The organism is Serratia sp. D1N4, from assembly GCF_054552755.1.
This window is the reverse complement of sequence record NZ_CM137274.1, coordinates 807,402-1,268,774: the sequence shown is the minus strand read 5'-3', so window position 1 is coordinate 1,268,774 and position 461,373 is coordinate 807,402. Positions and strand designations below refer to the sequence as shown.

General features: G+C 52.8%; 367 protein-coding genes, 11 tRNA genes, 3 rRNA genes, 10 pseudogenes, 1 riboswitch and 1 other annotated feature (2 of these 393 running past the window's edge). Of the genes and pseudogenes, 121 read left to right on the top strand and 270 right to left on the bottom strand.

The genetic code is table 11. From position 1 onward, the window contains the following. Positions 1-164 carry the final stretch of a lysozyme inhibitor LprI family protein gene (locus ACX1CU_RS05375; protein ID WP_459401576.1) on the top strand. It extends 259 nt beyond the left edge of the window, so 164 of the gene's 423 nt are visible here — the last part of the coding sequence; its start codon lies beyond the left edge, outside the window; it ends in the stop codon at positions 162-164. Between the two features lie 186 nt (positions 165-350). Here the strand turns inward: ACX1CU_RS05375 and ACX1CU_RS05370 are convergent, their stop codons facing one another. Beyond that, positions 351-974 (bottom strand): recombinase family protein, encoded by a 624-nt coding sequence (locus ACX1CU_RS05370; RefSeq protein WP_459401575.1) that lies wholly within the window; start codon positions 972-974, stop codon positions 351-353. A gap of 229 nt (positions 975-1,203) precedes the next feature. Here ACX1CU_RS05370 and ACX1CU_RS05365 point away from each other — a divergent pair, with 229 nt between their 5' ends. Beyond that, positions 1,204-3,900, top strand: a complete 2,697-nt coding sequence (locus ACX1CU_RS05365; protein WP_459401574.1) for an SIR2 family protein — start codon at positions 1,204-1,206, stop codon at positions 3,898-3,900. A 391-nt stretch (positions 3,901-4,291) separates the two neighbouring features. Here ACX1CU_RS05365 and ACX1CU_RS05360 read toward each other — a convergent pair whose 3' ends face one another. From ACX1CU_RS05360 to ACX1CU_RS05350, 3 genes are read right to left on the bottom strand one after another with little or no spacing between them, the layout of a single operon-like run. Beyond that, positions 4,292-4,777, bottom strand: coding sequence for an Hcp family type VI secretion system effector (locus tag ACX1CU_RS05360; protein ID WP_459401573.1), 486 nt, complete (start codon positions 4,775-4,777; stop codon positions 4,292-4,294). A 19-nt stretch (positions 4,778-4,796) separates the two neighbouring features. Beyond that, positions 4,797-5,123: a DUF1493 family protein gene (locus ACX1CU_RS05355; RefSeq protein WP_459401572.1), complete on the bottom strand. Its 327-nt coding sequence runs from the start codon at positions 5,121-5,123 to the stop codon at positions 4,797-4,799. Beyond that, on the bottom strand, positions 5,117-5,566 hold the full coding sequence (locus ACX1CU_RS05350) for an STM2901 family protein (protein ID WP_459401571.1): 450 nt from the start codon (positions 5,564-5,566) through the stop codon (positions 5,117-5,119). Before ACX1CU_RS05350 ends, ACX1CU_RS05355 begins: the two co-directional genes overlap by 7 nt. Positions 5,567-7,478: 1,912 nt before the next feature. On the opposite strand from ACX1CU_RS05350, the gene ACX1CU_RS05345 reads away from it, so the two are divergent. From ACX1CU_RS05345 to ACX1CU_RS05335, 3 genes are read left to right on the top strand one after another with little or no spacing between them, the layout of a single operon-like run. Then, positions 7,479-8,093 carry a hypothetical protein gene (locus ACX1CU_RS05345; RefSeq protein WP_459401570.1) on the top strand — a complete coding sequence of 205 codons (615 nt, stop codon included), beginning with the start codon at positions 7,479-7,481 and terminating at the stop codon, positions 8,091-8,093. Continuing rightward, a complete protein-coding gene (locus ACX1CU_RS05340; RefSeq protein ID WP_459401569.1) occupies positions 8,090-8,587 on the top strand; it encodes an ImmA/IrrE family metallo-endopeptidase in 498 nt (165 codons plus the stop codon). The genes ACX1CU_RS05345 and ACX1CU_RS05340 overlap by 4 nt, the downstream gene beginning before the upstream one ends. A gap of 12 nt (positions 8,588-8,599) precedes the next feature. Beyond that, entirely contained in the window at positions 8,600-9,712 is a 1,113-nt protein-coding gene (locus tag ACX1CU_RS05335) for a beta family protein (RefSeq protein WP_459401568.1), read from the top strand. 92 nt (positions 9,713-9,804) lie between these two features. Here the strand turns inward: ACX1CU_RS05335 and ACX1CU_RS05330 are convergent, their stop codons facing one another. Further along, the gene (locus ACX1CU_RS05330) at positions 9,805-10,521 is read right to left on the bottom strand and encodes a sce7726 family protein (protein WP_459401567.1); all 717 of its coding nucleotides are present in this window, start codon (positions 10,519-10,521) and stop codon (positions 9,805-9,807) included. Between the two features lie 603 nt (positions 10,522-11,124). Between ACX1CU_RS05330 and rof (ACX1CU_RS05325) the strand changes: the two genes are divergently transcribed. Both rof (ACX1CU_RS05325) and rof (ACX1CU_RS05320) read left to right on the top strand, forming a co-directional pair. Continuing rightward, the gene (rof, locus tag ACX1CU_RS05325; RefSeq protein ID WP_459402728.1) at positions 11,125-11,382 is read left to right on the top strand and encodes a Rho-binding antiterminator; all 258 of its coding nucleotides are present in this window, start codon (positions 11,125-11,127) and stop codon (positions 11,380-11,382) included. Positions 11,383-11,571: 189 nt separating this feature from the next. Beyond that, complete coding sequence (gene rof / locus ACX1CU_RS05320; RefSeq protein ID WP_459401566.1) at positions 11,572-11,835, top strand: Rho-binding antiterminator; 264 nt, start codon at positions 11,572-11,574, stop codon at positions 11,833-11,835. A gap of 52 nt (positions 11,836-11,887) precedes the next feature. On the opposite strand, the gene ACX1CU_RS05315 is transcribed toward rof (ACX1CU_RS05320), so the two are convergent. The 21 genes and pseudogenes from ACX1CU_RS05315 to rpsB all read right to left on the bottom strand — a co-directional run bounded on the left by ACX1CU_RS05315 (position 11,888) and on the right by rpsB (position 36,089). After that, the gene (locus ACX1CU_RS05315; RefSeq protein WP_459402727.1) at positions 11,888-12,199 is read right to left on the bottom strand and encodes a c-type cytochrome; all 312 of its coding nucleotides are present in this window, start codon (positions 12,197-12,199) and stop codon (positions 11,888-11,890) included. A 9-nt stretch (positions 12,200-12,208) separates the two neighbouring features. Further along, positions 12,209-13,534 (bottom strand): tRNA lysidine(34) synthetase TilS, encoded by a 1,326-nt coding sequence (gene tilS / locus ACX1CU_RS05310; protein ID WP_459401565.1) that lies wholly within the window; start codon positions 13,532-13,534, stop codon positions 12,209-12,211. A gap of 63 nt (positions 13,535-13,597) precedes the next feature. After that, positions 13,598-13,996 carry a VOC family protein gene (locus ACX1CU_RS05305; protein ID WP_459401564.1) on the bottom strand — a complete coding sequence of 133 codons (399 nt, stop codon included), beginning with the start codon at positions 13,994-13,996 and terminating at the stop codon, positions 13,598-13,600. Positions 13,997-14,034: 38 nt separating this feature from the next. After that, positions 14,035-16,178 (bottom strand): annotated as a pseudogene (locus ACX1CU_RS05300) (lysine decarboxylase LdcC). A gap of 139 nt (positions 16,179-16,317) precedes the next feature. After that, the gene (gene accA / locus ACX1CU_RS05295) at positions 16,318-17,277 is read right to left on the bottom strand and encodes an acetyl-CoA carboxylase carboxyl transferase subunit alpha (protein ID WP_459401563.1); all 960 of its coding nucleotides are present in this window, start codon (positions 17,275-17,277) and stop codon (positions 16,318-16,320) included. A 12-nt stretch (positions 17,278-17,289) separates the two neighbouring features. After that, on the bottom strand, positions 17,290-20,778 hold the full coding sequence (gene dnaE / locus ACX1CU_RS05290; protein WP_459401562.1) for a DNA polymerase III subunit alpha: 3,489 nt from the start codon (positions 20,776-20,778) through the stop codon (positions 17,290-17,292). Between the two features lie 65 nt (positions 20,779-20,843). Then, positions 20,844-21,437 carry a ribonuclease HII gene (gene rnhB / locus ACX1CU_RS05285; protein WP_459401561.1) on the bottom strand — a complete coding sequence of 198 codons (594 nt, stop codon included), beginning with the start codon at positions 21,435-21,437 and terminating at the stop codon, positions 20,844-20,846. After that, positions 21,434-22,582: a lipid-A-disaccharide synthase gene (lpxB, locus tag ACX1CU_RS05280; RefSeq protein ID WP_459401560.1), complete on the bottom strand. Its 1,149-nt coding sequence runs from the start codon at positions 22,580-22,582 to the stop codon at positions 21,434-21,436. Before lpxB ends, rnhB begins: the two co-directional genes overlap by 4 nt. 3 nt (positions 22,583-22,585) lie before the next feature. Beyond that, positions 22,586-23,374: an acyl-ACP--UDP-N-acetylglucosamine O-acyltransferase gene (gene lpxA / locus ACX1CU_RS05275; RefSeq protein ID WP_459401559.1), complete on the bottom strand. Its 789-nt coding sequence runs from the start codon at positions 23,372-23,374 to the stop codon at positions 22,586-22,588. A 3-nt stretch (positions 23,375-23,377) separates the two neighbouring features. After that, positions 23,378-23,833, bottom strand: coding sequence for a 3-hydroxyacyl-ACP dehydratase FabZ (gene fabZ / locus ACX1CU_RS05270; protein ID WP_015673553.1), 456 nt, complete (start codon positions 23,831-23,833; stop codon positions 23,378-23,380). Between the two features lie 161 nt (positions 23,834-23,994). Next, the gene (lpxD, locus tag ACX1CU_RS05265) at positions 23,995-25,017 is read right to left on the bottom strand and encodes a UDP-3-O-(3-hydroxymyristoyl)glucosamine N-acyltransferase (protein ID WP_459401558.1); all 1,023 of its coding nucleotides are present in this window, start codon (positions 25,015-25,017) and stop codon (positions 23,995-23,997) included. 4 nt (positions 25,018-25,021) lie between these two features. Continuing rightward, positions 25,022-25,519: a molecular chaperone Skp gene (gene skp, locus ACX1CU_RS05260; RefSeq protein WP_459401557.1), complete on the bottom strand. Its 498-nt coding sequence runs from the start codon at positions 25,517-25,519 to the stop codon at positions 25,022-25,024. 160 nt (positions 25,520-25,679) lie between these two features. Continuing rightward, the gene (gene bamA, locus ACX1CU_RS05255) at positions 25,680-28,103 is read right to left on the bottom strand and encodes an outer membrane protein assembly factor BamA (protein WP_459401556.1); all 2,424 of its coding nucleotides are present in this window, start codon (positions 28,101-28,103) and stop codon (positions 25,680-25,682) included. A gap of 35 nt (positions 28,104-28,138) precedes the next feature. Continuing rightward, positions 28,139-29,494 carry a sigma E protease regulator RseP gene (gene rseP, locus ACX1CU_RS05250; RefSeq protein ID WP_459401555.1) on the bottom strand — a complete coding sequence of 452 codons (1,356 nt, stop codon included), beginning with the start codon at positions 29,492-29,494 and terminating at the stop codon, positions 28,139-28,141. Between the two features lie 31 nt (positions 29,495-29,525). Then, positions 29,526-30,374 carry a phosphatidate cytidylyltransferase gene (cdsA, locus tag ACX1CU_RS05245; RefSeq protein ID WP_459401554.1) on the bottom strand — a complete coding sequence of 283 codons (849 nt, stop codon included), beginning with the start codon at positions 30,372-30,374 and terminating at the stop codon, positions 29,526-29,528. Between the two features lie 9 nt (positions 30,375-30,383). Continuing rightward, positions 30,384-31,142 (bottom strand): (2E,6E)-farnesyl-diphosphate-specific ditrans,polycis-undecaprenyl-diphosphate synthase, encoded by a 759-nt coding sequence (ispU, locus tag ACX1CU_RS05240; RefSeq protein ID WP_459401553.1) that lies wholly within the window; start codon positions 31,140-31,142, stop codon positions 30,384-30,386. A 282-nt stretch (positions 31,143-31,424) separates the two neighbouring features. Further along, the gene (gene ispC, locus ACX1CU_RS05235; protein WP_459401552.1) at positions 31,425-32,621 is read right to left on the bottom strand and encodes a 1-deoxy-D-xylulose-5-phosphate reductoisomerase; all 1,197 of its coding nucleotides are present in this window, start codon (positions 32,619-32,621) and stop codon (positions 31,425-31,427) included. A gap of 157 nt (positions 32,622-32,778) precedes the next feature. Continuing rightward, positions 32,779-33,336 (bottom strand): ribosome recycling factor, encoded by a 558-nt coding sequence (frr, locus tag ACX1CU_RS05230; protein WP_459401551.1) that lies wholly within the window; start codon positions 33,334-33,336, stop codon positions 32,779-32,781. Between the two features lie 184 nt (positions 33,337-33,520). Further along, positions 33,521-34,246 carry a UMP kinase gene (gene pyrH, locus ACX1CU_RS05225; protein ID WP_337261329.1) on the bottom strand — a complete coding sequence of 242 codons (726 nt, stop codon included), beginning with the start codon at positions 34,244-34,246 and terminating at the stop codon, positions 33,521-33,523. A gap of 148 nt (positions 34,247-34,394) precedes the next feature. After that, positions 34,395-35,246 carry a translation elongation factor Ts gene (gene tsf, locus ACX1CU_RS05220; protein ID WP_459401550.1) on the bottom strand — a complete coding sequence of 284 codons (852 nt, stop codon included), beginning with the start codon at positions 35,244-35,246 and terminating at the stop codon, positions 34,395-34,397. A 117-nt stretch (positions 35,247-35,363) separates the two neighbouring features. Continuing rightward, positions 35,364-36,089 (bottom strand): 30S ribosomal protein S2, encoded by a 726-nt coding sequence (gene rpsB, locus ACX1CU_RS05215; RefSeq protein ID WP_459401549.1) that lies wholly within the window; start codon positions 36,087-36,089, stop codon positions 35,364-35,366. A 351-nt stretch (positions 36,090-36,440) separates the two neighbouring features. On the opposite strand from rpsB, the gene map reads away from it, so the two are divergent. The 5 genes from map (at position 36,441) to ACX1CU_RS05190 (ending at position 42,372) form a co-directional block, all read left to right on the top strand. After that, positions 36,441-37,238, top strand: coding sequence for a type I methionyl aminopeptidase (map, locus tag ACX1CU_RS05210; RefSeq protein WP_459401548.1), 798 nt, complete (start codon positions 36,441-36,443; stop codon positions 37,236-37,238). 58 nt (positions 37,239-37,296) lie between these two features. Next, positions 37,297-39,975, top strand: a complete 2,679-nt coding sequence (gene glnD / locus ACX1CU_RS05205; RefSeq protein WP_459401547.1) for a bifunctional uridylyltransferase/uridylyl-removing protein GlnD — start codon at positions 37,297-37,299, stop codon at positions 39,973-39,975. A 42-nt stretch (positions 39,976-40,017) separates the two neighbouring features. Then, a complete protein-coding gene (gene dapD / locus ACX1CU_RS05200) occupies positions 40,018-40,842 on the top strand; it encodes a 2,3,4,5-tetrahydropyridine-2,6-dicarboxylate N-succinyltransferase (RefSeq protein WP_459401546.1) in 825 nt (274 codons plus the stop codon). Positions 40,843-41,027: 185 nt separating this feature from the next. Then, positions 41,028-41,417, top strand: coding sequence for a DUF3461 family protein (locus ACX1CU_RS05195; protein WP_459401545.1), 390 nt, complete (start codon positions 41,028-41,030; stop codon positions 41,415-41,417). A gap of 220 nt (positions 41,418-41,637) precedes the next feature. Beyond that, positions 41,638-42,372 carry a glucosamine-6-phosphate deaminase gene (locus ACX1CU_RS05190; protein ID WP_459401544.1) on the top strand — a complete coding sequence of 245 codons (735 nt, stop codon included), beginning with the start codon at positions 41,638-41,640 and terminating at the stop codon, positions 42,370-42,372. A 32-nt stretch (positions 42,373-42,404) separates the two neighbouring features. Here the strand turns inward: ACX1CU_RS05190 and ACX1CU_RS05185 are convergent, their stop codons facing one another. Genes ACX1CU_RS05185 through ACX1CU_RS05175 form a run of 3 tightly spaced genes read right to left on the bottom strand, consistent with a single transcriptional unit; the run spans position 42,405 to position 44,100 of the window. After that, complete coding sequence (locus ACX1CU_RS05185; protein ID WP_459401543.1) at positions 42,405-42,854, bottom strand: flavodoxin; 450 nt, start codon at positions 42,852-42,854, stop codon at positions 42,405-42,407. Between the two features lie 47 nt (positions 42,855-42,901). Further along, entirely contained in the window at positions 42,902-43,669 is a 768-nt protein-coding gene (gene truC, locus ACX1CU_RS05180; RefSeq protein WP_459401542.1) for a tRNA pseudouridine(65) synthase TruC, read from the bottom strand. A 17-nt stretch (positions 43,670-43,686) separates the two neighbouring features. Then, positions 43,687-44,100, bottom strand: coding sequence for an Exc2 family lipoprotein (locus ACX1CU_RS05175; RefSeq protein WP_459401541.1), 414 nt, complete (start codon positions 44,098-44,100; stop codon positions 43,687-43,689). Positions 44,101-44,477: 377 nt separating this feature from the next. Between ACX1CU_RS05175 and ACX1CU_RS05170 the strand changes: the two genes are divergently transcribed. Both ACX1CU_RS05170 and ACX1CU_RS05165 read left to right on the top strand, forming a co-directional pair. Beyond that, the gene (locus ACX1CU_RS05170) at positions 44,478-45,224 is read left to right on the top strand and encodes a hypothetical protein (protein WP_459401540.1); all 747 of its coding nucleotides are present in this window, start codon (positions 44,478-44,480) and stop codon (positions 45,222-45,224) included. Positions 45,225-45,396: 172 nt separating this feature from the next. Further along, positions 45,397-45,612, top strand: a pseudogene (locus tag ACX1CU_RS05165) (diaminopimelate epimerase); the annotation flags it as partial. A gap of 122 nt (positions 45,613-45,734) precedes the next feature. Here ACX1CU_RS05165 and ACX1CU_RS05160 read toward each other — a convergent pair. Both ACX1CU_RS05160 and ACX1CU_RS05155 read right to left on the bottom strand, forming a co-directional pair. After that, entirely contained in the window at positions 45,735-47,351 is a 1,617-nt protein-coding gene (locus tag ACX1CU_RS05160; RefSeq protein WP_459401539.1) for a SulP family inorganic anion transporter, read from the bottom strand. Positions 47,352-47,539: 188 nt separating this feature from the next. Then, positions 47,540-48,025, bottom strand: coding sequence for a hypothetical protein (locus ACX1CU_RS05155; protein ID WP_459401538.1), 486 nt, complete (start codon positions 48,023-48,025; stop codon positions 47,540-47,542). 636 nt (positions 48,026-48,661) lie between these two features. Between ACX1CU_RS05155 and ACX1CU_RS05150 the strand changes: the two genes are divergently transcribed. Further along, the gene (locus tag ACX1CU_RS05150; protein WP_459401537.1) at positions 48,662-49,948 is read left to right on the top strand and encodes an alpha/beta fold hydrolase; all 1,287 of its coding nucleotides are present in this window, start codon (positions 48,662-48,664) and stop codon (positions 49,946-49,948) included. Positions 49,949-49,999: 51 nt separating this feature from the next. Here ACX1CU_RS05150 and pbpC read toward each other — a convergent pair whose 3' ends face one another. From pbpC to ACX1CU_RS05135, 3 genes are all read right to left on the bottom strand, one after another. Beyond that, complete coding sequence (pbpC, locus tag ACX1CU_RS05145; RefSeq protein ID WP_459402726.1) at positions 50,000-52,366, bottom strand: penicillin-binding protein 1C; 2,367 nt, start codon at positions 52,364-52,366, stop codon at positions 50,000-50,002. A 57-nt stretch (positions 52,367-52,423) separates the two neighbouring features. Beyond that, a complete protein-coding gene (locus ACX1CU_RS05140; protein WP_459401536.1) occupies positions 52,424-58,417 on the bottom strand; it encodes an alpha-2-macroglobulin family protein in 5,994 nt (1,997 codons plus the stop codon). A gap of 248 nt (positions 58,418-58,665) precedes the next feature. Beyond that, entirely contained in the window at positions 58,666-58,995 is a 330-nt protein-coding gene (locus ACX1CU_RS05135; protein WP_459401535.1) for a YqcC family protein, read from the bottom strand. Positions 58,996-59,158: 163 nt separating this feature from the next. Here ACX1CU_RS05135 and ACX1CU_RS05130 point away from each other — a divergent pair, with 163 nt between their 5' ends. Beyond that, positions 59,159-60,397, top strand: a complete 1,239-nt coding sequence (locus ACX1CU_RS05130) for an MFS transporter (RefSeq protein ID WP_459401534.1) — start codon at positions 59,159-59,161, stop codon at positions 60,395-60,397. A gap of 623 nt (positions 60,398-61,020) precedes the next feature. Here the strand turns inward: ACX1CU_RS05130 and syd are convergent. After that, positions 61,021-61,569 carry a SecY-interacting protein gene (gene syd, locus ACX1CU_RS05125; RefSeq protein ID WP_459401533.1) on the bottom strand — a complete coding sequence of 183 codons (549 nt, stop codon included), beginning with the start codon at positions 61,567-61,569 and terminating at the stop codon, positions 61,021-61,023. 62 nt (positions 61,570-61,631) lie between these two features. Between syd and queF the strand changes: the two genes are divergently transcribed. From queF to xni, 3 genes are all read left to right on the top strand, one after another. Next, positions 61,632-62,477, top strand: coding sequence for an NADPH-dependent 7-cyano-7-deazaguanine reductase QueF (gene queF, locus ACX1CU_RS05120; protein ID WP_459401532.1), 846 nt, complete (start codon positions 61,632-61,634; stop codon positions 62,475-62,477). Positions 62,478-62,695: 218 nt separating this feature from the next. Further along, positions 62,696-64,048 carry a nucleotide 5'-monophosphate nucleosidase PpnN gene (ppnN, locus tag ACX1CU_RS05115; protein WP_459401531.1) on the top strand — a complete coding sequence of 451 codons (1,353 nt, stop codon included), beginning with the start codon at positions 62,696-62,698 and terminating at the stop codon, positions 64,046-64,048. A gap of 54 nt (positions 64,049-64,102) precedes the next feature. Continuing rightward, positions 64,103-64,861, top strand: coding sequence for a flap endonuclease Xni (gene xni, locus ACX1CU_RS05110; RefSeq protein WP_459401530.1), 759 nt, complete (start codon positions 64,103-64,105; stop codon positions 64,859-64,861). A gap of 41 nt (positions 64,862-64,902) precedes the next feature. Here the strand turns inward: xni and rlmM are convergent, their stop codons facing one another. Genes rlmM through ACX1CU_RS05095 form a run of 3 tightly spaced genes read right to left on the bottom strand, consistent with a single transcriptional unit; the run spans position 64,903 to position 67,339 of the window. Then, complete coding sequence (gene rlmM, locus ACX1CU_RS05105) at positions 64,903-66,003, bottom strand: 23S rRNA (cytidine(2498)-2'-O)-methyltransferase RlmM (RefSeq protein WP_459401529.1); 1,101 nt, start codon at positions 66,001-66,003, stop codon at positions 64,903-64,905. Next, positions 65,996-66,391 carry a DUF423 domain-containing protein gene (locus ACX1CU_RS05100; protein ID WP_459401528.1) on the bottom strand — a complete coding sequence of 132 codons (396 nt, stop codon included), beginning with the start codon at positions 66,389-66,391 and terminating at the stop codon, positions 65,996-65,998. Before ACX1CU_RS05100 ends, rlmM begins: the two co-directional genes overlap by 8 nt. Before the next feature lie 30 nt (positions 66,392-66,421). After that, the gene (locus tag ACX1CU_RS05095; protein WP_459401527.1) at positions 66,422-67,339 is read right to left on the bottom strand and encodes a transcriptional regulator GcvA; all 918 of its coding nucleotides are present in this window, start codon (positions 67,337-67,339) and stop codon (positions 66,422-66,424) included. Positions 67,340-67,820: 481 nt separating this feature from the next. On the opposite strand from ACX1CU_RS05095, the gene csdA reads away from it, so the two are divergent. Next, on the top strand, positions 67,821-69,026 hold the full coding sequence (gene csdA / locus ACX1CU_RS05090) for a cysteine desulfurase CsdA (RefSeq protein ID WP_459401526.1): 1,206 nt from the start codon (positions 67,821-67,823) through the stop codon (positions 69,024-69,026). Positions 69,027-69,033: 7 nt separating this feature from the next. Continuing rightward, a complete protein-coding gene (gene csdE / locus ACX1CU_RS05085; protein ID WP_459402725.1) occupies positions 69,034-69,468 on the top strand; it encodes a cysteine desulfurase sulfur acceptor subunit CsdE in 435 nt (144 codons plus the stop codon). Here the strand turns inward: csdE and tcdA are convergent. After that, positions 69,459-70,265 (bottom strand): tRNA cyclic N6-threonylcarbamoyladenosine(37) synthase TcdA, encoded by an 807-nt coding sequence (gene tcdA / locus ACX1CU_RS05080; RefSeq protein ID WP_459401525.1) that lies wholly within the window; start codon positions 70,263-70,265, stop codon positions 69,459-69,461. The genes csdE and tcdA overlap by 10 nt on opposite strands. Before the next feature lie 82 nt (positions 70,266-70,347). Continuing rightward, a complete protein-coding gene (mltA, locus tag ACX1CU_RS05075; RefSeq protein WP_459401524.1) occupies positions 70,348-71,493 on the bottom strand; it encodes a murein transglycosylase A in 1,146 nt (381 codons plus the stop codon). Between the two features lie 214 nt (positions 71,494-71,707). Between mltA and ACX1CU_RS05070 the strand changes: the two genes are divergently transcribed. The 3 genes from ACX1CU_RS05070 to ACX1CU_RS05060 all read left to right on the top strand — a co-directional run bounded on the left by ACX1CU_RS05070 (position 71,708) and on the right by ACX1CU_RS05060 (position 72,066). Then, positions 71,708-71,784, top strand: a tRNA-Met gene (locus tag ACX1CU_RS05070). Positions 71,785-71,850: 66 nt separating this feature from the next. Then, positions 71,851-71,927 (top strand) — tRNA-Met (locus ACX1CU_RS05065). Between the two features lie 62 nt (positions 71,928-71,989). Next, positions 71,990-72,066 (top strand) — tRNA-Met (locus tag ACX1CU_RS05060). A gap of 94 nt (positions 72,067-72,160) precedes the next feature. On the opposite strand, the gene amiC is transcribed toward ACX1CU_RS05060, so the two are convergent. After that, positions 72,161-73,411 carry an N-acetylmuramoyl-L-alanine amidase AmiC gene (amiC, locus tag ACX1CU_RS05055; RefSeq protein ID WP_459401523.1) on the bottom strand — a complete coding sequence of 417 codons (1,251 nt, stop codon included), beginning with the start codon at positions 73,409-73,411 and terminating at the stop codon, positions 72,161-72,163. Between the two features lie 229 nt (positions 73,412-73,640). Here amiC and argA point away from each other — a divergent pair, with 229 nt between their 5' ends. Next, a complete protein-coding gene (gene argA, locus ACX1CU_RS05050) occupies positions 73,641-74,966 on the top strand; it encodes an amino-acid N-acetyltransferase (RefSeq protein ID WP_459401522.1) in 1,326 nt (441 codons plus the stop codon). Positions 74,967-74,993: 27 nt separating this feature from the next. Here argA and recD read toward each other — a convergent pair whose 3' ends face one another. The 13 genes from recD to ACX1CU_RS04985 form a co-directional block, all read right to left on the bottom strand. Further along, positions 74,994-76,838 (bottom strand): exodeoxyribonuclease V subunit alpha, encoded by a 1,845-nt coding sequence (gene recD, locus ACX1CU_RS05045; protein ID WP_459401521.1) that lies wholly within the window; start codon positions 76,836-76,838, stop codon positions 74,994-74,996. Further along, complete coding sequence (recB, locus tag ACX1CU_RS05040) at positions 76,835-80,386, bottom strand: exodeoxyribonuclease V subunit beta (protein ID WP_459401520.1); 3,552 nt, start codon at positions 80,384-80,386, stop codon at positions 76,835-76,837. The genes recD and recB overlap by 4 nt, the downstream gene beginning before the upstream one ends. Beyond that, complete coding sequence (gene ptrA / locus ACX1CU_RS05035; RefSeq protein WP_459402724.1) at positions 80,383-83,274, bottom strand: pitrilysin; 2,892 nt, start codon at positions 83,272-83,274, stop codon at positions 80,383-80,385. Before ptrA ends, recB begins: the two co-directional genes overlap by 4 nt. Positions 83,275-83,493: 219 nt before the next feature. Beyond that, positions 83,494-86,865, bottom strand: coding sequence for an exodeoxyribonuclease V subunit gamma (recC, locus tag ACX1CU_RS05030; RefSeq protein WP_459401519.1), 3,372 nt, complete (start codon positions 86,863-86,865; stop codon positions 83,494-83,496). 196 nt (positions 86,866-87,061) lie between these two features. Continuing rightward, the gene (locus ACX1CU_RS05025) at positions 87,062-87,421 is read right to left on the bottom strand and encodes a prepilin-type N-terminal cleavage/methylation domain-containing protein (RefSeq protein ID WP_459401518.1); all 360 of its coding nucleotides are present in this window, start codon (positions 87,419-87,421) and stop codon (positions 87,062-87,064) included. Continuing rightward, positions 87,411-87,863: a YgdB family protein gene (locus tag ACX1CU_RS05020; RefSeq protein WP_459402723.1), complete on the bottom strand. Its 453-nt coding sequence runs from the start codon at positions 87,861-87,863 to the stop codon at positions 87,411-87,413. The genes ACX1CU_RS05025 and ACX1CU_RS05020 overlap by 11 nt, the downstream gene beginning before the upstream one ends. After that, positions 87,860-88,432, bottom strand: a complete 573-nt coding sequence (locus tag ACX1CU_RS05015; RefSeq protein ID WP_459401517.1) for a prepilin peptidase-dependent protein — start codon at positions 88,430-88,432, stop codon at positions 87,860-87,862. Before ACX1CU_RS05015 ends, ACX1CU_RS05020 begins: the two co-directional genes overlap by 4 nt. Beyond that, positions 88,420-88,926 carry a prepilin peptidase-dependent protein gene (locus ACX1CU_RS05010; protein WP_459401516.1) on the bottom strand — a complete coding sequence of 169 codons (507 nt, stop codon included), beginning with the start codon at positions 88,924-88,926 and terminating at the stop codon, positions 88,420-88,422. Before ACX1CU_RS05010 ends, ACX1CU_RS05015 begins: the two co-directional genes overlap by 13 nt. 203 nt (positions 88,927-89,129) lie before the next feature. Beyond that, positions 89,130-89,924 carry a thymidylate synthase gene (thyA, locus tag ACX1CU_RS05005; RefSeq protein WP_459401515.1) on the bottom strand — a complete coding sequence of 265 codons (795 nt, stop codon included), beginning with the start codon at positions 89,922-89,924 and terminating at the stop codon, positions 89,130-89,132. Positions 89,925-89,930: 6 nt separating this feature from the next. Beyond that, complete coding sequence (gene lgt, locus ACX1CU_RS05000) at positions 89,931-90,803, bottom strand: prolipoprotein diacylglyceryl transferase (RefSeq protein WP_459401514.1); 873 nt, start codon at positions 90,801-90,803, stop codon at positions 89,931-89,933. 172 nt (positions 90,804-90,975) lie between these two features. Then, positions 90,976-93,222, bottom strand: coding sequence for a phosphoenolpyruvate--protein phosphotransferase (gene ptsP / locus ACX1CU_RS04995; RefSeq protein ID WP_459401513.1), 2,247 nt, complete (start codon positions 93,220-93,222; stop codon positions 90,976-90,978). Between the two features lie 11 nt (positions 93,223-93,233). Then, the gene (gene rppH / locus ACX1CU_RS04990; protein WP_459401512.1) at positions 93,234-93,761 is read right to left on the bottom strand and encodes an RNA pyrophosphohydrolase; all 528 of its coding nucleotides are present in this window, start codon (positions 93,759-93,761) and stop codon (positions 93,234-93,236) included. Between the two features lie 437 nt (positions 93,762-94,198). Further along, the gene (locus tag ACX1CU_RS04985) at positions 94,199-94,354 is read right to left on the bottom strand and encodes a hypothetical protein (RefSeq protein WP_459401511.1); all 156 of its coding nucleotides are present in this window, start codon (positions 94,352-94,354) and stop codon (positions 94,199-94,201) included. Between the two features lie 103 nt (positions 94,355-94,457). Here ACX1CU_RS04985 and mutH point away from each other — a divergent pair, with 103 nt between their 5' ends. The 3 genes from mutH (at position 94,458) to ACX1CU_RS04970 (ending at position 97,259) form a co-directional block, all read left to right on the top strand. Next, on the top strand, positions 94,458-95,144 hold the full coding sequence (mutH, locus tag ACX1CU_RS04980) for a DNA mismatch repair endonuclease MutH (protein WP_459401510.1): 687 nt from the start codon (positions 94,458-94,460) through the stop codon (positions 95,142-95,144). Positions 95,145-95,322: 178 nt separating this feature from the next. Further along, positions 95,323-96,039 carry a TerC family protein gene (locus ACX1CU_RS04975; RefSeq protein WP_459401509.1) on the top strand — a complete coding sequence of 239 codons (717 nt, stop codon included), beginning with the start codon at positions 95,323-95,325 and terminating at the stop codon, positions 96,037-96,039. A 179-nt stretch (positions 96,040-96,218) separates the two neighbouring features. Then, on the top strand, positions 96,219-97,259 hold the full coding sequence (locus ACX1CU_RS04970; RefSeq protein WP_459401508.1) for an NADP(H)-dependent aldo-keto reductase: 1,041 nt from the start codon (positions 96,219-96,221) through the stop codon (positions 97,257-97,259). Between the two features lie 184 nt (positions 97,260-97,443). Here the strand turns inward: ACX1CU_RS04970 and lplT are convergent, their stop codons facing one another. Continuing rightward, positions 97,444-98,631, bottom strand: coding sequence for a lysophospholipid transporter LplT (lplT, locus tag ACX1CU_RS04965; protein ID WP_459401507.1), 1,188 nt, complete (start codon positions 98,629-98,631; stop codon positions 97,444-97,446). Continuing rightward, positions 98,631-100,784 (bottom strand): bifunctional acyl-ACP--phospholipid O-acyltransferase/long-chain-fatty-acid--ACP ligase, encoded by a 2,154-nt coding sequence (aas, locus tag ACX1CU_RS04960; protein WP_459401506.1) that lies wholly within the window; start codon positions 100,782-100,784, stop codon positions 98,631-98,633. Before aas ends, lplT begins: the two co-directional genes overlap by 1 nt. Positions 100,785-101,199: 415 nt before the next feature. Between aas and galR the strand changes: the two genes are divergently transcribed. After that, on the top strand, positions 101,200-102,219 hold the full coding sequence (gene galR, locus ACX1CU_RS04955) for an HTH-type transcriptional regulator GalR (RefSeq protein ID WP_459401505.1): 1,020 nt from the start codon (positions 101,200-101,202) through the stop codon (positions 102,217-102,219). Positions 102,220-102,391: 172 nt separating this feature from the next. Here the strand turns inward: galR and ACX1CU_RS04950 are convergent, their stop codons facing one another. Then, on the bottom strand, positions 102,392-102,847 hold the full coding sequence (locus tag ACX1CU_RS04950; RefSeq protein ID WP_459401504.1) for a GNAT family N-acetyltransferase: 456 nt from the start codon (positions 102,845-102,847) through the stop codon (positions 102,392-102,394). Between the two features lie 134 nt (positions 102,848-102,981). Here ACX1CU_RS04950 and ACX1CU_RS04945 point away from each other — a divergent pair, with 134 nt between their 5' ends. Further along, positions 102,982-103,992 carry a LacI family DNA-binding transcriptional regulator gene (locus ACX1CU_RS04945; RefSeq protein WP_459401503.1) on the top strand — a complete coding sequence of 337 codons (1,011 nt, stop codon included), beginning with the start codon at positions 102,982-102,984 and terminating at the stop codon, positions 103,990-103,992. Positions 103,993-103,998: 6 nt separating this feature from the next. Here ACX1CU_RS04945 and lysA read toward each other — a convergent pair whose 3' ends face one another. Then, complete coding sequence (lysA, locus tag ACX1CU_RS04940) at positions 103,999-105,255, bottom strand: diaminopimelate decarboxylase (RefSeq protein ID WP_459401502.1); 1,257 nt, start codon at positions 105,253-105,255, stop codon at positions 103,999-104,001. Positions 105,256-105,377: 122 nt separating this feature from the next. Between lysA and ACX1CU_RS04935 the strand changes: the two genes are divergently transcribed. After that, positions 105,378-106,301 (top strand): LysR family transcriptional regulator, encoded by a 924-nt coding sequence (locus tag ACX1CU_RS04935; protein WP_459401501.1) that lies wholly within the window; start codon positions 105,378-105,380, stop codon positions 106,299-106,301. A 3-nt stretch (positions 106,302-106,304) separates the two neighbouring features. Here ACX1CU_RS04935 and ACX1CU_RS04930 read toward each other — a convergent pair whose 3' ends face one another. Next, positions 106,305-107,213 (bottom strand): LysR family transcriptional regulator, encoded by a 909-nt coding sequence (locus ACX1CU_RS04930; RefSeq protein ID WP_459401500.1) that lies wholly within the window; start codon positions 107,211-107,213, stop codon positions 106,305-106,307. Positions 107,214-107,323: 110 nt separating this feature from the next. On the opposite strand from ACX1CU_RS04930, the gene ACX1CU_RS04925 reads away from it, so the two are divergent. Next, positions 107,324-108,208 (top strand): MBL fold metallo-hydrolase, encoded by an 885-nt coding sequence (locus ACX1CU_RS04925; RefSeq protein ID WP_459401499.1) that lies wholly within the window; start codon positions 107,324-107,326, stop codon positions 108,206-108,208. A 22-nt stretch (positions 108,209-108,230) separates the two neighbouring features. Continuing rightward, a complete protein-coding gene (locus ACX1CU_RS04920) occupies positions 108,231-108,875 on the top strand; it encodes a DsbA family protein (RefSeq protein ID WP_459401498.1) in 645 nt (214 codons plus the stop codon). A 45-nt stretch (positions 108,876-108,920) separates the two neighbouring features. On the opposite strand, the gene ACX1CU_RS04915 is transcribed toward ACX1CU_RS04920, so the two are convergent. Next, a complete protein-coding gene (locus tag ACX1CU_RS04915) occupies positions 108,921-109,622 on the bottom strand; it encodes a tetratricopeptide repeat protein (protein ID WP_459401497.1) in 702 nt (233 codons plus the stop codon). Positions 109,623-109,804: 182 nt separating this feature from the next. On the opposite strand from ACX1CU_RS04915, the gene ACX1CU_RS04910 reads away from it, so the two are divergent. Beyond that, on the top strand, positions 109,805-111,538 hold the full coding sequence (locus ACX1CU_RS04910) for an ABC transporter ATP-binding protein/permease (protein ID WP_459401496.1): 1,734 nt from the start codon (positions 109,805-109,807) through the stop codon (positions 111,536-111,538). 458 nt (positions 111,539-111,996) lie between these two features. Here ACX1CU_RS04910 and ACX1CU_RS04905 read toward each other — a convergent pair whose 3' ends face one another. Continuing rightward, positions 111,997-112,161, bottom strand: coding sequence for a hypothetical protein (locus ACX1CU_RS04905; RefSeq protein WP_459401495.1), 165 nt, complete (start codon positions 112,159-112,161; stop codon positions 111,997-111,999). 422 nt (positions 112,162-112,583) lie between these two features. Beyond that, positions 112,584-112,960: pseudogene (locus tag ACX1CU_RS04900) on the bottom strand (multidrug ABC transporter permease/ATP-binding protein); the annotation flags it as partial. 702 nt (positions 112,961-113,662) lie between these two features. Between ACX1CU_RS04900 and ACX1CU_RS04895 the strand changes: the two are divergent. Next, entirely contained in the window at positions 113,663-114,214 is a 552-nt protein-coding gene (locus tag ACX1CU_RS04895) for a tyrosine-type DNA invertase (RefSeq protein ID WP_459401494.1), read from the top strand. A gap of 58 nt (positions 114,215-114,272) precedes the next feature. Here ACX1CU_RS04895 and ACX1CU_RS04890 read toward each other — a convergent pair whose 3' ends face one another. From ACX1CU_RS04890 to ACX1CU_RS04775, 24 genes are all read right to left on the bottom strand, one after another. Continuing rightward, the gene (locus tag ACX1CU_RS04890; protein ID WP_459401493.1) at positions 114,273-115,940 is read right to left on the bottom strand and encodes an FKBP-type peptidyl-prolyl cis-trans isomerase N-terminal domain-containing protein; all 1,668 of its coding nucleotides are present in this window, start codon (positions 115,938-115,940) and stop codon (positions 114,273-114,275) included. 86 nt (positions 115,941-116,026) lie between these two features. Beyond that, the gene (locus ACX1CU_RS04885) at positions 116,027-116,476 is read right to left on the bottom strand and encodes a hypothetical protein (RefSeq protein ID WP_459401492.1); all 450 of its coding nucleotides are present in this window, start codon (positions 116,474-116,476) and stop codon (positions 116,027-116,029) included. Positions 116,477-116,479: 3 nt separating this feature from the next. Then, the gene (locus tag ACX1CU_RS04880) at positions 116,480-117,298 is read right to left on the bottom strand and encodes a LuxR C-terminal-related transcriptional regulator (RefSeq protein ID WP_459401491.1); all 819 of its coding nucleotides are present in this window, start codon (positions 117,296-117,298) and stop codon (positions 116,480-116,482) included. Positions 117,299-117,404: 106 nt separating this feature from the next. Then, positions 117,405-118,073, bottom strand: coding sequence for a response regulator transcription factor (locus tag ACX1CU_RS04875; RefSeq protein WP_459401490.1), 669 nt, complete (start codon positions 118,071-118,073; stop codon positions 117,405-117,407). Positions 118,074-118,136: 63 nt separating this feature from the next. Next, a complete protein-coding gene (locus ACX1CU_RS04870; protein WP_459401489.1) occupies positions 118,137-118,730 on the bottom strand; it encodes a LuxR C-terminal-related transcriptional regulator in 594 nt (197 codons plus the stop codon). A gap of 361 nt (positions 118,731-119,091) precedes the next feature. After that, complete coding sequence (locus tag ACX1CU_RS04865; RefSeq protein ID WP_459401488.1) at positions 119,092-119,706, bottom strand: fimbrial protein; 615 nt, start codon at positions 119,704-119,706, stop codon at positions 119,092-119,094. Continuing rightward, positions 119,672-120,802, bottom strand: coding sequence for a fimbrial protein (locus tag ACX1CU_RS04860; protein ID WP_459401487.1), 1,131 nt, complete (start codon positions 120,800-120,802; stop codon positions 119,672-119,674). The genes ACX1CU_RS04865 and ACX1CU_RS04860 overlap by 35 nt, the downstream gene beginning before the upstream one ends. Further along, positions 120,793-123,381: a fimbria/pilus outer membrane usher protein gene (locus ACX1CU_RS04855; RefSeq protein WP_459401486.1), complete on the bottom strand. Its 2,589-nt coding sequence runs from the start codon at positions 123,379-123,381 to the stop codon at positions 120,793-120,795. The genes ACX1CU_RS04860 and ACX1CU_RS04855 overlap by 10 nt, the downstream gene beginning before the upstream one ends. A gap of 106 nt (positions 123,382-123,487) precedes the next feature. After that, positions 123,488-124,162, bottom strand: a complete 675-nt coding sequence (locus tag ACX1CU_RS04850; protein WP_459401485.1) for a fimbrial biogenesis chaperone — start codon at positions 124,160-124,162, stop codon at positions 123,488-123,490. A 96-nt stretch (positions 124,163-124,258) separates the two neighbouring features. Next, a complete protein-coding gene (locus ACX1CU_RS04845; protein WP_459401484.1) occupies positions 124,259-124,789 on the bottom strand; it encodes a fimbrial protein in 531 nt (176 codons plus the stop codon). Between the two features lie 496 nt (positions 124,790-125,285). Then, positions 125,286-125,834, bottom strand: a complete 549-nt coding sequence (locus tag ACX1CU_RS04840; RefSeq protein WP_459401483.1) for a tyrosine-type DNA invertase — start codon at positions 125,832-125,834, stop codon at positions 125,286-125,288. 992 nt (positions 125,835-126,826) lie between these two features. Then, positions 126,827-128,512 (bottom strand): ShlB/FhaC/HecB family hemolysin secretion/activation protein, encoded by a 1,686-nt coding sequence (locus tag ACX1CU_RS04835; RefSeq protein WP_459401482.1) that lies wholly within the window; start codon positions 128,510-128,512, stop codon positions 126,827-126,829. 104 nt (positions 128,513-128,616) lie between these two features. Then, the gene (locus ACX1CU_RS04830; protein WP_459401481.1) at positions 128,617-131,262 is read right to left on the bottom strand and encodes a two-partner secretion domain-containing protein; all 2,646 of its coding nucleotides are present in this window, start codon (positions 131,260-131,262) and stop codon (positions 128,617-128,619) included. A gap of 686 nt (positions 131,263-131,948) precedes the next feature. Beyond that, positions 131,949-132,683, bottom strand: a complete 735-nt coding sequence (locus ACX1CU_RS04825) for an SDR family oxidoreductase (protein WP_459401480.1) — start codon at positions 132,681-132,683, stop codon at positions 131,949-131,951. A gap of 5 nt (positions 132,684-132,688) precedes the next feature. After that, positions 132,689-132,937: an acyl carrier protein gene (locus ACX1CU_RS04820; protein ID WP_459401479.1), complete on the bottom strand. Its 249-nt coding sequence runs from the start codon at positions 132,935-132,937 to the stop codon at positions 132,689-132,691. Between the two features lie 14 nt (positions 132,938-132,951). Then, on the bottom strand, positions 132,952-133,755 hold the full coding sequence (locus ACX1CU_RS04815; RefSeq protein ID WP_459401478.1) for a hotdog family protein: 804 nt from the start codon (positions 133,753-133,755) through the stop codon (positions 132,952-132,954). A gap of 2 nt (positions 133,756-133,757) precedes the next feature. Beyond that, positions 133,758-135,008 carry a beta-ketoacyl-[acyl-carrier-protein] synthase family protein gene (locus tag ACX1CU_RS04810; protein WP_459401477.1) on the bottom strand — a complete coding sequence of 417 codons (1,251 nt, stop codon included), beginning with the start codon at positions 135,006-135,008 and terminating at the stop codon, positions 133,758-133,760. Beyond that, entirely contained in the window at positions 135,001-136,404 is a 1,404-nt protein-coding gene (locus ACX1CU_RS04805) for an efflux transporter outer membrane subunit (RefSeq protein ID WP_459401476.1), read from the bottom strand. Before ACX1CU_RS04805 ends, ACX1CU_RS04810 begins: the two co-directional genes overlap by 8 nt. Continuing rightward, positions 136,404-138,359, bottom strand: a complete 1,956-nt coding sequence (locus ACX1CU_RS04800) for an ABC transporter permease (RefSeq protein WP_459401475.1) — start codon at positions 138,357-138,359, stop codon at positions 136,404-136,406. The genes ACX1CU_RS04805 and ACX1CU_RS04800 overlap by 1 nt, the downstream gene beginning before the upstream one ends. Further along, on the bottom strand, positions 138,352-139,536 hold the full coding sequence (locus tag ACX1CU_RS04795) for an efflux RND transporter periplasmic adaptor subunit (protein WP_459401474.1): 1,185 nt from the start codon (positions 139,534-139,536) through the stop codon (positions 138,352-138,354). The genes ACX1CU_RS04800 and ACX1CU_RS04795 overlap by 8 nt, the downstream gene beginning before the upstream one ends. Beyond that, the gene (locus ACX1CU_RS04790; protein ID WP_459401473.1) at positions 139,536-141,683 is read right to left on the bottom strand and encodes a peptidase domain-containing ABC transporter; all 2,148 of its coding nucleotides are present in this window, start codon (positions 141,681-141,683) and stop codon (positions 139,536-139,538) included. Before ACX1CU_RS04790 ends, ACX1CU_RS04795 begins: the two co-directional genes overlap by 1 nt. Before the next feature lie 24 nt (positions 141,684-141,707). Further along, complete coding sequence (locus tag ACX1CU_RS04785; RefSeq protein ID WP_459401472.1) at positions 141,708-142,655, bottom strand: lysophospholipid acyltransferase family protein; 948 nt, start codon at positions 142,653-142,655, stop codon at positions 141,708-141,710. Continuing rightward, complete coding sequence (locus ACX1CU_RS04780) at positions 142,655-143,335, bottom strand: DsbA family protein (protein WP_459401471.1); 681 nt, start codon at positions 143,333-143,335, stop codon at positions 142,655-142,657. The genes ACX1CU_RS04785 and ACX1CU_RS04780 overlap by 1 nt, the downstream gene beginning before the upstream one ends. A gap of 206 nt (positions 143,336-143,541) precedes the next feature. Further along, a complete protein-coding gene (locus ACX1CU_RS04775) occupies positions 143,542-143,736 on the bottom strand; it encodes a DUF4762 family protein (protein ID WP_459401470.1) in 195 nt (64 codons plus the stop codon). Positions 143,737-144,882: 1,146 nt separating this feature from the next. Here ACX1CU_RS04775 and ACX1CU_RS04770 point away from each other — a divergent pair. From ACX1CU_RS04770 to ACX1CU_RS04760, 3 genes are all read left to right on the top strand, one after another. Further along, entirely contained in the window at positions 144,883-145,968 is a 1,086-nt protein-coding gene (locus ACX1CU_RS04770) for an efflux RND transporter periplasmic adaptor subunit (protein WP_459401469.1), read from the top strand. Next, on the top strand, positions 145,968-149,048 hold the full coding sequence (locus ACX1CU_RS04765; RefSeq protein WP_459401468.1) for an efflux RND transporter permease subunit: 3,081 nt from the start codon (positions 145,968-145,970) through the stop codon (positions 149,046-149,048). Before ACX1CU_RS04770 ends, ACX1CU_RS04765 begins: the two co-directional genes overlap by 1 nt. Positions 149,049-149,197: 149 nt before the next feature. After that, a complete protein-coding gene (locus ACX1CU_RS04760; RefSeq protein ID WP_459401467.1) occupies positions 149,198-149,572 on the top strand; it encodes a lysozyme inhibitor LprI family protein in 375 nt (124 codons plus the stop codon). Positions 149,573-149,720: 148 nt separating this feature from the next. On the opposite strand, the gene ACX1CU_RS04755 is transcribed toward ACX1CU_RS04760, so the two are convergent. The 4 genes and pseudogenes from ACX1CU_RS04755 to ACX1CU_RS04740 all read right to left on the bottom strand — a co-directional run. Then, positions 149,721-161,963: an autotransporter outer membrane beta-barrel domain-containing protein gene (locus ACX1CU_RS04755; protein ID WP_459402722.1), complete on the bottom strand. Its 12,243-nt coding sequence runs from the start codon at positions 161,961-161,963 to the stop codon at positions 149,721-149,723. A 1,017-nt stretch (positions 161,964-162,980) separates the two neighbouring features. Further along, positions 162,981-163,082: pseudogene (locus tag ACX1CU_RS04750) on the bottom strand (ESPR domain-containing protein); the annotation flags it as partial. A 528-nt stretch (positions 163,083-163,610) separates the two neighbouring features. Beyond that, the gene (locus ACX1CU_RS04745; RefSeq protein ID WP_459401466.1) at positions 163,611-163,868 is read right to left on the bottom strand and encodes a YjhX family toxin; all 258 of its coding nucleotides are present in this window, start codon (positions 163,866-163,868) and stop codon (positions 163,611-163,613) included. Positions 163,869-164,206: 338 nt separating this feature from the next. Then, positions 164,207-164,326, bottom strand: a pseudogene (locus ACX1CU_RS04740) (tellurium resistance protein TerC); the annotation flags it as partial. 6 nt (positions 164,327-164,332) lie between these two features. Here ACX1CU_RS04740 and ACX1CU_RS04735 point away from each other — a divergent pair. Continuing rightward, entirely contained in the window at positions 164,333-164,572 is a 240-nt protein-coding gene (locus ACX1CU_RS04735) for a C40 family peptidase (RefSeq protein WP_459402721.1), read from the top strand. Between the two features lie 289 nt (positions 164,573-164,861). On the opposite strand, the gene ACX1CU_RS04730 is transcribed toward ACX1CU_RS04735, so the two are convergent. The 8 genes from ACX1CU_RS04730 to gpt form a co-directional block, all read right to left on the bottom strand. After that, positions 164,862-166,178, bottom strand: a complete 1,317-nt coding sequence (locus tag ACX1CU_RS04730; RefSeq protein ID WP_459401465.1) for a purine-cytosine permease family protein — start codon at positions 166,176-166,178, stop codon at positions 164,862-164,864. Positions 166,179-166,191: 13 nt separating this feature from the next. After that, a complete protein-coding gene (locus ACX1CU_RS04725) occupies positions 166,192-166,869 on the bottom strand; it encodes a helix-turn-helix transcriptional regulator (protein ID WP_459401464.1) in 678 nt (225 codons plus the stop codon). Between the two features lie 526 nt (positions 166,870-167,395). Further along, positions 167,396-167,470: transfer RNA gene (locus ACX1CU_RS04720), tRNA-Thr, on the bottom strand. Between the two features lie 171 nt (positions 167,471-167,641). Further along, positions 167,642-168,895: a glutamate-5-semialdehyde dehydrogenase gene (proA, locus tag ACX1CU_RS04715; protein WP_459401463.1), complete on the bottom strand. Its 1,254-nt coding sequence runs from the start codon at positions 168,893-168,895 to the stop codon at positions 167,642-167,644. Between the two features lie 9 nt (positions 168,896-168,904). Continuing rightward, entirely contained in the window at positions 168,905-170,008 is a 1,104-nt protein-coding gene (gene proB / locus ACX1CU_RS04710) for a glutamate 5-kinase (RefSeq protein WP_459401462.1), read from the bottom strand. 112 nt (positions 170,009-170,120) lie between these two features. Further along, positions 170,121-170,522, bottom strand: coding sequence for a sigma factor-binding protein Crl (gene crl, locus ACX1CU_RS04705; protein WP_459401461.1), 402 nt, complete (start codon positions 170,520-170,522; stop codon positions 170,121-170,123). 59 nt (positions 170,523-170,581) lie between these two features. Further along, complete coding sequence (gene frsA, locus ACX1CU_RS04700) at positions 170,582-171,829, bottom strand: esterase FrsA (RefSeq protein ID WP_459401460.1); 1,248 nt, start codon at positions 171,827-171,829, stop codon at positions 170,582-170,584. A 317-nt stretch (positions 171,830-172,146) separates the two neighbouring features. Beyond that, a complete protein-coding gene (gpt, locus tag ACX1CU_RS04695) occupies positions 172,147-172,605 on the bottom strand; it encodes a xanthine phosphoribosyltransferase (protein ID WP_459401459.1) in 459 nt (152 codons plus the stop codon). 327 nt (positions 172,606-172,932) lie between these two features. Between gpt and pepD the strand changes: the two genes are divergently transcribed. Continuing rightward, entirely contained in the window at positions 172,933-174,393 is a 1,461-nt protein-coding gene (pepD, locus tag ACX1CU_RS04690) for a beta-Ala-His dipeptidase (protein WP_459401458.1), read from the top strand. 62 nt (positions 174,394-174,455) lie between these two features. On the opposite strand, the gene dinB is transcribed toward pepD, so the two are convergent. The 9 genes from dinB to ACX1CU_RS04645 all read right to left on the bottom strand — a co-directional run bounded on the left by dinB (position 174,456) and on the right by ACX1CU_RS04645 (position 182,889). Continuing rightward, entirely contained in the window at positions 174,456-175,514 is a 1,059-nt protein-coding gene (dinB, locus tag ACX1CU_RS04685; RefSeq protein ID WP_459401457.1) for a DNA polymerase IV, read from the bottom strand. A gap of 268 nt (positions 175,515-175,782) precedes the next feature. Then, complete coding sequence (nqrM, locus tag ACX1CU_RS04680; protein ID WP_459401456.1) at positions 175,783-176,010, bottom strand: (Na+)-NQR maturation NqrM; 228 nt, start codon at positions 176,008-176,010, stop codon at positions 175,783-175,785. A 7-nt stretch (positions 176,011-176,017) separates the two neighbouring features. Further along, positions 176,018-177,034 (bottom strand): FAD:protein FMN transferase, encoded by a 1,017-nt coding sequence (locus tag ACX1CU_RS04675; protein WP_459401455.1) that lies wholly within the window; start codon positions 177,032-177,034, stop codon positions 176,018-176,020. Positions 177,035-177,046: 12 nt separating this feature from the next. After that, the gene (gene nqrF, locus ACX1CU_RS04670) at positions 177,047-178,270 is read right to left on the bottom strand and encodes an NADH:ubiquinone reductase (Na(+)-transporting) subunit F (protein WP_459401454.1); all 1,224 of its coding nucleotides are present in this window, start codon (positions 178,268-178,270) and stop codon (positions 177,047-177,049) included. 15 nt (positions 178,271-178,285) lie between these two features. Further along, entirely contained in the window at positions 178,286-178,882 is a 597-nt protein-coding gene (gene nqrE, locus ACX1CU_RS04665; protein WP_037403832.1) for an NADH:ubiquinone reductase (Na(+)-transporting) subunit E, read from the bottom strand. Positions 178,883-178,888: 6 nt separating this feature from the next. Beyond that, the gene (locus ACX1CU_RS04660) at positions 178,889-179,518 is read right to left on the bottom strand and encodes an NADH:ubiquinone reductase (Na(+)-transporting) subunit D (RefSeq protein ID WP_037403833.1); all 630 of its coding nucleotides are present in this window, start codon (positions 179,516-179,518) and stop codon (positions 178,889-178,891) included. Continuing rightward, positions 179,511-180,305 (bottom strand): Na(+)-translocating NADH-quinone reductase subunit C, encoded by a 795-nt coding sequence (locus ACX1CU_RS04655; RefSeq protein WP_459401453.1) that lies wholly within the window; start codon positions 180,303-180,305, stop codon positions 179,511-179,513. Before ACX1CU_RS04655 ends, ACX1CU_RS04660 begins: the two co-directional genes overlap by 8 nt. Then, a complete protein-coding gene (locus ACX1CU_RS04650; RefSeq protein ID WP_459401452.1) occupies positions 180,295-181,536 on the bottom strand; it encodes an NADH:ubiquinone reductase (Na(+)-transporting) subunit B in 1,242 nt (413 codons plus the stop codon). Before ACX1CU_RS04650 ends, ACX1CU_RS04655 begins: the two co-directional genes overlap by 11 nt. Before the next feature lie 3 nt (positions 181,537-181,539). Next, entirely contained in the window at positions 181,540-182,889 is a 1,350-nt protein-coding gene (locus ACX1CU_RS04645; protein ID WP_459401451.1) for a Na(+)-translocating NADH-quinone reductase subunit A, read from the bottom strand. Between the two features lie 542 nt (positions 182,890-183,431). Here ACX1CU_RS04645 and dpaA point away from each other — a divergent pair. Further along, positions 183,432-184,178 (top strand): peptidoglycan meso-diaminopimelic acid protein amidase, encoded by a 747-nt coding sequence (gene dpaA, locus ACX1CU_RS04640; RefSeq protein ID WP_459401450.1) that lies wholly within the window; start codon positions 183,432-183,434, stop codon positions 184,176-184,178. Here dpaA and ACX1CU_RS04635 read toward each other — a convergent pair. Further along, a complete protein-coding gene (locus tag ACX1CU_RS04635) occupies positions 184,134-184,916 on the bottom strand; it encodes a class II glutamine amidotransferase (RefSeq protein ID WP_459401449.1) in 783 nt (260 codons plus the stop codon). The two genes, dpaA and ACX1CU_RS04635, sit on opposite strands and share 45 nt — an antisense overlap. A 108-nt stretch (positions 184,917-185,024) precedes the next feature. Beyond that, positions 185,025-185,606, bottom strand: coding sequence for a D-sedoheptulose 7-phosphate isomerase (gene lpcA / locus ACX1CU_RS04630; protein ID WP_459401448.1), 582 nt, complete (start codon positions 185,604-185,606; stop codon positions 185,025-185,027). Positions 185,607-185,858: 252 nt separating this feature from the next. On the opposite strand from lpcA, the gene fadE reads away from it, so the two are divergent. Beyond that, a complete protein-coding gene (fadE, locus tag ACX1CU_RS04625) occupies positions 185,859-188,315 on the top strand; it encodes an acyl-CoA dehydrogenase FadE (protein WP_459401447.1) in 2,457 nt (818 codons plus the stop codon). Positions 188,316-188,373: 58 nt separating this feature from the next. On the opposite strand, the gene mtnK is transcribed toward fadE, so the two are convergent. Then, positions 188,374-189,573 carry an S-methyl-5-thioribose kinase gene (mtnK, locus tag ACX1CU_RS04620; protein ID WP_459401446.1) on the bottom strand — a complete coding sequence of 400 codons (1,200 nt, stop codon included), beginning with the start codon at positions 189,571-189,573 and terminating at the stop codon, positions 188,374-188,376. Positions 189,574-189,702: 129 nt separating this feature from the next. Here mtnK and mtnA point away from each other — a divergent pair, with 129 nt between their 5' ends. Continuing rightward, complete coding sequence (gene mtnA, locus ACX1CU_RS04615) at positions 189,703-190,731, top strand: S-methyl-5-thioribose-1-phosphate isomerase (protein WP_459401445.1); 1,029 nt, start codon at positions 189,703-189,705, stop codon at positions 190,729-190,731. Here mtnA and melR read toward each other — a convergent pair. After that, positions 190,723-191,649 (bottom strand): transcriptional regulator MelR, encoded by a 927-nt coding sequence (melR, locus tag ACX1CU_RS04610; protein ID WP_459401444.1) that lies wholly within the window; start codon positions 191,647-191,649, stop codon positions 190,723-190,725. The two genes, mtnA and melR, sit on opposite strands and share 9 nt — an antisense overlap. A gap of 256 nt (positions 191,650-191,905) precedes the next feature. Here melR and melA point away from each other — a divergent pair, with 256 nt between their 5' ends. From melA to ACX1CU_RS04595, 3 genes are all read left to right on the top strand, one after another. Next, positions 191,906-193,255, top strand: a complete 1,350-nt coding sequence (melA, locus tag ACX1CU_RS04605; RefSeq protein ID WP_459401443.1) for an alpha-galactosidase — start codon at positions 191,906-191,908, stop codon at positions 193,253-193,255. 89 nt (positions 193,256-193,344) lie between these two features. After that, positions 193,345-194,766: a melibiose:sodium transporter MelB gene (gene melB, locus ACX1CU_RS04600; RefSeq protein ID WP_459401442.1), complete on the top strand. Its 1,422-nt coding sequence runs from the start codon at positions 193,345-193,347 to the stop codon at positions 194,764-194,766. A gap of 2 nt (positions 194,767-194,768) precedes the next feature. Next, positions 194,769-195,023: a SemiSWEET transporter gene (locus tag ACX1CU_RS04595; protein ID WP_459401441.1), complete on the top strand. Its 255-nt coding sequence runs from the start codon at positions 194,769-194,771 to the stop codon at positions 195,021-195,023. Positions 195,024-195,083: 60 nt separating this feature from the next. On the opposite strand, the gene ACX1CU_RS04590 is transcribed toward ACX1CU_RS04595, so the two are convergent. Genes ACX1CU_RS04590 through ACX1CU_RS04580 form a run of 3 tightly spaced genes read right to left on the bottom strand, consistent with a single transcriptional unit; the run spans position 195,084 to position 196,923 of the window. Next, positions 195,084-195,626, bottom strand: coding sequence for a 1,2-dihydroxy-3-keto-5-methylthiopentene dioxygenase (locus ACX1CU_RS04590; protein ID WP_459401440.1), 543 nt, complete (start codon positions 195,624-195,626; stop codon positions 195,084-195,086). Then, the gene (gene mtnC, locus ACX1CU_RS04585; protein WP_459401439.1) at positions 195,623-196,312 is read right to left on the bottom strand and encodes an acireductone synthase; all 690 of its coding nucleotides are present in this window, start codon (positions 196,310-196,312) and stop codon (positions 195,623-195,625) included. The genes ACX1CU_RS04590 and mtnC overlap by 4 nt, the downstream gene beginning before the upstream one ends. After that, entirely contained in the window at positions 196,309-196,923 is a 615-nt protein-coding gene (locus ACX1CU_RS04580; RefSeq protein WP_459401438.1) for a methylthioribulose 1-phosphate dehydratase, read from the bottom strand. Before ACX1CU_RS04580 ends, mtnC begins: the two co-directional genes overlap by 4 nt. A 117-nt stretch (positions 196,924-197,040) precedes the next feature. Between ACX1CU_RS04580 and ACX1CU_RS04575 the strand changes: the two genes are divergently transcribed. Together ACX1CU_RS04575 and ACX1CU_RS04570 are read left to right on the top strand one after the other, a co-directional pair. Beyond that, the gene (locus ACX1CU_RS04575) at positions 197,041-198,201 is read left to right on the top strand and encodes a pyridoxal phosphate-dependent aminotransferase (protein ID WP_459401437.1); all 1,161 of its coding nucleotides are present in this window, start codon (positions 197,041-197,043) and stop codon (positions 198,199-198,201) included. Continuing rightward, positions 198,189-198,962 (top strand): amidohydrolase, encoded by a 774-nt coding sequence (locus tag ACX1CU_RS04570; protein WP_459401436.1) that lies wholly within the window; start codon positions 198,189-198,191, stop codon positions 198,960-198,962. The genes ACX1CU_RS04575 and ACX1CU_RS04570 overlap by 13 nt, the downstream gene beginning before the upstream one ends. Before the next feature lie 288 nt (positions 198,963-199,250). On the opposite strand, the gene ACX1CU_RS04565 is transcribed toward ACX1CU_RS04570, so the two are convergent. From ACX1CU_RS04565 to dnaQ, 7 genes are all read right to left on the bottom strand, one after another. After that, a complete protein-coding gene (locus ACX1CU_RS04565; RefSeq protein ID WP_459401435.1) occupies positions 199,251-200,171 on the bottom strand; it encodes a LysR substrate-binding domain-containing protein in 921 nt (306 codons plus the stop codon). 201 nt (positions 200,172-200,372) lie between these two features. After that, the gene (locus ACX1CU_RS04560) at positions 200,373-201,680 is read right to left on the bottom strand and encodes an HlyD family type I secretion periplasmic adaptor subunit (RefSeq protein WP_459401434.1); all 1,308 of its coding nucleotides are present in this window, start codon (positions 201,678-201,680) and stop codon (positions 200,373-200,375) included. Positions 201,681-201,682: 2 nt separating this feature from the next. Next, the gene (locus ACX1CU_RS04555) at positions 201,683-203,968 is read right to left on the bottom strand and encodes a type I secretion system permease/ATPase (protein ID WP_459401433.1); all 2,286 of its coding nucleotides are present in this window, start codon (positions 203,966-203,968) and stop codon (positions 201,683-201,685) included. 319 nt (positions 203,969-204,287) lie between these two features. Beyond that, the gene (locus tag ACX1CU_RS04550; RefSeq protein WP_459401432.1) at positions 204,288-205,223 is read right to left on the bottom strand and encodes an OmpA family protein; all 936 of its coding nucleotides are present in this window, start codon (positions 205,221-205,223) and stop codon (positions 204,288-204,290) included. Between the two features lie 242 nt (positions 205,224-205,465). Beyond that, entirely contained in the window at positions 205,466-215,497 is a 10,032-nt protein-coding gene (locus ACX1CU_RS04545) for an Ig-like domain-containing protein (protein ID WP_459401431.1), read from the bottom strand. Between the two features lie 1,802 nt (positions 215,498-217,299). Beyond that, positions 217,300-217,376: transfer RNA gene (locus ACX1CU_RS04540), tRNA-Asp, on the bottom strand. A 156-nt stretch (positions 217,377-217,532) separates the two neighbouring features. After that, entirely contained in the window at positions 217,533-218,267 is a 735-nt protein-coding gene (gene dnaQ / locus ACX1CU_RS04535) for a DNA polymerase III subunit epsilon (RefSeq protein WP_459401430.1), read from the bottom strand. Positions 218,268-218,339: 72 nt separating this feature from the next. On the opposite strand from dnaQ, the gene rnhA reads away from it, so the two are divergent. Then, the gene (rnhA, locus tag ACX1CU_RS04530; protein ID WP_459401429.1) at positions 218,340-218,807 is read left to right on the top strand and encodes a ribonuclease HI; all 468 of its coding nucleotides are present in this window, start codon (positions 218,340-218,342) and stop codon (positions 218,805-218,807) included. On the opposite strand, the gene ACX1CU_RS04525 is transcribed toward rnhA, so the two are convergent. Then, positions 218,804-219,523, bottom strand: coding sequence for a class I SAM-dependent methyltransferase (locus ACX1CU_RS04525; RefSeq protein WP_459401428.1), 720 nt, complete (start codon positions 219,521-219,523; stop codon positions 218,804-218,806). The genes rnhA and ACX1CU_RS04525 overlap by 4 nt on opposite strands. Positions 219,524-219,567: 44 nt before the next feature. Between ACX1CU_RS04525 and gloB the strand changes: the two genes are divergently transcribed. Next, positions 219,568-220,323: a hydroxyacylglutathione hydrolase gene (gene gloB, locus ACX1CU_RS04520; RefSeq protein ID WP_459401427.1), complete on the top strand. Its 756-nt coding sequence runs from the start codon at positions 219,568-219,570 to the stop codon at positions 220,321-220,323. Positions 220,324-220,395: 72 nt separating this feature from the next. After that, on the top strand, positions 220,396-221,772 hold the full coding sequence (gene mltD / locus ACX1CU_RS04515; RefSeq protein WP_459401426.1) for a murein transglycosylase D: 1,377 nt from the start codon (positions 220,396-220,398) through the stop codon (positions 221,770-221,772). A 64-nt stretch (positions 221,773-221,836) separates the two neighbouring features. Here the strand turns inward: mltD and ACX1CU_RS04510 are convergent, their stop codons facing one another. The 10 genes and pseudogenes from ACX1CU_RS04510 to rluD form a co-directional block, all read right to left on the bottom strand. Next, positions 221,837-222,631: an endonuclease/exonuclease/phosphatase family protein gene (locus ACX1CU_RS04510; protein ID WP_459401425.1), complete on the bottom strand. Its 795-nt coding sequence runs from the start codon at positions 222,629-222,631 to the stop codon at positions 221,837-221,839. A 253-nt stretch (positions 222,632-222,884) separates the two neighbouring features. Continuing rightward, positions 222,885-223,083 (bottom strand): annotated as a pseudogene (gene dkgB / locus ACX1CU_RS04505) (2,5-didehydrogluconate reductase DkgB); the annotation flags it as partial. A 192-nt stretch (positions 223,084-223,275) separates the two neighbouring features. Beyond that, a tRNA-Asp gene (locus ACX1CU_RS04500) sits at positions 223,276-223,352 on the bottom strand. Positions 223,353-223,445: 93 nt separating this feature from the next. Then, positions 223,446-223,561: ribosomal RNA gene (rrf, locus tag ACX1CU_RS04495) — 5S ribosomal RNA — on the bottom strand. Between the two features lie 118 nt (positions 223,562-223,679). Further along, positions 223,680-226,588, bottom strand: a 23S ribosomal RNA gene (locus tag ACX1CU_RS04490). Between the two features lie 250 nt (positions 226,589-226,838). After that, positions 226,839-226,914: transfer RNA gene (locus ACX1CU_RS04485), tRNA-Glu, on the bottom strand. 146 nt (positions 226,915-227,060) lie between these two features. Further along, positions 227,061-228,603 (bottom strand): 16S ribosomal RNA (locus ACX1CU_RS04480). Together the 16S, 23S and 5S rRNA genes with 2 tRNA genes alongside form the textbook arrangement of a ribosomal RNA operon. 570 nt (positions 228,604-229,173) lie before the next feature. After that, positions 229,174-231,747, bottom strand: coding sequence for an ATP-dependent chaperone ClpB (clpB, locus tag ACX1CU_RS04475; RefSeq protein ID WP_459401424.1), 2,574 nt, complete (start codon positions 231,745-231,747; stop codon positions 229,174-229,176). 130 nt (positions 231,748-231,877) lie between these two features. Continuing rightward, positions 231,878-232,609, bottom strand: coding sequence for a purine nucleoside phosphorylase YfiH (yfiH, locus tag ACX1CU_RS04470; RefSeq protein ID WP_459401423.1), 732 nt, complete (start codon positions 232,607-232,609; stop codon positions 231,878-231,880). Further along, positions 232,609-233,586, bottom strand: a complete 978-nt coding sequence (gene rluD / locus ACX1CU_RS04465; protein ID WP_459401422.1) for a 23S rRNA pseudouridine(1911/1915/1917) synthase RluD — start codon at positions 233,584-233,586, stop codon at positions 232,609-232,611. Before rluD ends, yfiH begins: the two co-directional genes overlap by 1 nt. 133 nt (positions 233,587-233,719) lie before the next feature. On the opposite strand from rluD, the gene bamD reads away from it, so the two are divergent. From bamD to pheA, 4 genes are all read left to right on the top strand, one after another. Beyond that, a complete protein-coding gene (bamD, locus tag ACX1CU_RS04460) occupies positions 233,720-234,451 on the top strand; it encodes an outer membrane protein assembly factor BamD (protein WP_459401421.1) in 732 nt (243 codons plus the stop codon). Between the two features lie 312 nt (positions 234,452-234,763). Next, positions 234,764-235,102: a ribosome-associated translation inhibitor RaiA gene (gene raiA / locus ACX1CU_RS04455; protein ID WP_459401420.1), complete on the top strand. Its 339-nt coding sequence runs from the start codon at positions 234,764-234,766 to the stop codon at positions 235,100-235,102. A gap of 126 nt (positions 235,103-235,228) precedes the next feature. Then, positions 235,229-235,355 (top strand) — a sequence feature (Phe leader region). After that, a complete protein-coding gene (locus tag ACX1CU_RS04450; RefSeq protein ID WP_197062210.1) occupies positions 235,230-235,277 on the top strand; it encodes a hypothetical protein in 48 nt (15 codons plus the stop codon). (Overlaps the previous feature by 48 nt.) A gap of 40 nt (positions 235,356-235,395) precedes the next feature. Continuing rightward, the gene (pheA, locus tag ACX1CU_RS04445) at positions 235,396-236,553 is read left to right on the top strand and encodes a bifunctional chorismate mutase/prephenate dehydratase (RefSeq protein ID WP_459401419.1); all 1,158 of its coding nucleotides are present in this window, start codon (positions 235,396-235,398) and stop codon (positions 236,551-236,553) included. A gap of 57 nt (positions 236,554-236,610) precedes the next feature. Here the strand turns inward: pheA and tyrA are convergent, their stop codons facing one another. Continuing rightward, positions 236,611-237,732, bottom strand: coding sequence for a bifunctional chorismate mutase/prephenate dehydrogenase (gene tyrA, locus ACX1CU_RS04440; RefSeq protein ID WP_459401418.1), 1,122 nt, complete (start codon positions 237,730-237,732; stop codon positions 236,611-236,613). Positions 237,733-237,738: 6 nt separating this feature from the next. Beyond that, positions 237,739-238,812: a 3-deoxy-7-phosphoheptulonate synthase gene (locus ACX1CU_RS04435; RefSeq protein ID WP_459401417.1), complete on the bottom strand. Its 1,074-nt coding sequence runs from the start codon at positions 238,810-238,812 to the stop codon at positions 237,739-237,741. Positions 238,813-239,464: 652 nt separating this feature from the next. Between ACX1CU_RS04435 and ACX1CU_RS04430 the strand changes: the two genes are divergently transcribed. The 3 genes from ACX1CU_RS04430 (at position 239,465) to ACX1CU_RS04420 (ending at position 242,285) form a co-directional block, all read left to right on the top strand. Continuing rightward, on the top strand, positions 239,465-240,811 hold the full coding sequence (locus tag ACX1CU_RS04430; RefSeq protein WP_459401416.1) for an anaerobic C4-dicarboxylate transporter: 1,347 nt from the start codon (positions 239,465-239,467) through the stop codon (positions 240,809-240,811). A 245-nt stretch (positions 240,812-241,056) separates the two neighbouring features. Then, entirely contained in the window at positions 241,057-241,821 is a 765-nt protein-coding gene (locus tag ACX1CU_RS04425; protein ID WP_459401415.1) for a DUF481 domain-containing protein, read from the top strand. Positions 241,822-242,063: 242 nt separating this feature from the next. Next, on the top strand, positions 242,064-242,285 hold the full coding sequence (locus tag ACX1CU_RS04420; RefSeq protein WP_459401414.1) for a DNA-binding transcriptional regulator: 222 nt from the start codon (positions 242,064-242,066) through the stop codon (positions 242,283-242,285). A 183-nt stretch (positions 242,286-242,468) separates the two neighbouring features. Here ACX1CU_RS04420 and tnpA read toward each other — a convergent pair whose 3' ends face one another. The 6 genes from tnpA to ffh all read right to left on the bottom strand — a co-directional run bounded on the left by tnpA (position 242,469) and on the right by ffh (position 246,749). After that, positions 242,469-242,927, bottom strand: coding sequence for an IS200/IS605-like element IS1541B family transposase (tnpA, locus tag ACX1CU_RS04415; RefSeq protein ID WP_042659502.1), 459 nt, complete (start codon positions 242,925-242,927; stop codon positions 242,469-242,471). A 203-nt stretch (positions 242,928-243,130) separates the two neighbouring features. Next, positions 243,131-243,487 carry a 50S ribosomal protein L19 gene (rplS, locus tag ACX1CU_RS04410; RefSeq protein WP_004712521.1) on the bottom strand — a complete coding sequence of 119 codons (357 nt, stop codon included), beginning with the start codon at positions 243,485-243,487 and terminating at the stop codon, positions 243,131-243,133. 71 nt (positions 243,488-243,558) lie between these two features. Continuing rightward, positions 243,559-244,302 carry a tRNA (guanosine(37)-N1)-methyltransferase TrmD gene (trmD, locus tag ACX1CU_RS04405; protein WP_459401413.1) on the bottom strand — a complete coding sequence of 248 codons (744 nt, stop codon included), beginning with the start codon at positions 244,300-244,302 and terminating at the stop codon, positions 243,559-243,561. Positions 244,303-244,354: 52 nt separating this feature from the next. Beyond that, entirely contained in the window at positions 244,355-244,903 is a 549-nt protein-coding gene (rimM, locus tag ACX1CU_RS04400) for a ribosome maturation factor RimM (protein WP_459401412.1), read from the bottom strand. 18 nt (positions 244,904-244,921) lie between these two features. Then, complete coding sequence (rpsP, locus tag ACX1CU_RS04395) at positions 244,922-245,170, bottom strand: 30S ribosomal protein S16 (RefSeq protein WP_037404063.1); 249 nt, start codon at positions 245,168-245,170, stop codon at positions 244,922-244,924. 217 nt (positions 245,171-245,387) lie between these two features. Beyond that, entirely contained in the window at positions 245,388-246,749 is a 1,362-nt protein-coding gene (ffh, locus tag ACX1CU_RS04390; protein WP_459401411.1) for a signal recognition particle protein, read from the bottom strand. Between the two features lie 166 nt (positions 246,750-246,915). Here ffh and ACX1CU_RS04385 point away from each other — a divergent pair, with 166 nt between their 5' ends. Beyond that, positions 246,916-247,707: a cytochrome C assembly family protein gene (locus tag ACX1CU_RS04385; protein WP_459402720.1), complete on the top strand. Its 792-nt coding sequence runs from the start codon at positions 246,916-246,918 to the stop codon at positions 247,705-247,707. A gap of 64 nt (positions 247,708-247,771) precedes the next feature. Beyond that, the gene (locus tag ACX1CU_RS04380) at positions 247,772-249,061 is read left to right on the top strand and encodes an HlyC/CorC family transporter (RefSeq protein WP_459401410.1); all 1,290 of its coding nucleotides are present in this window, start codon (positions 247,772-247,774) and stop codon (positions 249,059-249,061) included. Between the two features lie 72 nt (positions 249,062-249,133). On the opposite strand, the gene luxS is transcribed toward ACX1CU_RS04380, so the two are convergent. The 13 genes from luxS to pncC all read right to left on the bottom strand — a co-directional run bounded on the left by luxS (position 249,134) and on the right by pncC (position 258,812). After that, on the bottom strand, positions 249,134-249,649 hold the full coding sequence (luxS, locus tag ACX1CU_RS04375) for an S-ribosylhomocysteine lyase (protein ID WP_459401409.1): 516 nt from the start codon (positions 249,647-249,649) through the stop codon (positions 249,134-249,136). A 163-nt stretch (positions 249,650-249,812) separates the two neighbouring features. After that, positions 249,813-251,375, bottom strand: coding sequence for a glutamate--cysteine ligase (gene gshA / locus ACX1CU_RS04370; protein ID WP_459401408.1), 1,563 nt, complete (start codon positions 251,373-251,375; stop codon positions 249,813-249,815). An 82-nt stretch (positions 251,376-251,457) separates the two neighbouring features. After that, entirely contained in the window at positions 251,458-251,886 is a 429-nt protein-coding gene (locus tag ACX1CU_RS04365) for a YqaA family protein (RefSeq protein WP_459401407.1), read from the bottom strand. Further along, positions 251,883-252,449, bottom strand: a complete 567-nt coding sequence (gene yqaB / locus ACX1CU_RS04360) for a fructose-1-phosphate/6-phosphogluconate phosphatase (protein WP_459401406.1) — start codon at positions 252,447-252,449, stop codon at positions 251,883-251,885. Before yqaB ends, ACX1CU_RS04365 begins: the two co-directional genes overlap by 4 nt. 147 nt (positions 252,450-252,596) lie before the next feature. After that, a tRNA-Arg gene (locus ACX1CU_RS04355) sits at positions 252,597-252,673 on the bottom strand. Positions 252,674-252,727: 54 nt separating this feature from the next. Continuing rightward, positions 252,728-252,804: transfer RNA gene (locus tag ACX1CU_RS04350), tRNA-Arg, on the bottom strand. A gap of 61 nt (positions 252,805-252,865) precedes the next feature. Then, a tRNA-Arg gene (locus tag ACX1CU_RS04345) sits at positions 252,866-252,942 on the bottom strand. Positions 252,943-252,945: 3 nt separating this feature from the next. Then, a tRNA-Ser gene (locus tag ACX1CU_RS04340) sits at positions 252,946-253,038 on the bottom strand. A 313-nt stretch (positions 253,039-253,351) separates the two neighbouring features. Further along, positions 253,352-253,537, bottom strand: coding sequence for a carbon storage regulator CsrA (gene csrA / locus ACX1CU_RS04335; protein ID WP_004091602.1), 186 nt, complete (start codon positions 253,535-253,537; stop codon positions 253,352-253,354). A 253-nt stretch (positions 253,538-253,790) separates the two neighbouring features. Beyond that, positions 253,791-256,418, bottom strand: a complete 2,628-nt coding sequence (alaS, locus tag ACX1CU_RS04330; RefSeq protein WP_459401405.1) for an alanine--tRNA ligase — start codon at positions 256,416-256,418, stop codon at positions 253,791-253,793. Between the two features lie 133 nt (positions 256,419-256,551). After that, the gene (recX, locus tag ACX1CU_RS04325; RefSeq protein WP_459401404.1) at positions 256,552-257,085 is read right to left on the bottom strand and encodes a recombination regulator RecX; all 534 of its coding nucleotides are present in this window, start codon (positions 257,083-257,085) and stop codon (positions 256,552-256,554) included. Between the two features lie 62 nt (positions 257,086-257,147). Continuing rightward, the gene (gene recA / locus ACX1CU_RS04320; RefSeq protein ID WP_459401403.1) at positions 257,148-258,212 is read right to left on the bottom strand and encodes a recombinase RecA; all 1,065 of its coding nucleotides are present in this window, start codon (positions 258,210-258,212) and stop codon (positions 257,148-257,150) included. A 111-nt stretch (positions 258,213-258,323) separates the two neighbouring features. Beyond that, on the bottom strand, positions 258,324-258,812 hold the full coding sequence (gene pncC / locus ACX1CU_RS04315; protein WP_459401402.1) for a nicotinamide-nucleotide amidase: 489 nt from the start codon (positions 258,810-258,812) through the stop codon (positions 258,324-258,326). A gap of 220 nt (positions 258,813-259,032) precedes the next feature. Here pncC and ACX1CU_RS04310 point away from each other — a divergent pair, with 220 nt between their 5' ends. Continuing rightward, positions 259,033-260,409: an MFS transporter gene (locus ACX1CU_RS04310; protein ID WP_459401401.1), complete on the top strand. Its 1,377-nt coding sequence runs from the start codon at positions 259,033-259,035 to the stop codon at positions 260,407-260,409. 52 nt (positions 260,410-260,461) lie between these two features. On the opposite strand, the gene mltB is transcribed toward ACX1CU_RS04310, so the two are convergent. Further along, positions 260,462-261,538 (bottom strand): lytic murein transglycosylase B, encoded by a 1,077-nt coding sequence (gene mltB / locus ACX1CU_RS04305; protein ID WP_459401400.1) that lies wholly within the window; start codon positions 261,536-261,538, stop codon positions 260,462-260,464. Between the two features lie 271 nt (positions 261,539-261,809). Between mltB and ACX1CU_RS04300 the strand changes: the two genes are divergently transcribed. Further along, positions 261,810-262,547 (top strand): carbonic anhydrase, encoded by a 738-nt coding sequence (locus ACX1CU_RS04300; protein WP_459401399.1) that lies wholly within the window; start codon positions 261,810-261,812, stop codon positions 262,545-262,547. Positions 262,548-262,625: 78 nt separating this feature from the next. On the opposite strand, the gene ACX1CU_RS04295 is transcribed toward ACX1CU_RS04300, so the two are convergent. Genes ACX1CU_RS04295 through ACX1CU_RS04285 form a run of 3 tightly spaced genes read right to left on the bottom strand, consistent with a single transcriptional unit; the run spans position 262,626 to position 265,561 of the window. Continuing rightward, positions 262,626-263,969 carry a sigma 54-interacting transcriptional regulator gene (locus ACX1CU_RS04295; protein WP_459401398.1) on the bottom strand — a complete coding sequence of 448 codons (1,344 nt, stop codon included), beginning with the start codon at positions 263,967-263,969 and terminating at the stop codon, positions 262,626-262,628. Next, positions 263,956-265,395 (bottom strand): two-component system sensor histidine kinase ZraS, encoded by a 1,440-nt coding sequence (zraS, locus tag ACX1CU_RS04290; protein WP_459401397.1) that lies wholly within the window; start codon positions 265,393-265,395, stop codon positions 263,956-263,958. The genes ACX1CU_RS04295 and zraS overlap by 14 nt, the downstream gene beginning before the upstream one ends. Next, positions 265,379-265,561, bottom strand: a complete 183-nt coding sequence (locus ACX1CU_RS04285) for a hypothetical protein (protein WP_459401396.1) — start codon at positions 265,559-265,561, stop codon at positions 265,379-265,381. The genes zraS and ACX1CU_RS04285 overlap by 17 nt, the downstream gene beginning before the upstream one ends. Before the next feature lie 169 nt (positions 265,562-265,730). Here ACX1CU_RS04285 and ACX1CU_RS04280 point away from each other — a divergent pair, with 169 nt between their 5' ends. The 3 genes from ACX1CU_RS04280 (at position 265,731) to ACX1CU_RS04270 (ending at position 268,622) form a co-directional block, all read left to right on the top strand. Beyond that, a complete protein-coding gene (locus ACX1CU_RS04280; RefSeq protein ID WP_459401395.1) occupies positions 265,731-266,174 on the top strand; it encodes a periplasmic heavy metal sensor in 444 nt (147 codons plus the stop codon). A 377-nt stretch (positions 266,175-266,551) separates the two neighbouring features. Next, positions 266,552-267,019, top strand: coding sequence for an outer membrane lipoprotein (locus ACX1CU_RS04275; protein ID WP_459401394.1), 468 nt, complete (start codon positions 266,552-266,554; stop codon positions 267,017-267,019). Between the two features lie 151 nt (positions 267,020-267,170). Continuing rightward, positions 267,171-268,622, top strand: coding sequence for an alpha/beta hydrolase (locus ACX1CU_RS04270; RefSeq protein ID WP_459401393.1), 1,452 nt, complete (start codon positions 267,171-267,173; stop codon positions 268,620-268,622). A 78-nt stretch (positions 268,623-268,700) separates the two neighbouring features. Here the strand turns inward: ACX1CU_RS04270 and ACX1CU_RS04265 are convergent, their stop codons facing one another. From ACX1CU_RS04265 to ACX1CU_RS04235, 7 genes and pseudogenes are all read right to left on the bottom strand, one after another. Next, positions 268,701-270,002: a DNA-processing protein DprA gene (locus tag ACX1CU_RS04265; RefSeq protein WP_459401392.1), complete on the bottom strand. Its 1,302-nt coding sequence runs from the start codon at positions 270,000-270,002 to the stop codon at positions 268,701-268,703. Then, positions 269,999-272,098, bottom strand: coding sequence for a RecQ family ATP-dependent DNA helicase (locus tag ACX1CU_RS04260; protein ID WP_459401391.1), 2,100 nt, complete (start codon positions 272,096-272,098; stop codon positions 269,999-270,001). Before ACX1CU_RS04260 ends, ACX1CU_RS04265 begins: the two co-directional genes overlap by 4 nt. Before the next feature lie 14 nt (positions 272,099-272,112). Continuing rightward, positions 272,113-273,288: a Wadjet anti-phage system protein JetD domain-containing protein gene (locus tag ACX1CU_RS04255; RefSeq protein WP_459401390.1), complete on the bottom strand. Its 1,176-nt coding sequence runs from the start codon at positions 273,286-273,288 to the stop codon at positions 272,113-272,115. Further along, a complete protein-coding gene (locus ACX1CU_RS04250; protein ID WP_459402719.1) occupies positions 273,272-274,630 on the bottom strand; it encodes an SbcC/MukB-like Walker B domain-containing protein in 1,359 nt (452 codons plus the stop codon). The genes ACX1CU_RS04255 and ACX1CU_RS04250 overlap by 17 nt, the downstream gene beginning before the upstream one ends. Positions 274,631-276,373: 1,743 nt before the next feature. Next, a pseudogene (locus tag ACX1CU_RS04245) lies at positions 276,374-276,577 on the bottom strand (ATP-binding protein); the annotation flags it as partial. Next, positions 276,574-277,311 (bottom strand): DUF4194 domain-containing protein, encoded by a 738-nt coding sequence (locus tag ACX1CU_RS04240; protein ID WP_459401389.1) that lies wholly within the window; start codon positions 277,309-277,311, stop codon positions 276,574-276,576. The gene ACX1CU_RS04240 and the pseudogene ACX1CU_RS04245, both read right to left, overlap by 4 nt. A gap of 4 nt (positions 277,312-277,315) precedes the next feature. Next, a complete protein-coding gene (locus ACX1CU_RS04235; protein WP_459401388.1) occupies positions 277,316-278,812 on the bottom strand; it encodes a DUF3375 domain-containing protein in 1,497 nt (498 codons plus the stop codon). Positions 278,813-279,362: 550 nt separating this feature from the next. Here ACX1CU_RS04235 and mutS point away from each other — a divergent pair. Next, the gene (gene mutS / locus ACX1CU_RS04230) at positions 279,363-281,918 is read left to right on the top strand and encodes a DNA mismatch repair protein MutS (RefSeq protein ID WP_459401387.1); all 2,556 of its coding nucleotides are present in this window, start codon (positions 279,363-279,365) and stop codon (positions 281,916-281,918) included. A gap of 77 nt (positions 281,919-281,995) precedes the next feature. Here mutS and rpoS read toward each other — a convergent pair whose 3' ends face one another. The 8 genes from rpoS to ftsB all read right to left on the bottom strand — a co-directional run bounded on the left by rpoS (position 281,996) and on the right by ftsB (position 288,266). Then, positions 281,996-282,994 (bottom strand): RNA polymerase sigma factor RpoS, encoded by a 999-nt coding sequence (gene rpoS / locus ACX1CU_RS04225; protein ID WP_459401386.1) that lies wholly within the window; start codon positions 282,992-282,994, stop codon positions 281,996-281,998. 53 nt (positions 282,995-283,047) lie between these two features. Beyond that, positions 283,048-284,013 (bottom strand): murein hydrolase activator NlpD, encoded by a 966-nt coding sequence (gene nlpD, locus ACX1CU_RS04220; RefSeq protein WP_459401385.1) that lies wholly within the window; start codon positions 284,011-284,013, stop codon positions 283,048-283,050. A gap of 324 nt (positions 284,014-284,337) precedes the next feature. Then, a complete protein-coding gene (locus ACX1CU_RS04215) occupies positions 284,338-284,964 on the bottom strand; it encodes a protein-L-isoaspartate(D-aspartate) O-methyltransferase (protein WP_459401384.1) in 627 nt (208 codons plus the stop codon). After that, on the bottom strand, positions 284,958-285,719 hold the full coding sequence (gene surE / locus ACX1CU_RS04210) for a 5'/3'-nucleotidase SurE (RefSeq protein WP_459401383.1): 762 nt from the start codon (positions 285,717-285,719) through the stop codon (positions 284,958-284,960). Before surE ends, ACX1CU_RS04215 begins: the two co-directional genes overlap by 7 nt. Next, positions 285,700-286,746: a tRNA pseudouridine(13) synthase TruD gene (gene truD, locus ACX1CU_RS04205; RefSeq protein WP_459401382.1), complete on the bottom strand. Its 1,047-nt coding sequence runs from the start codon at positions 286,744-286,746 to the stop codon at positions 285,700-285,702. The genes surE and truD overlap by 20 nt, the downstream gene beginning before the upstream one ends. 4 nt (positions 286,747-286,750) lie before the next feature. After that, entirely contained in the window at positions 286,751-287,224 is a 474-nt protein-coding gene (gene ispF / locus ACX1CU_RS04200; RefSeq protein ID WP_459401381.1) for a 2-C-methyl-D-erythritol 2,4-cyclodiphosphate synthase, read from the bottom strand. A 10-nt stretch (positions 287,225-287,234) separates the two neighbouring features. Beyond that, positions 287,235-287,942 carry a 2-C-methyl-D-erythritol 4-phosphate cytidylyltransferase gene (ispD, locus tag ACX1CU_RS04195; RefSeq protein ID WP_459401380.1) on the bottom strand — a complete coding sequence of 236 codons (708 nt, stop codon included), beginning with the start codon at positions 287,940-287,942 and terminating at the stop codon, positions 287,235-287,237. A 3-nt stretch (positions 287,943-287,945) separates the two neighbouring features. After that, on the bottom strand, positions 287,946-288,266 hold the full coding sequence (ftsB, locus tag ACX1CU_RS04190) for a cell division protein FtsB (protein ID WP_459401379.1): 321 nt from the start codon (positions 288,264-288,266) through the stop codon (positions 287,946-287,948). Between the two features lie 406 nt (positions 288,267-288,672). Between ftsB and ACX1CU_RS04185 the strand changes: the two genes are divergently transcribed. The 3 genes from ACX1CU_RS04185 (at position 288,673) to ACX1CU_RS04175 (ending at position 290,940) form a co-directional block, all read left to right on the top strand. After that, positions 288,673-289,443 carry a basic amino acid ABC transporter substrate-binding protein gene (locus tag ACX1CU_RS04185; protein ID WP_459401378.1) on the top strand — a complete coding sequence of 257 codons (771 nt, stop codon included), beginning with the start codon at positions 288,673-288,675 and terminating at the stop codon, positions 289,441-289,443. Positions 289,444-289,514: 71 nt separating this feature from the next. Beyond that, positions 289,515-290,234 (top strand): amino acid ABC transporter permease, encoded by a 720-nt coding sequence (locus tag ACX1CU_RS04180; RefSeq protein WP_459402718.1) that lies wholly within the window; start codon positions 289,515-289,517, stop codon positions 290,232-290,234. Then, positions 290,218-290,940, top strand: a complete 723-nt coding sequence (locus ACX1CU_RS04175; protein ID WP_459401377.1) for an amino acid ABC transporter ATP-binding protein — start codon at positions 290,218-290,220, stop codon at positions 290,938-290,940. Before ACX1CU_RS04180 ends, ACX1CU_RS04175 begins: the two co-directional genes overlap by 17 nt. Before the next feature lie 50 nt (positions 290,941-290,990). Here ACX1CU_RS04175 and ACX1CU_RS04170 read toward each other — a convergent pair whose 3' ends face one another. From ACX1CU_RS04170 to cysG, 5 genes are all read right to left on the bottom strand, one after another. After that, positions 290,991-291,308 carry a DUF3561 family protein gene (locus ACX1CU_RS04170; protein WP_459401376.1) on the bottom strand — a complete coding sequence of 106 codons (318 nt, stop codon included), beginning with the start codon at positions 291,306-291,308 and terminating at the stop codon, positions 290,991-290,993. A gap of 94 nt (positions 291,309-291,402) precedes the next feature. Beyond that, complete coding sequence (gene cysC / locus ACX1CU_RS04165) at positions 291,403-292,089, bottom strand: adenylyl-sulfate kinase (protein WP_459401375.1); 687 nt, start codon at positions 292,087-292,089, stop codon at positions 291,403-291,405. After that, positions 292,019-293,458: a sulfate adenylyltransferase subunit CysN gene (cysN, locus tag ACX1CU_RS04160; protein WP_459401374.1), complete on the bottom strand. Its 1,440-nt coding sequence runs from the start codon at positions 293,456-293,458 to the stop codon at positions 292,019-292,021. The genes cysC and cysN overlap by 71 nt, the downstream gene beginning before the upstream one ends. A gap of 11 nt (positions 293,459-293,469) precedes the next feature. Beyond that, positions 293,470-294,378, bottom strand: coding sequence for a sulfate adenylyltransferase subunit CysD (gene cysD / locus ACX1CU_RS04155; protein ID WP_459401373.1), 909 nt, complete (start codon positions 294,376-294,378; stop codon positions 293,470-293,472). Positions 294,379-294,413: 35 nt separating this feature from the next. Further along, on the bottom strand, positions 294,414-295,844 hold the full coding sequence (gene cysG / locus ACX1CU_RS04150) for a siroheme synthase CysG (protein ID WP_459401372.1): 1,431 nt from the start codon (positions 295,842-295,844) through the stop codon (positions 294,414-294,416). Between the two features lie 261 nt (positions 295,845-296,105). Here cysG and ACX1CU_RS04145 point away from each other — a divergent pair, with 261 nt between their 5' ends. After that, positions 296,106-297,392, top strand: coding sequence for an aminopeptidase (locus ACX1CU_RS04145; RefSeq protein ID WP_459401371.1), 1,287 nt, complete (start codon positions 296,106-296,108; stop codon positions 297,390-297,392). Positions 297,393-297,458: 66 nt separating this feature from the next. On the opposite strand, the gene ACX1CU_RS04140 is transcribed toward ACX1CU_RS04145, so the two are convergent. From ACX1CU_RS04140 to ACX1CU_RS04015, 26 genes are all read right to left on the bottom strand, one after another. Further along, entirely contained in the window at positions 297,459-298,034 is a 576-nt protein-coding gene (locus tag ACX1CU_RS04140) for an N-acetylmuramidase family protein (protein WP_459401370.1), read from the bottom strand. Next, on the bottom strand, positions 298,027-298,332 hold the full coding sequence (locus tag ACX1CU_RS04135; protein ID WP_459401369.1) for a phage holin family protein: 306 nt from the start codon (positions 298,330-298,332) through the stop codon (positions 298,027-298,029). The genes ACX1CU_RS04140 and ACX1CU_RS04135 overlap by 8 nt, the downstream gene beginning before the upstream one ends. Next, positions 298,322-298,702, bottom strand: coding sequence for a phage holin family protein (locus tag ACX1CU_RS04130; protein WP_459401368.1), 381 nt, complete (start codon positions 298,700-298,702; stop codon positions 298,322-298,324). The genes ACX1CU_RS04135 and ACX1CU_RS04130 overlap by 11 nt, the downstream gene beginning before the upstream one ends. A gap of 60 nt (positions 298,703-298,762) precedes the next feature. After that, the gene (locus ACX1CU_RS04125; RefSeq protein WP_459401367.1) at positions 298,763-300,547 is read right to left on the bottom strand and encodes a pyocin knob domain-containing protein; all 1,785 of its coding nucleotides are present in this window, start codon (positions 300,545-300,547) and stop codon (positions 298,763-298,765) included. 135 nt (positions 300,548-300,682) lie between these two features. After that, positions 300,683-302,464 carry a pyocin knob domain-containing protein gene (locus ACX1CU_RS04120; RefSeq protein WP_459401366.1) on the bottom strand — a complete coding sequence of 594 codons (1,782 nt, stop codon included), beginning with the start codon at positions 302,462-302,464 and terminating at the stop codon, positions 300,683-300,685. Between the two features lie 13 nt (positions 302,465-302,477). Next, positions 302,478-303,833, bottom strand: a complete 1,356-nt coding sequence (locus ACX1CU_RS04115) for a prophage tail fiber N-terminal domain-containing protein (RefSeq protein ID WP_459401365.1) — start codon at positions 303,831-303,833, stop codon at positions 302,478-302,480. A gap of 69 nt (positions 303,834-303,902) precedes the next feature. Beyond that, complete coding sequence (locus ACX1CU_RS04110) at positions 303,903-304,781, bottom strand: glycine-rich domain-containing protein (protein ID WP_459401364.1); 879 nt, start codon at positions 304,779-304,781, stop codon at positions 303,903-303,905. 17 nt (positions 304,782-304,798) lie between these two features. Next, positions 304,799-305,389 carry a tail fiber assembly protein gene (locus ACX1CU_RS04105; RefSeq protein WP_459401363.1) on the bottom strand — a complete coding sequence of 197 codons (591 nt, stop codon included), beginning with the start codon at positions 305,387-305,389 and terminating at the stop codon, positions 304,799-304,801. Further along, complete coding sequence (locus ACX1CU_RS04100) at positions 305,389-306,078, bottom strand: tail fiber protein (RefSeq protein WP_459401362.1); 690 nt, start codon at positions 306,076-306,078, stop codon at positions 305,389-305,391. The genes ACX1CU_RS04105 and ACX1CU_RS04100 overlap by 1 nt, the downstream gene beginning before the upstream one ends. Next, positions 306,071-306,739, bottom strand: a complete 669-nt coding sequence (locus ACX1CU_RS04095; protein WP_459401361.1) for a DUF2612 domain-containing protein — start codon at positions 306,737-306,739, stop codon at positions 306,071-306,073. The genes ACX1CU_RS04100 and ACX1CU_RS04095 overlap by 8 nt, the downstream gene beginning before the upstream one ends. Beyond that, positions 306,736-307,920: a baseplate J/gp47 family protein gene (locus tag ACX1CU_RS04090; protein ID WP_459402717.1), complete on the bottom strand. Its 1,185-nt coding sequence runs from the start codon at positions 307,918-307,920 to the stop codon at positions 306,736-306,738. Before ACX1CU_RS04090 ends, ACX1CU_RS04095 begins: the two co-directional genes overlap by 4 nt. Beyond that, positions 307,917-308,270 (bottom strand): hypothetical protein, encoded by a 354-nt coding sequence (locus ACX1CU_RS04085; protein WP_459401360.1) that lies wholly within the window; start codon positions 308,268-308,270, stop codon positions 307,917-307,919. Before ACX1CU_RS04085 ends, ACX1CU_RS04090 begins: the two co-directional genes overlap by 4 nt. After that, the gene (locus ACX1CU_RS04080) at positions 308,270-309,025 is read right to left on the bottom strand and encodes a Gp138 family membrane-puncturing spike protein (protein WP_459401359.1); all 756 of its coding nucleotides are present in this window, start codon (positions 309,023-309,025) and stop codon (positions 308,270-308,272) included. The genes ACX1CU_RS04085 and ACX1CU_RS04080 overlap by 1 nt, the downstream gene beginning before the upstream one ends. Then, positions 309,015-309,971, bottom strand: coding sequence for a phage protein (locus tag ACX1CU_RS04075; RefSeq protein WP_459401358.1), 957 nt, complete (start codon positions 309,969-309,971; stop codon positions 309,015-309,017). The genes ACX1CU_RS04080 and ACX1CU_RS04075 overlap by 11 nt, the downstream gene beginning before the upstream one ends. A gap of 33 nt (positions 309,972-310,004) precedes the next feature. Continuing rightward, entirely contained in the window at positions 310,005-310,304 is a 300-nt protein-coding gene (locus ACX1CU_RS04070; protein ID WP_459401357.1) for a phage baseplate plug family protein, read from the bottom strand. Next, on the bottom strand, positions 310,301-310,936 hold the full coding sequence (locus ACX1CU_RS04065) for a phage baseplate protein (RefSeq protein ID WP_459401356.1): 636 nt from the start codon (positions 310,934-310,936) through the stop codon (positions 310,301-310,303). Before ACX1CU_RS04065 ends, ACX1CU_RS04070 begins: the two co-directional genes overlap by 4 nt. After that, a complete protein-coding gene (locus ACX1CU_RS04060; protein WP_459401355.1) occupies positions 310,936-312,558 on the bottom strand; it encodes a hypothetical protein in 1,623 nt (540 codons plus the stop codon). Before ACX1CU_RS04060 ends, ACX1CU_RS04065 begins: the two co-directional genes overlap by 1 nt. A gap of 79 nt (positions 312,559-312,637) precedes the next feature. Beyond that, complete coding sequence (locus ACX1CU_RS04055; RefSeq protein ID WP_459402716.1) at positions 312,638-312,784, bottom strand: DUF6889 family protein; 147 nt, start codon at positions 312,782-312,784, stop codon at positions 312,638-312,640. 35 nt (positions 312,785-312,819) lie between these two features. Next, a complete protein-coding gene (locus ACX1CU_RS04050; protein ID WP_459401354.1) occupies positions 312,820-313,218 on the bottom strand; it encodes a phage tail assembly chaperone in 399 nt (132 codons plus the stop codon). A 2-nt stretch (positions 313,219-313,220) separates the two neighbouring features. Then, positions 313,221-313,661, bottom strand: a complete 441-nt coding sequence (locus ACX1CU_RS04045; RefSeq protein WP_459401353.1) for a DUF3277 family protein — start codon at positions 313,659-313,661, stop codon at positions 313,221-313,223. Positions 313,662-313,677: 16 nt separating this feature from the next. After that, a complete protein-coding gene (locus ACX1CU_RS04040) occupies positions 313,678-315,150 on the bottom strand; it encodes a DUF3383 domain-containing protein (protein WP_459401352.1) in 1,473 nt (490 codons plus the stop codon). Between the two features lie 3 nt (positions 315,151-315,153). After that, a complete protein-coding gene (locus tag ACX1CU_RS04035) occupies positions 315,154-315,735 on the bottom strand; it encodes a phage neck terminator protein (protein WP_459401351.1) in 582 nt (193 codons plus the stop codon). Further along, complete coding sequence (locus ACX1CU_RS04030; RefSeq protein WP_459401350.1) at positions 315,719-316,114, bottom strand: head-tail adaptor; 396 nt, start codon at positions 316,112-316,114, stop codon at positions 315,719-315,721. Before ACX1CU_RS04030 ends, ACX1CU_RS04035 begins: the two co-directional genes overlap by 17 nt. Positions 316,115-316,169: 55 nt before the next feature. Beyond that, positions 316,170-316,583, bottom strand: a complete 414-nt coding sequence (locus ACX1CU_RS04025) for a DUF4054 domain-containing protein (protein ID WP_459401349.1) — start codon at positions 316,581-316,583, stop codon at positions 316,170-316,172. Between the two features lie 201 nt (positions 316,584-316,784). Beyond that, positions 316,785-318,125, bottom strand: a complete 1,341-nt coding sequence (locus tag ACX1CU_RS04020; RefSeq protein ID WP_459401348.1) for a DUF1073 domain-containing protein — start codon at positions 318,123-318,125, stop codon at positions 316,785-316,787. A gap of 314 nt (positions 318,126-318,439) precedes the next feature. Then, a complete protein-coding gene (locus ACX1CU_RS04015) occupies positions 318,440-318,799 on the bottom strand; it encodes an antiterminator Q family protein (protein WP_459401347.1) in 360 nt (119 codons plus the stop codon). Positions 318,800-318,940: 141 nt separating this feature from the next. Between ACX1CU_RS04015 and ACX1CU_RS04010 the strand changes: the two genes are divergently transcribed. Beyond that, a complete protein-coding gene (locus ACX1CU_RS04010) occupies positions 318,941-319,651 on the top strand; it encodes an XRE family transcriptional regulator (RefSeq protein WP_459401346.1) in 711 nt (236 codons plus the stop codon). A 38-nt stretch (positions 319,652-319,689) separates the two neighbouring features. On the opposite strand, the gene cysH is transcribed toward ACX1CU_RS04010, so the two are convergent. The 3 genes from cysH to cysJ form a co-directional block, all read right to left on the bottom strand. Further along, complete coding sequence (cysH, locus tag ACX1CU_RS04005; protein WP_459401345.1) at positions 319,690-320,424, bottom strand: phosphoadenosine phosphosulfate reductase; 735 nt, start codon at positions 320,422-320,424, stop codon at positions 319,690-319,692. A gap of 178 nt (positions 320,425-320,602) precedes the next feature. Next, entirely contained in the window at positions 320,603-322,318 is a 1,716-nt protein-coding gene (gene cysI, locus ACX1CU_RS04000; protein WP_459401344.1) for an assimilatory sulfite reductase (NADPH) hemoprotein subunit, read from the bottom strand. Further along, positions 322,318-324,123 (bottom strand): NADPH-dependent assimilatory sulfite reductase flavoprotein subunit, encoded by a 1,806-nt coding sequence (cysJ, locus tag ACX1CU_RS03995; protein ID WP_459401343.1) that lies wholly within the window; start codon positions 324,121-324,123, stop codon positions 322,318-322,320. Before cysJ ends, cysI begins: the two co-directional genes overlap by 1 nt. A gap of 417 nt (positions 324,124-324,540) precedes the next feature. Here cysJ and queD point away from each other — a divergent pair, with 417 nt between their 5' ends. Further along, the gene (gene queD / locus ACX1CU_RS03990; RefSeq protein WP_459401342.1) at positions 324,541-324,900 is read left to right on the top strand and encodes a 6-carboxytetrahydropterin synthase QueD; all 360 of its coding nucleotides are present in this window, start codon (positions 324,541-324,543) and stop codon (positions 324,898-324,900) included. 83 nt (positions 324,901-324,983) lie between these two features. Here queD and queE read toward each other — a convergent pair whose 3' ends face one another. After that, positions 324,984-325,655, bottom strand: coding sequence for a 7-carboxy-7-deazaguanine synthase QueE (gene queE, locus ACX1CU_RS03985; protein WP_459401341.1), 672 nt, complete (start codon positions 325,653-325,655; stop codon positions 324,984-324,986). Between the two features lie 419 nt (positions 325,656-326,074). Between queE and hutU the strand changes: the two genes are divergently transcribed. The 4 genes from hutU to ACX1CU_RS03965 all read left to right on the top strand — a co-directional run bounded on the left by hutU (position 326,075) and on the right by ACX1CU_RS03965 (position 332,055). After that, positions 326,075-327,766, top strand: a complete 1,692-nt coding sequence (gene hutU / locus ACX1CU_RS03980) for a urocanate hydratase (RefSeq protein WP_459401340.1) — start codon at positions 326,075-326,077, stop codon at positions 327,764-327,766. Next, positions 327,763-329,298: a histidine ammonia-lyase gene (hutH, locus tag ACX1CU_RS03975; protein WP_459401339.1), complete on the top strand. Its 1,536-nt coding sequence runs from the start codon at positions 327,763-327,765 to the stop codon at positions 329,296-329,298. Before hutU ends, hutH begins: the two co-directional genes overlap by 4 nt. A gap of 167 nt (positions 329,299-329,465) precedes the next feature. Continuing rightward, positions 329,466-330,854 (top strand): amino acid permease, encoded by a 1,389-nt coding sequence (locus ACX1CU_RS03970; protein WP_459401338.1) that lies wholly within the window; start codon positions 329,466-329,468, stop codon positions 330,852-330,854. Positions 330,855-331,473: 619 nt separating this feature from the next. Continuing rightward, the gene (locus tag ACX1CU_RS03965) at positions 331,474-332,055 is read left to right on the top strand and encodes a response regulator transcription factor (RefSeq protein ID WP_459401337.1); all 582 of its coding nucleotides are present in this window, start codon (positions 331,474-331,476) and stop codon (positions 332,053-332,055) included. A 94-nt stretch (positions 332,056-332,149) separates the two neighbouring features. Here the strand turns inward: ACX1CU_RS03965 and eno are convergent, their stop codons facing one another. The 5 genes and pseudogenes from eno to rumA all read right to left on the bottom strand — a co-directional run. Beyond that, positions 332,150-333,445, bottom strand: coding sequence for a phosphopyruvate hydratase (gene eno, locus ACX1CU_RS03960; RefSeq protein ID WP_459401336.1), 1,296 nt, complete (start codon positions 333,443-333,445; stop codon positions 332,150-332,152). A gap of 84 nt (positions 333,446-333,529) precedes the next feature. Continuing rightward, entirely contained in the window at positions 333,530-335,167 is a 1,638-nt protein-coding gene (gene pyrG / locus ACX1CU_RS03955; RefSeq protein WP_459401335.1) for a glutamine hydrolyzing CTP synthase, read from the bottom strand. 364 nt (positions 335,168-335,531) lie between these two features. Then, a complete protein-coding gene (gene mazG / locus ACX1CU_RS03950; RefSeq protein WP_459401334.1) occupies positions 335,532-336,326 on the bottom strand; it encodes a nucleoside triphosphate pyrophosphohydrolase in 795 nt (264 codons plus the stop codon). A gap of 210 nt (positions 336,327-336,536) precedes the next feature. Then, the gene (relA, locus tag ACX1CU_RS03945; RefSeq protein WP_459401333.1) at positions 336,537-338,777 is read right to left on the bottom strand and encodes a GTP diphosphokinase; all 2,241 of its coding nucleotides are present in this window, start codon (positions 338,775-338,777) and stop codon (positions 336,537-336,539) included. A gap of 9 nt (positions 338,778-338,786) precedes the next feature. Continuing rightward, a pseudogene (gene rumA, locus ACX1CU_RS03940) lies at positions 338,787-339,394 on the bottom strand (23S rRNA (uracil(1939)-C(5))-methyltransferase RlmD); the annotation flags it as partial. Between the two features lie 112 nt (positions 339,395-339,506). On the opposite strand from rumA, the gene barA reads away from it, so the two are divergent. Then, positions 339,507-342,239: a two-component sensor histidine kinase BarA gene (gene barA, locus ACX1CU_RS03935; protein ID WP_459401332.1), complete on the top strand. Its 2,733-nt coding sequence runs from the start codon at positions 339,507-339,509 to the stop codon at positions 342,237-342,239. Positions 342,240-342,277: 38 nt separating this feature from the next. Here the strand turns inward: barA and ACX1CU_RS03930 are convergent, their stop codons facing one another. The 5 genes from ACX1CU_RS03930 to ACX1CU_RS03910 all read right to left on the bottom strand — a co-directional run bounded on the left by ACX1CU_RS03930 (position 342,278) and on the right by ACX1CU_RS03910 (position 347,879). After that, positions 342,278-343,414, bottom strand: a complete 1,137-nt coding sequence (locus ACX1CU_RS03930; RefSeq protein WP_459401331.1) for a glycerate kinase — start codon at positions 343,412-343,414, stop codon at positions 342,278-342,280. Positions 343,415-343,497: 83 nt separating this feature from the next. Further along, positions 343,498-344,382 carry a 2-hydroxy-3-oxopropionate reductase gene (gene garR / locus ACX1CU_RS03925; protein ID WP_459401330.1) on the bottom strand — a complete coding sequence of 295 codons (885 nt, stop codon included), beginning with the start codon at positions 344,380-344,382 and terminating at the stop codon, positions 343,498-343,500. A gap of 11 nt (positions 344,383-344,393) precedes the next feature. After that, positions 344,394-345,167: a 2-dehydro-3-deoxyglucarate aldolase gene (garL, locus tag ACX1CU_RS03920; RefSeq protein WP_459401329.1), complete on the bottom strand. Its 774-nt coding sequence runs from the start codon at positions 345,165-345,167 to the stop codon at positions 344,394-344,396. Positions 345,168-345,192: 25 nt separating this feature from the next. After that, positions 345,193-346,524, bottom strand: coding sequence for a glucarate dehydratase (gene gudD, locus ACX1CU_RS03915; protein ID WP_459401328.1), 1,332 nt, complete (start codon positions 346,522-346,524; stop codon positions 345,193-345,195). Then, positions 346,521-347,879 (bottom strand): MFS transporter, encoded by a 1,359-nt coding sequence (locus ACX1CU_RS03910; protein ID WP_459401327.1) that lies wholly within the window; start codon positions 347,877-347,879, stop codon positions 346,521-346,523. Before ACX1CU_RS03910 ends, gudD begins: the two co-directional genes overlap by 4 nt. 562 nt (positions 347,880-348,441) lie before the next feature. Here ACX1CU_RS03910 and garD point away from each other — a divergent pair. Continuing rightward, positions 348,442-350,007 (top strand): galactarate dehydratase, encoded by a 1,566-nt coding sequence (gene garD, locus ACX1CU_RS03905; RefSeq protein WP_459401326.1) that lies wholly within the window; start codon positions 348,442-348,444, stop codon positions 350,005-350,007. A 53-nt stretch (positions 350,008-350,060) separates the two neighbouring features. Here the strand turns inward: garD and ACX1CU_RS03900 are convergent, their stop codons facing one another. The 3 genes from ACX1CU_RS03900 to dgt all read right to left on the bottom strand — a co-directional run bounded on the left by ACX1CU_RS03900 (position 350,061) and on the right by dgt (position 354,960). Further along, the gene (locus ACX1CU_RS03900) at positions 350,061-351,215 is read right to left on the bottom strand and encodes a CdaR family transcriptional regulator (protein ID WP_459401325.1); all 1,155 of its coding nucleotides are present in this window, start codon (positions 351,213-351,215) and stop codon (positions 350,061-350,063) included. 593 nt (positions 351,216-351,808) lie between these two features. Further along, positions 351,809-353,251, bottom strand: coding sequence for a serine endoprotease DegP (degP, locus tag ACX1CU_RS03895; protein WP_459401324.1), 1,443 nt, complete (start codon positions 353,249-353,251; stop codon positions 351,809-351,811). A 191-nt stretch (positions 353,252-353,442) separates the two neighbouring features. After that, a complete protein-coding gene (gene dgt, locus ACX1CU_RS03890) occupies positions 353,443-354,960 on the bottom strand; it encodes a dGTPase (protein ID WP_459401323.1) in 1,518 nt (505 codons plus the stop codon). A gap of 125 nt (positions 354,961-355,085) precedes the next feature. Between dgt and mtnN the strand changes: the two genes are divergently transcribed. Genes mtnN through ACX1CU_RS03875 form a run of 3 tightly spaced genes read left to right on the top strand, consistent with a single transcriptional unit; the run spans position 355,086 to position 357,197 of the window. After that, complete coding sequence (gene mtnN, locus ACX1CU_RS03885) at positions 355,086-355,787, top strand: 5'-methylthioadenosine/S-adenosylhomocysteine nucleosidase (RefSeq protein ID WP_459401322.1); 702 nt, start codon at positions 355,086-355,088, stop codon at positions 355,785-355,787. Between the two features lies 1 nt (position 355,788). Further along, positions 355,789-356,583, top strand: coding sequence for a vitamin B12 ABC transporter substrate-binding protein BtuF (btuF, locus tag ACX1CU_RS03880; protein WP_459401321.1), 795 nt, complete (start codon positions 355,789-355,791; stop codon positions 356,581-356,583). Continuing rightward, entirely contained in the window at positions 356,583-357,197 is a 615-nt protein-coding gene (locus tag ACX1CU_RS03875; RefSeq protein WP_459401320.1) for a TRIC cation channel family protein, read from the top strand. Before btuF ends, ACX1CU_RS03875 begins: the two co-directional genes overlap by 1 nt. Before the next feature lie 52 nt (positions 357,198-357,249). Here the strand turns inward: ACX1CU_RS03875 and erpA are convergent, their stop codons facing one another. Further along, positions 357,250-357,594 (bottom strand): iron-sulfur cluster insertion protein ErpA, encoded by a 345-nt coding sequence (erpA, locus tag ACX1CU_RS03870; protein ID WP_234588914.1) that lies wholly within the window; start codon positions 357,592-357,594, stop codon positions 357,250-357,252. Between the two features lie 324 nt (positions 357,595-357,918). On the opposite strand from erpA, the gene hemL reads away from it, so the two are divergent. After that, positions 357,919-359,208: a glutamate-1-semialdehyde 2,1-aminomutase gene (hemL, locus tag ACX1CU_RS03865; RefSeq protein WP_459401319.1), complete on the top strand. Its 1,290-nt coding sequence runs from the start codon at positions 357,919-357,921 to the stop codon at positions 359,206-359,208. A 48-nt stretch (positions 359,209-359,256) separates the two neighbouring features. Here the strand turns inward: hemL and ampE are convergent, their stop codons facing one another. Then, complete coding sequence (gene ampE, locus ACX1CU_RS03860) at positions 359,257-360,111, bottom strand: beta-lactamase regulator AmpE (protein WP_459401318.1); 855 nt, start codon at positions 360,109-360,111, stop codon at positions 359,257-359,259. A 181-nt stretch (positions 360,112-360,292) separates the two neighbouring features. Here ampE and nadC point away from each other — a divergent pair, with 181 nt between their 5' ends. The 4 genes from nadC (at position 360,293) to hofC (ending at position 364,468) form a co-directional block, all read left to right on the top strand. Continuing rightward, positions 360,293-361,183: a carboxylating nicotinate-nucleotide diphosphorylase gene (nadC, locus tag ACX1CU_RS03855; protein ID WP_459401317.1), complete on the top strand. Its 891-nt coding sequence runs from the start codon at positions 360,293-360,295 to the stop codon at positions 361,181-361,183. 203 nt (positions 361,184-361,386) lie between these two features. Further along, positions 361,387-361,824, top strand: a complete 438-nt coding sequence (ppdD, locus tag ACX1CU_RS03850; RefSeq protein ID WP_459401316.1) for a prepilin peptidase-dependent pilin — start codon at positions 361,387-361,389, stop codon at positions 361,822-361,824. 11 nt (positions 361,825-361,835) lie between these two features. Then, the gene (gene gspE / locus ACX1CU_RS03845; protein WP_459401315.1) at positions 361,836-363,272 is read left to right on the top strand and encodes a type II secretion system protein GspE; all 1,437 of its coding nucleotides are present in this window, start codon (positions 361,836-361,838) and stop codon (positions 363,270-363,272) included. Further along, a complete protein-coding gene (gene hofC, locus ACX1CU_RS03840; RefSeq protein ID WP_459401314.1) occupies positions 363,269-364,468 on the top strand; it encodes a protein transport protein HofC in 1,200 nt (399 codons plus the stop codon). Before gspE ends, hofC begins: the two co-directional genes overlap by 4 nt. 52 nt (positions 364,469-364,520) lie before the next feature. Here hofC and ACX1CU_RS03835 read toward each other — a convergent pair whose 3' ends face one another. Next, complete coding sequence (locus ACX1CU_RS03835) at positions 364,521-365,564, bottom strand: GMP reductase (protein ID WP_459401313.1); 1,044 nt, start codon at positions 365,562-365,564, stop codon at positions 364,521-364,523. Between the two features lie 444 nt (positions 365,565-366,008). Between ACX1CU_RS03835 and coaE the strand changes: the two genes are divergently transcribed. The 3 genes from coaE to yacG are packed head-to-tail and all read left to right on the top strand — an operon-like array spanning position 366,009 to position 367,619. Beyond that, a complete protein-coding gene (gene coaE, locus ACX1CU_RS03830; RefSeq protein WP_459401312.1) occupies positions 366,009-366,632 on the top strand; it encodes a dephospho-CoA kinase in 624 nt (207 codons plus the stop codon). Further along, entirely contained in the window at positions 366,629-367,381 is a 753-nt protein-coding gene (zapD, locus tag ACX1CU_RS03825) for a cell division protein ZapD (protein WP_459401311.1), read from the top strand. The genes coaE and zapD overlap by 4 nt, the downstream gene beginning before the upstream one ends. Positions 367,382-367,427: 46 nt before the next feature. After that, positions 367,428-367,619, top strand: a complete 192-nt coding sequence (yacG, locus tag ACX1CU_RS03820) for a DNA gyrase inhibitor YacG (RefSeq protein WP_459401310.1) — start codon at positions 367,428-367,430, stop codon at positions 367,617-367,619. A 42-nt stretch (positions 367,620-367,661) separates the two neighbouring features. Here yacG and mutT read toward each other — a convergent pair whose 3' ends face one another. From mutT to secM, 3 genes are all read right to left on the bottom strand, one after another. Further along, positions 367,662-368,066: an 8-oxo-dGTP diphosphatase MutT gene (mutT, locus tag ACX1CU_RS03815; RefSeq protein ID WP_459401309.1), complete on the bottom strand. Its 405-nt coding sequence runs from the start codon at positions 368,064-368,066 to the stop codon at positions 367,662-367,664. 79 nt (positions 368,067-368,145) lie between these two features. After that, on the bottom strand, positions 368,146-370,857 hold the full coding sequence (gene secA, locus ACX1CU_RS03810; RefSeq protein WP_459401308.1) for a preprotein translocase subunit SecA: 2,712 nt from the start codon (positions 370,855-370,857) through the stop codon (positions 368,146-368,148). Positions 370,858-370,944: 87 nt separating this feature from the next. Next, positions 370,945-371,478: a secA translation cis-regulator SecM gene (gene secM, locus ACX1CU_RS03805; RefSeq protein ID WP_459401307.1), complete on the bottom strand. Its 534-nt coding sequence runs from the start codon at positions 371,476-371,478 to the stop codon at positions 370,945-370,947. 26 nt (positions 371,479-371,504) lie between these two features. Here secM and ACX1CU_RS03800 point away from each other — a divergent pair, with 26 nt between their 5' ends. After that, positions 371,505-372,029, top strand: a complete 525-nt coding sequence (locus ACX1CU_RS03800; protein WP_459401306.1) for a DUF721 domain-containing protein — start codon at positions 371,505-371,507, stop codon at positions 372,027-372,029. Positions 372,030-372,044: 15 nt separating this feature from the next. Here ACX1CU_RS03800 and lpxC read toward each other — a convergent pair whose 3' ends face one another. From lpxC to mraZ, 16 genes are all read right to left on the bottom strand, one after another. Beyond that, entirely contained in the window at positions 372,045-372,962 is a 918-nt protein-coding gene (lpxC, locus tag ACX1CU_RS03795) for a UDP-3-O-acyl-N-acetylglucosamine deacetylase (protein WP_459401305.1), read from the bottom strand. Between the two features lie 104 nt (positions 372,963-373,066). Then, complete coding sequence (gene ftsZ / locus ACX1CU_RS03790) at positions 373,067-374,221, bottom strand: cell division protein FtsZ (protein WP_459401304.1); 1,155 nt, start codon at positions 374,219-374,221, stop codon at positions 373,067-373,069. 75 nt (positions 374,222-374,296) lie between these two features. Then, positions 374,297-375,553, bottom strand: a complete 1,257-nt coding sequence (ftsA, locus tag ACX1CU_RS03785; RefSeq protein ID WP_459401303.1) for a cell division protein FtsA — start codon at positions 375,551-375,553, stop codon at positions 374,297-374,299. Further along, the gene (gene ftsQ, locus ACX1CU_RS03780) at positions 375,550-376,413 is read right to left on the bottom strand and encodes a cell division protein FtsQ (protein ID WP_459401302.1); all 864 of its coding nucleotides are present in this window, start codon (positions 376,411-376,413) and stop codon (positions 375,550-375,552) included. The genes ftsA and ftsQ overlap by 4 nt, the downstream gene beginning before the upstream one ends. Before the next feature lies 1 nt (position 376,414). Beyond that, positions 376,415-377,335: a D-alanine--D-alanine ligase gene (locus ACX1CU_RS03775; protein WP_459401301.1), complete on the bottom strand. Its 921-nt coding sequence runs from the start codon at positions 377,333-377,335 to the stop codon at positions 376,415-376,417. Next, the gene (gene murC, locus ACX1CU_RS03770) at positions 377,325-378,803 is read right to left on the bottom strand and encodes a UDP-N-acetylmuramate--L-alanine ligase (protein WP_459401300.1); all 1,479 of its coding nucleotides are present in this window, start codon (positions 378,801-378,803) and stop codon (positions 377,325-377,327) included. The genes ACX1CU_RS03775 and murC overlap by 11 nt, the downstream gene beginning before the upstream one ends. A gap of 84 nt (positions 378,804-378,887) precedes the next feature. Continuing rightward, complete coding sequence (gene murG / locus ACX1CU_RS03765) at positions 378,888-379,952, bottom strand: undecaprenyldiphospho-muramoylpentapeptide beta-N-acetylglucosaminyltransferase (RefSeq protein ID WP_459401299.1); 1,065 nt, start codon at positions 379,950-379,952, stop codon at positions 378,888-378,890. A 3-nt stretch (positions 379,953-379,955) separates the two neighbouring features. Further along, on the bottom strand, positions 379,956-381,158 hold the full coding sequence (gene ftsW / locus ACX1CU_RS03760; RefSeq protein WP_459401298.1) for a cell division protein FtsW: 1,203 nt from the start codon (positions 381,156-381,158) through the stop codon (positions 379,956-379,958). Then, positions 381,155-382,474, bottom strand: a complete 1,320-nt coding sequence (murD, locus tag ACX1CU_RS03755) for a UDP-N-acetylmuramoyl-L-alanine--D-glutamate ligase (protein ID WP_459401297.1) — start codon at positions 382,472-382,474, stop codon at positions 381,155-381,157. The genes ftsW and murD overlap by 4 nt, the downstream gene beginning before the upstream one ends. A gap of 2 nt (positions 382,475-382,476) precedes the next feature. Then, positions 382,477-383,559, bottom strand: coding sequence for a phospho-N-acetylmuramoyl-pentapeptide-transferase (gene mraY, locus ACX1CU_RS03750; protein WP_459401296.1), 1,083 nt, complete (start codon positions 383,557-383,559; stop codon positions 382,477-382,479). After that, positions 383,553-384,914 carry a UDP-N-acetylmuramoyl-tripeptide--D-alanyl-D-alanine ligase gene (murF, locus tag ACX1CU_RS03745; protein WP_459401295.1) on the bottom strand — a complete coding sequence of 454 codons (1,362 nt, stop codon included), beginning with the start codon at positions 384,912-384,914 and terminating at the stop codon, positions 383,553-383,555. Before murF ends, mraY begins: the two co-directional genes overlap by 7 nt. After that, entirely contained in the window at positions 384,911-386,398 is a 1,488-nt protein-coding gene (gene murE, locus ACX1CU_RS03740; protein WP_459401294.1) for a UDP-N-acetylmuramoyl-L-alanyl-D-glutamate--2,6-diaminopimelate ligase, read from the bottom strand. Before murE ends, murF begins: the two co-directional genes overlap by 4 nt. Continuing rightward, complete coding sequence (locus tag ACX1CU_RS03735; protein ID WP_459401293.1) at positions 386,385-388,148, bottom strand: peptidoglycan glycosyltransferase FtsI; 1,764 nt, start codon at positions 388,146-388,148, stop codon at positions 386,385-386,387. The genes murE and ACX1CU_RS03735 overlap by 14 nt, the downstream gene beginning before the upstream one ends. Before the next feature lie 42 nt (positions 388,149-388,190). Further along, positions 388,191-388,511 carry a cell division protein FtsL gene (ftsL, locus tag ACX1CU_RS03730; protein ID WP_459401292.1) on the bottom strand — a complete coding sequence of 107 codons (321 nt, stop codon included), beginning with the start codon at positions 388,509-388,511 and terminating at the stop codon, positions 388,191-388,193. After that, positions 388,508-389,449 carry a 16S rRNA (cytosine(1402)-N(4))-methyltransferase RsmH gene (gene rsmH / locus ACX1CU_RS03725; RefSeq protein ID WP_459401291.1) on the bottom strand — a complete coding sequence of 314 codons (942 nt, stop codon included), beginning with the start codon at positions 389,447-389,449 and terminating at the stop codon, positions 388,508-388,510. The genes ftsL and rsmH overlap by 4 nt, the downstream gene beginning before the upstream one ends. A 2-nt stretch (positions 389,450-389,451) precedes the next feature. After that, positions 389,452-389,910: a division/cell wall cluster transcriptional repressor MraZ gene (gene mraZ, locus ACX1CU_RS03720; RefSeq protein WP_459401290.1), complete on the bottom strand. Its 459-nt coding sequence runs from the start codon at positions 389,908-389,910 to the stop codon at positions 389,452-389,454. Between the two features lie 870 nt (positions 389,911-390,780). On the opposite strand from mraZ, the gene ACX1CU_RS03715 reads away from it, so the two are divergent. Next, the gene (locus tag ACX1CU_RS03715; protein ID WP_459401289.1) at positions 390,781-391,221 is read left to right on the top strand and encodes an L-alanine exporter AlaE; all 441 of its coding nucleotides are present in this window, start codon (positions 390,781-390,783) and stop codon (positions 391,219-391,221) included. Between the two features lie 34 nt (positions 391,222-391,255). On the opposite strand, the gene cra is transcribed toward ACX1CU_RS03715, so the two are convergent. The 5 genes from cra to leuO all read right to left on the bottom strand — a co-directional run bounded on the left by cra (position 391,256) and on the right by leuO (position 398,332). Further along, on the bottom strand, positions 391,256-392,260 hold the full coding sequence (cra, locus tag ACX1CU_RS03710) for a catabolite repressor/activator (RefSeq protein ID WP_459401288.1): 1,005 nt from the start codon (positions 392,258-392,260) through the stop codon (positions 391,256-391,258). 286 nt (positions 392,261-392,546) lie between these two features. Beyond that, positions 392,547-393,041, bottom strand: a complete 495-nt coding sequence (gene ilvN, locus ACX1CU_RS03705) for an acetolactate synthase small subunit (RefSeq protein ID WP_095996131.1) — start codon at positions 393,039-393,041, stop codon at positions 392,547-392,549. Further along, positions 393,041-394,759, bottom strand: a complete 1,719-nt coding sequence (gene ilvI, locus ACX1CU_RS03700; protein WP_459401287.1) for an acetolactate synthase 3 large subunit — start codon at positions 394,757-394,759, stop codon at positions 393,041-393,043. Before ilvI ends, ilvN (ACX1CU_RS03705) begins: the two co-directional genes overlap by 1 nt. Before the next feature lie 364 nt (positions 394,760-395,123). Then, the gene (locus tag ACX1CU_RS03695) at positions 395,124-396,929 is read right to left on the bottom strand and encodes an AMP-dependent synthetase/ligase (RefSeq protein ID WP_459401286.1); all 1,806 of its coding nucleotides are present in this window, start codon (positions 396,927-396,929) and stop codon (positions 395,124-395,126) included. A 455-nt stretch (positions 396,930-397,384) separates the two neighbouring features. Beyond that, complete coding sequence (leuO, locus tag ACX1CU_RS03690) at positions 397,385-398,332, bottom strand: transcriptional regulator LeuO (RefSeq protein WP_459401285.1); 948 nt, start codon at positions 398,330-398,332, stop codon at positions 397,385-397,387. 913 nt (positions 398,333-399,245) lie between these two features. On the opposite strand from leuO, the gene leuA reads away from it, so the two are divergent. From leuA to leuD, 4 genes are read left to right on the top strand one after another with little or no spacing between them, the layout of a single operon-like run. Beyond that, entirely contained in the window at positions 399,246-400,820 is a 1,575-nt protein-coding gene (gene leuA, locus ACX1CU_RS03685; RefSeq protein ID WP_459401284.1) for a 2-isopropylmalate synthase, read from the top strand. Between the two features lie 2 nt (positions 400,821-400,822). Beyond that, positions 400,823-401,914 (top strand): 3-isopropylmalate dehydrogenase, encoded by a 1,092-nt coding sequence (gene leuB, locus ACX1CU_RS03680; RefSeq protein WP_459401283.1) that lies wholly within the window; start codon positions 400,823-400,825, stop codon positions 401,912-401,914. A gap of 3 nt (positions 401,915-401,917) precedes the next feature. Then, entirely contained in the window at positions 401,918-403,336 is a 1,419-nt protein-coding gene (leuC, locus tag ACX1CU_RS03675) for a 3-isopropylmalate dehydratase large subunit (RefSeq protein WP_459401282.1), read from the top strand. Positions 403,337-403,347: 11 nt separating this feature from the next. Continuing rightward, complete coding sequence (gene leuD, locus ACX1CU_RS03670; RefSeq protein WP_459401281.1) at positions 403,348-403,950, top strand: 3-isopropylmalate dehydratase small subunit; 603 nt, start codon at positions 403,348-403,350, stop codon at positions 403,948-403,950. Between the two features lie 199 nt (positions 403,951-404,149). Here leuD and ACX1CU_RS03665 read toward each other — a convergent pair whose 3' ends face one another. The 3 genes from ACX1CU_RS03665 to sgrT form a co-directional block, all read right to left on the bottom strand. Then, complete coding sequence (locus tag ACX1CU_RS03665; protein WP_459401280.1) at positions 404,150-405,622, bottom strand: DASS family sodium-coupled anion symporter; 1,473 nt, start codon at positions 405,620-405,622, stop codon at positions 404,150-404,152. Between the two features lie 143 nt (positions 405,623-405,765). Continuing rightward, positions 405,766-406,953 (bottom strand): sugar efflux transporter, encoded by a 1,188-nt coding sequence (locus ACX1CU_RS03660; RefSeq protein ID WP_459401279.1) that lies wholly within the window; start codon positions 406,951-406,953, stop codon positions 405,766-405,768. Between the two features lie 273 nt (positions 406,954-407,226). Then, entirely contained in the window at positions 407,227-407,400 is a 174-nt protein-coding gene (gene sgrT, locus ACX1CU_RS03655) for a glucose uptake inhibitor SgrT (protein WP_459401278.1), read from the bottom strand. Positions 407,401-407,492: 92 nt separating this feature from the next. Here sgrT and sgrR point away from each other — a divergent pair, with 92 nt between their 5' ends. From sgrR to ilvN (ACX1CU_RS03620), 7 genes are all read left to right on the top strand, one after another. Beyond that, entirely contained in the window at positions 407,493-409,154 is a 1,662-nt protein-coding gene (gene sgrR, locus ACX1CU_RS03650; RefSeq protein ID WP_459401277.1) for an HTH-type transcriptional regulator SgrR, read from the top strand. A gap of 37 nt (positions 409,155-409,191) precedes the next feature. Beyond that, positions 409,192-409,304: riboswitch (TPP riboswitch) on the top strand. 106 nt (positions 409,305-409,410) lie between these two features. Next, the gene (gene thiB / locus ACX1CU_RS03645) at positions 409,411-410,397 is read left to right on the top strand and encodes a thiamine ABC transporter substrate binding subunit (protein WP_459401276.1); all 987 of its coding nucleotides are present in this window, start codon (positions 409,411-409,413) and stop codon (positions 410,395-410,397) included. Beyond that, on the top strand, positions 410,373-411,980 hold the full coding sequence (thiP, locus tag ACX1CU_RS03640) for a thiamine/thiamine pyrophosphate ABC transporter permease ThiP (protein WP_459401275.1): 1,608 nt from the start codon (positions 410,373-410,375) through the stop codon (positions 411,978-411,980). Before thiB ends, thiP begins: the two co-directional genes overlap by 25 nt. Then, positions 411,967-412,671 (top strand): thiamine ABC transporter ATP-binding protein ThiQ, encoded by a 705-nt coding sequence (gene thiQ, locus ACX1CU_RS03635; RefSeq protein WP_459401274.1) that lies wholly within the window; start codon positions 411,967-411,969, stop codon positions 412,669-412,671. The genes thiP and thiQ overlap by 14 nt, the downstream gene beginning before the upstream one ends. Before the next feature lie 88 nt (positions 412,672-412,759). Continuing rightward, on the top strand, positions 412,760-412,873 hold the full coding sequence (gene ivbL / locus ACX1CU_RS03630; protein WP_459401273.1) for an ilvB operon leader peptide IvbL: 114 nt from the start codon (positions 412,760-412,762) through the stop codon (positions 412,871-412,873). Positions 412,874-412,984: 111 nt separating this feature from the next. After that, on the top strand, positions 412,985-414,679 hold the full coding sequence (ilvB, locus tag ACX1CU_RS03625; RefSeq protein ID WP_459401272.1) for an acetolactate synthase large subunit: 1,695 nt from the start codon (positions 412,985-412,987) through the stop codon (positions 414,677-414,679). Positions 414,680-414,682: 3 nt separating this feature from the next. Then, complete coding sequence (gene ilvN / locus ACX1CU_RS03620) at positions 414,683-414,976, top strand: acetolactate synthase small subunit (RefSeq protein WP_024527189.1); 294 nt, start codon at positions 414,683-414,685, stop codon at positions 414,974-414,976. Positions 414,977-415,012: 36 nt separating this feature from the next. On the opposite strand, the gene ACX1CU_RS03615 is transcribed toward ilvN (ACX1CU_RS03620), so the two are convergent. Beyond that, a complete protein-coding gene (locus tag ACX1CU_RS03615; RefSeq protein WP_459401271.1) occupies positions 415,013-415,780 on the bottom strand; it encodes a DedA family protein in 768 nt (255 codons plus the stop codon). 179 nt (positions 415,781-415,959) lie between these two features. Between ACX1CU_RS03615 and ACX1CU_RS03610 the strand changes: the two genes are divergently transcribed. Both ACX1CU_RS03610 and rapA read left to right on the top strand, forming a co-directional pair. Beyond that, positions 415,960-418,326, top strand: a complete 2,367-nt coding sequence (locus ACX1CU_RS03610) for a DNA polymerase II (protein ID WP_459401270.1) — start codon at positions 415,960-415,962, stop codon at positions 418,324-418,326. A gap of 386 nt (positions 418,327-418,712) precedes the next feature. Continuing rightward, positions 418,713-421,619 carry an RNA polymerase-associated protein RapA gene (rapA, locus tag ACX1CU_RS03605; RefSeq protein ID WP_459401269.1) on the top strand — a complete coding sequence of 969 codons (2,907 nt, stop codon included), beginning with the start codon at positions 418,713-418,715 and terminating at the stop codon, positions 421,617-421,619. Positions 421,620-421,790: 171 nt separating this feature from the next. On the opposite strand, the pseudogene ACX1CU_RS03600 reads toward rapA, so the two are convergent. Both ACX1CU_RS03600 and ACX1CU_RS03595 read right to left on the bottom strand, forming a co-directional pair. Beyond that, positions 421,791-421,949 (bottom strand): annotated as a pseudogene (locus ACX1CU_RS03600) (3-oxoadipyl-CoA thiolase); the annotation flags it as partial. Next, positions 421,943-422,064 (bottom strand): annotated as a pseudogene (locus tag ACX1CU_RS03595) (DNA-binding transcriptional regulator CsiR); the annotation flags it as partial. The pseudogenes ACX1CU_RS03595 and ACX1CU_RS03600, both read right to left, overlap by 7 nt. Positions 422,065-423,293: 1,229 nt before the next feature. Between ACX1CU_RS03595 and ACX1CU_RS03590 the strand changes: the two are divergent. The 9 genes from ACX1CU_RS03590 (at position 423,294) to rluA (ending at position 432,186) form a co-directional block, all read left to right on the top strand. Then, entirely contained in the window at positions 423,294-424,001 is a 708-nt protein-coding gene (locus ACX1CU_RS03590) for a DUF1120 domain-containing protein (RefSeq protein WP_459401268.1), read from the top strand. Between the two features lie 76 nt (positions 424,002-424,077). After that, positions 424,078-424,785: a DUF1120 domain-containing protein gene (locus tag ACX1CU_RS03585; protein ID WP_459401267.1), complete on the top strand. Its 708-nt coding sequence runs from the start codon at positions 424,078-424,080 to the stop codon at positions 424,783-424,785. A 73-nt stretch (positions 424,786-424,858) separates the two neighbouring features. After that, the gene (locus ACX1CU_RS03580; protein WP_459401266.1) at positions 424,859-425,560 is read left to right on the top strand and encodes a DUF1120 domain-containing protein; all 702 of its coding nucleotides are present in this window, start codon (positions 424,859-424,861) and stop codon (positions 425,558-425,560) included. A 77-nt stretch (positions 425,561-425,637) separates the two neighbouring features. Then, positions 425,638-426,336 (top strand): DUF1120 domain-containing protein, encoded by a 699-nt coding sequence (locus ACX1CU_RS03575; RefSeq protein ID WP_459401265.1) that lies wholly within the window; start codon positions 425,638-425,640, stop codon positions 426,334-426,336. Between the two features lie 126 nt (positions 426,337-426,462). Further along, the gene (locus ACX1CU_RS03570; protein ID WP_459401264.1) at positions 426,463-427,161 is read left to right on the top strand and encodes a fimbria/pilus chaperone family protein; all 699 of its coding nucleotides are present in this window, start codon (positions 426,463-426,465) and stop codon (positions 427,159-427,161) included. 13 nt (positions 427,162-427,174) lie between these two features. Then, positions 427,175-429,610 carry a fimbria/pilus outer membrane usher protein gene (locus ACX1CU_RS03565; RefSeq protein ID WP_459401263.1) on the top strand — a complete coding sequence of 812 codons (2,436 nt, stop codon included), beginning with the start codon at positions 427,175-427,177 and terminating at the stop codon, positions 429,608-429,610. A gap of 16 nt (positions 429,611-429,626) precedes the next feature. Continuing rightward, positions 429,627-430,208 carry a DUF1120 domain-containing protein gene (locus ACX1CU_RS03560; protein WP_459401262.1) on the top strand — a complete coding sequence of 194 codons (582 nt, stop codon included), beginning with the start codon at positions 429,627-429,629 and terminating at the stop codon, positions 430,206-430,208. Positions 430,209-430,374: 166 nt separating this feature from the next. Next, on the top strand, positions 430,375-431,202 hold the full coding sequence (locus tag ACX1CU_RS03555; RefSeq protein ID WP_459401261.1) for an alpha/beta hydrolase: 828 nt from the start codon (positions 430,375-430,377) through the stop codon (positions 431,200-431,202). A 363-nt stretch (positions 431,203-431,565) separates the two neighbouring features. Beyond that, positions 431,566-432,186, top strand: coding sequence for a bifunctional tRNA pseudouridine(32) synthase/23S rRNA pseudouridine(746) synthase RluA (rluA, locus tag ACX1CU_RS03550; protein WP_459401260.1), 621 nt, complete (start codon positions 431,566-431,568; stop codon positions 432,184-432,186). A gap of 60 nt (positions 432,187-432,246) precedes the next feature. Here rluA and djlA read toward each other — a convergent pair whose 3' ends face one another. Then, on the bottom strand, positions 432,247-433,080 hold the full coding sequence (gene djlA, locus ACX1CU_RS03545) for a co-chaperone DjlA (protein WP_459401259.1): 834 nt from the start codon (positions 433,078-433,080) through the stop codon (positions 432,247-432,249). Between the two features lie 226 nt (positions 433,081-433,306). Between djlA and lptD the strand changes: the two genes are divergently transcribed. The 6 genes from lptD to apaH all read left to right on the top strand — a co-directional run bounded on the left by lptD (position 433,307) and on the right by apaH (position 440,083). Beyond that, complete coding sequence (gene lptD / locus ACX1CU_RS03540) at positions 433,307-435,670, top strand: LPS assembly protein LptD (RefSeq protein WP_459401258.1); 2,364 nt, start codon at positions 433,307-433,309, stop codon at positions 435,668-435,670. Between the two features lie 87 nt (positions 435,671-435,757). Beyond that, positions 435,758-437,059: a peptidylprolyl isomerase SurA gene (gene surA / locus ACX1CU_RS03535; protein ID WP_459401257.1), complete on the top strand. Its 1,302-nt coding sequence runs from the start codon at positions 435,758-435,760 to the stop codon at positions 437,057-437,059. Next, the gene (gene pdxA / locus ACX1CU_RS03530) at positions 437,046-438,038 is read left to right on the top strand and encodes a 4-hydroxythreonine-4-phosphate dehydrogenase PdxA (RefSeq protein WP_459401256.1); all 993 of its coding nucleotides are present in this window, start codon (positions 437,046-437,048) and stop codon (positions 438,036-438,038) included. The genes surA and pdxA overlap by 14 nt, the downstream gene beginning before the upstream one ends. Then, positions 438,031-438,840 carry a 16S rRNA (adenine(1518)-N(6)/adenine(1519)-N(6))-dimethyltransferase RsmA gene (rsmA, locus tag ACX1CU_RS03525; RefSeq protein ID WP_459401255.1) on the top strand — a complete coding sequence of 270 codons (810 nt, stop codon included), beginning with the start codon at positions 438,031-438,033 and terminating at the stop codon, positions 438,838-438,840. The genes pdxA and rsmA overlap by 8 nt, the downstream gene beginning before the upstream one ends. Before the next feature lie 12 nt (positions 438,841-438,852). Then, positions 438,853-439,230: a Co2+/Mg2+ efflux protein ApaG gene (gene apaG, locus ACX1CU_RS03520; RefSeq protein ID WP_459401254.1), complete on the top strand. Its 378-nt coding sequence runs from the start codon at positions 438,853-438,855 to the stop codon at positions 439,228-439,230. Position 439,231: 1 nt separating this feature from the next. Continuing rightward, on the top strand, positions 439,232-440,083 hold the full coding sequence (gene apaH / locus ACX1CU_RS03515) for a bis(5'-nucleosyl)-tetraphosphatase (symmetrical) ApaH (protein ID WP_459401253.1): 852 nt from the start codon (positions 439,232-439,234) through the stop codon (positions 440,081-440,083). Positions 440,084-440,129: 46 nt separating this feature from the next. On the opposite strand, the gene folA is transcribed toward apaH, so the two are convergent. From folA to ACX1CU_RS03500, 3 genes are all read right to left on the bottom strand, one after another. Continuing rightward, complete coding sequence (gene folA / locus ACX1CU_RS03510; RefSeq protein ID WP_459401252.1) at positions 440,130-440,612, bottom strand: type 3 dihydrofolate reductase; 483 nt, start codon at positions 440,610-440,612, stop codon at positions 440,130-440,132. A 183-nt stretch (positions 440,613-440,795) separates the two neighbouring features. After that, a complete protein-coding gene (locus ACX1CU_RS03505) occupies positions 440,796-441,260 on the bottom strand; it encodes a threonine/serine exporter (RefSeq protein ID WP_459401251.1) in 465 nt (154 codons plus the stop codon). Further along, positions 441,257-442,057 carry a threonine/serine exporter family protein gene (locus ACX1CU_RS03500; RefSeq protein ID WP_459401250.1) on the bottom strand — a complete coding sequence of 267 codons (801 nt, stop codon included), beginning with the start codon at positions 442,055-442,057 and terminating at the stop codon, positions 441,257-441,259. Before ACX1CU_RS03500 ends, ACX1CU_RS03505 begins: the two co-directional genes overlap by 4 nt. A gap of 127 nt (positions 442,058-442,184) precedes the next feature. On the opposite strand from ACX1CU_RS03500, the gene ACX1CU_RS03495 reads away from it, so the two are divergent. After that, positions 442,185-442,799, top strand: a complete 615-nt coding sequence (locus tag ACX1CU_RS03495) for a LysE family translocator (RefSeq protein WP_459401249.1) — start codon at positions 442,185-442,187, stop codon at positions 442,797-442,799. A gap of 591 nt (positions 442,800-443,390) precedes the next feature. On the opposite strand, the gene kefC is transcribed toward ACX1CU_RS03495, so the two are convergent. The 11 genes from kefC to ribF form a co-directional block, all read right to left on the bottom strand. Next, positions 443,391-445,247 carry a glutathione-regulated potassium-efflux system protein KefC gene (gene kefC / locus ACX1CU_RS03490; RefSeq protein WP_459401248.1) on the bottom strand — a complete coding sequence of 619 codons (1,857 nt, stop codon included), beginning with the start codon at positions 445,245-445,247 and terminating at the stop codon, positions 443,391-443,393. Then, positions 445,240-445,800 carry a glutathione-regulated potassium-efflux system oxidoreductase KefF gene (gene kefF / locus ACX1CU_RS03485; RefSeq protein WP_459401247.1) on the bottom strand — a complete coding sequence of 187 codons (561 nt, stop codon included), beginning with the start codon at positions 445,798-445,800 and terminating at the stop codon, positions 445,240-445,242. The genes kefC and kefF overlap by 8 nt, the downstream gene beginning before the upstream one ends. Positions 445,801-445,964: 164 nt before the next feature. Beyond that, on the bottom strand, positions 445,965-449,186 hold the full coding sequence (gene carB / locus ACX1CU_RS03480; protein ID WP_459401246.1) for a carbamoyl-phosphate synthase large subunit: 3,222 nt from the start codon (positions 449,184-449,186) through the stop codon (positions 445,965-445,967). Between the two features lie 18 nt (positions 449,187-449,204). Continuing rightward, complete coding sequence (gene carA / locus ACX1CU_RS03475; RefSeq protein ID WP_459401245.1) at positions 449,205-450,353, bottom strand: glutamine-hydrolyzing carbamoyl-phosphate synthase small subunit; 1,149 nt, start codon at positions 450,351-450,353, stop codon at positions 449,205-449,207. A gap of 469 nt (positions 450,354-450,822) precedes the next feature. Further along, a complete protein-coding gene (gene dapB / locus ACX1CU_RS03470) occupies positions 450,823-451,644 on the bottom strand; it encodes a 4-hydroxy-tetrahydrodipicolinate reductase (RefSeq protein WP_459401244.1) in 822 nt (273 codons plus the stop codon). A 324-nt stretch (positions 451,645-451,968) separates the two neighbouring features. Then, positions 451,969-453,258 carry an SGNH/GDSL hydrolase family protein gene (locus ACX1CU_RS03465; RefSeq protein ID WP_459401243.1) on the bottom strand — a complete coding sequence of 430 codons (1,290 nt, stop codon included), beginning with the start codon at positions 453,256-453,258 and terminating at the stop codon, positions 451,969-451,971. A gap of 422 nt (positions 453,259-453,680) precedes the next feature. Then, entirely contained in the window at positions 453,681-454,634 is a 954-nt protein-coding gene (gene ispH / locus ACX1CU_RS03460; protein ID WP_459401242.1) for a 4-hydroxy-3-methylbut-2-enyl diphosphate reductase, read from the bottom strand. Then, the gene (gene fkpB / locus ACX1CU_RS03455) at positions 454,615-455,091 is read right to left on the bottom strand and encodes an FKBP-type peptidyl-prolyl cis-trans isomerase (protein ID WP_459401241.1); all 477 of its coding nucleotides are present in this window, start codon (positions 455,089-455,091) and stop codon (positions 454,615-454,617) included. Before fkpB ends, ispH begins: the two co-directional genes overlap by 20 nt. Position 455,092: 1 nt before the next feature. Beyond that, positions 455,093-455,599: a signal peptidase II gene (lspA, locus tag ACX1CU_RS03450; RefSeq protein WP_459401240.1), complete on the bottom strand. Its 507-nt coding sequence runs from the start codon at positions 455,597-455,599 to the stop codon at positions 455,093-455,095. A 29-nt stretch (positions 455,600-455,628) separates the two neighbouring features. Continuing rightward, positions 455,629-458,445: an isoleucine--tRNA ligase gene (ileS, locus tag ACX1CU_RS03445; protein ID WP_459401239.1), complete on the bottom strand. Its 2,817-nt coding sequence runs from the start codon at positions 458,443-458,445 to the stop codon at positions 455,629-455,631. Between the two features lie 32 nt (positions 458,446-458,477). Beyond that, positions 458,478-459,416 (bottom strand): bifunctional riboflavin kinase/FAD synthetase, encoded by a 939-nt coding sequence (gene ribF, locus ACX1CU_RS03440; RefSeq protein ID WP_459401238.1) that lies wholly within the window; start codon positions 459,414-459,416, stop codon positions 458,478-458,480. A gap of 437 nt (positions 459,417-459,853) precedes the next feature. Between ribF and rpsT the strand changes: the two genes are divergently transcribed. After that, on the top strand, positions 459,854-460,117 hold the full coding sequence (gene rpsT / locus ACX1CU_RS03435; RefSeq protein WP_459401237.1) for a 30S ribosomal protein S20: 264 nt from the start codon (positions 459,854-459,856) through the stop codon (positions 460,115-460,117). Positions 460,118-460,183: 66 nt separating this feature from the next. Here rpsT and nhaR read toward each other — a convergent pair whose 3' ends face one another. Then, the gene (gene nhaR, locus ACX1CU_RS03430; protein WP_459401236.1) at positions 460,184-461,080 is read right to left on the bottom strand and encodes a transcriptional activator NhaR; all 897 of its coding nucleotides are present in this window, start codon (positions 461,078-461,080) and stop codon (positions 460,184-460,186) included. 182 nt (positions 461,081-461,262) lie between these two features. Next, on the bottom strand, positions 461,263-461,373 hold the 3' end of the coding sequence (gene nhaA, locus ACX1CU_RS03425) for a Na+/H+ antiporter NhaA (RefSeq protein WP_459401235.1). The gene runs 1,056 nt beyond the window's last position; the window shows 111 of its 1,167 coding nt (coding positions 1,057-1,167); its start codon lies off the right edge, out of view; it ends in the stop codon at positions 461,263-461,265.

The window sequence follows — 461,373 nt, the reverse complement described above, 5'->3', positions numbered from 1 at the left end:
ATAAAGAATCCTATATCAGTGCTATGGAAAGCTTCTATAGCCAAGAACGCGGTTCAATTTGGGGCATAGTTATGTCAGAATCTACAATGAATGTGACTCGTGACAAAGCTATTGACCTTTACAGATTAAGAAACAGCACGAATATGTCAGGTGAAGAAAGCTGATAGTTATTACGCCAGCACCAGGGGAAATATAGTTATAAAAAACAACAATGTATTACTTTAATGCAGAGGTTAAATAATCTCTGCATTTTTCATACCGTTAATCATCAGGGTTATCTAACGGATTTAATAAAATAAATTATATTAAAATTAATTGGTTACTATATTTTCAAACTATATGACCTACAATTACGAGTTAGATTCAGTACTTAATTTCTTGGATACCTTAGCAATTGTTGCCCTTGAACAGCCAATGAGATCCTGAATCTTATTCCAACTTTTCCCATCAGTGAGCAATTCTTCTACCTTCCGATGTAGCTCATGATCGATAGGACGGCCCTTATAGCGATTGTTAGCCTTAGCTTTCTCAACACCCTGTTGTTGCCGCCTACGCCGATCTTCGTAATCCTTGCGAGAAATTGCAGCTAACATATCAAGCATCATACTGTTCAAAGCTTCGAACATACGTTGGGTAAACTCGTCAGTACTATGCAAAAGCTGGTGGCTCGTTGGTAAATCAAGTGAAACGAGCCTAACACCTTTACTTTCGATTATCCGCCGTAAACTCTTCCAATCTTCATTAGCCAATCTTGATACACGGTCGATCTGCTCACACAGTAGAACATCGCCTTGTTCTGCTATATCAAGCAAACGGAAAAGCTCAGGACGTTGCAGACTGGCACCAGATTCATTCTCGATGAAGAATTTTGAGATTCGAAAACTGTTCAACAGTGCAAACTCTTCAAGCTCAGATTTCGCTCTCGTTGCATCTTGCTCTTGAGTAGAAGCACGAAGGTAAGCATACACACGCATATTTAATCACCATAAAGTCCGTTTTATATGGTTCATTATATAAAGTCTGTTTTAAGTTGTAAAGTGCAATTAATGAACCAAAATGATTGGTGATTCTACTGGTCCCTTTTAGGTATACTTAAAATATATTAGTGATATTATCCAAACAGTAACATTAGTTAATTATTTTAATTACATCTATATTAATAAAATTATGCAGGGTAATTTTAATTAAGGATATCAAATGGACATGAAAATAATTGAAGATCTACACCGTGCAAAACAAGAACAGAGACTTTGCGTATTTGTTGGTGCTGGTATATCTAAATCATCAGAAAATGATGGTGCAAAATTTCCAAGCTGGAGTGATTTGATAGAAGCCCTTCAAAAAGAATTAAACTTAGAGCATGAACATGACTATTTAAAACTAGCTCAATCATACTATCTTGAACACGGTGATTACTTATACTATCGTAAATTAAAATCATTTTTTAACATAGATGCATCACCATCTTTAGTTCATAAATCAATACTAGAGTTAGAACCAAAAAATATAATAACAACCAATTGGGATTGTTTACTTGAAAAATCTATATCTGAGAACTTGGAGCTATATGATATTATTGTTTCTGATGAGGATTTATCGAAATCATCATTACCAAACAAGTTAGTAAAAATGCATGGTGACTTTAATCATCATAATATTATTTTCAAAGAAGATGACTATTTAAACTATGAACATAACTCACCATTAATATCAAACTATATAAAAGGAGTTTTAAGCACTAACGCGGTCTTGTTCATAGGATATTCATACAATGATATTGACTTGAAATTAATAATGATGTGGCTGCGAAATCATGCTAAATCCAGACAACCAATTTACCTATTAACTTTTAGCGAGAATAAATCAAAGATAAAATATCTTGAAAACCATGGTATAAAAACGATTGTACTAACTGATCTTGAAAGAAAAATCCCAAGATTAGATAATTACTCCTCAATAATATATGATTTCATATCAAAAATAGTCAGTTACAAAAACTTTAATGCTGCTGGTAGTATTGATCCTATAGCATTTGTCTACGGGAAAATTCGACATTTAAGTAATCTTAAAAAAGTATTATATGAACAAGTTTCATCTGCATTAGGAAATTGTGGGTATGAGTACTATCCAAATCTTACACTATTTATTTTCTATAATAACATACTAACTACAGATTATAATAAAGAAACAAGAACTATTTTTAATAAATTCGTTTCAGGCCTGGAAGAAAACGAAGAAAAATTTATCATGGAAAATCATTCAAAAATATTTTCCATATTAAGCAAAGCAAGTATATCTGGAATATCTTTATCCAAGGACGAGAACAATAGTAAATTTTTCAAAATACCAAACCACAGTATAAACAACGAACTTGAATCAAATCTATCATTTCATTACCCCAACACTCCCTCCAACATTGATGATCTAGATAATTTGCTTTACTGCTCTCAATTATATTATTATTCTGAGAACTATCAAAGCTGCTTAAATCTATTAGAAACCGCATTAAGATTGGCTATTTCTAAAAAACACTATGCGGCAATTTTAATTTCCTCATCAAACTACAATGAACTAAGAAGAATAATTAGTATAAAAGATAATAACGTTTCTCTGGATGACAAAAAATACAAAGATGTTGATGGATTTTATAATTCATTCCCTTATGAAATAAAACTAGATAATTTTGCATTATATAACACCTTACGCCACACTTATATAAAAGAAAGAGCTTTTAAAGTTTTCTCTCTTTTAAAGAAAAATGAGAAGCAAAGAAGTATAATTACAAGGGGCGGATTCTATTTTAGTAAAGAAAATGAGACGTTAAAAAGTGAGCATAAAAACATGCTACATTACTTCTTGGGTAATAACATTCTCATAGAACATCTTACCGAGTTCAAAGACATTAATAAGTATTATGTCGAAGGTAGTTTTAACTCTCAATGTCAAAAATCTAAGATTGAATTAGATAAAGAAGAAATTTATTCTTTAATAAAATTTTTTAAGAATACTGAAATAAAAGATTTATTTTATTCTTTTGGTGTCCGTGAAGGAGAGGCATATGATTTCCTATCTATATCTGAAGAAAATTTGCGTTGGCTAATAAATGATGTACTGGTGAATTTAGTAAATCACATAAAATCAATCACTCATGTAAATACGCTCTTTTGGGGTTATATTGAAAATTTCATATACATATTATCATTTATAAAAGTCAATGGTAGTAATTTTGATAAATTTCTAAACTGTATTAATATGGTTATAAATGGGTCTGGTGTTCCGTATATGTTCTATAGTGCAGTCAATCAATTCCTTGCTATGCAGTTCAATCTTTTCGGCTCCGATTTTGATAAAAACATGCTCAAAGAAACAATTGAAGCAATCATAGATAAATTTTCCATAGGTAAAGCAAATGGATATGAATATATGGCTATCCGAAATTATTGCATTGACAACTTTTTTGGTTTAGCAAAAGAGAAAAGTATTGAAATAACAAATGAAAAATCAATTAGAAGACTAATTTTTGAGATGAACTATGCCTCTATAGATTATCAATGTAAATTAGCATCTTCTCTGTTGCTTAGCTTATTGGAAATTTCAAACAGCACAATCAAAGAAATACTTGAAGAAGCTTTCTATAATTTAACTATTAAAATAAAAAATCAACCAAGTCTAGAAGGAGTAACTTTTTATCTTACCCTCATTGCAAGTGGGTTCGAAAAATATGAAACGGAGGCTAAAGAAGCTTTAGAAACTTTATTAAAAACCATTGACAAAAGAGAACTTCATTCTGCTTCACTCTATGAAATCGAACGTTTGCTTAATTTTTTATCCATAGAAAAGAATTTAACAGATTATCAAAATATTTATAAAAATAATTTTACTCAAGAGGAAAACTTATAGGTGATGATGTATATAGTAGCAAGGCTCTCATTTTCACATTAGAGTCTTGCTATTTCCTATTATAGATTTCACCTACATGATTAAATTATAAACCTGTAAAAATGGTGTATTGAATTAATATGTAATACATTGTATTCATGACTAAATTAATTACCACTCATACTTCCAGTTAAATTAGTAGGTTAATAATGAAAAGATTTAACAATTGAGTACTTTATTAATTGTTTTAGAAATAATTCAATATACTTCATAATCCATTATCGAGATTCTCTGAAGACCATTTTCATCCCCCACTGAATAGGAAGAAATAAATTTGATAGTGTTTTCATTAAAAGGTAATTGAGTAGTAGTAGTTTCAAAACAGGGGCAATGCATGCCCCTATTTCATCCATCAAGCCGTAACTCGTTCGTTCCATGCATCAGTATACTGAATATTACCGTCTACATATTTCCATGTGATTTTTTCATATCGTAACTGCACACTTTCCATGTGACCAGTCCCTGGACAATCACGAGTATCATGCATCGTTGGTGTAATAGAAACAATTTTCACATTTTCAAGTAACGTATTGAAGTATTCTATTTCTTGCCCTGCATCATTGATGCAATACCATTTTATCTCCGCACTCTTTAACGTTTGACCAGTAGCTACCGCTTTATAAAGATACGGTGATGATGCATCGACTTCTTTTTCAATCAAGAAAGGAGCGTGTAGCCTCGTTCCCGTTAGTTTTCCTGTATTTGAATCCGTAGGGATATTTAAATTGTGAGTAAGTCCACGCAATTCAATACTTCCCTCACGATCTCTAACATCAGATGAACCTTTGATAGAGGCACCGCCATCGTCTTTTAGCCACATGTGAACAGGGACAGCCATTTATCAAACTCCTTTTCAGTTAATCATACAACCAACGACCAGCCTTAGCCGATTCAGCGAACATTCTTACAGTAAGCGGTTTTACTGTTTGTTGGAGTGGTTCTTTGGTAAGCCATTTACGGAAAAATGATTCTGTTTGCCACGGATAGTAAGCATTATAATCAATTACAGATGTATCGATACCAAACTTCTTACTGTAATCATCAATAGCGTATGGCAACTCATCCCATTCAGCATAGCTTTGCAATGGTGTATCAAGCTCGATAGGTATTGGCTTGAATTTCCATGTAACCATAAGTGATAACTCACCTCGGAAAAACTCTAAGATTTCTTCATCAGTTACCATACTCGATCTTCTTTTCTTGCTATCGTGTTGTAGGTAGATAATGTTTTATAAACGATTTGAGCGAGATCGTTTGCGAGGAGTACCCAACCGATTACAGGGATTGTACGACCAACGAAAGCTCCAAGATTGTTAACCATCATTGGCTTTAAAAGCTTAATACTCTTGTTTGTAAGTGTCGGAAGCCGTACAGGTAGTTTCACATCAAGATATTGACGTGAATATTTAGAGGCTATAGATGTTCCAGGTGTAGCGGTTCCTGGTTTTGTTCTGGTACTTAAAATTGGCAGTCCTAAAATGATACAACTCATTGCTACTATATCTGTTATACCGCCAAGTTGTTCATCAGTTTTATCAAGGAGGACCCAGAAAAATAACTCACCTGCTGAAATGTTACCTACGCCCTTATAGAAATACGTTCCGTTTAGTTCCTCTACCGTATCCATACATACCCTTAGCCGTATCGTAGATTTACTTTGTTATACTACAACTATCTTCCTGACAGCAAGATTAAAACCATTATATAATGCTAAGGCATCAGATAACGTACCAAAACATAAGTATCACGCAGTATACCTACTGGCAGTAGGTGAGATGAAATGGGATAAGACAAGCTATCACACCCCATTCAAATTAGTTTTATCGTATACATTTTGTTAATAGAGGCTTCATATATATGACTCATATGAAGCCTTTGAGTCATTTTAATAAAAATCCAGTACTCGCATTACTACGAGCATTGAAGTACTTTATAAAATAACACCCTTAAAGTTTTCAACAGATATAATTAAAATCTGATTCAGATAAAAAGCACTTTAATTTTTAAATGCATAGGTAATCCCTTGTCTTTTCCCATTCTAAAAAATCAGGGCTGACTTATGAATTTTAACAAACTAAAGGCAGGTTACTTTAGCACCACTTTTATCTACTGATAGTATTTTCATTACAAGCAAAAAGAGTGTTCATAACTTCAAATAGGTATTTGAACATGCTTCTATTAAATCAAAAAAAATAATTATTGATTCATTACATATATAACAACACTAAATTATATAAAGGACATATCACACCTATTAACAATAAAATTAATGAAGCCATAGTTGCAGATTCAATCAGTATATTCATAATGAAAAGACTTAATATTTGAGTAATCAACATTTGTGATTGAGAATACTCAACACTTCGTGTTTCGTATTTCAATCAAACTGTTAAGTTATAATTTGTATTTCTTCGACAGTTTTACTTCGTAAAACCTCTCACAAATACAAATTAATTTACTTTATTAATTATTTAAGAAAGGATTTAATATACTTCATAATCCATTGTCGAGGTTTTCTGAGAACATTTCTATCCCCCCCGCAGGGGGGATAGAAAATTAATTTTGTCGATGGTATCTATCGAACATTTTATGTAGTGAATTTTGGATGGATCTATATTATATAAATCGTTCAAGCGGAAGCGGGTTGCCCTGTTTCTCCCATATCACTGTCCTATTGCAACGGTCGCGGTTTTAATCGCACTTCATGTTTCAGCTACATAAACAACTTAAACATGTGTCTTCAAAATTTGGACGGATCTATATTGTACAAATTTATTCAACTCCCTTTCGCATGGTCAGGTGTGAACCTCATATGTCTATCAAGGAATTCATCTGCTAAGAATTCTTTATTGTGCCGCATTGCCGTGGTTCGTGTGACTGCATATAGCTTTTATAACCGCATTGGATTTGGTTTCACCTACGTTGTATCACGGGTCTCATTTGCACATCGTACTGATTGAACTACTCATCTGCCATCTACTTTTCGATAGGATCAGGATTCAACTATTATACCAAAGATAAATTATCACTTTAATTTATCTTTGGTATATCAATCAGAGTTTTAAAATGTATTAGCTACACCTATAGTATAGCACACAAATTGAATTTGTTTCAAAAATAGCAAGGTTTATTTAAATCCTCAGTACTATTCCAAGCATATATATTTATTATAATAACAAACCAGAAGATATAATATGCACGATGTAAACATGAAAATATGTTACCGCTAATACTACTATATTTCCCCCAGCGTATTTTTTGTCACGTCAACATACTTGTTCTATTATTTCTCATCACATATAAGAATATAGTTTTTTTAATGATGATATAACCTATAAGTAATAAATACAAATTTTACCAACAAGCGAGTCCGAAATGATTCTACCCCACACCCGGTATCATACACCACGAAAATACGATTGATAATAAAATTCACCAAATGAATAAAATGTTACCTACATCACTATCTAAGGTTAAAACATTAGATTTACTTGATATAGGATGTTATATATTAATAAAAGTGTGTAAAAGGAAGTCATATGAGCAAAGTTATACTTTTATTAGTAATTTCGTGCTTAACGTTTCTAGCGTATGGAAGCCTTCTTTCTCCTGAGCAATCTACGAAGACTTCAACTACTGAGAAAATTAATACCTCGCATTCTAAGCAATTAGTCAATCCCATTGAAAATAAACAATCGTCATACATTAAGAATGTTGAATTTGATAACCAAAAAATCATGACTCTCTTAGAACAACAACAAAAATTAACTGAGGAAATTGAGAATTTAAAAAATAAAAGCAACGTCGATTATTCCATGTGGGCAAGTATTTTACTTGCTTGTGTAACTGTTATCATAACTATTTTAAGTGTTATTTTAGCAATCGTTTCAATCATTGGATATACAAACTTCAAAAAAAGCATTGAATTGAAGGTAGCCGACATATCATCTTCTGTCGCTATAAATGAAGTTACAACACAGATAGATGCTGTCGCAAAGAAAGAAATTGCCAGGCTAATTGATGAGGGTGCTTTTACTAAACATTTGGCTAGTGCAGTTGATATGGCTATCATCAGGGGCAATAAGAATCCAGATGAATATGAAGTTAGCTTTGAAAATTATCCCGAATTGGATGAAGAGGATGGCGAACAATGAATAACTCACAAGAGTGGCTAAAATTAGCAACGTCTCAAAAGGAACTAATAATAAAAAACCAGCAGGAGTGCCCAATAAAATTAGGCCAACTTGCTATTGATCTAGGTCTTGTGGTGAAGTTAGCTACATTACCATCAAATATATCAGGTGAAATCAAAGAAACACATGGTGTAGTTACAATTCGTATAAATAGACATGATGTCAAGGCCAGACGACGATATACCCTTGCACACGAAATAGCTCATTTCCTCTTGCATAAACATCTCTTGTGCGAAGGAATAAGTGACGATGTGTTGTATCGTTCAGCACAATCAAATGAAGTAGAAGCTCAGGCCAATAGGCTCGCAGCAGACATTATTATGCCAATATTTCATGTCGAACATTTTTACAAACTGCACTATAAAGGTAGAAAAGATGCTATTCTATATGAATCGATTGCTGATAGCCTTGGAGTTTCAGCTACAGCCTTAAAATATAGATTAGGTGTCAGTTAATAAGGATTGATAATGTTGATAGATAACTATTCATACATACCTATTCTGTCCTTGAAGCCAGCAGAGATGGCTGCATTAGAAGAATTACCGCTTAAAGATAAAACTTTGTTACTACCATTGATCTCACTGAAAAAATGGGCAAACTCAAAGAGTTTTGTTAAATCAATCGAACGTATTAATAAAGCGTTTGGTGACAATTATTGGATATCTGATCTCGATAAAGAATTCTTGAAATCCGCAAGATCTAAGTTTGCCATTGAGCATGATCAAATTTCCGCTGATTTTATAAATCTTGCAACACCTTCTGATGGTTACCAAAATTGGGTTGATTTTGTATCTCAACACGAGAATATTATCCCTGCAATTCAATTCGAGGATATTTCTCAGTTAGATAGACAGTTAGATAGACTACTGGATCTTCAAAAACCTCTCGTTGCAAGATTCGAGCTTACGGGAGATTATTCTATAATTCCTCATGATTTTACAAAAGCCATAAGAACGTTATCTTCACGACTATTTAATTCTGGTTTGCTGATAGTTTTAGATTATGGTGATTTTAATAGGCTGAATCTAATAGAGTATTACAAATACTCTAATCTAATTAAACAAATTCACTCCTTACTTCCAAATGCTATTTTTAGTGTTTCAGGAACATCATTTCCATATTCTTTCGCAGGTTCATACCGAGGAGAAATACCTATTTTCGAAAGACAAATTTTTAACAAAGTCTCATCTGAATGTACTAATATCAATTTAATCTACTCAGATAGAGGAAGTACTCGGGCATTAGGAAATAATGGTGGCAGTGGTGTTCCCCCTCCTAGGATTGATTACCCCTTAAAAAATGATTGGAGATTTATTAGAAAAGAACTTGATCCAGATCTTTATGAAAAAGAAGAGCTATATCAAGAGGCTGCTATAGAAATGATGAAAGCAGAATATTGGAATCAAGACTTAAGATTGTGGGGAACTCAAATGATTGAAAAAACAAGCATAGGAGATCCATTTGGTATTACATCTGCTAATAGGGCAACAGCTGTACGCATAAACCTACATCTTTATCAGCAACTACATTATTATGATATTATTGACACTTTGGATACTGAAGAGGACTGGGTTGATTAAACTATATAACGATATTATTTAAAAGTAATATCGTTATGCTTAGTTGCATGTCTGAAAAATGATTATTACCTTGAGGTTCTTTTAACATAAATTTATCTACACTGGAGATCCTCAAGTGCATTAATGAAACAGTCTATATCACTCATACCTTTATCTGTTCTATCTATTTTTTTTGATGAAATTAACCGGTCATATTCTAAATTAGAATTTTTAATCTGTAATCTCTCAAAATAATTGCTCCCTCTCTTTTTATAGCGATTTTTAATTTTATCTATAGCTTCTTTTCTTAGTTTCACCGTTGGAACAGAGAAAAGAGATAGCTCAACAAATTTCCTTTTTTTATTCTTTATTTCTATATTCATTTTTTTTGCAACATTTAATAATTCATTAAGTGTCATCATTTTTATAAATTTAAATTTGTCCGTAATTTTTATTATTCTCCCTTTTCTTACAACCTTCAATTTTTGTTCAGATACTTCCCAGATAGCAACATTATCAGGGGTTAACTGCAAAGCCTTCTTTATGTGTTTTGTAGCTACAACAACAGTCACCTTATCAAAATGTTCAAGATATTCAATAACTTGACCACTTAAGCGTTTTAGGGAATCGAACTCACTTTTTATTTCAAAAGCGAAAATTTTATCTTTACTTGCTAAAACAAGGTCGACTCTTCTTGAAAAGTTGGCAATGCTAAATTCATTTATGATGAATTCATTTTTAGCGGTATGCTTATCATTACGCTCATGCAAAAGATGTCTTATGACTAATGATTTTATTGAAGACTCTAGAACTTTATCACTGACATTCATGTTAATAGATCCAAATAAGTAATATGCTCATTATACACCAATCATGATTTTTTTAAAAGAAGCCATATTAATTTTGGCAATATATACAATGACGCATTAATATAAAAACGTATTATAAGGTAATTGAATAATTTAAAATAATCATATATTTTATATATGCCAGACATATAGTAATTACTATTTAATACATATAAAACAAGATGATACTTATATTTAATTAGCTATTTTATTTATCTCCATGGTTAATATTCATAGTATAGCTTACCTCATATTTTTATTCCAAAACACTAATTAACTTTCTCTTTATGACTACTTTAATCCTTCAGAAAATATTTTTTAACAGTGTAACTCATCAAGCATCTCAATAAGATTCAGAACCGCCTTTTGGTTTAAATTTAACCAGTCAAAAATGCCCCCCTTCCGCTTTTCAAACGATTTCTGGCAGAACTATCGCAGCAACCCTATCCCACCTGTCGCTACTACCGGATTTAGTGTAGAGTTAAAAATCAGGAGTAACGGCTACACTGTTTATGTAGGCCGTTAATGGGTTAAAACATAAGCCATTGATTTAACAATCAATTTATCATTGGAGACATTATGTTGATGAATGATGAGTACCAATCCATCAATTGCGATGACTATGAAAGCCTGGAACTCGCCTGTCAGCATAACTACATTCTGAAGCTGGAGTTACGCGACGGAGAGAAGTTTGAAGGCATTGCCACCGAGCTGAAATTTACCAAGGGTGTTGAGTACCTGATTGTCGATCAGTCTGGTAATACCCTCAGCTTGCGTCTGGATCACATCCTCAGTTTCAGTCATCCGGAAATCGGTACCGTAATCGTCAGCCTGTCAGACTGATTTTGCGGTAACACCATCTCAATACCCAAAAATTTACAACGGGTATACAGGGCAGCCTAATGGCTGCCCTGGTCATTTATGGTTTCAGGCTAGCGTTTTAGAAGTAACGACTACACTGTTTTCGTCGGTCGTCAATGACGATTAAAATGTAACTTATTGATTTTAAAATTACTTATTTTTGTATTTATTATGTTGATGAATGATGAGTATCAACCCATCAATTGCGATGACTACGACAATCTGGAACTCGCCTGCCAGCAAAAACTGACTCTGAAGCTGGAGTTACGCGACGGAGAAACCATCGAAGCCAAGGCAGTCGATCTGTTGCAAAAGAAAAGTGTTGAATACCTGACGATCGAACAAAATGGTACTCAGCGCGATGTGCGTCTGGACCATATCCACAGCTTTAGTCATCCAGAAATTGGTACCGTTGTCGTGAGTCTTTCTGACTAAACGCCTCGGTAACCCCCTCTCTACAGGGCAGCCTAACGGCTGCCCTCGTCATTTATGGCTTCAGGCTGGCGTAGTATGCCGCCAGATCGGCGATATCCGCGTCTGACAACGCCGCAACATAAATTTTCATCACTTCAGCCTGGCCGCCGGTCCGTTCACCTTTCTTGTAGGACTGCAACACCTGCTCCAGATACATGGCGTTCTGCCCGGCCAGATTCGGGTACAGCGGTACCGAGACTTTGCCTTCTGCACCATGGCATGCCACACAGGTGGCTGATTTACTCTTGCCCACCGCTGCGTCACCTGCCGCCCAAGCGGAAAAGCTCAACAACCCTGCCACCACCATTACGCTCATATTTTTCATCATGGTTCCTCACAAGATATTGTTATTATTTTTCTTCCAGCTCAGCTGCCACGGCTGTTCACCAGCAGGCACCTGCCCAGCTTCGGTAACAAAGATATCCACGGCGGCGATCAGTTGCTCATCATAGTAAATCAAGGGAATACGTTCACGCTGCCAAGGGGGAATAGCCAACTCCTGCCACAGTTTTTTGATGTGTCTTGAACCGGCACGGTTGATAATACGCACCCGGCCTGTAGCACTAAAGCGCACGCTCACCTGCTCGCCAGCCTGCGGTGCACGCACCAGGTTATTCCCTTCCCCACAGACCAAAGCACCAAGCCCATCGGGCAATTCCAGTCTGGTCGATTGCGACCAGAGCAATTGCCGATCGCGCAAATCAGCCATCAGCGGCAACAGGTATAAACGCTGGCGGAAACGGCGAATCTGATAGTTGCCCAACTGTAGCTGCGGCTCTGCGTCTTCCCGGCTGAGCGCCACTTCATTCCAGATCCTTGGTAACTGATCGCGTGCAGGCATAGTGACGCCAAACAGAGCAATCCAGCGGCGCAACAGCGCATAACGCCGCGCCGGAGAGCACTCATGCAACCCGGCTATCGCCAGCGAGTTTTCTTCATCCAGCAACAGCGTTAACTGTTCTGCCAGCAGTTCATCCAGCAGTTGTTCCTGTTCAGCGCACAGGCTGGCGCTGCGTGCCGCTGCCGAGGCAAAATGCGGCCAGCGCTCATTTAATACAGGCAATACCTGCAAACGCAGGAAGTTGCGATCAAATCGACAGTCCTGATTGCTGTCGTCCTCAATCCAACGTAATTGGTGCAGCTTGGCATACGCCTCCAACTGCTGGCGCGAAACGCTTAATAACGGCCTCAGCAGCGAATGACTTCCCAGCCTGGCTTCAGTTGCCATCGCCGAAAGCCCCGCCGGGCCACTGCCGCGTTTTAAGGCCAGCAAGAAGGTTTCACATTGGTCATCAAGATGTTGTGCCGTCAGCAGAGTGTCATCCGCCATCAGCGTATCCCTGAAAGCCGCATAGCGGGCTGCTCGCGCCGCCGCCTCAATACCACCGCTAAGCCCATCCAACTGAACATGATGAACCACCAGCGGCACCTGCCAACCTTCACACTGTTGCTGGCAATACGCCACCCACTCATCGGCAAAACGGCTCAGGCCATGGTGAACATGCACCGCACGCAAAACCATTCCTGGCCTTTGTTGGCGTAATTGCACCAGTAAATGCAGCAGCACGCTGGAATCCAGCCCACCGCTAAACGCCAGCAATAGTTGGCCTTTAGTGCCCAGTTGTTCAGCAAGCTGTGTAAGCAGTTGATTGCTCTTCATTGGTTGTGCTTGATCGCGTCCACATAGCCGCACGTTAACCAGCTCACCGCCAGCAAGCAAGCATTAACCACGTTGAAGTTCATATAATTCGAGCGGTAATCCATCGGGATCGTTGAAAAAGGTAAAGCGGGATTGGGTATAAGGATCGATACGCACCGGTTCACACACGACTCCCGCCGCTTGCAGCTCGGCGATCGCGCTATCAATGTCATCCACGCTGAATGCCAGATGACGCAGGCCGCAGGCTTCCGGTCTACTTGGGCGAGCCGCCGGTGCCGGAAAGGAAAATAGCTCAATCGTGTATTGGCCGTTCAGCGCCAGATCGGCTTTCCAGGAGTCCCGCTCTGCGCGATACACCTCGGCTAGTAGGGTGAACCCGAGGATCTCGCAGTAAAAATGTTTACTGGTGGCGTAATCAGAACCGATCACCGCGATATGGTGAACCTGCCGTAATGCCAACATGGATATGTTCCTTCTATAAGGTTGCGACTTCGCCCGCGTCAAACTGCGGGCGTTTTCAATACTTTCACCAGATAACGGCCATCATCGGTCGGTTTCGCCCCATGAATATCGGTTTCAAAACCAGGATAACGCTCGCCGATCGAACAGAGCATCAGCAGGAAATCGAGCACCGCACGGCTCTGTTCGGTGATCATCTCCCCCGGCATCACCAGCGGAACGCCCGGCGGATAAGGCAGGATCATGTTAGCGGCCACTTTGCCGATCAACTGGTCGATCTCGCAGGTTTCCACGTTGCCCCGCACCTGCTGCTGGAACATCTGATAAGGCGTCAGCTTCATTTCCGGCAAAACGTCAAACGCCCGCTGCATCAGGCGCGGTAAATCATGCTGGCAGATCAGTTGATGGATCCCGGCGGCGAGATCCTGAATGCGCATATGGCGATAGAAATCCGGATCCTCAGCATACAGATCCGGCAGCATGTTCTTCACACGCAAATTGAGGTCGTATGCGCGTTTGAAATCGGTCAGGCCACGCAGCAGGCTCATCGCCTTGGTTTTATCGATACCTATGCTGAATAGGAACAGCAGATTATACGGCCCGGTTTTCTCCACCACGATACCGCGTTCATCCAGGTATTTCGCCACCAGCGCCGCTGGAATGCCGCTGCTCTCCAACTCGCCCAGTTCGTTCATGCCCGGCGTCAGAATGGTGACCTTGATCGGATCCAGATACATATGATCGCGATCGGTATTACCGAAACCGTGCCAGTTATCATCCGGGTTCAGCGGCCAGCACTGCGCTTCGTCGATTTCTTCCGGCTGCCAGATATCGAAAAACCAGCTATCGCTCTCTGCACGCAGGCGCTGGACTTCACGGCGGAAATGCAGCGCCCGTTCCACCGAGCGATTAATCATGCGCCGCCCAGGATTACCCCGCAGCATAGCCGCCGCGGTTTCCATCGAAGCAACAATGCCGTAATGCGGCGAGGTGGTGGTGTGCATCATATAGGCTTCATTAAAGGTGTTTTCATCGTAATCACCTTTGATATGAATCATCGACGCCTGCGAAAACGCCGCGAGTAATTTATGCGTCGATTGGGTTTCATAAATCACTTTGCCCGGAATGCGCTCGCCGCTCATGCCGCTTTTGCCTTCGTAGATCGGGTGAAAATTGGTATAGGGCACCCAGGCGGAATCGAAGTGAATCGATGCCACATCCAGCGTCTGCTTGATGTAATCGGTGTTGTACAGCAAACCGTCATAGGTGGAATTGGTGATCACCGCATGCACCGGCCAACTGGCGTTGGCGGTTTCGGCCACCCGTTTGGCAATGCTGTCATGAGAGAGTTCACGCTGGGGGATCCCGCCCAAAATACCGTAGGCATTGCGCAACGGGCGCAGGTAAATCGGTACGATGTCGCACATCATCAGCAAATGGCATAGCGATTTGTGGCAGTTGCGGTCAATCAGCACCGTGCTGCCCGCCGGGGCTGAATACATACCAACGATCTTATTAGCGGTAGACGTGCCGTTAGTCACCAGATAACTCTGCTCGGCATTGAAGGTGCGGGCGATATACTCTTCCGCCTCCAAGTGTGGCCGGTGTGATCGAGCAATGAACCCAGCTCGGTTACCGAAATGGAAATATCGGCCTTCAACGTGTTGGCGCCAAAAAAGTCATAGAACAGGCAGCCCACCGGGCTTTTTTGAAACGCGGTGCCCGCCATATGGCCCGGCGTGCAGAACGTATACTTCCCTTCTTTCACATAGGTGAACAGCGCTTTGGTCAGCGGCGGGGTAATGGTATCCATATATTCATCGGTGTATTGCCGGATGCGCTGGGCAATGTCATCTGCAGCATTCAAGCCATATTCGAAGAAATACAGCACCATACGCATTTCATGCAGGCTGACATCGAAAGTGGAATGGGTGTTGATAAACGCATACAGCGGCAGATATTCATTGAGATCGTTGATTTCACTGCACAGCTCAAGGCTGTAATCGTCCCAGTCGAACACCACTCCGCAGATACGCGCGTTGTGTTCAATCAGCTTCAGCAGATCGCCGCTGTCTTTCGGATACACCAGTTGGAAACCCATGGAGGCCAATGCGGTGTGGAGCTCGCGGATAGGTTCATCTTTGTAATAAACACCCATCGGGCTCATGATCGCGATGATATTCATCGGGCTGCTCCTGTCAGTTAACTACCAAGACTTATAACAACATGAAAAACTGACTGAGTGTACCCTGCTCATCCTAAACCACGAATGACAGGCGTAAAAAAACCGCCTGAGCAGGCGGTTTCTTGTAGCGCAGGCAAACTCAGCAGTAGCCGTAGTTCATCAAACGCTGATAACGGCGGTTGAGCAATTCTTCGTTATTGAAACCATCCAGATCCGCCAGATCCGCCAGCAGCTGCGCTTTCAATGAAGCGGCCATTGCCGGTACGTCACGATGCGCAGAACCCAGAGGTTCTGGGATCACCGAATCGATCAGTTTCAGCTCTTTCAGGCGCGGTGCGGTAATGCCCATCGCTTCTGCGGCAATCGGCGCTTTGTCGGCGCTTTTCCACAGAATTGAGGCACAACCTTCTGGCGAAATCACCGAATAGGTGCTGTATTGCAGCATATTCACTTTATCGCCAACGCCGATAGCCAGCGCACCGCCAGAACCGCCTTCGCCGATCACGGTGCAGATCACCGGGATATTCAGGCGGGACATTTCGCGCAGGTTGCGGGCGATCGCTTCAGATTGACCACGTTCTTCTGCACCTACACCCGGATAAGCCCCTGGGGTGTCGATGAAGGTAATCAGCGGCAGTTTAAAGCGAGAAGCCATTTCCATCAGGCGCAACGCTTTGCGATAGCCTTCTGGCGCTGGCATGCCGAAGTTGCGACGGATTTTCTCTTTGGTTTCGCGCCCTTTCTGATGACCAATGATCATCACCGGGCGGCCATCCAGCCGTGCGATACCACCGACGATGGCTTTGTCATCGGCATAGGCGCGATCGCCAGCCAGTTCTTCAAAGTCGGTAAAGATGTGTGCGATATAATCCAGCGTATAAGGGCGGCGCGGGTGGCGTGCCAATTGGGCAATCTGCCAGGCCCCAAGATCGGAAAAAATCTTGCGCGTCAGCTCAACGCTCTTTTCACGCAGGCGCTGAACCTCTTCGTCCAGATTAATATCTAATTTTTCGTCTTGACGGTTGACTGCAGTCAGCGAGTCAATTTTCGCTTCCAGCTCTGCAATCGGCTGTTCAAAATCAAGAAAATTCAGACTCATAGCATTCCTATTTTAGTCAAATTCCAGTTCCACCTGCTCATTACCTACCAGGGTCCGCAAATCTATCAACAAGCGGTCGGTCGGCGTCACGCGCCAGGTTGCGCCAAAGCGCAGCCTTGCTCGTGCATCTTCCCGTTGATAGTAGAGATGCACTGGAATCGTCCCCGATCGATGGGGTTCCAACGACTGGCGGAGACGGTTCAAAAGCTGGTCATCAATTTGCCTGTCCGTCAGCGAGATAGCAAGCCCACGGGCGTATTTTTCACGGGCTTCACTGATATCCATTAACTCGCGGACCATCATTTTAAGCCCACCGCTGAAGTCATCAAAGCTGACCTGTCCAGTGGCGATCAGGATACGGTCTTTTTCCAACAAATGCTGGTATTTTTCCAACGCTTCGGTGAATAACATCACTTCCAGGCGGCCAGAACGGTCATCCAGCGTACAAATGCCAATACGATTGCCCCGTTTGGTCACCATAACCCGGGCGGCAATCACCAGCCCGACGGCGGTCGTCATCTTACCCCGTTCCGTCGGGTGCATATCTTTCAAACGCTGACCACCGGCATAGCGTTCGATTTCTTTCAAATACTGGGTGATCGGATGGCCGGTAAGATAGAGCCCCAGCGTTTCACGCTCACCATCCAGCACCACCTGTTCCTGCCAGAGCGGTACGTTGGCGTAAGACTGCTCCACCTGCTCTGGTGCGTCTGCCAGCACGCCAAACATATCTGCCTGGCCAATCGCTTCGGCTTTGGCATGCTGATCGGCCGCTTTCAGCGCATCGCCCAGCGAATGCATCAGCGCAGCACGGTGCGGCCCCAGGCGATCGAACGCCCCGGACATGATCAGTTTTTCCAGAATACGGCGATTCAGTTTTTTGACATCGGAGCGCGCGCACAGATCGAACAGATCTTTGAAGTACCCTTGTTCGCCACTGTTACGCGCCTCGATAATCGCCTCAATCGGCCCTTCCCCCACGCCCTTGATCGCGCCGATACCGTAAACGATCTCGCCTTCGTCATTGACGTGGAAATGGTATTGCCCGCTGTTGATATCCGGCGGCAGGATTTTCAGCCCCATGCGCCAGCACTCATCCACCAGCCCAACCACCTTATCGGTGTTATCCATATCGGCGGTCATTACCGCTGCCATAAACTCGGCGGGATAGTGGGCTTTCAGCCACAGCGTTTGGTACGACACCAGCGCATAAGCGGCTGAGTGGGATTTGTTGAAGCCGTAACCGGCGAATTTCTCTACCAGATCGAAGATTTTTACCGACAGTTCGCCGTCAATGCCGCGCGATTTCGCACCATCTTCAAAACCGCCGCGCTGCTTGGCCATCTCGACCGGGTTCTTTTTACCCATGGCGCGACGCAGCATGTCCGCACCGCCCAGCGTGTAACCCGCCAGCACCTGGGCAATCTGCATCACCTGCTCTTGATACAGGATGATGCCGTAGGTCGGCTCCAGCACCGGTTTCAGCGACTCATGCTGCCACTGGATATCAGGATAGGAAATCTCTTCGCGCCCATGCTTACGGTCGATAAAGTTATCTACCATGCCCGACTGCAAAGGGCCAGGGCGGAACAGCGCCACCAGTGCGATCATATCTTCGAAACAGTCAGGCTTCAGGCGCTTGATCAGGTCTTTCATGCCGCGCGATTCAAGCTGGAATACCGCCGTGGTTTCCGAACGCTGTAGCATGTCGAAGCTTGGTTTGTCATCCAACGGAATAGCGGCAATATCGATCGGTTCCAGCCCGGTCTTGGCTCGGCGAGCGTTGATCATCGCCAACGCCCAATCGATGATGGTCAAGGTGCGCAGGCCAAGGAAGTCAAACTTCACCAACCCAGCATATTCCACGTCGTTTTTATCGAACTGGGTAACCGGGTGGTTACCTTCAGCATCGCAATACAGCGGCGCGAAATCAGTAATTTTGGTCGGTGCGATCACTACCCCACCCGCATGCTTGCCGGCGTTACGCGTCACCCCTTCCAGCTTACGCGCCATGTCGATCAGCGCCCTGACTTCTTCGTCTGCCTCATAAATTTCTGGCAGTTGCGGTTCAGCGGCAAAGGCCTTTTCCAGCGTCATCCCCGGATCGGGGGGCACCAGTTTGGAGATACGGTCAACAAAGCCATACGGATGGCCCAATACGCGGCCCACATCGCGGATAACCGCTTTCGCCGCCATGGTACCAAAGGTGATGATCTGCGATACCGCTTCACGGCCATACATGTCTGCCACATGCTCGATCACCAGATCGCGTTTCTCCATGCAGAAATCGACGTCGAAATCGGGCATCGATACACGTTCCGGGTTCAGGAACCGTTCGAACAGCAGGTCAAACTCCAGCGGATCCAGATCGGTAATTTTCAGCGCATAGGCCACCAGCGAACCCGCACCGGAACCACGCCCTGGCCCTACCGGCACATCGTTATCTTTCGACCACTGGATGAACTCCATAACGATCAGGAAGTAGCCAGGGAAGCCCATCTGGTTGATCACTTTCAGCTCAATGTCCAGACGTTCATCGTATTCTGGGCGGCGTTGAGCGCGCACTTCTGGATCAGGGAACAGGAATTCGAGACGTTGTTCCAGCCCTTCTTTGGATTTGGCGACCAGGAAATCTTCGGTGGTCATTTCACCGGTAGGAAACTGCGGCAGGAAGTATTCGCCAAGGCGAATGGTAACGTTACAGCGTTTGGCGATTTCGACGCTGTTGAGCAGTGCCTCGGGGATATCAGCAAACAGCTCACACATCTCGTCTTCACTGCGCATAAACTGCTGCGGGCTGTAGTTACGCGGGCGTTTGGGATCGTCGAGCGTAAAACCATCGTGGATCGCCACGCGGATTTCATGCGCATCGAAGTCGTCTTCCACCAGAAAACGGACATCGTTGGTGGCCACTACCGGTAAACCACGTTCGGTAGCCAGCGCTACGGCGGCATGCAGATAGTTCTCTTCGTCTGGGCGACCGGTGCGGATCAGTTCCAGATAGTAGCTATCGGGGAAATATTCCTGATAAAACGCCAAGCATTGATCAACCTGCGCCTGATTACCGCGCAGCAAAAATTTGCCTACGTCACCCATGCGCCCACCGGAAAGCAGAATCAACCCTTCACGGTGTTCGATCAGCCAATCGCGGTCAATAATCGGACCAGCAGCACCGTAACCGCGCTGATAGGCATTAGAGATCAACAGAGTCAGGTTTTGATAACCTTGGTTATTGGTCGCCAGCACGGTAAGTTGCGCCAATTCATCACCCAGCACCTCGCTCTGCACATGGAAATCTGCACCGATGATCGGTTTGATCCCGGCACCGTGCGCACTACCATAAAACTTCACCAAACCACATAGGTTGGTGAAATCGGTGACCGCCAAGGCGGGCATGGCAAGTTCGGCAGCTTTTTTCACCAACGGGCCGATCTTGGCTAGCCCATCAATCATGGAGTAGTCACTATGAACGCGCAGGTGAATAAAACGAGGTTCGGCCATATCCAGATACCAAGGTGTAGGGCCCAGCTTAGTGGGCCGAGGTTAACTCTTTGCTTGCAAGACTACTACAGTTCCAGTGCGCGTCTTACCGGCGCGAAACTGCGGCGATGGTGCTGAGTGGCTCCCAATACTGCCAGCTTTTCGAGATGGAAAGCGGTAGGGTAGCCTTTATGCTGGGCAAAACCGTACTCTGGGAATACCCGATCCAGTTCGGCCATTTCGCGATCGCGTGTCACTTTCGCCAGGATGGATGCCGCGCTGATCTCTGCCACTCGGCTATCCCCTTTAACCACCGCCTGCGAACGCATCGGCAAGCTGGGGCAGCGATTACCGTCAATCAATACCATGTCGGGCGCGAGGGGTAAACCAGCCACCGCACGCTGCATCGCCAGCATGGTGGCATGCAGAATATTCAACCGATCAATCTCTTCCGGCTCAGCGCGCCCCAGGCTCCAGGATAACGCCTTTTCAACGATCTCTTCGTACAACGCTTCGCGGCGCTTCTCGCTGAGTTTTTTGGAATCGGCCAGGCCAGCGATCGGCCTTGCCGGATCGAGGATCACTGCCGCAGTCACTACCGCACCAACCAGCGGGCCACGGCCCACTTCATCCACACCGGCAATCAACCGGGCGACAGGATAAACAAAGGGTTCAATCATGCTTTTGCCAGCTCCAACACCGCCTGAGCGGCCTGCTCATCAGCGCCACAGCGAATACTCAGATGCAGTTCAAGGAAAGTCTGTTTCAGTTGCTCAGCTTGCGGGCTCTCTTCCAGCAACGGCAACAGTGCCGCAGCCAGCTTATCCGGCACGCAGTCGTGTTGCAGCAGTTCGGGCACGATTTCACGCCCCGCCAGCAGGTTTGGCAACGAAACATACGGGGTTTTCACCAACCGCTTCGCCACCCAGTAGGTAAAGGGTTTCATGCGGTAACCCACGACCATCGGGCACTTCGCCAGCATGCATTCCAGCGCTGCGGTACCAGAGGCTAACAGGGCGGCATCGCTGGCGATCATGGCTTCGCGCCCTTTGCCGTCCAGCAAATGCACTGTCAGTTCCGGTGCCACTTCGGCCTTGATGCGTTCGAACTGCTCACGGCGCTTGGCATTCACCAAAGGCACTACCACTTCCAGGTCTGGATAGTGAATACGCAACAGCTGCGCAGTCTTGAGGAAATCACCACTCAACATTTCTACTTCGGCACCACGGCTGCCGGGCAGCAGCGCCAGGCAACGGGCCTCCGGGGCAATCCCTAACGTAGCGCGTGCGGCCAGTTTATCCGGCTGCAGCGGCATCGCATCAGCCATGGTGTGGCCGATAAAGCGGCAGGGAACATTGAAACGATCGTAAAACGCTTTTTCGAAAGGGAGAAACGCCAACACCAGGTCGGTCGCTTTACCAATTTTGAAAACGCGCTTTTGACGCCAGGCCCAGACAGACGGGCTGACATAGTGAATGGTGCGGATACCGCGCTTTTTCAGGCGGCCTTCCAACGTGATATTGAAGTCTGGTGCATCGATACCCACAAATACGTCAGGTACCAGCTCACTGAACCGGCGGGTAAGATCCCTGCGGATCTTCAACAGGCGTGGCAAACGCTCAAGAACCTCTACCACTCCCATTACCGCCAGCTCTTCCATTTCGTACCAGGCTTCACACCCTTCGGCCTGCATCAACGGGCCTGCCACGCCAACAAAACGGGCTTCTGGATGCTGCACCTTAAGCGCGCGGATCAACCCGGCGCCAAGAATATCACCAGAGGTTTCCCCGGCGACCAATCCGATAGTCAATGGACGATTTGGCATAAATCAGCGAATAATCCCGCGGGTGGAACGGCTAAAGAAATCGAGGAACTGCTGCACCACTGGCTGCTCTTGCGCCAGGGTTTCGATTTCTGATTTGGCTTCATCCAACGTTTTTTCACTGCGATAAAGGATTTTGTAGGCGTTACGAATTGCCTGCATTTCATCTTTATCGAAACCACGGCGTTTCAGCCCTACGGCGTTAACCCCGAACGGCGTCGCATGGTTGCCTTGTGCGATGACAAAAGGAGGTACGTCCTGAGCCACACCGGAGCAGCCCCCCACCATCACATGAGCGCCAATAACGCAGAACTGATGGATAGCGGTCATGCCACCGATAATGGCGTAGTCGTCAATCTTTACGTGGCCCGCCAGCGTCGCATTGTTGGCAAGCACACAGGAATTACCGACCACACAATCATGGGCAATGTGTACGTTAACCATCAGCAGGTTATCATTACCCACTTTGGTCAGGCCCGAGTCCTGCGCAGTACCACGATGGATAGTCACGCTTTCGCGAATGCGGTTACGATCGCCAACCTCAACACGCGTTGGTTCACCGGCATATTTCAGATCCTGATTTACTTCGCCAATGGAGGCGAACTGATAAATCTGATTATCACGGCCGATCTTAGTGATACCGTTCACCACCACGTGAGATTTCAGTACCGTACCCGCGCCGATTTCCACCTGGGAGCCGACGTAGCAGAAAGGACCGATCTGCGCACCAGCGCCGATAACGGCACCCTCTTCAACGATCGCGCTAGGATGAATAAAGGCGGTTTTATCAATCACGGATTATGCCTCCCGGCTGCGGGCACACATCATGGTTGCTTCGCAGACAATTTTTCCGTCAACGGTCGCCACGCCTTTAAAGCGCGTCAGGCCACGGCGGGTTTTTTCGAAAGTGACTTCCATGATCATCTGATCACCTGGCACCACAGGACGCTTGAAGCGAGCTTCATCAATACCTGCAAAATAATACAATTCGCCCGGTTCCAGTTTACCTACGCTCTTGAATGCCAGAATGCCGGTGGCTTGCGCCATCGCTTCCAGAATCAACACGCCAGGGAAAATCGGTTTACCAGGGAAATGCCCCTGGAAAAACGGCTCATTAACAGAGACGTTTTTCACTGCACGCAGATATTTGTGCTCTTCAAACTCCAGTACACGGTCAACCAGCAAGAATGGGTAACGGTGAGGAAGCAGTTCCAAAATTTCTGCAATATCCAGAGTATGAGTGTCAGTAGTCAAAATACTCTTCCTGTCTCTAAAAACTGATGGCATCAACAACACGGCCTGCGTTGACCCCAAAAAGGAGATCATCATGCAGGCCGCAAATTAACAACTCTTTGCGCTTTTGGCTTTAAGGCCAACGCGTTTCGATGTGTACCCAGTAAGGCGGGCGGTGGTGATTAGTCTTTTCCGACTTTTCGTTCGACAGCTTTTAAACGCTTGCTGATCTCATCGATATTCATCACCAACGCAGCGGTTTTACGCCAAACTTTATTGGGTTGTAACGGAATGCCCGAGGAGTATACCCCAGGTTCGGTAATTGGTCGCATAACCATTCCCATACCGGTGACAACAACCTTGTCAGCGATCTCCATATGGCCATTGATCACACTGGCCCCACCAATCTGGCAATAGCGGCCGATTTTCAGGCTGCCAGCCATAATCACACCACCGGCAACCGCGGTATTGTCGCCAATTACTACGTTATGCGCAATCTGGCACTGGTTATCAATGATAACACCATTCCCAATCACAGTGTTATCCAACGCGCCGCGATCGATGGTAGTACAAGCGCCGATCTCGACACGATCGCCGATGATCACCGTGCCCAACTGTGGGATCTTGATCCAGTTGCCATGCTCGTTAGCATAGCCAAAACCATCAGCACCAATTACCGTTCCAGATTGGATCAGGCAGCGCTGGCCGATTTCAACTTCATGATAAATCGTAACATTTGCCCACAAACGCGTACCCGCACCAATGCGTGCGTGTTTGCCGATAAAACAGCCAGGGCCGATAACCACGTTATCGCCAAGTTCTGCACCGGACTCAATAACCGCATTTGCCCCAATGGCAACATTTTGCCCAAGCCGAGCTTCTGGGGAAATCACCGCACTAGGCGCGATATCCGCTGCAGGTGCCGGCGTGGTATCCATCAATTGCGCCATACGCGCATAAGTCAGATAAGGGTTCTTAACCACCAATGCCGCAGAACGACAGTGTGGTAAATCTGCAGCAGTCAAAACAACGGCACTCGCCTGGCAAGAAGCCAGCTGTTCTTGATAGCGGCTGTTTGACAAAAATGTGATTTGGCCAGCCTGTGCAGAATGCATAGAAGCAATGCCGGTGATGGCAATATCGCCATCACCGTGCAATTGTGCATCCAACTGCTGTGCTAAATCAGCCAGTCGAATCGAAGACATGTTGTTATTTAACCTGTTTCAGCACATCAGCAGTGATGTCTTTAGAAGTACCTGCGTAAGCAACCGCATTAGCGTCGATCACTACGTCATAACCTTCTTTGCTGGCAACGGCTTTCACGGCATCCTGAATACGACCCAGGATTTTGTTACGCTCTTCCATCTGGCGGCGACGGTTGTCCTGCTCAAAAGCCTGAGCTTTCTGAGAGAACTGCTCGCGCTGTGCCATCACATCTTTTTCCATTTTGGCACGATCGCTCGCTTTCATGGTAGAACCGTCACGCTGCAGTTTCTGCATTTTGGTCTGCAGATCGCGTTCCATGTTCTGGAGTTCGCTCGCGCGGCCTTTAAACTCGCCTTCCAGTTGTTTAGCCACGGCTTCACGTGCTGGCAACTGTTGGAAAATACTGGAAACGTTAACGACAGCAATCTTGTCAGCTGCCTGAACGCCTGCTGAAGCAGCCATTGCTAAACCGAGGCCTGCGGCACACAACCACTTTTTCACTATAAACTCCTTACCATCACCCGTTTGTGTCACACGACACTTTGAAGTACACAATCTGCCAGACCTGCACGCAACACAATGAGAATCCTCTCCCTTTGCTTTGACGTCAGTCTGACATTTGCGATTCTTTTTAACTGCTTATACCCAGAAGTGAAACCCGTTACCAGGTTTTACCAATGTTAAACTGGAATTGCTCAGACTTGTCACCATCGTATTTCTTGATCGGGTCAGCATAAGAGAACACCAACGGCCCCAACGGTGACATCCATTGCACGGCAAGGCCTACAGATACGCGAATATTGCTCGCTTTGCTGTAATCCGGAATATCGAACATACGTGTCTGGCTAGTATTCTGCCACTTGGTATCCCATACCGTACCCGCATCCATAAACACTGAAGTACGCACCGAGTTGGCATATTTCTCGCTGATAAACGGCGTCGGTGTAATCAGCTCCAGGCTAGCAACAGCCATGGCGTTACCACCAACCGCATCGCTGGAATTACAGATAACCTGCGGCACGCTGCTACCCGGCGCATCATTACAGGTATACGAGTTGGAGTTGTAGTAAACCGCTTTCGGACCAATGGTATTGGACTGGAAGCCACGCACGGTGCTTGAACCACCCGCATAAAAGTTCTCATAGAACGGCATCTCTTTGCCGCCAAGACCATCGGCATAGCCCACGCGACCACGGCCCAGCAATACCCAGGAAGCATCATCGTCGATTGGCAAGTATTGCGTGCTATCCAACGTGAATTTGTAGTACGAGTTGTCAGAACCCGGTGCAACAACCTTGCCATTCAGCGTGGTACGGTTACCCGACGTTGGGAAATAACCGCGGTCCAGATTGTTGTAAGTCCACCCCAGCGTCAGCGGGAAGTCGTTCGCCGCATAACTAGCGCGATTTATCAGATCCGGACTCTCACCGACTGAGTCCAGATAACGCCACATGGCAATCTGTGGCTTCATTTGCGACAGGGAGTTATGGACGTAACCTAAACCAGCGCGCAACGAGTTGTTCTCGTTGATTGGGAAGCCCAGCGTGCCGTCTACACCATAGCTGCTGTTGGTATAATCTGACAGATCGGCGTTATTGGCCTTAAAGTCATTATAGAAGACGCGGCCACCCAAGCTGACACCATCAACGGTGAAGTACGGGTTGGTGACCGACAGCTCGGCATAGGTCTGGTAATCGTTCTTGGTACCGTTGATACCAACGGAGTAACCCGTACCCAGCCAGTTGTCCTGCTGCACGCCCGCCTGGAAGCTGACGCCACTCTCTGTACCGTAACCGACACCAAAGTTCAGCGTACCCGTGTTACGTTCTTTCACCTTGTAGACGACATCAACCTGATCAGGGGTTCCCGGTACACGCTGGGTTTCTACATCTACAGTTTCGAAGTAACCCAGGCGGTTCAGGCGATCTTTACCCTGCTCAACCTGATCGTTACCCAGCCATGCGCCTTCCATCTGGCGCATTTCGCGACGCAGTACGGCATCCTTGCTGGTATCGTTGCCTTCAAACTTGATGCGACGAACATAGAAACGGTTACCCGCGTCGATGTTAACCAGCAACTTCACGGTTTTATCCGTATCGTTGATTTCTGGCTGAGTCTGTACACGCGGGTAGGCATAACCATAACGGCCCAACATCTTCTTGATGTTGTCTTCCATTTTGGTCACTTTGCTGCCGCTATACAGTTCACCTGGCTCTATTTTGGTCAACTGGGCAACCTCCGCCGAATGACCTGCCAGGTTGCCATTCACCACCACGCCTGAAAGCTTATACTGATCGCCTTCCGTAATGTTGATGGTGATATAAATCCCTTTTTTGTCCGGCGTCAGGCTGACCTGCGTCGAATCAATATTAAAACGGGCATAACCGCGGTCCAGATAGAAGCTGCGCAGGATTTCAAGGTCACCCGCCAGTTTCTGCTTTTGGTATTTACGATCGCCAACCACGTTCCACCATGGCACTTCATCACGCAATTGGAAGCGTGAGATCAGCTCATCGTTGGTGAAAGCATGGTTGCCAACAATATTGATTTGCTGGATCGTGGCGGAAACCCCTTCAGCGAACACCAGCTTCAGGTCAACACGGTTACGTGGCAACGGCGTCACAACCGCTTTTACCGAGGCACTGTATTTCCCGACGCTGTAGTAGAAGTCTTCTAACCCTTTTTCAATGCTGGATAAGGTGGTGCGGTCGAGTGCTTCACCAACCCGGACGCCAGAAGCCTCCAGGTTTTGCTTGAGCATGTCCTCTTTCACCGACTTGTTGCCGGAGAAAGTGATGCTGGCAATGGTAGGGCGTTCCTTAACCTGAACGATCAGCGTATCACCATCGCGCAATACGCGAACATCCTCGAAGTTGCCGGTGGCAAACAAGGCATGGATGGTGTTACTGATATCATCATCAGAGACGGTATCGCCTACGCGAACCGGCATGTTGAGTAACGCCGCACCGACGGCGACTCGTTGCAGGCCTTCGAAATGAATATCTTTCACTACGAACCCGTCTGCACCGTATACGGTGGCGCTGCCAAACAGCAGCGACGCTATGAGCAACTTTTTCATCGCCATCGTTGTTATGCGTTCTTCCTAACCTGTCCCCGCCCCTAAAGGCGAGAAAAATCATTGAAAAGTGCAAGACCCATTAGCAGTATCAACACGATCGAACCAATGCGATAACTGTAGTCCTGTACTCGCTCAGAAACCGGCCCACCCTTCAGCTTTTCTATCGCCAGGAAGAGGAGATGCCCACCATCTAATACCGGTAATGGGAATAGGTTGATGATCCCTAGGTTGACACTAATCAACGCCAGAAACATCATATAATACACAAACCCAACCCCTGCTGACGCCCCAGCTCCCTGTGCTATGGAAATCGGGCCACTCAGATTGTTCAGCTTTACATCACCGGTGATTAATTTACCCAGCATATTGACCGTCAGCCGCATTAGCTGCCAGGTTTTGTCCCCAGCCTGATATAACGCAGGGAACGGCCCATACTGGCGAATCGTCTTATATTCGTCAGGCAGCGGTAGCACTTTCGGTATTATGCCTGCAAAACCTACCGTTTTATCTTTTCCCACCGGCTTTGTATCCGGTATCAGCGTTAAAGACAAGGGGGCGCCGTTTCTTTCGATCCCTAAAACCAACGGTTTACCCGGGCCATCATGGATCCGTTTAACCAAGGTTGACCAACGCCCAAGCAACTGACCATCGACTTTAACGATCCTGTCCCCTGTTTGTAAACCTGCCTTTTGCGCTGCGGAACCCTGTTGCACTTCTGCAAGCACAGATTCTATCTGCGGACCACGCGGGATCATGCCTAGGGAACGGACAGGATCTTCTTTGTCCGGCTCAAAACTCCAATGACGCAGATCCAGAGTTTTGCTCACCACGTGTGAGGAACCGAACGGGGCAACCCCTACCTCGGTTTGCGCATCACCAATTTTACTCACCAGTGCCAGCCGAACGGATTCCCAATCAGGCGTTTCGATACCGTCAACGGACTTAAGTTCCATACCTGGGGAAATTTCTGCAATGGCAGCAATGGATTGTGGAGCAATTTCGCCAATAACCGGGCGGAAACTCGGCACGCCGATGATAAAGACGATCCAGTAAGCAAGGATAGCAAACAGGAAGTTGGCGATGGGGCCAGCGCTGACAATCGCCGCGCGCTGCCAGACTGTTTTATTATTGAATGCCTGATGGCGCTGCTCCGGTGCAACCGTTTCTACGCGCTCATCAAGCATTTTGACATAGCCGCCAAGGGGAATCATGGCGATGACATATTCGGTGCCCTGGCGGTCGGTACGGCGCCACAGCGCCCGACCAAAACCAATGGAGAAGCGTTCTACACGGACACCACAGCGACGGGCCACCCAAAAGTGCCCGAACTCATGTACGGTGATCAATACACCCAGAGCAATAACAAACGCTACCAAGTTCCAGAGCACGCTGACCATATAAACCTTTCACTCCCCGCCCGATGACGGATTAAAACACTAACAGCATCAAGCAGGCAAATACAGGCACTGCTGCGGTCAAACTATCAATACGATCCAGTATCCCGCCGTGCCCCGGTATCAAATGACCACTGTCTTTGATACCCGCTTCACGTTTGAACATACTCTCAGTGAGATCGCCTAACACCGAAGCCAGCGCAGCAATCACTGAACACACCAGTAAAGTGACCGGAACAATATTCAACGGCGCATAGCGGCCAAACAGCCACGAAATCACCGCAGAAGTCACCAACCCACCGATCAGCCCTTCCCAGGTTTTACCCGGAGAAACCTTCGGTGCCAGCTTATGCTTACCGAATAATTTGCCGAACATATAGGCGCCGGAATCGGCTCCCCACACCAGCAACATAACGTACAGCAGCCACCAGGCACCGGTAAAATGATTCTGCTCATAGCCGAACTGGCGCAAGGCCACCATACCCCAGAAGAACGGGACAATGGTCAACAAGCCGAACACCAGACGCAACGGGCGCGAATTACGCCACAGTGCAGCGGAACCAGGATAGAAAAGCACCAGTAGCAACGCGACCAACCACCAGACCAGCGACAGCCACAGCGGCACCCCGACCTGTAACTGATCGGCGGTGTGATGATAGGCGGGCACACTGAGCATCATCAGTGCCAGCAGGAAGCCGCATAATATCGCCAACCAAAGGCGTTGAGCACGCGTGGCGAAACCGGCAAGCTGTCCCCATTCCCAGGCTGCTAACATGCACACAGCGAGTGTTACCAAGGCAAAGCCCAGCGGCGGCAACAGAAACAGCGCTGCGATAACCAGCGGAATTAAAATTAGAGCAGTGATGAGGCGATACTTCAGCAAAAGTTCCCCCTAAGGCGCATTGGTGCCGATAGGTGTTGTTCCCCCGAAGCGACGCTCACGTTGTGCAAATGCATTCAGCGCACCTTCAAAGACAAGTTCATCAAAATCAGGCCAGAGTACATCAGTAAAGTAAAGCTCGGCGTAAGCAATTTGCCACAACAAGAAGTTACTTATGCGATGTTCGCCACCGGTACGGATCACTAAATCCACTGGTGACAGATCGCTCATGCAGACACGTTCACTCAGCAGTTCCTCGCTGATCTGTTCCGGGTGCAATACACCTTGCTGCACTTGCTCGGCCAGATCCCTCACTCCCTGAATGATATCCCAACGGCCACCATAGTTGGCGGCGATGTTCAACGTCAGGCCATCGTTGTTTTCTGTCAGTTGCTCAGAGCGACGAATACGCTCCTGCAAACGAGCGCTGAAACGGCTGATATCACCGATCACACGCAGCCTGACGTTATGTTTATGCAAACTTTTTACTTCACTGTCCAGTGCACGCACGAACAGTTCCATCAGGGCAGAAACTTCCTGTGCCGGGCGATTCCAGTTCTCACTGCTGAAGGCGTAAAGCGTGAGCGCATCCAAATGATTACTGGCAGCAAAACTGACCGCGCGGCGTACTGACTTCACCCCTGCTTTATGACCGAAGACACGTAACTTACCCTGACGTTTAGCCCATCGTCCGTTACCATCCATAATAATAGCGACATGACGTGGCCCTTGAGCAGACAGATTAGCTTCTTGTTGGTTTGCGGACGACATAACTCGTACTTATTCCCTCGGTAGAAACACAACAGCCTTACCGGAACGTTCAACCCTAGCGCGCAAAAAAAGCCGTGTGCCTGACACAGCTTTTCAGTCTGCCCACCTTGCGCCCCCAGAAAACGCCTGGGAAATATCGGTTCATGACGCACCAATCCGGCCATTATTCAACGGTATATCCGATGATTATGGCGCAGACTATACCACCTCCGCGAAGCGCGAACAAACGGCCCCACGGCTGCAAACGCAATTTGCAAACAAAATCAGACAATACGCTACAGATTAAACACGCAATGCACGGGCCACGCTGCGAGCTATTTCACGCGCCTGACGATCGATGTCCAAAACCCCCTCAACACAGGAAGGTTCCTGCAACGCCAAACGTTCGACCACTTTTTGATTCACCGCAGCAATGTCGGTAAATCGAATCTCTTCCTGCAAGAATGCCGCCACGGCGACTTCGTTGGCCGCATTGAGCGCCGTCGTTGCCGCTTGGCCAGCATCGAAGGCTGCAATCGCCAGATACAGGCATGGATAACGCTCACGCTCCGGCTCAGAGAAGGTCAGCGCGCCAATACGGCAAAAATCGAGCGCAGCCACCCCAGAATGAATCCGCTGCGGGTAGGCCATCGCATGAGCGATCGGGGTGCGCATATCTGGCGTACCCAATTGAGCGAGCACGCTACCATCAGCATAACGCACCATGGAATGGATCACCGACTGCGGATGCAAGATGACTTCCATTTGCTCGGCTGAGGCATTAAACAACCAGCGGGCTTCAATGTATTCCAGGCCTTTGTTCATCATGGTGGCGGAATCCACCGAGATCTTGCGCCCCATCGACCAGTTAGGGTGCGCACAGGCTTGATCAGGCGTCATGGCGGCAAACTGCGCCAGTGGCGTGGTGCGGAATGGCCCGCCAGAACCGGTCAGAACAATACGCGAAACGCCATGTTCCTGCAGAGAAGAGTATCCCAACTGGCGCTGGATGCTCTCAGGCAAACTCTGGAAAATAGCGTTGTGCTCGCTGTCCAGCGGCAGCAACTGTGCCTGGCTCTTTTGCACCGCCTCCATAAACAGCCTGCCACAGGTCACTAACGACTCTTTGTTCGCCAACAGCACCTGCTTACCGGCGCGAACAGCGGCTAGGGTTGGCAACAATCCTGCGGCCCCGACAATGGCAGCGGTCACCTGATCAACGTCGTCCAGTGCGGCCAGTTCGCAAGCAGACTGCTCACCCGCCAGCACCTCGGTTTTTATCGCATTTTCCGCCAGGATGATGCGTAATTCGCGCGCGGCGTTTTCATCGGCCATAGACACATAAGCAGGGCGAAACTCCATGCACTGCTGCGCCATCACCGCCACATTACGGCCAGCTACCAGTGCTTTGATCGCGAAAAGGTCGGGATTCTCCCTGACCACGGCCAGGGTGCTGGTGCCCACAGAGCCGGTGGAGCCCAGAATAGTCAGTTGCTTCATGAGTTTGCTCTGAATCACTGTCTGATGAGATCGGAAGTGTTCCAGTGTGTAACCTGAACCACCGCTTGTCCATGATCTTTCAGTACGATAAAACGGGATCTTCGCCACAAAAAATAAAGCGCCGACCAAGCGACGCTTTATTTCTGCGCGATGCTGATTAGAACTCCATCAGCTCTTTTTCTTTGTCTGCCAGCGCCGCATCAAGCAGCTTGATGTAGGCATCGGTCATCTTTTGAATATCGTCCTGTGAACGACGATCTTCGTCTTCGCTGATTTCTTTGTCTTTCAGCAGTGCTTTCACTTTATCGTTGGCATCACGGCGCACGTTACGCACGGCCACGCGCCCCTGCTCAGCTTCACCACGCACCACTTTGATCAGATCTTTACGGCGTTCTTCAGTCAGCGGCGGAAGCGGAACCCGGATCACGCTACCGGCTGAGCTTGGGTTCAGGCCGAGATCGGATGACATAATGGCTTTTTCTACTGCCGAACCCAAAGAGCGATCAAACAGGTTGATTGCCAGAGTACGGGAGTCTTCTACGGTCACGTTGGCCAACTGGCGCAGCGGCGTTGCCGAACCGTAGTATTCCACCATGATGCCGTCCAGAATGCTTGGAGAAGCACGGCCGGTACGGATCTTGCTGATTTGATTTTTGAATGCTTCGACGCTTTTTTCCATGCGTGAATCAGCATCTTTTCTGATTTCATTAATCACGTTGCGAACCCTTGGAAGCTGGTTACTTGGCAGGCAATACAACAAGTAGAGCCCGTGAATGTTAATCAAGGGGGAGCGCACAACGCCCGGCGTTAACCGCTCCCGCAATCCCCTTCATACTTGAAGCCGCGGCGTGGTTGGCGGCAACCCCTTGTACTTCGGGTATAAACTTGGCTGGGCACCTTTATTTGGTGATCAGCGTGCCTTCGTTCTCACCCATCACCACACGGCGCAGTGCGCCCGGCTTATTCATGTTGAACACGCGGATAGGCAAACCATGGTCGCGCGCCAGCGTAAACGCCGCCAGATCCATCACTTTTAACTCGCGCTCCAGCACATCCTGATAGGTTAACTGTTCGTACAGCGTTGCATCTGGGTTTTTCACCGGGTCAGCAGAGTATACACCATCCACTTTAGTCGCTTTCAATACCACATCGGCTTCAATTTCGATCCCGCGCAGACAGGCGGCAGAATCGGTGGTGAAAAACGGGTTACCGGTACCGGCAGAGAAAATCACCACACGGTTATTGCGCAGCAGGCTGATCGCCTCTGCCCAACTGTAGTTATCACACACGCCGTTCAGCGGAATTGCCGACATCAGGCGAGCGTTCACATAGGCGCGGTGCAGTGCATCACGCATAGCCAGGCCGTTCATCACGGTCGCCAGCATTCCCATGTGGTCGCCCACGACGCGGTTCATGCCGGCTTGTGCCAGGCCCGCACCGCGGAAAAGGTTACCACCGCCAATAACTACACCGACCTGAATCCCTAGTTCGACCAGCTCTTTAACTTCCTGAGCCATGCGATCCAGAACGCTCGCGTCGATACCAAAACCTTCTGCACCTTGCAGGGCTTCACCACTCAGTTTGAGCAGGATACGCTGATAAACGGGTTTTGCATTGGTTGCCATGGTGTTCTGTCCTAAGAAGCAGTAATAGTATTGGGGGTTTGGGCCGATACGCTGCGCCTGTGCTGAGTATAGCTGCACAGCGCCCGCCATCGGATTATCTCTGGCTGGATAAAATGGAACCGCCTGACGGCGGCTCCATTAACAGGCATTAAGACTGTTTGCTCATGGCTGCAACTTCAGCAGCAAAGTCAGTTTCAACTTTCTCGATGCCTTCACCCACTTCGAAGCGGATGAAATTGGTTACGTCAGCGTTGTGCTCTTTCAGCAGTTGACCAACGGTTTTGGCAGGATCCATCACGAAAGGTTGACCGGTCAGAGAGACTTCGCCGGTGAATTTCTTCATGCGGCCTTCAACCATTTTCTCTGCGATTTCTTTCGGCTTGCCAGACTGCATGGCGATGTCCAACTGAACCTGGTACTCTTTTTCTACCACTTCAGCAGACACATCTTCAGGCTTCACGAACTCAGGCTTGCTTGCCGCAACGTGCATCGCCAGCTGTTTAACCAGCTCTTCGTCAGCACCTTTAGCCGCCACCAGTACGCCGATGCGCGCGCCGTGCAGGTAGCTACCCAGCACTTCGCCTTCCAGAGCAGCTACGCGGCGAATATTGATGTTCTCACCAATTTTTGCCACCAGCGCTACGCGCTCTTCTTCAAACTGCGCTTTCAGCACGTCAACGTCGGTGATTTTGCCTGCAACAGCCGCATCCAGCACTTTATTAGCAAACGCCTGGAAACCAGCATCTTTAGCTACGAAGTCAGTCTGGCAGTTAACTTCCAGAATCATGCCGTAGTTGCCTTCGATCTTGGTTTTGATCACGCCGTCAGCAGCTACGTTGCCTGCTTTTTTCGCCGCTTTTATCGCACCAGACTTACGCATATTTTCGATAGCCAGCTCGATGTCGCCGTTAGATTCAACCAGCGCTTTCTTACATTCCATCATGCCTGCAGCAGTACGCTCACGCAGTTCTTTTACCAAAGCAGCGGTAATATCAGCCATTTCTTTTTCCTCGGTTATCTCACGTGGAGACAGTTCTCATTCAGATAAGCAAAGGGGGCCTTTAAAGGCCCCCCTAACCAACATATTCAATACCTGGTTAATAAGGGCTTGACCTTATTATTCAGCTTCTACGAAGCTTTCTTCCGCCTGAACGGCCAGATCTTGAGAACGACCTTCACGGACGGCGGCAGCAACGGCAGTCAGGTACAATTTGATTGCACGGATTGCATCGTCGTTACCAGGGATAATGAAGTCAACGCCGTCTGGATCGGAGTTGGTATCAACGATAGAGAATACCGGGATACCCAGGTTGTTGGCTTCTTTGATCGCGATGTGTTCGTGATCGGCATCGATAACAAACAGAGCGTCTGGCAGACCACCCATGTCCTTGATACCACCCAGAGAGTTTTCCAGCTTATCCAATTCACGAGTACGCATCAGCGCCTCTTTCTTGGTCAGCTTGTCAAAGGTGCCATCTTGAGACTGGATTTCCAGATCTTTCAAACGTTTGATTGACTGACGAACGGTTTTCCAGTTAGTCAGCATGCCGCCCAACCAGCGATGGTTCACGAAGAACTGGTCGCAGGTGTTGGCATATTCTTTTACCGCTTCGCTTGCTGCGCGCTTGGTACCAACGAACAGGATCTTACCTTTACGGGAAGAGATCTTGGTCAGCTCAGCCAAGGCTGCGTTGGCCATTGGTACGGTTTTTTCCAGGTTGATGATGTGAACCTTGTTACGTGCGCCGAAGATGAAAGGCTTCATTTTCGGATTCCAGTAACGGGTCTGGTGACCAAAGTGTACACCAGCCTGGAGCATGTCGCGCATGGAAACAGTTGCCATGATTAAACCTCTATAGAGTGATTGGGGTTATGCCTCCACGTATCCCATAACGCCGACCCGGACAATGACCTCAGTCATCTCAAGGCACCCCGGCGAATGTGTCGATACGTGTGTGTTATTTACACAATGTGAGTGCAGTTAAAGTATCTCGGTCATTCCCGCACAACTCACAAAGATGAAGTGCGGATCTGCCGGCGCGCTTTATACCATAAACCCGCCCCTGACACCAACACTTGTTGTATTCGCACCGCCGTTTCGAAATCAAATTTGGCAGCCTCTGGCCGGGCTGATACCATAAGTCCAAGCCTTTCCTTAATACTGTCGACGATAAGACACCTGCGGACTAATTTCATGGCAATCTCAATTAAAACACCTGATGACATCCAAAAAATGCGCGTTGCAGGCCGCCTGGCCGCTGAAGTGCTGGAGATCATCGAGCCGCACGTCAAACCTGGCGTGACCACCGGCGAACTGGATCGAATCTGTCATAGCTATATCACCAACGAACAGCAGGCCATTTCCGCCTGCCTGGGTTATCACGGCTTTCCGAAATCCGTCTGTATCTCGGTAAATGAAGTGGTGTGCCACGGTATCCCGAGTGATGAAAAAGTGCTGAAAGACGGCGATATCGTCAACATCGACGTCACCGTGATCAAAGACGGTTTCCACGGTGATACCTCCAAGATGTTTATCGTCGGCACCCCCACTATTCTGGGCGAGCGCCTGTGCCGTATCACGCAGGAAAGCCTGTATCTGGCGCTGAAAATGGTTAAGCCGGGCATCCGCCTGCGTACCTTGGGTAAAGCGATCCAGCAGTATGTAGAAGCCGAAAAATTCTCCGTGGTGCGCGAATATTGCGGCCATGGCATTGGTGAGGTGTTCCACGAAGAACCTCAGGTACTGCATTACGATGCTGATGATGGCGGCGTGGTGCTGCAAGCCGGTATGGCCTTCACCATCGAACCTATGGTGAATGCGGGTGATTTCCGCATCCGCACCATGAAGGACGGTTGGACGGTAAAAACTAAAGATCGCAGCTTGTCGGCACAGTATGAGCATACTATTGTGGTCACTGATAACGGCTGCGAAATAATGACGTTGCGCAAGGATGACACCATCCCCAACATCATTACGCACGAACAACAGTAAGCACTGCTGTTTCTGGTCACAAGCCGGCTGATGCCGGCTTTTTTATGGGCTGCGAATCATGTCTGAAAATTATCGTGAGCAAGACACACCGGTCAATCTGCAACAGGCCGTGCCAAAGCAGCCTGAGTCCCCAAACGCCTATGGCGATGAAGAGCTCAACTGCGTGGCACTCAAACAGCGCCTTGAGCTTTTCCAACAGTGGCTGGCCGCAGCCTTCAATACCGGTTCCAGCGCTGAAAGCCTGGTGGCTGCCCGTAGTAAATTCATCGACCGGCTGCTGCGCCGCTTGTGGGTGTTCTACGGTTTTGAAGCTATCCCGGAAACCGCGCTGGTTGCCGTAGGCGGTTATGGCCGTGGCGAGTTGCACCCGCTTTCCGACATCGACGTGCTGGTGCTCAGCCAACACCGCCTGAACGATGAACAGGCAGCCCGCGTGGGTGAGTTGATTACCCTGCTGTGGGATCTGAAGCTGGAAGTCGGCCACAGCGTGCGTACGTTAGAAGAATGCCTGCTGGAAGGGCTGGCCGATCTGACCGTTGCCACTAACCTGATCGAATCGCGCATGATCTGCGGCGATGTCGCCCTGTTCCTGCAAATGCAGAAACACATTTTCAGCGATGGATTCTGGCCATCGCCCGAATTCTTCCACGCCAAAGAGCTCGAACAACAGGAGCGCCACCAGCGTTACCACGGCACCAGTTACAACCTGGAGCCGGATATCAAAAGCAGCCCCGGCGGCCTGCGCGATATCCATACCTTGCTGTGGGTGGCACGACGCCACTTTGGCGCTACCTCGCTGGACGAAATGGTTGGTTTTGGCTTCCTGACCCAGGCCGAGCGCAACGAACTGAAAGAGTGCCAGAGCTTTCTGTGGCGCATCCGTTTTGCCCTGCATCTGGTGCTGCCGCGCTACGACAACCGCCTGCTGTTTGATCGCCAGCTCAGCGTGGCTCAGTTGCTGCGTTACGAAGGCGAAGGTAATGAGCCGGTAGAGCGCATGATGAAAGATTTCTACCGTATGACACGTCGCGCCAGCGAACTGAATCACATGCTGCTGCAATTGTTTGACGAGGCGATTCTGGCGCTGGATGCCACGGAAAAACCGCGCCCGCTGAATGACGATTTCCAACTGCGTGGCGATCTGATCGATCTGCGCGACGAAACGCTGTTTATTCGCCAGCCAGAAGCCATCATGCGCATGTTCTACCTGATGGTGCGTAACCGCGAAATCAAAGGTATTTACTCCACCACGGTGCGCCAGTTGCGCCACGCGCGCCGTCACCTGAAGCAACCGCTGTGCAATATTCCCGAAGCCCGCGATCTGTTTATGGCCATTCTGCGCCATCCCGGTGCGGTTTCGCGTGCACTGGTGCCCATGCATCGTCACAGCGTGCTCTGGGCCTACATGCCGCAGTGGGGCAACATCGTCGGCCAGATGCAGTTTGATCTGTTCCATGCTTATACCGTTGACGAGCACACCGTCCGTGTCCTGCAAAAACTGGAAAGCTTCGCCGATGAGGAAACGCGCCCACGCCATCCGCTGTGCGTGGAGCTGTATCCCCGCTTGCCACACCCTGAATTGCTGTTGCTGGCGGCGTTATTCCACGATATTGCCAAAGGGCGCGGTGGCGATCACTCCATTCTTGGCGCGCAGGACGCTCTTGAGTTTGCGGAGCTGCACGGCCTGAACTCCCGTGAAACACAGTTGGTTGCCTGGCTGGTGCGCTGCCACCTGCTGATGTCCGTCACCGCTCAACGGCGCGATATCCAGGATCCTAACGTGATCCAACAATTCAGCAGTGAAGTGCAGAGCGAAACCCGCCTGCGTTATCTGGTGTGCCTGACGGTGGCGGATATCTGCGCCACTAACGAAAACTTGTGGAACAGTTGGAAACAGAGCCTGCTGCGCGAACTGTATTTTGCTACTGAAAAGCAGCTGCGTCGCGGTATGCAGAACAGCCCGGACCTACGCGAACGTGTGCGCCATCACCGCCTGCAAGCGCTGGCGTTGCTGCGCATGGATAATATCGACGAAGAGGCACTGCACCACATCTGGAGCCGTTGCCGCGCCGATTACTTCCTGCGTCATTCACCGAATCAGCTGGCGTGGCATGCCCGCCATCTGCTGGAGCATGACTCGACCAAACCGCTGGTGCTGGTCAGCCGTCAGCCAACGCGTGGGGGAACCGAGATCTTTATCTGGAGCCCGGATCGCCCTTACCTGTTTGCCGCCGTGGTCGGCGAACTGGATCGGCGCAACCTCAGCGTGCACGACGCCCAGATTTTCACCAACCGTGACGGGATCGCCATGGACACCTTTATCGTGTTGGAGCCGGACGGCAGCCCGCTGGCCCAGGATCGCCACGCTGCGATCCGCCATGCGCTTGAGCAAGCGATCACCCAGCGGGAATATCAGCCACCGCGCGCGCGCCGCCCGTCCTCTAAGCTGCGCCATTTCAGCGTACCGACCGAGGTTAATTTCCTGCCGACCCATAACGATCGTCGCAGCTATCTGGAACTGATTGCTCTCGATCAGCCCGGCCTGCTGGCGCGGGTCGGTGAAGTATTTGCCGCGCTTGGGCTGTCGCTGCATGGTGCACGTATTTCCACCATCGGCGAGCGGGTCGAGGACTTATTTATTTTGGCCGACAGCGATCGGCGTGCTCTGAATCCAGAAACGCGCAGAAAGTTGGAACAACGGTTGACAGAGGCCCTCAATCCAAACGATAAAATGTGATACAAGTAACCTTTCGTAAATAAAATCAGGACAGAGAACAGCATGCAGCAATTACAGAACGTTATTGAAAGCGCCTTCGAACGCCGTGCGGATATCACCCCGGCTAACGCAGACACCGTAACGCGTGAAGCGGTAAACCAAGCGATCGCCTTGCTGGACAGCGGCGCTCTGCGCGTTGCCGAGAAGATTGACGGTCAGTGGGTAACGCATCAGTGGCTGAAAAAAGCCGTGCTGCTTTCTTTCCGCATCAACGACAACAAAGTGATGGACGGTGCCGAAACCCGTTACTACGACAAAGTGCCGATGAAGTTCGCCGATTACGACGAAGCGCGTTTCCAGAAAGAAGGCTTCCGTGTGGTGCCACCGGCAACCGTTCGTCAGGGCGCATTTATCGCTCGCAACACCGTGCTGATGCCGTCTTATGTCAACATCGGTGCCTACGTTGATGAAGGCACCATGGTTGATACCTGGGCCACCGTGGGCTCCTGCGCGCAAATTGGTAAAAACGTTCACCTGTCTGGCGGCGTCGGCATTGGTGGGGTACTGGAACCACTGCAAGCCAACCCAACCATCATCGAAGACAACTGCTTCATCGGCGCGCGTTCCGAAGTGGTGGAAGGGGTGATCGTGGAAGAAGGTTCGGTGATCTCAATGGGCGTTTACCTGGGCCAAAGCACCCGCATCTATGATCGTGAAACCGGTGAAGTGCACTATGGTCGCGTACCTGCTGGCTCGGTGGTGGTTTCCGGCAATCTGCCTTCCAAAGACGGTTTATACAGCCTGTACTGCGCGGTGATCGTGAAGAAAGTCGATGCCAAAACGCGCGGTAAAGTTGGGATTAATGAGTTGTTACGTACCATCGACTAATATTGAATAGCGGGTGAATCACCCGCTATTTTTTTGCCTTCAATACGCGAACCGTCACAGTCTCTGGCGGCAGTTTTCACCATAATTATCACAGTGAAACATCCCTGATGAGTTTCAATTTTCAGCTAATATCACTGAGAGTTGAAATAAAACCGGTGTAAAATCCATTAAAAGGTGGCGCGATTATGTATGACAACCTGAAAAGCTTAGGAATCAATCAACCGGAAGATGTCGATCGCTATAGCCTGCGTCAGGAGGCCAATAACGACATTCTCAAGATTTATTTCCGCAAGGACAAAGGCGAGTTCTTTGCCAAAAGCGTTAAGTTCAAATATCCGCGTCAACGCAAGACCGTCGTAGCAGACAATGCGGGTCAGGGTTACAAAGAAATCCACGAAATTAACCCCAATCTGCGCTACGTGATCGACGAGTTGGATCAGCTTTGCCAACGCGATCAGATCGAAGTGGATCTGAAACGTAAAATTCTTGACGACCTGCGCCATCTGGAAAACGTGGTTTCCCACAAGATTGCCGAGATTGAATCCGATCTGGACAAACTGACTCGCGGTAAATAAACCCAGGAGTAGAGCATTAAACCTGCCTGTTACTGAGTTCACATTTTGACCGTTCCCAGTATGGTAGGGTTAACCTGTCATCAAGATAGGATTGTTACTGCTTAGCAGGCAAAACCTAACTCTTTAACGTTTCCCACGCATTGGCCTGGGGAGCAGTTAAGGGGTTAGGTTTTTTTTTGCCCTGTACAACCCGATAATAGAAGTCAGACTAGGAAAACAGATGAGAATTGAATTATTCCCCAACCAAGAGTTACTCACCGCGCAGGCGGTCAATGACATTTTACAGGCCATGCGAGAACGCTCACGCTTTAACTTTGCCCCAACCGGTGGATCAACACCCTTGGCGTTGTATCAAGCATTAACCCCACATTTGCGTGATAGCCCGCAATATCGCCATGTGCATTACTACACGCAGGATGAAGTGCCGTTTCATCCATTTGAGAACGATAAGGGTGCCATTTATCGCCACTTACAACACCATCTGTTCGAACCTGCCGGGGTACCTGATGAACGGATCCACGCACTAAACGGCAGCAATTATTCTCAAGCGGACCGGCAGATAGAAGCGAATGGGGGCATTGACTTACTGATTCTGGGGCTAGGCAGCGATGGGCATATCGCCGCTAACCTGCCGGGTTCGTCGTTTGACAGCGAAGCACGCCGGATTGCTGTTGATCGCGATAACCTCGAACTGACAGCCTTATTGGCAAACGAAGTGGGAGGTAAAGAGTTCGTTCCTGACGCTTATTTCTCTTTAGGAATCAAAACTATCATGCAAGCCAAAAATATCCTGCTATTGGTAACCGGTGAGAAAAAAGCGCCAATACTGAAACAGACGCTGGAAGGCCCGCTGACGGAAGCCATCCCTGCCTCCATACTGCGCTTGCACCCGGCGTGCACGTTGTTTGCCGATCTCGACGCAGCACAGTTGCTTACCAACAGCCACGAGCGTTGAGCATCGCAAGAAACACCGCAGCCAGGGGTTTATTATTTCAGCAATAAACCCCACTGCTCGACCCAAGGGCAGGACACCACTTCTGGCTCAGGTTGTTCCTGCGCATCAATTTCCAATACGGTTCCCACCCGTGTTGCCCCTTGCTCCTGCAACAGCGCATCAAAAGCACGCCCGGCACCGCAGAAGTTGTCGTAGCTGCTGTCACCGAGCGCAATCAGCCCATAATGCAGTTCCGGCTGATAACCGACCTGATCGCGAAGAGCATGGAACAGCGGCGCAATGCTGTCCGGTAGATCGCCTTGCCCGGTGGTCGACGTCACCACTAACACATAGTGCTGGCGATAAAACTGCCAGGCCTCGAATTCCCCTTCTTCAAACAGCTTGACCTCATGGCCCTGCTCTTTAAGGATATTTTCCGCTTCTTCCGCCACCAGCAATGAATTACCGTAGATCGTCCCTACGAAAATGCCAACCTGAGCCATCGCTCCTGCTCCTTTGATGATTTCTTTGGATATGCCTTAAAAAATGCTCAGTTATCCTGACCGTTAGCCGTGGGAAACTCAACCCCAGCAAGCTCAGGGATAACGTTGAGCCAACCAAATTGAGACATCACCCCCTGCCAAGTCGCATCCCAAGGGGCAGAAATATGCAGCTTTTCACCGGTAATGGGGTGATTAAGTTGCAGATGGCTGGCGTGGAGCATCAGGCGCGGACAGGCAAAATGCTCTGCCATACCGCGATTCTGACGCAGATCGCCATGTGCGGTATCTCCAATGATCGGATGGCGGATATGCACCATATGACGGCGCAACTGATGCTTACGGCCGGTTTCCGGCTTCAGTTCAACCAGGCTGTAGCGCGAAGTGGCATAGCGGCCAATCGCCACCGGCATTTCCACCGTCGCCAAAGGCCGGTAATGGCTCACCGCCGATTTTGGGCCTTTATCTGGATCGGCATGCTTATCTGCCAGCTTGTCCAGCTCTTCCGTCAGCGCATAATCGATAGTGCCTTCTTCAAGCACATAACCCCGCACCACCGCATGATAAGTTTTCTGCACTTCATGCCGTTCAAACTGCTGCGACAGCATGCGCGCAACGTCGCTGGACAGCGCCATCAGTAATACGCCGGAAGTGGGACGATCCAGGCGATGCACGGTAAATACGTGCTGGCCAATCTGATCGCGCACGGTTTGCATCACAAACTTCGTTTCATGACGATCCAACCAACTACGATGTACCAACCAGCCCGCAGGTTTGTTGACTGCAATCAGGTGTTCGTCCTGATACAAAACTTTCATATAAAGATATTCCTAATTCAAGACCGGCCTTCGTACCCATCCCAGTAGGTAGCAACAGCGGCATCCACCAGTATCTGACGCTGTTTCTGCGGGTTATCTGCTGAATATTTCTGGTTGATAAATATAGTTTTTTGTTCTGACTCCTGAAGAAACTCGGGGCCGCGAAAATACGCCTCACGCTGCTGAGCCTGCTGGCGTGTAAGCCCTTTTGCCCGATCGGCTTCCCCTATCTCATAGAACTGCTTAAAAAACGGTGTGGCGTGCTTTATCGAGCCTGAAATATCCATTCGGCTGTTGGGATCAAAATGCACCTGATCCAATTGATAAACAGCACGCTTGGCGTGGCGCTCTGGGCTACTTTGCTGGCTCGAGCAGGCAGTCAGAAATAGGATTGTCAACAAAACCATAGTAGAAGGCATAGTAAGGGTCATTATACTTCCTTGAAATAGTAAGTTTTCACTTAACTCATTGAAAAATAGCAATTCGAAATGAGTAGTTTATCTTATAAAGAGAGTAACCACTAAACAATAACGGTGTCGTCGGCCTAACCTTTTTAAAGGTTACCCTGTATGGGGCCGGGCCAATATGCTCCGGCACATTGGTCCCCCTCAAAGTTAGGCCACGATGACTGCATATGACTGCTTCGTGTAAAACCAACCGAACGAGCTCTACCTTTCTACCCACTGCGAGTAAATAGACTGTTAACTATCGGGATTTTATTAGATTATTAAATGTGCAATGGGGGTAAATTCTGCTTTCTGGTAATCTTTAATATCAGCTAGCTATCCATAATTTAGGGAATGAATATATGAAAAATAGCTCTATGGGTAAATGGTGCGGGTTATTGTTTGTCGTCTTAGGCATCCTGATGGTATCAGGCTGTGAAACACGTTCCATTTCCAATGCCGGTAATGGGCAAAATCAGTTTTATAACGGTGAATTAAGGGATCAGGACGTACTGGGCGCAATGCCTGAGCAGGGTATTACTGATAACGATATCAAAACGGCCCTCAACAATGCCCGCTCCATTTTCAGATTACCTAAGAATTCGTCTATTTTGCTGATCCAGTCAGGTGCCATGACGCCCGATCCTGCCATGCAGAATGCCCTCAAGCAGTTTTATTCCGTAGCCGTGTTCTCCGGGATCCCCCCCAACTCATGCCGTTATGGCGAAAGCCAGAGTAAAGACTCTACCGTTGATTATCCTAAACTTCTGCGTCTGACAGCCGCTAACGGCGGTAAGGATAAGATCCTGGTCTACTGGGGGCAGTTAGAAAGCGGCAGCGAAAATGAAGCCACTAAAGTCATTTCGTGGGTGCCTTTTGTTGGCAGTGTATTACCTGACGAAACTCAGCATATGCGGATCGTGTTGCGTGTTGCTCTAATTGACGTTCTGACTGGTCGCTGGACGAGCTTTACGCCGCAAACTTTCGAGAATTCCGCCGTCAGTAGCCGCCATAACCGGGATTCTAAAGATATGAAGCAAATCATGGAGCTGAAAGCGTTAGCTTATGAAGCCGCCGCTAAAGAGATCTTTGAGCGGTTTAGTTATTGATGAATCAGCATCCGGCGATCTCACTTCGCGATGCAAGGTGAGATCGATATGGAGAGTCGGTTAACAAACGTTGTTACGAACATGATGCTTTACCAGTGTGAATAAAACCGCCACCACTTTATGAGATGCCAATGAACGAACTTGTTTTTCACCGCTATCACGGGTTAGGTAACGATTATCTGGTTATACATTGGCGTCTGGCAGCAGCAGTTGTGCTGCCGCCAGTGCGATGCGCAAACTTGGGCTGGTTGATGACAAGGTTACCGTGCATATGCCCGGTGGGCAGTTAATTATTAGCTTCAGCGGTGATTTCCAAGTCAGAATGTGCGGCCCAGTGCAGAAAATAGCCACATCAGTACTCGATGAAGATTGTTTTTTTGATATGTAACCTGCCATCTGGTAACAATGAAAAACGAGCGTGGCTTAGAGTTTATCGCTAATGCCCATCAACATTGATGGGCATTAGCCTGAGGAGAAATAGAACTCTCAAATTAACCGCTGACTCACTGGCTATAGTGGCACCAAATCCTCAAAACGTTCGACGATCTTGTCTGGTGATACCAGATTTGGGATCAGTCCAATCTTTTCTAACATACTTCGCGGCTGTGCCTGCAATGCGCAGAACATTATCTCAATGCCATTTTGTCGCAGGTTAGTCATAGCGTCCTCGAACGCATATAATCCGCTCTGGTCAATATAGGGCACATTCTCCATACGGAAAATCACGGTTTTCACCTCAGGCAATTCCCGAATGATACGGTTAAAGCCAAAGATAAAACCAAAGAAAATCGGCCCGTCAAAATGTTGTATATAGACTTGTTCTTCGTGCCCATGAAGCCATTTTTGCTCATCGGGCAGAATCACCCGTTGATCTTTTGACAGCAAATGCCCTTGGGATTTTTGTTCTGTCAGATCGCCCATCTGTTTCATAAACCACAGTGCGGCCATAACCATCCCGATCCCCACCGCCTGCAAGAGATCGACAAATACGGTGAGTAACGTCACGCTCAGCATAATCACCACATCAGCACGGGGAATTGACCGCAAGTCCCTCAGGCTACGGTAGTCAATAATACCGATCCCTACCGTGATCAGAATACCGGCCAGCACTGGCACCGGGATCAAGCCAGCATATTTACCGGCACCCAACAAAATAAATAACAGAATCAAGCCATGCGTTATTCCCGAAAGGCGTGAGTGACCGCCGGAACGAATATTAACTACCGTTCTTATGGTGGCCCCTGCACCAGGAAGCCCGCCGAATAACCCCGCCACCGCATTACCAATCCCCTGCCCAATCAATTCGCGATTAGAGCTGTGCTGGGTTCGCGTCATATTATCAGCGACGACAGAGGTCAGCAGGGAGTCGATCGCGCCTAAACTGGCCAGGGTCAATGCGGTAAAAATGATAATAGCGGGATCATGCCACTCGATCTGAGTAAAGGCATTCAAATGCAGTTCAGGTAACCCCTGTGGTATATCGCCGATGGTGGGGACCTGCAATTTTAACACTATCGACAATAAGGTAAAAAACACCAGGGCAACCAACGTGGCTGGGATGACTTTGGTGATTTTTGGGAACAGATAAATGGTCGCGATAGTGCCCAAGGCCAAAAATAGCGCCTGCAGATTGATACTACCGATGGCCGAACCAACGGCGAGTAGGGTGCTCAACGGCGAACCGGGCGAAGCCAGGCCCATGAGTGGAAAGAGTTGCGTGATGATAATAATCAGACCGATACCGCTCATAAATCCAGAGATAACGGGGTAAGGCATGTAACGAATGTACTGCCCTACTTTGAGCATCCCCATGAGGATCTGTAGCAGTCCCGCAAGAACAAATGTCACCACTATGGAGGGTAGCGCGGCTTCCAAGGAGCCAAAGTAGGCAATCTCTGCCGCAATAATCGCGCTGGATACTACGGTCATCGGCCCGGTTGGGCCGCTGATCTGCGTACGAGTGCCACCGAACAGTGCCGCCAGAATACCAAGAACAATAGCCCCATAGAGCCCGGCTACGGCCCCCATACCTGATTGTACCCCAAAGGCCAGAGCCAATGGCAAAGCAACAATCGCCGCTGTCAGCCCACCGAAAAGATCGCCGGAAAAACCTTTGCTGATATTCATGACGCCCTCTTTCTGCTGATTCCGTGAAATTAGCTTGCGGGCTAATGGAAGTTGTAATGATGCTTTTTATACTTGTAATACTTTAGCTTACAGGTGCTTTGGCCCCTTGGTTATTAACCTCATCCATGGGTTTTCCTCCTCCGGAGCCGCGGCTACTCATACATGTGCCAAAGCGGCATGGAAAAGTATTATTTGGCCGAAGGAGTAAAAGGCAACGCTGATTTATGTGCACATAGGCGCAACTGGCCATCAGCACAGCGACGGAAAACAAAGGTCTTATCTACCATCACTTCCTCGTTATTCTCGCTAACCAGATAGACATTGCCCATAGTGATCGCAATATCACCATGAATCTGAATACCGTTCTCAGCGGCATTGTTGTCGTACCAGACTTTTTGCCAAACTTTTAAGGCAAAGCCCGCATCATCAGGAAAATCAGGGTTCCCACCGACGAAGTAAGAAATAGCCCCCTCACGACTACTGCGGAATGTCTTGGCCCCATGTGCCAAAGTGGGCTTGAAGAACACCACGCCATCTTTGTAATCGTAAAGGGTATCTACAACAGCCGCAGCAACAGCTTGGTAATCCCCACCCTGGCGATACGTCGCCCCGATTCTCACCAAACCATCGCACCAGTCCTGCTGGGCCTGATTGACTTGTGCTTCTGTAATCATGGCTTACTCCATATAGTTATTACGGGGGATGCGTTCGCCTTTCACGATCATGATTCACGACGAAAACAATAAGGTCAGGTATAAAACCTGACCCTGATTAAGATATAGTTCCCTATTAAAGGGGTGTCCAATTTTACTTTGCCTTACATGCACGTAGGCCATTTTCGGTGAGATTAAACTGCCTGCATTGGCGAGGTGAAACAGTATTGACGATTTACCATTAGTGACCACGCCCGAACAATCACCGTTGTGCTAACGACCCGGTATCGAACGCAGCAAAACCGACTTGATCGCTCAGCATGCACGCGGGCATTAAAAGCTATCATCAATATTGTGATGGCGATCATTTTACATTGCGTTAACGTACTAGCACAGATCCGTCTTCGCGAGTTATGTTCATCATGTTCGGGGTCGTTTGAAAAAGCCTCACCTCTGCTTGTAGGTCAAACCAAGCGCGATGCAAACCAAACGAAACTGATCTTTCAGTCAGGAAAATCAGTGGTTTCTGAAAAAGAGCACCTTATTGACCCAATGAGATAGTCTTGGCCAATTCCTTGGTACGAGAACAGCTTCGTAAAACGCCATTGGCTGTATAAAGCCACTGAAGAATGAGGGAAGAACAAAAGGGAAGATAACATGACTGTTGCACGAGAGTACTTGCTACCCGCAATTTGGGTGCGTGAACATATTATCCAGGTACCATTGAAATGGTTCGACGATCAGGATACAAGCACCATTGAGGTTTTTGCCCGCGAATTGGTGGATCCTACCCGTCGCGAAGAACAGCTACCTTGCCTGCTATTTCTCCAAGGTGGACCAGGCGGAAAAAGTCCACGCCCTACCGCGCGCAGCAGTTGGATCGCCGAAGCCCTGAAAACCTACAGGGTGATCTTGCTCGATCAGCGCGGCACCGGGCGCAGCAGCCGGGTTGAAGGCAAAAGTCTAGCCGGGCTCAGCGACGTTCAGGCAGCCGATTATCTGTCCTGCTTCCGGGCAGACTCGATTGTGGCGGATGCCGAATATCTGCGTAAAACCTGCTTTGGCGATCGCCCCTGGAGTACGCTCGGGCAAAGTTACGGCGGCTTCATTACTTTGACTTACCTTTCCCAGGCACCGGAAGGATTACACACCTGTTTTATGACCGGTGGCCTTGCGAGCCTGCAGCCAGACGCCGATCAGGTTTATGCACACACCTACCCGCAAGTGGTAGCGAAAAACCGGATTTTCTATCAGCGCTATCCGCACCTTGAAGAACAGATAGGCCTGATCGCCGATCGGCTTGAGCAGCAGGAAGTCTTGCTGCCCGATGGCGATCGCCTGACCGTCAAACGCCTGCAAAGCCTGGGAATCGATCTGGGCATGAGCGAAGGTTATGAACGGCTGCTGTGGCTGTTCGACGAGGCCTTTAATCCTGATGGGCAGTTCAGCGATACTTTCCTGTCACAGGTTATGACCCTCACCAGCTATGCGGAAAACCCGCTGTTTGCCGTGCTGCATGAAAGTATCTACGCGCAGGATAAAGCCACCAATTGGGCCGCGCAGCGCCTGCGCCATAATTTTGATGCCTTTGCGGAAGATCGTCGGCCGCTCTACCTGACCGGTGAGATGATCTATCCTTGGATGTTTACCGACATTGCGGCACTGCGCCCGTTCAACGACGCCGTCAAGATATTGGCCGAACGCCGGGTCTGGTCACCGTTGTATAACAGCGAGCGCTTGCTCAAAAACCAGGTACCGGTATTCGCCGCGGTTTACTTCAGCGATATGTACGTCGATGTCCGGCTGTCGCTGGAGACCGCGCAGCAAGTGGGGAATCTGACCCCCTGGATCACCAATGAGTATGAGCACAACGGTCTGCGCGTCGGTAATGTGTTTGGCCACCTGCAATCTATGGCGCAGAAAGCCGGAGTGCTCTGCGTATAGCGACAGTGACCGGCAGTGCTCAAGGAAGATATTCCTTTTGCGCAACGCCGGTCAATTCACCAGTTCAATCATCATCATCCGGCTGTCCGCCCGGCCACGATCGTCCACCGCCCTGATGCGATACTGGCCGTTATTGACCGGACGCCAGTCGATTGCTGTTTTGCTGGCGCTGCTGCCAAGATAGATATCATCCACAAACCAGTACACCGTTTTACTGTCGGCATCGGTGACGGCATTGAAGGCTATTTTGTCCCGCCCTTGCTGCGACTGCCTTAAGGTATAGGTGGTATTTTTCAGCGGTGAAGTAATGCGCGGCGGATTGCCGCTGATGGCAATACCGTTATCTTTACAACGATTCACCGGAGGAGCGCGTTTCGGCAAGCCAGCCTGCGCAAACACGTTCGCCAGATCGGAAGGCCAAAACTCAAACACTTCGGTGCGGGTTTGCGTTTCATCATAGGGCGGGCAAGCCACCTCCCCACTCTGGATATCCAGCACCACCGGGCGATATACGGTATCCACCTTAATCGGCGATTTGCCAGGGATAAACCAGGTTTTGCCTTTTTGCTGGCACCATGGCGTCGGCAAATTACCGCTGGCTAGGCAGATATCCACCCGCTTAAGCTGTTTTGGCAGCGGACGCTTCGGCTCCTGCAACGCCGGGTAGCTGGCATTCACACTGTCGATGATATTGAAAAACAGCGGTGCGGCAGCATCAGCGCCGACAAACACGTTGTTGCCTTTACTGTCAAAATTCCCTTCCCAAACCACCAGCACATAGGGGCCGAAAATACCCACGCTCCAGGCGTCACGGAATCCCCAGGAAGTGCCAGTTTTCCAATAGACCGGCAGCGAAGATGAACGCTGTGCCAGAGTATCGCCGGGCCGACGGTGCTGGCGCAGCATATCCAAAGTGATAAAGCTGGCCTCTTCACTGAGCAAACGTATCGGCTGAGGGGAAACATCACTTTTTTGCATACGTAACGGGCGCAGTGCGCCGCGATTTGCCAGCAACGCATACAGTTTTGCCAGTTCCTGCACCGTGACTTCGCCACCGCCGAGCACCAACGAAAGCCCGTAGTGGTTCTCACTGGCCATATTAGCCACGCCAGACAGGCGTAAAAACTGATAGAACGTCGGCTGCCGTAGCTGTGAAGCGACATATACCGCCGGAATATTACGGCTGAAATTGAGTGCATCCGTGGCAGTTACCGGCCCCAGAAAGCGCCGGTCAAAATTCTCTGGTGCATAAGCACCGAAAGATGAAGGCACATCTTTCAAAATAGTCATCGGGTGCAATACACCCTGCTCCATACCCAGCGCATAAATAAAGGGTTTGAGCGTCGAGCCCGGCGAGCGTTTGGCATTGGTGCCGTTCACCTGCCCCTGGATCTCGCGGTTGTAATAATCGGCAGAGCCCACCAGCGCCCGCACTCCCATATCCCGGCTATCCACCAGTAATACCGAGGCATTATGGATCCCCCGGCTCTGATTGCGAGCAATGAACGCGTTCACCTGCTTTTCAATCAGCCGCTGCAAGCCTGCATCCAGCGTGGTGTCGATGCGGGTATCACGCTGAACCAGTTGTTGCTTCTGTTGGCGCAGTTGCTCGATAAAATGCGGGGCAATATACGGCATCTGCTCCGGTTGGCGCAGCGCAAGCGGTAACTGAAACAAGGCTTGCTGGCTGCTGTCGGTAACATAAACCTGTTGCCAGCGTTGGAACAGGCGATTGCGGGCCTGCGTCAGGGCATTACCCAGCACACCGGTTTTTGGATCGATACGATAACTGGGGGATTGTGGCAAAACGGAGAGCGTCAGCGCTTCCGGCAATGTCAGATCTTGCGGTGCCTTGGCGAAGTAAATCAGGCTAGCGGCACCGATGCTTTCAATATTGCGGCCGTAAGGGGCGTAATTCAGATAGGCTTCCAGAATATCGTGTTTGGAATAGCTGAGTTCCAACTGTACGGCTCGCACTATCTGCATCAGTTTACCGCTTGGCGTGCGGGTATTCAGATGCCAGTGCATCCTTGCCAGTTGCATGGTGATGGTCGAGCCGCCCTGCATTTTGCCCCCGGCAACATAACTGCGCCAAAAACCACGCACCAGGCTGATCGGGTTAAAACCGGGGTTGTAATAGAACCAGCGATCTTCATGCAGCAAAATGCCGCGCACCACCAGCGGAGAAACCTGTTCCAATGGTGTCCACAAGCGATAACGATCGTCATTCGCCAGCGTAATGCGCATCAGCACACCCTGGCGATCGTAATAAACCGAAGAGAGAGGCACGCCCTGAGATAGCGGCGGATGCGGCCAGAGGCGCACACCGAGGAGTACCAGCGCCAGCAGCACGACCGCCATAATAATATTCTGCAACCAGCGTTTAACCGCCGCAGAGAAAGCAGGGGTGGTTTTCATCATTGACTCAGCACATCCCCCCGCCGTTGACCAACGACAGGGGGTAATGGCGGTTTATTAGTTTTTCGCTGGTCCAACAACCAATTTACCGCTGCTGACCGATACCGCCTGCACTTCACGATCGTACATGGCTTCACCGTAAGCCGGTGGGATCACAAAGCTACCGGTGTTGGTCGCTTTGATCTGGTAAACGAACTCCTGCACATCGGTCGTGGCACTACCATAAATGATCACCCGATCTTCGCGGATATCACTGTAGTCCGGCGCCCAGGTGGAGCCCGATACCGCCAGCGGCGACTGCCAGCCAGCGTCTGTATCATCACTACCTTCCCCTTCGCTCTCCGTTTCCGGTGGCGGAGGCGTTTGCTGCACTACCTCAAACCCGCCAGGCAGCAGATCGACAATCGCCAGATTATCCTGCCCCTCTTTCGAGTTGGCTCGGATTTTCAGATGCACATTGATTTTCTGCCCCAGCGTCACCTGCGCTAGTGGTTTACCTTGCTCATCGGTGTAATCACGGGTGATTTCCAGGCCGCGCGAAATCGCTTTCTGCGGCGCAGCAAGATCGTAACCGGCTTGCGTCACCACGTACCAAGCTGGCGCATCACGGCTATTTTCAAACTGGATAGCTTGCGCATCAGCAGTAAACTGCCCTTTGATAAACCGCCCTTCCAACGCCGAAATGATCTGTGGATCAACATCGCTACGCTTGCTGGTTTGCGCGATCTTCAGCGTCTCCGCCGAGGAGGACTGCGCCGTTACCTGTGCCGAATAACTCTCCAGCGCCAGAATGCTCATAGCCGAAGAATAGGTGGTATAGCGCTCTTCTCTCAGCGCCTTGACCATATTCTCCAGCACCTGCGGAGGTATCGCAGACACTTTTTCCGGGAAATGGCGGGTAATCAGATACAACCGCGTGGCGTCCTGCACTAACGGATCGAAATAATTCTGCGTCCACCAGCCCTTGTCATAGGCTTTGCTGAGTTCATTCCAGCTTGGCTGCAACAGCGCATTGGCTTCATCATCCATTTTTAACAGGCGGTAAGACGAAGCCAGATACAGAGCACTCAGATCGGTTTTCCAGCTCTCTGGATACAGTTTCTGCAACGTATCCTGCACCGAAGCCAGCAAGTTAGTGGTGATTTCACCCTGCAACGTCAACAGATAAACCGCCCAGGTAAGCAGGCGCAAATGATACAGATCGTCATAACGGCTGGCAGCCAGTTCACGCAGCGCACCGTTGGCATCCTCCAGCATGCCGGTTGGCAGCGCATAACCTGCCGCTTTAACTTCCAGCAGATATTGCACCACATACGGCGTCACAAACGGATCGGCATCCGGCGATGAACGCCATGCGCCAATCGCACCGCTGTCATTCTGGCGTGAACGCAGTACGCCGAGCAGGTTTTTCAACTGTTTGCTGACTTCTGCCTGGCTCAGGCTGCTGTTCATTTCCGGGTGCTGTCCTTGCAGCATCAGCGGGATTGAGCGGCTGACAATCTGCTCAGAACAGTGATACGGATAATCCGCCAGATATTGAGCCAAGCCGCTGGTCAGCACCAATGGCGAATAAGAGACTGCCGCTCGACGCTGCGCATAGGCATCAAACATCTGGCGCAGATTATCGATTTTCTGGCTACTGCCGTTCATCCGGCCCATCACCGACTGCGTGCGGTAAGGCATCGCCGGGCGCACCGAGGTGCTGATGGTACGGCGGCTGGTTTTGTCGCCATAGCGGGCATCGAACACCAGCGGTGCATCGCCGAGGGATGATTTGGCACGCAGGCGGAAGCTCACCACACCTTCACGTTTTTCTGCCAACGACAGGTTTTGTTCGGCATTACCCACCACTTCCAGCTGTGGTGGCGGCGTCAGTTGGATGCTCACCGCAACGGCTTGACCATTCAGCCCTTCGAGGTTGTTGCTGACCCCAACGCTGACATCAAACTCATCACCCGGTGCCACCATCGCAGGCACATTCGGCGTCATAATAAAATTGTCACGCACAGTTGCGGAAGTCTGCGCTTTGCCGATTCTGTCCGGCGTAACCGAAATCGCCATCACCCGAATTTTGCCGTTGAAATAATCCGGCACCGGATAGTCGAACTGTTTCTCACCATTCACTTCGGTAATACCCGACCAGTAGGCCACCGGCTTGTCACGCTTGCGCTTGAACGGATTCAGATTGAGATCCAACCCTTCACCGCCATCACCACCCGGTGCCGCCGTCAGCGCCATCAGTTTGCTGAATTCCGGCAGGATCAAATCGAGGATTTGCGAGCTTTCAACCCTCAGTTCCCGCTTGCGGAAGAAGTACTCCAGCGGATCTTTCAGGCGATAGCGTGCCACCTGCAGGATCCCTTCATCTACGGCAAATAGCGCTACCTGCTGCGGGCCATCGGTTTTCACCGTCATCGCCAGATTTTCACCCGGCTTGATCACCGCAGGTGCCAGCACTTCAAGGCTGTTCTGGCGGGCGCGAGTGCTGATTTTAAATGGCATTACGCCATAGCTCAGCGGGCTCATAAAGATTTCGCTGGAATTCACATCCCGCACGAACTGCACGTTAACGTAGCCGTTGCCTTCCATCCCGGCAGGGACACGGATCTTTTGTACCGAACTGGTGGTATCGGAATGGAACCATTGCCAGCCGTATACCCGATCCTTTTCGATGGTAATCAAGCCGCTACCGGTATAAGGGGCATTGATCGAAACCTCGATCTCTTCACCCGGCTGATATTCCGATTGGTTCAGTTTCAGCTTCAGTTCGGCATTGCGATCCAGTGAGCGGCTGAGGTTGGCATTGCCCGCCACGCTGTAGGCAATGCGGTTGAGCACTTTACCCTGTGCATCTTCAATCACCAGCACAAAGTCGCCCGGTTTATTGGTCGCCAGCGTCAGGTCGTTACCCTGTTCAGTCAGTGCCAATGGCTGTTCGGAAAGCTGCACTTCCTTCATCTTCGACTGATATTTGTAAACCCCGGAGTCCTGCTTGGTGAGCACAGAAATGTAGCGTTGCTCGATCAACACCAGCTTCAAATCAGGTAACGCAATCTGCTTGAGCGCAGGATCGACGGCAATCACGTTCAGGTGACGTGCCGCATCACGGTTGATGTAGCCTAAATCGCCGTCCGGTTTCACGCCGATCAGATAATCATAAGGTGACACCAGCACCCGCGCAGTCGCCGCCACTGAGCGACCACCACCGGCGACAAAAGCCTCCGACAGCAACTGCAGTTGGTAAGTGGCATCCGCATAGGATTTCAGATCCAGCGGGATATTTGCCACGCCCTGCTCATTGGTGGTTCTATCTTCCAGTTCGGTTTCAAAACCATCGCTGTTCTGGCGGTTCTCGTAGAAAGTGTAATCAGGGAATTGGTCAAAATTAGGATACATCGGCCGCAGCGTCAGCTTCGAGGTTACCCGGCGATCTTGCGCTGGCGTGCCGAACAGGTTCTGCACATCAATGTTTGCCTGCAATTCAGAGGGCTTCACCCACCCCTGCTGGCGATTCGGCGTGAGTTCCAGCTTCACTTTCAACTGATCGGGCTCAAATTCCTTCACATTCACGGCGGTATGGCCGAGCAACGCCGTGGTGTCATTATTCTTGCCAATCAAGTACAGGTAGACGTTCCATTCACCCGTCGGCGCATTTTCGTCAGTGGTATAACTCAGTTCGTTGAAACCACTGCTGCCGAGGGTCAGCGGCACCGTGGTCATCAGTTTGTCGCGCGGGTCACGGATCTCGGCACGCACCGGCACACCGGCAAGAGCGACGCTCCAATCGGCAGCGCGGGTAATCAAGCCAATATTGACGGTATCCCCAGGCCTATAAACGCCCCGGTCAGAGAACAGGTAGCTGCTCAGAGTGCGCGGATCGACCGGCGTTTCTTCGCCTGAGATATCAAAACGCGAGAAATCCAGCCCACGATCGTTATAGTCACCGGTTGGCAGGAAGGAGACATCACCTTCCTTTTCCACGAGGAACATCACCGGCTTACGCTCGTTGGTATACACGTCCAGCGCCGGGAAACGCACATGGCCGTTGGCATCGGTGGTTTGGCTGAGCAGCGCTACGCCGTTTTTAGCGATCACCGATACTTTGGCATTGCTGACCGGCGCTCCGTTATTGATCGACTGCACAAAGACATCGCGCGTTTTATCCTGAGAGCGTTTGGCAATAATCCCCAGATCGGTCACGACGACAAAGCGCGAGTCCCCTACGCTGGGCGCATCATCGCTTTCTTCTTCGGTCTGTTCACTCTCCTCTTCTTCCGCAGCTTGCGGCTGCTTTTTCTTCTCCGGTTGCCATTCCGACAGCGTTAACAAAAATACGCCACGATGAGAATCTGGGCTGGTAGAGAGATAACGTGAGAGATCAATGCCCTGATAGTTCACTTCGCCCGGTTTATCATTGTTGATCACCGTCTGGTATTTGAAGTGCTCCGTAAAATATTCGTCATTAAGCTGGTTGAACTGTGCCGAAGAGTATTCGCTGCTTTTGAAAGAGACAATGTGTTGTAACTGGCTCGGAATCACCCGCTTGATGTCCAAACGCAGGCCCGGTACGTTGCGAGCCGCTACGCTGACTTGCTTGTCACCATTGACCGACAGCAGCGAACCCTGCGACATAAACTGCAAGGATTTCGGATAATCTGGCACTTCTACGATGCGATAAACCTTTTCTGGCATTTTATAGCCGCCGGAGGAGGTCATCAGATCATCAATTTCTATCAGCATAAAGCGGTGAGCAGGTGCATCAAACTTGAAGCTGAACTGCGGCTGATAGCTTTCTTCCGCCTCGTTGAGCGTGATATTCAGCGGCGTCGACTGCGCCAGCACGCTATTATCAACGCTCTGGACACTCCAGCGATAAAACTGGTTCGGATCCCAATCGGCCTCTGCCTCATTAAGGTCGTGCTGCGGCAGCAACCAGGCTTTGACCGCGCGGCCAACATCGGTATCTTTCACCGCATCGCTAAAGGCGACGATCAATGCACGCTGGCCTTTAGCCCCATCGGCATCCACCACTTGGGCATTGGTATCCTTCACCATCAGGCTGTACAGCGTCGGCACAGATACCCAGTTATCTTTGGTTTCCGTAGTCGCATTGGCAGATACCACAGATTTAACACCCTGACCGATAGCAAGATGCACGGAACCACCGTGATCCAACGCTTTCAGTGGTTCCGAATGCACCCAGGCATTCAGTTTTTTCTCGTCATAGACCAAAGAGAAATTGAGTTTCTTTTCCGATTTGGCCTTGGCTTCCGTCAGCCCAAGCGCGATCTGCTTTTCAAAACTCGCCACATCGACTGGCGCATTGAATTTTACGTTGAAGATAGCGCTACGCTTTTGCGGATCTTGTGGGTCCTGATAATACTCGGCTTTCCCCAACTGATAGCCGAACGCAGGCACGCTGAAGCTGTAGCTTGTGTTGCTAAGCTTAATTTGTGGAGCCAGCAACACGGCAGGATCGAGGTTAACCTCGAATTTAGCCCCCATCGGCAACGGATTTTTTGGCGTAAATACCAGAGTCCAAGCATTACGCCATTGCCACTGCCCCTCTGTGGCTGGGTTAAGCGTAACGCCTTTTTCCACCACTTTACCCACATCGGTCAGCGGAGCGACCGAGTTGCGGAAAGCAAGAACCACTTCCTGCGGTGCAGATTTTGCTAGCGCATAATTGACGGGTTCGGGATCAGACACCTTAACGCTGGTCTCCTGATATACCATTGGTGCCGGTTCAATCGGCTGCGGCCGGTTTAGCCACCAGTTCCAACCATAGAACGCACCACCAGCAGCGCACAATAACACCAGCAACGACAGGCTGATGGCTTTCGGATATTTGTTCACCCCGCTTTCCAACCGCAGGAAACCACGCTTCAACCCACCTGACAGCGCTACCGCCCAGGCAGGAGCATTCCAGTTAACGTTGCCGACCACCGGCTTGAACAGCCGCCCCAGCAAACCCAGAATAAAAGCCAACAGGCGAAACACGCCTTTTATCAACGTAAAAGGCAGACGAAGGATGAACTTTAATAAATCCATTATTGCAGCACCTTATGATCCCTTATAAATACCCAGAAGAATCTTCTAATTCTTAAATACACATATTGAATGCAGCGTTATGCATACAAGTGAATACAACGAAATAAATCGGCTTCTTAGTCTATATATCATCAAAAAATTTAGCTGCATTTTTCAGCAGAATTGCTTCACAGGCCGCACAACGGCCTGCAAATCTGCAAAAATAGCCTAAAAGGCGATGTATCCCTGAGCCGAAACACGGCAATACATTACTGTGGTTCTTTATTCAGTAACGAATCCAAACGCTGCAACAACACCAACAGTGGCATACAGTTTGGCTGTTTATCCTTCAGCGCCTCTTCAAAATAAGGTGCGATCATAAAGCGCGTTGGTAATGGTGCTTTGGCATCCAGCAACGCGGTCATACGCGGCAGCAGTACCCACTGCAGCCACTCCTCTGCCCGCATACTGTCTACGCAGAAAGGCTCAGGGCTGGAGAAAGCCTCAGGCTCAGGCGGTGCAGCCTGCCACAGTGCCAAATCCCGCATGGCTTGTTCAATCGCCTGTAAACTGCGGCGAACCTGGTTTTCTATACTCATTTGCATTCCCAAACTGTGTGGCCCTGATATCAGCGCGAAAGCATAGCATTTAAGCCATGCGCCCCCCAACTCCGCTGAGTTGGTGATATATGCATATTTTATCTGGTGACGCCGCGCGCGGCACGGCACAATACGCCCACTCAAAACCACACAGATGAAAGACATGTCCGCAATCTCATCAACAAAAAATCACGCGACACCCGGTAAAGCCATGTTGGCTTCGGTTACCGGTTATGCAATGGATGGCTTCGATTTGCTGATACTCGGCTTTATGCTGCCGGTGATCACCTCTGAATTGGGTCTGACCTCATCGGAAGCGGGTTCTCTGGTTACCTGGACGCTGATCGGCGCAGTGATCGGTGGCGTGATCTTCGGCCACCTCAGCGACCGTTTCGGGCGCATCCGCATTCTGACCCTCACCATTTTGATGTTCTCCCTGTTTACCGGCCTGTGTGCTGTCGCCGTCGGCTACTGGGATCTGCTCGCTTACCGCACATTAGCCGGTATCGGGCTGGGTGGTGAGTTTGGTATCGGCATGGCGCTGATCGCCGAAGCCTGGCCAGCAGAGAAACGCAACCGCGCCTCAGCCTACGTTGGCATGGGTTGGCAGCTTGGCGTGCTTGCCGCCGCCTTCCTGACCCCGTTGTTACTACCTTATATCGGCTGGCGTGGCATGTTCCTGGTTGGCCTGCTGCCAGCGCTGGTTTCTTTCTTTATCCGCCGTACCATGGGTGAACCCAAAGAATTCGTGCAGCAGCAAGCCGGTGAACAACACCTGTCCTTCACTCAACGGGTAAAACTGCTGTTCAAGGATCGTGCTACAAGCAGAGCCAGCGTAGGGATCCTCATCCTTTGTTCGGTACAAAACTTCGGTTATTACGGGCTGATGATTTGGATGCCAACCTATCTGGCAAAAAACTTTGGTTTTTCACTGACCAAATCCGGTGTCTGGACTGCGGTCACGGTGCTCGGCATGACCTTCGGTATTTGGCTGTTCGGGATATTGGCTGACCGCTTCCCACGCTGGAAAATCTTCGTGATCTACCAGATCGGTGCAGTAGTGATGGTGATTTGCTACGCCCAGCTCAGCGACCCAACCTTGATGCTGTTTGCGGGTGCGCTCATGGGAGTATTTGTTAACGGTATGATTGGTGGCTATGGCGCTTTGATTTCGGATACTTACCCGGTGCAGGCGCGTGCTACTGCGCAAAATATCCTGTTCAACCTGGGGCGTGGCGTTGGCGGACTTGGGCCGTTAGTGATTGGTGCGCTAGTGACGCAGGTTTCCTTTACGGCAGCTATCAGCCTGCTGGCGGGCATTTACCTGTTGGATATTTACGCCACTCTGTTCCTGTTGCCAAAGAAGCAGAGCACGGGAGATGTATTGGGGGCCATTGGTTAATAACGGAAGTTAATTATTAACAACGTTAATCATTTTTAGTTATCGGGTACTAAAAACCAAAAAGTTGGGGGCACTGCGTTAACAGTGCCCCCGGTTCGTTTTATAGCTATCCCGCTAAACAGTGTGCTCCCTGCTCAATCCCTGAAAACTTTTCCTTCGGCCATCCTGACCAAACAATCCTTGCTATGTCCTGTAGCATCGTCCTGACGCGGTTCCTTAGTCTTCCTGACCCACCAGCAGTCCTGCGCTAGCTCTCAATCTCCGTCCTGGAGGTGTCCCTGGTTTCAGTCCTGAAACATCCTGGGCATCATCATGATACCAATCCTTTCCACTCTCCCTGAGTGCATCCATTTCTTCTTCCTGAAGCTACATCATCCTGATGTTTTCCTGCTCCAACCAGTTCCTATCCGGTATACATAAGATCGCTTAATTCCTTCCGTCTCACAAGACTATGTAAGACAGATTACATCAAACTTTATTAAGGGATTATCCTAAGTCCATTTTAACTGATTGATCTGGATAGCAATAAGTCCAATCCAAGCCACCCATCAGAAAAAATTAAAAGCGATCTCTTACAGCCTTTGTAAGAGATCTCTCACACGCGCTCGATACAAAAAGGACAACTAATCCAACACAGGACGTAACATACGGAGAAAATCAGCTAGTGAGTTGGACAAAAACGTACGTTTATCGCTGCCAAATTGCTCAAGCACCACATTACCGCTGACGTTACACAGTGACACCATCGTCATCTCTGACTCCGTCGTTGCCAGGAATAACGTCGGGGAAAGTTTGAGGCGTTTTTGTGTGACCAGATGCCCGATCAGGTTCTCCTGCAAGCGGATAAAATCATCCTCGCTCCATACCTGTAACAGCGTCATTCGATGCGCTTCAAACTGCGCGCTCATATCCCCAGCATATTGCTGAGTATAAAAGATATGGATATCCGGCTGTAATTGCAGTTCCAGTGCATTTTCCACCTTCACCAACGTAGCCTCAGGGATAAACGACTGCGGCAACCACAACACTTGATCATCACGGTTTTCTACAATGCACGGTGAAGCAACACCGTACAGCTCCTGGCTTGCGGGCGCATGACCACGCTGCTGCTGCCAGAGATCGACATAACGCCGGGTAAATTCACGCAGTGCGTGCGATACATCCTGGTCCATATTTTTTCTCACATACGCTAAACTGGCGGCTATTGTACCTTTCCAAGACCAAGGTGACAGCTATGTCCTCTTATCAAGACCATCAGGCTCTGTCGACGCTGACGCTGGGCAAACCGACCGCTTACCATGACCACTACGACGCTGCGTTGCTACAGGCGGTCCCACGCAGTATGAATCGTGAACCTTTGGGGCTTTATCCCGATAACCTGCCGTTCCATGGGGCCGATATCTGGACGCTGTATGAGCTTTCCTGGTTGAATGCCAAAGGCCTGCCGCAGGTTGCGGTTGGCGAAATCAGCCTGAATGCCAACAGCCTCAACCTGATCGAATCCAAAAGCTTTAAGCTCTACCTCAACAGTTTTAACCAGACCCATTTCCCTGATTGGGAAACAGTGCGCAATACGCTGCAACGCGATTTGTCAGCCTGCGCACAGGGGGAAGTCGGCGTGACCTTGTACAGCGTCGAGCAGATCGCAGGTTCGCCGATCGCCCATTTTGCCGGTGAGTGTATTGATGCGCAGGATATCAGCATTGATGACTATAAATTCAACGCAGGTTATCTGAAAGGTGCCACCAGCGAACAACAAGTGGAAGAAACGCTGGTCAGCCATCTGCTGAAATCCAATTGCTTGATCACCCATCAGCCGGATTGGGGCTCCGTGCAAATCCGCTATCGCGGCCCGCAAATCAACCGTGAAGCGCTGCTGCGCTATCTGGTTTCGTTCCGCCATCACAACGAATTTCATGAGCAATGCGTTGAGCGTATTTTTAACGATCTGTTGCGTTTCTGCCAACCGGAGCAACTGAGCGTTTATGCACGTTATACCCGGCGTGGCGGGTTGGATATCAACCCATGGCGCAGCAATGTGCTTTTCGAGCCTACTCGCGGCCGTCTAGCCCGCCAATAATGCGAGACACTGCTCAACAACTGAGCTAACGAGCGGTTTTTATTGGTAAAAATCCGGGGACGGCGGTAAGGTTAAATCAAGAGTGTCTGCCATTTAGCACGATATTCTGGCAGGAAATTCAAAAATCCTTACCGCAGTGTGCAAAAGATGAATGCACAAAAGCTGTTCTGCTGCGGTATGGATTATTACCGCCCCAGCGTGGGCGTAAAGGAGTGACCTTGATTACACATATCAGCCCGCTTGGCTCTATGGATCTGTTGTCGCAGCTAGAAGTCGATATGCTAAAGCGTACTGCCAGCAGCGATCTATACCGTTTATTCCGCAATTGTTCTTTGGCCGTGTTGAACTCCGGCAGCCAGACTGACAGCAGTAAACAGTTGCTGTCCCGCTATGAAACTTTTGATATCAACGTGCTGCGCCGTGAACGTGGGGTGAAGCTGGAGCTGGTCAACCCGCCAGAAGACGCTTTCGTTGATGGCCGCATCATCCGTTCACTACAGGCTAACCTGTTTGCCGTTTTGCGCGATATTCTTTTCGTGCATGGTCAACTCGTCAGCGCCCGGCATCTCCAGGAAGATTCCATCCATATCACCAACCTGGTGTTCTCTATTCTGCGTAATGCCCGCACGCTGCACCTTGATGAAGATCCAAACCTGGTGGTGTGCTGGGGCGGCCATTCGATTAACGAAAATGAATACCTGTATGCGCGCAAAGTAGGTAGCCAACTGGGCCTGCGTGAGCTGAACATCTGCACCGGCTGTGGGCCGGGAGCCATGGAAGCCCCGATGAAAGGGGCCGCCGTCGGCCATGCACAGCAGCGCTACCGTAACAGCCGTTTTATCGGCATGACCGAGCCTTCTATCATCGCCGCAGAGCCGCCGAATCCACTGGTGAATGAACTGGTGATCATGCCAGACATCGAGAAACGCCTGGAAGCCTTTGTGCGTATCGCCCACGGTATCATCATCTTCCCTGGCGGGGTTGGCACCGCAGAAGAACTGCTGTATCTGCTGGGTATTCTGATGAACCCGGAAAACAGCGAGCAAGTGCTGCCGCTGATCCTCACCGGGCCGAAAGAGAGCGCCGACTACTTCCAAGTGCTTGATGCATTCATTATGAATACGCTGGGTGATGCGGCACGCCGTCATTACACCATCATCATCGACGATCCGGCAGAAGTTGCCCGTCAGATGAAGAAAGCCATGCCATTGGTGAAAGAGAACCGCCGTAATAGCGGGGATGCTTACAGCTTCAACTGGTCGATTCGTATTGCGCCGGATCTGCAACTGCCATTTGAGCCAACCCATGAAAACATGGCCAACCTCAACCTGTATCCGAATCAACCCGCAGAACAACTGGCTGCAGCGCTGCGTCGGGCATTCTCCGGCATCGTGGCAGGTAACGTGAAAGAGAACGGCATTCATGCCATTGAGCAGTTTGGCCCCTACAAACTGCACGGTGATACGCAGATGATGAAACAGATGGATAGTCTGTTACAGGGTTTTGTCGCCCAGCACCGCATGAAACTGCCGGGGACCGCTTACGTGCCCTGTTATGAGATTGTGGCCTGATCATCAATTCCGGGCGGCGTGAAGCCGCCCCTCTTTTTTCTGATGTTGCCGCCCATGCCAATACACTTACTGATCGTTGACGCACTTAACTTAATCCGCCGCATTCACGCTGTTCAGGGATCTCCATGCCTGAATGCCTGCCAGAACGCTTTACAACAGTTGATCCAGCACAGCCAACCAACCCATGCGGTCGCCGTGTTCGACGAAGACGATCGCAGTGAAAGCTGGCGCCACCAAGCACTGCCTGATTACAAGGCCGGGCGCTCACCAATGCCGGAAAACCTGCAACAGGAAATGCCGCAACTGCGCCAGGCTTTTGCCGCCTTAGGTGTGGCCAGTTGGCATTCGGCAGGTAATGAAGCGGACGATCTGGCCGCCACGCTGGCCACCAAGGTGGCTAACGGCGGCTATCAGGTCACGATCGTTTCTACCGACAAAGGTTATTGCCAGTTACTGGCACCGAACATACAAATCCGTGATTACTTTCAGAAGCGCTGGCTGGACTTGCCGTTTGTGCAAAACGAGTTCGGCGTACTGCCGCAGCAGTTGCCGGACTATTGGGGGTTGGCGGGGATCAGCAGCAGCAAGATCCCCGGTGTCGCAGGTATCGGGCCTAAAACGGCGGTCTTACTATTACAGCAGGCTGGTAGCCTGGACACCCTGTTCGCCGACCTGCAACAGGTGCCAGAGAAATGGCGTGGCAAGCTACAGCAACACCGTGAGATGGCCTATATCAGTAAACAGGTGGCCACATTGCGTACCGATTTGACCTTGACCGGTAACCTACAGCAACTGCGGTTACCAGCACGGTAATCTCCCTTGGCGCAACGGAACGCCAAAGGAGAGAGTGGCGATCAACGCTCGTCGCGACGGCCAGGAATGGCCGACCACATGCGGCGCACATGCACGGTGACTTCTTCACGATCGTGGTACAGCTGCTTGGCATGAATTTCTGCGCTGATATCCGCCGCGGCCAAAGCTTCCCGAATACTTTGCAGATTCTGGGAAACCTCTTCATAGCGCTTCTTCATCGGCAATTTCAGGTTGAAGATTGCCTCGCGGCACCAGCCGTTGATCAGCCAGTGAATCATCAGGCCCGTCACGCGCGCCGGTTGTTCCACCATATCGCACACCAGCCAATAGATTTTGCTGCTGGTCGGTTCGAATTTAAAACCGTCAGCGCGGTGGTGGGTCACCTGCCCGGTATCCATCAGGCTCTGGGCCATCGTGCCGTTATCCACCGCATGTACCATCATGCTGCGTTTTACCAGTTGATAGGTCCAACCTCCGGGGCAAGCCCCCAGATCGACCGCATGCATACCGCTGCCCAGGCGCTCCTCCCACTCGTCGGCAGGAATAAACACATGGAACGCCTCTTCCAGCTTCAGCGTGGAACGGCTTGGCGCGTCCGATGGGAACTTCAAGCGCGGGATCCCCATGTAGAATGGCGAGTTGTTGTTACTGTAGGAATAGCCCACATAGCAGCAACCGGGGGCGATAAAGAACACATGTACTACCGGGCGCGTTGGGTTTTCACGCGCCATCAGCACCTTTTGTTCGCGCATGGCAATACGCAGCGGCACCGTCAGTTTGCGGCAGAACTTCATCAGTTCTTTGCTTTCGTTAGTGTCCGGCACTTCCACCCGCAGTTCACCACCGCGATCGACTACGCCCATCAGCATCCCGACAATCGGCGACACCCGATCTTCCGGCGGTAAATCACGCAGCAACTCACCCACCACGATCATCTGACGAACAAAAATCAGCTCACGGAACGGAATTTCTTTGGCCAGACGATCGGCATCGTCCGGCTGATAGCATTCAAACAGCACATAGCCGCTGTTCTCTTTGACCCGCGCAAAGCCGAATATTTCCAATTGGGCGGCTTTGTCGGTAATTTCCGCCGCACACTCTTTTTCAAAACCAGGGCGGCAGTACAACGCGATTTTATTCATGGCGCTCGGCCTTTTTCCTCAGACGCAAAGCGCCAATCAACATCAATGCCCACCCGATCAGGAAGCACATGCCCCCCACCGGTGTGAGATAAACCCAGAACTTCAGGTGAGATAGCGCCAGACAATACAGACTGCCGCTGAACAACAAAATGCCTAACGCCAGCAGCGCTCCACTCCAGTAAAACCACAGGCTGACCCGGCGCTGCATCGCGATGGCCAACGCCAGAATAGCCAAGGTGTGGAACCCTTGATACTCAAGCCCGGTGCGTATCCAGGCCATTTCGTTGGCCCCCAGCATATTACTCAATACGTGCGCACCAAATGCCCCCAAAGCGACATATAAAAAACCACTGATAGCGGCAAAAATCAGCATAGAACGACTACTCATCGTTATTCACCTTATAGAGATTAACCGGCCTTACTGTTCATAGCGAAAGCGGAACTTTTCCTGCTCGCTGGCTGCACGCGCCAGGATCCATTGACGAAAGGCGGCTATTTTACCCAGTTCTGCCTGGCTGTCATGACATACCAGATAAAAAGCATTCTTACTTACCAGCACATCGTTGAACGGGCACACCAAGCGCCCGGCTTCAATTTCGGTTTGCGCCATCACGTTATTGACCAGCGCAATGCCTTGGCCATGCACCGCCGCCTGCACCACCATGGCACTGTGGCTGAAGATGGGCCCCTGCTGCACGTTAATGTGCTGTAATCCCAACTGCCGGGTATAGGCCAGCCAGTCGCGGCGTGAAGTATCATGCAGAAGCGTGTGATAAGCCAGATCGGCTGGCGCTTTTAGCGCATGTTCGCCCGTCAGCAGCGTTGGCGAGCAGACGGGCAGCAGATATTCCGCATACAGACGCTCGGCACGCACCCCCTGCCAGTTGCCACGGCCATAGAAGATTGCCACGTCAACATCGTCTGCCAGTTTATCTTCTTCACGGTCAATGGCTTGTATACGGACATCGATCCCCGGATAAGCTGAATTAAAGCCAGAAAGGCGCGGCACCAGCCACTGAATGGCAAAGCTGGGTGGCAGACTTACCGTCAAAGCCCCCTTGGCGCTACGTGCCTGAAGCTTGCGCGTGGCCTCATTAATCGAAGTGAAAATCTCTTTGATATCCAGGTAATAGCTTTGCCCTTCCTCGGTTAGCAGCAGCGAACGGTTACGCCGCCGGAACAGCTTCAATCCAAGAAAATCTTCCAGCGATTTGATCTGGTGACTCACCGCCGCTTGAGTCACAAACAGTTCCTCTGCCGCTTTGGTAAAGCTCAGATGACGGGCTGCCGCGTCAAAAACCCGCAGCGCATTAAGAGGTGGTAAGCGTTTAGACATGAATTAGCTACTTTTGTGTAACAACTTTCCGAATTATTCGGCATAAAAAAATCAGGCAGCGTTATCTATAACGCAGTGGCCCTGCCAGAGTGAGTTATTTCCATTAGTTTTTTTAATCCGAGCCATTATAAATTGTCCGTTGAGCCTGCGCCAGTAAATACCTATAGTGGCGACACTTCCTGAGCCGGAACGAAAAGGAATTGGGTGTCGAAGACGCCGATGAACTTTTGGCTCTGTGGTTGTGATGTTGTGTTTGCAAATTGTCCGCCAGTCCGGACGTGGTAGCTAAGCTACTGTTTTTTCAATTTCTGTATATTTACCCTGTCTGTCCATAGTGATTTTATGCAGCACCGCAAGATTTGCGGTGCTTTTTTTTGCCGGTAATTCAGCATTCTTTTCAGCTCGAATTATTCAGGAAACTTGTCTCAGCCGAAAAAATAGGACAGGATCGTGGCCTGACAAAGCCAGTGATAACCCGCTTATGACACCTTTCAATCCCACCAATTTCCGCCGCCAGTTTCCGGCCCTCAAACAGCCAGGGATCTATCTCGACAGCGCCGCAACTGCGCTGAAACCGCAAGCGGTGATCGACGCCACGCAGCAGTTCTACAGCGCAGATGCTGCCACCGTCCACCGCAGCCAGCACCGGGCAGCGCAGGATCTGACTGCCCGTTTCGAGCGGGCGCGTCAGCAGGTGGCAACGCTGATTAATGCTCCGCAGGCAGATGACATCGTCTGGACGCGCGGCACCACCGAAGCGATCAACCTGGTCGCACAAAGTTATGCCCGCCCGCGCCTGCAACCAGGCGATCAGATCCTGGTGAGCGAAGCCGAACACCATGCCAACCTGATCCCCTGGCTGATGGTAGCGGAGCAAACCGATACTCAGGTGGTGAAACTGCCGCTGGGCAGCGATCGGCTGCCGGATCTGGCGTTGCTCCCCACCCTGCTCAATGAGAAAACCCGGATTTTGGCACTGGGGCAGATGTCTAACGTCACCGGGGGTTGCCCAGACCTGGCGTTCGCGATCGAACTGGCGCACGCCGCGGGTGCCGTGGTGATGATCGACGGTGCGCAAGGCGTGGTGCATTGCCCAGCGGATGTTCAGCAACTGGATATCGATTTTTATGCGTTCTCGGGGCATAAACTCTATGGCCCGACCGGCATTGGTGCGCTCTATGGCAAAACTGCGTTGCTGGCAGAAATGGGCCCCTGGCAAGGCGGTGGCAAAATGCTGACCGAAGCTTCCTTCAACGGTTTTACCGCACAAAAACCACCACACTGTTTTGAAGCAGGCACCCCCAATATCGCCGGTGTGCTTGGGTTGGCCGCGGCCCTCGATTGGATAAGCACCCAGGATATGGCGGCAGCCGAACAATACAGCCGCGATTTGGCACACAGTGCCGAGCAGCGGTTGGCTCAGTTGCCGGGGTTCCGTAGTTTCCGCTGTTCCGGCTCCAGCCTGTTGGCGTTTGATATTGCCGGTATCCATCATAGCGACATCATTACCTTGCTGGCTGAGCAGGGCATCGCGCTGCGTGCTGGCCAGCATTGCGCTCAACCGCTAATCGCCGCCCTTGGGGTCAGCGGTACGCTGCGCGCCTCGTTCGCCCCTTACAACCGGCCAGAAGATGTAGATGCCCTAGTCAACGCGCTGGAAAGCGCCATCGAATTGCTGGCGGAATAAGATGAACCTGCTTGCCCCCCATCCTTTTGGCCGTGAAATTACCGCCGAGATGCTGACAGCTAAATTTAACGCGCTGAAACAGTGGGAAGACCGCTATCGTCAGTTGATCATGCTGGCAAAACAGTTACCACCGTTGCCAGAAGAACTCCGGCAAGCGGAAATGGAACTGAGCGGTTGTGAAAACCGTGTTTGGCTCGGGCATCAGCGGCTGGAAGATGGCTCATTGCACTTCTATGGCGACAGCGAAGGCCGCATCGTGCGCGGTTTGTTGGCGATCCTGCTGACCGCCGTAGAGGGCAAAACACCACAACAGATCCTGGCCGCAGATCCCCTGGCTTTGTTCGATCGTCTGGCGCTGCGTAGCCAACTCAGCGCCACGCGCGCCAGCGGCCTGCAAGCGTTGGCTGCGGCTGTTAAAGGTGTTGCAGCGCGCTACGCCTGACGCGCTGCTTTAGCCACCATCTTTTTCAGCGCATGAGAAACGGCAACAAAGCCAAAGGTGGCGGTAACCATGGTTGCCGCGCCAAAACCTGCGCTGCAATCCATTTTCTTCGGCCCTTCCGCCGTGCTGCGGGAAGCGCAGACGGTGCCATCCGGCTGCGGATAAACCAGCGGCTCGGTGGAGAACACACAATCAATCCCCAGCTTGCCTTTGCTGTTTTTCACCACGTTGAAGTCATTCTTCAGCCTTTCACGCAGTTTCGCCGCCAGCGGATCCTGAATGGTCTTTGCCAGATCGGCTACTTCAATCCGCGTTGGATCGATCTGCCCACCGGCCCCGCCGGTAGTCACCACCGGGATTTTAAAGCGGCGGCAGTAGGCCAATAACGCCGCTTTCGGCCGCACGCTGTCAATCGCATCAATCACATAGCTGAAATTGTGGTTCAGCAGCTCAGCGACATTGTCCGGCGTAATGAAATCATCTACGCAGGTCACTTGGCATTCTGGGTTAATCGCCAGAATACGCTCCGCCATTACCTCGGTTTTGGACTGGCCAACATGCTGGCGTAACGCATGGATCTGACGATTGGTATTCGTGACGCACACATCATCCATGTCGATCAACGTAATAGCACCGATACCGGTTCTTGCCAGCGCCTCCGCCGCCCACGACCCTACTCCGCCGATGCCGATCACACACACGTGCGCCTGGGCAAACAGCGCCAGCGCAGGCTGGCCGTACAAACGCGCGGTGCCGCCAAAACGCTGTAAATAGGCCTCTGAATAGGGTGTACTCATCTCGCTTTTATTACCTTAATCTTGCAAATGATAAGGGCCGGAAGATCCGGCCCCTGCGGGTCAAATTCTGCGTCCCTTGCCCTTAGCGGGTGACCAGTTGGGAACCGCCCGAGGTAGACTGCTGCTGGTAAGCACTGAACTGCGACAGACCACCATCGGCCCCTTTCAGCACCCACACGCGGCCATAGTGGTTATAGTAACCCGCCGAATGACCGGCTTCTGGACCAATACCCTGGTACATGTCGAAGTGCTGGCCTTTAATCGCACCGCCCACATCTAAGGCGACCATCAGACGCATTTCGTATTTTCCCGTGAACTTGCCCCGGTTGTCCAGCAGCGGCACTTCTGCCAGCAGCGTGGTTCCCGCCGGAATCAACGAACGATCGGATGCCACTGAGGCTTTGGCCACCAGCGGTACGGCACTGGCGCCCTTCACCGGAGCAAAATGTTGCGGATGGAAGAACACAAAGGAAGGGTTCTGCTCCAGCAGTTCGCGCACTTCTGCTTCGCTGTGATTCTCCGCCCATTGGCGGATCGCCTGCATCGACATATCAGCCTTGGTGACTTCACCACGATCGATCAACACCTTGCCGATACTGCGATAGGCATGACCATTCTTGCCGCTGTAGCCAAAGAACACCAACGGCTGGCCGTTACCGAAATCAACATAACCGCTGCCCTGGACTTCCATCATAAAGTTATCCATCAGCGAATTGGTATAAGCGATGATGTAACGACTATCGAGCGCGCCAGAGTAAATGGCTGCGCGATCCGGCAAACGGCGTTTACCTTTGGCCGGCATACGATATAACGGATAGCGGAACTCACCCTGCGGGGTATAACGTGCCTGCAAAACCGGAGTGTAATAACCGGTAAACTGGACGTTACCGTAGTTATCCACGCCTTCCATCTGATAGGCGCTCAGGCCGAACTGACTCAGTTGGCGAGTATCCGCACCGGAAGCCATCCAGCTTTGCACCGCTTGGTAAGTCGTGTTGTTGCGGCTAAAGAGAGCTGGCGAAGCATTCTTAATCTGCATCAATTGATCGGAGTAGTCTTGGGCGTTAACGGGAACGCCTCTGGTGTTGGGCTGATTCACCAACTCCAGCGCCTGATCCAGACGGCCGTCTTTATACTGCTGCCCGTGGTCGGTCGGTTTTGATGAACACCCTGCCAGTACGGCAATCACTAATCCACCCAGCAGGTATTTGCCCCAACGTCCTTTCATTACATGCTCTCTCAGGCTGATATGTTCTATCGGCGAACGATAACAAACGGCTATAAATAAAGGAATCTTTGCCGCCAAAAATTCCCGGTGAAGTGATTATGATGAAAAAAAAGCCAATCTGAGGACTAATTCAGCATACAGATGGCTTTGAGGGGAATATTTGCAAAAAGGGTTGCAACAAAACGCATGGAGAGTATAGTGCGCTTCCATCGGACGCGGGGTGGAGCAGCCTGGTAGCTCGTCGGGCTCATAACCCGAAGGTCGTCGGTTCAAATCCGGCCTCCGCAACCAACCGATACTGCAACAGCAGTATCAGATAAAAGGTTGAATCCGATGGAAAAACAGGTATTATACGGACGCGGGGTGGAGCAGCCTGGTAGCTCGTCGGGCTCATAACCCGAAGGTCGTCGGTTCAAATCCGGCCCCCGCAACCAACCGATACTGTACCAGCGGTATCACATGAAAGTTGGTTCGATAATATCAGTATCAAGACGGACGCGGGGTGGAGCAGCCTGGTAGCTCGTCGGGCTCATAACCCGAAGGTCGTCGGTTCAAATCCGGCCTCCGCAACCAATCTTGATAACCACGAACAAGCACCTTAACAGGTGTTTTTTTGTATCTGGAGTTTGTGAAACTTGCCATTAACCGGGCATCCTGCCCCTACTGGTTAGTGACGAGCCTGCGCCCCGCCGTTGGCGAAGTAAGCCTTAATCCCCGCCAGAATAGACTCCGCGATCTGCTGCTGAAAATGGCTGGTACGCAGTTTGCGTTCTTCCTCAATGTTACTGATAAACGCCGTTTCAACCAGGATTGACGGGATGTCCGGCGCCTTTAGCACGGCAAAACCGGCCTGATCGACACTTTTTTTGTGCAAAGGATTAATTTTCCCCATTCGGCTGAGCACTTCCTTGCCGAATTTAAGGCTGTCATTGATGGTGGCGGTTTGCAGCAAATCAAACAGCGTATGATCCAGATAGCGGTCACCGCTCTTGCTTACGCCACCAATCTCATCGGAAGCGTTCTGGGTCTGCGCCAGAAATTTGGCGGTATTGCTGGTCGCGCCCTTGGTCGACAGGGCAAAAACCGAAGAGCCGCGCGCCGTGCGGTTGCTAAACGCATCGGCATGGATGGAGACAAACAGATCGGCGCGCTGCTTGCGGGCTTTCGCCACGCGCACCTTCAGCGGGATAAACACGTCATCGTTGCGCGTCATAAACACTTTCATGTTCGGCTCACGCTTGATAAGCGCACTAAGACGGCGCGCAATCTGCAACACCACATCTTTTTCACGCGTCTTATTTTTGCCGATTGCACCAGGGTCTTCACCGCCGTGCCCTGGATCCAGCACGATCACCATCGGCCGATCGCGCCCTGCCTTACCAGCCTGCGGCGCTTCCGCCGGTAACGATCGCTCCAGATCCCCTTTGTTGTAATCTTCCAGCAATGCCAGTAGCGGATCATACTCTTCGCCGGTGCCGCCCTTGGTGGGATAGAGATCCACCACCAGTCGATTGCGGTATTCAGCCACCGGCGACAAATTAAACATATTCGGGCTAACGCTCTGCTTAAGCTCCAACACCAACCTGACGGTGTTTTTATCGAACTGGCCGACGCGCGCCTGCTTTAGGTAAGGGTCTTCCTTGCGCACCTGCCCAGCCAGCCCTTTGAGCACGCTATTGAGGTGAACACCTTCGATGTCGATCTCGATGCGGTCAGGATTGGCAAGCGCGAACTGTTGGTATTTCAGCGGCACGCTGGATTCCAACGTCACGCGGGTGTAGGTCGAGGAAGGCCAGACGCGAACGGCAATCACATTCGCAGCGGCGGCAAAACCTACGCGGCTCACACTCAGCAACCAGGTTGCGGCAACCCCCTGTAACAAACGACGGCGGCCTGGATTGTGGTTAGAGTTAGGCATGCGGCTCCAGCAGCGATAAAGATTTAAGAAAACACCCAAAAGTGAGAATGGCAAAAACTTTAACCAATCCATTCGTGGCTGTCATTAGGAAATCTTTTTATGTTTTTTCAATTTGTTAATGAAATAACTGAGTTAACCAAGATCTCCACGCAAATTCCTGCTTGCCATCGGGGCAATAAAAGAATAAAAATACAAAAATACCGTATAAATATGCAAAAGAGGTTTTGCCGTGAAGGAACGTAGCACAGAGCTGGTCCAAGGATTCCGTCACTCAGTTCCCTATATTAATGCTCACCGTGGCAAGACGTTTGTCATCATGCTGGGTGGGGAAGCCATCGAGCATGAAAATTTCTCCAGTATCGTCAATGATATCGGGCTATTGCACAGCCTGGGGATCCGTCTGGTGGTGGTGTATGGTGCACGGCCGCAGATTGACAGTAATCTGGCGCAGCACAATTACGAACCGATTTATCACAAGCATACCCGCGTTACCGATGCCCATGCGCTGGAACTGGTCAAACAGGCTGCTGGCCTGCTGCAACTGGATATCACCGCACGGCTCTCCATGAGCCTGAACAACACGCCGCTGCAAGGGGCGCACATCAACGTGGTGAGCGGCAACTTTATCATTGCCCAACCGCTCGGTGTGGATGACGGCGTTGACTATTGCCACAGCGGCCGTATCCGCCGTATCGATGAAGAAGCCATCCATCGCCAGCTCGACAGCAATGCAATTGTGCTGATTGGCCCGGTGGCAGTTTCCGTTACCGGCGAGAGCTTCAATCTGACTTCGGAAGAGGTGGCCACGCAGTTGGCCATCAAACTGAAGGCAGAAAAAATGATTGGTTTCTGCTCATCGCAAGGGGTGGCTAACGCAGAGGGGCAGATCGCGCCCGAGTTGTTCCCCAACGATGCGCAAAAGCGCATTGAGCAGTTGGAAGCAACCGGCGATTACTACTCCGGCACCGTGCGTTTCCTGCGCGGTGCGGTCAAAGCCTGCCGCAGCGGTGTGCGCCGCAGCCACCTGATCAGCTATCAGGAGGACGGAGCGCTGGTGCAGGAACTGTTCTCACGCGACGGTATCGGTACTCAGATCGTTATGGAGAGCGCAGAACAGGTACGCCGTGCGACGATCAACGACATCGGTGGCATACTCGAGCTGATTCGCCCGCTGGAGCAGCAAGGTATTCTGGTGCGCCGTTCGCGGGAACAGCTGGAAATGGAGATCGACAAGTTCACGATTATCGAGCGCGATAACCTGACGATCGCCTGTGCGGCACTCTATCCATTCCTGGAAGAGAAAATTGGTGAGATGGCCTGTGTGGCAGTCCACCCGGATTACCGCAGTTCGTCGCGTGGCGAAATGCTGTTGCAAAGGGTAGAGAGCCAGGCGCGGCAGATGGGCTTGCAGAAGCTGTTTGTATTGACCACCCGCAGCATTCACTGGTTCCAGGAGCGTGGCTTTACGCCTGCGGAAGTGGACGTTCTGCCAATGCAGAAGCAGGCGTTGTACAACTATCAGCGCCGTTCAAAAATCCTGCTGGCCGATCTGTAAGGGTTTACGGGCGCTGTATCACAGCGCCTATTCCCCTGCCTGCAACCGTTCTGCCAACCCGCTGCGGCGTTGAGTTGGCGTGCGGATGGCGCTCAGCAAAACCTTATCCGTGGCGTAAAGCGAAAGCTGCTTACGTGCACGGGTAATGGCGGTATACACCAGCTCACGGGTCAACACCGGCAGAAAATGATTCGGCAACACCAATACCGTATGCTCAAACTCCGACCCCTGCGATTTATGCACCGTCATCGCATAAGCGGTTTCATGCGCCGGTAAACGGCTCGGCTGCACCGACTTAATGCTGCCATCCGGTAACTGGAAATGCACCCGCAGATCGCCCTCAGCGCCAGGCAAAGCAATGCCAATATCGCCGTTGAATAACCCCAGTGCGCTGTCGTTACGGCCAATCATCACCGGTCGCCCCAAATACCAACGCCCCGCCGGGCCAGGATTGCGGCGGATCAGACCCGCACGCTGTAACCCGCTTTCAATGCGTTCATTCAACCCGGCAACGCCAAACGGCCCTTCGCGCAAAGCACACAGCACCTGAAAACGAGCAAAGACTTCCAGTATCGTGGTGGCATCAGCACCTTCGGCCACCTGCCTGAGATAATCACGATACCCCTCAACGCACGCATCCAGCAGTTGCTGATAATCCTCGGTTTCTGCCAGCGGATAACTAGCTACGTCACCATAGCGGCCATTCAGCGCCGCCATCGCCTGTTTGCCATCCCCTGCATTCACCGCCAAGGCCAACTGACCAATGCCGGATTTGGCATCGAACCGATAGCTCTTACGCAGCAGACACAGGCTGTCACGCACTGCCGCCCCCGCGGGTTGCCCCTGTAACGGATATCCCGTCAAGCGTTCCAGTTGGGCTGCACGGTCCTCGCTGTAGCCTTGCTCGGCAAAACGGCAGATATCCCCCAACACCGCCCCCGCTTCCACAGAAGCCAACTGATCGCGATCGCCGAGAAATATCACCCGCGCCTTAGGCGGCAAAGCGGCAATCAACCGCGCCATCATCGGTAAATCCACCATTGACGCCTCATCCACCACCAACACATCGAGATGCAGCGGATTGCCTCGGTGGTAACGCATCCGCTGGCTGTTGGGCTGCGCGCCCAGCAGACGATGCATGGTGGCAGCTTCCACCGGGAACAACGCGCGCTGCTCCGGTGTGAGAGGGATCTGACGGCTGGCAGTGCCCAGCGATTCCGTCAGCCGCGCTGCCGCTTTGCCGGTGGGAGCCGCAAGCTGGATACGTAAGCGCTCATCACCACCAAGCTGCACCAGTGCGGCCAGCAATTTGGCCACGGTGGTGGTTTTACCGGTGCCTGGGCCGCCGGAGATCACGGCGATGCGCCGAGTGGCAGCCACGGCGGCAGCGATCTTCTGCCAGTCTGGCTCATCTGCCGCCTCACCAAACAGTTGATCGAGGATCGCGCGAAGCTGTGCCTCTTCAACCGGTTGCGAAACCCTGTCGCTGCTAATAAAGGCCGCGACTTCGCCTTCACTCTGCCACATACGCTGCAAATACAATCGATGCTGCTGTAACACCAGCGGCGTGGCTGAATTACCATCGCTTACCGCGGCAGAAGCCACCAGGCATTGTTGCCAACGGGCTAAATCCGGTTGCCCCGCCGCCTGCCATGCGGCCAATGCCAGCTCTGGCTGGCGGCCATTGAACAGGTTTTCTGGTAACAACTGATCCAACAGCAGGCAGACGTGCCCAGCCCCCGCTTCTGCGCTCAAGCAGGCGGCGGCCAACAGGAGTTCTGGCTCGTCATCACCGGCGACAATCTGGGCGAAATGCACATCCAGCGGCCGCAATGCACCCAACACCAACGCCTGATTCAGGATCTCAATCATTGCCCATCCTCCGCGCTGATGGCTGCACCGCTAAACAGACGATCCATCCCTTGCACCAACGCTTCCTCCGGCCGACAGGCAAAAATCCCGTTGCCCGGATGTTCAGCATCCACGCCGCGTAAAAACAGATAAATCACTCCGCCAAAATGATGGTTGTAATCATAATCCGCCAAGCGATGCCCCAGATAACGGTGCAACGCTAGGGTATAAAGCTGATATTGCAGATCGTAGCGATGCTCCGCCATTGCCCGTTCCATAGCCTGCTGGGTGTAAGCACTGCTGTCTTCACCCAGCCAGTTGGATTTGTAATCCAGCAGGTAGTATTTACCTTGCCAACAAAACACCAGGTCGATAAAGCCTTTCAACATGCCTTGCACCTGCTGGAAATTCAGCTCAGGGCAATGCACAGAAAGCGGATCGTAGCGCTTCACCAATTGGTCAAGTTCGCGAGCCTGCAACAACCCGTTGATCGGCAAATAGAACTGCATTTCCGCCTGCTTGAATTGCGGCTTCAGAGCAGAGAGAGCCACGCCGCTGTCATTGAGCGGCGTATTCAGCAACACCTGCATCCACTCTTTCAGTACTGGCAGCCAATGTTCTTCAAAACCCTGCTTCTGCAACTGTTCTAACAATGTTTTTTCATCAAGCGGCTGCGTGAAATCCAGGGTTTCAAACAGGCTATGCAGGAAGGTCCCCGGCGCTGCGCCACGCGGGAAGGTATGCGGAGTCAGTTCTGGTGCTTTATCTGCCACGTACTCCCCGGCGGCATCGACGTCCAATCGCGGCAACAACTCTTGCATTCCTGCCGTACCGTGTTGCTGAAGGCCGGTATAACTGGTCACGCGCCAGAAATCCTGCATCCGCCGCGAAAAGTGTTTTGCCGCCAATTCGGCCGCGGCGGTTGTTTGAGGCTGCCAAGGGTGTTCATCGGGCGCATCCACCAGCGCGAGTTTAATACCGCCAGTGGCCAGCTTTTGCAGGCTCTCTTTCAGATAGGCGGCATCACCGGCCTGCCCCGCCTGCACCAGATACCCCAGCGCACTGCGGTGCAAATCAGTCTCCCCCTGTTTTTTACGCGTGCCCAGAAACAGCGGCGCGATGCCGATACTACAGTGGTATACCGAGCGGGTTAGCGCCACATACAGCAGGCGTAAATCTTCTGCCAGCCGTTCTTCTTCGGCCCAGGCGATGCTTTCTTCATTGGCATTGAGATCCAGCAGCGCTTGGAAAGTCTTGCGATCGTGATACAGCACCTGCTGCTGTTGGCGGAAGTTACCGACAAAGGGCAACCACACCAGATCGAACTCCAACCCTTTGGATTTGTGGATGGTAATCACCTGTACCAGATGGCGATCGCTTTCCAAGCGCAGCTGCTGATTATCCGACTGGCGATTCGGTTGAGCGATCTGCTGTGCCAGCCAACGCACCAACGCATGTTCGCTGTCCAACTGTGCCGTAGCCTCCTGCAACAGTTCCCCTAGATGCATCACATCCGTCAAACGGCGCTCACCGCCGGGGCTGGCCAGCAAGTTTTCAGCCAGATGCCGCTGGGCCATCACCTCACGCAGCATTGGTAAGACGCCACGCCGCTGCCAGTGGGTGCGATAGGCATCAAACTCGTTAACCAACGCATCCCAGGCCTGTTCATTCTGATTCAGGCAATCCAGCGCAGTTACATCCAGCCCGAGCAACCCGGTCGCCATTGCGCTACGTAAAGTACGCTCCTGTTCCGGTGCCAGCACCGCCTGCAATAACCACAGCAGGTCTTTAGCTTCCGGCGTATCAAATACGCTGTCGCGATTGGAAAGGTAGACCGAGGGGATCGCCAGCGCACTGAGTGCATCACGCACCAGCGCCGCCTCGGCACGGCTGCGCACCAGAATGGTAATATCCGACGCCTGCACGCTACGGCGTTTATCACCATTCACCAGCCAGGCTTCACCTGCCTGCCCGGCGCTGAGCCAATCCCGGATTTGCGCAGCGCACCAGCGGGCCATCAATTGTTGGTAATCACTTACTCCAACGCCGTCCCCTTGCTGCAACCAAAACTGCATCGCCGGTTGCGGCTTGTTTTGCCACTCAAACACCAGCCCCTGATTCTTCTGCGCCGCAGCAACGTCAATGAATGGGATCTGGCTGAACAGAAACGGGTTTTCCACCTGGGCAAACAGCCGATTCACGCTGCCCACCATCGCTGGCGATGAACGCCAGTTGGTCTCGAGCGTATAGTGGGCGCTCACATCTGAACGAGCGCGCATATAGGTGAAAATATCCGCACCGCGGAAAGCGTAAATGGCCTGTTTGGGATCGCCAATCAGCAACAAACCGCAGTCTGGCTGGCCAATATAAAGTTTTTGGAAGATACGGTATTGCTGAGGGTCGGTATCCTGAAACTCATCGATCATCGCCACCGGATAACGCTGGCGAATCGCCTGAGCCAGCTGTTCGCTACCGGCACTTTGCAAAGCCGCATCCAGCTTGCTGAGCAGGTCATCAAACCCCAGTTCAGCACGCTGGCGCTTCTCTTGCGCGATGGAAGTGCGGATCTCGCTCAATGCGCGGGCCATGATCAGATCGCGCAGCGTTAAGGGTTCAGCGAACAGCTCATCAATCGCCACAAATAGCCCATGGCGCGGTGCTTCTCCTTTTTTGGTTTTCTCCAGCAATATCGACTGGCGGAATTTATCCAACTCTTTCGGCAGTTGATAATCCTGCGTTTGCTGCCCAGCCCATTCGCCGACCTTATTCAACCAATTAGGCAAATGTTTGCTGCTGTAGCTGCGCTTATCAACGCCTGACTGGCTGATTAATGCCTCCAGTTCCCCGGCATTGGCCCGCCACTGCGTTTTAATGGCATCAATACGCGCAACGATCTGCTCATGGCGCATCAGTACCGTTTCGTCATCTTTCGGTGGCTGGCGCAATGCTGGCGCTTCACCCTGCAAATAACCGGCAAGATCGCTCAACAGCGCCTCCGGACCGCTCCACTCCTGGCTTACCGCCCTTGCCACGTTCAACGGCAAGGGGTAGCAATGACGCCGCCAGAAGTCTGCACAGGCCTGACGCCGCAGCGGCAACTCATCCTGTATCAGCGTTTGTTCAAACAGGATGCCGGATTCGAACGCATTATGAGTGAGCATTCGCTGACAGAAACCGTGGATGGTGTAGATCGCCGCTTCGTCCATCTGCCGTTCTGCCGCCAGCAGTTGCGCCGCCGCATCAGGCAGATCGCCAATTTCTGCCATCAGTAAAGAAAACAGTGGATCTTCACTTCGCCCGCGCACGCAGGCAATCCGCAATGCGTGAATATTGCTACGAATACGGCCGCGTAATTCCTCGGTAGCCGCCTCGGTAAAGGTGACTACCAGAATTTCCTCTACCGTCAGAGGACGATGAAAGGCCGCTGCCTGGCCCAAGCCAAGCAGCAAACGCAGATAGAGCGCGCCAATGGTAAAGGTTTTGCCGGTTCCCGCCGAAGCTTCAATCAACCGCTCGCCAAACAGCGGTAACGTCAGTGCATCAAGCCTCTGAGGAACAACGGGGGTCATGGCGTCGCCACCTGGCGTGGCAACGTTTGCTGCAACGCAGAAGTATTGGGATAAGTCACCCAGCCTTCACCCGGTGCGGCAAAATCGGCTTTACCCTGGTTGCTGCCACTCACCTGTGACAACACGGCCAGCCCCTGTGGCTGAATGACTGCCTGCTGGAAATAATCCGCCAGTTTGGCTGGTGTTATCGCCGTAAGCTGGGTAATCAGTTTCTGGCGGGTATCGAAAGCGAAGTTACCGCGATCAAAATCATTGCTGAAGCGGCCAGCCTCCTCACCCAAGGTTTGTGGGCGCTGCTTCAGTTCATTGATCATCGCCTGCTTATACTGGGCGAAGTCGGCCTCACTCATCTCACGCAAACGTTTCTCAGTCTTAGGATAGAAATCCTGATAGCGCTGATAAAGATAAGCCGGTTGCTTACTGTTGCTTTGCAACAGGAAACCGACGCCCCACTGGCGGCCGACCGACGTGGCAAAGGCGAATACGGCATAACCGAGCTGCTCTTGGGTACGCAACTGGCTGTAGAACCAGGGCTGGATAATCTGCCCCAGCAAAGAGCTGTAGGCCATGCCGGTCACCTCATCGTAACCCGTCGGTACATACACCGCCGCCAATGCCGAGTCGGTACTGCTGCCTGGGCGCTGTAGGTTTGCGAACTGACTCTTGGCCACCACCACTTTCTCACCATGCCACCAGGTCACTCCTGTGCAACCCAAGTGCTGTTTCAGCGTGGAAGCCAGCGTATCTACCTGCTGCTTACTCATGTTGCCTACCACCAGCAGTTCTGGCGTGGCTTCGGTCATTAAGCTGTCACGGTAAGCCAGAACATCTTTCAGCGTCAGCGTTTTCAGCACTTCGCGGCGCTCACTGCGCTCGGTATAAGGTACCCGAGAAAGCATCTGCACCGGTTGGATTGCTAATTCAAACGCTTTGCCCTTCTCTGCCGAATCTAACTGTTCCAGATACCAGGATTTAGCCTGCGCTAGTTGCTCGTCGGTTGGCGTGAAGCTGGAATACCCTTCAATAAGCGAAGTCAGCAACTGTGGTAAACGCTGGGTAAAACCGCTGGCATTAAACATCAGGCCATTGTTTGGTGAGGTGGAGAAGCTCAAGCCGCCGACGGAAGCCTGATAACTCAACTGATCGAGCGAAAGACCGGCCAGATAATCCATCAGGGAAAACAGCACCTGATTGCGTGCAGAATCCATGGTCTTGGGATTGCGTAAAGCCACGGTGACATCGGCTTTAGGCTCATCGGCAAAATAACGGCTCGGCATATACAACACCCGCAGACCCGGCTGGTTCACCACCATTTCTGGTTTGGTAAACTCGTGCGGCGGCGTGTTCAGGGTAAAATCATCAGGGATATAAGGGTTCAGCCCCGGCAGAGAAAGCACAATCCCTTTGCCCAACTGCTGCCACTTCTCGAATCGCTCGGGCGTAATTTTGTCGACCTGATAAGGGGCTTCAACGAAGTAAGCCGTTTTGTTATGCGGTTCATCCGGGCTGATAAACCAGATGCGCGCATTCTGTGGTGTCATCTGGTTCAAACGTTCTGTAATGGCTTGCGGATCGAAGCGGTCTGCCAGATAGGGGGCATCCAGCGTGTGCTCGATCGGTACACGCAGCATGGTGTCTACCAGCCATTCGATATAATCCATATTGCGGGTAATCGACGGATAGCGGAAGTCCAGATTCAGGACGTCGGCAATCTCATCAAAATAACTTTGTTTGATCCCTTCACTGCGCAACATGTTCAAATAACTGAAGATGGCCGCAACCACCTTGTCACGCTCCATCAGGCCTTTGTCGGTCAGTGAAACGTTGATCGAGAAAATACCTCCGTTGCGATCCACCATAGGATCGGCACCGGCATTGATGGCATCAGCCAACCCTTGCTTTTGCAGCCAGTCGGAGAGCGTATTCTTGCTGCGGTTACCGATCAGGTAGCTGATATAGGTATCGGTTTTGCTGCGAAACTCCGCGCTGTTATTGTCGATGCGGAACTCAACTTTCAGTTGTTTGCTCGGTTGCGCTGGCACGTAATGAATGATGATGCCCTGCTGCTCAGCGGTCACACTAGGAACAGTGATTGGCGGCACTTTCGCCTCACGGTTTGGTATACGTCCAAAGGTTTTGGCCGCCAGTTCCGCCATGTTCGTCAGTGACTGGTTGCTGTATAAAACCCCCATCATCAGATTGGCAGAATAGTAACGCTGGTAAAACCCGGTCAGTTCATCGTGCAATTTGCTACCCGGTTTATCCTTCAGTGTTTCAAGGTTACCACCGGCAAAACGGGCACTGGGGTGTTCAGGGTTAAGCGTTTCGGCCCTGACCTGAGCCATGCGCATACCGTCACGAGAACGGGCCATAGTCAGTTCGGCATTTACCGCATTGCGTTCACGATCGGCATTGCCTGGATCCAACAGCGGTTCTGCAATGGCATCGGCCATACGATCCACCGCCGCTTCCAGCGCGTTATTTTCCACTTCCAGATAAAAAGCGGTACGGTAAGAGGCGGTACTCGCGTTATGGCTGCCGCCATGTTTTTTCAGGAATTCAGCGAGGTTTTCTGCTTCTGGATAGCGCTTGGATCCCATCAAGACCATGTGTTCCAGGTAATGGGCTAATCCGAGCTGACTGGCTGGGTTTTCCAGCGACCCGACCGGCAACGCCAGCGCAGCCAGTGATTTCGGTGCCTGTGCGTCGGAAACCAGCAGCACCGTCATCCCGTTCGCCAATTTGATTGCCTGATAATGGCGCGGATCGTGATCGCTTTTGTGGATCTTCTCCGCCAGTGGTTGCCATCCTTGTGCAGACCAGCTTAACGGCACCCAAAACATAACTAACAACACCAGCCCAGTAATGCGGAGCAACTGTCTGCGCATATCCAAAATAAACCCCTATTATCTTGCCGCTACGCCGATTCCCTGACGTTAACGGCACTCTACAAAACGAAAAAAATAAAAAGACTTCAAGTTACACCGCTTGAAAGGCAACGCATCTCATGTCTGTACGCCATGTAAGACCGGAGACAACCTCAATGGTTGAATATAAATCTAGCTATTTTTTATCATCTCCCACCAGTCAGTACCACCTAAGGATTATTATCCAAGGTTATTACGTGCCACTGGCAGCAGGTAACGTTCGGTTTCACCAAGAATTTGCTCAAGATAGGCGTTGTCCATTTGCCGGAAAACGCGCTGGATATAGGGATCTTCCCCTTCCCCCGGTATCCGTTGATCCCCCTGCCAGGTTTGCAGCAGCTTGGCGCGCGCCTTGACTTGTACCTCTTCAGCCCAGTCAATCTGCTGCGTTTCCGCCTGATAGCACTGGCTCAACCACGCCCAACCGCTTTTGTTTAACAACATCAAGGGCTGTGACAACCCACGCTGATAACCAGCAACCAGTTCGGCCAACTGGTCGTGGGCTTCCACGACGGAGAGTGCCGCAAAACGCCAGATGGAATTCTTGCGCCCGAACATGCGGCTGGTTCCCGTGCCACCGGCACAGCAATACACCAGGTGTTCCAGCCAAAGCAGAATGCCATCTACCGCCGAAAGCGTGGCTGGCCGCCAACGCAGCAGGCCATCCTGTTGGACTTGATGCAGCCAACCGCTGATACGTATGCCCGCAACGTCAATATCCAACTCCAGGCTGCTGTTTTCCTGCCGCTCATTGCGTACCCGTTCAGCCAGCTCGCTCATCTCTTCCTGCTGAGTTTGCCAGTAGATCTCACCAAATGCCCCATAGGGTAAACCACCGGACGCACGCACCCGCTGGAATAACCGCTCTGTATCTTCTTGCTCTATCAAGGTATTCAGCAATTGGCTGTTGAATTGATAGCGGCTGAGGTTATCCAGAATAAAAGGTTCTTCTTCCGGTAGTTCGGTCTCTTCCAGAATGAAATTGACGCCGAGACGCAATTGAAAAAACGCCCGTATTGGATGGCGATAGAAGCGCAGCAACTCATCCAGCGAAATTTGTGTTTTTTCTTCAACCAGCAATGGTTGATTAAACGCCGGATAGGCAGCCCCACGGCCATCTGCCGCTGGCAGCCACTCTGCGGCATAGCTTTGTGCTTCACTCCCCGGCAGGAAGTTTTCGGCAGCAAACGGCATGCGGGGATGCCACTTAAGTAAATGTTTGCCTACCCGATGCGCACTGACGTCTGCATTACAGGCCTCATCACCCGGTAAACAATAGCTCTGCTCCAGGTACTCCAGCAGTTCAGTAACCAGCACCGACGGATAGCGCTCGCTATTATCCTGAATCGAGCGGCCAATAAAGCTGATATAGAGCCGCTGTTGGGCCGAGAGGAGCGCCTCCAGGAACAGATATCGGTCATCATCACGGCGGCTGCGATCGCCACGTTTGACCTGTTGAGCCATCAGGTCAAAACCTAACGGCGGTAAAGTACGTGGATAAACTCCATCGTTCATCCCCAGCAGGCAGACCACCTTAAACGGAATGGAACGCATCGGCATCAAGGTACAGAAGTTGATCTGGCCAGCCAGAAAACGCTGGCTGATACGTTGCTGATCGAGCCGAGCCGCCAATTCATTGCGCAGCAGCGTCAGCGGCACGGTATCGGGGTAGCGAGCCGATAACCCATACTCGATGATCTTCAACCAGTCCCGTTCAATCAGCGCTAATGCTTCTTCCGTTTCACTGTCCGTCTTAAAGAAGCTATCAAGCAAGCGACGGCACAATGGTAGCCATTCGGCGAGCGATCGCTCCTCACTCAGGATCTTCCGCCAGTCGCTGAGCTGAGACAGTAGATCGGCCAGTTGCCCGGCCAGCTCTGCCACCAATCCGCTTGATTCGTCATACGGCAATACCCCCTGCCAATCACCCGCATTACTGTCCATCGCATATCCCAGCAACATACGGGTAATGCCAAACCGCCAAGTGTGCTGACCGGTTGCCGGCAATGCCAATTCACGCACGTTGTCATCGTCCAGCCCCCATCGCACGCCCGCTTCACCCGTCCAATGGCGCAGCAAGCGTAAGCCCTCTTCCTGTATGGAAAAACGGGCGGCCAACGCTGGCACCTCCAACAGTGCTAATACCTGCTCTGAGGTAAAACGACTCTGTGGTAAATCAAGCAGTGAGATAAACGCCTGTAAAGCAGGATGTGCCTGGCTAGCCTTGCGGTCAGAGATGGCAAACGGCAGGTAGCGCTCAGCAGACGCATTGCCGAAAACCGCCTGGATATAGGGGGTATAGCTGTCAATATCTGCCACCATCACGATGATATCGCGCGCTGTCAGCAGAGGATCTTCGGCCAGCATCGCCAGCAGTTGATCGTGCAGCACTTCAACTTCACGCTGCGGGCTGTGGCAGGCATGCAGGCTGAGAGAGCGATCCTGCGGATCCAGTAGCCGTTTATTGCCACTGTGCTCAAACGTTTCCAGCGTGGTACCGATCACCGAGTGATCTTCCAGCTCCAGCATGTCGTGCTGAATGGCATGCAGCAAACCGTCCGGAGGAATATCGACAAAGGCATCGATTTCCTGAACTGCATCCATCTGTGAAAGCAAATACAGATGGTCACGCCCCAGTTTTCCCCATGAAGCAAGCAGCGGGTTACTCAGTTGCTGTTCACCCTCGGCATCAAACAACTGCGCGGCCTGCTCAGGTAGGCGAAATAACCCTTGTTCCCGCGCCTGATGGTAGTGACGACGTTTGCGGCTTTGCAGGCGGGCAAGAAACGCATAGTCCTGAATATCCCCCCAGTAATAACGGCAGGGGTTGGTAAACATCAGGTGGATATCAATATGCTTGCCGAGTGCCTGTAGCGCTTCCAGATAGACCGGTGGCAGAGCTGAAATACCACAGATAAACACGCGGGGTGGTAAACCGGCCGGGCATTGATCGGTGCTTTCCAAGTCGCTGATAAAGCGGCGATATAAATTGGCACGGTGCCATTTCTCTTGCCCCAGCTCATCCGTATACTCAACCAGCCTGCGCCACAGGGCAGCCTGCCATGGTTGAGCCTCCACCAACCCGTCAATCAGCTCCTGGCGCTGCCAGCTTTCCAGCCACTGCGGGCGATAAACCAGATATTGGTCAAACAGATCCGCCACTCTACCGGCAAGCTGGTGGATCTTGCGCTTGTCGCCGTCGTCGGTAAGGTAATGTTGCAGCGGTGCAAACTCAGGTTGCATCAACATCTCAGGCAACAGCCACATCAGCTTCCAGGTCATGGCATCTTTGCTGAAGGCGCTCTCTTTTGGGATCCCTGGCAAGACCTTAGTGAACATATCCCAGATAAAGGTGGCAGGCAGCGGAAAAGCGATATTTGCGGCGATCCCCAATTGCTCTGCCAATTGCATTTGCAGCCACTGCGCCATACCGGGGCTTTGTACCAATACCACTTCCTGCTGAAAAGGATCGGCCAAGGGTTCTCTGGTTATCAACGTACTGGTCAGCGTTTTCAGTAAATCCAACTGATTGGAGTGATAGACCCTAAACATGCTGCTCCTTTAAACCGAATAAATACCCAGCCGGTATTTGAGGTTGATGACAAAGTGGTTTTTTAGCCCGAGATACTCGGGCCTAGCGCACCGAGGGGCGCTCCGGCGGCTTACGCCGCTACGACCCCTTCGGCACGCTCTCCCTAATATCTGGCTTTGTCAGCAGTCTGAAATACCAGCCGGTATTTCAGACTGATTACTGCCCGACGCAATACCACCGGCTGAGTTCAACCTGCTGCCGCAGTGGTGTTTGTATTTTTACCGTTCGCCGCAGGCAAGGCGCTTCCGCCGTTCGGGTTTCCACTTCGCGCTGCCAGTTGAGAGGTAACGGTAAAGTGTTATCCTGCGTGATCGTCCCGGCGTTAAACATTTCCAATTGGTGATGCGCCAACGACCAGGCCTGCTGGTATTGCCATTGCCGCTGAAAAGCCTGCAACAAAACCTGATGATATTGTAACAGCCCCAGCAGCGAGACCGCGAATAACAATGCCGCGATCAAGACTTCAGGCAGGCTGAATCCCTGCTGATAATGCACGTTGGTGCGTTTAGTCGGCACAATCACTCTCTTTCTTCTCGGGGCAAAAATCCAGCCAGCCGCCTTTCTCCGCTTGTAGCGCAACATCACCCACCGTATTGGTTTCACTGGCCAGTTGGTATAACCACAGCGGTTCAGCATTGGCAATCACCCCCGCTCCGCGCACCACCACGATACCGATACGAGAAGAACGGCGGACACAGGCTTGCAGAGCATCGGTAGGTAACGGCCGGCAATGCCATCGGGTTGCGGTCAGTTGCTCGCGCGGCCACTGCTGCACCAGCCCCCAGTTCAAGGCGGAAACTGCCTGGTTGTAGGCGCGCAGATAACGCTGCTGATCGACCGCCAACAACAGGGCACTGTCCAGTTGCCGCTGCTGGGCATTGAGCAGCATCAATCCCATCACCAGCAACAGCATTACCGCCGCCAGCGTGCTGCCACCCTGTTGTGCCTGCATGTTCAGAGAGCCTCCATACTGACAATCCATTCCAGGCGCTGCTGAATATTTTCCCGCACCGTTGAACGCCCTCCAAGGCTGAACAGCACCAGAGACTTGCCGCCATTCCCTACCATTTCGCTGACAGAGAAGGCGTTAATGTGTATCTCTTCCGGATCGTGCAGACGTTCCCAACCGTTGCCACGGCATTGAGTCACGCCACGCTGCCCTTCCAGGGTTCCTGCTCGCAGGCGATAACCGAAATACTCCACATCACCCGCATTTTCCCACTGACCATTACGATTAAGGTCATAGGCGACAATCACACAGCTGCCTGGAACTTCACCTTCGGCATTGCCGATCAATAACGCCTGCCCTTGGCACTCCCCGGCGCAAAATCCGGCACGGCGCAGGTCTTTCTCAATACCGAAAGCCAACTGACGTAGTACCTGTTCCAAACGGTAATAGCGGCCCACATCGGTAGTTTGCTGGCGCAGGACCGGCAAAGTCTTGGCCGCGCCCAACGCAATCAGGCTGCCAAACGTCATCGCCAATATCACTTCGGGCAAGGTAAATCCTTGTTCTAAGGCTGGCATAGAGCAACGCCTCGAATCACCGTGTCTTCACTGCACAAACGCAAACGCCCTTTGGCAGACAGCACCAGGCGTATGCGGCCTGCACCGTTAGCCAGCAGGATATGCCCAGCCTGAGCATTGTTACGCAACCCATAAAAACCCATCTCTTTTTGGGTGAAATCCTGTAATTGCACATCAAGATGGATCGGAGTAAACACCCAGCCAACCGCAGGGTTGCAACGAGTCGCTACGGTTTCGCTGCCGATACACCAAGGCTCACCCTGCTTGAACCACAGCAAAGCATTGCGATTACGCCAGTTGGCATCAGCCTGCAGGCGCGTCAGGAAAGCCAGCAGTTGCTGGGCCGTCTGTTCCAGCCGCAGTGCCTGTTGATAAAGATGCCACTGGCTGACGCCCCAAGAGGTCAACATGCCAGCCAGCAGCATCACCACCAGCAGTTCAATCAGCGACAGGCCCTGCTGGCGGTGGCCATAGCGGTATGGATATCTGTTCATCAGGCGAGTGTAATGCGCCGGATTGTCGGCTGCACAAGCGTTTACTCAGGCTGGAAAATGCCACGCAAAGTTTTTATGCGCTCAACAAGAAAACCGCGAAAAACGCGCGCGGCTTCGCATTGCTGGCGAAGTAAGGAGGGAGTGATACAAAGAATAAGGGCACAGTTATCAATCAACTGAGCCCTTTTAGCTATCAAAGGATATTAGATGGCAACTGGTGCCTTAATTGCCGGATGCGGGTCATAACCTTCAATCTCGAAGTCTTCGAAACGATAGTCAAACAGTGACTCTGGCTTACGTTTAATCACCAGCTTCGGCAATGCGCGCGGCTCACGCGTCAATTGCAGTTGGGTCTGATCCATGTGATTGCTGTAAAGATGAGTGTCACCACCGGTCCAGACAAAGTCACCCACTTCGAGATCGCACTGCTGTGCCATCATATGCACCAACAGCGCATAGCTGGCAATGTTGAACGGCAGGCCCAGGAACACATCACAAGAACGCTGATACAGCTGGCAAGAGAGCTTGCCGTCTGCCACGTAGAATTGAAAGAAAGCATGGCAAGGAGCCAACGCCATCTGGTCCAGTTCACCGACGTTCCATGCAGAAACGATGATGCGCCGTGAGTTCGGATCCTGTTTCAACTGCTGCAACACATTGCTGAGCTGATCGATCTGGCGGCCATCCGCCGCGCCCCAGGCACGCCATTGCTTGCCGTAAACCGGGCCGAGATCGCCATTCTCATCGGCCCACTCGTCCCAGATCGTGACCTTATTTTCGCGCAGATAAGCCACGTTGGTCTCGCCGTTCAGGAACCACAGCAGTTCATGAATAATCGACCGCAGGTGACATTTTTTGGTGGTCACCAGCGGGAAGCCTTCTTGCAGGTTGAAACGCATCTGGTGGCCGAAAATCGACAACGTGCCAGTGCCGGTACGATCGGCTTTAGGTGTGCCCTCGGTGAGCACTTTGTTCATCAAATCCAGATACTGTTTCATTTTTCCTCACGGCAGTTGTTGCTGCGGGCGACGACGATACGCCCAGATCATCACAATGATACCGGCCACGACCATCGGCACGGACAGGATTTGCCCCATGCTGACAACGCCGTCAAACAGGCCAAGCTGGGCATCCGGCTGGCGGAACGCCTCGACGATAATACGGAATACGCCATAGCCAATCAGGAACAGGCCAGAAACGGCCCCCATCGGGCGCGGCTTGCGGATAAACAGGTTCAGAATGATAAACAGCACCACACCTTCCAACACCATTTCATACAGTTGCGACGGATGGCGCGGCAGCACACCGTACTGGTTCAGTATCGGTAACAAACTCGGATCGGCGGCGGCGATGGCGATGTCTTCGGAGCGGGAACCAGGGAACAGCATGGCCCAAGGCGTATTGGTGGTAACTCGCCCCCAAAGCTCGCCGTTGATGAAGTTGCCTAAACGGCCAGCGCCCAGGCCAAACGGGATCAGCGGTGCAATAAAATCAGAGACCTGGAAGAAGGTGCGTTTCGTGCGGTGAGCGAACCACAGCATCACCAGGATCACCCCCAGCAGGCCACCGTGGAATGACATCCCACCATCCCAGACCTTGAATAAATAGAGTGGGTTATCCAGGAACAGCGGCAGGTTATAGAACAGCACGTAACCTACGCGGCCACCAATAAATACGCCCAGAAAACCGGCGTACAGCATATTTTCCGCTTCGTCTTTGGTCCAGCCGCTGCCTGGCTTGTTGGCACGGCGTGACGCCAGCCACATGGCAAAAATAAAACCGACCAGATACATCAGGCCGTACCAGTGCAAGGAGACCGGGCCGAGAGAGAAAATCACCGGATCAAATTCAGGAAACGCCAGATAGCTAGTGCTCATCTATCACCACAACATGTCTATTATTTTTCCCCATTTGGGGGCGGCAGGTGCCAAACGCGGTATCGGGGCTTTCCCGATAGACTTCGAATTGCAGCCAAGCTGCGCATCATAACATAGGCTTAACGGCGTTCGGGCTTGGCTACAGGGAAAAGTTCTGTAAAAAAGTCACCACTCAACGGCCACCGCGAATCAGCCCGCCCATGCCGCGCCGCTCCATAAACGCCGCCACCTGATGGCGCACTTCGGTGGTCATTTGGGCGCTCAGCACGCGCTGAGCCAACCCTTCTGCATCGGATAGCTCAATATTGCGCAGCAGGTATTTGATACGCGCCACGCTGCGCCCGTTCATACTCAGATTGCGGTATCCCATCCCCACCAACAGCAGAGCCCCCATTGGGTCGCCCGCCAGTTCACCACACAGGCTGACTTGCAGCCCGGCGGCGGTGCCTTGAGTAATGATCAGCTTCAACACCTTCAACATGGCAGGATGCAGGCTATCGTAGAGTAACGCCACGCGGGTGTTATTACGGTCTACCGCCAGCAGATACTGAGTCAGATCGTTGGTGCCTACCGAGATAAAATCAACGCGCCCGGCCAGATAAGGGATCAGGAAAATCATTGACGGCACTTCCAGCATCACGCCGATCCTGGGTTTGGGAAGGTCATACCCCAATACTTCTTCTACTTCACGCCCGGCGCGATCGATCAGGCGTTTTGCCTCGTCGATCTCTTCCAGGCTGGTGATCATCGGCAGCAAAATCCCCAGATTGCCAGTGCTGGCATTGGCACGCAGCATGGCACGTACCTGAACCAGGAAAATTTCCGGCTGATCCAGGGTAACGCGGATACCGCGCCAACCCAGGCACGGGTTCTCTTCGCTGATGGGCATGTAAGGCAACTGTTTATCTGAACCGATATCCAGCGTGCGCAGCGTGACCGGTTTGTTCGGGTAGAGCTGCAACATGCCTTGATACTGCGACACCTGCTCTTCTTCCGATGGGAAACCGCTTTGTAGCATGAACGGGATCTCAGTACGGTACAGACCAACGCCATCCACGCGCCCACCGAGCAGTTGCTCATGTTCCGGGCTGAGGCCAGCGTTCAGCATCACCTGGATCCGCTCACCGGTTTTCAGTTGTGCGGGTTGTTCAACGTCGTCTTCCGCCAGCTTGCTGAGTTCCTGTTCCTCACTGATCAGGCGCTGATATTCCTGCACCAACACCGGTTCAGGATCCACCAGCAACTCGCCACGATAGCCATCAACAATCAGCATCCGCTGGGCCAGCAGCGCCGGTTGGATATCCGCGCCCATCACCGTCGGCACGCCCATGGCCCGCACCAGGATCGCCGCATGGGAGTTGGCAGCACCATCGCGCACCACCACGCCCGCCAGACGATCCGGTGGCACTTCTGCCAACAGCGTCGCGGTCAGTTCATCGGTCACCAGCACAAAGCGTGCTGGCCACTGGGTTGTGCCCTGGGTGGTATCGTCGAGGTGGAATAACAGGCGTTGACCGAGCGCACGCAGATCGCTGGCGCGCTCACGCATATAGGTATCCTGCAAGGTGGCGAACTGCGCGGCAAAGGCTTCGATCACCTGTTTTACCGCCCATTCGGCCACCGAACCGGCGTCAATTTCGGCAAACAGCTCGCGTTTGAGACGGGCATCGTTCAGCAGGTGGGAATAGAGATCGAAAATCGCCGCGCTCTCTTTCTGCGAACTGGCAGAGAAGCGCTTGCTGAAACGGCGGAACTCCGCACCGGCTTCTTCCAAAGCCTGCATCAAGCGCTCACGCTCACTGACCATATCCAGCGTTGAGGCTTTGTAGACCTGATCGAGCGAAGGTTGGCTGCTGTCCAGCCAACCTTCGGCAACGGCCACCCCTGGGGAAGCCGCCAGCGCGCGGATACGCGTCTGGCGATACTGGCCAAAAATAGCGTTAAGCTGTGATTGGGAGAGGATCCCGGCCATCTGCGTGGCCAGTGTCACCAGAAACGACTCTTCACTCTCGTCGAACTGGCGCAGTTCCCGCTGCTGCACCACCAGCACGCCGAGCAGTTGCCGGCGGTGGATAATCGGTACACCGAGGAAGGATCGAAACTTGTCCTCTTTCACCTGTGGGACGTATTTGAAGCTGGGGTGGCTTTGTGCATCCGCCAGGTTGATCGGCTCCGCCTTGCGCCCAACCAACCCGACCACGCCTTCATCGAAAGCCAGTGCGATGGTGCGCCCACGCGGCTTTTTCAGCCCACGCGTTGCCATCAGGTAGTAGCAACGGCGATCGTTGTCTGCCAGATAAATGGAGCAGACTTCGGTATCCATCGCCAGACAGGTTTCATTGACCAAAAGATCCAGCGCGTCTGTCAGATTGGCCGCCGCGGCCACTTTCTCAACAATTTCTCGCAAGCGCGTGAGCATAGTCTGCTGACTTAACCTCTCTTTCGGCGATAAACGGGAGCCTGCCGCTGCGCCGCCTGTTCCTGCATTGGCATCACGGTCACGGCAAATTCTTTCATAACCCGGCGATACACGTCGCGTTTAAACGACACCACCTGGCGCACCGGATACCAGAAGCTCACCCAGCGCCAACCGTCAAACTCTGGCGTGCTGCTGCGCTGCATATTGATATCCGCGTCGTTGCACATCAGTTGCAACAGAAACCATTTCTGCTTTTGGCCGATACAAACCGGCTTTGTGTCCCAACGCACCAAACGTTTTGGCAATTTATAGCGCAACCAGTTGCGGGTTGAGGCCAGAATACGCACATCCTTTTTGCTCAACCCCACCTCTTCGAACAGCTCACGGTACATGGCTTGCTCAGGCGTTTCGCCAGGGTTTATTCCCCCTTGGGGAAACTGCCAGGAGTGCTGACCGTAACGGCGGGCCCATAAGACCTGCCCCTGACGATTACAGATTACGATACCAACATTCGGGCGGTAGCCATCATCATCGATCACCGGACTACCTCGATAAGCATAAATTCGTATAGATAACCTGATTGTTTCACACAAGCTACAGGCGGTAAACCACTGCTTTGCCACGCAACCAGCCGGATAACATTGGGATAACTCACAGATAATGGCAAAGTTATAAACATGTGATGCGATTCCACGGCGGTTTTATTCACTTTTTCTGTGGATAGGTATGTGAAGAACCCAAGGGATAAGCCGGTAAAACTTCGTGGAGCTAAAAATCCCCGATTATTTTTATATGAAAAATATCAATTAAAAACAGCACATTAAATACTTATAACCACTTATGTACAGGATAAAAATGTGATCTATGCACGATAAGGATCCTTCTCTGGCGAAAGATCCACCACCGTTGATTTTATCCACAGATTATCCGCCTGAGTTACGTACAAAACGGACAAATTCGCAAAAAAGTGCCTGCGTCAAGGCTGTAAATCAAACCAGTGATCGGTAAAAATTTGGGTTATCCCATAAATCTGTGGATAAATAGGTGTAAGATCCTGTTCATTGTCGGTGGCTTCAGGTGCACAAGCGCAAAGCGGAATTTTTTTCCCGCCGCCGTTTTGGAAAAAAGTCATGATAAATCATGCTACTATTATTCTTTTCCGCCGTTTCGTTCCGCCACCTTCGGCTGTGAACAAATGCAGTGTGTTTTTTAACCAGATTTCACAGGCTTGATTTATGGCGTTTTTATCCTCACTCCCCCCTCCACCAGAAAATGAACAGCAGCTGTTTGAACGTGCGCAAGCGCTGGCCGGTTGCAACCTGGGTGAGTTGGCCTCCCGCGCGCAAATCGCTATTCCCAATAACCTCAAACGCGATAAAGGCTGGGTGGGCATGCTGTTGGAGCTGTATCTGGGGGCGATGTCCGGCAGCAAACCGGAACAGGATTTCCCTGAGTTGGGCATTGAGTTGAAAACCATTCCGATCGATGCCGCCGGCAAACCGCTGGAAACCACCTTTGTCTGCGTAGCTCCACTCACCGGTAACAGCGGAGTGACCTGGGCGAGTAGCCACGTGCGCCACAAGCTGGCACGGGTGCTGTGGATACCGGTGGAAGGCGAGCGGCAGATCCCGCTGGCGCAGCGGCGCATCGGTTCACCGCTGCTATGGCAACCGAATCAGGAAGAAGAGGACATGCTGCGCCGCGATTGGGAAGAACTGATGGATCTGATCGTGCTCGGCCAGGTTGAGCGTATTACCGCCCGCCATGGCGAAGTGCTACAACTGCGGCCGAAAGCCGCCAACAGTAAAGCATTAACCGAAGCCATTGGCGAACAGGGCCAGCCGATTCTCACGCTGCCACGCGGTTTCTACCTGAAAAAAAGTTTCACCGGTGCGCTGCTGGCAAGGCACTTCTCGATTTAGTTTATTTTATTGCTCATTTTTCACTCTTGCGACTGGGCGTTCTCTAAAGATTGCAAGTAAAATAACCAAGGTGACTAGGCTATTCCTTATTATGTTGATGTAAGGTTTAAGTTAACGTATCGCTATCTCAATAAACGCGTATAATTCCCGCTTCATTTTTCTTAAGGTGTTCAGGCCAATGTTCGAATGGATTATGGATCCCAATGCTTGGTTAGCGTTAGGTACGCTGACCATTCTTGAGATCGTGTTGGGTATTGATAACATTATTTTTCTCTCCTTGGTGGTCGCCAAGCTGCCGAAGGCACAGCAGAATAAGGCACGCCGTATCGGCTTGGCTGCCGCGATGCTGATGCGTCTGGCGCTGCTGGCTTCGATCGCTTGGGTAATCAGTCTGACCCAGCCGCTGTTTGCCGTGATGGATCACAACGTTTCTGCCCGTGATTTGATTCTGCTGCTCGGTGGCCTGTTCCTGATCTGGAAGGCCAGCAAAGAGATCCATGAAACGATCGAAGGTTCGGAAGAAGAGCACCACACCAATGTGCACAGCTTCTTTAGCGCCATCGTGCAAATCATGCTGCTGGACATTATCTTCAGCCTGGATTCGGTGATTACCGCGGTAGGCTTGTCTGACCATCTGTTCATTATGATGGCCGCCGTGGTGATTTCCGTCGGTGTGATGATGTTTGCCGCCCGGCCGATTGGCGAATTCGTCAACCGTCACCCTTCGGTAAAAATGCTGGCGCTGGCGTTTCTGATCCTGGTGGGCTTCACCTTGATGCTGGAAAGTTTCCAGGTGCATATACCGAAAGGCTATATCTACTTTGCGATGTTCTTCTCGATGTCAGTCGAGGCGCTCAACCTGATGCGCAGCAAGAAAAACCGCAAGCCTGATTGATGATTAACGGGGCACGCCAGCCGTGCCCCGGTTCCTTCGCTATTTCCCCTGCTGTTTCAAGTACCCAGGCATAATCCACTTCCCCCATCTGCACGGCTTGGTTATAGTCGAGAGAGGCGTTTTCACTGCCGTTTCTTGTTCCACCGTCTGCAAGCGCTAACATTTAAGGAAGGCCGTTAATGCAATACCACCGTATTCCCCACAGTTCTTTGGAAGTGAGCGTGCTGGGATTGGGCACCATGACCTTTGGCGAGCAAAACAGCGAAGCCGATGCCCACGCACAACTGGATTATGCATTAGCCGCTGGCGTCAACCTGATCGATACCGCAGAGATGTACCCCGTGCCGCCTCGCCCAGAAACCCAAGGGCTGACCGAGCAGTACATCGGCAATTGGATCAAGGCGCGCGGCAACCGCGATAAAATCGTGCTGGCGAGCAAAATCGCCGGGCCGGTACGGGGCAATGACAGCAGCATCCGCCCGCAGCAGGCGCTGGATCGCAAAAACATTCGTGCCGCGCTGGATGCCAGCCTGAAACGGCTGAACACTGATTATCTTGATCTTTACCAGGTGCATTGGCCACAACGCCCGACCAATTGCTTCGGCAAGCTGAACTACCAATATACCGATGAGAAAGCCACCGTTACGCTGCTGGAGACCCTGGAAGCGCTCACCGAGCAGGTGCGCGCAGGCAAAATCCGCTATATCGGCATTTCGAACGAAACCCCATGGGGTGTGATGCGTTACCTGCAACTGGCGGAAAAACACGAACTGCCACGCATTGTGACCATCCAGAACCCCTACAGCCTGCTGAACCGCAGCTTTGAGATTGGTCTGGCGGAGATCAGCCAGCACGAAGGGATTGAGCTGTTGGCTTACTCCAGCCTGGCATTCGGTACGCTGTCCGGCAAATATCTGAACGGGGCTAAACCCGCCGGAGCACGTAATACCCTATTCAGCCGCTTCACCCGCTACACTTCCGCGCAAAGCCAGTTGGCGGTTGCCGAGTACGTCGCGCTGGCGAAGAAACATGCTCTTGACCCTGCGCAGATGGCGCTGGCATTTGTGCGGCAGCAGCCGTTCGTCGCCAGTACCCTGCTGGGTGCCACCACCATGGAACAGTTGAAGAGCAATATCGACAGTTTTGAGGTGGTTCTGGAAGAGGACGTGTTACGGGCGCTAGAAGAGATCCACACCCGCTTTACCATTCCAGCACCCTAATGCCAGTAAGTTCTGCATAATGATGCAGCAGGTGCTAAAGGTAGTGGCCTCCCTCTCCCTGTGGGAGAGGGCCGGGGTGAGGAGCTTTAGTACGGTGATATGCCCCTCACCCTAGCCCTCTCCCCGAAGGAGAGGGAACTGGTTAGTCTTAACTGGCAAGCATTAGCGCATACGCGCTCCCACTTTATTTGGCGCGAAACTGAGAAACCCACAGCACGGTAATTGCCAGAGCAAACACCACGCCAAAACCAATCCCTACCCCAATCACCGGCACACCCAACTTAACCACCAGCGAATACAGGCCAAGCATCAGCAACATCGCGGTATTCTCACCCAGATTCTGTACCGCAATGGCATTGCCTGCGCCGACCGAGCGCTTGCCACGCTCCTGCAACAACGCGTTCAGCGGCACCACAAAGAACCCACCTAGCACGCCGATCGCCAGTAACAACACATAGGCGTTCAACATGGTGGTCTGTACGGCAAAGAACGCCACCGCAACACCGATCAATATCCCGGCAGGCATACAGCGTTTAACGGTTTCCAGCGTAACGAAACGCGCTGCGGCGCCAGCACCGCCCACAATCCCGATGGCTACCATGGCGTTGAGCAGCGTTGGCGTCGCGTTGTCGGTGATACCCAAGGCTACCGGTACCCACAGCACCAGCAGGAAACGCAGCGTCACCCCGGCGCCCCAGAACAGGCTGGTACCGATCAGCGAGAAACGCGTCTGACCGTCACGCCACAGCACCACGCAGGCGTTGAAGAAATTGCGCCCCATGGCGCGCGGGTGCCAGGAGGTAACCTTATGCGCCGCAGGCAGGCGTGGGATATACAGGTTAGCCACTACTGCTGCGCCATAGACCACGGCACAAACCACCAGTGCAGCCACAATATGCCAGTCTGCCAGCAGCCCACCGGCGACTGAACCCACCAGGATCGCAGCAATGGTGGAGGCTTCCATTAATCCGTTGGCCTTCACCAGTTTTTCACCGCTGGTGATCTCCCCCAGAATGCCGTACTTGGCCGGTGAATACGCCGCCGCCCCTACACCGACCAGGCTGTAGCCCAGGAACGGATTCAAGCCAAAGCAGATCACCAGCGCACCGGCCAGCTTCAGGCCATTGGCCACCATCATCACCCGCCCTTTGGCAAAGCTGTCGGCCACCTGACCAACGAAGGGTGCAAGGATGATATAGGTCGCCACAAACGCCATTTGCAGTATCGGTTGGCTCCAGTCGGGATACATCTGCTGTTTGATCAGCGCCAAAGTGGCAAACAGCAACGCGTTGTCACCGAACGCCGACAGGAACTGGGCGCAGATCACCGCGATCATGCCGCGCGACAGTAAGGGTGAATCGGTAGCATTCATCAGACATTCTCCGGCTGTTCAGCCATTTTACGCAGGGTAACGAAGTCCGGTTTGCCACTGCCGAGCAACGGCAGCGCTTTCACCAGACGAATATCACGCGGCACTGCCAGCTCAGGGCTGCCCTGTTCACGCGCCACCCGCAGCAAGGCTTCACGGGTAATGCTGCTGTCGTTGGTGAACAGCACCAGAGCTTCACCTTTGCTGCTGTCACTCTTCACCGTTGCCGCATGCTGCCCTTCCGGAGCGATACGCCATGCCAGCTGCTCCACGCTTTCCAGCGAGATCATCTCCCCCGCCAGCTTGGCAAAGCGCTTCACGCGGCCACGAATGGTGCAGTAACCCTGTTCATCCAGCGTGACGATATCGCCGGTATCGTACCAGCCCGGCTGCAATACGCCGTTCTCATCCTCAGCGGCCGGAGCTTCCAGTTCGCCTGGGCGTTCAACGCGCAGATAGCCCTTCATGATGTTCGGGCCTTTCAGCTGCAAGCGGCCACCCTGATCGATGCCCGGCACCGTCATCAGGCGGGCTTCCATCTTCGGCATAATACGGCCCACGGTGCCAACTTTCGTCGCCATCGGCACGTTGATCGACACCACTGGCGCACACTCGGTCACCCCGTAGCCTTCCAGAATGCGGATGCCGTATTTGTCCTGATAAATCTGCTTGGTGCTGTCCGCCAGTTTCTCAGCACCGGCTACCACGTAGCGCAAGCGGGCGAAATCATACGGATGCGCAAAACGCGCGTAGTTATTGAGGAAGGTTGCCGTGCCAAACAGCACGGTGCAGTTACGGTCATACACCAGTTCCGGCACCACGCGGTAATGCAGCGGGCTAGGGTAGAGGAAAATCCGGCTGCCGGTCATCAGTGGCGTAATCAACCCCACCGTCAGGCCGAAAGAGTGGAACAGCGGCAGCGAGGACATAAAGCGATCGCGCGGGGTGAAATCGGCAATGGTGCGGATCTGTTCCACGTTGGCCAACAGGCTGGCATGGGAATGCACCACGCCTTTCGGATTGCCTTCAGAACCTGAGGTGAACAGGATCAGCGCCGCATCATCCGGCTGCTGTGGCACCATCGCCCGCTGCGGCTGGAACAGATGACGCAGGATCCACCATTTATCGGCCAGGGTAACGGTATCTTTCAAATCTTCCAGATACACCCAGTTTGCTTCCGGCACCTGCTCAGGCAGATGGGTCAGCTTGCCTTTTTCCAGGAACTGGCGTGAGGTGACGATGGTTTTGATCGTCGCCGCAGTCAGCGCGCTTTTCAGCCCGTTGGCCCCAGCGGTGTAGTTGAGCATCGCCGGTACCCGGCCTTGCAGTGACGCACCAAAAATTGCCGCAGCGGTAATGGTGGCGTTCGGCAGCAGCATACCGACGTGTTCACCCTGCTCGGTAAAACGCTGCAAAATACGGCTGACGCCGAGCGCCTTTTTGATAAGCCCCTGATAGCTGTCTTCTTTGAAGGCAACATCTTCGATACAGGGTTTGGTGCGGCCATAGCGCTGCTGCGCCGCCAGCAACGCGCTAAACAACGTTTGTGGCTCACGGGTGTCCATCCGCGCCTGCATCATAATCTGCTGTAGATGGTCACCGGCCATGACTCGACGTTCACGGGCGCGAGGCGCGTTAGGCATCGGAATGTGGGTGGGCGGCAAAATATGGATGTTGACCTGCGGGAACCAACGGAGTTTGAAAATCCCCTTCATGCGGCCAAACAGGCTGAACTCTGGGCCATCAATGCGCACCGGCACCACCGTGGCCCCCGATTTAGCGGCAATAAACGCCGCGCCGTCATAAACCTTCATCAGTGAACCGGTCACGGTGATGCGCCCTTCCGGGAATACCACGATCGGTCTACCCTGCTCAACCATGCGCACCAGGTGCTTAATCGCCATCGGTTTGGTGGGATCCAACGGCACAAAATCGATATACGGCTTCAGCCAGCGCATAAACCAACGTTCAGAGATGCTGGAATAGACGGCAAACACCGGTTTGATCGGCAGGAATAACGCCAGCAACGCGCCATCCATAAAGGAAACGTGGTTGGGGGTAATCAGCAGTTTCTGCTGTGCTAAATACCGGGCGTCGCCTTCAACACGTACCCGGAACAACCAACGAAATACCGCGCGTAACATAGAAAAAATCATCCCACTCTCCCTGGGGGTTGATGGCCTTAACTCATTGTGGGGAAAGGATACTATATAGCGGGCAAAAAAAAACCTACGCATCCGCGTAGGTTGGTGCAATTGAAAATGGCTTCAACATACAGAGTATGTTGATTTCTCACCAATCAATACCTCTGGGACTACTACTCTAGAGGGGAGTCGATTAAGAAACTATCCTTGAATCGCAAGAGTTCTGCTCTAAATGCAACCAGCTGTAAATTTCCTACACGGCTCAGTAATAACTCGCTGAAATAGTTACCATCCTGTCGGCACAGCAAGAATAAAATCAGCATATCTGCAATGGCCGCCACAAGTTACGCATGCCAACGCTTGCAGCCCCCGAGTTTTTCCGCAAGACTGAGGAATGTAAGCGATTACCCAGGAAGTATTAACAGATATGGCCACGATTAAGGATGTTGCCAGGCTGGCGGGTGTTTCCGTCGCCACGGTATCTCGCGTAATAAATCACTCCCCGAAAGCCGGCGAAGGTTCACGCATTGCGGTGCTGGCCGCAATGGAAGAGCTGCAATATCACCCCAACGCTAATGCTCGTGCGCTGGCCCAGCAATCGACAGAAACCCTTGGCCTGATTGTTTCCGACGTTTCCGATCCGTTTTTTGGTGCCATGGTCAAAGCGGTAGAGCAGGTGGCCTATGCCACGCATAATTTCCTGCTGATTGGCAACGGTTACCACGACGCGGAAAAAGAGCGCCAGGCGATTGAGCAACTGGTACGCCATCGCTGTGACGCGCTGGTGGTACATGCCAAGAAGTTGACCGACGATGAGCTAGCCGCCTGGATGCGGCAAATTCCGGGCATGGTGCTGATCAATCGTACCTTGCCGGAGTTTGAAACGCGCTGCGTGGCGCTCGACGATCGCTACGGTGCCTGGCTGGCCACGCGCCACCTGATCCAGCAGGGTCATCAGCGTATCGCCATTATCTGTTCCACCCACCAGATTTCCGATGCCGCTGACCGCTTGCAGGGCTATCTGGATGCGCTGGAAGAACACGGCATCCCGGTGGATGAGAAACTGATTACCTACGGTGAACCGGATGAAATCGGCGGGGAGCTGGCGATGACCGAGCTGCTGGGGCGCGGCAAGAACTTCACCGCCATCACCTGCTATAACGATCCGATGGCCGCCGGAGCGCTTTCAGTGCTGAGTGATAACAGCGTTGAGGTTCCGGGCCAGATGTCGCTGATTGGTTTTGATGACGTGCTGATTTCACGCTACCTGCGGCCACGCCTGACGACCATCCGTTATCCGGTGGTGGCGATGGCTACCCAGGCCGCCGAACTGGCGTTAGCCTTGGCTAACCACCAGCCGCTGCCAGAAATCACCAATATGTTCAGCCCAACGCTGGTACGCCGCCATTCGGTGGCCAGTATCAATAACGTGTTCGACGTGAGTTAGAGCCTATCCTAATAGGCTCTGAGGTTGATGACAAAGTCGCCTTCTAGTCCGAGATACCCGGGTCTAGCGCACCGAGGGGCACTCCGACGGCTTACACCGTTACGACCCCTTCGGCACGCTCCCCCTAATAACCGACTTTGCCAGCAGTCTGATAGACTATCCGAATAGGCTCTTAGCCCAGCAGGCGATGGTATAAATGTACCGGGCGATCCGGGTAATCCAACGCATCGCCAATGTACTGCCAACCGTGGCGCTCGTAATAACCGCTAAACTCGGCATACAGATACAGTTCGCTGAACCCGGCCTGCTGGCTGTAATCCTGCACAAACTGCTGCAATTGCAGCCCCAAACCGTTGCCGCGCTGGCTTTCATCAACGTAAAGCGCCGCCAGCCACGGCGTGAGATCCTGGCGGCTGATCAGATCACAGCGCCATAACCCCACGGTTCCCACAGGTTTATCATCCAGTAGCGCGATGAAGGTGATCGGCAGCCCATCATGGCGCAGGCTGCTTTCCACCACGCTGGCGAAAAATGCCCGGCTGTTATCGCTGCCAAATGCCTGCCACTGCCAGTCGATAACCTGTTGCTGATGTTGCGGATAATCCGCCAGATGAACAATACGAATCACTCTGGTTTCCCCTGAAAGCCTTTTTACTCATGCTAGGGCGCAAACCACCGGTAATGCAAGACGCAACCGAAGATAACCCTATGCTAGACTGAGCATTATTTACCGCAGCGGACGTTGAAAGAGGTTAGCCACTGATGATCACCATGTTGGATGTCTCCATTCGCGCGGGGGTTTCTAAAGCCACGGTTTCACGCGTGTTAAACGGCACCGGGCAGGTGAAAAAAAGCACGCGCGATGCGGTGTTCAAGGCCATGGATGAACTGGGTTATCGGCCGAATTTTCTTGCGCAATCGCTGGCGAATAAAAGCTCCAACAGCATCGGCCTGGTGGTGTCCAATTTTGATGGGCCCTATTTTGGCCGCCTGCTGCGCCAAGCCGCCAAACTGATCGAAGCCAGCGGCAAACACCTGATCGTTACCGACGGCCACGATACGCCGGAAGATGAACTGCAAGCGGTGCAGTTGCTGGCGGATCGCCGTTGCGATGCCATTATCCTGTATACCCGTTTTATGAGCGAAGATGCGCTGATGGCGCTGCTGGAAAGCCTGCCGGTTCCGGTGATGATCATTAACCGCGATCTGCCACAAGCCCGTGAGCGCTGCGTGTTCTTCGAACAGCAACTGGCGGCCTTCAAGGTGGTGGATTATCTGATCTGCCAAGGGCACCGCGAAATCGCCTGCATCACCGGCCCGATCGATACGCCAACCGCACAAGCGCGGCTGGCCGGTTATCGCCAGGCATTGGAACATCATCAGATTGGTTTTGTTGATGCGCTCGTCACCTACGGCGACAGCAGCGTGCCGGGGGGATACCACAGTTGCAACAGGTTGCTGCAAACCGGTGCGCCGTTCAGCGCCCTGTTTGCCAGCAACGATGATATGGCGATTGGCGCAATGAAAGCGCTTAACCTGGCGGGTAAACGCCTGCCGCAGGACGTTTCGTTGTTTGGTTTTGACGACGAACCGAGCGCTGCTTACCTACAACCGGCATTATCCACGGTGTATCTGCCGATCGATGCGATGATCGAAGCCGCCATCACGCAGGCTTTCCGCCTGATCAACGGTGAAAGCGTGCAGCCGTTAACCCCGTTTACCGGCGAACTGAAACTACGGGAATCCGTAGTTCCAGGGCCGTATGCAGGCTGATTAGCGTTAAATCAGTTCCAGACCGATCAGCTCTTCAATCGTCTGGCGGCGGCGGATCAGGCGCGGTTCGCCGTTTTCGAACAACACTTCCGGCAATAACGGGCGGCTATTGTAGTTAGACGACATCGATGAACCGTAAGCCCCGGTGTCATGGAATACCAGATAATCACCTACGTTGACCGGCGGCAATGCGCGGGTTTCAATACCGCCGCCCGCCTGTTGGGTAAACACATCACCGGATTCACACAGCGGCCCGGCAATCACGGTATCGCGCAGTGGTTGGTTCGCCATATCTCGGCCATCCGCCGGTAACAGAGAGATATGGTGATAGCTGCCATACATCGCCGGGCGCATCAGATCGTTAAAACCAGCATCCACCAGCACAAAATGGCGGCTGCCCATGTCTTTCACCGCGCGAACTTCTGCCACCAGTACGCCCGCTTCGGCCATCAGGAAACGCCCTGGTTCAATTTCCAGTTTTACCGGATGGCCCAAATGCGCGGCCACACGTTCGCGGGCGCGGTTCCACAAGCCGTAATAGTGTTCGGTATCAATCGCCTCTTCCCCATATTGATAAGGGATAGAAAGCCCACCACCGGCAGAGATCGCACTGATATCCTGGCCCAGATCAATCACCTGCTGCACCATGGCGTCACATACGCTCTCTAAATGCTGATAATCAACACCGGAACCAATATGCATATGCACACCAACCAGTTTCAGGCCGTATTGCTGAATTTTCGCTACTGCCTGCGGCAGATCGGCATACCAGATACCGTGCTTGCTGTTTTCACCACCGGTATTGGTTTTCTGGCTGTGACCATGACCAAAACCGGGGTTGACGCGCAACCACACCGGATGACCGGCCGAAACCTGACCAAGCTGCTCCAGCATATCGATAGAACCGGCGTTCACCGGGATTTTCAGCTCACTGACGCGGGCCAGCGTGGCGTGATCGAAAACGTCGGCGGTAAAGACAATCTCTTCCCCGCCCGGCACAAAACCGGCCTGCAAAGCACGTTCGATCTCCCCCAAGGATACCGAATCCACTCTCACGCCCTGCTCGCGCATCAGGCGCAGAATATGAATATTCGAACAGGCTTTCTGCGCAAAGCGGATCACATCGAAGTGGCGTAGCTGGTTGATCCGTTGGCAAATGATATCAGCATCATAGGCCCAAACCGGGCAGCCGAAGCGTTGCGGCAATGCCAGCAGGTTGGTGGCGTTCAGTGCAGTAGAGGAGTCGTTCAAAGCGCGTGGCATCTGTGTGTTCTCAAGATGAAATTTTCCATCATCATGCCGAACCGATGTCGATTTGAAAAATATCTATTTCGCCATAGTCTATTCACTTATGATATGGCTTTCTTTGCCTGTGGAGCACCGAGATGCCTGCCATTACCCTGCGCCAGATTGAGATCTTTCATGCTGTGATGACCACCGGTAACCTGACCGAGGCCGCAGCTTTGCTGCAAACCTCGCAGCCCACCGTCAGCCGCGAGCTGGCGCGCTTCGAGAAGCTGATCCAACTGCAATTGTTCGATCGCGTGCGCGGCCGCTTGTACCCGACGGTGCAGGGCCTGCGGTTGTTCGAAGAAGTACAGCGCTCTTACTATGGCCTGGATCGCATCAAGAATGCCGCTACCGGTATCCGCCAGTTTCAGCAGGCACAGCTTTCCATCGCCTGCCTACCGGTGTTTTCCCAATCGCTGCTGCCCGCCGTCTGCAAACCGTTTATCGATCGTTACCCAGAAGTGAGCTTTAGCGTGATCCCACAGGAATCACCGCTGCTGGAAGAGTGGCTGTCAGCACAGCGTCACGATCTGGGGCTGACGGAAAACACCCTCACTCCCGCCGGTACCGAACGTGTGACTCTGATGACCATGAATGAAGTCTGCGTATTGCCCGCCGGGCACCGGTTGCTGGCGAAAGCAGTGCTGACGCCGCAGGACTTTAGCGGAGAGAACTTTATCAGCCTGTCTAGCACCGACAGCTATCGGCAGTTGCTGGACTCTCTGTTTCATGAGCAGGGGATCGATCGCCGCATGGTGCTGGAAACCCATAGCGCCGCTTCGGTATGTGCGATGGTAAAAGCAGGGGTTGGTGTGTCGGTCGTCAACCCGCTGACCGCCCTGGATTACGCCAATCACGGCGTGCATGTGCGGCCATTCAGCGTGGAAGTGCCGTTCACCGTCAGCCTGATCCGGCCGCTGCATCGCCCCTCTTCCGCTCTGGTGACGGCGTTTATGCAGCATTTGCAGCAGCAGGCGGAAAAGCTCCCTGCTCGTTTAGCTTCGGTGATTAAGCGCTAATCGTCAGCGCAACGTGGCACGCCAGCCCGAATCGGTGGCAAACCACTCCACTAAAAAATCCAGCATGGTGCGCAGCGTTGCTGGCATTTGGCGGCGCGAGGTGTAAATCCCGTAGATCCCCATCGCTTGCGGCATGTAGTCAGGCAGTAATTCGATCAGATCACCCTTTGCCAGCAACGGAGCTGCCGAATAGTAAGGCTGCAACGAAATGCCCGCCCCTTGCACCGTGCCCGCCAGCAGTACCACCGATTCGTTGGCACTCAGATTGCCACTGACCGCCACCGCCGATTTCACGCCCTGGCAGTCAAAATGCCACAGGCTTTTACCGAAATAGGAATACGTCAGGCAGTTATGCGTCGCCAGATCCTGCGGATGGCGCGGCGTGCCGTAAGCGGCAAGATAGGCCGGTGAAGCACAGACCACCGAAGCACAGGTGGAAAGCGGCCGGGCGATCAGATTCGGGTCCAGCTCATTGGTGATACGCAGCGCCAGATCGATGCGCTCCTCCACCAGATTGACCGCCCGATTGTTCATTTGCAGATCCACCGCCACCTGCGGATGGCGTTTCAGATACTGTGCCACCGCCCCCACCAGCGCCGTTTGCCCAAGCGATTGCGAACAGGTAATGCGCAGCAGACCGCGCAAATCGTCACTCTGCTGGTTATCCGCCAGATCGATCTCCACAGCCAACGCCAGCATCTGGCGGCAGCGCTCAAGCGTGCGTTCGCCGGCATCGGTCAGGCTCAGTTTACGCGTGGTGCGGTGCAGCAAACGCGCCCCGGCCCATTGCTCCATCTGCGCCAGATAGCGTGTCACCATGGCGCGCGACATCTCAAGCCGGTCTGCCGCCGCGATCATACTGCCACGCTCGACAATGGTGACAAAAACCTCAGCGGCGGTAATGCGATCCATAATTCGCTCGATCTACGCAATGAATAATTGCTTATTATCCGGTTTTTCTCTCGCTTTATGCAACATACCATCTTGGCAACCCTAACAAATACCTAAAGGACACCTGCCAAATGTTTAAGAAATCATTACTGACCCTGACGTTAACCAGCATCGCCGCCTTCAGCACTTATGCCACCGCCGCCAACACGCTGACCCTGGAAGTGTATAACCCAGGCGAAAACAGCGTATTCCCGGTGTCTTCTGAAATCATCAGCGGTAAACACGAAGTGGCACTGATTGACGCCCAATTCCAGCGTAATGATGCTGAAGCGTTGGTGAAAAAAATCAAAGCCACCGGCAAGAAACTGACCACCGTGTATATCAGTCATTCGGATCCCGATTTCTACTTTGGGTTGGATGTGATCAAGGCAGCATTCCCACAGGCAAAAATCATCGCTTCACCGGGGACCATCGCCGCGATCAACGCCAGCAAAGACGGTAAAATGGCTTACTGGGGCCCAATCCTGAAGGAGAATGCGCCGAAAACGATCATTGTTCCGCAACCGTTACAGGGCGATAGCTTTACCATCGACGGCCAGAAAGTGGAGGTGAAAGGCCTCACTGGCCCGACGCCGGATCGTACCTACGTGTGGATCCCAGCGTTGCAGGCGGTGGTCGGCGGTGTGGCGGTTGCCGGTAACAACATTCACCCGTGGCTGGCGGACAACCAGAGCGTAGAATCCCGTGCTCATTGGCAGCAAACGCTGGAAAGCATCAAAGCACTGAAACCACGGGTGGTCGTACCGGGGCATTTCCTGCCGGGTGCCGCGCAATCGCTGGAGTCGGTGACCTTTACCCAAAACTACCTGACGACGCTGGAAGCCGAATTGCCGAAGACCAAAAACTCTAGCGAACTGATCGCCGCCATGAAAAAGCATTATCCAGATCTGAAAGATGGCTCCAGCCTGGATCTAAGTGCCAAAGTGCTGAAAGGTGACATGAAGTGGCCACAGTAAGCCCGACAACCGAGGTATAACCATGAGTACAGCAACGCTGCATTATATTTTCGATCCGCTATGTGGCTGGTGCTATGGCGCAGCACCGCTGGTGAAAGCCGCCCAGAGCATCCCAGGGCTTAGCATCGTCCTGCACGCCGGTGGCATGATGACCGGCAGCAACCGCCGCCGGATCAGCGACGAATGGCGCAACTACGTGATGCCGCACGACAAACGGATTGCCGAGTTGACCGGGCAGACATTCGGTGAAAAATACTTCAACGGGCTACTGCGTGATACCACGGCGGTGATGGACTCCACACCACCGATTACCGCCATTCTGGCTGCCGAACAGATCGCCGGGCGGGGTATTGATATGCTGCACCGCATTCAGGCAGCCCATTACCAAGAAGGGCAACGCATTGCCGATACGCCGGTTTTAACCGCGTTAGCCAAAGAGCTGGGCCTGCCATCTGCCGCCTTTATTGCCGAGATGCGCTTCAAAAGCGGGGCACCGACCGCACAACACATTGCGCAAAGCCGTGCGCTGCTGGCTCAGGTACAAGGTCAAGGCTTCCCGACGTTTGCCTCACAGCGTAGCGATGGGCATCTGCGCCAGATCCCGGTTGGCCATTATCTGGCGGATGTAGCTGGCTGGAAAGAATTGCTGACTAACACCGCCCACTGAGTGCCTGCTTGCCCTTTCTGCTAAGAGAGGGCAATCCTCTGTGGGTTATTCCACTCGCACAAACCGCCCTTCGGCACGCACGTTAAAACCAAACCCGCAGTCACCCTCCGTGTGCAGATCCACCGCATCAGCGGTGAAATCCAGCGTGACATCGCAGTTCAGCGATGCCTCACGCTGACGGAAAACCCCTTTCCCCTGCGTAATGGTTAATTCACCGGCCAAGTCCCCCCTATTCGGGCCATAATAGATCCCCATCAGCGGCATGTAATAACCGGAAAAATCGATCTGCCAACGCTGGCCCTGGGGTTTCACCTTCAGTTCACTCCATACCCCGCGCCCGGCATATTGCCAGTAAACCCCCGCAGGCCCGGCAACAACGGGCTTCTGAGCTAAACGTTGCTGTAACAATTTCATATTGTGCTGCGATTTGCTGTCATAAGGGACTAGCGCCAGATAAGCGCGCGCTTTCAGCAATTCACCCGCATGAATCAACGACAGTGCCACATTGTTATAGGCCGTGGCGATCGCCTGATCGCTAAGCCCGCAAAACTCACTCCAGGCCGCCTGATCGCGAAAGATATCCCCCGCTTTCGTATAGTTACCCTGCTGATAGGCCGTATTTCCCAACGCGGCATAGCTCGCGATCTTCTGGCAGTCAGCGTCCATATCGGGCTCATCGATATGTGCCAACGCCTGAAAACTGGCGGCAGTGCCATAGGCCAGCAACAGGGAGATCAACGCCTTCATGACTAGTCCTTCATTACCATAAACGGCCGCCAGTATAACCGCCGAGGGCATGCTCTTCACCCCTCAGGCCGCATTCGCCCTATTTCAAATAGTTAGCCGTGTCAAAACTGCTTACATGTCACAGTTTGTTTGTTACCCTTCCTGCGCCCATGCTGATAAGAAACAATACATTCTGGAACATCATGAACAATACGACTTCGCAGAAACATGCCGTCTGGCAATTGATTAAGCCCTTTTGGGTTTCGGAAGAGAAATGGCGTGCCTGGGCGATGTTGATCGCCATCGTGGCTCTGTCCCTGGGATTGGTCTATATCAGCGTGCTGATTAACCAGTGGAATCAGGTGTTCTACGACGCACTGCAAAATAAAAACTATCCGGTGTTCAAGGAACAACTGTGGCGCTTTACCTATCTGGCGTTGACCTTCATCGTGTTGGCGGTCTACAAGATCTACCTGACGCAGGGTTTACAGATGCGCTGGCGGCGCTGGATGACGGAAAAATTCATGGGGAAATGGCTGGCACATCGAGCCTATTACCATACCGAACAGCAGCAGATTATCGATAACCCAGACCAACGTATTTCTGACGATCTCAACGTTCTGACCCAATATACGCTGTCACTGTCACTCGGCCTGCTTTCCAGCCTGGTAACACTCGGTTCGTTCGTGAGCATTCTTTGGCACATCAGCGGGCCAATGACCTTTATGATCGCCCAGCACTCTATCACTCTGCCTGGCTATATGGTGTGGTTTGCCCTGCTGTATGCGGTATTGGGTTCACTGGTGATCTGGTGGGTCGGTAAACCGCTGGTCATGCTGGGCTTTAATCAGGAACGCTATGAAGCCAACTTCCGTTTCGGGCTGATCCGCATCCGTGAAAATAACGATGCCATTGCGCTGTATCACGGTGAACCGCGTGAAAAGCAGCAGTTGAGCAATCGCTTTGAGGCGATTCGCAGTAACTGGTGGTCAATCATGCGCATTACACGCCGCCTGAATATCGCCACTAACTTCTACAGCCAGTTTGCCATTATCTTCCCCCTGCTGGTGGCTGCCCCACGCTATTTCTCCGGCGCGATCCAGATGGGTGGGTTGATGCAGATCGCCTCCGCGTTCGGCCAGGTGCAAGGGGCGCTATCGTGGTTTATTGATGCGTTCTCCAATCTGGCCACCTGGAAAGCCTGTGTTAACCGTTTGGCAGGTTTTAACGCGGCGATAGACGAGGTGCATAACCAACCCCGCGGTATTCAACTGCAACCAGAAAGTGCACAGCCGCTGGTACTGCGCGCTCTTAGCATGGACCTGCCCGATGGGCAGCCGCTGCTGAGTGCCGCCACTATCGCGCTGAAGCGTGGTGAACGCGTGCTGATCGTTGGCCCTTCAGGCTGTGGTAAATCGACCTTGCTGCGCGCCATTGCCGGGATCTGGCCTTACGGTGCCGGTGAGATCGGTCTGGATAAATCGTTGAGCACCTTGTTCCTGCCACAGCGCAGTTATATTCCGATCGGTACGCTGCGCGAAGCCCTGAGCTACCCACATCAGGATAAAGACTATAGCGATGAACAACTGCTAAAAGTGCTGGAGAATTGCCGCCTGAAACACCTGCAACGCTGGCTGGATACTAGCGCCAACTGGAGCCATCGGTTATCGCCGGGCGAGCAGCAGCGTTTGGCATTTGCCCGTGCGATCCTCACGCGCCCAGATATTTTGTTCCTGGATGAAGCCACCAGTGCGCTGGATGATGAAACCGAGCAGTTGATGTATTGCCTGTTGGTGGACGAACTGCCGAACGTCACGCTAGTGAGCGTGGCGCACCGCAACAGCGTGGCGAAGTATCACCAGACCTGCTGGCGCTTCAGCCGTAACGAGAAAGGGCTGGCACATATGGTGCTGAGTCCGTTACCCACGGTGGGCTAAGACATCGTTTCCCCTATCTCAATGAGCGATCCGTCGTTCGTAAGTTGAGATAGGGGCATACAGGGCAGAGCAAATCAATCAGTTAAGCAAACCAACGCCGACGTAAGTCACCAAGCCAACAACCACTAAAATGAGAATAACGGCAACGGTATAAAGGGCAATACGGCGGGGACTATAATTGGGCATGGTAATTCCTCTTAATTTTATATAAATCAACAATGAGTTTATACCCAAAGTCCTTGGAGTGGCAGCCAGGTAGACAAGGCATTTCCTCACCGTCTTGCCACAACCAGGGTTTATGCCGTTCAGTTCACTTCGTTGTCGGGCTGGAGGGGGCGTTCGCGGGGCAGACAGTTATTTGGAACTTACGCTGCCCCAATCCCCGGACTTGCGGAGATGACACAGCATAGCGATTATTGGGCTTGTTTAATGATGAGTTGGCTCAAGCCAGCGGGCGTCTACAGATTATCGGCTAAAACAGGCGGTTCCCCCTCATAAAACTCTGGTTGCCAAAGGTCTTCAATAAAAGTGCGCTGCAAATCGTTCAATTGCCAAGCGGGTGGAAATACTGCTTTGAGTTGTACCTGAGCATCCCCGCGAAGAGTAAGTGATTTATTATCCATAGGTTCGCTCCTGACTACCCTGTATCCAATACGTTATTGCCATCATTTCAGCCCAAATGTGCCTTGTTTCGCACAGACCAAGCCGTTCTCTGCTCATTCATAGTGATAACAGCAATAACCAACATATAAGTTAAGTCAATCGTAAAATTCTTTGTTATCGATTCAAAAAATCAGTTATCTAGTTTATTCCTATGAAAAAATCCTAACAAATTAATTATTCGAACCATTCTTAAAACATTATGCGCAGAGCACCTGGCGATAACGTGATGAAATAAGTGCATTAACTGAGATCATTAATATATGAAACCTTATGCCAGAGATAGGATAGTCTGGGAGTCACTCACGAAGAGATAATGAATACCCATCGCAAGTGATTAAAATATCACCATACAAGCTTCAGCGATCGCGTGCCTGGTGAATCATCAACCAATCTGAGCCACGGAATTCATACTGACTTGCTGGCGCCCTTCCCTCGTCAGTTCGATCAGATGCCCATTGCGCATTTGCAGCAGGCGGTCGGTCTGTTCAAAATAATGGTCGTCATGACCGATCGCAAAAACGGTTTTACCCATATCGCGCAAATGAGGAAGTCACTCACGGTAGAATGTACGCCGGAATTGGGGATCCGGATCCGCAGCCCATTCATCCAGCAGCAGCGCCAGACGCTTACGCTGCCTTGTGAAAGCTATGGGTTCATCACCCGATCACCATCAAATTCCAGTTTACTTTTCATCTTCAGTCGGTAGAGCCAGGTTTCCACCCGTTCGGCATAAGGTGCGCCTCCCTGCGGCCCCATCAATTGCACATTAATAAAGGCGATAATGCGTCATTACTGCCAGAAATGGCCAACGATACGGCTGAAAGACCCCCGTAACAACTCCATGAGAAACGCTATATTGACACCGTGCAATGGCTGGCATTGTAATCAGCGACAGCATGATATCAATAATAATTATCATTTTGCTTACACGCCATCAAAGCATAAGAAGCGAGTGGTTCAAATCTGACAGCGCAAAGAACAGGCTTTTAGAGCGAAACATCGTCGAAAATAAGCAGCGGTTGCGGCTACGTTTACACAAAGTCACCACGGCTGAAACTGAATCAGAAGCAGGTAAAAAATGGATTATAGAAAATTACATTGCCTGTCATAAGTAATCGTCATCTTGAAATAAATACTTCGATTAAAATTAAATATTTCAATCATCGTGATAAATGTACACATTACGTAGCACTAAGAAAAAGCTCACCCCCCTTAAAAAAGAATGCATTCATCCCCTATGATGTGATATCACCCATAAATAAATGATTGTTTTATGAACAGATACGCTATTTTTTTTCACATTAACAATGCGTAATGCCTCTTCAACCCTACTCCTCAGCAAATTTTAACGGAAAGTTCTTAGATGCAGCTATTGTTATTTTAATTGCTGAAAACGGGTATTCGATGTTTAAATAACCACGCCACAGTAATATTTGCTTTTTGTAACGCAGGAAAAAGAAAATGAAAAAACGCAAATATCTCAGTCACATTGAAATTGAGAGAATGATCTCTGCCATACCGGATGGATCCAATGGTTGGCGAGATCGCTGCATGCTGTTGATGTGCTTTATTCATGGGTTACGCGTCAGCGAACTCAGAGGGTTACGCTTGGAGGATATTGACCTAACCACTAACCGTTTACACGTTTCTCGTTTAAAAAATGGTTTTTCTGTTCAACATCCGATTCAAATTCGCGAGCGTTTGGCGCTGAACAAATGGCTGGCACAACGCCCACGCTATCTGGAGTCCGACAGCCAGTGGTTATTCCTGTCACGCCATGGCGGGCAAATTTCACGGCAGCAACTTTATCGTTTAATAAAAGCGTATGGCGAATTAGCCGGTATCAGCGTACAGGTGCATCCCCACATGTTACGTCATTCCTGTGGTTATGCACTCGCTGATAAAGGTGTTGATACACGGCTAATTCAAGATTATTTAGGGCATAAAAATATTCAAAACACTGTTATTTATACTGCAAGTAACGTTGAGCGCTTCAGGACAATAAATATTTAACCCAAACATTCGAGCTATTCTTAATTACCCCAGCGCTCAACGTCTTAAAAACCACCTACTATCTTACAGGAGTAACAGTATCGGCAGGAGCCACTACGTCTAATATCTTTACATTATATACCATTGTAGAACCCGGCGGGATGTCAGGTGGTAGGCCTTTATCGCCGTAAGCCAAGGCTGGCGGTACTACCATCGTCATGCTGCCGTGATTCTGCAACTGCGACAGCGCGGTTCTGAACATAGGCGGATAGCTGCTCAATGGCTGCCGGATCGACGTACCCGCCGCCTCCATGTCCTTAATCACTTTGCCATTCGTCAGGCTTTCTTTCACCACCACAGACACAATGCTGGTATCGTCAATCTTGCCTTTACCCGCATTGTCAATACGGAAGAAATAGCCAGAGGCGTCTTTCTTCACCTGCTTTTGCTTTTTGAACTGCGCGATATAGCGCGAGCCCGCCGCTTCGGTTTCCCGCGTACGCTGTTTTTCATTGGCACTCAGCGCAGCCTCAGTGGCCTGTAGCGCTTTATCTATCTGCTCCTGCGGCAGTTTTACCTTGCCAGCAAACGCGTCCTGCACGCCTGCCAACGCCAGGCGATTATCGATCTTGATCCCCTGTGCCGTTCTCTCTTTCAGCAATGCCAGCATGTCATCGGCCAACGAGCTGCCGATCGCATAATCGCGAATTTCGCTCTCGGTTTTCGGCTCCACAACGGCGTCGCTCTGAGCTTTCTGCAGTTCAGTCAGTTGCTGTTCCAATGCGCTGCTTTCCCGCATTTTCTCGCTCGCGCTGTCCCGCAATGCAATAAGCTGGCTCTGCAAATCTTCACTCTGCTTGCGGCTCTCATCTAAAGCTGCCTGCAATGTCTGATTGCTTTTGGTTTTTTCACCTTCTGACGCCGCCAATGTCTCTAGCTGTTTTTTCAGAGCCGCCATTTGCTGCGCGCCGTCAGCGGCTTTACTCGTCAACATCGCTAACTGCTGCTGTGCCGCCTCACTCTGTTTCTTACTCTGCGTCAATTGCGCTTTCAGAGCATCCTGCTCGCTGCTCTTACCCGTTTGTGCCACGGTCATCGCATCCAGTTGCTTTTGCAGTGCTGACGCCTTCTGTTCTTTTTCACTGGCTTTTGCCGTTAATACGGCCAACGTTTTTTGTACCTCTTCATTTTGCTTACGACTTTCGTTCAGCTGTGTCTGAAGCGCCTGGTTCTCTTTGTTTTTATCATTCTGCGATAGTGCCAATGCATCCAACTGTTTCTGCAATAACGAACTTTGCTGCTGACTTTTATCCAAAGCTTGCTGCAGACGGCTGGTATCCTGCTTATTCTCAGACTTCGCCGTCGTGGCTGCCGCTAAATCCTGCTGCATTTGCTCTGTTGTCCGCAGGTTCTCTTGGAGATTTTGTTTCAACTGGGCAATTTCAGCACGCGCATCCGCATCCTGTTGAGCGGATTGACGCAACTGCTTCAACTCTTGATCCTGCTGGCTCACAGTCGCATTTAACTGATTGATTTTGGCTTGCAGCGTTTTTAATTCTGCTACTGGGGCTGACTGGGATTCACTTGGCCGTTTGCTCTGTGCACTCTTGGCAGGTTTAGTGCTGCTTCTCTTTTCACGAGGGGGAGGAGTAATTGCTTCTAGTTGAGATGGGGTCAGCAACAGCAGCGCCGGAGCGTCGTCCACTTTACTGGTGATCGCATTCAATGACTCGAGCGTTGTGCTCATATCATCTTGCAGCCTATCTGTTGCCCCAAAAGCACAGCTCAAAGGCAGTGTCAGCGTAAAAAAAAAGCCATACTTTAGACTCTGTTTCACTTCAGGCTCTCCCCTTTACGAATCAGTGCATTCAACACATCGCGCTCAATTTCAGCACACACCTGATTGGTTTTATATTTATACAAGGCGTCCAACGTATCTTTGGTCAACGTGTTGATATCACCACGCACGGCACTATAAACCGAAGCATTTCTTACCAGATTATCGAAATAGGCTTTTCTGGCGGCATAGGCTCTTGGGTTTACCACTTTCAGGGAAGCAAGCTCACTCTGGCATAACCCCAGACGATTTTGTTTCACCTCTGACTTTTCAATCACCGGTTGAGGCGGCGGTTCGACTGCGGCGGGAGAAGAGACGATCGGTTGCACCTTGGATGGAGGGGGACTGCTTTTGCTTGCGCAACCGCCCAATAACAAACCGCTACTGACGATAAATCCAACCAACAGCCGCCTGCTGCATCCGTTGGTTTTCTGAAGTTGTTCCAAATTCTATTCCTTCCTTGCTGGATAATGACCTGCCATCACCACCCTGGAATGGAGCACCTCCACCGGTGGTAACCATGTCGGTAATGTTTTTATTTCTCTGCTATTGCCGCGAATACGGCTCGAGAGACTGTCAACCGAGTGTTCTGAGTCGTCATCCAGGGTCAACTCCAGATACAAATATTCCAGCATCTCTTTCATTGCTACCAGATCGGCGCAGTGAGTGATACCCAGCTTGTGCATGGCTTTACCCTTGATCGCCATTACCGTTTTTTCGCTGCGAAGCAACAATTTTGCGGTGCGCTTTACCGAGTCACCCTCCAGCAAGTGCTGTAATACTCTCAGTTCCATCAGACGCAATGTTACCTCATCTGAAACTTTGCTCAAGTTATCCGACAATACATTTTTTATTCTGACACTGCAGTAAAAGGTTTCACGCCCTATTTGCGCAAAAGCCTGCTCAATTTCCATCAAAGAATCATGCTGACTTAAGATCCCGCTCACATTCAGTTCAGATAAGCACCGCAGGAAGTAGGGAATATAAACATCCACTATCACGACAACTTGCATGTTTGGTCTGGTCTGACGTAATGCCCGGATAAACTGCAACTGCTCTAGCCAATCTGCCTGCTGTCGGCTAAAGGCCATAACCAGCAGCTCAATATTGGAGGTGACCAACCGTAATCGGGCTTCAGTCAAGGAGTGCATCCGCCAACACTGCCAGATGTCATGTTGTTCTTTCAAGTGGTGTTCAATACCGCTCGCCGTCACGTGGCAAGGGATTAGCAGTGCGACACGTGAGATCGGTGGACTGCGTAGAGTCATGAGAATTCCCTTCCATGAGAAAGAAGGCTAATCGCCCGCCAGCATTTATAGTGACGACGCCTATCTGATGAGCGAATAGGGGTACATTCCCCTATTCGCAAGACCATCAATCACACGCAAACTGCTGGGTGATATTTTTCCTGAGCGAAAACAGCTCACTGTCATTCTTGACCTGCAACTTCCGCATGGCATTACATTTATGTGCGCTGATAGTTTTAATACTGCGGTGCTGCAACTCAGCAATTTCGCGTAGGCTCATCCCATTGAACAAGAAGGTCAACACATCATTTTCACAACGCGTCAGACTATGTAGGCTGGAAACATCATCGGAATCGGCACGGGCCAGATAGGAACCAATCAATGGGCTTAATACGCGCTCACCATTGAATACACGGTTAAAGAATTCACCCACCAGTTGCAGATTGTCGCCACGAGAAACAACGCTGATATTGGCAACATCCAACAACCTGCCCAGATCTTCCCCTTTCTGGCAACGGGTGTAGACAATAACACGCAACGTGGGCAGCAGTGCGCACAAATTCAGCAGTGCCTCACGCCCCTGAGCCGTTGTTTCATTCAGACCATTTAATTCGGTGATAAGAATATCGACAGGCTGATACAACAACCCTTCGGAAACCGCTGCCATACTGGTTTCCTGCACAATAATCTCATTCGGTACGCTCAGCGTTCCAATAAAACACGACAGTCCGGCCAATGTAAGCGGGCTGCGATCCATTAGGGCTATGCCGATCGGTTTTTGCGACGAAAGGGTCATATTCTACTCCTGTATGAATAACATGCTCATTCCATCCGGGAATGAGTACCATCTGTATAAACGCTAGCGGGCAAATACCGGACCGGTTTTTGCCATCCATTTCCCCTGCAGATAAAGCTCACCGTCACTCTGGAAGCCTAATTTGTGCATGGCATTGCGTTTATGGGTGCTAACGGTGCGGACATCGCGATGCATCATCAGTGCTGCGGTAGTCACGCTTTTACCGGAAAACAGATAAGCCAGCACGTCTAACTCACGGGCAGTCAGCGCTTTGCCACCGGCAGAGTGGTTGGCCAGTAGTTGTCTGACTTTATGGCTATAACTGCGGCGACCTGAAATCACTTGCTGCACACATTGTGTCAGGGCGATTGCGGGCTCTTGTTTCAATACCAACCCTTTGATCCCTGATGCGGTCAGTAATTGCAGCACCCGTGGGTCATCAAGCGCGGTACAAACGATCATTGAAGTGGTTGGCCAATGTTCCAAGCAAAGCGCAATCAGCCGCAGGCCATCCAACACTGATTCTTCTTCCCCACATAATTCCATAATCAGTAATTTGGCGGGGCGGTGGTGCATCAATGTAGGGATTTCCGAAAGATTGCTGACAAGTTGTACCCCGTCCGCAAATCCACAAGACTGGGCCAAAATGTTACGCATACCGAGTGCTGTGATTGGGCAGGACTCCATTACAATCACACTTTCCCCTTTTGGCCCGTAAGGATGTGGGGCAGGCGCACTCACTCTTTGATAAGTATGAGCTATGGTCATAGTTACTCTCCCTTTTCTGCAGGTTACTGATCCTTTACTGCGTCCTTTATCAATGGGTATACAGAATTGCCCTTTAATGACCGAGGGTTATTATTTTTTCTTGACTCTTCCCAAGTGACTGCTCAAAAAACGTAACGAAACGGCAATAAAATAAAAAAGCCCCAACTGACAATTTACATAGACACAGGCAACGAGCAATCCGTCATGAGCTGGGGCTATATTTCTCATGACGGAAGGGTACTAAAGGTAATTACTGATAGGTAAATGCCACTTGGACGGTACCAATCACACTACCAGGGGCTGCGCCACCAGTAGACGAATAGGCACGAGCCTGTAAGTTGAAGGTGGCGTCATTAGTTGCCAGCACCACTGGTGCTACCAATGTACTGCCATTACCTTTTCTTACCCCCGTAGCCACATCCTGCAATTCAATCTGCACCTTGTCCGCATCGCCAGCATTCTTGTAAAGGCCGGTTTCTTCATCGGCTTGGGTACCACTAAACGCAGCGGTTATTGAAGTTGTAGTTGTTGGGCAGTCCTTCAAACGTACTACTACCGGCTTCCAAGGAGAACCTTTTTGGGCTGTGAGGGTCGTAGCTTGAATATCGGTACCTAAATCAACATTAATATTGTTACCAGAGTCTGCTACAACCGTGCATGGAGACGCTTTAACTGTGCCAGTGATCTTTAAGTCTACTGCCAGTGCAGAATAACTCACTCCAATGCTTGCTACTGCCATACAGAGTAATGTTTTCTTCAATGCCTGCTTATAATTTCTCATAATATCCTTATCCTTTTTAATATTCTGCGACACAAACCAATTACAAACACTACTGAATTTCAACTTTGACGGTACCTGACGCATTTTTAAACACGCCTACAGCAGGTAATTTACCGGTAGTGTTCACTGGGTAGACATTAATTTCCGCTTGACCAGTACTATTTAAAGTGCCAAGACCTGTCATATTCACAGGTAAACTTCCATTATTTGGTGAAATCACGTTACCGCTTCCATCTTTAATCATAATAGCAATGTCACTATTATCTGTTTTTAAAGCATTATTCATATTAGGATCGGGTGTTGCAGTGAAAGACAGATTAACTTTAACCCCATCAGAAATATTTCGGCATGCCAAGGTCAGTTGTTTGTTAACAGGCGTAAAACCATCTGGCATGGCCCCCGCCGTTTGAAATTGACTTGACATAATATCGCCAAAATCAATCGTGATTGGTGAAGGATTGATATCACAACTCTGCGGTACAGTTACGGAACCATTCATTGTAACCGTGGCTGCAATCTGCGGGCTACGCACCCCACTAACCGCTGCAATACGAATATTAGTCAGTGGTACGGTAGGTATGTCATGAGTACCAACAAAAGGTCTAATAAAATAAAGATGAATCTTACCCTCAGCACCACTACCATAGTTCTGGGTACAACTTGGTTGAGAGTCATACGGCCCTGAAAGCCCATTCGTTTGATTTGTAAATGGGATAGGATAATATGTAGGTGTTTTACCAGCAATACGAACTTCTGCCGCTACCGCAAGATAATCATCTACCTTATAGTAACTCATGGCCTTGCCTTCAGCATTTGTGGACGAATATACCGCTTGTCCAAGCCCTGAACCTAACTCAGCACTAATAAATGACTCAAAAATGTGCGTTACTAGCGGGCATTCGCAGATCATGGGATAGGTATCCCCTGAAGTTGCCCATACCGCAGGAGTACTTTGCAGGTTGGCATTAAGTATGGTTTTTCCAATCACGTTCTGTGTTGGATCATCATACTTCGCATTAAATGTAAAAGAGTATGCTTTAGCACCACTCTGTGGCCTGCACTCTCCCATTGCCGCCTGCGACTGTGGTGCCAGAAAGAGTAACGTACTCAGGGCACAACAAGATAAGGAGAGCCTTATTATTGGGCTAAATCTTTTCATCATCAGAACCTTTATAAACATTGGCCATTTATCTGCAGAATACCGGTACTCTCTTTCTGTTCAGGAACAGAATAAGACACCTGGCACTGTTGCGAAGCTTCATTACCCCATTTCACATTCAGCTTGCCGCTGCCGGACATCCCAGTGAGGTAAACCTGCCCGCTATCACCTACAATGCTGGCATTTTGACCATCAGCATCGGTCACAGTGGCACCAAACGGCACCGGTGCTCCACCTTGCATCAGCAGGGTCATCAACACACGTTGGCCAATATTGGGTTTAAATTCAGCGCGTACCACTGCCCCACGGGTTGGAATCACCGTCTGGCTGGTCAACGTCATATCCACATCATCCGGTAACGTAGTGGTATCAAAACCAGTGGTATTTCTGCGATAGGCCGAGGCGTAAGGTACAACCGCATAACCGCGCCAATCAGTAGTTACCCCGGTCTGGTTGGCGATGTTGACACCTTTGGCACCTGGTGCCTTGACCAATACTACGGTTTCGCCCAGGGGTTGCGACAAGGTCAGGCCATTTTCGTGCACCATTAACCCACCTTCTGCACCATAGTTGAGGCGCTGTTGTGATTTGTCGTAGCCATAACCGACGTTGATCTGACCCAAACCACCGCGATAACCAAGGCTGGCGTTGCCATTTGCACCTTGCCCTTGGCTGGTATAGCCCTGGCTGACGTTGTAGCTCAGGTTGCCGCTTGGCAATGCCGTTCCACCCACGCCCACAGTATTGCTGGTCGCACCATGGCGACTAGTATTCATGCTGTAACTCGCGTAACTACTATTCGTCAGCCATTTGCTTAACGGCACGCTGATATTTAAGGCAAAAATCTGGTCGGTAAAGTTGGTACGATCGCCATTACTGTCATAACCATTTTTACTGTAGGTATAGTTCAAGCCGTAACTGATGCTGTTCCAGCTGTTGTTATACCCTATGCTCGCCGACTGGTTGCGACGGTTCTCGTTCCAGTAATCTTCACTAACCAAGCTAAGCGATACCGCTCCGGCACCTTCCCATAGGCTCTGACTTAGCGTTAGCTCTGCACGACTCTTTTTATGTGCAAGATATGGAGCAGATCTGCCATCGGTGTAAGTATCCAGGGTTTCCTGCAGCGTATAGAACCCTTGCGTTGAATAACGGTAGCTCGCCAAACTGAAGTTGGTGCCAGTCTCAACAAAGCTCTTACCATAGCGGAGACGGTACGATTGACCGTTATCCTTCGCCATATTTTCTGGTTTAGCCCAGGCTTGGGTAATATCGGCAGAAAGCGCACCGATCACGCCCATATTCTGCCCCCAACCCAGAGCGATTGACTGATACTTACTGGCCGCCTGCACGCCACCATAAATAGTCGCGCCCCACGGCAAGCCGTAAATTCCGGTGCCTTGCGTAAATGGCGTTTTTTCCACATCGCTGTTCGATGAACGATACTGACCACTAGTCAGGCTATACTTGAAGCGCCCTTCACGTTGCAGTACCGGTACTGAAGCGAATGGCACTACCAAATTCTGCTCGCTGCCATCGGCTTCTTTGATCGAGACGTTCAAGTCACCACTGCCTGCCGTTGGATACAGATCCTTGATCTCAAAGGCACCTGGCGCCACATAGCTTTGATAAATAATAAAACCGTTCTGGCGGATTGTTACCTGGGCGTTACTACGGGCAATACCACGCACCACCGGTGAGTAACCTTTCATGCTATCTGGCAGCATATCGTCATCAGAAGCTAACTGACCACCGCGGAACGGCACGCTATCAAATACGTCACTCGGTGAACTGCTGTCACCCAATACCATTTGGCTTTTCAGCGCTATAATATCGCGCTGCAGGTAGGTATTGATGGAGTTCCAGTGGTTGTCACCATTATTATCACGGTTCCAAGTAGAATAGTTACGCAAACGCCACGCCCCCAGGTTTGCCCCTGAGCGTAAATTAAGGAAGTAGGCACTGGTGTTACGATTGTTACCATTTACGCCGCTATTACTGTTGTTATTGTTATCATTTCGGCTCCAGCTATTAGCTCCGTTGAAGCTATAGTTCACCAGTAGTGCAGGTACGCCCTGATCCCATTTATCTGGGGAGACATAGTCACGAGCAGACAGATTCAAGGCAGCCTGTGGAATACTCACATCCAAGCGCTGCTGATTAAAACGAAACGTAGCTGAGGCCTGCGGTATGGCATTTGCCAGATTGACACATTGACCAGAAGCCTTGATTACGGGGAAAGAATCGACTTTAACCCCCATCGACTCGAGCATGCCACTGCTCAAACAAGGCTGCAGGCTCTCTTTACCTAGTGCATCTTTTTGCAGGGAAAAATCAAGATCATGGGTGTCGACCATTTGACCATTCAAATAGACGTCAACCCGATACTTACCTGGAGCCTGAGTATTGCCATCTTCAAAAACCGTCAGGTCAGCGCCTCGCTGAGACGGATTATCGAGTTCCAACAATGCAGGGTTAAAAAAATCGCGAGCCTGTACGCCACCGGAAAGCCCCATTAACATTGCAACCTGACATGAAATCAACCAAGCCAGAGGGGTACGGTTAAATCCGCGAGAGCCTAAACGCTTCGGGTTATTCATCCATTTAACTCCATTTATCAGCAGTGCCAGTAGATTCCGGCAAGCCGCGTCCTTTCCCTGTCACTACCTGTACAAGGATTGATTTTTAGTTATCTTGACGTGTGCTTTATATATTCCCGGTGAACGGTTTACTGGTACCGCCGTAATCATTAATAATTTCCCAGCTCAAAGCACCACTGTTGACGCCCGCAGGCAGTTCAAAACGAGCGCTGGATTGCGGAGCAACCATGGTTGCACTCTTGATTGGACTACCGTTAACCTTGACATTAAAGAAGGTGACGTAATAAGGCGAAGAATTAGTGACCTGTAGTGCATTACCGTTACGCTGCCACGTTAATGCCTGAGCCGCTTCATCCAATGAGCCACGCAATCCTTGAGGGCGATAGATCAGTTTGATGCGGGTTTTAACCGCGATTTGCAGCGTGTTATCTTTTTTCTCGGCTGAAGGGATAGATTTAATATTCAGCCAATATAAAGACTCTTTGTCGGTCGGCAGGTTGCCGCCCGCTCGCACCACGCGCAGAATGTTGTTTTCCCCACCGTCTAAACGGAATAATGGTGGAGTAATGATAAAGGGGGCTTTAGAAGTATCACCTTCATTAGTATCTACCCATGACTGAATCAGATAAGGGACTTTGTCCGGATTGCTGATATTTAAAGAAGATTCCTTCTTCGCGCCATCATAAATCAACCGAGTTCCGCCAATGACAATCCCTGCCTGAACCTGCAACGTAGACATTAACAATAGCACTGCGACCGTTGCGCTCTGCCAAACTTTCATCTCTTATTTACCCACTTAGACCATGTAGAGAAAAGCCAGGGGGAATTCCCCCTGACCAGGCTTTATGCTGCCCTGGTGAAATCAGGCAGACAAAACTTAAGGATAAACAATGGTAAAGTTGGTAACAGCGTTAGCAGAACCAGACTCCACGTTCGCTGAAGTTGAAATATAACGAGCAACAAAATCTAAGTTGTTAACAGCAGAACCACTTAACAACGCGTACTCAGAAGATCTGTCAAACAACTTAACTACTGCGCCAGTTTTATCAGTGATCTGAACGCCGATGTTTTTAGCAACATCAGGAGCGCTAGTCAAAGCCAACACGCTGTTGTCATTTGAAGCTGAGGTACCATCAAAGCTTACGCGAGCAGAAGTGATAGTTGCTGGGCAATCTTTCAGCTGCAGAGTAAAGGATTTAGCACCAGCAAGAGCACCGGCAATAGGGAATGCGGTAACACCAATAGTACCGAGGTTAACGGTTTGATTCGCACCACCAGTAGGACTGGTCACAGTACAAGGGTTAGGAATGATGCTCCCAGTGAAATTAATCTGACCATCTGCAGCGAACACATTGGCGGTAAACGCGGAGGCAGCTAACATGGCAACGGCGACAAGATTCTTGTTCATACTACTTTTCCTTTAAAATAATGCACTTCAAGCGCGCACTTGTTTATTTTGACATGACCCTATGTCATTCCTTTTTATTTAGTCCAGTGCCTGGAAACTCCCTCCGTCAATAGATATTGAGCGTCGTTAACCTTTCCAGCCAAACGATTCATTTTGAACTAAAGTGACTCCTTTAGCTTAAAGCCCTGCAAAACCCAATGAAAATAATAAATAACAGGATATTAAATAAAATAAAAGGCTATGCACAGGATAAAAAACCTGTTAAAAAATGAGCCATTCGAATGTGGGGTTTTAATCTTGGATAAATCGAGAAAAAACTGAGATTTTCTTGTGGCTTTTTTGGGATTTTTAGTCAATTAACCCATTGTTTTATATTGGGTTTTATTGCGAGTGTAAAATATTAAATCGTTAGTGTTGACATTATTTTTGAGCATCCTTAGAGTATGTTGCAATTTAGTTCAAAGTGACTCATTAGACATATTTAATTACGCGTCAATCACCATACTTCCTTAAACCTCCTAGCGTTGCTTGCGGTATATAACACCGTATTCTGAATGTTCCTATGGCCAAGAAAATCCTGAATCAAACGCGTATCAATTCCTCTATCTGCCAGCGCAAAACCACAACCATGACGAAGCATATGTGGATGAGCGTTCACCTCTAAATTTGCTGCTTCACTGTAATTACGAATTAACCAATAAATTCGCTGACGTGATAAACGAGAGCCCCGGTTAGAAAGAAACAGCCATTCACTGTCCGCACCTCGGTAATGCTTTCTTTTTGCCATCCAACGTTGTAAACATTTCCTTTCACGGACATATAAAGGGTGAATTGTCGAGAAGCCATTCTTCAGCCGATGAATATAAATATTCCCCCCTTCGAGATCGATATCAGACAAGCGCCAGCTGTTAATTTCGCTCACTCGACATCCGTGGATAAAACACATCCAAATCAAGCAGTAATCGCGTTCAGGATTCTTTCCCCTAAGGGTTGCCTCAAGCAACTTCTCCACCTCTGAAGGTGTTAAATGCTTACGACTGGTCATAGTGCCTCGTTAATCTTCACAAAGAAAAATGTGGATTTCTTTTTCCTTTGTCATTTCCACAATAGCTTTCAGGAGCCTTGACTCCTGCCTCCGGATAACATCCTGAATCCTGAGTAGAGTATAGCCGATAAGCTTAAATGTAACAGCCATGATATTAGTGCAGCTAAAATATTAACCTGAAAGCTTAAGCTCTCCTCATGTAAACACCAAATTAAACAATCAAGAGAAGCATTAGCAAGTTAACTAATATTTATACATAGCGGATAAAAAATTAAAAAAGATAACTATTTATAAATAGCCATACCACCTGGATTAACGAAAATATTTTACTATGTGAATAAGTAATCGATGTAAATTACTGCTACTACTGTCTATTAAACCACCAAAGACTAAGTTCAATCGTTATAAAAAAGCCAAGGATACCAACGCAAAAAAACAGGATAATGCCAATAAAAACAAAAGAATTATCCTTTATCTGTGTAGTGGGAACCGCTACTGTTTCTCAAATTAGTTGATCACCTGAAGGGAACCGAGCAAAGTTAAGCGATCTTATCAGTCATTAAAAAGAAACAACCAATCCAATCCGTGCTGAAACATGCAAATCGCTACCTATTGCCTGACCGATTGAAAATCAATCCACGCCATCGTGGGCAAAAGCTAAGCAGCCATTCTATTGAACTGATATTGAATGAAAAACATCAAAGCCTACTTGTTTCTGGCTGCTTAAAGCACAGAAACTCGAGTCTGTTGCGCAAATGAAGCTGATACCCCCAAAAATCAGTACGGAGGAGTTGTTATATTAGAAAAAATGCAAAAGAAATGAGTCAAAGTGCTAACGCAAACACTCTATCTGTCAGGGTTCGCATCAGTATTGTTGATGTTTATTTCAGATTAATACCGTTATGAAGGATAAATTCTATTTATTGAACAATACCGTAGATACTTCAACGCCCGTTTGGTCGCTATGCGAGCGTTGAAGCGAGCCTTTAGCGCTAAAACCCCTGTGAAGCCTGTAGCCACACCTGTGGTTGACCATCCTGCTTGCTGTCACTGTCATCAGGATGATTCACTCGCCACGCCAGTTGCAATGAAACCTGACGTTTGTCACCAAACCAAGTGGCACCGGTTCCTAACGCACCACGTTGTTGGTGATTTTTATCCGCTGTCCACGGCGACTTACTGGTTTTCACTCCACCATAGTCAAAGAAGGTTTTCCACTGCCAGGCTGGGGTTATCGCGTAACGCAATTCCAGATTGGTCATCCAACCCTGATCGCCACTGGCACTACCTGATGAATAAGCCCGTACGCCATTGACGCCCCCCAGCGAAAACTGTTCTGAGGAATCCAGGTTTTTCGACGCTAGTTGACCGCTGAATTGAGTGTAGAAACTCCAACGTTCACTGAGCGCTTGCAGCCGTAAGGCTGTCAGATTGAATTTGCTGAAACTACCCGCGGTATGCGCGGTTTTGCTGTCATTTTGTGCGGTAATTGGATCGGTAATTTCCAGATTACCGCTGCTGACGCTGGCAGAAACAAAGTTCAGCCCACCCCCCCCGAAAGCATCCTGACCGTTGGCGCTGAGGCCGGCGGTCCACAACTGGCTGTTTTTGTGGCTTCTGCTATCGAATAAGTCGATGTCATCCCGCAACCGTTTATCGTCAAACTGCAACTGGCTACTGACGGTCAGAGTTCGGCTTCTGTACAAGGGTTGAGAAATATAAGCACTGGTGGTGCGGGCATTACCGTGTGCGTCCAGATCGGCAAAATCTTTGCCCAAAGAGTAATCCATATTGGAGTAGGAAGCGCCCACGCGGGTAAACCAGCGGTTCACCGGAACATCGTACGACAGAAAGTAATAATACTGCCGTGCATCACTGGCCAAACCGCGCAGGCGCAGGCGATCTCCTAATCCTAACGGGCTGTTGACTGAAACATCGGCATTCAAACGGTTTTTGCCGGTATATTTGCCGCCATAGTTATCCAGATCGAGACTGCCGCTAAACAAAGGGGCAGGCTTGGCTTCCACCAGCAGATCGGCGGCTCCGGCTTTTTTGCTGGTCAGCAGGGTCGAGCGGGCCTGCACGCCGGGGGTATCATTCAGCAATAGCAGAGTCTGTTGCAGTTTACTGGCGTTAATCGCTGCATCGGGAACAATCCTGCCGATCAGGCGATTCAAAGTAGCATCGGAAAGGCGCGAGCTGTTCTCGGTTTTGATCTCGCCGTAATGCGCTTCCAGTATGGCGATCTTGACTATGCCATTTTCAATCTCCTGCTCCGGCAGATAGGCGCGATTGAGCACATAGCCGCGCTGCTGGTAATAGGTGGTGATACGCTGCGCCGCTTCATAAAGTTGTGGCAACGTGAGTTCGCGCCCGATGTATGCCTGCAATTGCACAAGTAGAACCGCGTTGGAAAACAGGGTATTGCCGCTCAAAGTAAAGGTGTTCACCTTGACCGTCGGCTGTTCAGCGTTGGCGGGCTGAGCCGCTGCCGGTGTGGGCGGAGTGGGTAAACCCAGGTCTGGAGCAGTTGAAGGTGCCAGAGTTGGCCGACGGGTATCGATCTCACGCAGGCTTTGCCCAGCATCTGGAATAGTTGGCGTTGCTGCCTGTACACTGCCGAATCCCACTACTAGGGGGAGCAAAAGCCAGGTATTGCGTGGCAGGGAATTGAGCACGGAATTCTTTTTATTGTTTATCATTGTGTTGTCAAATCAGGTGGTGGTGAATGACCAGTTATAGGCAATAAAAAGCCTGGCTTGCGCCAGGCTGAATTTGGGTGTTATAGGCCGCAGTACAACTGACCAGTACAGGCTTTACCATTTACGGTGCCGTAGCCGTAGGAGTTGGTGATAACGCTTTTTTCACCGGGACTAGGAAGTCCGATGGAACTGCTATACCTGAGGAAATCGACGGCCCCAACCAACGCCCCTATATCTCTATTTCCTGTTACAGCCCCATAAGCTTTAGAGTTGGTAATGGTGCTAACAAAACTTGTTCCAGTCAAACCACCAACGCTGCTCCCCCCCGTAACATTACCGGTGGCATAAGCATCTTTGAGAGTTGAATACTGAAGAATGCCAGTTAGCCCACCAATACTAATACTATCAACCCCCCCCGTTACATGACCTGTGGCATACACATCAATGAGTTCAGAATAATTGGCATAGCCAACTAACCCACCCACGTTTTTACTACCCTGCACATTACCTGATGCATGAGCATTAGTAAGCGCTATCCACGCAGAGTAGCCGATCAACCCACCGACACCGTCATTGCCCGCCACATCACCTGTAGCATAAACATTACTGATTATGGGGCTCCAAAAACTATAAAGTTCACCGATCAAACCGCCCGTCCCACTTCCAGTACCGACAACGTTTCCTGTAGCGTAAGAGTTACGTATATTTACATGTCTATCACCGGTAGCACCGATTAACCCCCCTACATAGTCGCCGTTACCATACACATTGACCGCAGTATAAGTATTGTTGATGTAATCAGCCATATAGGGAGTGCTGAGGTAATCAGCGCCTTGTGGCATTGCTCCAGAAGCCAGACCGACCAGACCGCCAACTCTGCCAATACTGCTCGTTACTACTCCAGTAACATATACATTGTTGATGTCCACAGTATAAGTTTCACCAAATAAGCCACCAGTCCAACCATTGTTACTAAGAGGGAGCGAAACATTTACATTGATATTTTCCGCATAAACATCGTGAATACGGGCTAGTGTAGTCAAACCACCAGCAAAGCCGGCCAAAGCACCCGTCAAAATCATTGCTGACTCAGAAGTATTTTCTATATTCACCTTGGTATCAATCAAACCCAAATTACGCACTTCTCCCATCAATGCACCAAATAAGCCCACATACAGACGGTCAGAATCGCCGAGCGTCCGACCCGCTTTTATATTGAGTTGGTTAATGCTGTTCCCCATGCCGGAAAATATGCCACTAAAATCATTATCCCCTAAATAAACATCATTACCAATCGGCCTAAACCCTGCCCCCTGCGCCGTTGAACTGGCATCGATGGTATTGCCCAGCACATAGTAGCCCGCCAGATCGTTTTCCATCGCCTGTAGCTGGGCCACATTCTGGATCACGGTATAGCTTTGACCGTTATTGCTAAAGCTGGCACCCTGGCCGGAAAGGGTGACACTTTTCCCTTTAGCCAGCACATAGTCGCCGCCTTCAATAAAGGCTACGCCCGCATTTTTGCCGGTGGCTTTCAGGTTGGCATTAAGCACGATGTTATCCTGCGCCGCCAACAACAGCTGGTTGGCCGTGCTCCAGCTGATATCGTTGGCCAGCGTGAGATCGCTGCTGTTACTGATCAGTTCCACATTGCTGGTGCGCAGGCTGTTGGTGACAGCACGTGCCGAAACTTTATTGCTGCTGGTGCTGTCATTCACGTTCAGCTTGTCGGCGGCCACGGTCCAAGTGCCGGTCTGGCCGCCAAAACCACGGGTATCAACGCTGGCACTGGCGCTGACGTTGACTGACTGGCCGCTGGTTTCGATATTACCGCCATTACCTTGGTCAGTGCTGGCATCCAGAATGCCATCCACGTTGACCAAGCCCTGTTGCCCGCCGCTCAGGACGATCTTGCCCGATTTATTGCTCAGGGTTTGCGCCTGAATGGTGCCGGTGTTATTCACCACGGTCTGCAACACGTTGCTGTTGGCATAGGCGGCACTCATCACTACCTGGCCGCCATCGGCCTGAATAAAGCCGCTGTTTTCCGCCAACGCATTGGCTGCCGCGCCCGTCACCTGAATGTTCACCAACCCATCACCGCCAAAATCCAGAGTAGTGGCTTTACCGGCCGCCAGCTTCACGCTGCCGAGATTAGCCTGAATATTCCCCTGGTTGCTGACCTGGCCGCCCAATAACACCACCGCACCGCCGTCTTTAGCAGTAATGGTGCCTTGATTGACCACGCTGGCCGGGCTGTTGCCGCCGCTGAAGTTGTATTTACCGAGAGAGAAGTTGGTGGTGGTTAAGTCTTGGGTAGAGGCCACTAACCCGCCAACGTTAACCTGGGCGTTGCTGCCAAACAGCACGCCGTTTGGGTTAACCAGGAATACGCGGCCATTGGCATTTAACTGCCCCATCACCTTGGAGCCTTCCGTTCCCACCACCCGGTTTAATGCAATCGAGTTGCTGGTCGGTTGCTGGAAATTAACCTTGTTGCCTTCGGCAATATTAAAGCTCTGCCACTCAATCGCCAGCTTATCGCTGCTCTGATTGATCTGCATTTGTTGGTTGGCAGGCTGGCTGATGGTGCCGCTACCATATTTCACCGCGCCACCGGCGGGTAGATCGGCCGCATAGCTGGAACTGAACGCCAGACTGCCCAGAATGGCAAGCGTGAGGCGGTTTAATGAGGTATTACCTATCGAGCTAATTATTTTACTCATGAATAACATCTCCATCCGAGGAAATAGAAATAATATAGATAAAGCTAATTTAAACTCTGGATAAGAACAATCATATTGAATACCTGCCACAGGAACCGATCTTTCGCAGGAAAATAAACAGCAGGCGAAGACAATCTAGTAGAACCCTTTTGTTATGTCCATGTTTTTTGCCGTATATTTATTTCCATCAAGGAATAATAATATTTGTATATCGAGGCATCACTGGCACCAATGAAATAATTACATTAGAAATTACACTTTATCGACCAGATCAGAGGGAATTAAAGCATATCATGCTGATATTGATTTAAACCTACATCCACCACCCTGTGCTCTAAAGTAAAAAACACACCAGGTAGAGTTAAAAAATGCAGAGGAATACAAGCAAGAACTATCCCAGCAAATCTCCGCACTAACGATAGAAAAGCAAATCCACTAATAACTATAATAATTAATCCTTTGCGATTATTTATTATAAAAAACACACCACACACAGGATTATTCTTGTTTTATACAAGCAATAAACTCAATGAAAAGCTATTATATTTATCAATTTTCATTGTTCGGCATAGTCGTATCTGCAGGCCGTTTGAAATACGCGAAGTGTAACAGAAGGGAAGATCGGGCTTTAAAAGAAAGGTGGGGTACGTGAGATACCCCAACACAGTAATAGGCAAGACACGGGTTCAGACGGTCAAACCGCCATCAAGTATCAGGGTTTGCCCGGTCATATAGCGGCTGTCATCGCCAATCATAAATGCCGCGGCACGAGCCACTTCATTGGCTTTCCCCAAGCGGCGCAGTGGGATTTGCTTGCGCAGCGCTTTCAGTGCCTCGGCGGGGATAGCGTCCGTCATATCACTTTCAATAATCCCCGGCAGCAGGCAGTTCACCCGGATGCCAAAGCGTGCGACTTCCAGCGCAAGTGAACGCCCCATGCCGATCATCGCCGCTTTAGTGGCAGCATAGGCCGTTTGCCCAATGTTGCCCTTGATCCCGGAAACAGAAGACATCAATACCAATGCCCCCTCCCCCTGCGCCAACATGGCCGGCAGCAAGTGCCGGTTCCAATAGAAGATGGCGTTCAGATTGGTATCCATCACCTGCCGCCAGTTGTCGCCGTTTTGCTGAATATGCAAGCTGTCAAGCGTGATACCGGCATTATGGATCACCGCAAAAGGTGCACCGAGACGCGCCAGCAACTCTGGGGCAACCCGGTTCACCGCCTCTTCGTCGCTACCATCGCAGACGCAACTTTCTACCCAGCCGGGTAAACCGGCGCAGGCGGCAATCACCTCAGCACTCTGCGCTTGGCTGTTGCGGCAGGTAAATACCACATTCCACTGTTTAGCCAGCTCTTCCACCAGCGCACGGCCAATGCCCCGGCTACCGCCGGTCACTAATACCCATTGTTTAGTCATAGCAATTATTTCGGCTGTTCTGCCAACATGTGGCACAGCTCACCCAGCGTCATTTCCGGTTTATCGATAAACATTTCGGCGCTCAAGGTCGCGCCAAACTCGCGCTTAGCCAAAACCATCAATTCGACATAGTCCAGACTGTCCAATTTCAAGTGGTGCAGCGGCATCTCGGGTGACAGATCGGACATCTCCAGATCTTTCGCATCACAAATCATTTCGCAAACGGTGCTGTAAACCTGTTCGTACTTTTCCATTTTTATATCCTTATTTAATTACCGGCCAACGGCCATGTTTTCAATGTTACTGCGGTCGTTATCAGCGGCTGCTGCTGCACTCTGGCCTGGATCTCCGTACGTAATACAAAACCGCTGTCTCTGTTGCCCATGATGAGCATCGGTTGGATGGCATAATCCAGACGATCCACCAGGTGAAAATGCGCATCAGGGCGCAATAATTTTGCGCTGAAGTGAGTTTCATGATGCGTCTGCACCACCGGGATCTGGGCAAACACCTCAATCAGCGTCGCCGCCGTCAGCTCCGGCAAGGTGTCAGTCACCATCGCCAGGGTTTCCGGTGACTTCACCACTAATTGGAACAGTAATGCGTCAAAGAACCCCCAGATCTGAGTGACATCTGATGCATCCCCGGGAAACTGCTGGCTCAGCGCCATCACGTCAGCAAGAGGGAGCCGATGCTGTTGCCCGCAGTTCGCCTGCACCAACGGCTGAGCCGCCGCTAATTTGCTGCTAAAGCAGCACTCTTGCGTGACGCTGTCGAGCAGCTTGCCGGTGATTTGCTTACCGCTTTCAGTAATCTGTAGCTGATACGGGGTATGGCAAAGCACCGGGTGGCGCAGGCGCGTGCTGAAGGTATAAAACGCGTCCTCTGGTGTCGCAGCCAGCAGCGCTGCGCTCAGATGGCGTTTCATATCCAACATGGCGCGCATACCGTGGACGCTTAACTGCTCAGCCCCCATGTTGCGCACGTACTGCAGGTCAAAATGGATCGGGTTGTAATCCCCGGAAAAGGCCGCCCACTCTTCTGCATCACGCACCGTATAGTTGAGGTTCATGCTCATGCCTGCCCGATCACCAATGCCGCATTGGCGCCGCCAAAACCAAAGCTCAGATTCAGCGTGTTCTGTAATTTGGCCGGGCGGTGCCCTTCGCTGATGTAATCCAGGTCACATTCCGGATCGGGATTATTCAGGTGGCAGGTAGCTGGCATCAGTTGATGCTTCAATGCCTGCAAGCAAATGATCGATTCAAAACTACCGGCCGCCGCAATCAGGTGACCAGAGTAAGACTTGGTGCTGGAAACTGGCGTGGTATAGGCTGCACCACCCAGCGCCAGTTTGATCGCCTCGGTTTCATTCAGATCGTTGAGCGGCGTTGAAGTGCCGTGCGCATTAATGTAATCAATCTCGGAAGCGGCCAAGCCAGCCTGCTTCAGCGCAGACTGAATAGTTTTCACTCTGGCAATCTTGTCTTCAGCAGGCGCGGTGAAATCGAAAGCATCGGAGTAGTTGCCGTAGCCTTTGATCTCACCCAGAATGGTCGCGCCCCGCGCCAATGCGGCTTCACGCTCTTCCAGACACAATACGGCAGCGCCTTCGGACAGCACGAAACCGTTGCGATCGAGGCTGAATGGGCAGCAGGCTTTTTTGATGTCTTCCTGTTCACGCGCCAGCGCGCGCAGAATATCGATGTTCCAAACGGCGGCATCGGTGCGCAACGACTCACCCGCACCGGCCAGCATCATGGAAGCCCGCCCGCTGCGGATCACTTCAAACGCATCACCAATGGCGATCGTACCGGTGGCACAGGCGGCGATCGGGGTGTTCTGGTAACCACGCAGGCCCCAATAGAGGCTACAGGCCGCCGTGGCAGCATTAGGCATGGTCAGGAAACAGCCAAACGGCGAGCCCAATCCGGTGTGCAGATAATCTTCATAGTTGCTGTGCGTTTCATCCTGGCCAGCCCAACCGCTGCCGATAATGGTGCCGCAATCCAGCAAGTCGTAATAATCTGCCGGAGTCGCGCTATCAAACGCCATCTCCATCGCTTCACGCGCTGCACCCAGCACCAGGCGGGCAAAGCGTGGCAAGCGGCGGCGGATCGCCGCAGGGATCCCTTTCAGGTTGGGCTCATCGTCAATCAGCCCCATAAAGCATGACTGGATGCCCGCATGGGATTTATCGTAACGACGGTAACCTAGCTGGTAATCCATCATTGACGCCCAGCTTTGCTCCGCACTCATTCCCATTGGGGTGACCGCGCCATACCCGGTAACTACCACACGACGTGGCAAAGCATCTTTATTCATGATTTATTCCTTTCCTATCATTGTCTTTTTCCACACCGCCGCCCAATGCCAGCCACAGCGTCATGGTGGAATTGAGATAGTTGTATTGCAGTTGTGACAGATTGATTTTGCTGGTCAACAGGGAGTCTTCGGCATCCAGTAACGTCTGGAAGGAGACGGCCCCCGCCTCATATTGGCTCTTTGCCAACGCCCAGCGCTGTTCGGCAAGCTGCATATTCTGTTGCTGATTAGTGCGCTGCTGCTGATAACTCAGGCGCTGCGTCATGGCGTTATCCACATCGGACAGCGCACTGTAAACCTTGCTACGAAACGTAATCGCCGCCTGCTGAACGTCCAACTCCGACTTTTCGATGGTCAATTGCACTTTATTCCACTGGATAAAGGGCAGCGCGGCGTTAGCTCCCAGCGTGCGGTACGGATTACTGAACCACTGCTGGAAGATGGCGCTGCCCGCTCCCAGCGTGGCACTCAACGACAGCGTAGGGTAGAAACTCAGGCGTTCAACATCGGAACCGGCCAGCGTAGCGCGCAAGCGAGCCTCTGCTCCCTGCACATCCGGGCGGCGAGCGATCACTTCCAGCGGTAAAGTCTGAGCAATAGCGACATTTTGCGTCATATCCGACGAAGCCCGTTCAGGCTGGCGATCGGTCGGTGAACGGTTGAACAGGATCGCCATGGCGTTACGTGCCGCCTCACGCTGCTGTTGCAGGTTCTGATATTGGTTTTCACGCTCAAGCAGCGATTGCTGCGCCTGAAACAGGTCGATCTGCCCGGCCCCACCAGCCCTATAGCGCGACTGGACGATCTCCAGCGTTTGCCTGCCGATCTCCAGACCCGCTTGCTGATGCACAATCTGCTGATTCAGGTTGGCAATCTGCCAGTAGAGCTGGGCGGTGGTGCCAATCAGCGTTAACGCCGTATTTTGCCGATCCTGCTCCGATGCTTTAACTTGCCATTCAGCCTGTTCACGCGCCCGCGCCAGTTTCCCCCACAGATCCAGCTCATAGCTCAGACCAACCGAAGCCCCGTAAGACTCCACCGGCTCGCGGTTTTCCCGCAGATTCTTGGTGTTGCTGGCACTGCCATTCACCGTAACATCCGGCGTCAGATTGGTATTGGTCAACCCGGCGGCCAACCGCGCCTGCCGCAGTTGCAAGCCAGCAATCGCCAGATCGTTGTTGCTGGTCAGCACCCGGCCAATCAGCGTCGAGAGTTGCGGATCGTTGAAATTATCCCACCAGTGATCGGTCTGTTGCAGAAAACCAGAGCCAGTGTCTTGCACCCGCCACTGTTTCGGCACCGACAGCATCGGTTGTTGATAATCACTTTTCACCAGGGAGCCGCAGCCGGTCAGTAACAGTGAGATCGTTATGGCTAGAGAAATTTTATTCATCATTACTCGCGCGCCAGCGCCTCCGTAGGGTGAAGACGCGCCGCGTTGCGCGCAGGGAAAAAGCCGAACCCTAAGCCAATCAGCGCCGAAAAACCGCAGGCGAGCACGATCGGTGGCCAGGTGAAGATCATGGTGAATTGCTGCGTGACCTGGGCAAAAATCACCCCGGCGATCCCGGAACCAATGATGCCAATCATGCCGCCGAGCGAGCAGATCACCACCGCTTCAATCAGGAACTGACGCATAATGTCAGCCGGGCGTGCGCCCACGGAAAGGCGGATACCGATCTCATGAGTCCGCTCGGTGACCGACACCAGCATGATATTCATCACGCCAACGCCACCCACCAGCAGCGAAATGCCCGCAATGGCGGTAATCAGCAGCGACATCGAATCCGACGCTTTGCGCATGGTTTCCGTCATCTGATCGTTGGTTTGGGTAAAGAAATCGCGCTGACCATGGGCCTGCTCCAGCAGCCGCTCCACGTCTTTTTGCGCTTCACTCAGTGAGAAACCGTCACGCAAACGCAAGGTGATCGATTCAAGCGGCATACTGCCAGACATACGTTCCAATAACGAGGTATAGGGCATCCAGGCCCCCAACATCATACCGCTGAATTTTCCCCCTTTGGGTTCAGCGACGCCGCCAACCCGATAGGGTGCACCCGCAAGCTGGATAATTTGCCCTTCTGGCTCTTCACCGCTTTCAAACAGCGTTGAGCGCAGATCGGGATCGATGATCACCACCGGCTCTCGCCCCTCCAGATCGCTCTGGGTAAAGCTGTTACCGGACAGGAAACGCAGACCACGCACGCGGAAATAGGCGTCACTGACGCCAGAGAGCGATACAAAGGTCTCTTTCCCGCCGCGGATGGCCGTAACGGAGTTGCGGATCACCGGGGAAACGCTATCGACGTACGGTTGGCGCGCCAACAGCTCAACGTCCGAAAGCTTCAGAGAACGGGCAAAATCAGGACGAGGTTTATCCCAGCCCAAGCCTGGGCGGATCTCCAACGTGCTGGTGCCAAGCTGGCTGATTTGATCGAGAATACTTTGCCGGGCACCTTCGCCGACGGCCATGGACGATACCACGGAAGAGATGCCGATAATGATGCCCAGCATCGACAGGAAAGCCCGCACCCGATGCCCAAGCAGCGCACGCCAGGCCATCTTGACCGCCTCTTTGACGCTCTGCCATAACTGCGCGCGACCGGTAGCTACCGCCACCGGTATCGCCGGTTTGTTTTCCAGCGGCGGCAGGGTTTCATTACGCCGGTCGGCGATAATCTCACCGTCGCTGATTTCAATTATGCGCTGTGCCTGGCTGGCAACGTCGCGATCGTGGGTGACAATAATAATGGTATGACCGGACTGGTGCAGCGAATGCAGGATCCCCATCAGCTCCTGCCCACTGGCCTTGTCGAGCGCGCCGGTAGGTTCATCGGCTAGAATGATTTCAGCACCGTTCATCAGCGCACGAGCAATACTGACTCTCTGTTGTTGCCCACCCGAAAGCTGCGCTGGTTTGTACTCCATACGCTGCTGCAACCCGAGCCGGGTAAGCAGGTATTCGGCGCGCGTTTGCCGTTCCGCTGATGGCATTGCCGTGTACAGTGCCGGAATAGCGACGTTCTCTGCGGCACTCAGATAAGGCATCAGGTGATAGCGCTGAAAAATAAATCCGATGTACTGGCTTCTTAATTGCGCCAGCTGTTCACTGCTGGCCAATTGCGTTGAGATGCCCTTGATGCGCATCTCGCCTTCTGTCGGTTTGTCCAGGCAGCCAATGATGTTCATCAGCGTGGATTTCCCCGAACCGGAAGCACCAATAATCGCCACCATTTCGCCACGCTGAATGGTCAGCGAAATATTCTTCAGCACCGCCACCGTCTGTAGCCCGGAGATAAAATGGCGTGAGATACCACGCAACTCAATGAGTGGCGAACGCTGATCATCCATGGCCCACGCCCCCGCCAGACTGCTGTGGTAACACTACGCGTTCACCCTCTTTCAGACCTTCTTTCACTTCAGCGAACTGGCCGTCGTTAGTTCCTACGCGGATCCAGCGTGACACCGGTTGGTCACCCTCAATCACCTGTACCTGGTAACGACCTTTCTCTTGCTGCGCGCCCAATGCGGCAATCGGCACGCGCAAGGTATTTTTCGCCTGTTCGGTGATAATAAACACCTGCGCGGTCATGGAAGTACGCAACACGCGTTCAGGGTTGGCAATCGCAAAAATACCGTTGTAGTAAACCGCTGAAGGCTGCTGATTCGTCGAGGCCGATAAGTTACTTTCTTGTAGGGCATCATTCGGCGCTTCCTGAATCGAGCCCATCACGCTGTCATAACGCTGTTTGGGATCGGCAACCACGTAAAACCATAGCGGTTGCCCCACGCGCACTTTCAGGATATCGGTTTCAGAAATGCGGGTGTGAACCGTCATGGTATCCACGTTGGCCAGCACCAGGATGGTTGGCACGGTCTGAGACGAAACAATGGTTTGCCCTTCTTTGGTGACAATCCCCAGCACTTCACCGTCGATCGGCGCCACAATCCGGGTAAACCCCAGGTTAGCCTTGGCGGTTTCCAGCGCCATCTCAGCCTGCACAATCTGCGCCTCGTTGACCTTTAACTGCGCTACCTGCGTCTGGAACAACGCTTGTGCTTTTTCCAGATCGCTTTTAACGCCGGATCGGTCACGATCCAGCTTTAGCTGGCGCTTCAGCTCTTGCTGATATTGGCGCAGCGTCGCTTGAGTGACCTGTTTCTGTGCCTGAGCGCTTTGCAGTGCGGCTTCTGATTTACGTAATTCATTCTGTTGTAGCGTAGGATCGATCTCCGCCAACAACTGCCCGCGGGTAACGCGATCGCCCTGTTTCACATACAGCTTGGTCAACTGCCCGTTAACCTGTGCACCGACGCTCACCTGCAATGAGGGTTTCAGGATGCCGGTCGCCAGCACGGTTTTCTCAATATCGCCCTGTGTCACCACTGCGGTGTTTAGCGACTGAACCTGCTTAGGTACGGTGAAGGACCAGATCGCTACGCCGATCAGTACCGCCAACACCAGCAAGCCAATCAGTTTCATCACACGTACTTTTCGTTTACCCGGGCTCGGCACGATAGTTTTCATCAGCATACCGCCGTCGTCAGAATCGGTTGAGGTTCAAACTCTGTAACAACACTCTCTATGTGTCCGCTGGACATACGGTAAACACGGTCAAACATTGGCAGTACACTCTCGCTATGCGTCACGGTGATCAAGGTTTTATGGTATTCGCGACAGTGCGCCAACAGGGTGTCCATCACCTGGTGTGCGGTCTCTTCATCCAGATTGGCAGTCGGCTCATCCAGCACCAGAACCGGACGATCGCTATACATCGCACGAGCCAACAGCAGGCGCTGGCGCTGGCCTAATGACAACCCGGCATGACTTTCGCGGATCAGCGCATTCAGGCCACCCGGCAGCTTTTCCACCACCGGCGTCAGGTTCAGCCCCTTGAGTGAGTGTTCAATGCGCCGATGTTTATGTTCGTCAAACTGGTCATCAAACAACGTGATGTTCTGCAGTACCGAGGCATTAAACAGAATATCTTCCTGACTTTGCAGGAAGAACAGGGCATGAACCTGACGGTAATCGATCGGCTTGCCATCCACAATCACCTCCCCTTGCTGCGGAGGCATCAGGCCAGTCATCACTTTCAGCAAGGTGCTTTTGCCCGCACCTGACTCACCCACAATGGCAATACTTTGGCCGGGTCTCAGCGACAACGAGAGATCCCTCAGCACCGGCTGTTGGGCATCATAGGCAAAAGCAATATTGTGATAACGCAGTTGTGAAGTGAACGTCGGGATCGGAGCAGGAACGGTATCATCTGATTCATCACGCTCAGGCAACGCAGGAAATAGATCGCGCGCGCGCGTGTCGATCACGTGAAGCTGGTTTTTCTGCAGAATGGCATAGAAAATTTTGGTGATGTACGAGGTAAAAATCTCACGCACAAAGCTGTAGGCAAAAAACTCACCCAGCGTAATAGTGCCGTTTTTCAGCAGTGGCAGCGCCAGGAACATAAAGCACACCATTTCCAGGCTGCCAATCATCTGATACATACTGCTTTTCACCTGTTCATACACTTTCTGCTGCTGACGGCAGGTAAATAATGACAGGGCATACTTGGCAAACAGGCTCTTGCGCTGGCTGTCCAGACCGGCAGATTTAATGGTGGAGAAACCTTGGATACTCTCCAGAATAAAGTCGCTCTGCTCGGCGGTTTTGACCTGCATCTGCTGGGTATAAAAACGATCGCGATAGATCGCCCAGACGCTGACCAAGCCCATCAGCGTGACGCCAATGCCCGACACCATCGCCAACAGCGGGCTCATGTAACACATCACCGACAGGGCAATAGCCCCGATGATCCAGTCCGTCCGCAGGCCATTATCCAACTCGATTTTGATCCCGGAAGCCATTTGCCAGTTGGCAAAACGGCTGAACACTTCACCCGGTGCACGCTTATCGAAAAAGTTCAGTGAGTTGCTGAGTAGCCGCGAGAAACCGGCCACGCTGTTCACCACCACAAAACGTTTGATAAACCGCTCGGTGATCCAGCGCACGGCAAACGCCAGCGTGGTCGACACCACAAACGCCAGCAGGAAGTAGAAATACGGGAAATCGGTTTCACCCGCCGAGGAGAACACTTTATTGATGGCACTGCTGACCATCGTCGGCATGATAAACAGGGTTAATGAAATCAGAAACGCCAGCACCATCAGCCGGTAAATACCGCGAATGCCTGCGGTTTCTTTCAGGCTCATGCACTCCATGGCGCGAGAACGCTTGCTGCGCTTCACGTTGGCCAGCGCCTGTGGATCGGCCTGCGTCTCAGTGTCCAACACCAGCGCATAGCCGCTGATTTCCCGCTTTAAAGACTCTATTGGCAGCAGTTGCTGACCAATCGCCGGGTTCATGACGCAGACGTAATTCCCCTTACGATAGGCAAGCAAGACATAGTGGCTGGCACCGTAATGCAGAATCGCTGGCAGCGGTAACTCGGCCAGTTCATCATGCTCAAATGCCACCGGGTAAGCAGGCATCGCCAATTCCGACATAATGGTACACAGCGTGGCCAACGAAGTGCCATGCTGTGAAGCAGGATAGCGTTCGCGCAAGCTTTCTAGCGGTGCACTGATCCCCTGCGTCTCGGCCATCATGGAGATACAGGCCAACCCACATTCATTCGTTTCGCCTTGAAAGACCAGCGTCGGGATTATCTTTTCCATGATCTGACTTCTTAAATTTCCAGGTTATTCATTGATAAAAAATAACGAATGTGAGTGCCAGAGCAGCCAGTCTTCCGGGTGCCGGGTGATTGATGCTTCAATAATATCGGGCAATTCAGTTTTTAAACGACGCGCAGGTACCGGCGGATAAATATGGATTTTTATTTCTTTGTCATAATACAAATAATAAAAAACCACCTGCGCTGATAGCGCTCTGGCAATACGAATAACGCCACTGTGCACATTGGCGGGGCGATTAAATAATTTACAATGTAATTTCGCCGTTTCCGCGTCATTGGTATTCACGGTATAGTCCGGCGTGATATCGGGGAAGATAATAATGTTACGCTGATGATCCGCCGCTTCCATAATTGCCGACATCAAATTACCGGCAATCGCGCGGTTATCATCGTGGATCGAGCAGTAAGACAGGTTAACCCCCCCCTGCTGCCGTGCTCTTTCATTGTAGATCTCGGCGCTTGCCGAGACGATTACCGTGGCCTGGCCAGGATAGGCGGCACCGCCCACCATACCGGCCAGCACATCAGACACCATATGCAACGGCGCCAATACCACAGGAGACCCCGCCTGATGCAAGGGTTCAACCACCGCGTTTAGCTCGGCTTTACAGCGCTCTAGCTGAGCCATCACCTGTGAGTTCTGGCCAAAGGTTGCCGCCAGCTCCAACAGGCGACGGCGCTGACTGATTTTGACAAAATCGACCTGGCGATCGTCATCGAGCAAACACCGTTTATTGGCAGTGGCAACAAAGGCACGCTGCCGCTCTCCCCTATTACTCAGCTTCAGCCAGCGGCCTACTGCCGCCAACCCAAGTAACAGCCGATAATCGCCATACCGCAGCATCCAACAAATAGCCTTACCGTGTGCACGGCGGATTGGATTGAAACTCTGCGCTATTGCTGTGAGAGAATTTCTCCACGCCAAATAAAACCACACGGCAAATAAACGCATTATTGCTCCAGCGGTTTGTCATGTTGCAACAACGACAGCAGGTTATCGATAAACTCAGGGAATTCTCGATCCTGTTGTGCTAACCATTTCTTATTCACGATAAACGTCGGCGTTGCATTGATTTTGTAATATTTTGACACCTCAGTCATATAATTCAGCAGGTCTTCCACTTGCTGCGACTGACTGGCTTTAGTGTAGGCCACCAGATCGATGCCATTATCTTGCAACCAACGGTCGCGATTTTGCGAGTTGCTCAGATCAATTTTATCTTTGATAACGGCTTTATACGCACTTTCACGGTATTTCGGCTCAATGCCCATCACGGTCAGCGTCGCAAACAACGGAGCAGTATGAGAAAACGCGCCCATCTGATCGCCATTGACGTGCAGGCGGACTAGCTTGGACCCTTGTGGCATACGCGCGTCTAATTTATCAACATTTTCTTCATTGATTGAACAATAATGACAAGCGTAAGAGAATAACTCGACGATGCTGCTGTCGTCCTTGATGGGACTGTTCTGCACTTCTTGAGCGCTAACCGAATGCAGGCTAGTCTGCTCTGCACCATCACCCGAATTCTGATTAAGAATAAAATAGTGGAAATAAGCGGTTGTTATCAGAGAGGACACGACAATCACAAAAAGAGTGTAGGCGATGAGATACAAGGGTTTTTTGAACATAGCAACACGTCCTAAAAAGACATATTAATTAACTCTTATAATAGGAGGGACAATCATTGTCTTTTTCAGCACGCTTGCGCCACTGATAATGCCAGCAGCAATCACATCCCTGTCCATTTAAAAGCACAATATTTAAAACAGGCTGATGCGAAAAATTTTATCGCATCAGCACTGAAGTTATATCCTAAAATATAGGAAGTATAATCTTATGGAACAATCACACCACAGTTAGAGAAGTTAGTCTGCTCTGTAGTAGAGCTGATTTCTTTACCATTCTTGTCAACACAGGTAGTTACTGCGTTGCAAACTGTAGCTGATTGCTTAACAAAACGAACGGTACAAGTAGTAGTGCAAGTACCGCCAACGATTGAATTAGCTTCGAACAAATTAATCTTTTTCACAACATCATCCTTATATAAAAGTGAAATAAAACCAACCCTAGCATTGCTCATCATTATGATAGAACAAATCTACGCTTGATATAAAGGCACGAAAGAGTGCCTTTATTAAAGCGTAGAATTAGGGGTGGGTTATTTACGTTCCATCTACAGCGGGGACAAGGATAGCGTGACGCCTAAGTCAGATCAATACAATTTTTCTCGCAGATAACACCCTGTTCATAAACTGTTTAATTATTAATACAGGATATTTCTCGCATTTTCTTAATTAAAATCCTTCACATTAGCTAATACCATTTAATTAGCTAAAAAATGGCAAAACACACATGCAGGATATTTCTTATAAATAAAATCTATCGGCAGTGATATTTCTAAAATATTAAAGGAAATCTGATAACGTACCTGTCGGTACTTTCAGAGGATGGCACTTCCCCTTCTTGCGGCATCGATACCTGAAACTGTTGAGGAAAGCCCATCCATTAAGTGGGTGAATTCAAACAGCAAAAGCGGCACATATGTCAGCCCCCTGCCAGTTAAGAAAAATCTCGGCTCAATCTTGAGGACAACCAAGGTGTCACCCGTTCCTGTGGATGCATCACCATACCACAGGCGTTCTCACTTCCCGGTAGCATGGGTCTGAGCAGCATGAAATTGTAACCTGATAAAGATAATTTCATCTCAATGGTTGCAGGCGCACTAAACTTGTAAAAGCCGCGAGTGATTGAAACTGAAGGAAACGATTGCGCCCCAGAGTGCCACAACGGAGCCATGGAAATAATAGATTTGTACTGTCGCCCTGCGGAGTTATGACCTACTCTCGTAAGAGCAATAGACAAATTCAGTAGCATAAAGAGGAGGATAAAGTCGGTGAAGTTGTTGGCTCTGAGTGCTGGAGGAGGCGGGATGGTGGCTATGTGATCCGCCTGTCGTTTAGGTTATCTGATGATCATGGTGTGGTTGTACCTTTTTGAAAGTTTAGCTCGTTGCCTGTTACCCATCCAAACAGATGCCACGAGTCGTTTATATTCTCGCCATTGCGGGCGTGAATAGAGGGCCGGAGCAGGCCCAGACGAGCGATAAACCACAGCGCCTGTGGGTAGATAAGTTAAATCATCGCTCCCTTAAAATCTGATCCTAAGAGATTGCATCGTGAATATAAAACTTGTTGCCGTTGTGCTTTTCACACTGTTCCTTTCCGCCTGTGACCGAGGGACGCCTGAAAATAACGAAAACGTGCGTCCGGTCAGCATTTTTGATGTTATTAACAATGCTCAGCAAGGCGTGCGCATCTTCCCCGCCAGGATCGTGGCCGGTGATAGAACCGAATTAGCCTTTAAACGCCCCGGTCAATTGCAACAGTTGCTGGTTCGTGAAGGTGAACGAGTCAGCCAGGGGCAGTTGATTGCTGAACTTAACAGCAATGATGCCCGGCTGCGCCTCAAAGATCGCCAGGCAACCTTCGATTTGGCACAGGCCCAGTTCAACCGTTTCGCTACGCTAAGCGCACGCAATGTCATTCCACGTGCAGAGCTTGACGTGCAACGTGCCGCTCGCGACTCCGCCCGTGCTGCGCTGAAGCTCGCGCAGGAAGAACTGAGCGACATGCAAGTCCGCGCGCCTTTCGCGGGTATTATTGCTTCAGTCAATGTGCGCAACTATCAGGTGATCCCGGCAGGCCAACCTATCGCCACCTTGAACGCGTTGGATTCACTGGATGTTATCTTCAGCATTCCTGAAAACCTGTTTACCCTGATTGATGCGGATAATGCGAAGTACCAACCTCGAGTGATCCTGAATAATTTACCAGGCCGTGAATTCATCGCTCAGTATAAAGAACACACTTCCAGCACCACGTCAGGATCCTTGACCTTCCAAATGACGCTGAGCATGGCTCGCCCACAAGACTTGCCCCTGCTTTCCGGCATGAGCGGCAGCGTAAAAATAAACCTCGGTAACCTGGCTAACGCGGCGCAAAGCAGCAATGTGGTGGTGCCCGTAGAGGCGGTATTTAACCCGGATAATACACCACGTAATCAGCCACACGTGTGGGTGGTGAAAGAAAAGGATGGGAAACTCTTTGTTGAATCTCGCCAGGTTGAAACCGGGCAATTAACCGCCAATGGCATTCAGATCGTTTCCGGTCTGGCCGATGGCGAACGGATCGTAGCAGCCGGCACCCGTGAATTGCGCCCAAATCAAGAAGTGCGCGCCTGGGTTCGTGAGCGAGGTCTGTAATGAAACTGACAGAGAACTTCATCAACAACGGCACCCGTATCTGGCTGGCGATCCTGCTGCTGGGTATTGGCGGTGTGATTGCTTTTCTGAATATTGGCAGGCTGGAGGACCCGGCTTTTACCATTAAAACGGCGGTGGTGGTCACCCGTTACGAAGGTGCCTCTGCTCAGCAGGTTGAAGAGGAGGTCACCCTGCCGCTGGAAAACGCCATCCAGCAACTGCCCTATATCGACAACGTGACCTCTATTTCCAGCGTGGGGTTATCGCAGATCACCGTTAATATTCGTGCTGAATATGGTGCGGCAGAACTGCCACAAATCTGGGATGTGCTGCGCCGCCGTATCAATGACGCCACCGTACGTTTACCACCGGGCTCCAGCCCGCCAATCGTCAATGATGATTTCGGTGACGTCTACGGCTTCTTCTTCTCACTGCATGGGGCCGGTTACAGCAATCAGGAACTGCGTAACTTTGCCGAACTGCTGCGCCGTGAACTGGTGGTGGTTCCCGGCGTCGGTAAGGTCGGGATTGTCGGTGTCGTGCCGGAAGAGGTGCAGATCGAAATCTCCCGCGCTCAGATGACCGCCGCCAATATTATCCCGCAGCGGCTGTTCGATCTGTTGAGCCGGCAGAACGTGGTGTCTAACGCCGGGGATCTGCTGGTCGGCAGTGAATCCATCAGGCTGCATCCGACCGGCGAATTCTCCAACGTACAGGAGTTGGGCAACCTGCTGATCAGTGAACCGGGCAGCGCCAAGAGCGTATACCTGCGGGATATCGCGACGATCACCCAAGGCTTCACCCATTCGCCTAACAATATTTACCGTGCTAACGGACAGCCTGCGCTGTCTATCGGCGTCTCTTTTACGCCGAACGTTAACGTGATCGTGGTGGGGGAAGCGGTCAAAGCCCGTTTAGCCCAACTGCAGGCCGAACGCCCGGCGGGGATGGATATCAGCGTCTTCTACGATCAGTCCCATGAGGTGGAAGGGGCGGTAAACGGCTTTATCATGAACTTCCTGCTGGCACTGCTGATCGTGGTAGGTACCCTGCTGATTTTCATGGGGGTGCGCAGCGGTTTGGTAATTGCCGCTTCGCTGGCGCTGAACGTGTTGGGCACGCTGTTGATCATGAAGTTGTTCAACATCGAGCTACAGCGGGTGTCACTCGGGGCATTGGTGATCGCCCTGAGTATGCTGGTAGATAACGCCATCGTGATTGTCGAAGGCGTACTGGTGGGGCGGCAACAGCGCGAAAGCACCCTGCAAGCCATCAGCAATGTGGTGAAACGCACCATGTTCCCACTGCTGGGGGCTACCATTATTGCCATTCTGGCATTTGCACCGATCGGCTTGTCCAACGACGCGACTGGGGAATACTGTAAGTCGCTGTTCCAGGTGCTGCTGATCTCGCTGATGCTGAGTTGGTTTACCGCGCTCACGCTGACGCCGGTGTTCACCAAATGGGCGTTTGAAAAGCAGAAAATCGCCGAACCGAAAGAGGGTGAGTCGGCCAAAAGCCCTTACGATGGCTGGTTGTTCCGCGTCTATCGCAACCTGCTGAGCAAACTTCTGAGCCAGCGTGCCATTACCCTGGCAGTGCTGGCGGCGCTGATGGTGGCTTCGGTGATCGGTTTTGGCAGCGTACGCCAGAGCTTCTTCCCGCCCTCCAACACGCCGATCTTCTTTGTCGATATCTGGCTGCCGTATGGTACCGATATCGCCTATACCGAGAAGATCGCCGCCCAGATCGAACAGCACATCAAGGAGCAACCGACCGTCAGCGATACCATGGTCACCGTTGGCCAGGGTGCGATGCGTTTTATGCTCACCTATAACGCACAGCGGCAATATTCCAACTATGCGCAGGTGATGGTGCGGGCCAAACAGCTGAACCAGATCCCGGGCATGATCGGCAAAATCGAAACCTATGTGCGCGAGAACTACCCGCAGGTCAACGCGCAGGCCAAACGCATTATGTTCGGCCCGTCCAACAACAGTTCGATCGAAGCACGCTTTATCGGGCCGGATCCGAACGTGCTGCGCACGCTCGCGGCTAAAGCAGAGAAAGTCGCCAGTTCAGATCCGAATGCCGATGGTGTGATGCATGACTGGCAAGAGCGCAGCAAGGTGATTCGCCCGCAGTTCTCCGACTATCTTGGCCGTGAACTGGGGGTGGATAAACGCGAAATCGATAGCGCGTTGCGTATGAGCTTCGGCGGCGTCACGGTCGGGCTTTATCGCGATGGTACCCGGCTGATGCCGATTGTGCTGAGAACGCCAGATTCTGAGCGACTGAATGCCGAACGGTTGAACGACGTGATGATCTGGAGCCAGGCAAGACAGGCATTTATTCCCATCGATAACGTGGTCAGCGGCTTTAAAACCGAATGGGAAGATCCGTTAATTATGCGCTTGGATCGCAAGCGGACTTTGACGGTTCAGGCCGATCCAAGCACCCAAAGCGGTGAAACCTCCGCAGAATTGCTGCAACGTATCAAGCCGGGGATTGACGCTATCACACTGCCACGCGGCTATGAACTGGAATGGGGCGGCGACTATGAAAGTACCAAAGAGGCGCAGGCCGGGCTGTTCACCAGCCTGCCGGTCGCCTTTGTGATCATGTTCATTATCACCGTGCTGATGTTCAGTTCGCTGAAACACGCCGTGGCGATTTGGCTGACGATCCCACTGGCGCTGATTGGGGTCACACTGGGCTTCCTGCTCACCGGTATTCCGTTTGGCTTTATGGCGCTGATCGGCCTGTTGAGCTTGAGCGGCATGTTGATCCGTAACGGTATTGTGCTGGTGGAAGAGATCGGCCTGCAACGCCGGGAGAAACCGATGCTGGAAGCGATTATCGATGCCTCTACCTCGCGCTTACGCCCGATCCTGCTGACTGCGTTTACCACCGTGCTCGGCCTGGCACCGCTGCTTAGCGACGCCTTCTTCCAAAGCATGGCGGTGGTCATCATGTTCGGCCTGGGCTTTGCGACGGTGCTGACGCTGCTGGTGCTGCCGGTTATTTACAGCTGTATGAACTCCGACAAGCAAAAGGTGGCGGCTGAAACCGAAGCCTGATTGCCCTTCCCCCTTACCAAGCCCTCTTTAGCGATAAAGAGGGCTTTTTTATGTGAACTACGATTCATTGATAATTTGTCAGGCTATTCCAATGTGCAGCATTGGTTTACTGTGTGCGCGGATCAAGACAAAACAAGGAGAAGTGTAAAGTGCTTAAACAAACAATTCTGGGATGTTCACTGCTGTTGGTCTCCGCCGCTACGCTGGCGGGTGGCTGCGATAACCCACGTAATGCTTATGACAGAACCTACTGTGCGTCACTGGAGATGGTTCAGTTGGATCAGGAACTGAATGTGCAATACAAGAAAGTGATGGGCTTGCTGAATCAGCAACAAAAACAGACCTTGAAACAATCGCAGGTCCAGTGGCTACAAAACCGGGATAACGAATGCAGCGACGGCGCACGTCTATTTCTTGATTGCTCAAACAAAACCATGCAGAGCCGGATTAATTTCCTGAAAAGCGTGGAGCGTGAGTGCAAGAGCACCGGTTGTGACAGTAATAAACTGGCTCAGCAGCAGTAATCCGGCCAAGTTCCCCAACCTTCAAATCATTATTGAGATAAAGGGATAATGCCCCAAGCCAAACTCTTAATTCGACTTGGGGCATTATCCCTTTTGGCCGTTGGCTGCCCGAACCGGCAGCCAACGTTTTCTTACCCTCTTACTGCGATTAGAAGCTGTATTTCACCCCCAGCATCGCCGCTTTGTCATCGTACCCTTTCTGCCCTATCTGCTGGGTCAGGTTACCCCACACGCTGAAGTTGTTATTCAGCTTGCCTTCCGCACCCACTTTCACTTCCACCAGATGGCGGCTGCCGGTCTGCTGGACTCCCAGACCATCCGAACTCACCCCAGGCAGGCGGGTGTTCTGGATCCAGTTCAGGTCCATATAGGTGGTCAGAATACGTGACTGGTCTTTCCCCATCAGCGTGTCGTTCGACAGTTTGGCCCCCAGACGGGTCTGCAGATTGTTATTGCCGCTCTGCTGCACCAGAGAACCGTTGTTTTGCAGGTCGCTCATCTTCGCCCCGTTCAGGGTCAGCTGCGCCTGCGGCGTGATATAGGTTTGATTCTCCTCACCGTGATAGATTTCAATCGGATAGCCGCCTTCCAGCGAGGTGCTCACGCCGCGCAGATGGTAGTTTCCGCTGTCGTAGGCACTGCTGCTGACCGAGGCGTTGAACCATTCATACTGCAACCAACCATGCACATACGGGCTGTGGCGTTCGCTGGCATTCGCATACCAGGTGCCGTACACCCCGACCGTATACCCCGTCAGGCTGTTATCGGATTTATAGCTGGTTTCCCCAGAATCGGTGGTCCCGGTCGCGCGGCCATAACCGGCCATCACCCCCAACCCAAAACGATCCTGCCCGGTAAACTGCGTATCCAGCACCTCGCCCCCCAACTGCGCCACATAGCGGTTGCTGGAGTTGGACAGTTGACCCGACGCATCTTCGAACTTGTTGCGCGAGCCCACCTGACGCAGCCACAGGCTGGAGCGCGCCTCCGTTCCACTCAGGTCGCCGGTGTCACGCGCATCCCCGGCATGCAAATCCTCCAGCCGGGTGTTAAACAGCGTATTGGCGGCGGCGATGTTGGCGATAAAGGCCCCCGATTCCGGGTTATAGGTCACCACCTTGTCCTGATAATTGGAGCGCAGGTACCAGTTGCCGTCTGCCGTGTCCGTCGGCGTCCCCTGATAGAGGAAGTATTCCAGCACCCCGGCCTGGGCACGGCCATTCAGGGTAAAGGTGCCCGCCGAGTTGCCCCCGACGTTAATCACCTGAATGCCGTTGATGTTTTTCGCCCCGTCCCCGCCGATATTGCTGACGCTGACCGTGCTGGTGCCAGACGTATCCCCCGTCACCACCAGTCGATCGGTGGCGGCGTCATCCCCGGCCAGGACGGTGTTCAAGGCGACGTTACCGCCGTTGCCCACATAGTTACCGTTGATGATGAAATCGCTGTAGTTGCCCCCGGTGGCGGCACGCCCCACCACCAGGTTACCGGCGTTGGACAGGTTACCGATAACCTGGCCGTCACCGCCGAAGGTGCCGTTGGCCTGCACCGTCACGTCGCTGGTCAGCGTGGCGCTCCCGACCGCAGCAAACGCCGTCGGCAACGCCAGGGCAAAGGCCTGCGGCGCGGCCGCATTCACCGGTGGGGTGCCCACCAGCAACGCCCCGGACTGCACTGTCGTCATACCGGCACTCACCAGGCTGTTATTGATGTGCACCGTGCCGCTGCCCTGTTTCACAATGCTACCACTGCCGCTGATTGGCGTGGTCAGATCCCAGTCGCCCGCCGTATTGAGTACCAGGCTGCCTGCGTTGAGCACAGACGCTGCGCCAAAATTATCACCGTTAGTCGCCGTCAGGGTGGTGCCCGTCTGGGTGGTGAAGGTCCCCGCATACGCGTTGTTGTTACCGCTCAGGGTGACGTTGGCCGCATCGCTCAGCAGGGTATTGCCGCTGCCCTGCAAGGCGTTGACCAGGGTCGCCGTCGCCAGTCCCCCCGTGCTGCCATCCAGATGCAGCGTGCCATCTACCGCGATGTCGCCGGTCCCCAGCCCCTGCGCCTGCGTGACGTCTGCCGTCGCCCCGCTGTTAATCGTGGTGGTGCCGCTGAAGCCGGTGTTGTTGTTATTGACGGCCAGTGTGCCGCTGCTCAGCAGCAGATTGCCCGCGCCCGCCAACGCCCCGTCGGCCACGCCGCCGTTGCTCACCGTCAGCACACCACCGCCCAGATCCAGCAGGCTGTCGGCAGCGCTGTTCAACGCCCCCACGGTTTGCATGTGGCCGTTGATGTCCACCGCCGCACCGCGGTCAATCACCAGATCCGAAGTCTGCCCTAACGCTGAATCCGCATTCAGTTGCACGGTACCCGCATGGACCCACGTGGCCCCGGTGTAATTGTTGTCGGTCCCTGAGAGCACCACTATCGCACCCGGATCGGCTTCGGTGATCGCCAGATCCCCGCTGCCGGTGATTTGCGCAAAGAGTTCGTTGCCCGGCGTGCCGTTAAAGCTCGCCGTCCCCACCAGCTCCAGCGCATCGCTGCCGCTGGTCAGCAAGTCCAGACTCTTCAGGCTGTAGTTCACATACAACCCATCGCGTTGATCGCCGGTGGTCAGGCCAAAACCGAAGGTCCCCATCGCCGCTACCACGCTGCTGTTCGGGTTGGTGATGCCCTCAAAATAGTCCTGGATGATCGGCGTATTGCTGCCGTCCGTCAGCGTCAGTTCACGCCCGGTGCCCGTGGCGGCTCCTGTCACCAGGTCGACCACAATGGCACCCGTGTCTAATGCCAAGGTACTGATCCCTTCCAGGCTCGGGGAGACGTTCGGCGGCAGGTTGACACTCACCGTGCCGCCCCCGGTGGTATTGATGCTCGTGGCCGCAACGGTACCGCCAGAAGTTAATAACCCACTGTTATCAATGATATTATTGAAAATCAGCGTGCCGCCGTTCATTTCCAGCGCGCCGATATTCTGTACCCCATCACCGACCGAGGTACGGCTGTTGTCCTCCAGGTTCAGCACGGTGTTGCTGTTACTGTTGGTGTTATTGTTCGACAGCTGGAACTGGGTGTTCTGCAGATTGACCTGCCCGGTGAACCGGTCACCCACATTGCTGCCAAAACTGAACAGGTTATTGTTGGTGTTGATATTCAATACGCCCGCGCCCAACAGGCGGTTATCCAAGGTGAAATCCCCGTTGTTGCTGATGTTCAAGGTGTCGCTGGCGCTCACGATATCCACCGTGGCGGCCGGGTTGAACCAGTCAATGCTGTCCAGGTTCAGGACTGAGCCGCCGTTGATGCTGACCGTGCCGATGAAGGCAGACGCATTGGCATTGTTCAGCAGCACGTTGCTGCCGTTCGACAGCACCCAGGCTCCCTCCCCGCCGATCGTATTGCTCAGCGTGCCCGTCAACCCGTTAAATACCAACTGGCTGCCGCTGGCAATGTCCACCGCGCCTGAACCGAGATTCGCATTCTGGCTGACGCTCAGCGCACTGTTGCCGGTAATGCCGAACTGGCCTGCAAACCCAGCGTTATTGCCGGACAGGGACATATTGGCCCCGCTATTCACGGTGACCGTGGAATCCGCCACCCCGCTCAGGGTATTGGCCACATCGCCACTCAGCGCACTGAATATCAGTTGCGAGGTCACCTCGGTCAACGCGACGCTGGCCGCCGAGGTCCCCAAATTATTGGCCGCGCTGACCGTCAGAGCACCGTCCGCATTGATAGCGTGAGTGCCGCTGAAGGTGTTGCTGCCGCTCAGGGTCACTGCTGCATCAGTGTTGACTGTCCCGGCCCCGCTCAGCACATTGGCCAGGGTATCTGCCGCGTTCAGATTAAGCCGACCGCCGACCTCCACCGCACTGGTGCCCAAGGCATTGGCGGCGCTCGCGGTGATGGACGCCCCCGAGGCAATATGGGTGGTGGCCGACAGGCCACCGTTGGCCGCGCTCAGGGCCAGATCCCCACCGTTGACGTTCAGCGTGCCAGCCCCGCTCAGGCCGCCAACACCGCTCGAGGTGCCCCCTAACGACAGGTTCAGAATACCGCCCGCCAGATCGATCGCCCCGCTGTTGGTCAGCAGTCCGCTGCTCAGCACGCCCGTATTGAGTGTGACCGTGCCCAGGTTGATCAGCGCCCCCACCGTCTGGCTGAAGGTGTTGCTATTGAGGCCAGCGCCGCTGGCCACTGTCAGCTGTGAGGTGGCACCCAACGCATTATTGCTCCCCAGTATCACATTGCCGCCGGTCACTTGGGTGCTGCCGGTGTAGCTGTTCTGGCTATTGGTGACGGTCAACGCCCCGTTGGTGGCATCCAGCACGATACCGCCCACCCCGGTCAACTGAGCCGTCAGATTTTTGTTGGAATCCGGGCTGGCATCGGTGGCAATAACCAGCGCATTGGGGTTGTCCTGGAGCAGATTGAGCATGCTCAAGCCATAGTTCAGGTACAGACCTGTCGCGTTCAGGTTGTTGGTATTGGACAATAGGTAGCTATAGGTCGCATCCGCCACATGCACCGCGTTCTGATCGATCCCCGACACCACGCCCTGGCCTGGCGCGACCGCCACACCGTTAATCATCAGCGTCAGGTTACCGGCCCCGCTGGCCGTATTGGCGCTGATCAGCTGCATCGCCGACGCCCCCCGATTCTGATCCAGGATCGACAGATTCGGTGGCACCACCGGTAGGACATTATCCCAGGAGCCCGCGCCCACCACGTTGATGGTCCCGCTGCTGGCGGTCAGGGTCTGGGTGGTGATAGTGCTCTCAGCAATAGACAGTGGCGCACCGCCGGTAAAGTTCAGCGTACCGCCGTTGAGCGTCAGGGCGCGCAGCGTTTCGGTGGCTGGCGTTCCAGCGACCCCCACGGTGGTATCGCTACCAGCACCCAGCGTCAGCCCGGCCAACGCCAGGGCGCTGGCATTGGTGTCGGCCAACGAGAAGGTGGTGTTATTCAGCGTCACATTGCCGGTGAAGGCGGTGCCCGCACCGACCCCGAAGCTGAAGGCGTTATTGGCCGTATCGACATTGACCTGCCCGGCCCCGGTCAGACTATTGTTCAGGGCAAAGGCACCGGTGTTGTTAATGTTCAGCGTGCTGGTTGCGTCGTTGACGTTCAGCACGGTGTCCACATTCAGCGCCGTCGTCCCGTTTAAGGTCAGAGAGGCGCCGGTGTTGATGTCCAGCAGGCCGCTAAAGCCCGCCGCATTGCTGCTACCAGAAAGGTTGATGTTGCTGTTGCGCAGCACCCAGTTGCCCGCACCGCTCAGGGCATTGTTCAGCGCGGTCAACGCGCCGCCCTCAAAGGCGTTAAAGTTCAGGATGCTGCCGCTGCCAATGCTGACGCCGCCGGTGCCCAGATTAGCGCTCTGTGAGACGGTCAGGGTACTGCTGTCTATCAGATCAAACAGGCCAGCAAAGCTGCTGTTAGTGCCGGTCAGGGTGGTGGCGGCGGCGTTATTGAGCTGCACCGTGGCGCCCGCTACCCCACTCAGGGTATTGGCCAGCGTCCCGGTGAGGCCATTTAGCAACAGTTGGGCGGTGGCGTCGGTCAAATCGACGCGGGCCGCCGAGGTCCCCAGATTATTGACCGTGCTGACCGTCAGGGCACCGTTCGCATTGATGTCGTGGGTGCCGCTGAAGGTGTTGCTGCCGCTCAGGGTCACTGCCGCATCGGTATTGACTGTCCCGGCGCCACTCAGCACGTTGGCCAGGGTATCTGCCGCGTTCAGATTAAGCTGGCCGCCGACATCCACCGCGCTGGTGCCCAAGGCATTGGCCGCACTCGCGGTGACGGATGCCCCCAGCAGGATATGGGTGGTGGCTGACAGGCCACCGTTGGCGGCGCTCAGGGCCAAATCTCCGCCGTTCACGTTCAGCGTGCCGGCCCCGGTCAGGCCGCCAGGGGCGGTCGAGGTGCCCCCTGACGACAGGTTCAGCGTACCGCCCGCCAGATCGAGCACCCCGGTATTGGTCAGCAGCCCGCTGCTCAATACGCCCGGGTCGAGCGTGACCGTACCCAGGTTGGTCAGCGCCCCCACCGTCTGGCTGAAGTTATTGGTATTGAAAGTGGCGCCGCTGGCCACCGTCAGCAATGAGGTGGCACCCAACGCATTGTTGCTGCCCAGCAGCACTGTGCCGCCGGTTACCTGGGTGCTGCCGGTGTAGCTGTTCTGGCTGTTGGTGACGGTCAACGCCCCGTTGGTGGCATCCAATACGATACCGCCCACCCCCGTCAGTTGCGCAGTCAGATTTTTGTTGGAATCCGGGCTGGCATCGGTGGCAATAATCAACGCATCAGGGTTGTCCAGCAGCAGGTTGATCGCACTCAGGCCATAGTTCAGGTACAGACCAAACGCGCTGGCCGCGTTGGTGTTAGACAGGGCGTAATTGTAGGTTGCATCCGCCACATGCTGCGCGTTCTGGTTGATGGCAGAGACCAACCCCTGCGGTGTCACCGCCACACCGTCAATCGTCAGCGTCAGGGTATCGGCACCGCTGGCCGTGGTGGCACTGATCAGCTGCATCGCCGTCGCACCCCGGTTCTGCTCCAGGATCGACAGATTCGGTGGCACCACCGGCGGCGTATTGTCCCAGGAACTCCCCCCCACCAGATTGATGGTGCCACTACTGGCGGCCAGGGTCTGGGTGGTGATAGTGCTCTCGGCGCTGGAGAGCGGTGCACCGCCGGTAAAGTTTAGCGTACCGCCGTTGAGCGTCAGGGCGCGCAGCGTTTCGGTGCCCGGCGTTCCAGCGACCCCCACGGTGGTATCGCTGCCATTCCCCAGGGTCAGCCCGGCCAACGCCAGGGCGCTGGCATTGGTGTCGGCCAACGAGAAGGTGGTGTTATTCAGCGTCACATTGCCGGTGAAGGCGGTGCCCGCACCGACCCCGAAGCTGAAGGCGTTATTGGCCGTATCGACATTGACCTGCCCGGCCCCGGTCAGGGCATTGTTCAGGGCAAAGTCACCGGTGTTGTTAATGTTCAGCGTGCTGGTGGCGTCGTTGACGTTCAGCACGGTGTCCACATTCAGCGCCGTTGTCCCGTTTAAGGTCAGAGAGGCGCCGGTGTTGATGTCCAGCAGGCCGCTAAAGCCCGCCGCATTGCTGTTACCGGAAAGGTTGATGTTGCTGTTGCGCAGCACCCAGTTGCCCGCCCCGCTCAGGGCATTGTTCAGCGCGGTCAACGCGCCGCCCTCAAAGGCGTTAACGTTCAGGGTGCTGCCGCTGCCAATGCTGACGCCGCCGCTGCCCAGATTGGCGCTCTGCGATACGGTCAGGGTACTGCTGTCTATCAGGTCAAACAGGCCCGCAAAGCCGCTGTTGATGCCGGTCAGGGTGGTGGCGGCGGCGTTATTGAGCTGCACCGTGGAGCCCGCTATCCCACTCAGGGTGTTGGCCAGCGTACCGGTGAGGCCATTGAGCAACAGTTGGGCGGTGGCGTCGGTCAAATCGACGCGGGCCGCCGAGGTCCCCAGATTATTGACCGTGCTGACCGTCAGAGCACCGTCCGCATTGATAGCGTGGGTGCCGCTGAAGGTGTTGCTGCCACTCAGGGTCACCGCCGCATCGGTATTAATGGTCCCAGCCCCGCTCAATACGTTGGCCAAGGTATCTGCCGCGTTCAGATTAAGCTGGCCGCCGACCTCCACCGCGCTGATGCCCAGTGCATTGGCCGCGCTCGAGGTGACCGACGCCCCCGAGGCGATATGGGTGGTGGCTGACAGGCCGCTGTTGGCCGCGCTCAGGGCCAGATCCCCGCCGTTCACGTTCAGCGTGCCGGCCCCGGTCAGGCCGCCAACACCGCTCGAGGTGCCCCCTGACGACAGGTTCAGCGTCCCGCCCGCCAGATCGAGCACCCCGGTATTGGTCAGCAGCCCGCTGCTCAATACGCCCGGGTCGAGCGTGACCGTCCCCAGGTTGGTCAGGGCGCCCACCGTCTGGCTGAAGTTATTGGTATTGAAACTGGCGCCGCTGGCCACCGTCAGCAATGAGGTGGCACCAAAGGCATTGTTGCTCCCCAGCAGCACATTGCCGCCGGTCACCTCGGTGCTGCCGGTGTAGCTATTCTGGCTATTGGTGACGGTCAACGCCCCGTTGGTGGCATCCAATACGATACCGCCCACCCCGGTCAGCTGCGCGGTCAGGTTTTTGTTGGCGTCTGGGCTGGCATCGGTAGCAATAATCAGCGCATTAGGATTGTCCAGCAGTAGGTTGATCGCGCTCAGATCATAATTCAGATATAACCCGAAATCGCTGGCAGCGTTGGTATTGGATAACGAATAGTGGTAAGTCGCATCCGCCACATGCTGTGCGTTCTGGTTGATGGCAGAGAGCAACCCCAGTGGCGTCACCGCCACGCCGTCAATCATCAGCGTCAGGGTATCGGCCCCGGTGGCCGTGGTGGCGCTGATCAACTGCATCGCCGTCGCACCCCGGTTCTGCTCCAGGATCGACAGATTCGGTGGCACCACCGGCGGCGTATTGTCCCAGGAACCGCCGCCCACCACATTGATAGTCCCGCTGCTGGCGGTCAGGGTCTGAGTTGTAATGGTGCTTTCGGCGCTAGACAGTGGCGCACCGCCGGTAAAGTTCAGCGTACCGCCGTTGAGCGTCAGGGCGCGCAGCGTTTCGGTGCCCGGCGTTCCGGCGCTTCCTACGGTGGTCACGCTGCCATTCCCCAGGGTCAGCCCGGCCAACGTCAGGGCGCTGGCATTGGTATCGGCCAACGAGAAGGTGGTGTTATTCAGCGTCACATTGCCGGTGAAGGCGGTGCCCGCACCGACCCCGAAGCTGAAGGCGTTATTGGCCGTATCGACATTGACCTGCCCGGCCCCGGTCAGACTATTGTTCAGGGCAAAGGCACCGGTATTGTTAATGTTCAGCGTGCTGGTTGCGTCGTTGACGTTCAGCACGGTGTTCGCATCCAACGTCGTGGCAGCGTTCAGCGTCAGGGAGGAGCCGGTGTTGATGTCCAGCAGACCGCTAAAACCCGCCGCATTGCTGTTACCGGAAAGGTTGATATTGCTGTTGCGCAGCACCCAGTTCCCCGCCCCGTTGAGGGCATTGTTCAGCGCAGTCAAGGCACCGCCGGCAAAGGTGTCATAGGTCAGGGTACTGTCACTGCCGATGTTGACGCTGCTACTGCCCAGATGCATATTCTGCGATGCGGTCAGAGTACTATTGCCCGTCAGATCAAACAGGCCAGCAAAGCCGCTGTTTGCACCGCTCAAAGTGGTGGATGAATTGTTATTCAGTTGAACCGTAGAGCCCGCTACCCCACTCAGGGTATTACCCAGATTTTCTATGAAGCCATTCAGCAGCAACTGGGCAGAGGCATTCGTTAAATCGACCTCTGCGCTGCCCAGGTTAGCTGCGCTGCTTACCGTCAGGCTGCCGCTGGTATTAACATCAAAAGTACCACTGAAGCTATTATCACCTGTCAGCCCAATAGCGGCGTTGGTATTTACGGTACCCACACCGCTGAGGATGTTGCTAAAGGTCGGGTTGGCACTATTGAGGTTCAGGGTGCCATCCACCTCAATACCACCGCTGCCCAGATTACCGGCACCGCTGAGCGTAGCGATCCCACCAGAGGCCACCGTGGTCTGCGCTGACAAGCCGCTGTTTGCACCCGTCACGGTGAATGTACCACCGTTGATATTCAACGCGCCCGCACCGGTCAGCCCTCCCGTTACACTCGACGTGCCGCCATTGGTCACATTCAGGGTTCCTCCGGCCAAGCCGACGGTTCCTGCGTTACTTAATGCAGTAACGGTTTGCTCATGGCCCGCCAGATTAACCGTTGCCCCGGCAACAACATCAAGCAACGAAGTGTTACCCAGAGCGTTATTAGTTCCCAGCGTCAGACTACCGGCATTGACCGTAGTAGTGCCCGTATAGTCGTTCAACTCATTACTGAGAGTCAGCGCCGTGTTATCTGCACCAATCGCCAGATTCCCCGCGCCGGTTAATTGCGAAGTTAACGTGGTATTACTGGCACCGTTGGAGGTTAAGGTTAGCGTTTGCCCAGCCTGCAGGTCCGACTGAGTCAGTTGCTCATAAATGCTCAGCCCCAGATTACTGAAACCATAATTACTCACCAGAGCAAAATCGTAGGTATTCACTGCGACCACCTGGCCGCCCTGTATATAATTCGCCGTGGTGCCTGCAAGCAGGTTATTACCCAATAAATCCTGCAACTGGAGTCTGGCTAAATCCGCAGCGGAGAGCGCATTGCCACTTTGTACCAGGTTGGTAAAGGTCCCAGCGTTAAGATCCAAAATGTTTCCTGCGGTCAGCAACGTAGGGTCAGCCTGAATAACCGAATTCCCCGTAACGGCGAGTAAACCAGAACCTGTGCCACCGCCGGTGCTGATAAGGCCACCCGGTGAGAACTGCAATGTACCGCCATTAAAGACCAGGTCACCCACGTTATGAGTGCCATTATCCAGGGTGATAACCCCTCCGGTGGAATTACGCAGTGTGGCGTCATTCAGTGCACTGGAATTGAGCCCAGACAAATTGAACGTAGCATTACTGATATCAACGGTACCGGCAAATGCGCTACCCGCATCGGCACCAAAGTCAAATGCACCACCGGTGTCGTTAATATTAAGCAGACCAGTACCGGTTAAGACATTATTAAAGGTACCGCTATTGGAAAAATTCAATACACCGTTGAGATCAATCGAAGCGGTACCCAACTGATTGAACGCATTGGCGTTCAACGTACCGCCAGAATTAATCTGCCAGTTTCCGGCAAAGGTACTGGCCGCGCTTAAGGTCACATTACCAGCGGACAGCACCTGCGCATTGCCTGAGCCACCAAGAACGGCGTTAAATGCACCATTATAGGTATCGCCGAATGACAGGGTATTAGCAGCGGCCAGGTTGACATTACCGCTGGTGATAGTGTTGCTGTCGTTAAGGGTAATATTGGAATTATTCGTCAGATTGATATTAGCGAAATTCTGCAACCGGGTAGCACTGTTAAGGTTGCGGGTGGAGTTACTCAGGTTCAGCGTGTTGGTGCCGCCCCCCGCATTAAGCACGCCTAAAGAGGTGATACTGCCGTTGGTGAGATCATTGACATTAAAGGTATCGTTGCCTATCCCCGTATTAACCGCATAGATTGTGGCGCCGTCGTTAACATTAACGATGTTATTACCGGCGCCCAGATCGATAATACCGGTATTGACCGATCCATTGTTCAGCGTCAGCGTATCAGCACCCGTGCCGCTGGTCAGCGAACCTAATGTTCTGTTGTTGACAATGGTGTTCCCACTATTGCCCATGGACACGCTGCCGCTGATTAGCCCGTTATTGGTTAATGATTCGGCAACACTGTTGCCAAAGGTGATGGCGGCTGCCCCACCGCTGGCATTGATCGTCGTGTTAGGCCCGACAGTGACGGCACCACCGGTAGCACCTGAGGTAGAAATGCCCGTTGCCGCCGCGTTGTTGACATTGATATCCAGGTAAGCAGGGGAAAGATCGAGCGAAGCCGTTGAACTGATCCCGGTGACCGCACCAGTTCCCGTCAGGTTGATGGCGTTATTCGCCAGGCCTTGCAGGAAATTAAGGCCTGCCAAGGTGGTAAATACCGTACCGCTGGTGGCATTGAATTGGGTGTTGCTGAGATTGACACTCCCAGGTGCGCCTTTAGCAATGGCACTGCCAGTTCCACCCAGATTGAAAATGGTGCCTGTCAGCGTCTGGGTACCTGCGTTGGCTGTATTAATGTTTAACCCCACAGCGGCCCCTGTGGTAGCAATCGTCCCGTTGATAAGATTAAGAAGGATGTTGTTGCTCAGTGTGATGCCATAGCCGCCAGTGGCCGTGATTGTCCCGCCGGTGCTGTCCACCGTGATGTTTTTACTCCCCCCCGTGGTCGTCAACGACACACCGGCGGTGGTGCTGGTGATCGCACCGCTGTTGGTGAGTTTGACGGTTCCCGTGCCATTATGGGTGAGAGCCACCCCGGCGGTTGTGCTGTTAATGGTCCCGGCGTTGATGACATCTACCGTGCTACTACCAGAATCAGTGACGCTGATCCCGGTCGCTTTTCTGATCGTCCCACCCGCTTCATTACGCACGACCACCTTGCCCGATGAGCCTGCGGTAACGTTGATCCCAGTGCCTGCGGTAGTATTGGCCGTACCATCAGAAATGGTCGCCGCTGAACGGATATAAATGCCCCCCGTTCCCGTGGTTTTGGTGGCAAGGATCCCATCATTGGCTGCCCCGGAAGCAACAGCCAGACTTGATCCCGCCGCCAGGTTGTAGATCACATCGTTAGGTGAAGCGGGGCCATTGTAAATAGCTGAGGTCGCTGTAGTACTGGGGGCATTGCTAATCACATCGCCCGCCAGATTATTCATGATAATCACAGCTCCGGGGCCGAATAAACCGGTACCCGTATTATAAGAGCCTATCTTCACACCGTAATTGGCAGCGCCCAATGGGTTTTGTGCAGTGAATGCTAAATTTAATTTGGCACCATCGTCAATTTGAAAGCTATAACTAGGTTGACCTACACCAACACCACCATCACTATTGGTAAAACGCGAACCAGTAATTTGCACATCAGCAGTATTAGTAAAGGTAATCAGACTATTGGCGGGACCGCCATTTGTCCAAAAGACAGCAGGATAACTAGGGTTATCAATAGCAGTTAAGTGATAGCGCCCCGTCATCTCGATATGACTAGTAAGAACAGATTGGCGGCCGACACCAAAGGTCAACGAGAGATCTTGATTAAAACTACCCAGTGTTACCTTACCTATATTATTAGGAGTTACTATCGTATCCTGTCCTAACGCTGCAATTTTACCGTCTGAAATAGTGCCAATATTATCGATATTCAGATTTAATCTTGAATCACTGTCTTGTGCAGAAAATATTCGAGTAAAATTAACGCTGGGGTTAGCTATTGATGCTGTAATAGCAGAAAAATTAACCACACTGAACGTTGCATTGCCTTGCCATCCCCCATTAACCGAGTTACTGGTGAGAACGAACGCCCCATTATACATAGTTAATTTATGGCCGCCCCCATCCAACACTAGATTTTGCCGATTACCACTCACCAGATTCACTGCGTAGGCATTCACCGGATTGGTACCACCCGAACCTATGGTATTCACAAGTTCTTGATTAATATCAGCGGTTAATAATATTGTGGTTGCTGTACTTCCTTCTCCCGTTCCTAGGGCTGCTGCCAAGGCAGCACTGGTTCCAACCGTTACGCAACTCCCCCCCGAAGCATTACATTCAGCCACGGTAATTGCATAAGCATTATTGTAAACCGCCAGGGCAGAAAAGAGTGACAAAGCCACAGCGCTATTTTTGAATAATTTATTATTTTTAGTTGTTTTATCAACATGTTGCTGAGCACAGCTACTGTGGCTGGCTGTTTTTTGTTTTTTATTAGTGAGTTCACTGACAACTACCCAAACCTGTAATACCGCACTCCATATCACTCTATAAACTTTGTTCATAAGAATCCCTCTGAAGGTCTGCCAGACGCCATAAGCTATTACCACCTTCTAATTTGAAGGCGCAAAGACACGAATTTAAGTTAAATCTAGTTCTGTCTTGTCAAAACGCAAGCAGACCGATTACGGTTTAAATCTTTTGAAATCAAGGCTCAAGGAGGAGTTTTTCATCCTGATTTTTAAAGGAATCACTTATACATTCAATAAGTTAAGATTAATCCCAAAAGAAATAACTCACTCACTCAGGCTCATACTCGTTTTCACAAGCTGATAACCTATGTCGCTGATACACAACATATTCATAAGATTTAAATACATTCGATGCGTAGGAAATTTTAGGTAGCATTAAGTAATTCCAAGGAATAAAGATCTAATAATTCAGAATTACCTCTATGAATCAGAGAGCAAAGTATCCACAAACACGTCTTGATCCCCCATCCGAAGATGGGGGACCTGTTTTATTTGTTGATGAGGCCCATCATGTTGGCGTGGATAAACTCACGGGAAAACATTGTGTTCATAACGCTCTCCTTATTGGTTGTCCGGTTGTGCACGCACGTTGTTCAGCCCGGTGGTGTTGATGCGATATGGCTGACCATTGACGGACTTGATCAGCTTTTTGGCTTTGAGTTTTTTGAAGACGGCGAGCGTACAATCGCTGAGCAGCAACCCTTCGCGGCTGTAGCATTCAACTGATGTGACGCGACCTGAGGTATCGCGGATGTGCGCAATACGTCCACCTTTGGCGAGTACGTGTAAGGTACGTTGTTCCTGACGGGATAAATTCATACTGAAAAACCTGTTAATCATCATGTGCAAAACGTGCAAACACACAGCGGTGCTCGCATTCGATTTCGGCGCATTGATAACCAGTCCGGCCTGAAAAGGTCGGTAAGCTGATTATCTGATGATTACATTATCCAGCATCAAAGCCTCGGTGAGAGTTGAAAGGTATTTACGGCGGGAATCATAACACATACTTTTTATATGGGAATAACCCTGCCTGAAAAATGTGATCCCAATAAGGAAAGCGGATGGCTGTAACCTGGCGGCTGAATAGAATATACCCCGTTGTCAACAGCCTGATATGATTCACATAATGGGGTGAATGCTCGGTATTGTATTTATAGAACACGGTGGCGATAACGATCTGGTACGGCAAACCAAGAAAAGATAGCCATCATGACAAACAGGTTACCAACTGAAAGCACTTTCTCCGATGCATAACCCGTTATAAACAGACTAAATAACTTATATGGACACCGCATGAACAAATCAAACTAGGCTCACGCGTTGCCAAGAATGATCTCACTGCTGGCGACTTGGTATTTTTTAAAACCTCGAAACAAGAGCGTCACGTTGGCGTATACGTCGGAGATGGCAAATTTCTCCATGCCTCTAACAAGGTAGGCGTCACGGTTTCAGAACTGGACAATCAATACTGGAAGACAAAGTACGACCAAGCGCGACGCATCAATCACAACGAGACTTAATAAGTTCATCCAACAGCTGGCAACACACCAGTGAATGGACGCAGGCTGGATTTTCTTACTGAACCGCCCCGGTCTTTCAAGCGGGTTTTAAGTCGGTGAACTCGGACTGCAAGCATACTCGATGAAAAAGTGTCATTCAGTTACCACTTCAACTGATTGATAAAAAAGGATTATCTTTTTATCAAATACCGACAGGGCATGTCCCTGGAAAGCAAGGTAACCGCGTTCCAGGGATTAGCAAAACTCTGGGGTTCCGGTTTATATCCCCTTAACGGGAATTTTTACATCATCAGTAGGTCTCCGTCTGACAGACTAGTGGGCGTTTTTTTCTTACGATAACTTTGGCAGCCCCGTAAAATACGCTGGCGACAACCAAAGAATTGAGTGCCGGAATGCCTGCTTCTACCAAAAAACCCACCGCTGCGCCCATTGCGCAGGCGGCAATGGCCGTCCAACCGATAGAAGGCGTACTTTCAGAGCCGGGAAGTTGCCCTGAAGCGCGAGATTCATCCAATGCCTTGCGGTAGGTTCGGATGACGAAGTACTCAACCAGCATGATGCCCACGATAGGCGGAAATACAATGCCCATCAGCTCCAAAAACCCAATAAAGCGGTCCAGAATGCCAAGGATTGACAGCGTTGTGCCAAAGGTGCCAATAGCCAACGTCGTGAAGATATAGTTTATTTTGATGCCAAAAACAGATTCAATCGCATTCGCCAAGCCTAATGAAGAACAATAGAGATTCAGGTCATTGATCCGCAGGGTTGAAAATATCGCAATGGTTAACCCGACACCCCCGGCCGCCATCGACATAATCGACACCACATCGGATACATTTAACGCCCGAGCCAGGGCAATGGCCAATCCATTGAGTACGAATTCACCAGCGAAAATAGTGAGTACCGTCATCCCCAGCACCTGTTTCCTGTTACTGACATACCGAGCGATATCCGGTGTTTGTAGCGCGGCAAGAATATAGGCACCAATGATGATGGTGATGGCGCCGCCGATACTGATAACCTCTCCACTGGGCTTGCTTTGTAACAGTGCGGAGATATCCTGATTTGATAAGGCGAGCCAGGAGACATAACAAATACCAACGATAAACACAGGTACACCGATCCGGGCAATAAAACGCAATGCTTTAAAACCGATAGCCACCAGAATGGTCAGCCCAATACCCACAATCGCCACGGAAGTGTTAAATCCTAAACGGTGGCCCAGAGCAAAATCCAGCGATTTGCCAAAGATTGCTGTCTGAACGCCGAACCATCCCATCAGGCTAATGGCTATCATAATGCCAATAAACGCTGAGCCAATGCGACCAAAACCGCACCATCGGGAAAGCAGGCTACATGACATCCCTTCCTGCATCCCTGCCAGTCCCATGCCGTACGTAATAAGGCCACAGATGACGCTGGCAATACCAATAGCAATATAGGCATCCAGCACCGACATGCCGTGGCCCAGCGCCGCTCCCAGCATAAACTGGTCAAGTGCGGTGAGCATACCCGCGTGAACAAGTGCTACACCCCAAAATGGTAACCGTTTGTTCAGTGGGACACGTTTCAGTGCATATTCATCTCGTTGATTTCCTTCCGACATAACTTCATCATCCTTAAATGTACTTGGTGCCCCTGAAAACAAACTCTTCGGGTAAATAACAGTCCAGGCCGGTATTGGCCGAATATTCTAGAAACTGACCGAGCGATGAGACACCGGCCTTTTGATAGATGGCGGCAATATGATTTTGAATGGTTCTTTCAGCCAGAGACAGGCGTTTGGCTATCTGTTTGGCGGAATTTTTATTAATGAGAAAAAAAACGATACGAAGCTCTGCCGAAGTGAAAATATCGATGGGTGGAATGCTGCTGACAAATTTACCCTGTTTGTTGTCCACATACTCAAGTGGCGTAAACAGTTTGAATGGCACCGAACTCCATACTGTCCCAATGACTTTGTCCTCAAGATAGACCGGATGCTTATCACAGACATAGGGCGTCAAGTTGCTTTCACCGTACCAATGATAGGTTTCGATAATAGAGATAGACTGCTTATTATCAATAACTTTTTCATCCTGGGCCTGGTACTGGTCGGCAAACTCACTCCAGCCTACCGGGATCTCCGTGTCATGTCGGCCAGCAATATCAAGTCCCTTAGGTATAGTATTGTAACGCAGTGCAGCCTCATTCATATAAACGTTTAAAAAATTGTCATCTCTGATTGCCCAGGGGGTATCAATCATTTCTAATAAAGGTATCAAGTCTTCCAGGTTTTGCTTCACATGGTATGCCATTGCTCGCCCTTACATTTTCCATCCAAATGGTTAATACATCATAAGGTAAAACTCTTTTCAGCGTTATGAGTATTTTTTACTCATGTAAACTTTAAAAAGAAAGAATAAACTGAATTTATATCGTTATTTTGACAGTTATCAACCCTCATGTGCAGTAGGGGATAGAGAATCGATCTATATAAAAATTATATTATTCTTTTGATTTTATATTTCTTTCTTATTATAAAAAACACCAGGGAAAACTTTACCAAAAAATACACGTTGTACGCGTTAAGTCGATCTGCCGGTTACCCGGACAGACTCCCCCGGAATTGCGGAACGTAGCGTAACGACCACTCAGCCGAGCTCATTTTTAAGCCCCTCAATTGACAGTCAATATCCCCATTCCAACTCACGGTTAAATTAACAAATTGATGTGATTAGGAGGGTAGATCTGCGTTGACGAAATTTACTTACACCAGCAGTGACATGAAATTTTCAGACTGATGCAATACGTGATGATTTTATTGTAACTCATTGATTTAATTGGTGCGATAATAGGAGTCGAACCTACGACCTTCGCATTACGAATGCGCTGCTCTACCAACTGAGCTATATCGGCTTTGAGGCGGGTGTGCAGATGCATACCGGAGTACGCTGAACAAAGTATGCAAAAGCACCGGGTGAGTCAATAGGCAGCTAACCATCTGCTGCATTTAGCGTCAGCCTTATACTTATTAGGGAGTTACAGGGGCACAGCGTGCCCCTCGTTTTCGACCTGCATGGAAAAACGTTAACTGCGAACCAGATCGTCGCCGTAACCAATCCATTTATAGGTGGTGAGCGCATCCAACCCCATCGGGCCACGAGCGTGCAGCTTCTGGGTGCTCACCGCCACCTCGGCTCCCAGACCAAACTGGCCGCCGTCGGTAAAACGGGTGCTGGCGTTGACGTACACCGCTGAAGAGTCCACCGCACGCACAAAATACTCGGCGTTGCTCAGCGAACGCGTCAGAATCGCATCCGAGTGGCTGGTGCCGTGGGTGCGGATATGGTCGATCGCCTGATCGATGTCGTCCACCAGCGTTACGTTCATATCCAGCGACAGCCATTCGTCTTCGTAGTCTTTCGCTTCTACCGCAATCACCCGTGCCGGGCCTTCTTGTAACAACGGCATGGCATTATCGCTGGCGTGCAGCGTCACCCCCACCGCTGCCATACGCGCACTCAACGCCGGCAAGAAGCTGTTAGCGATAGTGCGGTTAACCAGCAGGGTTTCCACCGAGTTGCAGGCGCTTGGCCGCTGGATCTTGGCGTTTTCAATCACCAATAGCGCCTTGTCATAATCCACACTGTCATCCACGTAGATGTGGCACACGCCAATGCCGCCGGTAATCACCGGAATAGTCGACTGTTCACGACACAGTTTATGTAAACCGGCACCACCACGCGGGATCAGCATGTCGACATAACGATCCATACGCAGCAGTTCGTTCACCAGAGCACGATCGGGGCTTTCGATCGCCTGCACGGCAGCGGCAGGCAGGCCACACTGCTCCAACGCTTGCTGGATCACTTTCACCGTGGCCTGATTGGTATGGTGCGTCTCTTTGCCACCGCGCAAGATCACGGCGTTGCCGGTTTTCAGGCACAGGCTGGCAACGTCGATCGTGACGTTAGGGCGTGCTTCATAGATCACTCCGATCACGCCGAGCGGCACACGGCGGCGTTCCAGCTTCAGGCCACTGTCTAACAGGCTGCCATCGAGCACACGGCCCACCGGATCGCTCAAACGGCACACCTGCCGCACATCATTGGCGATCGCCGCCAGGCGAGCGGGCGTCAGCAGCAGGCGATCCAGCAGGGCTTCACTCATCCCGGCCTCGCGCGCCTGCGCCATATCCTGTTCGTTAGCCTGCAGGATCACTTCGCTGTTAGCTTCCAGCCTGTCGGCCATCACCGCCAACACCTGATTTTTCTTTGCCGTGCTTAGCACCGCCAGTTGCCAGGAAGCCTGCTTCGCGGCCTTCCCCATCTGCTCGAGCATGCTCACTCCTTAGCTGACAATCATATCGTCGCGGTGGACTGCCACCGGACCATACTCATAACCCAAAATTTCGTTGATTTCCTGTGAGTGATGCCCGGCAATCATACGCATCGCATCGCTGTTATAGCGGCTGACGCCATGGGCCAGATCGCGCCCCGCCAGATTGCAGATGCGGATCACTTCACCACGGGAGAAATCACCTTTGACGTCACGGATCCCTTTTGGCAACAGCGAACTGCCACGCGCCATCATCGCGTCTACCGCGCCATCATCCACGGTGAGTTCCCCTGCTGGCGGGGCACCGAAGATCCAGCGTTTACGGTTCTCCAGCGGGGTTTCCAGCGCGTGGAAACGGGTGCCCACCGGTTTGCCCTCAATGACATCAGCAACCACGCCCGGCTTGCTGCCCGCAGCGATAATCACATCAATACCCGCGCGGCAAGCAACGTCGGCGGCCTGTAATTTGGTGCCCATACCGCCGGTGCCAAGGCCGGATACGCTGTCACCGGCGATGGCGCGCAGGGCATCATCAATGCCATGCACTTCACGGATCAGCTCAGCCGTGGGGTTATTGCGCGGATCGGCGGTGTACAAGCCCTGCTGATCGGTCAGTAGCAGCAGTTTATCCGCCCCGGCCAGAATAGCCGCCAGTGCCGAGAGGTTGTCGTTATCACCAACCTTGATTTCTGCGGTAGCCACCGCGTCATTTTCATTGATCACCGGCACGATGCGGTTATCCAGCAGCGCGCTCATGGTGTCACGCGCGTTAAGGAACCGTTCGCGGTCTTCCAGATCGGCACGCGTCAGCAGCATTTGCCCGATGTGGATGCCGTAAATCGAGAACAACTGTTCCCACAGTTGGATCAAGCGGCTTTGCCCTACCGCCGCCAGCAGCTGTTTGGACGCAATGGTGGCGGGCAGTTCGGGGTAGCCCAGGTGCTCACGCCCGGCAGCAATCGCCCCGGAAGTGACAATAACAATACGGTGACCTGCCGCATGCTGCTGCGCGCACTGGCGCACCAGTTCGACAATATGGGCGCGGTTCAGACGCAGCGATCCGCCGGTCAACACGCTGGTGCCCAATTTCACAACCAATGTCTGGCTGCTGCTCATAATATCTCTGCCGTTGAAATAAGAAGGGGATGCAAAGGACTTTGTAACAGGAGACACGCGTTATGCCAACAGGCACAACGCGATTTCAGCGCAATTATGAAGCGAAAATGATCTAGGCGGAAAGTTTGATCGGTTTTTCATTAAAGTCAGCAGCAGGCTCCAGCACCAGTTCCAGGCTGGTCATCAGTTCCCCCAAGCGACGATGGAAATCGCGCAGCGTGGTTTCCAACTTCTCTTGTACTTCACTGTCTTTAATCTTTTCTGCTTTCCACAGCCCATCTTTGTTGAACAGGCCAAATTGATAGGTATAGGTAAAGCGGGATTGGTCAGCCTGCAGTTCGATCCACCATCCCCAGAACTCGCGCTTTTCCGGTGCGGGCTTTACGTTGACGCAGACCGCTAAACAATCAAAGAAGAAACGGTCGTTTTCACACTTGCCTTCGCGCAGATAAGGCCCCAGGCTGGCAAAGCGTTTCATTAACCGGCTCTTAGGATGGCCACTTGGTAACGTCATTGTTTAACCTCCTCAAGGTAGTCCATCCTTTTTAGCAAACTGTTGAAAATTAGCAATGGTTAACGCATTTTATCTTTCAACCAGTTACAAATCTCCAGCAGCGATTTGTGGAAACTCTCGTAGACCGGCGAGCGGGGGATGGCGATCAGTTTGCCATCCAGTGAGGATGAGGCGATCAGTTGAGCTTCGGCTTTCGGGCTAAGCGGATCGCCATCCCAGTAAGCTGCTAACATCGGCGTTGGGCAACGGCGGCCAAGCAGCCCCTGCGTTTTCAGCGAATAACGGTTCAGTTCGGTTTTCAATACGCTGTCGGACGCATTAGACATGCCCATGCGGCTAGCCAGCACGTCCATATACATATCGGGCACCAGCTCCTGACATCGCGCTTCGCACAGCAGGCTGTGTACCAGAGCCCCCACGCACGCCACACCACGCAGGCGGTTCGCTTCCAGATAAGCCAGACGTACCGCCACATTGGCACCAAAGCGGAAACCAAAAGCGGCGACGCGCTGGTGATCGATCCACGGCACCGAAGGCAGTTGCGTCAATACTTGCTGATGCAGGAAGCTGGAGTCTTGCGTCAGCTTCCATTTATAAGATGAGCCAATAGAAGGCATATCAATGGTCAGCATGGCAATGCCCAGCGGTGCCAGATAATCGCGGAACAGGCGGTGATAGTCGGTCTGCAACGTATCGAGGCTGCCGCACATCAGCACGGTCGGGAACGGTGCCTGTCCGTTTTCTGGCATATGCAGAAAACCGGTGATCGCGCTGCCACCCTCAATGGCAAATTCCAGTTCTTTGAGCTGGTACGGTAACAGCAATGCGGCTTCTTCATACGCACGGTTGGACAGCACCTCCGCCTGCTCAGCCAGTTCATCCCCTTTCAGATGTGGGTAACCGGCGATGCTGTAGAGATTGGCGGCATTGAGCCAATACTGCCCGCCCAGCAGCGGATCTTCCTGTTCCAAGGCACGCTGTTGCCACTGCATGCCCTGGCGTACCCACTCATAAATCCAGTTGCCGTTGCGGTAACCGACCACGGTATCCAGCAGGTGATCGTCGCTGTGTTCGGCGTTCGAGTTCGCAATACGCGCTAAGACTTCGCTGATCTCCAGCGGATCGATACCGCGCCAGGTCCACAGCAGGTGATTAAGCATGCGATACCAGTTGTTGCCGGTATCTCCCTCCAGCGCCGAATGCATATCCGCCCCCACTACGTGGTGAGCGCGCGTTACCAGCGTTGAGGTTTCAACATGTTTAAATGAAGGTTTGAATAGTACTTCAGAAAGGTTGGCTTGTGCCATGGTAACAACAGCCTCCGAGAATCTTGCTTCAAGGCCAATACCCTATGGATTTCGAGTTGCAGCTAGGCACCAAGCTAGTTCATCCCTGGAGCTTACTCAAGTAAGTGACTGGGGTGAACTAGCGCAGGTAACAACGCTGCAGCTTGAAAGACGACGGGTATAAAACAGCCGGAATGTCTGGGGGTAGTGTACCTAACTCTGGCTACAGACACCAAAGCTCAACGGCAGAATGCGGGGAATTTACAGAAGATGACGAAATCAGGCTGCCAAGGGCGATAAGTACAAACGCCCGGCGGAACCGGGCGTTTTGGCTGAACTCAACGACCGCCGATCGGTGGTACAAAGGCAACGCCCATGTCCCATGGCTGTTCGATCCAGGTATCTTGAGGAATATCAACCACGTAGTCGTCAACTAGCGGGCGGCCAGCCGGTTTGGCAAAAATGGTGACGAAGTGAGCTTTCGGGTACATATCACGAATCGCTTTCGCGGTACCGCCGGTATCCACCAGATCGTCAACCACGATAAAGCCTTCACCATCGCCCTCGGCACGCTTCAGCACCTTCATCTCACGCTGGTTGTCGTGGTCATAGCTGGAAATACATACGGTATCGACATAACGGATGCTCAGTTCACGCGCCAGCAAAGAGGCCGGTACCAGGCCACCACGGCTGACGGCAATGATGCCTTTCCATTGATCGGCAGGCAGCAGGCGGTGAGCCAGTTTGCGCGCTTGCATTTGCAACATGTCCCAGGTAACAACGTATTTTTCGCTCATAGAATGTGTGGTCCCGGCCAGCAGTTGATGTGGCTTATTCAGTAATCAGGGGGAAAAAAGGTTGCGCGGGATTATAGAGACTGACCGCGCCGAATACCAGTTGAACCGAGGAATTCATCCATATTTTGTCTAGGTGCTTAATGCTGATTAAATCATCTGCCACCAGGAAAACCGGGGTATTCCGTTAACTAAACAGCACAATACGGTGCGCGCGCCCCCTGGAATAAAGTGATATTCTCAGAGCATCGTGCCACCAAGCACAGATATCAACTCACCCTAACCGCGCAGCATTCCCTCTGTAAGGTATGCTGTTACAGGAGACCTCTAGTGTCTGAATTGTCTCAACTTTCGCCACAGCCGCTGTGGGATATTTTTGCCAAGATCTGCTCGATTCCCCACCCTTCTTACCATGAAGAAGCGCTGGCACAGCACATCCTCAGTTGGGCAAAAGAAAAGAACCTGCACGCAGAACGCGATCAGGTGGGTAACATTCTGTTGCGCAAGCCAGCCACCAAAGGCATGGAAAACCGTAAACCGGTTGCGATGCAGGCGCACCTCGATATGGTGCCGCAGAAAAATAACGATACCGTTCACGACTTCGCCAAAGATCCGATCCAAGCTTACGTTGATGGCGACTGGGTGAAAGCCCGTGGTACCACGCTGGGTGCGGATAACGGCATCGGCATGGCCTCTGCGTTAGCCGTACTGGCTGATGACAGTGTTGAGCACGGCCCGCTGGAAGTGCTGCTGACCATGACCGAAGAAGCCGGTATGGATGGCGCTTTTGGCTTGCAGCCCAACTGGCTACAGGCTGATATCCTGATCAACACCGACTCCGAAACGGAAGGCGAAATCTACATGGGTTGCGCTGGTGGTATTGATTTCATTACCACGTTGCCATTACTGCGTGAAACGGTTCCAGCCGGTTATCAGACCTTGAAGCTGACCATCAAGGGCTTGAAGGGTGGCCACTCAGGCGCGGAAATCCATCATGGCTTAGGCAACGCCAACAAGCTGCTGGCACGCTTCCTGTTTGCTCACGCGCAAGAACTGGATCTGCGCCTGCTGGATCTGAACGGCGGTACTCTGCGCAACGCGATCCCGCGCGAAGCTTCTGCGGTGGTTGCGGTACCGGCAGAGAAGACCGATGCGCTGAAAGCCCTGAGCCAGCACTACTTGGCGATTCTGAAAAACGAACTGGCGGCGAAAGAAAAAAATATCACCGTGCTGCTGGATCCTGTTACCAGCTCATCGCAGGCTATGACCGCCAGCAGCCAGGCGCGTTTCATCGCCCTGCTGAACGGCACGCCTAACGGTGTGATCCGCATGAGCGACGAAGTGAAAGGCGTAGTAGAAACCTCACTGAACGTTGGCGTCGTTACCACCAGCGAAAAAGAAGCTGAGATCGTGTGCCTGATCCGCTCCCTGATCGATAGCGGTAAAGATTATGTCGTGGGGATGCTGAGCGCACTAGGCCAACTGGCTAACGCCCAGACTGAAGCCAAGGGCGCTTACCCTGGCTGGCAGCCGGATGCCAATTCACCGGTAATGCAGTTGGTGCGTGAAACCTACCAGAAACTGTTTAACAGCACGCCAAACATTATGGTGATCCACGCCGGGTTGGAATGTGGCTTGTTCAAAAAGCCTTACCCGCATATGGATATGGTGTCGATTGGGCCAACCATCACCGGGCCACACTCGCCGGACGAGCAGGTGCATATTGCCAGCGTTGGGCAATACTGGACGCTGTTGACCGAACTGCTGAAAGCGATTCCTGAACGCGAATAAGAGTCATGCTGCAAGGGTGCAATATTGTGCCCTTGCAGGTTAATGCATCAACCCCCCCGTTATTACCACGCCAGCACCAGTTGCCGCTCAAGCTGCGGATCCAGCAACGTCACATGCAGGCCCACCAAGCGCACGCCGCGCCCTTCCCGCCGCTCTTGCCACACTCTGCGAGCTACGTTGATCAAATCCTCTTGATTCAGTACCGGCCAGATATGCTCCTGCGTGGTCTGCTGAAAGTCCTGAAACTTCAGTTTCACCCCTTGCCGGGCGATGTGCAGATCCGGTTTAACCTTACGCAAACGCATCTCCAACTCGGGATAGAGTTTGTCGACAATCAGCGTCTCGCAATCTTCCCAACGATGAATATCTTCCGCCAGCGTGCGCTCAACGCCAACCGACTTACGTAGGCGATCGGGGGAAACCTCGCGCTCATCAACACCCTGGCTGCGTTCCCACAGCACACGGCCAAACTTGCCAAAGCTTTTGAGCAGGGCCGCCAGATCGTATTGCTGAACATCGGCGCAGGTGAACAAGCCCAGCTCTTCCAGCCGCTTGGCGGTCACTTTACCCACGCCTGGGATCTTGCCCAGCGGCAACTGCTGCAAAAATGCGGGTACCTGCGCAGGCGTAATCACGTATTGCCCGTTAGGTTTATTCAATTCCGAGGCGATTTTGGCGAGAAATTTGATCGGCGCGATCCCGGCCGAGGCGGTGAGATGCAATTCGTCTGAGATCGCCTGGCGGATCTCTTGGGCGATCAGCGTTGCTGAGCCGCTGCACTGCGCGCTGTCGCTCACATCCAGATAAGCTTCGTCCAGCGATAGCGGTTCAATCAGTGAAGTGTAACGGGCAAAAATAGCGCGGATCTGCTGCGAGGCTTCTTTATAGGCCGCCATCCGCCCCGGTAGCAGCTTCAGATGCGGGCAAAGCTTGAATGCCATGGCGGTAGACATGGCGCTGTGCACACCATAACGGCGCGCAGGATAGTTGGCGGTGCTGATCACCCCACGCCGATCCGCACTGCCGCCAATCGCCAATGGAATATCGCGCAGGCTAGGATCGTCACGCATTTCCACCGCCGCGAAGAAGCAATCCATATCGACATGAATGATTTTACGCATCTCACCTCCCACAACACTGTTTAAATATACAGTTAATTGTGGAAAAACTCAAACATGGAGATGATCAGAGTGGCGAAAAAAGGGTTCTGTAAACAAAACCCGGGGGTTGATGACAAAGTCGCTTTCTAGCCCGAGATACCTATGTCTAGCGCACCGAGGGGCACTCCGACGGCTTACGCCGTTACGACCCCTTCGGCACGCTCCCCCTAATAACCGGTTTTGTCTGCCGTCTGAGGGTTCTGTAGACAGAACCCCTTGATATTCGCGGTTATAAAATACGGTGCTTTTCCAGTTGCTCACGCCGCCGTGCTTCTTTCGCCAAACGCTTCTTGCGTGCATCGCAGGGTTCTGGGCAATCGCAGACCTTTTCCATTCCCAACGCGGTGATCCCCCCGCAACTGCCTTGCAGGGTTTTACGCCGGAACAGATAGCCAAGCGACATACCGATAACCACCAGCAGAAACAGCACAAAAGATGCAACGAATACCGTCAGCATAACCGCCTCACTCGCTTTTCTTCAGATAGGGTTTAAACGCCTCGGAATAACGCTCTTCAAAGCCGTTGGTGGTTTTCACGATCATAAATACCGGAATCCCCATCAGATTGGCCAACGCCATGCCCCGCTCCGGCCCCAATACGTTCAGACCGGTGGAAAGGCCGTCAGCGGTCATACACTGCGGGCTGATCACGGTAACCGACACCAGATGGTGATTGATCGGCTTACCGGTGTTCGGATCGATAGTATGAGAATAGCGCACGCCATCCTGCTCGAAGTAGTTACGGTAATCGCCAGAGGTAGCGACGGACATTTCACCCGGTTCAATCACCAGATGCGCCTGTTGTTCCACACCGGCGGTTGGGCGTTCAATGGCAATACGCCACGGTTTTTTCTCGCCGTTGTAGCCGCGGGTACGCACTTCGCCACCGATATCAACCATGTAGTTTTTGACCTGCTGTGATTGCAGGTATTGCGCGATCACATCAACACCATAACCTTTGGCGATAGAAGAGAGATCGACATACAGTTGAGGAATGCTCTTCACCAGTGCGTTACCTTCGACCGACAGCTTGTCGATACCGGTCCAGCTACGGCGCAGCGCCAACTCGGCGGCGCTCGGCACTTTATTCGGGCGGCCTTCAGGGCCAAAGCCCCACAGATTCACCAGCGGCCCAACGGTGACATCAAGCGCACCGTCGGTCACCCGGTTGATACGCAACGCTTCCAGCACGACTTCCGTGGTTGCAGCGGAAACCGGGAACGGTTGGTTCACTTCGCGGCTGGCGTTAAACCGGCTCAGTTCAGAATCAGGCCGATAGGTCGACATCTGATCGTTAACCTGTTCCAGCCGTTTATCGATCTCGGCGCGCAACGTCTCAACGGCGGGCGTCTCTTCCCCAGGAACAAAACGGATCGAGTAATAGGTTCCCATCGTCTTGCCGTCGAGGTTTTCCTGCTTCGGCTCACACCCTGCCAATAGCAAAGTGGCGCAAAGCGCCACTATTGTCATGCAAAACTTCATTCAACCGCCTGTTTAACCACCAAAATCATCAAGCATGATGTTATCGTCTTCAACACCCAGATCCTTCAGCATTTTGATCACTGCCGCGTTCATCATTGGCGGGCCACACATGTAAAATTCACAATCTTCCGGTGCCGGATGGTTCCTCAGATAATTTTCCAGCAGAACGTTGTGAATAAAACCGGTGTATCCAGTCCAATTATCTTCTGGCTGCGGATCGGAAAGCGCCACGTGCCAGGTAAAGTTTTCATTCTCTTCCTGCAGATGATTAAAGTCATCTTCGTAGAACATTTCACGCAGAGAACGGGCACCGTACCAGAAGGTGATTTTGCGCTTGGATTTAAGGCGTTTCAACTGATCGAAAATGTGTGAACGCATCGGTGCCATACCGGCCCCGCCGCCGATAAACACCATTTCGGCCTGGGTCTCTTTGGCAAAAAACTCGCCGAACGGCCCAGAGATCGTTACCTTATCGCCCGCTTTCAGCGACCAGATATAGGAAGACATAATGCCCGGCGGTGCTTCAGGGTTATTCGGTGGCGGCGTAGCGATACGCACGTTGAGCATGATGATGCCCTTTTCATCCGGGTAGTTGGCCATTGAGTAGGCTCGAACCGTGGGTTCCTTCACTACGGAACGGAAGCGGAACAGGTTGAATTTGTCCCAATCACCCCGGTATTCCTGCGGTACTTCAAAATCGGCATAGCTGACTTCATGCTCTGGAGCTTCGATCTGGATAAAGCCCCCGGCACGGAATGGCACATCTTCCCCATCAGGGATCTTCAGCATCAGCTCTTTGATAAAGGTAGCTTTGTTATCGTTAGAGATAACTTCGCAATCCCATTTCTTCACGCCGAAGATCTCTTCTGGCAGTTCGATCTTGAGGTTCTGCTTCACGTTCACCTGGCACGCCAGGCGGCAACCTTCTTTGGCTTCACGCTTGCTGATATGAGAAAGCTCGGTGGGCAGAATATCGCCGCCCCCTTCTTTGATCACCACCCGGCACTGGCCACAGGAGCCGCCGCCGCCACAGGCCGAGGAAACAAAGATCCCCTGGCTGGAGAGCATGTTGAGCAGTTTATCCCCAGCCGGGGCGGTAAAGCTTTTATCTTGATCGCCATTAACCTCAACGGCGATATCACCGGTATTCACCAGCTTGGATTTGGCAAACAGAATCAGCAGTGCCAACACCATAACGATGCAGGTGAACATGGCGACGCCTAAAATAATTTCCATAAATACTTCCCGCCTTTATAACTGAACGCCAGAGAAGGACATAAAGCCCAACGCCATCAGCCCGGTGGCAATAAAGGTAATGCCCAGACCACGTAATCCGGCTGGCACATCGGCATACTTCAGTTTTTCGCGGATCCCCGCCAGGGCCACGATGGCCAGCATCCAGCCAATACCGGAGCCAAAGCCATACACCACGGATTCCATAAAGTTGTAATCGCGCTGCACCATGAAGGACACGCCACCAAAGATGGCGCAGTTCACGGTGATCAACGGCAGGAAGATACCGAGGGCGTTATACAGAGCCGGGAAGAAACGATCGAGGATCATCTCCAGAATCTGTACCAGTGCGGCGATCACACCAATAAAGGTGATGAAATTGAGGAAACTCAGATCGACACCTTCCACCAGCGCACCGTCGCGCAGCAGCAGGTTATAAACCAGGTTGTTCACCGGCACGGAAATACCAAGCACCAGGGTGACCGCAATCCCTAGGCCAAAGGCGGTAGAAACCTTTTTCGACACCGCCAGGAAGGTACACATGCCGAGGAAAAACGCCAACGCCATGTTTTCAACAAACACTGCACGCACAAACAGGCTGATATAATGTTCCATCGGCGGTTACTCCTTTTCTATCTGCGCTGGCTTCAGGGTGCGTAAACCCCAGATCAGCAGGCCGATGATAAAGAACGCGCTTGGCGCCAGCAGGAACAGGCCGTTAGGCTGATACCAGCCGCCGTTCTGCACCGTCACCAGGATCGGGATATCGAACAGCATGCCTGAACCGATCAGCTCGCGCAGGAATCCCACCAGGATCAGGATCACGCCGTACCCCAAGCCGTTGCCGATACCGTCCATAAAGCTTTCGATCGGCGGCGACTTCATGGCGTAAGCTTCCGCACGCCCCATCACGATACAGTTGGTGATAATCAGGCCAACGAACACCGACAGCTGTTTCGAAATCTCAAACGCATAGGCGCGCAGCAGTTGGTCCACCACGATCACCAGCGAAGCGATAATGGTCATCTGTACAATAATGCGCACGCTGTTAGGAATATGATGGCGAATCAGCGAAATAAAGAAGCTGGAAAACGCCGTCACCAGCGTCACCGCAATGGTCATCACCAAGGCCGTTTCCAGCTTGGTGGTCACCGCCAACGCCGAACACACCCCGAGGATCTGCAAGGCGATCGGATTATTGTCAAACAGCGGCCCCAGTAGAACCCGCTTAATCTCTTTGGAATCAGCCATTCTTCAGCGCTCCTTCACGGACTCTTTGCAGGAATGGGCCAAAGCCGTGCTCGCCCAACCAGAAGTTAAAGGTATTCTGCACACCGTTGGAGGTGAGCGTCGCACCGGACAAACCATCCACCGAGTGAATATCCCCTGAACGCGCACCGCCTTTCACAATGCGGATCGCCGGGTTGCCGTTCTCATCAAACAGCTGCCTGCCTACCCATTGCGCACGCCAGTTAGGGTTTTGGATTTCGCCACCTAACCCTGGGGTTTCACCGTGCTGGTAGAAACTGAGACCGCGTACGGTATTACCATCGGCATCGATTGCCACAAAGGCGTACATCATCGACCACAGCCCGGCACCGTATACCGGCAGGATGATTTTGCTTACCGCCCCGGCGTCATCACGCACCAGATAGATTTCTGCCTGGTTGCTGCGGCGGCGGATCCCAGCCAGATCTTTGCTGGCCGGCAAGGCGATGCTGTTGGCATTGCTACGCAAAGCAGCGGCCAGATCAAAATCGCTATGATTGCCCGGCACAAACTCACCGCTGTTCAGATCCAGCAGGCGCGTTTCAATGCGTTTGGCAAAGGTTGCCCTGACCTGCTCACCAGGCATGCCACGTACCAGCAGCCCCGCGACGTCAAGGATGTTACGTTGCTTGTCCAGCAAGCGCTGTTCCTGCTGTCTGGGCTTCAAACCCACGGCGGAACCCGCCACCACCACAGAACACACCAGGCATAACAGCAGGACGACCATCAGCGTTTTGCCGATGCCGTCATTTTTAGATTCATTCGCCACGGGCTTTTCTCCGCTTGATGTTGGCCTGCACCACCAGATAATCGAACAGCGGTGCGAACAGGTTGGCGAACAGGATCGCCAGCATCATGCCTTCCGGATAGGCCGGATTGACCACTCGGATCAGCACGCACATCGCGCCGATCAACATGCCGTACCACCATTTCCCCTTGTTGGTAAACGAGGCAGAAACCGGGTCGGTAGCCATAAAGATCATGCCGAAGGCAAAACCCCCAAGCACCAGATGCCAGTACCATGGCATGGCAAACAGCGGGTTGGTGGCAGAACCGATGGCGTTGAACAGATAAGCTGTGGCGATCATGCCGATCATCACCCCGGCGACAATGCGCCAGGAAGCTACGCGGCCAAACAAGATGATCGCGCCGCCAATCAGGATCATCAGCGTAGACACTTCCCCGATCGAACCCGGGATATTGCCCAAGAACGCATCCATCCAGGTGATCGGCTGCCCGGTAACGGCGTTACTCAGGCTGTGAACCCCACCCGTGCCCCATTGCGCCAACGGCGTGGCGCCGGAGAAACCGTCTGCGGAGGTCCACACCAGATCGCCGGAAATCTGCGCTGGATAAGCGAAGAACAGGAAAGCACGCCCCGCCAACGCCGGGTTAAGGAAGTTGCGCCCGGTGCCGCCAAAGATCTCTTTGGCGATCACCACGCCAAAAGTGATACCCAGCGCCGCCTGCCATAGCGGCAGCGTCGGTGGTAGGATCAACGCAAACAAAATGGAGGTCACGAAGAAGCCTTCGTTGATCTCATGTTTACGGACCATAGCGAACAGCACTTCCCAGAAACCGCCCACCAGGAAGGCTACGGCGTAGAGCGGCACAAAGTAGGTTGCACCGAGCACCATCTTGCTGACCCAGCCCGCATCGGAACTTAACGATGCCCCCAACCACTGCGCCAGGCTGTAATGCCAGTCGCCTGCCAGCACCTGTTGCAGTTGTTCACCACTGTAAAGATGGTGCAATGCCGGAATTGCCTGCTGGCCGACGTTGTACATCCCCCAGAACATCGCCGGGAAGACCGCCAGCCACACCAGGATCATCATGCGTTTCAGATCGATAGCATCACGCACGTGCGAAGCACCATGCGTCACCGTGCCGGGAGTGTAGAACACCGTAGCGGTCGCTTCATACAGCGGATACCACTTTTCCAGCTTGCCGCCCGGCGTGAAGTGATGCTCAATCTTTTCTAAAAAATTCTTCAGGCCCATGGGTTATCCTTCCTGCTCAATCTTGGTCAGCACGTCACGCAGCACCGGGCCGTATTCATACTTGCCGGGGCACACGAAGGTGCATAAGGCCAGATCTTCTTCATCCAGCTCCAGGCAGCCCAGCGCCTGAGCGCTGTCGGTATCACCAGACAACAGATCGCGCAATAAGTGGGTTGGCAGAATGTCGAGCGGCATGACGCGCTCATAGTTACCGATCGGCACCATTGAACGCTCACCGCCGTTAGTGGTGGTCGAAAAGGCAAACAGCTTATTCTTCAGGAAATGCCCCAGCGTGGTGCGGGTGATAGAGAATTTATCGGGTGCCGGAGCAATCCAACCGAACAGCTCTTTCTCACGCCCTTCCAGCAGCACCGAGACCTGATTATGGAAGCGGCCAAGCCAGGCATTAGGCCCAATGGCATGGGTGCCACTCAGCACCGAACCGGAAATCACACGGTTTTCACCAGCCTTCAGACGGCCAGCGGTCAACTCATCCAGGCTGGCTCCCAAACGGGTTCGCAGCAGAATGGGTTGCTCCACCTGTGGCCCGGCCAGCGCCACAACGCGGCGGGTATCGAGCCTGCCGGTGGTAAACAAGGTACCGATGGCGATAACATCCTGATAGCCGATATGCCAGACGGTCTTCTTAAGGCTGACCGGCTCCAGGAAATGAATATGCGTCCCCACCAAACCGGCAGGGTGTGGGCCAGCGAACTCACTGTAGCTAATCTGTGCCCCACTCTGTTCCGCCAGCCGGGCACCTGCCGCCTGACAGACATGCACTTTGCCATCGGTCAGGCGCGTCAACACCGTCAGCCCGGCATTAAACGCCGCCTGCTGTTCGGCAATGATCACCTGCGGATCGGCCGCTAACGGCTGGGTATCCATGGCGTTAACAAAAATCGCGCGCGGTACAGAGCCAATACGCGGTGCCTTGCTGAACGGGCGGGTGCGCAGTGCGCTCCACAAACCGCTGGCCAGCAAATCACTTTCAACCTGCTCACGCTCCAACTGCGGCAGATCGGCCTGCTGGTAATAAGCGAACTCCACCTGCTCATCACCGCCGTTTTCGATCTCAATCACCACCGATTGCAGCACGCGACGTTCACCGCGCTGGATAGCAGCAATGCGCCCGCTGGCGGGTGCCGTGAAGAAAACGCCAGGATTTTTTTTGTCTTCGAACAGCGCCTGGCCTTTTTTAACGCGGTCGCCTTCCTCCACCAGCATGGAAGGACGCATACCGACATAATCTTGACCAAGCAGTGCCACACGCGTGATAACGGGGCCGTCCTGAATCACCTGAGACGGTATCCCGGATATCGGCAGATCTAACCCTTTTCTGATTCTGATCATAGGATGTACACGATGTTTAAAATGTCCACACGTCTTACCGGCCCAAAAGGCAGGCACAGACGATGCCAGGATGACGAGGTTGCCATAACAACCTCAGGATGAGCACGACAAGATCATACCCAACATGAAACTCTCACTGAACCGTTTTTTCTATCACAATATTCCGGCCACAGAGCGTGTTAAAACCTTGTAATCAATACCAAGACGCGGTTGATTCTATTTCGCTCAAAATAACCCCGTCGATAACCAATAAGGATAGTAAAACAGAGGTGGGATACTAACATTTTTGGTAACATTTTTCCGTGCTATCTAGTGACCTGAGTCAAGCAAACACAATTAAATAGCGGCAATTTTTCATCATTCATCGTTAAAATCTGCCAGTCAATTCACTTTTACCGATGCTTGTAGTTTTTTTATACACTTCGTGTATTGCTAAAAAAAAACACACTGGTAATCTGGCGTGGCATTTAGTGCAATCACATAAGTCAGTGGCATGCTGGCGGCGTTCTCTAAGCCAGCAGTAAATATAATCAGGAATAATAATGAGCAAAATCGCGCTGTTGTTTGCGATGCTATTTTGTATGCCGATGATCACGGCCTGTAGCGCCAGCGAGCAGGTACCCGAATCACCGTTAGTTAAACAGCAATTATTGGGTTCACCCGTCTATATCCAGATATTCAAAGAAGAACGCAAGCTCGAATTGTACGCCAAAATGGGTAATGAATTCCGTTTGGTGAACTCTTTCCCGATCTGCAATTTCTCAGGGGGTTTGGGCCCGAAGCGCCGTGAAGGTGACTTTAAAAGCCCAGAAGGTTTTTATAGCGTCGACGTGCGCAATCTAAAACCCAACAGCAAATATTACCGAGCGATCAATATCGGCTTCCCGAATGATTATGATAAAGCACAGGGCTATTCCGGTGCCTATCTGATGATCCACGGCGAATGCAAATCCATTGGTTGCTACGCGATGACCAACACCTATATGGACGAGATTTATCGTTATGTGGAGGCGGCATTTAACTATGGCCAAGCCCAAGTGAATATCAGCATTTATCCGTTCCGCATGACCGAACAGAATCTGCAACGCCACCGTTCATCTAACTACATCAACTTCTGGCGCCAGTTGAAACCGGGCTATGACTACTTTGTCAAAAACCGCCAGCCGCCGATGGTTAACGTGACCAATGGTCAATACGTACTGGCCCACCCGGTTAACAGCAGCGGCCAGCCAACGCAATATGCCTCAAACCCGCTCACCCAAGCCAAGCCGTTCACCGTAGTAAAATAAAGCAAACTCACCTGGCGCAATTTTGTGCCAGGTTTCATTGCCGGTCAGCGGCTGGGTCGCAATCACCGTTACCACGTCATTGGGCGTGGTCTGCCGCTGAAAATCAATTTCTACATCCTGATCGAGCAACGTTGCTTTGCCAAAGGGGGCCCGTCGGGTGATCCAGTAAAGATTGGTTGAGCAATAGGCCATCACAAAGCGCCCGTCAGACAGCAGCATATTGAATACGCCCTTCTGCCGCAGTTGATCGGCAAGCTGGGCAATATAGCGGAACACCGCGGGCCAATTGCTGGGAGTTCGTGGATATTTCAGCGCCAACTGATTCAGCAACCAGCAGAAGGCATATTCACTGTCGGTCTGCCCCACCGGGCGGAAGTTGCCGGTTGGCAGTTGGCGATAGCCTTTAAGCTGGCCGTTGTGAGCGTAGGTCCAGTTACGGCCCCACAGTTCACGGGTAAACGGGTGGGTATTTTCCAGCGCCACTTCACCACGGTTAGCCTGACGAATATGGGAAACCACCGCGCAGGATTTGATCGGGTATTCCTGTACCAAGCGGGCGATCGGTGAATTAAAACTCGGCTGGGGATCCTTGAAGGTGCGGCAACCATTACCTTCGTAGAAAGTAATGCCCCAACCATCTTTATGTGGCCCGGTGCGGCCACCGCGCTGAACCAGCCCGCTAAAGCTAAAACAAATATCGGTTGGCACATTTGCGCTCATCCCGAGCAATTCACACATCGAAAGCCACTCCTTAAGCACACTGACTCGTTACGCTATGGGCGCAATCTGCTGCGCCCTGCTGCCATTCACCACCAGCTTAAACCTGGTGCGGGCTGCCTAGATACATCAAGCCTTGACCATCTCTTTTTCAATTAGCTGAATCAGGATATGGATCGCTTTGATATGGATTTCCTGAATACGATCGGCGTAACCAAAGTGCGGAACGCGGATTTCGACATCAGCAGAACCAGCCATCTTACCGCCGTCTTTGCCGGTCAGGGTGATGACTTGCATCCCTTTGGCACGAGCCGCTTCGATGGCCTTGATCACGTTGCCAGAATTACCGGAAGTGGAAATACCCAGCAGCACATCCCCCGCACGGCCAACCGCTTCCACGTAACGCGAGAAGACATAGTCGTAGCCAAAATCGTTACCGACACAGGACAAGTGGCTGACGTCAGAAATCGCGATAGCCGGGTAGCCAGGGCGGTTTTCACGATAACGCCCCGTCAACTCTTCTGCGAAGTGCATCGCATCACAGTGAGACCCCCCGTTACCGCAGGAAATCACTTTCCCACCCGCTTTAAAGGCATCGGCCAGTAAGACCGCCGCACGTTGGATAGCGTCAATATTGGCATCATCGCTGAGGAATTTCGCCAGAGTATCAGCCGCTTCGTTCAGTTCACTGCGAATTAAATCGTGGTACATGGAGATCGCCTCTTTTTGTTCTGTGGCATCGTCAATCTTTCGCTGTGCAGTGTAACGGATCGCAGAAAAACCGAGAAGTGCTGTGAATGAAACAGCACCTGTGTTGAGCTACAGTAGAAGTTTTTGACGACGGGCATCGCCAGTTTGTGACTTAAGTTGTAATTAAAGTGTAAATGCATTGATAAATGCTTGGGCATGGACTACAACCAATATATACAACAGGTCAGACCTCTTACTACTTCGGAGCTTCTTATGATGGTTCTTAGCATCGTTGTCCTACTCGCACTCATTGGTGTGGTGTTTTCTCACCGAGTGAATCTGGCGCTCAGCAGTCTCCTTCTGCTGGCCTATACGGTGGCCATGGGCGCTATCGGCCTGTGGAGCTATTGGATGCTGCTGCCGCTGGCGATCGTTCTGCTGCCGCTGAATATTACCTCGCTGCGCCGCTCGCTGTTTTCCGCACCGGCTCTGCGCGCCTTCCGCAAGGTGATGCCACCGATGTCCACCACGGAAAAAGAAGCCATCGAAGCCGGGACCACCTGGTGGGAAGGCGATCTGTTCCGTGGCCAGCCAGACTGGAACAAACTGCATAACTATCCGCAACCTAAGTTGACGGAAGAAGAGCAGGCGTTTATCGATGGCCCAGTTGAAGAAGCCTGCCGCATGGCCAATGACTTCCAGATCACCCACGAACTGGCAGACCTGCCGCCAGAGCTGTGGGCCTATCTGAAAGAACACCGCTTCTTCGCCATGATCATCAAGAAAGAGTACGGCGGCCTGGAATTCTCTCCGTATGCGCAAGCTCGCGTACTGCAGAAACTGGCCGGCGTCTCCGGTATTCTGGCGATTACCGTTGGCGTGCCTAACTCGCTCGGCCCAGGCGAACTGCTGCAACACTACGGCACTGAAGAACAAAAAGATCACTACCTGCCGGGCCTGGCGCGTGGCGACGAAATCCCTTGCTTTGCACTGACCAGCCCGGAAGCCGGTTCCGATGCCGGAGCCATTCCGGACACCGGTACCGTCTGCATGGGCGAATGGCAGGGCCAACAGGTTCTTGGCATGCGCCTGACCTGGAACAAGCGCTACATTACTCTGGCGCCAATCGCCACCGTATTGGGCCTGGCATTCAAGCTGCATGACCCGGATCACCTGCTGAGCGATAACGCCTCCCCAGGGATTACCTGTGCGCTGATCCCGACCAACACCCCAGGGGTGGAAATCGGTAACCGCCATTTCCCGCTGAACGTACCGTTCCAGAATGGCCCAACCTGCGGCAACGACGTGTTCGTGCCAATCGACTACATCATCGGCGGGCCAAAAATGGCCGGTCAGGGCTGGCGTATGCTGGTTGAGTGCCTGTCGGTCGGGCGTGGTATCACCTTGCCTTCCAACTCTACCGGCAGCCTGAAATCGATTGCCTTGGCTACCGGCGCTTATGCCCATATCCGCCGTCAGTTCAAAATCTCTATCGGTAAAATGGAAGGGATCGAAGAACCCCTGGCGCGCATTGCCGGTAACACCTACGTGATGGATGCCGCCGCTTCGCTGATCACCTATGCGCTGATGCAGGGCGAAAAACCGGCGGTGCTGTCAGCCATCGTTAAATATCATTGTACCCACCGTGGTCAGCAGGCCATCATTGATGCAATGGATATCACCGGTGGTAAAGGCATCATGCTGGGCGAATCCAACTTCCTGGCCCGTGCTTATCAGGGCGCACCGATTGCCATCACGGTTGAAGGGGCCAACATCCTGACTCGCACCATGATGATCTTCGGTCAAGGGGCAATCCGCTGCCATCCTTATGTGTTAACAGAAATGGCGGCAGCGCAAGACAACGATCTGCACGCGTTCGATAAAGCCTTGCTCGGCCATTTGGGCCACGTCGGCAGTAATAAAATCCGCAGCCTGTGGCTTGGCCTGACCAACGGCCGCACCAGCAGCAGCCCGACCAAAGATTCAACCCGCCGCTACTATCAGCACTTGAACCGCTTAAGTGCCAACCTGGCCTTGCTGTCTGATGTTTCCATGGGCGTGCTGGGGGGGAGTCTGAAACGCCGCGAACGTATCTCCGCGCGTCTGGGGGATGTGCTTAGCCAGATGTATCTGGCCTCGGCAACGCTGAAACGCTTTGAAGATGAAGGCCGTCAGAAAGAAGATCTGCCGCTGGTGCATTGGGGCGTGCAGGATAGCCTGAATCAGGCAGAACAAGCGCTGGATGATTTATTGCGTAACTTCCCGAATCGCTTTATCGCCGGAGCCATGCGTTTGGTGGTGTTCCCGTTCGGCCGCGTTCACTCTGCGCCTTCGGATCGCCTTGATCATCAACTGGCGCAGATCCTCCAACAGCCTTCCGCCACCCGCAGCCGTTTGGGGCGTGGCCAATATCTGACGCCGAGCGAGCATAACCCGGTGGGCTTGCTGGAAGCGGCTCTGGCCGACGTGATGGCCGCAGAGCCTATCCATCAACGCCTCTGTACAGCAATGGGCAAAAACCTGCCGTTTACTCGATTAGATCGCCTGGCACAGCGTGCGTTGGAAGAAGGCAAAATCAATGCTGATGAAGCGAAGATCCTGGTGAAAGCCGAAGAAAGCCGTCTGCGTTCGATCAACGTTGATGACTTCGCTCCTGAAGCGCTGGCGTCTCACAAGCCGGAAAAGCCGGTGAAGAAGGAAAAACGCCAGCAGCAGACTGAAGCGGCATAACCTTCTACCGCAGTAAATCTCTAGGGGCGATGCGAATCGCCCCTTTTTCTTTGCACATTCAGCCGTTTTGGCGGATACGCGCCAGCAGTGCGTCAATATGTTCGATTTGCGCAGCATTGACGATCAAGGTGCGCCCCAGGCTGAGCGCGCTGCGCTGGCAGTCGGCCCGCATTTCAGGGTCGTTAATGCTGTCCAGATCGGCGACATGCGCCAACCCGATAGTGCGGCGAATCAGTTCGGTGCCGGCATATCCCACCGCATCCCGCCACACCTGCTGCAGAAATTGCTCTGCATAACCCGGCAACGCCAATGCCACATCGCGGGTATGCTGATGGCACAGCGTCAGGAAACGATCGGCAAAAATCAGCCACAATTCGCGCACATCCTGCAACCGCTGCTCGCGCCCATCAGCAGCATCCCGTGGGCCAAGCAACCCCGGTAAACCGCAATAATTCAGCAGCAAATTGCCCAACGCGGTACCCAGATCAAACCCGATCGGCCCATAGAAACCAAACTCGGCGTCGATGGCCTTCAGTTTACCTTCCGCAACGAAAATCGAACCGCTGTGAATATCGCCGTGCAACAACGCTTCGGCCTTGCTCAGAAAACCATGCTTCAGCCCGGCGACCACCAGCTTCAGGGCTGCATCATGGCGCAGCTCCTGCACCTGCGGCAGCAGTGCATCGTCAAACTGATTGCGTTCATGATCAATATAGGGATCGGTGAAAAACAGATCTTCGGTGATCTGGCACAATTCCGGGTTGGCAAAACGGCTGACTTCCGCCTTTTTCTTCTGCGCGCTCTGGTAAAAATCAGACGTATGGAACAGGGTTTGCGCCAGGTATTCCGCCAGTTGCCCAGCCGCCAGCGGATAGTAGCGCCCTTTCACCAGCTCACTGCGCCAGATCTGGTGATCAGAGAGATCTTCCTGCACCATCACCGCCAACTCAGCATCGTGATGCAGTACCTTCACCATATGGCGCGGGCATAAAGCGCCATGAACCAGCAGGGTTTCTGCCTCAATGCGCGAGCGATCCAACGTCAACGGCCAGGATTCGCCCACGCAGCGCACATAGGGCAGCGCCTGCTTGACGATCGCTCGGCTCACGCCTTGACGATCGCGGATCTTAAACACCAGGTTCAGATTACCGTCACCAATCTCATCAGCACTCACCAAACTTTGTGGATCGGCAACTTGCCCATATTGACGGGCGTATTCAACAGCATCGGCAGCAGTAAACGTACGATAAAGCGACATCCCCAACCCCTTTCGCGATGATTTTTATTTTTTAGACGCAAAAGCATTTAGCCGTCTATACATCTGGAAGTCATGTTGGCAGAATAGCGCTACAGATGCAATAAGCACATAACAAGGATTTAACTGCCAATGCAAACCCTTAACACCACCAGTTTAAACCTGAAGGAAAATCGACTTTGGATCCTCGATCAGCAGGCGTTACCACAGGAAAAACGCTGGCTGCCTTGCGACAGCGTAGATGAACTGGTGGGGCATATCCGCGCTTTGCGGGTGCGGGGTGCGCCGCTGATTGGCTTATCGGCCAGCCTATTGTTGGCCCTGCTGGCCGAACGCGGTTTATCACCAACCGAACTGGAACAGGCGTTGCTTACCCTGCGCGCCTCGCGCCCCACGGCAGTGAATCTGATGAACAATCTGGATCGCATGAAACAGGCGCTGGGCCAGCCGGATTGGGTCACGGCGATGACCGAAGAAGCGCTGCGCTTGGTAGCAGAAGATCGGGCGCTTTGCGATCGCATCGCCGATCACGGAGCAGAACGGGTGCAACCGGGCAGCCGCCTGCTGACACACTGTAATACCGGCGGGTTGGCAACCGCTGGCATCGGCACCGCCATCGGTGTGTTACTGCGTGCCCACCAGCAGGGCAAGATCGCGCAGGTTTGGGTGGATGAAACCCGCCCGCTGTTGCAGGGCGGTCGCCTTACAGCCTGGGAATTGGGCGAGCTCGGCATCCCTTACCAACTGATTTGCGATTCGATGGCTGCCAGCCTGATGGCCGCAGGCAAAGTTGATGCCGTCTGGGTCGGGGCCGATCGCATTGCCGCCAACGGCGACGTGGCCAATAAAATCGGCACTTACAGCCTGGCGGTGCTGGCACATTACCACCGTATTCCGTTTTACGTTGCCGCGCCGCACACCACTCACGATCCTCATTGCCCAAGCGGTGCAGCGATCCCCATCGAGCAGCGCGCTGCCGCAGAAGTGACCGGCGCAGCGGGCAGTTTTGGTTCCTGCCAATGGGCACCGGTGGATGCCCCGGTATATAACCCGGCGTTCGACGTCACGCCTGCGGCGTTAATCAGCGGCTGGGTGTTGGACAGCGGCGTGATCACCCCGCAACAGGTGGCTGACGGGATTTTTCAGCAAGCGTTAGGTTAAATGCCTGCGTAGCTGGCTAAGCTTGCGGTATTTTTGTGGCGACATGCCCACATACTTGTGAAAGGTGCTGTAAAAACGGCTGCTTGAGCGAAAGCCCGCCGTCAGAGCGATATCCAGGATAGTTTTATCGGTATCGCTCAGCAGCGCCCTAACGTGGTTGATACGCATCGCCGTGATGTACTGCTTCATGGTCAGTTGCATCACGCGCTGGAAAATCCCCATCGCGTAGTTGGGGTTGAGCTTGACGTGTTCGGCCACGCTGTCGATGGTCAGCGCCTGATCGTAGTTGTCCGCAATAAACCCCAGCATCTGACTGACATAAAACTGCGCATGCCTGGAAACACCGTTTTTGTGGGTCCGGGCGGCTTTGTTGACCAGAATGGGCTGCCAGCCAGAAAGGCTAAAGCGCTTGAGCATCAGGCCGATCTCGTCAATCGCCAGTTGGCGGATTTGCTCATCGTCACTGATGAGTTCCGCCTGCCAGCGCTGCACTTCAAAAGCGCTGATTTGATGCGCTGTAAGCGATTTCACTACCATGCCGTGCGTAACATGGTTGATCAATTCCCGATCCAGCGGCCATGAGAGAAATAGATGCATCGGTAAATTCAGGATCGCCATGCTCTGGCAATCGCCGGGGCGAGTGAGTTGATGCGGTACACAGGCCCAAAACAGCGTGATGTGCCCCTGCTTGATCCGCACCACTTCATCGTTAATCAGATACTCCACATCGCTGTCAAAAGGCACATTCACTTCTACCTGACCGTGCCAGTGGCTGGAGGGCATGGCCTGCGGAGCGCGCAGCTCAATATCCATCCGCTGATAATCGGAATAGAGCGACAGCGGGCTGCGCGCCACTGGGTCGGTACTGCTGCACATGTCGGGATCGGGCGCTAAAGCGCGCACCACAGGGTTTTCCATAGCGATCGCCTTCTGGTTCCTGAATTATCAGAATAGTGGCACAGCAGAGGAAAACATGGCGCGATCAAAGCCACATCCTCTCGCTAACTCCCCCATATTCTCTGCTTTTTCATCCTTTTTATCCCATAAGCTCAGATTCCGCAGGCCGATACGCAGAATCTGAGCTTATGGGAATGCTCACTCGGGAACATGGAAGCGTTACCACTCCGCGTCGTGCCACCATGGTGTTATCCCAACACGCCACTGGAGAACACACATGTCAGTCCCAAAAATCACGTTTATCGGCGCTGGCTCGACCATTTTTGTTAAAAACATCCTCGGCGATGTGTTTCATCGTCAGGCGTTTAAATCGGCCCATATCGCGCTGATGGACATTGACGCAACGCGCCTGGAAGAGTCGCACATTGTGGTACGTAAACTGATGGACTCTGCCGGGGCCAATGGGCGTATCACTTGCCATACCGATCAGAAAGCGGCCCTTAACGCGGCGGATTTTGTGGTTGTCGCGTTTCAGATTGGCGGCTATGAGCCCTGCACCGTTACCGACTTTGAAGTGTGTAAACGCCACGGCCTGGAACAGACCATTGCCGATACGCTGGGCCCCGGCGGCATTATGCGTGCGCTGCGCACCATTCCGCACCTGTGGCAGATCTGCGCAGACATGACGGAAGTGTGCCCAAACGCCACCATGCTCAACTACGTTAACCCGATGGCGATGAACACCTGGGCGATGTTTGCCCGCTATCCGCACATTAAGCAGGTCGGGCTCTGCCACTCCGTTCAGGGTACGGCGGAAGAACTGGCGCGCGATCTGAATATCGACGCCAGCGAATTACGCTATCGCAGCGCCGGAATCAACCATATGGCTTTTTACCTCGAGCTGGAGAAAAAAGGTGCTGATGGCCACTACCGCAGCATTTATCCAGACCTGCTGAATGCCTACACCAGCGGCCAGGCACCAAAAGCAAACATTCACGGTAACCCGCGCTGCCAGAACATTGTGCGCTATGAAATGTTCAAAAAGCTGGGCTACTTTGTGACGGAATCCTCCGAGCATTTCGCCGAATACACCCCGTGGTTTATCAAGCCGGGGCGTGCTGACCTGATCGAACGCTATAAAGTGCCGCTGGATGAATATCCGAAGCGCTGCGTGGAACAACTGGCTAACTGGCAGCGGGAGCTTGAGGAGTACAAAACGGCGGATCGTATTGAGATTAAGCAGTCCAACGAATACGCCAGCACCATTATGAACGCACTGTGGACCGGTGAGCCCAACGTCATCTATGGCAACGTGCGTAACGATGGCCTGATCGATAACCTGCCGCAGGGGTGCTGCGTGGAAGTGGCCTGCCTGGTCGATGCCAATGGGATCCGCCCCACCAAAGTAGGCAAACTGCCCTCACATCTGGCCGCGCTGATGCAAACCAACATCAACGTGCAGACGCTGCTGACCGAAGCCATTCTGACTGAAAACAAAGAGTACGTTTATCATGCTGCCATGATGGATCCTCATACCGCCGCCGTGCTGGGCATCGAGGAGATTTATGCGCTGGTTGACGATCTGATCGCCGCTCATGGCGATTGGCTACCAACCTGGCTGCACTGATAACGATTGGCGATCGTCGGGTGCCTAGGCGCCCGGCTTCCCTTCACTAAAACAGAAGGCGGGCGCTGGCAACGGTGACCCTGTACCCTATGAGTGTTTCAATAACCACAAAGATCAGCTACGGTTTTGGCGCTTTCGGTAAAGACTTCGCCATCGGCATTGTTTACATGTACCTGATGTATTACTACACCGACGTCGTGGGATTATCGGTGGGCGTGGTCGGAACGTTATTCCTGGTTGCGCGCATCTGGGACGCCCTCAACGATCCAATCATGGGCTGGATTGTTAACAACACCCGCACCCGCTGGGGGAAATTCAAACCCTGGATCCTGATCGGCACTATCACTAACTCCATCGTGCTTTTTCTGCTGTTCAGCGCCCATCACTTTGAGGGCACGTCACAGCTGGTGTTTGTCATCGTCACCTATATTCTCTGGGGCATGACTTATACCCTGATGGATATTCCTTTCTGGTCGCTGGTACCCACCATTACGCTGGATAAACGCGAACGCGAGGAACTGGTGCCCTATCCGCGCTTCTTCGCTAGCCTGGCCGGTTTTGTCACCGCCGGGGTGACGCTGCCGTTTGTCAATTACGTGGGCGGTGGCGATCGCGGGTTCGGGTTCCAGATGTTTACCCTGATACTGATCGCTTTCTTTGTTGTCTCAACGTTTGTCACCTTGCGTAACGTCAAAGAGGTGTATTCATCCGATAACACAGCGGAGGGCGCCAGCCGTATCAACCTGAGAACCATGATCGGGCTAATCTACAAGAACGATCAGCTTTCTTGCCTGCTCGGTATGGCTCTGGCCTACAACATCGCCTCCAACGTCATCACCGGCTTTGCCATTTACTATTTCACCTACGTGATTGGCGATGCGGCGCTCTTCCCCTATTACATGTCTTACGCCGGTGCGGCTAACCTGATCACGCTGATCCTGTTCCCGCGCTTGGTGAAGGCGCTTTCGCGCCGTGCGCTGTGGGCCGGGGCTTCGATCATGCCGATTCTCGGCGGCGGAGTGTTGCTGGGAATTGCCACTGCGGGGTATCACAACCTGTTGCTGATCTCACTGGCGGGAGTGTTACTCAACATCGGTACTGCGCTGTTCTGGGTGTTGCAGGTGATCATGGTGGCCGATACCGTTGACTACGGCGAGTACAAGCTTAACGTGCGCTGCGAGAGTATTGCCTACTCGGTGCAAACGCTGGTGGTAAAAGCGGGTTCGGCCCTGTCGGCGTTTTTTATCAGCATAGTGCTCGGCATCGTCGGCTATGTGCCTAATGTTGCCCAATCACCAGAGACGATCGTCGGCATGCAGTTCATCATGATCGCCCTGCCTGCGCTGTTCTTCTGCGTAACGCTGTTTATTTACTTCCGGCTGTATAAGCTGAACGGCGATTTCCAGCAGCAAATCCAAACCCATTTGCAGGATAAATATCGCCAAGCGCCTGATGAACCGGTGCGGGAAACAGGCCGTATTCTACTGCCCGAAGCCGAGGCAAAGGGGTAACCATGGAGTGGATTTCCCTCATCGGCTACCTGGCGGCCAGCCTGACAACGCTCTCTTTTCTGCCGCAGGCCATCAAGGTGATCTCAACCCGCAATACCCAAGGCATCTCTTTGCTGATGTACGGGATGTTTGTTGCGGGTTTGCTGCTGTGGCTGATTTATGGCGTGTTGATCGGCAATATGGCAGTCAGCCTGGCGAACCTGCTGACGTTGCTGTTTGCCCTGCCGATCCTGGTGATTAAATACCAGAATCGTTAAACCACCGACGTTTTCTCCTGCTCACAAAGCAGGAGAAAACGTTCTGGTTTGAAGCGAGTGTCAGTCCAAATGCGGGAAAGCGTCAGCAATCTTGTCACCGGTAAACTGCGCTACCCAGCCTTGCGGATTATCAAATATGCGGATCGCCGTAAAGTTTGGCTCAGACCCCATATCAAACCAGTGATGAGTATTGGCCGGCACGGAAAGCAGATCGTTTTTCTCACACAGGATCTGGAAAACCTTGCCTTGCAGATGCAGGCAAAACAGCCCCTTGCCTTCCACAAAGAAACGCACCTCATCTTCGCCATGGGTATGCTCGGCAAGAAACTTACCGCGCAGTTCCTGACGCTGCGGGTTATCTGGGCGCATGCTGATGACATCCCAGCTCTGATAATTCTTTTCCGCCACCAGCCGGTTGATCTCATGCTGATAGGCGGCGATCACCGTATCCGGCTGTGGGTTATCCCCCAAATCACGATCCGCCTGCCAGCGCTCGAAACGCACGCCAATCTGCGCCAGCTGCTGCTGAATAACCTGTACGTCATTGCTCTGCCACAGCGCCCGTTGCGGTTCTGCGTCACTGAAGATGGTTAATCCACTCATGCAATAAACTCCTTCAAATCAATCTGTTCGAAACGGTTTACCTGTGGATGCTGGCTCAATGGATCGGCAGCATCGCGAATCAACTGGCAAGTGTGCCAACCTGCGGCCCGCGCGGCATCAAGCTCCTGATGAATATCGGAAAGGAACAGCAGTTCTGCCGGTTCAAGCGCGATATCACGCGCGATATTCTGATAGGACGCGATATCACGTTTGGCCCCGACGTGGGTATCAAAATAACCGCTGAACAGTGGCCGTAAGTCGCCCGCCTCGCTGTAGCCGAACAGCAGTTTTTGCGCCTCCACCGAACCCGAAGAATAGACATACAGCTGTATCCCTTGCTGTTGCCAGGCCGCCAGTTGCTCGGCCACTTCCGGGTAGAGATGGCCGTGAAAATCACCATTGTGATAACCGCTGCGCCAAATGATCCCTTGTAGCGCTTTCAACGCGGTCGATTTACGATCTTCATCCATAAAGCGGTAAAGCACCGCGATAAGCTGCTCATGATCCGCATCCGGCTGGGCAATCTCTGCGCGCAATGCCGAAAGCGGTGCAGCCACTTCCGCTTCGGCGGCATGGCTACGCACAAACTCGGCCAACCGCTCACGGGCGTAAGGGAACAACACCTGATGAACAAAACGGATATCGCTGGTGGTGCCTTCAATATCGGTCACAATCGCGCGGATCATTGAGCCTCCAGTAAACGGCGTTGCAGTTCGCACTGAAACAGGAACTCCAAACCTTCAAGATGGCGGCGTGCTTCTGCCACCTGTTTGCCCCAGCAATACAACCCGTGCCCACGCACTAGAAAACCGTACTGCAACGGCGTATTTTCCGCATAAGCCGCAACGCGAGCCGCCAGCGCCGTAATATTCTGGTCGTTATCAAAAATCGGTATTTCTACGCAGCTCAGATGGCTTTGCTGCCCGCTGAGGGATTTCTGCATTTCATACCCTTGCAGCACCAGCCCATCACTCTTCTCCACACGCGATAACACGGTGGCATTGACCGAATGGGTATGCAGGATCGCAGTCACCTGCGGATACAAGCGGTAGATCAAAGTATGCAGGCCGGTTTCTGCCGAAGGAGTGCGGCCACTTGGAGCCTGGTTGCTGGCAATGTCCACCAGCAAGAAATCCTGCTCGGTCAGGCTGCCTTTATCTTTACCGGATTCGGTCACCCAACACTGTTCCAGATCGAGGCGCAGTGACATATTGCCACCGGTCGCCGGACACCAGCCCTTGTCACCTATCCAGTGGCAAGCCGCCAGTAACGCATGAAGTTGCGGGTTTTCCGTCATTCACTCAGTTTCCTGCATGGTTGCGAAAGGAATATAGCCATCTAAACGTCTCGATTGCCAAAGGTTAACACCGTGCTATATTGTTGGCAACATAAGCACCAGGAGCAATAGCCTGAGATGAACACTTCAGCCCCAATTCCCGAAAGCAAATTACCGGCCCTCGGCACCACCATTTTTACCCAGATGAGCGCGCTGGCGCAGCAGCATCAGGCAATCAACCTGTCGCAAGGGTTCCCGGATTTTGACGGCCCGGACTATCTGAAACAGCGCTTAAGTTGGCACGTCAATCAAGGAGCCAACCAATATGCCCCAATGACCGGCGTTGCCCCACTGCGTGAAGCCATTGCTGAGAAAACAGCGCAACTTTATGGCTGGCAGCCAGACGCCACCAGCGAAGTGACCATCACGGCCGGTGCGACGGAAGCGTTGTTCGCCGCAATCAGCGCGCTGGTGCGCCCAGGCGACGAAGTGATCTGCTTTGATCCCAGCTACGACAGCTACGCCCCGGCGGTACAGCTTTCCGGCGGTGAACTGAAACGCATCGCCCTGCAACCGCCCACCTTCAAGGTGGATTGGCAACAGTTTGCTGAATTGATCTCACCACGCACCCGGTTGGTGATCGTCAATACGCCGCATAACCCTTCCGCCACGGCTTGGCATGCAGAAGATATGCAGCAGCTGTGGGCCGCAATTGCGGAACACGAAATCTATGTGCTGAGTGATGAAGTCTACGAACACATCTGCTTTGCCAAAGGCGGCCATGCCAGCGTGCTGGCGCATCCGCAACTGCGCCAGCGGGCAATCGCCGTCTCCTCTTTTGGTAAAACCTTCCATATGACCGGCTGGAAAGTGGGCTACTGCGTGGCGCCTGTCGCGCTGAGTGTCGAGGTACGCAAGGTTCACCAATACCTGACCTTCTCGGTTAACACTCCGGCACAATTGGCGCTGGCCGATATGCTGCGTGCCGAACCCGAACATTGGCAGCAGTTGCCTGCGTTCTACCTTGCCAAACGCGATCGTTTTGTGCAGGCTTTGGCAAACAGCAAGCTGGAAATTCTGCCGTGCGCCGGAACCTACTTCCTGCTGGCAGATTACAGTGCCATTTCCGATCTGGATGATGTGGCCTTCTGTCGTTGGTTAACTGAGCACGCAGGCGTAGCGGCGATCCCACTTTCCGTCTTCTGTGCCGAACCTTTTCCTCATAAATTGATCCGGCTGTGCTTCGCTAAACAGGATGCCACGCTGGACGCTGCCGCGGAGCGGTTATGTCGACTTTGAAAATTACCCTATTGCAGCAACCGCTGGTCTGGCGCGATGGCAAAGCCAACCTGCACCAGTTCGATAGTTTGCTGGCACCGATTACTGGCCGCGATCTGATCGTGTTACCGGAAATGTTTACCACCGGTTTTGCCATGGATGCCGGGGAAAGTGCCCTGCCAGAGCAGCAGGTTATCGACTGGCTGCACACTTGGGCGGTGAAAACCAATGCCCTGATCGGCGGCAGCGTGGCGTTGAAAACCGCCGAAGGGGCGGTTAACCGTTTTCTGCTGGTTGAACCGGGCGGCAAGGTGCATTTCTACGATAAACGTCATTTGTTCCGTATGGCGGGTGAGCACTTGCATTATCAGGCCGGAACCCAGCGCGAAATCTTCGAATGGCGCGGCTGGCGCATCCTGCCACAAATCTGTTACGACCTGCGCTTCCCGGTCTGGTCGCGTTATCAGCAGGATTACGATCTGGCCCTGTACGTCGCCAACTGGCCTGCGCCGCGCAGCCTGCACTGGCAAACATTGCTGGCCGCGCGGGCGATTGAAAATCAGGTGTACGTTGCGGGTTGCAACCGCGTGGGTGAAGACGGCAATGGCCTGATTTACAGCGGTGACAGCCTGATCATCAGCCCGCAGGGGGAACGGCTGGCCAGCGCGGAACCGGGCCAAGCCAGCCGATTGGATGCGGAGCTCTCGTTGCAAAACCTGCAAACCTATCGTGACGCTTTCCCGGCCTGGCGCGATGCCGATCGCTTCCAGCTCAACAACTGATAAGGCACCAGAGGTTGGCAAGAATTAACGGCCATATCGTTGGAGATTAGCCTGGCGAGCGGCTTCACGACGCTCGCACAGTGTTAGTCATCAGAAACAGAGGTTACCGTCTGAGAATTCCACGTTTTTTATAACGCGGGCAATCCGACGTTGATGATGGACTACAGGACACAACCTGTTTGGGGCATGAGCAACCAAGCTCCAGCTCCGTTTAACTGCGTGGCAGAACAGTCGATGACATTACCGAAAGATGGAAATAGAGTATCAGATTATTATGTTAATACGCCCTCATGCGTTGTAAGCAAGAAATTTAGCGCACTCTGCGGCAACCTCTTCCATTAATAGCTTAGCCAAAGGAGTCAAACCTTGCTGTTGTCTGTAAATCACTATATACAAAGCATCTGGCAGTTTTTCTTTGATCGGGATCGCCGATATCAGATCTTTTATATAAGGAACTTCGAGTATTGCTTTAGGACCAACAAACAGATAGTCCTCATTTAAAATCAATTGCTCACCAATGGTCATTGAATCACCATAAATAATAGCATTATCCTTAGACTTACCTTTAGGGAAAATAAATTTTTCTACATTATTATAATATCCCACTCTGGAGTTAGGGAAATACCATTTAGCCCCTTGCAGTTGACTTAACGAGTTGCTTTTGACTAAGGGATGTTCACGGCGTGAGATAATACAAAATTCTGCATTAATTGAACACTCTACAGCAAACTCATTCATAGAAATTTCAGGCGATGCGATACCAACAAAAAAGTCTAATCGCCCTAAGCGTAGAGAGGCAATTAATTCAGAAAGCTGCCCCTCAACTACGGTAATACTGGAAAACGGATGTGAGCCTTGAAATTTATTGATTAAGGAAGGCATAATACTAAAGGCAGGCAAATGTGAGCAACCGAACACTACGGTGCCTTGTGATAATTGACTTTCTTGGTGTAACTCATCAATGGCCCTTTCCAGCTCATTAAGAATCATATTAACCCTGGGCTCAAAGATTCGCCCCATTTTGGTTAACACCATCCCTTGCGGCCCTCTAACCAATAGAGAAATACCCAGTATGCGCTCTAACTCTTGAATGCTTCGTGTCATGGCAGGCTGTGTCTGAAGCAAAGCCTGTGATGCGGTTCTAATGCTCCCGTAGCGTATAATCGCTTGAAAATTCCTGAGTTGATTAATCTTTGGGAATTCTTTCATGATGCACCCTAGGAGTTTTATCAAAAACAACATTGTTCATATAAGCTATATGAACAACGGATTTTTAAATTAAATACTCTTTTTAATATTAAAGATCATAGTGCACCCCTTTGCTTTATCAAGCACCATATGATGAATGTAAACATCCCCTGATCTCCACCACGGCCCCGTTAATAAGCCACTGACATCCACGCTATGTCATCATCTCTCACGGAATGCTTCTCGTGCTTTTAATACCGGTTTCAGCAAGTAAGACAGGATCGTTTTCTCTCCGGTACGAATCTCAACATTCGCTACCATTCCGGGGATGATAGGGAACGTTTTATCCTTGACGTGCAATGCAGCTTGATTAGTCCGCACATACACGCGGTAATAGGTTGAGTCCCCACGACCGGAACGGGCTTTCTCTTCATCTACCAAGGTGTCGGAACTGATATGTTCGACCACGCCGCTCAGCCCACCATAAATAGCATAATCATACGCGGTGATTTTGACCGTGGCGGGCAAACCCGGGTGAATAAATGCCACATCAGCCGGTTTAATCTGGGCTTCGACCAGCAGGTTATCCTCCAGCGGAATGATCGTCATGATTTCTGCCCCCTGCTGGATAACACCGCCTCGAGTGGTGGTGCGGATGTTATTTATCGTTCCGCGCACCGGGGCAACAATTGTGGTGCGCTGCATCACATCTTCGCGGCCACGCAGGATTTCTTCCGCCTGAGCGAGCTCTGACTCCAGCTTGTTCAGTTCACTGTTGGCATCAGAGCGGAAACGGTTGGTACGTTCAGCAATCTGCAGTTGGAACTCATTCGCCTGACGACGTAAACGTAAGATCTCTACGTCTGACACCAGCCCTTTTTTGGCCAATGGCGCAGAAAGCTGCACTTCGTTTTCCGCCAGTGCCAGGCTTTTCTTCAGCGCATCCACGCTCTCATTCAGGGTTCTCAATTGGGCGTTGTAAGCTTGGGTCTCATCATTCACGATGCTGGGTTCCGCCATAACCTCGGGAGGAAACACCAGCGGTTTGCCATAAGCCTGTGCACGCAGCCGAGCTATAGAGGCCTGCAACCCCAAAACTTTCGACAGGGATTCACCGTAGCTGGAGTCGGCTCGCGTTGGATCCATTTTCAGCAACACCTGCCCTTTTTCAACCACGTCGCCTTCGCGCACGTTCAGTTCCTGCAGGATCCCGCCCTCCAGGCTCTGTATCACCTGCTCACGACTGGCGGGAATAATTTTACCGTCACCGCGCGTGATCTCTTCAACCCGCGCAAAATGCGCCCAAACCAATGCCACCACAACCACCAGTGCGATGGTATACAGCATGATCATACTGAACGGCGTTTTTTGTGAGATTAACGCCGCCTGCAACTGATTGATAAAATTCAAATCGCCGTTTTCAACTTTTCCGCTCGCTGGGTCATCATTAGCACTTTTGCCTTTGCCGCCCTGATTTTTTTTTGCCAGATCCTTCCGCGGTAGGGATACCTTAAGGTCATCCTTATTCATCGCTATGCTCCCCTTTTCTGTTCGGCGATTTCTGCTATGCCGCTATCTGGCTTTGTTGGTGCTGTTTTTCCAGCTTCACGTTGCACATGCTGTTGGTTTTTCTTCTGGCTGTTCTCATTAAGCCTGGCAATGACCTGATCTTTCGGGCCATCCGCCATCACTCGACCATCATCAAGCACAATCAACCGTTCAAAAATATTCAATACCGACATACGGTGAGTCACAATCACCAACGTTTGCCCTTCTATCGCTTTTTGCAACTGACGGATAAACAGCGTTTCCGTCATCGCATCCATGGAACTGGTCGGTTCATCCATCAGCAGAATTTTAGGCCGCAGTAGCAGGCAGCGCGCCAGAGCAACCAACTGTTTCTGCCCACCAGACAAGGCACTGCCCATTTCACCTACCGGCATGTCGTAACCCAACGGATGCCGAGCCGCAATCCGATCCAGCCCTGTCATACCCGCAACGCGCAGAAACTCTTCGGTATTGGCGCCTGGATTACCAATGGTCACGTTATAGCGCAAGGTTCCGTGGAACAAACGGCAATCTTGGCCGACATACCCCACCGCAGCGCGCCAATCAGCCGGATCCACCTGTGTTGCATCAACACCATCAATCGTAATCTGGCCACTACGGGGCTGCAGCAAACGCGCCATCACCCGTAACAGCGTTGATTTTCCACTGCCGATGCTGCCGATGATCGCCACCCGTTCACCCGCCCGAATACTGATGTTGACGTTATCCAGAATTGAAGGCGGAACCATAACCCCCGGCACCGGATAGGCAAAACCCACTTTTCTCAGTTGCAGATTCCCGGTGAATTTTGGCGTCGGTAAATAGCTGATCGCGGCATCACGCTCTGTCGGTAACTCCATCAGCTGATTCAGCGATTTCAACGCAGTTTTAGCATGTTGGTAACGCAGGGCCAGCGCCACGACGGAAGCCAGCGGCCCCAGAGAACGGCCAGACAAAATCACCACCCCAATCATCGAGCCCATGGTTAACTCGCCCGCGTGGATCAGATAAACACCGAAGACCACAATAATCACGGTGGTCACCTGCTGCATAAAGCTGACGAAGTTAGAGGTCAAGGAAGAGAGATAACGGGTCTTCATGGAAGAAGCCGCCGCCAGGGCGCTGAAATCATCCCAACGCTTTTGCATCACGCCTTCGCCCCGAGCCGCTTTCAACGCCTCAAGCCCTTCGATGGTCTCAATCAACAATCCCTGCTTCTGGGAGATCTCACGAATATTTTCCCCCATATAGCGGCTCAGCGGCCACTGAATGCACACGCTAACCAGCAGAATAATCGGGATGGCGATCAACGGAACGATGGCCAACTGTCCGCCGATCAAATAGATGATCAGCATAAACAAAATGCAGAAAGGCAGGTCTGATAGCGTTGATAACGTCGCTGATGTTACAAAATCGCGCACTGCTTCAAAGTCGCGCAGTTGGTTAGCAAAAGAGCCGGTTGACTGCGGCTTGCTCTCCATGCGCATTGCCATGACCTGGCGGAACAATTTGGCCCCCAGAATCAAGTCGGCTTTTTTACCGGCAACATCAATCAGGTAAGTACGCACTTGCCGCGAGGTGAATTCAAATACGATAGCAATCAACACACCGATCGCCAGCGACCATAAGGTGACGTAAGCCTGAGTCGGGATAACGCGATCGTAGACGTTCATGGTAAAAAACGTGCTGGCCAGTGTCAGAACGTTCGCCAGTAAAGCAGCCAGCGCGGCGCTGTAGAAGTAGTGACGATAACGCCACAGCGTGGAAAACAACCAGTGCCCTTCGCGGTTCGCTTCCGGCAGTATTTCATCGTCGGTACGCTTATCAAGTTTGGGCTTTGGGTTCGCCAACATGGCGTACCCGCTATAATTGGCCACCAGTTCGTCTTCTGACATCTGAAGCACGCCACCACTTTCCGGCACGACGACCTGGTACTTTATGTCGCCACGCTTACCCGTGCGTGAAGTAATGACGCAATAGCTGCCATCGTTGTAAGCCAGCACCAAAGGCAAAAGATAAGAAGAGATCTTGGTCAGATCTCGTTTTATCCACCCTCCAGAAAGACCGACTTGATCCAGCATCCGCAAGGCTAGTTCCGGTGTCAACTTTTCGCTACGCGGTAACCCTGCGTATAAGACCTCTTTACTGGCAACCTTATTGTGATATCGACATAACCATTCAACAGCCCACAGCAATGAATCTTTGCCATTATCTTCAATATTATCAAAATCGGTGGACTTGAATTCTGGATGAGTTATTTGCTCACTCATAGCAATTCTCTGATTTCATAGAGAACCTACACTTATTGGTTAGGTTGATTAAAATGAAGCGTAGCAAAGGAAATAAAACCCCGCAAGCAAGCAGCGACCTATCATCAGATTAAATCCTCTTAAAAACAGACAACTACCCAGAAAGCCCATCATGCTAAATATTAAATAAAGCACTTATAACTTCAAACTCAAAAGTTTCAACAGGTAGCTTAAAGATAGCTGGGGAATTTAAGGTGTCGTGACTAAAACTTACAGCAAATAAAATAGGCCACCTATTATTGTAGCCCATTTTTCGTTATATACGCTGTGTTTGACTTAACTATCGTTCTCTGACGACGATATCGACACGCCGGCTATTAATATTGCAATCCTCAGCCTGGCTTGCCACACATCCTTCAGCACTTTGTGCGACGCCCATTCCTTCGGTAGCCGTAATGCTGGAGGATTCTATTCCATCTTGAATCAACAGGTTACGTACTGCCTGAGCTCTAGACTCAGAAAGACGCAGATTAGACTCAGGGTGGCCAATCGCATCCGTATAACCGCGCAATTCGATTTCTGTAGCAGCAGGCCCTTGCTTAATAACATCAATCACCGTGCGCAGCTTGGCTTGAGACTCGGGTAACATTGCCCTGGCATCGCTCTGGCCAAACGGGAACAACACACTTTCCTGGATCAACGCGCTATCACTGCCATTAGCGTATTCACACGGCTTCACTTGTGAAGCACGGTTAACAATATGTGTCTGTTTGCGTAGGGATGTCAGCGCATGCTCTGCCATGACACGATCAGTCAGTGCCGTCGTGGTCCCTTTCAAGCCGGGGTTAACTTGCAGGAAGTAAGTCTCCCCCGCCTTCATCCCAAGTTGATGCGCTGGGTTTTGTTTCCCCTGATACGTAGGCTGATCATTGAAGTAGGATTCAACAGTATGTGCTCCTGACACAACGCAGAACACGCTAAACTCACCGGGCAGTAATGCTGATTGCAATTCACGATCCACATAAATAGCTGCCGGTAGCTCCCCTTGTGGATAGTAAAACACCACTTGCGCCAACGCTGAAACAACATCAGCAACCGGCTGATAGTTGACAGAGGAATGACGGATATTTGCACGGGATGAGTCCGAAACAAGCGACGCTTCTGATCCAGAACGCCCAAACGTCTGTTCTGCCATCACGGTAAAAGAAAATAGCCCAAACACTAAAGCAATCAACGAAATATTTACTGACTTACATCCATGAGAAACAACTTTCATTATTAAATAACTCCAAAATTACCGTATTCATCCATTAATCACCGTATTGCTACTGATTTCCCTTCATCTATATAAGAAGGGAAACCAAGCTAGCGGTTACTAAAGATTTATCTATTTCTGTTTGTTACACAGAATTGAAATACCAATCTGTTTTCCCGCCTTTATCTCCCAATAGTTAATACCTAAGTACGATGCTAAAGAGAAATAACCCACGGCATTTAAACCGTGGGCTTGGTTACCGGTTAAACAATGATTTGGTTATTCTGCAATAACGTTTCCAGATCGGTATGCACATTTGATAACGTCACTACGCCGGTAAAGGCATGCTGCCCGCCCTGACCATCACGGTCGATGCTGATCACCGTATCGGCACCGGAAGTCTCAACCCTCAGATATTTGAGAATACCTTGGGAAGAGTAGTCCAACTCCATCTTGCCATCATCCTGGAAGAAGGAGATCGGGCCGTTGTAATCCAGCAGATCGCTCAGATCGATCAGATCGGCGTCTTTGTCAGTAACGACGTTGCCAACGTGGAAGCCATGGACCGTGTCGTGACCGTTACCGCCCGTCCCGTCATTATCCAGACCTGCCAACACGTTATACATCAGGGTGTCGTTACCGCCGTTAGTCAGGTAGAACGTATCGTTGCCACCACGGCCTTCAAACAGGTTGTTCGCCGAGTTATCGGTAAAGCTGTCGCCCTGGTTGCTACCGATCAAGCCTTCGATACTGTTCAACGTGTCGTTGCCCTGACCCGTTGCGGTCTTCATCATCAGGTTGGCAGTGATCGCACTTGATGAACGGCTGTAATCGACGATGTCCATCCCTGCCGTAGCACTCCAGACCGACTGGCCGCTCACCACCTGGTTCCAGCCGCCACCCCCGGTGTAGGTATCGTCACCCGCTGAACTGAAGAAGGTGTCGTTATACCCGGTGCCGGTAATGCCACTCGGCCCGGTGGTATTGTTGGCATCGTTGGTGTTTTCCGCCGTCAGCACATAAGCATCATGCGCCTTACCGGTAGTCAACCCACCCCAGCTTTCATTCACCGTGGTGTTGATGTTGCCCCCCTGCTCACCGGCAACTGCCCCCACGTGGTTAGCCGTGCCGTTGGTGATGCGCAGCAGCTGTACCGAGTACACTTCGTCCGGGTTCAACCCGAAGAAGCTCACCAGGCCCATGCTGTTGCTGGAGCCGGACGCCTGCGGGTTAATCAGCTGCGTCGCCACCAGGTTACCGTGCGAGTCATACAGCTTGACGGTGTTGCTGTAGAAGGTATTGATGCCGTTGCCGTCAACAATACGGATCTGCAGGCTGGTCCCGTCTGCCGCGATGTTGGTGTTTTTCACCAGCAGCGTTGGCGCAGCAGCATCACCCGATACCACTGCGGCGTCAGCGCCGGAACGGTACAGCACCAGGTCCATCGAGCCATCCCAGTCGTAATCCAGCGCTACCGCACCCGTCAGGTTGTTGTAGGTCTGGCTGGTCAGGCTGACCGCATTGGTCCCCCACACGTTGTTACCCTGGTTCTGATACAACACCGGGCTGCCGGTCACGCCAGAGCGTGGAACTTCGATGATGTCCATCTTGCCATCGTGGTTCCAGTCCACCGCCAGCGAGGTGCCGCCATCCAGCTTGTCACCAAACCACAGCGCCTGCGCATCGGTAGCCATCAGCTTGCCGGTACCGTCGTTCAGGTAGATACGGCTTTCGTCACTGTTCGCCCCCGCCTTCGAACCACGGCTCAGGAACAGATCCAGCCAGCCATCACCGTTGTAGTCGGCATAGGTCATCGAGATCGACATATTACCGTAGTCAACATGGCCGTCATCACGGAACACATTGGCGTAATACCCCACCTGGCCAAAATTGGTCGAGGTGGTGCCGTTGGTCTGGTTATACAGGATCCCCAATCCACGAGAAGTATTGCCTATTGCGGTCGTGCCGTTGTAGTCAATGTGCGCGGTGATATCCACCGTGCCGTTGTTGTCGATATCGACCGCTCCCACTTCATGCAACACGCTCAAATCGGAAGGAATGGCGCCACCAGGGTGGCCGTTAGGTGCTGCGGTCCCGTTTGCTAACTTGCCTTTCTCATAGGTCAGCGTCCCATTTTCGTTCTTGATGAACGAAATGGAGTCCGCTTCTGAGTCAGCCAGCACGAAGTCCAGGAAACCATCGCCCTCACGGTCATAGGCAATCGCCCCACCCAGGTGGTTCAGGGTGCCCTGATCCAGCGCCTGCGCCGTGTAGCTGCCGTCCGCATTCTGCATCCAGTAAGCCGTGCGCCCCCCATTACCATAAGAGCTGACCTGCGACATCACATCGGTCAAGCCATCGCGGTTGATATCCGCAAAGGTAGCCGAGTTGATAAAGCGGCCATAAGAGCCTTCGGTCACATTCGATGGCTGTGTCAGATAGGTTGAGGTGTAATCCTCCTGCGACGTCATGTTATACACACGGCCGGCGTTGGCCGTCGTGGTACTTGATGTGCCACGCACGCTCTGGAAGAACGACCACAAACCGTCGCTGCCAATAGTCACCGCTGCCGCGTTAAGGCCATAACCTTCTGCATCGGTCGTGCCGCCCCATTTCTGCTGAATCAGCGTACTGCCGCTACCCTCGGTCACCCCAATGCTGGTTGACGAGCTCATGGCCGAACGGTTACCCGCCTCATCCCACACCATAAACGCGATGTTATGCGCGCCAGATGGCAGTGTGGTGCTCAGTGTCCAGGTACCGTCCGCCTCCGCTTTGGCAAACCCGAGAACCTGATCCAGACCTTCCTGGTAGGTCCCGTTACGGTTCACGTCGCTGACCAGCGACACAATCGCCCCGGCTTCAACCTTACCGTAGGTAGTGCTGTTGAAGGTAAATGCCGTGCTGTTATCCACAATCTGCGGCACGTTTGGCGCACCGAGAATGCTGTCCGGCGCTTCCAGATCGATCACTACCTGGTAATTGCTGGCAAAGTTGGTGTTGGTGCCAACGTTACCGGCAGAATCAATCACCCGCAGTTGGTAATCCACCGTGGTACTCTGCGTAGCCGCATCCAGCGTGTAATGCCACTGGTTTCCGCCCTGCAACACCAGCGTTTTCCAGGTTTCGCCATTGTCCAGCGAGATCTGCAGATACTGGTTGGCCTGCAGTTCAGCACTCAGGTTGCCGTTCACCGTTACGGTGCGGTCACGAGTGACCATATCGCCGTTGGTTTGCGTTGCACTGTGGCTGAACAGATCGCCGCTTACCAGACCATTACTGGTATCGGTAGTGATACCCGTGGTGGTGGTGAGACCATTCAGGTCCGGCCCATTGGTCGCGATGGTCAGTGCATGCGCATCGGTGCTGCCGATATTGCCTGCCTGATCAACCACACGCGCGTCGATAGTGTAGTTACCCGAGCTCAGCGGCTGGCTTTGCAGGTCCACCGTCCAGTTACTGGCGGAGGTGCTGGCCGCTTTGGTCCAGGTCTTGCCACCATCCACACTGACTTCGACCCACTCATCGGCCAGCAGCGCCTTGTCCAGCGTACCGTTAATCAACAGCGTCGTATCGTTGGTGTTAAAGTCAGCATTACTGACCCCCAGGTCATCACTGATCGACGTGATCGCGATAGCCGCATCCGAGATCGCCGTGTCAATAACGAGTGTCCATGCATTGCTGCCTGCGCTCGTATTACCTACCGCATCGGTTTCCTTGACGGTTAACGAGTATGTCCCATCTACCAATGGCGAGCTCGGTTTCAGCGACCAGGTACCATTATCTTGCACCGTTGCCGTACCGATCACCGTGCTACCGTTGTACACCGTAATGGTGTCACCCACTTCTGCCCCAGTGCCGCTAATGGTTGGGCGCGTATCGTCTGTCACACCACCAGAGACAACCGGCCCCTGTAAATTACCCATCGCATCTTCCACCCCAGTAATAGCCACCAGGCTTGCATCCGGTGGAGTGAAGTCCAGCGTCAGGGTAAAGGTATTGGACGGATCGCTGACGTTACCCGCCTTGTCCGTGGCCGTCACCGTAAAGCGGTGTTCACCTTCCGCCAGCTTGCTGGTCGGGGTAAAGCTCCACTTGCCCGTGGCATCGGTCTGTACCGAGCCCAGCAACCCGTTCTGATCGGAGATCTTCACGATGCTGTTGGCTTCCGCACGGCCCGACAACGTTGGCGTCGGGTCGTCCGTCGCATCACCATTGGCCATAATCTGTGGCTGCACGCTACCTACGTCGTCTGCTGCCGAGTCAATGGTCGGTACCAATGGAGCCACCGAGTCCACCGCAAACGCCCAGCTACCGCTGGTGCTGACGCCACCCGCCGGATCTTTGGCGGTCGCACTCAGGCTGTGTGCCCCCTGGCCCAGATCGGTCGCTGGCGTAAAGCTCCAGTTGCCCTTGTCATCCGCTGTCACGCTGCCCAGCACATTACTGCCGTCGCTCACCGTCACCACGCTGTTGGCCTTCGCCGTGCCGTTCAGCGTCGGACGCAGGTCGTCCGTCACGCCGTTCTGCTCGATAGCGCCCTGCACGCTGCCCACGTCGTCCGTCAGACCGCCCAGTTGCACCTGACCCGGTACCACATCCACGTTCACCACCAGATGCTCACCTTCAGTACTGGTGTTGCCCGCTTTATCGGTCACCGTGGTGGTGAAATCGTGCTCGCCGTTGGTCAGCGGGGTACTTGGCGTCAATGTCCAGTTGCCTTTGTCATCTGCCGTGGTGCTGCCGATTGCCTGGCCGTTGTCCAGCACGGTGACCACGCTGCCCGCTTCCGCTTTGCCGCTGAAGGTTGGCGTGTTGTCGTCGGTCGTAGCGCCCGCCGTCAATGGGCCCTGTACCGCACCAAAGTCGTCGGTGACCACCAGACCGGTGGCCGGGGCCGGTGGCAGGGTATCGATCACGATACCGAAGTCGCCGGTGGTCGGGCTGACCTGGCCGATGCTGTCCATCACCGAAGCCGTCAGGTTGTGGTTACCCTCACTCAGCGGGGTGGATGGCGTAAAGCTCCACGCGCCGTTGGTATCAGCAGTGGTGCTGCCGATCGCGGTGGTGCCGTCGTACACGGTCACGATCCCGCCTGGCAACGCCGTCCCTTTCAGGGTCGGGGTGTTGTCATTGGTGACATCGCCCTTCTGCAACGCGCCGGTATGCGGTTCAGCGTTATCTTCCACCGAGCCGATCACCGGGGCTGCCGGGGCCTGGGTGATAACGGTAAAGCCATACTCCGGTGACGCCACCGTGGTGTTACCCACGCTGTCGGTTTCTTTCGCGGTCAAGGCATACAGGCCGTCTGCCAGTGGCAGGGTCGGCTTCAGTGACCAGGTGCCGTCATCTTGCACGGTCGCCGTACCAATCACGGTAGTGCCGTTGTACACCGTAATGGTGTTACCGGCTTCCGCCCCGGTCCCCTTGAGGGTCGGCTGGTTGTCGTCGGTCGTACCGCCAATGGCCACATTGCCTTTGATGGCGCCAACCGCATCATCCACCCCGGTGATCGCGACTTTGCTCGCGTCCGGTGCGCTGAAGTCCAGCGTCAGGGTAAAGGTGTTGGACGGATCGCTGACGTTACCCGCCGCATCCGTTGCCGTCACCGTAAAGCGGTGCTCGCCTTCCGCCAGCTTGCTGGTCGGGGTAAAGCTCCACTTGCCCGTGGCATCGGTCTGTGCCGAGCCCAGCAACCCGTTCTGATCGGAGATCTTCACGATGCTGTTGGCTTCCGCACGGCCCGACAACGTTGGCGTCGGATCGTCCGTCGCACTGCCGCTGGTCATAGCCTGTGGCTGCACGCTGCCCACGTCGTCCGCTGCCGAGTCAATGGTCGGTACCACTGGAGCCACCGAGTCCACGGTAAACGCCCACTTGCCGCTCTCACTCACGTTGCCCGCCGGATCTTTGGCGGTCGCACTCAGGCTGTGTGCCCCCTGCTCCAGATCGGTGGTTGGCGTAAAGCTCCAGTTGCCCTTGTCATCCGCCGTCACGCTGCCCAGCACCGTCGTGCCGTCGCTCACCGTCACCACGCTGTTGGCCTTCGCCGTGCCGTTCAGCGTCGGACGCAGGTCGTCCGTCACGCCGTTCTGCTCAATGGCGCCCTGCTTGCTGCCCACGTCGTCGACCAGACCGCCCAGTTGCGCCTGACCCGGTACCACGTCCACGTTCACCACCAGATGCTCACCTTCGGCACTGGTGTTGCCCGCTTTATCGGTCACCGTGGTGGTGAAATCGTGCTCGCCGTTGGTCAGCGGGGTGCTTGGCGTCAATGTCCAGTTGCCCTTGTCATCTGCCGTGGTGCTGCCGATCGCCTGGCCTTTGTCCAGCACGGTAACCACGCTGCCCGCTTCTGCCTTGCCGCTGAAGGTTGGCGTGTTGTCGTCGGTGGTGCCGCCCGCCGTCAATGGGCCCTGTACCGCCCCAAAGTCGTCGGTGACCACCAGACCGGTAGCCGGGGCCGGAGGCAGGGTGTCAATCACGATACCGAAGTCGCCGGTGGTCGGGCTGACCTGGCCGATACTGTCCATCACCGAGGCCGTCAGGTTGTGGTTACCCTCACTCAGCGGAGTGCTTGGGGTAAAGCTCCAGTTACCGTTGGTATCGACGGTAGTGGTACCGAGCACGGTGGTGCCGTCGAACACGGTCACGGTGCCGCCTGGCAACGCCGTCCCTTTCAGGGTCGGGGTGTTGTCATTGGTGACATCGCCCTTTTGCAACGCACCGGTGTGCGGTTCAGCATTATCTTCCACCGAACCGATCACCGGGGCCGCCGGGGCCTGGGTGATGACCGTAAAGCCATACTCCGGTGACGCCACCGTGGTGTTGCCCACGCTGTCGGTTTCTTTCGCGGTCAAGGTCACCAAACCGTCTGCCAGTGGCAGGGTCGGCTTCAGTGACCAGGTACCGTCATCTTGCACGGTCGCCGTACCAATCACGGTAGTGCCGTTGTACACCGTAATGGTATTACCCACTTCCGCCCCGGTCCCATTGAGGGTCGGACGGTTATCGTCGGTCGAACCACCGACTGTGACATTCCCCTTGATTGTACCTACGGCATCTTCCACTCCCGTAATTGCCACCAGGCTTGCATCCGGTGCAGAGTAGTCGGTAGTCAGGTCGAACGACTCGGATGGCGCACTGGTGTTGCCCGCGGTGTCCGTTGCCGTGGTGGTGATGCTGTGCTCACCTTCCACCAGGGGGGTGGTTGGGGTAAACGACCACGCGCCGTTGTTGTCGGTCACGACCGAACCCAACAGTTTATCGTTGTCGTACACCTTGATGGTGCTGCCCGGCTCTGCTGACCCGTTGAAAGTCGGGTTGGCGTCGTCGGTCACGCTGCCGCTGCTCAATGGCCCGCGCACGTCGCCCACGTCGTCAATCGCCCCGCCAATCACCGGCTGTGCAGGGGCTTCGGTGTCCACCTTCAGCTCAAATGCCGGGGAGGTCACGCTGTTACCCGCCGCATCTTCTGCGGTCACGGTCAGGCTATGATTTCCTTCGCCCAGATCGGTCTCTGGCGTAAAGGTCCAACTGCCGTCCGGCTTCACGGTAGTGGTGCCCAGCACGGTGTCACCGTCTTTCACGGTCACGGTGCTACCCGGCTTGCCGCTGCCGTTCAGTTCTGGACGGGTATCGTCCGTCACATCACCCGGTTGCAGGTTGCCGGTGTTCGGCCCCACGTTGTCGTTGACAGAGCCCAGCTGAACCAGGACCGGGGTGTCGTCCACCACGATGTTCACGCCCGGGCTTGGCTCACTCACGTTGCCGGCCGGATCGGTCACGGTGGTGCTCAGGTTATGCTCGCCGTTATCCAGCGGCTCACTCGGGGTGAACGTCCAGTTGCCGTTCTCGTCGATCACGCTGCTGCCGATCACGTTGCCGTTGTCGATCACCGTGATGGTGTCGCCCGGCTCGCCTTTCCCGCTCAGGGTCGGTGAACGATCGTCGGTGGTCTCGCCCGGCTTCACTTCACCGGTCTTCTCACCCACGTTGTCGATGATGATCACTTCATCCGGCGCCGTCGGAGCCAGGGTATCAATGATAATCCCGAAGCTGCCGCTTGGCGCGCTGACGTTACCCGCCGCGTCGGTGGCGGTGATGTTCAGGCTGTGGCTGCCGTCTTGCAGCGCCACGTCCGGCGTGAAGCTCCACTTGCCGTGGGCATCGGCGATCACCGAACCAATGGCCTGGCCATTGTCCATCACGGTGACGATGTTGCCCGGTGCCGCAGTACCGCTCAGGGTTGGGGTCGTGTCGTTGGTGACATCGCCTTTCTGCAGTGGCCCGACGTGTGGCTCCGCGTTGTCCACCACGCTGCCGATCGTCGCTTCGGATGAGACAGGAATAAACAGGCTGATGTCGTAGCTCGGTGAAGAGAAGCCGGTACGGTTGCCCGCCGGATCCTGCGCCACGATCGCCAGTTGGTTGTTGCCTTCCAGCAGCGGCAGCTCAGGCGTCATGCTCCACTTGCCATCCGGCTGTACCACGGCGCTGCCAATCAGATGCTGACCGGCGCTGTCGGTGGTGTAAACAAACACGGTGTCACCGGCGGTGCCGATACCGCTGATCAGCGGCTGGCTGTCGTCGGTCACCGCGCCGTTATCCACGGCACCCTGGCGATCGCCCACGCGGTCTTCCACGGCGGTAATGGCCAGATGATCCGGGCCTTCCGGCGATGCGGTGGTATCGACGGTAAAGTTCAATGACTCGGACGGCGCACTTTCATTACCGGCCGGATCGGTTTCGGTCACGGTAATGCTGTGATCGGTTTCAGCCAGCGGGGTCTCTGGCGTGAAGGACCACTTGCCGTTGTCACCCACCACCACGGAGCCGATTTTCTCGCCGCCGTCATAGATGTTGATAACGTTGCCTGGCTCACCCGCGCCACTCAGTTTAGGCTGGGTTTCATCGGTGGAGCCGCCGTTAACAATCGGCCCGGTGATCGGCCCGGTATTATCCTGCGCCTGCGCCACATCCGGTTTGCCCGGTGCCGTGGTATCGACCACGATCTCAATCGGGTTGGACGGTACGCTGCTATTGCCGGCCTGGTCGACTTCGGTCACGACGAGTTGATGGCTGCCTTCAGTCAGAGGCTCATCAACGACGTAGCTCCAGTTGCCCTGATCGTCGACCACGGTAGAACCCAGTGGCTTACCGTTGTCCGTGATAATGATGACGTTACCGGGCTCACCCACGCCGTTCAGCTGTGGCTGGGTTTCATCCGTCACGCTGCCGTTGGTCAACGGGCCAGTGACGCTGCCGGTGTTGTCAAGAATGCTGCCGATAGACGGCTGGGAAGGAGCCTGGGTATCGACCGTAAAGGTCCAGCCGCCAGACTGCTCGCTCTGGTTGCCCGCCGGATCGGTCTGGGAAACGGTCAGGGTATGGCTGCCGTCGGTCAGATCGGTGTCAGGCTTAAAGGACCAGCGGCCATCTTCGTTGACCTCGGTTTCGCCAATCACGGTGCCATTATCATAAATGGTGACGGTGCTGCCGACTTCGCCGCTGCCGCTCAGTTCAGGACGCGGATCGTCGGTCATGCCGCCGGCGTTGATTTCACCCACAACATCCCCGACTTTATCCATGACATGCTGGAGGCCCGGCACATCCGGAGGAGTGGTATCGACGTTGAAATTCAGAGAGTCGGACGGCGAACTGACGTTGCCTGCCGGATCGGTCTCGGTGATCACCAACTGGTGCGAACCTTCACCCAGTTCAGCGTCAGGGGTAAACGTCCAGTTGCCGTTGCCGTCAATCACGACGCTGCCAATGGCCTGACCGTTGTCATAGACGGTGATGAGGTCACCAGGCGTGCCCTGACCGTTCAGAACCGGGCGAGTTTCGTCGGTGACGCTGCCGTTCTGGATCGCGCCGGTGACGGCACCTTTCTGGTCCAACGCTTCGCCGATGGCGGGTTTGGCCGGTGGGGTGGTGTCCGTTGGGTTATCGTCACCGGTGTTGCGGTTATGATAGGCAATAGCGGCACCAGCGCCGATCGCCGTCGCTGCGGCGACCCAACCGAGCAGGCCGAACAGGGCGTTGTGGTCGTCATCAGAAGAAACAAAAATGCCAGTACCATCGCCCAATGATGGGCCCCCCAACGCTACGGGGGAAAATTCACCTTCACTGACCAAATAACCGTTTTCATAGCCTTCACCAGACAATGGCACGTAGGCATACAGTTGCCCGTCTTCCGCCATGCCCAGCAAAACAGGATGCTTAACATCACCATTGAAGTAATCTTCAATAATAATGCTAGGTTGATTGTCACCTTCCTGTAAAACAAGCAAATTCTTTCCAGAACGCACCAATGTCACGTTTTCAGGTGCAAAGTCGTTACCTAAATTTTTTAACAGGTACTTATTACCGTCAATCAATTTGACTTTAACTGCTTGGTTGGCATTTGCAGTCAACAACTTGGTTTTTCCTTCACCACTATTGACTGCTAAAACGATGGTCTTACTCATCTTTGTCGTAACTCCAAATGTCACATGATTAAATGCAAAGAGAACTGCATTTTATTTAAAATGAAATGTACCCATGAATGGGAAGAGAAATAATTACATTGAGGTTGATTCGATAGACAATTAAAAAACTTCAACGACACAGCAAAAAGCCAGCAAGAAGCCTGAAGCCGCATAATTAAATACAAGCATCAATAAACTCCTGCGCGTCTATAAAATACCGATTCTATCGCCTATATTTACAATGCATTGGCGAGATTAAAGGTTATTCAACTCAGTTTTTCACTCCTCTACAGGCGTATTGAACTTTCATATAAAACGATGTGGGCTCGATCATTACTTCCATGTTTGAATTAAAAATGACTTGGCAATCAATGTCGTGAAAGAACGGATAACTCATGATGACCTTAGCGTAACGACAAAAAACCATTTAAAACTCAGAATACTCAACTCAATAGTCATGAGAGCCCTAACTACTTATCTTTTACCAACACACTATTAGTGAGTAACTAACAGATGAAAGCTAAAATTTTATTTCTCGCCCCGTATTGATAAGAAATATCTTACACAAGCATTGTGTAGAAAACATTCTTAGAAATCGAAATCAACAGATACAATACAAAACACCAATAATGGCCAATAAAAAACAATTTTATGAATGAGAATGCTGATTATAATAAAATTTATTATATTAATGACTGCAAAAATGATTTATGCGGAGTTTTAATCCAAAGAGGATGAGCGAAAGGTGAGGGTTGAACTATAAAAACCATCGACCTCTGACTTATAAGCGAAATTGACATAAAATTATTTTATATCAATATATTAGATGAAAAAAAAGGAAATATGACAAACTGAGATAAAACAGATGTGGAAAACAAACTATAAAAAATGCAGTCTTTTTCTTATGTCAGACAACTTTTTGTACTTTTTCAGTTCAATGGCGATTTTCTCCATATATATCATTGCATTACCATCATTATTAGCTTGGTTTATCACTGCATGCGCTTATCTACGCTCTAATAGGCCGCTGAGAATTTTCCTTAGTACTACGATTTTTTAGCCCACACCAACACCCTCTTTAAGCCTGGCAACGCTTTTCTAAGGAACTTCATCCATCATAATAACCAGACTGATAGTACGCCAATAAAAAATTAGCCCCCCGACTTCGCCCTGCCGGTACTTATAAGATATGGTAGGCATAATTTATGGTGCATAAGTAAAACCAGGCTATAAGACATCACTCGATATCAATATGATTTACATTAGTGTTCTCCCTGCTTTAACTTAATTCATGCTCACCATCTCTCAATCAGCGATTTTTATCACTTTGAGCCTCTGAATATGAACGCAAGATTACACTCACTTTACCTATCAGACACTCATAGTTTTATGGTGAAGAATAAGGATGAGTCAGAATAAGCAGATTCTCTTGCCAAACGCGATGAAAGGCTAGGTAACGCTATTATTATCGATAACCTGATAATGCTTACTATTATTAATAGGATGAAAATAAAGATAAATATCTACATATTCACAAATAAACAAGCACACTTGAAACGCACGGGACAGGACACCCAAAAGGCATAAAAAAACCCCAAGCTTAAAAAGCTTGGGGTCTGAATGATTGGCGGAACGGACGGGGCTCGAACCCGCGACCCCCTGCGTGACAGGCAGGTATTCTAACCAACTGAACTACCGCTCCGCGCCAGTCCCCTCTTGCGTGGGAACGAAGCGAATATTACGGTTGCCCTTGCATTCCGTCAATGTCTTTTCTTATAAAAAGAGTCGGTTGCACAGTTTTTCAACGAACATGGCAGCATAATGCAACGTTAGCCACGTTTTTACACTCAAGGTGGCGTTATTCGCTGCGCCACAGGCAGCTACCGCCTTTTTTAGCCACCAGATCCAAGCGCGCCTCATGGGCGGACACTTCCTCATCGCTGGCGTATACCACCTTCATTGCCGTGGCCGGACGTACAATCCGCTGAATATCCTGCGTTGAGTCCGTTTGCTGAGTATCCCCTTCCATTTGGAAGGCCATGGAAGTCTGACCACCGGTCATCGCCAGATAGACTTCAGCCAAGATCTCGGCATCGAGCAAAGCGCCGTGAAGCGTTCGCTTGCTGTTATCTATTTCATAACGGCTGCATAGGGCATCAAGGTTGTTACGCTTACCAGGAAACAAACGGCGCGCCATCAACAGGCTATCGGTGATGGTGCAGAAGGTCTCCGTTTTCGGGATATTCTGTTGCAGCTTGCGGAACTCGTGATCCATAAAGCCGATGTCGAACGCCGCGTTATGAATAACTAATTCGCCACCGCGGATGAAATCAATAAACTCAGCGGCGATCTGATCAAAGGTCGGTTTATCGGCCAGGAATTCGTCACTGATACCGTGCACGCCATAAGCTTCGGGGTCTACCAGCCGATCCGGCTTGACGTAAACATGGTAGTGGCGCCCGGTCAGGCGACGGTTGATCACCTCTACGGCCCCAATTTCGATGATACGGTGGCCTTCGTAGTGAACCCCTAGCTTGTTCATACCGGTGGTTTCGGTATCGAGAACGATCTGTCTGGTTGGTGTAGTGATCATATTGCAGTGCTCATAGCGCCCGTTTATGTCAGACTTGGCTTTTATAAAACTGATAGGAAGAGTCTACCAGAGATGCTCAAACAGGTAGAAATTTTCACCGACGGATCTTGCCTCGGTAATCCGGGGCCCGGCGGTTACGGCGCAATTTTGCGCTACAAGCAGCACGAAAAAACCTTCAGCGCAGGCTATTACCTGACCACCAACAACCGTATGGAGATGATGGCCGCCATTGTGGCGCTCGAAGCACTGACATCCCCTTGTGAAGTGGTACTCAGCACCGACAGCCAATATGTGCGCCAAGGCATTACCAGTTGGATCCACAACTGGAAAAAACGCGGTTGGAAAACCTCTGATAAAAAGCCGGTGAAAAACGTCGATCTATGGCAGCGTCTGGATCTGGCGATTGCGCGCCATACCATCCGCTGGGAGTGGGTCAAAGGCCATGCGGGCCACCCGGAAAACGAGCGTTGTGACGTGCTGGCGCGTGATGCAGCAGGCAACCCAACGCAGGATGATACGGGGTATCAACCCGAAGCTTAAGGCTGCTTGCGGTAACTCTTGGTCGCGCCCACTGCGCGGCTGAGAGCTGGCTTTCTCGCCCCCACTCTCATCGGCGTTGGCGTCAACGGTAAGGTTCTTTTCCGCGCTACGATCACGCTCATACACCCTAACGCTGGCAAGTGCGTACTTAAAAACGTGCCACCTTTACGCTGCCAAGGCAATACGTGGAATCGAGTCTGTTCCAGCACTTCATAATTCAACAGGCTGAGCCAGTCCAGCAAGCGCATCTGCGTAAACATTCGGCTGACATAGGGTTGCCGATTGCGCAATCCAGGGATCAGCTTGCCCAACCCGAGTAAGCTGAACGGGTTAAAACTACTGATCACCAACCAACCGTCGTCAATCATCACACGGTCAATCTCACGCAGCAGACGGTGCGGATCGTCAGCATAGGAAAGCGTGTGGGCCAGCAGACAGGCATCTACCGATTTAGCAGCAAAGGGTAATTGATAGGGATCGGCCAGCACATGCAGGTTATCCCCTGCCAGGCCAACGTTAACCTGATGTGATATGGCGCACTTTTCCGTATCCAAAGCGGCGCTGAGGTTACCAACCTTCAGCAGGTGAAAACCGAATAGCTTCGACCACCAGGGTTGCAATTGCTGCTCAAGCGCTTCACGGTAGTATTCTCCCCATGGCAGCCCGGCCCAGGAGTATGGGCTGGTGAGCTTTTGTAGAGTATGGGCTGGTTTCATGATTTATTATCTTCTTTCAAGCCGTTGCCAACGAGAGGTCCGTTATGAATCTTATCAGCATTCCTGCTTTTCAGGACAATTACATTTGGTTGCTGGATAACCCGCAAGGACATTGCGTTATCGTCGATCCCGGAGACGCCAGCCCGGTGCTGGAAGCGTTGACACGTTTACAACTGATCCCTGACGCCATTTTACTGACCCATCACCATCGCGATCACGTTGGCGGCGTGGCAGAACTTGTTGCGCAATACCCAGACCTGAGAGTATATGGCCCGCAAGAAACCGCCAACAAAGGGGCAAATGCTCTGGTGCAAGACGGCGAAGTCATCGAAATCAGTGGGCGACAGTACCGTATTATTGCGGTTCCTGGGCATACGCTTGGACATGTCGCATTCTACAGCGCACCTTATCTGTTCTGTGGGGATACCGTTTTTTCTGCTGGTTGTGGCAGACTTTTCGAAGGGACCGCTGAACAAATGTATGATTCATTTCAACGAGTCGCGCAACTTCCCGATGACACTCTCATTTGTTGCGCACACGAGTATACTCTTTCAAATCTTAAGTTTTCACGAGCTATTTTGCCACAAGATCGCGACATTGAAACATATCAGCAACAAGTTGAGAGATTACGCGCAAAAGGTGAGCCTAGCGTGCCTACAACGTTACAATTAGAGCGCAAAATTAATCTCTTTTTACGTTGCCATGATACTGATTTACAAAAAGAAATAGGCTTTAACTCACCACCAGACAGCCTTCATTCGGTTTTTTCCGAATTACGCCTGCGGAAAGATAGCTTCTGAAGCTTTTAGTTGTGTTATTCGATGAAGCAAAGTATAGTTGCTCGTCTTTTAAGCAACTATATTGACATACACATGAAGGCTAAAGCGATAATTCTCGCCTCAGTCTTGCTAGTGGGTTGCCAGGCGTCCAAGAAGGGCGTGCAGGTACCAGAGCAGCATGCACAGAGTCTGTCTTCGGCAGGTCAAGAAAGTGAAGCAGGAGAGTACACAGCGAATGGTCGAGCAAGCTCGGCGCGGTGGTTAGAGGGTAATAGCGCCGCACAACAAGACCTGTGGAACTTCATTAGCGACGAGCTGAAGATGGAGGTTCCGGAAAATCCCCGGATCCGTGAACAAAAAAGAAAGTACCTAAAAAGTAAGAGCTATCTCCACGATGTAACATTACGGGCAGAGCCGTACATGTACTGGATAGTCGGGCAGATTAAGAAACGTAATATGCCGATGGAACTGGTACTGCTACCCATAGTGGAGAGCGCTTTTGACCCACACGCCACGTCGCATGCCAATGCCGCAGGGCTATGGCAGATCGTGCCGCAAACGGGTCGTAATTATGGGCTGAAGAACAATCAGTGGTATGACGGGCGCCGTGATGTTGTGGCCTCGACGACTGCTGCGCTTGATATGATGGAGCGCTTGAACCGCATGTTTGACGGCGACTGGTTACTGACTGTCGCAGCTTATAACAGCGGTGAAGGCCGCATCATGCAGGCGGTGAAGGCGAATAAACGCCAGGGTAAGTCCACCGAGTTCTGGGATTTGTCGCTTCCACGTGAAACGTCAATCTATGTCCCGAAGATGCTGGCACTGAGCGATATCATCAAGCACAGTAAAAAGTACGGCGTCAAATTACCAAAAACTGACGAAACCCGTGCACTGGCGCGAATTGATGTTGGGCAGCAGATCCAGCTAACTCAGGCGGCTGAGATGGCAGGGCTTTCAGTCACCAAGATGAAAGCTTACAACCCAGGCTACAAAAAAGGTGTAACGGCGCCGAACGGGCCTCATTACATTATGGTCCCGAAAGGCAATGCCGCGCAGTTGAAAGACTCGTTGGCTGATGGGCAAATTACGCCACCGCCAGCACAGTTGGCGAAGAATAGTAGTTTGTCTGGTGGGAGTGCGTATAAGGTTCGCTCCGGCGATACGTTATCCACCATTGCCAAACGGCTGAACGTAAAGCCGAGTGATTTGCAAAGTTGGAACAATTTGCGTGCCAAAAGCACCCTGAAAGTTGGACAAACGCTGCAGGTTGCCAGCAATACCGGCGATAATAGCAGTATCACCTATCAGGTTCGCAAGGGTGATTCGCTTTCCAGTATTGCTCGCCGTCACGGTGTCAATATAGATGACGTGATGCGTTGGAACTCAAGGCTCGGCAAGAAAAGTAGTCTTCAACCAGGTCTGAAACTGACCTTGTTTGTAAACAACAAAATGTCACCGGATACCTAGGTTTTCGACTCAAAGAAAAAGCACCCTGCATGTTGTAGGGTGCTTTTTTATTGCCTGTGGATTCCTACCAGACCGGCTTACCAATTTCAGGATGGAACTGCACCAACAGAGGATTATGATCTGACGCTTGGGTAACCAGCACAGAGGCCTCTACAACGCCTAAGTTACGGTAAAATACAAAATCTAGCGGTCGGCCAAATGCTTTCTTACGATGATCATCGGTAAAGCTCACCTCATGCAAGGCTATATCATCAGCAAACTGATACAGCGCATTGATACGCTTGCGGCTCCAAGCATTAAAGTCACCGGCCATAATCACCGGCCCTTGGTGGTTAGCAATCTGCTCGCCAATCGGGTCTAGCTGCTTACTGTATACATCGACACCCAGGCTGAAATTCACCGCATGGATATTCACCACCATCAGCAATTGACCATTATAGAGTGGATAGACGGTGATCAACGCTGATTTAGCCAGACGTAATAGCGGCTCACGTTCGCGCAACGGGCAGCAATACACCGGATGGGCTGCAGCTAGTGTCATCACGCCAGAAGGATGTTGCGGCAACACAAAAGCGGGGACTTGATCGGCAGCCAGATAGTGAGAGGTAGCAAAATTCACCAGCTCAGGTGTCGTCTGGGCTTCCTGCAATAACACCAGTTGCGCATCTTTACCGAAATTTTTCAGCACCGAAAGCCAATCAGCACGTTGCTGCTTGAAGATATTCCACACCATAACCCGCAATACCCCAGACGTAGGTAATGCAGCCCCAGGCAGTAGCGGTTGATGGATGGCACCAGGGAAAATTCGTTCAACTGGCTGGCCTGCAACATACCTCATTGCATAAGTTCGTTTCGGCACGCTATTCGCCTATTTCCCGTTTGGATGATGTTGATAGCAACATTGCCACCAACAATAGATTCATTATACGCCTGTGCTTCTCTACCAGCATGGCTTTTAGGAGGAATGCTCTTTCAGTTATAGAGGTAGGGAGGGGGGATTTCAATCGGTGAAACGTATACGTCTGTAAAGGTTAGCGGTGATCGGTAATAAATGCGAAAAAGCCCGCAAAATGCGGGCCAAAACATTCGTTCTAGGCATCTAGATACCTAAACTAATCCCAGTTAGGTGCCAGGCCCTCTGAGCTGACCAGGCGGACATTACATACATTCCAACTTGGCAATCTGCTTCACCTCGTCCTCAGTTAGCTTAAGTTCTGTGCCAACAGGTTGCTGCCCAGATTTTCACGCTTAGTGGAAGATGGGATCACCGCGTAGCGCCCAGGCCAGAATGATTTGAGCTGGCATTGCATCGTCTATAAAAGGGGTATGAGAGGATTGTAGCAGCAGTTTTGTTGCCCCCAAACGCCCTATATTGAGCACAAAACTTTTGATCAACAGGCAACATTAGTCAAAAGCCCTAATCAGAAAAGAATTTATAGCAAAAGTGGTGAATTTTGCATATGAAAAAGCCCTGAGTCAGAGACTCAGGGCTTATCAATTAAGTGGCGGAACGGACGGGGCTCGAACCCGCGACCCCCTGCGTGACAGGCAGGTATTCTAACCAACTGAACTACCGCTCCACCGATTCTTTCATGCGGTATCTTTCGATACCGGCAAAACCGCTTCTGCGATTTCGCTATTACCAGATGTCACTCTGATAACCTTTGTTTGATGCCTGGCAGTGTCCTACTCTCGCATGGGGAGACCCCACACTACCATCGGCGCTACGGCGTTTCACTTCTGAGTTCGGCATGGGGTCAGGTGGGACCACCGCGCTATTGCCGCCAGGCAAATTCTGTTTCATTCCAGGCCGTCACATGTCTCTACACGTAACCACCAGAACCAATCTAAGAACATCGCTGAAAATTAAAACTCTACTTCGTCTCTAAAAACACCTTCGGTGTTGTAAGGTTAAGCCTCACGGTTCATTAGTACTGGTTAGCTCAATGCATCGCTGCACTTACACACCCAGCCTATCAACGTCTTAGTCTTAAACGTTCCTTCAGGGACCTTAAAGGCCCAGGGAAGACTCATCTCGAGGCAAGTTTCGCGCTTAGATGCTTTCAGCGCTTATCTTTTCCGCACTTAGCTACCGGGCAGTGCCATTGGCATGACAACCCGAACACCAGTGGTGCGTTCACTCCGGTCCTCTCGTACTAGGAGCAACCCCTCTCAATCTTCCAACGCCCACGGCAGATAGGGACCGAACTGTCTCACGACGTTCTAAACCCAGCTCGCGTACCACTTTAAATGGCGAACAGCCATACCCTTGGGACCTACTTCAGCCCCAGGATGTGATGAGCCGACATCGAGGTGCCAAACACCGCCGTCGATATGAACTCTTGGGCGGTATCAGCCTGTTATCCCCGGAGTACCTTTTATCCGTTGAGCGATGGCCCTTCCATTCAGAACCACCGGATCACTAAGACCTACTTTCGTACCTGCTCGAGCCGTCACTCTCGCAGTCAAGCTAGCTTATGCCTTTGCACTAACCTCACGATGTCCGACCGTGATTAGCTAACCTTCGTGCTCCTCCGTTACTCTTTGGGAGGAGACCGCCCCAGTCAAACTACCCACCAGACACTGTCCTCACCCCGGATTACGGGGCCGAGTTAGAACATCAAACATTAAAGGGTGGTATTTCAAGGTTGGCTCCATGCAGACTGGCGTCCACACTTCAATGCCTCCCACCTATCCTACACATCAAGGCTCAATGTTCAGTGTCAAGCTATAGTAAAGGTTCACGGGGTCTTTCCGTCTTGCCGCGGGTACACTGCATCTTCACAGCGAGTTCAATTTCACTGAGTCTCGGGTGGAGACAGCCTGGCCATCATTACGCCATTCGTGCAGGTCGGAACTTACCCGACAAGGAATTTCGCTACCTTAGGACCGTTATAGTTACGGCCGCCGTTTACTGGGGCTTCGATCAAGAGCTTCGCGTTGCCGCTAACCCCATCAATTAACCTTCCAGCACCGGGCAGGCGTCACACCGTATACGTCCACTTTCGTGTTTGCACAGTGCTGTGTTTTTATTAAACAGTTGCAGCCAGCTGGTATCTGCGACTGGCTTCAGCTCCGAGAGCAAGTCTCTTCACCTACGCGCCAGCGTGCCTTCTCCCGAAGTTACGGCACCATTTTGCCTAGTTCCTTCACCCGAGTTCTCTCAAGCGCCTGGGTATTCTCTACCTGACCACCTGTGTCGGTTTGGGGTACGATTCTGTGTTACCTGGAGCTTAGAGGCTTTTCCTGGAAGCTTGGCATCAACCACTTCTGCACCGTAGTGCATCGTCATCACGCCTCAGGGTTGAATAAGAGAACGGATTTACCAATTCTCTCCCCCTACACGCTTAAACCGGGACAACCGTCGCCCGGCTAGCCTAGCCTTCTCCGTCCCCCCTTCGCAGTAACACCGAGTACGGGAATATTAACCCGTTTCCCATCGACTACGCCTTTCGGCCTCGCCTTAGGGGTCGACTCACCCTGCCCCGATTAACGTTGGACAGGAACCCTTGGTCTTCCGGCGAGCGGGTTTTTCACCCGCTTTATCGTTACTTATGTCAGCATTCGCACTTCTGATACCTCCAGCAGCCCTCACAGACCACCTTCAACGGCTTACAGAACGCTCCCCTACCCAACAACGCCTAAGCGTCGCTGCCGCAGCTTCGGTGCATGGTTTAGCCCCGTTACATCTTCCGCGCAGGCCGACTCGACCAGTGAGCTATTACGCTTTCTTTAAATGATGGCTGCTTCTAAGCCAACATCCTGGCTGTCTATGCCTTCCCACATCGTTTCCCACTTAACCATGACTTTGGGACCTTAGCTGGCGGTCTGGGTTGTTTCCCTCTTCACGACGGACGTTAGCACCCGCCGTGTGTCTCCCGTGATAACATTCTTCGGTATTCGGAGTTTGCATCGGGTTGGTAAGCCGGGATGGCCCCCTAGCCGAAACAGTGCTCTACCCCCGAAGATGAGTTCACGAGGCGCTACCTAAATAGCTTTCGGGGAGAACCAGCTATCTCCCGGTTTGATTGGCCTTTCACCCCCAGCCACAAGTCATCCGCTAATTTTTCAACATTAGTCGGTTCGGTCCTCCAGTTAGTGTTACCCAACCTTCAACCTGCCCATGGCTAGATCACCGGGTTTCGGGTCTATACCTTGCAACTAGACGCCCAGTTAAGACTCGGTTTCCCTACGGCTCCCCTATTCGGTTAACCTTGCTACAAAATATAAGTCGCTGACCCATTATACAAAAGGTACGCAGTCACCCAACTAGTAGGCTCCCACTGCTTGTACGTACACGGTTTCAGGTTCTATTTCACTCCCCTCGCCGGGGTTCTTTTCGCCTTTCCCTCACGGTACTGGTTCACTATCGGTCAGTCAGGAGTATTTAGCCTTGGAGGATGGTCCCCCCATATTCAGACAGGATGTCACGTGTCCCGCCCTACTCATCGAACTCACAGTGCATGCATTTTAGTGTACGGGGCTATCACCCTTTACTGCGCGACTTTCCAGACGCTTCCACTAACACACCCACTGATTCAGGTTCTGGGCTCTTCCCCGTTCGCTCGCCGCTACTGGGGGAATCTCGGTTGATTTCTTTTCCTCGGGGTACTTAGATGTTTCAGTTCCCCCGGTTCGCCTCGTATGGCTATGTATTCACCATACGATAGTGCAACGAATTGCACTGGGTTTCCCCATTCGGGTATTGCCGGTTGTAACGCTTCATATCAGCTTACCGACACTTTTCGCAGATTAGCACGCCCTTCATCGCCTCTGACTGCCTAGGCATCCACCGTGTACGCTTAGTCACTTAACCTCACAACCCGAAGGTGTTTCCTGTAAACAGGAGACAACCGTCGTGCTGTAAACAATTGAGAGACTCTCTGACAGGTTAGTCCTTACCCCAATAACTCTACGGAGGGATAAGTTTCAGCTATCAGGTTTCAATTTTCAGCTTGTTCCAGATTGTTAAAGAGCAATATCGTAAACACGACTTGTGAAAGTCATCTTTACGTTATTTTCGGTTCCGCAAGAACCGGTGATAATGTCTTTCACTCATTATCGGATGGCGTCCCCAAGGGGATTCGAACCCCTGTTACAGCCGTGAAAGGGCAGTGTCCTAGGCCTCTAGACGATGGGGACACGAAAATCCGATTAAACAGAAACTCTTAATCGGTTCGTATCAGCATGAGTCCAGAAGACTCATTACATCAACAGGTAGCGCTTTTGCTCATTACTTTCTATCAGACAATCTGTTGTGAGCACTCACTCGAATCAATATCGTTAGGTAAGGAGGTGATCCAACCGCAGGTTCCCCTACGGTTACCTTGTTACGACTTCACCCCAGTCATGAATCACAAAGTGGTAAGCGCCCTCCCGAAGGTTAAGCTACCTACTTCTTTTGCAACCCACTCCCATGGTGTGACGGGCGGTGTGTACAAGGCCCGGGAACGTATTCACCGTAGCATTCTGATCTACGATTACTAGCGATTCCGACTTCATGGAGTCGAGTTGCAGACTCCAATCCGGACTACGACATACTTTATGAGGTCCGCTGGCTCTCGCGAGTTTGCTTCTCTTTGTATATGCCATTGTAGCACGTGTGTAGCCCTACTCGTAAGGGCCATGATGACTTGACGTCATCCCCACCTTCCTCCGGTTTATCACCGGCAGTCTCCTTTGAGTTCCCACCATCACGTGCTGGCAACAAAGGATAAGGGTTGCGCTCGTTGCGGGACTTAACCCAACATTTCACAACACGAGCTGACGACAGCCATGCAGCACCTGTCTCACGGTTCCCGAAGGCACCAAGCTATCTCTAGCAAGTTCCGTGGATGTCAAGAGTAGGTAAGGTTCTTCGCGTTGCATCGAATTAAACCACATGCTCCACCGCTTGTGCGGGCCCCCGTCAATTCATTTGAGTTTTAACCTTGCGGCCGTACTCCCCAGGCGGTCGACTTAACGCGTTAGCTCCGGAAGCCACGCCTCAAGGGCACAACCTCCAAGTCGACATCGTTTACAGCGTGGACTACCAGGGTATCTAATCCTGTTTGCTCCCCACGCTTTCGCACCTGAGCGTCAGTCTTTGTCCAGGGGGCCGCCTTCGCCACCGGTATTCCTCCAGATCTCTACGCATTTCACCGCTACACCTGGAATTCTACCCCCCTCTACAAGACTCTAGCTTGCCAGTTTCAAATGCAGTTCCCACGTTAAGCGCGGGGATTTCACATCTGACTTAACAAACCGCCTGCGTGCGCTTTACGCCCAGTAATTCCGATTAACGCTTGCACCCTCCGTATTACCGCGGCTGCTGGCACGGAGTTAGCCGGTGCTTCTTCTGCGAGTAACGTCAATCAATCGCGCTATTAACACGACTGCCTTCCTCCTCGCTGAAAGTGCTTTACAACCCGAAGGCCTTCTTCACACACGCGGCATGGCTGCATCAGGCTTGCGCCCATTGTGCAATATTCCCCACTGCTGCCTCCCGTAGGAGTCTGGACCGTGTCTCAGTTCCAGTGTGGCTGGTCATCCTCTCAGACCAGCTAGGGATCGTCGCCTAGGTGAGCCATTACCTCACCTACTAGCTAATCCCATCTGGGCACATCCGATGGTGTGAGGCCCGAAGGTCCCCCACTTTGGTCCGAAGACGTTATGCGGTATTAGCTACCGTTTCCAGTAGTTATCCCCCTCCATCGGGCAGTTTCCCAGACATTACTCACCCGTCCGCCGCTCGCCGGCAAAGTAGCAAGCTACTTTCCGCTGCCGCTCGACTTGCATGTGTTAGGCCTGCCGCCAGCGTTCAATCTGAGCCATGATCAAACTCTTCAATTAAAAGTTCGATTTGCTTTAACAAGTAAAGCGATGCTCAAAGATTACTTTCTGCAAATGCATTGCCCTTGCGGGTCAATGTATACTGCTTTGGTCACTCTTCAAGACTTGATATTTTTTGCCACCAAGGTGGCTGGATATCGTCTTGTGAGTGCCCACACAGATTGTCTGATAAATTGTTAAAGAGCGTTGGTTACCGGCATGTTTCTCGGTAACGCGGGAGGCAGATAATACGCTTTCCCGCTGAAGAGTCAACCTTTTTTTCCCTTGCGAGATGCGGTGTTTTCACCGGGTTGCTTCTTCCTGGCTGGGCGAACTGTTCTCGTTAGAGTAGTCGTTGTTCCCGGTCAGTGGAGGCGCATTATAGGGAGTTCTCAGAGCGCCGCAACCCCTAAATTCAAAAAACGTTTCAAGCGTTCAAAAAACAGCCAAAACCACCGTTATAGAACATTTACCGTCCAGAAAAGAACCGCTTTCAGCCATTTGAGCAGGGGAAATGTATCAACCACGCTAAACAAAAAGAAAAGGGGCAGTAAAAACCGCCCCTTCTATCACTATAAATAACCGCCGTGTTTATTGTTTGGCAACAATATGGTCGTTTTCCACATCCAGCGTCACTGGCTTGCCCGGTATCAGCTTTCCAGAAAGGATTTGCTGCGCCAATGGGTTTTCAATTTCCTGCTGGATGGCACGTTTCAATGGCCGAGCACCATAAACAGGGTCATAACCGGTTTTACCCAACAGTTCCAACGCAGGCTCTGTGATACTCACTTCATAGCCACGCTCTTCCAGACGTTTGTACAGGCGTGCCAACTGAATCTTGGCAATCTGCGCGATATGTTTGCGGCCGAGCGGATGGAAGACCACTACCTCATCGATACGGTTGATGAATTCTGGCCGGAAATGATGGCTCACCATCTCCATCACCGATTCCTTCATCTGCGTATAGTTAACCTTACCAAAGTGCTCTTGAATCATGTCGGAGCCCAGGTTAGAGGTCATGATCACCACGGTATTGCGGAAATCTACGGTACGGCCTTGCCCATCGGTCAGGCGCCCGTCATCCAACACTTGCAATAGAATGTTGAACACATCTGGATGAGCTTTTTCCACTTCATCCAACAGGATCACCGAATAAGGCCGACGACGTACCGCCTCTGTCAGATAACCACCTTCTTCATAACCGACATAACCCGGAGGTGCCCCGACCAGCCTGGAGACAGAGTGCTTCTCCATAAACTCGGACATATCGATACGCACCATTGCGTCATCACTGTCGAACAGAAACGAAGCCAGCGCTTTACACAGTTCGGTTTTACCCACACCAGTCGGGCCGAGGAACAGGAATGAACCGATCGGCCGATTCGGATCTGAAAGACCCGCGCGGCTACGACGAATGGCGTTAGATACCGCAACCACCGCTTCATCCTGGCCAATCACCCGCGAATGCAGCTCCTGCTCAAGGCGCAACAGCTTATCGCGCTCGCCTTCCAGCATTCTGGCGACCGGAATACCGGTGGCTTTTGCCAGCACTTCGGCAATCTCTGCATCAGTAACACGGTTACGCAGCAGCTTCATGGTCTTGCCTTCCGCCAGTGTCGCGGCCGCAAGCTGTTTTTCCAGCTCTGGAATTTTGCCGTACTGCAACTCAGACATGCGTGCAAGGTCGCCTGAGCGGCGTGCCTGCTCAAGGGCAATCTTGGCCTGTTCGAGCTCGGCCTTGATATTCTGCGTACCAGAAAGAGAGGCTTTTTCCGCTTTCCACTCTTCTTCCAGTTCAGAATACTCACGCTCTTTCTGATCTAGCTCACTGCTCAGCATTTCCAGGCGTTTTTTACTGGCATCATCAGACTCTTTATTCAGCGCCTGCTGCTCCAGTTTCAACTGAATGATACGACGCTCTAGACGATCGAGTGATTCCGGTTTAGAGTCCATCTGCATACGAATGCTGGATGCCGCTTCATCGATCAGGTCGATGGCTTTATCCGGCAACTGGCGATCGGAAATATAGCGATGCGACAAAGTCGCAGCAGCCACGATCGCCGGATCGGTAATCTGCACATGGTGATGCAGTTCATAACGTTCTTTCAGGCCACGCAGAATGGCGATGGTATCTTCGACCGTCGGTTCTGCTACATAGACTTTCTGGAAACGGCGCTCAAGCGCAGCATCCTTCTCTATATACTGACGATACTCATTCAACGTGGTTGCCCCCACACAGTGCAGTTCACCACGAGCAAGCGCCGGCTTGAGCATGTTGCCAGCGTCCATAGCACCGTCGGCCTTACCGGCCCCCACCATAGTATGCAGTTCGTCGATAAACAGAATGACGCTGCCTTCCTGTTTGGAGAGATCGCTCAACACGCCTTTCAGGCGTTCCTCAAACTCGCCGCGGTATTTTGCCCCGGCAATCAGAGCGCCCATATCCAGAGAGAGTACGCGCTTATGCTTAAGCCCTTCAGGCACTTCGCCATTAATGATGCGTTGCGCCAGGCCTTCGACGATGGCGGTCTTACCGACACCCGGTTCACCAATCAGAACGGGGTTATTCTTGGTTCGACGCTGCAATACCTGAATGGTACGGCGGATCTCTTCATCACGGCCAATAACCGGGTCAAGCTTGCCCTGCTCAGCACGCTCGGTGAGATCGATGGTGTATTTCTTCAATGCCTGACGCTGGTCTTCCGCACCTTGATCATCCACGCTGTCACCGCCTCGCATTTGTTCAATGGCTTTGGAGAGTTTATCGGCCGTTGCGCCAGCCGCTTTCAGCAGATCGGTCAACGTACCGCGATCTTCAAGCACCGCCAGAACAAACAGCTCGGAAGAAATGAATTTGTCGGCGCGCTTTTGCGCCAGTTTGTCGCACAGGTTGAGTACGCGCACCAGTTCGTGTGACGGTTGAACATCACCACCGGTACCTTCAACCTGCGGCAAACGGGTTAAAGCCTGATCGATCTCGCTGCGTATACGCCCAGCGTCGATCCCGGCAGAAGTTAACAATGGGCGAACCGTCCCCCCATCCTGATTGAGCAATGCGCTCATCAAATGTAACGGTTCGATAAATTGATTGTCGCGCCCTAAGGCCAAGGATTGAGCATCGGCGAGGGCAAGCTGGAATTTGTTGGTAAGACGATCCAGACGCATAACACCTCCAATATAGTGCAGAATTGCTACAGGAGATTAAATGAGGTCATCCCTCAAATTTTCAAGGTTATTCCGACACTATATTATTAGTACAACGTCATGCATCTGTGGATCGTCCTAGGGCAGTAGGTTATATCACCCAGATCAAACTTGCCAGACGTCCAGTCACTCCATCACGCCGATAGGAGAAAAAATGACTCATTTCGGTCACTGTGCAACGATTTCCGCCATAAATGGCGAAAATACCCGCACGTTGAAGGCGCTGGCGAGCCAAAAGGTAGATATCAGCGAGAAATTTATCGCCACGAGGTGTAAACGCTGAAGCAGCAGCAATATCGGCAGCAATAAACGCCGCACGGACCTCTGCCCCAACTTCAAACCGCTGCGGGCCGATAGCTGGGCCAAGCCAGGCGGTGACCTTGCCCGGCGCAGCAGCAAAGCGTTCTACTGTACGTTCCAATACACCATCACAGAGCCCACGCCAACCCGCATGGGCTGCTGCCACTTCATCACCTGCCTGTGAAGCAAACAGTACAGGCAGGCAATCCGCCGTCATCACCGCACACACTTGCCCGGCCACGTTGCTGTAAACCGCATCGGCCTGTAAGTCATCAGGCGCTTGCCCGTCTAACGCCAACACGCGTGTTCCATGTACCTGTTCCAGCCAGACAGGCATCTGCGGCAGACCAGCCCCCGCCACCAGCCGTTGGCGGTTACAGGCTACCGCTTGTGCATCATCACCCACGTGCGTGCCCAGATTCAATGAATCATAAGGCGGCAGGCTGATACCTCCATGGCGAGTAGTGCTACAGGCTTTTACGCCTGCAGGCATCGGCCAATCGGGCAGAATGAGCGCATCCATTACCAATCCATTTGGTCTTTGAATTCTTCGGTATCGGCTTTCAGGGCGTCGATCAGATCAACCATATCCTGCGGCAATGGCGCATGCCATTCCATCTGGATACCGCTGATAGGGTGATACAAACGCAGCATCGTAGCGTGCAGAGCCTGACGATCAAACCCACGCAGCGTGTTGATAAACGCCTCCGATGCCCCTTTTGGTGGACGCGGACGGCCGCCATACAGCGGATCGCCCACCAACGGGTGGTTGATATGCGACATATGCACACGGATTTGGTGGGTACGCCCGGTTTCCAGACGCAAACGCAGACGAGTATGCGCGCGGAAATGTTCCATGATGCGGTAATGGGTAACCGCAGGTTTCCCCATTGGATGCACGGCCATATGGGTACGTTTGGTGGAGTGGCGCGCAATCGGCTCTTCCACCGTGCCACCCGCCGTCATGGTACCAATCGCCACCGCTTCATATTCACGGGTGATTTCACGTGCCTGTAGCGCTTCCACTAGGCGGGTTTGTGCCGGGACGGTTTTTGCCACGACCATCAGGCCGGTAGTGTCTTTGTCCAGGCGGTGCACGATACCAGCACGCGGTACATCGGCAATTTCCGGATAATAATGCAGCAGTGCATTGAGCACCGTGCCATCTGGGTTGCCAGCACCTGGGTGCACCACAAAATCGCGAGGTTTGTTAATCACCAAAATATCGGCATCTTCATAGACGATATCCAATGCGATGTCCTGCGGTTCCCAACGGGCATCTTCTTCGATCTGTGCATCAATGGCGACCGTTTCTCCCCCCAGTACCTTCTCTTTCGGCTTGTTTACCGTTTTGCCATTGACCTGTACCCGATCTTCCAGGATCCAATCTTTTATGCGTGATCTTGAATAATCAGGGAACAATTCGGCCAAAGCCTGATCTAAACGTTGTCCGAGTTGAGTTTCGGCCACCGTTGCGGTGAGTTGTACTTGTTGTGCCATATGCAGGATTCTTCGTTAACGTTGGGTTTTCACGGCGATGCCGTTTAATATAATGTGCTATTGTAACTGGTCTTTTGTCGGGAGCTTAACGGACAGTCTCCCGGAATAACACCCTGAGGATAATCAAAACGTCATGACGCGTATGAAATATCTGGTGGCGGCAGCCACGTTGAGCCTGGCGCTGGCAGGTTGCTCCACATCCAAGGATGCGGTTCCCGACAACCCACCTTCGGAAATCTATGCTACTGCCCAGCAAAAACTGCAGGACGGTGACTTTAAGGGCGCGATTAAACAACTCGAAGCGTTAGATAACCGCTATCCTTTCGGGCCATACTCCCAGCAGGTCCAGTTGGATCTGATTTACGCCTACTATAAATCTGCCGATTTACCGATGGCGCAAGCCTCTATCGATCGCTTTATGCGCTTGAACCCAACGCATCCGAACATTGATTACGTCATGTACATGCGCGGTTTGACAGATATGGCGCTGGATGACAGTGCGTTGCAAGGCTTCTTCGGGGTTGACCGTTCTGACCGCGATCCGCAACACGCCCGCACTGCATTCCGCGATTTCAGCCAGCTGCTTCAGCAGTATCCGAACAGCCAATACGCCACAGACACTTACAAACGTCTGGTGTTCCTGAAAAACCGTCTGGCCAAGTATGAGCTTTCAGTGGCGGAATACTACACTAAACGCGGTGCTTACGTCGCGGTTGTTAATCGTGTTGAGCAGATGATGCGTGAATTCCCGGATACCAAAGCGACTCGTGATGCGTTACCGCTGATGGAAAATGCCTACCGTCAACTGGAGCTGAATGCTCAAGCCGACAAAGTGGCGAAAATCATTGCCGCCAACCCGGCATAACGATTCTAACCGTCACAAACATAAAAAACGGCAGCTTCGGCTGCCGTTTTCATTGGTGATAAACTCAATCGACCAAGAATAAATTCACGATAATAAACAAAATATTAACAAGGTTATGCCACCTGTTAACCTATCGATAATGCGCGTTCTGCCACTCAGACTCAAGTGTTAGATAACTGTTTCAGAGTCTAAATCACAGATTGCGCTAACTTTGCAAAAAGTGACAAAAATACGTGATCTCTTTCACCCACTTCAGCAAAAAGCGCGTTATGCTGAATACATCCAAGACGGAAAGACAGAGAGGTAGGTTATATGACAATCAACATTACCAGCAAACAAATGGATATCACCCCCGCAATCCGTAGTCACGTCGAAGACCGTCTCACCAAACTGGATAAATGGCAGGCTCAACTGATCAACCCGCATATCGTTTTATCTAAAGAACCTAAAGGGTTTGCTGTAGATGCCACCATTACCACACCTAACGGCCCGCTGGTTGCCAGCGCAAAACATGAAGACATGTATACCGCCGTTAATGACCTGATCGCCAAACTTGAGCGTCAGCTGAATAAAGTGCAGCACAAGAGCGAAGCGCGCCGCGCCTACGCCAGTGTGAAAGACCTTGCTCCAGAAGTGACACCGGAAGAGTAAGCACCTTTTCATGATTGTTTCGTATCAAACGCGCCCTCGGGCGCGTTTTTTGATTGCCGGTTTTTATTGACACAGAGAAAAGCCAGCGGTTACCTTAAACCTGCTCACACATACTTTTTGGACACCCATGACCCGTAAACCGTTTTTCTTCGCATTCTTTTTTACCTTCCCCTGATTGGGAGGCGTTTCGTCGTGTGATAAAGAATGCGAAGACGAACAACCAAGCCTCCTGAAAACAGGGGGCTTTTTTTATGGCTATTTAACGATTATAAGAACACAAGATAAGGCTGATTATGACTGACAACCCGTTACTCGTACTGCGCGAACGCATCAGCGCACTGGACCTGAAACTGCTGGCACTGCTGGCAGAGCGCCGTGAGCTGGCGCTAGAGGTGGGCAAAACCAAGCTGCACTCACACCGGCCGATTCGCGATAAAGAGCGTGAACGCGATCTGCTGGATGCGCTGATTAGCGCCGCCAAACCTTATGATCTTGACGGTTTTTACGTCACCCGCCTGTTCCAATTGATCATTGAAGACTCCGTGCTCACCCAGCAGACACTGTTGCAGCATCAGCTTAACCAAATCAGCCAGCACTCTGCGCGCATTGCCTTCCTCGGCCCCAAAGGCTCCTATTCGCATCTCGCGGCGCGCCAATACAGTGCCCGCCATTTCGATCAGTTGATCGAATGCGGCTGCCAGAAATTCCAGGATATCTTTACCCAGGTTGAAACCGGCCAGGCGGATTACGCCATTCTGCCAATCGAAAACACCAGTTCCGGTTCAATCAACGACGTGTATGACCTACTGCAACATACCAGCCTGTCGATCGTAGGTGAGCTTACGTTGCCGATCGATCACTGCGTGCTGGTCGCGAGCCAAACTGACCTGAACCAGATCGAGATCGTTTACAGCCATCCGCAGCCTTTCCAACAGTGCAGCCAGTTTATTAATCGTTATCCACACTGGAAAATCGAGTATTGCGAAAGCACCGCCGCCGCGATGGAGAAAGTGGCCGAACTAAATTCGCCAAAGGCTGCGGCATTGGGCAGTGAAGCCGGTGGTGCGCTCTACCACCTGCAAGTACTTGAGCATAATCTGGCTAACCAGCAGCAGAACATCACCCGTTTCATCGTGCTGGCACGCAAAGCGATCGAAGTCTCTGAGCAGGTTCCGGCCAAAACCACGCTGATTATGGCCACCGGCCAACAGTCAGGTGCGCTGGTAGAAGCGTTATTGGTGTTACGTGACAACGGCATCATCATGACCAAGCTGGAATCACGCCCGATCAACGGCAATCCGTGGGAAGAGATGTTCTATATTGATGTGCAGGCCAACCTGCGTTCTGAATCCATGCAGAAAGCGTTGAAAGACCTGACCCTGATTACCCGTTCACTGAAGGTATTGGGGTGCTATCCGAGCGAAAATGTGGTGCCGGTAAACCCATCTTGATGCCAAAAAAAGAGGTTCGACAATGTCGAACCTCTTATCAATCAAGCAGCATGACCATTATTGGCGGCTGTCATTCGCCTGGCGCAACAACGAGCGGCTCTCCACCAGGAAACGCTGAGCATAATCACCAAACCAGTGTTCCACTTTCTGGAAGCTTTGGATAAACGCCTGTTTATCGCCATGCTCCAGCAACTGAATCGCCTCACCAAAACGCTGATAATAGCGTTTGATCAGATGAATATTTTCGTCTGAAGACATAATGATATCTGCATACAACTGCGGATCCTGGGCAAACAACCGGCCCACCATCGCCAGCTCCAGCCGGTAGATCGGTGAAGACAGCGCCAGCAGTTGTTCCAGTTGGACATTCTCTTCTGCCAGATGCAAACCATAGGCAAAGGTCGCGAAATGTCGCAATGCCTGGATAAAAGCCATGTTCTGGTCGTGCTCAACGGCGCTGATGCGGTGTAACCGCGCGCCCCAGACCTGCAATTGTTCCAGCAGCCACTGATAGGCTTCAGGTTGGCGCCCATCGCAATACACCACCACCTGCTTGGCAACGCTGCCAACATCGGGGCCAAACATCGGGTGAAGCCCAAGTACCGGCCCACCGTGAGCCGCCAGCATCGCTTGCAGCGGCCGGTTTTTGACCGACGCCAAATCGACCAAAATGCAGTCTTCCGGCAGTGGTGGTAACTGGCCGATCACCTGTTCTGTGACGTGGATAGGCACGCTGACGATCACCATGCCGGCATCTGCCAGCAAGGTATCGGCCTGCGGCCAATCTTCCTGATCCAACACCTTCACCTGATAACCGGATAAGGTCAGCAGGCGATTAAACAAACGCCCCATCTGGCCATTGCCGCCGATAATGACAATCGGACGCAATTGCGGGCACAGCGTTTTAAAACCTTTGTCGTTCTCACTGGTGTAGGATTCGCGCATCACCCGACGCAGCACATCCTCAATCAAGTCCGGCGGCACACCAAGGCCTTCAGCCTCTTTACGGCGCGAGGCCAGCATCGCCGCCTCACGCTCAGGCACGTAGACCGGTAAACCGTAGTGGCTTTTGACTTCCCCCACTTCCGCGACCAGTTCCAGGCGCTTTGCCAACAGACCCAGCAATGCTTTATCTACTTCGTCAATTTGATCGCGTAATGCGGTCAGTTCAGCCACCATAACTCACTATTCTCCAGTGCGAGCCATCAGCACCGCGCCGAGTTCCTGATGCATTTGGCGCAGCAGGGTTTCCGTACTTTCCCAGTTGATGCAGGCATCGGTCACTGAAACACCGTAACGCATTTCTGCACGCGGTTGCTCAGACGACTGATTCCCTTCGTGCAGATTGCTCTCCAGCATAATACCGGTGATCGAACGGTTACCCGCTTTGATCTGCTCAACGACGGACTCGGCAACGGCCGGCTGACGGCGATAGTCTTTATTTGAGTTGCCATGGCTGCAATCTATCATCAAGGACGGCTGGAGTCCTGCATCCTGCATCTGTTTTTCGCAAGCAGCAACGTGTTCCGCGCTGTAGTTTGGCGTCTTGCCTCCGCGCAGGATCACGTGGCCGTCTGGGTTGCCCTGAGTTTGCAGCAAGCACACCTGCCCAGCCTGATTGATCCCGACGAAGCGGTGTTGCATCGAAGCCGCACGCATAGCGTTGATCGCCGTACCTAGGCTACCGTCGGTGCCATTTTTGAAGCCGACCGGCATTGAGAGACCGGAGGCCATCTCGCGGTGCGTCTGGGATTCCGTAGTACGCGCGCCGATCGCCGACCAACTGAACAGATCGCCTAAATATTGTGGGCTGTTAGGATCCAACGCTTCGGTGGCCAACGGCAAGCCCATGCCCACCAGATCCAGCAGCAGGCGACGCGCGATGTGTAAACCAGCTTCAACATCAAAGGTTCCATCCATATGCGGATCGTTGATCAAACCTTTCCAGCCGACCGTGGTTCTTGGCTTTTCAAAATAGACACGCATAACGATATATAGCTGATCGCTCAATTCAGCCGACAGGGTTTGCAAACGACGCGCGTAATCCAGCGCTGCATCCGGATCATGGATCGAACAAGGCCCGCACACCACCAACAGACGGTGATCCTGCCCTTTCAGAATGTTGGCAATAGTTTGGCGCGCAGCCGAGATTTCATTCTCGTCACGAGCACTGAGCGGGTGTTGGTTTTTCAGCTCTTCCGGGGTAATCAGAACCTGTTCTGCACTGATATGTACGTTGTTGAGCGCGTCTTTTTGCATGATGCTATTCCTGTCTTGTGCCGTTATACGTGAGCGTTGATAGAACATTAAGCGTTATAGCGCCTACATTACCATGCCATGTAAAGATTTCAATCCATTTACTGTAAATAAAAAATTACCACCATAAAAAACCTTGATAAAGCAGACCAAAAACCACCCACAGACAAATTCAATAAATTGATAAATAAGGATAAAACTAAGTCACGCTGAGTTTTCACAGTTCATCAGCTTGTAAAATGGAGTCAATAACTTCAGAAATGCAAACAATTTACGTACAAAAATGTTTACACACTTGTGAGATCCAGATTCGTTGAAAAAGTATCACGCCTTGCAGCAAATCCTCTGCGTAAAAAATAATCAGCATCAGTAGCAACATAAAGCGGCCAATAAATTAAACAACTAAAGAACAATTACCCTACAATTAACTGGCAATTGATTTTCAATCATTATTCATTTCCATTAATTCCTGCAGATTTAAAACAAGTATTGAATAAACATTGCTTAATCTCACAGTTATCCCCTGCCAAATAAATAATCATGACTGCAAATCGTTTGCACCTCTTAAGAGGTAATCTGCACAGACAGAGCCCGCCTCATCTGCCTTAAGGGGTGATAACCATTAGCAGTTTTTCATTTCTCACAAGGGACACTCATGATAACTCTGGAATTCGCGATTATTATTCTCTGCTTATTAGTCGGCACCCGATTTGGTGGTATGGGGCTGGGCTTAATTAGCGGCATTGGTTTATTCCTGTTGTGCTTTATATTCGGGCTTGAGCCTGGAAAACCTCCTGTTGATGTCATGCTGACTATTCTGGCGGTCATTGGCTGTGCCTCGGTGTTGCAAACCGCGGGTGGCCTGAACGTTATGATGCAATATGCCGAACGACTGCTGCGCCGTCACCCACAGCACATTACGCTGCTAGCCCCGTTAACCACCTGGACGCTGACCTTCCTGTGCGGTACTGGGCACGTGGTTTACACCATGTTCCCGATTATCTCCGACATCGCTATTAAAAAAGGGATCCGCCCGGAACGCCCGATGGCCGTAGCCTCCGTCGCTTCGCAAATGGCCATTACCGCATCACCGGTTTCCGTGGCGGTTGTCTCATTGGTTTCGATCATCGCGGCCGGTCATGGCATCGGTAAGGCTTATACGCTGGTTGAAATTCTTGCGGTATCCATCCCAGCGTCGCTGGTGGGGGTACTGATGGCCGCCTTGTGGAGCCTGCGCCGTGGTAAAGATCTGGATAAAGACCCGGAGTTCCAGGCAAAAATTCAGGACCCAGAACAACGCGCTTACATTTATGGCAGTACCGAAACGCTGCTCAACCAAAAATTCCCGAAACAGGCTTATTGGTCCACCGCCATTTTCTTCGCCGCTATCGCTATCGTGGTGCTGTTGGGGGCTTTTGCCGATATGCGTCCTTCATTTGTTGATGCAAAAGGTGCGCTGAAGCCACTGTCAATGAATCTGGTCATCCAGATGATGATGTTGATTGCCGGTGCCGTCATCCTGATGGGCTGCAAAGTGAAACCGGGTGACATTGCCAACGGCGCCGTGTTCAAGGCCGGGATGGTGGCGATATTCTCGGTATTCGGCGTGGCCTGGATGAGTGATACCTTCTTCCAGGCGCATATGGGCGATTTAAAGCTGCTGCTGGAAGATGTCGTCAAAAGCCAACCCTGGACCTACGCGATCGTTCTGTTCCTGGTTTCTAAGCTGGTTAACAGCCAAGCCGCTGCTCTGACCGCAATTGCCCCTATGGCGTTGCAATTAGGCGTTGACCCAAAAATGTTACTGGCCTTCTTCCCAGCGGCTTACGGTTACTTTGTATTGCCAACTTACCCTAGCGATTTGGCCTGTATTGGTTTTGACCGCTCAGGGACAACGCGGATCGGCAAATTTATCATCAACCACAGCTTTATCATTCCAGGGTTGATCGGTGTGCTGAGCTCCTGCATCACCGGTTATATTTTGGTGACCACCTTCCTGTAAAACCCCTGCACGGCAACGGGCCGCTACCGTTGCCGTGTAACCAAGCCCGTCTCAATACCCCGTTCAACATTAAGGCTAATAAGCACTTTATGCTACTAATGCCAGAAAATGCAGTAGAAGAAAAATGAATAAGTAGCGAATGAAAATTAAAAACTTAAGCTAATCGAGGCTATTTTTGTCGCAGTGACGAACCGATATAATGTGACAGTTATCACTTATTATCACTCTTAACAACTGGATCCAAAATGCTCTCTTTACGCGCTCGTCGCGCCATTCCGCTGTATTTCAGCTGCTTGACCGCTTTCACCAGTATCCCAGCCCTTGCCGACAACACCCTCTTCACCGCGATGGACGATCCGTCGACCGCCAAGAAGCCGTTTGATGGGAATATTCAGGCGGGTTATAACGCCCAGTCTGGCAACTCGCAGAACTCCACGCTGTTAGCCAACACCACCATGACCTGGTTTAACAGCGATGCCGCTTACAGCCTGTGGGGGGCAGCGAACAATAGTACGTCTTCCAATGTGCGCTCCTCAGAAAGATATCAGGCAAGTGGCCGTACCCGTCAGAATCTGACCAGCCGTAACTATATGTTTGGTCAGGCCGGTTGGTTGAACGATCGCTTCAACGGTTATAATTCACGTACGACCGTGACCGGGGGTTATGGTCGCCAGATCTTCAACGGCCCACTTCATGACCTGCGTGTGGAATTCGGCCCTGGGGTTCGCCACGATGAATATCGCGGTGGTGGTCGCTCTACCCGTGCTCTGGCCTACGGTGCAGCTAACTATTCTTACCGGTTGACGGACAATGCTCGTTTCTCAGAAGGTTTATCCGCGCTGGCTAACGATGAAACCACCATCAACTCAGAAACCGCGCTGAACGTATCAATCAACAACGATTTCTCTTTGCGCTTGGCTTACACCGTGACTTACAACAGTAAGCCGCCAGCATCAGCACCAAAGAACACGGATACCACCACCTCAGTCACGCTGGTTTACGGTTTGTAATTCTCTCGCTTTCCAGCCTCTCTCTTCTAAGCCCATCATTGATGGGCTTTTTTTATACTTACCACGCTGCATTACACATTCTGCTAAAAAAAATCATATCTCACTTGACGACTTTAGCAATTAGCTTAATACTGTATGTATATACAGTTATTATGACCAGCAAGAATAGATCGTTAGGGGACATCGGTATTTTTTCTTGAGTGTGGTTTAACTCAATAGCGTTTTATCAAGAGGGGGTTTCTATGATGCATTGTCCACTGTGTGGCAGCGTGGCACACACTCGCTCCAGTCGTTATTTGACTGAGTCGACTAAAGAACGTTATCACCAATGCCAGAACATTAATTGCAGTTGCACGTTTGCCACCCATGAATCGGTAGCCCGTGTCATTGTAAAACCTGGTGATATCGTTCCGGCGCAACCGCATCCGGAAAAAGGCAAGCAGCGCGCCACAGCAACACTGTAATAGGTTTTCTATGTGACTGACCACGTGCATTTCCATTGGCAAACACGATTTGGCAGTAACCCGTTTTTTTGCATAAATAAATATCCTCCGGCATAGCCGGAGGTTTTTCATATGCGCCTATAAGGCTCTGTTACCTGCCGCGCCCTAACAGGCGCATCGCGATCTGACATTTGCATCTATGCATTACTTACGGCCCGTAAACGGGCTGCCCGGATACGGGATCGACAACTGCTCACCCATCTTATCCTCTTCCAGTTGGTGCTTTATGTATTCTTGTATCCTGGCTGTATTTTTACCAACCGTATCAACGTAATACCCTCGACACCAAAACTCCCTGTTACGGTATTTGAACTTCAAATCGCCAAACTGCTCATAGAGCATCAGGCTGCTCTTTCCCTTCAGATATCCCATAAAGCCCGACACACTCATCTTCGGTGGGATTTCCAGAAGCATATGGATGTGATCCACACAACATTCTGCCTCCAGAATATTCACGTTCTTCCATTCGCACAGCTTTCTTAAGATACTGCCAATCGCTCTGCGCTTTTCCCCGTAGAACACCTGTCTTCGGTACTTCGGCGCAAATACTATGTGATATTTACAGTTCCATCGCGTGTGCGCTAAGCTCTTTTCGTCCCTCATAGGGACCCCCTTTTGATTTCTTGTTGAATATTTGCAGTTGCCAGACCGCAAACTGTTTTAACAAATCAAAAGGGGTTTTTATAACTGGCTCAAAGCTGAAAGCTTTACGGAACCTCCAGCCTAGCTGGAGGTTTTCTGTGCACAAAAAAAGGGGCTTACCATAACGGTAAGCCCCTGATAGCTATTAACTTTCGGATGTAACCTTAGTTAACGCGGTTCAGACGCTCTTTGATACGAGCAGACTTACCAGTACGCTCACGCAGGTAGTACAGTTTGGCTTGACGAACGGCACCACGACGCTTAACAGTAATGCTGTCGATTACTGGGGAGTGAGTCTGGAATACACGCTCAACACCTTCGCCGTTGGAAATCTTACGAACAGTGAATGCAGAGTGCAGACCGCGGTTACGGATAGCGATAACCACGCCCTCGAATGCCTGCAGACGTTTTTTGCTACCTTCAACGACCCATACCTTAACTTCCACGGAATCACCCGGACGGAATGCAGGTACGTCTTGCTTCATCTGCTCTTGTTCAATTTGCTTAATAATGTTGCTCATAATATGTCTCTTACCCTAGGTAAACTGATATATCGGTCCCGTCTGTGTCAGACGTTCCCTTCATAGTCCTGTTACTTGGCCTGATGTTCCCGTTGGAACTCAGCCAGCAACACCGCTTGCTCGTCAGTCAGAGCTAGGCTTTCTAGAAGTTCAGGTCTTCTAAGCCAGGTACGGCCCAGCGACTGCTTTAAGCGCCAGCGACGTATCTCGGCATGGTTGCCCGACAGTAAAACTGGCGGAACCTCCATCCCTTCCAACACCTCGGGGCGGGTGTAGTGTGGGCAGTCCAGCAATCCATCAACAAAAGAGTCCTCTTCTGCTGAAGCCTGATGGCCCAGCACACCCGGTATAAAACGGGCGACTGAATCAATCAGGGTCATTGCCGGCAGTTCCCCACCGCTGAGAACGTAATCGCCGATTGACCATTCTTCGTCAATTTCGGTTTGGATCACGCGCTCATCAACCCCTTCGTAGCGACCACACACCAGAATCATCTTCTGGTTAGCCGCCAGTTCGCGCACACCGGTTTGATCCAGCTTGCGCCCCTGAGGTGACAGATAAATCACCTTTGCTCCCTCGCCTGCCGCTGCTTTTGCTGCATGAATGGCTTCCCGCAAAGGTTGCACCATCATCAACATTCCCGGTCCGCCGCCGTAAGGGCGCTCGTCCACGGTACGATGCCGGTCGTAGGTGAAGTCACGTGGACTCCAACACTGCACGCTCAGCAGGCCATTTTTTACTGCCCGGCCAGTCACCCCGTAATCGGTGATTGCGCGGAACATCTCAGGAAACAGGCTTACAATACCAATGAACACCAGCCAATCCCCATCTTGTTATTCCACTTGCTTCGACCGCTGAATCCGGAGGTCAAAAACCAGGATCCCACTCTGCCTCAATAATCTTGGCAGCGAGATCGACTTTCTTGATAACCTGCCCATGAAGAAACGGGACCAACCGCTCCTTCATGCCAAATGCATCTTTCAGGTTTGCCCGCACGACCATCACGTCGTTTGAACCGGTTTCCATCATATCGACGACTTTACCCAGTTCGTATCCGGAAGTGGCGATTACCTGGCAGCCCATCAGGTCTTTCCAGTAATAATCATCGCCTTCCAGCGGAGGCAACTGCTCGGAATCTACCACAATCTCGCAATTGGTCAGTAAATTCGCCGCATCCCGATCGTCAATACCTTTAACTTTGATGATCAGATCCTGACTGTGGCGCTTCCAGTCTTCCAACTCGACAAGCTGCCACTTACCTGCCAGCTGGATAAACCAGGGCTGATAGTCAAATATGCTTTCGGCATTTTCGGTGGATGAAAACACTCTGAGCCAACCACGAATGCCGTAAGTAGACCCCATTTTACCGAGTACTATCGGCGCGATCGGTGCTACCGGTTTGAGTTGCTTGCTCATTGCCACCACCGCGACAGATTAAGCTGCTTTCTTGGCTTCTTTGATCAGCGCAGAAACGCGATCAGAAACCGTTGCACCCAGACCTTGCCAGTGCTCAATGCGATCCAGGTCCAGACGCAGTGCTTCAGCCTGACCAGATGCGATCGGGTTGAAAAAGCCTACGCGCTCGATGAAACGACCATCACGAGCATTGCGGCTGTCGGTCACTACTACTTGATAGAACGGACGCTTTTTAGCGCCGCCACGTGCCAAACGAATTGTTACCATAACATCCTCTTTAGTTAATAAAACAGCCGGGCCCCATTGAGGGAACGGGGCCCGGTTGCAATATAAAAAGCCCGAAAATTTTACTCATTTTGGCGCAAAAAGCAATCTAAAGCGTCGATTGCCAAGAATTCGTTTTTGCAGCCATGATACTTTCAGGCGGTTTTTACCGCGAACGGCAAATCGTTGAACGCGTTCACATCCACAGATGCAAACGGCTTTAGCGGCCTGGGAAGCCAGGCGGCATCATACCTTTCATGCCACGCATCATCTTCGCCATACCGCCTTTCTTCATCTTTTTCATCATGCGCTGCATATCGTCGAACTGTTTCAGCAAGCGGTTAACGTCCTGCACCTGCATGCCAGAACCCATCGCGATACGGCGTTTGCGCGAGCCCTTGATAATTTCAGGCTTGGCGCGCTCTTTCAGCGTCATGGAGTTGATGATCGCCTCCATACGCACCAGAACTTTATCGTCCATCTGCGATTTCACGTTATCCGGCAGTTGCCCGGCACCCGGCAGTTTACTCAGCATGCTGGCCATACCGCCCATGTTACGCATCTGCTTCAACTGCTCCAGGAAGTCGGTCAGATCGAAACCGTCGCCCTTCTTCAGCTTGTTAGCCAGTTTTTCCGCCTGCGCACGGTCAACTTTGCTTTCAATATCCTCGATCAGCGACAGCACATCGCCCATGCCGAGAATACGTGAAGCCACGCGGTCTGGGTGGAACGGCTCCAGCGCGTCGGTTTTTTCACCCACGCCGAGGAATTTGATCGGCTTGCCGGTAATATGGCGAATAGACAACGCCGCACCGCCGCGCGCATCACCATCGACTTTGGTCAACACGACCCCAGTCAGCGGCAGCGCTTCGTTGAACGCTTTAGCGGTATTGGCAGCATCCTGGCCGGTCATGGCATCGACCACAAACAGGGTTTCCACCGGCTTGATCGCCGCGTGTACCTGTTTGATTTCGTCCATCATCGCTTCGTCAACGTGTAAACGGCCAGCGGTATCGACGATCAGCACGTCGTAAAACTTCAGCTTGGCGTGTTGCAGCGCACGGTTAACGATATCGATCGGTTTTTCTTGCACATCAGACGGGAAGAAATCGATCCCCACGCCTTCTGCCAGCGTTTCCAACTGCCGGATCGCCGCTGGGCGATAGACGTCGGCGGAAACCACCAGCACTTTTTTCTTCTGTTTTTCTTTCAGGAACTTGCCGAGCTTAGCCACGCTGGTGGTTTTACCAGCACCTTGCAGGCCCGCCATCAGCACCACGGCCGGTGGCTGCGCCGCCAGGTTCAGCTCATTATTCACTTCGCCCATCGCGGCAATCAGTTCGTTCTTGACGATCTTGACGAACTCTTGGCCCGGCGTCAGGCTCTTGTTCACTTCATGACCAACCGCGCTCTCTTTGACGCGGCTGATGAAGTCACGCACCACCGGCAGCGCAACGTCCGCTTCCAGCAGAGCCATACGCACTTCGCGCAGGGTGTCTTTAATATTATCTTCGGTCAGCCGCCCACGGCCGCTGATATTGCGCAGGGTGCGCGACAATCGATCGGTTAAATTTTCAAACATCGTCTCATGCTCAACGTAAGAGTCAGGCCGCAGTGGCGACACAATTGCGGCGATTATAACACGAAGCAAACACGATCTCTGCCTCAGCGTTGGAGATCGGTTGGAGTGAAGCGCGCTCAACGCTATACTGGCATTCCAATTAACCATGCCGATGCTAAATAACGCTATGCCAGTTTTCTCCATTGTGGCTTTGATCGCCTACCTGCTCAGCCTTGGACTGATTATTCCCAGTTTGCTGCGGAAGAATAGCGCTTACCGTCGGCTGGCTATCGTTTCGGCCGTGGTGGCGCTGATCTGCCATGCCGTCGCGCTCCAGCAACGCATTTTTGATGTCAACACCGGGCAAAATCTAAGCCTGTTGAACATTGGTTCGGTGGTCAGCCTGATTATCTGTTCGGTGATGACCTTTGTGGCCTCGCGCGATCGCGGCTGGTTCCTGCTGCCAATTATTTACAGCTTTGCGATTATCAATCTGGCCTTGGCCAGCTTTGTGCCGGGTGAGTTTATTACCCATCTGGAAGCCAGCCCGGAACTGATGGTGCATATTGGCCTGGCGCTGTTCTCTTACGCTACGCTGATGATTGCGGCACTCTACGCCCTGCAATTGGCCTGGCTGGATTATTTGTTGAAGAATAAAAAACTCAGTTTCAGCGCCGATATGCCACCGCTGATGAGTATTGAGCGCAAGATGTTCCACATCACCCAGATCGGTGTTGTGCTGCTAACGCTGACGCTGTGTACCGGCCTGCTTTACATGGATAACCTGTTCAGCAAAGAGAACGTGCATAAAGCCGTGCTGTCCATCATGGCTTGGTTTGTCTACATCGTCCTGCTGTGGGGCCACTATCACGAAGGCTGGCGTGGCCGCCGCGTGGTCTGGTTCAGCTTTGCGGGTGCCTTTCTTCTTACGCTGGCCTATTTCGGCAGCCGCCTGATCCAGGAAGTGATGGTGCGCTAGAATACTCTCTAGTGCCTCCTCATTCCGGTGAGGCCTTCTTTCTCTATGCATAAGGAATACCGCGTTGGAGCATGTTTCGACAGGGGCCCTCATCCTCATCCTGGTGATTATGATTGTGGTCTCCGCTTATTTTTCAGCCTCCGAAACCGGCATGATGACGCTCAACCGCTATCGCCTGCGCCATTTGTCCAAGCAGGGCAATCGGGGCGCACGTCGGGTGGAGAAACTGCTACAAAAGCCAGATCGCCTGATTGGTCTGGTATTAATCGGTAATAACCTGGTCAATATTCTTGCCTCAGCGCTGGCGACTATCGTCGGTATGCGCCTGTATGGCGATATTGGTGTCGCCATCGCCACCGGGATACTCACCTTTATCATCCTGCTGTTCGCCGAAGTGTTACCGAAGACCTTTGCCGCACTCCATCCTGAGCGCATCGCGTTCCCCAGCAGCTTCCTGCTGACTCCTCTGCAAAAGATTATGTTTCCGCTGGTGTGGCTGCTAAACGGCATCACTACCCTGCTATTGCGTATTTTCGGCATTCGCACCAATGTACGTATCAGTGGTGCCTTGAGCCAAGATGAACTGCGAACCATCGTCAATGAATCCCAGTCACAGATCTCGCGCCGCAATCAGGACATGCTGATTTCGGTACTGGATCTGGAAAAAGTGACGGTGGACGACATTATGGTGCCGCGCAACGAGATCGTCGGTATTGATGTGAATGATGACTGGAAGTCGATCATGCGTCAGCTAACCCACTCCCCGCATGGCCGCATCGTGCTGTACCGCGGCTCGCTGGACGACTCCATCGGTATGCTGCGCGTGCGTGAAGCTTACCGCCTGATGACCGAGAAAAAAGAGTTCAACAAAGAAAACCTGCTGCGCGCCGCCGATGAAATTTACTTCGTGCCGGAAGGCACGCCGCTCAATGTGCAACTGGTGAAATTCCAGCGTAACAAAGAGAAAGTCGGCATTGTGGTCGATGAATACGGCGATATACAGGGCTTGGTCACGGTGGAGGATATTCTTGAAGAGATCGTTGGCGACTTCACCACCTCAATGTCTCCGACCCTGGCAGAAGAAGTGAATCCACAAAGCGACGGTTCGGTATTGATTGACGGCACGGCCAACGTGCGTGAGTTAAATAAGGCCTTCAACTGGAACTTGCCCGCTACGGAAGCCCGTACCATCAATGGTATGTTGCTGGAAGAGTTGGAAGAGATCCCGGACATCGGCAAACGGGTACGCATTGGCCATTATGATATTGATATCCTCGACGTGCAGGAAAACATGATCAAACAGGTACGCGTCACACCGATAAAATCGTTGCAGGCCAGCGTGCAGAACCATTAATTAACCGGTTGAAGTAAAGGAAAAAGCCGCTTTATCAGCGGCTTTTTTACGTCCAGGTGAATACTGGCAGAACTAAATATGCAGTTCCTGCAGTTTCTCTTTCGGCAGTGCCAATTCGTCGTTATGGTTCACGACCACGCCATGATCGAGAATATGCTTGGCAATCTCCTGTGCTTCTTCCAATGAATGCATGTGGTAAGTGCCACATTGGAATTCATTTAGCTCAGGGATTTTACGCTGGTCAGTCACTTTCAGCACGTCAGCCATTGCCGCTTGCCAGGCATCGGCCACCCGCTGCTCTTCTGGCACACCAATCAGGCTCATGTAGAACCCAGTGCGGCAACCCATTGGCGAGATGTCGATAATCTCCACACCATTGCCATTCAGATGGTCGCGCATAAAACCAGCAAACAGGTGCTCCAACGTATGAATCCCACGTTCCGGCATCACTTCCAGATTCGGGCGACAGAAGCGCAGATCGAATACGGTGATGGTATCGCCATGAGGAGTTTTCATGGTTTTAGCAACGCGGACAGCCGGAGCTGCCATGCGGGTATGGTCTACGGTAAAACTATCCAACAGTGGCATGTCGTCAACTCCTCATAAATAGCATTTATTTCGAAACTTTTTTCCTACACGAGGAAACCTTTTCTAACCCAGCAAGTCTGAGTATATGAAAGACGCGCATTTGTTATCATCATCCCTGTATCAGAGATGTATATTTGGCCACATTGATGTGGCCTTTTCTTTTTCAGCTCCCGCCGTTGGCCTTCAGGAATTCATCAAAGCTCAATGTATCACTGGCTTCCAGCTCATGCTGACGCTGCCATGATGCCTGCTGTTCCTTTGCCAGTTGCTCTTCGGTCAACAGCTCCAGCGGTTCTTCCATCAGCATCTTGCGGTATTGCTCCGCCAGATCAAGGCCAACACGGCCGATTCCCCCGGCTTTCATCGCCTTCAGGATACGGGCAGAGAAAGTCAGTTCAGGATCGTCGAATGCGGCAACCAGCTCATCACAAACCTGCTGATACTGCTGATTACCCGCCTCGCTATCCAGCACTTCAGCGACACGCCTCAGATCGTCAAACAGCGCCTTACCGACTTTATCCAAAGGCTTGCGGGTATCATTGCAGCCGATACCAATAGTTTGCCCCGGCTTACGCCCTTCCAGAATCACGCGGTTCCAGTTTTTACGGGTACACAGCAATTCGTCGCTGCTCATCTCCGGCGCGTCGGCCAATACGCACCACACCAGGAACAAGTCCAGGAAACGGGCCTGTACGGCATCTACACCAATCGGTGAGAACGGGTTGATGTCGAGCGAACGGACTTCGATATATTCGATACCGCCGCGTAGCAGCGCATCTGAAGGCGTTTCACCGTCATTGGTGACGCGCTTCGGCCGGATTGGGGCGTAAAGCTCGTTCTCTATCTGCAATACGTTGCTGTTAAGCTGCAGATAGCGATCGCCGTCTTTCACTCCCAGCTTGGCATACTCTTCAGAAGGTGTAGCGATCGCTCGCTTCAGCCCTTTCACATAGCTTTGCAAGTCGTTGAAAGTAATCCCCAGATTACTCTGCGACTTATTGGTATAGCCGAGATCGCTCAAGCGCAACGAAGTGGCATACGGCAAATAGCACATGCCCTGCGCATTGCGCTCAAACGGCAGCGCGGTTTCTCGCCCTTTCAGGAACGAGGAACAAATTGCCGGGGAAGCGCCAAACAGATACGGAATCACCCAACCAAAACGATAATAGTTACGAATCAGCCGGAAATATCCCGCCGAGATCTGCTCTTTACCGCTTTCGGCGTCTTCAACCCCTGCCCATGCCTGCCAGAACTCCAGCGGCAGGGAGAAATTATAGTGCACACCAGAAATGGTCTGCATCAACGCGCCATAGCGATTCTTCAGGCCTTCGCGATACAGCGTTTTCATGCGGCCGATGTTTGACGAACCAAACTGTGCCAGCTCAATATCCTGCTCGGCCTCGATGAAACACGGCATACTCAGCGGCCACATGCGCTCATCATCCAGATTCCGTGCTACATGACGATGAATGTCACGCAAGAACGTCAGCAAGTGATCGATGTCGTCATCAACCGGCGTAATAAACTCTAACAGCGCCTCGGCAAAGTCTGTGGTAATCCAATGGTGCGTTAATGCCGCCCCCAGTTTCTCTGGATGACCGGTAGTGGCGAGCGTGCCATCTGCGGTAACCCGCAGAGTCTCGCGCTCAATACCACGCCGGATCCCTTTTAATGCACGAGGGTGGGCTTCCAACCAAGAAAGCGCCTGTGATACGTCCGGGATCAAATTGACCTCCCGCTGCTAAAAACGATAACTTGTCAGCATACTGAATCTGCTCCCAAGAGAATATTGAGTTATATTCACTTGGTTAATGCCACCAGGCTATTCCCTGTAGCGTAATCATAGTTAATATGATGTAACGCAACGCTTTTCCGACACACAGAAACAGCGTAACAGAGCCCCATGGCATACGCAGCCAGCCTGCCAACACGCACAATAAATCGCCCACTACCGGTACCCAACTGAGCAGCAGCGCAGCCGGGCCAAAGCGTTTTAACCAGCCGAGTGCCGTTTCCAGCCCCCGCTGTGGTTTCAACGCCGGTAACAGGCGCCCAATAATCACGTTGGTCAATCCACCTAGGGTATTGCCCAACGTCGCAACCAGCACCAATATACTCGGTGAAACACTGCTGTTGGTCAGCACAGCGACCAACACGACTTCAGAATTGCCCGGTAGCAGCGTCGAACTGAGAAAGCTGCTGCCAAACAATGACAGAATTGCCAGCGTACTATTCACAATGTCCGGACGTCGACCACGGCCATATTAGCGCGCTTGGCGGCTTCAATACCAAAATCAGCATCTTCAAACACCACGCAATTTTCTGGCGGTATACCGATCAGTTCGGCGCAGCGCAGGAAGGTATCCGGCTCCGGCTTATGACGCTGTACATCGTCAGCCCCCACAATCGCATCAAAACAGTTGAGCAAACCTAAATGGCGTAAAAGCATCTCCGCCATACGGTGCTCGCTGCCGGTCCCCACCGCCATTGGGCGGCGTCCATGATAGGATTTTACCACCTCAATCAACGGCAATGGGCGAACGCTGTCCAGCAGCATGGCTTCTACCGCTCGGGTTTTCTCTGCCGCAAGATGGTGGGGATCAAGATCGGCCTGGTGCGCAACAATGATCGTCTGAGCGATACGCCAAGTTGGCGAGCCATTCAGCGCCACCATTGCCGCCTCATCGAACTTCATGCCGTAGCGTGCCAGCACTTCATGCCACGCCTCGCGATGCGTCGATTCGGTATCCAGAATCGTACCATCCATGTCGAAGATCAGACCCTGGTAGCGATCGTACATCGTGACTCCATGCTCGTTGAAGAAAGAAAACCACTTTAGCGTAAAGCCGAAAGGTTGTCGCTGCTTGAACATGACGGAAAGTGCTGTACTGACAGGGAATAGCAGGAGATAAAAGCGAAAAACCCGCCGAAGCGGGTTTTTCTTAGATGGTGCAACCAGGAGGATTCGAACCTCCGACCGCTCGGTTCGTAGCCGAGTACTCTATCCAGCTGAGCTATGGATGCGATCTAATTTGTTACAGCGAATTTGTTTCGTTCCGTGAAACTTCACTTGAAGAATGGTGCATCCAGGAGGATTCGAACCTCCGACCGCTCGGTTCGTAGCCGAGTACTCTATCCAGCTGAGCTATGGATGCACAGGAATTCTTTTTGATGCCTTATGGTACAACTTCAACCGCTTTACCATATGGCTAAATGTGGTGCATCCAGGAGGATTCGAACCTCCGACCGCTCGGTTCGTAGCCGAGTACTCTATCCAGCTGAGCTATGGATGCAAATGGCGGTGAGGCGGGGATTCGAACCCCGGATGCAGCTTTTGACCGCATACTCCCTTAGCAGGGGAGCGCCTTCAGCCTCTCGGCCACCTCACCATACGCTTCTTGCGAATTGTGCCTAACTTGCTTTAGAGAAGCTCATCGGCACTGCGTGGCGCACATATTACTTTCCCCGACTTATAAGTCAAACAATTTTTCCCAACTCATGCTCATTTGCACAAATCACAGGCAACATGCGTGATTTCACGACAAAAAGAGTGTTTTATCAACAAGCAAACATAGGGTTAGATGGCGCAAAAGTTTGCACACCAGAAAAAAATAATTGGAAGAAACAGAGGAAAGCTCGGGGGAAAGGAAGTGACTAAGGGAGCAAGAGCGTCTCGCAGTAACACGAGACGCTGCTCAGAAATCAGTAAGTCGTCTGTTGAGACTTCTCGGCCTGGATACGCTGATAGATTTCTTCGCGGTGTACAGACACCTCTTTGGGAGCATTAACACCAATACGAACCTGGTTGCCTTTAACCCCCAGCACTGTGACCGTGACCTCATCGCCAATCATGAGGGTCTCACCAACTCGACGAGTCAGAATTAACATTCTTTGCTCCTTGAAAGATTAAAAGAGTCGGGTCTCTCAGTTTCCCGGCCATTATCCATTATATGCAGTGAAAACGTAAGTCATAAAGCCCACAATAAATGTAAGCAGACTTGGTGTCACTCCAGACTATGATAAGTTTAGCCGACCTGAAAAACTTTGTTCCCGTAATTATAACTACATTGTCTTAGCATCGTATGAAAACACCATAATTTACAGAATCTTATGGCGTCTTCACGTGCCTATTTATTTATATTTACAACTTCGAAGCCACCCAAGCTTCAACACTCTCTAATGCCGCTGGCAGAGCACTGACATCACTACCCCCAGCCTGCGCCATATCTGGGCGGCCACCGCCCTTACCACCAACCTGCTGCGCGATATTGCCAATCAACTCACCAGCCTTCACCCGGTCAGTGAGATCTTTAGTAACACCAACAATCAGGCTGACTTTTCCTTCTTCTGCCGTGGCCAGAACAATCACTGCAGAACCCAGTTGATTTTTAAGATCATCAACCATGGTACGCAACATTTTCGGTTCCACGTTATCCAACTGGCTGACCAACAGTTTAGCACCCTTGACCTGCTTCGCTTTACTCGACAGTGAAGCACTTTCCAGCGCAGCCTGCTGATCCTTCAGTTGTTGCAACTCTTTTTCTAACGCGCGGGTGCGATCAAGCACCGCACGCACTTTATCCGTCAGATTATTGCTATCCCCTTTCACCAAATGCGCAACGTCCTGTAACAGATCGTTTTGCTGGTGCAGGGTAGCAATCGCTCCTTCACCGGTCACCGCTTCAATACGGCGAATACCCGCAGCAGTGCCCGACTCACTCTGAATACGGAACAGGCCAATGTCCCCGGTACGGCTGGCGTGAGTCCCACCACACAGTTCGGTTGAGAAATCACCCATGCTCAGCACGCGCACGTTATCGTCATACTTCTCGCCAAACAGCGCCATCGCGCCCTTCTGTTTGGCATCGTCCAGCGCCATAACCTCAGTTTGCACCGGTAGATTACGCCGTACCTGCTGGTTTACCAAATCCTCGACTGCGCGGATTTGCTCCGGCTTCATCGCTTCAAAATGGGAGAAGTCGAAACGCAGGTACTTGTCATTCACCAACGAGCCTTTCTGTGCGACATGCTCACCCAAAGTCTGGCGTAACGCCGCATGTAGCAAGTGAGTTGCCGAGTGGTTCAGGCGAATGCGATCACGGCGTGCGCTATCAATTATTGCGTCAACGCGGTCATTCAGCTTCAGCGTACCCGCCGCCAGTTTGCCCTGATGGCCAATCGCCTGACCATATTTCTGTGCATCACTGACCACAAACTTACTATCGGCAGTTTTCAGTATACCTTTATCACCCACCTGGCCGCCCGACTCTGCGTAGAATGGGGTTTCATCCAAGACCACAACCGCTTCTTCACCTGCTTGAATCGCATCCACTGGCTGACCATCGCGGAACAATGCAACCACTTTAGCCTGTTGCTCGTCAAGGTCGTAACCATTGAACTGGCTAGCCCCTTCGACGCGGATCATGCTGTTGTAATCAGCACCAAAGCCGCTGGATTCACGCGCACGGCGGCGCTGTGCTTCCATTGCCTGCTCAAAGCCAGCTTCGTCAACCTTCAAGCCACGCTCACGGCAAACATCGGCCGTCAGATCAACCGGGAAGCCGTAGGTGTCGTACAGACGGAATGCGGTTTCGCCATCCAGGGTATCGCCCTGCAATTGGGCCAACTCATCGTCCAGCAACGCCAAACCACGCTCCAGCGTGCGAGCAAACTGCTCTTCTTCGGTTTTCAGTACCTGCTCGACCAGCGCTTGCTGTTGCTTCAGCTCATCTGCAGCTGAGCCCATCACCCCGATCAGTGGCGCAACCAGCTTGTAGAAGAAGGTATCTTTCGCACCCAGCATATTGCCATGACGAATAGCACGACGAATGATGCGGCGCAGCACATAACCACGGTTTTCATTCGAAGGGATGACGCCATCGGAGATCAGGAATGCGCACGAGCGGATATGGTCGGCGATAACACGCAGTGATTTATTATTCAGGTCGGTGGCACCGGTCACGTCCGCAACGGCGGCAATCAGGGTGCTGAAGAGATCGATGTCATAGTTGGAATTTACATGCTGCAGAACCGCAGCAATACGCTCCAGGCCCATCCCCGTATCCACCGAAGGTTTCGGCAGCGGCTGCATGGTGCCGTCGGACTGGCGGTTGAACTGCATGAACACGATATTCCAGATCTCGATATAGCGGTCACCGTCTTCTTCCGCGCTGCCTGGAGGGCCACCCCAGATATGATCGCCGTGATCGAAGAAAATCTCGGTACACGGGCCACACGGACCGGTATCACCCATCTGCCAGAAGTTATCGGAAGCAAAGGCCGCGCCTTTGTTGTCACCGATGCGGATAATACGTTCAGCCGGAACACCGATCTGCTTCTGCCAGATGTCGAAAGCTTCGTCATCGGTCTCATACACGGTAACCCACAGCTTCTCTTTTGGCAGGTTGAACCAGTTTTCACCGGTCAACAATTCCCACGCATAGCTGATCGCATCATGTTTGAAATAGTCGCCGAAACTGAAGTTGCCGAGCATCTCAAAGAAAGTATGGTGACGTGCGGTATAACCCACGTTTTCCAAATCGTTGTGTTTACCACCAGCACGAACGCAACGCTGTGAAGTGGTAGCACGAGAATAGGCTCGCTTATCCAGCCCCAGGAAAACATCCTTAAATTGGTTCATCCCGGCATTGGTAAACAGCAATGTCGGATCATTGTTAGGCACCAGAGAGCTGCTTGCTACGACCTGATGACCTTTACTATGAAAGAAATCGAGAAACGCTTGACGGATCTCAGCGGTGCTCTTGCTCATAATTTTCCTGGAAAGGCTAGAATAACGACACGTGAGCAAGAAGCACGACATCCTGACGATATCATCTAGCTCACGAACAAAAAGTGTGAATAAGATAAATTTTCTTCAGAGGGAAGTAAAACCCCGTGTGCGTTCATTGCGCAAAATCACGGTAAATTGACTGAATTTCTTCCTGAAAGAAGCCACGATAGAGTAGATAACGTTGAACTTTGGCTTTATCTTTCCATTCTACCGGTAGTGGATCGCCAAATTTACGCTGTGCGACCTGCTTAGCCTGTTCACACCAGTCAATGTCACAGGCTGCCAGCGCCGTCTGCACAATCTCTTTTTCTACGCCTTTCTGCATCAGTTCAGAGCGAATGCGCTGTGCGCCATAGCCTTTACGGCTACGCCCGGCGATAAAACTATTGGCAAAACGTTGGTCATCCAGCCAATTATGCTGATAACAATAGGCAATCACTTGCTCAATCACTGCGGGGTCAACGGGTTGTTCGGGGGGATTTGCTGGGGATTTCGCGCCAAATCTGGCATTCGCTACAAACGGCTGCGCCGCAAGTTTGCGGCGCAGTTCAACTTCACTATGATCGCGTTGAGACAATAAGCGCATCGCGCGGCTTATCAAAGCATTTAATACATTGCGTGAGGGTGAGGAAACGCCATCATTCATACCATACAACCTCAGAGCTCAACAGGCACACCACCGAGGGTGTGCCTGCTTACCGGCAAAGATTAAAACTCTTCGCTGGTTTCTGCTTCATTATCATCCAAGTTTTCAGCAACAGCGGCAACCGGTTCGCCATTGCTGTGCAGCAACAGATCACGCAGTTTTTTATCCAACTCAGCGGCAATAGCGGGGTTCTCTTTCAAGAAGTTACAGGCATTTGATTTACCCTGGCCGATCTTCTCACCGTTGTAGCTGTACCATGCGCCAGCTTTCTCGATCATCTTGTGCTTCACGCCCAGATCGACCAATTCGCCACGGCTGTTGATGCCTTCGCCATACAGGATTTGGAACTCGGCCTGTTTGAACGGTGCAGCAATCTTGTTCTTCACCACTTTTACGCGAGTTTCGCTGCCGATCACTTCGTCACCTTCTTTGATCGCACCAATACGGCGGATGTCCAGGCGGACAGAAGCGTAGAACTTCAGCGCGTTACCCCCGGTGGTGGTTTCCGGGTTACCGAACATCACCCCAATTTTCATACGGATCTGGTTGATGAAGATCAGCAGCGTGTTGGCGTTTTTCAGGTTACCGGCCAGCTTACGCATCGCCTGGCTCATCATACGCGCCGCGAGGCCCATGTGTGAGTCACCGATTTCACCTTCGATCTCTGCCTTTGGCGTTAAAGCCGCAACGGAGTCAACGATGATCACGTCAACCGCGCCGGAGCGGGTCAAGGCATCACAGATTTCCAGCGCCTGCTCACCGGTATCGGGCTGAGAACACAGCAGGTTGTCGATATCAACACCCAGTTTCTTGGCATAGATAGGATCCAGCGCATGCTCGGCATCAATAAACGCACAGGTTTTGCCTTCACGCTGAGCGGAGGCGATAACCTGCAGGGTCAGAGTAGTTTTACCTGAAGATTCCGGGCCATAAATCTCAACAATACGGCCCATTGGCAGGCCGCCCGCACCCAGTGCGATATCCAGTGACAGCGAGCCAGTGGAGATCGTTTCTACGTCCATTGAACGGTCTTCACCCAGACGCATGATGGAGCCTTTGCCGAATTGTTTCTCAATCTGGCCCAGTGCCGCAGCTAACGCCTTTTGCTTGTTCTCATCAATAGCCATGTTTGCTCCTCGTTATGCAATGCCGGTGTTACCCCACACTGCCACTGAATGTATGTTGTGCAGGAAATGTCGCTAATTATACTGTATGGTCATACAGTATCAAGACTAATTTTACAAAAATTCATCGAGCGCCGTTTGCAGCGCAAAAATCGTTGCTTGCAGCCGCACGGCATCGCGATCGCCAGCAAATTGCATTTTACGCGCCAGCACACGGCCAGAACGTTCGGCAAAACCAAACCAGACGGTACCCACAGGTTTATCAGCGCTGCCGCCATCAGGGCCAGCAATGCCGCTTACCGACAGCGCCAGATCGGCCTTGGCGGCATGCAGTGCTCCCTGCGCCATTTCGCGCACCACCGCCTCACTCACCGCGCCGTGCGTCATCAAGGTGGCTTCAGCCACCCCTAACAATTCGTGCTTCGCCGCGTTGCTATAGGTGACAAAACCACGATCAAAATAGGCCGAACTGCCCGCAATATCGGTAATAGCTTTGGCAATTCCCCCACCGGTACAAGACTCTGCACAGGTGATCCACTGGCCGCTGGCCTGCATTTTTTGCCCAACGGAAATACTGAGCTTGCGCAGTGTACTCTCACTCATCGCCTCTCCTTAGTGAATCAAGCTATATGCGCCCGATAGTAGCATTTATCAAGCATCGCTGGCGGGGTCATGACAGAAATGCGCAGCGTTTCGCAGGTTGATGCAGTGTTAAGCCGTACCTCAAACTGCTAGTATCAAAGGCGACGCACAGATTGCTGCGTTGCTTGGTTATGGGGATACCGCACATCGGCTTATTAGCCATAAGAAACAGGAAGGCAGAGTGAGAAAAACGTTAGGCGTATTCTTTCCGCTGTACACTACGACTCTGCTGATGTTGCTGGGGTCAGGGTTACTCACCACTTACATCTCTCTACGCTTGACCTCCATCAACGTAACTGGCGCACTGATCGGGGCCATTATCGCCGCCAACTATATTGGCCTGGTGATCGGCGGCAAAGTGGGGCACTTTCTGATTGCCCGCGTCGGGCACATCCGCGCTTATGTCTCTTGTGCCGGTATTATTACCGCCGCGGTGCTGGGCCATGGCCTGACGGAATATATCCCGGTATGGGTCGTGCTGCGGCTGATTATCGGCCTGTGCATGATGTGTCAATACATGGTGTTGGAAAGCTGGCTGAACGATCAGTCTGAATCCAATCAACGCGGCAGGGTATTTGGTTTTTATATGGCGGCGTCATATCTCGGTATGTCGTTGGGGCAGATCGTGCTGATGCTGCAAACCGATCTGGGGATCACCACGCTGCTGCTGATCGCCCTGTGCTTTGCTCTCTGCCTGGTCCCGATCGCCCTGACCACCCGCACCAATGCTCGCCATATGTCACCCGCGCCCATGGAGCTGCGCTATTTTATCGGCGCCATTCCTAAAGTGCTGGCCAGCACTTTGGTGATCGGCATGGTAGTGGGTTCCTTCTATGGATTAGCACCGGTTTACGCCAGCCAGCAATCCTTGACGACGCAACAAACCGGCCTGTTTATGGCGATCGCTATTTTTGCCGGGCTGGTGGCGCAGTTACCTCTGAGCTGGCTGTCCGATCGTTACAACCGCACCCTGCTGATGCAGATTAATGCGATCTTGCTGATTATCGCCTCTCTGCCATTGGCGCTATTGCCGCATATTGATTTCCCAATCCTGCTGGGGGTGGGCTTTGTCGTCAGCATGCTGCAATTCACGCTGTATCCGCTGGCGGTGGCGCTGGCTAATGACCTGATTGAGCCGGAGCGCCGCGTCTCGCTGGCCGCCTGCTTGTTGATGTCATTTGGCGTGGGGGCCAGTATCGGCCCGCTGGCCGTTGGGGCGCTGATCCAACCGCTGGGTGGCAATATTCTGTACGCGTTCTTTGCCCTTTGCGGAGTATTGCTTGTAGCCTGCAGCAGAACGGTGAAAGAAGACAAATCGCAGTTTGTACAGGATGCGCCACTGCCCCATATCGCCATACCGGATAGCCTGACCAGTTCCCCACTCTCCCCGGCCTTGAATCCGACGTTTGATGAGCAAATCATTCAGGACACCATGCCAGCACCAGAAGCGGCACCCGATCAGATCGAAGAGATTGTAGAAATAGAGGCGTTACTCCATCAGCAAGGTGCCGATCCTGAAGAAGATACCGGGCTGAAAAAGGCCTACACCATGCTGTAAACCACCAGAGATTGCGCCATTACACGCTCAATCTCTGGTGGACTTGCCAGTATTATTGCCCGCGCCGCGCCCTGCCGACCGCTTCACCCAGTTGCCAAACCGCCATGGCATAGTGAACGCTGTGGTTGTAGCGGGTGATGGTGTAGAAATTCGGTAACCCGTACCAATATTGATAACGGTTGCCCATATCCAAACGCAGCAGGCTGGCTTGCTGATAGCCAGCCAGTGAGCCCTGCGGCGTTAAACCGGCTGCCGCCAAGCTGGTGATGGCGTAGTTGGTTTTGAACCCGGTTTCCAGGCCGGTTGCCTGACCGTTGGCAGGAATTGCCACTGTGGCCCCTCGGGTCCAGCCATGGGCTTTGAAATAGTTGGCAACGCTGCCGATAGCATCCACCGGATCCCACAGGTTGACGTGGCCGTCACCATTAAAGTCAACCGCATAGCCCTTGAATGATGAAGGCATAAACTGGCCATACCCCATGGCACCAGCGTAGGATCCGCGCAGTGACAGCGGATCGTCCCCTTCCGCGCGCGCCATCAGCAAAAAGGTTTCCAGTTCACCGGTAAAGAACTCAGCACGACGCGGGTACTCAAACGACAGCGTAGCCAAGGCGTCGATGATGCGTGTTTTACCCATCACCCGGCCCCAACGGGTTTCCACCCCGATGATGCCAACGATAATCTCCGGTGGCACGCCATAAACCTGCCAGGCACGCTGTAGCGCTTCGTCATACTTATTCCAGAACGCCACACCGTTTTGCACATTGTCGGGGGTCAGGAACTTGCTGCGATAGCGGATCCAGGCTCCATTTGGGGTCGTTGAAGGTCGGCCAGCCGGTGCCTGTTTATCCATCAAGCGCACCACCCAATCCAGCCGTTGCGCCTGCGCCAGCACATCATGCAGTTGCTGGCGTTCAAAACCATGCTCCTGCACCATTTTATCGATAAAGCGTGCCGTGGCCGGGTTGTCGGCAAAATCCCCGCTCAGTGGATGAATAGCGTGTTCCGGCTCAAGTTGAAAACCGCTCTGAACCAGGCTGGCCTGAGGAGCTTGCTCTTGGGGTACGGGCTCGCTGCTACAGGCAGCAAGCAAAGGGATCAGGGGTAACAGGGTGACCAAATGACGCATCGGATATCCATATAGCCGGGCAGAAAGAGTGGTTGCTATGTTAAGGCATTGTCTGACGCGAACAAACAGGAATATGGCACATATTCGCCGCCTGACGGTGGCAAAATACTCCGACGAAAATCGAGGGGGCATATACACTTATAATGCTTACGTCTCTACAGGTGATATCGGTTCAACCCTAAAACGCCAGGTTGCCGTCTTTACCCGATTGTATTGGTGTAAATCCATAATCGCAGTGTTGTACTACCGAATAACACAGAGGAATAACGTTATGAGTAAGCTTCCCGCCAAAGAGCCCGCACGTAGAACTCTATTAAAACGTACCGCCGCCCTCTCCGTTCTTGCTATGACCGGTGTTGCCGGTTTTACCGCACCTTCCGTTGCTTTTGCTGCCGCGATGACCAAAGAACAACGCGATAAAATGACGCCGGATGACATTATCGGAAGCTTTAAACATGGCAACATGAGATTCCGCGAAGGGAAGATGCAGCAGCATGACTATGTAGCACAGAAACAGGCTAGCCAAGGCGGGCAATTTCCAGCTGCCGTTATTTTAAGCTGCATCGACTCGCGCGCCCCGGCGGAGATCCTGCTGGATGTCGGAATTGGTGAAACGTTCAACGCCCGCGTCGCAGGTAACATCCAGAACGACGATATCCTGGGCAGTATGGAGTTCGCCTGCGCCGTTGCCGGTGCCAAAGTGGTGCTGGTCATAGGGCATACTGGCTGCGGTGCGGTGCGGGGAGCCATTGATAATGCAGAACTGGGCAATCTGACCGGCTTGCTGAACAAGATCAAACCGGCGATCGACAAAACCGTCTACGAAGGTGAACGCTCTGGCAAAAATTATGACTTTGTCGATGCGGTAGCTAAAACCAACGTTATGATGACGATCGAAGATATCCGTAAAAACAGCCCGGTACTGAAAAAACTGGAAGAAGAAGGGAAAATAAAAATCGTCGGCAGCATGTACCACCTGGCTGGCGGTAAAGTGGAATTTCTCTCATAACAACGTAACTTTTAGATAAAAAGCGCAGCGGCTGATATCAATCACACCGCTGCGCTTGACTTTAAAGCTCCGCGCATTTTATTTCTGCAACTTGGCCAATAACGTCTTGCGGGTAATGCCCAACTGTTTGGCGGCTTCTGTTTTATTGCCCGCGGTTTTTTCTAATGCGGCGAGGATCGCATTTTTCTCTACCTGTTCCAGTGGCTGAATCGGTTGCTCCACACCGTTTTCCTGCTCGTCATCAGCAAGTGAACTCACGCTCAATGGCAGTTCCTTTTCACTGATAAAATCGCCGGTCAGCAGGATCACGCCGCGCTCAACGGTATTTTCCAATTCGCGCACGTTACCAGGCCAGTGGTATTTCAGCAGCATATCCATGGCCTGTGGGGTAAATCCTTTAACTGATTTGCGGTTACGTTCGGCAAACTTTGCCAGAAAGTGCATCGCTAACAGCGGGATATCTTCGCGGCGTTGTCGTAGCGGCGGGCTGTCTACCGTCACCACGTTTAAGCGATAATAGAGATCCTGACGGAATCTGCCCGCTTCCACCTCGGCCATCAGATCGCGGTTGGTGGCGGCGATCAACCGCACATCAACAGACAGCGTCTGGTTGCTGCCAACCCGCTGGATTTCCCGCTCCTGAATCGCCCGCAGTAATTTCGCCTGCATTAACGGTGAAACTTCGCCAATCTCATCCAGAAACAGCGTGCCTTGATTCGCTTCCATAAAACGCCCTTCGCGGCGTTTATCAGCGCCGGTAAAAGCCCCTTTCTCATGGCCGAACAGTTCGGACTCCAGTAATGATTCACTCAACGCCGCGCAGTTGATACTCACCAACGGCCGATCCTTGCGCTGGCTGTTGGCGTGTACCGCGCGGGCGATCAGCTCTTTGCCGGTGCCTGATTCACCGCAGATCAGCACCGTCGCTTCCGAAGGCGCGATCATGGCGATCATCTCCATTAGGCGACGCATGGGCGCGCTGCGGCCAATCATATTGCCATGATCGCTAATCAGCTGTTGTTTAAGGGTTTTATTCTCAGATTTCAGGGCAGTATGTTCCAGCGCCCGCTCGAGCGTAAGCTGCAATATGTCGAAATCCAACGGTTTGGTCAGGTAATCATAGGCACCCGCTTTTATCGCCTCAACCGCCGATTCAACGTTAGAGTAAGCGGTCATAATCAGGATCGGGATCGCCGGATTGTAGGTTTTGATCGCCTTAAGCGCCTCAATGCCATCCATTTCCGCCATGCGGACATCGCTCAGAATCAGGTCAAACGGTGTGCCCTTGGCCTGTTCCACCGCCTCCAGGCCGTTATGCGCCAACGTGACCCGATATCCCCACCCTTTCATCAGGGCTTGAATGATGGTGCAGTGGCTCAGATCATCATCCACCACCAGAATATGCGCGTTAGGCGTCGCCATGCTCAGGAGCCTCCGGTTTTGTATGTCTTAATGGAATCGTTATCGCAAAACGGCTACCAGACGGTGAATGACTGGTCACGGTGATGCTACCCTGATGCTCCTCGATCACTTTCTGCACGATGGTCAGCCCCAGGCCGGTGCCCGCTGCCTTGGTTGTGAAATACGGGTTGAAAATTTTCGCCAAATCGTCCGGCTTGATACCTTTACCGGAGTCCGTAACGGTAATGCGCAACCCCTCCTCGCCCACCAGCACCACAGCCACTTCCAGCGAACCATCAGCCCCGATCGCCTGAATGGCATTCAGATAAAGATTCAGCAACGCCTGAGTGAGGCGATCGGGGTCGATTTCAGCCAGCGGCAACGCATTATTGCGGCTATAGCGGATAGTAATATTCTTGTTCACCGCATCCTGGCGGATCAGGTGCAATGAGTGCTCGATCACCTCATTGATATCCACCAGCTGTAGGCGTAAATCCACAGGGCGTACCAAGGCCAGCAATTCGCTAATCACGCGATTCAGGCGATCGACTTCTTTCGCCATCACCTTGGCCAATTCCTGCTCTTCGCTGCCTTGCGGCGAGCGGTCTGCAAAATATTTGGCAAACCCTTTGATCGAAGAGAGCGGATTGCGAATCTCATGCGCCAGGCCCGCCGCCAGATCACCAATGGCCGCCAGTTTTTCTTTCCGGCGGACTTCGTCTTGCAGTTGGCGGCTGGAACGCTGATAGCGTCGTGCCCAGAACAATGCCAGCAGGCTGGTCAACGCCAGCAACAACAGGGTGAACAGCAAGATGGAGGCGTTACGGATATCTTTCGCCTGAGCGGCATCCAGCGCCAAGGTATCGAAGGCGACAAAAATGAGGGTTTGCTCATCATTCTGGCTATCGGCAGGCTCCGTTTCTGTAGCTCGATACATGTTCATCATATGGCCACCGTGGCCGTTACCGCGTTTCAATGGTTTGAAGAAACGATAAGCTTCAAAGGCATTCTGGCGGTTCTGCTGCCGATCAACAAAAGAAGTCATATGCCACTGTTCTGCACCCGTCGCCTGCAAGGCCTCCATCTGTTGCTGGCTATACAACTGACTGCCAACCCGCAGCGGATCGCTGTGAGCCAGGATCCTGCCTGAACGATCGGTAATCGCGATATACAGCACCCCCGGTTGGTAGGCCATCTCCTCCAGCAGGATCTGGCGCTGATCCTGACGCCAGCGCATGCCCATGCCGGTGCGCGCGCCGGACTCAAACGCACGGATAAGCACCGCGCTTTTTTCACGTAGCGTCTGGATCTCAATCTCCCGCCCGCTCTGCAAGTCCTTGACGGCCAGCGTGATAATGATACCGAGCAGTACGACCACCGGGCAGATAACCATCCAGGCCAGTAACGCCGAAGATATGCCTGATTTTTTTTTAATTTTCGTCACCATTGGCACCTTCTTCAATCTGGCTTGCGCTAGCGTACGGGTAATTATTACTCACACCATCAGTCAAGCGAGTAAAAATAACCCACTTTTTACCTGGGTATTGGCAAACACATCGCCATTTTCTACCTGCCTTATTTTTTATTCTTGCCAAGACGTTAAGCGTATTCACAGCCTGGACTCCTTGCTTGGCGCTCTTTAGCGGATTAAGCACCCATCAATAACGATCGTTGATCCATACAATTCCCATGCCAACCCGATCATGGCACGCCGGTTGCAATGACATGGTGGAACATCTGGCGATATTCCATTTATTGATATCAAGCATAAGGACGTAAATCATGAAACTGAACAAAGTTACCCTTGCCGCCATCCTCTCCCTCGCCACACTGACAGGGTTTAGCCATGTTGCTATGGCACAAAATGGTATGAATGGACCGAACTCCCAGCGGGGTATGGGCTATCACCAGGGCTATATGGCCAGCCTGACGCCGGAGCAGCAGGCAACGAGCCAGAAGGCTTTTGATGCATTCCAGCTTAAAACGGCCGATTTACGCCAACAGATGATGTCCAAGCAATATGAGTACCAAGCGCTGTTAACCAGTAAGCCGCTTGATGAGCAAAAGGTTCTGGCCGTCAGCAAAGAAATTACCGCATTACGCGACAATCTCTACCAACAGCGTGTGGAGTTGGATACTCAGTTGGCAAAAGCCGGAGTCCCCGCTATGGGGCACCGCATGGGAATGGGTGGAGCAGGAATGCATGGCGGCCGCGGGTGCCGTTAAATTCTTGCCCGCTGGTTATCAGCCTGATCCAATGGCTGAAATAACGGCTAAGGCTCACTTTCCCGTCTTTTAAAGGCAAAATGGAGAGAACGCTCAACAACTCCGGGGTTCTCTCCTTGCTCACTCGTACAGATAGCTTTGATGCGCATATTTCTCCTTCATCACGATGAAAATTTATCCAGAGACATAAGAAATCACAACTCATTGATTTAAATTATAAATTTACAATCATTCCATATTTACACTACTCAAGCCTGCACCTCCACCATAATTTTTTTCACCGCTACCTGAATAAAATCAAGTTCCTGCCATACTTCAAACTACGAGACTACCGGTTTCGTCACTTCTTACACTCACTAGACATTTTTGGGGTTTATATGACTAAAACAATCATTGCCATTGCTGTTGTGGTCGCAGCCCTTAGTGGTTGTGCCGCTAATAATACCTCTTCCGGCGATACCTTTACGGCCGCGCAGGCCAGGCAGGTTCAGACCGTCACTTACGGAACCTTGGTGTCAGTGCGCCCGGTAACCATTCAGGGCGGCGATGGTAATAATGTCGCGGGTGCCGTTGGCGGGGCCGTGGTGGGTGGCTTATTGGGTAATACCGTTGGCGGTGGCCGTGGACGGAATCTGGCAACCGGAGCCGGCGCCGTTGGTGGCGCAGTGGTAGGCCAGAACGTACAGAGCGCAATGAATCGCAGCAACGGTGTAGAGCTTGAAGTCCGCCGCGACGATGGCACGAACATTATTGTGGTCCAGGCACAGGGAAGCAGCCAGTTCCACCCTGGACAACGCGTTGCCATTGCCACCAATGGCCGCACCGTCACCGTATCACCGCGCTAAAGGTGGTTTAAAACGTTATCCTCTTGTTTAGGCCGTTCACGGCAGAATGGCTTATCAAAAGGGAGACTGTGTACAAAAAATCAATAAACTTTTCGGGATGATAGCGAGTTTTCCGGCTCGGTTATTACAATAAGAAACGGAGTTAAGATATATGCTTATCAAATGGGTTAAACGTCTTGTACTGATGGTGCTGCTTTTAGTCGTCGGTGCACTGATTGGGCGTATTTATTACACCCAGCAAGGCCCGGCACTACAGCTGTGGCACACTTTTGTGCCGCATGAAATGCGTGCCGATGCGATCGATAAAGCCAGTTGGGCTGACTATCTGAAAGCGGAAGACGCTATTTTCAATGAAGTCCGGTTGAATGTTACCGATAAGCTGGACAGCAGCGTACAGACACCGTTGAACCGTTATTATTCCGGAAGCCCTATCTATCCCGAAAAATTCCCCACCGATTGGAATCGCTCATACGTGATGATGCCGGAAGGCAAGCCAAAAGGTGCCGTAGTGTTGTTACACGGCTTAACCGATACCCCTTACAGCCTGAGACATATTGCAGATAATTATCGTCAGGAAGGTTATGTTGCCGTCGGTATTCGCTTACCTGCACACGGAACCGTTCCAGGGGCTTTGACCAGCGTAGACTGGCAGGATTGGTTGGCCGCAACCCGCCTGGCGGTGCGTGAAGCCAAAAGCCTGGCAGGTAACGATGTACCGCTGCACATCATTGGTTTTTCCAACGGCGGCGCACTGGCGATGAAATACACGCTGGATGCGCTAGATGATGCCACCTTGGCAAAACCTCAGCGCGTGGTGCTGATTTCACCGATGATCGGCGTGACCAGCTTTGCCCGCTTTGCTGGCGTTGCCGGTTGGCCAGCCATTTTCCCGGCGTTTGCCAAAGCGGCTTGGCTGGGCATCGTGCCTGAGTTCAACCCGTTTAAATACAATTCATTCCCGGTGAATGCGGCGCGTCAGTCTTTCCAATTAACCCAGGAATTGCAAAAGCAGATCGCCCGCGATTCGCGTAACAACAAGATGGGGGAATTGCCACCGATTCTGACCTTCCAATCGGTTATGGATTCTACAGTCAGTACCCGTGCGGTAATTACGGCGCTGTATAACCATCTGCCCGCCAATGGCAGTGAAGTGGTATTGTTTGATTTAAACCAGGCGGTCAGTTTCGGGCCATTGCTCAGAACCTCGTCCTACACCGCACTGCCACGGCTGTTGCCGCCACCGCCACGCAATTACAAGGCAACGGTAGTGACCAACGTTTCACCAGAAAGTACCGATACACTGGCACGCACCACCGCAGCCGGGCAAAGCGCAGACACCACCGAAATGCTGGGCATCACCTACTTGCCAGATATTTTCTCGCTGTCACACGTTGCTCTGCCGTTCCCGCTCAATGACTCACTGTATGGCCGCTATCCTGATCCACGTAACCAGTATGGCATCAGCCTGGGGACCTTCGCCGCACGCGGTGAACGAGCGGTGCTGGTGGTCGGGTTGGATTCGTTGATGCGCATCTCCTCGAACCCGTTCTTCCCGTATATGCTCAAGCGTATTGATGACAACATCGGGTCACAGCCGAAATAAACAACGCCTCTGATGGCTGGTGCATAAACAACACCAGCCATCGTTATTGGTTGCTACTGTTTTCCTGGCAATGACACACTATTTGTTCTTTACCTGATACCGCACGGGATGACTCAATTTCTCTACCACGCGGTCTGCAATGGCACGCTTTAGCCAGTCACTAAGCTGAGACTTATTGAGGAGTGTACTCGCCAATAACTCATCCAGAGTGACGGGGTTTGCCGCCAATCGGCGAAGCTCGCCAACAAATACTGTGTAGAAGTCGACGGGTTCTTGGGGCGTTGCGACCTGATCAACGTCAAAGAACTCAGATTTGCTCTCCATCACCGTTTGCGATGCGTTTGATTTTTTTATCGCTTCCGGTTCCCTCAGTGCAAAATTGAACAAGGCTGGTGAAGTATCTAAAGAGAATAAATCAGCCTGCTCGGCTCTCTCTCGATAGGATGCAGGATTATCTGCCAGCAACAAGTCAGATACGTTAAAAGCCTGAATGTTCGCTTCACACCAGCGGCCACCGTTGGCAACCAGATCACGGTTTGCGGCACTTTCATCTTCTGTGGGTTTGACCCATAACGGCACCCAGCCTTTTTTGAGGTTCTCTTGCGCACCGCTTAGCGTGCCGCCTGTTTGCCCCGAATGGATCACCAGAGAACTGTCGGCCAGGCAATAGATATATTTGTTTCTTGCCATGGCGTTACCTGCGCTGAACCCGGCTTCCGGGTAAAAAGGTGAAACCAGAACCACATTCCCCTTCATCAGCCCATTACGCCATTTGGCACTGGTCGCCGCTTTCAGCAGGCTATCTGCCATAACGCCAACGACTGTTCCACCATTGTGCATGGCACCCAGCATGGCAGTTTCATCCACGCCACGGGCTCCACCAGAAACAATCGCGATACCCTCAGATGCCGCTCTAGACCCCACCTGTTCGGCGTAAGACAAATCACTGAGGTTGGCGTTACGCGAACCAACCACAGCCACTCCCCTAGCATTCAGTAACGCTTTGCTGCCACAGCCAAACAGCACGGGCGGGGAATCTGTTTTTAGACGCTGTTTTAGCCTTCTGGGATATTCGGAGTCAGAGCGCGTCACGACCCAAAGACCGGCACGCTGCCACTTTTCAACGGCCAACGCCAAACTATGGCCACGGTTCAGTAGCTGCACAATACGTTCAATGCTGATACGTGGGTCATGCCAGCCACTCAAGAGCGATTGTGGTTCAGAGACCAATAAATCCGCTGGCGTCGTGGCCTTCTCTTTCAGCCATAAAGCAAAGCGCCCCCATTCTGCATTGGTTAGCGGCTTGGCATCTTCACTGCTGGCTTTAGTAAAAAAGCTGGTTAACAGCAGCGTGGCTTGTGCGGTTGGCGATAAATTCATGAGTCTCTTACCGAAGAGGATGCGAGTACAACAGGGTAGACCAGGCAGCTACTGGCCTGTTGCAACAGTGCCGCAATAACCGTTAACGTCCATCCAGAATCTACAATATCATCAACGAGCAACATAGGTGTATTGGGTATCGGCTGGTTGATAGAAAACACACCATCCAGATTACGACATTGATGGAAGCGGTTTTGCTGGGCTTTTTGCGGCTGATTATTCTTTACTTTGCTCACAGCATCAATGAAGGGCAATCCTAGCCGAGCGGCTAACCTGCGGGCAAAGTCTGGTACTAATTCAGGATGATTACGCGAGGGCACACAGCAAACCCATTGAGGGGCAGGTTGTGGTAACCAGCGTTGCTGGATCATCTCTGCCATCGCCTCAACCAGTTCATCACCGAAACGGCCAGCACGTTTATGATCGGCTACGATATGCCCCCACCCCGCATCCCCCCAGCGAGACATTGCCCTGCCTGGCTGGGCACGCAGGTTTTGCGGCAGGTTAGCCCTAAAACCGTACTCTGCAAAGGCATTGGTGGCCACTTGCGCTTTCGGCAAGATGACCATTTCTGCATGCTTGAGAAACGTCGCTGCCTGATGAGCAAGTTCTGGATCGACCCGTTGGCTCACTACGGGTTGGCCAAGACAGGAAGCACACTTACCACAAGGTGTTGGATCATTATCATCCAACGCGCGGCGCAAAAAGGTCATTTTGCAATCGGTATCCGTAAGGTAGTTTTTTACCTCAGCCCATTCCTGCTCACGTTGACGGGTAAGATGCGCAATACGAACCAGATCAATAGCGTAATGTACTGGCGTTCTACGCCACTGATTATCGACTTTAAGTACGGGCGCCGGATTTTCCACGCTCAGTAGCTTCAGCACTTTTTCGATTTGTCCATAGCGCAAGTTGGTTTGTTCTTCAATTGCTCTCATCGACAGGCCATCGCTGTTTGCTAGTACCTGCAAAATTTCATACACCTGTGTTTCAGAGGGGAATGCCGAGTCTCTAAAGAATTCGTGGATATTCTGATCTTCCACTCCAGACATCAGCACTCCAATTGCATGAGCGATACCCCGCCCGGCGCGCCCAACCTGTTGATAATAAGCCACTATTGAGCCCGGAGCCTGATAGTGGATCACAAAGCTAAGATCGGGCTTATCGTAGCCCATTCCCAATGCACTCGTCGCCACCAAAACCTTGAGCTGATTGGTTAACAATAGCGTTTCCAAATGCTGACGGTAGGCATTGCTGTTTTCAAACCCCTCCGCCTCAACGCTGCCATGATAGGCTTTTGCATGAATATCCCTGGTGTTCAACCACTCGGCCACTTGCTCGGCATCACGCACCGTTAGCGTGTAGACAATACCTGTACCAGGTAAGTGTGGGATCGCCTGAGCCAACCACGCCAAACGGGAGGCCTGATCGGGTAGCATCAGGGTTTGCAACGCCAGGCTTTCTCGGCTCAATGGGCCCCGTTGGATTTGAAGATTGCCCAATTGAGCGTGAATATCGGCGATAACACGGTTATTGGCCGTCGCCGTTGTGCCCAGCACCGGAGTATTGGCGGGTAACTGGCGCAAAATGTTCACGATACGCCGATAGTCAGGGCGGAAATCATGGCCCCAGTCGGAAATACAATGTGCTTCGTCGATGACCATCAAAGCGATATGGTTGGCAATGGGTTGCAATACCGTTTCAATAAAGCTGTCATTAGCTAATCGCTCGGGTGAAATCAACAGGCAATCAATCTGATTATTCAAAATTTGCCGTGTTACGGCTTGCCAATCCGCCGTATTGGTGGAGTTCATGGTCTGTGCGACGATGCCCAAACGCTGGGCAGATTCAATCTGGTTACGCATCAGTGCCAGTAGAGGAGAAACGATAATGGTTGGCCCCATGCCGCGATCGCGGAAAACCCGGGTACTGATAAAATAAACCGAGCTTTTCCCCCAACCGGTTCGCTGCACGACCAACAGTTTCTGCCGTTGGTTAACCAGAGCATCAATTGCCTCCCATTGGCCATCGCGAAACTGAGCAGCAGGATCGTCCAGTGCGGTTTGTAACAGCTGTTGGGCTTGTTCTCGGTTCATCTCACCTCCTTGATTTACAGAGTTTCTGTTTGGATATCGGCAGTTCCAACCTTTCCCCACTCATTGAGCGTGGCGATCACCACCTCTGCGGGCAAAAACTCTTGTTCGAGGCGGCCGCGCTTTTGCATCAGTAAATAGCGGTAAAATTCTCCCTCGTCGCGCAGCAAACCTTCGGGAGCCGTATCCTGCGCTGTTACAGGCTCCACCACGGCGCTGCTGGATGCAAAGCGTTCAAACAGCATGCGGTTCATCAACAGAACATGAATAGCCGGATAATAACCTCGCACCCTTGCCAGCATCAGCAAACCCCAAGTATCCATATCTCCCCAATAACCTACTGATTTTTCTGCAAGCCAGGGGGAGGCAAGCCACTGCAAATCAAGGCCAGCCCCAAGGATCGCAATGGTGTCAGGTAATTCCGGGAGTTGATGAATGCAGTGTTCATTTTCGACCACCAGTATCCGCGTGGCAGGGAGCGTCACCTCAGCTAATTCTGCCGTGGTTATTTTGATTTTTTTAAACGGGAGTAACCCAGGAGCCAGCGGTGTAACCAGCACCCAATGGTTATTTTCATCCAGCGCGTCCAGAAAAGCCGTCAACCCTTGCTCGCTGGCCTCACCTGCGAAACGTTCATCCAGCAGTTTGGTCAGCAGGGGAGCATTTCTTTCGAAAAACTTGGTATCTACCCCTTGATCAGCCAGCAATCTTAACGGACGCCCCTTGGCACAACCCGGTGTCAAACGAGTGGCAAGTTCAACGGCAGCGATCACTTCCGCCAGCGATTTTTGCTGCCAGAGCGAGCGTTGACTAATCAACAATGGGTGAAAAAGCGTGTCGACACGTTCTACGATGTGTTCAAGCTGCTTAAATTCCTGACTGACCTGCGGATCTGATGCCGCTTTGATCCAGTCTGAAGGCTGATATAGCACCCAGCGAACGGGGATTAAAACCGGGGTGAGGCTGGCGCGGTAACTCACAGGTTCCCATTCCACATTGCCAATACTTACCTGTCGCCAGGCCTGAACATGGCGTTGCACACATTGCGCGCTTTCAGCAAACGCCTTTGCTGAAGGCTTACCGATAGGCACATGCAGTGGCCAACAGCCCGGCTTGAGCAAGCGTTCACTTCGAATGCTGGCTTTATACCACTGCCTGGCCAGTTTCCGGCTGATATCACTGGGTGAGTTCATGCGCGTCCTGATTTCTCCGCTGATAGTGCTGCTCAAGCTCTTCCCAACTCAATGACGCCATATTGGAGCTCTGGCCGCGCCGATGAACCACAATGGCTGAGCGGGTATGATGGCGCAGCAGTCGCATCTCCTTGTTTGGCGTTATAAAGACTGCATGTAAGCCAAACTCTCTGAGTGCGGCAATAATCCGCCCAGCTACCGCATGTGAGCTACGGGAAAAGGCTTCATCTAATACAATGGTGCCAAACAGGGGGCGGCTACTGCCGCCTGGGCACAATGCATAGCTCAACGAGGCAGTTAACACGTAAGAAGCGATGATCTCTTTCTCCCCACCGCTGCCGCCCTGTGAGCCAGTGCGGGTTTCAATCACCTCTCCGGTATGGCGATCGATAACCGAGACGGCAAATTCAAGGCGGAATCGTGGGTCCAACAAGGCTCTGGCACCTAAAGTACGGTGCCGTTCGCAAGCATCTTTGAGTTGGTTCACCAGTTCACGTAGCGCTTTATACTGGCTTTCACCGTTATCATCGGCGAAACGTGCCGCATTCAACTGGCGTAGTGCCGTCTGCAGGTTATGCAAGCTGGGATGTATGACCTTTTTTGCCACTAGGCGCAGATAGCGATCCGGTTGGAAATCAACCCGGACCATCGTGTTATTGAGATCGTTCAGGCGATCTTCAATCATCAACACTTCGTGTTCTATATGGCTGAGCAACTGGGTGACGCCCTCATCAGAAGAACGATTCAGGTACTCAATAAAGCGATTAAGTTTTTCTGGTAATGCCTCCTCAGTCAGTTCCTGTAAGCGTTGCAGGTACATCGGGACGTCTTCCAGTTCCCGGCCCACTTCAGAAAGTGCGCCAGTATCGATTTTCTGGGCATCGGACATCCGCTTAGTCAACTCTCTGCCAATCTTTTGCAGATCATCCCTGATCTCATCAATCTGCTTTTGCAACTCCCGCGCGTGATCACGCTCCAGAGACTGAATATCGTCCCGCTGTTCGGCGGCCACTACGGGTAAATATTTGGCACCCTGCTCCCGCTGCGCCTCGGTCATGCCTATGCCAGCCACTTGCTGGCATTTTTGAGCCGATGAAGCCGCCTCTTCGAGGCTCCTTTCCAACCCGCCATAGCGCTTGATTTCCCGCTGAAATTGCAGTTCCAGCTGATGCTGCCGTTCCTGAGCATGGTCAAGTTCCTGCTTGGCGGCCATGGCGTCCGACTCTGGGCGCATCAGGTTCTCCAGACGAGCAACCAATTCTGCCACCTGACGCTGGGCACCGGGAAGGTCAATATCGGTGAACTCAAGATGGCGGAGGCGCTCGAAGATACGGGTTTGCATCTGAAGTTTGCTGACGGCCCCTTTGGCCTCACCCAGCGCCCGCCTAGCCGCATTTAACTGTTCTTCAATCTGCGCGATCTCTCGGGTGAGAAAGGTCAAGCGATCCTGGTTATCGAACCCCGTCAGCCAGTCATCCTCCAAGCGCTTTTGGTCCTGCTTATCATAGAAGCGTGCCTTACCTGACATCAGCCCCTGCGCGGTCATGGCGTGTTGAGTATCACGCAACCGCTCGGGATTATCGACGCAGTGCCGATCGATACCGGCCAGCAGTGTTTGAACGACAGCTTTCCAGGGGTGATCCTTCCAGAGCAGTTTATGTGTAAAGCCATCGTCGAAGAATGTGGGGCGCGATGATGGCATCTTGACTTCAAGCAAACGGACGTGCAGGCGATTATGCCGCTGGTTAATCCAGCGCAGGGCATGTTCTGCCGCTTCAGGTGGTACCAGGATGCGCAGCCGGTGGCTACCGATGGCGCGTTCAATCGCACCCCGCCAAGCCTGCTCTTCTTGCTTGATTTGTACCAACTCGGCAACAAAAGGCAACGCTGACTCATCAAGGCCCAACGCGGCAGCCAGTTCGCCACGAAATGTCTGGTAGGGCGCGGGAAGGTTAGAACCGGGGCGGCGTTCAACTTCAGCCTTTTCCTGTTGTAATTGCTGGATTTGCTGTGTCAACCCGAGTTCTACCGCCCCCTTCTGATAGGCCTCATTTTCTTTTATTGTTATCTCGTCGTTGATTTGCTCCAGCCGCGCTTCGCTCTCCTGCTGGTTAGCCTGTAACGCTACCTGACTCAGTTCTGGCGACAGTTCAAGATTACGGGCCAACTGTTGATATTGCGTCGCTTGAACTTCTCGCCGGCTACAGATGCTTTTCCATTCGTTAATACGTTCATTTAAGTCATCGATATTGGCACCACCCACCTGCATGTAACGCTGCAGACACTCCGTCACCTGCATTTTCTGTGCCTCAACCTGCGTTTGCAGGCCAGCCCTGATGGTTTCCGCCGCCAGGATCTCGGTTTGCAGATCGGTGACTTGAGCTTGCCACAGCCGTAAAGCCTGTTCGGCGAACCAGACCGGCAAAAGGGTTTCAAGTGAGAGTTTATCGTCCAGTTGCCCCTGCTGTGCTTGATACTTAACCCAGCCGTCAGCAATAGGTTGCAGCGAGCGTTGCTGCCGGCGCGCGGTTTCCAGTTCCTGGTGGATATCCGTCAGGTCATCAAAGCTGCTGGCAACCTCCGCTGCGCGGTCAAAGGCAGAGTGATCGTCAAGTACCAGTTCGCGGAAAATTTCATCAATGCTGTTGAGCTGTTTTAATCCTGCGGCCCGGTTCAGTAGCGTGAAAGCGTTTTCACCCACCTCAAAGTAGTCACGTAGACGCGCTAAGTAGGATTTTTTGTTTGTCCAGGTCCAAATCCCGGTGCCATCTTTCTCCATTTGCCGCAGAGCCCGCATACCACCGCCATGGTGCACGTTGAGCCAGTGTTCCATCGTATGTTCAGGGTTGTCACTGAATAACCAAAGTTTTTTCAGATCGGTGGCGGTTGAGCTGGTCCCTTCAAACCACAGTAATGCCCCCAGACGGACGAGTTGCCCATTGCGCTCCAGCGTTGCTGTGATCCCGGTGATGGTTTTACCTAGCCGCGCAATATGAGATTGCCCAGGGCCGCCATCACCAGGCCCGGAAACACCGCGAACATAAGAAACCAGATCGCGATCGCTTTCATGCCCCCCCGTAGAAGCCAAGTTGTAACGGGGGTTCGCACACAGAAGTGTCATAAGTGCATCCACTAACGTGGTTTTGCCACTGCCTGTCGGGCCAATGACCGCAGTTCCTGCGGGATCTATCGTTGCCTGGTGCCGCCCCTGGAAACCACCCCAGTTGAATAATTCAATATGGGTCAAAATAAAGGTTTCATTTTCAGCCCAAAGCGTGGTTTGCTTCATGCGATATCCTCCATGCCTGCCCGGGGCCTGTCATCCTCCGCAGGAGATTTGTTTTCCACCTGCTCTTGAAGCCAAACCAGTAACGCCTGCAAGTTTTCGGGGTTGGCAAGATGGGCGATGATAGGGCGGACGGTGACGCGTTCTTGCGCATCCAGTGCGGAAACCAACCCATGGCCTTTCAACTGATCTAACAGGTTGATAACCCGGGTTCGTTCTTTAGACTCGCTGCCCGGATCGCCCAGGTAGACCTGTAATTGCGGGATTAACTCGTCGACAGCGATCGTTGCCTGACCGGCCCCGGTTCCGCTTTCCTGTTCATAAGCGATAAAATGTTTGCGCAGCATCGCTACCAGCAACGATTGCTCCAGGTTCAGGCGTTGTCGACGCACCAGCGGATGTGCCCACTCATCCTGCTCCTGTAAGTCATCCTGGCGTACCGCGACATAGAGCAGGCCCCGGATTTCATCTATCCCCATTTCAAGATCCAGGGGTTGCAGAATGTGTGATATCTCTTCCGTATTTGTTAGAGCGGTTCGATAAAGGTTGGGCTTATGGTTCTCCTCAAGCAGGCCATATTTGAGAAGTTCCTGCACGGCTTCACGCACCGGCTTCAAGGTTCGAGCCTCGCTTTTCAGGATCGCGGGGTTTTGTACCTCCTCGATTTCCGATCCTGACATCGTGTCAACGTCTTCTTTAGCAGCAGAGCCTGCGACTTTGTCAAAAAAGCCAGCCATGTTATTACTCCCAATCAATATCCCTGAGGGCTTGATTTTCCAGCCCGGTATAAGGCAGGTTAAAGCGCCAGCGACGTTGCTCATCGTCTACAAGCTCAACACTTTCCCGCTGTTCATCCAGAACTTCGATCCCTGCCTCACGGGCCATTCCCAGCCAGATCGCGAAAGTTTCCAGGTCATGTTCAGGGGGCAGGAGGGTAGCCAGTTCACCAAGGCTAACCGGCCGGTTTTCTTGTGCCAGGATCTGTAAGGTGCGCAGAATCAAAGCTTCCCGATCCAGGCCATTAAATGCATCCCAGAAATCATTGCCGATTTGTTCCAGATCGGCGGCATTGTTGCTGAGATCCAAAACCTGTTCTGCGGCCTCATCCATCTCTTTGAAGCGCAGGCGTTCAACCGCCGAGACCCCTGTAACCGCTACACCAATGGCAGGCAGTGGCACTTCCTGTTTGCGTACCGCTTGCCGCTGCCAGTCGAGCTTGAGCGTAAGGCTGAGAATTTCGTTCAGCAAATGCCCGACGCGATGATGTTCAGCGGCAAGCCCGGTCTTCATAAAACCGCGAACATCACGCTCACTGCGAGAACGGGCCTGAAGTACGGTTTGAGATTCGTCCACCAGGCGCTTAACTAGCCAACGCAGCTCCTGGTGCTGTTGACGTGTTAGCGCATCGGCGGCAGCCGGGTGAATAAGGATCACGCGCAATCGCTCACTCATCGCTGTCAACTCGCTGGACTGCCGGAGTTGTAATTGAAAACTGTCGAATACGCGGCCTTCTGGCGTATTGAGTAGCGTATCCTGATCGTTAAGCAGGCGTTCGACAATTTCTCCCCGATGATACTGCTCGCCAATGATGGACTGCCTGAGCGCGCGATCGGCTTCACGCCAGGAGTCTTCAACGCGGCGAAAATCGGTGCGCAGGCCGGTAGCCAAGTTATAGACCTCACGGATCCCTTCAACAGCCTGATACTCCCCCAGCACGGCAATATGCCCGCTTTCGGCCTCTGCGAGCTCACGTTCGAGATCGGCCATTCGGCGGCGGAGTGTGGCGATGCGGCTAGCCGGGTTGGGGTTGAGGCTGGTTTCCAGATTTTCGATTTCGCGCTGCACTATCGACAGGCGGGAGGCGGTGGACGTCATGATGCGGTTATCCAACGTTTCAACAAAGCCAATGGCCACTTCCAGAGCATCCGTAGCGAATATCCGTCCCTCCCGTTCAACGATCAGGCGGCGCTTGATCCATTCCCGTAGTTCACGGCCGGCCTGAAGAGACGTGTTTTCCGGCTCAATCTGGTATTGTTCCTGATTGGCATGGCTGGCGAGCAGGTTGCCCAATACCTGTAGCGCCTCTTCCATGGGAATGCCATCTGTTGATTTTTCAAAAAGTGATTGCAGGCAGCTCAGAACCAACGGGGCGCGGCGGGAAGCCAGTAACACCCAGGCAGGATGCTGGCCTCTGGCCGAAATGTATTTTTCCGTCCGTTGCTGCGCATTTTCTTCCATGTCTGCCGGGGCCTTTAATCAACTGAAAGTAACGTCCTAGATTAAACTGATGAACAATTATTATGCAAAGAAACAAACAACGCCACAAAGCTCGCTAGATCACATCAATACCGACATTTGCGGTTTATTGCTCTATTCTCATTAGTTTTTTCTCTTCTTTCAATCCTTGCAACCTCACTCGGCACATTACAAACGCAGTTTGCGAGACGCTTCCAGTTTTTACCTGTGACAGCTTATTGATCGCTGGGCTAGTATAGCGATACCCGTAACACCACAAGTCATGCGCAGGTTCGGTTCTTACCGAGTTCAGTTCTGTTGCTGTCCGTTGGCGTCGTCATTTTGACGCCCTTGGCTCACAAAGGTTTGCCAGCCTGTTTGCCCGTCATATATGCTCCGCTTTATGACCAACTGATTGATTTAATTATGCTGACTCCCATTTTCAGCTCAACAAGTGAGATTTAGTGATTTTTCATGAGACAACGCGATAACTAATGATGAAGACGAAGATCACAATCAATTTTAAATTCAATGGATTGGAAGCGATAACGTTATGACAAGCACTGAAAAACTCGATTCGCATACACCAATGATGCAACAGTATCTTCGCCTGAAAGCACAGCATCCAGAGATACTACTGTTCTACCGGATGGGTGATTTCTATGAGCTGTTTTATGACGATGCCAAACGCGCATCGCAGCTTCTGGATATCTCGCTGACCAAACGCGGAGCCTCTGCGGGCGAACCGATCCCGATGGCGGGTGTTCCTCACCATGCAGTGGAAAACTATCTCGCCAAGCTGATACAGCTGGGCGAATCAGCAGCAATTTGCGAACAGATTGGCGATCCGGCCACCAGCAAAGGCCCGGTCGAACGTAAAGTTGTCCGCATTGTCACCCCTGGCACCATCACCGATGAAGCCTTGCTGCAAGAACGGCAGGATAACCTGCTGGCTGCCATCTGGCAGGATGCCCGCGGTTTTGGCTACGCCACGCTGGACATCAGTTCTGGTCGTTTCCGGGTTGCCGAGCCGGAAGATCTCGAAACCATGGCGGCCGAATTACAGCGTACCAACCCGGCAGAGCTTTTGTACCCGGAAAGTTTCGAGCAAATGGCGCTGATTGAGCAGCGTCACGGCCTGCGCCGCCGCCCACTGTGGGAGTTTGAACTGGAAACCGCCCGTCAGCAGTTGAACCTGCAATTCGGTACCCGCGATCTCACCGGTTTTGGCGTGGAACAGGCACATCAGGCACTGCGGGCGGCGGGTTGCCTGCTGCAATATGTTAAAGATACCCAGCGTACCTCACTGCCACATATTCGTGGGCTCACCATGGAGCGCCAGCAGGACGGCATCATTATGGATGCGGCCACCCGTCGCAATCTGGAAATCACGCAAAACCTTTCGGGTGGCAACGAGAACACCCTGGCGGCAATCCTTGATCGCACCGTCACGCCGATGGGTAGCCGTATGTTGAAGCGTTGGTTACATATGCCTACCCGCGACGTCAGCGTGCTGAACAACCGACAGCAGGCTATCGCTGCATTACAAGAACTGAGTAGCGATCTGCAACAACCGCTGCGCCAGGTGGGCGATCTGGAGCGTATTCTGGCACGCTTGGCGCTACGCACCGCTCGCCCACGCGACCTGGCGCGCATGCGCCATGCTTTCCAGCAACTGCCGGATATCCGTGAGGTGCTGGAAAATACCGCAACGCCACACGTACAGAAACTGCTGTCACAGGTCGGCCAGTTCGACGAACTGCAAGCGCTGCTGGAACGTGCCATTGTAGAAGCACCCCCGGTGCTGGTGCGAGATGGTGGCGTGATTGCGCCTGGTTACAACGAAGAGCTGGATGAGTGGCGGGCACTGGCTGACGGAGCTAGCGACTATTTGGACCGCCTTGAGATCCGCGAGCGTGAAAAGCTCGGTCTGGATACGCTGAAAGTGGGTTTCAACGGTGTGCATGGTTACTACATTCAGGTCAGCCGTGGGCAAAGCCACTTGGTGCCGATCCACTATGTACGCCGTCAGACGCTGAAAAATGCCGAACGCTATATCATTCCAGAGCTGAAAGAATACGAAGATAAAGTGCTGACCTCGAAAGGGAAAGCGCTGGCGATTGAAAAAGGGCTGTATGACGAATTGTTCGATCTGCTGCTGCCACACCTTGAGGAACTGCAACAAAGTGCTGGAGCCTTGGCGGAACTGGATGTATTAGCCAACCTGGCTGAACGTGCCGAAACGCTGAACTATGCCTGCCCAACGATGAGTGAACAACCGGGTATCCGCATCGCCGAAGGCCGTCACCCGGTAGTGGAACAGGTGCTGAGTGAACCCTTTATCGCTAACCCGGTTTCACTGTCGCCACAGCGGCGTATGCTGATCATTACTGGCCCTAATATGGGCGGTAAAAGTACCTATATGCGCCAAACGGCGCTGATTGTACTGATGGCACACATCGGCAGTTTCGTGCCCGCAGCAAAAGCCACCATCGGCCCGGTCGATCGTATTTTTACCCGCGTCGGCGCGGCAGACGATCTGGCCTCCGGCCGCTCGACTTTTATGGTGGAAATGACCGAAACCGCCAATATCCTGCATAACGCCACAGAAAACAGCCTGGTGCTGATGGATGAGATTGGCCGTGGCACCTCGACTTACGATGGGCTATCTCTGGCCTGGGCCTGTGCCGAAAACCTGGCTAACCGCATTAAAGCCATGACTTTATTCGCCACGCATTACTTCGAACTCACCACCTTGCCAGAGAAAATGGAGGGGGTGGTCAACGTGCATCTGGATGCATTAGAGCATGGTGATACCATCGCCTTTATGCACAGCGTGCAGGATGGTGCAGCCAGCAAGAGCTACGGGCTGGCGGTTGCCGCATTAGCCGGGGTGCCACGTGATGTGATCAAACGTGCTCGTCAGAAATTGCGTGAGTTGGAAAGCCTCTCCAGCCAAACCGCCGCTGGCACGGTAGATGCAACCCAGATGACGCTGCTGAATGAGGAAGTTTCACCAGCCGTAGAGGCCTTAGAGGCGCTGGATCCAGACACTCTGTCACCACGTCAGGCGCTGGAATGGATCTACCGGCTGAAAAGCCTGGTTTGAGTGGAATGAAATTGCGGGCATAAAAAAACGGTGAGCATCATGCTCACCGTTTTTATTTTTAATGAAGTCAAACACGTTTATTCGCGGAACAGTGCTTCGATGCTCAGACCTTGCATTTGCAGAATTTCACGCAGACGGCGTAAGCCTTCAACCTGAATCTGACGAACACGTTCACGTGTCAGGCCAATCTCGCGGCCCACGTCTTCCAGCGTTGCCGCTTCATAGCCCAGCAGACCGAAACGGCGAGCCAACACTTCACGCTGTTTGGCGTTCAATTCGAACAGCCATTTGACGATGCTTTGTTTCATATCATCGTCTTGCGTGGTGTCTTCCGGCCCGTTGTCTTTCTCATCAGCCAGAATATCCAGCAGTGCTTTCTCGGAATCACCCCCCAACGGCGTATCAACAGAAGTGATACGTTCGTTCAGGCGCAGCATCCGGCTGACATCATCAACCGGTTTGTCGAGTTGCTCCGCAATCTCTTCAGCGCTTGGTTCGTGATCCAGTTTGTGAGAAAGCTCACGCGCGGTACGCAAATAAACATTCAGTTCTTTAACGATATGGATCGGCAAACGGATAGTACGGGTTTGATTCATAATCGCCCGTTCGATCGTCTGACGGATCCACCAAGTTGCATAGGTAGAGAAACGGAAACCGCGTTCTGGATCAAACTTTTCAACCGCACGAATCAGACCAAGGTTACCTTCCTCAATCAGATCCAGCAGCGCCAGACCGCGATTACTGTAACGACGGGCAATTTTCACCACCAGCCGCAGGTTGCTCTCTATCATGCGGCGGCGAGACGGCACGTCTCCGCGCAATGCACGCCGCGCAAAATAAACTTCTTCCTCTGCGGTCAGCAGAGGTGAATAACCGATTTCGCCCAGATAGAGCTGCGTTGCATCCAATACGCGTTGGGTAACACCTTGAGACAAGAGCTCGTCTTCTGCCAAGTCATTCTCACTGGATTCTTCCTCTACCAGCGCTTTCTCGTCGAATGACTCAACCTCCGTGGCATTCTCATCGAAATCTGCATCATCATGTAACTCGTTAACTTTCAGCGTATTTTGGCTCATAAGCGGCTCCTACCCGTGATACCGCGAGCAGAATACAACGCATTCTGCCCAATCTATCGCTGCGGAAGATAACGCAGCGGGTTTACGGATTTCCCCTTGTAACGAATTTCAAAATGCAAACGTACTGAACTGGTTCCGGTGCTTCCCATCGTTGCTATTTTTTGCCCCGCCTTGACCTCTTGTTGTTCCCGGACCAGCATTGTGTCGTTATGGGCGTAGGCACTCAGGTAATCATCATTATGTTTGATGATGATTAGATTACCGTAACCCCGTAAAGCGTTGCCTGCATACACTACACGACCATCGGCGGTAGCAAAAATAGGCTGCCCACGGGTGCCAGCAATATCGATACCTTTATTTCCACCTTCCGATGAAGAGAAGTTATCGATGATTTTACCGTCAGTTGGCCATCTCCAGCTACTAACCGGAGCGCTATTACTGAGGGTGCTTGGCGCGGTAACGGGAGCGCTGGCGGAACCTGCCACGACTGCCCCCGATGTAGGCAACATCTTACCTACATTCTGTTTACCCGAGTTACCAGAATACGCGTTAGTTGATTGAGAATCAACCGTTGCAGTTTGTATCTGAGCACTAGACGGTGGTTTCGGCACACCACCGCCGGTCGCATTAGTTGCAGCCAGCATACCGCCATTACCGTTGGCAGAACCATTACCAAGTTGAATGGTTTGGCCTACTTCCAGGCTATACGGCTGAGGAATATTGTTACGCTGGGCAAGGTCTCGGAAATCATTCCCGGTGATCCAGGCGATATAAAACAGCGTGTCACCGCGTTTAACGGTATAAGTGCTGCCGCTATAGCTCCCTTTAGGTATAGCGTTGTAACTACGCTTGTAAACAATGCGCCCCTGCGAAGCCGAAGTGCCACCCGAGTTACCCGATGTAGCAGCACCATCACCGCCTACGCTGCTGATAGGTGCCGAGGTGGAATTATTATTTGAACAACCTGCCAACCACAAACTTAACATCGTACACACCGCAACTCGGCGTAAAGTAATCATTGGGCTTCCCGTGCTCATGCTTCCCCCATAACAGCAATATCAGTGATATATCCAAAAAATACCCTTCACATCGTAGCCGAGCTTGAGCGTTCTCTCAGTTTCCACAACGAAAGGTTCCCTTGGCCGATCCCTGAACACCAGGTGATCTCCCGCCAGGGAATCAAAAAAGCAGCACCGCCAATGCTCACCACATTGGCGCAGCCACACCATAAGACAACAACATAGAAAAACAATTGTATTAAAAATTAATATTGTTGAAACGCTAAAACCTTAACCGGACGTTATGAAAGTGCAACAGATTTCTTCCTGCGCGGCAAATTCAGGCTAGGCCAGTTCACCTTTCACCAGTGGCACGAATCTTACTGCTTCAACGGCATCGATAGAAAACTCATCGCCGCAGCGCTGAATACGCTTCAGCGTTTGCGCCTGCTCACCCACCGGCAGCACCAATATGCCCCCGTCGTCCAGTTGCTGCATCAGCGCCTGCGGAATTTCCGGTGGCGCAGCGGTCACAATGATGGCGTCAAACGGCCCACGTGATGCCCAGCCCTGCCAGCCATCACCATGGCGCGTCGAAACGTTGTGAAGATCGAGCTGCTTCAGACGGCGCTTTGCCTGCCACTGCAATCCTTTGATACGTTCCACAGAGCAAACATGCTGCACCAAATGGGCCAGAATCGCCGTCTGGTAACCGGAACCCGTACCAATCTCCAGCACTCTGGAGGTTTGCGTCAGCCTTAACAACTCCGTCATACGCGCAACCATATAAGGCTGAGAAATCGTCTGGCCCGAACCGATAGGCAATGCGGTATTTTCATAGGCCTTGTGTTCAAGCGCCTCGTCAACAAAACGCTCACGCGGCACATCTTCGATCGCCTTGAGCAATCGTTCGTCCCTGATCCCTTGCTGGCGCAGCTGCGTCAACAATGTCTGTATGCGTCTGTTTACCATTCCCCGCTAACCTCTACTTTGGTTAACCATGTTGTTAGCACATCCTGCGCCCCGTAGGCGGTCAAATCCACCTGCAAAGGCGTCACTGCCACGTACCCCTGCTCCACCGCAGCAAAGTCAGTATCTGGGCCAGCATCGAACTTATCTCCCGGAGGGCCAATCCAATACAGATTCTGCCCACGCGGATCCTGCTGGCAAAATACCTTGTCGGCGGGATGTCGGCTGCCACAGCGAGTCACACGTATCCCCTTGATCTGCGAAAGCGGCAAATCGGGTACGTTGATATTGAGGATTTTACCGGTGCGCAGCGGTTCACGCAGCAAGGCACGCAGCAGCGAGCAGGTGATTACCGCTGCCGTATCATAATGCTGGTGACCATTCAGCGACACCGCGAGCGCTGGCAGGCCCAAATGGCGGCCTTCCATTGCGGCGGCCACCGTGCCGGAATAGATAACATCATCTCCCAGATTCGGCCCGGCGTTGATGCCAGACACCACCACATCGGGTGCCGGGCGCATCAACGCATTGACGCCCAGATAGACACAATCCGTTGGCGTCCCGTGTTGCACCGCAATATCACCATTCGGCATGGTCAGCGTGCGCAATGGCGACTCCAACGTCAGCGCATTGGAAGACCCACTGCGGTTGCGATCGGGAGCCACCACCTGCACCTCAGCAAATTCACGCAGCCGCTTAGCCAGTGCCTGAATACCCGGTGCCGTAACACCATCATCATTACTCAGTAATATCCGCATCACTGTTATCCTGCCGCATGATTTCGCGAACAACGCTGGTAGCAAAACTGCCTGCTGGCAACCAAAAGCGCAATTCAACGGTGACATCATCCCACCAGTTCCACAGCAATTTCTGCGGTTGTAACAGCAGGGCTCGTCGAGCAGGTTCAACACGCTCGCGCTTTAAAAGCGTAAGCAATTCCGGCTGTTCCGCCAAGCATTGCTGTTCAAATTTCAGTGCTTCCCCAGCCGTGCCCGGTTCACCGTCCCCCGGCAAGGGTGCGGTAATCAGCAATTCACCGGCATCCAAGCGCTGTTGCAGGCTGTCCAGTTCTTCTGGCTTGGCGACAAACCAACTACCACGCCCGGCGAGCTGCAACGCATCGCCTTCCAGCACGATACGCTGCTGCTGATTAGCCAGACGCTGGCTGGTAATCAGGTTGAACAGCGCGCTACGGCTGGCGGAGAGATAAAAACTACGCTTGCTGCGCTCTTTAACCCGAATCTCGTCCTTCGCCCAACGGCGCGCCATCACCAGATTATTACCGCCGCGGCCAAAGCGCTGGCTGCCAAAGTAATTGGGTACACCACCTGTCGCGATAGCCTGCAAACGCTGCTCCACTTCCTGACGATCGCTGATATCGCGTAATACCAGGGTGAAATCATTACCTTTCAAGGTGCCGATGCGCAGCTTGCGCAGATGGCGCGCGGCCTGCAGCACTTCACAGCCTTCAAGCGCAAACTGGGTGAGATCGGGGGATTCTTTACCCGGCAGATGCAGGCAGAACCACTGCTCGGTCACCGCATGGCGGTCTTTCAAACCGGCATAGCTGACCGAACGTGCATGAATACCGGCAAACTTCGCCAGATAATCGGCGACAAACTGGGTATTACAGCCGGTTTTGCGGATGTTCACCAACAGGTGCTCACCTTCACCATCAGGCGTAAATCCCAGATCTTCCACGACGATGAAATCTTCCGGGTTAGCTTTCAGCACCCCACGGGCCTGAGGCTGGCCGTACAGCCAGGTCAGATTTGCCATATCCATGCGTCTACTCCTTGATCAACAAGGCGACGGCTTCACAGGCAATGCCCTCACCGCGCCCGGTGAAGCCTAATTGCTCGGTGGTGGTGGCTTTAACGTTAACGTCATCCATATGGCATTGCAGATCTTCTGCCAGGAAAACGCGCATCTGAGGAATATGCGGTGCCATCTTCGGTGCCTGAGCGATAATGGTCACATCCAGGTTCCCCAGGCGATAACCTTTGGCGCGGATGCGTTTCCACGCTTCACGCAGCAACTCGCGGCTGTCGGCCCCTTTGAATGCCGGATCGGTATCAGGGAACAGTTTACCGATGTCGCCTAACGCCGCTGCCCCTAACAGAGCATCGGTGGCAGCATGCAGTGCGACATCACCGTCTGAGTGCGCCAGCAGACCTTTTTCATAAGGAATGCGAACACCACCGATCACCAGCGGCCCTTCGCCGCCAAATTTATGGACATCAAAACCGTGACCGATACGCATAATGCGCTCCTTAATTGTTCAACTGAGTCAAATAGAACGCCGCCAGCGCTAAATCCTCCGGCCGCGTCACTTTAATATTGTCCGAACGCCCCGCCACCAGCAGCGGATGATAACCGCAATGCTCCAGCGCAGAAGCCTCGTCGGTCACCGTTGCGCCTTCGTCCAGCGCGCGTTGCAGGCAGAGTTTAAGCAATTCCAACGGGAATAGCTGCGGCGTCAGCGCATGCCACAGATCCTGGCGCTCAACGGTGTGCGAAATAGCACTTTGGCCCGTTTCAGCACGTTTCATGGTATCACGCACCGGCGCGGCAAGAATTCCGCCGACCAAACTGTGTGCCGTAATGGCCAACAGGCGCTCCAGATCGTCTGCATGCAGACAAGGACGCGCGGCATCATGCACCAACACCCATTCGGCATCGCCCGCCAGTCGCAGCCCGGCCATCACCGAGTCGGCACGCTGCTGGCCCCCCACGGTAACGCGCACGCGAGGATCCTGGGCGATCGGAAGCCGGTGGAATTGATCATCATCGTGGCTGATGGCCACGATCACCTGTGGAATACGCGGGTGCCGCAACAGGGCGTGGATCGCGTGCTCAAGGATAGTTTGATGGCCGATAGTTAAATACTGTTTTGGACAATCGGCCTGCATGCGGCTGCCGATACCGGCAGCGGGCAGGACAGCGACCACCTGCGGCAAAGCACTTGCGGAATGATTCATGCGTTATTTTTGTAGGTTGTTTTGCGTGGAAGACGCCGCGCTGCGTCTAGATTGGTCAGGCACCAGACGATAGAAAGTCTCACCGGGTTTAATCATCCCCAGTTCATTACGCGCACGCTCCTCAATCGCTTCCTGACCGCCGTTCAAATCGTCGATCTCGGCAAACAACTGATCGTTACGCGCCTTTAATTTGGCATTATTGCTCTGTTGAGCCGCTACGTCTTCATTGACCCGCACATAATCGTGAACACCATTTTTACCCAACCACAGCGAATACTGTAGCCAGCCGAGCAATGCAAGCAATAGCAGCGTAAGTTTTCCCATCTCCGCCCCCTGAAAAACCGACCAATCATCCCACAACTTTCCGTTTGACTCCACACCGGGAGCGGCATTTAGCCAGCAGATTCAGAGTAAGGATAAGATCTTCCTGAGCCTAGCGCTTTATTTTCGTCCGAAAGCGGCAAAAAAAGCCACTTTATACCGCAGAAAACGGCTGTGGGTTCTGTTTGATCTCTCAGCCATCCCAAGCAGGTTATGCAGTAATAAGCACTGGCTACCGCGAAAATCCTCCGACACTTACACCACGATTAAAATAATTATTCATATTTAACACTATTAGTATTTTCATCATTAGGTAATGGTTGTTTTTTTATTCATATAAGCTTATTTTTATGCACGTAAAGTGCATAAATAAATCCAATATATAACCTTTAATTTCTGGGGATCGACGATGTTAAAACACTTAGTGCTGATTGGTGCCTGTCTGGCAGCCACTTTTTCTGCGGCTTCCTTCGCAGCTGAGCCGACATATGTGGTTGGCTCTGGCGGTACTTATCGCCCATTCGAATTTGAAAACAGCAAGAAAGAGCTGGAAGGCTTTGATATTGATGTCATTAAAGCAGTGGCCAAAGCGGAAGGTTTCCAGGTGAAACTGGTCAATACGCCGTGGGAAGGGATTTTCGCCACCCTGAATTCTGGCGATCGCGACATTATTATTTCTGGTATTACCATTACCGACAAGCGCAAGCAAATGGTTGATTTCTCAGCGCCTTACTTCCCGGCAGAACAGGCGATCGTGGTGCCGAAAGATTCCACGGTGGACTCCATTGCCGCACTGAAAGCGCTGAAGGTCGGCGTCGTCAACTCCAGCACCGGTGACATCGTGGTTTCCGACACCTTGGGCAAAAACAGCACGGCGATTAAACGCTTCGACAATACGCCACTGATGCTGCAAGAGCTGTATGAAGACGGTATCGGTGCCGCCGTCGGTGACGTTGGCGTGGCCAAGTTCTACATCAAAACCCACCCGGAGAAAGAGTTCAAACTGGTTTCTGACGCCAAGTTTGAGCGCCAGTATTTCGGTATTGCGGTCGCCAAAGGTAACGATGAACTGCGTAACAAAATCAACGCCGGGCTGAAGAAAATCATCGCCGACGGCACTTACGCAAAAATCTACCAGACCTGGTTCGACAGCAACGTACCAACGCTGCCAGCACAATAAACTGAGCCAATCAGAAGGAACTGCCCTTGAATTTCCGTTGGGAGATCATTCAGGAATACGCGCCATTATTTATGGAAGGCGCCCTGATGACCATCAAATGCACCATCATCTGCGTGCTGCTGGGCACCACCTGGGGATTGATCCTCGGGTTGGGCCGCCTAGCACAGGCACCGCACGGTATCTGGAAACCGATTCTACACTACGGCATTCAATGGCCGGTGCGTATTTACATCAGCGCATTCAGGGGCACGCCGCTGTTTGTGCAAATCATGGTCGTGCACTTTGCGCTGGTGCCGCTGTTCATCAACCCGCGTGATGGCCTGCTGGTCACCAGCGGCCTGATGAGCAGCGATTTCGCTCGCGCGCTGCGTTCTGATTACGGCGCATTCCTGTCGTGCGTAGTGGCGATCACCCTGAACGCCGGTGCTTACGTGTCAGAAATTTTCCGTGCCGGTATTCAGTCTATCGATCGCGGCCAGATGGAAGCCTCACGCTCGTTGGGCATGAGCTATGGCAAAACCATGCGCAAAGTGATCCTGCCGCAGGCGTTTCGCCGTATGCTGCCACCGCTGGGTAACAACGCGATTGCCATCGTCAAGGATTCGTCACTGGCTTCCGCCATTGGTCTGGCCGATCTGGCCTATGCCGCCCGTACCGTTTCCGGCGCGTACGCCACCTACTGGGAGCCCTACCTGGCCATCTCGCTGGTCTATTGGGTCATCACCTTCCTGCTTTCGCTGATGGTGCAACACATGGAAAAAAGGTTCGGTAAAAGTGATTCGCGTACATAACCTGCAAAAACAATTTGGCGAAAGCCACGTGCTGCGCGGCATCTCCTGCGAGATCGCGCCTAATGAAGTGGTGTGCATTATCGGCCCTTCCGGTTCCGGCAAAAGCACCTTTCTGCGCTGCATCAATGCGCTGGAAACCCTCTCCGGCGGTGAGATTGACGTTAACGGCTTTGCCATTCATAGCCAGAAAACCGATCTGAACAAGATGCGTGAAAGCGTGGGCATGGTATTCCAGCGTTTTAACCTGTTCCCACATATGACGGTGCTGGAAAACATCATCATGGCACCGATGGGGGTGAAAAAGTTGTCGCGCAGCGAGGCCATCACGCGGGCAGAAGTGTTACTGAATAAAGTTGGCTTGATCGATAAGATCGACGCCTACCCCAGCAGCCTGTCCGGTGGCCAGCAGCAACGGGTGGCGATCGCCCGGGCGCTGGCGATGGAGCCTAAAATCATGCTGTTCGATGAACCGACATCGGCATTGGATCCAGAGTTGGTCGGCGAAGTGCTGGCGGTGATGAAATCACTGGCGCATGAGGGCATGACTATGGTGGTGGTGACCCATGAAATGGGCTTTGCTCGTGAAGTGGCCGATCGGGTGTTGTTTATCGATCAGGGCATTATTCAGGAAGAAGGCACGCCGCAGCAGATTTTCAGTCACCCTACCAATCCGCGCACTCAGGCATTTCTAAGCAAAGTTTTGTAACCTTACGCACGGCTTTGACATCTCTCGGGCGCAGATCTGCGCCCTGCTTATTACCAGCCGCTCAGAAAACTGAATACCAGCCAGAACAGGCAAATGACGGCAACGCCAGTCGTCAATAAGGTAAGAAATGGTTTGCCACGTAATAGCATGCTGATGGCGATCCCAACCAATACCGACACCGGCATCAACGCCAGGAAGAACGGCCAGGTATAGAGCAGGAAGAACAACGTGTTGGAACCGTAAACCAGAAAGGGAACTGCAAACGCCAACCAGTAGAAGGCAAAGCCGCTGGCAGCCCCCAGGAAAGAGTACGAGGGCTCCTCTTGCTGCTGTTGCACATCAATCAGTACTGGCGGGGCATTTTGCATAACGATCCCTGGTCATTCATAGTCTATTGGCGCGCTTTGCGGCGGGCTTAGATTAAAAAGCGCATGGCAAAACAGCCACACGCTTTTTTCGAATTCAGGGTTTGATAATAGCCTGACCACGCAGTACGTCTAACAATTGCGCAGTCAAATTTGTTACCAATTGTTCACCATTCAAATGAACATCGGGTTGGGCGGGAGCTTCATAAACTGAGTCGATCCCGGTGAAGTTACGCAGTTCACCGGCACGCGCTTTTTTGTACAGCCCTTTCGGATCGCGCGCTTCGCAAATGGCCAACGGCGTGTCGACAAACACCTCCACAAAACGCCCAGTATCGAGCATTTCCCGCACCATCTGCCGTTCGGCGCGGTGCGGTGAAATGAAGGCGGTCAAGACCACCAGCCCGGCATCCACCATTAGCCTCGCGACTTCACCGACGCGGCGGATGTTCTCACGACGATCGTCGTCGCCAAAACCCAGATCGCGGCACAGGCCGTGACGCACGTTATCGCCATCCAGCAGATAGGTACTGACTCCTAACTGATGCAGCGCCTGCTCCAGCGCACCGGCGACGGTGGATTTCCCCGAGCCGGAAAGGCCGGTAAACCACAGCACCACACCTTTATGGCCGTTTCGCGTTTCACGTTCCGCCCGCGTTACCGCATGCGGATGCCACACCACGTTTTCATCGTCTGGCCCGGTTGGCCGGATCTCAACCACGCGATTTCCCCCCAAGCAGATCGCGCGCTTCCCAATGTGGGAAATGCTTACGCACCAGCGCATTCAGCTCCAGTTCAAAGGCGCTGTAATCCCCCACCGTTGCTTGATGGCTATGGTGCAGCGCTTCGCGGATCAGCCCGGCGCCGACCGTAACGTTAGTCAGGCGATCGATAAAGATCAGGCCGCCGGTGTCGTGATTCTGTTGATAGCTGTCCAGCACCAGCGGTTCGTCAAAGGTCAGTTCCACCAGCCCGATGCCGTTCAGCGGTAAAATATCGGCATGATGTTGCGCCAGCGAGTTAATCTCCACCTGATGGCGAATGCTTTCTACCCGGGCACGGGTTTTCTTGCCTGCCACTTTGATGTCATAACTTTGGCCCGGCAACAGCGATTGCTCGGCCATCCACACCACATCCACCAGTGCGCTCTGCGCCGCCTGTAGCGTTTCACCGGCATCCACCAACAGATCGCCACGGCTGATATCCACTTCGTCTTTCAGCACCAGCGTAATTGCCTCGCCCGGCACGGCCTCCTGCAAGTCGCCATCAAAGGTTACGATGCGCGCAACGCTAGATTCCACGCCAGATGGCAGTACTTTGATGCGCTGGCCGACGCGCACTATACCGGCAGATAAGGTGCCCGCGTAGCCACGGAAATCGAGATTCGGGCGGTTAACGTATTGCACCGGGAAGCGCAGCGGCTGGCTTTCCCTTTGGCTGATCACATCCACGGTTTCCAGCACTTCCAGCAGCGTCGGGCCGCTGTACCACGGCATCTGCTTGCTCTGGGTTGCCACGTTGTCACCGTCCAACGCCGACAGCGGCACAAACTTGATGTTCAGATCGCTTGGCAGTTGCTCGGCAAACGTCAGGTAATCCTGCTTATATTGCTCAAACACCGCTTCGCTGTAATCCACCAGATCCATCTTGTTCACCGCCACCACCAGATGACGAATGCCCAGCAGAGTGGCGATAAAGCTGTGGCGGCGGGTCTGATCCAGCATACCTTTACGCGCATCAAGCAGCAGGATCGCCAGATCGCAAGTCGACGCCCCGGTTGCCATATTGCGGGTGTACTGCTCATGCCCCGGCGTGTCGGCGATGATAAACTTACGTTTTTCCGTAGAAAAATAGCGGTAAGCCACGTCGATAGTGATGCCCTGTTCGCGCTCGGCCTGCAAACCGTCGACTAGCAACGCCAGATCGAGCTTTTCGCCCTGCGTGCCAATGCGTTTGCTGTCCGTGTGCAGCGTAGAGAGCTGATCTTCGTAAATCTGACGGGTATCGTGCAGCAAGCGGCCGATCAGGGTGCTCTTGCCATCGTCGACGCTGCCGCAGGTCAGGAAGCGAAGCAGACTCTTGTGCTGCTGCGCGTGCAGATAAGACTCCACCCCGCCCTGTTCAGCAATTTGTTGTGCAATAACGTTGTTCATCCGGCGGCTCCTTAGAAATACCCTTGGCGCTTTTTCAGCTCCATCGAACCAGACTGATCGCGATCGATCATGCGGCCCTGACGTTCACTGGTGGTGGAAATCAGCATCTCTTCGATGATCTCCGGCAGCGTTTGTGCCGAAGAGTCCACCGCGCCGGTCAGCGGCCAGCAGCCGAGGGTACGGAAACGCACCATACGCTGGCTGATCACCTCACCCGGTTGCAGATCGATACGATCGTCATCCACCATCAGCAACATGCCGTCACGCTCAACCACCGGTCGCGGTTTCGCCAGATACAGCGGCACAATGTCGATCTTTTCCAGGAAGATATATTGCCAGATATCCAGTTCGGTCCAGTTCGACAGCGGGAATACGCGGATGCTTTCCCCTTTGTTGATCTGGCCATTGTAGTTGTGCCACAGCTCTGGCCGCTGGTTTTTAGGATCCCAGCGGTGGAAGCGATCGCGGAACGAATAGATGCGCTCCTTGGCGCGGGATTTCTCCTCATCGCGGCGCGCACCGCCGAAGGCGGCATCAAAGCCGTATTTGTTCAAGGCCTGCTTCAGGCCTTCGGTTTTCATGATATCGGTATGTTTGGCGCTGCCATGGACGAACGGATTGATATCCATCGCCACGCCTTCTGGATTTTTGTGCACCAGCAGTTCGAAACCGTACTCTTTAGCGGTACGATCGCGGAATTCGTACATTTCGCGGAATTTCCAGCCGGTATCCACATGCAGCAGCGGGAACGGTAAGGTCCCCGGGTAAAACGCCTTGCGTGCCAGATGCAGCATCACGGAGGAGTCTTTCCCGATGGAGTACATCATCACCGGGTTACCAAATTCAGCGGCGACTTCACGGATGATATGGATACTCTCCGCTTCCAATTGTCGCAAATGAGTGAGTCGTTTTTCGTCCATAGCAGATCCTTAAACGCCTTGCCGTAATACTCGGCCTAAGCCAGATTCACGACGGAGGGACGAGATCCCCCTTCCGCCTGCGGTTGATGCCCAAACCAGGCAATTTGATGGTGCAGCTCCACCACCTCACCGATCACCAGCAGCGCCGGTAATGGTGCCTGTTGAGCCAATTGTTCCAGTTGTTGCAGCGTACCGATCCGCACCTGCTGATCGGGCCGCGTGCCACGGCTGATCACCGCCACTGGCGTGCTGGCCTCACGGCCATAAGCAATTAGATTGCGGCTGATATCCGCCGCCTTCATAGTACCCATGTAGATTGCCAAGGTCTGGCGCGCCCGCGCCAGATCGGCCCAGTCCAAACCGCTGCCATCCGGGCGGCAATGGCCGGTAATAAAGGTTACGCTTTGTGCGTGATCGCGATGCGTCAGCGGAATACCGGCATACGCCGTCGCTCCAGCGGCAGCGGTCACCCCCGGCACCACCTGGAACGGAATGCCGGCGGCGGCGGCCACCTGCAACTCTTCGCCACCGCGGCCAAAGATAAACGGATCGCCGCCCTTCAGCCGCACTACGCGCTTGCCCTGCTGTGCCAGTTCCACCAGCAGGCGGTTGGTTTCCTCCTGAATCACCGAGTGCGCACCGGCGCGTTTGCCCACGCAGATGCGCTCGGCATCACGACGCACCAAATCCAGCGTTTCGTCGCTCACCAAGTGGTCATACAGCACCACGTCAGCCTGCTGCATCACCTGCAACCCGCGCAGCGTCAGCAAACCCACATCGCCCGGCCCTGCCCCGACCAGTGCGATCTCACCCTGCTGGCCTTCATTACCCTGCGCAAAGGCGGTTAAATCCTGTTCCAACTGCCGTTCTGCCTGCACAGCTTGGCCATTAGCCACCAACGTGGCGAAACGCCCACTGAAGGTTTTCTCCCAGAAACGGCGTCTTGCCCCAATAGATGAGAGCTGCTGTTTCACCTGGCCGCGCCAACGCCCGGCCACTTGCGCCATTTGCCCGAGGCTCGCAGGCAACAGTGCCTCCAGCTTTTCGCGCAGCATCCGCGCCAGCACAGGTGCCTGACCACTGGAAGAGACGGCCACCACCAGCGGTGAACGATCGATAATTGATGGGAAAATAAAGGAGCAACGCGGCTGATCGTCCACCACGTTCGCCAACACCCGGCGTTTATCCGCCTCGGCATACACCTCGGCGTTCAGGCGGCTGTCATCTGTCGCGGCAATCACCAGAAACACGTCATCCAGTTGCTGCGGAGCAAAAGCGTGCGCTAACCAGTGAATCTGACCTTGCTGATGAAGATGTTCGATTTCCGGTGAGAGAGCCTGCGCAACTATCCGTATTTCCGCCCCGGCGCGCCTGAGAAGATCGACTTTACGCGCAGCCACTTCGCCGCCGCCAACGACCAGCACCGGGCGTTGTTTGAGGTCGGCAAATATTGGTAGATAGTCCACAACGGCCTTTTCATATAACAGAAAGATAGTGTGACTATACGGGGTGAGATTTGGCCTCTGAAATGACGAAAAGGAATGTCTTGTTCGATAATGGAATATAGGCCGCAGCACCGGGCCTTAAGGGTAACAAACGGAGGGAAAGTCTGCGTGTTAGGCCGCAAATTAAGAGACGAAGAAATTGTGTAATCCTCAATAGCATCCCATACTGAGCACCGCGAAAGAATAATCGGCCTCAGCGCTGCCCAAAAAGGATTTTTCGGTATGTTTTCCCGCTTTTGCCTGAGAGCCGCTTTACTGATGGCCGTTCTCGGCAACGTTGCAAGCGTTTCGGCCACCACCAAACCCGCCAAAGAAGCCACCTTGGGCCAATTTGCCGCCGAACATAGTCTGATCATTAACAAAACAAACGCTCCGGCGGCCACAGAACCGGCACCGGGCGAGTTTGCCGCTGAGCAGATGCTGCTTTCCACCGTCAGCCATGCAGAAAAGGTTGCGCCCAAGGCCAAATCGACCAAACAAACAAAAGAAACAAAAGAAACAAAAGAAGCTAAAAACGCAGCATTGGGTCAATTTGCTGCAAAGCAGATACGATATATCGCTACGCATTTCCCCGGACGTATGGCGGGTAGTCAGGCAGAATTACTCGCCGCAGAGTATCTGAAGCAGCAATTCGCCAGTATGGGTTACTCGAGCAACACACGTAGCTTTAATGCCCAATATCTTTATGCCAAAAACGACACCAGCGAAGATTGGAACAAAATTATCGTTACTTCGGTGATCGCCGCCAAAAATGGCACCCAGGCCAAGCAGATCATCATCATGGCGCATTTCGACACCTATACTCCGCATAATGACAGTGAAGTGGGCAACAACCTGGGAGGACCCACTCTGCAAGGTGTAGATGACAATGCTTCCGGGGTTGGGGTAATGCTGGAACTGGCGCAGCAGATGAAAGATATCCCCACGACTTACCAGCTGCGTTTTCTGGCCACCAGCGGTGAAGAGCTCAAATCATTGGGGGCAAAAAACTACCTGAGGCGCATGACGCAGGCAGAACGCGACAATACTCTGTTGGTGATCAACCTTGATAACCTGATTACGGGCGATCAACTCTATTTCCATTCAGGGCGTAATACCGAACCGGAAGTCGCCAAAATCACCCGCGATCGTGCGCTAGAAATCGCTCAGCGCTACGGCATTGCCGCCGCGATTAATCCAGGCAATAAAGAGTACCCCAAAGGAACTGGCTGCTGCTCCGAACACACGGTTTTTGACGACGCAAAAATCCCGATTTTAGCGGTAGAAGCCACCAACTGGTCGTTAGGTGATAAAGATGGTTATCAGCAAACGGCCGTCAGCCCACAGTTCCCACAGGGAGTAACCTGGCATCGCCCACAATACGACAATCTGCAATATCTGGAGAGCAATCTGCCAGGGCGGATCGACCAACGCAGCCACGACAGCGTACAGATCCTGTTGCCATTGATTAAAGAGCTGGCGCAAGCGCAGTCGGTTGAGGGGAAAGAAAAGGGCAAAAAGAAAAAGTAAGAGGCGCAGCCTAAGCCCGATAATGCGGTACCAGCAGCCCGATAACCACCAGCGCCCCATAGGTTTTCATCCTCGCCCTCCAGCTCGGCTAAAAGCAGCAGCCATTTTTTTATCGTAGTTATTGATCGCGTAACCTGGGCCGTTATAACCCTTGGCAAACGCAGGCCAATCAAGCGCGCGCAGGGCCTTAACCAGCGCCGAATTAGCATTGATAAAACGCACAAAGGCCTCCAACTGCGCCGCGTCACCACTGTACATAGCGTTAATAAAGGCTTGTAATGTAGGATATTTCAGCGATTTCCAGTGATACCCCATTATCTGGAATGCCCCCCAACTGCATGACTGGAGTGCGCATTCGCGTTCGATATTCGCTGCCCGTGCCAGGCGGTCATGCTCCGCAGCACCGCCGCTATAGCCACCCGCCGCGCGGTTAACCAGATCGGCAGGCAAGGCATCGATTTTGCTCCCTTTCTCCAACAATAAACGACGGAACACATGGCGTTCGAACAGAATTTTTGGCCGACCATCAGGCAACATACCCGCCCCCGTACTTTCCACTTCAGCCACCGCCTTTACTGCAGCACAAGGTACCCCCAGTTGCGCCGCAGCCCGTTGATAATCCTGAGAGGTCAGATTACTCATGGCCAGCCTCACTTTTCTTAATCCCAGAAAAACGGACTAATTGTTTGATGTTACCCTTAACCGAAAACACGCCAATACATAACGCAACGTTGAGCAAAGCTTCAGCGGGGTCCACCTCATCATATACGCCCAGGGCAAGGCGCAGCGCCACCGTGCCGCTGGCAACAATGACGCAGAAAGCAAAAATAGCCGCACCGTAATCATGATTCTTTTTACCCCGACGGAAGGCGAGTAGCCGTAGCGCAATCAAACTACAGGCTATTCCATTTATCACTAACAGCAGAGAATCAAGGCTCATTGTTATGCCCCCCTTTTTTGAGCAGATCGGGATCTGCAGCGCGCTTGGTTAACGCCATTAATAAGCGGACACTAACGGCTGAACTGACAATGGCACCAATCAGCTTGGTTACCGCCAGTTCGCCTGGCAACGTAGTGGATAGTGCATTAGCAAAAAATTCGCTCGAGACCACACCGATCAAAAACGACACCACAAACAGCACGGTTCGGGTGATAAAAGGGTAATCTTTCGCGCTAATGACAAAGATCACCGAACCAATAAACGCGCCAATCACCACATCGGCTGCCTCCGGCCCAGACAGCAGCCCAGCGATAGTCGCACCAGTGACGATAGCGGTAGCCATTGCCGCACTTGAAATAGGTTCTGACATAGACTCTCCTCAGAGATAAAAAAGCCCCGCATTGCGGGGCTAGGTAGAACAGATAAAGGGTTACTCGGTACGGTCCTTTTCGACGGAGTCGTCGTCAAGATCGGCTGCCAGCTGAATATCGGCCACTTCCGGCTCTGGATCTGCACCGTATACCTGCACACGCAGATCCAGCCAGCGACCCGCCGGGATATCGATCGGGTCGCCGTCCTTGTAACCGGTGACAATGTTTTGAGCAAAAGCAGGGGCAGATGAGTTTGCCCGGTGAAAGGTCTTGATCAGTAGATCGCCGGATTCATCAACTTCATAATCTACCCAAACCAGCGGCAGCTTGTTGCGATCGGTGGGGATCTCAATACCACCGTCAATACCGCCCCATTCTGCATCTGAGTTAAAACCAAGCGTACCGGAAACACGGTAAACGCCCTCACTGATACGCTCAGTAGTCACGCCTTGGCTTTCACTGTTGAGTTCGCAAGCACCATCGCCGAATAATTTGACAATTGGGCTGGCTTTTTTAAGGAAACCATTGGCATCAACCGTAGTATTCCCATTGTGCCAAACCTCTTTCCACGCACCGACGCCATTATTTTGTATGCGCCGGAATGCCATTTTATCTGTGCCGAACGGGAATGCGATTTGAAAACCATATGTCCTGTTTGAGTATCCAAAAACGTTGAGAACGTGGTTATTTGCAGCATCGAATGTGTCAGTCATCGCTGATATATTTGCGTAAAATGCGCCGTTGATTCGATAATCTGACGCTAATGTATAGCCAGTTAATGATGGCCTGCTATCTGCCCCTAAGCCATACGCTCCAATTTGCAAATAGCGAGTATCATTTTTACTGCGTGACTCATAGATATTCCAGTCAGTCCAAACTTGCGCGAATGCCAGAAAATTGCGGGTATAAAAAATGCTGCTATCTGATTGCGGTCGGTACTCCTGAGTTATCGCCGCGGGTCCACCTGGGGCGTTAATTGCTCTATGATTGTAAACCTTCAGAGTCCCCCCCAAGCTTACTGGATAGTTTCTAGCCGTAGTAGCATTAGAGTTCATAGCTTGATAGAAATCACCCTCATCAGTAAGGGTATTTAAATCCACCGTGCCTAGCGATGTAGCACGTGTTGCAACTTGAATATTATTGGAATAAATCGGGCCAGGAAAGGTTACAGAACCATCTGCTTTAGCGCTAATAGAAGATGCTGTTCCATTCCAGCGAATAGTCATATTTCCGGTTGCTGTATCTGAAAATATCGCCCCCTTTTCCACGTCATTGACATCGCGGAATCTCAGCAAAAGATTTGGCGTTGTGCTGGTAGCACGCATTTGCTGATCGCCGTTCGATGTGATGTTTTTCTTGAATTCAACGGCACTGGCCACCGTCTGTGTCGTAGTTATGGTTTTATTCAACGTATCATTTATCGCTGCGGTCAACGCCGCCTGTGATTTCACCATCACCGTCGAACCATCAGGCGCAGTCAGTTTGACATCCCCGGTGCCGCTAAGGATCTGCTGCCAGCCATCCAGTTGGCTTTGCCACTGATTCACCAGCACCGACAATTGCCGGGAGAAATCCGCCACACTGCCCACCAGCGCGGTGACAATCGCATATTGCTGCCCCGTGGCGGCACTGCCAGTGTAGGGCGTTGCCAGGGTAATCTGCGTATCGGAGACCACGCGCTGGATCTCATACATCACCACCGTACCCGCACCGGGTACCAGCAGCATTTGACCAGGAGCCACACCGTAAACCGGGTTGTTCCATTGTGTTCCCGTGCCGGTAACGGTTGTTGAATTTTGCGCAAGCGCTATCGTGCCTGAGCGATACCAAGCTGTAGAAGCCATTGTGAATTTCCTTTCTGATTATATTGATGAAAATAAGAACGCCAGAAAATGGTGTTCAACACGGTTATGGCTGTGCATGCCTTCCGTGTTCTTGAAATATGAAGCCCTGTGGTTGCAGAGCAGATTAGCGGTTGTTTATTCGGCGTTATTATCGGTTGTAGATTCAGCATCAACCTCAGATTCAGGTTGTACCTCTTCTGGCTCGACGATCTCTGGTTCTGGCTGCGCTGGCATACTTAAGCGCAGATCGATCCAACGCCCTTCGGGAATATCCATCGGCTCCCCGGCTACCACCATCGCGTTCTCTGGATCGAATCGGCGTTTGTGGGTATACACCCTGATGGTGCCATCTTCATCCACTTCAGTGCTGGCAAACACCAGTCGGTTACCATTAGCGTCCTGCGGGATCTCAATTTGCCAGCCTTCAGTTGCTAACCCCAAAGAACCTGTAATCTGGTATACCCCTGTTGCTAGCCACTGGGCGGTAACTCCTTCGGCTTCGCCATTGACTGCGCCGACTCCGGCAACGGTAAAACCAGACAGATAGTCTGCCGCCATTTTTTCTGGATCATTAGATAGACGGATAATAGGGGAGGCTTTCTTGACAAAGCCGTTGGCATCTACGGTGGTGTTTGTGCTGTGCCAGATTTTTGACCACGCTGTAGACCACGTTCCCGATGGGGTCCTAACTCTGATCGATAGATCAGGTGTTGCTGTGCCACGTATAAAAGCCATTTGCCAACGTGAACCGGAGTCAGCCCCTTCAATGCCAAAAAATCCTTGGCCTGTTGGTGCCCCTGGCGTGTTAACAGGCCAAGTGACAAACTGGTTTGATGCAGCGGCGTTAGCATCGGTAGATATAACAGACGATGTAGCCCCTACACCATAATCACCAATTTTTAAATAACGAGTATCGTTTTTGCTACGCGAGTCATAAACATCCCATGCTGACCATGTCGATGATGTAGCATTGTAATTTCGTTGATAGTAATAGTCGTTAATGCTGTATGGATAGTATCGTTGCGTTACAAATGTATTACCGTTAGCACCAGCTCTTGAGTCCAGAACAAGTAGCGTCCCAGATATAACAGCAGGATAATTACTTGCACCAGAAATATTAGAGTTCATATTTTGATAATACGCACCTTCAGTTTTTATGGTGTTTAGATCTGTTGTTCCTAGCGGCATTGCACGCGTTGCAACTTGAATACTGTTGGAATAAAGCGGGCCAGGAAATGTTACAGATCCATCGGCTTTAGCACTAATAGAATATGCTGTGCCATTCCAGCGTATAGTCATATTTCCGGTCGCGGTATCTGAAAATACCGATCCCTTTTCCACATCATTAACATCGCGGAATCTCAGCAAAAGATTTGGCGTTGTGCTGGTAGCACGCATTTGCTGATCGCCGCTTGATGTGATGTTTTTCTTGAATTCAACGGCACTGGCCACCGTCTGTGTCGTAGTTGTGGATTTATTCAGCGCGTCATTTATCGCCGCCGTCAACGCCACCTGCGATTTCACCGTAACCGTTGAACCATCAGGTGCAGTCAGTTTGACATCCCCAGTGCCGCTGAGGATCTGCTGCCAGCCATCCAGTTGGCCCTGCCACTGATTCACCAGCACCGACAATTGCCGAGAGAAATCCGCCACACTGCCCACCAGCGCGGTGACAATCGCATATTGCTGCCCCGTGGCGGCACTGCCGGTGTAGGGCGTTGCCAGGGTAATCTGCGTATCGGAGACCACGCGCTGGATCTCATACATCACCACCGTACCCGCACCAGGTACCAGCAGCATTTGACCAGGAGCCACACCGTAAACCGGGTTGTTCCATTGTGTTCCCGTGCCGGTAACGGTTGTTGAATTTTGCGCAAGCGCTACCGTGCCTGTGCGATACCAAGCTGTAGAAGCCATTGTACGTTTCCTTTTATTTTATATTGCTAGATTCGAATGCCGTTAACCGGGCATTGATAGTAGAGAGAGAAGAAGTTAATTGACGCAATGTGTTCAATACATTGGCATCAGCAATACGAGCTTCAACAGCCGTGGTGGCAATACGTTCCACATGCTCGTCGATATTATTGGTTAACGCAGTTTGCGCCGTATTAGCATTGGCCAGCGATTGGGATATCGCCGTAATGCTGTTGCTCAGTGCAACATCAGCATCATTCACATCAATCCGCAAAGCTGATATCGATTGTGTCAATGCGTTGTCCGCATCGGCACGGCTTTTTGCTTCACCATCGACAGCGTTTACTAGCGTCACACTTTGGTTATCAAGCACATCCAACCGACCATTCACCGTACGATTGATGCTACGTTGCTGGTTCTGAGTGCCATTCAGCTGGCTGGTGGTCACCACCGCGGCAGCAGAAACCGCGTCAACCTGCTGTGTCAGTTGATCAATCTGTGACAGCACGACTTTTTTATCACCATCTGTCGTAGCTGTTAACTGATTGATGTTGGACTGCAAAAGCTCATCAGCCACAAGCCGCATACTGTTTTCTGTTGCCAACCGTGCCAGCGAGTCATCAATACGCTGCGATAACGCGCTATCAGTAACAACGCGCGCGGCGGCTTCTGCTGCAAGTTGCGCAGACAACTCTCCGTTAATCTCACGCTGTTGGTTCTGAGTGGCACTCAGTCTTGCTGCTGTCACTACTGCAGCAGCAGAGACGGCATCCACCTGCAGTGACACCTGCGCAATCATCGCGGCATTATTAGCCACGGTGTCAGTCGCACGTTGGGCAGAGTCCCGCGCACTAATTTCTGATTTCAGCGCCGCAGTAGCGGATGCCGCAGCGGCACTGGCGCTACTGGCTGCTGCATCACGACTCTTCCCGGCAGCTAGTTCGGAACTAACGGCAAGACTGGCACTGTTCGCCGAATCCTTAACGGATTGCGCAGCGGCCAACTCGGAGCTCTTCGAGTTATCCTCTGATCTTTGCGCCTGTTTTGCGGCAGCCCGTATCTCTGCCAGCACAATCGGCCCGGTCAGTTCCGGGGCGCTGTCCACCAGATAATCATTGAGCGTCCCCGATGGGCTACCATCAAGCAGCGTGATCATCCCCAATACCGCCCGCAGCCCGTTTTTATACACCACGGTGACAGTATATTCGCCGGGATAGAGTTCGAGTTTATACTCACCCCCGGCTCCGGTAGTGACGCTGGCAGCAATCTGTAAAAAGGTCTGGCGGGTATTGTGGCGGGAAATGATGACCAGATTTGCGCTGGGGATTGGCGCTCCCTCTGGGCTTCGATAGATACCTGATAGAGTTATCATTTTTTAATTCCATTATGTTAATGTTGCAGATTCACATTCGCAGTATTTGGTTGATTAATGTATAATTCACTACGAATATTCCTCAACGATTACATAGCCGTTAGCACCCTTTCCTGATGGCTGTAGTTGCGAAGCAGAAATATAAGTACCCATTGCACCGCCGCCACCGGGAAATTGTCCAGCATCGGAGGAGACCGATATATGTGGGAGAGCATTCGCACTGCCAAAGCTCCCACCGCCAATCCCACCTATAATTGCGCCACTATTGTTTATAATTGTACCTCCCTGCCCACTCTGTCCATTGATATTAAGTAGCGTTCCCCCGGTGGCTTGCGCCCAACTAACACCTACTTGATTACCTCCTAGACCACCCTCGCAGGTAATATATCCCCCGAATAACGATCTTCCGCCACTGCCACCATTGCTGTTATTACCTGCAACTGCAGCAACACCGCCAACACCAACAGTTACAGATATTGATGCAACTCCGGTTACATCAATCAGCGATTCGGCATAAGCACCACTTCCTCCACTCACTGCCCCACCGTTTGACGTAGACGACATGCCCTGCCCTCCCCCCCCAGCCCCCCAAACTTTGACTCGTACACGTTTAGTGCCTGCAGTAGGACTGTAGCTTCCCGACGAGGTAAACATCTGAATATTAAGGAGTCGACCAGGCATACTACTCAGTAACGCCGCTGACAAATTCTTTTGTAGAGTAGAAAGATCGCCATTATCCAGCACATCCTTCCCGCTGTTATCTGCGATAAACTGTGCCACCACATTAGCAATCACGCTGGATTGCCGCAAAGCGGTATTCATCTCTTTCGATTTCGCTATACCGGTAGTAAAACCAGCATTTCTTGCACTAAGCGCTGACCACTCAGCCGGACTTAAGACATTAGCACTGCTATTAAGACCGAACGGTAAAATTTCATTTTTAGCCATAATGTATATCCTTTATTTTACACAGGTAATTCAGGCCAATTAATATCAGGAGCTGCATCCAAGTCTATGCGATTTAATTGAACGCGATAACGTCTCCAATTATTGAGTAATAAAACCTCCGCCTCGGTTGCCATACCTAAATCTACGGCATCTGCCAAAGGAAAAATTGCAGTATTAGCTGCTGCTATCAACTCTGCCCGTTGATGAGTTGCAGTAACAATGTCGGCAGCGTGCTGTGCTGTTTTATCGGTAACCCATTCTTTTCCATCCCATTTATCAAACGAGGTGTTAGGAGCCAAAGCAGTGGTATTAACCGGCAACGCTCCCAGCTCGTTAATCGTTACAGGTTGACCATTTTCGGTGTTATGCAACTTTTTACCGCGATGATCTTCAACAACTTCCCACATATCATCGACGCGGCATGCGATATATCCTGACTTCGTTCTTGGTGGTGCATCAGTACAAGCATTAGCGGGTAATCCTATACCTTCTGACAGAAACTCATCACAACAATCCAAATACTCCCCTGTTGTACCGTCATAATTAAATACTGTAACTAATCCTGGTGTAATGGCAGTAAAATTATTATCTAAAATAGCCTGATTCATTATGCAGCCCTCACGATATAGTTAAATGCAACATTGCGCGGACGGTTTTCCGAAGCGGTCGGGACAACTCTCGACGCATCAAAAAAAACAGAATGATATACGTTGGTTATCTCCTGTAGAGCCTGCATTCTTGTTGACAAGTTTCCTTTAATAAAAACACCTGTTGCTGTGAAATCAGCGTAGGTATCGAAACCGCCATAAATATTCCTGATCGCATCCCCCTGCAAGTTCAATAGCGCTCGCCCCGTATCCACCCCTCTACCATCATCCCACCCGCGAATAAACTCGCCGCGTAAATCGGGTAATACGCCGCTGGGATATGCCAATGCCAAGTTGGGATAAAGCGTTTTACTAAATGTCGCACCATTACATTTTAACCAGCCAGTGGGTGCAGTCGCTGTCGGCCAGGGTAGTGGTACGCCGGTAGGGGTTAACAGGTTTTTCAGTGCAGCAAGTAATGTTGCAGTATCGCCATTATCCAGCACATCTTTACTGCTACTATCGGCAATAAATTGTGCCACCACGTTGCTAATAACGCTGGATTGTCGCCAGACGGTATTCAGTTCTTTCGATTTTGCCGCGCCAGAGGCAAATCCCTTGCTACGCGCAGGCAGTGCCGACCAATCTGCCGGGGTGAGGACGTTAGCCCCAGCCCCAATACCGAAGGGTAAAAACTCATTTTTAGCCATTAGTGATCTCCTTTAGGTCCAGGCCCCACATGCCTTTGTCAAAGCCGGACAGGTATTTATTGTCAGCATCAAAACCGAATAACGGCCCCGGTTCCGATACCATGGTGTAATCTGCAATACGCACGCCGCCGGGTTTAACATCCAGATAGCCAAAGGCAATGATCGATTGCACTACAGCAGGTAATGGGGCACCACTCAGATAGACGCTCATGGTCATATCAAGATTATCGACGGCAAAGATCTGAGTTTGGTCATCGGGGAAAACCCCCTGATAGATGTTACTGAGGGTCGCCATGGTACCGTCCCAGTTGTTCGCCAGGATTTTGGCACGCAGGATGGTGCGGTAAGCCTCATCATCCAGCGCGGTAAATCCCATATCATCGAACACGCCTTGCCAGCTTCCCTGGTTGTAACCTAACCCTTCGGTATCAAAGGAAAAATAGATGCCGTTAATGGTGCTTCTCACCACGCGGCCGATACCGATCCACAGCCCCAACGCATCAAGCTGGCTTTCTACAGCTTGGTCGAGATCAAACTTATTAATAAAATCGCCCAGAGTTGATTGGAGAGCCGCAAAAGGCGCGCTGCTCAAGCCGATGGTGTCGAGATATTTCGGTTTATCGGCGTGGTAGGCAGTAATAAGCTTTTGATAATTATTCATGTTGTCACCACTGTGACATTCGCTGCCGAGCAGGTGACCGCCTGATTAAAGGTGACATTGATATTGGCTGCGGCCAGCACACTGGCGGATTTACCAATTTGCAGGTCGGTCAGGTCATAGGCTCGCCCTTCACCATTAAGATTGGCAGGAACAAACAGACGATGCAGCAATACCGGATCACCAATCGCCACACCGTTAATATAATCAGCAATGGCAGATTTCATCTGCTCAGCAATGTTGGTGGTATAACCCACCAAAGGTTTCAGGGTGACTCGCACATAGACCGGAACGCTGGTTTTACGAAAGAAAGAGACCGATCGCGTGATGCCATACTGGTCGGTCACCGGGACCACAGTAGTGCCATAAGTCCCGGTCCCCGGCGTTTTCTTGGTGGCAATGGTATTGGCTATCTGCCGGTCATCGCCGCCGTCCACCACAATCGCAATCGAGTGGCTGGGAATGCCGTTGCTGTCGATGGTACTGGTATCGTTTTCATAGCCTCGGTAGCGCTCCACATTAGGCAGAGTGGCGATGGCACCGATAATCCCCTCCAGCACCGTGCGCGACGGCAGCGACACCGATCGCGATTGGCGGATGCGCAGTTCAGCATCCGACTCCACGGGTTGCCCCGGTGACGCCGCTTGCGGGTTGGTGACCGCTTGCCAGCCACGAGTTGGAGAACCAATGACGCTAAGATCGCCCGGTAATGCAATCACTGCGCCGATCACCTGGCAGGTGGCGGTCACCGTTATCTGCCCTGACGAACCAATCACTACGCTGCTCGGCAGGCTCCAACTGATGCCATTGGTGTCGCGCACCACGCCGTTGGTGATCTGCGTACCCACTTGCCCGGTGATCACCACATCAGCCGTGGATTGGCTGGCGGCATTTTTGGTAATGCCGTTGATTTTGACGTTATTTTCCAATGCCCGGCCCTGTGCCGTAGCGGGGCTGAACGAGTTAAATACCGCTATCGCCATATTATTGGCGTCATGAATGGCCAGCGCGATCACAGCGATCCACTGCCCGTCTTTGCTGTCCGGTTCCAGGTAGGCATCTTCGCCATAAATCTGGCGGAAAAAAGCCGTCAGTGTGCTGAGGATGGTCTGATAATCAGGCGCACTGATCCCGTGGGCATCGACGCTGGCCGATAACCCTAATGTATCGAGATTAAGCATTATGCCTCGCTATTAATGGTAGTTGTGCCGTACAAGGTGTTGATAGTGGAGGTAAAGGTCACGCGGCGGGTCTGCGGGTTAGATTGCACCTGAAAATCGGTGATTTCACTCACCCCTTGGGTTCCCAGAATACGTTCACGAACGGCCATCTGATAAACCAGCGACTTTTGTTTCCCCAGAATATCGGTTTTATAGGGCGTGCCTGCCGTAGTATCCAAAAACCACTCCCCTTGCCATAACTCAAAACGGGTTTTCACCGCCTGAACCACCGCCTCTGGGGTGTTGACCATAAAGGTGTTATCTCCAGCGCCAAAAATGTAGTCGCCAGAGCTATCTTCTCTGCGGTTGCGCATTATTGTGCTCCTCCTGTGGTGCCATTGCCGGTCTGTACACCACCATGTTTATGATTTTTCAGGCTGATACCGCCCGCTGTTACATCATTCTTCACCGTCACCGGTCCGTTAAGGGTAGCGCTGCCACCGCTACTCCCCATGCCCTGCGACAGGTTGCCATTGATGGTGACATTGCCATTTAGCACGATGGTGGGAGAGGTGATCTCCGTGCCACCATTGGCATTCGCCGTCAGTTTTCCCAAGGTGATGACGTTAACCGCGTGGCTATCGGGGATCAGTTCGATCATAGCGGCCCCATCGTCACTGCGTAGTTGCGCCGATGAGGCACTGATATTGCTGATTTTATGGGTTTGCGACTGCGGCCCGAGAATGGCAAAGGCATCTGCCAGATGGTGCATCCGCCCATCCACCGCATCCTGCACATCGCCACTCTGCCACCAGAAATCGATGCAGCGATCGGCAAACACCACCAGGCACTCATCGCCTTTTTTCACCGGAAACGTCAGGCTGACGCCGCCACCGCGTGGGAAGATCACCGGCACATCCACCAACAGAGGTAATTCAGTCTGAGTCACCGTGCCGTCTGGGTTTTCAACCCTGCCACGAATAGCGGGGCGCACCTCACAGGTCACCGCGTTAGCATTAAAGGACTCGATAATGCCCGGCATTGCCACACGGAGTTCTGAATAGATAGATCCCCGTAAAGTGTCGAGGATATTTTCCGGCGAACTGGCTCGCTCTTTATTAGTAATCATCACTGCTCACCTTATTTAACGCGATAGCCTCTGCTCTGTCTTTTGCGGTACAAACCAGATCCATATACCACTCACTACCGCGAGTATCGCCGTGGTAAGAGATATTAATCACCTTATAATCACCATCTTTTGACAATATTGCAGACATTGCCCTGGTTTGCTTTTTTGCTGCCTTGGCAGAATCCACATTCATATCGTCATTAGGTGATGTAGTTTTATAGGTGCTACTATTATCTAACCGAATTAAACTGTTAATAACAATACTGGGGTTGATCAGACATTGAAGGTTAATACCACCATTAATCGTTTGCTGGGGTATGCCAATTAACCCCGTCTTATTATTAAGAACAATAATGTCGGTGCTATGAGTATTGTCAGGCCGCATCTGGATAGTGTTGTTAATATACTGCCAGGTGGCATTGGTTTGTGAGGCCAAGCGATCCATTTCATCCCTATGCATACCATAAAGCGGTTTACCTCGGGGCATTTTCACATCGTCAAGCTCAGGAATAAGGCCCACGGTAACACCAAAATTTCTCACCGACTTTAATAAGGCTTGAAAGACATCTTTTTTACTGTATCCCGCTGCCAGCGTGGTATTCACTGTGGCATAGCAGAAAGCTTTGTCGTTCTCCGATGCCTGGATAGTGACAAAGGTATCCGTCGCATTATCCCTACCATCAATAGAAAAACTGATCTCACCGCTGAATATCAAGCTGGCGTTATCCTGATACCCTGCCAACAGCTGTATTTGTGCAAACTCTCCTTTAGTGATCTTATTTGTCACATCAGAAGAGAGGTTATAAATTTTAAATACCGCAGATTTAGAATATTTGGTGTCTTGCCAGGTGATTGAGAAGGTGAATTTGAAAGGGGATAAATCTAATCCATTACCTTTTTCGTCAACCATCACCAGGGAGCATTTTCTGATCCAATTTTCACTCATTTTTCACCTACAAATAAATTCACTCCGTTTAAGTCATCCGGCAATAAAATAAACATGCCCACTACTACCAAGATTATCTTTTGTCGGGGCAGCATAAATATCAACGTCAGAGGCAACTACCAATGCGCCATTAAAACCAAGGTGCTTATAGGGTTGCAAAAGATTAGCACCGGTCACCAAAGGTATACCGTTGACGATACTTGTGCCGGTACTACTGGCGATATCTAAAATCCATCCAGCGCTATTGCGCCAGAGTAAGGTCATTTGATATTCAATGCCCCCCAATGTGATTCTGAAGCGTTGATTATCTGCAGTAAGTGCGATTTCTATCATAATCCCAATGCTCCTTTGAGTTCAGACACCCCGGTTTTTATCGCGCCCGTGACGGTATCAACAAAGGATCTCAACATATTATTCGGATTCACCGTCAGCGGGTTTTTTACCCCGGTATTGGAAATACCGGCAGTATTCTGCCCTTGCGCCATATCTTCAACCGGGGTGGCAGAAATGGTCTGAGTATTAGTGATATTGATTTGCTGCATGGTGATGGTAATCATCAATACATTTTCAGTGGCAGCATCCGTTGTCACATCCAATGAGCGGATCAGCATATTTTCATACTCTCGCTTACCGGTAATGACAGTAAAATGTTCAAATGTGTTTTGTAACTTCAGTAACTGCTGATAAATTTCTTTCGGGCTGGTACCAATGGATATGTCATGCCCTGCAATTTGGTACTGCGAGGTATCAAAAAAATCCACTAATGAACCTGCCCCAGCAAATCCCATCTCCATCACCAGATCGGCCGGGCGATTATAGGCGTGATCGTTAATCGCCGCCCCAAACCCAACCGGGTGCTCGGTAATTACCGTGCTATCGCTGTGCTTTTCGCTGATCACAATGCTGGGCACAATGATCCCAATACGCCGTTTTTGCTGATTAAACAGCACTGATAGCAGATCCATTATGATGTCCTCGGTATTATTTTGCGCATCATATCTCTGTTCGATTCACCCTGAGCGTTGGTTACTATTTTGCCAAGCGCTTGAGGATCCTTATACTCGCCATTTAACGTAATAGAGGTGTTCTGGTTAATCACCGTTGAGGCAGCATTTCCTGCGTTGCAGCAGCCACAACAGCCTTTTGCCGAGCGATAATCCTCTGGCTGATGCGAGAGCAATGCCTGACTGGCGTATTGCAAATTAGGAACAGATAACTGCTTTAATGCAGACACCATGCTACTTAGCAGATCATAGCCTGGTGATGATTTTTTTCCTTCAGCTATGCCGGTGCTGTTTTTTACCGCCACAGGCGCAGGAACTGCTTTAGGGGGGGATAACTTTTTTTGAGCGACCGCTGTATTTTTTATAGGGGCTTGGTTTACATATTCAGGCTTAATACGTAAATATGAAGTAGGTTTTTTCCAGTAACCAGATTTAGGACCAAATTTTACCGTACCCGACCGGCCCGGTTTCTCATCATTACCACTTGTACTGAAGTAGGAGCCTGTTCCATCACTACCTATTGGCGTTTCAACAATCCCGACATGATTATCCTTACCGCGCCATAGAGCCAGATCACCAGGTTTAACATCTTTAGGATCTATGATGTCGTAATATTTAGATTTTGCTAACTCTGCAGTACTTTGATAAGGGACATTATATCCTAGCTCCTTCCCAAGCGCATGAGTTAAATGTGAACAGTCATACAGGGTGTTGCCATTAACCTGATTGCCATTGGCCCCATATTTATAAAGTGTGTTTTTATATTTATCTTTAATCTCCTGTGTTAGTGGAAAAGGTTGGTTAATAGCATTCTGCTCTTTACTATTGTTCTCGATTTCTGTCTCAGCAGGAGGTGCGAGCATAGTAGAAACTGACTTGCTTTCAATACCAACAGAAGAACCTCCAGCTAAAAATTGTGCGGCGGTGGATGAGAGATCATTAACTGCTCTCTTTCCCCTTTCAACATAAGAACTTATCTCAACTTGATTTCCATCCCTGCCATTATTCCCAAGATGATAATACCTATTAGCCCCTGTGGCTCCTTTTAAATGTGCCCCCATAGCAAACCCAGCTCTTTCTATAGCTGCACTGTTGGCATTTAAGGCTGGAGGAAACACTCTATCGAGGACTGATTTTCCTTTAGCATTTTTTACATAATTTTTATATTCTTTTTCTCCAGCACTGATGTTTCTGTTACTGTTTTTAATAAATATTTTATATTGTAAATCACCATCATTAAGGAAAGCATCCAAACCTCCTACTATTGTCCAGTTATCTTTATTGCTCAGAAATCCCTTCTGGCTCCCCTTAGTTTTCAGATAAGCATCATACTTGTTACGCTTAATAAGACCTGCATCAACCAATGCGGGTGCACCAAACTGAAATAAGCCTACATAGCCCCCATCATTGATGACATGTTGTTTTCCATCACTTTCATTGTGCATTGCACCTAATGCATAAGCGAGAGTCTGCTCTTTATTTAAACCGGCAACCAGCAGATTTTGATTATTTTTAAATACATCACCATGCTGCTTAATTAATTTATCGACATCTGCTTTGGTAGCAAATACATTTTTAGCCATAACAACCCCAATTCATTAAGAGGGCCTAAGCCCTCCACAATATGTACGGCGGATTCACCTCAAAATACATAACGATTAATTAACTCTGCTGGCGCCATTTCTCTATTCTTTCAGCGTTATCAAACTGCAGATCGAGAAAATCATTCATCAATGCCACATCAGCCAGGCCAATAGAGCGGTCGCGCAGTGCAGTATACGGAATAAGACCTGCATCGACCGGGCGCAGCAGGTACTCTTCCCCCCCCGGCAGGGTATCCAGCGTTAAACCGCTGGCAGGTCGGCTATCTCGCTGGCGAGGGGTACGGGAAAAAAATCGCCAAGGGAATCTCGGATGACGTTACCGACCAGTTCCAGCATGCTCAGCATGTCGATGTCATCAAACATCATCACCCCGTCCTGGAAAACTGCGGTCCAGATCTTGCCATTCTTGCGAGAAATCACAGAGAGGCAGGGATGGAGAATGGCATCACAGTCGGCATCACTCATGGCGGCCACGGCTTCCGCCACCTGCGGCAACAGCGCCGCAAGCGTAATTTCACCATTTTTCAGTTCTTCAAAAACCCCCGCCACCGCGGGGAGTAATTTACGAGAAACACGAAACTGGTCGAAAACATCGAGCTTTACTGCCCGATATTCCTGCCCTTTTAACTCAAATTCCATAATTAGAATTCTCCCAACATCTGGTCGATCTTGCCGCAGTCAAACACCCAGCTCACATTGCCGCCTTCTTTGGCATTCACATGGTCAGGGCGCTTTTGAAACGCACAGTTGCGCGCCACAATGGTATCCCCAGAGGCGGTATTACGGATGGTGATGATGTTGTTACCCCACAGGGTTGAAGAGAGGCCCTGTGCGCCATAAACCGAAGAGAGCTTTTTGTTCACCGGTGAAGTTTTCAGCAGCGTGACGGTAATGGTGCCGGATTTAGCCGCGTGCAAGCTGTGCATCACTTCACCATCCGCACCCAGGGTCATGGTGTTTTGCGGGCCGCTCATGGAGACCACGATCCCCTCGTCGGCATTAGAGGCACCATAACCCAAATCAATAACCCCAGTCGGGCCTGCCAAGGTGGCGCTAACGTCTGCAAATGAATAAGTAGCCATAGTTTCTTTCCTTAAATTAACGATTTACGTTGATAATGACGTCGGCGTAGTGAACTGCACCCGCCAGTTTGATGGCACACTGGATCACCGGTGCGCGGCGTTTTTCACGCTCTGCTTGCGACTGCTCGGCAATCGGTGAGGCATAGGTGTAATAGCCTTTGGTCAGAGTCTCACCCGATTGCAGAATACCCAGCGGCCCGCCATTCCATACCCCTGGTGCAATAAGCCCGTTATCGACGCCTTTCGCCAGTGACTGCTCGACATTGGTCAACAACCGCGTCACACCGCCATCGGTTTGTGGAATTTTGCTGGTGGAGGTGAACAGCAGGTTGTAGAGGTTGTTCTGTACATAGTTCTGCAACCAGTCCAGGCCATGACGCTCATCAATAAAGTCGCCGTTACACATCACTCCTTCCTGGATAATCGCCGTGTCGTTGTTGTAATTGACAAAGACGTTGGCGTTTTTCCCTTGCAGAGTATTGGCATCGGTTTGCGACAGAGTTTCGGCCGTAATACCCGGTTGCTGTTTGAACTTCAGGGTGATGGTGGTGTTATTACCACTGAAATTGACAGTAAAAGCGCGCCCAAACAGCGAAGCCACCGCATAAGGATTGGCGCTCGAATACTGCACTAAGGTGCGTGAGTAGTTCGCGGCTTTCAGGGTGCTGGCAATATCCGTGCTGCTGCCCGCAGTGAAGATGCTACTGTTTTGTGTGGTGTGACCGAAGATGCGCGCCACACCGTCAGATTCAATCAGCGCGGCGACCTTGGTGATATCTGCATCACTCAGTGAGGTATCCGCAATCATCAGGCCATACCAGGCGGTGGATTGGTTGGCCAGTGCGGCAACACATTCATCAACCTTCTCTGCCGCTTTGCGCGGAACTGTTAATGCACCGACGTTCTGTACCAGCCCCATCAAGACAGAGAGATCGGTACCGGTATTCACCGAACCATAGGTGACGGCAGACAACGTCCCCGTGGTTTTTGAACTGATGATAAAGCGACTGCCGTCCCATACCACAGTGGCGGTGCCGATGGAGGTAGCGACTTTGGCAGCAATACCGTTCAAGCTGGTGTCGGCAGAGAAATCAAGCGGGCCCACAGTTTTCGCAGTGCCATCAATGGTGATTTTCATTGAGGCATCTTTCACCACGGTAAAACGGCTTAGCTGCTGTTGTGCCGCGCTTAGGACACCGCCGCGCAAGACAGCAGGGGCATCGGTTTTCGCCCAACGCCCAATCAACAGATCCACCGGACGCGGAGATTGCTGATAGTAAAGGTTCGCCGCCAGATATTCCGGTGAATTGAGGCCGAAATCGGCCAGCACACCGCTGATATCGCTGTAGGACCGCAGGCGCTCGTTGGCATCAATAACCGGCGAACTGCCAACAATCAGCAAAGAACCAAAGTTGCGGGCCTGTGCGGCGCGGACCGCCATATTCACGGACACGTTGATAATGTTAGAAACAGGTAATCCCTGTGACATAAGTTACTCTCCAAAAAAGTGTGTTGGTGCTTCGAGGATAGAGTGGATCGCGTACTCTCTGACCACTTTGCGTTGGAACGTCAAGTGTTGATCGTAACGTCTAACCCACTGATTATTTTTAAGTTCATGGGCTGAAACGATGGCTCCCGACGCCGAAAATGCGAGGCCAGACTGATTCAGTGCTTCCCGGTTTTGTGCGATGGCGACACCATCACGGAACTCGGTAGCGAGCCGCTGTCCATGAGGGCCGTAAAAACTGACCATGATTTCAATCAGCTCATTGCGCCAGAGCTGCACGCTGTCGTCCGTTTGATTGACGAATGCCGGATTATCGTTGGCCTGAAATTTCAGTATTCCTACGGAACACCAATCCTCCGAGGCCGACGGCTGGTGAGGCTGTTCGGCAGTCCAGTCCAATAAAACGTGCTTCGGCGGCAGCCCAGAGACACCCCGTACCCAGCGGGAGAGGGTGCGCTCAAGTTCGATGTCATCCTGCTGTGATGACGAAATAGGTCTTAGGTAAGTAGTTTCGCTGTTGCTGTTATCGAGGTGGTTCTGACTGTTGCTATCAAAGTTGTTGCTCATCCGGCACCCCGCCGTCAAACGGCATCAGTTCACAATGGGCCAGTACGAATCCGGCACCATAAGCCAAGTAGGGATCGACAAAGGACACTCGGTAGTCACGCCCCTGATATGTGACAATATCGGCGTCACGCCCACTTTGCCCCTGAGTTAACCTCTCCAAGGTGATGATCTGTATCGAGCCACTGATTGTCTGGCTCGGTGGCATACGCTGGGTCATCAGTGAATGGTTGACCGTAACCACACCGATAAACGGCATGGGTTGCCGGACAACGCTGGTGACACCATCATCGTCGGTCAGCAACAGGTTGCGCGTAACCACCAGCGTCGAGTCGGCAAAATCGGCATCCAGCAGAATATCGGTTACATCAAGCAGCGGCATGGCAACCTCCCTGCCGCACGCGGAAAGTTCATGCTATTTTTCATTGCGTTAGTATTCATAGCTGACGGCCTCCTGCGCCAAACAGCAGCAGCAGATCGTAAAACTCGGCGCCATAACGGGTATGATTCCACCAGCTAGCCTGAGGATTAAGAGTGGCGCAGTTGTCATAGCGGATACTGACCTTATCCACCGATTTTGCTGCCAGTACGCCACTGTTGTTGCCACTGCTGCCCCCCAGTGTGCTGGCCCGCATATCGGCTGCAAACAGAGTGAGATAATGGGCTACGAACAGCTCGACCACGTAGGGGTAGAGCAGGTCATAGCGCGCTTCATCCAGCAGTTGATCGGCCAATGCCAAGTGGAGGGCAATTTGTGCCGAGGGATAACGGGTCACATCGGTAAATTGCGGAAAATCACTACGGAACTGTGCCTCAGTAGGCAGCGTCCGGTTGTTGGATGGTGGTGACATAATTAATGACCCCCTTTAATGGTTTCCGCCACTGACTGCTTTCGATTCCGTCCTGTTTGTGGTGTTGCCGGAGCCACCGTTCGGCGCACCAACGGCGTGCCAAAACACAATAGGAAACCCTCGGCTAATCGATAACGAGTGTTATCGAGCCGGGCATTAAAAAAATATTTCATGGTGATTAATCCTTGAGAAAGGGCTTTCTCAACCTTGACGCAAGCGGGTTAAATCATCTTGACGAATGGTGGAGCCGATACCCGTGACCCGCGATGAGTCACGCAACTGTTCCGCACCCGCATAAGCCGTCATCACGCCGCTGTTCACAGCGTTGCCGATCGCTTCAACGGTCTGCATGGCCACTTTGCTACGATCAAGCTCTGACATCTGCCATAGCGGATTGAAGCTAAATGCAAAATCCTGCGGCAAGGCTTTGCCCAGCACAGAGCGATGAAGAATCGACATCAGGATATTGACCGGGCGGCGCAGCTGCCGTGCCTGTTGAGCCGCGATGCCATCGTAGTAATTCGCCAGGTCCACATCGCCAGTGGTAAAACCTGCCGGAGATTGGCCAAACAGCCTGACCAGCGGAATGTTAAGCGCCCCAGAAAGCTGTTGTGCAAACTGTGCCAGTACCTCGGGTAACCCATTGAGGTGATAGGCATGGGTTTCGAACTTGTCGCTGGCATCCATCAGCGTCAGGCCATCAATCGACTGCCCCTGCTGAATAGCCGCCATCTGCGTCAGCAACGCTTCTCTCGCCGGGCCTCCCATCGCCAGAATCTTGCGCAGGTCGGTCACGCTGTAAGTGCGCAGATGGGCTTTGTTCATCAACTGCACGGCTGCGGTTGTGGCGCTATCAAATGCCAGGATCCGGTCATAAATGCGCTCTATTACGCTGATCCCCCAGCCGTTCTCATCCTGAGCCGGTTGGCTGGGCAAGGTGATGCCATCAATGTGTATAACCCGGCTGTAATGGATCTTCCATGGCGGAATACCGCTTGAAGTATCCGTCACCTGGTAAAAACGCGGTTGCCCTAAATCAGGCCCCAGCGCACTTTCCCTGTCGCTCAGCGATAGCGACACCTGCCAGCGATTCATCGGGACAATGCCGCGGAATGCGCCCGCTTTCACGGTCTCTACCCGTAAAGGAGTTGACATATCGTCACCATCCAGCAGGATCACCCCAAGCGCACCGCCGTACAGTCGGCCTTGCTTGATAACGTTATTCAGGCTATTCCACAGGGCCAAACTCCCCCAAGCTCCCTGTAGTTGCTGCTTTGCATCCGGCTCCAAAGTAGAGGTTATCGTTACCCCATTACGGGTCATATCCTCTGCTACGGTATCCACCGCCGCACCTACCAGCCATGATGAACGGTAAGCCGAGTCAATTAATGACCGCTGATCACTGATTCTTTCAGGAAGATGATTCTGATTGCCGGAAAATGGCGGCATACGAATGCCTGGCAGCAACGTGCCGTCGCCGTTACCCAGTTGGGTTGCCGGGGTATTTGTAGGCTGACTATTGAGTGACGTATCTATTACCATTCTATCCCCCTATATATTTGAATAATAATTAAAAACCTGTTTATTGGCTGTTCTGTCCACTTGAAAATCAACCTGAATTAACAGTCGTAGCGGCATGTACCGTGAACGCATTTTCAAAGACACAAACAAAAAAGCCCTTCACGCAGAGGAGAAGGGCTTCAGGTGGCTGAGTTCAAGATACAACTCTTTGACCTTATAGTTGTTACTATACCTGTTAATCAGATTAGATCAACACTTTTTTATTGTTATTTTTGTTGTGGGCAAAAAAATACCGCCGTAAGGCGGTATCTCAAGAAAGCAGGTTGGAAGTGTCTTCAAGCGGTAGCGGCAGTCTCGGTATAAGAGAAGATTTGCCCGGCAATAAAGGCCTCGGCAACACGCAGTAGATTGGCGACATAACTCTGCGCCTTACCGATCTCTTTCGCCAAACGGTTCTGGCTGACGCGATAGACATAATGCGCAACAATCAGTTTATAAGCCAGTAAATCAAAGCGTTTAAGCCCAGCAACCGCCGCGTCGATCAGCATGCCTTCCTTATCATCAATACGAGTCCGGTTGGATGCACTCATCGGCAAGGCTTCCTGAAAAGTAATATTTACCGTTGCGAACTCTGTTCCCAGATGGCAACGAGCCCAGTTTCCCCACGTCTCAAGGCTTGCCTTTACATTGTTCATTTTTGCTCCAAGACAGACTAAATACAGTTGTTGTATACTACATACTTATAGTTGTTAAATCAATATAATCACGTTGTATCAACCCTCACAGGTTGTTATTGAATTTTTTTCATTTATAATCAGGGGAACAGGAGATGAATTATGCAAACTTTAGGTGAACGCCTTGCTAAACGGCGCGAACAACTAGGCTTGAGCCAAAAGGCCTTGGCAGAAAAAGTCGGGGTCAGCCAGCAGTCGATCAATAAAATTGAGACTGGGCAAACCCGATCGCCACGCAATCTGGAGAAACTGGCAGAATCACTGTCGGTAACATCACAGTGGTTGCTGTTTGGTGAGAGCAACTCAGCGGCAACGTCACCTAAACTCGATGAAATCAAAGAGAGCCGCTTACGCGTTGAAGAGTGGGAATCCATGGAGCAGGATCAGAAAGAGTTCATCGATATACCGGTGCTAGACGTTGAGGCATCGGCAGGTAGCGGTGCCATGCCAGAAGAGGAAAGGGAAATCTATCGCTTGCCGTTTCGGCGTTACACCCTGCGGCGCTTGGGGGTGAATGCCCGTGACGCCCGCGTGGTGAGAGTCATTGGCAACAGCATGGCACCGCTGTTGCGCAGCGGCGACGTGGTAGGTATCGATACCGCGAATCAGTTCCCGATCAATGATGGCGATTATTACGCAATTCGGGATGGGGATTTAATCCGCGTCAAGCAGCTGGTGGCCAAACCCGATGGTGGGGTGCTCATCAAGAGTTTTAATAGTGCAGAATATCCGGATGAATCGCTGAATCGTCAGGAATTTGAACAGCGTATCCATATTATTGGCCGGGTTTTCTGGTCTTCGACTATCTGGTAAAAAATAATGAGGGGTTTTCCCCCTCATTGCCAGTAACCTCAGCCTTCGTGCAGCCCGCACTCACGCTTCAGGCCGAAGAAGCGGGTTTCCTCCTCCTTCATGCCCTCTTCCCATTTACGGGTGGTGTGCGTATCCCCCACCGATAGATACCCTTGTTCCCACAGCGGGTGATAACTCAACCCGTGCTCGGTCAGATACTGGTAAATCTGGCGATTATCCCAGTCGATGATCGGCAAAATCTTGAACACCCCGCGTTGTACCGCGATCACCGGCAGGTTAGCACGGCTGCCGGACTGTTCACGACGTAAACCAGCGAACCAGGTCTGTGCACCCAGCGTTTCCAGCGCACGGTTCATCGGCTCAACCTTGTTGAGCTGATTGTATTTCTCAATCCCCTCAACGCCCTGCTCCCACAGTTTGCCGTAACGCGCTTCCTGCCACGCCGGTGAATGCTCGGCACGGAACACTTGCAGATTCAGCTTCAGCTTTTCGGCCAGTTGATCGATAAACTGATAAGTTTCTGGGAACAGGTAACCGGTATCGGTCAGGATCACCGGGATATCCGGCTTGATGCGGGTGACCAGATGCAGACAGACCGCCGCCTGAATACCAAAGCTGGAAGAAAGCACGAATTCACCCGGCAAATGCTCCAGCGCCCAGGCGACTCGCTCCTGCGCCGAAAAGTGTTCCAACTGACCATTGACTACCGCCAGTGCCAGCGCCTGCCCTGATTTTGGCAAGGCATTCAGCGCTACCAGATCGAGTTCAGCCATGTTGCTTGCCTCCTGATACTGCTCATTAATCCCCTCACCCCGGCCCTCTCCCAAAAGGAGAGGGAGTAAGGCCGTGCACTTGATGAGTTCCTGATTCCTATTGAACCAGCGAGCTCAAACAGTTCCCTCTTACTCTCGGTGAGGGCGAATATAGACACCCGACTCGAATGTCGCGTTTTTAATCCCAGAAGTCCCGGGCTGAATCCACCACCGGCCGAACAATCCCGGCGCGGATCGTGAAATCGCCAAAGCCTTCGCCCGCATTGCGCTCTTGCGCCCAGCGGCCTACTAGTCGATCAATTTCCTGCAGAATGTCGGCTTCATTAATATTCTCACGGTACATGCGTGGAATACGCGTGCCTTCGCGGTTGCCGCCCAGATGCAGGTTGTAGCGGCCAATCGCTTTGCCCACCAGACCGATCTCCGCCAGCAGTGCACGGCCACAGCCGTTCGGGCAACCGGTGATACGCAACACGATGTGCTCATCACCCACGCCGTGCTGCTGCATGATGCCTTCCACCTTGGAGACAAACTCGGGTAGGAAGCGTTCGGCCTCGGCCATCGCCAACGGGCAAGTAGGATAAGACACGCAGGCCATCGAGTTTTTGCGCTGCTCGCTGACCGTGTCGTCAATCAGGCCATGCTTGCGCGCCAACGCTTCGATCTTCGCCTTCTCACTCTCTGCGACACCGGCCACAATCAGGTTTTGGTTAGCCGTCAGGCGGAAATCGCCCTTGTGGATCTTGGCGATCTCGGCCATGCCGGTTTTCAGCGGGCGCCCCGGATAGTCCAGTAGACGGCCATTCTCAATAAACAGCGTTAAGTGCCACTGTTTATCAATGCCTTTTACCCAGCCGATACGATCGCCACGGCCGGTAAATTCATACGGACGCACCGGTTCGAAGGTAATGCCCGCGCGTTTTTCCACTTCGGCGCGGAAGGTGTCCACACCAACACGTTCCAGCGTGTATTTGGTTTTGGCATTTTTACGATCGGTACGGTTGCCCCAATCACGCTGGGTGGTGACCACCGCTTCAGCCACCGCCAGCGTATGCTCCAGCGGGATATAGCCGAATTCGCTCGCCTTGCGCGCATAGGTTTTCTTGTTACCGTGCTCGATCGACAGGCCACCGCCCACCAACAGGTTAAAACCAACCAGCTTGCCGTTTTTGGCGATCGCCACAAAGTTCATGTCATTGGCGTGCAGATCGACATCGTTTTGCGGCGGGATCACGACCGTGGTTTTAAACTTGCGCGGCAGATAGGTGGCCCCGAGGATCGGCTCTTCATCGGTGGTCGCGACTTTTTCTTGATCCAGCCACACTTCGGCATAGGCACGGGTACGTGGCAGCAGGTGTTCAGAAATTTTCTTCGCCCACTCGTAGGCTTGCTGATGCAGCTCAGACTCTACCGGATTCGACGTACAAAGCACGTTGCGGTTGACGTCATTGGCGGTTGCCAATGCGTCCAGCCCCAGGCGGTTCAGCAACTGATGCACCGGCTTAACATTACCTTTCAGGATGCCGTGAAACTGGAACGTCTGGCGGTTGGTAATACGGATGCTGCCGTACAGGGTGCTTTCCTGCGCAAATTTATCGATACCCAACCACTGCTGCGGAGTGATAATCCCCCCCGGCAGGCGGCAGCGCAGCATCATAGCGTGGCGCGGCTCCAGCTTTTGCTCGGCACGTTCGGCGCGAATATCACGGTCGTCCTGCTGGTACATGCCGTGGAAACGGATTAGCAGGAAGTTGTCGCCGTTGAAGCCGCCGGTCAGGCCGTCTTTTAAATCTTCCGCAATGGTGCCGCGCAGGAAGTTACTCTCTTTCTTCAAGCGTTCGGCATCGGCCAATTTGCCTTCCACAACCAGAGGCCCAGGGTGTTTATCACTCATCAGTACACATCCCGCTGATAACGGCGCTCAAGGCGCAGCTCACTTAAAAACTCATCTGCCTGCTCGGTATCCATGCCACCGTGCTCGGCCACCAGTGCTAATAATGTATTTTCAACGTCTTTCGCCATGCGGTTAGCATCGCCACAGACATAAATATGTGCGCCTTGCTGGATCCAGCGCCAGACTTCTGCCCCCTGCTCACGCAGTTTGTCCTGCACGTAGACTTTATGCTGCTGATCGCGCGACCAGGCCAGATCGATACGGGTCAATAATCCGTCTTTCACATAGCGTTGCCATTCAACCTGATACAGGAAATCTTCGGTAAAGTGCGGGTTGCCGAAGAACAGCCAGTTTTTCCCCGCTGCGCCATCGGCTTCACGCTGCTGCATAAAGGCGCGGAACGGCGCAATACCGGTGCCGGGGCCGATCATGATCACCGGCGTTTCTGGATTAGCGGGCAGACGGAAGTTGTCGTTATGTTCGATAAACACCCGCAGATCGCCCTCTTCTTCCAGGCGATCCGCCAGGAAACTGGAGGCACCGCCCGCACGGGCACGGCCGTCGATGTCGTAGCGCACCACGCCGACGGTGATATGCACTTCGTTTTCATTCTCCGCCTGTGAGGAGGCGATTGAATACAAACGCGGCGTCAACGGGCGCAGCAGGCCGAGCAACTGCTCGGCGTTCAAATCCGCAGGAGCCTGACGCACCATATCAACAATCGGCGTATTCTGCGCGTAGTGCTGCAGCTTGGCTTTATCGGCCAGCAGGGCGATCAATTTTTCATCGCGCGACAGTGCGGCATATTTCTCTACGATCGGCGTGGTGTTCTGCGTCAGTTCGAAGTGATTGCGCAACGCCTCGCGCAGCGGCAAAGTTTTACCTTCGAGCTCAACCGGTTCGTCGCCTTTCAGCCACAACAACTGCACCAACTCGCTCACCAATTCCGGATCGTTATCGAACCAGACGCCCAGCGCATCTCCCGGTTGGTAACGCAAACCAGAATCACCTAAATCAATCTCGATATGGCGCACATCTTTATCTGAACCACGGCCGGTGATCTGTTGCTTCACCGCCAGTTGCGCGGTCAACGGCTGTTCTTTGCTGTAAGGACTGCTGTCGAGCTGATCGACGGCACCGCTCGCCAATACGCTCGGCGCGCTGCTTTCTACGGGTGCACGCCCCTTCAGCACTTCAACTACCTGCTTGCGCCATGCGCTTGCCAGTTCCTGATATTCCACATCGGCATCGATGCGTTCAACCAAACGCTCTGCGCCCAACTCGGCCAGCTTGGCGTCAAAATCTTTACCGGACTGGCAGAAGTTCTCGTAAGAGGTGTCGCCTAAACCGAATACGGCAAAGGCGGTATCGGTGAGCTTTGGCGCTTTTTTCGAATGCAGGAATTTGTGCAGCGCGACCGCTTCTTCCGCCGGTTCGCCTTCCCCTTGGGTAGAAGCCACAACCACCAGCAGGCGCTCCTGAGCGATTTGCTTGAACTTATAGTCGCCAGCATTCACCAAGGTGACGCTCAGTTTGGCCGCCAGCAGATCGTCACGCAGCTGTTCCGCCAGCCGGCGCGCATTGCCGGTCTGGGAAGCAGAAATCACGGTAATGCTGGCCGCAGCGGCAGCAGGCACAGCTGGCGCGTTGGCGACAGCTCCCGGTTGCTGATTAACCATTCCCCAGAAGTAACCGGACAGCCACGCCAGTTGCGTTGGTGAATACTCACCAATTGCGGCCTGAAGGCGCGCCAACTGTTCGGGTGTCAGCGGGAGCAAAGATGTTGGAGGTGCCTGAGTCGTCATCGCAGTACGGATATCCTATGCTTAGCCAATGTCGGTCGCTGTTTGCTTGCCTGAAAAGATCAGGAGAGTTTGTAAGGTTACCGAGCGCAATTGCAACGATTAAATAAGGGATAGCAATAATTAATAACCAAAACGACTAAGCTGTTTTTCTGGTAAGAGATAGCGGTTAAAGCGTTAAGAGCGATTTTTTATCCACATGAAAGTAAAACACTTTTTCCGGTCATTATGGAATGAATCGCATTTATGGTTGACGACCTCATCCGATAAGCAACACACAGACCAAACAAAAAAAGTGTTAAGCCCAAGCTGCTGAGCTGCGGTAGTTGGAATACTAAAGGTATGGAAGGGTATAAATGGTAAGCAAAGCCACTTTTCGCTACACTGTGCGGCGTTTTTTGAATCAATGAGGCCAAAATAATGGCAACCACGCTGTTTAAAGATTTTCTGTTTGAAGCCGCCCATCGTTTGCCGCACGTTCCCGAGGGCCATAAATGTGGCCGCCTGCACGGGCATTCATTTATGGTGCGTTTGGAAGTCACCGGTGAAGTGGATGCGCACACCGGCTGGGTAATGGATTTTGCCGAACTGAAGGCGGCGTTTGATCCGATTTGGCAACGCCTGGATCACCATTATCTCAACGATATTCCAGGATTGGAAAATCCCACCAGCGAAGTACTTGCCACCTGGATCTGGCAACAGCTCAAACCACGGTTGCCGGAATTAACGGCGGTAATGGTGAAAGAGACCTGTACCGCAGGCTGTGTGTATAAGGGCTGAAAGAGCAAGGCACAGAGTGAGGGGCTTTGGCCAAGTGCTAATCCCCCCTAGCCTTTTCCCAAAGGAGAGGGAACTGGCCAGTCTTAGGCAATATTCAAATATTTATGGGTTTGCATCGAAAGCCGCCAGTTGCGGGCGATGCAGGTTGCAATACACAAACGCGTCGCCTCTTCTTTCTGGCTGATCGGTTGCAGTGCGATGATACGGCGCTTCTCATCGTGCAGCGTTGCCAGTAACTCATCCAGTGCCTCAATATCACGCTCACGCCCGACCGGGTGTTTGATCTCATCGGCACGCGCCAGCGCTTGCGGCAAGACTTTCATTCCACCGCGCATGTTTACTTTTGGTGAAACCGTCACCCAGGTATTGGGGGAGCAGAGGATTTCATGGGTGCCACTGGTTTCTATCTGGCAGCCATAGCCACTGTTTTCAAACAACGTGGTCAGCGGGATCAGATCGTAGAGACAGGGTTCACCGCCGGTGATCACAATATGGCGTGCGGTATAACCTTGCTGCTGGATCACCTTGAGTAATTGCACGGCGCTGGCGCTGCCCCAGGCATCGCTTTCAGCGGTTTTTACCAGGATCCGCTGCATATCCACTTCCCGATCGGCATCCTTTTCCCAGGTGTGTTTGGTATCGCACCAGCTACACCCCACCGGGCAGCCCTGCAGACGAATAAAAATAGCCGGAACGCCGGTGAAATAGCCTTCCCCTTGCAAGGTTTGGAACATCTCGTTAATCGGATACTGCATTGTTTTCTCAATCAGGCAGGGTAAAAACGTATTATCGCAGATTTAGAGATATGCGCCACAGCCAGGCCTGTAGGCCACGACTTCCCAATATAACGTCCTTATCCATACATCTAACTTGTAATGGGTATGTAAATTTATTGTGATTTAACGCTCAAAAATGACGCTATTTTAATTCATTTTTGCAGAGTAACTCACTATTCTGCCGGGCTTAATTCATGGTTTTTCTGCTAAAAATCCACATACTCGATTGATTAAAAAAAGAAATTACTTTTCATTATGGCTTTTTCCTCGCTGACTGGTCAGTGTTGCATATGATTGTACATACAAGTATATGTTAATTATCCCGACGCATTGTTATGACATGGTGAGAGATCTGCTGCGTCATAAAATTTGTACCGATACTGTTTGAGGAAATAGCTGTGACTGCAAATAACAAAGTTCGCAACGTCGATATACGCGCGCCCCGCGGCACTCAACTAAATGCCAAAAGTTGGCAGACCGAAGCCCCCCTGCGTATGCTGATGAACAACCTCGATCCTGAAGTGGCGGAAAACCCGCACGAACTGGTGGTGTATGGCGGTATCGGCCGTGCTGCCCGTGATTGGGATTGCTACGACAAGATTGTTGAAACCCTCAAAAAACTGGAAGACGACGAAACCCTGCTGGTGCAGTCCGGCAAACCGGTCGGCGTATTCAAAACCCACAGCAACGCCCCGCGTGTGCTGATCGCCAACTCCAACCTGGTGCCTCATTGGGCGACTTGGGAACACTTCAACGAACTGGATGCCAAAGGCTTGGCGATGTATGGCCAGATGACCGCCGGCAGTTGGATCTACATCGGCAGCCAAGGCATCGTGCAAGGCACCTATGAAACCTTCGTCGAAGCTGGCCGCCAGCATTACAACGGCAGTCTGCAAGGCCGCTGGGTATTAACCGCAGGCTTGGGTGGCATGGGCGGCGCACAGCCACTGGCCGCCACGCTGGCCGGGGCCTGCTCACTGAATATCGAGTGTCAGCAGAGCCGTATCGATTTCCGCCTGAAAACTCGCTACGTCGATGAGCAGGCTACCGATCTGGACGACGCGCTGGCGCGCATCAAGCGCTACACCGCCGAAGGCAAAGCCATCTCCATCGCCCTGTGTGGTAACGCGGCAGAGATCCTGCCGGAACTGGTCAAACGCGGCGTGCGCCCGGATATGGTTACCGATCAGACCAGCGCTCACGATCCGCTGAACGGTTATCTGCCGAAAGGCTGGAGCTGGGAAGAGTATCGCCGCCGTGCGCAGACCGAACCCGCGCTGGTGGTCAAAGCGGCCAAGCAATCGATGGCCGAACATGTTGAAGCCATGCTGGCCTTCCAGAAAATGGGCGTACCGACCTTTGACTATGGCAACAACATCCGTCAGATGGCAAAAGAGATGGGCGTCAGCAATGCCTTTGATTTCCCAGGATTTGTTCCAGCCTACATCCGCCCACTGTTCTGTCGCGGCATCGGCCCGTTCCGCTGGGCGGCGCTGTCTGGCGATCCGCAGGATATCTACAAAACCGATGCGATGGTGAAAGAGCTAATCCCAGACGATGAGCATCTGCATCGCTGGCTGGACATGGCGCGTGAGCGCATCAGCTTCCAGGGCTTACCGGCACGTATCTGCTGGGTCGGTTTAGGCCAACGCGCCAAGCTGGGGCTGGCGTTCAACGAGATGGTTCGCCGTGGCGAACTCGCTGCACCGATCGTGATTGGTCGTGACCATCTGGACTCCGGTTCAGTATCCAGCCCGAACCGCGAGACCGAATCGATGAAAGACGGTTCCGATGCGGTATCCGACTGGCCGTTGCTCAATGCCCTGCTTAACACCGCCAGCGGCGCGACCTGGGTTTCTCTGCACCACGGCGGCGGCGTCGGTATGGGCTTCTCGCAGCATTCCGGGATGGTGATCCTCTGTGACGGCACCGACGAGGCCGCTGAGCGTATTGCTCGCGTGCTGCATAACGATCCGGCCACCGGCGTGATGCGTCATGCTGACGCAGGCTATGATATTGCTATTGATTGTGCACGCGAGCAGGGCCTTAATCTGCCAATGATCGCGGCCACTCAGGGAGACAAAGCATGAAAGCGCTGACTATTCGCCCAGGCAAACTGACGCTTGCCGAGCTGCGCCAGGTTTATCAACACCCGGTAAAACTGGCTCTGGACGACCATGCTTATAGCGCGATCCAACAAAGCGTGGCCTGTGTAGAACGCATTGTGGAAGAAAACCGCACCACTTACGGCATCAACACCGGTTTTGGCCTGCTGGCCTCAAGCCGTATCGCCCGTGACGATCTGGAAAACCTCCAGCGCTCCCTGGTGCTTTCCCACGCCGCTGGCGTTGGCGCGCCGACTGATGACAATCTGGTGCGCCTGATCATGGTGCTGAAGATCAACAGCCTGTCGCGCGGTTTTTCCGGTATCCGTCTGGAAGTGATTCAGGCATTGATGGCTCTGGTAAATGCCGAAGTCTATCCACACATCCCGCTGAAGGGCTCCGTTGGCGCTTCCGGCGATCTGGCACCGCTGGCACACATGAGCCTGGTCTTGCTGGGTGAAGGCAAAGCCCGTTATCAGGGCGAATGGTTGCCAGCGGTCGACGCGCTGGCTAAAGCGGGCCTGAAGCCGATCCAGCTTGCGGCTAAAGAAGGGCTGGCACTGCTGAACGGTACACAGGTTTCTGCCGCCTTTGCCCTGCGCGGCCTGTTTGATGCAGAAGATCTGTACGCGGCGGCGACCGTCACCGGCAGCCTAACGGTAGAAGCAGCCTTGGGCTCCCGCAGCCCGTTCGACGCACGGATTCATGAGGTACGCGGCCAACGTGGCCAGATCGATGCCGCCAGCGCGTACCGCCATCTGCTTGGTGAACGCAGCGGCGTATCGGACTCACACCACAACTGTGACAAAGTGCAGGATCCCTACTCCCTGCGCTGCCAGCCACAGGTGATGGGGGCATGCCTGACGCAGATCCGTAATGCGGCGGAAGTACTGGAGATCGAAGCTAACGCGGTTTCCGATAACCCGCTGGTGTTTGCTGACCAAGGTGATGTGCTGTCCGGCGGTAATTTCCACGCTGAACCGGTGGCCATGGCTGCCGACAATCTGGCACTGGCGTTCGCTGAAATCGGTTCGCTCGCTGAGCGCCGTATTTCTCTGATGATGGATAAACACATGTCGCAGCTACCGCCATTCTTGGTGGATAACGGCGGCGTGAACTCTGGCTTTATGATCGCACAGGTCACCGCAGCAGCCTTGACCAGCGAGAACAAAGCACTGGCACACCCGGCCAGCGTCGACAGTATTCCGACGTCGGCCAACCAGGAGGACCACGTTTCTATGGCCCCAGCCGCTGGCCGTCGCCTGTGGGAAATGGCCGATAACGTGCGCGGTATCCTGGCGGTAGAGTGGCTGGCGGCCTGCCAAGGGCTGGATCTGCGTAAGGGTCTGCAAACCACCGCAGGTCTGGAACAGGCGCGCCGCCTGCTGCGTGAATATGTCAGCTACTACGATAAGGATCGGTTCTTCGCTCCCGATATCGAAGCCGCCAGTGCGCTGTTGGCGGCCGGTCATCTGACATCACTGATACCCGCGGCGCTGTTGCCTAGCCAGGCGTAGCCGTTTCTTTAATCTACCCTCTGGATTGCAAATCGCAGCTAGCAACGTTGCGGTTTGCATGACAAAAGGGATATATCCTACAAGTTCGTACTCTGTCCCATCGGGCTCGTTTCCCCGATGTGGGCAGTGCTGCCTGTCCGACAACAACTCTAAAACGGGGAAGCAACATGCGTAACGAAAAAACTCAACTCCGGCGCGGTTTGAACGCACGGCACATTCGCTTTATGGCCTTGGGTTCCGCCATCGGCACCGGGCTGTTCTACGGTTCAGCAGGGGCCATTCAACTGGCTGGCCCCGCCGTCCTCCTGGCCTATCTGGTCGGCGGAGCGGCGGTGTTTATGGTGATGCGAGCGCTGGGGGAAATGGCGGTTCATCAGCCGGTTTCCGGCTCCTTCGGCCACTACGCCAGCCACTACCTTGGCCCACTGGCGGGGTTTCTCACCGGTTGGACCTACACCTTTGAAATGGTGATCGTAGCCCTGGCCGACGTCACGGCTTTTGGTATCTATATGGGGCTGTGGTTCCCGGATGTCGCACAGTGGGTTTGGGTACTGAGCATCATTATGTTTATTGGCGCGCTCAACATGTGCAGCGTCAAAGTATTCGGTGAGATGGAGTTCTGGCTTTCACTGGTGAAAGTCGTGGCCATTGTGGCAATGATCATCGGCGGCGCGGCAGTGATGATGTTTGGTTTCGGCCAAGCACAAGAAGCCACCGGCTTCAGTAACCTGTGGCAACACGGCGGTTTTATGCCAAACGGCATTGGCGGCGTAGTAGCGTCACTGGCCGTGGTGATGTTTGCCTTTGGCGGTATTGAAATTATCGGTATCACCGCCAGTGAAGCGAAAGATCCGGCCACCGTGCTGCCAAAAGCCATCAACTCCGTGCCAATACGCATACTGTTATTCTACGTGTTGACCTTACTGGTGCTGATGGCGATCTACCCTTGGAACAGCATCGGCCAGAAAGGCAGCCCGTTCGTGGAAATCTTCAGCAATCTGGGGATCAGCTCCGCTGCCAACGTGTTGAACGTCGTGGTAATCACCGCTGCCATCTCCGCCATCAACAGCGATATCTTTGGCGCAGGCCGCATGATGTACGGCATGGCTCATGACGGCCAGGCACCAAAAAGCTTCTCTAAGCTGACTGCCAGCGGAGTACCCTGGATGACGGTGCTGGTGATGTCCATCGCGTTGCTGCTGGCGGTGGTACTCAACTATTTCATCCCGAAACAGATCTTCATGATCATTGCGTCAATCGCTACCTTTGCCACCGTTTGGGTATGGCTGATGATCCTGCTTTCGCAGATCGCCATGCGCCGCACGCTCACCAAAGAAGAAGTCAGCCAACTGAGTTTCCCGGTACCCTGGTGGCCGCTGGCCCCGGCGATAGCAACGGCATTTATGCTGTTTGTGATCGGTCTGTTGGGTTATTTCGAAGCAAGCCGTATTGCACTGTATGTCGGCTTAGTCTGGGTGGCGTTCCTTACCCTGGCTTACTGGCTGTGGGTGCGTAAGAAAAACCCATCCGCCGTAGCCTCGGCACAAAACCTGTAAGAATGGATTTAGCAGACTTAGGGTGGTTCGCTTCGGTGGATTGCACTAAGTCTGCTTTTCAAGCCTTATATTGCCCCCATGCTCTCTTGCCGCTTCTCACTACTACTGAAGAATATGATTAATCTGTGTGTGCAAACCACGTAGATTTTAGCGAATGCCTTCGATAAGCAATATCAACTCCAGCATGACTTATCTTATTTTACCGGCACATTTCTTAGACCGAATTAAGCATTTACTTAAAAAATAGTTCCCTCTACTTTTTTTATAGAAATAATTATATTACATCATCACAACAACCGAATTAAATACTGTATTTTTACCGAACACTCCTGATGACAGCATAGACAGCATTCAATGAAGGTGTTTTTATAAATACACTTTATAACAATGACATATGCTGAGCACTATCTTGTTATCTGGTTGGAATTACTTGCAAAAACTGAAGCGTACGGAAACATTTGCGTCACTATTAACGCATTATCCATACATAATATTGATCATTTATCATCAATGATTTTTCCTTTTTATCTCTGCCAATTAATTACCAATAAAATAAACCATGACATTATATAGATACTGTGAAACAGTGCGGTTAATTTGCTGAAAAAGGAGAATCAGTGTGGGCATTATTTATATTGACCGCTCGCCACTGTGCCAACTAGGAATGAAGGCACTGCTGGCACAAGATATTTTTTGTTTATCATACCCTTCCACAAACCTGTTGCAATCGGAGGAACCCCCACCGAATCTGGTAATAATGAGTTTCCCCGAACAGATTTATCTTTTTGAAGAGTATCTTCTTTTTCTTGAGAAGCTAAGAACGAACCATCCTAAAATCAAGACGCTATTCTTTATCGACAAAGCATCGCCTTTAATCTTGGCGTTGATCGCCCGCGCACGTCCAGATGCCATACTGAATAAGAAAGAAAAGTTAAATGTGGTGCTTGAAATGTGCATGCTCTTGATCGAACAAGAAAGACCTGTAGCCAACGGTCACATGTGGGGAACCCAAAAACCGACGATAATTACGCCTGGTGAAATCATTGTGCTCTGTGAGATAGCGCGTAATGCCAGCATTGGTAACATTGCGCAACGCTTGCATCTGCACCCGAAAACAGTCTACTCCCATCTGAACAACGCGAGTAAAAAATTCGGCATTCGCAACCGCGTAGAACTGCTGAAAATGATCGCCATGCTGTAACTCGCTTCAGCCACAGCGCGAGGGAGTCAATCACAATAAAAAACGGGGAGTGTCTTATGACACTCCCCGTAAGCAAACGAAGCCGTTATAACGATTACTGACCTTTAACTTCTTTCAGGCCATTGAACGGTGCGCGGTTACCCAGCGCTTCTTCGATACGGATCAGTTGGTTGTATTTAGCAACGCGGTCAGAACGGCTCATAGAACCGGTTTTGATCTGACCTGCTGCAGTACCTACCGCCAGGTCGGCGATGGTAGCATCTTCGGTTTCACCTGAACGGTGAGAGATAACAGCAGTGTAGCCTGCATCTTTGGCCATCTTGATCGCAGCCAGAGTTTCGGTCAGAGAACCGATCTGGTTGAATTTGATCAGGATAGAGTTAGCAATGCCTTTATCGATGCCTTCTTTCAGGATCTTGGTGTTGGTTACGAACAGATCGTCACCCACCAGTTGGATCTTGTCGCCCAGCACTTTGGTCTGGTAAGCAAAACCAGCCCAGTCAGATTCATCCAAACCGTCTTCGATAGAAACGATTGGGTACTGTTTGGTCAGATCTTCCAGGAAGTGAGTGAACTCTTCAGAGGTGAAGGCTTTGTTGCCTTCGCCAGCCAGCACATATTTGCCGTCTTTGTAGAATTCAGAAGCTGCGCAGTCCATCGCCAGGGTAATGTCTTTACCCAGCTCATAGCCTGCCGCTTTCACTGCTTCAGCGATCACAGACAGCGCTTCAGCGTTAGAACCCAGGTTTGGCGCATAGCCACCTTCGTCACCCACCGCTGTGTTCATCCCTTTGGACTTCAGCACTTTTGCCAGGTGATGGAACACTTCAGAACCCATACGCACGGCTTCTTTCAGGGTCTTCGCGCCAACTGGCTGAATCATGAATTCCTGAATGTCGACGTTATTGTCTGCGTGTTCGCCGCCGTTGATAATGTTCATCATCGGCAGAGGCATAGAGAATTTGCCTGGGGTGCCGTTCAATTCAGCAATGTGCTCATACAGCGGCATGCCTTTGGAAGCAGCAGCAGCCTTGGCAGCGGCCAGAGAAACCGCCAGGATGGCGTTAGCGCCAAACAGGGATTTGTTCTCAGTACCGTCCAGATCGATCATGATCTTGTCGATGTTAGCCTGGTCTTTGGCATCTTTACCCTGTACTGCCTGAGCAATTGGGCCATTGACTGCCGCAACGGCTTTCAGTACGCCTTTACCCAGGAAACGAGATTTGTCACCGTCACGCAGTTCCAGAGCTTCACGGGAACCGGTAGAAGCACCTGACGGCGCAGCAGCCAGACCAACGAAACCGCCTTCCAGATGCACTTCGGCTTCAACAGTTGGGTTGCCGCGTGAGTCGATGATTTCACGGCCGATGACTTTCACAATTTTGGACATATGGGTTTTCCTCAAGTCACAAGTTAAACTAAAACTCCAGACAAACAACGCGCGGTTTTGGCCGCGCGTTGCTTACTAAAACTCTTATTTCGCCTGACGCTTCTGATACTCACCCGCCGCTTTGACAAAACCAGCGAACAGCGGATGCCCATCACGCGGCGTCGAAGTAAACTCCGGGTGGAACTGGCAAGCAACAAACCACGGATGGTTAGGCAGCTCGATAATCTCAACCAGCTTGTTATCCGCAGAGCGACCGGCAACGCGTAAACCTGCGGCCTCGATCTGCTTCAACAGCATGTTGTTAACTTCATAACGGTGACGATGGCGCTCAACAATGGTTGGCTCGCCGTACATCTGGCGCACCAGGCTGTTGTCGGTCAGATGGCATTGCTGCCCACCAACGCGCATCGTGCCGCCCAAATCGCTTTCTTCGGTGCGCACTTCAACGTTACCGTCTTCGTCACGCCATTCGGTGATTAATGCGACCACCGGGTACTTGCAGTCTGGCACAAATTCAGTGGAGTTGGCGTTCGCCATGCCCGCGACGTTACGGGCAAACTCGATCAGCGCAACCTGCATACCCAGGCAGATACCCAGATAAGGAATGTTATTTTCACGCGCGTACTGCGCGGTCATCACCTTACCTTCCACGCCACGGTAGCCAAAGCCGCCAGGGATCAAAATCGCGTCCAGCCCTTTCAGGACTTCCACACCGCGAGTTTCAACATCCTGCGAATCGATCAGCTTGATATTGACGGTCAGACGATTTTTCAGACCACCGTGCTTCAACGCTTCAATGACGGACTTGTACGCATCGGGCAGTTCGACATATTTGCCGACCATGCCGATGGTCACTTCGCCGCCCGGATTGGCTTCTTCGTAAACCACCTGCTCCCACTCGCTCAGGTTGGCTTCCGGCGCATTGAGGTTGAATCGTTTGCAAATATAGTCGTCCAGCCCCTGGGATTTCAATAGGCCTGGAATTTTATAAATAGAATCAATATCTTTCAGCGAGATAACCGCTTTTTCCGGCACGTTGCAGAACAGAGCAATTTTTGCGCGCTCGTTGGCAGGCACGGTGCGATCGGAACGGCAGATCAACACATCCGGCTGAATACCGATGGAGAGCAGCTCTTTGACCGAATGCTGGGTTGGTTTGGTTTTCACTTCACCGGCAGCCGCCAGGTACGGCACCAGGGTCAGGTGCATGTACAGCGTGTGCTCACGGCCCACTTCAACCGCCATCTGGCGAATCGCTTCCAGGAACGGCAGGGATTCGATATCACCCACGGTGCCGCCGATCTCCACCAGCACCACATCGTGGCCTTCAGCGCCTTCGATGATGCGTTCTTTAATGGCATTGGTGATGTGCGGAATAACCTGTACGGTCGCGCCCAGATAGTCGCCACGGCGTTCTTTACGCAGAACGTCGGAGTAGATACGGCCGGTGGTGAAGTTGTTACGACGCGTCATTTTGGTGCGGATGAAACGCTCGTAGTGACCCAGATCCAGATCGGTTTCTGCGCCGTCTTCGGTGACGAAAACTTCCCCATGCTGAATCGGGCTCATGGTGCCCGGATCCACGTTGATGTACGGGTCCAGTTTCATGATGGTAACGTTGAGGCCACGGGCTTCAAGAATAGCCGCCAGAGAGGCTGCGGCAATGCCTTTACCCAGAGAGGAGACGACCCCGCCGGTCACAAAAATATAATTAGTTGTCATGCTGAACCTGAGAGTTTAGGTTTAAAGACGATGGAAGAACCAGGACGGGAAAGTAGTATACCCGAACCTCTCTAGACCTACAAACGATCGTTTTGCCATCCATCATCTCTGTCACCGCCGTGAGTTCATCCAGGTTTAGTCAGCCAGCCTCACTCTCTCTGCCTTTTTAAAACAACAGGTTAGCTTAAAAATTTGTCAGTAAACTGCCTTCTGCCGTAATAAAACGCCTTACAATTCAGTTTGTTGACTTTTCTGCCATACAACGCGCAATTCAGCAAGATAGGGTGGCGAGCTTAACCGTTTCAGCGTCAGCAAACCTTGTTGCCGATCAAACAAGTGATGCGGTTGAGCCCCCAGACTCAGATTAATTTTCCTGTTGTTTCACTTGCTGCCAGGCTTCTTCCATCTGTTCCAGCGTGGCCTGTTCCATCTTTAGACCGCGCTGCTGCACAATCTCTTCAACCTGGCGGAAACGGCGTTCGAACTTGCGGTTGGCGGCCTGCAAGGCATTTTCTGCCTTATGGCCAAGATGGCGGGAAAGGTTGACCGTGGCAAACAGCAGATCGCCAATCTCTTCTTCCAGCTTCTGCTCATCCACCACCGCCTGCTGCGCTTCGTGCATCACTTCGTCGATCTCTTCATACACCTTGTCCAGCACCGGGCCCAGCGTATGCCAGTCGAAGCCGACCGTCGCGCAGCGTTTCTGGATTTTGTGTGCTTTCATCAGCGCGGGCAAAGCATTGGGGATATCGTCTAGCGCCGAATGCAGCGCTTTCTCGGCACGCTCACCGGCCTTCAGTTGCTCCCAACGGGCGGAAACCGCTGCGCTGTCGGCGGCATCGGCTTCACCGAAAATGTGCGGATGGCGGCGCTCCAGTTTGTCGCTGATGGCGTTGCAGATCTGGTCGAAATCAAACAGCCCTTGCTCCTGCCCCATCTGGGCATAAAACACCACCTGGAACAACAGATCCCCCAGTTCATCACGCAGATCGGCATAATCCTGGCGCTCGATAGCATCCAGCACTTCGTACGTTTCTTCCAGCGTGTAAGGCGCGATAGTCGCGAAGGTCTGCTGGCGATCCCACGGGCAGCCTGACTGCGGATCGCGCAAGGTTTTCATGATGGCCAGCAGGCGTTGCAACGGGGTGGATTGGATCATAGAAAAATCTCTGAATAATCAAAGACCCAGCAAGCTGGGTCTGAAGTTGATGACAACGTCGCCTTCTAACCCGAGATACCCGGGTCTAGCGCACCGAGGGGCACTCCGACGGCTTACGCCGTTACGACCCCTTCGGCACGCTCCCCCTAATAACCGGCTTTGTCAGCAGTCTGAGGCCCAGCAAGCTGGGCCCTTAGGAAAAAAGGAACATTACTTACCGTGTAGACGCTTAGCGTCAATTACGTCCGGCAACTGGTTAAGTTTGGCTAACACGCGCCCCAGCACCTGCTGGTTGTAGATCTCGATATCCATATCGATGGTAGCCAACTGTTTTTTGGTATCACTCCTGCTGGCGACGCCCAGCACGTTGACCTTCTCGTTGGCCAGTATCGTGGTGATATCACGCAGCAGGCCGCTGCGATCGTTGGCTACCACGCGCACCACCAGCGAATAGCCGCTGGAATAGCTCTCGCCCCACACCGCGTCAACGATGCGTTCCGGCGCATGAGATTGCAGCTCGGCCAGTTGATCGCAATCCGCACGGTGGATCGAAATCCCCCGCCCCTGAGTGATAAAGCCAATGATATCGTCGCCCGGGATCGGCTGGCAGCAACGCGCAATGTGGTGCATCAGATTGCCGACGCCCTCCACCACCACGCGACCATTGTCTTTGTTACGAGCGGCAGCCGCGGCGGATGGCGCTTTCTGCTGGGTCAACTGACGCAGCGCCTGGCGATCCTGCTCTTCGGCGCTCGGTTTGTTGAGCTTGCCTTGCAGGAAATTCACCATCTGATTCAGGCGGATATCCCCACCGCCAATGCTCGCCAGCACTTCATCCAGCGAATTGACGTTATAGCGTGGGATCAGCAGCTTCTCGGCCTCTTTCAGGCTGATACCGAGGTGTTCCAGCTCATTGTCCAGCATCTGCCGCCCGGCCAGGATGTTTTTGTCACGATCCTGCTTGCGGAACCAGTTGTGGATCTTCGAGCGCCCACGGCTGGTGGTGATATAACCGAGGTTCGGGTTCAGCCAGTCGCGGCTTGGATTCGGCTGTTTCTGGGTGATCACTTCAATCTGATCGCCCATCTGCAACTGATAGGTAAAGGGCACGATGCGGCCGCCAATTTTGGCACCGATACAGCGGTGGCCGACGTCGCTGTGAATATGGTAAGCGAAATCGAGCGGCGTTGAACCCGCCGGTAGATCGATCACATCGCCTTTTGGGGTAAACACGTAGACGCGATCGTCGAACACCTGGCTGCGCACTTCGTCGAGCATTTCGCCCGAATCCGCCATCTCTTCCTGCCAGGCAATCAGCTTACGCAGCCAGGCAATGCGCTCTTCGTAGCCGGAACGTGCGGTGACTACCGCGCCCTCCTTGTACTTCCAGTGCGCGGCCACGCCCAGTTCAGCGTCTTCGTGCATCTGGCGGGTACGGATCTGGATTTCCAGCGTTTTACCGCGCGGCCCAAGCACCACGGTATGAATCGACTGATAGCCGTTGGGTTTCGGGTTAGCGACATAGTCGTCAAACTCATCCGGCAGATGGCGGAAGTGGGTATGCACGATGCCCAGTGCCGCGTAGCAATCCTGCAAGCGTTCCACCACCACGCGCACCGCGCGCACATCGAACAATTCATCAAACGCCAGTGACTTTTTCTGCATCTTGCGCCAGATGCTGTAGATATGTTTCGGGCGGCCATAGATTTCCGCCTTGATGCCTTCATCCACCATCGCTTGGTGCAACTCAGCCACGAAATCATCAATAAAATGTTCACGATCGATACGGCGTTCGTGCAGCAATTTGGCAATACGTTTGTATTCGTCCGGGTGCAGATAGCGGAAGCAGAAATCTTCCAGCTCCCATTTCAGTTGGCCGATACCGAGGCGGTTGGCCAGCGGGGCATAGATGTTGAAACACTCTTTGGCCGCCAGCACGCGTTCGTCTTCCGGCGCGTCTTTGACTTCACGCAGATGGGCAATCCGCTCCGCCAGTTTGATCACCACACAGCGGAAATCTTCCACCATCGCCAGCAGCATGCGGCGCACGTTGTCGACCTGCTCGGAACCCATCGAGTCGTTATGCGTGGCTTTCAACTGGCGAATGGCGTCCATATCACGCACACCGTGCACCAGCGAAGTAATACCGGAGCCAAAGGCTTCGGTCAGGATGTCTTCCGGCACGATACCGGCGTCCACCAGCGGGAACAGCAGCGCGGCACGCATGCTGTCGTTATCCATGCTGAGGGTCGAGAGGATTTCCACCATTTCCACCCCGCGCCACAGCAACAAGGGGGCGTCAGAATGGCTTTGAGTCTGCTGCTCGCAGTAACGCCAGGTTGCGGCTAATCGCTCACATGACTGCGGGTTAGGTAGCCCCAGGCTGGCAATCCAATCATCAAGAGCGAATTCACCCGCCGTATTCAGATGTGCACTTCTTACCGCGACCATAACTTCTCCCTACTTTGCAGCGACTCCTGGCGTTTTTAGCACCAACGCCATGGATTCAAGATGCCCCGCGTGCGGAAACCTATCCAACATCCGCACACGGACAAGACGATAACCGGCGTCCAGTAGCACTTTACTGTCACGTGCCAGCATCGTGGGCTTACAGGAAACATAAACCACCCGCTCTGGCGCCAGTTTTACACTCTGTGATATCACTCCAGCCGCACCAACACGGGCAGGATCCAACATCACTTTATCAAACCCTTGAGCTGCCCAAGGCTGCCGTGCAACATCGTTTCCCAGATTCTGATAGGAAAACGACAGATTACTCAGCAAATTCTTATGCGCATTATATTGCCCATTCGCTACCAGCGTGGCAACACCTTCAATGCCTGCTACCGATTACCCATCCCGCAAAATAGGTCCGGTATGCGATCATGGGGCTCAATTTCTAACCATTCAAGGGTCTGAGCCACTATTTGCCGATTTATCACAGCATTAACCTGAATAAAATCATGCAAACTGAACTCTAAGCGTAGCCCGTCAAGCTGATAATACGGCGCTTCACCGCACAGTTTTTCGAGCCGATCGCAACCTGGTACCAAATAAACCGTGACTTTTCTTTACCGGGTCGTCACGCGGCGTTTGGGAGAGTAGAATTGCACCATAATTGTCGATTAGGCGCTGGTTCACTAAGCTAGGATTAGCCCAATTCTCCCACATTGGAATCCCATGACCAAATACAGCCTGCGTGCGCGCATGATGATACTGATCCTGGCACCGACATTACTGATCGGTCTGTTGCTCAGTACTTTCTTTGTGGTTCACCGCTACAACGAGCTGCAGGAACAATTAGTTGATTCTGGTGCCAGCATCATCGAACCCCTGGCGGTAGCCAGCGAATATGGCATGACGTTCCGCAGCCGTGAATCGGTCAGGCAGTTGGTCAGCCTGTTGCACCGCCGCCATTCCGATATTGTCCGTGCGATCACCGTGTTTGACGCACAGAACAATCTCTTCGTCACCTCTAATTATCATCACAATTATATCCAGTTACAGTTGCCGAAAGATGTGCCATTACCCACCGAACTGATGTTAACCCGGCGCGGTGATTCGTTGATCCTGCGTACGCCGATCATGTCAGAAAACTCGTATCCAGACGAAACAGCCGGGAACGAAGTACATGCCGACAGCAAGCTTGGCTATGTGGCGATCGAACTGGATCTGAAATCGGTACGGCTACAGCAATACAAAGAAGTGTTCGTTTCCAGCATGCTGTTGCTGTTGTGCATGTGTATTGCCGTGCTGTTCGCCTATCGCCTGATGCGTGACGTGACCGGCCCGATCCGCAATATGGTCAACACCGTCGACCGTATCCGCCGGGGCCAGCTCGACAGCCGGGTAGAAGGCTTTATGCTCGGCGAACTGCATATGCTCAAAAACGGCATTAACTCCATGGCGATGTCGCTGACCGCCTATCACGAGGAAATGCAGCAGAACATCGATCAGGCCACCTCCGATCTGCGCGAAACGCTGGAGCAGATGGAGATCCAGAACGTCGAGCTGGATCTGGCAAAAAAACGTGCGCAGGAAGCCGCACGTATCAAGTCTGAATTCCTGGCCAATATGTCCCATGAGTTGCGTACGCCACTCAACGGCGTGATTGGCTTTACCCGCCAGATGCTGAAAACAACGTTAAGCGCCACGCAGATCGATTATCTGCAAACCATTGAGCGTTCAGCCAATAACCTGCTGACCATCATCAACGACGTGCTGGACTTCTCCAAGCTGGAGGCCGGTAAACTGGTGCTGGAGCATATCCCGTTCGCGCTGCGTGAAACGCTGGACGAAGTGATCGTGTTGCTGGCCCCCAGCGCACACGAAAAAGGGCTGGAACTGACGCTGGATGTGCAAAACGATGTGCCTGAGCAGGTCATTGGTGATTCGCTGCGCCTGCAACAGGTGATCACCAATCTGCTGGGGAATGCCATCAAATTCACCGAAACCGGCAATATCGATATCCGCATCGAACTACGTAACCAATTGGAGCGGCAGGTAGAGCTGGAAATGCAGATCCACGATACCGGTATTGGTATTTCTGAACGCCAGCAATCGCAGCTGTTTCAGGCATTCCGCCAGGCGGACGCCAGCATTTCGCGCCGTCATGGCGGCACCGGCTTGGGCCTGGTGATCACCCAGAAGCTGGTGAAGGAAATGGGCGGCGATATCTGCTTCTACAGCCAGTTAAACCGGGGTTCAACCTTCTGGTTCCACATTACGCTCGATCTTAATGAGGGCATGCTGTCGCTACCGCCAAGCCTGCCGGATTTACGTGGCAAAATGCTGGCTTACATCGAAGCTAATCCGACTGCCGCTCAGGCGACGATGAACATGCTGAGCGTCACTCAACTGATCGTTACCCATTCGCCGACGCTGGGGAAACTGCCGAAAAACGACTACGACTTCCTGCTGGTTGGCGTCCCGATCCCCTATCGTGACAGCATCCCTCAGCATCGGAACAAGCTAAACGATGCGCTGAAAATCGCCAACCGGGTGATCCTCGCCCTGCCAAGCCAGTCGCAGGTCGATGCCGAAGAAATGAAAAAGCTCGGCGCGATCGGTTGCCTGATAAAGCCGATCACCAGCAATCGCCTGTATCCACTGCTGCGTATGGAAAGCCAATATCCGTTGGTTGCACCACAGGTACGTAAACTTCTGCCACTGACGGTGTTGGCGGTGGATGATAACCCCGCTAACCTGAAGCTGATTGGGACCTTACTGGCAGAACAGGTGGAAAATACGCTGCTGTGCGGCAGCGGTGAAGAAGCGATTGCGCTGGCACGCGATAACGTGCTGGATATGATCCTGATGGATATCCAGATGCCGAATATTGATGGCATCCGTGCTGGTGAACTGATCCGCCAGATGCCGCATCACAACTCCACGCCGATCGTCGCAGTCACCGCTCATGCGATCAGCGGCGAACGCGAGTATCTGTTGCAAGCGGGCATGGATGATTACCTGGCCAAGCCGATCGATGAAGCCATGTTGACGCAGGTGCTTGCCCGTTACCACACCCATGAAGTCGTGCAAGAGGTGATGGCTCCGCGCAATGTATCAGAACAGCCCTTGTCGTTAGACTGGCAGTTGGCCCTGCGCCAAGCAGCTAACAAAGAAGATTTAGCCAACGATCTGCTCCAGATGCTGGTGGAGTTTCTGCCCGAGGTCAGTGAACGGGTAAGAGCGCTGTTGGAAGGAGAATCAGACGACAATATTCTCGATCTGATCCACAAACTGCATGGCAGTTGCAGTTACAGTGGTGTGCCACGCCTCAAGCAACTGTGCTACTACCTCGAGCAGCAACTGCGTCAGGGTGCCAACAGCCGCGATTTGGAACCTGAATGGCTGGAATTGTTGGATGAAATAGAGCTGGTCACTACTGAAGCGCGGTTCCATCTGGAATAGCGCTGTGCCCCTTTTCGATTAGAAAGGGGCACAACGATTTACTGTTGGGCCAGTTTGATGATTGCGGCAATATTGCGCGCCGTCATGCGCACGTTTTCCCCGGCATTAGCCAATGCCTCTTCCAGCGTGCAGATGCGGGGTAGCACGCTGAACACCGCGTCCAAACCGTGCTGATGCACCACGCTGACATCTGGACTCAGGCTACCGGCAATGCCAATCACCGGCTTGTGATAACGCTTGGCCACCCTGGCAACACCGATCGGGACTTTGCCGTTGAGGCTTTGGCTATCGATCCGCCCTTCACCGGTGATCACCAAGGTAGCATCACGCACCAGTTCATCCAGCCCCAAAGCATCGGTGACAATCTCAATTCCTTGGCGCAGTTCCGCCCGACAAAAAGCCAGCAATGCCGCCCCCATTCCCCCTGCGGCCCCCGCCCCAGCGACCTGCTCAACGTCAATATCCAACCAGTATTTGATCATGCTTGCGTAATGCTGCAAAGCGCGATCCAGTTGTTCAACCATCTGCGGCGTGGCACCTTTCTGCGGGCCAAAAATCGCTGACGCGCCGTTCTTACCTGTCAGTGGATTGGTAACATCGCAGGCAATCTCAAATTTGCACTGGTGGATACGCGGATCCAGCCCGCTGATATCAATGCTCGCCAACCCAGCCAATGCTTCACCACCAAAACCCAACTCCTCACCTTGGCTGTCCAGCAATCGGGCACCCAATGCCTGAACCATTCCCGCACCGCCGTCGTTGGTGGCGCTACCACCGATGCCGATAATGCAATGCTGAACGCCCTGATCCAGCGCACAGCGAATCAGCTCACCGGTGCCGTAAGAGGTGGTCTTCAGCGGGTTACGCCGTTGCCCAGGCACCAACTCCAACCCGCTGGCCGCCGCCATTTCGATAAAAGCGCTTTGACCATCGCCGGATAAACCGAAAAAAGCCATCACCTTCTCACCCAATGGCCCGGTGACTTCTACGTCAATCTTACGGCCCGAGGTAGCGGCGACCATCACCTCCACCGTTCCCTCGCCCCCGTCCGCCATTGGCAGCTTCAGGTAGCTGGCCTGCGGGAAAATTTCCCGAAATCCCGCCTCAATACACGAGGCGACTTCAAACGCAGAAAGGCTCTCTTTGTATGAATCCGGCGCAATCACTATTTTCATAAGCTATCAACTCCCAAGCGACCGATCGATAAGGGCTGAGCATCCAGCCCCATCGGATTTAACGGGCGCGACATCGGGTACCCTTATCGGGTGACCTCTGCCTTGGCCAATTTCTCGTAATAGCACGCCAGTGCACTGTGATCGGCATTGCCAAGGCCATCGGCACGCAGTGCCTGCATCATTTCCATCACCGCGGCGGTTAACGGCAACTGGGCACCCACACTATGAGAAGTATCCAACGCATTGGCCAGATCTTTAATGTGCAAATCAATGCGGAAACCCGGTTTAAAATTGCGATCCATCACCATCGGTGCTTTGGCATCCAATACCGTGCTACCCGCCAGCCCGCCGCGGATCGCCTGATATACCAGATCCGGGTTTACCCCGGCTTTGGTCGCCAGCACCAGTGCTTCTGACATCGCCGCAATATTCAGCGCGACGATCACCTGGTTCGCCAGTTTGGTCACATTACCGGCACCAATCTCCCCCGTATGTACCACCGAACCGGCCATGGTTTTCATCACTTCAAAACAACGATCGAAAACCTCTTTGTCACCACCTACCATCACCGACAACGTGGCATCTATCGCCTTGGGCTCGCCACCGCTCACTGGAGCATCAAGCATGGCAATCTGTTTGGCGGCCAGGGCGGCGCTGATTTCACGGCTCGCCAGCGGTGCAATGGAGCTCATGTCGATCAGCACGGTGCCGGCTTTAGCCCCCTCAATAATGCCGTTTTCCCCCAGGGCGACTTCACGCACCTGCGGTGAGTTCGGCAGCATGGTAATCACGATATCGCTTTGTGCTGCCACCGCCTTCGGCGTTGCGGCCACATTAGCACCCAATTCAACCAACTCGGCCACCACGTCGGTATTACGATCCATCACCACCAGTGAATAGCCTGCCTTCAGCAGGTTTTTGCTCATAGGTTTGCCCATGATCCCCAGGCCAATAAATCCGATTTTCATCTTAACTCCCCCTATTTACTGCTGTGTTTAAAACGATCGCACAATGCCTGCGTGGCATTGCGGAAAACGCCGAGATCGCTGCCAACCGCCACAAAGCGGGCTCCCCATTCCAGATAACGGCGGGCATCGGCTTCAGCCGGAGCCAGAATGCCGCTGGCTTTACCGTGCGCACTGGCGCGCTCGAAAATATGGCGGATCACCGCCTGCACTTCTGGGTGATTCGGCTGGCCGAGATAGCCCAGCGCCGCAGAAAGATCCCCCGGCCCGACAAAGATGCCGTCAACCCCTGGGACTGTGGCAATAGCATCCAGGTTATCCACCCCCAGTTGGCTTTCGATCTGCACCAGAACGGCGATCTGCTTGTTAATCTGAGCAAAATAATCCGGCACGGTACCGTAACCGTTACTGCGGTGCGCAACCGACACACCGCGAATACCGGCGGGTGGATAGCGGGTTGACGCTACCGCCTGTTGCGCCTGTTCGGCGCTTTCCACAAACGGGATCAGGAAGTTGTAAAAACCGATATCCAGCAAGCGCTTGATGATGATCGGTTCGTTGCACGGCGGGCGCACCACCGCTGCGCTGTGGCTACCTTTCAGCGCCATCAGTTGCGGCACAAACGTGCCGATATCATTCGGTGCATGTTCGCCATCCAGCACCAGCCAGTCGAAACCAGCCAGCCCCAACACTTCGGTAGAGATCGGGTTGGCGAGTGCCGACCAGCAGCCGATCAGGGTTTCCCCCTCAAGCAGCGACTGGCGAAAACGGTTATGGCAGCTATTCATGGAGTTTCCTCTGCTCAAAAAATAATTAACGAACCAGGCACGGACGCTTGTTATCAAAGACCCAGTTAGGGATCAGATACTGCATACCCTGCGCATCGTCGCGCGCCCCCAGCCCATGTTTTTTATAAAGCTCATGGCCCTGCATCAACCGATCCTGATCCAGTTCGATCCCCAGCCCCGGCCGTTGTGGAACCGCCACGCGGCCCCCGACGATCTGCAACGGTTCCCGCGTCAGGCGCTGGTTGCCCTCCTGCCAGATCCAGTGAGTATCGATCGCCGCGATGTTGCCCGGTGCCGCTGCCGCCACGTGGGTGAACATCGCCAGAGAAATATCGAAGTGGTTATTAGAATGTGAACCCCAGGTCAGGCCGAACTCGTGGCACATCTGCGCCACCCGTACCGAGCCCTGCATGGTCCAGAAGTGAGGATCGGCCAACGGGATATCGACCGACTGCAATTGCAGCGTGTGGCCCATCTGCCGCCAATCGGTGGCGATCATGTTAGTGGCCGTCGGCAGCCCGGTAGCGCGGCGGAATTCTGCCATCACTTCCCGGCCGGAGAACCCTTGTTCTGCGCCGCAAGGATCTTCGGCGTAAGCCAGCACATGGCGCAGCTGTTTGCCAAGCGCGATCGCTTCCTTCAGCGACCAGGCACCGTTAGGATCAAGGGTAATGCGCGCCTCAGGGAAGCGCTGCGCCAGCGCCGTGACCGCCTCCGCTTCTTCACTGCCCGCCAGCACGCCACCTTTCAGCTTGAAATCGTTGAAGCCATATTTCTCGTAGGCCGCTTCCGCCAGGCGCACAATACTTTGTGGCGTCAGCGCCTCTTCATGGCGCAAGCGATACCAGTCGCAGGCCTCAGCGGGCTGGCTCTGGTAAGGCAGCGGCGTTTTATTACGATCGCCGATATAGAACAGATAGCCGAGCATCTCGACCGAATCACGCTGCTGCCCGTCACCCAACAGTGCGGCCACTGGCACATGGAGGAATTGGCCCAGCAGATCCAGCATCGCCGCCTCAATCCCGGTGACCACATGAATCGTGGTACGCAGGTCGAAAGTCTGTAGGCCGCGCCCGGTCGCATCGCGATCGGCAAAACGGTTACGCACCTCGTTCATGACGTTCTTGTATTCACCGAGGGTTTTACCCACCACCAGCGATTGCGCCTCTTCCAGAGTTTGACGGATTTTCTCGCCCCCTGGAATTTCGCCCAACCCGGTGTTACCGGCGTTATCCTGCAAGATCACGATATTACGGGTAAAGAACGGCGCATGGGCGCCACTGAGATTAAGCAGCATACTGTCGTGACCAGCGACCGGCACAACCTGCATGGAGGTAATTTTTGGTGCGGTATTCATCGTCCACTCCTTGTCATAGGTTTCAATTCAATACGTTTGATATCACCGACAATAAACAGGTAGCTGGCCACCGCCATGAGCGCATGAATGCCGACATACACCAGTGCACCATTGAACGACCCGGTAGTGCCGATGATGTATCCGATGGCGATCGGTGTAACGATGCCGGAAATATTGCCGAACATATTGAACAGACCCCCGCTCAACCCGCTGATTTCTTTCGGTGCGGTATCGGCCATCACGGCCCAGCCCAAAGCCCCCAGCCCTTTACCGAAGAACGCGGCGGCCATAATGCCCACCACCATCCATTCGGTATCGACGTAGTTGCAGAAAATCATCGACATCGACAACAGCATGCCCAGCACGATCGGTGTTTTACGGGCGAAGGTCAGTGACTGGGTGCGGCGCATCAGGTAATCGGAAATCACGCCGCCGAGCACTCCACCGATAAAACCGCAGATTGCCGGAACCGAAGCGACAAAACCCGCCTTGAGGATCGACATGCCACGCGCCTGCACCAGATACACCGGGAACCAGGTGATAAAAAAGTAGGTCATGGCGTTGATGCAGTATTGGCCGATATACACGCCAATCATCATGCGTGACTGCAATAGCTGCTTGATCTGGAACCACTTCTCACCTTTGACCTTCTGCTGTTTTTTCTGTTGCTGATCCATATTGATCAAGGCACCACCGGCTTCGATGTAATCCAGTTCGGCCTGATTGATGCTCGGGTGATCTTTAGGATCGTGCAGCACTTTGAGCCAGACAAAGCTCAGGATGATGCCCAATCCCCCCATAAAGAAGAAGACGTGTGACCAACCCACCGCATGCGTTAACCAGCCCATGATCGGCGCGAAGATCACCGTGGCAAAGTATTGTGCCGAGTTGAAGATCGCTACCGCAGTGCCGCGCTCATGGGCGGGGAACCAGGCAGCCACAATCCGGCTGTTGCCGGGGAAGGATGGCGCCTCCGCCAGGCCGACCAGGAAACGCAGTGCAAACAGCGCGACCACGATGCCAAAACCGCTGAAGATATCAACGAAGCCTTGCAATAAGGTAAACAGCGACCAGATGAAGATGCTCCAGAAATAAACCCGTTTCGAACCGAAGCGATCCAGCAGCCAGCCACCGGGGATCTGCCCGATCACATAAGCCCAGGAAAACGCCGAGAAGATATAGCCCATCCCAACCGGATCGAGGCCAATATCCTGGGCCATCGAAGTACCGGCAATAGACAGCGTGGCGCGATCGCCATAGTTGAATGAGGTGACGATAAACAACATCACCACGATCCAATAACGCTTATTAGTTCTTTTTATTATTGCACTGCCCTCAGTGCTGATAGTAGACATGGTGCTCTCCTGAATGATATACCCGTCATACTTCAAGTTGCAGATGTGTTGACTGCAACTCGAATTATTTTGGGTATAGCCGTAGCTATATTCATCCTGAACGATTCTCAGAACGAAATGGTTTAATTAATTGCGGCCTGTTTGAGCAATTCGATTAATATAAATCCGGCGCTGGCAATTTTTAAACGCAATAAATCCTGCTGGTATCAAAGTATAGAGATCAGGCCACGCAGACTCATCGGGCAATACCCTAATAATTCCGACAATATCAGGGGTAATTTATGGCATCCGCCCAAAATGACGTTGGCTGGCTCACGGAATCACCTACCGCCCGCCGCGGCGTGAGCCATCTCACAGCCAACTGGACCAATGCCAAAGAATAGCGCTCAGAAACCACAGAATATAGGTCATCTGCATAATGCCTGGCAGACCGGTGAACGCTATAATTCTCCACGAGCAAGACTTTCGATTATGACTTACGGCGCACAATATAAACCCGATACTTTTCAAGTTGCGGCTTGCAAGATAATGGGGATAACAGGTTAGGGTATGTGAGGTTTCAATGTCCGAAGTTAATCGTATTAAAGAAACACCGTTATATATAAAAGTTCACCCACAGGATAACGTGGCTATTGTGGTCAATAATAACGGATTGGCTAAAGGAGAAATATTCCCCTGTGGGCTAACGTTATTGGAGCATATTCCGCAGGGGCACAAAGTAGCGTTGCAGAATATCCCTGAAGGTGGCGATATCCTGCGCTACGGCGAGGTGATCGGTTTTGCTCAGCGAGATATCCTCCGTGGCAGTTGGATTGACGAGTCGCTGGTGACGCTACCGCCTGCACCCGAGCTGGCCAGCCTACCGCTCGCTAACCAGGTGCCGCAGACATTGCCCCCCTTGGAAGGCTATACCTTCGAAGGTTACCGCAATGCTGATGGCAGCGTTGGCAGCAAAAACCTGCTGGGCATTACCACCAGCGTACACTGCGTAGCCGGTGTGGTGGATTATGTGGTGAAAATCATTGAACGCGACCTGCTGGCGAAATACCCGAACGTTGACGGCGTGGTGGGCCTGAATCACCTTTACGGCTGCGGCGTCGCCATCAATGCGCCCGCCGCGGTGGTGCCGATCCGCACCATCCATAACTTGGCGCTCAACCCTAACTTTGGTGGCGAGGTGATGGTGGTGGGCCTCGGTTGCGAAAAACTACAGCCCGAACGCCTGCTGTTAGGCACCGAAGATGTGCAGCCGATCTCGCTGGATGAAAATCATATCGTTCGCCTACAGGATGAAAAGCATATCGGTTTTCAGGCAATGGTGAGCGATATCCTGCGCGTCGCCGAACAGCATCTGCAACGGCTGAACCGCCGTCAACGAGAAACCGTCCCCGCATCAGAACTGGTGGTGGGTATGCAATGCGGCGGCAGCGATGCGTTTTCTGGGGTCACCGCCAACCCGGCGGTAGGCTTTGCCTCCGACTTACTGGTGCGTTGTGGTGCCACCGTGATGTTCTCAGAAGTGACCGAGGTACGCGATGCGGTTCACCTGCTGACGCCACGGGTGGTCGATGAGCAGGTTGGCAAGCGCTTACTGGAGGAGATGGCCTGGTACGATGATTACCTCAGCAGTGGCCAAACCGATCGCAGTGCCAACCCCTCTCCGGGCAACAAAAAAGGCGGCCTGGCAAACGTGGTGGAAAAAGCGCTGGGCTCGATCGCCAAATCCGGCAGCAGTGCGATTGTCGAAGTGTTGTCCCCCGGCCAGCGCCCCACTAAACGCGGCCTGATTTATGCCGCCACTCCTGCCAGCGACTTTGTTTGTGGCACCCAGCAGTTGGCATCCGGCATCACGGTGCAAGTGTTCACTACCGGCCGGGGAACCCCCTACGGCTTGACTGCCGTGCCAGTCATCAAGATGGCCACGCGCAGCGCACTGGCAGAACGCTGGCACGACTTGATCGATATCAACGCAGGCACCATCGCCACCGGTGAAGCCACCATTGAGCAGGTGGGCTGGGAGCTGTTTGAACTTATTCTGGCGATCGCCAGTGGGCGGAAGAAAACTTGGTCGGATCAATGGGGGCTGTACAACGCCTTGGCGGTATTTAACCCCGCACCGGTGACCTGAGCCATACCCCGCAGTTGAGCGCCGCTGGTGGCCGGTCAACTGCGGGATACCACTCAGTTATCATTCAGTTGTAAACCGACATACAGCAGCAAACGCGCATCAAAATTAGCCAGGTTCAACCCGGTCAGTTCTGAAATGCGGTTCAAACGATATTCCAGCGTATTGCGGTGGATATAGAGCGCCTTGGCGGTGGCAATAGGTTGCACGTTGTTCAGGAACCAGGCATTTAAGGTACGCAACAGTAGACCGTTGCTGTCCATGGCCTTCAGACGTTCCAGTGGCCGTGCCAATTCATCAGCCTGCCAACCGCTGCGCAGGCTGCCCAACAGCACTGGCAACATCAGATCCTGATAGTAATAAGCCCGTTGGCCCGGCATGCGCTGCTTGCCAACCGCCATGGTGGTACGCGCCGTGCGGTAAGAGCGCACTAGACTGCCTGGGCCACTGAAATAGTTACCCAGCGCAATACGCACGCGCAAACGGCTACTTTCATTCATACGTGACAGCAGGTTTTCTACCCGCCGCCGATGATTTTCCGCATCCCATTGCCCATGGTTATTCAACGCTGGCTTAAGTACCACCATCTCGCTGAGGGAAACGATGGCAATCAGATTGTCACGCTCCGGCATCGTCAGCAAAGCCTGTAGCTGCTGTAATTCGGCCATGGCGCTGTCTACCCCCAGTTGACCACTGTCAACCTCGACGACCGCCGCAACGCGAGGTTGGTCAGGACCAATTCCCAATCGGTGCGCCCATTCCATCAGGGCGGGTGACAGTTCCTCGGTGCGGATCAGGTTGAGCACCAGCTCTTCGCGAAAGCGGCTGTCCTGCGCCAGTATGCTCATCAGGCGTGCCTGCTCCAGCATCATCTCTGCGGTCATGCAGACCAGCTCACCGAACTGGCGCAGCTGTGCCGGATTACCGGTCAGGCCGATAACCCCAACAATTTTACCGTTGATACGCAATGGCAAGTTGATACCAGGGCGAACACCGTGCAAATGGCGGGCAACGGCATCGTCAATATCCACCACTCTGGCCTGTGATAGCACCAATAATGCCCCTTCATGCAGCTCCCCCAAGCGTTCATGATCGCCGCTGCCGATAATGCGGCCACGGGTATCCATCACATTGACGTTGCTGTCAATGATTTGCATGGTACGAGTGACAATTTCCTTGGCTAGTGTGGCATCGAGATGATATTCCGCCATTGCGTCTTGTCCCTATCGGATATTACACAGGCAGCCAGCATACCGGGGCACCTGCCCCTGAACATTGTGCATATGCACGAATACGGTTTAAACATGATGTTAATTGTGCTGCGACTCACAATTTAGCCGCATAAATAAATATCCTCCGGCATAGCCGGAGGTTTTTCATATGCGCCTATAAGGCTCTCTTACCTGCCGCGCCCTAACAGGCGCATTACTACCTCACATTTGCATAACTTCTGTTACTTACTGCCCGTAAACGGGCTGCATCAATGTAAAGGTGGCACTATTCTCCCTCACATCGTTCCATACACATATCTTCATTAGCGCATATTACCGTTACCTTTGTCCTTATCCCCCCAAGACGTTGAGCAAGGTGTTGGCATTTTTGTCATCCATCGGGTATCCGCTCCCCCTATCAGGTGCTTGTCTATTTCCGGGGACGCTTTGTTGCCGCCTGGCCACAAGGATTACTGGGCCATTAAAAGATCCGACTCAAAGCTGAAAGCTTTACTGAACCCCCAGCCTAGCTGGGGGTTTTCTGCATACAAAAAGGCACGCCGTAGCGTGCCCTGTGCGGTAACGAGAAAATCTTACTGCATCAGCAGATACAGCGTCGAGTCACCGCGTTGAATGTTCAGCGCCAGTACCGAAGGTTTGCTGTCGAGGATTTTACGCAGTTCACCCAGGTTCTCTACCGGCTGCTGGTTTACACCGAGGATCAGGTCACCTTTCTTCAGGCCAATGCGCGCCGCAGCACTACCAGCCTTAACATTATCCACTTTCACCCCTTTATGGGTGCTGGTGCCGTTGCTCAGTTCAGCGCCTTCGATACCGGTATAGATATTGCCGGATTCAACCTGCGCCTGGCTGCTTTGTTCCAGCGTCAGTTCAACCGTCAACGGTTTGCCGTCACGGATCAGGCCCAACGACATTTTGGTGCCAATTGGCAGAGTACCGATTTCTGCACGGAACGAAGCGAAGCTAGAAATCGCTTTACCATTCAGGGTTACGATCACATCACCTGCCTTGATACCGGCTTTCTCAGCGGAAGACTTCGGCATCACCTGGCTGATGAACGCACCACGCTGGGCATCCACCTTCATCGCCTGCGCCAGTTCGGAGTTCAGCTCCGTCCCCATGATCCCCAGTTCGCCGCGTTTCACCTGGCCGAATTCCACCATTTGCGCCGTCAGGTTTTTCACCATATTGCTTGGGATCGCAAAGCCGATACCGATGTTGCCACCGTCCGGTGCCAGAATCGCAGTGTTGATACCGATCAGTTCACCGTTCAGGTTCACCAGCGCACCGCCGGAGTTACCACGGTTAATCGCCGCGTCAGTCTGGATAAAGTTCTCGTAGTTTTCGATATTCAAACCGCTACGCCCCAGTGCAGAGACGATACCGGAAGTCACCGTTTCCCCCAGGCCATACGGGTTACCGATCGCCACGGTGTAGTCACCCACACGCAATTGCTCGGAATCTGCCATCTTGATGGCCGTCAGATTTTTGGCCTCTTTCAGTTGGATCAGCGCGATATCGGAGCGCGGATCCTTGCCGATCACTTTAGCTTCGAAGCGGCGGCCATCGCTCAACTGCACCTGGATCTTGCTGGCGTTATCTACTACGTGGTTGTTGGTCACCACATACCCTTTAGCGGCATCAATGATCACACCTGAACCCAGTGCCTTAAAGGTTTCTTTGGGCCCTTGAGCGCCACCAGGACCCGCCTGGCCACCCTGACACATCGGTGAGCCTTGGAATGGCGAACCATCCTGGCAGAACGGTGAGTCTTCGCCAAAGAACTGCTGGAACTGTTGCGGCATTCTCTGCTGTGCGCTCACCGGAGTAGTCCCTTCAACGTTGATGCTCACCACGGAAGGCATCACCTTTTCCAGCATCGGGGCCAGACTCGGCAATTGCTGCATGCTAGGGGAAGCAGATGCCGTTTCTGCGGCGTTAGCGATCGCTACCGGCCCCAGAGTCATACCAATGCTGAATGCCAGTGCGCTTAAAACTAATACGGTTTTTTTCATCTTTGTGTCTCTTTAAAGTCGTTCAGGAAATACTGCGAATTTGTGCCTATTAAGAGCGTATTAAAACACTGAAGTTCCGGCCCTGAGCGCTGGCTAATAGTAAACAAATATTGTCTGTCTTTACAAAACTCGAAATAATACGTCGAGCTTGCCATGACGACTGAAAAACAAGACATTTCGTAGTGAGTTCATTATTCTGCCGCCATTAAACGACGGTATTCATCATAGGCATAAAGGTCGGTCATTCCGCTGATATAATCCTGCAATAACCGTGCGCGGAAATAATATTCTCTGATCGCCTGTTGCTCGGTAGAAAGATGCTGCAAGCCCTCTACCGCTTCCATGTAGGCCAACCGATGTTTGGTGGAAAGCTTGTGGAACAACCGCGTTTCGATCGGGAATGCCCGGTGGCTGTCATCCCGTACCAACTGGCTGAAATCCGCCAGCGACATCGCCAGCAAGGGGCTATAGATATCCAGCAGGCCGCTGATCACCCGGTAGCCCTGCAATTCAAGCTGCTCCACCTCTGGGTGATTGAATACATGCTTGAAGGCCACGTTTTTAAAGATTTCCAATAATTTATACACCGGGCCAGAATCTTCCAGCAGCGCGCCGTTAAAGTGGCCGTGAAAAACCGCGTCCAGATTATCGATAAAGCGCTGGGCGGCATGCGGCACCAAACGTGCCACGGTGAATACCCGCAGGTACATAAAGAATTGATCTTCGGAACTTCGGCGCGCACCGCCGCGATCGATTTTACGGAATGCACTGGCGATGGTTTTATCAAACAGATCCCCAGGAGCAACCTCACCCCATTCCTGCGTTAAATGTTGATACAATTGCTCGACGGTAAAAATGTTTTTTTCCACCGCATCTTCCAGATCGGCCACGCAATAAGAAATATCATCAGCGGCTTCCATAATATAAGTCAGAGGGAAGCGATCGAATTCCCCCATATTCAATTCACGCCGTAAACGATCGACAAAGGCTTCTTCCGCCAGATAAAAACCCGGCTTTTTCATCAGGTAACTGTGGCTGGCCGGGATGTCGCTCGCCCAATAGGCCGGGCGGGTATATTTCAGGATACAGCCGACCTGAGCATAGGTCAGGTTCAGTTTCAGCAAGGTATACACCAGCCGGATCGCTTGAGCATTGCCTTCGAAATGGCTGAGATCCTGACGGATGCGGCTGCGCAGCCGGTTCAGATCGCTCTCCCCGTCACGCAGGCGCAGCACATCGACCAGGCAGCGTTCATGGCTGCTGGGCTCGCTGCCGCAGTTGGCCGGATCGAGACGCTGGCGGAACCAGTCGTTAATCGCCGATTCACCGAAATGACCAAAAGGCGGATTGCCAATGTCGTGCATCAGGCAGGCCATTTCCACGATGCTTTCAAACGGATCGAGCAGTTTGGTCAGGCCGAGCGTATCAATACGCTGGTCCTGTTTGAAACGGTTGAGGATCTCTTTGGCAATATGCCGCCCCACCTGCTGCACTTCCATCGAATGGGTCAAGCGGCTACGCACTGCGGCGTTGCGTTCCAGCGGGAACACCTGCGTTTTTTGCTGCAAACGGCGGATCGCCGCGGAATTGACGATGCGCCCGCGATCGCTCTCAAACTGCCGGACGATGTCGTACTCTTCTTCGGCTTCAATCGGCTTGCTGAATGGCCGCTGGAAGCTGATCTTCTGCTTAAAGTCGATCCCGGACATCTGTTTCTCCCAACGTTGAGCATTCACTCCGTGATAACAATTCCCGGCAGCAGATGCAACGGTATTCTCTCAGAGCCATGATAGACTATGCCGCAATTTCCACACCCAATCAGCGAGTGTTATTTATGAAAGTAGGCATCATCGGCGCAATGGAAGAAGAAGTTACCCTGCTGCGCGCGCAAATTGAAAACCGTCAGACCATTCAACGTGCTGGCTGTGAAATCTATACCGGCCAGATCGGCGGGGTTGATGTCGCACTGCTGAAATCGGGGATCGGTAAAGTCGCGGCGGCATTGGGCACCACGCTGCTGCTGGAACATTGCCAGCCCGATGTGGTGATCAACACCGGTTCCGCCGGTGGCCTGGCGTCAACGCTGAAAGTGGGTGATATCGTGATTTCTGAAGAAGTGCGTTATCACGATGCTGACGTCACCGCTTTTGGTTATGAACCGGGCCAGATGGCTGGTTGCCCACCCGCCTTTGTTGCCAACGATGAACTGATCGCCCTGGCGGAAAACTGCATCAAACAGCTTGATCTGAACGCCGTGCGCGGCCTGATTTGCAGCGGCGATGCATTCATCAACGGCGCTGAACCGCTGGCACGCATCCGCGCCACCTTCCCGACCGTTGCCGCTGTTGAAATGGAAGCCGCCGCCGTGGGCCATGTCTGCCACCAGTTCGGCACGCCTTTCGTGGTGGTACGCGCGATTTCCGACGTGGCCGATCAGCAATCACACATGAGCTTCGACGAATTCCTGACGGTGGCCGCCAAACAGTCGTCACTGATGGTCAACGCCATGCTGCAAACTCTGGCCAAGCGCGGTTAATGTGAAGGCCCTGTTATGGCTGCTGGCATTATGCTGCGCACTGCCGGCCAGCGCGGCTCAGCGCGTAATCAGCCTGGCACCGAGCACCACGGAGCTCGCTTATGCTGCTGGTATGGGCGAAACTCTGCTGGCAGTGAGCGCCTATTCGGATTATCCGCCGGAAGCAAAAAAGCTGGAACAGGTGGCTTCCTGGCAAGGCATCAATCTGGAGCGGATACTGGCGCTGAAGCCAGATCTGATCCTAGCGTGGCGTGGGGGTAATCCGCAGCGATTGTTGGATCAGCTTGCCTCATTCGGCATCCCGATCTTCTACGCTGATGCCAAAAATATCGACGACATCGCAAAGTCGCTGGATGCGTTGGCACCATACAGCCCGCATCCGGAGCAGGCGCATCAGGCCGCAGAGCACATTCGCCAGCAAATGGCTGCGCTGACGGCCCAATATGCCGATAACCAACCACGTCGCGTGTTGTTGCAGTTTGGCACCCAGCCTTTGTTCACCGCTTCCGCAGCCACATTGCAAAGCCAGGTGCTTACGCTGTGCGGCGCGGAAAATATTTTTGCCGACAGCCGCGTGCCGTGGCCGCAGATCAGCCGCGAACAGGTGCTGACGCGCCAACCGCAGGCGATCGTCATTACCGGTGGCGAAAAGCAGATCGCCAGCGTGAAGGCTTTCTGGGCTCCGCAGTTGGCAGTCCCGATCGTTGCGCTGAATGAAGACTGGTTCAACCGTGCCGGGCCACGCATTATGCTGGCGGCGCAGGAACTCTGTAACCAACTGGCGGAGATAAAGTAATGCTGGTTTTTTGGCTGGATATTCTCGGTACGGCAGTGTTTGCCATCTCCGGCGTATTGTTGGCTGGCAAATTGCGCATGGATCCGTTCGGCGTACTGGTGCTGGGCGTGGTAACCGCAGTGGGCGGAGGAACCATTCGGGATATGGCTCTGGCTAACGGGCCGGTATTCTGGGTGCAAGACCCGACCGATCTGGTGGTGGCGATGGTCACCTGCGTGCTGACGCTGCTGCTGGTGCGCCAGCCGCGCCGCTTGCCGAAATGGATCCTGCCGGTGCTGGATGCGGTCGGGCTGGCGGTCTTTGTCGGCATTGGCGTCAATAAAGCGCTGGCCGCTGGCACCAGCCCGCTGGTGGCCGTCTGTATGGGCGTGATTACCGGCGTGGGCGGCGGGATTATCCGCGACGTACTGGCTCGTGAGATCCCGATGATCCTGCGCACCGAGGTCTACGCCACTGCCTGTATTGTTGGCGGGATCGTGCATACCACCGCGTTCTACACTTTCGGCATGCCGTTGCAACAGGCCATGATGCTGGGTATGGCAATCACGCTGGGTATCCGTCTGGCCGCCATTCGCTGGCACCTGAAGTTACCCGCCTTTATCCTCGAAAAGTAATAAAAAAACCCGCGAACCATTAAGGTTGGCGGGTTTTCTGACAGCTAGGGGATCAGATACTGAATGAAGACCCACAGCCGCAGGTGGTTTTAGCATTCGGGTTAGTCACCACAAAGCGTGACCCTTCCAGCCCTTCGGTGTAATCCACCGAACCACCCACCAGATATTGCAGGCTCATCGGATCAACCACCAGCGCAACGCCCTGTTTCTCAATGGTCATGTCACCGTCGTTGATCTTGTCATCAAAAGTGAAGCCGTATTGGAATCCGCTGCAACCGCCACCGGTAATGTAAACCCGCAACTTCAGGTTTGGATTTTCTTCGTCAGCAATCAGGAACTTAACCTTGCTTGCTGCTGCCTCGGTAAATTGCAGGGGCAGTGCTGTTTCATCACTCATACTCTTTACTCCCAACATTGTTCCACATCAGATTACTACCATGGCAGCCTGATTAATGCCTTTGATTATCTAATACCTGAGTGTTACGTTCAAGTATTCACCGCATTTGTTGCATTTTATTTGCTTGTTTTCTCTGCCATAACCCAAGCCCGTTGGCATAATGTGCAGGCCAATAGCCAGGAATACAATAGATTACCGCCCAGAAACTGAGCAACCTGCGTTTACCCTATCAATAGGTATCTGACCGCGACCGTTTCATAACGCAGCGCACTCCTCTAGAATAGCGCGGTCAAATCCTTCAAATGAAAATCCAGGAGCCGATTTATGAGCTTACACAGCAAGTCCGAAAGTCTGTATGCCCAAGCGCAGCAGTTAATCCCCGGCGGGGTTAACTCTCCGGTGCGTGCATTCACCGGTGTCGGCGGCACACCGCTGTTTATCGAACGCGCTGATGGTGCTTATCTTTTTGATGCCGACGGCAAAGCCTATATCGATTATGTCGGTTCCTGGGGCCCGATGGTGCTGGGGCATAACCATCCGGCGATCCGCAATGCAGTGATCGAAGCGGCACAGCGCGGCCTGAGCTTTGGTGCGCCAACCGAAATGGAAGTCAAAATGGCGCAGTTGGTGACCGAACTGGTGCCGACCATGGATATGGTGCGCATGGTCAACTCCGGTACGGAAGCCACCATGAGCGCCATTCGTCTGGCACGCGGCTACACCCACCGTGACAAAATCATCAAGTTCGAAGGCTGCTACCACGGCCATGCCGACTGCCTGCTGGTAAAAGCCGGTTCAGGTGCCCTGACCTTGGGCCAGCCAAACTCACCGGGCGTACCGGCCGATTTCGCCAAGCACACCCTGACCTGTACCTATAACGACCTCGATTCGGTGCGTAGCGCGTTCGAACAATACCCAACGGAAATCGCCTGTATCATCGTTGAGCCGGTGGCAGGCAACATGAACTGCATACCGCCACTGCCGGAATTCCTGCCGGGCCTGCGTGCCCTGTGCGACCAATATGGTGCACTGCTGATTATTGACGAAGTGATGACCGGGTTCCGCGTCGCGCTGGCTGGAGCACAGAGTTATTACAATGTGGTGCCCGACCTGACCTGCCTGGGCAAAATCATCGGCGGTGGCATGCCGGTCGGGGCTTTCGGTGGCCGTCGTGACGTGATGGCCGCATTGGCACCAACCGGGCCGGTCTATCAGGCGGGAACGCTGTCTGGCAACCCGATTGCCATGGCCGCAGGTTTCGCCTGCCTGACCGAGGTTTCACAGGTGGGCATCCACCAGACGCTGACCGAGTTGACCGACAAACTCGCCACGGGCCTGCTGACAGCAGCAAAAGCTGAAAATATTCCGTTTGTCGTCAACCATGTCGGCGGTATGTTCGGCCTGTTCTTTACCGATGCAGCCACAGTCACCAGCTACCAAGACGTGATGCAGTGTGATGTTGAACGCTTCAAGCGCTTCTTCCACTTGATGCTGGATGAAGGAATTTATCTGGCACCATCGGCATTCGAAGCCGGGTTTATGTCGGTTGCGCACAGCGATGAAGACATTCAGCGCACCATCGACGCTGCTCGCCGCTGCTTCGCCAAGCTGTAAAAACCTTCGCGGGCGCACTCTGCGCCCGCGTTATCCTCGCACGACGGCTTAGACCAGCGTACCGTAGATCGTCAGCAACGCCACCACTACCAGGATAATCATTGTCACCTTCCGCGCCAGCGTTACCGCTGCCCGTGGTGTCTGTACCGGATCATTGTGCGGATCGCGTGCCAAAGAGAACTGTGCCAAACGCGTCAGCACCTGATATTGCGAAGTATAACGATCGCCCAACGATGCAAACCATGCGGGCAACGCTCTTTCACCATGACCGAGTAGCGCATACGCCACCCCAGCCAGCCGAACCGGGATCCAGTCCAACCAGTGCAGCAGAAAATCGATACCTGCCTGAGAACGTTCCAGCGGCGTCTGGTGCCGCGCCAGCCAGGTTTGATAAGCGCGCAAAAAAGCATAACCTGCCAGCGCAATCGGCCCATAGGGCCCGCACACCACAAACCAGAACAGAGGAGCCAGATAATAGCGATAGTTAATCCACAGCAACGCATTCTGCAGCCCGCGCAACCGCTCTTCTTTGCTGCCGTCAACCGGGAGGCCATGGATCAATGCCAGTTCTTCCGCCATCTGATCGCTGGCATGCTCATCCCCCTGACGCGCAGCGTTCAAATAGGCCCGATAATGCTTACGCTTAATACCCGCCCCCACGCACAACAGCCCAATCAGGATCCACAGCAGCAATACCACTACGCCGAAAAACAGCCCCTTAGCCAGCCACAGAATGCCCCCTATCACCGCCATCCAGATAATGACCATGGCCAGCGTCTGAGCAAGCGAAACCCGACGCGAGCGCTGAAACACCACCTCAAGGCGATGATCCAATTGCCAGTGCTCACCCAGTTTAAATAGACGTTCCCACGCCAGAACCAGTAACAGCGTAAACAGCGTCATTAGCTAATCCTCTCCTTTGTTTATCTTTGCTGAACGTATTTTCCAGAGATATCAGACAACCTTTCACACCGGCGTTCCCACCCCATTGCAACGGCATCAGACCTCTCTCCGCAGTGGTACTTGATCCTGCAACAGAGTAGCATGATCGCTTACAAACCTACTGTCCATTCAGGAGTTTTCTATGCCGACACGCCGCTACAGTGCCGACAGTCGCCGTACCGCGCTGCTTGAACGTATTGAAAGTGATATTCCCTACACCGTTGCCCAGGCGCTGAGAGAAGATCTGGGTGGCGAAGTGGATGCCGAGCGCGATATTACGGCGCAGTTACTCCCGGCAGATAAACAGGCTGAAGCCACTATTATTACCCGCGAAACGGGTATTTTCTGTGGCCGCCGCTGGTTGAGTGAAGTGTTTATTCAACTGGGCAATCAGGTAAAAGTAGAATGGCTGGTGGAAGACGGCGATCGGTTGGTACCCAACCAACCCCTGTGCCATCTGAGCGGCCCGGCGCGCATCTTGCTGACCGGGGAACGTACCGCGCTGAATTTTGTCCAGACGCTTTCCGGTGTTGCTACCGCAGTCAGCCACTACGTTGAATTGCTTAAAGATACGCAAACCCGCCTGCTAGATACGCGTAAAACGCTGCCTGGCCTGCGTACCGCGCTAAAATATGCCGTTCTGTGCGGCGGCGGCAGCAATCATCGTCTGGGCCTGTCCGACGCTTTCCTGATCAAGGAAAACCATATTATTGCCTCGGGGTCGATTAAAAACGCGGTGGAGAAAGCCTTCTGGCTGCACGCCGACGTTCCGGTGGAGGTAGAAGTTGAATCACTGGACGAACTACAGCAAGCGCTGGATGCCGGTGCTGACATCGTCATGCTGGATAATTTCAGCGTTGAGATGATGCGCGATGCCGTGGCCTTGGCGCAGGGGAAAACGCAGCTTGAGGTTTCCGGTAACGTCACCGCCCAAACGCTGCAAGAGTTCGCCGCAACCGGCGTGGATTACATCTCGGTAGGGGCGTTAACCAAGCACGTCACCGCTCTCGATTTATCGATGCGTTTTAAATAATCCTTTCTCATAAACCGCCTCTTTGCTGCCGTAGAGAGGCGGTTTTCTCCTCCTGATTTGCGAAACACCACGCATTATTTTTCAACCGCCCGCAACACAAACACTTTGCGGTGGAAAACCTGCGCACAATTGCAATCACCCGCTCGCCACCTGCCGCACGGCGCTTTAACGTTGCCTCCAGGCTTATTGGGAGGAAACAACAGATGGAAACACAACGCGGCTTTACCCTGATCGAATTAATGGTAGTGATTGCCATTATCGCCATACTGAGCGCTATCGGCATTCCCGCCTATCAGCGATATATCCAGAAAGCGGCTATGACCGACATGTTGCAGGCCATGACGCCTTACAAGATGGCGGTCGAACTCTGCTCACTGGAAAACGGCAGCCCAACCGGCTGTAACGCAGGCAGCAAAGGCATCCCCGCCGGTGCGGCATCGCGCTATGTGAGTAAAATTGAGGTCAACCAAGGGGTAATCAGCCTGACCGGTACGCAAAGCTTACAGGGGCTGACCACCACGCTGACACCGGTACAAGACCCTTCCGGCCTTATTCGCTGGACGCGCCAATGCAGCAGCAATGACAGTAACCTGCAGGAAACCTGCCAGGAAGTTTTCCGCTTTGATGATGCGGCTGAGTGAGGGCAGCCGAAATGAGCATCAGCGATGAAATCCACGCGTTGTGCCGCCGCTATCAGGCGTTGGCACTCAGCGAAGATCCACAGCAACTGACGATCGCCCTGCACGGTGAGATCTCACCCACTCTGGTGCAAGCGCTGCGTTTTGCCGCAGGCAAAAGCATCGTGGTTGAACAATGGCCTCTCGCTCGCCTGCAACAGACACAGAATCAGTGGCAATCACCCGATAGCGCACCACCGCAAGAGGCTTTAGAAGAGAGTGCACCTTCGCTTAACGACGACAGTGATACACCAGTGGTGCAATTTATCAATCAGACCCTGCGCAACGCCATCCAGCGGCGAGCCTCTGACGTACACTTTGAACCTTACCAACAGACGTTTCGCGTCCGGCTAAGGATTGATGGCGTTTTGCAGGCCATTATTTCTCCACCGTTCCCTCTCGCTGCGCGCATTACCGCCAGGCTGAAAATCATGGGGCAGTTGGATATCGCGGAGCGCCGTCTGCCGCAGGATGGCCAACTTAGCGTGCAGTTGGACAACGCCAGCTTCTCCATGCGCATTTCGACTCTGCCGACGCTGTATGGCGAAAAAGTGGTGTTGAGGATCTTGCAAACCGACCGTCAGGAGCTGCCTCTCGACCAGCTCGGCATGAGCTCGAAAGCGCTTGGGCTGTATGCCAATGCCCTTGCCAACCCGCAAGGCATGATACTGGTCACCGGCCCCACCGGCAGTGGCAAAACCGTCACGCTATACAGCGGCCTGCGGCAGTTGAATGATGTACAGAGCAATCTGTGCAGCGTGGAAGATCCCATCGAGATCCCAGTGTTTGGCATCAACCAGACCCAGATCAACAGCAAAACCGATCTCGATTTTGCTCGCGTACTGCGGGCGCTGCTGCGCCAGGATCCTGATGTCATCATGATCGGCGAGATCCGCGATAGAGAAACCGCCGAGATCGCCGTAAAAGCGGCACAAACCGGGCACTTGGTGCTTTCTACTTTGCATACCAACTCCACCAGCGAAACCCTGACTCGCCTGACCCAAATGGGTATCCCTGGCTATCTGCTGGCGGCCTGCCTGAAGCTGATCATCGCTCAGCGGTTGGTAAGGCGTTTATGTTCGCACTGCCGTTATCCGCAAAGCGAGCCTGTGATCTTCCCGGCAAATCTTTGGCCTGAACCCTTGATCCCCTGGAATGCCACAGGGTGTGAGCATTGTTTTGGTGGCTATTACGGCCGCATTGGCCTCTACGAACTGCTGACCATCACGCCTGAGGTGCAAAACGCGCTGTTGCAGAACGCCTCGGCCACTCAACTGGCAAACATCGCGCAACAACAGGGGCAAGTCACGCTGCTGCAAGCCGGTTTAACGCTAGCGGCAGAGGGAGTGACCTCTCTGGAAGAGGTGTATCGCGTCGTTGGCCTAGCAACGGACAGCGAGGCGATAACATGAAAACACGCCGCCTGTATCTATGGCAGGCTATCGATTCTCACGGCGGGATCCGCCAAGGGGAATTGATGGTCGATGATAAAAATCAGGTCTATCAGCAATTGCTTGAGCAGGGGCTGCAACCTTATCAAATCAGCGCTGGAAAACGCATCGCACCCCGTCTCTGGCGCGGTGAACCGATGATCCAATTTACCCGGCAATTGGCCACGCTGTTACAGGCTGGGCTGCCGCTGGTGAACAGCTTACAACTGCTGGCAAAAGAACATCAGTCAGCGGCCTGGCGTTGCCTGTTATTAGAAATCAGTAATAAAGTGGCGCAGGGGCAACCGTTTTCCGAGGTGATTACCGAACAGCAGGCCGTGTTCCCGTTGATCTATCGCCAACTGATTGCCATCGGTGAGTTGACTGGCAATCTTGATCGCTGCTGCCTACAGTTGGCACAGCAGCAGGAGGCCCAGCAAAAACTACAGAAAAAAGTGGCGAAAGCCCTGCGCTACCCGCTATTTATCTGCGTGGTGGCCATATTGGTCAGTATGCTGATGCTGGTTATGGTGCTGCCGGAGTTTGCCAAGGTATACCAATCATTTAATGCGCCACTCCCCTGGTTTACCCAAGGGTTGCTGAATCTCTCTGCGCTGCTGATCGGTTCTGGACCTTATCTGCTGGTGATCCTGGCGTCACTGATAGGATTTTATCTGCGCTGGCTGCATCCGTTGCCTGATTGGCAGCAGCGTGAACAGGCGACTCTGCTGCGCATTCCGCTGATTTCTTCGCTGATAAAAGGCAACTGTCTTAGCCAGATATTCCGCATACTGACCATGACCCAACAGGCTGGTCTGACGCTGGTCGAAGGGTTGCATGCCGCCACGCTGTCGGTAGGTAATTTGTTTTATCGCCAGGCACTGGAAACTATTCAGCAACAGTTGGCGCAAGGGCACCCTTTCCACAGTGCCTTAGCCCACCAGGTGCTGTTCCCTTCCCTATGTCAGCAACTGGTTCGGGTTGGGGAGGAATCCGGCACTCTGGATACTCTTTTAGGGAAACTGGCACTCTGGCATGAACAACAGACTCACGAACTGGCTGATACGCTGGCGCAAACGCTGGAACCCATGTTGATGATGGTGGTAGGCGGCATTGTCGGTGCGTTAGTCATCGCCATGTATTTACCCATTTTCCAACTGGGGAACGTGCTGGGGTAGTGCAGAAATAAAAAACCCGGCGTTAACCGGGTTTAAAGAGGGTTGTTGGGGCTTATTTGCTGCCGAAAACGCGATTTTCCTGCTCCGCAACGCGGATAAAGGTTGTACGCTTGGTCAGCTCTTTCAAGCGCTCTGCACCGACATAAGTACAGGCAGAACGCAGGCCACCCAAAATATCGCGCACGGTAAACTCAACTTCACCACGCAGTGGCAACCTGACGGTTTTACCTTCTGCCGCACGGTATCCGGCAACACCACCTACGTGGCGTTTCATCGCAGATTCAGAACTCATGCCATAGAACAGCATGAATTTTTCACCGTTTTCTTCCACTATGGTGCCTTCGCATTCATCGTGGCCCGCCAGCATGCCGCCGAGCATCACAAAGTCTGCGCCACCGCCGAAAGCTTTAGCAACATCGCCTGGCGAAGAACAACCGCCGTCACTGACAATCTGACCACCCAAGCCGTGTGCCGCATCGGCACACTCGATCACGGCAGAAAGCTGCGGATAACCCACGCCAGTTTTCACACGAGTGGTACAGACCGAGCCAGGGCCGATCCCCACTTTGATAATATCCGCGCCCGACAGGATCAGTTCTTCTACCATTTCACCGGTGACCACGTTACCCGCACAAATCACATGATTAGGGCAGGCTTCGCGCGCTTTTCGCAGGAAGGCAACAAAGTGCTCGGAGTAGCCGTTAGCTACGTCGATGCAGATAAATTTCAGCGCAGAGGATAAAGCCAGAATCTGCTTCATTTTCACAAAGTCAGCTTCAGAAGTGCCAGTAGACACCATCACGTGGCGCAGAGTGGATTCCGGCACGCGCTGCACAAACTCAGCCCATTGTTCAACGGTGTAGTGTTTATGGACAGCAGTGAGGATATTGAAAGATGCCAGAGCCTCAGCCATGCGGAAGGTTCCAACCGTGTCCATATTGGCGGCGATAATCGGCACACCGGACCAGTTCCAACCTGAATGTTTGAAGGTAAACTGGCGTTCCAGTTCAACTTCTGAGCGGCTTTTCAGCGTGGAACGCTTTGGGCGGATCAACACATCTTTAAAGCCCAACTTCAAATCTTCTTCAATACGCATGACTAATAATTTCCTGGTTTTTGGCGACGGATCGCAGGGGAATATTCGAACCTATACCCTATGAATTTCAAGTTGCAGCCAGGCGGCCAGCTTGTCCATCCTCAGGAGCTTACTCAAGTAAGTGACTGGAGTGGGCAAGCACAGCCAACAACGCTGCGGCTTGAAAGGCGACGGGTAGATTAATGCCAGTTCCAGTGACGCTATCATACGCACTAATAATCGCTCGGCAAGACTGCGATTTCGCCTTTATTTACGCTACAATCCCATAAATTTACCTACGACACTGCAATGTGATTCCTGCATCACTTTATTCGCCCCTTTCCCCCTCTGGCGGAGTGATATCCTGTGATGTAGGGCAAACCATTCGCGCCAGCTTGCACTTCTGCGCGATCGCTTTATGATTCGTTTATTATTTTTTGTGAATATCAGGATGTTTCCCATACCATGGCCTACATTGTTGCATTGACAGGCGGTATCGGCAGCGGCAAGTCGACCATTGCAGACGCTTTTGCGCGTCTCGGCGTGGCCATCGTTGATGCTGACGTGATTGCCCGTCAGGTTGTTGAACCACAAACCCCGGCCTTGGCGGCTATTGCTGCACATTTTGGTAATGAAATGTTGCTGGCTGATGGTTCACTCAACCGTTCGGCCTTGCGCCAGCGTATCTTCAGTCGTCCTGACGAAAAAACCTGGCTTAACCAGCTACTGCATCCGCTGATTCATCAGGAAACCCGGCGTCAATTGGCAACCATCAACGGCCCCTATGCACTTTGGGTAGTGCCGTTACTGGTGGAAAACCATCTGCAGGATCGTGCCGATCGCGTTTTAGTTGTTGATGTTGATCCAGAGACGCAGCTCGCCAGAACTATCGCCCGTGACGGTATCAGCCGCCAACAGGCACAGGACATTTTGTCTGCACAGGCCACGCGTGAACAGCGCTTGGCGGTTGCCGACGACGTTATTGACAATAGCGGCACAGCTCAGGGAATTGAGCCTTGCGTAGCCGCACTGCATCAACGCTATCTTGAGCTGGCAATGCCAGCGACCCGACAGGATTACACTGAATGAGTGACGCTTCCCTAACCGTTCTCTTTGAACACCCGTTAAATGAAAAAATGCGTACCTGGCTGCGAATCGAGTTTTTACTGCAGCAACTGCATGGTCAAAGAGCATTAAGCGAAACCGCCATTGCCCTGACTTTTTTCCGTACCGTCGCCGATCTGTTGGACGTTTTGGAACGGGGCGAAGTCCGTACCGAACTCTTAAAAGAGCTGGAACGCCAACAGCAAAAACTGCTGCAATGGGCCGAAGTCCCTGGCGTAGACATGTCGCGGGTCAATCAGTTGCGCAGTCAGTTGAAAGCACGGGCAACGTCATTAATGTCTGCCCCGCGTATGGGTCAGGCACTGCGTGAAGATCGCCTGATCAGCCTGGTACGCCAGCGCCTGAGTATTCCAGGTGGCTGTTGCAGTTTTGATTTACCGACGCTGCACATGTGGATGCACATTGCCCAATATGAACGTGATGCCGACGTTGCCGCCTGGCTAGAAACGCTGGAACCACTGCATCAGGCACTGACCATGGTCTTGGATCTGGTGCGTCAGGCCGGAGCATTTCGTAACCAAATTAGTTTGAACGGTTTCTTTCAGGACAACGCGGAAGGAGCAGATCTGTTACGCTTAAATATTGATTTGGCTTACCAGCTATACCCACAGATTTCCGGCCACAAAACGCGTTATGCCATCCGCTTCCTACCGCTAGACAGCGAAAACGGCATGGTGCCAGAGCGTTTGAACTTTGAACTGGCCTGCTGTTAAGACACTGCAATAAAACTTTCGCCTATTGAGGGAGGTAAGAAAAAATATGACGACCGTAGTGAAGTGCCCAACCTGCGGCAAAGGTGTGGTTTGGGGAGAAGTCAGCCCTTATCGCCCATTCTGCTGCAAGCGTTGCCAACTGATCGATCTCGGCGAATGGGCCGATGAAGAAAAACGCATTCCAAGTCGCGGCGATCTATCTGATACGGAAGACTGGAGTGAGGAAGACGAGCGTTAAGCGTCTGCCATAATAGCGGCCTGGTATTACCAGGCCGAAAAATCATTGTGCTGCACTGGCCTGCGCAATCAATAGATTGATAATACTGGCGTTGGCTTCTGGGAATTCGTCCTCACGCAAATTAGCTTGCTTAACCCAGCGCATCGGCTGACCTTCGCGACCATAAGGTTCACCCGTCCAACCTTCCACCAAATAGAAATTCAGCGTTACGATCCGATCGGTGAAACGATGCTCCAACACTTCCAGCAACGCTACCTGATGTGCATCAATCCCGGTTTCTTCCAGCAATTCACGACGTAATGCCCGTTCCGGTGTTTCCCCCAGCTCAATCTTGCCACCGGGGAACTCCCAAAAACCCGCCATATGCGAGTCGGCAGCACGGCGCGTGATAAAAATTTCCTGCTGAGGGTTACGAATAATACCTACGGCGATGTTCAGGTGCTTCATCGCATTCTCCCGCTCTTGGCGTATAAAAAAGAGGTTCAGCAAGCTGAACCCCTATGTTTAGTGACTCGCTACTGCCCGCTTACTTTTGCAAGCGGCCATGACACTGTTTGTATTTCTTGCCGGAACCACATGGGCAAGGATCGTTACGGCCCACTTTGCGCTCAGCGATCTCTGGTGCGTTCGGATCCTCCATGGCCAACGAGTTTTCTTCCTGATGGCTCAGCTGTTGCTGACGCGCCAGGCGTGCGGCTTCTTCACGACGCTGCAACTCCAGAGCCTCAACCTCTTCCGGCATACGTACCTGAACCTTGCTCAGTACACTGATCACTTCATACTTCAGTGATTCCAGCATGGTGCCAAACATGTTGAAGGACTCGCGTTTGTATTCCTGCTTAGGATCTTTTTGCGCATAACCGCGCAGGTGGATCCCTTGGCGCAGGTAATCCATGGCCGCCAGATGCTCTTTCCACAGCGAGTCCAGCGTTTGCAGCATCACGCCCTTCTCGAAGTTACGCATCATCTCAGCACCGACAACGTCTTCTTTGCGCAGGTAATCTTCCTTCGCTTTCTCCAGAATACGTTCACGCAATGTTTCTTCGTGCAGTTGCGGCTCTTTGTCCAGCCATTCAGCAACCGGCATATCCAGATCGAAATCGTTTTTCAGGCGTTCTTCTAGCCCCTTAACATCCCACATTTCTTCCAGCGACTGCGGCGGAATGTAGCTATCAATGGTGGTTTTGAAGACGTCTTCACGGATGCTGTTAATGGTTTCGCTCACGTCCGACACATCCAGCAGTTCGTTACGCTGGCTGTAGATCGCCCGACGTTGATCGTTCGCCACATCGTCATATTCCAGCAGTTGCTTACGAATATCGAAGTTACGGCTTTCGACCTTGCGCTGCGCGTTAGCAATCGCTTTGGTCACCCATGGGTGCTCAATGGCTTCGCCGTCTTTCATACCCAGTTTACGCATCATGCCGGATACGCGATCCGAGGCGAAAATACGCATCAGCGCATCTTCCATAGACAGATAGAAGCGGGAAGAACCAGCATCCCCCTGACGACCAGAACGACCACGCAGCTGGTTATCAATACGGCGTGATTCGTGGCGCTCGGTACCGATAATATGCAAACCACCAGCAGCCAGTACCGCATCGTGACGAATTTGCCACGCCTCTTTAATTGCCGCGATCTGCTCTTCGGTCGGCTCTTCCAACTGCGCGATTTCAGACTGCCAGCTGCCGCCCAACACAATGTCCGTACCACGGCCAGCCATGTTGGTCGCGATAGTCACCGCCGCAGTCTGGCCCGCATTGGCCACAATGTCGGCTTCCATGGCGTGGAATTTGGCGTTCAGCACTTTGTGCTCAATGCCCGCCTTCGTCAGCTCACGAGAAACCACTTCTGATTTTTCAATCGAGATCGTACCGACCAGCACCGGCTGACCGTTAGTGGTACGTTCACGAATATCTTCAATGATCGCATCGATCTTCTCTTTTTCGGTCATATAGACCAGATCCGGCATATCTTTACGGATCATTGGGCGGTTAGTCGGCACCACGATAGTATCCAGCTTGTAGATCGAGCTGAATTCAAACGCTTCGGTATCGGCAGTACCGGTCATACCGGCCAATTTCTCATACAAACGGAAGTAGTTCTGGAAAGTAATCGAAGCCAGCGTCTGGTTTTCGTTCTGAATTTCCACGCCTTCTTTGGCTTCCACCGCCTGATGCAAACCATCAGACCAGCGGCGGCCCTGCATGGTACGGCCGGTGTGTTCATCAACAATGATCACTTCGCCGTCTTTAACGATGTAATCAACGTCGCGGGTGAACAGCACGTGGGCACGCAGCGCAGCGGTAACGTGATGCATCAGCATGATGTTGGTTGGCGAGTACAGTGATTCGCCTTCTTCCATGATGCCAGCTTCCATCAGCATCTCTTCGATCAGGATCAGCCCGCGTTCTGTCAGGTGAACCTGACGCGCTTTCTCATCCACCGAGAAGTGGCCTTCGCCCTGGAAGCTATCGGAATCTTCTTTTTCCTGACGGATCAGTTGTGGGATCAGCTTGTTAACGCGAATATACATCTCTGAGCTGTCTTCGGCCGGGCCGGAGATGATCAGCGGAGTACGCGCTTCATCGATCAGGATGGAGTCAACCTCATCCACCAGCGCATAGTGCAGTTTGCGCTGCACACGCTCTTCCGGGCTGAACGCCATGTTGTCGCGCAGGTAGTCAAAACCGTATTCGTTGTTGGTACCGTAGGTGATATCTGCGCCATAGGCCTCACGCTTGGCCGGTGCTGGCATATTCGGCAGGTTAATGCCTACGCTCAAGCCCAGGAATTCGAACAGCGGACGGTTGTTTTCGGCATCACGCTGTGCCAGATAGTCGTTGACGGTCACCACGTGCACACCACGGCCGCTCAGGGCATTCAGGTAAGCAGGCAGGGTCGCCGTCAGGGTTTTACCTTCACCGGTACGCATCTCGGCGATACAACGGTCATTCAGCACCATACCACCCAGCAACTGCACATCGAAGTGACGCATGCCAAACACACGCTTACTGGCTTCACGCACTACGGCGAACGCTTCTGGGATCAGGCTTTCCAATACTTCGCCATTCTTCAGGCGCTCACGGAATTCGTTGGTCTTGGCCTGTAATTCGCTGTCGGACAGTTTTTCCATGTCCGGTTCTAGACGGTTGATCGCCTCAACTGATTTACGCATACGGCGCAGGGTACGATCGTTGCTGCTGCCAAAAACTTTGGTCAATAATCTGTTTAACATGATTCTTAATATCTCTTACGCGACGACGCGATCTCGGCCGTCAACTCGCTATTGTTTCGTTGGTTTTTGTTGCCCGAAGGGCAAGAATCAGCTGAAGACGCTAGGCCCGGCGCGGATACCCTGCACCTGAGCGAGCCACAGCCCGGCCTGATGCTGCGCCAAAGAAGGAACAACGGGATGATTAGTATCACGAATGATGGTCGGTGGTTTCGGCTCATGCGTCAGCAACGCATTGAGCGTGGAGAGCAACGCCAATTGCGCCACCTGCAAGGGGGGTTCAACGGCATCGTTCTCCGTTTCCTGCACTCGCGCATAGACTGCCTGCGGGGCAAGAGCAAAAGAGAGGTGACGAATGACGGTACGAAGCGCATGCTGGTGCCAGTAATCAACGCCAAACGTTGGACGACGATGCACTTCCTGCAGTAACGCCAGGCTGTTAAAGGCGTTACTGGCAGAATTCTGGCGGTTAAGGCTGGATGAGGTGCTCGGCAATGCGGTTTGATCGGACGTGCCGGACAGATTTTGGGGTACGCCAAGCGTGGCCGCGACCATCCCTAACAGGAGATGGGGCCAGAAATAACGTCTGCCAAATTGTCGCCAACGATTTAGAATACCGATCACAAGTTTATAATCCGCCGGAGCCCATTATGCGCGATAGCCGTCCACAATTATTAGATGTCCTGTTCGACGACGCATCTGCAGCAGAGAAAGGGCCGCTGCATAACGTTCAGCAACGCGCCGTGGCGCTACTGAAACTCAACCGTGCAGTGAGAGGCCTGTTGCCTGCTCAGTTGCACCCATGGTGCCGTGTCGCTAACTTCAGACAGGGTGTTTTAGTGCTGGAAACCGCTAATGCCAGTTGGATGATGCGCTTACGCTATGAACAACCCAGCTTGCTATCCGCACTACGAGCCCAAATTCTACCATCATTGTCGTCAATCGACATCAGGATTAATCCAGCCTTGATGGCAAAAGGCAACAACCAGGTGCAAAGTGCGGCCCAAACGACAGAAAATAAGCAACCAAGCGCACCATTGCGTCACTTGAGCCAGGAAAGCGCGGATGAATTACGAGGATTAGCGGCACGTAGCCCAGAAAAATTGCGGAAGATATTAGAACGACTGGCATCGTTGGCAGGAGAGAGAGCCAACGCTACCAGTCGTGATAAATAATCAGCGGTATGAGTTTTACGCCAAAACCATAGAAGGAGCTTTGAATGCCAATGGCATTTCTTCTTCATCTTGGAATGTTACGTATTCCCAAGCTTCCTGCTTCGCCAGAACCGCCTGCAGCAGTTTATTGTTCAGCGCATGACCCGATTTGTACGCGGTAAACGCGCCAATGATGTTATGGCCGCACATGAACAGGTCACCGATGGCATCCAGCATTTTGTGGCGTACGAATTCATCTTCGAAGCGCAGGCCGTCTTCGTTCAGAACTCGATAGTCATCTACCACAATCGCGCAATCGAAACTGCCACCCAGGGCCAAGCCACGGGATTGCAGGTACTCGATATCACGCATGAAGCCAAAAGTACGCGCACGGCTGATTTGACGCACGAACGAATCGGCCGAGAAATCAAGGCGATATCGTTGTGTACTGGCATCAATCGCCGGGTGGTTGAAGTCGATAGTGAAATCCAGACGGAACCCATTATGTGGGGACAACTCTGCCCACTTATCGCCATCTTCAACGCGCACTGTCTCTTTCAAACGCAGGAATTTCTTCGCTGAGTTCAGCTCTTCGATGCCGGCATCCAGCAACAGGAAAACAAACGGGCTGGCACTACCGTCCATGATGGGGATTTCAGCAGCGTCAACTTCAATAATGATGTTGTCGATACCTAAACCCGCCAGGGCAGCATTGAGATGCTCAACGGTAGAAATACGCACGTCATGCTCATTAACCAGGCAAGTACAGAGCATGGTATCACGCACGGATTTTGCATCAGCCGGGAAGTCAACCGGTGGATTCAAGTCAGTGCGACGATAGATGACCCCGGTATTAGCCGGCGCTGGGCGCATTATCAGCGTGACTTTTTTGCCGGTATGCAAACCGACACCAGTCGCCTGAATAATACGTTTTAATGTCCTTTGTTTGATCATCGTTTTATCTCGCAATGTTTATCCATCCTACCAGCCAAGCATACAGCAAAGCTGGCGGGACAGTTTAGCACAAAGAGCGGAGATTCCAAACTTCCAGCTTATTCCTAGTCTGCCTGCTTGCGCAAGAAGGCCGGAATATCCAGATAATCAGGCTCTTTATTCGGTTGCGTGCTCTGATCGTTCACCACTTTAGCAGCAGGTTTCACGTCCTGCGGCAGCGGCGACATACCATGCTGCTGGTAACGATGATCCATCACTGGCTGGCTGGCCTGTTTGTTGGTTACCAGAGTGATTTCAGGACGTTTGTCCATACCGATACCGGTAGCAACCACGGTCACACGCAGTTCATCATTCATTTCTGGATCCAGCGAAGTCCCGATCACCACGGTCGCGTTGTCAGAAGCGAAAGCACGGATAGTGTTACCCACGGTTTCGAACTCATCCAAACGCAGATCGAAGCCAGCGGTGATGTTGACCAGAACGCCACGGGCGCCGGACAGGTCGATATCTTCCAGCAGTGGGCTGGAGATCGCCATTTCCGCCGCTTCTTCCGCACGGTCTTCACCGCTCGCTACACCAGAGCCCATCATCGCGTAGCCCATTTCGGACATTACGGTGCGCACGTCGGCGAAGTCGACGTTCATCAGGCCCGGACGGGTGATCAGTTCGGCAATCCCCTGCACCGCGCCTTTCAGCACATCGTTAGCCGCGCCAAACGCGTCCAGCAGAGAAATGCCACGACCCAGAACTTTCAGCAACTTGTCGTTCGGGATAGTGATCAGCGAGTCCACGTGCTTGGACAGCTCAGCGATACCCTGCTCAGCAAATGCCATGCGCTTCTTGCCTTCAAAATTGAAAGGCTTGGTCACCACGGCGACGGTCAGGATACCCAGTTCTTTGGCAACTTCAGCCACCACGGGCGCAGCACCGGTGCCGGTACCGCCACCCATGCCTGCTGCGATAAAGACCATGTCTGCACCTTCCAGGGCTACACGCAGGGCTTCACGGTCTTCTTCCGCCGAATTACGACCCACTTCCGGGTTCGCGCCTGCCCCCAATCCTTTAGTAATACCGCTACCAATTTGGATGGTTTGGCCCACTGCCGTTTTACGTAACGCTTGAGCGTCTGTGTTAACGGCAAAGAATTCAACACCTTCAATGCGCTCGCGCACCATGTGTTCAACGGCGTTGCCACCGCCACCGCCGACGCCGATGACTTTAATCACCGCGTCATTGGTTAGTTCCATTGGTTCAAACATAGTTTCTCTCCGTTTTGTGCCTGTCGCTGCGAGATCATAAAAAGATTAATTCAGCATGATCTCTTTGTTGAAACATTAAAACTCTTTTCTCAGCCAGCTATTGATACGTTTAAACCAATTGCCCACCGAGGCGCGTTTTTCTACTTCTGCCTCACCGCTCAGGTGAGATTCTTTTCCATAGTGCAACAGCCCTACCGCAGTGGAATAGTAAGGCTCCTGTGCGTAATCCGTCAGACCCGTGATGTTCAAGGGTTGACCGATGCGTACCTGGGTGTGGAATACCCGTTGCGCACAGGCTGCCAAGCCATCAATCTGAGCGGCACCGCCGGTCAGCACAATACCCGCTGCCAGATGATGCTTCACCCCTTGGCTTCGCAGTTGCTCCTGCAATTGCAAAATTTCATCGTTAACCAGATTCAACAGTTCGGTGTAGCGTGGCTCAATCACTTCAGCCAGTGTCTGTCTTTGCAGACTACGTGGCGGGCGCCCGCCAACGCTCGGCACCTCTACACTCTCATCCTTGCTGACAATCGACCCAAGCGCACAGCCGTGTCGAACTTTAATCGCTTCCGCGTCTGCCGGTGGTGTGCCAAAGGCATAGGCGATATCGCTGGTGACCACGTTCCCAGCATAAGGGATGACTTTGGTATGACGCAGGGCCCCGCCGGTATACACCGCGATATCCATGGTACCGCCGCCGATATCCACCACACAAACGCCGAGCTCTCGCTCATCTTCGGTCAGCACCGCATAGCTGGCCGCCAGACCGGCGAAAATCAGTTGATCCACTTTCAGACCACAGCGTTCCACCGCTTTGACAATATTCTTTGCCATATCGTTATGGCAGGTGATCAGATGCACCTTGGCCTGCATACGCACGCCGGATAACCCCACCGGGTTTTTGATGCCTTCCTGATAATCAATGGCATATTCCTGAGGAATCACATGCAGGATGCGGTGTTCATCGCGTACGCGTACCGACTTGGCGGTATGCACCACATTCTCTACATCTTCCTGAGTCACTTCCTCTTCTGAAATAGGAACCATCCCTATTTCGTTCTGACAACTAATATGTTTACCCGATAATGCCAGATAAACCGAAGAAATCTGACAATCAGCCATCAGTTCGGCCTGATCGATAGCACGTTGAACGCATTTGACTACCGATTCCAGGTCGTTGACACCACCCTTATCCATACCGCGAGAGGGGCAACTGCCCACCCCGATAATATTGACCATGCCATCGGGCAGAACTTCCCCTACCAATGCGGAAACTTTTGCAGTTCCGATCTCCAGTCCAACTACCAGTTTTCTGTCCGTCGACTTGATCATTGTTGTTTTGCCTGTGCCTGATTCTGTTGCTGATTACTGTTTGGCCGATCGCCTGCTGCCTGTACACCCGCCTGCGGGTCGATAAACGCCTGAGTCCAACCTACCGAAGCACCAGTGTCGTAACGTAAATCGACATAGCTGACACGCTTATTTTCCGCTTGCGCCTGCTGCTGCAATACCGGATAAAGCCCGATAAAGCGTTGCAAACGCCCCATGCGATCGTCACGTCCCAGCTCCAGCCGAACATCGTTATCCAAAGCCAACTGCCATGAATGGCGGGCAGTCATCGCCGCCATCTTCAATGTAAACTTATTGGCCACTAACATGCTGTTCATCGCGCGGTAACCTTCCAGAACATCCTGCTCGCTGCCCTCTGGGCCATAGAGCAACGGCAATTTCTGTTTGCCTAAGCGTTCTGTTGGTACGCTGAACGACTTCCCTTCAGCATCAACCATGTGCAAATCATTCCAATGCGCCACCGGGACATACTCCACCAGATGGATCTTCAGCTCATCCGGCCACTGTTTACGCACGCTGGCCTGCTTGATCCACGGCAGGCGTTCAATCTGCTGCTGGATGATGTCCACATCCTGCGTCATAAAGGTGCCGGGTGCTCCCAGTGCCAGGATCGCCTGACGAATATCGTCGTTGGTGGTGTAATGGCGTTCACCGGTCACCACCAGCTTCGAGAGCGGCAGGCGGCTGGCATCTTTCATCCAGCCAATCACCGCCCAGCCTCCCCACAAAATGGTTCCCAACACCATCAGCAGGAAAATCATGCCTGCCAGTTGAGTTCCATTGCTGCGGCGCGGGCCGTTATCCACCTCGCGATCGCGCGTATTCAGGGCCGCTTGCGACATCTCAGTCAGCCAGTGCCAGAATTGCCGCGACCAACTGCGAGAACGTTAGCCCTGACTGACGCGCCGCCATCGGCACCAGACTGTGGCTGGTCATACCTGGCGAGGTATTCACCTCCAGCAGATAAAAACCGCCATCGCTGTCCTGCATCACGTCAACACGCCCCCAACCGTTGCAATCCAGCCCACGATAGGCGCGCAGTGCAAGCGCAGCCATATCGGCTTCCTGCTGCGCGTTCAGGCCGCTCGGGCAGAAATATTGCGTGTCGTCGGCAATATATTTGGCCTGATAGTCGTAGAACACTCCAGCGGGCTGAATGCGGATGGAAGGCAACACCTGATCACCGAGGATCGCCACGGTATATTCGGGGCCGCTCAACCATTTCTCCACCAACACGTCGTCGTCATGGCGGAAAGCCTCTGCCAACGCGCTTTCAAGAGCGCTGCTCTCGGTGACCTTACTCATCCCGACGCTGGAGCCTTCGCGGCTCGGCTTGACGATCAACGGTAAACCCAACGCTGCCACGGCGGCCAGCAGGCTATCCCGTTCGCTACCAAAATACTGCTGGCGGCACAACGCCACATAAGGGGCAATAGGTAAACCCATAGATTGCCACACCAGCTTGGTGCGCCACTTGTCCATGGTCAGTGCCGATGCCATTACACCGCTGCCGGTATAAGGTAATTGCAAAAACTCCAACAGGCCCTGCAAAGTGCCATCTTCACCGCCGCGCCCGTGCAGCGCGATAAAGACCTTGTTAAACCCTTGTTCTTTCAATTGAGTCACTGGGAAATCGCGGGTATCGATAGGATGAGCATCAATACCGGCTTCTCTCAACCCGGCCAGCACTGCGGCACCGGATTGCAGTGACACTTCTCGTTCTGCGGAGGTTCCACCCAGCAACACGGCAACTTTATCCGCCATGATACCCCTCCTCTTTATTCTGTGGCTGCAACTTCAGCTCAGCCAATTTGCGCGCGATTTTACCGACGTTGCCCGCTCCTTGCACCAGAATCAGATCGTCCCCCTGCAACAATTGCGCCAGCGTTTCCGGCACGATTTCCGCATCGGCAATCAGGATCGGATCCAACTTGCCACGATTGCGGATAGTGCGGCACAGCGAACGGCTGTCGGCGCCTGGGATTGGCGCTTCACCCGCCGGATAAACATCCAGCATCAGCAGCACATCCACCTGCGATAACACATGGGCAAAATCATCGTACAGATCGCGGGTACGCGTGAAACGGTGCGGCTGGAAAATCATCACCAGACGCTTGCTTGGCCAACCTGCACGCGCAGCCTTGATGGTGGCGTCCACCTCGGTCGGATGGTGGCCATAATCGTCTACCAGCATCGCACTGCCCGGTTTACCGTTAACGGCTGACAACGGGAAGTCACCAAGAACATCAAAACGACGGCCCGTTCCCTGAAAACCAGCCAGCGCACGCAGAATGGCTTCATCGGCGATACCTTCTTCCGTTGCTACCGCAACCGCCGCCGCGGCGTTCAGCGCATTATGACGGCCCGGTGCGTTCAGAGTCACCGTCAGCAACGGCTTGTCCTGGCGGCTCAGGGTAAAGTGCCCCTGATGGCCGATCTGGCGATAGCTCTCTACGCGCACATCGGCATCTTCACTGAAGCCGTAAGTGGTAATATGGCGGCCCACGCGCGGCAGCAATTCACGCACCACCGGATCATCAATACACATCACCGCACGGCCATAGAACGGCAAGTTGTGCAGGAAAGTGATAAACGTCTGCTTCAGGTTTTCGAAATCGCCATGGTAGGTATCCATATGGTCGGCTTCGATATTGGTGACAATCGCTACCATCGGTTGCAGATGCAGGAACGATGCATCGCTCTCATCGGCTTCGGCAATCAGGTAACGGCTGGAGCCCAAGCGCGCATGAGTCCCCGCCGCCTTCACCAACCCACCGTTAACAAAAGTCGGATCCAAACCGGCTTCTGCATAAATACTCGATACCATCGCCGTGGTGGTGGTCTTGCCGTGCGTACCGGCGATCGCAATGCCATGACGATAACGCATCAGTTCGGCCAGCATCTCTGCACGCTGGATCACTGGAATACGTGCCTCACGGGCGGCGACGATTTCCGGGTTATCTGCCGAAATCGCGGTGGAAACCACGACTACGCTCGCATCCAACACATTCTCTGGGCGGTGATGAAAATAAATCGTTGCCCCAAGCTCGCTCAACTGTTGGGTTACCGGATTCGGTGCCAAATCGGAACCGCTGATCTGATAACCTTCGTTAGCCAACACTTCGGCGATACCACCCATGCCGGCACCACCGATGCCAACAAAGTGTATGTGCCGGACGCGTCGCATCTCGGGCACGAAAGTGCGTAGTTTCGCCAATTGTTGTGTATTCATCACTCTCTCTATCCGGGTTCAATCTGCGAACCCCACATTGCCTATTCTTCATGTGGCTCGGCGAACCAAGCCCTGCATTATCATCTATCTGGCCACGCGAACGATCTCCGCCGCCACGCGTTCTGTTGCATCCGGGATCGCCACCGCACGGGCTTTCTCAGCCATCGTCAGTAAGGTTGGGCGATCCCAGCCCGCCAACAGTTCCGCCATGGCTTTGGCGGTAAACTGCGGCTGTTCAATAATTTTCGCTGCGCCTGCGGCTTCCAGCGGACGCGCATTCCAATACTGCTGGCGATCTTTATGCTGGAAAGGCACGAAGATAGCGGGCAAACCGGCCGCTGCAATCTCACTGACGGTCAAAGCACCGGAACGGCACACCACCACATCAGCCCAGGCATAGGCAGCCGCCATGTCATCGATAAATTCAGTCACTTTGTGCTGGGTCTGCCCTACCCTCTGGTAGTCATGCTGCACCGTTTCCAGTGCCCCTTTGCCTACCTGATGCCAGAGGGTGATCTTATCGCCCAGCAGCGCTGCGGCTTCAGGAACTGTCTGATTCAGCACGCGTGCGCCCTGACTGCCGCCAATCACCAGCACGCGAACCGGCCCTTCACGCCCAGCCAAGCGTTCCGCTGGCAGCGGTAATGCCAACACATCGGTACGCACCGGGTTACCCACCACCTCCGCATTAGGGAACGCGCCGGGGAAAGCCTGCAACACCGTTTTGGCGATGCGCGATAACCAGCGATTGGTCAAACCCGCAATACCGTTCTGCTCATGCAGCACCACTGGGATACCGCACAACCAGGCAGCCAAGCCACCGGGGCCGGAAACGTAACCCCCCATCCCCAGCACCACGTCGGGCTGATAGCTGCGCATAATCGCCTTGGCCTGACGCACGGCACGCCAAATGCGTAGCGGCGCGGTCAACTGGGCCTTCAGCCCTTTGCCGCGCAAACCGGAAATACGGATGAAATCAATTTCGATCCCGTGCTTTGGCACCAAATCGGCTTCCATACGGTCAGCGGTTCCAAGCCAGCGCACCTGCCAGCCCTGCGCCATCAGATGATGCGCAACCGCCAGCCCCGGGAACACATGCCCGCCGGTACCGCCTGCCATCACCATTAAACGCTTAGCTTTACCGCTCATCCGTTACCTCTTCACAAACGCCTGCGCTTTGGTCAGGCGCGTTTCATAGTCAATACGCAGCAACAGCACAATCGCCGTCGACATAATGATCAAGCTCGAACCACCATAGCTGATCAACGGCAGCGTCAGCCCTTTGGTCGGCAGCATTCCCGCAGCCGCGCCCACGTTAACCAACGCCTGGAAACTGAACCAAACGCCGATCGAACACGCCAGAAAACCGGAAAATCGCTGATCGATCTCCAGTGCACGGCGGCCAATCGACATCGCGCGAAAAGCGACGAAGAATACCATTAACAGGGCTAAAACCACACCGATATAGCCCAATTCCTCACCTAAAATCGCGAAGATAAAGTCGGTATGCGCTTCCGGCAAATACTCCAGTTTCTGTACCGAATTGCCCAGCCCCTGCCCCCAGAACTCACCGCGGCCAAAGGCCATCAGCGACTGAGTTAGCTGGTAGCCGCTGCCGAACGGATCGGCCCACGGGTTCCAGAACGAGGTCACACGGCGCATACGATAGGGCTCGGCAATTACCAGCAGCCCTACCGCAAACGCACCGGAGCCGATAATCGCCAGGAACTGCCACATCTTGGCACCGGCCAGAAACAACATCGCCAAGGTAGTGATAAACAGCACCACCACCGTACCTAAATCCGGCTGTGCCAGCAGCAACACTGCCAACACCACCATCACCCCCATCGGTTTACAGAAGCCCCAGAAGTTACTGCGTACTTCTTCGACCTTACGCACCAAGTAACTCGACAGGTAACAGAACAGCGACAGTTTGGAGAGTTCGGCTGGCTGAATGCGCAGCGGGCCAAGAGAGATCCAGCGCGATGCGCCGTTGACCGAACTGCCGACCACCAACACGATCAGCAACATCACCATTGACACCAGCAGCATGACGTTGCTGTAGCGCTGCCACACTTCCATCGGGATGCGCAGCGTAACCAGCGACAGGCCAAATGCCAGTACCAGATAAAGTGCATCACGTTTGGCAAACAGGAACGGATCTTCTGCCAGACGTTGGCCGATCGGCATTGAGGCCGACGTCACCATCACAAAACCGATCACCGCCAGGCCAAGGGTTAACCACAGCAGAGTGCGGTCATACAGCACCATACTGTTCGAATCGCTTTCACGCGACCCCATCACCCAGTCTTTCAGCTTGTTGGTCAGGCCAAACGTCGGCACCCGTAGTCTCATCCGCCGAGCTCCTGCGCCAGACGGGCAAACTCGTTGCCGCGCACTTCAAAATTACGGAACTGATCCAGGCTGGCGCAGGCGGGTGATAGCAGCACCATATCGCCCGCTTTCACGCGGCCAGCGATCGTTTGCATCGCCTGTTCCATGGTGTCAGTCAAGGTCGCAATCTCTGGGCGCAACTCTGCCAGTTGTGCTCCATCGCGGCCAAAGCAGTACAAACGCACGTTGTCACCTTGCAGATAACGCGCCAGCGATGAGAAATCCGCAGATTTGCCATCACCGCCTAACAGCAGGTGCAGCGTACCCTCAACCTGCAGGCCGTTCAGCGCCGCTTCGGTGCTGCCAACGTTGGTGGCTTTAGAATCGTTAATCCAGCGCACGCCATTGTGTTCCCACACCAGTTGGAAACGGTGCTCCAAGCCGGTAAAGGTGGTCAGCGCCTTCAGGCTGGAAGAGCGCGGCAGTTTGACCGCATCGGCCAACGCCAAGGCTGCCAGCGCATTGGTGTAGTTATGCTGACCCGTGAGCTTCATCTCGCGGGTGTTGAGGACTTTCTCGCCGTTAACCCGCAGCCAGATTTCGCCCTGCTGGCGGTTGAGGTGATAATCCCCCACGTCGGCACCGAAACTGACACAGCGTGCATCAGCACCACGTACCGGCATGGTCAGCGCATCATCTGCGTTCACTACGCACCAGTTGGCATTTTCATAAATGCGCAGTTTGGCGGCACGGTACTGCTGTAAACCAAACGGGTAGCGATCCATATGATCCTCGGTCACGTTGAGGATCGTCGCAGCGGCAGCACGCAGGCTGTTGGTGGTTTCCAGTTGGAAACTCGACAGCTCCAGCACATAAAGCTGGCATTCCTGACGCAGCAGGCTGAGCGCAGGCAGGCCGATATTACCGCCGACTCCCACCGCCCAACCGGCAGCTTTGGCCATTTCACCCACCAGCGTGGTCACCGTGCTTTTACCGTTGGAACCGGTGATCGCTACAATCGGTGCCTGTGCCTCGCGGCAAAACAGCTCCACGTCGCCGACGATTTCCACACCGGCATCAGCAGCGGCGCTCAGAGCAGGTGTCGCCAGGGCCACTCCGGGGCTGGCAACGATCAAATCTGCATCCAGCAACCAATCCTGATTCAGATCGCCCAAATGCCGCTCCACGCTCTCAGGCAACTTATCCAGCCCCGGCGGAGAAATACGGGTATCCATAACGCGCGGCGTCACACCACGCATCATAAAGAAATCAACACAGGACAAACCGGTAAGGCCTAACCCGATGATGACTACTTTTTTACCCTGATAATCCACCATAATTAGCGCACCTTCAGCGTCGCCAGGCCAATCAGCACCAGCATCAGCGAAATAATCCAGAAGCGCACGATCACGCGCGGCTCTGGCCAACCTTTCAATTCATAGTGGTGATGAATCGGTGCCATGCGGAAAATACGTTGCCCGCGCAGCTTGAACGACCCCACCTGTAAGATCACCGACAGCGTTTCAACCACGAATACGCCGCCCATAATCACCAGCAAAAACTCCTGACGCAGCAGCACGGCGATAGTTCCCAGTGCTCCCCCTAACGCCAGTGAACCGACATCACCCATAAACACCTGAGCCGGGTAGGTGTTGAACCACAGGAAGCCTAAACCGGCCCCCACAATGGCGGTACACACAATCACCAGTTCACCGGCATGGCGCAGATACGGGATGTGCAGGTAGCTGGCGAAATTCACGTTACCGGTCGCCCAGGCTACCAGCGCAAAACCAGCGGCGACCAGCACGGTTGGCATGATCGCCAAACCATCTAATCCATCGGTCAGGTTAACGGCGTTACTGGTACCGACAATCACAAAGTAAGCCAGCAGCACGTACAACAGGCCGAGTTGCGGCATGACGTCTTTAAAAAACGGCACCACCAGCTCGGTGGCTGGCGTGTCTTTTCCAATGGCATACATGGTAAAAGCGGCAATCAGCGCAATCACCGATTGCCAGAAGTACTTCCAGCGGGCAATCAACCCTCGGGTATCTTTGCGCACCACTTTGCGATAATCATCGACAAACCCGACGATACCGTAGCCCACCAGCACGAACAGCACGCACCAGACATAAGGGTTAGAGGGATAGGCCCACATCAGTACCGAAATAGTGATGGAGGTCAGGATCATGATGCCGCCCATGGTTGGCGTGCCGCGTTTACTGAAGTGCGATTCTGGCCCATCGTTACGCACCACTTGGCCAAAGGACATTTCCTGCAAGCGTTTGATCACCCGCGGCCCCATCCACAAAGAAATAAACAGCGCGGTCAGCAGGCTGACAATGGCCCTGAACGTCAGATAGGAAAAGACGTTGAAGCCTGAGTAATATTTGACCAAATGTTCGGCCAGCCAAACTAACATGGTGCTTTCTCCTGTAACGCGCGTACTACCTGCTCCATTGCGGCACTACGTGAACCTTTGATTAACACGGTAATTACCGCATGTGCTGACAGTAATTCCGCCACGCGTGCGGTCACTGCTGTTTTATCCTGATAATGCTCGCCGTTACCGGCTGCCGAACTCAGCACCTGGCTCAGTTGGCCTACGCTGATCACTTTATCCACCCCTGCCAGACGGGCAGCTTCTCCCACCTGACGGTGACACTCTTCGGCTTCTGCACCCAGTTCGGCCATATCGCCAACCACCATCACCCGGTAACCCGGCATCTCTGCCAGCACCTGTGCAGCCGCAATCATTGAACCGACGTTGGCGTTATAGCTGTCATCCAGCAAGAGTTTGCCTTCCGCCAAAGCGACCGGGAATAAACGCCCGGGCACCGCTTGCAGTTGTTGCAATCCTGCACGCACCGCTTCCAAGGTTGCGCCGACTGACATTGCCAATGCCGCTGCCGCCAGGGCATTGGCCACGTTATGGCGGCCCGGCAGTGGCAGCTCGATGGCCACCGTTCCAGACGGACTATGCAGAGTAAACTGCGTACCCTTGCCATTCACCTGTACGTCACTGGCAAAAAAGTTGACGGAATCCGCCGCCTGTGGCGAGAAACGCCACACTCTCTTGCCCTGTAATTGGGCCTGCCAATGCGGCCAGTCATTATTGTCGGCGTTGATGATCGCCACGCCGTCTGCTGGCAGACCAGAAAATATCTCGCCTTTGGCCTGAGCAACCCCAGCCAAAGAACCGAACCCTTCCAAATGTGCTGCCGCCAGGTTGTTCACCAACGCGCTCTGCGGTTGGGCTAAAGCGGTGGTATAAGCAATCTCACCAATATGGTTCGCGCCCAGCTCAATCACGGCAAAATCATGCTGCGGCTGTAAACGCAACAACGTCAGCGGCACGCCGATGTCGTTATTGAAATTCCCGGCGGTATACAGCACCTCGCCGCATTCACGCAAAATGGCAGCGGTCATTTCTTTCACCGAGGTCTTGCCCGATGAGCCCGTCAATGCCACCACTTTGGCCGGAACTTGCTGACGCACCCAAGCGGCAAGCTGGCCCAATGCAATACGGGTGTCTTTCACTACCAGTTGCGGCACATCCCCCAATAAGCGCTTACTTACCAGCAACGCGCCTGCACCTGCGGCTACAGCATCAACAGCAAAGTCATGAGCGTCGAAACGCTCACCTTTCAGCGCCACAAACAGGCAACCTGTCGTGACCTGACGGGTATCGGTCGTCACTTCGGTGATTTGGCAATCAGCACCGATCAGTTCGGCACTCAATACCTTCGCCAGTGTCTTCAGGGATACCGGGATCATGCCATCACCCCCAGCAGACGTGCGACGGTGGTGCGATCGGAGTAGTCCAAGCGACGGTTACCCACCACTTGGTAATCCTCATGACCTTTGCCCGCCACCAATACCACATCCTGTTCTTTCGCCTGCATGATGGCGCTGGTGACGGCTTCTGCACGCCCGTGGATCACCTGCACATGCCCGGCATCCAGCAACCCGGCCAGAATATCTTTAATGATTGCCTGCGGTTCTTCGGTGCGCGGATTATCGTCGGTGACCACCACGCGGTCAGCGAACTGCTCGGCAATCCCGCCCATAAGTGGGCGCTTACCTTTGTCGCGATCGCCACCACAGCCAAACACGCACCACAGTTGCCCCTGGCAATGCAAACGCGCGGCTTCCAAGGCTTTTTCCAAGGCATCCGGGGTATGGGCATAATCCACCACTACCGTCGGTTTGCCCGGCGCATTAAACACTTCCATGCGGCCACAGACCGGCTGCAATTGATTGGCAGTTTTCACTAGGTCATCAAACGGATAACCGAGCGACAGCAAGGTTGCCAGCGCCAACAGCAGGTTGCTGACGTTAAACGCCCCCATCAGGCGGCTTTCAATCTCGCCATTGCCCCAGCTTGAGCTGAAATGGATGGTGGCACCGTTATCGTGATAATTCACCGCGGTGGCTTTCAACCAGCGGCCACGGCAGCCAGGCTGCAAGTTATCGTGCATGGTAACGGCCACTGCATCCGGCAGTTTTGCCAGCCAGCGCTGCCCGACTTCATCGTCGGCATTAATGATCGTCTGCCCAACCTCATGATCCGCAAACAGCGACCATTTAGCCGCTTCGTAGCTAGCCATGTCGCCATGATAATCAAGATGATCGCGGCTCAGGTTGGTGAAAACGGCCGCTGCGAACGGTAAAGCGGCTACGCGGTGTTGCACCAGGCCATGAGAAGAGACTTCCATTGCGGCAAAGGTAGCGCCCTGTTCGGCCAGATCGTTCAGGATATGTTGGACATCCACCGCAGAACCGGTGGTATTTTCCGTTGGGCAAACCTGCCCCAGCAACCCATTACCGACCGTTCCCATTACTGCGGCGGTTTCACCCAGCAGTTGACTCCATTGCGCCAACAGTTGCGTGGTGGTGGTTTTGCCGTTGGTGCCGGTCACACCGATCAAACGCAGGCGATCTGCGGGCTGCCGGTAAAAACGCCCGGCCAGTGCGGAAAGGCGCTGATTAAGTTGGCTCAGGTAAATCACTGGCACACCGTGCATTTCACAGATCTTGCCGTCTTCAGCCTGGCTTTCAGCCTCGGCGATAACGGCGGCAACCCCTTGCGCGATGGCTTGCGGAATATAGCGGCGGCCATCCGTTTGATGGCCGACAACGGCGACAAACAGATCACCGGCAGCCGCAATACGGCTGTCTAATATCATTTCCCTAAGCTGGCGCTCGGGCGCCGTTGGCACCCAAGGAGCGAGTAAATCGCGTAAATTACGATCTGCCACCTGTACCCTCTTTACTGTTGATCACTAATTCGCTTTTGTCGTTGGTGGGCAAAGCATCCGGCTCAATGTTCATGATCCGCAACACGCCCCCCATGATTGCACCAAACACTGGCGCAGAAATCGCACCGCCGTAATACTTGCCACCCTGTGGGTCGTTGATCACTACCACCAAGGCAAAACGGGGTTGACTGGCGGGCGCCACGCCCGCGGTATAAGCGATATATCGGTTGACGTATTTACCGTCCGGGCCGACTTTTTTAGCGGTACCGGTTTTAATGGCGATACGGTAACCCTTGATGGCGGCTTTCACGCCGCCGCCGCCCGGCAAGGCCACGCTTTCCATCATATGCACCACGGTACGCACCGTAGCTTCAGGGAAGACGCGCTCACCGGCAACCGGTGGGTCAACTTTAGTGATCGACAATGGGCGATACACGCCCAAACTGCCGATCGTGGCATAGACTCGCGCTAACTGTAACGGCGTTACCATCAGCCCGTAGCCGAAAGAGAAGGTGGCCCTCTCTATGTCAGACCACCGTTGTTTTTTTGGGTATAAGCCACTGCTTTCTCCGACCAGCCCCAAGTTGGTCGCCTTTCCCAGTCCAAAGTGTGAGTAAGTATCTACTAACGCTGAGGACGGCATCGCTAACGCCAGTTTAGAAACACCGACGTTACTCGACTTCTGCAAAATCCCGGTCATGGACAGTTCCGAATAACGCGCCACGTCTTTAATTTCATGGCCGTTAATGCGGTAAGGAATGGTATTGAGCACGCTGTTTTCTTTCACCACGCCGCGCTGCAACGCCGTCATTACCACCATCGGTTTCACTGTAGAACCCGGTTCAAAAATATCGGTAATTGCACGGTTACGCATGGTGTCTTTCGGCGTACCGGCCATATTATTCGGGTTGTACGATGGGCTGTTGGCCATTGCCAACACTTCGCCGGTATTCACATCCACCAACACGGCGGTGCCTGACTCCGCCTTGTTAAAGGCTACGGCATTATTCAATTCGCGATACACCAGCGCCTGCAAGCGTTCGTCAATGCTCAGCATCAGGTTGTGCGCCGCCAGGCTATCCACTGAGGAGACATCTTCAATCACCCGGCCATAACGATCTTTACGTACGGTTCGCTCACCCGGTTGCCCGGTCAGCCAACGGTCAAAGCTCTTTTCAACCCCTTCGATCCCTTCGCCATCGATGTTGGTGACGCCGATTATGTGCGAAGTCACCTGCCCGGAAGGGTAGTAACGACGTGATTCCTGGCGCAGGTAGATTCCCGGCAGCTTCAGCTTGTGGATATAGTCGCCAATTGCCGGGTTAACCTGACGTGCCAGATAAACAAAGCGCCCTTTCGGGTTGGCGTTAATGCGGTTAGATAGCTGATCCAGTGGGATCTGCAACGCATCGGAAAGCGCCTTCCAGCGAGAATCCAGCGTAATTCCGCCGCGCTCAATCAGCTCTTTCGGATCGGCCCATACGGCGTTCACCGGCACGCTGACGGCCAATGGGCGGCCAGAGCGATCGCTAATCATGCCGCGCGCGGTAGGCACTTCCTGCACGCGCAGCGAACGCATATCGCCCTCTTTCACCAGCCGATCCGGGTTGATCACCTGTAGGTAAGCCACACGCACCAACAGCCCGGTCAACGCCAGCAAAATACAGCCGCACAGCAACGCAAAACGCCAGCTAACAAAGCTGGCTTGATCTTCCTGGCGTTTCAACTTACCGGGGCGTGCTGCTTTCATTGATTCTCTTTCTGCTCCGTGTCGTGAATTCGGTTAAGCCCTTTATGGTTTAACGATGATATTTTCCTGCGATGGATCAACGTGCTGCATCTGCAGTTTCTCGGTAGCAATACGTTCTACACGGCTGTGATCGCCAAGGGCGTTCTCTTCCAGAATCAGGTTGCGCCACTCGATATCCAACGCATCCCGCTCCAGAACCAGCTGTTCACGCTCGGCGGTCAGCAAACGGGTGCGGTGCGCCGTGGTGACCACAAAAACGGCGGAAACCAGTACGGCAGCCAGTAAAATCAGCGGGATCTTGGCGTTACGCAGCAGGTCACCGCTAATTACCCCGACCAATCCGTGGCGTTCATTGCCAATCACGCGGGCATCCTCTCGGCAATACGCAGTACCGAACTGCGCGCACGCGGGTTCTCTGCCACTTCCGCATCAGACGGCATCATTTTGCCTAATGCTTTCAGCGTGCGGCCGCCCATCTCGCGCAGTTGCGCTTCGGTCAACGGAAGACCGGCCGGAACCTGAGCCCCACGGCTGTGGTGGCGCATAAAGCGTTTGACGATGCGATCTTCCAACGAATGGAAGCTGATGATCGACAAGCGGCCCTGCGGAGCCAACACTTCCAGCGCGCCATCCAGCGCACGCTCGATCTCTTCCAGTTCGCTGTTGATATAAATACGGATCGCCTGGAAACTGCGCGTCGCCGGATGCTTGTGCTTTTCACGGAACGGGCTGGCGTTAGCGATCAGATCCGCCAGTTCTTTGGTGCGCGTCATCGGTTCAGTACGGTTTCTTTCCACGATGGCGCGGGCAATGCGCTTGGCAAAACGCTCTTCGCCGAAGGTTTTCAGCACCCAGGCAATGTCATCAGCTTCGGCTTTCATCAGCCATTCGGCGGCAGACTGGCCGCTTGAGGGATCCATGCGCATATCCAGCGGGCCGTCACGCATGAAGGAAAATCCACGCTCAGCGTCATCCAACTGCGGGGAAGAAACCCCCAGATCGAGCAACACGCCGTCAATTTTGCCGACCAGATCGCGTTCCTGCACATAGTGCGACAAATCAGAAAACTGGCCGTGTACGATAGTAAAACGAGAGTCTTCAATAGATTGGGCAGCGGCAATGGCCTGCGGATCGCGGTCAATCGCCAACAAACGCCCTTCCGGCCCCAGTTGGGACAGAATCAGACGAGAATGGCCACCGCGACCAAAAGTTCCGTCAATGTATGTACCGTTACTGCGAATATTGAGGCCATTCACGGCCTCATCCAACAGTACGGTGGTGTGTTTATAGTTTTCCAACATGCTTATAGTGACAAGTCCTGTAGCCGCTCAGACAAGGGTTCCTGAGTGGATTGTTCTGCGTCAATATCGTCCTTGACTTGTTGATACCAGGTCTGTTCATCCCACAGTTCAAACTTGTTGAACTGCCCGACCAGCATCACTTCTTTCGTCAGCCCGGCGTGTTGGCGCAGCGTACTGGCCAACAGCAACCGCCCGGCACCATCCATCTGACACTCGCTGGCATGCCCTAAAAGTAAGCGCTGAACGCGGCGCTCGGCGGGATTCATGCTCGAAAGACGGGACAATTTCTGTTCGATAATTTCCCATTGGGGTAATGGGTAAAGCAGCAGGCAGGGCTGATGGAGGTCAATGGTACAAACCATTTGGCCTTGCGACTCCTCATTCAGTAAATCCCGGTAACGGGTAGGTACGGCAAGCCGCCCTTTACTGTCGAGGTTAACCATCGTTGCTCCACGGAACATACCTGAGCTACCCCCTCATGACCTTTTTCACCACTTTCCCCCACAAATTACCACACATTAGAGTTTACGGAGGGTATGAAAACCTTGTCAAGCCAGAGCGGCAGCGCTTTGGCAATATTTCAGTGTTCATTCTGGGGGCTGACTCACGAAAGGAACTCTATTTATTAAACGAATAAAAATTAACACCATGATAAACGGGAAGAATTTTCTAAACGGCAATAAGGTGATTAAAAAACTCACAAATTGGCGATTAATTAACTCATTACTTCCTTCTGCAATCCAGGTCTCACTTTCAAACCGGATAATCACCGGATGCCACCCTGCCGCAAGCCGCGTCAGCCAAGGCCTGGCTGCAGGTTGCTGGCCTACAGTTATGTGTTATAAGCCATTGACTTAATAACACTCGATAAATATTTCGCCGTAAACCGGGCGCTATTTTACGTCAATTATCCCATCAATGAAGAACACACAGAAAAAATATATCGAGCGGATATTACAAGGCTTACCCATTCCAATTTCAGTTAATTGAGTGGGATTATTCCCAAAACACTCACTTACAATTCAGGTTGCACTTTTTTACATTTCTATTTGTTGCTGTGTAAATCGCCTTTTAGCACCCAAACCAAGAAAAAAATCGCAACATACTGTTTCTAATAACTTTGTTGATATCTCCCGTTTTTAATCCCTCCAAACTGTATTTTGGCACATCCCGTCAGGACAAAAACCACTCAATTGTTAAAAATAAAAATATTGAGCTAGTTAAAATATCTATCGCAGTTTAGTAAACTGGTTTTGTTTTAAATTAAAGATTATTACACCATATTAACATTTAAAGTAAAAGTATTAACCTAATACACAGGAGCTCACCCCATGTTTTCACCTGCTTCACGCTTACGCAGCGCCGCCGCCGATACTTTTGCCTTGGTGGTGTACTGCTTTCTGGCGGGCATGGCGATTGAAATCCTGATTTCTGGTATGAGCTTCAACCAGTCGCTCTCTTCCCGTTTATTGTCGATTCCCGTCAACATTCTTATTGCCTGGCCGTATGGCCGTTATCGCGATTTTTTTATCGCTACGGCTCGCCATTTCCCACGTGGGCAGTTTTTATTGCGCAATCTGGCCGATCTTCTGGCCTATGTCAGTTTTCAGTCACCGGTTTACGCGGCAATTCTGTGGAGCGTGGGGGCTGATGGGCAACAAATTATGGCAGCGGTAGCCAGTAATGCGGTGGTATCGATGGCAATGGGGGTGGTGTACGGCTATTTTCTGGAGTATTGCCGCCGGCTGTTCCGGGTCGTGGGATATGTATAAAAATAGGGGCCCAACTTGCTGGCCCCCTGTGGACTTATTTTCGGCTCAAGCTGCCACGGCGGAACAGGTTACGGCGGATGCGCGTCATGCCCGGTTTCGGTTTACGTGGTTCGTCAAGGCTGGCCAGAACCAGTTCCAACACCCGCTCAGCCACATCACGGTGGCGCTGTGCCACGGCAAGCACCGGGCATTCCAAGAAATCCAGCAGCTCATTATCACCAAAGGTGGCAATAGCCAGATCCGTCGGTAAACGCCCAAATTTTTTCAGCGTCACATCCATCACCCCCTGCAACAGGGAGAAAGAGGTGGTAAACAGCGCCTGCGGCATTGGATGGGTTTTCAGCCATTCGGCAAACAGTGCCCCAGCGGCCTCGCGTTCGTAGCTGTTGGCATACAGATAGTCCACATGACGTTCATCATCCTGCCAAGCCTGACGGAACCCTTGCTCACGCAGAAAACTCACCGAAAGCTCCGGCAGTGCGCCAATATACAGCACCGACTTGGCCGGGAAGCTGCGCAACTCCTGCGCCAGCGCGAGGGAGTCTTCCTGATCGGCCCCGACCACGCTAATGAAATGTTCACGATCCAGCGCGCGGTCTAACGCAATGATCGGGAAGGGATCGTTGGCCCAGCGCTGATAGAAAGGATGCTCCGGCGGCAACGCGGTAGACACAATGATCGCATCCACCTGGCGTTGCAGCAGATGCTCAACACAGCGCATTTCGTTGTCCGGCTGATCTTCCGAACAGGCGATCAACAGTTGATAGCCCCGCTGGCGCGCCTGGCGTTCCAGATAGTTAGCAATGCGGGTATAGCTGGTATTTTCAAGATCCGGTATCACCAGGCCGATTGAGCGGGTGCGGCCAGCGCGTAGCCCTGCCGCGACAGCATTCGGGTGATAGTTGTGCTCCCTGACCACGGCCATCACTTTTTCGACGGTTTTATCGCTGACACGATACTGCTTCGCCTTGCCGTTGATGACATAACTGGCCGTAGTGCGCGAAACGCCTGCGAGACGCGCGATTTCATCCAGTTTCACGTTAACCCCTTAATGACGCTGAAAATAAAGTAGAAATAAAGAGTGCGGTTTTAGTCTTTCACTCTCAGATCACGGCTAAACAACGCTGCGGTTTGAAAGAGGGAAGATAGCGAGCAACCATAATAATCACTATGGTTATTCAACCCAGTCTTTGGATCTAACAGCAGAAAACCCAGCCGAGCAACCGCTTTTGCAGAAAGGTGCCAGCAAATAGGCAAAAAGTATAAAAGAAAGGGCGTAGCCGTGAAGCTACGCCCTCTCGTTAGCCAGCTAAAATTCAGCTTGGCTAGCGCATGATTTTATCGCCGCGCGAAACGCCCACAATCCCTGAGCGCGCGACTTCAACAATTTCAGCCACTTCGCGTACGGCATTGAGGAACGCATCGAGTTTGTCGCTGGTCCCGGCCAGTTGGACGGTATAAAGCGAAGCCGTAACATCCACAATCTGGCCGCGGAAAATGTCCGTACTGCGCTTCACTTCTTCACGCCCGTAACCGCTGGCCTGCAATTTCACCAACATGATTTCACGCTCGACGTGCGCCCCTTGGACCAGTTCGCTAACGCGCAGCACATCGACCAGTTTGTGCAGTTGCTTTTCAATCTGCTCCAGCACCTTTTCGTCGCCAACGGTCTGAATAGTCATGCGTGACAGAGTAGGATCGTCAGTCGGCGCTACCGTCAGGCTTTCAATGTTATAGCCACGCTGGGAGAACAACCCAACCACGCGCGACAACGCACCGGATTCGTTTTCCAGTAGTACAGATAAAATACGGCGCCTCATCAGGTTCTCTCCGTTTTGCTTAACCACATATCGTCCATGCTTCCACCGCGGATTTGCATTGGGTAAACATGTTCGGTTTCATCGACGGTAACATCGACAAATACCAGCCGCTCTTTCTCGGCCAGCGCCTGTGCCAGCTTGCTTTCCAGCTCATCTGGCGTGCGAATGGCAATCCCTACATGGCCGTAAGCCTCCGCCAGTTTCACAAAGTCCGGCAGCGAATTCATGTAGGACTGGGAGTGGCGGCCAGAGTAGATCATATCCTGCCACTGCTTCACCATGCCCAGATAGCCGTTATTCAGATTGAGCACGATCACCGGCAGGTTGTATTGCAGAGCGGTAGACAGCTCCTGAATGTTCATCTGGATACTGCCATCACCGGTCACGCACACCACGGTTTCTTCCGGCAGCGCCAGCTTCACCCCGAGCGCCGCTGGCAGCCCAAAGCCCATGGTGCCCAAACCACCGGAGTTGATCCAACGGCGTGGTTTATCAAACGGATAATAGAGCGCGGCAAACATCTGGTGTTGACCAACGTCAGAAGTGACATAGGCATCGCCTTTGGTCAGCCGGTGCAAGGTTTCAATCACCGCCTGAGGCTTGATGGTGCCACTGTTCTTGTCGTAACCCAGGCAATCGCGTGCCCGCCACTGTTCGATGGATTGCCACCAATCGCGCAGCGCATCGAAATCCTGCGCTTTATCACTCTGCGCCAACAGTTCCAGCATTTGCACCAGTACCTGTTTAGCATCACCAACGATAGGAATATCGGCATCGACCGTTTTAGAAATCGAGGTCGGATCGATATCAATATGCAGCACGGTAGCGTCCGGGCAATATTTAATCAGGTTGTTGGTGGTACGATCGTCAAAACGCACCCCGACGGCAAAGATCACATCGGAGTTATGCATGGTGTTATTGGCTTCATAAGTACCGTGCATGCCCAGCATGCCCACGCTTTGCCGATGCGTGCCAGGGAAAGCACCCAATCCCATCAGCGTGCAGGTCACCGGCAGATTCAGTTTCTCCGCCAGCTGCAACAGCTCTTCATGACAGCCTGAATTGATCGCCCCGCCACCCACGTACATCACCGGCTTTTTTGCCGCCAGAATGGTCTGTAATGCACGCTTTATCTGCCCACGATGCCCTTGCACCGTTGGGTGATAAGAACGCATGCTGACTTCTTTCGGATAGGCATAAGGCATTCTTACCGCCGGGCCGACGATATCTTTAGGCAGATCGATCACCACCGGGCCTGGGCGGCCGGTAGAAGCCAGATAGAATGCTTTCTTCAATACGGAAGGAATATCTTCAGTGCGTTTGACCAGGAAGCTGTGCTTCACCACCGGGCGGGAGATCCCCACCATATCGCACTCCTGGAAGGCATCGTAACCAATCAGCGAGCTGGGAACCTGGCCGGAAAGCACCACCATTGGGATGGAATCCATATAGGCCGTAGCGATACCGGTAATCGCATTGGTCGCACCAGGGCCGGAAGTGACCAGAACCACCCCCACTTCACCGGTAGCACGCGCATAGCCATCGGCCATATGCACTGCACCCTGTTCATGCCGCACCAGAATGTGATCGATTCCGCCTACCGTGTGCAGGGCGTCATAGATATCGAGTACCGCCCCGCCCGGATAGCCGAATACATGTTTAACGCCCTGATCGATCAACGATCGGACGACCATCTCGGCTCCTGACAACATCTCCATGGGTTTGCCTCCAGGCTTACTTAATACTTGTCTGGCGCTGGAACGAAGCGCCTGCTGCGGGGCAATGCCCCAAAAATTGATGGATGGTCTGGCTGTAACGTGACATGAGCAGTGTCAGCGGCGCTCAATGCCGCGCTACAGCCTAACATAACGTTAGAATATGAGGCAGGCAAACGGCAAAACAGCTTATTAACAACAAGGTTATTGTCATTAAACTGGGGATGGATGATTTACAGAAACAATACACTAGCCGTAATGAATAACAGCTAGGCATTGTTTCGGAAATTCTGGAAATTACAGAACGATATCAGATGAGAGGTATGATGGATTTATCACCGAGAAAAACCGTCAAGCGGTAACATCATCATTTTTCCTGATACATCGATTCAATCTCATTCTGGTAACGCTGAAGGATCACCTTACGCCGCAACTTCAACGTCGGCGTCAGTTCACCCAGTTCCATAGAAAAGGCAGCGGGTAATAAAGTAAACTTTTTCACCTGCTCAAACAGTGCCAGCTCTTTTTGCATCTCACGCAGCCGGGTTTCAAACATTTCAATGATATGGCTATTACGCAGCAGTTCGAGTCGATCCTGATACTTCAGGTTAATCGATCGGGCATACTCTTCCAGCGATTCAAAACTCGGCACGATCAGTGCGGAAACAAACTTGCGCGCATCGGCAATGATTGCCACCTGTTCAATAAAACGATCCTGCGCCAGCGTGCCCTCCAGCATTTGCGGGGCAATATACTTACCGCCGGAGGTTTTCATCAAATCCTTCAGGCGTTCGGTAATAAACAGGTTGCCATTTTCATCGATCATGCCGGCATCACCGGTTTTTAACCAACCATCGGCGGTAAAGGTGTCGGCAGTTTCCAGCGGCTTATTGAAATAACCACGCATCACGATCGGTCCACGTACCTGGATCTCATTCTCATCAGCAATGCGCACTTCCACACCCGGCAAGGGTTTGCCGATCGAACCAAAGCGGAAATTATTCTCTTCCCAACAGGAGACCGTGGCACAGGTTTCCGTCATCCCGTAACCGTATTTGATGTTAACGCCCATTGCCTCAAAGAACAGAATGACGTTGTCATCCAGTTTGGCCCCGGCGGCTGGCAGGAAACGTACCCGACCCCCCAAGATCGCACGCAGTTTACTCAGCACCAACTTATCCGCCCAACGATGGGAGAGATCGAACAACTTACCAAGCGGCTTGCCTGCGCGTTCTTGCAAAAACTTACGCTCACCGCAAACGATCGCCCAGTGGAACAAAGCACGGCGCAGCCAAGGTGCACGAGCCACCTTCTCATGTACCGCACTGAAGATTTTTTCATAAAAACGCGGCACCGCGCACATCAGGGTTGGCCGTACTTCAGCCATCGCCTCACGCACCCAGTCGGTATTCGGCAGATAAACGTTCTGAGCGCCGGAATGCATGATGAAGAAGCTCCAGGCTCGCTCAAAAACATGCGACATCGGCAGGAAACTGAGTGAAACATCGTCCTCCGTTACCGTCAGACGATCGTCATGCAACTGGAGTTGCGCCGCCATATTGCGGTAATCCAGCATCACACCCTTCGGTTCACCGGTGGTGCCAGAAGTGTAAATCAGCGTGAACAAATCTTGCAGGCAACTATCAGCAATCCTTTCCTGAAGCATCACATCAAAGCGTTCGACATCGGCCTCACGTTCAAAATGGCTCAGATACTGCGCAATTTCGCAACCGCGCAAATCAGCAGCGTCATCAAACACAATAATGTGGGTGAGTTGTGGGCATACGCCGCGCAGCGCAATGGCAGCATCCAGCTGTGCCTGCGCACCGACAAATACAATGCGAATATCGGCATCATTGATGATAAAAGCGGCCTGCGCTGCGGTATTGGTGGCATACAGCGGCACACTGACAGCACGCAATTGCAGAATAGCCAGATCGGCCAACGACCAAGCCATGCAATTATTAGCAAAGATAGCAATGCGTTCCTGCACATCAGCGCCAAGAGCCAAAAGCGCGCTGGCAATATGGTTCACATGAGTTCCCACCTGCGACCAGGTCAATTGAGTTTCACCATGAGGGGACCACTGGCGAAAAGCAATGCAGTCAGCACGCTGAGAAATTTGATGTTGTATACGTTGGACCAGATGATAGTGCTGCAACTTATTGATCATAGCGCTCTAAGCCTGAAATTAATCAAACGGTCAACCGTGATCGGAACGCAAGTTCCTCTATCTCAGCTTACACGTGTTTACTTTTTTTGCGCAGTCTACCTACTCTCCGCGGCTCGGAAAAGAGATTTCAGCGTAGAAGTGTGAGCTAAAACTGGAGTCACTTCTGTTTAATCCTGATCTTGAACAGCGATAGCTAACGGAAGGTTTAATTATGGGCTAACGAATGAGAGGGAAAACTGACGAACGGCTAGTAGGTTAAAGTTCCGAGTATGATATTTAATACAGAATTTAATTTCATAAATAGAAATCTATTAAAATACTGCAAAAAAGATGTGGCAGAAAAAAATAATAAGATTTATCTTAGAAATAAACTAGGCATTTTCTCATTATGAGTAATAACTCTGAACTATTAACCCGAAGTACACGCAAGTACGTCGGGTTAATAAAGCGCTAAATTAACGCAATAACTCAGACTGGCTCAGAACAGATTTCATCCACTGGTGACCTTTATCTCGCTCGGCAGATTCGTGCCAGGAAAGATAACAGGTGGCATTTTTCCTATCCCACGGTAATGAAATGATTTTTAGTTGCAGCGCTTGCGCATGTTGCTCAGCAAACCAACGCGGGGTGATAGCCACCATTTCTGTCATTGCGACGATATTCAGCACGCTGAACAGATCGGTACATTGCTGAGTGATACCACGCTGTGCAGCCTCTTCAGCATAGTAGGGTTTACTAAAGGAACAGAAACGTTCTAACGATATGACCGCATGCTGTTCAACCAGCATTTGCTCTTGGGTAACGCTGTTCATCAAGCGTGGGTGTGACTGTGCCGCAACCAGGCTTAATTCATCTTCAAATAAAGCAATGTTTTGAAATTCAGGATGTTCAAAACGGGTATAACCAATAACAAATTCAGTTTCCTGATAACGCAGCTGATGCTCAATGTTATTGTTCAGATAGGATTTTGCCTGCAACCGCACATTAGGTGCCATATTCTTGACGTTGTTAATTATCTTGGCCGTAAGGCGAATATCCAACGGGCTGCAGATAGAAAGCGTAAATGTACGTTCACTGGTCAAGGCATCAAAACCTGAACCTGGCAACTCATTCTGAACCAACTGCAACGCTTGGCGCACCGGCCCAAAAAGCTGGCGCGCCCGCATGGTAGGTTGAATGCCACGGCCAAAACGCACAAACAGTTCATCATTGAACATCACTTTTAAACGCGCGACGGCATTACTCACGGCGGGTTGCGACATCCCCAACGAATTGGCAGCGCGGGTAATATTCTGCATTTGCATAACCGCATCAAAAACAGTCAGTAAATTAAGATCCACGCTACGCAAATGAATATCGCTGTTTTCTTTTTCTAAGACAGTTCCTGAATTATATTCAGACATATCTAACTCCACTAAGTCCCATGTAGATAATTCCGCCAGCGCGCAGGGGAATATCATGTCAAAAGTAACATTGCGTTATTCCCACACGGCGAAATTAGTTATCCCTATTGACTATCCACGTAGGATAACAATCGAGCATCATCCTATAAAAACATGACACAACGACGAGTACTTACGCGCTGTGCGTAACGCCCGACACTTCAGGTCGGAAAACAATGACGGCATGCAAACATGTTGGCAGGTTTCACGCTCAAGTAATGGGCACCAAGCAGACATCCATAGTCATATTGAATCAGACCATAAAATGAGATAATGGACAATAATGAGATCTCAAAATAGGTACCTTTGATATGACTTAATTGCCTCTGATGCGTCGGCATTTCAGATTAAATACATAAAATGAATTAATAAATTACATCAATTCAGCCAGTGAATGCAATTCTGTCGTCAATTTCACGTCCAAGCCTGTACTTCCTCATCTTTTCGCACTGGGAATTCTAACTGAGCGACATTAAGAATCAATGTAGTAGCACGGGATTCATGTCATTTATGCTAAAAAACTCGCAAAAATGACGCGTTTTTTGATCTCTTGATCGGTTTTTTTACCGAGCTTTCGTCTGCCGCCCTTATTCCTCATCTGAGTCGCCGCGATCGCCCGGTTATCAATCAAATGTTGACATCACACAGCCAATAAAGTATCAAATTAGGCAACGAAAACATTTTTAGAGAAGCTGACCTCAATGATCCGTACTCATCGTCTACTAGGCCTACTACTTAACGCATCTTCTTTGCGCGGTATGTTGGTGGACGGAGTTCAGAACTGATTCAGCCCATCACCTGTAAAAACCCGCGCTAGTGCGCGGGTTTTTTTTTGCCCGCTTAGCGTGAAACAAACACGATAAGGAACTATCAAATGAGCCAACAAGTCATTATTTTCGATACCACATTGCGTGACGGCGAACAGGCACTGCAAGCCAGCCTGAGTGTGAAAGAAAAAATTCAGATCGCCATGGCGCTGGAAAGAATGGGTGTCGACGTGATGGAAGTCGGCTTCCCGGTCTCTTCTCCGGGGGATTTTGAATCAGTACAAACCATTGCCCGCCAGATTAAAAACAGCCGCGTCTGTGGCCTGGCCCGCTGTGTAGACAAAGACATTGACGTAGCGGCCGAAGCACTGCGCGTTGCCGAAGCTTTCCGTATCCACGTATTCCTGGCCACTTCCACCCTGCACATCGAATCAAAATTAAAGCGCTCGTTTGACGAAGTGCTGGAAATGGCGGTGCGCTCGGTGAAACGTGCGCGCAACTATACGGATGATGTTGAATTCTCCTGTGAAGATGCAGGCCGTACGCCGATTGATAACCTGTGTCGCGTGGTGGAAGCCGCCATTAACGCCGGTGCTACCACCATCAACATTCCCGATACGGTCGGTTACACCACCCCCAACCAGTTCGGCGGCATTATCACCACCCTGTATGACCGCGTGCCTAACATTGATAAAGCGATTATTTCCGTTCACTGTCACGATGATCTGGGCATGGCCGTCGGTAACTCGATCGCTGCCGTACAGGCCGGTGCTCGCCAGGTAGAAGGCACATTGAATGGTATCGGTGAGCGCGCCGGCAACTGTTCACTGGAAGAAGTGATCATGGCGATCAAAGTTCGCCAGGACATCATGAATGTGCATACCAATATCAATCATCAGGAAATTTACCGTACCAGCCAGTTGGTCAGCCAACTGTGCAACATGCCAATTCCTGCCAACAAAGCCATCGTCGGTTCCAACGCGTTCGCCCACTCCTCCGGTATCCATCAGGATGGCGTACTGAAAAACCGCGAAAACTACGAAATCATGACCCCACAGACCATCGGTCTGAAAGACGTACAGTTGAACCTGACCTCACGTTCCGGCCGTGCAGCGGTTAAACACCGTATGGAAGAGATGGGCTACAAGGAGCAGGATTACAATCTGGACGTACTGTACGCGGCCTTCCTGAAACTGGCCGACAAGAAAGGCCAGGTGTTCGATTACGATCTGGAAGCGCTGGCCTTTATCAACAAACAGCAGGAAGAACCCGAACATTTCAGCCTGGGCTACTTCAGCGTACAGTCCGGCAGCAGTATTATGGCTACCGCCTCGGTCAAATTGATCTGTGGCGATGAAGAAAAAGCCGAAGCAGCAACCGGTAACGGCCCGGTGGACGCGGTGTATCAAGCAATTAACCGCATCACCGAATACCCGATCGAACTGGTGAAATACCAGTTGACCGCTAAAGGCCAGGGCCGTGACGCTCTCGGCCAGGTTGATATCGTCGTGTCTTACCAAGGCCGCCGTTTCCATGGCGTAGGCTTGGCTACCGACATCGTCGAATCTTCCGCCAAGGCAATGATTCACGTGTTAAATAATATCTGGCGCTCACAGCAGGTAGAAAAAGAAAAGCAGCGCTTGCAGCAAACCAAACAACAAAATAATCAGGAAACGGTGTGAACATGACGAAGACTTACCACATTGCCGTCTTGCCCGGAGACGGAATCGGCCCGGAAGTAATGGCCCAAGCCCACAAAGTATTGGACGCAGTACGCCAGCGTTTTGGTATCCGCATCACCCAGTCAGAGTATGACGTCGGGGGCATTGCCATCGATCGCCACGGCAGCCCGCTGCCAGCGGCCACTCTCGCGGGTTGTGAACAGGCCGATGCCATTCTGTTCGGCTCGGTCGGTGGCCCTAAGTGGGAAAACCTGCCACCGGCAGAGCAGCCTGAGCGCGGTGCGCTGCTGCCGCTGCGTAAACACTTCAAACTGTTCAGCAACCTGCGTCCGGCGCGTCTGTATCAGGGTCTGGAAGATTTCTGCCCGCTGCGGGCCGACATCTCGGCCCGCGGCTTCGATATTCTGTGCGTACGTGAACTGACCGGTGGCATCTACTTCGGCCAACCGAAGGGCCGCGAAGGCCAAGGCATGCATGAACGTGCTTTCGATACCGAGGTGTATCACCGCTTTGAGATCGAACGTATTGCGCGTATCGCCTTTGAATCAGCCCGCAAGCGCCGCAGCAAAGTAACTTCTATCGATAAAGCCAACGTACTGCAAAGCTCGATCCTGTGGCGTGAAGTGGTGACTCAGGTTGCTAAAGATTACCCAGACGTATCGCTGTCGCATATGTATATCGACAACGCCACCATGCAGTTGATCAAGGATCCGTCCCAGTTCGACGTGCTGCTGTGCTCCAACCTGTTCGGCGATATTCTGTCTGATGAATGCGCGATGATCACCGGCTCCATGGGTATGCTGCCTTCCGCCAGCCTGAACGAACAAGGCTTCGGTCTGTTTGAACCCGCTGGTGGCTCCGCACCGGACATCGCAGGCAAAAACATTGCCAACCCAATCGCACAAATTCTGTCCGCCGCCCTGCTGTTACGTTACAGCCTGGGTGCCGATGAAGCCGCAGACGCCATTGAGCACGCCATCAATCAGGCGCTGGAACAGGGTTACCGCACTGCCGATCTGGCCGGTGACGGCAAAGCGATCGGCACCAGTGAAATGGGCGACATCATTGCCCGCTTCGTGGCTCAGGGGGCATAAATCATGGCCAAGACCTTATATCAGAAACTGTACGATGCCCACGTGGTGCATGAAGCACCGAACGAAACGCCGCTGCTGTACATCGATCGCCACTTGGTACATGAAGTCACTTCTCCGCAGGCGTTCGATGGCCTGCGTGCGATGGGGCGTAAAGTGCGCCAGCCGGGCAAAACCTTTGCCACCATGGATCACAACGTTTCCACCCAGACCAAAGACATCAACGCCAGCGGCGAAATGGCGCGCATCCAGATGCAGGAGCTGATCAAGAACTGTGCGGAGTTCGGTATCTCGCTGTACGACCTGAATCACCCGTTCCAGGGCATTGTCCACGTTATCGGCCCTGAGCAGGGCATGACGCTGCCAGGCATGACCATTGTCTGTGGCGACTCCCATACCGCCACCCACGGCGCGTTTGGCTCACTGGCCTTCGGTATTGGCACGTCGGAAGTTGAACACGTGCTGGCAACGCAAACCCTGAAACAGGGCCGCGCCAAGACCATGAAGATTGAAGTGACCGGCGATGCCGCAGAAGGCATTACTGCCAAAGACATCGTGCTGGCCATTATTGGTAAAACCGGCAGTGCGGGCGGCACCGGCCACGTCGTCGAGTTCTGCGGCAAAGCGATCGAAGCGTTGAGCATGGAAGGCCGCATGACGCTGTGCAATATGGCGATTGAAATGGGGGCTAAAGCAGGCCTGGTGGCGCCAGACGACACCACTTTCGATTACCTGAAGGGCCGTCAGTTTGCGCCGACCGGCACCAACTGGGAACAGGCGGTTGCCTACTGGCGCACGCTGAAATCTGACGCCGACGCCAAGTTCGATACCGTCGTCACCCTGCGCGCCGAAGAGATTGCACCACAGGTGACCTGGGGAACCAACCCCGGCCAGGTTATCGCCGTTAATCAGGCGATCCCGGCACCGGAATCCTTCAGCGATCCGGTTGAGCGCGCGTCTGCCGAAAAGGCGCTGGCCTATATGGATCTGAAACCCGGTATCAAACTGACCGAGGTGGCGATCGATAAAGTGTTTATCGGCTCCTGCACCAATTCACGCATAGAAGATCTGCGCGCGGCGGCAGCAATTGCCAAAGGGCGTAAAGTCGCTAACGGCGTGCAAGCGATTGTGGTTCCAGGCTCCGGCCCGGTGAAAGCCCAGGCGGAAGCCGAAGGGCTGGATCAGATCTTTATCGAAGCCGGTTTTGAATGGCGTTTACCAGGTTGCTCTATGTGTCTGGCGATGAACAACGATCGCTTGAACCCAGGCGAGCGTTGCGCATCAACCAGCAACCGTAACTTCGAAGGGCGTCAGGGCCGTGGTGGGCGTACCCATCTGGTCAGCCCGGCGATGGCGGCTGCCGCTGCCGTGACTGGCCATTTTGCCGATGTCCGTGAACTGCACCATATTCATGAAAAACACTAGGGAGCACCACCGTGGCTAAATTTACTCAACATACCGGTTTAGTGGTGCCTCTGGATGCGGCTAACGTCGATACCGATGCCATTATCCCGAAGCAGTTTCTGCAGAAAGTAACCCGTACCGGTTTCGGCCAGCACCTGTTTAACGACTGGCGTTTTCTGGACGATGCCGGTCAGCAGCCTAACCCGGAGTTCATCCTGAACAAACCGCGCTACCAAGGGGCCAGCATCCTGTTAGCACGCGAAAACTTTGGCTGTGGCTCTTCCCGCGAGCACGCGCCTTGGGCGCTGGCCGATTACGGTTTTAAAGTGGTGATTGCACCGAGCTTCGCCGATATCTTCTACGGCAACTCGTTCAACAGCCAGCTACTGCCGGTCCGGTTGAGCGAGCAGGATGTCGACACGCTGTTCAAGCTGGTGGCAGAGAACGAAGGGATCGAGTTTGTCGTGGATCTGGAAAACCAGACGGTGAATGCCGGGGGCAAAAGCTATTCGTTTGAGATCGACAGCTTCCGCCGCCACTGCATGATTAACGGCTTGGACAGCATCGGCCTGACGCTGCAACACGAAGCGGAAATTTCACGTTTCGAGGCCCAGCAGTTGGCGTTTCTGAACTAAGCGTTATCGAAGCTAGACCAGAGGGGACGATTGCTCGTCTCCTCTGGCTGACGATAAAGTGGTGTTTTAACCCGAGATACACGGGCCTAGCGCACCGAAGGGTACTCCGGCGGCTTACGCCGACCCCTTCGGCACGCTCTCCCTAATAATGAGCTTTGTCAGCAGTCTAAGGGGACGATCGCTCGTCCCCTTTTCTTTATTACCAATAGCCCAACCATTTCCACCACATACCGCCAACCACCATCCAGATCAGCAGGTTAACCACGCTCATCACAAAGCCGGTTTTCCACCATTCCCCCAACGTGGCATAACCAGAGCCAAAGATAATCGGCGCGGTACCGGTAGCATAGTGGGTTAAGGACATCATCAGCGACGAAGAGAACGCCAGAATCAGGCCAAGCAGCGCAGGCGGCGCGCCCAAAGCAATACCGGCGGCAAAGAAGGCGGCGAACATAGCGGTCACGTGAGCGGTGGTACTGGCAAAGAAATAGTGCGAATACAGATAGATAAGCGTCAGCAGTATCGTCCCGCCAACCCAGCTCATCCCCATATTATCAATACCCGTTCCGACGGTCTTCGATAGCCAGCCAATCAGCCCGAGCTTACCGAGGAAGGTCGCCATCATCACCAGTGCGGCGAACCATACAACCGTATCCCAGGCGCCTTTGTGTTTCAGCACGTCATCCCAGCTCAATACGCCGGTCATCAGTAAGATTGCCAAACCAATAACCGCTGCGGTGGTTGGATTCACCGCCAGCGCCGGGCCAAAGATCATGGCGGGAACCCCAGCCCACAGCACCAGCAACAGGGCAAACACGCCCAGCGTGATTTTCTCTGCCAATGTAATCACGCCGAGCGCCTGTAGCTTTTCCTGCGCAAAACGCGGCGCATCCGGGGTGCTTTTGATTTCCGGCGGATACAGCAGATAAACCACCAGCGGCATCACGATCAGCGAACAGATCGCCGGTACCAACGCGGCGATCGCCCACATCGACCAGGTCAGTTCAAACTCGGAACCGGCCCCTTTGGCGATCAGGTTAACGACCAACGGGTTCGGCGCAGTTGCGGTGATAAACATCGCCGAAGTGATCGGGTTGATGTTGTAGTTCACCAACGCCAGATAGCGGCCAATGGTGCCAGAGGTATTCAGCTCCGGTTTAGAGCCAAAACTGTCGGCGATCGACTTCATGATCGGGTGGATGATCCCGCCACCGCGGGCGGTGTTACTCGGCGTCACCGGTGCCAGCACCGTTTCTGCCATGGTCAGCGCATAGGCGATTCCCAACGTTTTCTTGCCGAACAGCGAGATAAAGTAGTAACCAATGCGCGCGCCCAAGCCGGTTTTATTCAGGCTGAGGGAGATCATGATCGCAAAGCCGATCAGCCAGATTAGCTGATTGGAAAAACCACTCAGGGCATCATCCAGAGCGGCCGCAGGCTTCCCGGGGTTGGTGACGCCGGTCACTGCCACCAGCGCAATGGCAATAATGGAAACCGCGCCAATCGGCATCGCCTTGCCAATAATGGCAACGATGGTGCCAATAAACAGCGCCAGCAAATGCCAGGCATTGGGGGCAACCCCTTCAGGCACCGGAATAACAAACCAGATAATCAGAGCAACAATAACGGCAACAAGAGAAGGAACGGGCTTGAGCGGCGTTAGTTTATCCATAACATACCCACTTTTATCAACGGGATCGGCATCTCAGCAGCAAGATGGACAAGAGCGCGAGGTTCGCGCTCTGATGATAATCATCTTAGGGAGTATGGCGCAATTTTCTCAATGATATGTATCAAGTAAGCCACTGTTCAGCTTCACACTTCGCGCACTCTGGCGCACATCCACAGCGCCAGCATCGCCAGCAGGGTAATCAGCCAGTAGACCGCATAGTGGCCGACGTTCTCCACCAACGCCCCTTGCAGTATGCCAGCCAGGATCACCCCGGTAGAGATACTGTTGGTAAACAGCGTGGTCGCCGCACCCGGCCGCCCCGGCATCAGATCCTGGAAATACAGCATGCCGATCCCGGCAATAATGCCGATGAAGATCGCATTGAATAATTGCAGCACCATCAGTGCGGCCTTGAACTTGAACAGCACCAGCCCGGCATAGAACAGCACGCCAGCCGCGACCGCAAACAGCATCATGTTGCGCTTACCGAAGCGTTTGACGTAGTAACCCGCCAACAGCATGGCAGGGATTTCCAGCCCCGCCGCAGTGCCCATCAGCAGGCCTGCCAACCGCTCCGGCAGGCCAAGATCGGCAGTGATATATAGTGGCATATCAATGAAATACATGGTGTTGCAGGTCCACATCAGCACCGAAGCCAGAAACAGCAAGCGCACATCAGGATCGCGCCAGGCACTGAGCGGCGCAATCGGCGGTGAGTCGACGCTGATTTCAACCTGCGTACGCGGCACCGAAGGCAGTATCAGCCACACCAGCAGCGCACTGATGACAAAAATCGCCGCCGCGACCAGAAACATCACCATAAAGCCGTAATTGAGCGCCAGCATAAAGGAGAGCGGCGGGCCAATCACCCAGGCCAACGAAAGCTGGGCCCGCATCAGCGAGCTGAACATCACCACTTCACGTGCCGAGCTGTCGGCATATTCACGCGCCAACGCAAAAATCTGCGGCGTGGCGGTATTGGCGATCGCCGCCAACAGCACCCCGGCGGTAATCAGCGTCAAATAATCGCGATTGAAGGCAAACAGCAGGCTGTTACCCACCGCCATCAGGCAGCACAGCAGGATCAGCTTGCGCCGGTCGCCGCGGGTGTCGGAACGCTTCGCCAGCAGGAAACTGACGACAATCCCGGCGATGGCATTCAGGGTATAAAACAGCCCGACCCAGAGCGGGCGGACTTTCACCTCGGTGGTGAGAAATAAGCTCAGCGTGGGGGCCTGCAACGCGCCAGCGATGCCGGAAAGAAAGGCGATGATCAGAAAAGCGGCAAAAACGGGATTAAAACGGCGTGGCAACCAGCGTTTGACATTCATACCTGCGTCCCTGACCAGAGAATAAAGAAGCCTACGCCCAAGCTACTTCGAGATGCAGGTAGGCGGCAACTGAGCAAAGCCCCAGGAGCTTACACCAGTAAGTGACCGGGGTGAGAGAAGACAGCCAACACCCCTGCATCTTGAAGGGCGACGGGGGTATGCTACAGAAGGGGAATTACAGAATAAAGTGACATTGCGGAGAAAAATACCAGTGGGTTACCCCACTGGCTGGTGAAAAAGCACCATTACTCAGAAACACTTTTGCGGTGAGCGCTAGATACGCTCACGGTATTGCTTATCGCTTAGCGTATTGATGTCCCACTGGGTCAAGTGGGCCAGCATATCCAACCGTGCCTGTTGCGGGATCACCTCCAGCCAGTCGGCGTTCTGGCAACGAATCGCCGTGAAATAACGCTGATAAAACTGTTTCGTTAAGAGAACCTTCATTAAGTGCCCCTCCGCTCTTTGGCCTGAAAACATTATCGGCGTAATATAGGGAAAGATAAATTGACGGGTTGATGCCTTGGAGTTCCTCTTTTATGTCTACCTCACGCTTGCAACAACAGTTCATCCGCCTGTGGCAGCGTTGTCATGGTCAACCCACAGAAACCACGCTGCAGGAACTGGCCGACGTGCTCAGTTGCTCACGCCGCCACGTACGCTCCTTATTAGGCGCAATGCAGCAGCAAGGCTGGCTCACCTGGCAGGCCGAGGCCGGGCGTGGCAAGCGTTCACAGCTCAGTTTCCAATACACCGGCCTGGCACTTCAGCAACAGCGTGCTGAAGAGTTGCTGGAACAGGACAAAATTGATCAGTTGGTACAGTTGGTGGGCGACAAAAATGCCGTGCGTCAGATGCTGCTTTCCCAACTGGGGCGCAGCTTTCGCCAGGGTAAACATATCCTGCGCGTGCTCTACTATCGCCAGCTTTACAACCTGCTGCCCGGCTCAGCGCTACGCCGTTCAGAAACCCATCTGGCGCGGCAGATTTTTAACGGCTTGACGCGCATAAATGAGGAAAACGGGGAAATAGAGTCCGATCTTTCCCACCACTGGCAGACAGTAACGCCTTTGCACTGGCGTTTTTATCTGCGCCCGGCGATTCGCTTCCACCATGGCCGCGAGCTGGAGATGGAAGACGTGATCCATTCCCTGAACCGGCTGATCCCGCAGCCCCTGTTTTCCCATATCGATCAGGTCACTTCCCCTACGCCCTATGTGATCGACGTCCACCTGCACAGCCCGGACTACTGGCTGCCCTGGCTGCTGGGCAGCGTGCATGCCATGATCCTGCCGCGCGAATGGCAGAGCCTGCCGGATTTCGCCCGCCACCCCGTCGGCACCGGGCCTTACAGCGTGGTGCACAATCATCGCAGCCAGATGAAGATCCATGCCTTCGATGATTACTTTGGCTATCGCGCGCTGATTGATGAGGTCAACATCTGGGTGCTGCCAGAAGTCACCGAAGAACTGGTGCATTCAGGCGTGCAGTTGCAGGGGGATGAAACGGGTAAAAACGAGTTGGAAAGCCGCCTTGAAGAAGGCTGTTATTTCCTGCTGTTTGACCAGCGCTCAACGCTGGCGGCCAATCCTGAAATCCGCAGTTGGCTGAGTGAACTGATCAACCCGATCGCCCTGTTGAGCCACGCAGGATCGGTATATCAACGTTACTGGGCACCGGCCTACGGCATTCTGCCACGCTGGTTACATAACCGCGCGTTGCGGCAACAACCCAAGCCTGCAGGGCTGACCGAACTGACCTTAACCTTCTACAGCGAGCACTCGGAATTCCACGCCATCCAGCAGGCCATCACCGCCTTACTGGCTCAACACGGAGTCAAGCTTAACGTACAAATCATCGACTACGACGACTGGCATAAAGGCGAGGCGAACAGCGATTTATGGCTTGGCAGCGCCAACTTCACGCTGCCGCTGGAGTTTTCCCTGTTTGCCACGCTGTATGAAACGCCGTTAATCCAGCACTGTTTGAGCGAAGATATCGCCGAGGATGCGGCTCTGTGGCGCGATAACCGCTTGCCGCTGGCGGAGTTCTGCCAACGCTTGGTCAGCAACCATCAGTTGCACCCGCTGTTCCATCACTGGCTGCAACTGCACGGCCAACGCAGTATGCGCGGGGTGCGCATGAATACCCTCGGGTGGTTCGATTTTAAATCGGCCTGGTTCGCCCCGCCGGAAACATAAGTCTCTTTCACCGCTGCCACTTAGTCTCTACAATAGCGCCGTCTCAACGGGGTGCGGAAAACACCAGTGCAGCACGTTTTTCCGCTGAGAGCACACCCGTCGAACCTGATCCGGTCAATACCGGCGGAGGGATTTGAGTACCGCGTCGCTTATCCCCGATAGATTTCAAGTTGCAGCTAACAACGCTGCGGCTTGAAAGATGATGGGGATTCACGCCCTCAGAGTCCTTTGCCCCCTTAAATTTCAGGAGTGCAAAGTGGTCAAAAAATACCTGCCTTACCTACTGCTGCTGGCTGCCGCCCCCTCGCTGGCGAAACCTACGCTGACGGTTTACACCTACGATTCTTTCGCCGCCGACTGGGGCCCTGGCCCGGCAATTAAAAAAGCCTTCGAAGCCGATTGTGACTGCGAATTGAAATTTGTGGCACTGGAAGACGGCGTTTCACTGCTCAACCGCGTGCGGATGGAGGGCAACAACAGCGCTGCCGATATCGTGCTGGGGTTGGACAACAACCTGCTGCAAGCGGCAAAGCAAACCGGCCTGTTTGCCGAAAGCCAGGTTGATACCGGCAAGCTCACCGTGCCAGGTGGCTGGCAGGACAACACCTTCATCCCTTACGATTACGGCTACTTCGCCTTTGTTTACAACAAAGACAAACTTAAAAACCCACCCAAAAGCCTGCAGGAACTGGTGAGCAGCGATCACCCCTGGAAGATCATCTATCAGGATCCGCGCACCAGCACGCCGGGGCTCGGTCTGCTGCTGTGGATGCAGAAAGTGTATGGCGATAAAGCACCAGAAGCCTGGCAACAGTTGGCGAAAAAAACCGTCACCGTCACCAAAGGCTGGAGCGAAGCTTATGGCCTGTTCCTGAAAGGCGAAGGCGATCTGGTGCTGAGCTATACCACGTCGCCTGCTTACCACCTGATCGAAGAGAAAAAAGACAGCTACGCAGCCGCCAACTTCAGCGAAGGCCATTACCTGCAAGTAGAAGTGGCCGCTAAACTGAAGGCCAGCAAAAACCCGGAACTGGCAGAGCGCTTTATGCAGTTTATGGTCACACCTGCTTTCCAGAACACCATTCCTACCGGCAACTGGATGTACCCGGTGATTAAAACCACGCTGCCAGCGGGTTTTGAGCAGATGACCGTGCCGCAAACCGCATTGCAATTCAGTGCAGAAGAGGTGGCAAAACAACGTGGTGACTGGGTACGGGCATGGCAAACCGCCGTCAGCCACTGATCCCGCGTTGGCTATGGCCGGGGCTGATGGCCGCCGGCCTAATCGCACTGATCGCGCTGCTGGCGATGGGCGCCTTATGGCGGCACGCGCCCAGCAGCGACTGGCGTAGCTTATGGCAAGATAGCTATCTGTGGCACGTGGTGCGTTTTACCTTCTGGCAGGCGTTACTGTCGGCCCTGATCTCCGTGCTGCCCGCCATCCCACTGGCCCGTGCGCTCTATCGGCGGCGCTTCCCTGGCCGCAACCTGCTGCTGCGCTTATGCGCCATGACGCTGGTCTTGCCGGTGCTGGTGGCAGTTTTTGGCATCCTGAGCGTGTACGGCAAGCAAGGCTGGCTGGCGGTGGTGTGCGGTTGGCTGGGGATCCATTACGGTTTCTCGCCCTATGGCCTACAGGGCATCCTGCTGGCACATCTGTTCTTTAATCTGCCGCTGGCCAGCCGTTTACTGTTGCAGGCGCTGGAAAATATCCCCACGGAACAGCGCCAACTGGCGGCACAGCTGGGGATGACCGGCTGGCAGCAGTTCCGCTTTGTCGAATGGCCCGCGCTGCGCCGCCAGATCCTGCCCAGCGGCGCATTGATTTTTATGCTGTGTTTCGCCAGCTTTGCCACGGTGCTGTCGCTGGGCGGTGGGCCACAGGCCACCACCATTGAGTTGGCGATCTATCAGGCATTAAGTTACGACTACGATCTCAGCCGCGCCGCGCTGCTGGCGCTGATCCAACTGACCTGCTGCCTTGGGTTGGTGGTGATCAGCCAACGCTTGAATCAGGCGCTACCGGTCGGCCATACCCATGCTCACATCTGGCGCAACCCGGAAGACAGCCGCGGGCGGCGCATCGGCGATACGCTGCTGATTAGCGCCGCCCTGTTATTGCTGTTACCGCCGCTGTTGGCGGTGATTATCGACGGAACCAATCACCGCCTGATCACCGTGCTGCAACAGCCGCTACTGTGGCAGGCGCTGTTGACGTCGCTACATATTGCACTCGGTGCCGGTCTGCTGTGCGTGGTGCTGACCCTGATGCTGCTGTGGAGCAGCCGCGAGCTGAAACTGCGGCAACGGCCTGCACAGGGCCAAATGCTGGAGCTGAGCGGCATGCTGATCCTGGCGATGCCGGGCATTGTGCTGGCAACCGGCTTCTTCCTGCTGCTGAGCGATACCGTCGGCCTGCCGCAATCCCCCTACGCGCTGGTGATCCTCACCAACGCACTGATGGCGGTGCCTTACGCGTTGAAAGTGCTGGAAAACCCGATGCGCGATCTGGCCGAGCGCTATAATCCTCTGTGTCTGTCGCTGGATATTCACGGCTGGCAACGCGTGCGCTGGATTGAGCTGAAAGCGCTGAAACGCCCGCTGGCACAGGCCCTGGCATTTGCCTGCGTGCTGTCGCTAGGTGATTTCGGCGTGGTTGCCCTGTTCGGCAACGAACAGTTCCGCACGCTGCCTTTTTATCTGTATCAGCAGATTGGTTCCTACCGCAGCAACGACGGTGCCGTGACCGCAGCGCTGCTGCTGTTACTGTGCTTCCTGCTGTTTACCCTGATTGAACGCTTACCGGGCCGCCATGCTAAAGCTTGAAAAACTGACCTACCTATACGAACACCTGCCGATGCGTTTTGACCTGCGCATTCAACCGGGCGAGCACGTCGCGGTGTTGGGGCCAAGCGGTGCCGGTAAAAGCACCCTGCTTAGCCTGATCGCCGGTTTTTTACCGGCCACCAGTGGCAAACTTCTGCTGAACAGCAGCGACCATACCGCCACGCCGCCGGCCAAGCGCCCGGTTTCTATGCTGTTTCAGGAGAACAATCTGTTTGCCCATTTAACGGTGGCGCAAAACATCGGGCTGGGGCTGGATCCTGGCCTGCGTTTGAATAGCGCCCAGAAGCAGCAGTTGGCGCAGATCGCACAGCAGGTAGGGCTGGAGGAGCATCTACAGCGCCTGCCTGCGCAGCTTTCCGGCGGCCAACGCCAGCGTGCCGCACTGGCGCGCTGCCTGATCCGCCAGCAACCGATTCTGCTGCTCGATGAGCCTTTCTCCGCGCTCGACCCGGCACTGCGTAACGAGATGCTGCAACTGCTGCAAGAGGTGTGCGATCTCCGCCAACTCACGCTGTTAATGGTTTCGCACAATCTGGAAGATGCCGCCCACATCGCCCCCCGTACCTTACTGGTGGTGGATGGCCGCATCTATTACGACGGCCCAACCCAGGCGTTGATCGAAGGCAGCACCCCAGCAGCACGCGTGCTGGGCATTGCAGCAAGAACGTGATCCAAGGCGCGTTTTTTATGCTGAATTAATAAACCTGTTGTGCGAGTTTTGCACCTGTGGTTTTATAAAATCCTGTTTTTTACTACTGATGATAAGGTTCCCTGTGATCGCATCCTCGCTGACTTCGACTCTACTACCAACCGCGCTACCAGCCGCGGTAGTCGTCGTGCGTGTGGTGGTGGTCGTCGGCAGTGCGCCGTAGGGTCCGAATCAACGCATCGATTCCCAAACCCCGCCGGCGCAAACCGGGCGGGGTTTCTTGTTTTAGTCCCCTGCCCAGAAATGCGAACCGGCCTTGACTAAGGATAGGAACATGGCAATTTCGGGTACGCCACACCAGAAACACCGCTTCACTGGCGCAGAGCTGATCGTACATCTGCTGGAGCGCCAGGGCATTACCACCATTGCAGGAATACCCGGCGGCGCCGCGCTGCCGCTGTATGACGCACTGAGCCAAAGCACCGTGATCAAGCACGTATTGGCCCGTCATGAACAGGGCGCCGGTTTTATGGCCCAGGGCATGGCGCGCACCAACGGCAAAGCGGCGGTCTGCATCTCGTCCAGCGGCCCAGGGGCCACCAATCTGGTCACCGCCATCGCCGATGCCAAACTCGATTCTATTCCGCTGGTATGTATTACCGGTCAGGTGCCCTCCTCGATGATCGGCACCGACGCCTTTCAGGAAGTCGATACCTACGGTATTTCGATCCCAATTACCAAATACAACCACCTGGTGCGCGATATCCGCGATCTGCCGCAGGTGATCTGCGATGCCTTCCGCATTGCCGAATCTGGCCGCCCAGGCCCGGTATGGATCGACGTCCCGAAAGACGTGCAAACCGCAGTGATTGAGCTGGATGAGTTGCCGCCGATCGCCGTGCCGGATGCCACACCCGCCTTTGATAGCGCACAAGTGACTCAGGCTGCCGCCATGATCAACCATGCCAAGCGCCCGGTGCTGTATCTGGGGGGCGGCATTATCAGTGGCGAAGCGCATAAAGCCGCCTTGCAGATGGCCGAGCGCGCCAACCTGCCCACCACCATGACGCTGATGGCGCTGGGCGCGATGCCGGTAGAACATCCATTGTCACTGGGGATGTTGGGCATGCACGCGGCGCGCAGCACCAACTTTATCTTGCAGGAAGCCGATCTGCTGATCGTGCTGGGTGCCCGTTTCGACGATCGCGCCATCGGCAAAACCGAGCTGTTCTGCCCGAACGCTGACATCATCCACGTGGATATCGATCGCGCCGAACTGGGCAAGGTCAAGCAGGCCAATATCGCGATTCATGGCGATGTTGGTCAGGTGCTGCAACAACTGCTGCCGCTGATCGAAGCGCAGCCACGCAGCGCATGGCTGAAAATCGTTAACGACCTGAAGGGTGAATTCCCGTTCAACATGCCGAATGCTGAGGATCCGCTGAGCCATTACGGGCTGGTGAAAGCCGCCGCGCGCTGCGTGGATGAAAACGCCATTATCACCACCGACGTTGGCCAGCATCAGATGTGGGTTGCGCAGGCGTATCCGCTGAGCCGCGCGCGCCAATGGCTGACCTCCGGCGGTTTAGGCACCATGGGCTTTGGCCTGCCAGCGGCGATCGGCGCAGCACTAGCCGAACCACAGCGCAAGGTGTTGTGTTTCTCCGGTGACGGCAGCCTGATGATGAACATTCAGGAAATGGCGACGGCGGTTGAGCACGATCTGGACGTCAAAATTATTCTGATGAACAACCAGGCGCTGGGGCTGGTGCATCAGCAGCAAACCCTGTTCTATCAGCAGCATATTTATGCCGCTACCTATCCGAAGCGTACCGACTTCCTGAAAATTGCCGCCGGTTTCGGCCTGAACACCTGCGATCTGAACGCAGAAGAAAATCCAGAGGCCGCAATGATGGAAGCCATCCAGCGCCCTGGGCCATGCCTGATCCATGCGCTGATCGATATGAATGAAAAAGTTTACCCGATGGTGCCACCGGGTGCCGCCAACATCGAAATGATTGGAGAATAAGCCATGCAGTCACTACAAAAGAATCCGCAGGTGATCCTGGAGCTGGCCGTGCGTAACCATCCGGGTGTCATGACGCACGTTTGTGGCCTGTTTGCCCGCCGCGCGTTCAACGTGGAAGGGATCCTCTGTATGCCGTTGAAAGACGGCACGCAAAGCCGCATCTGGCTGCTGGTGGCCGACGATCAACGCCTGGTGCAGATGATCAGCCAGGTCGAGAAGCTGGAAGATGTGTTGCAGGTGAAGCGCCACAGCGAAGATATGCGGGTGTTTGAACAGTTGGAAGCGTTCTTCCAATAAGGATGATGGCAGCCCGATTGCCCGTTGGCGGGTATCTCAACCCGCCAACACTTTCCACAGCAAATGCCGATAAACCGGCATCAAAGGTTGTTGCAGCAAATAATAGGAACTGACCAGCGCGGCTACCCAGCTCAGCACACAAGCGGCACGCAGGCGCAACGGTGAAAGCCAGCGGGCCAACTTATCAGCCCCACGTTTACCTTCACGCCACCAGCGCCAACTCAGCCAAGCCGCCAGCCAAATCAGCACCACCACGCCAAATAGCAGCCATTTAAATAAGGTACTGTTGGCACTGTAGGGAATATCGATCGCCACACCGGCCAGAATCCCGGGGAAGAAATAGACCGGCGGCCAGGTCAGGCAGCCGATGATATTCGGCAGGGCGAATTTGTAAGGCGGCAGATCGAGCATACCGGCCACCATCGGCACCAACGGCCGCGTTGGGCCAATAAAGCGGCCAATCAACACGGTCACCATGCTGTGCTGATGCAGCGCATGCTCGGTTTTATCCAGCATCGCCTTATTTTTTTGCAGAAATGACCAGCGGTGCAACGGCTCTTTAAAGGCACGGCCGATAAAATAGGAACTCCAGTCGCCCAGCAGGCAACCGACAATCCCAGCCCCCCAGGCCATGTAAAAATCCACCTGTCCGCTGCCAATCAGTGCGCCGATGCTGGCCATCATCACCGTGCCGGGCAGCAGCAGGCCGACCAGCGCCAGTGACTCCAGAAACGCCACCAACATGACCACCAACAAGGTGAAAGCCAATGACTGAGTGATCAGATGCTGTAAATAGGCTTCCATTAGACCTCTGTTCGTTAGCAAGAGCGCGTGGGCGAAGGATTGTCCGGCGCACCACACAGCGAGTCAACCAATGAATTACCTGCGTTTTATTTAGGTGAGTCGAAAGCGAGCAATCACTGTATAAAAAACCATGATACAATAGTCATTCCATACGCTAAGCATAGTCACTCAGGAACAGTGTGAGATCTCTTCAGCAGGGCTTCATACTCACTCGCCATTGGCGCGACACTCCGGCCGGTACCGAAGTCGAATTCTGGCTGGCGACCGACAGCGGGCCACAGCAGCTCAAACTGGCTCCTCAGCCTTCGGTGGCTTTCATCCCCGCCGAGCAGCAAGCGCGCGCCCAGTTACTGCTGCGCGAAGAACGCCATCTCGAACTCAAACCCCTGCCGCTGTTGGATTTCCATTCCCGCCCGGTGCTCGGCCTCTATTGCCGCCAACACCGCCAGTTGATCAAGCTGGAAAAAGTGCTGAGAGAAGGCGGCATTAACGTTTATGAGGCCGATATCCGCCCGCCAGAGCGCTATCTGATGGAGCGTTTTATCACCGCACCGGTGTGGTTCAGCGGTCAAGCCCATGGCAATGGCCCCTTACTCAACGGCCAGATGAAACCAGCACCGGACTATCGCCCGAACCTCAAACTGGTGTCATTGGATATCGAAACCACCGCCCACGGCGAGCTCTACTCCATCGCGCTGGAAGGCTGCGGCCAACGCCAGGTGTACATGCTCGGCCCGGCCAATGGCGGCAATGAAGCGCTGGATTTCGATCTGGAATACTGCAACAGCCGCCCACAGCTGTTGGAGCGGTTGAATCAATGGCTGGAGCAGCACGATCCCGATGCGATTATCGGTTGGAACCTGGTGCAGTTCGATCTGCGGGTGCTGCAAAAACACGCCGAACGCTACCAGATCCCGCTGCGCTTTGGCCGGGGCGGCAACCTGCTGGAGTGGCGCGAACACGGTTTCAAGCAAAACCACTTTTTCGCCAGCGCCGCCGGGCGCTTGATCATCGACGGTATTGAGGCGCTGAAATCAGCGACCTGGAACTTCCCCTCTTTCAGCCTGGAATCGGTATCACAAACGCTGCTTGGCGAAGGCAAGTCGATCGACAATCCTTATCAGCGCATGGCGGAAATCGATCGGCGCTTTGCCGAAGACAAACCCGCACTGGCGCGCTACAACCTGAAAGATTGCGAATTAGTGACGCGCATCTTTGCCAAAACCGAGCTGCTGACCTTTCTGCTGGAGCGCGCCACCGTCACCGGGCTGGCGGTCGATCGTAGCGGCGGATCGGTGGCGGCGTTCAGCCACCTATATATTCCGCGCATGCATCGGCAGGGCTATGTGGCCCCCAATCTGGGCGAACTGCCCGAAGAACACAGCCCCGGCGGCTTTGTAATGGATTCACAGCCCGGCCTGTATGATTCGGTGCTGGTGCTGGACTACAAAAGCCTGTACCCATCGATTATCCGCACTTTTCTGATCGACCCGGTTGGGCTGGTGGAAGGTATGCAACACCCTGACGATGCTGACTCCGTACCCGGTTTTCGTCAGGCCCGTTTCTCGCGCAGCAAGCACTGCCTGCCCGACATCGTCAGCCAGATCTGGCAAGGGCGCGAGGCGGCCAAACGCCAGCAGAACAAGCCGCTGTCACAGGCGCTGAAGATCATTATGAACGCCTTTTACGGCGTGCTGGGCTCGAGCGGCTGCCGCTTCTTTGATCCTCGTCTGGCTTCGTCGATCACCCTGCGCGGCCATGAGATCATGCGCCAGACGCGGGAACTGATTGAGGCAGAAGGCTATCAGGTGATCTACGGCGATACCGACTCGACCTTTGTCTGGCTGAAGCAAGCGCACAGCGAGCAGCAGGCAACCGAGATCGGCCGCAGGCTGATTGCACACGTCAACCAGTGGTGGCAACAGCATCTGCAACAGCAGTATGGGCTGGAAAACGCGCTGGAGCTGGAGTTTGAAACCCACTACTGCCGTTTTCTGATGCCCACCATCCGCGGTGCGGAACAGGGCAGCAAAAAGCGTTACGCCGGGCTGATTGCCAAAACGGACGGCAGCGAACAGATGGTGTATAAAGGCCTGGAAACGGTGCGCAGCGACTGGACCCCGCTGGCACAGCAGTTCCAGCAGCAGCTTTACCAGCTGATTTTCAAGCAGTTGCCCTATCAGGATTTTGTCCGCGACTACGTGGCGAAAACGCTCAACGGCGAGTTTGACGATCAACTGGTGTACCGCAAGCGCCTGCGGCGCAAACTGAGCGACTATCAGCGCAACGTGCCGCCCCATGTGCGCGCGGCGCGCACCGCCGACGACTATAACCGCCAGCAAGGGCGGCCATTGCAGTATCAGAACGGCGGCTGGATCAGCTACGTGATGACCGTCGCCGGGCCAGAGCCGCTGGAAACCCAACATTCGGCGATCGATTACGATCATTATCTCGAACGTCAGCTACAACCGGTAGCAGACGCTATACTTCCATTTCTGCACGATGATTTCACCACCTTGGTGACCGGGCAGATGGGGCTATTCTGATATTATTCCTACAAGCTAAGCTGTAGGAAGAGGTCAGAAAAATCATCGGGTTTTGCAGGTGACGAATGCGTCGCCTTCCATTACCATAGCGCCCTTCCCAAATTCTGAACCACTCACCGTGCCGTATTGATGACGTATTCATGGTGTGAATAGCTATTGCCCGTCAAATGAAAACAAACCGGGAATAGCGTAATGACAGTCAGTTAAGCAGAAAGTGCATCACCATTCGGCACAATGCTGAAAGTTGCGCCCCCTCCCCAAGGAGAGGGAATTGGTTAGTCTTAACTGACCAGCATTAGAGAATAAAAAGCATTTGAAACAGGTCGCCAGTCCTTACCACCTGCCTGGCGATAAGACTTACTTAATAAGAATCGAGCCGACAAACTATGCCTTTTACACTTGGTCAACGCTGGATCAGCGATACGGAAAGCGAACTGGGACTGGGAACCGTGGTAGCGCTGGACGTGCGTATGGTTACCTTGCTTTTCCCCGCCACCGGTGAAAACCGCCTCTATGCCAGAAACGACTCGCCGATCACCCGTGTGATGTTCAACCCGGGCGATACCATCAGCCACCACGAAGGCTGGCAGTTGCAGGTGGAGGAAGTCAAAGAGGAAAACGGTCTGCTGACCTATGTCGGCCTGCGGCTGGATACCGAGGAAGCGGGCGTCGCCATGCGCGAAGTGCTGTTGGACAGCAAGCTGACCTTCAGTAAGCCACAGGACCGTCTGTTTGCCGGCCAGATCGACCGTATGGATCGCTTTGCGCTGCGTTTTCGCGCACGTAAATACCAGAGCGAGCAGTACCGCCTGCCGTTCGCTGGCCTGCGCGGCATGCGTGCCAGCCTGATCCCACACCAGTTGCATATCGCCTATGAAGTAGGCCAGCGCCATGCGCCGCGCGTGCTGCTGGCCGATGAGGTCGGCCTGGGCAAAACCATCGAAGCCGGGATGATCATTCACCAGCAACTGCTGGCAGGCCGTGCCGAACGCGTGCTGATCGTGGTGCCGGAAACCCTACAGCACCAGTGGTTGGTAGAGATGATGCGCCGCTTCAACCTCTATTTTTCACTGTTCGACGACAGCCGCTATTCTGAAGCGATGCTGGATAGCAGCAACCCGTTCGAAACCGAACAGTTGGTGATCTGCTCGCTGGATTTCGTGCGCCGCAACAAGCAGCGCCTGGAGCAGTTGGCCGATGCCCACTGGGATCTGCTGGTGGTGGATGAAGCGCACCATCTGGCGTGGAGCGAAGAGGCCCCCAGCCGTGAATATCAGGTTATCGAGCAGTTGGCGGAACATACCCCCGGCGTGCTGCTGCTGACCGCAACCCCTGAGCAACTCGGCCAGCAAAGCCACTTTGCCCGCCTGCGCCTGCTGGATCCAAGCCGTTTCCATGACTACCAAGAGTTTGTGAACGAACAGGAGAAATACCGCCCGATCGCCGATGCGGTCACGCTGCTGCTGAGCGGTGAACGGTTAGCCGATGACAAACTCAACCTGCTGGGCGAGTTGATCGACGAGCAGGACATTGAGCCGTTGCTCAAAGCCGCCAACAGCGACAGCGATAACAGCGTGCAGGCGCGCCAGGAACTGGTCACCATGCTGATGGATCGCCACGGCACCAGCCGCGTGCTGTTCCGTAACACCCGTAACGGGGTGAAAGGCTTCCCGCATCGCCATCTGCATCAGATCAAGCTGCCGCTGCCGACCCAGTATCAAACGGCGATCAAAGTCTCCGGCATTATGGGCGCGAAGAAAACCGTCGAAGCCCGCGCCCGCGATATGCTGTATCCAGAGCAGATTTATCAGGAATTCGAAGGGGAAAATGCCACCTGGTGGAACTTCGACCCACGCGTGGAATGGCTGCTGGATTACCTGATCGCCAACCGCCACGAAAAAGTGCTGGTGATTTGCGCCAAGGCCGACACCGCGCTGCAACTGGAGCAGGTGCTGCGCGAGCGGGAAGCGATCCGCGCCGCCGTATTCCACGAAGGGCTGACGATTATCGAGCGTGACCGCGCCGCCGCCTACTTCGCCTCACAAGAAGACGGCGCGCAGGTGCTGCTGTGTTCTGAAATCGGCTCCGAAGGGCGTAACTTCCAGTTCGCCAGCCAGATGGTGATGTTCGATCTGCCGTTCAACCCGGATCTGCTGGAACAGCGTATCGGCCGCCTGGATCGTATCGGCCAGATGCACGACATCCAAATCATGGTGCCGTATCTGGAAAATACCGCGCAGGCGATCTTGGGCCGCTGGTTCCATGAAGGGCTGGATGCCTTCGAACATACTTGCCCCACCGGCCGGCCGATTTATGACAGCAGCTACGAGCAGTTGATTGGCTACCTGGCAGCGCCGACCGAGCAGGAAGGGCTGGACGAGTTTATCCAGGCCTGCCGTCAGCAGCATAATCAGCTCAAAGCCCAGTTGGAGCAGGGCCGCGACCGGTTGCTGGAAATGCACTCCAACGGCGGCGAAAAAGCCCAGGCGCTGGCGGAAGCCATTGCCGCACAGGATAACGACGTCAATCTGGTGAGTTTCGCCCTCAACTTGTTCGATATTGTCGGCATCAATCAGGAAGACCGCAGCGATAACCTGATCGTCCTGACGCCGTCAGACCATATGCTGGTACCCGATTTCCCAGGGTTGCCGCAGGATGGCTGTACCGTGACTTTCGATCGCGAACAGGCGCTGTCGCGTGAGGATGCCCAGTTCGTCAGTTGGGAACACCCGATTATCCGCAACGGCCTGGATCTGATCCTGTCCGGTGATACCGGTAGCTGCGCGGTTTCTCTGCTGAAGAACAAGTCGCTGCCGGTGGGAACGCTGCTGGTGGAACTGGTGTATGTGGTTGAAGCACAGGCACCGAAACATCTGCAACTGACCCGCTTCCTGCCGCCAACGCCAATCCGCATGCTGATGGATCGTAAAGGCACCAATCTGGCGGCGCAGGTGGAGTTCGAAAGCTTTAACCGCCAGTTGAACGCGGTGAATCGCCACACCTCCAGCAAGCTGGTCAATGCGGTGCAACAAGACGTACACGCGATGCTGCAACAGGCAGAAAGCCTGGTGGAAGCGCAGGCGCGCGAACTGATCGAGCTGGCCAAGCAGGAAGCCGATGACAAACTGAGCACCGAACTGGCGCGTTTGGAAGCCCTGAAAGCGGTGAACCCGAACATCCGTGACGACGAAGTGGAAGCCTTAGAGTTCAACCGTAAACAGGTGCTGGTTAACCTGAACGAAGCAGGCTGGCGCTTGGATGCCATCCGCTTGGTAGTCGTGACTCACCAGTAATCCCAAGCGGGGAGTTTCGGCTCTAATGGTTAGTTCCCTCTCCCTTGGGGAGAGGGGGAGACGCCTTGAGCAATTGATGTGTGATTATGCCGCTTTGCGCTTAACTAACCGGCATGAGAGTTTCAGCTCCCCCGTTTATTATCCAACACGCTCCAGAATCATCGCTATCTCCTACCCCACGCCAATGCACATAGTACAGCGCGCATAACGCCCCTTGCGCCGCTCCAGCTCCAAGGTCGCTGCCAACGCCAACCGTGCACCACTCATGCCTAAAGGATGCCCCAAGGCGATAGCACCACCATTCGGGTTCACCTGCTCGGCATCATCGGGGCGACGCGGTACCCTTTCTGGCTAATGGCGGTCACCAGATTTTCTGCCACCAACGGGGAAAGGGTTTCCCCAGGTTATAACGGCTGGTCAGCAGGCTCATACGCAGTTTTTCGTTAATGGGGCTTGGCTACACATAGCCTGCTAACAAAATACCAGTGACTCCGTATTCAACTCATTTATCAGGATATTATTTCAATAAAAACGCAAATAATCAGCATTAAAAATTAACTTATAATTTAAAAACAGAATATCACACAAGGTAATTAATCCTAAAAACAATAGGAATAGCCTTATGATTTTTTAAAAAAATAAAGGCATCCCATTGAATAAACAGGAAATTACATGGAAAAAGTGATCAAGTTAACAATATTGACACTAAGAAGATATCGCAGGTAAGATTCGGTCAGTTTCATGGTCACTCAGGTATAAATGACAACACGGAAAATTATATAACCTTCATCATGAACAAACCACAACAAATGAAATGACTTGAACTGATATTATCCACAAGGTTGTTGAGCAGAATATGGATTTGAACAATAACGCCCCTACCGTAACAGTGTTATATAACCCTGTTAATTTCAATAATGGTTGAGTCGCAGACCATTTATGGCCTTACTGGTTAACACTTCTATTAAAGAACATTCAGTTATCTGCATTGGCTATAGATATCTTCGCTAAGCGAACTCATTGTGGCTTAATAAGTTAACAATTTGACGTTGGGTTATGCCAAAGCTTTTAAATCCACGATGACCAGAGGGTAGTAATAGGCTATCAAACAGACCGATACATGGCTAATCAGGGGCCGGGCTTTTTGTTGTTACAATTTTTACAGGTTGTACAAAAGAAAACAAAAGCACAACAAAACTCTCCTACATAGGCTGTGAGATAACGATAACATAGCCCCATAGCGACAAATAAATCGCTGTGCTATAAGCCTGGAGCAGCGAGTGAAAGGATGTAAAGCCCCGTTGAATTTTATTATATAAACACCATGGGCTCTTAAAAAGAAGTAATGCTGACAGTCGATAGCGTTGCATATGCTAACCACGTATACCAACCAAGTTTAGCTAAACCGATTGGTGCATCAACACCCTAATAATTTATACGCTCTCAGTAGTTATGAGGCTTAACCACTCAGGGTAAATAGAAATTGCAAGGTAAGTTAATTAGTTAACTTATCTGTGAAAGCCATTCGGTATTTGAGTCTCAGCAGTACATTTGAATACCTGAATAAATGCCCTTAGGGGTTTAAAAAAGCATCGCCATGGTTTACAGGGTTTAATAAGAGGACCTCTGCCGGGAATGCGTGAACTCTTATATTGAAATAAAGGAAAATAATAAATGTTGAATAACCTGCAAAAAACCGTTTGTGCGTTAGCTGTACTGGCTACCACCTCGTTGCCAGCATTGGCAGAAAGTATTGATGTGCGTGTGATCGGCACCATCGACCCAACGGCTTGTACCCCAACCCTGTCCGGCGGTGGCACTGTCGATTACGGCACCATCAAACCAACGGCCCTGGCTAAAGATGCTTTTACTACGCTGGCTGAGAAACAGCTGGATTTTGCCATCAATTGTGACGCCCCGGCTAAAGTGGCTATTACCGCACACTCACAGCGCGGTGCAAACGCAGTTAAAACTGATGGCACGATGGATACGCTGACTACCGCACCTACTGGGGTCACACTATTTGGTACTGCTGGTGCTGGTGTTGTTGGATTAGGTCTGGATGGGACAAAAGGTATTGGCGGCTACGGCCTTCGTCAGGTTCCTGGCACCATGATCGCTGATGGCATCGCGGTTGATTCTGTTGTGTCAAATGGTAATACCACTACATGGGTAAAAGCCTCTTCGGGTGCCCTGTTTAATAACCCAGTAGACATACGCTACTCCTCTTGGGCTAAAACTGGCACGACTACACCGATCGCTTTCACCACTCTGACAGGCAAGCTGGGCGTTCAGGCTTATATCAATAAAACCTCTGAGCTGGATCTGACCAAACCGGTTGCTCTGGACGGCCTGACCACGCTTGAGCTGGTTTACCTGTAACAAACATGTTAGCCGGGATCGCTCCCGGCTATTAATGTAAAAAACCTAAATCTCACAAGGAAAATACGAGAGTTCTATGTTGAATCACCTGCAAAAAACCGTTTGTGCGCTGGCCGTACTGGCTACCACCTCTCTTCCAGCATTGGCAGAAAGCATTGATGTGCGTGTTATCGGTACCATCTCCCCAGCAGCCTGCGCCCCGACCCTGTCTGGCGGCGGCACTATCGACTACGGCACCATTAAAACAAGTACACTGGCTACCGATGCTTTTACCCTGCTGCCAGAAAAACAACTGGACTTCGCCATCAACTGTGATGCCCCGGCTAAAGTGGCGATTACCGCACACTCACAACGTGGTGTGAGCGCAGTAAAAGCTGACGGCACACTGGCTGAGTTGACTACGACTACTGCTGGATTATTCGGCATTAGCGGTGGAACCGTTGCCGTTGTCGGCTTGGGTATGGATGGGGCAAAAGGCATCGGCGGTTATGGTCTCCGTCTAGCTGCTGGCACCATGACCGCTGATGGCGTTGCGGTTGACTCTATTATGTCAAATGGAAGTACTACCGCATGGGTAGCCGCAACTACGGGTTCTGTGTTTAATACCCCAGCAGCTCTTCGCTATGCCTCCTGGGCTAAAGCCGGCACCACCACCCCAGTGGCCTTCACCACACTGGCGGGCAAGTTGGGCGTTCAGGCTTATATCAACAAAGCCTCTGAGCTGGACCTGACCAAGCCGGTTGTGCTGGATGGCCTGACCACGCTTGAGCTGGTTTACCTGTAACAAACATGTTAGCCGGGATCGCTCCCAGCTAATAATGTAACCCCCTAAACTTCAAAGAAAATACGAGAGTTCTATGTTGAATCACCTGCAAAAAACCGTTTGTGCACTGGCTGTACTGGCAACCACCTCTCTGCCAGCATTGGCAGAAAGCATTGATGTGCGTGTTATCGGCACCATCTCCCCAGCAGCCTGCGCCCCGACCCTGTCTGGCGGCGGCACTATCGACTACGGCACCATTAAAACAAGTACACTGGCTACCGATGCTTTTACCCTGCTGCCAGAAAAACAACTGGACTTCGCCATCAACTGTGATGCCCCGGCAAAAGTGGCGATTACCGCACACTCACAACGTGGTGCAAGCGCAGTAAATGCTGATGGCTTACTGGTTGAGATGGGGGGGCACTCTGGATTATTCGGCTTTGCTGCGAACTTTGGCGTTGTCGGCTTGGGTCTGGATGGGGCAAAAGGCATCGGTGGTTATAGTGTCCGCCTGGCTGCTGGCACCATGAACGCCGATGGCGTTGCGGTTGATTCTATCATGGCAAACGGTAATACCACCTCATGGGAAGCCGCACCTTCGGGCGCCCTGTTTAACACCCCGACATCTTTGCGCTACGCCTCTTGGGCCACAAAAGGCACCACCACCCCAATCGCCTTCACCACTCTGGCAGGCAAGTTGGGCGTTCAGGCTTATATCAATAAAACCTCTGAGCTGGATCTGACCAAGCCGGTTGTGCTGGATGGCCTGACCACGCTTGAGCTGGTTTACCTGTAATAGATTCATCAACCGGGATCGTTCCTGGATGAGAATGAATAAAACCCCACTATTTAAAAATTAAAGACGAGAATTTTATGTTGAATAACCTGCAAAAAACCGTTTGTGCACTGGCTGTATTAGCCTCCACCGCTCTGCCGGCATTGGCAGAAAGCATTGATGTGCGTGTTATCGGCACCATTACTCCTCCTGGCTGTCACCCAGCGCTGTCTGGTGGTGGCACGGTTGACTACGGCTCAATCAATAGCAAAAGCCTGCCAGCAGACACCTATACCGTACTGCCTGAAAAACAGCTGGACTTTACTATCACCTGTGACGCACCGGCTAAAATCGCGCTGAAAGCGATTGAAGGCCGCCCTAATACCGCGCCTGGTTTAAATGCCAACGGGAATGTGGATGTCGCCACCGCACGTATTTTTGGTTTGACGGCGGGCAGTGAAGGCGTCAATGGCCTCGGGTTGGACGGCACGACAAAAATCGGTGGCTACGGTATTCGCCTGGCAGCCGGTACCATGATTGCTGATGGCGTGAGCGTAGACAGCCTTTCCAGTAGCGACATGATTAACTGGAGTAAAACCGCGGTAGGTAGCCTGTACGTGGCAAATAGCCCGCGTTATTCCACCTGGGCGGCAACGGGTACCACAACACCGATCGCCTTCACCACCCTGGCGGGCAAGCTGGGCGTTCAGGCCTACATCAACAAAGCCTCTGCTCTGAATCTGACCAAGCCTGTTCTTTTGGATGGCCTGACCACGCTTGAGCTGGTGTATCTATAATTTCTCTATCAAGCTGCGGTCCCTCCCCAGCTTTTGATCCGTGTTCCGATACTGTCTGTAAAACAGGGGCTGCATTGGCCCCTGATTTTACTCTTCCCCTACGATTAAGCTGAAAGGTGAAAAATCATGACTTATACCTCTCTTTTCAAAACCAGTGCTATTGCCTTGCTGTTGGCCTCTGTGGGTGCCCAGGCTACCGGCATGGTACCGGAATCCTCGGTGGTGATTGTCGACCAGGGTGATGGTGAAGGCGCTATCAACGTCAAAAATACCGATGCCTTCCCGGTGTTGCTGCTCACCACGCTGGAAAATATCAAAGATGATACAGAAACCCTGTTAACCGTCACGCCGCCAGCGGCCCGCGTCGAACCGGGCAAGAGCCAGCGCGTGCGCTTTATCATGACCAGCAAGACGCCGTTGAAAACCGAACGCCTGAAACGCGTGATCTTTGAAGGTGTTCCGCCGCAGCAAAAAGGCAAGAGCGAAGTGCGTATGACCATACGCCAGAATCTGCCGGTGATTATCCGCCCTGCCGGGCTGGAGAAAGACTTGGCCCCCTGGAAGCACCTGACCTGGAAATTGAGCGGCAACAGTATGGTCGTGAGCAACCCGTCACCTTATGTGGTGCGCCTGGGCCAGGGTGTACAAACTCTGCCAGATAACACCAACTGGACATTGCCAAACACTTACGTGTTACCCGGCCAGACGCTGACGCTGACCCCCGACGGTAATAAAAAAGCCGTTGCGGCCCAACAGGTGCGCATCTCTCCGGCCACCACCTGGGGTTATACCGTCAACAGCTACGACGCTCCACTGAGCAAATAACAGGAAATTACCGGTGCAATACAAACTTCATCACATGTCTAGCCACTACCCTGCTCGCTCAGCACTTTCGTTAGCGCTGCTGAGCGCTCTGGCTATTCCTCAACTGGCTATGGCCGATACGGATGCCAAGCCTATGGACGATGTTGAGTTCGACATGCAAACAATGCAGAGCCGCGGAATTGACCCCAAAGTGGCCGAGTTGTTTCGTAATGCACCACGCTTTGTGCCCGGTGAAACGACGGTCACTCTGAGCGTAAACGGCAGCAGTCGCGGTAAAGTGCAGGCCCGCTTTGACAGTGAAGGCCATTTGTGTGCCGATCAGGCTTTTCAGAAACAGGCAGGGATCCTGCCACCCCCCGGTTTTACTGAAAGCGCGCCTTGTTTCGATTTGAAAAGCGCCTGGCCGCAGACCGAACTGAATCTCAACCCGGGTGAAGAACGTGTTGATCTGGTGCTGCCGCCACAGGCGGTGGCTAATCCAGGCACCGAGAGCGGCAACTGGAACCATGGTGGTTTTGCTGGCATGCTCAACTATCAGGCGCAGTATATGGATTCTGCCGGGTCTACGGCAGGCATCAATTTTATGCAACTCGGCACCGAAGCCGGGTTCAATTTCAGCGACTGGATTATACGCAGCCGTCAGACCTTCACACGTTTTAACAGCGAAGACAGCGTGCAGCATCAGGGTGCCTACGCGCAGCGCAGCTTTACCGATAGCAAGAAAGTGCTGCAGGCCGGGCAGGTTAGCCTCTCTAACTCGATGTTCGGCACAGGCCAGGTTCTGGGCTTCCAGATGTTCCCCGAAACGGCATTGGTCGGTAACCGTGGCGGCGCAGGATTGGTTGAAGGGATTGCCGACAGCCAGTCGGTTGTTGAAGTTCGTCAGTCGGGCGCATTGATTTACAGCACCACGGTGCCTGCCGGGCCTTTCCGTCTGCAAGGGTTCTCGTTACTTAACACCCGTACCAACCTTGACGTGGCCATTACCGGCAGTTCGGGTGAGAAACGCCAGTTTACCGTGCCAGCCTCGGCCTTTCTGCTCAATGGCACCGCTGTTGCACCCGGCCTCTCCTTCGGTGCGGGTAAGTTGGATCAGCAAGGCAGCAGCGAATCGCCGATACTGGCTACCGCCGCTACAGGCTGGCAACTGACCCCGCATACTGCGCTGAATGCTGGCGTGCTGGGTTCATCACCCTACCGTGCCGGCGCTGTCAGGCTGGATACCCAGCCTTTTGATGAAACACAAATTTCAGTACAGAGCACACTGGCGCAGGATGAAAAACACGGCAAAAACGGTGCCTCAATTGTCGCTTTATTTAGCCGCAGCCTCACCGAACGGATTTCGCTTAACGCCAATGCCAGCCAGCAAACGTCTGGCTACCGTGAACTGAGTGACGCCTTGCAGGCTGAAGCGCAGGATAACGCGGCAAGAAACCGCAATCAGTTTGGCGGCGGTTTGAGTTGGGCGCAGGAATCTCTCGGTAGCCTGTCGCTCTCCTGGGCGCGGACCAGCACCTTTGATGGCGACCATACCGATTATCTGCGCGGCGGCTGGAGCAAACAGATCGCTCGCGTCTTTGTGGGTGCCAGCTTGGAGCACAGTACCGGTAGCCGTACAACCGAGGCTGAAAACCGTGCCTACCTGACGGTCAATGTGCCATTTGGCAGCCGCAGCATCAGCAGCTATGTCAACAGCAGCAGTAGCGGCAGCCGCGCCGGTATGCGCTACAACGATCGTTCCAGCCAGGACCGTGGCTGGAGCCTGATGAGCGAGCGCGACTTCAGCAACCAGAGTACCTTAAACGGCGCCAGCTTCGACATGGTAACGCCGATCAGCCAGCTTAGCGGTGGCCTTACCCACCGTTCTGACAACACCACCACCTGGTCAGCCCGCGCCACGGGCGGAGTAGTTGCGCACCACGGTGGCGTTACGCTATCGCCGTACAACGTTGGCGACACATTCGGCATTGCCAAAATTGGTGATGAAGCGGGCGTGCGCCTGGAAACACCGGCAGGCCCAACCTGGACCGACCGCCGTGGCTACGCGGTAATACCCACACTGAACGGTTTCAAGCGTTCCGCCGTTCAGGTAGACACTCGCAGCCTGGGTAAGAATGTCGATATCAACAACGCCTGGCAGGAAACCGAAGCGGCTCGTGGTTCAGTAAGCTACTTCAATTTTGACGTAGTACGTACCCGCCGGGTATTGGTTGAAGTGAAAGATGCGCAAGGTCAACCGTTACCTCACGGTGCCAGCGTATTCGATAGCGCAGGCAATTTTGTCACCGTAGTAGGTGAAAAAGGCAGCCTGTTTATTCCTGATGCGGCCAACGGTATGACGCTTGAGGTACAGAACTCAGGCAAGACTATTTGCAGCCTGCAACTCACGCTGCCAGAAAAGAGCGAGCAGAATGAATTGTATGAAACCGCAACCGCACAATGCCGCTAATCGCAGGAGCTCTCTGATGAAAATAGGCTATACCGCCCTGATCCTGGGGCTATTGATCAGCAAGGCAGCTGGTGCCGTTTCCCCCGTTATGGGCGATCCCTCACTTCAGCCGCCCCCCTTGCCGATGGACAGCAGTTGCAACCTGTCTGTCGGGGGCAGCGTGATTGACTACGGCAGCCAATCCCGCTGGCAGATGCAAAGCGCCTCCACCGGGGGTAATGCAGTGACCCCCGGCAAGCGCACCTTGATGCTGAACGTGGTGTGCCCCTACACCCAGGCCATGCGCCTAGCGTTGCGTGGGGATCTGCGTTATGGCGAGCGCGGCAGCACGGTGGTCCGCCTGTTTGATGTGCAAATAGACGGCCACAATGTGCAGGTGGTAAACACCACGCCCGCCGGGATGATAAGCGGCACTCCGACCAACGATCAGTTGCTACAGGCGGGCCAAACGGTGGCAGCCGTTCTGAATGGTCAGCTTGCCAAAGGCAAAGTCCTCACGGCGCGCTTGGAGATAGAACCGACGCTGCCAGAGTCTGAAGCCAGAGTGTCGGCAAGCCGGATGAGTGAGTCCACGTTGACGCTGGAGTTGGTGAAGTAGGCGCTTACCACTATTAGCGGTAAAACAGTCCTTCTGGGAGAGGGACTGTTTTGCCGAATCCCGATCCATTCCCGTCGATAAAGTGAAACACACTTTATGTTTAACAGCCCTAATAAACCGAATGATATGCTCCCCGAAATAAATATATAAAGATAGAGGGAGTTATATGAAAGAAGTTTACAGAGGAATGTCGCGCAGCCAATTAGATGCGGCTTACAATAACACCAAAGCCGTTGAGAATTTCCCAAAGCTGTTAGAGGAACTTCAGCATAGAAGTGCAAAGCTATATGCTGAGAAAAATGCGCAAACCAATATATATTATCACTCATCCCCAAGAACAACTTTTGATTACTTCCCAGCCAATAAAAAAGATTGCCCCACCTTTATCTTTATTCATGGCGGTTACTGGCAAAACTGTAATAAAGAGGATTTTGCTTTTATTGCCCGTGGCATTTTAACTGCTGGCATCAACGTTATTCTTGCTGAATATACTTTGGCCCCAGAAGCATCAATGACGCAGATCGTCAGAGAGATTGGCCAGTTGCTGGACTATTTAAAACAGCATGCGGCAAAGTTTACTATCACTGAAGGTAAAGCGTGCCTGGGCGGCCATTCTGCGGGCGGGCATTTAACGGCGCTCTATCGCAATCACCCTCTGGTGTCACACTCAATGCCAATCAGCGCTCTGGTAGATTTGCAGCCTATCGGCCTATGTTGGCTGAACGATAAACTGTCATTGACCCAGAGCGAGATCGAAAAATACAGCCCGCTCCATCGGCCAATAAAAGGTGGGCCAACAGCAATTCATGTCGGCGGCGGGGAATTACCAGAGTTAATCCGGCATTCCAAAGAACTTTATACCGCACTCAAAGCAACCGGTGACGATGTTATCTATCAGGAAGTCGGCAATGATGACCATTTCTCTCAGCTGTATGAGTTTGAGCGACCAGAGGGTGTACTTGTTAAATCATTAAAGGATCTCGTTGAGAGATAATAGAAAAAGAACTGTGCCATATTAAACACTTTTATAATAGGTAAAAGTTAAAGACAGGCATCTCATCATTTCCATCTCAATAATTATGATAAATGCCTGCATATAAAACCGCTCATCCATAGCGATGCTGAGATATACTCGCCATCCTCAAGCCGGGAGGGTTGTTGTCTGCATCTATTCTCCTTCGTCACATCTGTTTTCTATGCTCCGGCGACTCTCACACTTGCAACCTAACTCGAATTATTTCGAGTATATATGGATAAGGAATGCCCTTATCCACTATCATTCGGGCAGTCCTCACCTGCTAACCAGCAAAAAAGACATGGCATTGAAGTCAATAAAACCATCTATAAACAGGTACCTATGATAGTAATTCATCAGGATGAGCACATCATCGTGGTCAATAAGCCTAGCGGACTGCTTTCCGTTCCAGGCCGTGCGCCAGAGAACAAAGACAGCGTGATGACGCGCATCCAGGTCGATTTCCCCGCCGCTGAATCGGTGCATCGTCTGGATATGGCCACCAGCGGGGTGATTGTGGTCGCACTGAACAAAGCCGCCGAGCGTGAGCTTAAGCGCCAGTTTCGCGAGCGTGAGCCACAGAAATCCTACATCGCCCGCGTTTGGGGGCATATGGAACATGACGAGGGGCTGGTGGATTTACCGCTGATCTGTGATTGGCCAAACCGGCCGCTGCAAAAGGTGTGTTTCGAAACCGGCAAAGCGGCACAGACGGAATATCAGGTGCTTTCTCGGGATACCGATGGCAGTACGCGGGTACTGCTGAAGCCGATCACCGGGCGTTCGCACCAGTTGCGTGTTCATATGCTGGCGCTGGGGCACCCGATCCTGGGGGACGGTTTTTACGCACATCCTGAAGCCAAGGCGATGGCACCACGCCTACAGCTGCACGCGCAAGAGTTGCGCATCACCCATCCAGCATTCCAAACGCCGCTCTATTTTCGTGCGGAACCGGATTTCTGATCTCAATAAAAAGGGGCCCCATTAACCAGGCCCCTTTTTAAATATCTATGACTGAATAACCTACTTGAAGCCTTTCTCGCGCTTGATCAGGTCATAGGCTGCCTGAATCTCCTGCGCTTTCTGCTTGGCCATCTCCATCATTTCCGGTGGTAAGCCCTTCGCTACCAGTTTATCCGGATGATGTTCACCCATCAGTTTGCGGTAGGCTCGCTTGATAATGGCCGCATCGTCAGTGCTGCTGACGCCCAGCACTTTACAGGCATCTTCCAGCGTCGGGCCGCGTTGCGCCTGCTGGTAACCGCCGTGCGAGTAGTTCCCTTGCTGCCCCTGCCAGCTACCGCCACCAAACTGACGTCCGCCTTCCATCATGCTGAGGAACTGGTCGAACTGCGCGCGTGAAATCCCCAGCTCTTCGGCGATCACATACAGCACCTGCCGTTCGTTCGGATGCAGTGATCCATCGGCAAAAGCCGCCTGGATCTGAATTTCCAGAAACATCCGAATCAGGTCAAAACGCCCAAAACAGATGCTGCGGAACTGCTGCAACGTTTCACGCAGCGGAAACTGGCTCTGCTTACCTTCGCGAAACGCCTGCTGCGCCGCTGTACGAGCCTCGCCGTGCAGTTGCAGGCGATCCATAAACAGGCTGGCGATCTGAATATCGGCTTCGGTAACGCGCCCCTTTGATTTGGTCAGGTGGCCCATCACCTGAAAAGTCGTGCGGAAGAACAGCGTCTGCCGCGTTTGCTGGTCGGTAAAAAAGCCTCGACTACGCTTGTTATTACGCGCGGTATCGATCATATGGCCGACAATCAGCCCCAAAACTACACCCCAGAATCCCGCGCCAGACCAAATGGCAACAATCACTCCGAGCAGTTTGCCCCAATACTGCATAGGCTCCTCAATTATCAACCGCAAACCGCACATTCCCCTCCGTTTCACGCAAGGGTTAAGGCGCTTTTTCCCAAGATTTCGATTATCATACCTGTCATTTATCTCTGCGCCTAACGACGACGCAGTCAAACTGCAGGATTTAACACTAGCGCAACGCCGATGAGTAATATAGTCTCTGACCGTTTGCCGGACATGAGCCTCTGATGACGGAACACCAAAACTGCGTATGAAAAAAAGTTTCCCAACACTGCTGGCCACACTGATTTGGACGGCACTTTACAGCCAGCATGCACTGGCTGATCTGGCTGAGCAATGTATGCTCGGCGTACCTACTTACGATAAACCTGTCATCATCGGCGACCCCAACAGCCTCCCCGTGACCATCCTTGCTGATGACTCACAGTCCAGCTACCCGAGCAGTGCCCTGTTTAGCGGTAACGTCAACATCCAACAGGGTAACAGTACGCTGACGGCGGAACAGGTTGAAATGAACCAGACGCAAAAAGCGGGGCAGCCTGAGCCTATTCGTACCGTCACTGCCACTGGCAATGTGCATTACGATGATAATCAGATCAAACTGAAAGGCCCGAAAGCCTGGTCAAACCTGAACACCAAAGACACCGACGTGTATAAAGGTGACTACCAGATGGTAGGCCGACAGGGGCGCGGTGACGCCGAAAAAATGAAGATGCGTGGCCAGAACCGCTACACCATTCTGGAAAATGGCACCTTTACCTCCTGCTTGCCGGGCGATAACAGTTGGAGCGTTGTCGGCTCTGAAGTGATCCACGATCGCGAAGAGGAAGTGGCCGAAATCTGGAATGCCCGCTTCAAGATTGGCAGTGTACCGGTGTTTTACAGCCCCTATATGCAACTGCCGATAGGCAGCAAACGCCGCTCAGGCTTCCTGATCCCGAACGCCAAATATGGCAGCAACAACGGCTTCGAGTTCACGATGCCGTATTACTGGAACATCGCGCCAAACTTTGATGCCACCATCACGCCACATTATATGACCCAGCGTGGCCTGCAGTGGCAGAACGAATTCCGCTACCTGGTGCAACCGGGCCTGGGTACCCTGGCATTGGACTGGCTGCCAAGCGATCGCCAGTTTGAGGACGATCACGGCGAAATGGACGACAGCAAACGCTGGCTGTTCTATTGGGGTCATAGCGGCGTGATGGATAAGGTGTGGCGTTTCAACATCGATTACACCAAAGTCAGCGATCCCTATTACTTCACCGATCTGGACTCCAAATACGGTGCAACGACCGATGGCTATGCTACGCAGAAATTCAGCGCCGGTTATGCCAATGAAAACTGGGATGCCACCCTGGCATCAAAACAGTTCCAGATCTTCAACGGGGTCGGCAACCAGAATGCTTATCGTGCGCAGCCTCAGTTAGACCTCAACTACTATAAGACCGATATCGGTCCGTTCGATTTGCACACTTACGGCCAAGTGGCCAAATTCTCCAGTGTGAATCCGAACAACCCGGAAACCACCCGTTGGCATGCTGAACCGGCGATCAATCTGCCGCTGGCGAACAGTTGGGGCAGCCTAAACACCGAAGCCAAAGTGATGGCCACGCACTACCAGCAGGATATTCCGAACAGTTTTGCCACGGATTATGCAGGCCGCACCGGTAACGCTGCGCCAAATCTCGACGGTTCGGTCAACCGAATCCTGCCGCAGCTAAAAACCGATGGTAAAGTGGTGTTTGAACGCCCAATGGACTGGGCGCAAGACTATACCCAGACCATTGAGCCACGGATGCAGTATCTGTATGTTCCGTACCGCGATCAAAGCAACATCTATACCTATGACTCAACTCTGCTGCAAACCGACTACTCCGGTCTGTTCCGCGACCGCTCATACAGCGGGTTGGATCGCATCGCTTCACAGAATCGTCTGGCAACCGGTGTCACATCGCGTATTTATGATGATGCGCTAGTTGAACGTTTCAATGCTTCTGTTGGTCAAATCTATTACCTCAACCGTTCGCGGACGGGGGATAAAAGCAGTAGCTTTGATAACAATGATGATACCGGCAGCGTAGTATGGGCTGGTGACACCTATTGGAAGATTGACGATCGCTGGGGCCTGCGGGGCGGGGTGCAGTACGACACCCGTCTTAATAGCGTTGCATTAGGTGATTCAGTGATTGAATACCGCCAGGATGCAAACCGTATGCTTCAGTTGAACTACCGTTATGCCAGCTCGGAATATATTACGGCAACCTTGCCAGGGATTAAAAACCCAGGCTATCAGGACGGTATTTCGCAGGTCGGAACCGTTGCCAGTTGGCCGATCGCCGATCGTTGGGCCGTCGTAGGGGCTTATTACTACGATACCCGCGCGAAGCAGACGGCTAACCAGTTAGTGGGCGTGCGTTATAACACCTGCTGCTGGGCGGTTAACCTGGGGTACGAGCGGAAAATTACCGATTGGGATGCCGGGAACCAGATCAGTAAATATGACAACAAAATTTCATTCAACATCGAACTCCGTGGCTTGAGCAACGATCATAGCCTCGGCACCACGGAAATGCTGCGCTCCGGCATCTTGCCTTACCAGCGCGCATTCTGATGTATACCCGCAGGTAAGCAGGTATATTGAACACCTTGAAAAACGACAACTTTCACCCGCATTTGCGGACTAAATAATGGGAAATGTATGAAGAACTGGAGAACGCTTCTTCTCGGATTGGTGGTTTGTGCCAATACCGCGTTCGCAGCACCCCAAGAAGTGGATAAAGTCGCCGCCGTCGTGGATAACGGTGTGGTACTTGAGAGCGACGTGAACGGTTTAATGCAATCCGTGAAACTTAACGCACAGCAGGCTGGCCAGCAGTTGCCGGACGACAAAACGTTGCGTCACCAGATCATTGAACGTTTGATCATGGATAACATCCTGTTGCAAATGGCGCAGAAGATGGGAATTACCGCTTCTGATGCCGATCTGGACAAAGCGATTACCGATATTGCCGCTCAGAACAAAATGAGCCTCGATCAAATGCGTACTCGCCTGGCGGCTGAAGGTTTGAACTACAACACCTATCGTGCGCAAATCCGCAAGGAAATGCTGATCTCGGAAGTGCGTAATAATGAAGTACGCCGCCGTGTCACTATCCTGCCTCAGGAAGTGGACGCACTGGCTAAACAGGTGGGTGCCCAGAACGGTGGCGATACTGAGGTCAACCTCAGCCACATTCTGATCCCGCTGCCGGAAAATCCGTCGCAAAAACAGGTCGATGAAGCCGAAGCGCTGACAAAACGCCTGGTGGGTGAAATCAACGGCGGTGCCGACTTCGGTAAACTGGCGATCACCTACTCTGCCGACTCTCAGGCGCTGAAAGGCGGCCAGATGGGCTGGGGTAAACTGCAAGAAATGCCTACGCTGTTCGCAGAAAGGCTGATTAGCGCCAAGAAAGGCGATGTTGTCGGCCCGATCCGTTCCGGTGTCGGTTTTCACATTCTGAAAGTGAACGATATGCGCGGGGGCAACCAGTCTATTTCGGTGACCGAAGTGCATGCTCGTCATATTCTGCTGAAACCTTCCGTGGTCATGACCGACGATCAGGCACGCGCAAAATTGCAGGAAGCGGCCGCCGCTATCAAGAGTGGTACGGCGAAGTTTGAAGATGAAGCCAAGCAGCTTTCGCAGGATCCGGGCTCTGCACTCCAGGGCGGCGATCTGGGCTGGTCCTCTCCAGACATGTACGATCCTGCCTTCCGTGATGCGCTGATGAAGCTGCAGAAAGGTGAAGTCAGCGAACCGGTACACTCTTCTTTCGGCTGGCATCTGATCCAACTGCTGGATACCCGCCAAGTGGATAAAACCGACGCGGCGCAGAAAGATCGTGCTTACCGCATGCTGTTCAACCGCAAGTTTGCCGAAGAAGCGCAAACCTGGATGCAGGAACAGCGTGCCGCTGCTTACGTGAAGATCCTCGATGGAAGCAATGCACAACAATAAACGAATCGTGATCACCCCCGGCGAACCTGCCGGGGTTGGGCCGGATTTGGTGGCAGTGCTGGCGCAACAGGATTGGCCTGTTGAACTGGTAGTGTGTGCCGATCCGGCCTTGTTGCTTGAACGCGCCCGGCTGTTACAGCTGCCGTTGACGCTGCGTGACTATCAACCGGCACATCCGGCACAACCACAGCGCGCAGGCACGTTGACGATCCTCCCTGTTAACGCTGCCGCAACCGTGGTACCGGGTGAGCTGAACGTTGCCAACAGCGCTTACGTCGTCGAGACGCTGGCACGCGCCTGCGATGGCTGCCTAAATGGCGAGTTTGCTGCGCTGATTACCGGGCCGGTTAACAAAAGCGTGATCAACGACGGTGGGCTGCCGTTTACCGGCCACACCGAATTCTTTGCCGATCGCAGCCATTGCGATCGCGTGGTGATGATGCTGGCTACCGAAGAGCTGCGCGTTGCGCTGGCCACTACGCACCTGCCGTTGTTGGCGGTGCCGGGTGCCATTACGCAGCAGAGCCTGTTTGAGGTGATCACCATTCTCGACAGCGATCTGAAGAGCAAATTTGGCATCAAACAGCCGCAGATCTACGTCTGTGGGCTGAATCCGCACGCTGGGGAAGGCGGCCACATGGGCCGTGAAGAGCTGGATGTGATCATTCCGGCCCTCGACACTCTGCGCAGCCGCGGCATCAAACTGATTGGCCCATTACCGGCAGATACGCTGTTCCAGCCCAAATATCTGCAACATGCAGATGCCGTGCTGGCGATGTATCACGATCAGGGCCTGCCAGTGCTAAAATACCAAGGGTTTGGCCGGGCGGTGAATATCACTCTCGGTTTGCCTTTTATCCGTACCTCGGTCGACCATGGTACCGCGTTGGAACTGGCTGGCACCGGCACCGCCGATGCGGGCAGCTTCAAAACGGCCTTAAATCTCGCCATTAAAATGATAATTAATTGTAATGAATAATAGAGTCCACCAAGGGCATTTTGCCCGCAAACGCTTTGGACAGAACTTTTTAACCGATCAGTTTGTCATCGATAGCATTGTTTCGGCCATTCATCCTCAGCCGGGTGAAGCGGTCATTGAGATCGGCCCCGGTTTAGGGGCGCTGACCGAACCGGTTGGCGCACGTATGGATCGCATGACGGTGATCGAGCTGGACCGCGATCTGGCGGCTCGCTTAGCCGTGCATCCTCAGTTGAAAGACAAACTGACGATCCACCAGCAAGACGCCATGACGGTGAACTTCGCTGAGCTGGCTGAAGAAGCAGGCCAGTCGCTGCGCGTATTCGGCAACCTGCCGTATAACATTTCGACGCCGCTGATGTTCCATCTTTTCAGCTATACTTCCGCTATTCACGACATGCACTTCATGTTGCAAAAGGAAGTGGTAAACCGTCTGGTTGCCGGCCCGAACAGCAAAGCCTACGGGCGTTTAACCGTGATGGCGCAGTATTATTGCAACGTTATTCCGGTGCTGGAAGTGCCGCCTACAGCGTTCGCTCCACCACCTAAAGTCGATTCCGCCGTGGTACGTTTGGTGCCACACCGCGAGATCCCGCACCCGGTTGGTGATGTCCGTATGTTAAGCCGCATCACCACCCAGGCGTTTAACCAGCGCAGAAAAACGGTCCGCAACAGCCTGGGCGATCTGTTTACCCCAGAACAGTTGACGGAACTCGGCGTCGACCCGACGCTCAGAGCAGAAAATATTTCTGTAGCGCAGTACTGCAAGCTGGCAAATTGGCTTTCAGCGCAGCAGCAATAAGGAGTAGTCGCCATGATTGATTCGCCCCGCGTATGTATTCAGGTACAAAGTATTTATGTGGAATCACAGTCGATACCTGAGGAAGAGCGTTACGTCTTCGCTTATACCATTACCATCCGTAATCTGGGGCGTTTCGACGTGCAACTACTTGGCCGTTACTGGTTGATTACCAACAGTAACGGTCGTCAAACCGAAGTGCAGGGTGAAGGCGTGATCGGTGAACAGCCGATTATCCAGCCCGGCAGCGAATTCCAATATACCAGCGGTGCTGTTCTCGAAACGCCGTTGGGCACCATGGAAGGCCACTACGAGATGGTTGATCACCAAGGTCAAACATTCCGCACTGAGATTCCGGTGTTCCGTTTAGCCATTCCAGCGTTGATTCATTAATATGTCGACCTATCTTATCGGTGATATTCATGGCTGCCTCGATGAACTGCAGGCGCTGTTAGCCCAGGTTTCTTTCGATCCGCAGCACGACCAACTGTGGCTGACGGGCGATCTGGTCGCTCGCGGCCCCGCTTCGCTCGAGGTCTTGCGCTATGTGCGTTCGCTCGGGCCCGCCGTGCGTATGGTGTTAGGCAATCACGATCTGCATCTGCTTGCCGTGTATGCGGGTATCAGCCGCAACAAACCCAAAGACCTTCTCACACCGCTGCTGGAAGCCCCCGATCGGGACGAACTGATTAACTGGCTGCGCCGCCAGCCGGTATTGCAGGTGGATGATGAGCGTAAGCTGATCATGGGCCATGCCGGTATCACCCCGCAGTGGGATATCGACACCGCCCAGACATGCGCGCGTGAAGTGGAGGCGGTATTGAGCAGCGACAGCTATCCGCTGTTTCTGGATGCCATGTACGGCGATATGCCGAACAACTGGAGCCCGGATCTGAGCGGGCTGGCGCGCCTGCGTTTCAGCACCAATGCCCTGACGCGCATGCGTTATTGCTTCCCGAACGGTCAGCTAGACATGATCTGCAAAGATGCGCCGGGCAGCGCGCCTTCGCCGTTGAAACCCTGGTTTGAGCTGCCGCGCCTGGTTGATCCCGATTACACCATTATTTTTGGTCATTGGGCTTCATTGGAAGGCAAAGGTACGCCGGAAGGGGTGATCGGGCTAGATACCGGTTGCTGCTGGGGAGGCGATCTCACGCTGTTACGTTGGGAAGACAAACAGTTTTTTACCCAACCCTCCAGCCGTCGCGAAGCGATGGACGGCCTAGATTCGCAGGCCGCCTCTTAATGAAACAATGGGCACCCAAGGGTGCCCAATTTGTTCTCTAGCCAACTCAGCGGCGTTCCAAGATCTCAAAGCAATAACCGTGAGAATTCAGTTCGTCAGCATCATGGAACTCACTGAACGACGTTTCCCATTCATCAGGTTCATAATCCGGGAAGTGGGTATCACCCTCAACTTCGGCATCAATATGCGTCAAGTACAGTCGGTTGGCACGAGCCAGAAACTGGCTATAAACCCGGCCGCCGCCCATCACCATCACTTCTTCCACCTGACCGGCCGCAGCCAACGCTTCATCCAGAGAAGTGACCCAGGTCACCTCGGCTTCATTACCGGGTTGGCTACTCAAAACGATATTATGCCGGCCCGGCAGTGGGCGCCCAATGGACTCAAAGGTCTTACGACCCATAATAACCGGCTTATTCAACGTATTACGTTTAAACCACGCTAAATCCGCTGGCAGGTGCCATGGCATGGCGTTTTCCATACCAATTACGCGATCCGCCGCCAAGGCAGCGATCAGGCTGATAATCATTGTTTAACCCTGTGTAGGCAGCAAAATTGTTCACACTATACGTAAAGCCCCTGTCACCGTCGATAGGCTAATCATGCAATATGAATATATAAGACAGCTCCTATCAGGTTCAGTAATATCCAACGTTCAACACCCGATGAATTTCAAGCCACCACAAAGCGGCGGCCTGAAAACACGCTGGGCTTAAACCCCCGGACGTTTACGGTATAGCCACAGCCCCGGCACCGACAGGCCGATCGACAACGCACCGACGATAAAACAGGCCTTGAGGAAGTTGGAAATCATTACCGACATCAATGCTTCGCTGTACCCCAGATGCGAAATCTCCACCACGCTGATCATCGCGGTATACGCAGAGATTCCGGGGAACATCGGGATAACCGCCGCAACGGTAAAAACCTTCGGATGAGCCAACAGCCAGCGTGACCACTGGATGCCGATAATGCCGATCAGAATGGCAGCCAGAAACGAAGCCCACTCGATGTTCATGCCAAAATGCATCATCAACATCCGCGAACCATGCCCCACCGCGCCAAGCAGGGCGCAGTAACGCAGAGCGCGCGCGGGCACGTTGAACACCATGGCAAACCCCAACGCTGGCACCGCCGCCAACAGCATATCCTGCAAGAGTGCCCAGAGCAGACTCATGACCACCCCCGTAGATCCCACAACGACATGGCCATCACCACGCCAATACAGGTCGCCAGCGTCAGCAGGCTAGCCATCGCCCAGCGTGCCAACCCGGTATTTACATGGCCCTTGAACATATCGGCCACCGCGTTAATCAGCGGGAACCCCGGCACCAGCAGCAGGACGCTGGCCGCCATCGCCACGCTTGAAGTCTGGCTGAACATCGGTAGCCGCAGCAGTAGGCCGGAAACCGACGTGGCAACAAACGCCGTCAGGCAAAAGTTAATCAACGGATTCATATGGCGGGCCGTAAGCATCTGGCGCACAAACATCGCCACCCCACTGGCCAAGAAAGTGACGGCAAAAGCATCCGCGCCACCGCCATTCAGCACGCTGAAACAGCCGCACGACAAAGCCACCATCAGCACCACCAGCCCGCGCGGATATCGCAACGGGCGGATCTTGTCAAAGCGCCGTGCCACATCCTGCGCATCCGCCAGGCGATGCTCGGCGAGGATCACAATATGCTGAACCTCGGTGACGATCTGCATATTGATACCGCGATCGACGTTCTTACGCGTGGTCGTCAGGCAGGCATCATTACTGATGGTGGTCAGCACCACAGCATTGGCCGAAATCGAGCTTTCCACGCTGTCCATGCCGAGCGCCAGGCCCAGACGGGTTGATAACTGTTCCACCACCATGCTTTCCGCACCATGCTGCAATAACAGCAATGCGCACTGAATGCACAGGCGGGTGATGTCACGCTGCTGCCGGTGTACGCCCGGCATTTCACTGGTTAATTCCTGCTTCATAGTCCCCAACCACTCCCCTGAATGAATGTTCATCATATAACCAAAGATGACTGCAATAGGTTGATGCGCATCAGGGGGAGTCGCGTTATTATCAGCGCGGTTATGCCATTCCCTCTGAGACACTATTATGCTTGAAACTTCATTATTCGTTGCCGGTATCGCCACGCTGGGGATGCTTTCGCCTGGGCCAGATTTCTTTCTGGTGATTAAAAATGCCGCCCGTTATCGGCGTTTGGCTGCAATGATGACCGCATTCGGCGTGATTTGTGGCGTCGCCACCCATATGTCTTACTGCGTCGCCGGGCTGGCAGTGGTGATCACCACCACACCGTGGCTGTTCAATGTGCTGAAATATGCCGGGGCGGTCTATCTGATCTGGGTGGGCATTCAGGCTCTGCGTTCGCACGGTAGCAGCAAAATGAACATCAGCAGCCTGCCCCAGCAGCAGGTCAGCCTGAAAAGCGCTTTTGTGCAGGGCTATCTGTGCAACCTGCTCAACCCGAAAGCCACGCTGTTCTTCCTGGCGGTGTTTACTCAGGTGCTGCAAATCAATTCAGGTATCGGCGAAAAGCTGTGGTACGCAGGGATTATTTTCGGCCTTTCAGCCATCTGGTGGCCGGTGCTGGTGTTTTTGATCCAGAGCGGGCCGGTGCGCCGTGGGCTGGAGAAAACGCAAAAAGTGGTCGACAAATTATTGGGTGGGATGCTGATCGCTCTCGGGATTAAAGTCGCCCTGAGTTAAATAGCTCGCTTGGCCCTCTCTTTATGGACTGTCTCTTATACACAACGTGTTCGTCTCTGTAAGTCAGGTGTAATGGGAATTGCCGTAAAAGATCATAATCCGATGGAACAATAATGGACGGCAATTGCAGGGCCCAAGGCGGGGCCCTGCACCCACGCCTACGCTTAACATGGCCTGCCCGCTGCGCGGGTACCTTCGCTACGCCCCCGTTGCCGGACGGGTCGGCTCAATTCACGTCCCTGTTCATATCGCCTCAACCGGCCCTCCATGGCCGGTTGCCCCTGGCAACGGTGTCTTGCTCAGCAGGCCATGATGCGCTTAACGTCAACACCCGAATCTGTAAGTAACGGGCAAATTTTACAATGGTATTGATAACAGCGTGTCAAACTCCGTTGTTGGTGAGATGAGCACTGATGTTGAAGCCATTGAAGGCGCTGAACGCAGACACGGCGCATAAGCGACCGCGCCACGGACGGCGCGTTCATCACATTGCCAATGTGTACACAATATGTTTAGCGACCTAAATAAACACTCATTCCCCTACCTCAAGATGTGAACAAGAGACAGCTTTATGGAAGAGGGCCAAAAAACTCATGACCCTTTCGCTTCTACCACCTCTTCTTCGGGTGCTTTGCCATCAATACTGCCGCGCCAGCCGGTCTGTTGCACTCGCACCGACCGCATCTGATCCTGTTCGATAGCCGCCGACAGCATCTCTTTCGCCCGTTGCAGGCTGGCGATGCGGAATTCGGTATCTTGGTAATTTTCCAGCGTATCTTCCAGCATCTTCAGGTTATAGCGACGGAAAGTATCGGCCTTCTCTCGGGCTTCGTAAGCATCCAGCCCCAATAATTCCAGCGTTTCACGCCCGATGCGCAAAGAGCTTTCAAAGGTTTCACGCTCCAGGTTTTCTACCCCCAACTGCCGCAACTGATACCAGTGATCCACATCGCGGGCGCGTGCCACCACCTTAAGATGTGGGAAATGGCGCTTGGCCAGTTCAGTCAGTTGCAGGTTGGCTTCCACATCATCAATGGCGTTGATCAGGATTTTGGCATGCGCCGCGCCAGCCGCTTCCAACAGATCGACACGCGTGGCATCGCCATAAAACACCTTGGTGCCGAATTTGCGCAGCGTTTCGATGTGATCGGGATCGTGATCCAACACCACGGTATGCACCCCATTAGCCAGCAGCATACGGCCTGCGATCTGGCCAAAGCGGCCAAACCCGGCAATGATCACGCTGGCATTGTCCTCGTCGATCTCGTCCGCTGGGCGATCGTCTTTCGGCGCATTCTTTTCCAAATGAGCCGCGATCACCAACAGCAATGGGGTCGCCGCCATCGAAAGCGCTACCGCCAGCGTCAGCGATTTAGCCCATTCCTGTGGCAGCACGCCCGCCATCTGTGCCGCACCCAAGATCACAAAGGCAAACTCACTGCCCTGCCCCAACAAAATGGCAAACAGCCCGCGCTGGCGCTTCGGCACGCCAAGGAGCGGTGCCACCAGCCACAGCAGCAGCGCCTTCAGCAGCATGAAACCCAGCAATAACGACGCAATCAACAGCGGGTGATGGAACAGGGTGCCAAAATCAATCGACATCCCGACGCCGATAAAGAACAGGCCGAGCAGTAACCCCTTAAACGGCTGAATATCGCTTTCCAGCGCGTGACGATATTCGGAGCTGGCCAGCAGCACACCGGCGAGAAACGCTCCCATCGCCATCGAAAGGCCGGCCATTTCCAGCAGGATGCCGAAGCCAAATACCAGGAACAGCGCCACGGCGCTGAACACTTCGCGCATGCCGGAGCGCGCCACAAAATGCAGCAATGGCCGGGTCACGTAGCGCCCCAGCAATATCACGGCCGCCAACGCGCCCACCACTTTGGCGGCAGACAACGCAAAAGCGCCCAGCGTGGTAGCCGCGCCGCTGCTGGCCAGCAACGGGATCATCGCTACCAGCGGGATCGCCGCAATATCCTGAAACAGTAATACCGCAAACGAACTGCGGCCAATCGGCGATGGGGTTAAATTGCGTTCGCTCATCGCCTGCATGGCGATGGCCGTTGAAGACAGTGCCAGCGTCAGGCCGATCAACAGCGCCACTTTCCAGTCCAGCCCCAGAAAGTAACAGAAGGCGCTCAATACCAGCCCGCAACCCACCATCTGCAAACTGCCGCCGCCAAATACCGAGGCTCGCAGCGTCCACAACCGCTGGGGATCCAGCTCCAGACCGATGATAAACAGCATCAGTACCACGCCGATTTCGGCGAAGGTCAGGATCGATTCAGCATCAGAAACCAGCTTCAATCCCCAAGGGCCGATAATGCAGCCAGCAATCAGGTAACCCAGCACCGCTCCCAAACCAAGCCGCACGGCAATCGGCACGAACAGTGCGGCCGATCCGAGATAGATCAGCCCTTCAATCATCATATTGTGATTATCCATGCGCTTGCTCCTGCTCTGCTGCCGCTTCACCGTGATCCAGCAGATATTGCACCAACCGCTGGCGGTAAGCCTCGCCCGCCGCAATCAACGCCGGTTCATTGCAGGTAAAGGTGTTATGCACCGCAAAGTACGGCTGCCACTTCATCCCGCAGTAAATGGCCGTGGCCTGCAACGGCTGGGCCAGTGCGGCAAAATTAGGGTAATCACCCAGCGCGAAATGCTGTTCGTCACCGCCGCTGGTTACCACCCACAAACAGTCTTTACCCACCAGCGCGTTACCATCGTGACCATAGGCCCAGCCGTGTTCCAACACTTTGTCGATCCACAGCTTCAACAACGGCGGCTGGCTGTACCACTGCATCGGATGTTGCAATACCACCATATCGGCCTGTTCCAACGCACGCTGTTCGGCGCTGATATCGATATTGAAATCTGGATACAGCTCATACAGCGCGCGGATTTCCACACCGGGAATGTCTTTTACCGCCTGCAACAGGCGCTGATTGGCATGGGAATGCCGGGGATAGGGATGGGCATAAATAATCAGGATCATGTGCTTCTCGTCGTTTGGTGCCTTACATCAAGCTTATATCGTGGCAGTTTACGGAGGGATTGATAGCGGAAATTTTTATCGAGAATGAGCAAATTGCTTGATAAAGAAAAGGAAAAGGGCGGGTTGATCCCGCCCTTATTGGTTCCACTTTGGTAATTATGCGATTACTTGATACGCGCGTGCAGTTCCTGTACCGAAGTTACCTGCTCGGTAGGATCCGCCTTCAGCGCCATCGCCGTGGCGAAGCCGCCGTTCAGCGTGGTGTCGTAATGCACTTTGTATTGCAGCGCGCTGCGGCGAATCAGCTTGGAGTCTTCAATCGCCTGACGGCCTGCCGTGGTGTTCACAATGTAGGTGTACTCGCCATTCTTGATGCGATCCTGAATGTGCGGGCGGCCCTCATGCACCTTGTTAACCAGGCGTGGATTAATCCCCGCTTCACCCAGCACCACTGCGGTACCGTGAGTCGCATCCAGTTCGAAGCCCTGTTTCAGCAGGCTGGCGGCCAAATCCACCACGCGGGCTTTGTCACCTTCGCGCACCGACAGCAGCGCACGACCCTGTTTCTTCATCCCGGAGTTGCTGCCCAGCATCGCTTTGGAGAAGGCTTCGGCGAAGGTGCGGCCAACGCCCATCACTTCACCGGTCGAGCGCATTTCTGGCCCAAGGATCGGGTCAACGCCTGGGAATTTGTTGAACGGCAGCACCACTTCTTTCACCGAGTAGTACGGCGGAATAATTTCTTCGGTCACGCCCTGCTCAGCCAGTGACTGGCCAACCATCACGCGCGCCGCCACTTTCGCCAGCGGCACACCGGTGGCTTTGGAGACGAACGGTACGGTACGTGCCGCACGCGGGTTCACTTCGATCAGGTAGACTTCGTTGTTTTTCACCGCGAACTGCACGTTCATCAAACCGCGCACCTGTAGCTCAAACGCCAGCTTTTCAACCTGCTGACGCATCACGTCCTGGATCTCTTTGCTCAGGGTGTAAGCCGGCAATGAACAAGCAGAGTCACCGGAGTGCACGCCAGCCTGTTCGATGTGCTCCATGATGCCGCCAATCAGCACGCGTTCGCCGTCGCAGATGGCATCAACGTCAACTTCTATCGCATCATCCAGGAAACGATCCAGCAACACCGGGGCATCGTTGGACACGCTGACCGCGTTTTGGAAGTAACGGCGCAGGTCGACTTCGTCGTAAACGATCTCCATCGCACGGCCACCCAACACATAAGATGGACGCACCACCAGCGGATAGCCGAGCCCAGTGGCTTTTTCTACCGCCTGCTCAATGGTGGCTACCGTGGCGTTAGCCGGTTGCTTCAGGCCCAGGCGGTTAACCGCCTGTTGGAAACGTTCGCGGTCTTCGGCACGGTCGATCGCATCCGGGCTGGTACCGATAATCGGCACGCCTGCGGCCTCCAGCTCACGCGCCAGCTTCAGCGGAGTCTGGCCGCCGTACTGCACGATCACGCCTTTTGGCTTCTCGATACGCACGATTTCCAGCACATCTTCCAGCGTCACCGGTTCGAAGTACAGGCGATCCGAGGTGTCGTAGTCGGTAGACACGGTTTCCGGGTTACAGTTGACCATGATGGTCTCGTAACCGTCTTCACGCAGCGCCAGCGAGGCATGCACGCAGCAGTAGTCGAATTCGATACCCTGGCCGATACGGTTCGGGCCACCGCCCAGCACCATCACTTTAGGACGATCGTTGGTTGGGTTGGATTCGCACTCTTCTTCATAGGTGGAATACATGTAAGCGGTGTCGGTAGCGAATTCAGCCGCGCAGGTATCCACACGTTTGTAGACCGGGTGCAGGTTAAAGCTGTGGCGCAGCTTGCGGATTTCGTTTTCGGAAACGCCCACCAGCGTAGCCAAGCGTGCATCGGCAAAACCTTTACGCTTCAGCGTGCGCAGGAACTCGGCGTTCAGGCTGTTGATGCCCGTTTCGGCCACCCGCTCTTCCAAACGCACCAGTTCTTCGATCTGCACCAGGAACCAGCGGTCAATATTGGTCAGATTGAACACGCCATCGATAGACATACCGGCGCGGAAAGCGTCAGCGATATACCAGATGCGATCACAACCGGCTTCCTTCAGTTCGCGGCGGATCTTGGTCAGCGCTTCTGGATCGTCGAGGCTCACTTTCGGATCAAAACCGGTCGCGCCCACTTCCAGGCCACGCAGTGCTTTCTGCAAGGATTCCTGCTGGGTACGGCCAATTGCCATCACTTCACCGACCGATTTCATCTGGGTGGTCAGGCGATCGTTAGCACCGGCAAATTTCTCGAAGTTGAAACGAGGGATCTTGGTCACCACGTAGTCGATAGACGGCTCGAAGGACGCCGGAGTACGGCCGCCGGTGATGTCGTTCATCAGTTCGTCGAGGGTGTAACCCACCGCCAGCTTGGCGGCAATCTTGGCAATCGGGAAACCGGTGGCTTTCGACGCCAGCGCCGAAGAGCGGGATACGCGCGGGTTCATTTCGATCACGATCAGGCGGCCGGTTTTCGGGTTTACCGAGAACTGCACGTTGGAGCCGCCGGTTTCAACGCCGATTTCACGCAGCACCGCCATCGAGGCGTTACGCATGATTTGGTATTCTTTGTCGGTCAGCGTCTGTGCCGGGGCGACGGTGATTGAGTCGCCGGTGTGGATGCCCATCGCGTCGATGTTTTCGATGGAACAGACAATAATGCAGTTGTCGTTCTTATCGCGCACCACTTCCATTTCATACTCTTTCCAACCGATCAGCGATTCATCAATCAGCAGCTCTTTGGTCGGCGACAGATCCAGACCGCGCTCGCAGATCTCTTCAAACTCTTCGCGGTTGTAAGCAATACCGCCACCGGTGCCGCCCATGGTGAACGACGGGCGGATAATGCACGGGAAGCCGACGTCTGCGGCCACCGCCAGCGCTTCTTCCATATTATGGGCGATGCCGGAGCGCGCGGTATCCAGGCCGATTTTCTTCATGGCGATGTCGAAACGGCGGCGATCTTCCGCTTTGTCGATGGCATCGGCCGTGGCACCAATCATGGTCACGCCGAACTCGGCCAGCACGCCCTGGCGCTCCAATTCCAGCGCACAGTTCAGCGCCGTCTGGCCACCCATGGTCGGCAGCACCGCATCCGGGCGCTCTTTTTCGATAATTTTGCGCACCACTTCCCAATGAATAGGCTCAATGTAGGTCGCATCGGCCATTTCCGGGTCGGTCATGATGGTTGCCGGGTTGGAGTTGACCAGAATAACGCGGTAACCCTCTTCACGCAGCGCCTTACACGCCTGGGCACCGGAGTAGTCGAACTCACACGCCTGGCCGATAACGATCGGGCCAGCGCCGAGGATCAGGATGCTTTTTATATCTGTACGTTTTGGCATGGCTGTTATGGCTCCTGATTATTTGGCGTTGGAACGGTAAGTCTCAATCAGTTCGATAAAGTGATCGAACAGCGGCGCTGCATCGTGCGGGCCTGGGCTGGCTTCCGGGTGCCCCTGGAAGCTGAACGCCGCTTTGTCGGTGCGATGGATCCCTTGCACCGTGTGGTCGAACAGGGATTTATGCGTGACGCGCAGCGTAGCGGGCAGATGATTTTCATCCACCGCAAAGCCGTGGTTCTGCGCGGTGATCATCACGGTGTTGTTATCCAGATCTTTGACCGGGTGGTTACCACCGTGATGGCCGAGCTTCATCTTCACGGTCTTCGCACCGCTGGCGAGCGCCAACAGTTGGTGGCCCAGGCAGATGCCGAATACCGGAATGTCGGTTTCCAGGAACTGTTTGATGGCGGTAATCGCATAATCGCACGGCTCCGGGTCACCCGGCCCGTTGGACAGGAAAATGCCGTCTGGATTCATTTTCAGCACGTCAGCGGCAGGAGTTTGCGCAGGCACCACCGTCAGGCGGCAGCCGCGATCCACCAGCATACGCAAGATGTTGCGCTTGGCGCCGTAGTCGTAGGCCACCACGTGGTAGGGCAGTTCGCTCGCTGTTTTAGCCTCTGGCAGATCGCCTTCCAAGGTCCAACTGCCCTGCTGCCAGGCGTAAGCTTCTTTGGTGGTGACTTCTTTCGCCAGATCCATGCCTTTCAGGCCAGGGAAGGCTTTGGCCTTTTGTAGCGCCAATTCAGCATTGGTGACATCACCGGCAATGATACAGCCGTTTTGTGCGCCCTTTTCGCGCAGCAGACGGGTCAATTTACGGGTATCGATATCGGCAATCGCCACGATGTTGTTGCGCTTGAGGTACTCGGCAAGACCTTCTTCGTTGCGATAGTTGCTGGCAATCAGTGGGAGGTCACGAATGACGAGGCCTTGAGCGTGAACAGCGGAGGATTCTTCGTCGGAAGCATTGGTGCCGACATTGCCGATATGAGGATAAGTAAGAGTAACGATCTGGCGGGAATAGGAAGGATCAGTGAGGATTTCTTGATAACCGGTCATCGACGTATTGAAGACCACTTCCCCCACTGCCGTACCTTCTGCCCCGATGGCCCGACCGTGGAATTGGGTTCCGTCTTCCAGAACCAATAGCGCTGACTTAATCAAAACACCCTCCAAGGAATAATCAATCATAATATTTGCATATTAATTCAGATTTCACCGCCTAAATCAATGCAAAAACCACCATCAAGGCTAATTTTTGGCAAATTGGGCGCATTTTAATGATGAGCATCTGACTTGTCTACTCAAAGCACCATTTTTTATCGTATTTTTGCTGTTCTCACGGTTTTATGGGCTTCACACCGATAAAAACATACGGAAACTCGGGCTAGTAAACGGTTGCGAGACACAATGACACAGAAAACCCATGATGACCGCTAAAACAGAGCCCCAATGAACAAACGAAGAGAAAAAAAGGAGATAAAGTAAAAGATAACTGATTTAAAAAGGCCATACATCATAGATATTGAACGTAAGCCCTATTTTTATGGTTAAAAAAAAGGACAATAAAATTATTGTCCGATTATCATAGCACTATGATCAATACAACCACATCACGATGGCATGCAAAACATTATAACTGCTCTAAACCAAGGACATCACGCATATCAAACAGCCCTTTTTGCTGCTTGGTGATCCAGGATGCCGCGCGCACCGCACCATTGGCAAAAGTCATGCGGCTAGATGCTTTATGCGTAATTTCTATCCGCTCGCCAATATCGGCAAACATGGCGGTGTGCTCGCCCACGATATCCCCGGCGCGAATGGTGGCAAAACCGATGCTCTTCGGATCGCGTTCACCGGTATAGCCAACGCGTTGGTAAACCGCGCACTCTTTCAAATCACGCCCCAACGCCCCGGCGATGGCTTCGCCCATTGCCAGCGCAGTGCCGGAAGGAGCATCCACTTTATGACGATGATGCGCTTCGACAATTTCAATATCGGTATAGTCGCCCATCACCTTGGCGGCTTTTTCTAACAGTTTGAGCATCACGTTGACACCAACGCTGAAGTTGGCCGCGAACACGATGCCGATATGTTGTGCAGCATCGCCGATCGCCGCTTTACCGACATCATCAAAACCGGTGGTGCCAATGACCATGCCTTTTTTATGTGCCACGCAGAACGCCAGATGTGCCAAGGTGCCTTCTGGGCGGGTGAAATCGATCAGAATATCGAAACCATTAGCCACACTATCCAGGCTGTCACTGACGGTGACACCCAGCGCACCAACACCAGCCAGTTCACCGGCATCGGTTCCCACCAGGCTTGAGCCTGGGCGCTCCAAAGCCGCCCCCAACACCACGCCCTGCGCCTGCTGCACCGCCTGAATCAATTGACGCCCCATGCGGCCACCGGAACCCGCAATCGCGATGCGGATCTGTGAATCAGTCATACTTTTCTCTCTTCTTGATTTTGTGCCCCTATGACGAGCATAAGGTTCAGAGTAACTGCCCTGCCTGATCACCGCCAGAGGATTTCATGCAGAATTAGAATATTATGTTATCCCGACGCTTTTATCAGTAACGCTATCAATTGATTAACATTCAGACAAGCAAGAACGCGCGCATGAATTTACATAATTATGCAGTTTCTATGCAGAAAAAAGATCGGCGCGGGAGGCTGGTTCACCGGACGGATACGCCATTAAAAACCCGCCAATAAGGCGGGTGGGTTATGCCAATCAGAATGTTAAAAATCAGCCAAGCTCGGCGATAGGTTATGGAGCCGCAAGCCCGCGCACTACCTCAGTTTTTAACAGCTCAGCCAACAATCCATGCGTTTTAGTGGTGGGGTGCATGTTGTCCCAGAATACAAACGCCGCATTGCTGCTCTTACATGCCGCTTTCGCAGCGCCTCCCACGGCATAGCTGTAGCCACTTTGGGAAACATCCAGGCAGGTGTCCGTCTTATTCACAAAGCCGTATTGGCCGCTGTTTTCCAACACCTGTTTAAAAGCCTCATCCAGCTTCAGCGTATAAAACGTCGTTTGAGGATATTCGGCGTTCAGCTTAGCGATAAGCTTCTCGACCTTGTCATTAAACTGAACGCTATTCTCTTTCAGCTTAGCCTTATCAGCGTCCGTCCACTTGGCAACGTTAGGTATCACTGAAAAATCTGGCAGCCGGAACACCGCCACCTGCTTTGCCCCTAATTGGGCCAGGCGATTCAGCTGTGTTGTGTATTGACCAATAACCTCGTCGGCACTTTTTCCGCCCGTTACAAAGTCATTCCCGCCAAACAGTACGGTAAACAGCGTCTTGCCAATGTCGTAACCTTTAGCGTGAGCATGATAATCCCTGAACGAATCCATCTGCTTACCGAATCCGTTAAAGAACGGTTTCTCTCCACTCTCCGCGTTGCCGGTCGCCCACACATAGCTTGGCAGATTCAAGGCCGTAGAAAGGTATTCATGCCAAAGCTTGCCATTAGAGAAGTGGCCCAATAGCCAAGATTTACTATTCGGCACGGTACCATATGAGCCGTTATAGACGTTGATGGTATCGCTCAGACTGTCGCCAAACACCACCATACGGTCAAGCCCCCTGCCGCCAACGTTGACAACCGGCTGGTTAGTCCCTTGATTCCAAATCACATAGTAATAGGACAGGGTGTAATCAGAGGCATAAGGGATAACAATAGTGGAGCTGACGCCTGCGGCCGCCAGAGTGCTGGTGCACAAGTTCATCACCTCCGCATAGGGCGCTTCGGTATAGAACATGTTTGCCAGCGGCATTGAGTTGTACCAATACCCTTTCAGCTTCGCATAGTTGCTACCCACTTTCGCCCATAGCCAAGATGAGGTTGGATTGCTGTCATCCTGGCCGCCCACTTTGTAGACACATTTTACATAGGTTGTGGTATCACCCGCGAACAGCGCCCTGGCCTGTTTGCTGGGGGCCTCATACTGAGGTGGGGCCGACGTTGCTACAATACTGTCACTGGCAGCAAACGCGCCGCTTGATGCCAGAACCCCTGTTACAAATGAATAAATCGCTATCTTTTTCATGGTAATCCTCATCATTTCGTTAAATTTCATCGTTGTGGATAGAAGGTTATCGCCATACGCCAGGTACAAAAAAACCCGGGCAATGCCGGGCTGATAACGTGCTTTCAGCGGTTAACCACCACTTAATCACCCCCTCTGCAGGTACGCCGCTATCCCACTCCCTGGGTGCTAGCTACAGCGCCACACTGCTTAAACGAATGTACGCAGCGAACGATAAGTGTTCACTCGGTTGGGGTAGTGTGGCCGGTAGCAGAACCTGTATCGTCGGTTTAGCGGCAGTTTGAGCAGGGATAGCGCAGATAAAAAAAGCGCCACGAATGGCGCTTGATAAGCTCTATAACTTGAAATGTCTTGGGTATTGCAGACCCTAACGAAAAACGGGAAGCCATTGGCTTCCCGTTGTTGACGCGCTATGTAGCGGCCTAATCGACCTGCTTAATATCTACCCGCAGCTCTTTCGGCACTTCAAACACGATATTCTCTTCACGACCGCTGACTTCATGAACTTCCAGACCGCCCAGCACTTTCAAGCGGCTGATCACGTCCTGAACCAGCACGTCTGGTGCGGAAGCGCCCGCGGTCACGCCGATGGTAGCGGCATCTTTCAGCCAAGACTCCTGGATATCTGCCGCAGAATCGATCAGATAAGCCGGTTTACCCACGCGCTGCGCCAGTTCGGCCAGACGGTTGGAGTTGGAGGAGTTTTTTGACCCCACCACCAGCACCACATCAGCATCCCCCGCCAGATTACGCACCGCTTCCTGGCGGTTGGTGGTGGCGTAGCAGATGTCGTCTTTGCGCGGCCCGATGATATTCGGGAACCGCTTGCGCAGCGCATCGATCACCTCAGAGGTATCATCCACCGACAACGTGGTCTGCGTCATAAAGCACAGGTTACCTTCGTTCTTTACCTGCAACTTGCGGACATCCTCCGGCGACTCCACCAGGTACATGCCCCCTTTCGGGTTACTGTACTGGCCCATGGTGCCTTCTACTTCCGGGTGCCCGGCATGACCAATCAGAATCGCCTCCGTGCCCTTACGGCTGGCACGGGCTACTTCCATATGCACTTTGGTCACCAGTGGGCAGGTGGCATCGAACAACATGGTCAGTTCGCGCGCTTTCGCTTCGGCGCGTACCGCCTGAGAAACCCCGTGCGCAGAGAAGATCAGGATCGAACCGTCCGGCACTTCCGAGATCTCTTCAATAAACACCGCACCGCGTTCGCGCAGGCTGTCTACCACATAGCGGTTGTGCACCACTTCGTGGCGCACATAGATCGGTGCGCCGTAAATCTCCAGCGCACGCTCCACAATGCTGATCGCACGATCAACCCCGGCACAAAAACCGCGTGGATTAGCCAGCAATATTTGCATGCGTTGCCTCCTGCTGCGGCTGCGGGTCGATCTCCAGCACTTCAATATCGAAGGTGACCGGGTGCCCCGCCAACGGATGGTTAAAATCAACGGTGATGGAATCTTCCGCCACTTCACGCACGACGCCCGGCATTTCACTGCCATCAATGGCGGTAAACAGCATGATGGTTCCTACGTCCGGCACGCCAGTTTCAGCAAAGTCACGGCGCGAGAAGAACTGGATCAGATCCGGGTTCTCTGTGCCGAATGCCGCTTCCGGTTGCAGGGTGAAAACGCATTTGTCACCGGCCCGCAAGCCCAGCAGTTGCTGCTCCAGTGGGGCTGACAAGCTGCCATCACCCAAGCGGAACAGCGCTGGCTTGCCATTACCGCGGGTAGACTCTGCGGTCGAACCGTCCGCCAGTTTCAGCGTAAAATGCACCAGTACCGCGCTGTTGCTATTAACCTGAGCCGTCATATTACTTACCTTCGCTCTTCACGCTTTTCTTCGCTGGCAGAAAACCCTCCAGCACAATCATGGCTGCCCCGACGCAGATAAAGCTGTCTGCCAGGTTGAAGGTCGGGTAGTGCCAGTTACCGACGTAGAAATCGATAAAATCCACGACAAAACCATGCCACAGGCGATCAAACAGGTTGCCAAGCGCGCCACCAATAATCAGGGCATAGGCGATATTGCTCAGCTTCTGCTGTGCGCTGTTGCGATACATCATCACCAGCAGTACCGCCACAATCGCGATAGCAATACCGGCAAAGAACCAGCGTTGCCAACCGCCGTGATCCGCCAGGAAACTGAACGCCGCGCCGTAGTTACGCGCGTAGTACAGGTTGAATGACGGGAACAACGGCTGGGTCTGGCCCAGCACGAAGTTATTCAGGATCCACTGTTTGCTGGCAAGATCCAGCGCCAACACCACCACTACCAGCCAAAGCCAGCGCAAGCCGGTCGAACTTATCGGTCTACTCATCAGGCACTCATTTTTCAGGCATTCAGTTATCAGGCAAAGTTACGCTTTTCACCGTCACCGGCGACGTTGGTGACACAGCGGCCACAGAGCTCCGCATGTTCCGCCACCTGGCCGATATCGATGGTGTAATGCCAGCAACGTGGGCATTTCTCACCAGCCGCGGTGCTGAACGCAATTTTCAGCCCTTTCAGCAGTTCGCTTGGCTGCGCATCCGCCGGAGCATCGGCCAGTGGTGCCACCGTGGCAGCCGAGGTCAACAGCACAAAACGCAGTTCATCCTGCAGGCTATTCAGGCGTGCAGCCAGATCGTTATCCGCATACAGAGTGACTGCCGCTTCCAACGAGCCGCCAATGCGTTTATCCGCACGCGCCTGCTCCAGCACCTTGTTGACTTCACCGCGCACTTTCAGCAGATCGTCCCAGAAACCATCGTTCATGCCTTCGCCTTCGGCCGGCCCGAACAGGCCGCCGTACCACTCTTCAGTGAATACGAACTGCGCGCGCTTGCCTGGCAGGAAGGCCCAGATTTCGTCGGCGGTGAAGGACATGATTGGCGCCATCCACCGCACCATCGCTTCAGCAATGTGGAACAGCGCAGTCTGGCAGCTACGGCGAGCGATACTGTCGCTCTTCGCGGTGTACTGGCGATCTTTGATGATATCCAGATAGAAGGAGCCCATTTCAACCGAGCAGAACTGCATCAGTCGCTGCACCACTTCATGGAAATCATAGTTGGCATAAGCCTGCTCAATATCCTGCTGCGCCGCCAATGCACGGCCAACCGCCCAGCGATCCAGCACCACCATCTCATCTGGAGCCACGCAGTCGGTGCTTGGTTCAAACCCATTCAGGTTAGCCAGCAGGAAACGCGCGGTATTGCGGATGCGGCGATAGGAGTCGGCTGCACGCTTGAGGATTTCGTCAGAAACCGCAATCTCACCGGTATAATCGGTAGAAGCCACCCACAAGCGCAGGATGTCGCCACCCAGCTTGTTCATCACGTCCTGCGGGCTGACGGTGTTGCCGATGGATTTGGACATCTTGCGGCCCTGGCCATCCACGGTGAAACCGTGGGTCAGCACTTCTTTATAAGGCGCTTTCCCCTTCATGGCGGTCGAGATCATCAACGATGACATAAACCAGCCGCGATGTTGGTCAGAGCCTTCCAGATACATGTCGGCCCCGTGGCCGTTGAACTCAGGGCGCACATCCACGACCGAAGAATGGGTTGAACCAGAGTCAAACCATACGTCCAGCGTGTCTGGCACTTTCACGTAGTCAGCCGCTTCCGCGCCGAGGATATCGGCGGCGTCCAGATCCCACCACGCCTGAATACCCTCCTGCTCAACGCGCTTCGCCACTTCTTCCATCAGCTCGACGCTGCGCGGGTGAAGTTGCTCGGTATCTTTGTGCACGAACAGCGACATTGGCACACCCCAGGTACGCTGGCGTGAGATACACCAGTCTGGGCGGTTTGCCACCATCATTTCGATACGTGCCTGGCCCCAATCCGGGATCCATTTCACGCCTTTGATCTCGGCCAACGACTGCTGACGCAGGCCCTTTTGCTCCATGCTGACGAACCACTGCGGCGTGGCACGGAAGATGATCGGCGTTTTGTGGCGCCAGCAGCACGGGTAGCTATGCAGCAATTTCTCAACGTGCAGCAGCCCACCTTTTTCGCGCAGCAGCTCAACGATCAGATCGTTAGCTTTGAATACAAATTTGCCATCCAGTGACGGGTAGGTCCCCGGCAGATAGCAGCCGTTCGGGCCAACCGGGTTAGCCACTTCCAGGCCGTATTTCTGACCGATGACAAAGTCGTCCGGGCCGTGCCCTGGCGCGGTGTGTACTGCACCGGTACCGGCGTCCAGCGTGACGTGATCGCCCAGGATCGCAGGCACATCAAAGCCCATAAACGGATGCGTGAAGCGCATCAATTCCAGATCGGCACCTTTACAGTCGCCCAACACGGCCCAACTGGTAATACCGACGCGCTTCATCACGCTTTCAACCAGGTCCGCCGCCAGGATCAGGCACTGGCCTTCAACCTGCACCAACTGGTAGCCAAATTCCGGATTCAGCGAGATCGCGCGGTTGGCGGGCAGAGTCCAAGGGGTCGTGGTCCAGATCACCAGAGAGATCGGACCATCAACGCTGTGCACGCCAAATTTGGCCGCAACCGCCGCCGCATCCACCGCGTGGAACGCCACGTCGATCGACGGAGACGCTTTGTCGTAATACTCCACTTCAGCTTCTGCCAGCGATGAACCACAGTCGGTACACCAATGTACCGGCTTGGCACCTTTTAACAGATGGCCGTTGCTGATGATCTTGCCCAGCGCGCGAATAATGTTGGCTTCGGTTTTGAAGTCCATGGTCAGGTACGGATGTGCCCAGTCGCCCAAGACCCCCATACGGATAAAGTCTTTCTTCTGGCCTTCGATCTGTTCGGCCGCATACTCACGGCATTTCTGGCGGAACTCTGCCGGGGTCAGTTTCTCGCCCGGTTTGCCATGCAGTTGCTCAACCTTCAGTTCGATCGGCAGGCCGTGGCAGTCCCAGCCGGGTACGTAAGGCGAGTCAAAACCGGCCATCCCTTTGGACTTGATAATAATGTCTTTAAGAATCTTGTTAACGGAGTGACCAATATGCAGGCTGCCATTCGCATACGGAGGGCCGTCATGCAGAATAAAGGATTTCTTGCCCTTCTTGGCAGCACGAATAATCCCGTACAGATCCTGCTCATACCAATGTGCCAGCATGCCAGGTTCGCGCTTGGCGAGATCGCCACGCATCGGGAACCCTGTTTCCGGCAAGTTCAGGGTATTCTTATAGTCACTCATTAGATTCTCGGTTCCGTTTTCGGCTATAGAGATTAAACCGGTGTCTGTAGCCCGAAGAATTTCCGGGCCGTCACCACATCATTGGCGATTTGCTGCTTCAGCGCATCGAGCGAAGCAAAACGCTGTTCATTGCGCAATTTTGCGCGGAGCACCACGTCTAAGTGGCGCCCGTAAAGATCCATCGTGATATCCAGCAGATGGACTTCCAATTGCTGACGCACGCCAGCCACGGTTGGCCGCGTGCCAATATTAGCTACGCCCGGCAGAGGCTCAGGACCAAGGCCATAAACATCAACCGCATAAACCCCTTTCACCGGTGCCACCAGGCGCTTAAGCGGCAGGTTAGCGGTGGGGAAACCGATGGTGCGCCCCAGTTCATCGCCATGTACCACACGGCCTGAGATACTGTACGGATGGCCAAGCAACGTTTCGGCCAGCGGCAGATCGTCATCACGCAGCGCATTACGAATCGCTGTGCTACTGATACGCAGCTCTCCTTCACGGAAGGTTGGCGTGCGGACCACCGCAAAATCGTACTCTTCCCCGGCTTTCTGCAACAGGGTGAAATCCCCTACGCGGCCAGCACCAAAGCGGAAATCATCTCCCACCATCAGGAATTGCACGCCCAGTTTTTCTACCAGCAGTTCGGCGACAAACGCCTGTGCGGTATTGGCGGCAAAACGGGGATCAAACTTGACACACAGCAGGTAATCCACCCCGGCCTGCGCCAGATATTTAGCCTTGTCACGCAAGCGCGTGAGACGTGCTGGGGCCTTGTCAGCGGCAAACAGTTCCAGCGGCTGCGGCTCAAAGATCATGACGATCACCGGCAGCCCGAGGCGTTGCCCCTCATGTTTCAACTGCTCCAGCAGCGCCTTGTGACCACGGTGTATGCCGTCAAAGTTGCCGATGGTAAGCACGCAACCATGGTGGCGCGCCCGGATATTGTGGATGCCGCGAATTAGCTGCATAGCTGGCTCAAAACAGTGGAAATCGGCGGATTATACCTTGTACAGCGGTTAAGGTTAACCGGCGATTGTTTCCTTTGATGTAATAGTCATACCATACCCGAGGAAAATCGCCTTAACTACCCCGATTATCCGGCCCAATGCGTGGTATATTAGCCAACTGATATCAAGCTGGCCTTCTAGCAGCAGCTTGAAAGACGGGGGATAATCCATTACCACCAGCCGCTTGCAGAGTGTGATGCAAATCACATGGCGATTTTTCTCGCGAAACACTGTATTCCCATGGCCGAAGCTGGTAAAATCCTGCGCCATCACAACGTAGCAAGTGCCGCCCGTACAAACGGCGCTTATTTGCACAAATCCATTGACAAACGAAGGCTAAAAGGGCATATTCCTCGGCCTTTGAATTGTCCTCAATAGATATATTTGGGAGTTGGACCTTGGCTAATATCAAATCAGCTAAGAAACGCGCCGTACAGTCTGAGAAACGCCGCAAGCATAACGCTAGCCGTCGCTCAATGGTGCGTACCTTCATTAAGAAGGTAGACGCGGCTATCGCAGCTGGCGACAAAGAAGCAGCACAAAACGCATTCCTCGTAATGCAACCACTTGTGGATCGCCAGGCTTCTAAAGGCCTGATCCACAAAAACAAAGCAGCACGCCATAAGTCAAACCTGACTGCGCGTATCAACGCAATGCAATAAGCCTTACGTTGTCTGCTTGTTAAAAAAACCGGCCTCGGCCGGTTTTTTTACATCTGCAATCTGCTGCTAGAGAGCAAACAGCGCCGAGAAGTCTTTGTTACACACCCGCTGTACCGCCGGATGCTGGATCATACGTTCAGCAAAGATGATGTAATACTCTTCCTGCACGCTGTCGATCCGCCCAATTTCCACCACCTCATCATCGCTATAGGTATCCTGCGCATACAGCGTTGGGGCGACGAAGATCGCGTTGTGATACAAGCCAAATGCCTTCATCAATGCCGCATCGTCAAACTCCCCGAGTATTTCAACTTTAATACCCTGAGTATTAAACCAGTTGAGCAGTTTACGCCCCAGCATCGAACGCCGGCCAGGGATCAGTAAACGCCGCTGTTCCAAGCAGGCCGGGAATGGCAAATCCGGTGCCGGTTGGCGGCAGAAGAAGCTGATACCACACTCCCCCAACTTCAGTGAGAACAACCCTTCCTGCTGGCTGGAGTCCACCGGGCAATCCGACAGGATCATATCCAACTTGTGTTGGCTCAGTTGCTCGAGCAGCATCTCATGCGTTGATTCAAAACAGCGCAGATGAATTTGTTCGTTATCCACCACTGCCGTTTCCAATACCTGGCTGACCAGGCGTTTGGATAAAGCGTCCGCTACACCAACATCAAACAGCAGATTGGACTCTTTGCGATAGTTGACGATATCCAGCATTTCCTGGCTGAGCATAAACATTTTATCGGCATAGCGGAAAACCAGTTGCCCCAGTTCGGAAGGCACCAGCCCGCGCCCTTGGCGCTTGAACAATTTGCCATTGAGCCGCTCTTCCAACGCCTTGATTTGGCCGGTAATGGTCTGTGGGGTCAGAAACAGTGCCTCCGCAGCACCCACCACCGATCCCGCCTTACAAACCTGCCAGAAGTAATACAGGTGATTAAAATTAATATGTGACATTCTCACGAGGTGCTCTCCTTGGGGTTCTCATCGGCACAGGCTCTGCCCTGATGAGCGACAAATTCCCTTTCCTTTATGTAGACAACACAGAGTTAGAAACAGACGGGGCAGCACAGCGTTCATTCTGTGCTGCCCCGGCCCGGCGCTATTGTAATACCTCAGCAGCGTGGCGGGATAACCCTGAAGAGTTATCTACCTCGGGGTAACGCGAGGCGCAACAAACCATAACCCACCACGGCGGCGCTGGTTGAGCCCAATAGTATTCCCAATTTGGAATAGGTACTGAGAGCCGCATCCGC

What these genes read in the sequence shown, in the direction of transcription:
- nqrF (WP_459401454.1), bottom strand. Translation starts at nt 178,270, where the DNA reads ATGGAAATTATTTTAGGCGTCGCCATGTTCACCTGCATCGTTATGGTG.
- nqrE (WP_037403832.1), bottom strand. Translation starts at nt 178,882, where the DNA reads ATGGAACATTATATCAGCCTGTTTGTGCGTGCAGTGTTTGTTGAAAAC.
- ACX1CU_RS04085 (WP_459401360.1), bottom strand. Translation starts at nt 308,270, where the DNA reads ATGCGCAACCGCAGAGAAGATAGCTCTGGCGACTACATTTTTGGCGCT.
- rluD (WP_459401422.1), bottom strand. Translation starts at nt 233,586, where the DNA reads ATGGCACAACAAGTACAACTCACCGCAACGGTGGCCGAAACTCAACTC.
- proA (WP_459401463.1), bottom strand. Translation starts at nt 168,895, where the DNA reads ATGCTCGAGCAGATGGGGAAGGCCGCGAAGCAGGCTTCCTGGCAACTG.
- ACX1CU_RS04930 (WP_459401500.1), bottom strand. Translation starts at nt 107,213, where the DNA reads ATGGATCGCATTACCGCCGCTGAGGTTTTTGTCACCATTGTCGAGCGT.
- nadC (WP_459401317.1), top strand. Translation starts at nt 360,293, where the DNA reads ATGCCGACACGCCGCTACAGTGCCGACAGTCGCCGTACCGCGCTGCTT.
- ACX1CU_RS04560 (WP_459401434.1), bottom strand. Translation starts at nt 201,680, where the DNA reads ATGAATAAGGATGACCTTAAGGTATCCCTACCGCGGAAGGATCTGGCA.
- proB (WP_459401462.1), bottom strand. Translation starts at nt 170,008, where the DNA reads ATGAGCAGCAGCCAGACATTGGTTGTGAAATTGGGCACCAGCGTGTTG.
- ACX1CU_RS04890 (WP_459401493.1), bottom strand. Translation starts at nt 115,940, where the DNA reads ATGAGCACAACGCTCGAGTCATTGAATGCGATCACCAGTAAAGTGGAC.
- frsA (WP_459401460.1), bottom strand. Translation starts at nt 171,829, where the DNA reads ATGGCACAAGCCAACCTTTCTGAAGTACTATTCAAACCTTCATTTAAA.
- mtnA (WP_459401445.1), top strand. Translation starts at nt 189,703, where the DNA reads ATGCAAACCCTTAACACCACCAGTTTAAACCTGAAGGAAAATCGACTT.
- ACX1CU_RS04135 (WP_459401369.1), bottom strand. Translation starts at nt 298,332, where the DNA reads ATGAGCCTTGATTCTCTGCTGTTAGTGATAAATGGAATAGCCTGTAGT.
- ACX1CU_RS05355 (WP_459401572.1), bottom strand. Translation starts at nt 5,123, where the DNA reads ATGGTAACTGATGAAGAAATCTTAGAGTTTTTCCGAGGTGAGTTATCA.
- queE (WP_459401341.1), bottom strand. Translation starts at nt 325,655, where the DNA reads ATGCAGTATCCGATTAACGAGATGTTCCAAACCTTGCAAGGGGAAGGC.
- lpxD (WP_459401558.1), bottom strand. Translation starts at nt 25,017, where the DNA reads ATGTCTTCGATTCGACTGGCTGATTTAGCACAGCAGTTGGATGCACAA.
- ACX1CU_RS05330 (WP_459401567.1), bottom strand. Translation starts at nt 10,521, where the DNA reads ATGAATGTCAGTGATAAAGTTCTAGAGTCTTCAATAAAATCATTAGTC.
- ACX1CU_RS03465 (WP_459401243.1), bottom strand. Translation starts at nt 453,258, where the DNA reads ATGAAAAAGATAGCGATTTATTCATTTGTAACAGGGGTTCTGGCATCA.
- surE (WP_459401383.1), bottom strand. Translation starts at nt 285,719, where the DNA reads ATGCGGATATTACTGAGTAATGATGATGGTGTTACGGCACCGGGTATT.
- rpsP (WP_037404063.1), bottom strand. Translation starts at nt 245,170, where the DNA reads ATGGTAACAATTCGTTTGGCACGTGGCGGCGCTAAAAAGCGTCCGTTC.
- ACX1CU_RS05095 (WP_459401527.1), bottom strand. Translation starts at nt 67,339, where the DNA reads ATGTCTAAACGCTTACCACCTCTTAATGCGCTGCGGGTTTTTGACGCG.
- ACX1CU_RS04075 (WP_459401358.1), bottom strand. Translation starts at nt 309,971, where the DNA reads ATGAGTGAAAATTGGATCAGAAAATGCTCCCTGGTGATGGTTGACGAA.
- ACX1CU_RS04725 (WP_459401464.1), bottom strand. Translation starts at nt 166,869, where the DNA reads ATGGCATACCATGTGAAGCAAAACCTGGAAGACTTGATACCTTTATTA.
- apaG (WP_459401254.1), top strand. Translation starts at nt 438,853, where the DNA reads ATGATTGATTCGCCCCGCGTATGTATTCAGGTACAAAGTATTTATGTG.
- recD (WP_459401521.1), bottom strand. Translation starts at nt 76,838, where the DNA reads ATGATTGAGATCCTGAATCAGGCGTTGGTGTTGGGTGCATTGCGGCCG.
- murD (WP_459401297.1), bottom strand. Translation starts at nt 382,474, where the DNA reads ATGGTGGATTATCAGGGTAAAAAAGTAGTCATCATCGGGTTAGGCCTT.
- tcdA (WP_459401525.1), bottom strand. Translation starts at nt 70,265, where the DNA reads ATGAGTACACCCTATTCAGAGGCCTATTTACAGCGTTTTGGCGGCACC.
- rsmA (WP_459401255.1), top strand. Translation starts at nt 438,031, where the DNA reads ATGAATAATAGAGTCCACCAAGGGCATTTTGCCCGCAAACGCTTTGGA.
- zraS (WP_459401397.1), bottom strand. Translation starts at nt 265,395, where the DNA reads ATGGTGACGAAAATTAAAAAAAAATCAGGCATATCTTCGGCGTTACTG.
- melA (WP_459401443.1), top strand. Translation starts at nt 191,906, where the DNA reads ATGTCAGTCCCAAAAATCACGTTTATCGGCGCTGGCTCGACCATTTTT.
- lpcA (WP_459401448.1), bottom strand. Translation starts at nt 185,606, where the DNA reads ATGTACCACGATTTAATTCGCAGTGAACTGAACGAAGCGGCTGATACT.
- queD (WP_459401342.1), top strand. Translation starts at nt 324,541, where the DNA reads ATGGCAACCACGCTGTTTAAAGATTTTCTGTTTGAAGCCGCCCATCGT.
- tilS (WP_459401565.1), bottom strand. Translation starts at nt 13,534, where the DNA reads ATGAAGAGCAATCAACTGCTTACACAGCTTGCTGAACAACTGGGCACT.
- ACX1CU_RS05360 (WP_459401573.1), bottom strand. Translation starts at nt 4,777, where the DNA reads ATGGCTGTCCCTGTTCACATGTGGCTAAAAGACGATGGCGGTGCCTCT.
- yqaB (WP_459401406.1), bottom strand. Translation starts at nt 252,449, where the DNA reads ATGTACGATCGCTACCAGGGTCTGATCTTCGACATGGATGGTACGATT.
- mazG (WP_459401334.1), bottom strand. Translation starts at nt 336,326, where the DNA reads ATGATCCAATCCACCCCGTTGCAACGCCTGCTGGCCATCATGAAAACC.
- truC (WP_459401542.1), bottom strand. Translation starts at nt 43,669, where the DNA reads ATGAAAGTTTTGTATCAGGACGAACACCTGATTGCAGTCAACAAACCT.
- ACX1CU_RS04260 (WP_459401391.1), bottom strand. Translation starts at nt 272,098, where the DNA reads ATGAACCGAGAACAAGCCCAACAGCTGTTACAAACCGCACTGGACGAT.
- sgrR (WP_459401277.1), top strand. Translation starts at nt 407,493, where the DNA reads ATGTCTACCTCACGCTTGCAACAACAGTTCATCCGCCTGTGGCAGCGT.
- ispF (WP_459401381.1), bottom strand. Translation starts at nt 287,224, where the DNA reads ATGCGTATCGGTCACGGTTTTGATGTCCATAAATTTGGCGGCGAAGGG.
- queF (WP_459401532.1), top strand. Translation starts at nt 61,632, where the DNA reads ATGTCCTCTTATCAAGACCATCAGGCTCTGTCGACGCTGACGCTGGGC.
- ACX1CU_RS04785 (WP_459401472.1), bottom strand. Translation starts at nt 142,655, where the DNA reads ATGCGTTTATTTGCCGTGTGGTTTTATTTGGCGTGGAGAAATTCTCTC.
- ilvB (WP_459401272.1), top strand. Translation starts at nt 412,985, where the DNA reads ATGGCAATTTCGGGTACGCCACACCAGAAACACCGCTTCACTGGCGCA.
- ACX1CU_RS05140 (WP_459401536.1), bottom strand. Translation starts at nt 58,417, where the DNA reads ATGGATTTATTAAAGTTCATCCTTCGTCTGCCTTTTACGTTGATAAAA.
- ACX1CU_RS04020 (WP_459401348.1), bottom strand. Translation starts at nt 318,125, where the DNA reads ATGGTAATAGATACGTCACTCAATAGTCAGCCTACAAATACCCCGGCA.
- leuB (WP_459401283.1), top strand. Translation starts at nt 400,823, where the DNA reads ATGACGAAGACTTACCACATTGCCGTCTTGCCCGGAGACGGAATCGGC.
- cysJ (WP_459401343.1), bottom strand. Translation starts at nt 324,123, where the DNA reads ATGACGACTCAGGCACCTCCAACATCTTTGCTCCCGCTGACACCCGAA.
- ACX1CU_RS04595 (WP_459401441.1), top strand. Translation starts at nt 194,769, where the DNA reads ATGGAGTGGATTTCCCTCATCGGCTACCTGGCGGCCAGCCTGACAACG.
- ACX1CU_RS04780 (WP_459401471.1), bottom strand. Translation starts at nt 143,335, where the DNA reads ATGTTCAAAAAACCCTTGTATCTCATCGCCTACACTCTTTTTGTGATT.
- ACX1CU_RS04555 (WP_459401433.1), bottom strand. Translation starts at nt 203,968, where the DNA reads ATGAGTGAGCAAATAACTCATCCAGAATTCAAGTCCACCGATTTTGAT.
- rpoS (WP_459401386.1), bottom strand. Translation starts at nt 282,994, where the DNA reads ATGAGCCAAAATACGCTGAAAGTTAACGAGTTACATGATGATGCAGAT.
- secA (WP_459401308.1), bottom strand. Translation starts at nt 370,857, where the DNA reads ATGTTAAACAGATTATTGACCAAAGTTTTTGGCAGCAGCAACGATCGT.
- ACX1CU_RS03875 (WP_459401320.1), top strand. Translation starts at nt 356,583, where the DNA reads ATGCTGGTTTTTTGGCTGGATATTCTCGGTACGGCAGTGTTTGCCATC.
- lgt (WP_459401514.1), bottom strand. Translation starts at nt 90,803, where the DNA reads ATGAGCACTAGCTATCTGGCGTTTCCTGAATTTGATCCGGTGATTTTC.
- melR (WP_459401444.1), bottom strand. Translation starts at nt 191,649, where the DNA reads ATGGAAAACCCTGTGGTGCGCGCTTTAGCGCCCGATCCCGACATGTGC.
- garR (WP_459401330.1), bottom strand. Translation starts at nt 344,382, where the DNA reads ATGAAAATCGGATTTATTGGCCTGGGGATCATGGGCAAACCTATGAGC.
- ACX1CU_RS04875 (WP_459401490.1), bottom strand. Translation starts at nt 118,073, where the DNA reads ATGACCCTTTCGTCGCAAAAACCGATCGGCATAGCCCTAATGGATCGC.
- ACX1CU_RS04185 (WP_459401378.1), top strand. Translation starts at nt 288,673, where the DNA reads ATGTTAAAACACTTAGTGCTGATTGGTGCCTGTCTGGCAGCCACTTTT.
- ACX1CU_RS04920 (WP_459401498.1), top strand. Translation starts at nt 108,231, where the DNA reads ATGAGTACAGCAACGCTGCATTATATTTTCGATCCGCTATGTGGCTGG.
- ACX1CU_RS03505 (WP_459401251.1), bottom strand. Translation starts at nt 441,260, where the DNA reads ATGAGTCTGCTCTGGGCACTCTTGCAGGATATGCTGTTGGCGGCGGTG.
- ACX1CU_RS04045 (WP_459401353.1), bottom strand. Translation starts at nt 313,661, where the DNA reads ATGGCTACTTATTCATTTGCAGACGTTAGCGCCACCTTGGCAGGCCCG.
- ACX1CU_RS05335 (WP_459401568.1), top strand. Translation starts at nt 8,600, where the DNA reads ATGTTGATAGATAACTATTCATACATACCTATTCTGTCCTTGAAGCCA.
- ACX1CU_RS04820 (WP_459401479.1), bottom strand. Translation starts at nt 132,937, where the DNA reads ATGGAAAAGTACGAACAGGTTTACAGCACCGTTTGCGAAATGATTTGT.
- pdxA (WP_459401256.1), top strand. Translation starts at nt 437,046, where the DNA reads ATGCACAACAATAAACGAATCGTGATCACCCCCGGCGAACCTGCCGGG.
- ACX1CU_RS03665 (WP_459401280.1), bottom strand. Translation starts at nt 405,622, where the DNA reads ATGGATAAACTAACGCCGCTCAAGCCCGTTCCTTCTCTTGTTGCCGTT.
- ACX1CU_RS04975 (WP_459401509.1), top strand. Translation starts at nt 95,323, where the DNA reads ATGTTCGAATGGATTATGGATCCCAATGCTTGGTTAGCGTTAGGTACG.
- ACX1CU_RS04755 (WP_459402722.1), bottom strand. Translation starts at nt 161,963, where the DNA reads ATGAATAATCTGGCGGGCGATGTGATTAGCAATGCCCCCAGTACTACA.
- ACX1CU_RS04525 (WP_459401428.1), bottom strand. Translation starts at nt 219,523, where the DNA reads ATGAAACCAGCCCATACTCTACAAAAGCTCACCAGCCCATACTCCTGG.
- leuO (WP_459401285.1), bottom strand. Translation starts at nt 398,332, where the DNA reads ATGTCTGAATATAATTCAGGAACTGTCTTAGAAAAAGAAAACAGCGAT.
- ACX1CU_RS05160 (WP_459401539.1), bottom strand. Translation starts at nt 47,351, where the DNA reads ATGAATATCAGCAAAGGTTTTTCCGGCGATCTTTTCGGTGGGCTGACA.
- ivbL (WP_459401273.1), top strand. Translation starts at nt 412,760, where the DNA reads ATGATAAGGTTCCCTGTGATCGCATCCTCGCTGACTTCGACTCTACTA.
- ACX1CU_RS04905 (WP_459401495.1), bottom strand. Translation starts at nt 112,161, where the DNA reads ATGGATAATAAATCACTTACTCTTCGCGGGGATGCTCAGGTACAACTC.
- ACX1CU_RS04765 (WP_459401468.1), top strand. Translation starts at nt 145,968, where the DNA reads ATGAAACTGACAGAGAACTTCATCAACAACGGCACCCGTATCTGGCTG.
- zapD (WP_459401311.1), top strand. Translation starts at nt 366,629, where the DNA reads ATGAGTGACGCTTCCCTAACCGTTCTCTTTGAACACCCGTTAAATGAA.
- lplT (WP_459401507.1), bottom strand. Translation starts at nt 98,631, where the DNA reads ATGAATGCTACCGATTCACCCTTACTGTCGCGCGGCATGATCGCGGTG.
- ACX1CU_RS03590 (WP_459401268.1), top strand. Translation starts at nt 423,294, where the DNA reads ATGTTGAATAACCTGCAAAAAACCGTTTGTGCGTTAGCTGTACTGGCT.
- ACX1CU_RS03735 (WP_459401293.1), bottom strand. Translation starts at nt 388,148, where the DNA reads ATGAAAGCAGCACGCCCCGGTAAGTTGAAACGCCAGGAAGATCAAGCC.
- pheA (WP_459401419.1), top strand. Translation starts at nt 235,396, where the DNA reads ATGACTGACAACCCGTTACTCGTACTGCGCGAACGCATCAGCGCACTG.
- nqrM (WP_459401456.1), bottom strand. Translation starts at nt 176,010, where the DNA reads ATGCTGACGGTATTCGTTGCATCTTTTGTGCTGTTTCTGCTGGTGGTT.
- murC (WP_459401300.1), bottom strand. Translation starts at nt 378,803, where the DNA reads ATGAATACACAACAATTGGCGAAACTACGCACTTTCGTGCCCGAGATG.
- ACX1CU_RS04275 (WP_459401394.1), top strand. Translation starts at nt 266,552, where the DNA reads ATGACTAAAACAATCATTGCCATTGCTGTTGTGGTCGCAGCCCTTAGT.
- ACX1CU_RS03910 (WP_459401327.1), bottom strand. Translation starts at nt 347,879, where the DNA reads ATGTCTACTATCAGCACTGAGGGCAGTGCAATAATAAAAAGAACTAAT.
- ACX1CU_RS04100 (WP_459401362.1), bottom strand. Translation starts at nt 306,078, where the DNA reads ATGGCTAAAAATGAGTTTTTACCCTTCGGTATTGGGGCTGGGGCTAAC.
- ACX1CU_RS04295 (WP_459401398.1), bottom strand. Translation starts at nt 263,969, where the DNA reads ATGGCGACGCCTAACGCGCATATTCTGGTGGTGGATGATGATCTGAGC.
- ispD (WP_459401380.1), bottom strand. Translation starts at nt 287,942, where the DNA reads ATGAATCATTCCGCAAGTGCTTTGCCGCAGGTGGTCGCTGTCCTGCCC.
- ACX1CU_RS04170 (WP_459401376.1), bottom strand. Translation starts at nt 291,308, where the DNA reads ATGCAAAATGCCCCGCCAGTACTGATTGATGTGCAACAGCAGCAAGAG.
- rlmM (WP_459401529.1), bottom strand. Translation starts at nt 66,003, where the DNA reads ATGAATAAAATCGCGTTGTACTGCCGCCCTGGTTTTGAAAAAGAGTGT.
- dnaE (WP_459401562.1), bottom strand. Translation starts at nt 20,778, where the DNA reads ATGGCCGAACCTCGTTTTATTCACCTGCGCGTTCATAGTGACTACTCC.
- ACX1CU_RS04790 (WP_459401473.1), bottom strand. Translation starts at nt 141,683, where the DNA reads ATGGAAAAGATAATCCCGACGCTGGTCTTTCAAGGCGAAACGAATGAA.
- ACX1CU_RS03800 (WP_459401306.1), top strand. Translation starts at nt 371,505, where the DNA reads ATGCGCGATAGCCGTCCACAATTATTAGATGTCCTGTTCGACGACGCA.
- ftsA (WP_459401303.1), bottom strand. Translation starts at nt 375,553, where the DNA reads ATGATCAAGTCGACGGACAGAAAACTGGTAGTTGGACTGGAGATCGGA.
- ACX1CU_RS04970 (WP_459401508.1), top strand. Translation starts at nt 96,219, where the DNA reads ATGCAATACCACCGTATTCCCCACAGTTCTTTGGAAGTGAGCGTGCTG.
- ACX1CU_RS05365 (WP_459401574.1), top strand. Translation starts at nt 1,204, where the DNA reads ATGAAAATAATTGAAGATCTACACCGTGCAAAACAAGAACAGAGACTT.
- degP (WP_459401324.1), bottom strand. Translation starts at nt 353,251, where the DNA reads ATGAAAAAAACCGTATTAGTTTTAAGCGCACTGGCATTCAGCATTGGT.
- ACX1CU_RS03555 (WP_459401261.1), top strand. Translation starts at nt 430,375, where the DNA reads ATGAAAGAAGTTTACAGAGGAATGTCGCGCAGCCAATTAGATGCGGCT.
- ACX1CU_RS04645 (WP_459401451.1), bottom strand. Translation starts at nt 182,889, where the DNA reads ATGATCAGAATCAGAAAAGGGTTAGATCTGCCGATATCCGGGATACCG.
- mltD (WP_459401426.1), top strand. Translation starts at nt 220,396, where the DNA reads ATGAAGGCTAAAGCGATAATTCTCGCCTCAGTCTTGCTAGTGGGTTGC.
- galR (WP_459401505.1), top strand. Translation starts at nt 101,200, where the DNA reads ATGGCCACGATTAAGGATGTTGCCAGGCTGGCGGGTGTTTCCGTCGCC.
- ACX1CU_RS03560 (WP_459401262.1), top strand. Translation starts at nt 429,627, where the DNA reads ATGAAAATAGGCTATACCGCCCTGATCCTGGGGCTATTGATCAGCAAG.
- rof (WP_459402728.1), top strand. Translation starts at nt 11,125, where the DNA reads ATGAATGATGAGTACCAATCCATCAATTGCGATGACTATGAAAGCCTG.
- amiC (WP_459401523.1), bottom strand. Translation starts at nt 73,411, where the DNA reads ATGCCTAACTCTAACCACAATCCAGGCCGCCGTCGTTTGTTACAGGGG.
- mraZ (WP_459401290.1), bottom strand. Translation starts at nt 389,910, where the DNA reads ATGTTCCGTGGAGCAACGATGGTTAACCTCGACAGTAAAGGGCGGCTT.
- ACX1CU_RS04870 (WP_459401489.1), bottom strand. Translation starts at nt 118,730, where the DNA reads ATGCGTAACATTTTGGCCCAGTCTTGTGGATTTGCGGACGGGGTACAA.
- dinB (WP_459401457.1), bottom strand. Translation starts at nt 175,514, where the DNA reads ATGCGTAAAATCATTCATGTCGATATGGATTGCTTCTTCGCGGCGGTG.
- ACX1CU_RS04855 (WP_459401486.1), bottom strand. Translation starts at nt 123,381, where the DNA reads ATGAATAACCCGAAGCGTTTAGGCTCTCGCGGATTTAACCGTACCCCT.
- ACX1CU_RS04650 (WP_459401452.1), bottom strand. Translation starts at nt 181,536, where the DNA reads ATGGGCCTGAAGAATTTTTTAGAAAAGATTGAGCATCACTTCACGCCG.
- ACX1CU_RS05315 (WP_459402727.1), bottom strand. Translation starts at nt 12,199, where the DNA reads ATGAAAAATATGAGCGTAATGGTGGTGGCAGGGTTGTTGAGCTTTTCC.
- ACX1CU_RS05190 (WP_459401544.1), top strand. Translation starts at nt 41,638, where the DNA reads ATGAGAATTGAATTATTCCCCAACCAAGAGTTACTCACCGCGCAGGCG.
- leuA (WP_459401284.1), top strand. Translation starts at nt 399,246, where the DNA reads ATGAGCCAACAAGTCATTATTTTCGATACCACATTGCGTGACGGCGAA.
- ACX1CU_RS04810 (WP_459401477.1), bottom strand. Translation starts at nt 135,008, where the DNA reads ATGAATAAAGATGCTTTGCCACGTCGTGTGGTAGTTACCGGGTATGGC.
- ilvN (WP_095996131.1), bottom strand. Translation starts at nt 393,041, where the DNA reads ATGAGGCGCCGTATTTTATCTGTACTACTGGAAAACGAATCCGGTGCG.
- rluA (WP_459401260.1), top strand. Translation starts at nt 431,566, where the DNA reads ATGATAGTAATTCATCAGGATGAGCACATCATCGTGGTCAATAAGCCT.
- lysA (WP_459401502.1), bottom strand. Translation starts at nt 105,255, where the DNA reads ATGCCACGCGCTTTGAACGACTCCTCTACTGCACTGAACGCCACCAAC.
- murG (WP_459401299.1), bottom strand. Translation starts at nt 379,952, where the DNA reads ATGAGCGGTAAAGCTAAGCGTTTAATGGTGATGGCAGGCGGTACCGGC.
- ACX1CU_RS03835 (WP_459401313.1), bottom strand. Translation starts at nt 365,564, where the DNA reads ATGCGTATTGAAGAAGATTTGAAGTTGGGCTTTAAAGATGTGTTGATC.
- ACX1CU_RS05170 (WP_459401540.1), top strand. Translation starts at nt 44,478, where the DNA reads ATGAAAAATAGCTCTATGGGTAAATGGTGCGGGTTATTGTTTGTCGTC.
- ACX1CU_RS04105 (WP_459401363.1), bottom strand. Translation starts at nt 305,389, where the DNA reads ATGAATCAGGCTATTTTAGATAATAATTTTACTGCCATTACACCAGGA.
- ACX1CU_RS04860 (WP_459401487.1), bottom strand. Translation starts at nt 120,802, where the DNA reads ATGTTTATAAAGGTTCTGATGATGAAAAGATTTAGCCCAATAATAAGG.
- ACX1CU_RS04145 (WP_459401371.1), top strand. Translation starts at nt 296,106, where the DNA reads ATGTTTTCCCGCTTTTGCCTGAGAGCCGCTTTACTGATGGCCGTTCTC.
- yacG (WP_459401310.1), top strand. Translation starts at nt 367,428, where the DNA reads ATGACGACCGTAGTGAAGTGCCCAACCTGCGGCAAAGGTGTGGTTTGG.
- recX (WP_459401404.1), bottom strand. Translation starts at nt 257,085, where the DNA reads ATGAATGATGGCGTTTCCTCACCCTCACGCAATGTATTAAATGCTTTG.
- dapD (WP_459401546.1), top strand. Translation starts at nt 40,018, where the DNA reads ATGCAGCAATTACAGAACGTTATTGAAAGCGCCTTCGAACGCCGTGCG.
- ACX1CU_RS04140 (WP_459401370.1), bottom strand. Translation starts at nt 298,034, where the DNA reads ATGAGTAATCTGACCTCTCAGGATTATCAACGGGCTGCGGCGCAACTG.
- gspE (WP_459401315.1), top strand. Translation starts at nt 361,836, where the DNA reads ATGAGCATCAGCGATGAAATCCACGCGTTGTGCCGCCGCTATCAGGCG.
- mtnC (WP_459401439.1), bottom strand. Translation starts at nt 196,312, where the DNA reads ATGATCCGCGCGATTGTGACCGATATTGAAGGCACCACCAGCGATATC.
- ptsP (WP_459401513.1), bottom strand. Translation starts at nt 93,222, where the DNA reads ATGCTCACGCGCTTGCGAGAAATTGTTGAGAAAGTGGCCGCGGCGGCC.
- dapB (WP_459401244.1), bottom strand. Translation starts at nt 451,644, where the DNA reads ATGACTGATTCACAGATCCGCATCGCGATTGCGGGTTCCGGTGGCCGC.
- ACX1CU_RS04420 (WP_459401414.1), top strand. Translation starts at nt 242,064, where the DNA reads ATGATGCATTGTCCACTGTGTGGCAGCGTGGCACACACTCGCTCCAGT.
- ACX1CU_RS04815 (WP_459401478.1), bottom strand. Translation starts at nt 133,755, where the DNA reads ATGAACCTCAACTATACGGTGCGTGATGCAGAAGAGTGGGCGGCCTTT.
- map (WP_459401548.1), top strand. Translation starts at nt 36,441, where the DNA reads ATGGCAATCTCAATTAAAACACCTGATGACATCCAAAAAATGCGCGTT.
- csrA (WP_004091602.1), bottom strand. Translation starts at nt 253,537, where the DNA reads ATGTTAATTCTGACTCGTCGAGTTGGTGAGACCCTCATGATTGGCGAT.
- ACX1CU_RS04010 (WP_459401346.1), top strand. Translation starts at nt 318,941, where the DNA reads ATGCAAACTTTAGGTGAACGCCTTGCTAAACGGCGCGAACAACTAGGC.
- clpB (WP_459401424.1), bottom strand. Translation starts at nt 231,747, where the DNA reads ATGCGTCTGGATCGTCTTACCAACAAATTCCAGCTTGCCCTCGCCGAT.
- ftsB (WP_459401379.1), bottom strand. Translation starts at nt 288,266, where the DNA reads ATGGGAAAACTTACGCTGCTATTGCTTGCATTGCTCGGCTGGCTACAG.
- lptD (WP_459401258.1), top strand. Translation starts at nt 433,307, where the DNA reads ATGAAAAAAAGTTTCCCAACACTGCTGGCCACACTGATTTGGACGGCA.
- rof (WP_459401566.1), top strand. Translation starts at nt 11,572, where the DNA reads ATGTTGATGAATGATGAGTATCAACCCATCAATTGCGATGACTACGAC.
- recA (WP_459401403.1), bottom strand. Translation starts at nt 258,212, where the DNA reads ATGGCTATTGATGAGAACAAGCAAAAGGCGTTAGCTGCGGCACTGGGC.
- cysN (WP_459401374.1), bottom strand. Translation starts at nt 293,458, where the DNA reads ATGAACAACGTTATTGCACAACAAATTGCTGAACAGGGCGGGGTGGAG.
- rpsB (WP_459401549.1), bottom strand. Translation starts at nt 36,089, where the DNA reads ATGGCAACTGTTTCCATGCGCGACATGCTCCAGGCTGGTGTACACTTT.
- ACX1CU_RS04985 (WP_459401511.1), bottom strand. Translation starts at nt 94,354, where the DNA reads ATGACTTTTTTCCAAAACGGCGGCGGGAAAAAAATTCCGCTTTGCGCT.
- rnhB (WP_459401561.1), bottom strand. Translation starts at nt 21,437, where the DNA reads ATGATTGAACCCTTTGTTTATCCTGTCGCCCGGTTGATTGCCGGTGTG.
- mltA (WP_459401524.1), bottom strand. Translation starts at nt 71,493, where the DNA reads ATGAAAGGACGTTGGGGCAAATACCTGCTGGGTGGATTAGTGATTGCC.
- ACX1CU_RS04115 (WP_459401365.1), bottom strand. Translation starts at nt 303,833, where the DNA reads ATGATAACTCTATCAGGTATCTATCGAAGCCCAGAGGGAGCGCCAATC.
- relA (WP_459401333.1), bottom strand. Translation starts at nt 338,777, where the DNA reads ATGGTCGCGGTAAGAAGTGCACATCTGAATACGGCGGGTGAATTCGCT.
- apaH (WP_459401253.1), top strand. Translation starts at nt 439,232, where the DNA reads ATGTCGACCTATCTTATCGGTGATATTCATGGCTGCCTCGATGAACTG.
- ispC (WP_459401552.1), bottom strand. Translation starts at nt 32,621, where the DNA reads ATGAAGCAACTGACTATTCTGGGCTCCACCGGCTCTGTGGGCACCAGC.
- mutT (WP_459401309.1), bottom strand. Translation starts at nt 368,066, where the DNA reads ATGAAGCACCTGAACATCGCCGTAGGTATTATTCGTAACCCTCAGCAG.
- ACX1CU_RS05015 (WP_459401517.1), bottom strand. Translation starts at nt 88,432, where the DNA reads ATGCCAGCCTTAGAACAAGGATTTACCTTGCCCGAAGTGATATTGGCG.
- rnhA (WP_459401429.1), top strand. Translation starts at nt 218,340, where the DNA reads ATGCTCAAACAGGTAGAAATTTTCACCGACGGATCTTGCCTCGGTAAT.
- murF (WP_459401295.1), bottom strand. Translation starts at nt 384,914, where the DNA reads ATGATCCCGGTATCCCTGAAGACACTGGCGAAGGTATTGAGTGCCGAA.
- ACX1CU_RS04915 (WP_459401497.1), bottom strand. Translation starts at nt 109,622, where the DNA reads ATGAAGGCGTTGATCTCCCTGTTGCTGGCCTATGGCACTGCCGCCAGT.
- mltB (WP_459401400.1), bottom strand. Translation starts at nt 261,538, where the DNA reads ATGCGTCATTTGGTCACCCTGTTACCCCTGATCCCTTTGCTTGCTGCC.
- ACX1CU_RS04570 (WP_459401436.1), top strand. Translation starts at nt 198,189, where the DNA reads ATGTCGACTTTGAAAATTACCCTATTGCAGCAACCGCTGGTCTGGCGC.
- mraY (WP_459401296.1), bottom strand. Translation starts at nt 383,559, where the DNA reads ATGTTAGTTTGGCTGGCCGAACATTTGGTCAAATATTACTCAGGCTTC.
- surA (WP_459401257.1), top strand. Translation starts at nt 435,758, where the DNA reads ATGAAGAACTGGAGAACGCTTCTTCTCGGATTGGTGGTTTGTGCCAAT.
- ACX1CU_RS04070 (WP_459401357.1), bottom strand. Translation starts at nt 310,304, where the DNA reads ATGATAGAAATCGCACTTACTGCAGATAATCAACGCTTCAGAATCACA.
- ACX1CU_RS04130 (WP_459401368.1), bottom strand. Translation starts at nt 298,702, where the DNA reads ATGTCAGAACCTATTTCAAGTGCGGCAATGGCTACCGCTATCGTCACT.
- ACX1CU_RS04910 (WP_459401496.1), top strand. Translation starts at nt 109,805, where the DNA reads ATGAACAATACGACTTCGCAGAAACATGCCGTCTGGCAATTGATTAAG.
- ACX1CU_RS04575 (WP_459401437.1), top strand. Translation starts at nt 197,041, where the DNA reads ATGAACACTTCAGCCCCAATTCCCGAAAGCAAATTACCGGCCCTCGGC.
- folA (WP_459401252.1), bottom strand. Translation starts at nt 440,612, where the DNA reads ATGATTATCAGCCTGATCGCTGCCTTGGCGGCGGATCGCGTAATTGGT.
- rplS (WP_004712521.1), bottom strand. Translation starts at nt 243,487, where the DNA reads ATGAGCAACATTATTAAGCAAATTGAACAAGAGCAGATGAAGCAAGAC.
- lpxC (WP_459401305.1), bottom strand. Translation starts at nt 372,962, where the DNA reads ATGATCAAACAAAGGACATTAAAACGTATTATTCAGGCGACTGGTGTC.
- ACX1CU_RS05345 (WP_459401570.1), top strand. Translation starts at nt 7,479, where the DNA reads ATGAGCAAAGTTATACTTTTATTAGTAATTTCGTGCTTAACGTTTCTA.
- mutH (WP_459401510.1), top strand. Translation starts at nt 94,458, where the DNA reads ATGGCGTTTTTATCCTCACTCCCCCCTCCACCAGAAAATGAACAGCAG.
- ACX1CU_RS04030 (WP_459401350.1), bottom strand. Translation starts at nt 316,114, where the DNA reads ATGCCGCTGCTTGATGTAACCGATATTCTGCTGGATGCCGATTTTGCC.
- ACX1CU_RS05305 (WP_459401564.1), bottom strand. Translation starts at nt 13,996, where the DNA reads ATGTTGGCATTACGGCAGGTTCACCATATCGCGGTGATCGGTTCTGAT.
- ACX1CU_RS04060 (WP_459401355.1), bottom strand. Translation starts at nt 312,558, where the DNA reads ATGGCTAAAAATGTATTTGCTACCAAAGCAGATGTCGATAAATTAATT.
- recB (WP_459401520.1), bottom strand. Translation starts at nt 80,386, where the DNA reads ATGACCCCCGTTGTTCCTCAGAGGCTTGATGCACTGACGTTACCGCTG.
- ACX1CU_RS03930 (WP_459401331.1), bottom strand. Translation starts at nt 343,414, where the DNA reads ATGAAAATAGTGATTGCGCCGGATTCATACAAAGAGAGCCTTTCTGCG.
- ACX1CU_RS04235 (WP_459401388.1), bottom strand. Translation starts at nt 278,812, where the DNA reads ATGGAAGAAAATGCGCAGCAACGGACGGAAAAATACATTTCGGCCAGA.
- ACX1CU_RS03580 (WP_459401266.1), top strand. Translation starts at nt 424,859, where the DNA reads ATGTTGAATCACCTGCAAAAAACCGTTTGTGCACTGGCTGTACTGGCA.
- tyrA (WP_459401418.1), bottom strand. Translation starts at nt 237,732, where the DNA reads ATGGTGGCTGAACTGACCGCATTACGCGATCAAATTGACGAAGTAGAT.
- ACX1CU_RS04895 (WP_459401494.1), top strand. Translation starts at nt 113,663, where the DNA reads ATGAAAAAACGCAAATATCTCAGTCACATTGAAATTGAGAGAATGATC.
- pyrH (WP_337261329.1), bottom strand. Translation starts at nt 34,246, where the DNA reads ATGGCAACCAATGCAAAACCCGTTTATCAGCGTATCCTGCTCAAACTG.
- thiQ (WP_459401274.1), top strand. Translation starts at nt 411,967, where the DNA reads ATGCTAAAGCTTGAAAAACTGACCTACCTATACGAACACCTGCCGATG.
- mtnN (WP_459401322.1), top strand. Translation starts at nt 355,086, where the DNA reads ATGAAAGTAGGCATCATCGGCGCAATGGAAGAAGAAGTTACCCTGCTG.
- ACX1CU_RS05010 (WP_459401516.1), bottom strand. Translation starts at nt 88,926, where the DNA reads ATGAACAGATATCCATACCGCTATGGCCACCGCCAGCAGGGCCTGTCG.
- csdA (WP_459401526.1), top strand. Translation starts at nt 67,821, where the DNA reads ATGACACCTTTCAATCCCACCAATTTCCGCCGCCAGTTTCCGGCCCTC.
- accA (WP_459401563.1), bottom strand. Translation starts at nt 17,277, where the DNA reads ATGAGTCTGAATTTTCTTGATTTTGAACAGCCGATTGCAGAGCTGGAA.
- crl (WP_459401461.1), bottom strand. Translation starts at nt 170,522, where the DNA reads ATGACGTTACCAAGTGGCCATCCTAAGAGCCGGTTAATGAAACGCTTT.
- ACX1CU_RS04050 (WP_459401354.1), bottom strand. Translation starts at nt 313,218, where the DNA reads ATGGAATTTGAGTTAAAAGGGCAGGAATATCGGGCAGTAAAGCTCGAT.
- ACX1CU_RS05130 (WP_459401534.1), top strand. Translation starts at nt 59,159, where the DNA reads ATGTCCGCAATCTCATCAACAAAAAATCACGCGACACCCGGTAAAGCC.
- ACX1CU_RS05350 (WP_459401571.1), bottom strand. Translation starts at nt 5,566, where the DNA reads ATGGATACGGTAGAGGAACTAAACGGAACGTATTTCTATAAGGGCGTA.
- pbpC (WP_459402726.1), bottom strand. Translation starts at nt 52,366, where the DNA reads ATGAAAACCACCCCTGCTTTCTCTGCGGCGGTTAAACGCTGGTTGCAG.
- alaS (WP_459401405.1), bottom strand. Translation starts at nt 256,418, where the DNA reads ATGAGCAAGAGCACCGCTGAGATCCGTCAAGCGTTTCTCGATTTCTTT.
- luxS (WP_459401409.1), bottom strand. Translation starts at nt 249,649, where the DNA reads ATGCCACTGTTGGATAGTTTTACCGTAGACCATACCCGCATGGCAGCT.
- nlpD (WP_459401385.1), bottom strand. Translation starts at nt 284,013, where the DNA reads ATGATTACTTTACGCCGAGTTGCGGTGTGTACGATGTTAAGTTTGTGG.
- ACX1CU_RS05185 (WP_459401543.1), bottom strand. Translation starts at nt 42,854, where the DNA reads ATGGCTCAGGTTGGCATTTTCGTAGGGACGATCTACGGTAATTCATTG.
- cysD (WP_459401373.1), bottom strand. Translation starts at nt 294,378, where the DNA reads ATGGACGAAAAACGACTCACTCATTTGCGACAATTGGAAGCGGAGAGT.
- ACX1CU_RS04270 (WP_459401393.1), top strand. Translation starts at nt 267,171, where the DNA reads ATGCTTATCAAATGGGTTAAACGTCTTGTACTGATGGTGCTGCTTTTA.
- cysC (WP_459401375.1), bottom strand. Translation starts at nt 292,089, where the DNA reads ATGCGCTGGTGCGTAAGCATTTCCCACATTGGGAAGCGCGCGATCTGC.
- erpA (WP_234588914.1), bottom strand. Translation starts at nt 357,594, where the DNA reads ATGAGTGATGAAACAGCACTGCCCCTGCAATTTACCGAGGCAGCAGCA.
- ACX1CU_RS04830 (WP_459401481.1), bottom strand. Translation starts at nt 131,262, where the DNA reads ATGAGTAAAATAATTAGCTCGATAGGTAATACCTCATTAAACCGCCTC.
- ACX1CU_RS04880 (WP_459401491.1), bottom strand. Translation starts at nt 117,298, where the DNA reads ATGACTCTACGCAGTCCACCGATCTCACGTGTCGCACTGCTAATCCCT.
- thyA (WP_459401515.1), bottom strand. Translation starts at nt 89,924, where the DNA reads ATGAAACAGTATCTGGATTTGATGAACAAAGTGCTCACCGAGGGCACA.
- ACX1CU_RS03585 (WP_459401267.1), top strand. Translation starts at nt 424,078, where the DNA reads ATGTTGAATCACCTGCAAAAAACCGTTTGTGCGCTGGCCGTACTGGCT.
- ACX1CU_RS04240 (WP_459401389.1), bottom strand. Translation starts at nt 277,311, where the DNA reads ATGGCTGGCTTTTTTGACAAAGTCGCAGGCTCTGCTGCTAAAGAAGAC.
- garD (WP_459401326.1), top strand. Translation starts at nt 348,442, where the DNA reads ATGTCCGAAGTTAATCGTATTAAAGAAACACCGTTATATATAAAAGTT.
- ACX1CU_RS04565 (WP_459401435.1), bottom strand. Translation starts at nt 200,171, where the DNA reads ATGAAAGAATTCCCAAAGATTAATCAACTCAGGAATTTTCAAGCGATT.
- ACX1CU_RS04180 (WP_459402718.1), top strand. Translation starts at nt 289,515, where the DNA reads ATGGAAGGCGCCCTGATGACCATCAAATGCACCATCATCTGCGTGCTG.
- ACX1CU_RS03495 (WP_459401249.1), top strand. Translation starts at nt 442,185, where the DNA reads ATGCTTGAAACTTCATTATTCGTTGCCGGTATCGCCACGCTGGGGATG.
- kefF (WP_459401247.1), bottom strand. Translation starts at nt 445,800, where the DNA reads ATGATCCTGATTATTTATGCCCATCCCTATCCCCGGCATTCCCATGCC.
- ACX1CU_RS04865 (WP_459401488.1), bottom strand. Translation starts at nt 119,706, where the DNA reads ATGCGTCAGGTACCGTCAAAGTTGAAATTCAGTAGTGTTTGTAATTGG.
- ACX1CU_RS04280 (WP_459401395.1), top strand. Translation starts at nt 265,731, where the DNA reads ATGAAACTGAACAAAGTTACCCTTGCCGCCATCCTCTCCCTCGCCACA.
- eno (WP_459401336.1), bottom strand. Translation starts at nt 333,445, where the DNA reads ATGTCCAAAATTGTGAAAGTCATCGGCCGTGAAATCATCGACTCACGC.
- ACX1CU_RS04425 (WP_459401415.1), top strand. Translation starts at nt 241,057, where the DNA reads ATGCTCTCTTTACGCGCTCGTCGCGCCATTCCGCTGTATTTCAGCTGC.
- ACX1CU_RS04945 (WP_459401503.1), top strand. Translation starts at nt 102,982, where the DNA reads ATGATCACCATGTTGGATGTCTCCATTCGCGCGGGGGTTTCTAAAGCC.
- ACX1CU_RS04435 (WP_459401417.1), bottom strand. Translation starts at nt 238,812, where the DNA reads ATGCAAAAAGACGCGCTCAACAACGTACATATCAGTGCAGAACAGGTT.
- ACX1CU_RS03775 (WP_459401301.1), bottom strand. Translation starts at nt 377,335, where the DNA reads ATGGCGGATAAAGTTGCCGTGTTGCTGGGTGGAACCTCCGCAGAACGA.
- ftsZ (WP_459401304.1), bottom strand. Translation starts at nt 374,221, where the DNA reads ATGTTTGAACCAATGGAACTAACCAATGACGCGGTGATTAAAGTCATC.
- ACX1CU_RS04300 (WP_459401399.1), top strand. Translation starts at nt 261,810, where the DNA reads ATGAGTAAGCTTCCCGCCAAAGAGCCCGCACGTAGAACTCTATTAAAA.
- ACX1CU_RS04745 (WP_459401466.1), bottom strand. Translation starts at nt 163,868, where the DNA reads ATGAATTTATCCCGTCAGGAACAACGTACCTTACACGTACTCGCCAAA.
- ACX1CU_RS03695 (WP_459401286.1), bottom strand. Translation starts at nt 396,929, where the DNA reads ATGATCAATAAGTTGCAGCACTATCATCTGGTCCAACGTATACAACAT.
- truD (WP_459401382.1), bottom strand. Translation starts at nt 286,746, where the DNA reads ATGGATATGGCAAATCTGACCTGGCTGTACGGCCAGCCTCAGGCCCGT.
- ffh (WP_459401411.1), bottom strand. Translation starts at nt 246,749, where the DNA reads ATGTTTGAAAATTTAACCGATCGATTGTCGCGCACCCTGCGCAATATC.
- bamA (WP_459401556.1), bottom strand. Translation starts at nt 28,103, where the DNA reads ATGGCGATGAAAAAGTTGCTCATAGCGTCGCTGCTGTTTGGCAGCGCC.
- ACX1CU_RS04805 (WP_459401476.1), bottom strand. Translation starts at nt 136,404, where the DNA reads ATGATGAATAAAATTTCTCTAGCCATAACGATCTCACTGTTACTGACC.
- ACX1CU_RS04925 (WP_459401499.1), top strand. Translation starts at nt 107,324, where the DNA reads ATGTTTAAGAAATCATTACTGACCCTGACGTTAACCAGCATCGCCGCC.
- gudD (WP_459401328.1), bottom strand. Translation starts at nt 346,524, where the DNA reads ATGAATACCGCACCAAAAATTACCTCCATGCAGGTTGTGCCGGTCGCT.
- dgt (WP_459401323.1), bottom strand. Translation starts at nt 354,960, where the DNA reads ATGTCCGGGATCGACTTTAAGCAGAAGATCAGCTTCCAGCGGCCATTC.
- rimM (WP_459401412.1), bottom strand. Translation starts at nt 244,903, where the DNA reads ATGAGCAAGCAACTCAAACCGGTAGCACCGATCGCGCCGATAGTACTC.
- fadE (WP_459401447.1), top strand. Translation starts at nt 185,859, where the DNA reads ATGATGGTTCTTAGCATCGTTGTCCTACTCGCACTCATTGGTGTGGTG.
- ACX1CU_RS03500 (WP_459401250.1), bottom strand. Translation starts at nt 442,057, where the DNA reads ATGAAGCAGGAATTAACCAGTGAAATGCCGGGCGTACACCGGCAGCAG.
- ACX1CU_RS03900 (WP_459401325.1), bottom strand. Translation starts at nt 351,215, where the DNA reads ATGGCGGAATATCATCTCGATGCCACACTAGCCAAGGAAATTGTCACT.
- ACX1CU_RS04580 (WP_459401438.1), bottom strand. Translation starts at nt 196,923, where the DNA reads ATGACGGAAAACCCGCAACTTCATGCGTTACTGGCGGCTTGCCACTGG.
- ACX1CU_RS04125 (WP_459401367.1), bottom strand. Translation starts at nt 300,547, where the DNA reads ATGGCTTCTACAGCTTGGTATCGCTCAGGCACGATAGCGCTTGCGCAA.
- carB (WP_459401246.1), bottom strand. Translation starts at nt 449,186, where the DNA reads ATGCCAAAACGTACAGATATAAAAAGCATCCTGATCCTCGGCGCTGGC.
- ACX1CU_RS04800 (WP_459401475.1), bottom strand. Translation starts at nt 138,359, where the DNA reads ATGGATGATCAGCGTTCGCCACTCATTGAGTTGCGTGGTATCTCACGC.
- ACX1CU_RS04430 (WP_459401416.1), top strand. Translation starts at nt 239,465, where the DNA reads ATGATAACTCTGGAATTCGCGATTATTATTCTCTGCTTATTAGTCGGC.
- ACX1CU_RS04035 (WP_459401351.1), bottom strand. Translation starts at nt 315,735, where the DNA reads ATGAGCAACAACTTTGATAGCAACAGTCAGAACCACCTCGATAACAGC.
- mtnK (WP_459401446.1), bottom strand. Translation starts at nt 189,573, where the DNA reads ATGTCGCTTTATCGTACGTTTACTGCTGCCGATGCTGTTGAATACGCC.
- xni (WP_459401530.1), top strand. Translation starts at nt 64,103, where the DNA reads ATGCCAATACACTTACTGATCGTTGACGCACTTAACTTAATCCGCCGC.
- ftsQ (WP_459401302.1), bottom strand. Translation starts at nt 376,413, where the DNA reads ATGTCGCAAGCGGCCCTGAATACGCGCGATCGCGAGGTGGATAACGGC.
- ACX1CU_RS04840 (WP_459401483.1), bottom strand. Translation starts at nt 125,834, where the DNA reads ATGACCAGTCGTAAGCATTTAACACCTTCAGAGGTGGAGAAGTTGCTT.
- ACX1CU_RS04250 (WP_459402719.1), bottom strand. Translation starts at nt 274,630, where the DNA reads ATGCAAACCCGTATCTTCGAGCGCCTCCGCCATCTTGAGTTCACCGAT.
- ilvI (WP_459401287.1), bottom strand. Translation starts at nt 394,759, where the DNA reads ATGGAGATGTTGTCAGGAGCCGAGATGGTCGTCCGATCGTTGATCGAT.
- ACX1CU_RS04795 (WP_459401474.1), bottom strand. Translation starts at nt 139,536, where the DNA reads ATGAAAACTATCGTGCCGAGCCCGGGTAAACGAAAAGTACGTGTGATG.
- ACX1CU_RS05150 (WP_459401537.1), top strand. Translation starts at nt 48,662, where the DNA reads ATGACTGTTGCACGAGAGTACTTGCTACCCGCAATTTGGGTGCGTGAA.
- ACX1CU_RS04065 (WP_459401356.1), bottom strand. Translation starts at nt 310,936, where the DNA reads ATGGATCTGCTATCAGTGCTGTTTAATCAGCAAAAACGGCGTATTGGG.
- ACX1CU_RS04825 (WP_459401480.1), bottom strand. Translation starts at nt 132,683, where the DNA reads ATGACTAAACAATGGGTATTAGTGACCGGCGGTAGCCGGGGCATTGGC.
- ACX1CU_RS04660 (WP_037403833.1), bottom strand. Translation starts at nt 179,518, where the DNA reads ATGGCTGATTCCAAAGAGATTAAGCGGGTTCTACTGGGGCCGCTGTTT.
- dpaA (WP_459401450.1), top strand. Translation starts at nt 183,432, where the DNA reads ATGAGCAAAATCGCGCTGTTGTTTGCGATGCTATTTTGTATGCCGATG.
- ACX1CU_RS05340 (WP_459401569.1), top strand. Translation starts at nt 8,090, where the DNA reads ATGAATAACTCACAAGAGTGGCTAAAATTAGCAACGTCTCAAAAGGAA.
- ACX1CU_RS04110 (WP_459401364.1), bottom strand. Translation starts at nt 304,781, where the DNA reads ATGGCTAAAAATGAAATTTTACCGTTCGGTCTTAATAGCAGTGCTAAT.
- ACX1CU_RS05175 (WP_459401541.1), bottom strand. Translation starts at nt 44,100, where the DNA reads ATGACCCTTACTATGCCTTCTACTATGGTTTTGTTGACAATCCTATTT.
- dnaQ (WP_459401430.1), bottom strand. Translation starts at nt 218,267, where the DNA reads ATGATCACTACACCAACCAGACAGATCGTTCTCGATACCGAAACCACC.
- hofC (WP_459401314.1), top strand. Translation starts at nt 363,269, where the DNA reads ATGAAAACACGCCGCCTGTATCTATGGCAGGCTATCGATTCTCACGGC.
- sgrT (WP_459401278.1), bottom strand. Translation starts at nt 407,400, where the DNA reads ATGAAGGTTCTCTTAACGAAACAGTTTTATCAGCGTTATTTCACGGCG.
- ACX1CU_RS04080 (WP_459401359.1), bottom strand. Translation starts at nt 309,025, where the DNA reads ATGATTACTAATAAAGAGCGAGCCAGTTCGCCGGAAAATATCCTCGAC.
- ACX1CU_RS05195 (WP_459401545.1), top strand. Translation starts at nt 41,028, where the DNA reads ATGTATGACAACCTGAAAAGCTTAGGAATCAATCAACCGGAAGATGTC.
- glnD (WP_459401547.1), top strand. Translation starts at nt 37,297, where the DNA reads ATGTCTGAAAATTATCGTGAGCAAGACACACCGGTCAATCTGCAACAG.
- tnpA (WP_042659502.1), bottom strand. Translation starts at nt 242,927, where the DNA reads ATGAGGGACGAAAAGAGCTTAGCGCACACGCGATGGAACTGTAAATAT.
- recC (WP_459401519.1), bottom strand. Translation starts at nt 86,865, where the DNA reads ATGTTTAGGGTCTATCACTCCAATCAGTTGGATTTACTGAAAACGCTG.
- lpxB (WP_459401560.1), bottom strand. Translation starts at nt 22,582, where the DNA reads ATGCCAAATCGTCCATTGACTATCGGATTGGTCGCCGGGGAAACCTCT.
- syd (WP_459401533.1), bottom strand. Translation starts at nt 61,569, where the DNA reads ATGGACCAGGATGTATCGCACGCACTGCGTGAATTTACCCGGCGTTAT.
- rseP (WP_459401555.1), bottom strand. Translation starts at nt 29,494, where the DNA reads ATGGTCAGCGTGCTCTGGAACTTGGTAGCGTTTGTTATTGCTCTGGGT.
- ftsW (WP_459401298.1), bottom strand. Translation starts at nt 381,158, where the DNA reads ATGAGACTACGGGTGCCGACGTTTGGCCTGACCAACAAGCTGAAAGAC.
- ACX1CU_RS04015 (WP_459401347.1), bottom strand. Translation starts at nt 318,799, where the DNA reads ATGAACAATGTAAAGGCAAGCCTTGAGACGTGGGGAAACTGGGCTCGT.
- ACX1CU_RS04255 (WP_459401390.1), bottom strand. Translation starts at nt 273,288, where the DNA reads ATGAACTCACCCAGTGATATCAGCCGGAAACTGGCCAGGCAGTGGTAT.
- ACX1CU_RS04025 (WP_459401349.1), bottom strand. Translation starts at nt 316,583, where the DNA reads ATGTCACCACCATCCAACAACCGGACGCTGCCTACTGAGGCACAGTTC.
- ACX1CU_RS04845 (WP_459401484.1), bottom strand. Translation starts at nt 124,789, where the DNA reads ATGAACAAGAATCTTGTCGCCGTTGCCATGTTAGCTGCCTCCGCGTTT.
- ACX1CU_RS03660 (WP_459401279.1), bottom strand. Translation starts at nt 406,953, where the DNA reads ATGAATGTCAAACGCTGGTTGCCACGCCGTTTTAATCCCGTTTTTGCC.
- ribF (WP_459401238.1), bottom strand. Translation starts at nt 459,416, where the DNA reads ATGCAGCTAATTCGCGGCATCCACAATATCCGGGCGCGCCACCATGGT.
- lspA (WP_459401240.1), bottom strand. Translation starts at nt 455,599, where the DNA reads ATGAGTAGACCGATAAGTTCGACCGGCTTGCGCTGGCTTTGGCTGGTA.
- ACX1CU_RS04635 (WP_459401449.1), bottom strand. Translation starts at nt 184,916, where the DNA reads ATGTGTGAATTGCTCGGGATGAGCGCAAATGTGCCAACCGATATTTGT.
- ACX1CU_RS05135 (WP_459401535.1), bottom strand. Translation starts at nt 58,995, where the DNA reads ATGAGTATAGAAAACCAGGTTCGCCGCAGTTTACAGGCGATTGAACAA.
- ilvN (WP_024527189.1), top strand. Translation starts at nt 414,683, where the DNA reads ATGCAGTCACTACAAAAGAATCCGCAGGTGATCCTGGAGCTGGCCGTG.
- rsmH (WP_459401291.1), bottom strand. Translation starts at nt 389,449, where the DNA reads ATGTTGGAAAACTATAAACACACCACCGTACTGTTGGATGAGGCCGTG.
- kefC (WP_459401248.1), bottom strand. Translation starts at nt 445,247, where the DNA reads ATGGATAATCACAATATGATGATTGAAGGGCTGATCTATCTCGGATCG.
- ACX1CU_RS04385 (WP_459402720.1), top strand. Translation starts at nt 246,916, where the DNA reads ATGCCAGTTTTCTCCATTGTGGCTTTGATCGCCTACCTGCTCAGCCTT.
- ampE (WP_459401318.1), bottom strand. Translation starts at nt 360,111, where the DNA reads ATGACGCTGTTTACGCTGTTACTGGTTCTGGCGTGGGAACGTCTATTT.
- barA (WP_459401332.1), top strand. Translation starts at nt 339,507, where the DNA reads ATGACCAAATACAGCCTGCGTGCGCGCATGATGATACTGATCCTGGCA.
- ACX1CU_RS04675 (WP_459401455.1), bottom strand. Translation starts at nt 177,034, where the DNA reads ATGAAGTTTTGCATGACAATAGTGGCGCTTTGCGCCACTTTGCTATTG.
- ACX1CU_RS04850 (WP_459401485.1), bottom strand. Translation starts at nt 124,162, where the DNA reads ATGAAAGTTTGGCAGAGCGCAACGGTCGCAGTGCTATTGTTAATGTCT.
- ACX1CU_RS03970 (WP_459401338.1), top strand. Translation starts at nt 329,466, where the DNA reads ATGCGTAACGAAAAAACTCAACTCCGGCGCGGTTTGAACGCACGGCAC.
- gloB (WP_459401427.1), top strand. Translation starts at nt 219,568, where the DNA reads ATGAATCTTATCAGCATTCCTGCTTTTCAGGACAATTACATTTGGTTG.
- fkpB (WP_459401241.1), bottom strand. Translation starts at nt 455,091, where the DNA reads ATGACGGCTCAGGTTAATAGCAACAGCGCGGTACTGGTGCATTTTACG.
- cysH (WP_459401345.1), bottom strand. Translation starts at nt 320,424, where the DNA reads ATGGCTGAACTCGATCTGGTAGCGCTGAATGCCTTGCCAAAATCAGGG.
- aas (WP_459401506.1), bottom strand. Translation starts at nt 100,784, where the DNA reads ATGATTTTTTCTATGTTACGCGCGGTATTTCGTTGGTTGTTCCGGGTA.
- leuC (WP_459401282.1), top strand. Translation starts at nt 401,918, where the DNA reads ATGGCCAAGACCTTATATCAGAAACTGTACGATGCCCACGTGGTGCAT.
- garL (WP_459401329.1), bottom strand. Translation starts at nt 345,167, where the DNA reads ATGAATAGCTGCCATAACCGTTTTCGCCAGTCGCTGCTTGAGGGGGAA.
- djlA (WP_459401259.1), bottom strand. Translation starts at nt 433,080, where the DNA reads ATGCAGTATTGGGGCAAACTGCTCGGAGTGATTGTTGCCATTTGGTCT.
- ACX1CU_RS04040 (WP_459401352.1), bottom strand. Translation starts at nt 315,150, where the DNA reads ATGTCACAGGGATTACCTGTTTCTAACATTATCAACGTGTCCGTGAAT.
- ACX1CU_RS03570 (WP_459401264.1), top strand. Translation starts at nt 426,463, where the DNA reads ATGACTTATACCTCTCTTTTCAAAACCAGTGCTATTGCCTTGCTGTTG.
- thiP (WP_459401275.1), top strand. Translation starts at nt 410,373, where the DNA reads ATGGCAAACCGCCGTCAGCCACTGATCCCGCGTTGGCTATGGCCGGGG.
- cysI (WP_459401344.1), bottom strand. Translation starts at nt 322,318, where the DNA reads ATGAGTGATAAACACCCTGGGCCTCTGGTTGTGGAAGGCAAATTGGCC.
- ACX1CU_RS04590 (WP_459401440.1), bottom strand. Translation starts at nt 195,626, where the DNA reads ATGAGTGGATTAACCATCTTCAGTGACGCAGAACCGCAACGGGCGCTG.
- ptrA (WP_459402724.1), bottom strand. Translation starts at nt 83,274, where the DNA reads ATGCGCAGACAGTTGCTCCGCATTACTGGGCTGGTGTTGTTAGTTATG.
- ACX1CU_RS05100 (WP_459401528.1), bottom strand. Translation starts at nt 66,391, where the DNA reads ATGAGTAGTCGTTCTATGCTGATTTTTGCCGCTATCAGTGGTTTTTTA.
- pncC (WP_459401402.1), bottom strand. Translation starts at nt 258,812, where the DNA reads ATGAGTGAGAGTACACTGCGCAAGCTCAGTATTTCCGTTGGGCAAAAA.
- ACX1CU_RS04935 (WP_459401501.1), top strand. Translation starts at nt 105,378, where the DNA reads ATGCCTGCCATTACCCTGCGCCAGATTGAGATCTTTCATGCTGTGATG.
- ileS (WP_459401239.1), bottom strand. Translation starts at nt 458,445, where the DNA reads ATGAGTGACTATAAGAATACCCTGAACTTGCCGGAAACAGGGTTCCCG.
- ACX1CU_RS04095 (WP_459401361.1), bottom strand. Translation starts at nt 306,739, where the DNA reads ATGAATAATTATCAAAAGCTTATTACTGCCTACCACGCCGATAAACCG.
- ACX1CU_RS05155 (WP_459401538.1), bottom strand. Translation starts at nt 48,025, where the DNA reads ATGATTACAGAAGCACAAGTCAATCAGGCCCAGCAGGACTGGTGCGAT.
- ACX1CU_RS04215 (WP_459401384.1), bottom strand. Translation starts at nt 284,964, where the DNA reads ATGGTAAACAGACGCATACAGACATTGTTGACGCAGCTGCGCCAGCAA.
- hemL (WP_459401319.1), top strand. Translation starts at nt 357,919, where the DNA reads ATGAGCTTACACAGCAAGTCCGAAAGTCTGTATGCCCAAGCGCAGCAG.
- yfiH (WP_459401423.1), bottom strand. Translation starts at nt 232,609, where the DNA reads ATGGATGCGCTCATTCTGCCCGATTGGCCGATGCCTGCAGGCGTAAAA.
- mutS (WP_459401387.1), top strand. Translation starts at nt 279,363, where the DNA reads ATGACAAGCACTGAAAAACTCGATTCGCATACACCAATGATGCAACAG.
- ACX1CU_RS04120 (WP_459401366.1), bottom strand. Translation starts at nt 302,464, where the DNA reads ATGGCTTCTACAGCTTGGTATCGCACAGGCACGGTAGCGCTTGCGCAA.
- coaE (WP_459401312.1), top strand. Translation starts at nt 366,009, where the DNA reads ATGGCCTACATTGTTGCATTGACAGGCGGTATCGGCAGCGGCAAGTCG.
- hutH (WP_459401339.1), top strand. Translation starts at nt 327,763, where the DNA reads ATGAAAGCGCTGACTATTCGCCCAGGCAAACTGACGCTTGCCGAGCTG.
- rapA (WP_459401269.1), top strand. Translation starts at nt 418,713, where the DNA reads ATGCCTTTTACACTTGGTCAACGCTGGATCAGCGATACGGAAAGCGAA.
- pyrG (WP_459401335.1), bottom strand. Translation starts at nt 335,167, where the DNA reads ATGACAACTAATTATATTTTTGTGACCGGCGGGGTCGTCTCCTCTCTG.
- ppdD (WP_459401316.1), top strand. Translation starts at nt 361,387, where the DNA reads ATGGAAACACAACGCGGCTTTACCCTGATCGAATTAATGGTAGTGATT.
- gpt (WP_459401459.1), bottom strand. Translation starts at nt 172,605, where the DNA reads ATGAGCGAAAAATACGTTGTTACCTGGGACATGTTGCAAATGCAAGCG.
- ACX1CU_RS03615 (WP_459401271.1), bottom strand. Translation starts at nt 415,780, where the DNA reads ATGGAAGCCTATTTACAGCATCTGATCACTCAGTCATTGGCTTTCACC.
- raiA (WP_459401420.1), top strand. Translation starts at nt 234,764, where the DNA reads ATGACAATCAACATTACCAGCAAACAAATGGATATCACCCCCGCAATC.
- ACX1CU_RS03575 (WP_459401265.1), top strand. Translation starts at nt 425,638, where the DNA reads ATGTTGAATAACCTGCAAAAAACCGTTTGTGCACTGGCTGTATTAGCC.
- ACX1CU_RS04730 (WP_459401465.1), bottom strand. Translation starts at nt 166,178, where the DNA reads ATGTCGGAAGGAAATCAACGAGATGAATATGCACTGAAACGTGTCCCA.
- ACX1CU_RS03715 (WP_459401289.1), top strand. Translation starts at nt 390,781, where the DNA reads ATGTTTTCACCTGCTTCACGCTTACGCAGCGCCGCCGCCGATACTTTT.
- ACX1CU_RS04550 (WP_459401432.1), bottom strand. Translation starts at nt 205,223, where the DNA reads ATGAAAGTTGTTTCTCATGGATGTAAGTCAGTAAATATTTCGTTGATT.
- ACX1CU_RS04265 (WP_459401392.1), bottom strand. Translation starts at nt 270,002, where the DNA reads ATGAATTTATCGCCAACCGCACAAGCCACGCTGCTGTTAACCAGCTTT.
- ACX1CU_RS05370 (WP_459401575.1), bottom strand. Translation starts at nt 974, where the DNA reads ATGCGTGTGTATGCTTACCTTCGTGCTTCTACTCAAGAGCAAGATGCA.
- melB (WP_459401442.1), top strand. Translation starts at nt 193,345, where the DNA reads ATGAGTGTTTCAATAACCACAAAGATCAGCTACGGTTTTGGCGCTTTC.
- ispU (WP_459401553.1), bottom strand. Translation starts at nt 31,142, where the DNA reads ATGTCGTCCGCAAACCAACAAGAAGCTAATCTGTCTGCTCAAGGGCCA.
- bamD (WP_459401421.1), top strand. Translation starts at nt 233,720, where the DNA reads ATGACGCGTATGAAATATCTGGTGGCGGCAGCCACGTTGAGCCTGGCG.
- tsf (WP_459401550.1), bottom strand. Translation starts at nt 35,246, where the DNA reads ATGGCTGATATTACCGCTGCTTTGGTAAAAGAACTGCGTGAGCGTACT.
- ispH (WP_459401242.1), bottom strand. Translation starts at nt 454,634, where the DNA reads ATGCAAATATTGCTGGCTAATCCACGCGGTTTTTGTGCCGGGGTTGAT.